The sequence below is a fragment of the Streptomyces sp. NPDC091280 genome, assembly GCF_044768565.1.
Taxonomy (GTDB): domain Bacteria; phylum Actinomycetota; class Actinomycetes; order Streptomycetales; family Streptomycetaceae; genus Streptomyces.
The window spans coordinates 1-456,890 of sequence record NZ_JBIVUZ010000005.1 but is presented as its reverse complement, the minus strand read 5'-3'; the positions used below and the strand labels follow the sequence as shown (position 1 = coordinate 456,890).

The following is a 456,890-nucleotide window of genomic DNA, read 5'->3' as shown; positions in this document are numbered from 1 at the left end:
GTGTTCGTCCGCGGTGCGGCCCGTTTCGCCGGCAGTCTCAGCCTCACGGTGACCGGGCTGCCCACCGGCGATGTCGTCCAGGCCCGCATGTCTGAGTACGACGGCGACACGTTCGTCCAGGACCACCCGATCCACGAGGTCATCGGTACCCCGGGCGGCGCCTACGCCGTCATACCCCTCGTCAAGCGCATCCCGGCCGGACACGGGATGCGGGTGCGCCTCCTCAACCAGTCCAAGGCCGCCGTCACGATCACGAGCGCCGTTCTCACCGCGCTCGTCTACAAGGAGGCATGAGCCCCGTGAAGGACTCCACCAAGCGCACCGCCCGCACTGTGTTGCAGACCACGGTCGGTGTCGCCGTCGTGCTGCCCGGGATCGTCGACGCCTCCGGCATCCCCGCGTCCCTGCCCTGGGTCGCGGGCGCCCTCGCCATCGCCGGTGGACTCGCGCGCGTCATGGCGCTGCCCAGCGTGCAGGCACTGCTCCCGTCGTGGCTGCGGACCGACACCACGGCGAGCAGGCAATGACCGTGCCCGAGGCCTCGGCCACCGTCGCCGTCGAGCTGGAGCGGATACGCGGGACGGTTGCGACAGGGTTTGCCCGGGTTGAGGGATCCCTCGCTCTTCTCGTCGAGAGATCTGACCGCACCGAACGCGGGCTGGCCCAGCTGCGCGAGGAGACCACCAGAGAGCTGGACGATCTCCGCGCTGACGTCGAGGCTCTCAAGAAGACCAGGTGGCCGCTCGCCTCGATCGGCGCGTTGTCCGGCGTCGGCGGTGCTGCGGCCGGACTCCTGGCCCTGCTTACACGCTGACACCACGATGCCCCGGCCCCGCTCTCCTTCGGGAGGGCGGGGCCGCAGTCGTGTTTCCGGTGGTAGGTAACCTCACAGGATGGCTGACTACTTGACCGTCTCCACTGCCACCGAGACCCGAGAGCAGGCCGTTGCGCTCGCCCAGTCTGCGGTTCGCGCGCGGCTCGCCGCAGGGGCCCAGATCGTTGGACCGGTGACGTCCACGTTCTGGCACGCCGGAGAGTTCGGCACCAGTGAGGAATACCAACTGCTCCTCAAAACGTCGGGCCGCCGGTACCCCCAGTTGGAGGCGCACCTGATCGAGCATCACCCGTGGGACAACCCCGAGCTGTGCGCCACCGAGATCGTCCGAGGATCTCGGGTCTATCTGGAGTGGATCGACCGCTCGACAGCCGACTAGGCCGTCCTCTCTACGAGTTCGGCGACTGCCTGAACGGAGCGGTGCTCAAGGGCGAGGGTCGATACGACGTGGTCGATGCGTTGACGGGGCCGAGTGGATGCCACCCCGTCGGCCAGTTCGAGAGCACGGCCAATCACCCTCGCCGCTTCCTCGACCTCCCCAGCCGTCGTGTACGCCTCGGCGAGCCATGTCGAGTACAGGGACGCGTCTCGTGCGTGCGTATCGTCGAACTGGTCGAGGCCGCGCACCAGGAACGGCACGGCGCGCAGGGGCCGTTTGAGTTCCGTCCAGCAGCGTCCCGCCATGATGTCCAGCTCGGCATGGTCCACCCACGCCGACCAGGCGGGCTGCGGGGCAGAGGCATCGTCGGCATCGAGAGCTGTGCGCGCCTCGACGAGCGCTGCCTCTGCGCCGGCCGCATCCGTGGCGACGGCGCGCGCCCATGCGCAGCGTTCCCACAGCAGAGCACGCACGGTTGCAGGGGTCCGCTCCGTGATCGCGTCGCACGAGTGCGCCGCTATCGTCGCGGCCGTGCGCGAATCGGCGCTCGTCGCCTGGTAGGCGAGGTAGGCCAGCGCGTTCCGGGCAAGGTCCTCTGCCCCCGCCTCCTCGGCCGCCGACCGGCTCTCCTGGTAAAGGCCCAAGGCGTCCCGTTCCCGGCCTCCGTCGAATGCCGCCCATCCGGCCTGCTGCGCTTGCTCCGCGGCCAGTGCCAGAAGTTCGCGGCCGACGCTCTCGCCGTAGCTGCTGTCCCGCAGGACGCGTTTCGTCCGCTGGTACTCCGTCGCGTAGAGCCGGTACGTGTCGCCGCCGCCCAGGACGTCATCGAGACGCCGCAGCCGGGCCGTACGCTCCTTCAGTCGCACCACGGTGCCAGCCCCGACCCGCGTGGGAACAGACGGTGGGAGTAAGTCCGGCAGTGTGACAGCGAGGCCGACAGCACCGGCCAACACATCCCGACGACGGACAGTTGCCGGGTAGGCGGTGGCGGTCGTTTCCCATGGGCGAGGTGCCAGTCCGACCAGGTGCCCGGGCACTCGCAGCGCGTCCGCGATCATCGCGATTTTGTCGTAGCTCTCGACACGGCCCCGGCCTCGCGCGAGAGCACCGACCCGCTCCGGCTTGATGCCGCACTCGGCAGCCAGCCGCTGATAGCTGATACCCGCATGCTCCCGGGCGAGCCTGAAAACGACACCGAAGTCATGCGTGCCCAGGGCCTCGACCATCTCGGGAAGGTCAAGTACTGCCGTAGGCAGGGCGGTGGGCGGCTGGATGGCCGACACGGCGTCCCCCATTCGTGGCGAGCTGGCTCCGCTCCGGGCCCTACCCATGATGGGGATACCCGCCGGTGGGATGGCAGCCGTGGTGCAGAAGCGAATCGTGGTCGAAAACCCCGGCGGCCGTGCGCACGGCCCCGGGCCTGGCCGACTGCCTGGAGTCGACATGACCGAGAGTACGCAGACCGACACGCCTCCGCCTACCCCCGCAGACACCGCTGCGACCACCACTGACCGGGCACCGCTGCGTTGCGTCGAGCCCACAGCCGTCCACACCACGTCCGAAGCGAGGCTGGCGGTCGAGCACTGGCTTCTCGCCACAGTCCCGGGCGGCAGTGATCGGGCTCGGACGGAGTGGCAGACGAGCGGACTGACGCTGCTGCCGGTGGGCACCCTGTTCTCCGCGGTTCGGCTGCCAGGTGACCTGGTGCTCGCCGCGGGCTGCACCAGCTGGAACCCCCAAGTGATCGACGCGTTCCTTGACGAGGCGCTCGACGGTGGTCCGGTGATCTGCGATCTAACGCACCGCCGGTACTACACCCTCGTGCCTGCGAGCATGCCGGCCAAGTGGCAGACGGCGGCCGAGGAGTGGAAGCCGTTGGGTGTCGAATGCATCGGCCCCGGATGGGTGATCGGTGTGCCCGGGTTGGACATCACCGAGCCCAACGCCACCTTGTATCCGTCGTACTGGTCAGTGCCGCCGTCGTCGCCCGCGATGCTGTGCGCACCGCTGCACGTGGCCCGGCTGATCGCGGCCGGCTCCCACGCGCTGGGGATGGACGCCGAGTCGTGACCGGGGCTGACGTCCTCCTCATCGGTGGCGAGCCACACGAGCCCGAGGCCCTACCTCTGATCTACGAGGTCCCCCGCGCAAGCGACCTGACCTGGCAGCAGAACCACGGCCAGTCGTGCGTCTGGTGCGGAGAAGGAGCGGGCCTTGCGCCTCTCGGCGGCGCCGGTGGTTGGCGGCCGTACGGGTGCGCACCGTGCAGGCAGATCCGGATCGCGTTCCTGCGCGCCTTCGTGACCTGGCGGCGCCACCTGCCGGAATGTGAGCAGTGCAGCGGCACGAGCGGCACGTGGTGCCGCGACGGCTGGTATCTCGCCCTCGCGCACAACGAAGCCCACGAGGCCGCGGGCAAGCCCGAGCTGGTGCGCTGCGCGTGCGGCTGCGCCCTCCCGCTCACGTCGCTCAGGATCCGGCCGTACATCGAGAACACGGTCGGGCGCCCGCGCTACAGCCATACCGGCTACTGCCTCCGTCCAGGGAGGCCTGTGCCGGCCGAAGAGGTGGAACAACGGTGACCAGACCTGCGCGTAAGTTGATCATCCTCTACGTTGCGGTGCTCGTCCTTCTGGGAATGGCTGTGGCCTGGGGCATCGCCGCGTCCAACACGTGCTGATTTTCTGTGTCTCAAATCATCTATGGGGACGGCTATGCCCGTAGCAGCCCGGGAGCTGGACGGGGTGGGGCTGTACGCGTTCGCGTTCTCCGGGTACTTCACGACCAGTCTGTTCGGGATGGTGCTCGCCGGGCAGTGGTCGGACCGGCGGGGGCCGCTCGGGGCGTTGACCACCGGGATCGGAGCGTTCGCCGCCGGGTTGCTGGTCTCGGGGACCGCCCAGGTCATGGGGGTGTTCATTCTGGGGCGGGCCGTGCAGGGGTTGGGCGGTGGGCTGGTCATCGTCGCGCTGTACGTGGTGATCGGGCGGGCGTATCCGGAGCGGTTGCGGCCCGCCATCGTGGCCGCGTTCGCCGCGAGTTGGGTCGTGCCGTCCGTCGTCGGGCCGCTCGCCGCCGGCGCGGTGACCGAACAGCTCGGCTGGCGTTGGGTGTTCGTCGGGATACCGGTGCTCGTCGTCCTTCCGCTCGCGCTCGCGCTGCCGCAGATACGGCGGCGGGCTGCCGGGCCCGTGGCCGGGCGCGAGCCGGATACGACGCCGACCGGCTCCTTCGACCGGCGCCGTATCCGGCTCGCGCTCGGGATCTCCCTCGGGGCCGGGCTCTTCCAGTACGCCGCCCAGGACCCGCGCTGGTTCTCGCTGCTCCCCGCCGCCGCGGGCGTCGCGCTGCTCGTGCCGGCCGTGCTCGGGCTGCTGCCGCGCGGTACGTACCGGGCGGCGCGCGGGCTGCCCTCGGTCGTGCTGTTGCGCGGGCTGGGGGCCGGGGCGTTCATCTCGGCCGAGTCCTTCGTGCCGTTGATGCTGGTGACCCAGCGGGGGCTGTCGCCGACGCTCGCCGGGTTCTCGCTCGCGGCGGGCGGCGGGACATGGGCCCTGGGGTCCTGGGTGCAGGCCCGGACACGGGTCGAGCCGTACCGGGAACGGCTGATGACGTTCGGGATGGTGCTGGTGGCCGGTGCCGTCGCGGCGGCTCCGAGCGTCCTCGTCCACACGGTCCCCGTCTGGACCGTGGCCGTCGCGTGGGGCTTCGGGTGCTTCGGGATGGGGCTGGTGATGTCCTCCACCAGCGTGCTGCTGCTCCAGCTCTCCGCGCCGGAGGAGGCCGGCACCAACTCGGCCGCGTTGCAGATCTCGGACGGGCTGTCCAACGTCGTGCTGCTGTCGGTCGGGGGCGCGGCCTTCGGGGCGTTGGGTGGCGGCACGGTCGCGCACGCGGTCGGTCCGGCGGGTGCGGGCACCGCCTCGCATCCGGCCGCCTTCGCCGCCGTGTTCCTGCCGATGGCGGGGGTGGCGTTGGTGGGGGCTTGGGTGAGCACGCGGGTGCAGAAGGATTGAACGGATTGAACGGATTGAACGGATTGAATTGACAGGAACGTCATGTGGTACCGCGCGGTACCCGTCCGGGGGGGGCATGGCTGGCACTGGCCTTCAGCGTGGACGAGGCGGAGCGGTTCGTGCTGGGGCGTCTGTCCGGGCGCTCTGGACGTGCCGAAGCCCGCCACCCGGTTGCTGCCGTGCTTCGCGCGCTGAACCCGCTCGCGGTCTGTGACCTCGGTCCCACCCTCGCCGCCCGGCCCAGTCCGCACGGCGACCGCGTCGCCCCGCCGGTAAGGTGGCCCGGTTGTCATACGTGGCCGAGCCGCCCTACCGACCAACGAGCCGCCCTACCAACCAAACGGAGACCGTGACTACCACCGCCGCCTCCTCCGCCAGCACCCACCACCTCTCCCCGGCCTTCCCCGGCCGTGCCCCCTGGGGTACCGCCAGCAAGCTGCGCGCCTGGCAGCAGGGGGCGATGGAGAGGTACGTCCAGGAGCAGCCGCGGGACTTTCTCGCGGTCGCGACGCCGGGCGCCGGCAAGACGACCTTCGCGCTCACCCTCGCCTCCTGGCTGCTGCACCACCATGTCGTGCAGCAGGTGACCGTGGTCGCGCCGACCGAGCACCTGAAGAAGCAGTGGGCCGAGGCCGCCGCGCGGATAGGGATCAAGCTCGACCCGGAGTACAGCGCCGGGCCGCTCGGCAAGGACTACGACGGGGTCGCCGTCACGTACGCGGGCGTCGGCGTGCGGCCGATGCTGCACCGCAACCGCGTGGAGCAGCGCAAGACGCTCGTCATCCTCGACGAGATCCACCACGCCGGTGACTCCAAGTCGTGGGGCGAGGCGTGCCTGGAGGCGTTCGAACCGGCCACGCGGCGGCTCGCGCTGACCGGTACGCCGTTCCGGTCCGACACCAACCCCATTCCCTTCGTGACGTACGAGGAGGGCAACGACGGGATCCGGCGGTCCTCCGCCGACTACACCTACGGCTACGGCAACGCGCTCGCCGACCATGTCGTCCGGCCGGTCATCTTCCTCTCCTACAGCGGCAACATGCGCTGGCGGACCAAGGCCGGGGACGAGATCGCCGCCCGGCTCGGCGAGCCGATGACGAAGGACGCGATCAGCCAGGCCTGGCGTACGGCGCTGGATCCGCGCGGCGAGTGGATGCCGAGTGTGCTGCGCGCCGCCGACCAGCGGCTGACCGAGGTCAGGAAGGGCATCCCGGACGCCGGGGCGCTCGTCATCGCCTCCGACCAGGACTCCGCGCGCGCCTACGCCAAGCTGATCCGCGAGATCACCGGCAGCAAGGCGACCGTCGTGCTGTCGGACGACACCGGTGCCTCCAAGCGCATCGACGACTTCGCCGCGAGCAACGACCGGTGGATGGTGGCCGTACGCATGGTGTCGGAAGGCGTCGACGTGCCCCGGCTCGCGGTCGGGGTGTACGCCACCACCATCTCCACGCCCCTCTTCTTCGCCCAGGCCGTCGGGCGTTTCGTGCGCTCCCGGCGGCGCGGCGAGACCGCCTCCGTCTTCCTGCCGACCGTCCCCGATCTCCTCACCTTCGCCAACGAGATGGAGGTCGAGCGCGACCACGCCCTCGACAAGCCGAAGAAGGAGGGCGAGGAGGACCCCTACGCCGAGTCCGAGAAGGAGATGGACGAGGCGAACAAGGAGCAGGACGAGGACACCGGCGAGCAGGAGCAGTTCGCCTTCGAGGCGCTGGAGTCCGAGGCCGTCTTCGACCGGGTGCTCTACGACGGCGCCGAGTTCGGCATGCAGGCGCACCCGGGCAGCGAGGAGGAGCAGGACTACCTCGGCATCCCCGGGCTGCTGGAACCCGACCAGGTGCAGCTGCTGCTCCAGAAGCGGCAGGCCCGGCAGATCGCGCACAGCCGCAAGAAGCCGGACGACCAGGCCGACCTGCTGGAGCTGCCCGCCGAGCGGCGGCCCGTCGTCTCGCACAAGGAGATGATGGAGCTGCGCAAACAGCTCAACACCATGGTCTCCGCGTACGTCCACCAGACCGGCAAGCCGCACGGCGTCATCCACACCGAGCTGCGCCGCGCCTGCGGCGGCCCGCCGAGCGCCGAGGCCACGGCCGGGCAGCTGCGGCAGCGCATCGCGAAGGTGCAGGAGTGGGCCACGCGCATGCGGTGACGCGGGCGTGCCGCACACATCGCGCATTTCGGGGCGTACGGCGGTGGTACGTACCACCGCGTGCCCGGATTCTGGACGGAGACTTCCGCTCAGCGAACCGCCTTCGCTAGTGTCCCGCTACGCACACGCCCCGTGGCAGCGCCGCCGCGGAGCGCAGCCGTGAAGCGACTGGGCCCGGACACGCCGGGCCGCCTCGCCGATCGGCGGCCTCTGAAGCGCGTCACTGACGGGACTCGGTGACGCATCCGCCGCGAGGGGGCCGCCGACCTCACCACTTAAGGAGTGGGCGTCGTGACCGCGGAGACCTCCCAGACGCTCGACCGGGGACTGCGCGTCCTCAAACTGCTGGCCGACACCGACCACGGGCTGACCGTCACCGAACTCTCCAACAAACTGGGCGTCAACCGGACCGTCGTGTACCGGCTGCTGGCCACCCTGGAACAGCACGCTCTCGTACGGCGTGATCTGGGCGGCCGGGCCCGGGTCGGGCTCGGGGTGCTGCGTCTCGGCCGCCAGGTGCATCCCCTGGTACGGGAGGCGGCGCTGCCGGCGCTGCGGTCGCTGGCCGAGGACATCGGGGCGACCGCTCATCTCACCCTGGTCGACGGGGCGGACGCGCTCGCCGTCGCCGTGGTCGAGCCGACCTGGACCGACTACCACGTGGCCTACCGGGCCGGTTTCCGCCACCCGCTGGACCGGGGCGCGGCCGGCCGGGCGATCCTCGCGGCCCGGCACCAGTCGGCCAACGGGCCCGGATACACCCTGACGCACGGGGAGTTGGAGGCCGGGGCGAGCGGCGCCGCGGCTCCGCTGCTCGGGGTGACGGGGGTCGAGGGCAGCGTCGGTGTGGTGATGCTGACCGATGCCGTGCCCGAGCGGGTGGGGCCGCGGGTCGTCGACGCGGCCCGCGAGGTCGCCGAGGCGCTGCGCTGAGGCGTTCATGACGATCCGGTGACCGGCGCACGGCCGAAAGTGACCGTCGCGTTAGATTGATCCCGTGCTCCTCTCTCGCCTCACGCGCCCCTGGGCCGTAGCCGTCTGTGCCCTGCCCGTCGTGGCGCTGCTCGCCACGGCGGCCCTCGCGCCGCTGCCGTTCTCGCTGACGCAGCCCGGTCTCACCGCGAACGTGCTCGGCGAGAACAAGGGCACCCCGGTCATCACGATCACCGGGGCGCCCGTGCGCACGACGAGCGGACAGTTGCGCATGACGACGATCGAGGCGACCGGACCCGATCAGCGGGTCTCGCTGAGCGATGTGATCGACAGCTGGTTCCGCACCGACCGCGCGGTCATGCCCCGTGACTCGGTCTATCCGAGCGGCAACAGCGTCAAGGAGATCGAGCAGCACAACACGCAGCAGATGCAGGAGTCGCAGGACGACGCGACCACGGCCGCGCTCGACTACCTGGGCCTCAGCGACAAGAAGGTGAAGGTCACGCTCCGGCTCGCCGACGTGGGCGGCCCCAGCGCGGGCCTGCTGTTCACCCTGGGGATCATCGACAAACTGAAGGGCGACGGCGACGGCGGCGACCTCACGGGCGGTCGCGTCATCGCCGGTACGGGGACGATCGGCACCGACGGCACGGTCGGCGCGGTCGGGGGAGTGGCCCTCAAGACCCAGGCCGCGCGCCGCGACGGGGCGACGGTGTTCCTGGTGCCGAAGGCCGAGTGCTCGGACGCCAAGTCCGAACTGCCCAAGGGGCTACGGCTGGTGGCGGTCACCTCGCTCAAGGGCGCGGTGAGCGCCCTGGAGTCCCTGGACTCGGGCAAGGGCTCCGTACCGGGCTGCTAGGCCACGGCCGGCTTCGGTCCGTTCGGCGCGGCGGCCAGTCGCAGGCCCACTGCTACGAGGGTCCAGCCGAGGCGGGTACGGAGTTCCTGCCGGGGCGCCCTGGCCTCGGCGGCGAGACGGTGGGCCTCGGCCTGGGCCTGGAGGTCGGCGGTGCGGGCGTGGTGCAGCGCGAGGTGGGTCTCGGGATGCATGGACGTTGCCTTTCTGCGGTCAGTCCGTGGCGATCGGGAAGGTGTGCGTGTGGACGCGCACGCGCTCGGCGTCCGGGGCGTCCGCCATCTCGGGCAGATCGCGGTAGCTCTCGACGAGTTCGTGCATCTTTTCGATGAGTTCGCGGGCGAGCTGCGGTGTCAGCCGGAGCGTCATGTCGCTCATGTCGTTGCCCTCCACCCAGTCCTCGGACCAGGTGTGGCGGTTGCCGAGCCAGGTGTTCAGCTCCTGGGCGTGCTTCGTGGCCACCTCGTACATGATCATGTCGAGGGCGCCGCGCACGGCGGGAGTGGTGTCCTTGAACAGGGCATCGTCGAACATCGTCCCGTCGTGCGCCGCCCGCCACCAGCGCTCGCGTCCCTTGCCGTGCTCCGGGGCGTCCTCGACGAAGCCGTGGGCCGCGAGCTGGCGCAGGTGGTAGCTGGTGGCTCCGCTCGACTCGCCCAGTCTTTCCGCGAGTTGGGAGGCCGTGGCGGGACCGTGGAAGCGCAGCGCGTCGAGCAGTTCCATGCGCAGGGGGTGGGCCAGCCCGCGCAGTGAGCGGGCGTCGAGATGGTGGATCCGGCGTTCTTGGGGCTCTGGCTCCGGCATGCGTCCAAAGATAGCGTTGCAAAGAGCCCTTTGCAAGGGTTCTTTTGCATCCACTTCTTTGTAACTGGCCCCCCGCGCGCCCTACTTCACCAACCCCTCCCCCTTCATCCACTCCAACGCCACCTGATGCGGATCCTCCCCGTCGACGTCCACCTTCGCGTTCAGCGCCTGCGCCACCGTGTTGTTCAGCTTCTTCGTGAGCGGGGCGAGGACCTCCGCGATGGCCGGCCACTTCTTCAGGGCCTTGGTGTTGATCTCGGGCGCCGCGTTGTAGTTGGGGAAGAACTTCTTGTCGTCGGCCATCACCGCGAGGTTCATCGACTTGATGCGGCCGTCGGTGGTGAAGACCTCGCCGTACGTGCAACTCCCCTTCTTCACCTGGGTGTAGATGATCCCGGTGTCCATCTGCGTGATGTTCTTCGCCGGGAGACTCATGCCGTACGCCTTCTCCATGCCGGGCAGTCCGTCCGCGCGGTTGGCGAACTCGCTCTCCACGCACACCGTCACCGCGCCCGGGTTCTTCGCGGCCAGCGCGGCCACCTCGGACAGCGTCCTGGTGCCGTACTTCTTGAAGTTGGCCTGGTTCATGGCCAGCGCGTACGTGTTGTTGAGGGCGGACGGCGGCAGCCAGGTCAGGCCGTTCCTCAGGTCCGCGTCCCGGACGGCCTGCCACTGCTTCATCGGGTCGGTGATCGGCCTGCTGTTGCCGAGGTAGGTGATCCACGCGGTGCCGGTGTACTCGTACATCCCGTCCGCGTCACCGGACTTGACCGCCTCCCGCGCCCCGATGGAGCCCTGGATGCCGGTCCGGTCGAGGACGTCCGCGCCCGCCGCCTGGAAGGCGATGCCCATCATCGCGCCGAGGATCAGTTGCTCGGTGAACTCCTTGGAGGTGACGGTGAGATGGGCGCCCTTGAGGGGCTGGCCCCGGCCGACCGTGCCGGGGCTGACGTCGTCGACCATGGGGGAGCCGCTGGTCAGTCCGCAGCCGGAGACGACGACGAGCGCCCCGGCCGTCAGCAGGCAGCCGCGTCTCATGCGCCCGCCTCCAATCCCCTTGGCCGCAGCAGCAGTTCGGCCAGCGAGGCGAGCCAGTCGACCAGCAGGGCGAGGCTGACCGTGAGGATCGAGCCGAGGACCAGGACCGGCATGCGCTGTGTGGTGATGCCCGTGGTGATCAGGACGCCGAGGCCGCCGCCTCCGCCGAAGGTCGCCAGGGTCGCCGTACCGACGTTGAGGACGAGGGCCGTTCGGACGCCGGCCAGGATGAGGGGGACCGCGAGGGGCAGTTCCACCTTCGCCAGGACGCCGAGCGGGGACATGCCGATGCCGCGGGCCGCCTCCAGCAGCGTCGGGTCGTTGGCCTTCAGGCCGGCGATGGTGTTGGAGAGGACCGGCAGGACGGCGTAGACGATGATGCCGATCAGGGCCGCCTTCTCGCCGGTGCCCAGCCAGATCACCAGCAGGGCCAACAGGCCGATCGCCGGGGTCGCCTGGCCCATGTTGGCGAAGGTCATCGCCACCGGGGTGGCCTTCCGGAACGCCCGCCGGGTCAGCAGGACGCCCAGCGGGATCGCGATGACCAGCACGAAGAACGTGGAGATCGCGGTGAGTTGGACGTGCTGCCAAAGGGCCTTGCCCACCTGGCCGTTGGAGAGCGCGTTCTCGGAGATCGCGTCCAGGTGCGCCTGGTCGAACCACAGCCAGGTCGCCAGCAGGACCGCCACCAGGAACGCGGGCAGGACCGTCAGCTTCTGCCAGGTGAGGCGGCGCCTCGCGGGAGTCGGGGGCGGCGGGGCCGCCGTCCGCTCCTCGTCCAGTTCGGGAGTGGTGCTCACGTGTCCCGCTCCCCTCCGGCGCCCTCCTGCTCGGCGAGCGTCTGGACGGCCCGGGCCGCCTCCAGGTCGTGCCGCGCCTCCATCGCCTCCAGCCGGTCGGCCTCCAGGAGTTCGTGCACGGAGTTCATCAGCGTCTCCATGTCGACCACGCCCGTGTACTCGCCGCGCCGCCCGGTCACCGCGACCCGCCCCGCGTTGTCCGTGAGCACGGCCTCCAGGGCGTCCCGCAGCGTCGCGTCCCGGGTCACCGTGTCGCTGACCAGCGTGCCCGCCCGCGCCAGTGAGCCCTTGGCGCGCATCAGGTCGCCGCGCCGCAGCCACTTGTAGGGCCGGCCGCGCTTGTCGAGCAGCAGGATCTCGTTGGTGCCGCTGTCGCGGAGCCTGTCGAAGATGGACTGGAGCGGGTCGTCGACCGTCACCGTCGGATAGTCGGTGATCTCCACGTCCCGTACCCGGGTGAGGTTGAGCCGCTTGAGGGCGGCCCCGGCGCCGACGAAACCGGACACGAAGTCGTCCGCCGGGTTGGTGAGGATCGCCTCCGGGGTGTCGAACTGGGCGATGTGCGAGCGTTCGCGCAGCACGGCGATCCGGTCGCCGAGCTTGATCGCCTCGTCGAAGTCGTGGGTGACGAAGACGATCGTCTTGTGCAGTTCGTGCTGGAGCCTGATCAGCTCGTCCTGGAGGTGGTCGCGGGTGATCGGGTCGACCGCCCCGAACGGCTCGTCCATCAGCAGCACCGGCGGATCGGCCGCCAACGCCCGTGCCACGCCCACGCGTTGCTGCTGGCCGCCGGAGAGCTGGCGCGGATAGCGGCCCTGGAACTCACCCGCGTCGAGCCCGACCAGGTCGAGCATCTCCTCCACCCGGTCCCTGATCCGGGACGTCGACCAGCCGATCATCCGCGGCACCAGCGCGATGTTCTGGGCGACCGTCATGTGCGGGAAGAGACCGCTCGACTGGATCGCGTAGCCGACCTTGCGGCGCAGCTTCACCGGGTCGATGTCGGTGACGTCCTCGCCGTTGATGCGGATCCGGCCGCCGGTCGGTTCGATCAGCCGGTTGATCATCTTGAGCGTGGTCGACTTGCCGCAGCCGGAGGGCCCGACGAAGACGACCAGTTCGCCCGCCTTGATCTCCATGTTGACGCTGTCGACGGCCGGTTGGGGAGTGCCCGGGTACTTCTTGGTCAGGTTCTCCAGTTCGATGGACGCGCCGGAGGTCGACGCCGCCGGCTCAGACACGGATCCCCCTGGGAATGGTCAGCCGTCCCAGCAGGACGTACGCGGCGTCGAACAGCAGCGCCAGGACGATGATCCCGAGCGTGCCCGCGAGCACCTGGTTGAGGGCGTTCTTGCTGCCCAGGGAACCGATGCCGCGGAAGATCTCGTTGCCGAGGCCGGGCCCGGAGGCGTAGGCGGCGATGGCCGCGATGCCCATCAGCATCTGGGTGGAGACCCGGATGCCGGTCAGGATCGGCGGCCAGGCCAGCGGCAGTTCGACCCGGGCGAGCCGCATCAGCCGGGACATCCCGATGCCCTTCGCCGCGTCCACCAGGGACGGGTCGACCCCGCGCAGGCCCACGATCGAGTTCCGGACGATCGGCAGCAGCCCGTACAGGGTCAGCGCGATCACCGTGGGCGGCACACCGAGCCCGACGATCGGAATGAGCAGACCGATCATGGCGAGCGACGGAATGGTCAGAATGGTCGAGGTGGCCGTGGTGGCGAGGTTGCCCGCCCACTCGCTCCGATAGGTCACGACCCCGATCACCACGCCGATCAGCGTGGCCACCACCATGCACTGGAAGACCGCGCTGGCGTGCTGGTAGGCGTCGGTGAGCAGTTGCTGGTGCCGGTTGCCCACGTACTCCCAGAAGCTCACATGCCCACACCCCTACGTCGGCCGGGTCGTCCTCTCCTGGTCCTCGGCCGCCGCCTGCTCCACCAGCGGGATGATCCGCAGCGGAACGGGGTTCTCCATCACGATCGCGGTGGCGGCCCGGACAATGCCATCAAAACCGACAACCCGGTCGATGACCCGCTGGAGATCGGCGTTCGAGCGGGCCACCAGCCGGCACAGCATGTCCCCGCTGCCGGTGGTGGTGTGCAGTTCGAGGACCTCGGGGACGGCTCTCAAGTGCGCCCGGACGTCCGGGCCTTGTCCCTGCCGGATCTCCAGCGTGGCGAACGCGGTGACCGGATAGCCGAGCGCCGCCGGATCGACCTGCGGCCCGAAACCGCGGATGACTCCATTCGACTGAAGCCGGTCCAGCCGCGCCTGCACCGTGCCCCGGGCGACCCCGAGCCGGCGGGACATCTCCAGCACCCCGACGCGCGGCTCCTCGGCCAGCAGCACGATGATCCGGCCGTCGAGCCGATCGATCCCCATACGCCCGCCTCCCACGATGGTCACCCTGTACAGAAAGCCCGCCGAAACGGTCGTACCACTGAACACACTGCCCAGTGAATACGCGAACTATTGCGCACCTTGCGGAGCGGAGGGAGCCTGCGGTCATGACACAGACCACTCACCACACTCCCGACACCGCCCGGCAGGCAGACCCCTTCCCGGTCAAGGGAATGGACGCGGTCGTCTTCGCCGTGGGCAACGCCAAGCAGGCGGCGCACTACTACTCCACGGCCTTCGGCATGACGCTGGTCGCCTACTCCGGACCGGAGAACGGCAGCCGCGAGACCGCCTCGTACGTCCTCACCAACGGCTCCGCCCGCTTCGTGTTCACCTCCGTGATCAAGCCCGCCACCCCCTGGGGCGAGTTCCTCACCCGCCATGTGGCCGAGCACGGCGACGGCGTCGTCGACCTCGCCATCGAGGTCCCGGACGCGCGCGCCGCCCACGCCTACGCCGTCGGGCACGGCGCCCGCTCGCTGGCCGAGCCGTACGAGCTGAAGGACGAGCACGGCACGGTCGTCCTCGCCGCCATCGCCACCTACGGCGAGACCCGCCACACCCTGGTCGAGCGCGTCGGCTACGACGGCCCCTACCTCCCCGGCTTCGCCCCCGCCGACCCGCTGGTCCAGGCGCCCGCCCACCGCACCTTCCAGGCCGTCGACCACTGCGTCGGCAACGTCGAACTCGGCCACATGAACGAGTGGGTCGGCTTCTACAACAAGGTCATGGGCTTCACGAACATGAAGGAGTTCGTGGGCGACGACATCGCCACCGAGTACAGCGCGCTGATGTCGAAGGTCGTGGCCGACGGCACCCGCAAGGTCAAGTTCCCGATCAACGAGCCGGCCGTCGCCAAGAAGAAGTCCCAGATCGACGAGTACCTGGAGTTCTACGGCGGCGCGGGCGTCCAGCACATCGCGCTCAACACCAACGACATCGTGCGGACCGTACGGACCATGCGCGAGGCGGGAGTCAGGTTCCTCGACACCCCGGACTCGTACTACGACACCCTCGGCGAATGGGTCGGCGACACCCGCGTCCCCGTCGAGACGCTGCGCGAGCTGAAGATCCTCGCCGACCGGGACGAGGACGGCTACCTTCTCCAGATCTTCACCAAGCCGGTCCAGGACCGTCCTACGGTGTTCTTCGAACTCATCGAGCGGCACGGCTCGATGGGCTTCGGCAAGGGCAACTTCAAGGCCCTGTTCGAGGCGATCGAGCGGGAGCAGGAAAAGCGGGGCAACCTGTAACTCACGGGTCCCGCGAGGGACTTGGGAGGACCGTGGCCGACGCGCCGATCGACCTGACCGCACCGGCGGTACGCTGGCTGTGGCAGCGGGACACCCTGCACGAACCCACGGTCCTCCAGTCGTTCGCCCTCGACGAGGTCCACCAGCACCTGTACGTCCTCCAGTTGAGACAGGGCGGCGCCGACGCGGGCAACCTCTGCCTCAACCAGCTGGACTACAAAGGCGGTTCGCTCGGCCACATGCACCTCCAGGGCTTCGGGCACGGGGTCAGCATGGGCGTGCAGAACACTCCGGACGGCGACGTCTGGATCTGGACCGAGGCCGCCGCGAAGGCCGGTTCCGGGGGCGCCTACGGCCAGGCCGTCACCCGCTTCCACTTCGCGGACGGCGCGGTCCGCACCGCCGCCGACGTCGCGATCCGCAAGCCGATCGCGGACTCCACCAACAACCAGCCCACGGTCTGCGCGGCCTCCAACCGCATCGCCATCCGCTACCGCCTCGCGAACCGACCCCGGTACCGCATCTGGGACCTGGACGCCTTCGTGGCCCGTGACTACGCCTCACCGCTCGCCGACATAGCGCAGACCGGCGCCCACCCGGACCCGGCGATCCCGTTCCAGGGCTACGCCCTCGACGGCGACCACCTCTACCAACTGGCCGGAACCGCCTACGACTCCACCACCAACCCGCCCGCGGAACACGGCAACACCTACCTCTCCTGCCTCGACATCCGCACCGGCGAACTGCTCCAGCAGTCCCGCACGGAGGCCGGCCACACCCTCACCTACCGCGAACCCGAGGGCCTGGCCGTCCGCACCCGCCCCGACACCCGGCTGTGCCTGGGCTTCGCCTCCGGAGAGGCCGGGGCCCGCCGGTTCTCGCTCTGCCACAAGCCGTAGGCCGACCCGACCCGGCGGCGGCTCAACCCGCCTTCTCCTGAGCCTCTTTGGCCTCCTTGCCGTCCTTGCTCCCGTTGTCCGGGGGCAGCGGCTCGGCCGGTGGCTCGCCCAGGTCCGCCAGCGCCTGCTGCGCCAGCGGCACCCGCAGCGGCGAGAAGTACGGATTGATCTGGAGCGCCTCCTGGAGATGCCGGCGCGCGGACGCGGCCTTGTCCAACTCCCGCTCGATCATGCCCCGGTGGAACGCGTACAGCGCGTCCCGCACCCCGCCCCCGTGCACCCGGTCCGTCGCCGTCGACGCGAACCTCAGCGCCTCCGCGTCCTGCCCGGCCCGGTGCAGCGCCCACCCCAGCGCGTCCGCCACCGCGATCCCCGGCTGCCGGGCCCACTCGCCCCGCAGCAGTCGTACGGCCTCCCGCGCGTCCCCGTGGTCCGCCTCGAACACGCCGAGCACCAGGTCGTCGTCGACGCCGCCCGCCGCGTCCCGGGCCGCCAGGGCGCGCAGGGTGTCGTACTGCACCCGGGCCGCCTGGGTGAGGCCCAGCGACTCGTACAACTCGCCCAGTTCCAGGGCGTATTGGGGGCACGGCTGCTTGCTGAGGGCCACCTGGTAGGCGTTCAGCGCCTCCGAGGTCCGGCCCAGCGCGGCCAGCACCCGCCCCTCTCCGGCGAGCGCCTCCCGCTGGTCGGGGTCGATCCGTACGGCCGCCTCGAACTGCCGCAGCGCCGCCTCCCGGTCCCCGCGCTCCCAGGCGAGCTGGCCGGCCCGCTGCCACCAGGCCGCCTGCTCGGCGGGCGCGGTCGCCCGGGCCGCCGCGTCGGCGAGCTGGGCGGCGGCGTCCTCGCGCCAGCCCCGGTCGCGGTAGACCTCGGCGGCCCGCGCCATCACGGCGGGCCCGGAGTGCAGCTCCTGGAGCTTTTCGAGGGTCCGCCGGGTCGCCTTGTAGTCGCCGAGGCCGGTGTAGGCGTCGATCAGCAGCGGATACGTCGTCCACCGCTTCGGCGCCAGCTTCACCGCGGCCTCGCCCCAGGTCCGGGCCGCCCGGAAGTCCCGCCGCTCGTTGGCCAGGGCCGCCAGCCCGTCCATCGCCACGGCGGTCGCGTCGTTCCCCTGCGCGCGGACCTTCAGCGAGGTGCGCAGGGCGTCGTCGGCCTTCGGGTAGTACAGGGCGTCACCGGTCCGCCGCCCCTGCTCCACATAGGCCACCCCGAGCACCGCCCACGAGCGCGCGTCGCGCGGACGGGCCCGCACCCGGGCCTCGCGGTCGCCGATCAGCGCGGCCAGGTCGGGCAGCGCGGCCGGTACCCCGGCGGTGACCGCGGTGAGCGCCTGCGTCTTGGGTCCCGGCGCGGGCGGCGGCACCCGGCGCGGCTCCTCGGGCAGCAGCCACAGCAGTCCGCCGACCACGGCACACCCGGCCACCGAGGCGATCAGCACCCGCCGCAGCACGGGGGAGCGGCGCCTGCCCGGCTCCGCCACCAGGGACGTACCCGGGCTCCGCTGTTCGTTCTCCATGGCGCTCACTCTGCGTCAGTACGACGACCGCGTCCCGGTACCCGAAGCTCCGCGTGGACGGGGTTCACACCGATGGCCGCGAGTGCGACGCTGTGATCATGAGCCGTATCGAAGCGCCTCGCGACCACGACACCGGACCCCTGCTCGACCGCCTGTTGGCCGGGCTGCCCGCCGAGGCCGTCCTCACCGACCCGGACGTCACGGCCTCGTACGCGAACGACATGGCGAGCTTCTGTCCGTCCGGCATCCCCGCCGCCGTCGTGCTGCCGCGTACGGTCGAACATGTCCAGCACGTGATGCGCGTCGCCAGCGAACTGCGCGTCCCGGTCGTCCCGCAGGGCGCCCGCACCGGCCTGTCGGGCGCGGCCAACGCCTCCGAGGGCTGCGTCGTGCTCTCCCTCACCAGGATGGACCGCATCCTGGAGATCAGCCCGGTCGACCGCATCGCGGTCGTCGAGCCGGGCGTCGTCAACGCGACGCTCTCCCGCGCGGTCAACGAGCACGGCCTGTACTACCCGCCGGACCCCTCCAGCTGGGAGACGTGCACCATCGGCGGCAACATCGGCACCGCCTCGGGCGGGCTGTGCTGCGTGAAGTACGGGGTGACGGCCGAGTACGTCCTCGGCCTGGACGTCGTCCTCGCCGACGGCCGCCTGCTGAGCACCGGGCGCCGTACCGCCAAGGGCGTCGCCGGATACGACCTCACCCGCCTGTTCGTCGGCTCGGAGGGCTCGCTCGGCATCGTCGTGAAGGCGGTCCTGGCGCTCAAGCCGCAGCCGCCCCAACAGCTTGTCCTGGCGGCCGAGTTCGGGTCCGCGGCAGCCGCGTGCGACGCCGTGTGCCGGATCATGGCGGGCGGCCATGTGCCGTCCCTCCTCGAACTGATGGACCGTACGACCGTCAAGGCGGTCAACGACCTCGCGCACATGGGACTGCCGGAGAGCACCGAGGCGCTGCTGCTCGCCGCCTTCGACACGGTCGACCCGGCCGTCGACCTGGCCGCCGTAGGAGCGCTGTGCGAGGCGGCCGGAGCCACCCAGGTGGTGCCCGCCGAGGACCCGGCCGAGTCCGAACTCCTGCTCCAGGCGCGGCGGTTGTCGCTCACCGCGCTCGAAGCGGTCAAGGGCACCACGATGATCGACGACGTGTGCGTGCCCCGCTCGCGGCTCGGCGAGATGCTCGAAGGGGTGGAACGGATCGGCGAGAAGTACCGCCTGACCATCGGCGTCTGCGCGCACGCGGGCGACGGCAACACCCATCCCACCGTCTGCTTCGACGCGCGGGACCCCGACGAGTCCCGGCGGGCCCGCGAGTCCTTCGACGAGATCATGGCGCTCGGCCTCGAACTCGGCGGCACCATCACCGGCGAACACGGCGTCGGCGTCCTGAAGAAGGAGTGGCTGGCCCGTGAGATCGGGCCGGTGGGCGTGGAGATGCAGCGGGCGGTCAAGGCGACCTTCGACCCGCTGGGCATCCTCAATCCGGGCAAACTCTTCTGACCCCCCGGCGAGCGGTTCCCGTCCCCCCTGCGGCTCACTCCCCGTCCCGCGACTCGTCCGAGGGCCAGGGGTCGCGCAGCCACAGGTCGTCGGCCGGGGTCGGGGCGAGCAGCTCGGCGAGACCGTCGTCGATGCCGAGCTGCTCCGCCTCAGAGCCCGGGGGCACCACCCGCAGGGTGCGCTCCAGCCACGCCGACACCTGCGCCGCCGGGGCCTCCAGCAGGGCGTCCCCGTCGGGCGAACTCAGCGCCATCAGGACGACACTGCGCCCCTCCACCTTCGTCGGCCACACCCGCACGTCGCCGTGCCCGCACGGCCGGAAGACGCCCTCGACGAGGAGTTCGCGGGCGAACGTCCAGTGGACGGGGTGCTCGGAGTTGATGTGGAAGGAGATGTGGACGGCGTACGGGTCGTCCGTGCGGTAGCTGAGCCGGGCCGGAACGGGAATGCTCCGTTCCGGTGACAGGATCAGCTTCATCTCCAACTCCCGCTCTACGACTGTGTTCATGACGTGTGTCCTCTCGCGCTCGGCGGGGCCCGCGGTGGGCCCGTACGAGTGGAGAGGGCGTGCGGCCCCAAGCATTACGCGACTTCCGGAAACTTTTTTTCCGCGCGGCTTCGCGAAGGCTTCGCGGGGCTTCGGTGCGTGTGGACTCCGTGCACGAGCTTGCCCGGAAAGGGGTGGGTAGGGCGGGACGGGCAGTGGCGGTCGCACGGTTCTGATAGATGTGGACACCCCATTTGACCTCCGAGCAGATACGGGACGACGGACATGAGCGCCCCAACCCCGGCACCCGGTGACGACAGGCCCCGTGAGGGGTACTACCCGGACCCGTCCATTCCTGGATACGTCCGGTACTGGAACGGCGCGGCCTGGGTGCCCGGCACCAGCCGCCCGGCGCCGTCGGACGGGCAGTCGCCCGGTCCGGGCCCGTCCGTCGAGGAGACCGGCCCGCACTTCTTCGACGAGGACCCCGAGCCGGCGCCGGCCTGGGGCGCGGACCGCGCCCACCAGAGCGGTTTCGGCGGCGCCCAGGACCGCCAGATCTCCTGGGGCACCCCCGACCCGAGACTCCCCGCCGACCAGAACGATCCGTCCGACCCCGGCACCCAGGTCTTCCGCCGCCCCACCCCTCAACAGGGTGGAGCGCAGGGGCCGTTGGGCGCCGGCAGCGCGGGCGGCCCGGGTGCCGGGAACGGCTCCGCCGACGCGTGGCGGTCCGGCGGGCCTCCCCCCGCCACCGACCCCTCCGGCCCCGGCTTCGGCGCCGGAAAGGCCGCAGCAGCCCGCGCCGCCGCGGCCCAGGCTCAAGGGGGCTGGGCGGGCGCCGGTGGTTCGAGTGCGCCCGCCGCGCAGGCACCGGCGGCTCCGGCGGGCACCGGCACGGGTGCGCCCGGGGTGCAGGCCCAGGGCGGCTGGGCAGGCAGCGCCTCGGGGGCGTCCGCGGCTCCGGGCCAGAGCGGGCGGCCGGGCGCCGGCGACACGGGCGCTCCCGCCGCGCAGGCGCAGGCACAGGCCGGTCGGTCAGATGCCGGTGCCGAGGCGCCCGCCCTCCCCGGCGTGCCGCAGCAGGCCGGGGCCGGGCAGGCCGCCGTAGGGACGCCCATGGCCGCCGGGCCCGGTGGGGGGCAGCCGTCCTGGGCTCAGCGGGTGCATCGGCTCGCGGGGGACGAGGACGGGGCCGTGGCGCCCTGGAAGCCGCCCGTGGAGGACGTGTTCCAGGCGGCGGCCCGACGGCAGGCGGCGGCCCGGCCCGCGGGGCTGGGCAAGCGGCTGGTGGCGCGGCTCCTCGACACGCTCGTGGTCGGCGCGGTCACCGCCGTCGCCGCCGTGCCGCTCGGCACCCAGGCGGTCGACCACGTCAACCAGAAGATCGACGCGGCGAAGCTCTCCGGCCGCACCGAGACCGTCTGGCTGCTGGACGGCACCACCGCCGCCTACCTCGGCATCGTCCTCGCCGTGCTCCTCCTCTTCGGTGTCCTCTACGAGGCGCTGCCGACCGCCAAGTGGGGGCGCACGCTCGGCAAGAAGCTCTGCGGACTTGAGGTGCGCGGCATCGAGAGCCACGAGCCGCCCGGCTTCGGCGGGGCGCTGCGCCGCTGGCTCGTGTACAGCGTCCCGGGCGTGCTCGGCATCGGGATCGTCGGCGTCGCCTGGTGCCTCTTCGACCGGCCCTGGCACCAGTGCTGGCACGACAAGGCAGCACATACGTTCGTAGCGGGATAGCGCGGTACGGCGTCCGGGGTACCCGATTCCGTACCCCGGACGGCCGCTCGCCGGATGCGGAGCCGCGGGGTTCGCGGTCGACTCGGGCCATGAGTACCGAACCGCCCCCGGGCTCCGGCCAGCAGCCGCCGGAAGACGACCCGTTCAGGAAGCAGCCCCCTCCTGGCCAGGGATCGGGCTCACCCTACGACCCGCCGCCCTACGGCAGTCAGCCGCCGCCCTACGGCAGCGAACCGCCCCCCTACGGCGGCGGCTCCTACCCCACCGACCCGCTCGCCGGCATGCCCGCGCTCGCCGACAGCGGCCGGCGCACCCTCGCCCGGATCATCGACATGATCCTGGTAGGCATCGTCGTCTGGCTGCTCACCTGGGCCTTCGGCGTGCACGAGTACGACATCAACTCCGACCACATGTCCTACGCCAAGTCCCTCGGCCAGTCGCTGACCGCGGCCGTGCTGTACATGGGCTACGACACCGTGATGCTCGCCAAGTCGGGCCAGACGCTGGGCAAGAAGTGGCTGGGCCTGCGGGTGGCCAACCTCGACAACGGCTCGACGCCCTCCGTGCAGACCAACCTGATCCGCGCGGCGGTGCTGTGGATCCCGTTCGCGTTCTGCTGCGCCTGCATCTGGACGGCGATCAGCGGCGGTTGGAGCTTCTTCGACAAGCCGTACAAGCAGGGTCTGCACGACAAAGCGGCCAAGACCGTGGTGGTCAGCACCCGTTGAGGCCGTGGCACACAGGCGATCGGCGGGTCCGTCGTCAACGGACCCGCCGATTCGCGTGGTTGAGCCTGTGCCCTGGATTGCGCTTGTGCTTGTGCCTGTTCCGCTTGTTCTAGGGAGTGCTCCGCTCCCGTACCGGCTCCGCCGACGAGAGCGCGGCGGCGGACACGGTCTCCCGCAGCACCGGCACCCGCCTGTGCTGCGGAACGACCGCCGGAGCGGTCACGGTCGCGGCCTGGGCCGCTGCGCGGGCCGCGGCTGCGGCACGGGACCTGGGCTGAGGCACCGTCAGCGAGACGAGCAGCCCGAGGGCGAGCGCCGCGAAGGCGACGACCGCGATCCCCAGACCCGAACTCGTCTGTGACAGCAGCAGCATGGCGAGCGTCGAGAAGATCACGGTGAACGAACCGTAGGCGAGCTGTGCGGCGGTCGGACGAGGCATGGCAATCGAGTCCTCGTTAGGCGATGGAGGGGAGCTGTGAAAGGGGGGTGCGACAAGGATGTCGGCCTGGCTTTCCGCCGGTTCCGGGCGATCCGCCAATCGACTCTATTCGCCTGCATGCCCGAGTGGAACGTGCAGTAAGCATGACCTAACACACAGCTCCGGAGCATGGGGGGCGCACGGAGTCATACCGTCCACCAAGTGGACGGACTCGCGCGCCCGTCGGCGTTCGTCCGGCGTCCGTCCGGTGTCCGTAAAGCGGACCCCCGCTTCGCATAGTGCACTTGTCCTGCTCAAGTCAAGGTCTGTCTTTTCGCGTAAACCTCTAGTCAAATAACGTCACTTGACTATCACGCGTACACCGCGCGCGGATCTTCCACGACTTCCAGGACCCCCCCTTCCGCGCGGTCGGGCACGCAGGGGAGGACATCAAGTGACCAGCAGACCCTGGACGTTCAGAGCAGCCGCGATAGGCGTCGCCCTCGCGGCGGCCACCGCCACGTTCTCGACGTTCGCCGTGGCGGAGGCCAACACCTCGGCCGAGTCCGCAGCCGTCGACCGGCACGACCCCGCGCCGGTCGCGCAGAAGGAGCACGACCTCGACGGCCCGCTGAGCAAGACGCAGGACGCCCAGCGCCAGGAGGCCCTCAACCAGGTCATCGCCGGCAAGGCGTCCGTCAAGGACCGCAACGGCTCGAAGGTCGTCCAGCTCAAGAGCAAGGGCGGCAAGAGCAAGTACGTCGAGCTGAGCCGGGAGAAGACCGACAAGATCTTCACCATCCTGGTCGAGTTCGGCGACCAGGTCGACAGCCGCTACGGCGGCACGCCCGGCCCGCTGCACAACCAGATAGCCGCGCCGGACCGCACGAAGGACAACTCCACGGCCTGGCAGGCGGATTACAACCAGGCGCACTTCCAGGACCTGTACTTCGGCACCGGCAAGAAGACCGAGTCGCTCAAGAAGTACTACGAGAAGCAGTCCTCGGGCCGCTACTCGGTCGACGGCGAGGTCACCGACTGGGTCAAGGTCCCCTACAACGAGGCCCGTTACGGCTCCAACAAGGCCTCCACCGGCGCCTGGTACGCGGTGCAGGACGGCGTCAACGCCTGGGTCGCCCAGCGCGAGGCCGCCGGGGACACCGCCGCCGAGATCAAGGCGGAACTGGCCCAGTTCGACCAGTGGGACCGCTACGACTACGACGGCGACGGCAACTTCAACGAGCCCGACGGCTACATCGACCACTTCCAGATCGTGCACGCCGGCGAGGACGAGTCCGCGGGCGGCGGCGCGCAGGGCGAGGACGCGATCTGGGCCCACCGCTGGTACGCCTTCGGCACCGACGCCGGCTCCACCGGCCCGGACACCAACAAGCTCGGCGGCACCCAGGTCGGCGACACCGGCGTCTGGGTCGGCGACTACACCATCCAGCCGGAGAACGGCGGACTCGGCGTCTACGCCCACGAGTACGGCCACGACCTCGGCCTGCCCGACGAGTACGACACCGCGGGCGGCGAGAACTCCACCGGCTTCTGGACGCTGATGTCGTCCGGCTCCTGGCTCGGCACGGGCAAGGAGGCCATCGGCGACCTGCCCGGCGACATGAACGCCTGGGACAAGCTCCAACTGGGCTGGCTGGACTACGACGTGGCCAAGGCGGGCGTCAAGTCGAAGCACACGCTGGGCGTCGCGGAGTACAACACCAAGAACCCGCAGGCGCTCGTGGTGCAGTTGCCGGAGAAGGAGGTCACCACCCAGGTGGTCACCCCGGCACAGGGCGCCACGCAGTGGTGGAGCGGCAGCGGCAACGACCTGAGCAACACCCTTTCCCGCAGCGTGGACCTGACCGGCAAGTCCTCGGCCGCGCTCACGCTCGACGGCTGGTACGACACCGAGGCCGACTACGACTACCTCTACACCGAGGTGTCGAAGGACGGCGGCGCCACCTGGACCCCGATCGACGGCACGCTGGCCGACGGCTCGGCCATCCCGCGCGACGGCAGCGGCAACCCGGCGCTCACCGGCACGGCCGCCGCGTACCAGAAGCTGACGTACCCGCTGGACGCCTACGCGGGCCAGAAGATCGACGTCCGCTTCCGCTACCAGACCGACAGCGGCGTGGCCCAGAAGGGCTTCGCGGCCGACGAGATCACGGTGACCGCCGACGGCGCCACCCTCTTCTCCGACGACGCCGAGTCCGCGGACCCGGCCTGGACGGCGAAGGGCTTCTCCCGCATCGGCGCGTCCTTCACGGACGACTACGCGCAGTACTACATCGCCGAGAACCGTCAATACGTGTCGTACGACAAGGTGTTGAAGGTCGGCCCGTACAACTTCGGCTTCTCGACGACCCGTCCGGACTGGGTGGAGCACTACGCCTACCAGAACGGCCTGTTGATCTGGAAGTGGGACACCTCGCAGGCCGACGACAACACCAGCGAGCACCCTGGTGAGGGCCTGATCCTGCCGATCGACTCCCACCCGGCGCAGCTGAAGTGGTCCGACGGCACGCTGATGCGCAACCGCATCCAGGCCTACGACTCGCCGTTCAGCCTGTACCGGACGGACGCGGTCACGCTGCACAAGGCCGACGTCGCCGCCCGGATCAAGTCGCAGCCCGGCGTCCCGGTCTTCGACGACGGCAGGTCGACCTACTACGACACGTCGAACCCGACAGCTGGTGTCAAGATCACTGACACCAACACCCGGATCAAGATCGTCAAGGAGCCGCTGGACGGTTCCACGATCAGTGTCCAGGTCGGCCCCTCGGCGAAGTAGTCGGTAAAACAGCAGGTCAGAGGCGTATCGGCGGTGACCCCCTGGCGGGTCGCCGCCGATACGTGTTTAGGTGCGTCCTGTGCCCGTCTTATTGACACCGGCATCCGGACCGACGGCTGAACAGACAGCCGAACCGGCATCCGACCGCTCGACACCGACTCGCACGGGGGTGTGACCGCATTGTCCGCAGGAGGTTTCTGCAAGCTGCCCACAGGCAGCGTGGTGGTGGCGTTGAACCTGCCAAGACCCACGGCCCAGGGCGACGGCTGCGTCCGCGTGCTCGTGCACGCCCGCAACCGCGCCCGGGCCCTGACCCGGCTCCGCAACCTCGGGATGCGGGCCGTCTACCTGCGCGGCAACGCGGCCCCGCCGACCCCGGACGAGATCACCGCGGTCCTGCACCACCCCGACGGCCTGATATGGCGTACGGCCCCTGACAACGCTGTCCTCGCCCCCGGCCCGGAGCTTCCGCAGGAGCTCTGGCATCCGATCAGGGCCCTGCTGCGGAGGCCTCCGGCGGCCGCGTGAGGGGTTGTGTTCCGTCCGCGGGCCGGTGAGGGCTGGGCGCGCAGTTCCCCGCGTCCCTTCAGGGCGCGGTCGGTGTCGCGGTGGCTGAAGCGCGCCACACGACCCCGTGGCCTCCGACGGGCGGTCCGCGGAGATGCACGGCATCCTGAGGTGGCTCGGGGACCCTGAGACCGCCGGAGGCCTTTGTGGCTACCGTCCTCTACCGGCTGGGCCGTCTGGCCTCCCGCCGGCGCTGGTACGTGACCGTCTTCTGGGTGCTGGTCCTGGCGGCCCTCGGCTTCGCCTCCGCCAAGGCGCCCGCGGCGCCCGACACCACCTTCTCCACCCCGGGTGTCGAGTCGCAGCGCGCCTTCGACCTGATCCAGCAGCGCTTCCCCGGCGCCCAGGCCGACGGCGCCGTGGCCCGCGTGGTGTTCGTCGCCCCCGACGGGCGGCGGATCACCTCCGCCCGGGACCGGGCGACCGTCGGCCGGTTCGTCACCGCGGTCGCGGACGGGCCCCAGGTCGCCGGCGCCGTCAACCCCTTCCAGGCGGACGCGGTCAGCAAGGACGCGTCCACGGCGTTCTCCACGGTCACCTACAAGGTGAAGGCCGACGCCCTCGGCGACACCGCCAAGAAGACGCTCAAGGACGCCGCCCAGCAGGCCCGTGACGCAGGCCTGACCGTGGAGATCGGCGGCACCGCGCTGGCCTCCCAGCCCTCCGCGGGCGGACTCGGCGAGGTCATCGGCGTCGGTGTCGCGGCGATCGTCCTGGTGATCACCTTCGGGGCGCTCGCCGCGGCCGGCCTTCCCCTGCTCACCGCGATCGTCGGCGTAGGCATCGCGATGACCGCCATCACCGCCCTGGCCGGCACCTTCGGCCTCTCCGACACCACCGGCACGCTCGCCACGATGCTCGGCCTGGCCTGCGGCATCGACTACGCGGTGTTCGTCGTCTTCCGCTTCCGCGAGGAACGCGCCAACGGCCACGACACCGAGGAGGCGGCGGGCCTGGCCGTCGGCACCGCCGGCTCCGCGGTGGTCTTCGCCGGACTCACCGTCGTCATCGCGCTGGCGGGCCTCTCCGTCGTAGGCATCCCGCTGCTGACCAAGATGGGCCTGTGCGCCGCCGGAGCGGTCGTCGTCGCCGTCCTGGTCGCCCTCACCCTGGTGCCCGCCCTGCTCGGCTTCTGGCCCCGCGCCGTGCTCTCCCGGCGCTACCGCAGGACCGGGCAGCGCATCCAGGGCGTGCCCGGCAACATGGGCAGCCGCTGGGCCGCCTTCGTGCTCCGCCACCCATGGCCGGTCCTGCTCGCCACGGTCGCCGGCCTCGTGGTCCTCGCGCTCCCCGTGGCGGGCCTGCAACTCGGCCAGACCGGCGACGAGGCCAAGTCCACCGCGACCACGGAACGGCGCGCCTACGACGACCTCGCCGCGGCCTTCGGCGCCGGCTTCAACGGCCCGCTGACCGTCGTCGTGGACGTCACCGACGCCACCGCCCCCAAGGCCGCCGCGGCCACGGTCGAGAAGCGGATCGCCGCGGTACCGGGCGTGGTGTCCGTCTCGCCGGTCCGCTTCAACGCGGCCGGGAACACCGCGCTCTTCACCGCCGTACCGGCCGAGGCACCGACCAGCCAGAAGACCGTGGACCTCGTCCACACCATCCGCGACGACCGCCCCGCGATCGAGGCGGCGGCCCCGGGCGCGAGCTTCGAGGTCACCGGAACCACCGCGCTCAACATCGACGTCGCGCAGAAGGTGCAGAGCGCGCTGGTGCCCTACCTGATCGTGGTCGTGGGCCTGGCCGTCCTGCTGCTCCTGCTGGTGTTCCGCTCGATCGTCATCCCGATCAAGGCGGCCGTCGGCTTCCTGCTCTCGGTGCTCGCCGCGCTCGGCTGCGTCGTCGCGGTGTTCCAGTGGGGCTGGGGCGCGAGCGCGCTGGGCGTCGAGGCCACCGGCCCGATCATGAGCATGATGCCGATCTTCCTGGTGGGCATCGTCTTCGGCCTGGCGATGGACTACGAGGTCTTCCTCGTCTCGCGCATCCGCGAGGCCTACGTCCACGGCAGCGCGGCCCACGCCTCGATCGCGACCGGGTTCCGCTACAGCGCCCGGGTCGTGACCGCCGCCGCCCTCATCATGATCGCGGTCTTCGCGGGCTTCATCACGGCCGGCGAGTCCATGATCAAGATGATCGGCTTCGGCCTGGCCGTCGCCGTCCTCTTCGACGCGTTCGTCGTCCGCATGGCCTTCGTACCGGCCGTCCTCGCCATCCTCGGCGACCGCATCTCCTGGCTGCCCGCCTGGCTGGACCGCCTGCTGCCCAACGTCGACATCGAGGGCGAGTCCCTCAGCCGCCGGCACCCGGCGACGACACCGAGCGAAGACCCGGAGAAGACCCCGGTGTGACGGAGCTTCGGGCGGCCTGTCCGGGCGGCTTGTCCGGGCGGCCTAGACGACCGGCTTTCCGGTCAACTCCACGCCGGCCGCGCGCAGTTCCTCCAGCGCGCGGTCGGTGCTCGCCTCGGCCACCCCGGCGGTGAGGTCGAGCAGCACCTGGGTGCGGAACCCCTCCCGTACGGCGTCCAGCGCGGTGGCCTTCACACAGTGGTCGGTGGCGATCCCGACGACGTCCACCTCGTCGATCTCCCGGGCCCGCAGCCAGTCGCCCAGCGTGACGCCGTTCTCGTCGCGCCCCTCGAACCCGCTGTACGCCGCCGCGTACGCCCCCTTGTCGAAGACCGCGTCGATCGCGCCGGAGGCGACCGCCGGCGCGAAGTTCGGGTGGAAGCCGACACCCTCCGTGCCCGCGACACAGTGCGCGGGCCAGGAGTGGGCGTAGTCGGGGTTGTCGGCGAAGTGGCCGCCGGGCGCGATGTGGTGGTCGCGGGTGGCCACGACATGCCGGTAGCCGGCGGGCGCCTGCCCGATCAGCTCGGTCACGGCGGCGGCCACGTCGGCACCACCGGCCACCGCGAGACTGCCTCCCTCGCAGAAGTCGTTCTGCACGTCAACGACGATCAAGGCGCGGCGCATGGTGGTGTCCTTCGACAGTGAGTGAGATTCGAGCCTAGAGACTTCGGCGGCACCACGGGAGGGCGCACCCCTGATTTTCGTGCTGGTCTTAACTACCCGAGCGCCCGTGCAGGTACTCCGTCGGGATCACGGCCTCCCCGCGCGACAACTGGGTCGCCGACAACGGCAGGTTGGCCCGCGCCGCCGCGTGCCGGTCCCGTACGACGTCCAGGGGTTCGCGGGCGACGACCGCACCGCCCTTGACCAGCTCGACCAGGAGCTGCCGGTCGGCCAGTTCGGCGGGGACTTGCCCGGTGCCGACCACCTCCGCCTCCGCGAACCCGTCACGGTCCAGCCGCCGAGCCGCCCACTTGCGCCCGCCGATCGAGGTCTTGCCGCCGCTGGACCTCTTCGCGACCGGCACCAGCGGCGCCTTCGGGTCGGCGGACTCGGCGCGGGCGACCAGCTTGTAGACCATCGAGCAGGTCGGGTGCCCGGAGCCGGTCACCAGCTGGGTGCCGACGCCGTACGCGTCCACGGGCGCCGCCGCGAGCGAGGCGATGGCGTACTCGTCCAGGTCGGAGGTCACGATGATCTTCGTGTTGACGGCGCCGAGCTCGTCCAGCTGCTGCCGCACCCGGTGCGCGACGAGCAGCAGGTCGCCGGAGTCGATGCGGACGGCGCCCAGTTCGGGCCCGGCGACCTCGACCGCCGTGCGGACGGCCTCGGTGACGTCGTAGGTGTCGACGAGCAGGGTGGTGTTGCGGCCGAGCGAGTCCACCTGGGCCTGGAACGCGTCGCGTTCGCTGTCGTGGAGCAGGGTGAAGGCGTGCGCGGAGGTGCCGACGGTGGGGATGCCGTAGCGGAATCCGGCCGCGAGGTCGGAGGTGGTGGCGAAACCGCCGACGTAGGCGGCGCGGGAGGCGGCGACGGCGGCGAGTTCGTGGGTGCGGCGGGCGCCCATCTCGATCAGCGGGCGCTCGCCGGCGGCGGAGGCCATGCGGGAGGCGGCGGCGGCGATGGCGGAGTCGTGGTTGAGGATGGAGAGGATCACGGTCTCCAGGAGCACGCACTCGGCGAAGGACCCCTCGACCCGCATGATCGGCGAGCCCGGGAAGTACACCTCGCCCTCCGGGTAGCCCCAGACGTCACCGCTGAAGCGATAGGCGGCGAGCCACTCCAGGGTCTCCTCGTTGACGACGTTCCGCTCGCGCAGGAAGCCGAGGACGTCCGCGTCGAAGCGGAAGTTCTCCACCGCGTCGAGCACGCGTCCGGTGCCCGCGACGACGCCGTAGCGCCGCCCCTCGGGCAGCCGCCGGGTGAAGCACTCGAAGACCGAACGCCGGTCGGCCGTACCCGCTTTGAGGGCGGCCTGCAACATCGTCAGCTCGTAGTGGTCGGTGAAGAGCGCCGTCGAGGGAACGTCCACCGGCAGCCCAAGGTCCGCTGTGTTCATGACGATGGATCGTACTCCCATTTCGTCACTCTGACGATTTGTGGGGTCCGTTTGTGCGGGCACCCCCTTCTGGTGGCAGCATGGGCGCTGTGACGTCACCCGCACCCCTGGAGATCGAACGCACCGAGTCGGCGGAGGAGGTCTTCGCCGTACCCGAGCCGGACGTCCCCTGGGTCACGATCGTGCACAACGACCCGGTCAACCTCATGAGCTACGTGACGTACGTCTTCCAGACGTACTTCGGCTACTCGAAGGACAAGGCCACCAAGCTCATGATGGACGTCCACCACAAGGGCCGCGCGGTCGTCTCCAGCGGCAGCCGCGAGGAGATGGAACGCGATGTGCAGGCCATGCACGGCTACGGTCTGTGGGCCACCCTCCAGCAGGACCGGAAGTAGCGACTCAGCCCGATGCCAGGACACTTCGAACCGCTGCGCGGCGGCGGTGCCGCCGTCGCCCTCGACGACGTCGAGATCTCCATCATCCGGTCCCTGGCCGTCCAGCTCCTTGAGCTGATCGGCCCGGGACCGGGCGAGGACGCGCCCGACGACCCGCTCGCCGAACTCTTCGCCGAGGGCCCGAGCGAACCGCCCGCCGACCCGGTGCTGCGCCGGCTGTTCCCGGACGCGTACACCGACCCGGAGCAGGCCCCGGACTCCCCGCAGGACGCCGAGGAACGGATGGCGCACTCCGCCGAGTTCCGCCGCTTCACCGAGAACGACCTGCGGGCCGGCAAGCGCGAGAACGCCCTCGCGGTGATCCGCACCCTCGACTCCCTCACCCCCGGCGGCGACGGCGGAGCGGTCCTGAAACTCACGGCCGACGAGTCCCGCCAGTGGCTCGGCTCCCTCAACGACCTCCGCCTGGCCATCGGTTCACGCCTCGACATCACCGACGAGGACGACACCGACGACCTCTACCGCCTCCCCGACGAGGACCCCCGCAAGCCGATGGTGATGGCCTACCTGTGGCTGGGCGGCCTCCAGGAAACCCTGGTCACGACACTGCTGCGCTGACGGGGCGACGCGGGGACGACAGGCTGACGGGGCGACGCGGACGGGGGCGGCCGGCCTGCTCGTACGGTCACACAGGCTTGCCGACCCGCAGGGGGCACGGCGGCCGGACGGCTCGGGCCGCGGCAGCCGGGATAGCTGGGCCGGGATGGCCGTGGGCGTACGGGCGAACTCCCCACGCCGACCGTTCGACGCGCACCGGCTGTACGGGGCGTGGCGGCTCGGGCCGCGATGCGCGCGTGGGTGGGGTCTCCCACGTGTAGGTCTCCGGCACCAGCTGGGTGATCCGTTCCGGTTGTAGAGGCGTGTCGGCGCGGATCACCTTGGATCACCGCGGGTGTGCGGACCCGCTGTCCACGTCGGCCGACGCGTACCGGTCGCGCGGGCCGGACTGTCCGCGTCGTGTCGGCCGCCCGGGCCGGGGCGTTGGCTCCATCAGGGGCAGCCGAATCGACGGTCCGGCTCGTCCTGCCGTTCCGGCGTCCCGAGGCGCCAACGCCGGATACCCGGGCCGCGCCCGCCAAGCACGCGTCGGCCGGGTGGCCCAGCCGTCCGCACCGTCCGCATGAACCCTGCCTGCGACACGACCCACCGCAACCAACCCACCCCCCGGAGGCGTCCCGTTCGCTCAGCGGAGCCTCAAATCCAAATAACGATCACGTCACCGTGGTGGTCGGGAATGGCGGGCGGCGCTGGTTTTTGTCCGGTTCTTCCTGTGGTGTGTGCCATAAAAGTCCGTGTCGGTGACGATTGTGACCGTGATAGATCTTCACGACCACCCGGCGGACGTCACCCATGTCCCGCCGGGTTTGCCGTACGGCCGGCGGACCTCGGTCGGGCAGCTCCAGTCCATTGGGGGGATTCGGAGAAAGAGAAAGGCGCACCACACATGACCTCCGCTCAGGTCGAGACGGACAACGCCCCCGAGGAGGGGTACGAGCGCGGGCTCGGCAGCCGTCAGGTCCAGATGATCGCGATCGGCGGCGCCGTAGGCGTCGGGCTGTTCCTGGGAGCCGGGGCGAACATCGCCAAGGCCGGACCCAGCCTCATCTTCATGTACGCCCTGGCCGGCGTGATCATCTTCTTCATCATGCGGGCCCTGGGCGAACTGCTCCTGTACCGCCCGGTGTCGGGCTCCTTCGCGGAGTACTCCCGTGAATTCCTCGGCCCGTTCTTCGGCTACTTCACCGCGTGGACGTACTGGCTGATGTGGGTGGTCACCGGCATGGCCGAGCTGACGGCCGCCGCCATCTACGTCAACTACTGGTTCCCCGCCGTCTCCCAGTGGGTGACCGCGCTCGCCTTCCTGGTGATTCTCTTCGTCGCCAACCTGATCTCCGTGAAGCTCTTCGGCGAGATCGAGTTCTGGTTCTCGATGGTCAAGGTCACCGCCCTGATCGGCATGATCGTGATCGGCCTCGGCGTCCTCACCTTCGGCTTCAGCAGCGCCGGCGACACCGCCTCGGTCGCCAACCTCTGGCAGTTCGACGGCCTCTTCCCCAAGGGCGTCGGGTCCTCCCTGATGACCCTCCAGGGCGTGATGTTCGCCTACCTCGCCGTCGAACTGGTCGGCGTCACCGCGGGCGAGTCCGAGAACCCGGAGAAGACCCTCCCCAAGGCGATCAACACCCTCCCCTGGCGCATCGCCCTCTTCTACGTCGGCGCCCTCACCGTCATCCTCTGCGTCGTGAAGTGGACCGAGTTCGCCCCGGGCGTCAGCCCGTTCGTCGAGGCGTTCGCGCGGATCGGCATCCCGGCGGGCGCGGGCATCGTCAACTTCGTGGTGCTCACGGCCGCCCTCTCCTCCTGCAACTCCGGCATGTACTCGACGGGCCGCATGCTCCGCACCCTGGCCGACAACGGCGAGGCCCCCAAGGCCTTCGGCAGGCTCTCCGCCTCCAAGACCCCGGCCCTCGGCATCACGGTCTCCGTCGCCTTCATGGGCATCGGCGTGGTCCTCAACTACGTCGTCCCGGAGAAGGCCTTCGGCTACGTCACCTCGGTCGCCACCGCCGCCGGCATCTGGACCTGGCTGATGATCCTGATCAGCCATGTCCGCTACCGCCGCGCGGTCGACGCCGGCCGTCTCCCCGCCTCGTCCTTCCCGGCCCCGGGCGGCACGAAGTTCTCGTACGTGGCCATCGCCTTCCTCCTCTTCGTCACCGGCCTCATCGCCTACGACCCGGACTCCCGGGTCTGCCTCTACGTCATGGCGGGCTGGACCCTCGCCCTGTGGATCGGCTGGCTGGTCCTCAAGTCCCGCGATCCGCGGCTCGCCCGGCGCGAGGAAGCGGTCTTCGAGAAAGTCGGCTGACCGTCCGGGCCGACCACTCGTCTTGGCATATGGGCCGCCGCGTACCACCCCTCGGTATGCGGCGGCCTCTCTGCTTATCCTGCTGACCATGCTGACCATCACGCAGGCCCTGTACGACCAGATCGTGGCGCACGCGCGCGCGGACCACCCCGACGAGGCGTGCGGTCTCATCGCGGGCCCCGAGGAGTCCGACCGCCCCGAGCGGTACATCCCGATGCTCAACGCCGAGCGCTCGCCGACGTTCTACAGGTTCGACGACGACGAGTGGTACAAGGTGTACGACGAGATGTGGAAGCGTGACGAGGAAGCGGTGGTCATCTACCACTCCCACACGGCGACCGAGGCGTACCCCTCACGCACCGACATCTCCATCGCCAAGGTGCCCGGCGCCCACTACGTCCTGGTCTCCACCGCCGACACGGACGGCTTCGGCGACTTCCAGTTCCGCTCGTTCCGGATCGTGGGCGAAGAGGTGACCGAGGAGGAGGTCAGGATCGTAGAGGCGTACTGATCTCGCACAGTGGACGAATTCTGTCCGAAAGATGGGATCACACTCCGGGGACGGGACCGGGAATCGATACGATGAGCCCATGGTTCTTCTCGACGTGAGCGACAAGGCGCCGGGCACACTGCTCGTGGCGCGGCTGCACGTCGACCTGTGCAGGCTGAACAGCGCCATCTGTTGACAGCGCGCTGTCGCCGTACGGCCCGTGCGCCGCGGCAAGACGTGTGCCCACCGACACCAGACGACCCCTCCCGCTTCCGACAGGAGCCCCTTGCCATGGCCATCGAGGTCCGCATCCCCACCATCCTCCGCACCTACACCGGCGGCGAGAAGGCCGTCGAGGGTGCCGGTGACAACCTCGCCGCGCTCTTCGCCGACCTCGAAACCCGGCACGCGGGCATCCAGGCCCGGATCGTCGACGGCGGCGAACTGCGCCGCTTCGTCAACGTGTACCTGAACGACGAGGACGTCCGCTTCCTCGACGGCATCAACACCAAGCTGACCGACGGCGACAGCGTCACGATCCTGCCGGCCGTGGCCGGCGGTGCGGCCTGATCGTCGATGCGTTACGACTCCCCGCTGGCCGCGGTGGGCAACACCCCTCTGGTGCGCCTGCCGCGGCTCTCGCCGTCCCCCGAGGTCCGCGTCTGGGCCAAGCTGGAGGACCGCAACCCGACCGGTTCCGTCAAGGACCGCCCGGCCCTGCACATGATCGAGCAGGCGGAGAAGGACGGCCGCCTCACGCCCGGCTGCACGATCCTGGAGCCGACCTCCGGCAACACCGGCATCTCCCTCGCCATGGCCGCGAAGCTCAAGGGCTACCGCATGGTCTGCGTGATGCCCGAGAACACCTCGCAGGAACGCCGTGAACTGCTCGGCATGTGGGGCGCCGAGATCATCCCGAGCCCCGCGGCGGGCGGCTCCAACACGGCCGTACGCGTGGCGAAGGAACTCTCGGCCGAGCACCCCGACTGGGTGATGCTCTACCAGTACGGCAACCCGGACAACGCGGGCGCCCACTACGCCACCACCGGCCCGGAGATCCTCGCCGACCTCCCGTCGATCACTCACTTCGTGGCCGGCCTCGGCACCACGGGCACGCTCATGGGGGTCGGCCGCTACCTGCGCGAGCACAAGCCGGACGTCAGGATCGTCGCCGCCGAGCCGCGCTACGACGACCTCGTCTACGGCCTGCGCAACCTCGACGAGGGCTTCGTCCCCGAGCTCTACGACGCCTCCGTCCTCACCACCCGCTTCTCGGTCGGCTCCGCCGACGCGGTCACCCGCACCCGCGAACTCCTCCAGCAGGAGGGCATCTTCGCCGGCGTCTCCACCGGCGCGGCCCTGCACGCGGCGATCGGCGTGGGCCGGAAGGCCGTGGCGGCGGGGGAGAGCGCCGACATCGTGTTCGTCGTGGCGGACGGCGGCTGGAAGTACCTGTCGACGGGCGTGTACACGGCGGCCACGACAGAGGAAGCGATCAAGACCCTCCAGGGCCAGCTCTGGGCCTGAGGGCTGCGGCTTCCTAGCCGGCGAGGTGACGGACCTGGTCCCACAGCACCGGGTCCACCACCCCCACCTTCCGGCGGAACCCTGACACCGGCACCGACCGCAGCTCGTCGGTCTCCAGGAAGCTGGCCCGTCCGCGCGCGTCCCCGACGGCGCCCGGCGGCAGCGGGATGACCCCGCCCCGCTCCTCGTGGTACTTGCTGGTGATCTTCACGACGGTGACCTGCCGGCGCCGTACCGCCAGCACCAGACACGGCCGGTCCTTCGCCACCCCCGGCTGGTCCTCGTAGGGCACGTTCGCCCACCAGATCTCGGCGGGCCGCGGCCCGTCCCCGCGGACTCTCCGGGACGGCCGGCGGCCCCGCCCCCACCCGTCGACGAGCGTGGCGATCAGCGCCAGCAACATCACCGCGGCGAGTGCGAGCCACCAGGACGTGTTCATGGGGACGACCGTACAGGCGCGCAAACAACGCCGCGCGCCCCCTCGCGCACCCCACACGCCCCGGTTCCAGCCGAACCGGTGACACCACAGGTGAGTTCCCCCACAACAGCCCTTGGCGGAGGAGCGACCGGCCCTTTTGCGCCTTACGCTCGACGGACCGCACGACCCCCGTCCCCCAACTCCAGAAGTTACCGCCAGCGGAGGTTTCTGCTTTATGAAGCTCACCGTCGTCGGCTGCTCGGGGTCGTTCCCGTCCGCGGAATCGGCCTGTTCGAGCTACCTCGTAGAGGCCGACGGCTTCCGGCTGCTCCTCGACATGGGCAACGGCGCCCTCGGCGAGCTGCAGCGCCACTGCGGTCTCTACGACCTCGACGCGATCTTCCTCAGCCATCTGCACGCCGACCACTGCATCGACATGTGCGCGTACTTCGTCGCGCGCTACTACCGCCACGACGGCGGCCGTTGCGACCCCATCCCGGTCTACGGCCCCGAGGGCACCGAACACCGTCTGACCACGGCCTACGCCGACACCCCCACCGCCTCCTCGATGAGCGAGGTCTTCGACTTCCACACGGTGAAGCCGTCCACGTTCGACGTCGGCCCCTTCACCGTGCACACCGAGCGGGTCCGCCACCCCGTCGAGGCCTACGCGATCCGCGTCGAGCACGGCGGCCGGTCCCTCACCTACTCCGGTGACACGGGCGTCAGCGAATCCCTGGACGAACTCGCCCGGGACACCGACCTGTTCCTGTGCGAGGCCGCGTTCACCCACGGCAAGGAGAACATCCCCGACCTCCACCTCAACGGCCGCGAGGCGGGCGAGACGGCGACCAGGGCGGGAGCCCGGCGCCTGGTCCTGACCCACATCCCCCCGTGGACCGACCCCCAGGCCAACCTGGCCGACGCCCGCGAGGTCTTCGCCGGGCCGGTGGAACTGGCGGCGCCGAGGGCGTCGTACGACATCTGACCGTGCACAGCTGACCGTGCACGGCGAAGGCCCCGGCACCATCTCGGTGTCGGGGCCTTCGTCGTGCCGCCGGGAGGCTCACGCCTTGGTGAGGTCCTCGATCTCCTCCTCGGGCTCGCGGCCCGGGGTGGGGAGGTTCCACTTGGTGATCGCGAAGCGGAAGACGAAGTAGTAGACCGCGCCGAAGACCAGGCCGATCGGGATGATCAGCCAGGGCTTGGTGGCGAGGTTCCAGTTCAGGGCGTAGTCGATGAAGCCGGCCGAGAAGGTGAAGCCCGCGTGGACGCCGAGCGCCCAGGTGATCGCCATGGACAGGGCGGTCAGCACCGCGTGGATCGCGTACAGCACCGGGGCGATGAACATGAACGAGAACTCGATCGGCTCGGTCACACCGGTCACGAAGGACGTCAGCGCGAGCGAGATCATCATGCCGGTGATGGCCTTGCGGCGCTCGGGGCGAGCGGAGTGCGCGATGGCGAGCGCGGCGGCCGGCAGACCGAACATCATGATCGGGAAGAAGCCCGACATGAACTGTCCGGCGGAGGGGTCACCGGCGAAGAAGCGGGTCAGGTCACCGTGGACGACGGCACCGGTGGCGTCCTTGTAGTCGCCGATCTGGAACCAGGCCACGGAGTTGACGAACTGGTGCATGCCGACCGGGATCAGGCCGCGGTTGATCAGACCGAACAGACCGGCACCGAAGGCGCCGAGACCGGTGATCCACTCGCCGAAGTTCGAGATGCCCTCACCGATCGGCTTCCAGACCAGGCCGAAGAAGACACCCATGAGCGTGCCGACGAACGCCATGATGATCGGCACCAGCCGGCGGCCGTTGAAGAAGCCGAGCCAGTCGACCAGCTTGGTCCGGTGGAACTTCTGCCACAGCACCGCGGAGAGCAGCCCCATGATGATGCCGCCGAGGACACCGGGGTTGTTGTAGGTCGCGGCCACGTCCGCGCCCTTGAGGATCTTGGCCTCGGTGACGGGGAAGGCCTTGAGCACATTGCTGTAGACGAGGAAGCCGACGAGCGCGGCGAGTGCGGTGGAGCCGTCGGACTTCTTGGCGAAGCCGATCGCGACACCTATGCAGAACAGCAGCGGCAGGTTGTCGAAGATCGCGCCACCGGCGGTGGCGAAGACCGCCGTCACCTTGTCCGGCAGGTTCAGCTTGTCGTGGATGTCGGCCTGCCCGAACCGGAGCAGGATGCCGGCCGCCGGAAGCACGGCGATCGGGAGCTGGAGGCTGCGGCCGATCTTCTGAAGGCCCTGGAACAGGCCTGATCCCCACTTCTTCGTGGGGGCCGCCGTTGGCGCGGTGGCGGTGCTCATAGACTTCCTCCATCGGGTGGTGGTCTACACCACTCAGTGGTGTAGACCTGTTGTAGCAGATGAAGTCCGCATAAAGGAACCCATGAAACCTGCGACCGAATCGCTACCCGACGTACACGTCGACCGCCCCGGGACGGGCACGGCGAAGGGCCCCCGGACCGGTGGTCCGGGGGCCCAATTCACCTGCGCCGTCAGGCCTTTGTGACGTCCTCCTGCTCCTCCTCCGGCTCCCGTCCCGGAGTCTTCAGATCGAACTTCGTGATCGCGAAACGGAAGACGGCGTAGTACACCGCGGCGAAGCACAGCCCGATCGGGATGATCGCCCACGGTTTCGTCGCCAGGTTCCAGTTGATCGCGTAGTCGATCAGCCCCGCCGAGAAGCTGAACCCGTCGTGCACCCCCAGCCCCCAGGTCACCGCCATGGACACACCTGTCAGCACCGCGTGGACGGCGTAGAGGAGGGGCGCGATGAACAGGAACGAGTACTCGATCGGCTCGGTGATGCCGGTCACGAAGGACGTCAGCGCGACCGACAGCATCAGCCCGCCCACCTCCTTGCGGCGGCTCGGCTTCGCGCAGTGTGCGATCGCGAGGGCCGCCGCCGGCAGCGCGAACATCATGATCGGGAAGAAGCCCGAGGTGAACTGCCCCGCGTTCGGGTCGCCCGCCAGGAACATGTTGATGTCACCGTGCACCACCGTCCCGTCCGGCTTGGTGTAGCTGCCGAACTGGAACCAGATGGGCACGTTCAGGAACTGGTGCAGCCCCACGACCAGCAACGCCCGGTTGGCCAGCCCGAACACCCCGGCGCCCACCGCGCCCCGCGCGCTCAGCCAGTCGCTGAAGTGTTCCAGCCCGGTGCCGATCGGCGGCCAGATCCACAGCGCCACCGCCGCGACCGCGATGGCCACGAACGACATGATGATCGGCACCAGCCGCCGCCCGTTGAAGAAGCCCAGCCAGTCCACCAGCTTCGTGCGGTGGTACCGCGCCCAGAAGAACGCCGTCAGCAGCCCCAGCACGATCCCGCCGAACACCCCCGGATTCTGGTACGTGAACGCCGACACCGAATGGTCGGCCGCCTGGCAGCCGATCCCGGGCAGCACCGCCGTACCGCCCGTGCAGTCCTTGGGGAACTGGCGCAGCACGTTGTAGTACACGAGGAAGCCGACCAGCCCGGCCAGCGCCGTCGACCCGTCCGACTTCTTCGCCATCCCGATCGCGACACCCACGCAGAACAGCAGCGGCAGCCCGAGCTGCCCGTCCAGCAGCGCGCCGCCCGCGCCCGCCATCACCTTCGAGACATTGGTCCACCCCAGCCCGTCGTCCCCGAACACGTCCGGCTGCCCCAGCCGGTTGAGGATGCCGGCGGCCGGCAGGACGGCGATGGGGAGTTGGAGGCTGCGGCCCATCTTCTGCAACCCCTGGAACACCTTGTTCCAGGAGACGCGACCGGGACCGGCGGCGGCACTGTCGGCACTCATGGACGCCTCTCGGTAATGTGGTGTAGACCAGTTGGCGACGGGATCGTCACCATCATTCGGCACGCACGACATGACCGCTCGCGAAGCTGGGCCAACTGTGGGTTACTGCGACAAAGCGGTTCTGATCAGGGAGAGAACACCATGGCCACCAAGGCTGAGAAGATCGTTGCCGGGCTGGGCGGTATCGACAACATCGAAGAGGTCGAGGGCTGCATCACCCGCCTGCGCACCGAGGTGCGGGACCCGGGCCTGGTCGACGAGGCCGCCCTGAAGGCCGCCGGCGCCCACGGCGTCGTCAAGATGGGCACCGCCATCCAGGTCGTCATCGGCACCGACGCCGACCCGATCGCGGCGGACATCGAAGACATGATGTAGGCCCCGCCGCCCGCGAGTTGTGGATTTCCGAGGGGCTCCTCCCACCGTGGGAGGAGCCCCTGCCCCGTCTACGACTAGGCTCTTCGCCATGTCTCGAATCGACGGCCGAACCCCCGAACAGCTCCGCCCCGTCACCATCGAACGCGGGTGGAGCAAGCACGCCGAGGGCTCCGTCCTCGTCTCCTTCGGCGACACCAAGGTCTTCTGCACCGCCTCCGTCACCGAAGGCGTCCCCCGCTGGCGCAAGGGCAGCGGCGAAGGCTGGGTCACCGCCGAGTACTCCATGCTGCCGCGCGCCACCAACACCCGCGGCGACCGCGAGTCCGTCCGCGGCAAGATCGGCGGACGCACCCACGAGATCAGCCGCCTCATCGGCCGCTCGCTGCGCGCCGTCATCGACTACAAGGCCCTCGGCGAGAACACCATCGTCCTCGACTGCGACGTCCTCCAGGCCGACGGCGGCACCCGTACGGCCGCCATCACCGGCGCGTACGTCGCGCTCGCGGACGCCGTCACCTGGGCCCAGGGCAAGAAGCTGATCAAGGCCGGCCGCCAGCCGCTCACCGGCACGGTCTCCGCCGTCTCGGTCGGCATCGTCGGCGGAGTCCCCCTCCTCGACCTCTGCTACGAGGAGGACGTCCGCGCCGAGACCGACATGAACGTCGTCTGCACCGGCGACGGCCGCTTCGTCGAGGTCCAGGGCACCGCCGAGGCCGAGCCCTTCGCCCGCGACGAACTCAACGCCCTCCTCGACCTCGCGGTGGCCGGCTGCGGCGAGCTGACCGCCGTACAGCTGAAGGCACTTGAGGCCGCGCTGGAGAAGTAGGACGCTGGACGGGCCGGGTAAAGGACGTACCAAGAGAAGCGGGCTGCGGGGTCAACCCGGCAGCCCGCGCTCGCGTCCCTACGCATACGGAACGGAAACGGGGAGTGGCCGCAGCGGCCACCCCCACGGGGAGGAAACCGAACCATGGCCGCCGCAAGCCGACGCAGCCGTCGTAGCCGAATCGCCGTCGCCACCGCGGTGGCGGTGATCGGCCTCACGGCCGGACTCACCACCGGCTGCGACGCCGTCGACAAGGCCATCGACTGCGTCCAGACCGCCGACACCATCGCCGACAGCGTCACCGGCCTCCAGCAGGCGGTGGAGAACGCGGCCGACGACCCCACCCGGACCGACCAGTCCCTCGACTCCATCGAGAAGGACCTCGGCAAGATCGGCGACAAGACCGACAACGCGGACGTCAACAAAGCGGTCGACGACCTCGGCAAGGCCGTGGACAACGTCCGTACGGCGGTCAAGAACGGCGACAACACCCCCGACATCAGCCCGGTGACGGACGCGGCCGGCGAGCTGACGAAGGTCTGCACGTCGTAGCCGCGGGGCGGGGGCTGGGAGGGCACGGGGATACTGGACGCCATGACACGCCTGATCCTCGCCACCCGCAACGCCGGGAAAATCACCGAACTGAGGTCGATCCTCGCGGACGCGGGACTGCCCCACGAACTGATCGGCGCCGAGTCCTACCCCGACATCCCCGACGTCAAGGAAACAGGCGTCACCTTCGCCGAGAACGCCCTGCTCAAGGCCCACGCCCTGGCCCGCGCGACCGGCCTCCCCGCGGTGGCCGACGACTCCGGCCTCTGCGTCGACGTCCTGAACGGCGCCCCCGGCATCTTCTCCGCCCGCTGGGCCGGCCGCCACGGCGACGACAAGGCCAACCTGGACCTCCTCCTGGCCCAGCTCTCGGACATCGCCGACGAACACCGCGCGGCCCACTTCGCCTGCGCGGCGGCCCTCGCCCTCCCCGACGGCACGGAACGCGTGGTGGAGGGCCGGCTGAACGGCGTACTCCGCCACACCCCGACCGGCACGAACGGTTTCGGCTACGACCCGATCCTCCAGCCGGACGGCGACACCCGCACCTGCGCGGAACTCACGGCGCAGGAGAAGAACGCGATCTCGCACCGGGGGCAGGCGTTCCGTGAACTGGTGCCGGTGGTGAGGGAGTTGCTGGGCTGAGCCGGACACGCAAACGGCCTGCGCATCGATTCCTCGATCCGCAGGCCGTCCCAGTGCGGCGGAAGGGATTCGAACCCTCAAGCCCGATCAAGGGCCACAGATCCTAAGTCTGCTGCGTCGCCATTGCGCCACCGCCGCCGGTCGCCGTCATCGTACCGGGAGTCGCATCCGGCCTGGAACGAAGGCCGTGCTCTGCCTCGTCGACCGTCTCACCGCGGAGGGCGGGCCGTTGCCTCGGCGGCTCGGCCCGCGCTCTCGATGTGCGGGTCTCGTTCAGGGGCGGGTGGAGAGGTGCGGGGAGCCTAGATGCCCAGGTCCTTGATGATCTTTGCCACGTGGCCTGTCGCGCGGACGTTGTACAGCGCGTGTTCGACCTTGCCGGACTCGTCCACGACGATCGTGGAGCGGATCACGCCCATGTAGGTCTTGCCGTAGTTCTTCTTCTCGCCGAAGGCCGCGTAGGCGTCGAGGACCTGCTTGTCGGGGTCGGCGAGGAGGGTGATCTTGAGGTTCTCCTTCTCGCGGAACTTGGCGAGCTTCTCCGGCTGGTCGGGGGAGATGCCGATGACGTCGTACCCGGCGCCGGCCAGCAGTTCCAGGTTGTCCGTGAAGTCGCAGGCCTGCTTGGTGCAGCCGGGCGTCAGGGCCGCCGGGTAGAAGTAGACGATGACCTTGCGGCCCTTGTGGTCGGCGAGGGACACCTCGTTGCCGTCGGCGTCGGGGAGCGTGAAGGCGGGGGCAACGTCCCCGGGCTGGAGTCGTTCACTCATCGCGCTAGCGTAACCGGGGGTGCTGACAGTGCACTCCGCGCGAGAGCTGACAGACTGTCCGGCACAAGTACCAGCAGACTTCGGAGGCCGTACGGTGACGGACACGTCGAACACGCCGGACACCAGAACCCCGGCGCAGATCGAGGCGGACATCAAGCGTCGCCGCGACGTCCTGGCCGACACGCTCGACGAGATCGGGGTGCGGGTGCACCCGAAGACCATCGTGGGCGACGCGAAGGCCAGGGTCGCGTCCAGCGTCGACCACACCCTCGGCAAGGCGTACGTCGGCGTCAACCGCGTCGTGAGCGACGTCAAGGGGCAGTTCGTGGACGACGAGGGCGCGCCGCGCGTGGAGCGGATCGTTCCTGTGGCGCTCGTCGTGGTCGGGGTCGTGGGGCTGTTCGTCCTCGGTTCGCGGCGCGGCAAGGGTCGTAGGGGCTGATTTCGTGGGGTACCCGGCGGCGTACCGACGGGTCCGGGGCAGGTAGGTTCGTGGGCGTGAGCGCCAAGAGAGACGAGCAGGGCACCCAGCACGACAAGCTGCCCATCCGGATGCTGCACGACCGTGTGCTGGTGCGGCAGGACAAGAGCGAGGGCGAGCGGCGTTCGGGCGGCGGGATCCTGATTCCGGCGACGGCCGCGGTCGGGCGGCGGCTGGCCTGGGCCGATGTCGTCGCGGTGGGCCAGAACGTACGGACCGTCGAGCCCGGCGACCGGGTGCTGTACGACCCTGAGGACCGCGCCGAGGTCGAGGTGCGCGGGGTCGCCTACGTCCTGATGCGTGAGCGTGATCTGCACGCGGTGGCGGCCGACCGGTTCGAGGGCTCCGAGGACTCGACCGGCCTGTACCTGTAGATCGAAGGACCAGAGGGGCTGGTGACCATGGTCACCAGCCCCTTTTGCCGTTCCTTTGCTACGTTGGAAGGGAGCCCGACGAGACGCGCCGTACCGGGAGAGCACGCAAAGACGACGCACCACCGTCAGCCGTGTGTCTCGGAGGTGCCTGTCATGGCCTGGGTTCTGCTCGTCGTCGCCGGTCTGCTGGAAGTCGGCTGGTCGATCGGCATGAAGTACACGGACGGCTTCACCCGGCTCGTCCCCAGTGTGCTCACCGGCGCCGGGATCGTCGCCAGCATGCTGCTGCTGTCGTACGCCGCGAAGTCGCTGCCCATCGGGACCGCCTACGGCGTGTGGGTGGGGATCGGGGCGGCGGGGGCGGCGGTGCTCGGCATGGTGGTGCTGGGGGAGCCCGCCACCGCCGCCCGGATCTTCTTCGTGTGTCTGCTGCTGGTCGCCGTGGTGGGACTCAAGGCGACCTCCGGGCACTAGGCCTCGGGAGAGTCCGGGCCCCGACTCCCGGGAGAGTCCGGGCCCCGGCCTCCGGGAGCGCGGCTCACTCCTTCTTGCGTGCCGTGCTCTGGGGTCCCGCCGTCGTCCCTCCGGTCGTCGTGCCGCCGGTGGTGGTGCCGTCCGTGGTGGTGCCCGTGGTGCCGCCGGTCGTCGTCGAACCGTCCGTGGTCGTGCCCGTCGTGCCGCCGGTGGTGGTCGTGCCGCCGTCCGTCGTGGTGCCCGTCGTGCCGCCGGTCGTCGTGGTGCCGCCGTCCGTGGTGGTGGTGCCTCCGGTGGTGCCGGTGGTCGTTCCGCCGTCGGTGGTGCCGCCCTGGGTCTGGCCCTGGTCGCCCTGGCCGCCGGTGGCGGTCGTGCCGCCGTTGTCCTGGCCGTCGGTCGTAGACGGCCGGGAGGGCTGGATGCTCGGGGGCGCCACCGTCTCGGCGCCGTCCTGGAGTTGGAGGTCGAAGTCGGTCGCGTCGGTGCCCTTGAGGGCGGTCTTGGTGAACTGGGCCCAGATCTCGGCGGGCGCCCCGCCGCCGTTGACGCGGGCGAGGCCCATCGCGCCGTAGAGCGGCTCGTGCGCGGCGGTGGTCGGGTTCTGGCCCATGACGGAGACGACGGTGGCGAGGTCGGGGGTGTAGCCCGCGAACCAGGCCGCCGTGTCCTTCTCCGCGGTGCCGGTCTTGCCGGCCGCCGGGCGGTCGGCGCCCTGCGCGGCGGTCGCCGTGCCGTTGTCGACGACGCTCTCCAGGACGTTGGTCGTGGTGTCGGCGGACTCGCGGCTCACCGCGCGGGTGGTCTTGCGCGCGGGCAGCTTGACCTCGTCGGTGCCGTCCTTGGTGATCTTGGAGATCATCGTGTACGTGTGCCGCTGGCCGTGGTTGGCGAGGGTGGCGTAGGCCTCCGCCATGTCGAGGACGCTCGCGGTGGACGGGCCGAGCGCGATGGACGGGGTGGCGGTGAGGTCGGGGGTGTCGGCGGGGATGCCGAGGTCGATCGCGGTCTGCTTGATCTTGGCGGGGCCCACGTCCACGGCCATCTGCGCGTACACCGAGTTGACGGACTTGTCGGTGGCGGTGCGGACGGTGATGTCGCCGTAGGAGACGCCGTCCTCGTTCTCGGGGGCGTAGGAACCGCCGCTCCAGCCTTCCACGGGGCGCTTGTCGGTGCCGTCGTAGTAGGTGTTGGGCGTGATGGTCTGGCCGTCCTGGGTCTGCGAGTCGTTCTGGATCGCGGAGGCGAGGACGAACGGCTTGAAGGTGGAGCCCACTTGGAAGTCGCCGCGGGTCGCGCCGTTCGTGTACTGCTTGACGTAGTCGATGCCGCCGTACATCGCGACGATGTTCCCGGTCTTGGGGTCGACCGAAGCGCCGCCCGCGCGCACGTAGTTGTCGACCTTGCGGCTCTTCTTGTCGAGCTTGGACATGAGTTGGTCGTCGACGGCCTTCACGAAGGCGTCCTGCTTGCTCTTCTGGAGCGTGGTGGTGATGCGGTAGCCGCCGGCTTCCAGGGTGTCCGCGTCGATGATCTTGTTGGTGGCGAGGTAGTCCTTGATCGCGGTGACGATGTAGCCGCGCTGCCCGGACATGCTCGTCGACGCCGTGGCCTCCTTCGGCATCGGGAACTTCATGCCGCTGCGCGCGGACTCGGTGAGCCAGCCCTTCTTGACCATGCCGTCGAGGACGTAGTTCCAACGGGCCACCGCCGCGGCCTTGTTCTCGGGGTGCGCCACGACGTCGTACTCGCTGGGCGCGTTCAGCAGCGCGGCGAGGTAGGCGCCGCGGCCGGCGTCGAGGTCGACGGCGTCCTTGCCGTAGTAGGCCTGGGCGGCGGCCTGGATGCCGTAGGCGTTGCGGCCGAAGTAGCTGGTGTTGAGGTAGCCCTCCAGGATCTGGGACTTGGACTCCGTGCGGTCCAGCTTGATCGAGATGAAGAACTCCTTCACCTTGCGGGTGACGGTCTGTTCCTGGCCCAGGTAGTAGTTCTTCACGTACTGCTGGGTGATCGTGGAGCCGGACTGGGTGCCCTTGCCGGTGGCGGTGTTCCAGGCGGCGCGGACCATCGCCTTCGGGTCGACGGCGGACTCGGAGAAGAAGTCCCGGTCCTCGGCGGCCAGTACGGCGTGCTGGGCGTTGGCGGAGACCTGGTCGAGGCCGACGTTCTCGCGGTTGACCTCGCCGTCGCGGGCGAGTTGGGTGCCGTCCGCGTAGAGGTACACGTTGGACTGCTTGGTGGCCAGCGCGTTGGCGGGCGGGATCTTGACCATCGAGTAGCCGAGGTAGAACGCGCCGATCAGCAGCGCCACCAGCACGACGACCCCGCCGAGCGTCATCCGCCAGGTCGGGATGATCCGCCGCCAGCCGGTGCGCCTGGGCCGCTTGGGCTTCTTCGGCTTCCCGTCCCCGGGTGCCCCCGGCGCCCCGGGTGCGGCAGCCGCTTCCGGCTCTCTCGGTGCCCAGCCCTGCTCGGGCTGCTGCGGCTGCGGCTGGTCGCTCATGTCGTGCACGGACTCCTGTTTCGCGTCGTACGGTCGCGTACGGCCCCGCATGTTCCCATACGGTCCCGTATGTTCCGGTACGGCCTTGTGCGCTTCTGCGCCCCCAGACGAAGACTCTCGCACCATGCGTTCCGTTCCCGACCATCGGCACGCAGTTGCCCGGAAAATGCGTGGCGTGCGTCACCACCTGCGCACTAGGCTCCTGCGCTTCGGTGTCAAGAGGTGGCGGAGGGCGGGTTTCCGGTGAGTGCTGGGCGGTTGTACGCGGCCGTCGCGGCGGGGGGTTTCAGACGGTACGCGACGTATCGGGCGGCGACGCTCGCCGGGGTGTTCACCAACACCGTCTTCGGCGTGGTCCTCGTCTACACCTATCTCGCGCTGTGGGACGAGCGCCCGCATCTCGGGGGGTACGACCAGGCGCAGGCGGTGACCTATGTGTGGCTGGGGCAGTGTCTGTACGCGACGCTGGCGATCCAGGGCGGCGGGTTCGAGAAGGACCTGATGGACCGCATCCGTACGGGTGACATCGCCGTCGACCTGTACCGGCCGGCCGATCTCCAACTGTGGTGGCTGGCAAGCGACTTCGGCCGGGCCATGTTCCAGATGCTGGGGCGGGGCGTGATCCCCTTCGTGTTCGGCGCGCTGTTCTTCCCGATGGCGCTGCCCACCGACGCCGGCTCCTGGGCGGCCCTGCTGGTGGCGCTGCTGCTGGCGGTGGTCGTCAGCTTCGGCATCCGCTATCTGGCCGCGCTGAGCACGTTCTGGCTGCTGGACGGCACCGGCGTCAACCAGGCCACGATGATCCTGGGCATCTTCTGCTCGGGCATGGTGCTCCCGCTGAACGCCTTCCCGGGCGCCCTCGGCGATGTCGTACGGGCGCTGCCGTGGGCCGCGCAGATCCAGCTGCCGGCGGACGTGCTGATGGGGAAGACCGATCCGCTGCACGCCTACGCCTTCCAGGCGGCCTGGGCGGCGGCGCTGCTCGCGGCCGGGCGGCTGATGCAGTCGGCGGCCACGCGGAGGGTGGTGGTGCAGGGTGGCTGAGACCGTCCGACTGGAGGAGCGCGCAACGGAGTTGCCGCGCTGGCGGGAGGGGCTGCGCGCCTACACGATGATCGCCGGGATGTGGGTCCGGTCGAGCATGACCTACCGCGCCTCCTTCGTCATCACGGTCGTCGGCAACCTGCTGGTGACCGGCCTGGACTTCGCCACCATCCTGCTGATGTTCTCCCGGGTCGACTCGCTGGGCGGCTGGTCGCTGCCCGAAGTCGCCTTCCTGTACGGCCTGTCGGCGACCGCGTTCGGGATCTCCGACCTGGTCCTCGGCTCGATGGACGTGCTCGGCGCCCGCATCCGCGACGGCTCCTTCGACACCCTGCTGGTGCGTCCCGCGCCGGTGCTCGCGCAGGTCGGCGCGGACCGTTTCGCGCTGCGCCGGCTGGGCCGGATCACCCAGGGAAGCCTGGTGCTCGGCTACGCGCTGCTGAGCGTCGACGTCCACTGGACCGCCGGGAAGCTGCTGCTGGTGCCGGTGATGCTGCTGTGCGGGGCGGTGATCTTCGGGGCGCTGTTCGTGGCGGGCGCGGCCTTCCAGATCGTGGCGCAGGACGCGGCCGAGGTGCAGAACGCGTTCACCTACGGCGGCAACACCCTGCTGTCGTATCCGCCGGTCGTGTTCGGCAAGGACTTCGTGCGGGGCGTGACCTTCATGCTGCCGCTCGCCTTCGTCAACTGGGTGCCCGCCTCCTATGTGTTGGGGCGGCCGTACCCGCTGGATCTGCCGCCGGGCGCGGAGTTCGCCTCGCCGCTGGTGGCGCTCGCCTGTTGCGCGCTGGCCGGTCTGGCCTGGCGGGCCGGGCTCAAGTCGTACCGAAGCACCGGGAGTTGAGGGTGACAGAGCAGGCGTTCATCGAACTGGACCAGGTCGAGAAGGTCTTCGACGTGCGCAAGAAGATCGGGTTCATGAAACGGGAGCGGCGCCGGGTGCGGGCCGTCGACTCCCTCTCCTTCACCGTGGCGCGCGGCGAGATGGTCGGCTACATCGGGCCGAACGGCGCCGGGAAGTCGACCACCATCAAGATGCTGACCGGCATCCTCACCCCGTCCGGCGGCCGGTTGCGGGTGGCCGGCATCGACCCGTCCCGCGAACGCACCCGCCTCGCGCATCGCATCGGAGTGGTGTTCGGACAGCGCACCACATTGTGGTGGGACCTCCCGCTGATCGACTCGTACAAGCTGATGCACCGCATGTACCGCATCCCCGACGCCCGGTACGCCGAGAACCTCGACCGCTGTGTCGAACTCCTCGAACTGGGCGCCCTGTTGGACGTCCCCGTACGGCAGCTCTCGCTCGGCCAGCGGATGCGCGGCGACATCGCGGCGGCCCTGCTGCACGACCCCGAGGTGCTCTACCTCGACGAACCGACCATCGGCCTGGACGTCGTCTCCAAGGCCAAGGTCCGTGAGTTCCTGCGGGAGTTGAACGCCGACCGGGGCACCACGGTCCTGCTCACCACCCATGACCTCCAGGACATCGAGCAGCTGTGCTCCCGCGTGATGGTCATCGACCACGGCCGCCTGATGTACGACGGTCCGCTCGGCGGGCTGCACGAGGCGGGGGAGAGCGAGCGGACGCTGGTGGTGGACCTGGAACGGGAGTTGCCGCCGATCGAGGTGCCGGAGGCGCGGACGGTGAAGGTGGAGGGACCGCGACAGTGGCTGACGTTCCCGGCCTCGGCGTCGGCGGCCCCGCTGGTGGCGCGGATCGCGGCGGAGTACCCGATGGTGGACCTGTCGGTGCGGGAACCGGACATCGAGGCGGTGATCGCCCGCATGTACGCGGACCAAGCGGACCAAGCGGAGCGGGCGGCCTCCTAGCCGCTCATGGCCCTTCGCGGAGGGACCTCGTAGGCTGCTGTGTATGACCGACGACGCAGTCCCGGAGCTCCGCGCATCAGATGCCGACCGAGAGCGGGTCGCCGAAGTCCTGCGCGACGCCGTCGCCGAGGGGCGCCTCGACATGGAGGAGTTCGAGGAGCGTCTGGAGGCGACCTACAAGGCGCGGACGTATGCCGAACTGACCCCGCTCACCGCCGACCTGCCGGCCCCCGGAGTCGCCCCGCCGCCGGTGAACATGGTCAAGGAGCCGGTGGGCGGCGGGAGTTGGGCCGGGCGGATCGTCGGTGGCGAGGGTTCCTCGGCCGGTGGCGTGGCGATCATGTCCGGCTTCCAGCGCAAGGGCCGCTGGACGGTCCCCAAGCGGTTCACCTGCTTCGCCTTCTGGGGCGGCGGCGAGATCGACCTGCGCGAGGCGAACTTCGCGGACCGCGAGGTCGAGATCAACTGCATCGCGATCATGGGCGGGGTGCAGGTGATCGTGCCGCCGGGCGTCGAGGTCGTGGTGCGCGGCATCGGCATCATGGGCGGCTTCGACCACAGCCAGGAGGGCGTGCCGGGCGAGCCGGGCGCCCCGCGCGTGATCGTCACGGGCTTCGCCTTCTGGGGCGGGGTCGGCGTGGAGCGCAAGCTGCCCCGGGCCGAGCGCCAGCGGCTCAAGGAGGAGCGGCGCCGGCAGAAACTGGAGGGCGGCTCCGACTCGCCGAAGGAGCTCTACGGCTCGCACCGCGACGCGCACTCCGCGTGGCACGACGCCCGCCGCGAGGAGCGCTGGGACCGCCAGGAGGAGCGCCGGGAACGGCACGAGGAGCGGCGCGAGCGGCACCGGGACCGCCGGGACCGCAGACACCGCGACTGGGACTGACCCGCGGTTTCACAAACGGGCGGGGACCGCGCCCGTGAGGTCCGCCAGGTCGACGGTGTCGCCCATCTTCCGGTACCCCCGGTCGCTGGGGTGGAGATGATCGCCCGAGTCGTACTCGGCGGCGTACCGGCGCGGGGCGTACGGATCGCGCAGCGCCTTGTCGAAGTCGACGACGGCGTCGTACACCGTGCCGCTCCTGATCACCGCGTTGACCCGCTCCCGTACGGTCTCCCGGGCCCCCGTGTACCGGGGGTAGCCGCCGATCGGGGTCAGGGTCGCGCCGACCACCTTGATGCCGTGGGCGTGGGCCTGGCGGACCAGGGCGCGCAGGCCGGTCAGGATCGCGTCGGCGTCGGCGTCGTGCAGGGTGTCGTTGATGCCGAGGTCGACGATCACGACCTTGACGTTCGGCCGGTCCAGCACATCACGCGCGAAGCGGGTCAGTCCGCTCTGGTTCTCGGCGGGGCGCCCGGCCCGGCTGACCAGTATCTGGTTGCCGCTGATGCCCGCGTTGACGACGCTGTAGCGCGGCACACCCTGCCGCCCGGCGGCGACGGCCGCCCGCAGCCGCTGCGAAAAGGCGTCCGGCCAGCGGCGGTTGGCGCTCTCGGACGAGGTGGAGCCGTCGGTTATGGAGTCGCCGAACGCGACGACCGTGCCGTTCGCGTCGTGGCTCAGCACGTCCAGCGCGGTCAAGTAGCGCCACACCGAGGTCCGTTGGGTGTACGGCGTGCCGCTCGGGTTCTCCACCCGGTCGCCGTCGGCCAGGTACGAGATCTGCCGGGCGTACGGGTGGAAGGTGACCGGGCCGGACTCGGCGGGCGCGTAGGTGGTGACCAACACGTCGGCGCCCTGCGGGACTTGGAGGCGCACGGCGTCGCTGAGAATCTGCTGCCCGGCCGGGACGGTGACGGAGGTGGCGCCCCCGAAGGTCAGCCGGCGCATGGTGCCGGCCGCTGCGGCGGAGCTGCCGTGACCGGCCGCGAGGGCGATCGAGGCGTGGGTGACGGTCAGCGGGGACTGGCCGTAGAGGTTGGAGAGGGTGATCCGGGCGCTGGTCCCGGCCGCGCTCGTGTGGACGACGTTGCGCACCGAGCGGCCCGCCATGCCCGCCGGCTCGGTGCCGGGCTCGCCGCCGACCGGGGCGGCGGACCAGGCGCCCACCCAGGTGCCGGCCGAGACGGGGTCGGCGGCGTTGTGCCGGGCGTGGCTCTCGGCGGGGGAGTCGCCGCCGCTGCCGTCACCGGCCGAGACACCGACGTAGATGCAGGCGGAAACGGCCACGATCAGGGTGATGATCGCGGACAGCAGGGCACGATGCCTGGTGGGGGACGCCCCGTCGTCTCCTGCGGGTCGCTGGGTCACGCGGTGCGGATCTCCTCGGGTGAGTGGCAGGGCCCTGCCATTTTGCCCTTTCGGGTGACGCCGGGAACTCCTGTTCCGTCCCGGGAGTCGGTCAGGAAGGGACAATATGCACGGTACCGGCGAACGGGTGGAGCGGGTGGAGCGGGTGGAACGTACAGAAACGGTCACCGGGGGCGGCGGGACGCCGTCCCGCCGCACCATGACCACGTTCAGCGCGGCCGACGAGGAGAAGCAGCGCGGCGTGCGCCGCATGAAGCTGACGGCGCTGGCCCTGCTGGTCTTCGTGGCCGTCGTGTACGTGCTCGCCAAATGGGCGTCGAACTCGGGCGCGGGCCCCTGGGCGGGCTATGTCGCCGCGGCGGCCGAGGCCGGCATGGTCGGTGCGATGGCCGACTGGTTCGCGGTCACCGCCCTCTTCCGCCACCCGCTCGGCCTGCCCATCCCGCACACCGCGATCATCCCCACCAAGAAGGACCAACTCGGCGTCTCCCTGGGCGAGTTCGTCGGCGAGAACTTCCTCTCCGAGGAGGTCGTGCGGCAGCGGCTGCGCGCCGTCGGCATCGGCAGCCGCCTCGGCGCCTGGCTCGCCGACCCGGATCACGCCGACCGGGTGACGGCGGAGCTGTCGGCGGCCCTCCGGGGCGCCCTCACCGTGCTGCGCGACTCCGACGTCCAGGCGGTCGTCACCGAGGCGGTCACCCGCCGCGCCGACGCCCAGGAGATCGCCCCCGGCATCGGCAAGATGCTGGAGAAGATCGTCGCCGACGGCGGTCACAAGCGGGTAGTCGACCTGATCGTCACCCGGGCGCACGACTGGCTCGTCCTGCACGACGAGCAGGTCATGGACGCCGTCGAGGGCGGCGCGCCCGGCTGGACCCCGAGATTCGTCGACAAGCGGATCGGCGAGCGCGTCTACAAGGAACTCCTCCGCTTCGTCACCGAGATGCGCGACATGCCCTCCCACCCGGCCCGCGGCGCCCTGGACCGCTTCCTCGCCGACTTCGCCGCCGACCTCCAGTCCGACACGGACACCCGCGCCCGGGTGGAACGCCTCAAGGGCGAGGTCCTGGGCCGAGGCGAGGTCCAGGACCTGATCGCCAGCGCCTGGACGTCCGTACGCTCCATGATCGTCTCCGCCGCCGAGGACGAACGCAGTGAGCTACGGCTGCGGGTGCGGGCCGCACTGCTGTCGCTCGGCGCGCGGATGGCCGTCGAGCCGAAACTCCAGGCGAAGGTCGACGGCTGGGTCGAGGGCGCGGCGGTGTACGTCGTCACCACCTACCGCAAGGAGATCACCTCCCTGATCACGGACACGGTGGCGAGCTGGGACGCGGAACACACGACCCGCAAGATCGAGGCGAACATCGGCCGCGACCTCCAGTTCATCCGGATCAACGGCACGGTGGTGGGGTCGTTGGCGGGGCTGCTGATCTATACGGTGTCGCGGCTGGTGGGGGTGTAGGGGGGCGCCGGGGCTGGTGGGGGTTTGGGAGGGCCGGGGAGCTGAGGTCCCCCGGGCCCGGGTTCGCGGGGCCTGGGTTCGCCGGATCTGAGTACGCGTACTCTGTCGCGCCCTCGGACCACCGGTAACCCTCGTACGTATGACCGAGAAGCAGCTGACGGAGAAGGTGCTGACGGAGAGAGCGCTGATGGACAAGGCGCTGACGGAGAAGGCGCTGAGCGCCCTGCGGACGCGCCCCTGGCCGGAACGCTGGCTGACCCGCGCCCTGGGCGCCGCCCTGGCGTCGACGGCGTACTTCGTGTGCGTGGCCTGGACGGGGGCGTCCGTCACGGGCGCGCTGGTCCTGGCGGCGCTCCTGCTGCTCCTCGCGACCTACTTCGGCCACCGCGACGACCCCGTCTGGCCCGTACTGCTGGTCGCGGTCCCCCCGGCCGGCCTGATGTACGCCACCCACCCGCCCGGCTACACCAACTGGCCCGACGAGACGGAATGGCCCCAGCAGTGGGCGTTCGCGACGTTCGTGATCGGCGCCGGGGTACTGGTGGCATCGGCGGTGGGCCGCCACTTCCGCCCGTGCGAGGAGGACTCCATGGAGGGCGTGCTGTCGGCCCACGGCTGCTGAACCGCCGTAGCGACTCCGGCCTCGGGGAACATCTCCCGAGGCCGGAGTCGCGCGCTCAGCTGGGCCGATGCCTCACGAGGAGAGCCACTCCGTGGCGTTGAGGGCGAGGGCGGCGTTGGTGGCGCCGGTGTCGTTCCAGCCGTCGTAGAGCGTGTTGCCGGACTGGCCGGTGCCGTCGTCGATCGGCGAACTGTCGCCCCAGAAGGCCACCTTGCCGCTGCCGAAGGTGCTGGTCAGGAAGAAGGCGCCGGTGTCGCCGGAGTAACCGCTGCGGTAGACGAGCCCCTTGACGTTCGCGTTGTCGTCGGGCGTGAGCGTGGCGGTCGTACCGTTGGCGATCAGGCTCTTGGTGACGGTGCCGAAGGAGCCGTGCAGGACCGGGTCGCTGCTGTCGGTGATGGCCTTCGGGTACCCCGAGCTGATGTTGAGCGAGTCGATCGAGAACCCGAACGGGTCGTCGCTGTCCACGCTGTTGTTGGTCATCAGGTCGTTGAGGATCTGGACGGCGTCGTACCCGTCGTTGTTGCGGTCGGACCCGGTGTGGTCGGAGATCATGAAGAGCCCGCCACCGGCCTTCACGAACTTCATGATGGCCGTCTTCTCGGCGGTGGTGAACTTGGTGTTCGGCTCGGGCAGCACGAGCGTGTCGAAGTTCGAGAGATCGTTCGCCGACGACCCTCCGTAAGTCAGCGCGCTGGTGGCGGTCTTGAGGCTGTAGTCACCGGTCTTCTGCAACGCGATGCCCCACGACGACAGCGCCCCGGTCCAGTCCTTGTCGGAGGAGGGCGAGGAGTCCTGGGCGAGCGGATCGGGCTTGCTGGTGGAGATGATCCAGTCGGCGTTACCGGCTTCCTCGGCGTGGCCGTCGTCGAAGAGGACGCGGTGGGTGGTGGTCGCGGCGGTCGCGGCGGCGGCCGGGGTGACGGTGGCGGCCACCTGAGCGGTGGCGCCGACCGAGAGCAGACCGAGGACGGTGAGAGCGGTGGTGAGCCGCCGACGTGACGTGAACTTGCCAAAGCTGGGCATCCGGTGAACCTCCGTGAAGTGGGGGGATTCCGTGAGTGGGGGGGGGACTGGACGGGGGATGCGGGTGCTGCGGATGACGCTGTCTCTGACGCTGACGATGGTGAATCTTCGCGCGTAGAACGGTGGTTGAGTGATCACCGACCGACACACGGGAGGACGGTACACATGGCGGCGGGACCGGCGGGAGGATCTCTTGGCGGTTCATGTAGATCTCTTACGTATCGGCAGTACCCGTCGACCGTGGCCTTGGTGGCGGCCTTCAGAACCCCGGTGATGTTGGACGACGCCATGGGTACGTCAGCGAGCTCGTCCGTACGGTCACCCGGCAGCAATCGCGGAGTACATCCAGACGTCGGCCGGGAGTGCGTGCTTCAACCTCCACTTGATTGCCATCGGCTTGCTCCCCGTGTGGTCCTCGAACTCGGCAGGGCCGAGCAGCATCCACGGTTGGGCGCCCCCGATATCGGTGCTCTTGTAGCGGCGAACGAAGAGTAGGACGTGGCTGCCCTCGGCTACGTGACTCTGGTATCGCAGGCCTGTGGGAGACGTCTCCGAGGTCTGGTTCTGGGACTCCCAGTGGAAGAGGGTCTCGCTCAGCGCATAGTCGTGGTAGCGGGTTTGTGGAGAGAAGTCCTTCTCGTCCTTCTCTAGCGTGATGAGGAGCGCGTCGGTCTTGATCGACTCACACCACTTCACGCCCTCACGAAAGTCGCCCGGCATAAAGCCGCCGATGTGGGACTGGCCAAGGGCAGGGAGGATCTCTTCGCGGCTGTACGAGGCGTGCACGGTTAGCGGGATTCCACTCCGACCGCCGACGCCCAGCAGCGGGATCGGGACGTGTTCCGTGTGGGCAAGGTTGTACTCCAGAACCTGACGCAACTCGGCGCGAACCGCGTGCTGTTCAAGCAGAGTTGAGAATCCGGCGTCGTAGTCCGCGAAGCCCTTGCGTGTGATGCCACCAAGTGGCCATAGCTGGAAGAAGAGCATGCGCGCGTAGGCCTGGCCCTGCTCGTCGAGCTCGCCGTAGGAGGGAGCGTCGTCCGCCAACATTCGCGTGTACGCAGCTACCCGCAACGGGTCGTCTACATGGAGGAACGCCGACACCCGCTTGAGGAGCGCCGCTTCCCCTTCCGGCGGTTCACCCTGTATAAGGCCAGCGCGGCGGAGGAGTCCTGTCCAGGAGTTGCCGTTGCCTCGGTAGAGCTCCTTCAGTTCGCGACCGCTTTCGTGGAGATACCGGCTGAGCTTTGGCTCGGCGTAGTCGGCGACCTCGCGCGCCAGTGCCGTGACGTTGACGCCGATCTGATCCTTGATGTTGGCGATGATGGTGTTCTTCGCCTTCTCCTCAAGGAGGATCTGACAGCCGGACGGCAGCTGCGGGAAGGCGTGCTCGATGTTGTCCAGGAGCCGCTTGCGGGTCAGGTTGGTGAGCGCCCGGAACTGGTTCTCGAAGCGGAACTCCTTACGGTGCTGCCCAATGAAGTCCAGCACCGTGAGTACGGCCTTGTTCTCGGTGCGACGCAGGCCTCGACCGAGTTGCTGAAGAAAGACCGTGGCGCTGGAGGTAGGACGCAAGAGAAGCAACGTATCCACGTCTGGGATATCGAGCCCCTCGTTGAAGAGGTCGACTGAGAAGATCACTTGCAGGGCACCCGACTTGAGGTCCACCAGGGCCTGTGCGCGCTCGTCGCTGGATGACTCCCCAGATAGGGCAACGGAGTTGATGCCGGCCGTTCGGAAGGACTCGGCCATGAAGCGCGCATGCGCAACCGAGACACAGAAGCCCAGCGCTCGCATCACCGCAGGATCGGTGACCTTGTCTCTGACGGCCTTCACGACCAGCCGTGCTCGTGCCACGTTCCCCGTCAGTACGTTGCTCAAGGCGCCCGCGTCATACGCCCCGCGCTTCCACTCCACCGTGCTCAAGTCGGTGGTGTCACTGATGCCGAAGTAGTGGAAAGGGCTGAGGAGTTCGTTCTCCAATGCTTCCCACAGACGCATCTCGGCGGCGATACGACCGTCGAAGAACTCGTCCTGGATGTTCTTGCCGTCCATGCGCTCGGGCGTCGCGGTGAGCCCCAACAACTCAACCGGCTGGAAGTGGTCAAGGATCTTCCGGTAGGTCGGTGAGGTCCCATGGTGGAACTCGTCGATCACGATCACGTCGAAGTGATCAGGTGCGAGACGGTCAAGCGCTCGCGCGTTCAGCGACTGGACGCTGGCGAACACATGAGTCCAGCGTTCCGGGATCTCCCCGCTGTGCAGCGACTCTCCGAAGTTCGCATCCGTCAGGACGTCTTGGTAGGTCCGCAGGGACTGTTGCAGGATCTCCTTGCGGTGCGCGACGAACAGCAGCCGCAAGTCACGGCCGTGCTTCTTCCGGAGCTGCTTGTAGTCGAGCGCAGCCATTACCGTCTTGCCGGTGCCAGTCGCCGCGACTAGAAGATTCCGGTGGAGGTCGTGCACCTCTCGCTCGACCTCCAGCCGCTCCAGCATGTCGCGTTGATGTGGATACGGGCGCACCTCAAGGCCGGACAGAGTAATTCGGCGGTCTTGAGCAGCCGTTGAGGACGTGCCTCCCGCGATGGCCAAGGCTTCCTGGAGGCGTTCTCCATCAGCGTCGGGGTCGTACATTTCGAAGGACGGATCGTTCCAGTACGCCTCGAAGGTTGCTCTGAACTTGCGCAAGACGTCTGGCGTGGCGATCGAAGACAGTCGAACATTCCACTCCAGGCCATCGAGAAGCGCGGCCTTGGACAGGTTGGAACTGCCGACGTACGCGGTGTCGTAGCCACTGTTACGACGGAACAGCCACGCCTTCGCGTGCAGGCGCGTCGATCGCGTCTCGTAGTTCACCTTGACCTTGGCGTTGAACTCCCGCACCAACCGGTCCAGTGCGCGCCGCTCGGTGGCGCCGATGTAGGTCGTCGTGAGGACTCGTATCGGCACGTCTCGGATGCGGGCCGCTTGCAAGGACTGCTCGATGATGCGCAGGCCGTGCCACTTCACGAAGGCGCAGAGAAGGTCGACATGGTCGGCGGTGGCGAGCTCGGCGCGAAGTTCGAAGCCGAGGCTTGGGTCCTCCGGGGAGTTGGTGATGAGGGCGGTGTCAGACAAGGGGATACCGGGGCGCACGGCGAAGACGCCGGGTGCTTCCTGCCGCGCCAGCGCGAGAAGTTGACGCGGCCCTTCAGCCACTAGGTCCACCCACTCTTGGGCGCCTTCAAGAGTGCTGATGGATTCCAGGATGTGGTTGGCCGCGTGGACCCGCTCCACGCTGGGAAGGCCTTGCAGGACGCGCCGCACGGTCCCCGCGACGTGCCTGGCCAGTACATGTGGCACTGACTCCGAGCCCACGGTATCGGTCACGGGATGCCAGCCGAGGCTGCCTAGTTCCTCCAACTGCTGCTCGAACCGCAGCGTGATGAGCTCCTCGTAGAGGCCTACTGGGGGCTCCGAAGGCACTCCTGGCTTGGTCACGTCGGCATCCCCCGCTCGCTCTGACAGATGTCCCATGTCTAACAGAGGGCACTGACACCGACACATGAGGCATACGAGCGGTCGGTTCGTTGATAGCAAATGATCAATATCGATTACTGGTTTGACATGACCGATCTGGATCGGTCCAGTATGGGCTGTGGAAATCAAACGGGTGTCCGGGAACATCGATGGTGTCGTCGTAGGGGATCTCTTCGCTAGTCGGCTCGACGTACTGGGTGCCAAGCTTCATCAGACCAACCAGCGGGGCATCTCTTGTCTCAAGGATGAGAAGGACGGCCTGTACATCGCCGATGCCATCGTCCTCAACGGTGGGTACGTGGACGATGACGATCAGTGGACGTTCATGAGGTACACGGGAGCGTCGAAGGGCGGCGATCGGGACTCCACGACTGGCCGACTTCTATGCAGTCAGTCGTGGGAGTACGACGACAACGCCGCCCTCAAGCGAAGCTATGAGCGCGAGCGCCCTATCCGCGTCATACGTGGCTTTGGGGGCGATAAGCGCTACTCGCCGCCCAAGGGCTATCGATTCGACGGCTTGTTCCGGGTTACAGCCATTCGCACGGCTACCTCTAAGTGGCCTGCTCCCGATGGTTCTAAGATCGATATTTGCCAGTTTGATCTAGAGCGGCTGCCCGACTCGGAGCAAGCACTCTCGGCCATGGGGAGTCGAGTTGCCGAAGCGCTCGAAGCGGTAGAGCAAGTCCTTGAGGAACCGGGCGAGGAGAGATACCCGGAGGCGCGGGCCGTGGAGATACGACGTCTCATGCGGAGCGTTGCAACGTCACGCCGCGTCAAGAAGCTGTATGACGGGCAGTGTCAACTCTGTGGCCTTCGCTTGCTCGGGCCGGATGGGGAACCGCACAGCCAAGGTGCGCATATCAGGCCCTTGGGCAGGCCCCATAACGGACCCGACGTGGAGCCGAACATTCTCTGCGTCTGCCCCAACTGCCATGTCCGGCTGGACGTTGGTGCTGTTGTTGTGGACGAGGACTGGGCGATCATTGTGCGCGCAGCTATCTTCGGAACGCCTATGCTGCCGAAGCTCAAGACCAAGCGTTCGCATCGAGTGCATCCGGACTACCTGCGCTATCACCGCGAGTGGTGGGAGGGCCGTGGGGCGTCCGGGCAGGGATCGTAGAGCTTTGTGCCGTAACACGGCCGCCAAGAGGGCATAGAGCTTGGCGGCCGTGGAGCGTCCACTGATTCAAAGCTCTTGCCCGTGACACTCCCCATAAGCCCGCCCCGACCCACACCAACAATCAGCCCCCCGCTGAGGCGGCCACACCACAGCCCGCCCCCGCGCAGCCAGCGTCGTCGCGTACTGCGGGAGCAGCTCCACATCCCCCGGCGAAGCCCCCTCCGAAGCCGCGAACGCCTCGTAAGACGGCACCGTCCCCGTCACGATGCCGAGGTTCGGTGTGCCGCTGGCCGCCAGTTCCCGCAGCGAACCCTCTATCGTCGCGAGGTGCTCCTCGTGTGAGGGGTACTCGACGCCCAGGGGGGCGTACGCGGCCACCAGCTCCGCCAACTCGCCCTCCGGCCAGTGGAGTACGGCCACCGGGAAGGGGCGGGACAACGCCTCCCGGAATGCGCCCAGTTCCGCTCGCAGCCGTGAGATCTCCGCCTCCAGCTCCGCCGGGTTGTCCGAGCCCAGTGACCAGACCCGCTTCGGGTCGTGGAGTTCGTCCAGGGATACCGAGGACGAGTGCAACGTGTCCGCCAGCGTGTCCCACTCGTCGTGGGACACGCCCAGCATGCGCCGGACCCGGTGGCGGCCGAACAGCAACGGGTGGGTGGAGTAGGGGGGTTCCGAGACGTCCGTCAGGAGCAGGCGCACCCCCTCCGTGAACGTCTCCTGCGCCGCCTCCAGCTCGTCGTGGGACTCCAGGGACTCCGCGACGATCACCCAGGGGGCGGGGTCGCGCGGGGACGCTGCCCGCACGCCGTCGATGATCGCCCTGGCCTCGGCCTCGTGGCCGTACTCCCAGAGGTTCGAGGCCTTGAGGGCCCGTACCAGGTGCGGGGTCTCCAGGGTGTCCGGCGATGACAGCAGGCGGTCGTAGAGCGTGCTGGCCGCGGGGCGGTCGCCGGCCAGTTCCAGGTGGGCCGCGGCCTGGAGGAGCAGGGCTTCGGCGTCCTCGGGGTAACGGGCGGCGGTCCGCTCCAGGCGGGCCGCTTCGGCGGGGTGGTCGACGTTCTCGGCGGGCGTGTCGGGGCGCATGAACGACACGGTACTGCCGATGCCTCCACAGATGGAGGCCAGATGGAGGCAACGGGAGAGATATGCCCAGGTCCGGCGGTGAGCGTGCGGGGCAGGGGTGGGTGACTTTGCGGCCTTGTCATCCCGGCGTCACCCGTTCTTCAGGCAGCTCCGGCGAGTCCCGTACCGACCCGCCCGGCGAGTCCCGCGCCGATTCGCCCGCCACGTTCCCCGCCGATCCGCCCGCCGCGTCCCGCCCCGATCCCCCTACCGCAGTCCCCGCCACCCCCGCCCTCCCCGCCACCACCGCAGCCCACGTCATCACCCCCAACCCGACCAAAACGATCCCCCCGCCCGCGTACAGCGGAGCCGCGTACCCCCACCCCGCGCTGATCGTCAGGCCTCCCAGCCACGCCCCCACCGCGTTGCCCACGTTCGACGCCGAGACGTTCGCGCTTGCCGCCAGTGCCACTCCGCCGGCCGCGTCCGTGACTCGGGTGATCATTCCGGGGACCGGTGCGAAGCCGAACGCGCCGAGGAGGAAGACGAGGATCACGGAGGCCGGGCGGTTGCTCGCCAGGAGGCCGAAGGTGATGAGTGTGATCGTGAGGCCGGTGAGTGCCGCGATCAGGGTCGCGTCCCGGTTGTGGTCGGCGGCCCGGCCGCCCGCGATGTTGCCCACGACCAGGCCCGTGCCGTAGACGACCAGGAGCCAGGCGATGTCCGGCGGGGAGAAGCCCGTGACCTCGGTGAAGGTGTACGCGAGGTAGCTGAACGCGCCGAACATGCCGCCGTAGCCGAGGGCCGTGGCGGTCAGGGTCAGCCAGACCTGGGGGGAGCGGAAGGCGTGCAACTGCGCGCGTACGCCGGGTTGTTCGCCGGCGGCGCCCGGTACCAGGGCAGCGATCGACGTGAGGGCCAGCACGCCGATCGCCGTGATCGCCCAGAACGTGGCCCGCCAGCCCCAGCGTTCGCCGACCAGCGCGCCGAACGGGACGCCCAGGACGTTCGCCACCGTCAGGCCGGCGAACATCAACGCCACGGCGCGGGAGGCCCGTTCGGGGGGAACCAGGCGGCGGGCCACCAGGGAGCCGAGGCCGAAGAACGAGCCGTGGCAGAGGGCCGCCACCACGCGGCCGACGAGCATGGTCGGGTAGTCCGGGGCGAGCGCGCACAGCAGGTTGCCGGCCACGAAGAGGGCCAACAGGCCTACCAGGACCGGCTTCTGCGGCAGCCGTGCCGTCGCCGCCGTCACCGCTATCGCGCCCACCGCGACCGTCAGCGCGTAGCCGGAGATCAGCCAGCCCGCGGCGGCCGTGGAGACGCCCAGGCCCCGGCCGACCTGGGGCAGCAGCCCGGCGATCACGAACTCGGTCAGACCGATTCCGAAACCGCCGAGCGCCAGGGCGAGCAGGCCCAAGCGGCCCTCGCCACGCCTGAGTTGCGCGGTCAGATCACCACCCCGTCGATCTGCAGGGTCTGCACCGCCCCGGCCGCGAACGTCGCGCTCACCGTCTTGCCGCTGAGGTACGTGTCCGAGTGGGAGGTGTAGAGGTCGCCCCCGCCGCCCGTCACCGTGTTCCAGCGCGGGACCAGGCCGCTCGTGCCGCCCGCCACCGTCGTGAACTTGGAGAGGTCGAAGGTGAGGGTGGTGGAGGAGGAGCCGGTGTTCGCCGCCACGATCACCAGGCGCTTCGCGCTCGCGTCGTAGCCCGCCGCCGCGTAGCTCACGCCCGTGTCCAGGATCGTCATGCCGGGGCGGATGTGGCGGCTGAACTGGGCCATCACGTAGTACTTCGTCTGCACCGCGCCGGCCGTGAGCGTGCTCTGGTCGTACGCGATCATCGCCCAGCCGGAGGACGGGTCCATGACCTGCCAGTACGTCCACGCCGTGGGGTGCAGCCAGCGGAAGTCGTAGAGCAGGTTGCTCGCCATGGTCAGGCCGGTGGCGTCGCTGTCGCCCGTCTCGGAGTTCCAGAGGGCCTTGCCCGCCGTCGTCACCACGTCCGTGTAGAGCAGGTCCCTACGGCCGCCCGAGCCCTGGTAGCCGTGGACGTTGACGCGGTTGACGTAGCCCTTCGTGGTGGAGGAGAAGGAGTTCCAGGTGGTGCGGGCCAGGTCGTAGCTCGTCTCGTCGGAGGCCGAGATCTTGGTGCTCGTCAGGCCGCGGGAGTCCAACTCGCTGCGGACGTAGGGGAGTACGGCTGCCTGGACCGTGGAGTCCATGTGGCAGCCCTCCTGGGTGCCGGTCGCCGTCCACCAGCTGGACGAGGGCTCGTTGAAGGCCTCGACCGTCGCGAAGTTCACTCCCCAGTTGTTCTTCGCGTAGAGGGCGACGGACGCCAGGTGGGAGGCGTGCTGGCGGTAGTTCCAGGACTGGAGGTTGTTGCCGCCGCCGGAGGCGCCCGAGGGGTTGTGGTTCAGACACATCCACCACATCGGCGAGTTGGCGAACAGCTCGGTCGTGGCCCCGCGCGCGGTCGCCTTCACCAGCATCGCGCGCTGGGTCGCGTCCGCCGTCCAGTCCCAGGCCGAGGAGGTGGGGTCCTCGTTGTTCCAGTCCTGCCAGTAGCCCTCGATCTGCTTGAACGCGGGGATGTTGGCGGAGGCGACCATCGACTCGCCGCTCACCGAGTTCCAGCTGCATGCGCCGAGGTTGTAGCGGGCGATGTTCAGGCCCAGGCCGGGCAGCGAAGTGCCGTTGTACGTGGTCGACTTGGTGGTGAAGAAGATGTCGGCGAAGTCGTCCCGGGCGCCGAAGACGTTCGCCCACCAGGCGAGCGAGGTGCCCCAGCCCTCCCAAGTGCCGTACGTCGTCGACGGGTTGACGGCGATCGTCGCGTCGGCGCGTGCGGTACCGGCCGCCAGGGCGGTGCCGAGGAGACCACCGCCCGCCGCGGCCAGCAGGGTTCTGCGTCGGATCATTTCCTTCTCCCGATTCGCTCAACCGCCGGTCGTCCCACCGGCGTCGGCCATCCCCCCGGCTCGTACCACCAGGAAGCATCGGGTGTGGTGGGTGAGGTTGTCGAGGGTTGTGACACCCCTTTCTCGGTCCCTTTCTAAAACCCGTGTACGAAGTATCGAACGGGCGCCTCCGCAGCCGCCGCGAGGTACGGGTCCGGTGAGCACGGCTCTGGTGAGTTCGCGAACCGGCCCTTATCGTGCGGCCCATGCGGGTCCCCGTCGTGCAACAGCACCGCCGTCGACGCCGTGCGCTGCGCCGACGCGTCCTGTGGACCGGCGGCGAGGTCCTCGTCACCGCCGGGGTCGTCCTTCTCCTCCTCGTCGTCCAGCAGTTGTGGTGGACCAACCGGGAGGCCCGCCGGGGCGCGGAGCGTCAAGTGCAGGCGCTGGAACGGCAGTGGGGGGCGTCGACGTCGGCCTCGCCCGCGACGCCCGGGGCCCGGGACGGCGGTTCCCCGGCCGCCGACTCCACCGCCTCCGGCGGCAGTTCACCGCGCCGGACCACCACGACCGGGAACACCCTCACGCCCCGCCCGTCCCAGGCCTACGCCATCCTCGTCATCCCCCGCCTCCACCTCCGCGTCCCGATCGCGGAGGGCGTCAGCAAGCGGAACGTGCTCGACAAGGGCTACGTCGGCCACTACCCCGGCACCCAACAGCCGGGCCAGGAAGGGAACTTCGCGCTCGCCGGGCACCGCAACACACACGGCGAACCCTTCCGGTACCTCCCGCGACTGCGGCTCAAGGACACCGTCCAGGTCGAGACCGGCACGGCGGTCTACACCTACACGGTCGACAAGATCCTGCCGCGGACCTCCGCCGCCGACTCCGGCGTCATCCGCCCGATCCCGCGCTCGCTCGTCAAGCCGTCGTACGGCTACCGCACGCCCGGCCACTACATCACCCTCACCACCTGCACCCCGGAGTTCACGTCCCGCTACCGCATGGCGGTGTGGGGCACACTCACGTCCACCCGACCGCGCGCGTGACACCGGGGGTCCGTGAACCCGATTCCGGTCAGTCGGCAAGTACTGGGTGAACGCCGTCCCTTTCCTCCGACGACACGGACTGTCCATGACCGATTCCGACGCACTGTGCCGTTCCTCCCCGGGGAGCGCCACCGGCCGGCAGGACAGCGCGCTGCCGGACGCCGTCCTCGTCGCGGCCTCGCTCGACGAACCCGAGCGTTTCGCCGTGCTGTTCGACCGGTACGCGCCCACCATCCACCAGTACGTCGCCCGGCGCCTGGGCCGCGACACCGCCGACGACATCACCGCCGAGACCTTCCTGACGGCCTTCCGGATCAGGGCCCGCTACGACAGCGGGCGCGCCGGTGTCCGCCCCTGGCTGCACGGCATCGCGGCCAAGCTGATCAGCCGGCACCGCCGTGAGGAGGTCAGGGCGCTGAAACTGCTGGCCCGTACCGGGCACGACCCGGTGGCCGAGACCTGGACCGACTCCGCCGACGACCGGGTCACCGCGCAGGCCGCCGCCCGGCCGCTGGCCAAGGCGCTGGCCGCGCTCTCGGAGGGGGACCGGCACGCGCTGCTGCTGTTCGCCTGGGCCGACTTCACCTATCAGGAGATCGCCGAGGCCCTCGACATCCCGGTCGGCACCGTCCGCTCCCGGCTCAACCGGGCCCGCCGGAAACTTCGCGCGACGACGGCCCCGTACGACCCGTTCGACGGACCCGGCGAAGCCGCCCGACCGCTCGAAACGACCCAACCGCACGCACCGCACGTCCCGGAAGGTGATCCCGCATGAACGAGTCCGCCGACGCACGTGACCTGGGTGCCGTGCGGGTCGACATTCCCCTGCGCGCGGACGTCCCGCTGCCCGACAGCGGCCGTCTCGCGCCCCAACGGGCCCTGCTCACCGAGGCGTTCCGGCAGGAGGCGGCCGTCGCCGAGCGGCCCGGCGCGGTCGCGCTGCCCCGCCGCAGGGTCGTGCTGATGACCGCCGCGGCGGCCACCGGGCTCGTCGTCACCGGCGGTGTCGTGGCGGCCCTCTCCGCCGACGACCCGGGTGCCGCCGCCCCGACCGCGACCACGCCCTCCGGCAGGCGGCTGCTCTCGGCGCAGGCCTCCGCCGACACCCTCGAACTGGCCGCCGCGACCGTGGCGAGGTCCGGCGCGACCGAGCCCCGCCCGAAGCAGTGGGTCTACGAGAAGAGCACGTCCTTCGACCACGGGACACCGCGCAGCGCGGAGCAGTGGACGCGCTGGGACGGCACCGGCGCCGCCTCGCTGCCCGGCGCCCCGGGCCCGGACCCCACATCGAGCTTCGACCCGAACAAACTCTCGGTCTGGTACTTCCCCAACGAGGAGGAGAAGTGGAAGAAGGAGGGCTACGACGACCGGTCGCAGCGCCAGTTCTACCGCTTCCTGGCTACCCTCCCGAGCGATCCCGACCGGATGATGGCCGCCATCCGCAAGGCGCACGCCATCGGTGACATCAAGGGCGAGACCCGGGCGCAGCGCGACTGGCGGGAGATCGACGTCCTCTACCGCTCCGTGCTGATCCCGCCGAACGCGCAGGCGGGCCTGTTCCGGGCGCTCGCGAAGATCCCCGGAGCGCGGGTGGAGAAGGGGGTCGAGGACCCGATCGGCCGGGCGGCGATCGGGGTGACCGTGACCTACGCCGAGGCGACGCCCTCGGGCTGGCAGGGCAAGCAGGAGCTGTTCTTCGATCCGCGGACGTACGCGTACCTGGGGGAGGTCAGGCACACCGCGCCGTTCAGGATTTCCGGGCGGTCCAAGGGTGCCAAGGGGCCGTACGCGACGCCCTCGGCCGAACTGGACGCGGACGTGATGATCACGGCACGGGCCGCCTGGGGCGTGGTGGACAGGCCGGGGCAGCGGCCCTGACGGGCCACGCGCCCACGGAACCGGCTCCCGCCCCGGCAGCGGCTCCCGCCCCGCCCCCGGCAACGGCTCCAGCTCCGGCCCCGGAACCGGCTCCCGCCCGTTCCCGCAGCGGGCTCACGCCCGCTCCCGCAGCGCCACCACGCTCACCGCCGCCAGCACCGCGAGTCCCGCCGACACGGCCATCGCGATGTCCGCGCCGCGCGCCAGTCCGCCGCCCGCCGAGGTGGCGACGGCGATCGTCAGGGCGACACCCGCGCAGGAGCCGATGTACCGGAACGTCTGCTGCGCGCCGGAGCCCATCGCGGCGCGGGCGGCCGGTACGGACTCCACGGAGAGGAGGGGCAGCGCCGCGTTCAGCAGGCCGCTGCCCACCCCGGCGATCACCAGTCCCGGCAGCAGCCGGGTCCAGGAACCGGAGTCGAGGGCGCCGAGCATCGTCAGGACGCCGGCCGCGTGCAGCACGAATCCCAGGGCGAGTTGGTGCCGGGAGGAGACGCGGCCCGCGAGGCGGCGGGCCTGGAGGGCGACCGCGAAGGACAGGCCCGACCAGAGGAGGAACAGCCACGCCGTGTCCAGCGCCGACAGGCCCAGGGTCCGCTGGAGCAGCGCGGGCAGGAAGCTGAACAGGCCGATCACCGCGAAGCCGGTGAACAGGCCGCCCGCCGAGGAGGCCAGGAAGGGGCGGTGGCGCAGCAGGCCCAGGTCGATCATCGGGGTCGTACCCCGGCGTTCGACGAGGGCGAAGACGCCGACGAGCAGGACGGAGGCGAGCAGCAGCAGGCCCACCGGGGCACGCAGCCAGCCGTCGCGGCCGAGGGTGAGCGCGGCGACCAGGGCGACCAGGGCTAGGCCGAAGGTGACCGCGCCGGCCAGGTCGGGGCGTCCGCCCCTCGGCGCGCGGGATTCGGAGAGCGTACGGACGCCGAGGGCGGCCACGATCAGGGCGGCGGCGCCGAGGACGGTGTAGGCCAGGCGCCAGTCGGGGAGCGCGCCGGTCACCAGGGGGCCGACCGCGATGCCGCCGCTGACGAACGCGCCCCACACGCCGGTCGCGTGCAGTCGGCCGCGCGGGGTCGGGAAGGCGTGCACGATCAGGCCCAGGCTGCTGGCCAGCAGGGCCGCGCTGGAGGCGCCCTGCGCGATGCGGGTCAGGGTGAACAGGAGGGTCGAGGAGGTGAGCGCGGAGAGCGCGGTGGTGATGCCGAGGGCGAAGGTGCCGGCCAGGAAGATCCGGCGGCGGCCGTAGTCGTCGGCGAGGCTGCCGGCGACCAGGAGCAGCGCGGCGAGGCCGAGCGGGGTGCCGTTCAGCAGCCAGGCCTGGGCGGAGAGCGGGGTGTGCAGGGCGGCGGCGATGTCGGGGAGGGTGACCATCGGCGCGGTGTACGCCATGAGTGCCACGGCGGTGGCCGCGCTGGTCAGGGCGAGGGTGGCGCGGGGGCGGGGCGCGGCGGGCGCGGTGGCCTCGGGCCGCTCGGAAACCGGGGTGAGGGTTCGTTCACTGAACCTAGTCATGTGGAGTACCGTAGCACCGTAGGTTCGTTCATTGAACCTTGAGTCGGAAAATGGCTAAGGTGGACGGCATGGCACTGGGCAAGGACTACGCGACACAGGAGTGCTCGATCGCCCGCGCGCTGGAGGTGGTCGGCGAACGCTGGACGCTGCTCGTCGTCCGCGACGCCCTCTACGGCGTGCGGCGCTACAACGACTTCCTCACCCACCTCGGCATCCCGCGCGCGGTCCTCGCCGCCCGCCTCCAGGCCCTCACCGCCGAGGGCATCCTCGAAAAGCGCCGCTACCAGGAATCGCCGCCGCGCGACGAGTACGTCCCCACGGACCGCGCGCTCGCCCTGTGGCCGACACTGCGCTCGCTCGGCCGCTGGGGCCGCGAGCAGTTCGGCGAACCCCAGCTGCGCTACTTCCGGCACGTCGACTGCGGCACCGAACTCGGCCCCTACGGCGAGTGCCCGCGCTGCGCGCTCGTCGTGCCGGTCGGCGACATCCTCATGGACCCGGGCCCCGGCCTCGACCCGGACCCGGCGGACCCGGTCAGCCGCGCCCTCCTCAAGCCGCGCCGCCTGCTCCAGCCCATCGAGACCGGTCAGGTATGACCGATCAGGTATAACGGACCGTACGAGAACGGCAGTTGAGGGGAGGGGGCGTCGATGGTCCGCGAGCGTGCCGCCGTGCTGCTCCTCGTGCTGCTGCTCCCGCTGGTGCTGGCCGACACCGCCGGTCTCCCGGCCGTCGTCGCGCTCGCCGCGACCGGTACCGCCCTCGCCGTCTGCGCGCTCCTCACCGCGCGCAGCGCGCCCGCCGTGGCGCCCACCCGCGTCCGTACGGCCATCCGCGACCGGGCCCGCCGTACGGCGTTCCTGCCCCAGCGCGACCCCGACGCCTCGGGCCGCCCCCGCCCCCGGGCACCCGGAACCGCCCTCCGGACGACCACCGCGTAACGCGTACCCGCGCGGGTCGTCACATCGCCATGCCCCACTCCGGCACGACGAGACCCACGGAGGGCTCACCCATGTCCGTACTCACCCATGTCGTCGGCCAACTCGCCGACCTGCTCCACCCGTTGTTCGGCCCGTCCGCGGTCGCCGCCGCGATCGTCCTGTTCACCGCGCTCGTACGGCTCCTCGTCCATCCGCTCTCCCGGGCGGCGGCGCGCGGACAGCGGGCGCAGGCACAACTCCAGCCGCGGGTCGCCGAGTTGCGGAAGCGGTACGCGCGGCAGCCGGAGAAACTCCGGTCGGCCGTCGCGGAGTTGTACGCCGACGCGAAGGTGTCACCGCTGTCCGGGCTGCTGCCGTCCCTGCTGCAACTCCCGGCCTTCTTCCTGCTGTACCGGCTCTTCTCCGGCGGGGGCGGCGGACTGCTGACCCACCGGCTGTTCGCCGCGCCGCTCGACGGACGCTGGGCCGACGCCCTCGCGGGGGACGGGGTGTTCGGGCCGGCCGGGCTCGTCTACCTCGGCCTGTTCCTCGTCGTCGGCGCGGTCGCCACCTTCACCTGCGTCCGGGCCCGGCGGACGGTCGCCGCCGCCGGCGGTACGGGCGGGGGCACGGCCGGGGGCGCGATCGGCCGGGTGCTGCCGTTCACGTCCTTCCTCACCCTCGTCACCGTGGCCGTGGTACCGCTCGCAGCCGCCCTGTACGTGGTCACCAGCACGGCCTGGAGCGCGGTCGAACGGGCCCTGCTGCACAGCTGAGCCACGCGGTGCCGGTCCAGTCCGTGAACCGGGTATTGCGGACTGGACCTTGAGATCGGAGGATCGACCAGTCATCCGATGGCTGCACCCATCGGCCGACGGCCCGCGCGATCGATGGAGATGGTGAAGATGAAGCTGCTGCGAGTCGGTACGGCGGGGGCGGAGCGGCCCGCGCTGCTCGACGCCGAAGGCGTGCTGCGGGACCTGTCCGGCCTCGTCCCGGACATCGACGGGCCGCTGCTCGCCGACAGCGCCGCGCTCGGCCGGATCCGGTCGGCGGCCGACGCCGGATCGCTGCCCGCGCTGGACGCGGACGGGCTGCGCGTCGGGCCGCCGCTGGCGCGGATCGGCAAGGTCGTGTGCATCGGGCTGAACTACCACGACCACGCCCGCGAGACCGGCGCCGAGCCGCCCGCCGAGCCGGTCATCTTCTTCAAAGCGGCGGACACGGTCGTCGGACCCCACGACACCGTGCTCGTCCCGCGCCGGTCGGTGAAGACCGACTGGGAGGTCGAACTCGCCGTCGTCATCGGCCGTACCGCCCGCTACCTGGACTCCCACGAGGAGGCGCTCGCGCATGTCGCGGGGTACGCGGTCGCGCACGACGTCTCCGAGCGGGAGTTCCAGATCGAGCGGGGCGGGACCTGGGACAAGGGCAAGAACTGCGAGACGTTCAACCCGCTGGGCCCGTGGCTGGTGACGTCCGACGAGGTGCCGGACCCGCAGGCGCTCTCGCTGAAGCTGTGGGTCAACGGCGAGCTGAAGCAGGACGGCACCACCGCCGAACAGATCTTCCCGGTCGCCGAAGTGGTGCGCTACGTCAGCCAGTTCATGACCCTGTACCCGGGCGATGTCATCAACACCGGTACGCCGGCGGGGGTGGCCCTGGGGCAGCCCGAGCCGAAGCCGTTCCTGCGGGCCGGTGACGTGGTGGAGCTGGAGATCGAGGGGCTCGGGCGGCAGCGCCAGGAGTTCAAGGACGCCTGACCCGCGCCCCTCGGGCACCCCCGCTCAGTCCAGCAGGGCGGCCAGCTCGCGCCAGGCCTGGCGAGGAAGGTCCTGGCGCGAGTCGCCGTCCACCACCTGGAGCGCCAGGTGGTCCGCGCCCGCCGCGAAGTACTCGTCGACGCGGGCGCGGATCGTCGCCTCCCCGCCCCACGCGAACACCGCGTCGATCAGGCGGTCGCTGCCGCCGTCCGTGAGGTCGTCCTCGGTGAAGCCGCCGCGGAGGAAGTTGTCGGTGTAGTTGGGGAGGGTGAGGTAGAGGGCGAGGGCCTCCCGGGCCAGCGCGCGGGCGCGGCTCGGGTCCGTCTCCAGGACCACCTTCAACTCCGGTGCCAGCAGCGGGGTTTCGCCCAGGATCTCGCGGGAGTACGCGGTGTGCTCCGGGGTGACCAGATAGGGGATCGTGCCGGCCGCGCGGTCGCGGGCCAGCTCGATCGACCTCGGGCCGAGCGAGGCGAGGAGCCGGCGTCCGGCGGGCACACCGGCCGTGTCGAGGGCGTCCAGATAGGAGACCATCGCCGAGTGCGGGCGGCGGTACTCGGCCGCGAACTTGGCGTGGGCCACCCCGAGGCCGAGCAGGAAGCGGTCCGGGTGGGTCCGCTCCAGTGCGGCGAAGTCCGCCGCGCTCTCGGCGGCCGGGTGCTGCCAGATGCTCTGGATGCTGGTCCCGAAGGCGATGCGCGAGGTCGCCTCGACGAGCGGGACGGCGTTGCGGACGGCGCTGCTGCCGCCCAACCAGACCGTGCCGTAGCCGAGTTGCTCCAGTTCGGCCGCCGTCTCGGCCAACTCGCCTCGCCGGGACGGATCTTCGGAGCGCAGCCCCACGCTCCAGATGCCGTACCGCCCGACCGTCTCCTTCAGGGCACTGCTCATGAATTCCGGTTCCCTCCGGTGTTGGACGTGTCGCACGTGCCAACCGGAGGGAACCGCCGGTTCATTCCGTCATTCGCCCAGGAACTGTTCCAGCGCCGCCACCACGAACCGGTGGTCCTGCAACTGGGGCAGGCCGCTCACCGTGACCGTGCCGACGACGCCCACGCCCTCGACCCTGATCGGGAACGAGCCGCCGTGCGCCGCGTACTCGTCGGGGTCGAGGCGGGAGGCGTCCTCGAAGGTCGTGCCCTTGGCGCGGAAGCGGGTGCCGACCAGGTAGGAGGCGGCGCCGAAGCGTTCGACGACCCGGCGCTTGCGGTCGATCCACGCGTCGTTGTCGGGGGTGGAGCCCGGCAGCGCCGCGTGGAAGAGCTGCTGGCCGGCCCGGCGGATGTCGACGGCGACCGGGGCCTCGCTCTCGCGGGCCAGCTCGACCAGGAGCGAGCCGAGCCGCCAGGCGTCGTCGTGGGTGAACTGCTGGAACACCAAACGGCGTTCCTGCGCTTCGAGTTCCTCCACCGTCGGGGTGATCTCGGGGGCGATCCGCTGGGTGATCGCGGGCTTGTGCTGGGTCACAGGGTCACCGTCACTCCGTCGCGGGCGCTGCGGCGCGCGGCTTCCAGTACGTCGAGGGCGGCAGCCGCCTCCAGGGCGGTCACCGGGTTGGGGGCGCCGTCCCGGAGGGCGGCGGCGACGGCCGCGTAGTACGCGGGGTAGTCGCCGGGGAGGGTGGGTTCGGGGCGGTCACCGCCGGTGAGCGGGGACTCCCCGGAGCCGACCCGGCCGTACAGGGACTCGGGTTCCTCGCCCCAGCTCTCCGCCGAGCCGGGGCGCCCGCCGTCCCGCAGGTCCGCCTCCTGGGGGTCGAGGCCGTACTTGACGTAGCCCGCCCTGGAGCCCAAAACCCGGAAGCGGGGCCCGAGTTGGGCGGTGGTCGCGGAGACGTAGAGGTGCGAGCGGACGCCGTTCGCGTGGGTCAGCGCGATGAAGGTGTCGTCGTCCGTCTCGGCGCCCGGACGGCGGATGTCCGACTCGGCGTACACGGTGGCCGCGGGCCCGAAGAGGGTCAGTGCCTGGTCGACCACATGGCTGCCGAGGTCGTAGAGGAGACCTCCGATCTCTGCCGGGTCGCCGGACTCGCGCCAGCCGCCCTTCGGCCGTGGGCGCCAGCGCTCGAAACGGGACTCGAAGCGCCACACCTCGCCCAACTCGCCCTCGGCCAGCAGCTTGCGCAGGGTCAGGAAGTCGTTGTCCCAGCGGCGGTTCTGGAAGACGGAGAGGAGCAGGCCGTGCTGCTCGGCGAGGGCGGCCAGCTCGCGGGCCTCGGCCGCCGTGCCGGCGATCGGCTTGTCCACGACGACGGGCAGGCCGGCCTTCAGGGCGGCCGTCGCGAGCGGGACGTGCGTCTTGTTCGGGGACGCGATGACGATCAGGTCCAACTCGGCGGCGCGGTCCAGGAGTTCGTCCGGTGACGCGGCGACGCGGACATCCGGGAACTCGGCGCGGGCCTGGTCCTGCCGCTCCGGGTTCGAGGTGACGACCGTGTCGAGGGCGAGGCCCTCGGTGGCGGCGATCAGCGGGGCGTGGAAGACGGAGCCCGCGAGGCCGTAGCCGACGAGGCCGACGCGGAGGGGTGGGCGAGTGGTGCGTCCAGTCATGCCCTCCACTTTCGCAACGCTGTTGCCAAAGTGCAAGTGGTGGGGAGAATGGGGGAGTGAACAGTGCGCGGAGCGGGAGCGGGGCCGGAGCTGCGGCCGGTGCGGGTGCGGGTGGGGGCGGGCTGGGCGCGAATCTGCTGGCCGTACGCAGTCACAACACCGCGCTGGTGCTCGACCTGCTGCGGACCGCCGGACCGGACGGGATCAGCCGCCTCGAACTCGCCGACCGCACCGGGCTCACCCCCCAGGCCGTCAGCAAGATCACGGCACGGCTGCGGGAGCCCGGACTGGTCGAGGAGGCCGGCCGCCGCGCCTCCACCGGCGGCAAACCGCGCACGGTGCTGCGCCTGGTCCCGGAGGCCGGCCACGCGGTCGGCGTGCACCTGGACCGGGACGAACTGCGGGTCGTCCTCGTCGATCTCACCGGGACGGTGGTCGCGGAGCGGGGCGCTCCGCTGGACCTGGGCGCGGGCGCCGGGGTGGTCGTGGAGGCGGTGGCCCGGGAGGTAGAGGGACTGGTGGCCGGGGAGGCGGGGGAGCCGGTGGCCCGGCAGGTAGAGGGGCTGGTGGCCCGGGAGGCGGAGGGGCCCGTGGGGGAGGTGGTCGGCCCTCTCGCGCGCTCCGGGCCCGCCCCCCACCCCTCCGTCGGCCGGCTGCTCGGTGTCGGCGTGGCCCTGCCCGGTCCCCTCGATCACCTCCACGGGGTGCTGCACCGCGTCACCGGGTTCCCCGAGTGGGACGGGTTCCCGCTGCGGGACGCGCTCGCGCGGCGGCTCGGGGTCCCGGTCGTGGTCGACAAGGACACGAACGCCGCCGCGCTCGGGCTGGCGGTCGGCGGGGAGGGCGGGGCCTTCGCCTATCTGCATCTCGGTACCGGACTCGGCGCCGGGCTGGTGATCGGCGGGGGTGTGCACCGGGGGGCGCGGACCGGGGCCGGGGAGTTCGGGCACCAGGTCCTCCAGCTGGACGGGCCGCCCTGCGACTGCGGCGACCGGGGCTGTATCGAGGCCCTGTGCCTGGCCGCCGTGGCACGCGGGGACATGGCCGAGGCGGCCCGGGTGCTGGGCGCGGGCGCCGCGAACCTCGTCGGGCTGCTGGACATCGACCTCGTGCTGCTGGGCGGCCGTACCGTCGCCGCCGACCCGGAACCCTTCGTCCGGGGAGTCGCCGCCGTCCTCGACGAGCGCGCCCGGCGCGAGGGGGCGGCCGAGGCCGCCGTACCGGTCCGGGTCGCTCCCGGCGGGGCGCGGGGGGTCGCGGAGGGGGCGGCGCAGCTGCTGCTCGGGCCGCTGTTCGGACGGGCGGACGGGTAGACAGGCGGCCCTGCGGGTGCGCGGTCCGGCCGGAGGAGGGCGGTTCCCCGGTGGCCGTCGCATTTCCGCCGAACAGGCGTCCCGTCGCGCCCGTTCGAGGCACCCCTCCGGCCGCGTCACCCGCCATCCGCCCCCGGCTCCGGCACGCTCATGTGCTTATGCGACTGCCCCTGAGACCACGTACCTCACCGCGCACCGCACCGCGACTGCGCACACCCCTGTCCCTCTGCCTCGCCGCAGCCGCCCCCCTGCTCGTCACCGTCCCACCGGCCCACGCGGCGGACACCACCCCCGGTTGTGCCGCCCCCGGCGCCCGTGCCTTCCCCCTCACCACCCGCATCCACGACGGCCCCGACACCTACGAGGCCGGCGGCGGCTACGGCACCTGGTATCTCGACCTCACCAACACCACCGCCCGCCCCTGCACCGCGATCCACCCGGTCGTCGTCCTCGTCGACCAACGGCGCGCCCTGAAGCCCGCCCAGCCCAGACTCGACTTCTACGACGGCACGACCGCGCGCCCGCACCCCGTCCGCTTCGCCACGACCGACGAGGCCGAACTCGTCGGCGCCTTCGACGACGGCTTCCCGGGCTTCACCGTCGACCCGGGCCAGACCCTCACCGTCAAGGTGCGCCTGGCGCTCGCCCCGGACGCCGGACCGAACGAGATCACCGCCAACGCGGCCGTCGTACAGCGCCATGCCGACGACGGCGACTGGGTCGGCCAGTCCAACGACTACCGCTTCGACGTCGAGGCGGGCCCGGGAGCCGGCCCGCCCACCCCTGCCGCGACGGCCCCCGCCGCCACGGCCCCGCCCGGCGAGGGCCTCTCGTTCACCGACGAACTCGCCCGCACCGGCATCGGCACCGCGCACCTCGTCCTGGCCGCCACCTCCGTCCTCCTGGTCACCGCCGGCGCCCTGCTGCTGGCCCGGAGGCGCCGATAGCGCGCGACCGGCCGCCGGGCCCGCGCTTCTGCGACGATCTGCGCGTGGACTACCCGAACGACCAGGCCCCCGGTGCCCCCGTCCGCTCCGGCATCCCGGAGCACGGCCGCATCCCCAAGTACTACGCGGTGAAGGCCGAGATCGCCGCGCTCCTCGACGAGTTGGGGGAGGGCGCGGCGATCCCCACCGAGCGCGACCTCACCGAGCGGTACGAGGTCGCGCGCGAGACCGTCCGGCAGGCGCTGCGCGACCTCCTGCTGGAGGGCAGGCTGCGCAGGCAGGGCCGGGGCACGGTCGTCGCGGGACCCAAACTGGAGCAGCCGCTCTCCCTGACCAGCTACACCGAGGGCGTACGACGGCAGGGGCGCACCCCGGGCCGCAGCCTGGTCGCGCTCGACCGCTTCCCGTGCCCCGCCGCGCTCGCCGCCGAGACCGGGCTGACCCGCGGCGAGCCCGTCTGGCACCTGGAGCGCCTGCTGCTCGCCGACGAGGAGCGGGTCGGCCTCGAAAGCACCTATGTCTCCGTCGCCCGACTCCCGCACCTGGACACGGACTTCGACCCCGGCACCTCCTTCTACGGCTATCTCGACGCGCGCGGCATCCGCTTCGGTGACGCCGACGAGCGCATCGAGACCGTGCTCGCCACCCCGCGCGAGGCCTTGCTCGTCGGTACCCCGCCCGCGCTGCCGATGCTGCTGATCCACCGGGTGTCGAGGGATGCCGAGGGGCTGCCGCTGGAACGGGTGCGGGGCCTGTACCGGGGTGACCGCTTCTCGTTCGTCACCAAGCTAACGAATCGATAACGGGTCTAGCCCAGACTTGCGGCCCTGGTTCACGCTCTGTACGTGAGAGTCACAGTCGTCGGAGGCGGTGTGGTCGGCACCATGCACGCCTGGCAAGCGGTGGAACGCGGCCACGAGGTCGTACAGATCGAGCGTGAGGCGGAGGCGCGCGGCGCGTCCCTGCGCAACTTCGGACAGATCTGGGTGAGCGGCCGGGCGGGCGGCGAGGAACTCGAAACCGCCCTGCGCGCAAGGGAGTTGTGGGAGGCGATCGGCCACCGGGTACCCGGGCTCGGCTTCCGGGCCAACGGCTCGCTGACCCCGGTGCGCGGCCCGCGCGAACTCGCCGTCGCCGAGGCCGCCGTGGCCCGCGAGGACGCCGCCGCCCGCGGGTACCGGCTCCTCACCCCCGCCGGGGCCCGCGCCCGCAACCCCGCGCTGCGCGGCGACTTCACGGCCGCCCTGTACTGCGAGCGCGACGCGGCCGTCGAACCCCGCACCGCCCAACTCGCCCTGCGCGCCGAGCTGTCGAGGTCCCCGCGCTACACCTTCCTGCCGGGCCGCGAGGTCCGCGAGGTCGTCGGCGAGCACGCGGTGCGCGACGACCACGGGGACGTGCACCCCGCCGACGCGGTGATCCTGTGCACCGGCGCCTGGCTCGGCGGCCTCGTCCGCGAACTCGCCGGACCCGAACTGCCCGTGCGCCGCGTCCGGTTGCAGATGATGCAGACCGACCCGCTCGGCGAACCCCTCCCCACCTCGGTCGCCGACGCCGACAGCTTCCGCTACTACCCCGCCTACCGGGGCCCCGCCCTGGACCGGCTCAACGACGCGCAGCCGCAGTCGCCGACCGCCGCCGCGCACGCCATGCAACTCCTCATGGTGCAGCGCGCCGACGGCGGCCTGACCATCGGCGACACCCACGCGTACGAGCACCCCTTCGCCTTCGACACCGTCGAGGACCCCTACGACCACCTCACCGAGGTCGTCGAGTCGCTGCTCGGCCGCCCGCTGCCCAGGATCCGCCGCCGCTGGGCCGGCGTGTACGCCCAGTGCACCGACCCCGGCCGGGTCGTCCACCGCCAACAGGTGCGCGACGGCGTGTGGTTGGTGACCGGTCCCGGCGGACGCGGCATGACCTGCTCCCCGGCGATCGCCGAGACCACCGCGAACGAACTGGACTGGTGAACCACCGATGAACCAGCTGGACCAGCACATCCGCCTCGTCGTCCTGGACATGGCCGGCACCACCGTCGCCGACGGCGGCCTCGTCGAGGAGGCGTTCATGGCCGCCGCCCGGCACCTGGGCGCGGACCCCGCCGCCATGCTCGACCACGTCCGCGCCACCATGGGCGAGTCCAAGATCTCCGTCTTCCGGCACCTGTTCGGCGAGGAGACGAAGGCCCAACAGGCCAACAGGGCCTTCGAGTCGGCCTACGCCGACCTCGTCGACGGCGGCCGGGTCGCCGCCCTCCCCGGTGCCCGCGAGACCATCGAGACCCTCAAGTCCCAAGGCCGCGCGGTGGTGTTGACGACCGGCTTCGCCCGCGCCACCCAGGACGCGATCCTGGCCGCCCTCGGCTGGCAGGACCTCGCGGACCTCACGCTGTGCCCCGCCGACGCCGGGGGCCGGGGACGCCCGTACCCGGACATGGTCCTCACCGCGTTCCTGCGGACGGGCGCCGCAGCCGCCGTAGGAGAGCTGGCCGTCGTCGGTGACACGTCCTACGACGTGCTCAGCGGGGTCCGGGCCGGGGCGGGCGTGGTCGCCGGTGTGCTCACGGGGGCGCACCGGCGGGACGCGCTGAGCGCGGCGGGCGCGACGCACGTCCTCGCCTCGGTCGCCGAACTGCCCGCACTGCTCACGCGGTGCGAGCCTCAGACCAGGTCCACGATGTCCGCGATGGAGTCCACGACCTTCGTCGGGCGGTAGGGGTAGCGGTCGAGGTCGGCCCGGGTGGTCAGACCGGTCAGCACCAGGAAGGTCGTCATCCCGGCCTCCAGGCCGGCCAGGACGTCGGTGTCCATCCGGTCGCCGATCATGGCGCTGGTCTCCGAGTGCGCGCCGATGGTGTTCAGCGCGCTGCGCATCATCAGCGGGTTCGGCTTGCCGACGAAGTACGGCTCCTTGCCGGTGGCCTTGGTGATCAGCGCGGCCACCGAACCGGTCGCGGGCAGGGCGCCCTCGGGGGAGGGGCCGGTGTTGTCGGGGTTGGTGGCGATGAACCGGGCCCCGTCGTTGATCAGCCGGATCGCCTTGGTCAGCGCCTCGAAGGAGTAGGTCCGGGTCTCGCCCAGGATCACGAAGTCGGGGTCCACGTCGGTCAGCACGTATCCGGCGTCGTGCAGCGCCGTCGTCAGTCCGGCCTCGCCGATGACGTAGGCGGTGCCGCCGGGGTGCTGGTTGTCCAGGAAGGCGGCGGTGGCCAGCGCCGAGGTCCAGATGTTCGCCACCGGCACTTCCAGCCCGATCCGGTTCAGCCGGGCGTGCAGGTCGCGCGCGGTGTAGATCGAGTTGTTGGTGAGGACCAGGAACGGACGCCCGGTCTCCCGCAGCTTCTTGATGAAGGCGTCCGCGCCCGGCACCGGGACGCCCTCGTGCATCAGCACGCCGTCCATGTCGGTGAGCCACGATTCGATGGGCTTGCGCTCTGTCATGGGCGGGCACTCCTGCTGCGGTACGCGGGCATGTGAGGTGACCATGCTATGCACACCCGCTGCCACCTCCCCCATACGGAGCAATCGGGCCCCGCCAGGGATGCGTGACCAGGTGGCGAGGAGGAGTCTCCAGATATCTGGAGGTTCACGATGGGCTCACTGAAAGTCACTCTCTGTGCGGGCGCGGCGGTCCTCGCGGCACTCACCCCGGCGGCCCACGCGGCGGACGGAGGCACGGTCTCGGTGACCCCCGCCTCCCCCGCCCCCGGCGCCGAGGTCGCGCTCAGGATCACCGGCTGCTCCGGTACGACGGGCTCGGCCGCGTCGGACGCGTTCGTCGCCGACGCGAAACTCGTCGGCACGGCCGGCACCCTCGCCGGCGAGACCCAGGTCCGCTCCGCGCTCGAACCGGGCGGCTACGACGTGCGGATCACCTGCGGCGGCATCACGGTCAAGGGTGCGATCAAGGTCGTGGCGAACGCGTCCGCATCCCCCTCCGCGCAGCCCCCGGCCTCGCCCGTCGCCCCCGTCCACGCGGGCGGCGGCGGCACCGCGCACCTCGCCGCCGCGGACGCCCGCGCGGCCGGTCCCGGTACCGCGCACGCGGTGGTCGGGCTGCTGCTGGCCGGTGTCGCCGCGACGGCCGTGGCGCTGCGCAGCGCCCGCCGGAGTCGCCGGCCGGCCGGGCCCGGGACGGGCTGACCGCTCGTGTTCGACCACGACCGGCCCGACGGGCCCGCGCGCTCCACCGGCACCGGACGGCTGCTGACCGGAGTGGCCTGGGCCGTGCTGCTGCTCGGCCTGTGGCTGTGGGGCCAGGACCTCACCGACATCCGGCAGGGCATATCCGCGCCGACCACCGGTGACGTGGCCGCGGTCGGCCGCCCCGCAGAGGCCGAACTCCCGCCCGCCGCCAAGCCCTTGGGCAACGCCCTGCCGCAGCGCATCGACATCCCCGACCTCGCCGTGCAGGCCCCGGTCGTGACCCGCGGTCTCGACGGGCGGGGCGCCATCGACCCACCGCCGTTCGACCAGGCCGGCGTGGTCGGCTGGTACGGCGGCGGGGTACGGCCGGGGGCCGCGGGAACCGCGCTGATGGTCGGGCACGTCGACACCGAGACCCGGCCCGCCGTCTTCTACAAGCTCAGCACCCTGCGCCCGGGCCGCGTCATCCGCGTCGTCCGCGACGACGGCAGGGTCGCCGACTTCACCGTCGACGACGTACGGGTGCTCTCCCGCGCCCACTTCGACGCCCAACAGGCCTACGGCACACGGCAGTCGGGCCGCGCCGAACTGCGTCTCATCACCTGCGGCGGCAGCTTCGACCGCGCCGACCGCAGCTACACGGCGAACGTGATCGTGTCCGCCTACCTCACCGGAACCGGAACCGGCACCGGACGCTGACCTACCCGGCCCGGCCGACGACCCGCTCCCCCCGAGGCCGCCGACCGGGCTGGTCCTCGACCGCGCGCGCCCGGGCTGCGGGAGTAACCCGGCGAACTGCGCGGGAGGCATGGGAAACACCATGGGGAAGGCGTGAACCGGCCGGGGGCTGGGGCCGTTCGAGTCGACTGTAGAACGAATGGGCGCCCGGGCCTAGAGGGCGAATGACGCCATGTCCCGGTGTGGTAGCTCCCTGTCATATGCACAGGTGGTCCCCGGTGCTACGGCGCCCTCAACTCGGCGTCGTCCACCCGCCGTTCGATCACCGAGCGGGCGACCCGGTCCAGCGGCAGCCGGCGCCGCCGCGCGTACCGGCGCAGCTCCCCGAACGCCTCGTCGGTACCCACCCGCCAGCGCTCCGCGAGCATCCCCTTGGCCTGCTCGATCCGCACCCGGCTCGACAGCGCCTCCTGCAACTGCCCCGCCAGGGAACGGTATTGGGCGTACGCGCGATGGTTGTGAAGACCCAGGCCCGCCGCGTCGGCCAGCGCCTGCGCCACCAGCAACTCCGAACCGCCGCCGTCCGAACGGCCGTCGGGCGGCGTCGCCACGAACACGTTGAGCGCGCCGAGCAGCGTGTCGCGCCGCCGCACCGGCACCGCGAACGTCGCCGCGATCCCGTGCCGCAGCGCCCGCTCGGTGAACTCCGGCCAGCGGGCGGCGGCATGGGCCACCCCGATCGACACCGGCGGCACCGCGCGCCCGGAGCCGTAGCTCTCCAGACAGGGCCCGCCGCCGCGCTGCGCCGCCAGCAACTCCAGCGCCACCGCCTCCCGATGACTGCTCCCGGCCAGCGACACGGCCTGCCCGCCGTCGATCAGCATCACCCCGGCCGCCCACGCGGACACCAACTCCACGCAGTGGTCGGACAGTCGGCGCAGATAGTCCACGGTGTCGAAGGACTCGGTCAATGTGTCGGCCGCCTCCACCAGCGCCGCGGCGAGCCTGCCCTCCCTGCCCGTCTGGTGCATGACGGCCACCTTCCCGCTCCGTTGGGCCGGGCGCCTACCCAGCGGAGCGGAGCTGTAACAACCGGCCGACAACATCCCGGACGTCCGCTGGGCGGCACGCCACGTATGTCACGATTGAGCCTTGGATCGGTACAGCCAAGGGGGAGTTGGATGTACGGCAGCCAGGGGACCCCGGTTCCCTTCGGCACACGGGCGTCGGCACTGGTCCTGGGGGCGGCACTGCTCCTGGCGGGATGCTCCTCGGGAGGCGGGGACGAGAAGCCCGACGCGGGAGCGACGATCACCCAGCAGCCCGGCGGCGCCGACCCGATCTGGGTCAACCCGGACACCAACGCGGCCCGCCAGCTCGCCGCCTACACCAAGGCCGGCCGGACCGCCGAGGCCGAACAGATCCGGAAGATCGCCGAACAGCCGACCGGCGAGTGGATCGGCCCGGAGAACCCGAAGGCGGAGGCCCAGGGCTTCACCGAGGCCGCCGACCGGGCCGGCCGCACCGCGCTCCTCGTCCTCTACAACATCCCGCACCGCGACTGCGGCCAGTACTCCCAGGGCGGCGCGGGCGACGGCGACTCCTACCGCGCCTGGATCGACGCGGTCGCCCAGGGCATCGCCGACCGCCCCGCCACGGTGATCCTCGAACCGGACGCCCTGCTCCACCTGGTGGACGGCTGCACCCCCGCCCAGTTCCAGGACGAGCGCTACGACCTCCTGAACCGCGCCATCACCACGCTCAAGGCCCTCAAGCACACGAAGGTCTATCTCGACGCGGGGAACGCCGGCTGGGGCCACCCCGACGAGATCTACCAGCCCCTGCGCCGCGCGGGCGTCGCCAAGGCCGACGGCTTCGCGGTGAACGTCTCCAACTTCTACTCCACCGAGGACTCCATCGCCTACGGCAAACAGCTCTCCGCCAGGTCCGGCGGCAAGCACTTCGTCATCGACACCAGCCGCAACGGCAACGGACCGTACACGGGCGGGGACGAGGACGAGAACTGGTGCAACCCGCCGGGCAGGTCCCTGGGAGAGACCCCGACCACGAGGACGGCGGACCCCTTGGTGGACGCCTACCTGTGGATCAAACGCCCGGGGGAGTCGGACGGCGAGTGCAAGGGCGGCCCGAAGGCGGGCCAGTGGTGGGCGAGTTACGCACTGGCCCTGGCCCGGTCGAGCAGGTGATCAGGGCACTTTCACCCACACCGCCTTGCTCGGTGTGCCCAGATCGTCGTCCACGAACAGCATGTACCACCCGGACGGCACCAGGTTCCGGTCCTTCGGGACCACCACCGTGACCTTGTTCCCGGCCGTCTTGAAGTCCAGCGCGACGGACCGCTGATCGACGTCCGTGACATGGGTCGACGCACTCGGCCGGATCAGCCGCGCCTTCTTGAGGGCGGAGGCGTGCCGCGAGGTGAACGTCCCCGACGCACCCCGCGCGATCGAGTCCGGCCCGCCGGAGAGCTCCGGCCGTGAGTCCCGGTACAGATACGGCGGCGTATAGATCTCGATCCGCTGCTCGAAGACCCCCGGCTTCGTGTTCGCCTTGTCCGCGTACAGCGAGTTGGACCCGAAGAACATCACCCGCCCGTCCGGCAGCAGAATCGACCCGGAGTGGTAGTTCCGCCCCACCAGCGGATCGGCGACCTTCTCGAAGGTGTTCGTGTCGGGGTGGTAGAGCCGCGCCTGGAGGATGTCGGAGTCACCGCGCCCCCGATAGTCCTCGGACCCGCCCGACACCAGCACGGTGTCGTCCGGCAGGATCGACGTCTGCGGATACCGCGTCCCCTTCTCCAGCGAAGGCCCGTCCACGAAACGGGGGTTGGCGTCCTTGAGATCGACCAGCCGGGTCCTGGCGGTCGACAGCTTCGACTCGCCGACACCCCCGCCCCCGATCACCATGTACTTCTCGTCCTGCGCCGGAGGCAACAGCACGGTCGCCGAGGTCTCCATCATGTTCGGGTCGCTGAGCCCGGGAATCCTCGTGAACCGGTTCGTGCCGACGTCCCAGACCCCGGGATCACGGCCCACGTCGTCCGGCCCGTACCCCGCGTTGGACCCGGAGTAGAACAGCTTCCCGTTCTCCATCAGGAACAGCGCCGGATACGTGGGGAACTGCCGCTTCGTCCTCGTGTACGTCCACTTCTTCGTCGCCGGATCGAAGATCTCGTTCTTCCCCGGCACCAACTGCCCGATGTCGTCGAGCCCGGAGACGCTGAGCACCTTCCCGTCGCTCAGTGTCGTCAGCGTCGGATACCAGCGCGCCTCGTTCATCGGATCGACCTTGATGTACTTCTCGGCGACCGGATCGAACTCGTAGGCGTTCTTGATCCCCTCGAAGTCCCGCTTGTCGAGCCCGAACTTGTTCCCGATGCCGTACGTGTTGCGCTCGTCGGCGCCGGTCAGCCCCTGGACGCGGTAGTTGTCCTGGGTGCCGGTCTCGTACTTCGTGCCCTCCTTGGGCGCCTCCACGACGACCCGGGCGTAACCGGGGTTGTTCCGCAGGAACCTGCCGGTGTTCTTGTCGAAGACCTTGGTCGCGCGCGGGATGAGCGCCGAGTCCGTGGACACGAACGACTTGCCGTTCGCCTTGCCGGTGAACCGTGTGCCCTGGGGCAGGGTCATCGGTTTGTCGGGGTTCTCGTTGTAGAGGATCATCACGCCCCCGGCCTTCTTCACATCCCCCTTCAGCTTCTCGTACTTCTTGGTGCCGCCCGCGATCAGCAGGTTGCCGTCGGCGAGTTGGGTGTGCCCGGTGCAGAACAGGTCGGCCGGGGTGGGCACCTTCTTGATGGTGCCCTTGACCGGGTCCCAGATCCGGGTGTCGAACCTCTTCGCGTCGAAGTTGTCCTGGTTGTTGCCCGACCCGGCGATGAGCAGCACCTTGCCGGTGCGCAGCAGCGCCGCGTGAATGGTGTCCTGCCGGTACTTCTTCGGGAACTCGATGATGTCCCAGTGCCCGTTCTCGGCCTTGTACTCGGGCTTGTCGATGACGTACTGGTGGTATCTCTCGGTGCCGAATCTGTACAGCCAGGGCCCGTTCATCCCGGCCAGGGCGATGACGACCACCGTGCTGATCGCAAGTCGACGGGCACGGCGCCGGCCGGCTTCCTTCATTCCTTGCGTCCCCCTGTCCCACCGAGCGCGATCCGCATGGTCTGCTCGCCGCTGCCCGCCGCCGCCCGACTGGGCCGCTGCTGCGGGACGGTGGGTGCGGGGACGACGGGAGGCCGCTTGCGCTCCTGGCGGACCATGTACCGCCAGGCGAGGATCGGCGACGCGGTGATCAGCAGGGCGAAGGCGGCCCAGGTGATCATCGCGGGGTGGGAGTGGCCGTTCTCGAACCCGGCCACCAGCGAGCCGCCGAAGACCAGGATGAAGAACCAGTGCACCCGGAAGGTCCCGAACGCCGTGTCGGGGCTGGCCGAGTCGCCCTTCGGCGTCACGACGAACCTGCTCTTCCTGCGCAGTACGGCGTCGAACAGCGAGCGCGCGTAGATCGGCGCCGACAGCGCGGACATCACCATGCCGGCGACCCCGCCCGACCCCTCCGGTTCGTGCGGGGAGACGTTGTGCCGCCGGTTCCAGACGTAGAGGCCGATCTGGAGCGCGGACGCGTTGCCGTAGAGCATCAGCCACACCGTCGGGTCGATGTTCACGCCCGAGGCGCCCAGGCCCAGGAACAGGGCGCAACTCAGCGCCGCCAGGATCCAGTTGAGCGCGGACATCGGGTAGAAGATGATCATCATGGTGTAGTTGAAGAGCTTGCCCGGAGGCATCGAGAAGAAGCCCTTCCAGTACTGCTTGAGGATCGTCTCGTACGTCCCCCGCGACCAGCGCAGCTGCTGGGTGAAGAAGTCCGTCCAGGCGCTGGGCCCCTCGCCCACCGCGAGCACGTCCGGCGTGTAGACCGACTTCCACTTCCGGCCGGTGGCCGGGTTCTTGGCCCGGTGCATCTCGAAGCCGGTGGCCATGTCCTCGGTGATCGAGTCGTACAGCCCGCCGATCTGCTGAAGTGCTTTGATCCGTACGGCGTTTGACGTGCCGACGAACATCGGCGAGCCGTAGCGGTTGCCGGCCCGCTGGATCAGGGCGTGGAAGAGGAACTGCTGCGACTCGGCGGCCTTGGTGACCGGGGTGTCGTAATTGCCGTACACCTGGGGGCCGATGACGAAGCCGACGTCCGGGTCGCGGAAGAAACCGAGCATCCGCTCCAGGTAGTTGGGCAGCGGGACGTGGTCGGTGTCGACGGAGGCGAAGTAGTCGTACGCGTCGCCGTGCGCCTCAAGCCAGGCGTTGTAGTTGCCGTGCTTGGTCTTCGCGCGGTGGGGGCCCTTGGGCCGGTTCCACCTCTCGACTCCCTTGCGGGTGAAGTGATGGACACCGAGCCGCCCGCACACCGCCTTGACCTCGGGGTCGTCGCCCTCGTCCAGCAGCCACACATGCAGCAGCCCCCGGTGGCGCAGCCGCACGGCCGCCTCCAAGGTCTTGGTGACCATCTCCAGGGGCTCCTTGCCGGGCACGAACGTCGTGATGAACGCGACTCTCGTGCCGGTCTCGGGCACCACCGGGACCGGGTCGCGGGCGACCAGCGTGGCGTGCGCGTTGGACAGCACGTTCATGCAGCGGAAGAACTCGATCAGACCGATCGCGACCAGCATCACGATGTCCAGCGCGGGCAGGAAGTCGTAGGCGGGATAGTCGCGTTGGGTCCAGTGCTCGGGCTGCATCAGCCAGCCCAGCAGGATCAGCGAGAGCAGCGGCGCGGCCCCCAGCATGAGCGCGGCGCGCACACGGTGCGTCTCCTGCGACAGCAGCGACCGGTACTGGACCGTGTAGGGCCGGTCCGGGGCGGGCTGGGTGAGGGGTCCCGCGAGGCGGCTGTAGTGCTCGTAGTCGTATCTCGGAAGTGTGTTCCGGATCCGGTGCAGGCCGGCGGTCCGGTGCCCCGGGACTCTGAGTTCGGTGGTTTGTGACGGGTCGAAGCCCTGTCGGGCGCCCGTCGGCGTCGACGTCATGAGTCATCCCCCCACACGCGAGAACGCGCGTGTCTGTTTGTCTCGGCCGCCCGCCGGAGAGTCCCCCTCGACCCACGACGGACGTGTCAGTGGTGGCCACAGTCACCACACAGTCCGCTCACAGAGACATGCGGCTGCGACCGTCCGGTTGCGCGATGCCCCCTCCGACATCTGTTCCAGCGCGGGGCCCCTCCTCCCCGCGAAACCGCGCAACCGGTCCCTTACCCCCTCAACTGCCGTGTATCGACAGCATCTTCAACAGGGTTCTACGCTGCTCCTCTTGATCGCAAGACACGAAACACGGTGTTTACCGGTCATACGCGTTCATTGGGGCGGGTGTGAGGATCATGCGGAGCCGTCGCCGACAGGCGGGTACGCACGTTGTCGAAGTGGTCCCTTATGGCCCGCTCGGCGCGTTCCGCGTTCCCGGACCGGACCGCGTCGAGGATCTCCCGGTGCTGGCGGCAGGTGACCTCGGGGTCCTGCGGGCCGGTGGCGAGATCGGTGTGGACGCGGTGGAAGGCGTCCCAGAAGGCCTCCAGGACCTCGCTCAGCAGCGCGTTGTCCAGTCCCCGGTAGAGGGTGGCGTGAAAGGCCCGGTCGGTGGCCGCGAGCCCGACGCCCTCGGTGGCCTCCCGCTCCATCCGCCGTACCAGCGCGTCCAGTTCGACGAGATCACGCTCGGGCAGCCGCCCCGCGAGCCGGGCCACGAGCCCCGACTCCACCGCCTCCCGCAGTTCGAGCAGTTGCAGCAGGCTGTCCTCGCCGCGGTAGTGCCCGACGACGGTACGGAACGCGAGGCCCTCGACCATCGGCGCGAGCGACATCGGGCCGACGTACGTCCCGAACCCGTGCCGGATCTCGACGATCCCCATCGCCTGCAAGGCCTTGAGCGCCTCGCGCACCGAGTTCCGGCTCGCGCCGAGGAACACCATCAGCTCGGGCTCGGTCGGCAACGGCGCCCCCGAGGGCAGCCGACGGTCGAGGATGAGCTTCTTGATCCGCTCCTGGAGGTCACGGGCTGCCATGGCGAGAGGGTATCCGGCCAAACGGGGGGAGAGCTGTGTTCCGCCCGGACGGATGTTCCACTCCACCCACGCGAAAGGCCCCCCGCAGTGCGGAGGGCCTCGCTGTCTGTGCGCCGCCAGGGACTCGAACCCCGGACCCGCTGATTAAGAGTCAGCTGCTCTAACCAACTGAGCTAGCGGCGCCTGCTGACCTGGGCAACTCTACCGGACGGTGACGGGTGCTCCTGACCACGCCCCCCGCCACCCGCTCACCCTTCCGGGAGGCGCTGTACATCATTCGGACCGTCAACATGCGAGTCCGGAAGACAGTTGAGAAACTGGCGCACGTGCACGAGCGCGGAAATATCCACCTGGAGTGTGAGGGGTATCGCATGGAGACTCCGGTATTCGAGGAATTCGATCCCGCGAGCGATTGTGATTGCCCAGGATGCGTTCACCGGCGGCGCGCCCAGGCGCATTCCCCGGCCGGCCGCGCCGGCGGACCCGTCACCGCCCAGCGGATCCTGGTCGTGGCCGCCGCCGCGTCCGCGAGCCTCGCCGCAGGGCACGCCGTACCGGCCCTCGCCGCCCCCCACACCCCGGCCGCGCCCGGCGTTCCCGCAGCTGACACGGGTGACGAGCCCGCCACCCCGCAGGGCGGCAAGGCCCCGCTGCACGGCCCGAGCGGGAGACCGGCGAAGCCGGCCGGTGTCCTCAGGGCGCCCGCGACCACCCGGGCGGAGATCATCAACCGGGCCAAGACCTGGATCGCGGCGCAGGTGCCGTACAGCATGAACGAATACTGGTCCGACGGTTACCGGCAGGACTGCTCGGGGTTCGTCTCGATGGCGTGGGGGCTGCCGGGGAACGAATGGACCGGCAGTCTCGACCAGTACGGGACGCGTATTTCCAAGGAGGAACTACAGCCCGGCGACATTCTGCTGTTCCACAATCCGGAGAATCCCGAGAAGGGTTCCCACGTCGTCATTTTCGGCGGCTGGACCGACTACACGCACACCTACTACATCGCCCTGGAGGAGACGCCCTCGCACGCCCGGCGCCAGTCCACGCCGTACGCGTACTGGAGCCACAGCGCCAACTACGTCCCCTACCGCTACAAGGGCCTGACGGACGGCACGGCGGAGGCGACCCCCAAGCCGACGGTGCCCGCGGTGCCCCCGGTGACACCGGCCGGCGCGGTCACGCCGAGGACGCCGTACCCGGGAGCGGCGTATTTCGGCCCCGGCGCCGACAACAAGTACGTCACCCAGCTCGGCACGATGCTCATCGCCCGGGGCGCCGGCTCCTACTACACCTCGGGCCCCGGCCCGGTCTGGTCGGACGCGGACCGGCTCGCCACCCAGGCCTTCCAGCGGGCCCAGGGCTGGACCGGCGCGGACGCGGACGGCCTGCCGGGACCGATGACCTGGGAGCTGCTGGTCACCGGCAAGGGCAAGAACATCGGCGGCACGGTCGTGGGCGCGGCCGGCCCGCCCGCCGCCACCGCCCCGCACGGTGTCCCCGCCTACCCCGGCCGGGGCATGTTCCGCCCGGGTGCGAACAACAAGTACGTCACCGAACTCGGGAAGCAGCTGGTCAAGAAGGGCTTCGGCAGGTACTACACGACCGGTCCGGGCCCGCGCTGGGGCGAGCCGGACCGGCGCAACGTCGAGGCCTTCCAGCGCGCCCAGGGCTGGCGCGGCAGTGCGGCGGACGGCTACCCGGGGCCGGAGACCTGGCGCCGCCTCTTCTCGTGAGCACGCCCATCACCCCGCAGCACGCTCATCACCCCGCTCATCACACCCCGCTCGTCCCCACCCGTTGTGACGCATCTGGCGCGGAGGCTGGAGGCAACCATGAGTACGACGACCACTTCACAGACGCCCGAGAACGAGGAACCCGCGGGGCCGCCCGAAGCGGCGCAGCCCCGGCCCGCGCGCCTCATCCAGAACGAGGCGACCACCGAGATCCCCGTCCACCTGCTGTTCCGCGACGACCCCGACCCGGTGTCGCTGCCGCTCAGGCCCGCCGTCGTGGGCCGCAGACAGGGCACCGGTGAACAGCCGCGCTTCCGCTGCCCGCTCCCGGCCAAGCCGCGCCCGGCGCCGGAGGTCGACCCCGCTCTGGTGGAACGCCCGGCCCGGGTGCTGCCCGGCTCGGCGGGCGTGCTCGCCGGTTCCTGCGGACTGGCCGGCTGCCTCGCCGCCTCGTGGTGGGCGGGCGTCCTGCCCCCGCTCGCGACCGAGGCGCTACGGCTGCCGATCCACGCCGGTGCCGGCCTCGGTCCCGCGCAGTGGGCCGCGTACGCCGGGGCCGGCGCGCTCGGGCTGTTCGGCTTCGGCGGGCTGGCCCGGGGCCGTACCGGAGGGGCCTGGGTGCTGGGCCTGTTCGGGCGGTACCGGGGGACCGTCCGGCGCACCGGACTGATGTGGGTCAACCCGCTGCTGCTGCGCCGCCGGGTCGACGTACGGCTGCGGCACTGGCGCAGCGAGCCGATGCCGGCCGCCGACGCGAACGGGGTCGCGCTGCGGGTCGCGGTGCTCGTGGTGTGGCGGGTGCGGGACACCGCGCGGGCCACGCTCGGGGTCGAGGACCACGAGACGTATCTGCGCGAGTGCGTGGAGGCGGCGCTGACCCGGGTGCCGGTGGAGCCCCCGGGCGGTGGCACGAAGGGCGCGGCCGAGCCGGCGGTCGACGCGCTGACCCGGCTGGTCGCGGCGGACGCGGCGCCGGTCGGCATCGAGGTGTTCTCGGTGCAGCCGCTGCGGGTCGAGTACGCCCCCGAGGTGGCCGCGGCGATGACCCGGCGCCGTATCGCGGCGCTGGACGCGCAGCAGCGGGCGACGATGCTCAGCTCGGTGGTCGACTCGGTCGAGGACACCGTGACCCGGCTGACCATGCGCGGGCTGGTGGAGCTGGACGACTACGAACGCAAGGCGCTGGTGAAGGACTTGACGGTGGCGTTCTGCTCGGGGCGGGGGGAAGCGGGCCCGTGACTGGTATGGACACAGTCAAGTAGTGGCAATAATCTGGGACTTGGTCTAGACCTGCACGGCTCACGGAACTCCCCACACGTTCTCCAGGAGCGGCAGCATGCGCAAAAAGACCAAGTGGTACGCGGGCGCGCTCGGGCTCACCACGGCCGGGGCCATCGTGCTCTCGTCCGGGGCCGCGAGCGGTCACGGCTACACCGACCTCCCCATCAGCAGGCAGAAGCTCTGCGCCAACGGCACGGTGACGAACTGCGGTGACATCCAGTACGAGCCGCAGAGCGTCGAGGGCCCCAAGGGCTTCCCGGCCGCCGGGCCCGCCGACGGCCAGATCTGCAACGGCGGCCTGAGCCGCTTCGCCCAGCTCAGCGCGCCGAAGACCCCGTCCGGCACCGCCTGGCCGACGACGAAGGTGACGGGTGGTCAGTCGTACACCTTCCGCTGGCAGTTCACGGCCATGCACGCCACCACGGACTTCAAGTACTACGTCACCAAGCCGGGTTGGAACCAGAACCACAACCTGGCCCGCTCGGACCTCAACACCACGCCGTTCCTCACCGTCCCCTACAACGGCCAGCGCCCGCCGGCCACCCTCTCGCACAGCGGCACCCTGCCGTCCGGCCTGACCGGCCACCACGTGATCGTCGCGGTGTGGACGATCGCGGACACCACCAACGCGTTCTACGCCTGCTCGGACGTCACGTTCTGAGCTTCGCTTGAGACAGTCCGGTGTTCCCCGGGGGTAGGTTCCCTCCACCAAGCGGTACTTGACCTCGGGGGCACCATGGAAGCGCTGTTCTACGCCGTACCTCTGCTCATGATCGCCGTCGCGGTGTGCGGCGCGGTCGCCGTGGCCCGCCGCTCGCGGCGGGTCACCAGTGCCTGGAACAGCGGGCTGACGGCCGAGGGCCGCTGTCTGCGGACGTACACCACGACCAGCGGCGGCGGCGACACCATGGTGTCGACGACACTGCACCACGTCTACGAGTTCACCACCCGCGAGGGCCGCACCGTCCGCTTCGAGGAGCCGAACGGGCCGGGCACGACCCTGGAAGGGGACATCGTCACCGTGCACTACACGGCGGACCACCCCGAACAGGCCACGGCCCACGTCCCCGCCCGCGGGAAACTCGCCGCGGCGACCGGCTGCGTCCTGGTGTTCCTCGGGGTCTTCATCGCCCTCTGCATCGGGTTCGTGTTCGCGGCCCACGAGTTGTTCACGCTGACCGGCGACTTCATGGGTCCGTAGGCTCCACATCTGACGGAACGTCAACTACCGTGCGCCTCCATGGAGTCCAGGAGGCGTACCGTCGCGGAACTCGTACAGGCGCGGTGGGAGGACCACCGCCCCGGGCTGTGGTGCGGGCACCAGGTGCTCACCCACCACGAGGTGGCGGCGGGCGCCGCGGCCAGGGCGGCGCTGCTGACCGACCTGCTCGCGCCCGGCGCCCCGCCCCACATCGGCGTACTGCTCGACAACACCCCGGAATATCCCCTGTGGTTGAGCGCGGCGGCCCTCGCGGGCGCGGCCGTCGCCGGCATCAACCCCACCCGCCGGGGCCCCGAACTGGCCCGCGACATCCTGCACACCGAATGCCGCCTCCTGATCACCGAGCGCACCCACCTCCCCCTGATCGAACACCTCCAACTCCCCGGCGTCCGCGTACTCGTGACGGACACTCAGGCCTACGGCGAGCTCCTCGCGCCGTACGCGGACGCGAAACCGGACGCCTTCTCCCGCGCCACCCCCGAGGACCGGGTCCTGCTCTACTTCACCTCCGGTTCCACCGGCGCCCCGAAGGCCGCGATCTGCACCCAGGGCCGACTGGCCGCCGCCGGAGCCTCGCTGGTCGACAGCTTCCGGGTCGGCCCGGACGACGTGCACTACATCTGCATGCCGATGTTCCACGGCAACGCGGTGATCGCCGACTGGGCACCGGCGCTGGCGGCCGGGGCGGGCGTGGCGCTGCGCCGCCGGTTCTCGGCCTCGCGGTTCCTGGACGACGTACGGGCCTACCGGGCCACGTACTTCACCTACGTCGGCCGTGCCGTGCAGTACGTCCTGGCCACCGAGGAACGCCCCGACGACCGGGACAACCCGCTGCGGACGGGCTTCGGGACGGAGGCCGGGGCGGTGGACGCGGCGGCCTTCGAGCGGCGGTTCGGGGTGCGGCTGGTGGAGGGGTACGGGTCCTCGGAGGGCGGGGCGGCGGTGCAGTGGTCGCCGGGGACACCGTCCGGGGCGGTCGGGCGGGCGGCGCCCGGACTCGCCGTACTCGATCCGGAGACCCGCGCGGAGTGCCCGCCCGCCGTCTTCGACTCGGCCGGGCGGCTGCTCAACGGGGAAGAGGCGATAGGGGAGTTGGTGAACCGGGGCGCCAACCCCTTCGAGGGCTACTGGCGCAACCCGCAGGCCGACGCGGAACGGCGCCGGGCGGGCTGGTACTGGACCGGCGACCTCTTCTACCGCGACACCGACGGCTACCTCTACTTCGCCGGCCGCACCGACGACCGCCTCCGCGTCGACAGCGAGAACCTGGCCGCCGCGATGATCGAGAACATCGTCGCCCGCTACGAGGGCGCCGACGCGGTCGCGGTGTACGCGGTGCCGGACCCGGTGACCGGCGACCAGGTCATGGCCACCGTCGCCGGCCGCTTCGACCCGCTAGCCTTCGCCGAATTCCTGCTCGCCCAGCCGGACCTGGGCACGAAGATGGCGCCGCGCTTCGTACGGGTGGTGGAGCGGATGCCGGTCACCGCGACCAACAAGATCCACCGGGCGGGGCTCAGGAAAGAGGGCATCCGATGCGCCGATCCGGTGTGGTGGCGGCCACCGGGGGAGGCGGCGTACCGACTGCTGACCCCGGAGGACGCCGATGGGCCCCTCGTCGGAACGAGGGGCCCATCCGCGTCATCGTGCGCCGCCAGGGACTCGAACCCCGGACCCGCTGATTAAGAGTCAGCTGCTCTAACCAACTGAGCTAGCGGCGCGTGACTCACGCCTTCCGCTGGATCTGAGTCTCGCGGAGGGCGACGAGAAAAATACTACCTGGTCCGGAGGGGTGCTCAGGACCAGTGCCGGGGGCGGTCGCTAGATGGCCAGGGAGAGCAGGACCGGGCCCGCCTCGCGGTTCAGGGTGTCGGCCGCGCGGCGCAGGCGGTGGGCGTGCTCGACCGGGAGGGACAGGGCCAGGCAGCCCACCGAGGAACCGGCCGTGATCGGGACGGCCGCGCAGACCGTGCCCACCGCGTACTCCTGGAGGTCGAGGTGGGGGACGGTCGGCGGCTGGGTCTCCAGGCGGGAGAGCAGCAGCTTGTCGCTGGTGATGGTGCGCGAGGTGAGGCGGGCCAGCTTGTGGCGGGAGAGGTGGTCGCGGCGGCCGTTGTGGTCGAGCTGGCCCAGCAGGCTCTTGCCGAGCGCGGTGGCGTGCGCGGAGAAGCGGAAGTCGACCCACTCGTTGACCGCCGGGGTGGTGGGCCCGGCCGCGTACTGGGTGATGGTGACCTCGCCGTCGACGTACCGGCTGACGTAGACCGCCGCGCCCAGGGAGTCGCGCAGCCGGTCCAGGGTCCGCTGGATCTGCTCGCGCACCGCCTGGTCGCGTCCGGCCGCGGAGCCGAGCCGGCCCAGGGCCTCGCCGGTGACGTAGGCGCCGTCGGTGAGCTGCTCGACGTAGCCCTCGCGGCGCAGGGTCCGCAGCAGTATGGTCAGGCGCTCGGCGTCGAGGCCGGTGCGGCGGGCCAGTTCGGTGTCGGTGACACCGGTGGTGTGTCCCGCGACGGTCTCCAGGATGCGCAGTGCGTCCTGTACCGAGTGGTAGGGAGCGGTCGGCTCGTGCATCAGCGCCACGGTGTTTCTCCCTGCGCTCGCTTTTTGGGCCGTGATACCGGACAGCGAATCCTCTCCACGATAGCTGTCAAACGGCCGATGTGGAGCGGCTGTTGGCGAGATTGTGGCCCTCCTCATGCCCTCCCAACTGGGGCGCGAACCTTTTGGCATATGCCAAAGGCATGCCACGTCGCGTGGACCTTGGGTGTTCGATCGTTCACTCGACGTAGTTGAACGGACGTCAAAGAATCGCGCCGAGGAATTCCCGGGTCCGCTGCTGCTCCGGATCGCCGAAGATCCGCTCCGGCGGGCCCGATTCGATGACCCTGCCCGCGTCGAACATCAGGACCTGGTCCGAGATGTCCCGGGCGAAATTCATCTCGTGGGTCACACAGAGCATGGTGATGTCGGTGGTGCGGGCGATGTCCCGCAGCACGTCGAGCACGCCCGCGACCAGCTCGGGGTCCAGCGCGGAGGTCACCTCGTCCAGCAGCAGCACCCGCGGGCGCATCGCCAGCGCCCGCGCGATGGCCACCCGCTGCTGCTGGCCGCCGGAGAGCCGGGTCGGGCGGGCGCCGGCCTTGTCGGCGAGGCCGACCAGGTCCAGCAGTTCCAGGGCGCGCGCCTCCGCCTCGTCCTTGTGCAGGCCCAGCACGGTGACCGGTGCCTCGGTGATGTTGCGCAGCACGGTCATGTTCGGGAACAGGTTGAACTGCTGGAACACCATCCCGATCTTCCTGCGGATCTCGCGGACCCGCTTCTCCGGCGCCGGGAAGAGCCGCTCCCCGTCGACGGTGATCGTCCCCTCGTCCGGCTTCGTCAGGGTCATCAGCAGCCGCAGGATCGTGGTCTTGCCCGACCCGGAGGGGCCGATCAGGGTGACGTGCTTGCCGGACTCGACGGAGAAGTCGAGGTCGTCGAGGACGGTGGTGGACCCGAAGCGCTTGGTGACGTGGTCGAGCCGGATCAGCTCGCTGCCGTCGACCGGCGGGTTGGCGTGCGCGTCGGGATCCTTCATCAGGGATGTGTCAGTGGACAAGGCGTCGCTCCAGGGCTCGGATCAGCAGGGAGGCGGGACAGGAGATGAGGACGAAGGCGACCCCGATCACCGTGACGGGCTCGGTGAACTGGAAGTGCTGCTGGGAGAAGAGCCGGGCCTGGCCCAGCAGTTCGAGCACGGTGATCACCATCAGGATCGGGGTGTCCTTGAGCATCGCGATCACGTAGTTGCCGAGCGCCGGGACCACCCGGCGGATCGCCTGCGGCAGGATCACGGCCGTCCAGGTCCGGCGCACCGGAAGGTTCAGCGCGGTCGCCGCCTCCCACTGGCCGACGGGCACCGCCTCGATGCCCGCGCGGTAGACCTGCATCGTGTACGTCGAGTAGTGCAGCCCGATCGCGAGGACACCGGTGGTCAGCGCGGAGAAGGCCAGGCCCCACTCCGGCAGCACATAGAACAGGAAGAAGAGCTGCACCAGCAGCGGGGTGTCCCGCACGAACTCGGTGACGGCCCCGACCGGCCAGCGCACCCACCGCGTCGGCGTCCGCATCAGCAGCGCCCACACCAGCCCGAGCCCGAACGAGATCAGCGAGCCGAGGACCAGCGCCCGGAGGCTGACGGCCAGACCGTCCCAGAAGTACGGCATGAAGTCGCGCACGGCGTTCCAGTCCCAGTTCACGCGACCCCACCCCCGACACCCGCGGTCCGCCCGCGCCCGGACCCGGTGCTCGCGGGCCCCTTGCCGATGCCGGCCTTCAGCTTCCGCTCCAGCCCGCGCATCAGCCGGGTGAGCGCGAAGGCGATCACGAAGTAGATCAGCAGGATGTACGTGTAGATCTCCGCGCTCTGTTGCAGGGCGAGCCGCACCAGGTTGGCGCTGAAGGTCAGATCGCCCATGCCCATGACCGACACCAGGGCGGTGCCCTTGAGGAGTTCGATCAGCAGGTTGCAGAAGGGCGGGACGGTCTCCGGCACCGCCTGCGGCAGCAGGATCAGCCGCATCCGCTGCCAGGGCGTGAAGCTCAGCGCGACACCGCCCTCCTGCTGCGCCGGGTCGACCGCGGCCAGCGCGCCGCGCACGATCTCCGAGCCGTAGGCGCCGTAGGTCAGGCCGAGTGCGAGGGTGCCCGCCCACAGCGGGACCAGCTGCCAGCCGAAGGCGACCGGCAGCACGAAGAACACCCAGAAGATCATGACGAGGGCGGAGGTGCCGCGGAACACCTCGGTGTAGAAACCGGCGAGGAAGCGGACGATCCACCGCCGGTGGGTGCGGGCGATGCCGACGACGAAGGACACGGCGGTCGCCAACAGCGCGCTGAGGACGAGGAGTTGGAGGGTGGTCCAGATCCCCTTGAGGACGAGTTCCCACAGACCTGAGGTCATCCGCCGCAGAGCTCCTTCGCGGTGAGGTCCGTCATCTCGGCCCTGGTGAACCCGAAGGGCCGCAGGATGCGGAGGAGTTCGCCGCTCTTCTTGAGCTTGCGCAGCTCGACGTTGAAGGCGTCCCGCAGCGCGGTCTCGGTCGGCCGGAACGCGAACGCGCCCCCGTCGACATGGGGTTTGCCGTCGACCAGCGGCGCGAAGGCTTCGGTCGCCTCCGTCTTCGCCGACTTCCGTACGACGGCGCGGACGGTGACCGCCGTACCGGCGAAGACGTCGACGCGCCCCGCCTCCACAGCGTTCAGCCCGGCGACCTGGTCCGGCACGATCAGGATGTCGCTCTGCTCGTATCCGGCGTCCACGGCGTACTGGATCTCCGCGTAGCCGGTCCCGGTCGCGAACCTGGCCTTCTTCTCCACGACGTCCCGGTAGTCGTGCAGCCCCTTCGGATTCCCCTTGCGGACGACGAAGGAGTCGAGCATCTGGTAGTCCGGGTCGGCGAAGACGACCTGCGCGCAGCGCTCCGGGTTCACGTACATCCCGGCGGCCACGACGTCGAACTGCTGCGAGTTCAGCCCCGGGATGAGCGAGCCGAACTCGGTGGGCACCGGCTGGACCCGGCCGACGCCGAGACGCTTGAAGATTGCTTTCGCCAACTCCGGTGCCTCACCGGTCAGTTGCCCGTTCCGGTCGATGTAGCCGAAGGGGATCTCGCCCGCTATCCCCAGCCGTACGACGCCCTGCGCCCGCAGCCGGTCGAGCAGATCGCCGCCACCGGCGGCCGACGCGGTGGCCACGCGGCTACAGCCGGCCGCGCCCAGCGCGCCGGCCGCCGCCACCCCGGCGAGCAGCGCCCGGCGGGTGTGACCCGGCGTGCGACCGGATGACTGTCTGTCGTTCCCATGTGGTGGAGCCATGGGCGCGCGGCTACCCGATCGCAAACGGGTTATGCGCCCCGGATTCCGAGCAGCGCGTGCGCCGCCCGCAGCACCAGGTCGTCCCGGTGCCGGGCCGCCACGAGCTGCATCCCGATCGGCAGCCCGTCCCCGTCGCTGCCCACGGGGACGGTGGCGGCGGGCTGCTGGGTCATGTTGAAGGGGTACGTGAACGGGGTCCAGCCCGTCCAACGGCGGTACCCGGAGCCCTTCGGGACCTCGACGCCCGCCTCGAACGCGGTGATCGGCAGGGTGGGCGTGACCAGCAGGTCGTAGTGCTCGTGGAACAGGCCCATACGGCGGCCGAGTTCCGCGCGGACGTCCACCGCCGCCAGCTGGTCCAGCGCGGAGAGGCCCGCTCCCGTCGCGCTGATCTCCCGCAGCCCGGGGTCGAGCAACTCCCGCTGCCGGGGCGTGAGTTTCTGGGTCACCCGGGCCGCCCCGGCGAACCACAGGGTGTGGAAGGCGTCCACCGGGTCGGTGAGGTCGGGATCGGTCTCCTCGACGTACGCGCCGAGGGCGGCCAGCCGCTCCACGCCCCGCCGTACCGCCGCCGCGACCGCCGGACGCACCGCGACCTGGCCGCCGAGGGAGGGCGAGTAGGCGATCCGCAGGCCCCGCACGCCGTGCGCGAGCGCCTCGCTGAAGGAGACCGGGGACCGGTCCAGGCCCGACCAGTCGCGCGGATCCGGGACCCCGATCACGCCCAGCAGCAGCGCCGCGTCCGCCGCGTCCCGGGTCATCGGGCCCACGTGCGAGAGCGTGCCGAACGCGCTCGCCGGGTACAGCGGCACCCTGCCGTACGTCGGCTTCAGCCCGAAGATCCCGCAGAAGGACGCGGGGATACGGACGCTGCCGCCGCCGTCCGTGCCCAGCGACAGCGGGCCCGCGCCGAGGGCGACCGCCGCTGCGCTGCCGCCGCTCGAACCGCCGGAGGTGCGGGAGGGGTCGTGCGGGTTGCGGGTGATGCCGGACAGCGGGGAGTCCGTGACGCCCTTCCAGCCGAACTCCGGGGTCGTGGTCCGGCCCAGGAACACCGCGCCGTGCTCGCGCAGCCGGGCCACCGAGGGCGCATCCTCGTCCCAACTGCCGTGCTCCTCAACGGTCCTGGAGCCGCGCAGGGTCGGGACACCGCGCTGCGGCAGGATGTCCTTCACGGTGACCGGCACCCCGTCCAGCAGCCCGGCCGGCTCGCCGCGCCGCCAGCGCTCCGCCGACTCCGCCGCCCGCGCCAGCGCGCCCGCCGCGTCCAGCCGTACGAACGCGTTCACGACGGGCTGGATCTCCGCCGCCCGGTCGAGGGCCGCGCGGGTCGCCTCCACGGGGCTGAACTCCCCTCTGCGGTAGCCGTCCAGGAGTTCCACGGCGGTCAGCTCGGTGAGTTCGGTCGTCATCCGGCCCTCCAGGCTTGGGAGTTCAGTGCCCAGGTACGTACCCACGCTTCTTGTCGACCACGTTCCGCAGCGGCTTTCCGGCCGCCCAGCGCTCGTACAACTCCACGAACTGCGCGCCGAGTTCGTCCCGCCAGCCGACCGTGTCGCCGCTCATGTGCGGGGACACGATCAGTCCCGGGACCTGCCACAACGGGCTGTCGGGGGTGAGGGGTTCGGTCTCGAAGACGTCCAGCGCGGCGCCCGCGATCCAGCGTTTGGTGAGCGCCTCCGCGAGCGCGTCCTGTACGACGAGCTGGCCCCGGCCCACGTTGACGAACCGCGCCGAGGGCTGCATGCAGCCGAACCGGCGGGCGTCGAACATGCCCCGCGTCTCGTCGGTCAGCGGGGCCGCCGAGACCACCCAGTCGGCGCGGGCCATCAGCCGGTCCAGTTCGCCGGGGCCGTGGATACCGGTGCGCGGGGTACGGCCGACCAGCGCCGTCGTCACACCGAGTGCCTTCAGCACCCGGACGATCGCCCGCCCGATCGGCCCGGAGCCGACCACGCAGGCCCGGGTCCCGGCCACCCGCTGCGCCTCGCGGTGCCGCCAGGTCCGCTCCCGCTGGAGGTCCAGCGTCCTTGGCAGGTCCTTGGCCATCGCGAGGACGAGGGCGGCGACGTACTCGGCGATCGGGTCGTCGAAGATGCCGCGCGCGTTGGTCACCACCGTGTCGCAGGCGGTGAGTTCGGGGCACATCAGGTGGTCCACGCCGGCGCTGGCCGTGTGCACCCAGCGCGGCCTGGGACCCTCGCCCGGCCAGGCGGCGCGCACCGCGTCCGAGGCGAAGTCCCACACCAACAGGACGTCGGCGAAGGGCAGTTGGTCCGCGAGCGTGGACGCGTCGGCGTGCCGCACGTGCACCCGGCCGGTGAGTCTGCCCAGGCGGGGGAGCGGATCGGCGTCCAGGACCAGAACGGTGGGCCGGGCAGCGGGAGTTGCGGTCATGCGGAGCCGTTTCTCGCGGAGGCCCACCGGGGCGCGGCCGTCTGACATGCGCGGATTGCCACGCTCGCACTCGAACCCACCTTCGTCAACACAGGCGTCGACACGGGTGCCGGTACGGAACGTGATCGGATCGTTTCCCTTGGTGAGTCCGGCGCCGGGGCTCGTCCGCCGGGCTGTTCGGGAATAAACCGGAGACAGCCTCCTGTTAGCCCGGTCAGACACCGCACAGCTCGCAACAGGAGGCACCCACCGTGGCGGCAGACGACGAGGTCCCGAGCGCGACCGACGAGATCCGGGGTACGACGCGGGGCACCGCCCCCGTCCCCCTGTCCGTACTGGACCTGGTGACCGTGGGCGCCGGCCGCACCGCCACGGACGCGCTGCGCACCAGCGTACGGATCGCCCGGCTCGCGGAGTCCCGCGGCTTCCACCGCTACTGGGTCGCCGAGCACCACTCGATGCCCGGCGTCGCCTCCTCCTCGCCCGCCGTGATCCTGGCCCACCTCGCCGCCCACACGGACCGCATCCGCCTCGGCTCCGGCGGTGTCATGCTGCCGAACCACGCGCCGCTCGTCATCGCGGAACAGTTCGGCACCCTGGAGGCGCTCGCCCCCAACCGCGTCGACCTCGGCCTCGGCCGCGCCCCCGGCACCGACGGCGCCACCGCGGCGGCCCTGCGCCGCACGGAGCGCCTCAACGAGGGCGCCGACGACTTCCCCGAGCAACTCGCCGAGCTGACCCGCTTCCTCGACGACGACTTCCCGAGCGGCCACCGCTACTCCCGTGTGCACGCGGTCCCCGGTCCGATCCAGTCCACCTCGCCCGGCGGTGTGCAGTCCCCGCACCGGCCCCCGATCTGGCTGCTCGGCTCCTCCGGCTTCAGCGCCCGCCTGGCCGGCCTGCTCGGCCTGCCGTTCGCCTTCGCCCACCACTTCTCCGCGCAGAACACCATCCCGGCCCTCGACCTCTACCGCGAGTCGTTCCGGCCGAGCGCGGTCCTCGACACGCCGTACGCCCTCATCGGTGTCTCCGCGCTCGCCACCGACGAGGAGAAGGAGGCCCGCCGCCAGGTGCTGGCCGCCGCCCTCAACATGGTCCGGCTGCGCACCGGCCGCCCGGGGCTGGTACCCACCCCGGAAGAGGCCGAGGCCTACGAATTCAGCCCCATGGAGCGGGAGTTCATCACCTCCTGGAACGCCAACGTCATCCACGGCACCGCCGACGAGGTCCGCGCCGGCCTCGACGACCTTCAGAAGCGCACGGGCGCCGACGAGTTGATGCTCACCTCGCACGCCCACAACGCCGACCTGCGGCTGCGCTCGTACGAACTGATCGCCGACGCCTATGAGTTGACGGCAGGTCAGGAAGCCTGATTGCAGGCCCTGGTGCCCAGCAGTTCGGAGATACGATCCGGCGCCACCGGACGGGAGTACAGCCACCCCTGTCCGGTGTCGCAGCCGATCCGGCGCAGCCGAGAGGCCTGGGCCGAGGTCTCCACGCACTCGGCGGTCACCGAAAGGCCCAGCCGGTGGGCGAGTTGGATCATCGCCTCGACCACGACCTCGTCGGCCGGGTTCGGCGCGACGGCACCCTCCTTGTCGCTCTCGTACTGGAAGCCCCGCACGAAGGACCCGTCCAGCTTCAGGACGGAGACGGGCAGCCGGCTCAGATACGCCAGGTTCGAGTAGCCGGTGCCGAAGTCGTCGATGGCGATGTGCACGCCCATGTCGCTGAGCGCCTGGAGCGTCTGGAGCGGCCGGCCCGCCGAGCCCATCACCGCGGACTCGGTCAGCTCCAACTGGAGGAGATGCGGGGCGAGTCCGGTCTCGGCCAGGACCTCCGCCACGTCCGCGACCAGGTCGGAGTCCCACACCTGGCGTACGGCCACGTTGACGCTCACGAAGATCGGCGGCTCGTCCGGGTGGTCGAGCTGCCAACGGCGGGCCTGGCGGCAGGCGGTGACCAGCACCCAGCGGCCGAGCTGCACGATCGAGCCGTCCTCCTCGGCCAGTCCGATGAACCGATTCGGCGTCAGCAGGCCGAACTGCGGGTGGCTCCAGCGCACCAACGCCTCGACCCCGCGCAGCCGTCCGTTCTCCATGCCCACCAACGGCTGGTACTCCAGGGTGAATTCACCCCGCTCGATGGCCGGGCGCAGGGTGGAGGCCAGCGCCTGACGGGTCATCCGGTGCGCGTTGCGCTCCGGATCGAACAGCGTCCAGCGGGACTTGCCGTCCGCCTTCGCCCAGTACAGCGTGGTGTCGGCGGCCTGCATCAGACCGGTGGCCGTCGTACCGGCCGCCTGCCGCTCGACCACCCCGATCGACGCCGACAGCGACAGCCGCTGCCCGGACAGGTCGAAGGGCGCCTGCAAGGCCTTGAGCACCGACTCGGCGAGATCGGCCAGTTGGTCGGTGCCGGTGGAGTCCTCGACGAGCAGCGCGAACTCGTCGCCGCCCAGCCGCGCCACCAGCGGGGCGGTGGCCCGGGCCTGCCCCGTCTCCTCCGCGCACCGCGTCAGCCGCTCCGCGACAGCGGCCAGCAGCCGGTCGCCGACGCGGTGGCCGAGGGTGTCGTTGACCGCCTTGAAGCCGTCCAGATCCAGATAGCACAGGCCGATCCGCCCGGTGCCGCCCTGCTCGTACGACTCCGCCTCCAGCGCGGCCGAGAGCCGTTCGAAGAACAGGGTGCGGTTGGGCAGCCGGGTCACCGGGTCGTGCATCTCCAAGTGCCGTAGCCGCGCCTGGAGTTCACGGCGGTCGCTGATGTCGGTGAGCGACAGCAGCACCCCGTGCTCCGCGTCCGGCAGCGGTGCCGCGGTCACCTGCACCCACAGGGAGTGCCCGTCGGGGTGCTTGACCCGGCGGGTGCGGCTCAGCTTGGCCTGCCGGCCGCGCAGCACCTCGCGATAGGCGTGCCAGGTGCGGGCGTCCGACCTCAGGTCCACCAGATCGGCCGCGACCAGCCCCGAAAGGGCCGCACCGCCCTTGCCGAGCAGCGCGCCGAAGGTGTCGTTGGCGCTCACCACCAGCCCGTCGCGGTTCACCACGGCCATGGCGAGGGGGGACGCGGAGAAGGCCGACCCGAGCGGGCCGTCCACTCGCGGACCGGCACCGGGCGACGCCTCGGCGCTACTCTCTGTTACGGCCGGCTGGACGAGGTCTGCCGCGGGCGCCGGCCCTTCGGACGTTCCGCTCACCGCTCGCTCCCGCAGTGCACTCGATCTTCGGATGGGTCTCGTCGGGATGGCCGACCGGGTGGGAGGCCGCCGTGCCGTGTCCGTGCAGGAAAGTGTGCCGATCATAGAGGTTGGCCCCCGGCCCTTCCAGCCACTGTCCAGTGTCCCGGAACAACGGCCCGTTCCGGCAGATCGATTCCGCCCGCACCTGGGCGGGTTCGCCAAATGGCCGACCACATGTGACGTTCCGTGAGTGTTTCCGGATGTCCGCCCGGGCGTGTCTCGGCCGTCCCCGGCGTCCCCCTCACTCATCTGGTGCAGATAAACGAGGCATACCCCAACAAACCATCACAGGCTGGGTGTCGGTGTCCCGCGAACCGCTCCCGGAGGTCCAACGTGCCGTGCCAGCTCCCCCTCAAGGGGCTCTCCCGTACGGCGCTCAAAGGGCTCGGCCAGTGGCGGACGCGCCCCCGGCTGCGCAGCACCGCGGCCGTCTTCACCACGATGTCCGCGCTCGCCGCGACCTCCATCATGTCCAGCCAGTCGGTCGCCGAGCCCTTCTCGTCCACCCCCTGCGCCCTCAAGCGCACCGACGCCCACCACTCCGAGGGCCTGGACACCTGGAACGCCGCCTACGTACGCCCCACCCGCCCGCTCGACGCGGTGATGATCTTCCTGTCCTTCCCCGACGCGACCCCGCGCACCACCCCCGCCGAACTGGCCGCCGACCACTTCCCGGCCACCACCCGCTTCTACGAGCGCGCCTCCTACGGCAGATTCACGCTCCGCCCGCACCCGCTGCGGAACTGGATCCGGATGCCGAAGCCGTCGACGTCGTACGCCATACAGCGCGACTGGAACCCGGTGCACCGCGCCGCCTACCTCCGCGACGCGCTCGCCGCCGCCGACCCCGAGGTCGACTTCGCGCGCTACGACGTCGTCTACTTCGTGGCCGACCCGGACGCGCCCGGAGTGGACTCGGACGCGACGAAGGTCGTCAACCTGGACACCCCGCTGCGGGCCGACGGCATGGACATCCGGCGGGTCGTCACCGTCTTCGAGAAGCACCCGCCGGACCGGCTCGTCCTCGCCCACGAGACCGGCCATGTCTTCGACCTGCCCGACCTCTACCACCGGCCGGTGGACGGCAAGGGCGACTGGGACACCTATGTCGGCGACTGGGATCTGATGGGCAGTCAGTTCGGCCTGGCCCCCGACCTGTTCGCCTGGCACAAGTGGAAGCTGGGCTGGCTGGACCCGCGTCAGGTGGTGTGCGTGCGCGGCGCGGGACCGACCAGTCTGACCCTCGAACCGCTGGCCGCCGAACCCCCGACGGCGGGCAACGCCGGATCGCCTGCGTTCGGCCTCGGCCTCGGCGTCAAACTGGCCGTGGTGCGCACCGGCGCGGACAGCGCGCTGGCCTTCGAGGCCCGCAGCCCCGTCGGCAACGACAGCACGGCCTGCAAACAAGGCGTCCTCATCTACCGGGTGCACGGCGGAGCCCCCTCCGGAAACGGCCCGATCGAGGTCGTCGACGCCCACCCCCGCACCGAGGCCTGCTGGGAGACCTCGGTCTACCCACCCCTCGCCGACGCCCCGGTCGCCCTGGGCGAGACGTTCACGGTGCCCGGCGACGGCGTACGGGTGGCGGTGGAGGGACGAACGGACTCGGGGGCGTGGCGGGTCACGATCACACCGGGGGACAGCCCCTGAGCGACGGATGCGTCGCCGAATACGCCGCCGGACACGTCAAAGGGCCCCTCGCTCTCGCGAGGGGCCCTTTGCAGGTGCGCCGCCAGGGACTCGAACCCCGGACCCGCTGATTAAGAGTCAGCTGCTCTAACCAACTGAGCTAGCGGCGCCTGCTGACGTCGTAGACCTTAGCACCCTGATCGGCGGGAGGAAAAATCGATATGCGCACCGTCGCGCGGGCGGCGCGCACGGCCGCCCAGAGCAGGATCTCCGCGCCCGGGAGCCAGGGCCGGCGGGTGTCCGGCGCGACCAGCCAGCGGGAGTCGAGCGGCGCCCGGCCGGCCGCGCCGACCGGCGCGGGGACGGTCACCGCGTCGCCCTTGCCGTGGCACAGCAGCGGCGGGACGGAGTCCGCGCGACCGCGCTCCGCGGAGTCCGGGCCCCACTCCTCCCAGCCCAGCAGTGAGGGCAGCCGCTGCGCCGTGCCGGGGGTGGCGAACAGGAGTATCCGGCCCCGGTAGGCCGCGACCGGTCCGGAGCCGGGGCCCTCGTCCCATAAGTGGTCGACCATGCGGCGGCCGAAGATCGCGGGAGCGTTCACCACGTCGAAGGCGGAGCCGCAGGGCAGGACGACCGGGGCGTCCGGCCGCTCCCGCCACAGGGCGAGCGTACTGCGCGGATACGTTCCTGCGGAGGCGAGCCAGGCGGCACCGTCCGGGGTCACGCCCGAGATGTCGAAGCGGTCGGCGAAGGGTTCGTCCTGTGTGCGGCTCATGGCGAACAGATCTACCGGCCGTGAGCGCCCGCTCTCCGAGAGTTGCCCGAAATGGGGACAGGAGGGGGCGGGAGGGAGTATCTTGCTCGTCGGGCATATGCCACAAGGGTGCCCGAAAAGCGCCGAAGAGGTCTCTACGGCCCTGAGGTCACACCGGGTCGACGGCCCCGCTGTCCCGCCCCTCCGTGCCGCGCAGCAGGTCCCGCCCGAACTCGACCATCTTCTTCGCGTAGTCCTCGGTCCACTCGGCCCGCTCGGCGATGTCCGCCGGCGTCAGCCGGTCGAACCGGCGCGGGTCGGCGAGCTGGGCCGCCGCGATGGCCTGGAACTCCACCGCGCGGTCCGTCGCGGCGCGGAACGCGTGCGTCAGCTCCGTCGCCCGCGCCAGCAGCGCGCGCGGGTCGTCCATCGACTCCAGGTCGAAGAAGTGCTCCGGATCCTCGGCCGCCTGCGCGGGCTCGAAGAGCAGGGGCGCGGGGCGTAGCCGCGATGGGTTGCGACGCGGCGTGTGCTCCGCCATGTCTTCTCCTCCTCGTACGTCACCGATGACCCGCCTCACGAGCCGGACCACCGTCCATTGTCCCCCGACCGCGCAAGAGGCCCGGGGCATACCTCCGGGGCACGGGATCCGCGCCTGTGAGGGGCTTCCCAGCCGTCGGGGTCCCCACACCACCCGGCGCTCCGCAGTGGCCCCGTGGTCGGTTCAAGGCCTCCAGCGCACCCGGTGTTCCACGAGATGCGCCGGCACCGCGTGGTTGGCCTCCCAGCCGTCCGGGGCTGTAATCATCGGCCGCCTCCGGCGGCGTGCCGGACTCCGTCCGGCGGGTGGGGTGCGGCAGCCGAGGGCGGCCGAGTGGGTGCCGGAGGCGTCGGTCACGGTCTCCAGCGCACCCGGTGTTCCGCCAGGTGTGCCAGTACCGCGTGGTTGGCCTCCCAGCCGTCCGGGAACTTCACCGTCACTCCCAGTTGGACCGGCTCCGTGGACGGATGGTCGTCGAGCAGTTCGTCGACCCCGGCCCGGCAGATCACGATGCAGGCGTGGCGGTGCCGGGAGGCAAGGACGCAGAGGCGGCCCGTCTCCAGGTGGAAGGCGGTGGCGTCGGGGCGGCCGGAGAGGGGGTGGAGGACGACCGTGACGTCGAACTCCCGTCCCTGGAGCCGGTTCGCCGTGTCCACCGTCACGTCCGTGACGCCCAGTTCCGCCAGCGCGGCGCGGATCGCCGCCGCCTGGTCCCGGTGCGCGGTGCCGACCGCGATCCGGTCGGCGGTCAGGGGAGTGGGGTCCGGTGAGCGCTCCGACGTGGCCGCGCCGCCCCGGTCCAGCAGCCGTCGTACGACCGTCGCCACCGCCCGTACCGCCTCCGGGTCGGTGCGGGGGGTGTGGCGGGCGGGGAGTTCCAGCAGGCCCCAGCCCGACTCCGCCGCCTCGTCGATCACCCGGTCCGGGCCCGAACCGTCCGACGGGACACCGAAGCCGAGCCGGCGGTCGCCGTGGTCCGTGCCGCTGCGGAAACGGGTGTAGGGGTAGAACGCGTTCGAGACCAGGGGGGCCGCCGAGGCGGGGAGCCGCCAGGACACCGGGAGGCGGTGCTGCGGCAGTTCGGGGTTGTGCGCGAGGAGAGTCGTCACGGCGGAGGCCGAGGGGTCGTACGACAGGCCCGCCCACTGCTCCGCGCCGACGATCGCGAACGGGTCCAACTGCCCCGGGTCGCCCACGAACAGCGCCCGCTCGAACAGCCCGGCCACGGCCAGCAGCGAGTCCGAGCGCATCTGGTACGCCTCGTCGACGATCGCGTGCCGCCACGGCTCGTCCACCTTGACGTGCGCCCACTTGGCCGCCGTCGAGATGACGACCGGCAGCCCGGCCAGCTCACCCGCCTTCGCCGACTTCCGTACGTTGGGCAACTCGTCCAGCGCCTTGTCGTACGGGTCCGCGTCACTGCTGTGCAGGCGGCCCACGGGCAGCTCGCCGTTCTTCTCGGCGAGCCGCACGACGAGGTCGTCGACCTGCGCGTTGGTCTGCGCGACCACCATCAACGGGCGCCCCGCGTCGGCCAGTTCGAGCGCCGCGCGGACCACGAGCGTGGACTTGCCGGCACCGGGCGGGGAGTCCACGACCACTCCCCGCGCGGTCCCGTGCAGGGTGTCGCGCAGGATCGCGTCGGTGGCCCGGCCGGCCTCGGCCCCGGGGTCGAAACCCGTGTCCGGGGTCACAGGACGTCCTCCTCGGTCACCGCGTCCGCCTGCTCCGGTACGGCGCTCTCCTCGCCGGGCGGGCCGCCGTGCGTCCACGGTGTGTCCTCCTGGTCGGGCAGTTTCGCCCCGCCCCGCTGCTCGTGCTCGAAGAGCGTGAAGCAGATCCGGTCGCCCTTCTCCGGCACGGAACCGACGTCCGGCTCCTTGCCCCGCCCCATCTTGTCGAGGACCCGGAGCACGACGAGAGCGCCGTCCTCCTCAAGGCCCACGAACTCCGCCGACTGCGGCTTCCCGGCCAGCGACCGGAACACCTTCACCCGCTCCCCGAGATGCGGCCGGTCGTCCGTGCGCACGGTCACCAGCGGGCGCGGACGGGGACTCCTGCCCTCGCTGTACGCCAGGACGACATCCGTGACCTCGCCCGCGAACGCCTCCCCGGCGAGCCGCCGCCCGGCCATCACCAGCGGGTCGTCCAGCGCCTCCTGGGCGTCCAGGCGGGCCTGTTCGCGCTCCCGCGTGGCGAGCTTGCTGGCCGCGGTCACCGCGTCGTCGCGGCGCGGCTGCGGGGGTTCACCGGCGGTGATCCGGTCGCGGTGCCCGGTGAACGACCAGCGGTCGCGCGTCCACCGGTCGACGGTGTGCGAGCCCTCCGGCAGCGCCCGCAGCAGGTCGAGCCCGTGCCACACCGCGTCCCAGGTGGGCCGGGTGCGGCTCTCGACGAGCGCCCTGATCTCCCGCTCGGCGGCGGTGAGTTCACCGAGCCGGTCGTCGGCCTCCATGCCGTCCTCGGCGGCGGCGAGGGCGGTACGGGCCCGGTCGTAGCGCTCGATGGCGGGGGCGAGCAGCTTGTTGTCGAACGCCGGGTCCGTGGCCGGACCGGCCGGCGGACACACCAACTGGCCCTGGGCGTCCCGCCGTAGCTCCGCCTCGAAGGCGGCCTCGGCGCCGGAGACGCCGGCCGGTGGGTCGATCCAGGCGAGCAGCGCGCCCAGGTGCTGGTCCTCCAGGCTGGACTGACCGGTGGCCCAGTGCCGGCCGAGCACCTCGGTGAGCGCGAGCAGCAGCGCGGAGCCGGGCACCCTGGCCCGCTCCCCGTAGTGCGTCAGCCAGCGTCCGAGCAGCGGCACGCGCGGGGGCGCGGGATGCGGGGTCTGCGGGTCCTGCTCGGCCGTACGGCGAAAGCGCATCGAACGCCCGAGCAGCCGGACCAGCTCGATGCCGGGGCGGCTCGGCACGATCAACTGCGGTGCGTCCGCGCACAGTTCGACCTCGACCTTGACCCGCTTGCCGGTCTCCGGATCGGTGTCGTTGCGCTCGGCCGCCTCCACGTCGTCGGCGAACGACTCGATGTACGGCAGCACCACGTCCGCGAGTTCGGCCAGGAACGCGAACCTGAGGTCGCGGTCGCGCGGTTGCGCCACGACGAGGAGGCGCGGCGCGTCCCGGTCCGTGCCGACGAGCGCGCCGAGGGGCGCGCCGGCCTCACCGGCGGTGGTGAGCGTCACCAGGACCAGGGGGCGCTCGGAGAGGTGCCGGTGGCGGACGGTCGCGGCCGGCTGGGCGCGGCCGGAACCGACGGCCTCCAGGCGGGCGAGGGTGGAGATCAGTGACATGGGGCGTCCTCCCGGGCGGGCGCCGCCACGCCCGCCAGCGCCTCGGCGCGCAACTCGGCCGCCCTGCGCAGCGCGGCCACCGCCGGGTCGTGCGGGTCGCCCGCCTCCCCGTGGGCCGCCGCCAGGACCTCGTCGATCGTGGTCAGGTCGCCCAGCTCGGCGCGCAGGGAGCGGCCCAGCGCGGTGACCGCCCCGGACGCGCGGGAGCGGTCGCGGCAGTGGAAGGCCAGCTCGCAGGCGGCCAGGCACTCGGGGGCGTAGGTCGCCGGGACCGACTCGACGGCGGCCGTCAGCTCGGCGGCCGGGCGGTCGGGGGCGAAGCAGGTTCCCTCGGGGAGGGTGTCGGCGATGTCCTCGATGCGGGTGAGCCGGGCCAGTTGACGGCCGGTGACCGCGCGCTGCCTGCGGACGTCGACGGCGGACGCGGTGGGCAGGTTCGAGAAGTCCTTCGGGCAGACGAGCAGCACGCGCGTGTGCACCCGGGGAACGGGAGCGAGCCGGGCGGCGACCTCCTCCAGGGCCAGCACGTACACCGCCGACTGGCGGGCCGCCGCGCCGACCTTCGCCGGGTCCGCCGAACCGTCCAGCATCGGGAAGGACTTGATCTCCACGACCGTCCAGGCGCCGTCCGGGTGCACGACCACCGCGTCGGGCTCCAGGAAGGCCGGGGAGCCCGCCACGTCCAGGGCGAGCATCGGGTGGTCCAGCAGCGTCCAGGCGGCTGCCTCGGTCGCCTCGCGCAGCGCCAGCGCCGTACGCGCGGCGCGTCCCTCGGGGCCGACGGCCGTCAGCTCGGGCACCCGCGCGCGGGTCGGCGGCTCGGCGCCGGGGTCCAGCTTCTCGTGCACCAGCCGCAGCAGTTCCGCGCCGCCGTCCGCCTTCACCCGGGCCTCGAACGCGTTGCCCCGCATGAAGGCGAACTGGGACTGCCCGAAGGCGGACGGTGAGCCGAGCGCGTCGGCCAGCACCGCCTTGTTCACCCCCGCGCCGTCCAGGATCGCCCGCCGCTCGCAGCCCGGGTTCGCGGCCAGGGCCGCCAGGGCGCGCGCGTCCAGTGCCTTGGCCGGGACGTCCGGGCCGCGCAGCTCAGCGAGCCGGTGCCGGAGCGCCGTCCCCCGCGTCCGTGGGGGAGGCACCCGGCTCGGCTCCGGTACCGGGCTGCGACTCGCGCTGCCGTGGAATTCGCTCACCCGGGGAAGTCTGGCATCCACCACTGACAATTGAGGCTTCTGTGCCCACAGAGGCGCCCACAGGGGTGCCGCCGGAGGCGCCGGCGGAGGCGCCGGCGGAGCGGGCCGCGACGAGGGAGCCGCGTCCCACGAACCGTGCCCTGATCCGGTCCGCGCCCTTCATCACGCGCGGCGCCAGCAGGAACCCGAGGCCCATCACGAACACGCCCGCGACCGCGTCGAGGAGATAGTGGTTCGCGGTGCCCATGACCACGATCGCGGTCAGCAGCGGATAGGCGACACCGACGACCTTGGTCAGCCGCGTGCCGCCGTAGCGCCACAGCATCACACCGCACCACAGTGCCCAGCCGCAGTGCAGGCTCGGCATCGCCGCGTACTGGTTGGTCATCCCGCCCAGACCGCGCGGGGCGCTCGCGTCGCCGCCCCACCAGCCGTACGAGCTGTACTTGGCCATCGTGTCGACGAAGCCGTAGTCCGGGGAGAGGAGCCGGGGCGGGCAGGTCGGGAGCAGGGTGAAGCCGATCAGGCCGATGAACGTGGACGTCATCAGCCAGGTGCGGGCCGCGCGGTAGACCTGTGCACGTGACCGGAACAGCCAGATCAGGATCGCGGGCGTGACCAGATAGTGCAGCGACGCGTACCAGAAGTCGGCCGGTATGCCGAGCCAGGCCTCGCGGGTGAAGAGCCGGTTGAGCGGGTGCTCGGCGTTGATGTGCAGGAACTTCTCGATCCGCAGGATCGCCAGCCCGTGGTCCACCGCGCTCGCGGTGTCGCCCCTGGCCAGCAGGCGGCCCGCCGAGTAGGAGGCGTACACCAGGAGGATCAGCGGCAGCTCGGTCCACCAGCGCAGCCGGCTTCGCCGGTCCGCCTCGATGCCTGGTGTCTCGGTCTGCGGCATCCGATCGCCCTCCCCCTTCTGTCCTGGTGCGGTGCCCGGTGCTCCGGCTCGCCGGTCTTGGTCGGGACACTTTACGGCGTGTGCGCGCGCCCCGTTTCGGGCGCCCTGGACCTCAAAGACGCAGAGATCGCCCCCCGGGTTGCCCTTCCCGGGGGTGAGCGATGATGGAGGTGACCCGGCTCTCGTCCATCCCGGAAAGGTCCCCCATGGCACCGCGCATCCTGCTGGCCCGCCACGGACAGACGGCGTGGTCGCTGTCCGGGAAGCACACCGGCAGGACCGACGTCCCGCTCCTCGAAGAGGGCAGGCGCGGCGCCAAGGTGCTCGGCGAGCGACTGCACCGCCCGCCGCTGGACGGCCTCCCCGGGGCCGAGGTGCGCACCAGCCCGCTGGCACGCGCGCGGGAGACCTGCGAACTCGCCGGCTTCGGCGACCGCGCCACCGAGTGGGACACCCTCATGGAGTGGGACTACGGCGCCTACGAGGGCCTCACCCCGCAGGAGATAGCTGCGCTGCGGCCGGGCTGGCTGATCTGGCGCGACGGCGTCCCCGAAGGGGAGACCCTCGCCGAGGTGACCGCCCGCGCGGACGAGGTCGTCGCCTGGGCACGGGCCGAGGACCGTGACGTCCTGGTGTTCGCGCACGGCCACATCCTGCGCTCGATCGGCGCCCGCTGGCTCGGCCTCCCGCTCGACTTCGCGGCCCGCGTCCGCCTCAACCCGACGTCCCTGTCGGTACTCGGCTGGGCCTACGGCGAACCGGCGATCGAGAGCTGGAACGACCTGGGCCACCTGGTCGCGTAGGCACGGACGCGCCCGGCCCGCGGCGGATCGGCCTACGCGGCCGTACGGGGCAGACCCGAATGCCGCTCCAGGAACGTCGACACCCCCGAGGCCCGCCGATGGGGCAACAGCACCCGCGCGGTGCCCGCCAGCATCGTCTGGATGCGCGACGACTGCACCAGGTCCAGCAGGTCGAGGACCCGCATCCCGGCCGTCGCCGCCTCGTCGGGTCGCCCCCCGCGCGCGAGATCGTCGGCCAGCTCGGCCGTGTACAGCGCGATGTTGCGCGTGAAGTGCGGATCCTGGAGCTGGGCGGCGCGCCGGGCGTGGCGGGCGGCCCGCGGCCAGTCGCCCAGTGTCGACCAGCACTGCGCCTCAAGCCCCTCCAATTCGGCCTCTCCGTAGAAGCTCATCCACTCGGGGTCGGCGTCCGAGCGGCCCCGCTCGTAGAGGGCCTGCGCGCGGGCCAGTGCCTGTTCGCAGCCGGTGCGGTCGGCCAGCCCCGCCCAGCCGCCCGCCTCGCGCAGCGCGAGCAGCGACATCAGCCGGGCGGAGCCCAGCGGGCGCCCGACGCGCTGCGCGGCCTGCGCGGCGCGTACCGCCTCGCGCGGGCGTCCGGCGTCCCGCGCGAGGAACGCCGTATTGCAGAAGGCGTGTGCCTCAAGGCCCGCGTCGCCGGTCATGCGGGCGGTGGCGAGGGCTTCCGCGTAGTGCGAGCGGGCGTCGTCGAAGCGGCCGGAGTCATGGGCCAGCCAGCCGACCGAGATGGCGAGTTCACCGGCCCCGGAGTGCAGCCGTTCGGCGACCGACTGCCGGGTGGTGCCCGCGTCGAGCAGGGCGTAGGCGGCGCGCAGCGGGGCCGCCGCGCGCCGGTAGAGGCCGTCGGCGCCGTGCCGGTCGTCGAGCAGCCGGATTCTGCGGACGGCCTCTTCCAGGGCGCCCGCCTCACTCGTACCGGGGCGGCGGACGGAACGTTCCGCTGCCACGGCGTCCAGGGTGAGCCCCAGCGGGCCCAGGGTGCCGGCGGCCACCGTGACGGTGCCGCCCCTCATGAATGCGCGACGCAGCACGTCGCTCTCCTCGTGGTTCTCGTGGTTCTCGTGCGTGTCGTACGGATCCTGCGTGTCATACGGCTCGTACGCCCCCTGCGTCTCATCCGTCCCACCCGTCTCGCCCGGGGCTCGGCCCGGGCTCGTGAGGTGTGCGGGGGGCGTGTCCTCGGCGGTGCGCGCCCCGCGTCCGCGTACGGACGAGCGGGGCGCGAAGCCGAGATCGGCGAGCGTGCGGCCGGGGAACATGTGCAGGAACACCCGTTCGTACGCGTAGTTGGGGCAACGGATCTCACCGGCCTCGACGCGGCCGACGTAGCGCGCGTCGCAGCTGACCCGCTCGCCGATCTCGCGCGCGGACCGGCGTACGGCCGCGGCGAACTCCGCCGGTGAGCGCTGTCCGCGCAGCCGCCGGAAGGCGAGATTGGGTCTCGGTGGTTGGGGGAACTGGGGCGTGGGCACCGTTGACGACGCCATGGCCGGGTCCTCTCGTGCGAACCGTCGAACCATGCCGGATTCAGGGTGACTTGTGTGAGTGACACCCTGTTTCCAGCGGGCAAGAACGTACCTGCTGTGCACGACCCGCCACGCAGGGTTTGGCTACAAACCGGATATCTCATCCGGGATCTGCCATGAACTGCCATCCTTTGCGGCTGACTTGTGCCGTAGCCGTTGACGCTTCGACGCGTTGAACTCCTTGGACCCGGGAGCCACCCGACTCCCGACCCGCTCGTCCAAGGAGGGGTTCCGTGGTGGAGACCCGGATGGAGACCAGTCAGAGCGTCGATCCTCGAATGCCGAGCGCGGAGTGCAGTGCGCCACCGTTCGCGGACTCCGCCTGCGATCTGGTGACCGTGCCGACGCGGCAGGGGCTGGAGGCCGTCGACATCCTGCGGCGCGGCCCCGGCGACGGGGTCGGCCCCGTCCTGCACGACGACGGCGGCGACACCCTCGGCTTCCTGGTCCCGCCGGGCACGGCGGCGGCCTGGGACGTCCCGGGCAGCACCTGCACGGAGACCAACGGCCGCGGACTGCGGCTGGCCCCCGACCCCGAACCGCCGGTCGAGGGCTCCGACTGGCTGCTGCCCCCCGGCGACGCCGACCTCGCGACCGACCCGGCGGTTCTGCGGGCCGCGCTGGACGAGGCGGCCCGCCTGATCGAGGCGGCGGACGGCTGCCGCTGAGCGGCGCGTGCCGAGGCCGGACGCGCCGGACCGCCCGCGCCCGCCGATAATGGGCCAATGGGAAAGTCCAGGAACACCCGGCGAGGTGCCGCCGGCTCCGCCGAAGCCGTCGTCGAGGCGGTCGACGGCGGGCTCGCCGAGCTGATACCCGACCGGGACCGCGCGCGGGCCTGGACCCTGTTGATCGACGGGGCGCCGCAGTCCTACGTCGACCTCGACGACCCGGCGTACCTCTCCTTCGAGTACCAGCGCCGCCTCGGCCATGTCATCGACCTCGCCGCACCGGCGGGCAGGCCGATCCAGGCGGTCCACCTCGGCGGTGGCGCCCTCACCCTCGCCCGGTACGTCGCCGCCACCCGCCCCCGGTCCACCCAGCAGGTCGTCGAGTTCGACGCGGCCCTGGTCCAACTGGTCCGCCGCGAGCTGCCGTTGGACCCGAACGCGCGGATCAGGGTGCGCTCCGCCGACGCCCGCGCGGGACTCGCGAAACTGCCCGAGGGCTGGGCGGACCTCGTCGTCGCGGACGTCTTCAGCGGTGCCAGGACACCCGCCCACCTCACCTCCGCCGAGTTCCTCGACGAGGTGCGCCGGGTGCTCCGGCCGGGCGGGATCTACGCCGCCAACCTCGCGGACGGACCCCCGCTCGCGCATCTGCGCGGCCAGATCGCCACCGTGGCCGCCCGGTTCACGGAACGCGCGCTGATCGCCGACCCGACCGTGCTGCGCGGCAAACGGTTCGGCAACGCGGTCCTCGTCGCCTGCGACCACCCGCTGCCGATCGCCGAACTCACCCGGCGCGCCGCCTCCGACCCGCACCCCGGCCGGCTCCAACACGGCCGCGAACTCACCGACTTCGCGGGCGGCGCCGTCCCGGTGACGGACGCGGCGGCGGTCGCCTCACCGGCCCCGCCCCCCTCGGTGTTCCGCTAGCCGGCGGTCCAAGTCACCCGAAGAACCTCAGTAGTTCCCCACATCCACCCGCGGCGCCCCGTCGTGCCACGTGCAGATCACCGACACCTTGCCCGTGCCCTTGGTGAACTCGACCCGCAGCCACGAGTCCGTCTTCCACACCTGCATCGACCAGCCCGTGCCCGGGGTGGCGGACACGAGCGACACATAGGCCGGATCGAAGTCGAGTTCGAGCACCACCCGCCCGCCGTCCGTGTCGTAGCTCTTGACCTGTCCGGAGCCGGTGGAGGAGGCGGAGACGGAGGGGGACGGGCTCGTGGCCGGTGTCTTCCCGGGAGCCGGACCCGTGCCGCGGGTGGGTGTCGGGGTGCTCGACGGGGTCGGGGCCGACTCGGCCCGCACCGTCGGCCCGGCGGGCGGCGTCGCCGCCTGCGCGGTCGCGCCGGCCGCCGTGATCGGCAGGGCGCGCGGCGGGTCGTAGGCCGTGCCCGTCATGACCGTGTGGACGCCCCACCAGGACAGCGTGACCGCCGCGCCGGTGGCGAGCGACCAGGCCAGCAGGTGCGTGAATCCGTTGACGAGTCCTCTGGGCATCGCGGCCATACTGCCTCACCCGCCCCACAGGTGTCCCACCGATGGCCATTGCTTTGTCCACAGGGGGGAGTTGTCCACAGGCCCGGAAACGGGTCGCCCGCATGGCGTACGGTGCGGCGCATGGCAAGTGTGCTCGTGGTCGAGGACGACCAGTTCGTACGCTCGGCCCTCATCCGGCATCTGACCGACGCCGCACACACGGTGCGCAGTGTCGGTACGGCCCTTGAGGCGCTGCGCGAGGTCGCCCATTTCCGTTTCGACGTGGTCGTCCTCGACCTCGGACTGCCCGATCTGGACGGGTCCGAGGCGCTGAAGATGCTGCGCGGGATCACCGACGTCCCGGTCATCATCGCCACCGCGCGGGACGACGAGTCGGAGATCGTCCGCCTGTTGAACGCGGGCGCGGACGACTACCTCACCAAGCCCTTCTCCGTCGACCACCTCTCCGCCCGCATGTCCGCCGTCCTACGACGCTCCCGCGCCACCACCGGCGAGGCGCCCCCGTCCTCGGTCCTGCGCGTCGGCGGCCTGACCGTCGACCCGCTGCGCCGCCAGGCCGACCTGGACGGCGTCCGACTCGACCTCACCCGCCGCGAGTTCGACCTGCTCGCCTTCCTCGCCGGCCGCCCCGGCGTGGTGGTCGCGCGCAAGGAACTCCTCGCGGAGGTGTGGCAGCAGTCCTACGGCGACGACCAGACCATCGACGTCCATCTGTCCTGGCTGCGCCGGAAGTTGGGGGAGACGGCGGCCCGGCCGCGCTATCTGCACACCCTGCGGGGGGTCGGCGTGAAGCTGGAGCCACCGGGAGCGGAGCCGCTGCGATGAGGTGGGCACTGGTGCGGGTCTGTCTGGCCATCGCGGCGATGGTCGTCGTCGCCTTCGCGGTGCCGCTCGGCCTGGTCATCAAGGAGATGGCCCGCGACCGCGCCTTCTCGAACGCCGAGCGGGAGGCCGCCGCCGTCGCCCCCGCGCTGTCCATCACCACCGACCGGGACCAGCTGGAGAAGGTCGTCGCCTCGGCGGGCGCGAATTCCGGCACCGACTCCGGGATGGCCGTGCACATACCGGCGGGCGAGGGGAAGACCGCCCTCGACCTCGGGCGGCAGCGTGCCGCCGACAAGGACATCGCGACCGTACGGAAGCTGGGCCGCGCCTCCACCACCGAGGTGCCCGGCGGCTCCGTCCTGCTCCAGCCGGTCGCGCTCAGCTCGGGCGAGATATCCGTCGTCGAGGTGTACGTCCCGGAGTCGGAGGTCAGCAACGGCGTGGGCACGGCCTGGGCGGTGCTCGCCGGGGTCGGCATCGCGCTCATCGTCGGCTCCGTCGCGGTCGCCGACCGGCTGGGCGTACGGATGGTGCAGCCCGCGCAGCGCCTGGTCGAGGGCGCGCACGAACTGGGGGAGGGGAAGCTGGGCGCGCGGGTGCCCGAAGAGGGGCCGACCGAACTGCGGCTGGCAGCGGTCGCGTTCAACTCCATGGCCGACCAGGTCGTACAACTGCTGGCGAACGAGCGGGAGTTGGCGGCGGATCTGTCGCACCGGCTGCGCACCCCGCTGACCGTGCTGCGGCTCAACGCGGCCTCGCTCGGGGACGGTCCGGCCGCCGAGCAGACGCGGACCGCCGTCGCACAGCTGGAGCGGGAGGTCGACACCATCATCCGGACCGCCCGCGAGGCCAAGCCGCAGACCGTGGCGGCCGGGCCCGGCGCCGGGTGCGACGCGGCCGAGGTGGTGCGCGAGCGGATGCGGTTCTGGTCCGCGCTCGCCGAGGACGAGGGCCGCAAGGTGCGGGTGGCCGGGGTGGAGCGGCCGGTGCGGATACCCGTGGCCCGCGCCGACCTGGTGGCCGCCCTGGACGCCCTGCTGGGCAACGTGTTCCGGCACACCCCCGAGGGCACGGCCTTCGCGGTCGACGTGCACAACAGCGAGGACGCGGTGATCGTGCTCGTCTCGGACGCGGGCTCCGGCATCCGCGACCCCGAGGCGGCGATGGCCCGCGGGCGCGGCTCCGGCAGCGACGGGTCGACCGGGCTCGGTCTGGACATCGTGCGCAGGCTCGCCGAGTCGACGGGCGGGGACGTCCGGATCGGCAGCTCGATGCTCGGCGGCACCGAGGTGCGGATCTGGATCCAGCTCGACGGGCGGGAGCCGGAGCGCAGGGGGCATCGGGGGGCCGTACGACGGCGTCGGCGCGGGGGACCGGTCTCGACCTTTAACCGTTCCCGATCCCTTCCTTAAGCGCGCCCTAAGATCGCCGACCCCTGCCCGGATCAGGCGCTTTGCCTGATTCCGGATCGCTAGCGTGCTGCCGCACCCACCCCTCCAGGCGCACAGCGAAAGCAGGCACGCGATGAGCACCCACCGGCGCAGGATCAGCAACAGGAACAAGGTGATCGGCGGAGCGGTCGCCGCGGCGGTGGCGGGCGGCGGCGCGTTCATGCTGACCGGCATCGCCCAGGCGGCGAGCGTCGGCGCCGCCTACACCAGGACCAGCGTGTGGTCGACCGGGTACACCGCGCAGTACGTCGTCACCAACACGACCGGTGCCAGGAAGGCGGACTGGACGCTCAGCTTCGACCTGCCCGCCGGTTCGAAGCTGAGCTCGCTGTGGGACGCCGAGTCGAGCGTGAGCGGACAGCACGTCACCGTGAAGCCGCCGAGATGGGACACGGACGGGCTCGCGGCCGGCGAGTCGGTCACGGTCGGCTTCGTGGTCAACGGCACGGGCCAGCCCACGAGTTGTCTGATCGACAACGCCAAGTGCTCGACGGACGGCACCGCGACCCCCGAGCCGACCGGCCGCCCCACGGGCACGCCCACCCCGACCCCCACGCCCACCGCGACCGCCGAGCCCACCCCCACGGCCACCGTGCGGCCGACGCCCACGCCCACGCCGACCCCGACCGCCTCCTCGTCCGGGGGCACGGGCAGCACGGCCGCCGGCGGCTTCGCCCCGTACGTCGACACCTCCCTCTACCCGGCGTTCGACCTCCTCGGGAACCTCGCCGCGACCGGAGTGAAGAACTACAACCTCGCCTTCGTCACCGACGGCGGCGGCTGCACCCCGAAGTGGGGCGGGGTGACGGACCTGGCGAGCGACGCCGTGGCCGCCCAGATCGGCGCGCTGCGGGCCAAGGGCGGCGACGTACGGGTCTCCTTCGGCGGCGCGGCCGGTTCCGAGCTGGCGACGACCTGCGGTTCGGCGGGCGCGCTGGCGAGCGCCTACGGCAAGGTCGTGGACGCGTACGGCCTCACCAAGGTCGACTTCGACATCGAGGGCGCCGCGCTCCCCGACACGGCGGCGAACACGATCCGCGCCCAGGCGATAGCCAGGCTCCAGCAGCAGCACCCGGGTCTGGACGTCTCCTTCACCCTCCCGGTGATGCCCGAGGGGCTCACCCAGGACGGTGTGAACCTGCTTTCCGACGCCCGGTCCAACGGTGTGCGAATCGGCACGGTGAACATCATGGCGATGGATTACGGACCGGCCTACAGCGGCGATATGGGAACGTACTCAGAGCAAGCGGCTACAGCCACTCAGGCCCAAGTCAAGAGTGTTCTCGGGCTCTCTGAAAGTGCCTCTTGGAAAGCGGTTTCCGTAACGCCGATGATCGGTGTCAATGATGTGTCGTCGGAGGTTTTCAAGGTCGACGACGCGACCCGGCTCGTCGCTTTCGCCGAGGCGAAAGGGCTCGGCGGTATCTCGATGTGGTCCGCGGCCCGCGACAAGCAGTGCCCCGGCGGAACCAAGCCCACCGCGGACGCGACGTGCAGTTCGATCGCGCAGGCCCCGTCCGCGTTCTCCAAGGCCTTCTCCGCCTTGCGTTAGCCGCCCCGTGTGCCCCGGGAGCCCCTCGCGGTTCCCGGGGCCCCAGGTGTCCCACGAGGGGCGTATGGCCACTCGGCTGTACGCCCGCTTCTCTTGCCGGCGCGTGTCGATTACGTTTCGACAAATGAAGGCGGCGGGTGTTGACGCATGACCAGACATGGGACTGTTATTACGCCACCGTGTTTGGTCGCGTTGGTTTCTGGTCGGTTACGACGACCTGGGGCGTGGCGCATTCCGGCCGAACCCTGTCCGTCAGGAGCCGTTCATGCCCGACTTCTCCCTCCCCGCCGCGAGCCGCCGTTCCGTCCTGCGCGGCATAGGTGGCGCAGCAGTGCTCGGCGCCGGTATTCCGCTGCTGAGCGCGTGCGGCAGCAGTGGCAGTTCGTCCGACTCGAAGACCGTCACGCTCGGGTCCAACGCGTCCGACGCCGTGCCGAAGAAGGCGTTCGCGAGCGTCTACGCGGACTTCAAGAAGACCTCCGGCATTACCGTCAAGGTCAACACGAAGGACCACAACACCTTCCAGGAGCAGATCAACTCCTACCTCCAGGGCACCCCGGACGACGTGTTCAACTGGTTCGCCGGGTACCGGATGCAGTTCTTCGCGGCCAAGAAGCTCGCCACCCCGATCGACGACGTGTGGGCGAAGATCGGCGACAACTTCCCCGACGCCATGAAGAAGCTCAGCAAGGGTGAGGACGGCAAGTACTACTTCGTCCCGCTGACGACGTACCCGTGGGCGATCTTCTACCGCAAGAGCGTCTTCGCGGCGAAGGGCTACACCGTCCCCACCACCTGGGACCAACTCGTCGCGCTCTGCAAGCAGATGAAGAAGGACGGCCTGGTCCCGATCGCCTTCGGCGACAAGGACCAGTGGCCGGCGATGGGCACCTTCGACCAGATCAACTTCCGCCTCAACGGCTACGACTTCCACAAGGCGCTGATGGCGGGCACCGAGTCGTGGACCGACCCCAAGGTCAAGGCCGTCTTCGACCACTGGTCCGAGCTGCTGCCGTACCACCAGGAGGGCTTCATGGGCCGCACCTGGCAGGACGCGGCCCAGGGCATCGTGTCGAAGAAGTCCGGCATGTACCTGCTGGGCTCCTTCGTGGCGCAGCAGTTCACCAACAAGGCCGACCTCGACGACCTCGACTTCTTCCCCTTCCCGGAGGTCAACTCCGCGTACGGGCAGGACACCGTGGAGGCGCCCACCGACGGCTTCATGGTCAGCAAGGCCCCCAAGAACCACGACGGCGTCGTGAAGCTCATGGAGTACCTGGGCACCCCCGCGGCCGAGGAGCTGTACCTCAAGACCGACCCGAGCGTCGTCGCCGCCTCCAGCAAGGCGTCCACCGCCGCGTACTCCACGCTCCAGAAGAAGGCGTTCGACATGATCGGCGCCGCCAAGAGCCTCACCCAGTTCATGGACCGTGACTCGCGCCCGGACTTCACCTCGACGGTGATGCAGCCCGGACTCCAGAAGTTCCTCCAGAACCCCAAGGGCGTCGACAGTCTGCTGTCCTCGATCGAGCGCCAGAAGAAGACGATCTTCGCCTCCTCATGATCTCCGACACGACCACGACGAGCCCGGAGGCGGACGCCGTTCCGCCTCCGGGCCCCGCGCCTGCCGACAAGCGGGTCCCGCAGGGCGCCAAGCGCCTGCTGACCCGCCGTGACCGCATCACGCTCGCCTTCATGGCGGGCGTTCCGACGGTCCTGCACGTGGCCCTGGTCTGGGTCACCGCCCTCGCCTCGATCGCCCTGGCCTTCACCAGCTGGGACGGCATCGGCTTCGACTCGATCAAGTGGGTCGGGCTGGACAACTTCCGCCAGTTGTTCACCGACAACCCGCAGTTCTGGCCCGCCCTTGAGCACAACGTCATCTGGTTCGTCGTGCTCATCCTGCTGCCGACGCCCTTCGGCCTGTTCCTGGCCGTCCAGCTGGACAAGAAGATCCGCTTCAGCCGGGTCTACCAGACCGCGTTCTTCCTGCCCGTCGTCATGTCGCTGGCGGTCACCGGCTTCGTCTGGCAGCTGATCTACAACCCCGACACCGGCCTCATCAACAGCCTCATCGGGGCCAACAAGCCCGGCCACTACATCGACTGGATCGGCGACCCCAAACTCAACCTGTGGGCCGTCCTGATCGCCGCCTCCTGGCGGCACGCCGGCTACATGATGATCCTCTACCTGGCCGGCCTCAAGGGCGTCGACCCGTCCCTGCGGGAGGCCTCCGCGCTGGACGGCGCCAACGAGTGGCAGACGTTCAAGAACGTCATCTTCCCCACCCTGCGCCCCACCAACACGGTCGTCCTGGTCGTCACGATCATCGAGTCGCTGCGCGCCTTCGACCTGGTCTTCGTCTTCAACAAGGGCGCCCAGGGCACCGAGTTGCTGTCGATCCTGATCACCAACAACATCATCGGCGAGTCCAGCCGGATCGGGTACGGCTCCGCGATAGCCGTCGTCCTGCTGGTCATCTCCCTCGCGGTCATCATCCCGTACCTGATCGCGACCTTCCGGAAGGAGCGGCGCGCATGACCACCCCCACCGCCGCGCTCGGCGCGAAGCAGCGCACCCCGCTCCGCCCCGCCCGGGTCCTGCTCCACACGTTCCTCGTCGTCACCTCGCTGGCCTGGCTCGCCCCCCTCCTGTGGGCGGTCTACGCGGCGCTGCGCCCGTACGCGGAGACCAGCAACAAGGGTTACGTCTCCTGGCCGGACACGCTGAACCTCGACAACTTCAAGAACGCGTTCGAGCAGTCCGACATGACGCACTACTTCGTCAACACCCTGATCATCGCGGTCCCGGCCGTGCTGCTCACGCTGCTGCTGGCGTCGATGGTCGCGTTCTACGTCAGCCGGTTCGACTTCCGCTTCAACATCGCCCTGCTGCTGGTGTTCACGGCCGGCAACCTGCTGCCGCAGCAGGTCATCATCACCCCGCTGTACCGCCTCTACCTGCTGATCGACCTGCCCGGCATCACGATGAGCGGCAAGCTCTACGACTCCGCGCTCGGCCTGGTCCTCATCCATGTGGCGTTCCAGTCCGGGTTCTGCGCCTTCGTGCTCAGCAACTACATGCGGATGCTGCCCAACGAGCTGACCGAGGCGGCCCTCGTGGACGGCGCGTCCGTGTGGCGCCAGTACTGGCAGATCGTGCTCCCGCTGTGCAAGCCGGCGATGGCGGCCCTGGCCACCCTGCTCTCCATCTGGATCTACAACGACTTCTTCTGGGCGATCGTGCTGATCTCCACCGGCGAGAACATGCCGATCACCTCCGCCCTGAACAACCTCTCCGGCCAGTACTTCACCGACCCCAACCTGGTCGCGGCCGGCGCCCTGCTCACCGCGATCCCGACCCTGATCGTGTACTTCGCGCTCCAGCGCCAGTTCGTCAGCGGTCTTACGCTGGGCGCCAACAAGGGCTGACGCCGGTCCAGTTCAGCCCTTCCCGTTGAAAGAGAACCACCGTGCACGACCACCCCTTCACCGCGCTCGACGCCGTCCCCGTGAATCCGCGCACCGCCCGGGTCCACGAGGAGGGCTGGCAGTCCTGGAGCCCGAGCGGCGCCTACTCCTTGGGCGCGCGGCCGTACCGCCCGGCGAACGCCAACTGGGCGACGGTCTGCTACCGCCCGGGCGTCGGCGTCCCGGCCGGTGTCTTCCAGGGCGAGGGCCTGCTCGCCCTGGACCCCGGCGACGGCTCACCGGCCCGGCTGTGGGCGGCGGTCGACCCCACCGGATCGGTCCCCTCGATCCGGCTGTCGGTCCGGGGCGGGGTCGCGGAGATCGCCGCCGACGGCCCGGTGAAGGAGTGGACGGGCTCCGGCATCCAGTCGGTCCTGGGCGACTGGGCCGACAGCCTGGCCCTGCCCTCCCCGCGCCCGGCGCCCACGGTCTGGTGCTCCTGGTACGAGTACTTCACCACCGCCACCGAGGACGACATCCACGAGAACCTGCGCGCGATGGACACCCTCGACCTGCCCATCGACGTCGTCCAGATCGACGACGGCCACCAGAAGGCCCTGGGGGACTGGCTGACCCTCTCCGGCCGCTTCCGCTCCCGGGCCGGCATCGCCGACACCATCCGCGCGCGGGGCCGCAGGGCGGGCATCTGGACGGCCCCCTTCCTGGTCGACCCGGCGAGCGACCTGGCCGCCGAACATCCCGAGTGGCTGGTCCGCGACCCGGCGGGCGGCTTCGCCCACGCCGGCCGCGACCGGGGCCACGACCTCCGCGTCCTGGACCCCACCCACCCCGGCGCGGCGGCCCGGCTGACCGAGGTCTACCGCACCCTGCGCACCGAGGGCTACGACTACTTCAAGACCGACTTCCTCTACGCCGGCGCCCTGGACGGCGTACGGCACAAGGAAGTCGACGGCATCGAGGCCTACCGGGCCGGGATCGCGCTGATCCGCGAGGCGATCGGCCCGGACGCCTACCTCCTGGGCTGCGGGGCGCCGATCCTCCCCTCCATCGGCCTGTTCGACGCGATGCGGGTCAGCCCCGACACGGCCCCGCACCGCCGCCCCGAGGCCGACGACCACTCCCAACCCGGCCAGGACTCCGCCGAGTTCACCGGCTTCGCCCGCCAGTGGCAGCACGGCCGCCTCTGGACCAACGACCCCGACTGCCTCCTGGCCCGCCCCGCCGTCGAGACCCGCGAACGCTGGGCGGCCCACGTCGAGGCCACCGGCGGCCTGATGGCGTCGAGCGACCGCCTGCTCTCGCTCGACCAGTGGGGCGTGGCCACAACTCGCCGCCTCCTGACGGGAGTCGAGCGCTGACCAGCGCTCACGGTGGCCACCACGACGTCCCTGTCGACCACGCGGGCCGGGGCGCGGAGGCGACGCTGCGGCACGGGACGGACCCGGACCGTCCCGTCCTGGCTCAGAACCCTCCGGGTCCGCCGAACCCCCCGAACCCACCAGGTCCACCGGGCCCGCCGCCGAACATCCCGCCGCCCGGGCCGTGATGGTGGAAGCCGTCGAGGAGCGCGTCCGCGAGGAGCATGCCGCCCACTCCCGCCGCGCCCGCGACGAGGGCCGTCTTCCACCACGGGGTGGGGTACCAACCCCCGGGCATGGAGCGGCCGTTGACGACCCCGCCGGGGTAGTAGTACGGCGTGTCCGCGCCCGGCCGCGCGGCGGCGGTGTACGTCTGCCCGCCGACCGTGACCTGACCGCCGACGCCCTGCGCGGGCAGTTCGGGCCCCGGGTCGAGTCCCAGCGCGGCACGGGCGGTACGGATGTGGTGCAGCCCCTCGACGGCGGTCTGGGTCACCAGCCCGTACTGCATGGGGGAGTAGGCGACCGCGAGTTGCCCCTCGGCGGCGCGGTGCCGCTCGGCGGCGTCGGCCAGCGCCTGCCGGGCGGCGCTGTCACCACCCGCGTCCAGCGTGGACAGACTCCCGCCCAGCCGCTCCACCCAGCGCGTGGCCTCGGCGCCCGCGTCGGCGTCGTAGACCTGCTGCGGGCTGCCGGCCCCATACCCCGAACTCCCGTTGACCGCCTGCCGCTTGCCGTAGGCGACCGCGCCGCCGACGATCAGGGCCAGCAGCACCAACCCGATGAAAAGCATGACGTCCTCCCGTCCGCGCCGGGATCGAATCACCCCGTACGGAACGATCACACGCCCTCGGGCTGAGAGGCGGCTGCGCGGGGTCTGGGCGGCGGCTGTGAAAGACGGTCGGGGCACGCCGCCGGGGCGCGGCACGTCCCCCGGTCGTGCCGCGCCCCGTCCCCCGCGGGCCCCCGTCGGTCAGGCTCCCCCCACCTGCGGCAGCGCGCCCGTGCGGGCCGCCTCGCCGTACCACAGCGCGCTCGACTTCGGCGTCCGGGCCAGCGTCGCGTAGTCCACGTACACCGCGCCGAACCGCTTCTCGTAGCCGTACGCCCACTCGAAGTTGTCCATCAGGGACCAGAGGTAGTAGCCCCGGACGTCCGCGCCGTCCGCGATCGCGCGCCGTACCGCGGACAGGTGGCCGTGCAGGTACGCGATCCGTTCGGGGTCGTGGACGCGGCCCTCCGGGTCCGGCTTGTCGTCGTAGGCCGCGCCGTTCTCGGTCACGTACAGGGGCAGGCCCGGGGCCTCCCTCGTGTAGCGGTTGATCAGGTCGTAGAGGCCGGTCGGGTCGATCGTCCAGCCCATCTCCGTGCGCTCGCCCGGGGTCTGGAGGAACGCCACGTCGTCGGCGCCCGGCCAGGGCGAGTACGCGCTCACGCCGTGGCCGTCGGCCCGCGGGCCGGCCGGCGCCGAGGCCGCCGCCTCCACCAGCGTCGGGGTGTAGTAGTTCAACCCCAGCGCGTCCAGCGGCTGGTGAATGAGCGTCAGGTCCCCGTCGCGCACGTACGACCAGTCCGTGATCGACCTCGTCGCGTCGAGGAGGGACTGCGGATACGAGCCGTGCAGCATCGGACCGTGGAACACCCCGTTGGCCAGGTCGTCGATCTTCCGGGCCGCCGCCAGGTCCGCCGGGGACTGCGAAGCGGGCCTGACCACCGACGAGTTGAGGCTCACCGCGACCGAGTTGCGGGCCGGCATCGCGGTGCGCAGCACCGAAGTGCCCAGCCCGTGGGCCAGGTTGAGGTGATGGGCGGCCTTCAGCGAGGCCGCCGCGTCCGTCCGGCCCGGCGCGTGCACCCCCGAGCCGTAGCCCAGGAACGCGCTGCACCACGGCTCGTTGAGGGTGATCCACTGCTCCACCCGGTCGCCCAGCGCCTCGCCCACGATCTGCGCGTACTCGGCGAAGCGGTACGCCGTGTCGCGCTCCGGCCAGCCGCCCGCGTCCTCCAACTCCTGCGGCAGGTCCCAGTGGTAGAGGGTGAGGGCGGGCTTGATGCCGACCGCCAGCAGCTCGTCGACCAGGCGGCGGTAGAAGTCCAGGCCCACCTGGACCGCCGGGCCCCGGCCGGTCGGCTGCACCCGTGACCAGGAGACCGAGAAGCGGTACGCCGTCAGGCCCAGGTCCGCCATCAGCGCCACGTCGTCGCGGTAGCGGTGGTAGTGGTCGACAGCGATGTCACCGTGCTCGCCACCGGCCGTACGGCCCGGCGTATGGCTGAAGGTGTCCCAGATCGAAGGGGTACGGCCGTCCTCCCGCACCGCCCCCTCGATCTGGTACGCGGAGGTCGCGGCGCCCCAGAGGAAGGCGGGAGGAAAGGTCACGGGGGTCACGGGCTCAGGCATGGAAGCGCTCCCATAAAGGGTCGTGGAGACCAATGAGTAGGCGGAGGGGGAGGAGGCGGAGGAGGGGGTGGAAGGGGCCGAGCGCCGGCTGTGCCCGGCCCCGGATCGGGCGTCAGCCCTTGACCGCGCCCTGCATGATTCCCCCCACGATCTGCTTGCCGAAGAGCAGGAAGGCGATCAGCAGCGGAAGCGTACCCAGCAGCGCGCCCGCCATGATCACTGACTGGTCGGGGATGTAGCCGGTGCCGAGGGAGTTCAGGGCGACCTGGACGGTGGGGTTCTGCTGGTTGAGGGCGATGATCGGCCAGAGGAAGTCGTTCCAGGCCATCACGAAGGTCAGGAGGCCCAGCACCGCCATCGCCGGGCGGGCGGCCGGGAAGACCACGTGCCAGACCACGCGCAGGCTGCTCGCGCCGTCCACCCGCGCCGCCTCGATCAGCTCCGTCGGCAGGGCCTGCACCAGGTACTGGCGCATGAAGAACGTACCGAAGGCGCTGACCAGGGTCGGCAGGATCACCGTCTGGAGATGGTTCGACCAGTGCAGGTCCGCCATCCACAAGTACAGCGGCACGACGGCCAGTTGGGGCGGGATCATCATCGTGCCGATGGTCAGCAGGAGCAGGGTGCTGGAGAAGCGGAACTTCAGCTTGGCGAAGGCGAAGCCCGCCAGGGTGGAGAACAGCACCGTGCCGATGGTGATGGTCCCCGCGACGACCGTGGAGTTGAACATCGCGGTGCCCATGCCGGCCTGGTCCCAGGCCGTCTGGAGGTTCTTGAACAGGTTCCCGCCGAACCACAGCGGCGGCGGGGTCTGGGCGAGCCGTGTGTTGGTGCGCGAGGCCGCGATGGCCGTCCACACCAGCGGGGCCAGCGAGACCAGCGCGAAGACCACCAGGACGACGTAGGTCAGCGGACCCGCGTGCAGCTGCTTGCCCGCGCCCATCACCCGGCGGCGCGGGCGGTGGACGACCGGTACCGGCGCCTGATCCTGAGGGAGTGTCAATTCGCTTGTGGTCATTGGGACTTCCTCAGCCGTCGGGTGAACAGCAGGTTGATCGCGGCGACGATCAGCAGGATCAGGAACATCGACCAGGCGATAGCGGACGCCTTGCCGAGGTTGCCGATGATCCAGCCCTGGTCGTACATGTACAGACCGAGCGTCTGGTACTGGTGCTCGGAGCCGCCCTTCGAACCGCTGACCCCGCCGAACAGCAGGGGCTCGCCGAAGAGCTGGGTCGCGCCGATGGTGGAGACGACCACCGTGAAGAGGATGGTGGGGCGCAGCTGGGGGATCGTCACATGGCGGAACTGCTGCCAGCGGTTCGCGCCGTCGATCGCCGCCGACTCGTAGAGGTCGGCGGGGATCGCCTGCATCGCGGCGAGGTAGATCAGCGCGTTGTACCCCGTCCAGCGCCAGATCACGATCGACGACACCGCGAACTGCGAACCCCACGTGGACTCACGCCAGTTGATCGCGTCCACACCCACGAAGTGCAGCAGCCAGTTGATCATCCCGCCGTCCCACGAGTACAGCAGCGTGAAGACGAGGGTGGCCGCGGCCACCGAGGTGGCGTACGGAGTGAGCATCACGACCCGCCACACGGTCGAACCGCGCAGCCGGTAGTTGAGCAGATGCGCGATCCCGATCGCCATCAACAGCTGCGGCACGGTGGAGATCAGGCCGATGGTGAAGGTGTTCTTCAGCGCGTTCCAGAAGAAGTCCGAGGACAACAGGTTCCGGTAGTTGTCCAGCCCCGCCCAGCTCTTGTGGTCCAGCGACGACAACTGCACGTTGTGCAGCGAGTACCAGGCCGTGTACAGCAGCGGGATGAGGCCGAAGGCCCCGAAGACGAGGAAGAAGGGGGAGATGAACGCGTACGGCGACGCCTTCATGTCCCAGCGGTACAGCCGGCTCCGCCACGAACTCGGGCCGGGCGCCGGCGTACCGCGACCGCCGCGGGCCGCGCCCGGCTGGTGGCCGGGCGCGGCGCCGGAGCCCGGCGCGGGGTGTGCGAGGGCCTGCTTGGAACTGCTCACTGCCCGAGCACGTCCTTGATCTCCTTGGTGGCGGCGCTCCATCCCTGGGCCGGGGTCTTGCCCTTCTGCTCCACCTGGAGGATGCCGACGTCGGTGATCGCGGTGCCGATCGGCTGGTCCTTGATGCCGAAGACCTGCACCGGGATCGTCTTCGCCGAGTCGGAGAAGATCTGGGTGATCGGCGCGTTCGAGAAGTAGGCCGTCGTGGCGGCGGCCGGCTTCAGGTTCGGGTACGCGGCCGGGGTGGACGGGAAGCTGGCCTGCTTGGCGAAGACCTTCTCCTGCTGTTCGGGCGCGGTCAGCCACTTCGCCAGCGCGACGGCGTCGGCCTGGTGCTTGGAGGCCGTCGGGACCCCGAGGAAGGAACCGCCCCAGTTGGCCGCGGTCGGCGCCGCCGCCACGTCCCAGTTGCCGCTGCCGGAGCTGCCGGACTTCTCCTGGATGTAGCCGATCATCCAGGCGGGGCAGGCCACCGTCGCGAAGCTGGCGTTGGCGAAGCCCTGGTCCCAGGTCGGGTCGAACTGCTTGAGCTTCGCCGACATGTTGCTGGTCGCGACCTCCATCGCCGCGTTCCAGGCCGCCTTCACACCGGTCGACTTGTCCCAGATGACGTTGCCGTCCTTGTCGTAGTACCGCTGGCTCTCGCCGCCGATGGCCGCGTTGTAGACGGAGGAGGCGGAGTCCACGAACTTGGTGCCCTTGGGCGCCTTCTTCATGTAGTCCTTGCCGACATTGACGTACTTCGTCCAGTCGCCCTTCCACAGGGCGGCGAGCTGGGTGCGGTCGGTGGGCAGACCGGCCTTCTTGAAGAGGTCCTTGCGGTAGCAGATCGCCATCGGGCCGGTGTCGGTGCCGAGGCCGATCTGCTTGCCGTCCTTGGTGGTGGCCTGGGCGTTCTTCCAGGGCAGCCACTGGGACTTGTCGACGTCCTTGCCGAGGTCGACGAACTTGTCGGCCTGCGTCTGCACGGCCTCGGTGATGTTGCCGACCTCGATGGCCTGGATGTCGTCGGTGCCCGCGCCGGCCTGGAGCCGGGTGAGGACCTTGGGCCAGTACACGTCGGTACGGGTGGTGACGTCCTCCTTGATGGTGATGTTCGGGTGCAGCTTCATGTACTCGTCGTACAGACCGGCCTGCTTGTAGCCGAAGACGCCGAAGGTACCGACGGTCAGCGTGGTCTTGCCCTTGCCGCTGTCACTCGCTTTCGACGAGGTGCCGTCCGAGTCGCTGGAGCAACCGGCCAGCACCCCTGTGGTCAGGGCGGCGACGGCCGCGAGGGCCATCAGCCGATGGGACCGTCGGGTACTCGTGCGCATTGCGTCCTCCTGTTGCCTGACGTGCCGACCCCCCGGCCAACTGCATTGTTGGGCCCGTTAGTTCACGCTGCGGCTCGGGCGGGGAACGTGCGGGATGTGTATGTGTCAGGTACCGTGGGAGCGCTCCCACCGGTGATGTGTTGAAGAGTCGTCGGTTCGCGCGGGGGTGTCAAGGGACCGGACGCGGAGAGATGCGTTCAGTTATTCGTCCGTTAGCAAACCCGGCGGGAGGCGGGGAATCGGCCGGAGGCGGGGCTCCGCACGCCCCGCTTCCCTGATCAGGACTGTTACATTCCAGGCCAATGGGTGGGTCTACAGGAGGCGGAGCCAATGGCAAGCCACGGAGCGCGGGGCCGGAGCGGCGGCCGGCCGACCTTGGAGGAGGTCGCGGCGCGCGCCGGTGTGGGCCGCGGCACGGTCTCCCGGGTCATCAACGGTTCGCCAAGAGTCAGCGACGCGACCCGCGCCGCGGTGGAGGCGGCGGTCGCCGAACTCGGCTACGTCCCCAACACGGCCGCCCGCGCCCTGGCCGCGAACCGCACCGACGCCATCGCCCTCGTCGTCCCCGAGCCGGAGACCCGCTTCTTCGCGGAGCCCTACTTCTCGGACATGCTCAAGGGCGTCGGCGCCGAACTCTCCGAAACCGAGATGCAGTTGCTGCTGATCTTCGCGGGCAGCGACCGCGAACGGCAGCGCCTGGCCCAGTACCTGGCCGCCCACCGCGTCGACGGCGTCCTCCTCGTCTCCGTCCACGCGGACGACCCGCTGCCGGACCTGCTCGCGCAACTGGAGATCCCCGCGGTGATCAGCGGCCCGCGCTCGGCGGCCGAGACGCTCACCTCCGTCGACTCCGACAACTACGGCGGCGCCCGCTCGGCGGTCGAGCACCTGCTCGCCCGGGGCCGCACCCGCATCGCCCACATCACCGGCCGCCTCGACGTGTACGGCGCCCAGCGCCGCGTCGACGGCTACCGCGAGGCGCTGCTCGACGCGGGCCACCCGGTGGACGAACACCTCATCCAGCCGGGCGACTTCACCGAGGAGGGCGGCCGGCGCGCGATGAAGGAACTGCTCGCCCGCCGCCCCGACGTCGACGCGGTCTTCGCCGGCTCCGACGTCATGGCGGCCGGCGCCCGCCAGGTGCTGCGCGAGGAGGGCCGGGTGATCCCCGACGACGTGGCCCTCGTCGGCTACGACGACTCGGCCATCGCCCGCCACATGGACCCGCCCCTGACCAGCGTCCGCCAGCCCATCGAGGAGATGGGCCGCGCGATGATCGACCTCCTCCTCACCGAGATCGCGGACCGCAGACCGGCCACCTCCCGCGAACTGGAGCGCCGGCAGGCGGTACTGGCCACGGAGTTGGTGACGCGGGCGTCCTCCTGAAGGGGGTAACCGCCGCAAAGCGGCGACACGGGCCGGTGGCGACCTCCACACTGCTGCCCATGACTCCCCACCCCCTGCTGGCCGTCGACGAGATCCCCGCCGTCGAGCCCCACCTGCGCACGGTCGGCGAGGTGTTCCGGGTGTTCCGGGAACAGGACTCCGGATGCGTCTCCTACGGCGTCCAACTCCCGGGCGGCGAGCGGTGGTTCGTGAAGGAGGCGACAACTCCCGCCGCCCAGGCCTCACTTGAACGCGGCTGGGCCTTCCACCAGGCGGTGCGGCACCCGGCGATCGTCCCGCAGGCGCACCGGATCGCGGTGCCCGGCGGCCGGACGGCGACGGTCATGCCCTGGCGGCACGGCGAGTCCCTCTACGGCCCCGCCCGCGCCCGCTTCCGCACCCTGCCCCTCGCCTCCGTGCTGCGCGCGGTCGACCGGATCCTGGACGCGCATCTCGCGGTGGAGGCCGCGGGGATGGTGGCGGTCGACCTCTACGACGGCGCGTTCCTGTACGACTTCGGCGCCGACGCGCTCCACCTCGTCGACCTCGACGAGTACCGCCCCGGCCCCTTCGTCCTCGCCGACGACCGCCTCCCGGGCTCGGCCCGCTTCATGGCCCCCGAGGAGTGGCACCGGGGCACCCGCGTCGACATCCGTACGACGGTCTACGCCCTCGGCCGCAGTGCCCATGTCCTCCTCGACGCGGGTGAGCACCGGGCCTGGCGCGGTACGGCGGGTCAACTGTCCGTACTGGAAAGGGCGACCCGCGCCGACCCCGCCGAACGCTTCGCGGGCGTACGGGAGTTCACACACGCGTGGCGCGCCGCCACCTGACCGCGCGGCGGATGCCCGACGGGCCGGGCACGTGGGTGCCGCGGTCGCGGAGGCCGCTCGACCGCCGAGCCGGGACACCAGGCCTTTCGCCGCCCGGGCCGGGGGTCCGCCGCCGGGGCCAGGATGCGCCGCCGGGTCGTCGCGCGGCCGTACGACCGCGTCGCCGCACCACGCGGACGCGGTCGCACGCCGGGAGCCGGGCGCACCCGTCCGGCCGGACGGCCGAGACACGGCGGGAGTCCGTCGCATCCTGTCCTGGTCAACCGTTCGAATCGCGGGCCGCGGCAACGTACCCTGATCTTCCAGACAGACCGAGTCCGGGGACCCGGCTGATGGGGGGAATGTGGAGCTCATCGGTCGGGACGATCAGCTGGAGCTGTTGCGCCGGCTGCTGGCCGAGCCGCGGAGCCAGGGCAGCGCGGTGCTGGTGCGCGGCGCCCCCGGCATCGGCAAGACGGCCCTGCTCGCGGAGACCGCCACCCTCGCCGAGGGGCTCGGCCACCGGGTCCTGCGCACCAGCGGCGTGGAGGCCGAGAGCGACATCCCCTACGCCGGACTCCAGCTCGTCCTGCGCCCCCTGGCCGCGGGAGCCGCCGAACTCGCCACCCCGCACCGGCAGGCCCTGGACACCGCTCTCGGACTCGCCGGAGCCGGAGTCCCCGACGTCTTCCTGGTCGGTCTCGCGGTCCTCAACCTGCTGGCCGACGCCGCCGCCCTCGCACCGGTCCTGGTCCTCGTCGACGACGTCCAGTGGCTCGACGACGCCACCGTCAGCGTGCTGGCCTTCGTGGCCCGCCGCATCGGCACCGAACCGGTCGTCATCGTGGGCGCCGCACGCGACGGCTACCGCTCCCGCCTGAACTCCGACGAACTCACCGCCGTACCCCTGGGCCCGCTCACGGACGGCCAGGCCGCGGAGATCCTGGCGGACCGGGCCCCGCACCTGCGGCCGACCGCGCACCGCCGACTGCTCGCCGAGGCCGCCGGCAACCCCCTGGCCCTGACCGAACTCTCCCGCTCCCTCCGCGCGTCGGCCGATCCGTACATGTCCCAACTCCCGCTCACCGAACGGCTCGAACGGGCCTTCACCGACCGCCTGGAGACCCTGCCCGACATCACCCGGGACCTGCTGCGGATCGCGGCCCTCGACGACAGCCCGTCGCTCCCCGAGATCTACCGCGCCACCCGGCTGTTCACCGGCGCGACCGCCGGAGCCCCGGAACTCGACCCCGCCGTACGCGCCCGCCTCGTCCACGTCGTCGGCGGCGAACTGCGGTTCGGGCACCCGCTGATGCGGTCGGCGATCCACCAGACCATGCCCGCCGGCGCCCGCCACGCCGCGCACGCGGCGCTCGCCGCCGTCCTGTGGGAGCACCCCGACCGGCAGCTGCGGCACCGGGCCGCCGCGGCCGACGAACCGGCGGAGCCGGTCGCCGCCGCGCTGGAGGACGCCGCGCACCGGGCCGCCCGCCGCGGCGGCATCGCGGCGGCCGTCACGGTCCTCGAACAGGCCGCCGCGCTCAGCGAGGACGCCGACCGCCGCGTGGAACGCCTGCTGCGCGCCGCCGACTTCGCCGTCGAACTCGGCCGGCCCGAGACCGTGACCCGGCTGCTGGACCAGGCACTCACCGGCCCGCTCTCGCGCCGCCAGCACGCCACGGTCGTCTGGCTCCGCGGCAGCTTCGACGAGGGACTGCACAGCCACGCCTCGGGCGCCAACTCCCTGACCGCCCTCGCCGAGGAGATGGCCGCCCAGGACCGGGCACTGGCCCTGCGCATTCTGTGGAGCGCCGCACAGCTCTGCTTCTGGTCCGACCCCGGCCCGGAAGGCCGCCGTACCGTCCTGGAGGCCGTGGAGCGGCTGGAACTCGACGAACTCGACCCGTGGCGGCTGGCCATCTGCGCCTACGCCGCACCGGTCGAGCGCGGCACCTTCGTCCTGGAGCGGGCCCGGCACGTCGCCCTGAAGGACGGCGACGACGGCCGCGCCTACCGCATGCTCAGCACCGCCGCGCTCCTCGTCGGCGGCTTCGACCTGGCGCGCGCGTTCTCGGCGGCCGGCGCCGAGCCGCTGCGGGCCCAGGGACGCCTGGGACTGCTGGCCCGCACGGTCGGCGCGGACGCGTGGAGCGCGCTCGTGGTCGGCGACCTCGGCGCGGCCATCGCCGCCACCGAGGAGTCGCGAGGACTCGCGCGCGAGACCAGCCAGACCATGATGTACGCGTTGATGACCGCCACCGCCGCCAAACTGGCCGCCCTGCGCGGCGAGGTGGACTCCGCCCTGGGACTGGCCGAGGAGGCGGAGGAGATCGGGCTGCCCGCCGGGGCGCGTCCGGTGCTGGCCACCGCGTCGATGGCCCGCGGGCTGGCCGCGCTGGGCACCGGGCGGTTCGAGGAGGCCTTCGGGCACTTCCGCCGGCTGCACGATCCGGCGGACCCCGCGTTCCAGGTCGCCCTGCGGCTGACGACCGCCGTCGACCTGGTCGACTCGGCCGCGCACTGCGGGCGGCTGCCACTCGTGCTCCCGGTCGTGGCCGAGCTGGAGCAGATCGCCGCGGTCACCTCCGCGCCGGTGCTGCACGCCGAACTGCGGCTGGTCCGGGCGCTGTTGGCGGCCGGCGAGGACGCCGACCCGCTCTTCGCGGACGCGCTGCGCGCCGACCTCGGCCCCTGGCCGCTGATCAGGGCCCGCACCCATCTGGCCTACGGCGAATGGCTGCGGCGCCGGCGGCGCAGCGTCGAGTCCCGCGACCACCTCCGTGCCGCCCGGGACATGTTCGACGCGCTCGGTGTGATCCCCTGGGGCGAACGGGCCCGCCGCGAACTGCGCGCCGCCGGCGAGACCAGCCGCCGCCGGGCCCCGGACGCCCGCGACCAGCTGACCGCCCACGAGTTGCAGATCGTCCAGCTCGCCGCCGACGGGCTGACCAACCGGGAGATCGGCCAGCGGCTCTACCTCTCGCACCGCACGGTCAGCTCCCACCTGCACCGGATCTTCCCCAAGCTGGGCGTGGCCTCGCGCGCCGAGCTGCGGACGGTGGTCAGCGCCCTGCGCTGACCGGCCCACCACCGCGACCGGCACACCACCGTCATGTGACGCTCGCTTCCACGGGCCCGCCCTTCCTAGCGTTCCAACTGTCCGGACATCGACGAGCGGGGGAGCGGACCCATGGTGGGGAACGGCGGCCGGACCGGGCCGCGGATGGTCGGACGCCACACCGAACGCGAAGCCGTCGAGGAACTGCTCGACCAGGTGCGCGACGGCCTCGGCGGAGTCCTGGTCCTGACCGGCGAACCGGGCATCGGCAAGACCCGGCTCCTTGAGTACGCCGCCGCCCGCGCCGCCGAACTCCGCGTGGTCCGGCTGACCGCCGTCGAACCCGAGACCGGGCTCGGCTACGGCGCGCTGCACCGGCTGCTGCGCCCCTTCCTGAACCGGACGGACCGGCTGCCCGGCCCGCAGCGGGCCGCGTTGGACACCGCCCTCGGCCTGGTGCCGGGACCGCCCGCGGACCGCTACCTGGTCGGGCTCGCGACCCTCACCCTGCTGTCCGGGGCCGCCGCCGACGAGCCGCTGCTGTTCCTGCTGGACGACGCGCAGTGGCTGGACCGCGAGTCGGCCGAGGCGCTCGCGTTCACCGCCCGCCGCGTGCACGCCGACTCCCTGGGCCTGATCATCGCCGTCCGCGACGGGCTCGGGGACAACCGCCTGTTCGACGCGCTGAACACCCACTCCGTGACCGGTCTCACCGAACCGGAGGCCAAGGCCCTGCTCTCCGCGGGCCCCCGGCGACTGGACCAGGACGTGGCCGGCCGGATCGTCACCGGCACCGCGGGCAACCCCCTCGCACTGCTGGAACTGGCCGACGCCCTGAGCACCGAGCAGCTGTCCGGCATCGCCCCGCTGCCCGATCCGCTGCCGGTGGGACAGCTGCTGGAGGGCCATTTCCAGCACCTGGTGCGCACCCTGCCGCCCGCGACGAGAACCCTGTTGCTGCTGCTCGCGGCGGCCCCCTCGGACGACACCGGGATGATGTGGCGGGCCGCCGGGCGGCTGGGGCTGTCCGCCCGCGCCGGCCGGCCCGCGGTCACCGCGGGCATCCTCGGCCGGGACACCCCGACGGCCTTCCGGCACCCCCTGATCCGCTCGGCGGTCTACGCCGGAGCCGGACCAGGCGAGCGCCGCCGCGCGCACGCGGCCCTGGCCGCCGCCTGCGACCCCGTACGGGACGCCGACCGCCGCGCCTGGCACCGGGCCGAGGCCGCCGAGGGCGTGGACGACGCCGTCGCCGACGACCTGGCGGCGGCCTCCGAACGGGCCCGCGCCCGCGGCGGCTACTCCCAGCAGGCCCTGTTCCTCGCGCGCGCCGCCGAACTCACCGGCGACCCGCACACCCGGTCCGAGCGGCTGCTCGACGCGGCGCAGGCCCATCTGATGTCGGGCGACGCGGCGGCGGCCGGGACGGCGCTGGACCTGGCCGGCGCCGGGATCCACGGCCCGGTGATGCGCACCCGGGAACTGCGGATGCGGGCGACCTCCCAGATGTTCCAGATCCTCGTCGCCGACGTCCCGGCGATGCTGATGGGCGCCGTGACCGCGCTCGGCGCGCAGGACCCGCGGTTGACCTGGGAGTTGCTCCGCGAGGCACTGCACGCCGCGGTGGTCGGCCGCGACACCGTACGGGGCACGTCGCTGATCGAGGTCGCGGCGGCCGTCGTCGCCGCCCGGCACGAACCGGACTCCGCGGCACGCGGCCGGGACCTGTTGGTGGAGGGGCTGGGCCGGCGCCTGGCCGAGGGCTACGAGCGGGGCGCGCCCGTGCTGCGCACCGCCCTGGACGAGCTGCGGGTCGGCGGGACGATCGGTGACACCAACAGTCCGTTCGCGGTGATGCTGGCCACGGCCTGCGACGATCTGTGGGACGTCCTGGCCGGGCGGGAGATCGCCGACCGCCTGGCGGCGGCGGACCGCGACGCCGGCGCCCTGTACACGCTGAGCATGACCCTGCTGGTCGAGGCGTACTACCGACTCTGGGACGGACGGTTCACGGAGGCGGAGGTCCGCTACGCCGAGTTCGACGACATCACGTCCACCATCGGATTTCCCGGTGGCGGAGAGATCCACAGGCTTCTCCTGTTCGCCCTGACCGGCCGGGAGGCCGAGCTGCGGACGGCGGTGCGGCTGGCCGCCGAGATGAAGAGACTGGGGCACGGTGTGCTCCAGCTGATGGCGCAGCACGCGCTGGCCCTGTTCGAGGTGGGGCAGGGCCGCTATCGGCAGGCGACGCGGCACGCGCGGGCCGTTTTCGAGAGCGACCCCCCGGGCTGCGGGAATCTCGTCCTCCCGCTGCTCGTCGAGGCCGCCGTACGCGCGGGTGACCCGGACCTCGCCGACGCGGCCCTGGCGCGGCTGGAGGAGCGCGCCCCGCTCGCCGGTACGCCCTGGGCGTTGGGCGCCCTGGCCCTGGGCCGGGCGCTGACGGCGGACGGCGACGAGGCCGAGAAGTTCTACCAGGAGTCCGTCGACCTGCTGGGGCAGGCCCCGCTGGGACTCGAACTCGCCCGCGCCCGGCTGCTGTTCGGCGAGTGGCTGCGCCGCCGCAAACGGCGCTCCGACGCCCGGAGGCAACTGCGCGCCGCCTACGAGAGCTTCGACGCCTTCGGCGCGGTGCCGTACGCCGAACGTGCCCGGATCGAGCTGCTGGCCACCGGGGAGAAGGCCCGCAGGCGGACCGAGGAGGCCGGCCGGTTCGAACTCACCCCGCGGGAGCGGCAGGTGGCCTCCATGGCCGCCTCCGGGCTGACCAACGGGGAGATCGCGACACGGCTGTTCGTCACCGCCTCGACCGTCGAGTTCCATCTCAGCAAGGTGTTTCGCAAGTTGGGCATCACCTCCCGGAAGCAGATCCCCCACGCGATCGGCGAACCGGACCCGGCGGCCGGGGGCTGACCCCGGCCGCCTCCTCCCCGGCCGACTCCTCCCCGACCGCCCCCGCCCGCCCGTCACTGCGGCGCGCTCGCGAAGAAGTCGAGGTAGTGGCGGGCGAGTTCGGCGGGTGCCTCCAACGGGATGTTGTGCCCCGCCCGCTCGATCACCACCGGGGTGACGTCCAGCGCGACCTGGGCCATCTGCTCCCCGGGCTCCTCGGCGAGGTAGGCGCGTCCCCCGACGGCCAGCACCGGGCATTCCAGCGGGACGGCGAACTGCGGCCGGTTCTGGGCTGCGTCGGTCCCGGTCGCCCGGTACAGCTCGAACACCGCGTGGTTTCCGCCCGGTTGCTTCAGCCCCCGGGTGTACTCGTCCTCGTCGGCGTCCGTGTACGCGCTCGGGTCCCACATGATCCGCCGCATGAAGTACGTCCAGAAGGCGCGCTCCCGGCCGGTGATCAGCAGTTCGGGGTAGTGCGGCAGGCCGAACAGCGCGCGGTGCCAGCCGGTACGCGGATCCTCGGCGTCCAGCGGCCCGAGGTCGGGCACGGGCAGGCCGGGCAGTCGCGTCTCCTGGAAGACGAGCTGGACGACGTTCGGGCGGTGGAAGGCCGCCACCGCGTAGGCGACGGCCGCACCCCAGTCCTCGCCCACCACGCGGTACCGCTCGTGTCCCAGCCGGGCCATGAGCCCGGCGATGTCGGCGGCCAGGGTCCGGGTGTCGTACCCCGTCGTGGGACGGCCGGAGCCGCCGAAGCCGCGCAGGTCCACCGCCACGACCGTGTGGTGCGGGGTCAGCAGCGGGATGACGTGGCGCCAGAAGAACATCGTCTTCGGCACCCCGTGGATCAGCACGACCGGATCACCGCTGCCGCCCGTCGCGCAGTGCAGATCGACCCCGCCGACCCGCGGCCGGTGGTGGGTGAGCGGGACACCGGCATGATCCGTCAGCCTCGGTGCGCCGGACGGTGCCGCAGGCCTCGTCACGACCGTCTCTCCTTCTCTCCTGGTGGGCCGGGGTGATGACGGTGGTGGTGACGGTGAAGTGACGCAACGGCTTGTGCGAGCGCCGCCCCGCCGTCATCCGCCGGAACCCGTGTCACGCAGCCTGCTCCCGATCTGCTTGCGCGAGGTGATCCCGAGCTTGCGGAACACCCTGCTCAGATGGAACTCGACGGTCGAGGTGGTGACGAACGACTGGGTCGCGATCTCGGCGTTGGTCAGCCCGGAGGCGGCCAGCACCGCGACCTGGCGTTCCTGCGGGGTGAGGTCGAACCGGGTGTCGACCGTGCGTCTGCGGGCCCGCTCCCCGGTGGCCAGCAGCTCCACCCTCGCCCGCTCCGCGAACGGCGCCGCTCCCCAGGACGCGAAGTCCTCGTAGGCGGACCGCAGTTGGACCCTGGCGTCGGCGCGCCGCCGGCGTCTGCGCAGCCACTCGCCGAACAGCAGGCGCGACCAGGCCAGCTCCACGGCCACCGGGACCTTCCCGAGCCACGCGATCGACTCCCGGTACAGCTCCTCGGCTCCGTCGTCCTCGCTCGTCAGGGCCCGGCAGCGGGCGAGCAGTCCCAGCGCCCACGGGGTCCCGGCCAGCGGAGCGCGCTCCTCCATACGGGCCATAGCCGTCGCGGCGGCCTCCCGGTCGCCGGCCCGCAGCCCGGCCTCGACCATCCCGGCGAGGTTGATGTCGCCGAGGACCAGCGGATCGTCGGCGAACACCGCGAGCTGGGCGTCGAGTGCCTCCCGGTACCGCCCGCGACCGATCTCGAAGATGCTCAGCGCCTGCCCGATCCACCGGTGCATGGAGATCCCCAGCTCCTCGGAGGTGGCCCGCATCGTCGCGACCGCCGCCCGCAGCTCGGCCTCCCGACCGGTCCAGGCGTACAACAGCGCCTTGTGGAAGTCCCCGGGCACGCCGTATCCGGTCGCGGCCAGGTAGTCGTACGACTCGCTGTAGCAGCTCTCGGCGGCGGTGAACCGGCCGTTCCAGATCTCGACGGTGGCGAGGGCGAACAGGTCCATGCTCAGCCCGTAGAGCGCTCCCCGGCCGCGGTCCGCGGTCACCAGCTTTCCGAGGATCTCCCGCTTGGCCTCGATGTCCCACAGCTCGTCGCCCGCGAGACTGACCATGGTGCTGAACGTGTTCTGCTCCTGGAGTTCGCCCGCCGTCCGCAACCGGGCCAGGGCCGCGGCCAGGGCGGGGGCTCCCGCCGCGTAGCCGTAGGCGATCGAGCGCGCCAACGCGGCTGTCAGCGGATCGGCGCTCCCGGCCGGCGACCCCGTGTCGTGCCAGGCGTCGGCGGCGGCCCTGGCGACCTCGTGGGGAGTCGTCCCGGTGATCATCCGGCCGCTGATGATCGCCGCGTGCGTCGCCTCGCGCAGCAGGTCCCAGCTCGCCGCGGGGTCGCCGGGACCCAGGTCGGCCACCGCCGCCAGCAGCATCGCGGGCACCTCGCGGGGACGGGCGCAGACCATCTCGACGGACGCCCGCAGCCCGGTCGCGCGGCCCCGGGCCGCCGGGCCCGCGAGGTCGGGCGTGGCGAGTTCGAGCAGCGGTGTGACCGCGGGCAGATTGCCCGAGGTCAGGTGTGCCGCCGCCGCGTCGAGATACCGCTCGGCCCGCCGGCCCGGACGGGCGGTCAGCTCGGCCGCCCGGGTGAGGACGAGGGCCTGCTCGGAGTAGCCGCCACGCGCGCGGGCCAGGTCGGAGGCGGCTTCGAGCGCCGCGGCCACGTCGTCGTCGGGACCGTCCGTCGCCTCCGCCAGATGCCAGGCGCGGCGCTCGGGGGCGCTGGCGGCGGCCAGCGCCGCCTGGACGTCGCGCAGCTCCTCGGCGGACGCGGCCGAGTGCACCGCCGACCGGATCAGCGGGTGACGGAATCCGGCGGTGGACCCGTGATCCAGTATCCCGGCGGCCACCGCGGGCTCGGCGGACCGGGCGGACAGCCCCAGGGCGCCGGCCGCGCGCCACAGCGTCGCCCGGTCGTCCCCCGGCGCGGTGGCCATGAGCAGCAGCAGGGTCTGGGTGTCGGCGGGCAGCAGCGCCGCCGCCCGCCGGAAGTGCTCCTCCAACTGCTGCTCCACCGGCAGCGGTTCGGGCAGCGGCGCGACCCCGGCCAGCTGTTCCGGGCCCAGGTTCACCGCCAGTTCGAGGAGTGCGAGCGGGTTGCCGCCGGTCCCGGTGACGAGCCGTTCGGCGACCGCCCGGTCCAGGTGCCCGGTCACACCGGTGGTCAGCAGAGCCCTGGCCTCCGGGGCCGCGAGTCCTTCCAGCCGGAGGGCGGGCAGGTCACCGAACACGTTCTGGCCGCCGGTCCCGTCGCGGGCGGCGAACAGCAGCCCGAGGGAGTCGGCGTACAGCCGCCGGCCCAGGAACGCCAGGACCTCCGCCGACTCGCGGTCCAGCCACTGCACGTCGTCGACCAGGCAGAGCGTCGGCGCCGCCGCCGCCGAGTCCGAGAGCAGCGTCAGCGCGGCCGATCCGACCAGCCGGCGGTCCGAGGGCGCCGCCTCGGCGAGCCCGAACGCGCCGCTCAGGGCGTCGCGTTGGCGCTGCGGCAGCACGGAGAGCCGGTGCAGACAGGGCCGTAGGAGCCGGTGCAGCGCCCCGTAGCCGAGCCGGGTCTCGGCCTCGACGCCGACCAGCCTGACGACGGTCAGGTCCTGGGCGGACTCGGCGGCGTACTCCAGCAGCCGGGACTTGCCCACGCCCGCGTCGCCGTGGAGCACCAGGGCCTGGCTGAAGCCGTCACGGACCGACCGGAGCAGTCGGTCGATCGCCGCTCGCTCCGGGAGCCGGCCGACCATGGGCGGCGCGGTCGCGCGGTGGACGCCGGACGACACCATGAAAGTCCCCATTCTTTTCGGCGGCCGGGTCTCAGGCAGCAGCCGTCACGCGGTTGCGGAGCCGGCGCAGTGCGTAGTGCTGGCGGGACTTGACGGTGCCCGGGGGGATGCCCAGGATCCGGGCGGTCTCCTGCACGGTCCTGTCGTGCAGGTAGATGTGGACGAGGACTTCCTGGTGTTCGTCCGAGAGGTGCCCCAGCAGGGCCGCGGTGTCGACCGAGGTGGCCACCGCGTCGGCGTGGTTGTCCAGGAGTGTGCCGGGGTGCTCTACGCCCGGGACCTCGTGGCGGGAGTAGGCGCTGCGTAAGCGGTCGATGGCGAGGTTGCGGGCCACGGTGAGCAGCCAGCCGTGCAGGGAACCGTCGTTGGCGCAGAGCCGCTCGGAGTGGCGCCAGGCGCGGATCAGGGTCTCCTGCACGATGTCCTCCGCGGTGTGGCGCTCGCCCAGGATGCGTTCGACGTAGGCGAGGAGCGGCCTGGAGTGGTTCGCCGCCAGTGTCCCGAGGAGGTGTTCGTGCGGGGGGTGGTGGCGGTGTGCGGGAGCCGGCTCCGGGGTCCGGCCGGGCCCGGTGGCCGCGATGGTTGCGCTGGGCATGACATGGTCCCCTCTGTATCTGTTCCGGGCCGGGAATCACACGGGTGCTTCACGGACACGGGCGCGGGTGCTTCACGGGCACCGGCAATGGGCGCGGGCGCGGGCGACGGGTGCGGGCAACACGCGCGGGCACCGGGCGGCACGGCGACCCGCGCCGCCCGGTTTCCTTCCGCGCGCGACTACTTGGCGAGGAACGCCAGCAGCGCGGCGTTGACCTCTTCGGCGTGCGTCCACAGCAGGCCGTGCGGGGCGCCCTCGATCTCGACGTATTCGGCCGAGGGCAGCAGCGCGTGGAACGGCCGCCCGGTGGAGTCGATCGGCAGGATGCGGTCTCCGGTGCCGTGCAGGATCAGCGTCGGTACGTCGATCTTCGCCACGTCGGCCCGGAAGTCGGTGATCCAGGTGGGCACACAGGCCACCGACGCGTGCGCCGACGCGCCGGCCGCCACGTTCCAGCTCGCCCGCACCGCCTCTTCGCTGATCCGGCTGCCGAGCGTCTCGTCCAGGTTGTAGAACGCCTCGTAGAAACCGGTGAAGTAGGCGTAGCGGTCCTTGGTGACCGCCTCCAGGATGCCGTCGAAGACGGACCGGTCCACACCGCCCGGATTGTCGTCGGTCTTCACCAGGAAGGGTTCGAGGGAGGCGAGGAAGGCCGCCTTGGCGATCCGCTGCGAGCCGTACGTGCCCAGGTAGCGGCCCACCTCCCCGGTGCCCATGGAGAACCCGACGAGCACCGCGTCGGTGAGGTCGAGACCGGTCAGCACCGCGTCGAGATCGGCGGCGAAGGTGTCGTAGTCGTAGCCCGTGGTCGGCTGCGAGGACCGGCCGAAGCCGCGCCGGTCGTAGGTGATGACCCGGTGGCCCGCCGCCAGCAGGGCCGGGAGCTGCTTCTCCCAGGAGTGGCCGTCCAGCGGGTAGCCGTGGATCAGCACGACGGGCTGCCCGCTCCCGTGGTCCTCGTAGTACAGCTCGATGTCGGCGGAGTTCTCCCGCCCGGTGGTGATGTACGGCATGTCGGTTCCCTTCGTGGCTCTGGTGGACCGGCGCGCGGCTACGGCGCCGCTCGGTCAGGAGGTGGCGCGGGCGGCTGCCTCGATGATGTGCGCGGTGGCGTCGGGGTGCGACACGAGGACCGCGTGCGAGGCGCCGCGGACCACCTCGGTGTGCGAGCCCGCGCGGAGTGCCATCGCCCGCTCGGCGGCCGGCGGGATCGCGCGGTCGGCGCCCGCGACCAGGAACCAGGAGGGGATGGTCCGCCAGGCCGGCGTGCCGCTGGGTTCCGCGAACGCGGCCAGCGCGACCGGCCGTTGCCCGGCCGCCATCAGCCGGGTCCTGGCGGCCGGCACGTCGGCGGCGAACACCTGCCGGAAGGCCGCGGGGTCGACGTACGCGTCCTGCCCGCCCGGGAACGGCCGGACCGTCAGCGCCGACGGCAGCTCGCTGCCCGGGTGCTCCCCGAGGATCGCCAGACCGGACTCGCCCTGGTCGGGAGCGAACGCGGCGATGTACACGAGGGCCTTGACGTTGGCGTGGCCCACCGCGGCGTCGGTGATGACGGCACCGCCGTAGGAGTGGCCGACCAGGACGACCGGCCCGGGGATGGTGTCCAGGACGCTCGACACGTACGCCGAGTCGCCGGCCAGGCCGCGCAGCGGATTCGCGACGCCGAGCACGGGATACCCCTGCCGTTGCAGCCGCGCCGTGACCGCGTCCCAGCTGGACGAGTCCGCGAACGCGCCGTGGACCAGGACCACGGTCGGCTTCGGCGCGCGCGGCGCGGCCGACGCCGTCGCGGTGTGCGCGGCCGGCGCCGGGTCGGCGGGCGCGGCGGCGGACAGCGCCGGCACCGCGAGCAGCGCCCCGATCGCCAGCGCGGTGAGCGTGGATCTGCCGCGGCGTCCGCCGCCCGCGAGGGACCGGACGGGTTTCGTGCCTGTCATCTCTGCTCTCCTCGACATTCCTGATTCCTGCTCCTTCGAGGTGGACCGGCTCACAGGGCCGGCGGTGGTCCGGTGACGCGCAGGTGGAAGGCCTCGGCGGAGGCCACGACCGCCGCGAGGTCGAACTCGGGCGGCAGGTCCCCGGCCTCGGCCACCGGGGTGCCGTTGGCCCGGAAGTACTCCTCGATGCAGGCCGGGCTGAACAGCACCGCTATCCGCGCCCCTTCGGGCGAGCGCACCAGATAGCTGTGCGGAACCCCGCGCGGCCCGTACGCCACCTGTCCGGGCACCAGGTCGTGGCGCTGGTCGCCGACGAAGAACGTGACCTCGCCGTCGAGGACGAACCAGACCTCCTCCTCGTCCTCGTGGACGTGGTGCGGGGGCGCGTGGCCGACCGGGTCGGCGAACTCCATCAGACTGAGCCGGTTGTCGGTCGCGGTACCGGGCAGCAGGATGCGGGCCTGGCCGCCGAGGAACCAGAAGGGTTCGCGCTCGGCCGTCGGGCCGAAGGTGGGGAAGAAGCCGGTCATGTCGCTCCAGACGTCATCGGTGGCTGCCCAGGAAACGCAGCAGCATGGTGGTCATCTCTTGGGGGTGCTCCTCGTAGAGCCAGTGGCCCGAGTCGGGTACGACGGCCCCGGTGACGTGGGTGGCGTACTGGCGCACCTGCTCCGCGACCGACGAACCGAGGCTCCCGGAGGCGCCGATCGCGAGCACCGGCATGGTCAGCGGCCGTTTCTGGAACTTGGCGTTGTCGGCGATGTCCTGCGGGAACGTCCTGAACCACGCGAAGCTCGCCTCCAGGTGCGCGTAGTCGCGCAGATAGGAGGAGAAGACCCGCAGCTCGTTCGGGGTCAGGGCCTCCTTGTGTACGGCGATCTCCCGCATGAAGCCCGACGTCCAGGTCAGTTCGCGGCCCCGGATCAGACTCTCGGGGAGGCCGCTCTCCAAGGCGAAGAAGCCGAAGTGCCAGGCTCCGGGGCCCTGCGCGGTCAGCGACGGGAACCGGTAGATCCCCGGGTCGGGGAGGGGGGCCTCGCTCAGCACGAGCTTCCTGACGGTGCGCGGGTACTGCGCCGCGTAGGCGTAGGCGACCATCGTGCCGATGTCGTGGCCGACGACGTTCACGTCCTGGTCCTTGCCGAGCGACACCAGGAGCGCGTGCAGCGTGGCGGCCATCGTCTTCTTGTCGTAGCCGGACGCCGGGGCGTCGCTGCGGCCCGCGCCGGGCAGGTCCGGCGCGACGACGGTGTAGTGCTCGGCGAGCGCGGGCATGACGGCGTGCCACTCGTACCAGGTCTGGGGGTAGCCGTGGATCAGGACCAGGGTCGGGCCGTGGCCGCCGATCACGTAGTCGATGCCGGTCCCGGCGACCCGGGTCCGGTGCTCGCTGAAGCCGGCGGGCACGTACTCGCCGGCCGGGGCGGCGGGCCCGGCGGAGGCCGAGGCCGTGAGGGTGGTCGCGCCGAGACCGAGGGCCAGGGCGAAGACCGCGGCCACCAGGCGGCGCGATCTGGACAGGCGGAATCTCACGGATGTCTCCAGGGACGTGGGGGGAGGGGGAGGCGGGCGGGCACCGGCCGGTTGCGGTTGCGGTTGCGGTTGCGGTTGCGGTTGCGGTTGCGGTTGCGGTTGCCGTTTCCGTGCCGTGCAGTGTTGTGCCGTGCCGTGGGGTGCCGCTCAGAGGGATTCGACGAGGCCGCCGTCGATGACGAAGTCGGCGCCGGTGATGTTCGCCGCGTGCGGACCGGCGAGGTAGACCACGAGGTCGGCCACCTCGGACGGCCGGGTGAAGCGGCCGGTCACGGACTGGTCCGCCGCACCGCGGGCCACCTCCCGGGGATCGACCCCCTGCGACCGGCCGACCTCGGCGGCGACCCCGTCGGCGCCCTGCCACAGCGCCGTCTCCACCGGGCCGGGACCGATGGTGTTGACCCGCACACCGCGCGGCCCCACCTCCTTGGAGAGGGCCTTGCAGAAGTTGGTCAGGGCGGCCTTCGCCGCGCCGTAGTCGATGACCAGCGGGTCGGGCAGCCGGGCGTTGACCGAGGAGACGGTGACGATCCGGCCCGCTCCGGTGGCGAGCAGGTGCGGTAGCGCGGCCCGGGTGGCGCGGACGGCGGCCATGAGGTTGACCGTGAACGTCCACTCCCAGTCCTCGTCCGTCACACCGAGGAAGCCGTCGACACGGGGCCGTACCGCCCCGACGTTGTTCACCAGGACGTCGACCCCGCCGTGCAGGGCCACGGCCTCGGCGACCAGCGCGGCCGGACCCCCGGGCGTCGCGAGGTCGACCTCCACGACGGTCAGCTCGGCGCCCTCCTTCACCTGCCGGTCGAGGGCGTCGGTGCGTTCCCGCGAACCCGCCACGACCCGGGAACCGGCCGCGAGGAAGGCCTCGACGACGGCCAGGCCGATGCCGCGCCCGGCGCCGGTGACCACCACGGTCCGTCCGGCGAGGCCCGCGCCCGCGTCGGACGGACCGGCGGTCGGGGGACCCGAGCTCATCGCCCGGTCCCCAGGTCCTGCCCCCGCAGCCAGGTCAGAACGGTGTCGGCGACCTCGCGCCAGCCGCCGTCGATCGTCAACGAGTGCCCCCGGTCGGGGAAGTTGACGATGTCGGTGACGGCCTCGGAGTGCCGGTACTGCTTGAGGGTGGCCCGGGTGACGACCTCGGGCACGGTGTGGTCCTTGCCGCCGGAGACCAGCAGCAGCGGACCGCGCCCGCTGTTGTCCGTGTCGACCTTCGCCGGCGAGTGCGGGTTGAAGTTGGCGGAGGCCGCCTCGTACAGCGGCTTGCCCGGCGCGGGGATGGTCCAGCGCTCGTAGAGTGCCGCCGACTCCTCCTCCGAGACCGCGTTGCCGAACGCGAACCGGAACTGCTCCGCGGTCAGCGAGACCGCCCGGCGCTTGTTGGCCGGGTTCTTGAAGACCGGGAGCGTCGCCCTGAGCGCGGACAGGGGCAGCGGCAGTACGCCCTTGATCTGCGCGGCGTCGATCGCGACCGCCGCGGCGGCGCGGTCCTGGCCGAGCAGCTTCTGCGCGATCATTCCGCCGAACGAGTGACCGATCAGGACGGGTCGTGCGGGCAGTGCCTCGATCAGGGCCGCGTAGTGCTCCACGACGTCGTCGATGCCGTAGCCGGCGATGCTCTCGGGGTTCTGGCGCGCCTCCTCGACGGTGGCGGGGTCGCCGGGCCAGCCGGGTGCGGACGGGTCGTAGCCCTCCGTGCGGAACAGATCGATCCACGGCTGCCAGGAGGTGCTGTGCAGCCAGAGCCCGTGGACGAAGACCACGGGAAGGGGAGCGGTCATGGCGGGGCCTTTCGTGTGTGGGTGTCCTCACCCGGCGTGTACTCACGAAACCGGAAACCGCGGTGCCCTCGCACTGGGGAAGCACCCCAGTGGTTCAGGGGTGGACGCCGAACGGCCCCAGGACACCCGCGTCGATCCGCAGGGACTCCAGCAGCGTCCACGCGTTGTCCCGCGTGAAGACGTCGGCGGCGGCGAGGACCCCGGTGTACTTCGCGGCCACGGGGGCCGCCGCCGCGTCCGCGACCGCGTCGAGGAAGGTCTTGAAGATCGCCCACGAGTTGCCCTGCGCGCCGTACTTGGCGAAGAACGGGGCCGGGTCGACGGAGGCGATCGCGGAGCGGGTACTGGCCTCCAGGTCGTCCATGTACCGGATCTGGAGGGCGCCGTCCGCGCGGACCCCGAGCCGCCCGAGATGACCGCCGACGAACGTCTGCCACGGGTAGTTCATCGCGATGCTCTGGGCCCTGATCCAGTCGGGGATGTCCTGGGAGACCGCGAGGTTCTTGAACGGCACCCAGCCCGGATACAGGACGTCGACCAGCATCAGGGTCTCGTACTCGGGCGCGTGGACGAAGATGTTGTCGGGGGAGTGGTTGGGGCCGTGGTACGCCAGGTGCAGGGTCTCCCCGCCGACCCTGAGCCGGTACGTGTCGTGGAACGTGACCGTCGGCAGCGGACGGTTGGGGTCCGCCGCGCGGGCCAGCAGGCCGGCCGTCGCGGCGTGCGAGACGCGGACGACGTCGGTGCCGAAGAGGCCGGCGGCGCCGATGTGGTCGGCGTGCGAGTGCGAGTAGACCAGGTGCGTGACCTTGCCCGGCCGGCCGTTGGCCCGGGTGACGTCGTCGATGGCGCGGAGCAGGTTGTGCCCGATGGTCGGCGGCGCGTCGACGAGGACGACGCCTCGCGTGGTCGTCAGGAACATGGCCTGGTAGTAGGAGTCCGTGACCCAGTACAGGTTCCCGGCGATCCGGCCGACGTGATAGCCGTCCGCGTTCGGCGCGGGCCCGACCGAGGCGGCCGGGATCGGCGCGAAGTCGGGCAGGCCGTCCGTGTCCGCGTGGGCGGGCGCGGCCAGGGCGCCGACGAGACCGGCGGCGGCCGGGACGGTGAGCGCGCCGGCGGCGCCCTTGAGGAATCCGCGGCGGCCGGTCGGGGGCCGCAGTTCGGAAGACATGGGGAGCTGGAGGCCTTTCGGGTGGGGGACCGATGACCGTCGGTGACGGCCGTGCCAGCACACCACCGGGGGAAAGGCCTTCGCACCGGGGCCGCACCCCAGTCCGCCCCGTCCGCCGAAGTCGGCCACCGCAGAAAACCCGAAAAGGCCCCCGGCCCGTGTCTCCACGGGCCGGGGGCCTCAACTCAAGGGTGAGTGACGGGACTTGAACCCGCGACTTCCTGGACCACAACCAGGTGCTCTACCAGCTGAGCTACACCCACCATGCCCGGTCGTTCACTCTGCGAGTTTCCGACCGGCCGAGAAAAAGTGTACAGGGTCCGAAGGGGTGCTCGCGCACGCCTTTCAGCGCGTGGGCTGGACGTGCTTCGCGGCGATCGTGCGGGCCGTCTCCGAGTCCGGGCCGGGCTGCGGGACGAAGATCGCCTCGCGGTAGTAGCGCAGCTCCGCGATGGATTCGCGGATGTCGGCGAGGGCGCGGTGATTGCCCTTCTTCTCGGGGCTGTTGAAGTACGCCCGGGGGTACCAGCGGCGCGCCAGCTCCTTCACCGAGGACACGTCCACGATGCGGTAGTGGAGGTACTCCTCCAGGGTCGGCATGTCCCGCAGCAGGAAACCGCGGTCGGTGCCGACCGAGTTGCCGCACAGCGGGGCCTTGCCGGGCTCCTTGACGTGCTCGCGGATGTAGGCGAGGACCAGCTCCTCCGCGTCGGCCAGCGTGGTACCGCCGGCCAGCTCGTCGAGCAGGCCGGACGCGGTGTGCATCTGGCGTACTACGTCCGGCATCGTCTCCAGCGCCCGGTCCGGCGGGCGGACGACGATGTCCACCCCTTCGCCGAGCACGTTCAGCTCGGAGTCGGTGACGAGGGCGGCCACCTCGATGAGCGCGTCGTCCGACAGCGAGAGGCCGGTCATCTCGCAGTCGATCCACACCATGCGATCGTTCATGTGTCTAACCTTAAGGTGCGGGCCGCTCAGCTGAGCCAACCGTGCGGTGACCTTGTGCCCCGGGACGCGCGAAAGCCCCCGGAGATCTCCTGCCGGAGACCCCCGGGGGCGCGCTCTGTCGCCAGGCCGTGCGCGCGAAGTCCCGGCTGCCTCGCGACGCCCGGCACGCACGCTCGCCGCACGCGCCGGACGCCGCGAGGCCCGTCCTCCGGCCGGAGGACGGGCCTCGCGGACACGACCTAGGTGGCGCTGCGCTGTCCGGGCAGGCTTGCCGTCGTGCGGCTCGTGGCGTAGGCCTCGCGGCCGTTGTCCACGGCCGAAGCCGCGGCCGAGGCCGCCGACAGCGCGCCGGCCGCCGTGCGACGGGTCTGCATCGGGACCGGGCCCTCCGGGTGGAGCGAGGGCGGCAGGCCCGCCGGGCCCAGGGACGACGGACCGCCGGGCTGGCCCGGGGCGCCGTCGCCGTCCACCTGCTTGTCGCCCTGCGGCCGGCGGGCGCGGTACGCGGCCCGGTAGGCGGCGGGCGACGAGCCCAGCTGGCGGCGGAAGTGACCGCGCAGTGCCACCGGCGAGCGGAAGCCGCAGCGGCCCGCGACCTCGTCCACCGAGTAGTCCGACGTCTCCAGCAGCCGCTGCGCCTGGAGCACCCGCTGTGTGATCAGCCACTGCAGGGGAGCGCTCCCGGTGAGCGAGCGGAAGCGGCGGTCGAACGTACGCCTGCTCATGTACGCGCGGGCCGCCAGCGTCTCCACGTCGAACTGTTCGTGGAGGTGCTCCAGCGCCCAGGCGACGACCTCCGCGAGCGGGTCGGCGCCGATCTCCTCGGGTAAAGACCGATCGAGGTAGCGCTCCTGACCGCCGCTGCGGCGCGGGGGGACCACCAGGCGCCGGGCGAGCGCGCCGGCCGCCTCGTTGCCGTGGTCCGACCGCACGATGTGGAGGCAGAGATCGATTCCGGCCGCCGTACCGGCGGACGTGAGTACGTCTCCGTCGTCGACGAAGAGTTCCCGCGGATCCACGTGCACCGACGGGTAGCGCTTGGCCAGCGTCGGCGCGTACATCCAGTGGGTGGTCGCGGGACGGCCGTCCAGCAGGCCCGCCGCCGCCAGCACGAACGCGCCGGTGCACAGGCCGACTATGCGGGCCCCTTCTTCGTGCGCCCGGCGCAGTGCGTCGAGTGCTTCCTCCGGCGGCGGCGCGGTGATCGACCGCCAGGCGGGGACGACGACGGTGCCCGCCCGCGAGATCGCCTCCAGACCGTGCGGTGTGGTGAGTTCCAGCCCGCCGGTGGTGCGCAGCGGGCCGTCCTCGCCGCCGCACACCAGCAGCCGGTAACGCGGAACTCCCGCGTCCTGGCGGTCGATTCCGAACACCGACAGCGGTATGGAACTCTCGAAGATGGGGCCGCCGCTGAACAGCAGCACCGCGACGATCTCCTTGCGGCGTCGCCCGGAAAGCTTCCGGGCCGCGGCCTCCGGCGCGGCAGTGGAGTCGTGGCTCATACTGCTAAGCCCCCCTCGGTGGTCGCGGCGCCCCTATCTTGTCGGGCTTGTCGCTCCAGCACGTTTCCCCTCGGTCCTGCACGAGTCCCCCGCCGTAAGACGTCAAGATCGAATCTACTGTGTCCAGTGGTGCCGGGGTGACCAGTTCGGCAACCGGCACATTGTCGACATGGCAACTTGGCGTGAAGCATTCGATCACGAAGCGTTGCACTCGTGGGCCGTGCAGGGAAGTGCGCCTCGTCTTAGTGGCCAATCCCCGTAGGGTGCGCAGGGTCTCCAGGACCCTTTCGGCGCAGGTCGAACGGGGGTTGGGGGGTGGTTCGGGCAACAGATGCACGGTGACCGGAAGTTGGCTGAAAAGCATCGGGCGCGTGCGCGGAAACCGGTCAGTCGACCGGTGTACTTCCTCCGGTGTGCCGACCGCCCCGGTGCGCCCCCGCCACCGCCCGGTGACGGTGGCCGTGCCGCGGGGGCTCCTCCTCGTCCAGGAGCCGGGCCGTCCCCCGCTCGGAGCGGCGCAGCAGCACCCGGCAGGCGGCGGTGACGGCGGCGAGCCCGAGGGCCGTACCGGCGGCGCCGGCCAGCGAGGTGCCGTACCAGAGGAGTACCAGGGGGACGAGGACGCAGCTGAAGACCGCCCAGCGGACCACATCTGTGGCGGTGTCCGGGCCGGGGTGTGCCTCGGAGGTCGTACGGTGTCCGGACATGGCGTGCTCCCTGGGGCGGCGGTTCGCCGGGTTCAACGCTTGTTCGATGCGTCGGTCACTGTAGGGCAGCCCAGGAGTGGGCGCCGGGTAAGTGAATCCTGTGCAAACCGCCTGTACGGGGCAGCAACCATTGCGTTACGGGCGCCCCCTCGTGCATGCTCCGGGGAACTCCGCCGGAGCGTGTGCGGGATATGGGCTAAGGAGGACTGGCGCCGTACCCTTGGGGGTATGGGGTTGGGAAGATGATTCCCGGACACAGCTCCGCCGCACACTGTTGTCCCCTCCCAAGAGGATCAAAAAGCCGAGACACCCATGGCCGGTCACGAATCTTTCGAACCCGCGGACCGCAAGCGGCCCGTCGCCGATCCCACGGCGGCCGACCCCCAGGCGGCGGAACAGCCACGCCATTCCTGCGATCCCGCCTTCAAGCACGGTGTCGTCGTCGGTTTCGACGGCTCCACGTCCAGTGAGCGTGCCCTCGCGTACGCCATCGGCATGGCCCACCGCTCCGGCTCGGGCCTGGTCATCGTGCATGTCGCCAACCGGCTGCCCACCACGGTGTGGGCGGGCTGCGAGCCACCGGTCTTCGTCGACGTGCCGGACCACCGCACCGAGGTGCTGGGCCTTGAGCTGGCGTGCGCCGAGTACCTCGCCGAAGTGCCCTGGATCCTCGTCGAGCGCGGTGGCGACATCTGCCACGAACTCGAAGAGGTGGGGCGGGAGTACGAGGCGGACGCGATCGTGGTGGGCTCGACCCACGGCATCGTCGGGCGCATCTTCGGCTCCGTCGCGGGGCGGCTCGCCAAGCGCGCGCAGCGGCCGGTCGTCGTCATCCCGTAGGCGTCCCGGCCATCCCGTGGGCATCCCGCGGCGCGGGTGGGTTCCCTTCTGAATTCGCCGTTGTGCAGAGGTATTTGTGTCCTTGTGAAGGGCATATATCGGTCACACCGCACAACCGCACATGCATGAAGGGAGCCCGCCGTGGACAATGACGTCGCCGCGGGAAGCACCACCTCGATCGTCGGCCGACTCGCCCTGGGAATCACCCTGTTGGCCTTCGGGCTCGGGTACACGAAAGTCATCAACGGGGTCTCGACCGCTGACGCCGTGTCACTGGCCCACTATGTGGGCGGAGTTGCCCTGTTCGTCGCCGGACTGTTCGCGTTCCGCGACGGCGACACCGCCACGGGTACCGCCTTCTCGGCGTTCGGCGCGCTCTGGTTCACCTGGGCCGTGAGCGCGGGGAACTCCGCCTCGGACAACGCGGCGGGGCTGTTCCTGCTCCTGTTCGCCCTGGTCGCTCTCTCCGTGACCCTCGCGGGTGGGGATCAACTCACCCAGGGGACATACGGGTTGTTCTTCGTCTCCCTCGTGCTTCTGGCCATCGCGCAGTTCGCCGGCAACGACGGGCTGGGCAAGGTCGGCGGGTGGTTCGGTGTCGCCGCGGGAGCTGTCGCCTGGTACTCGGCGACCGCCGCGCTCGCTCACTGGCCGACGGTTCTTCCTCGGCGGGCTGCCGGTCGGGGCGTGACGGCCACCGGTTGACCGGCAGTGGAAAGGCCCCCCACGTGTACGAGGCACACGTGGGGGGCCTTTCCGCCTGTTCGGCTGCTTCACCGTGACGGTGTCCGCCGTCACTCCACCGTGACGGACTTCGCGAGGTTCCTCGGCTTGTCGATGTCCCGGCCCAGGGCCAACGCCGTGTGGTACGCCAGGAGTTGGAGCGGGATGCCCATCAGGATGGGGTCCAGTTCGTCCTCGTTCTTCGGGACCACGATCGTCTGGTCGGCCTTCTCCTGGTGCTGGTGGGCCACCGCGAGGATCCGGCCGCTGCGGGCCTTGATCTCCTCCAGGGCGGCGCGGTTCTTCTCCAGGAGGTCGTCGTCGGGGACGATCGCGACCGTGGGCAGGGCGGGCTCGATCAGGGCGAGCGGGCCGTGCTTCAACTCCGAGGCGGGATAGGCCTCGGCGTGGATGTAGGAGACCTCCTTGAGCTTGAGGGAGGCCTCGCGGGCGACCGGGTAGCCCCGGACCCGGCCGATGAACAGCATCGAGCGGGCGTCGGCGTACTCGGCGGCCAGCTTCTTGATCTCGTCCTCGCGCTCCAGGATCGCGGAGATCTGCGCGGGCAGCTTGCGCAGGCCCTCGATGACGCGCTTGCCGTCGCGCACCGAGAGGTCACGGGTGCGCCCGAGGTGGAGTGCCAACAGGGCGAACGCCACAGTGGTGTTGGTGAAGCACTTGGTCGAGACGACACAGACCTCGGGGCCCGCGTGCACGTACATCCCGCCGTCCGCCTCGCGAGCGATGGCCGAGCCGACGACGTTGACCACACCGAGGACGCGGGCGCCCTTGCGCTTCAACTCCTGGACGGCGGCGAGGACGTCGTAGGTCTCGCCGGACTGGGAGACCGCGATGTAGAGGGTGTCGGGGTCGACCACCGCGTTGCGGTAGCGGAACTCGGAGGCCGGCTCGGCGTCCGCGGGGATGCGGGCCAGCTCCTCGATCATCTGGGCGCCGATCATGCCCGCGTGGTACGAGGTGCCGCAGCCGAGGATCTTCACCCGGCGGATCTGCCGGGCCTCGCGGGCGTCGAGGTTGAGGCCGCCGAGGTGCACGGTGGAGAAGCGGTCGTCGATCCGGCCGCGCAGCACCCGGTCCACCGCGTCGGCCTGCTCGAAGATCTCCTTGTGCATGTAGGTGTCGTGGCCGCCCATGTCGTAGGAGGCGGCCTCCCACTCGACGGTGGTCGGCTCGGACGTGGTGCGGGTGCCCTCGGTGGTGTATGTCCGGAAGTCGTCGGCCTTGAGGGTCGCCATCTCGCCGTCGTCGAGGGTCACTATCTGGCGCGTGTGGGTGACGAGTGCGGCGATGTCCGAGGCGACGAACATCTCCTTCTCGCCGATCCCGAGGACCACCGGGGAGCCGTTTCGAGCCACCACGATGCGGTCGGGGAAGTCGGCGTGCAGGACGGCGATGCCGTACGTCCCCTCGATCACCCGCAGTGCCTGGCGGACCTTCTCCTCCAGGGTCTCCGCCTGGGAGCGGGCGATGAGGTGGGTGAGGACCTCGGTGTCGGTCTCGGAGAGGAACTCGACGCCGTCCGCTTCGAGCTTCTTCCTCAGGTCGGACGCGTTGTCGATGATGCCGTTGTGGACCACGGCGACCTTGCCGTCGCCGGACAGGTGCGGGTGCGCGTTCACGTCGGAGGGGGCGCCGTGCGTGGCCCAGCGGGTGTGGGCGATGCCGGTGGTGCCCTTGAAGCGCGCCGGGACCTTGGCCTCCAGGTCACGGACCCGGCCCTTGGCCTTGACCATCTTCAGACCGGCCGTCTTCGGGGTCGTGACGACGATGCCCGCCGAGTCGTAGCCGCGGTACTCCAGCCGTTGCAGGCCCTCCAGCAGGAGGGGGGCGACGTCACGCTTGCCGATGTATCCGACGATTCCGCACATATACAGGTGTTCCTAGCCGTAGACGATGCGGCGCAGCTGCCTGAGCGTGAGCTCCGGCGGTGCCACCGCGCGGTATTTCAGGTCCGCCTCGATCCGGTCGAAGATCGTCGCGTTGACCAGGCCCTGGGCCTGGAGCTCGCGGTGGCGGCGACGGACGTAGTCCTCGGTCGTCTCGTCGAAGTAGGCGAGCACGTCCTGGATCACCCGCAGTGCCTCGCCCCGGTTGAGGGGGGAGGAGCGCGTCAGATGATCAACGAGTTCGTCGTGCACCCGGTAGATCCTGGGGTACCGAGGGGAGCTTTGCAAGAATCCTGCCCGATATCGGGCAACCCGCTGTTGAAAGTCTTATGGGGCTCTGTTCGTAAGCTGTCCATCCTGTGTCTTGCGCCTCGTCGCTCATATGGACGAGTTTCAGTCGCCATGGACATTCCTCGTATGGGCGTACCCGAAGAGCTCGCCGAGCGCATGAGCATGGCTGAGCAGCACGAGTACCTCCGCTCGAAATTCTCGCGGCGCACGATGATAAGAGGCGGCGCCGTGACCCTCGGCGCCGTCGCCGGCGGTGTCTTCGTCCCGGGCGCGGTCGCCCAGGCGGCCGTCCCCAGCCAGGCCTCCGCCACCTACGCCTCCACCTCCTCCAGCGAGTCGATCGACGGGGCCCTGGTCTCCCCGTTCGGCCGCCACCTCGCGTTCGGCAACGACCCGAGCACCGAGGTCACGGTTTCCTGGCAGGTCCCGACCAACGTCAAGAAGCCGTTCGTCCGGATCGGCGCGCACCCCTGGGACCTCTCCCGCAAGATCGAGGCCGAGGTGCGCACCCTGTACACCCCGGCCGGCGTCGGCGCGAGCGGCGACCACACCCAGTACTACCTGCACGCCAAGCTGACCCACCTGCGTCCGGGCAAGACGTACTACTACGGCGTCGGCCACGCGGGCTTCGACCCGGCCGAGGCCCACCTGCTCGGCACGCTCGGCACCTTCACCACCGCCCCCGACCGCGCCGTGCCGTTCACCTTCACGGCCTTCGGCGACGAGGGCGTCGGCTACCACGGCCTCGCCAACAACAGCCTCCTGCTCGGCCAGAACCCCGCCTTCCACCTGCACGCCGGCGACATCTGCTACGCCGACCCGGCAGGCGCCGGCCAGACCGCCGACACCGGCTTCGACTCGCGCACCTGGGACCTGTTCCTCGCCCAGACCGAGTCGGTCGCCAAGTCCGTGCCGTGGATGCCCGCCTACGGCAACCACGACATGGAGGCCTGGTACTCGCCCAACGGCTACGGCGGCGAGGACGCCCGCTGGAACCTGCCGGACAACGGCCCCGACAAGAAGAACCTGCCGGGCGTCTACTCCTTCGTCTACGGCAACACGGCGGTCATCTCGCTCGACGCCAACGACGTCTCCTTCGAGATCCCGGCCAACCTCGGCATCTCCGGCGGCACCCAGACCAAGTGGCTGGAGGCGCAGCTCAAGAAGTTCCGCGCGTCCAGGGACATCGACTTCGTGGTGATCTTCTTCCACCACTGCGCGTACTGCACCTCGACGGCGCACTCCTCGGAGGGGGGAGTGCGCAACGAGTGGGTCCCGCTGTTCGAGAAGTACACGGTGGACCTGGTCATCAACGGCCACAACCACCAGTACGAGCGCACCGACGTCATCAAGAAGAACGCGGTCGTCAAGAAGCTGCCGATCGGCGGCACGGCGTACCCGGAGACCGAGGGTGTCGTCTACGTGACGGCGGGCGCGGCCGGCCGCAGCCTGTACGCGTTCTCCGCCCCGGACTCCTACGAGGGTCACGTCGCCGACGTCGACTCCGTGGCGGCCTTCGTCAACACGAAGGACGGCAAGGTCAACGAGACCGTCGCGTGGTCGCGCGTGCGCTACCTCAACTACTCGTTCCTGCGCGTGGACGTGCAGCCCGCCCACAAGGGCCGTACCACCACCCTGACGGTCCGCGGCATCGCCGAGACCGGTGCCGAGGTCGACCGCTTCACGATCGCCCGCAAGGCCAAGTAACTCCCGTGGCACGCCCGGAAGGCAGGGCGTAGACACACCGCAGGCGGTCCTCACATGCGTTTGAGGACCGCCTGTTTGGCCATCGCGAACTCCTCGTCGGTGAGCACCCCGTCCCGGTGCAGCGCGCCCAGCTCCCGCAGCCGCCGCAGCAGCGCGTCGTGGTCGTCCTCCGCCGCGCCCGTCAACTCCCTTGCGGGCTCAAGGCGTTCGGACCGTACGTCCGCTCCGGCGGCGGCCGGATGCGGGAGCCGGGCCTGGACGGCCGCGGCGATCAGGGCCATCAGCGGATCCTTCTTGAAGCCCCACAACTCCACCGCGTTGGGGTCGTACTTGGGCGGCGCCTTCGTCGGCGCGTGACGCACCGCGAAGCGGATGTAGCCGTTCTCCAGCCCGGCCGACGGCCGCCACTCCACACCGAGGAGGTCGGTGACGGCGAGGGTGCGGGCACCGGCCGCGGACTTGGCGTCCTCCGTCTTCCAGTTCCACTCCAGCCGTACGTGCTCGCCGTCGAAGCTCGCCGTGCCGTCCCCGGCGGAGACCGAGAGCGGCACGGCGGGCCCCGGCAGCAGGTACGCGTCCACCGGATCGGCCGGGACCCCGTCGAGCAGCAGGGCGCCCCGCACCTCGTCCACGAAGTACTCGGCGACGCCGTACCGGTCCGACTCGACGGTCAGCTGATAGGGGTCGTCACCCTCGGAGAGCCGCCCGCCGGTGGCGTGCAGCAGCGGGTCCGCGCCGTCCCGCAACCGCAGTCTCAGCCGCCCCGACCTGCGGCCCTGTTCGAACGAGACACCCGCCAACGCGCCCAGCGGTACGACGAGTTCACCCAGGGTCCGGCGGAACAGACCGACGTTCCGGTCCCGTCCGGGAGTCAGCCGCAGGGCGTCGCCGTCGAAGATCCAGGTGCCGTCCTTCTGGATGATTTCCGCCATGGGGGGATTGTTTCACCGGATCTGCGGGAGAGTGGTCTCTACCAATCGAGGGGAGTACAGGTGAGACGGCACAGTGTTCTGGGCTCGTTGCTGCTCATGGTGGCAGTCGGCGCCTTCACGACAGGAGCGACCACGGTGACGAAGCCCGACCCGACCCCCCTCGGCCGAGTGGTGCCCGCACCCGCCTCGGTCAGACCGGGCGGCTCCCCCTACCGCATCACCGAAGCCACCGTCATCCGCGTCGACGACACCCCCAAGGCGCACCGCATCGGCGAGTACCTCGCGGACATTCTGCGCCCGTCCACCGGCTACCGGCTGCCACTGGTGAACCGGGGCGGCAGCGGCATCCAACTACGCCTGGCCAAGGGGAGTTTCGGGGCGGAGGGCTACCGCCTCGACAGCGGCCCCCGCGGTGTCGTCATCACCGCCGGCGAGTACGCCGGACTCTTCCACGGCGTCCAGACCCTGCGCCAACTCCTGCCCGCCGCCGTCGAGAAGAAGTCCGTGCAGCACGGCCCCTGGCAGATCGCGGGCGGCACCATCGAGGACTCCCCGCGCTACGCCTACCGCGGCGCCATGCTCGACGTCTCCCGGCACTTCTTCACCGTCGCCCAGGTCAAGCGCTACATCGACCAACTGGCCCTCTACAAGATCAACGAACTGCACCTCCACCTCAGCGACGACCAGGGCTGGCGCATCGCGATCGACTCCTGGCCACGACTGGCGACCTACGGCGGCTCGACCGAGGTCGGCGGCGGCACGGGCGGCCACTACACCAAGGACGACTACCGGGAGATCGTGCGCTACGCGGCCTCCCGCTTCCTCGAAGTGGTCCCCGAGATCGACATGCCCGGCCACACCAACGCGGCCCTCGCCTCCTACGCGGACCTGAACTGCGACGGCGTCGCGCCCCCGCTCTACACGGGCACGGACGTCGGCTTCAGCTCGCTGTGCGTCGGCAAGGACCTCACCTACCGCTTCGTGGACGACGTGATCGGGGAACTGGCCGCGCTCACCCCGGGCCGCTACCTCCACATCGGCGGCGACGAGGCGCAGTCCACCAGCCACGAGGACTACGTCAAGTTCATGGACCGGGTGCAGCCGATCGTCACCAAGCACGGCAAGACGGTGATCGCCTGGCACCAGATCACCGGCGCCCACCCCGTCAAGGGCGCCCTCGCCCAGTACTGGGGCCTCGACGACACCGACGCCGCCGAGAAGGCACAGGTCGCCGAGGCCGCGAAGAACGGCACCGGGCTGATCCTCTCACCCGCCGACCGGGCCTACCTCGACATGAAGTACACCGAGGACACCCCGCTCGGCCAGGACTGGGCGGGCCTGGTCGAGGTCAAGCGGTCCTACGACTGGAACCCGGGCAACTACCTCGCCGGGGTGCCGAGTTCGGCGATCCGGGGCGTCGAGGCACCGCTGTGGACGGAGACCCTCGAAACCGGCGCGAACATCGACTACATGGCCTTCCCGAGGCTGCCGGGCCTGGCCGAGCTGGGCTGGTCGCCGGCCTCGACGCACGACTGGGACACCTACAAGGTCCGGCTCGCCGCGCAGGCCCCGCGCTGGGACGCCCTCGGCATCGACTACTACTGCTCACCCCAAGTGCCCTGGCCCGCACGGTAGTCGAGCCCCACGCGTGAAAGGGACGGGCACCCCGGGGGACCGTACCCCGGGGTGCCCGCCTGCTGGTGGGGTCAGAACCCGGCGATGGGGTTCTTCAGCGTGCCGACGAGCTGGAGCGCGCCGGAGGGGTCCGCCAGGTCCACCATCTGCTCGTTGTTGCGCAGCTGGAGGCGGTTGAGGCAGGACAGTGAGAACTCCGGGGCGAACATGTCGTACTGCCGGAACTTGTCGGCGAGTTCGGGCGCCGCGTCCTGGTACTCGCGGGTGACCTCCGCGACCGTGCGCCAGAAGTCGTCCTCCGCCAGGACGCCTTCGGCCGCCAGGTTCGCGGCGAGGAACCGGAAGAAGCAGTCGAAGACATCGGTGAAGATCGACAGCAGCTTCTTGTCCTCGGGGACCTCGACCCGCAGCCGCTCCACGGCCGGCGGCAGCACCGCGTCCGGGTCCATGACCGCGATCTCCTCGGCGATGTCCTTGTAGATCGCGCGCCGGACCACACCGTCCTCCAGCACGAGGATCACGTTCTCGCCGTGCGGCATGAACACCAGGTCGTAGGCGTAGAAGCTGTGCAGCAACGGGGTGAAGTACGCCCGCAGATAGGACCGCAGCCACTCCACCGGGGCCAGCCCCGAGCGCTCGATCAGCGCGCCCGCGAAGGACGCGCCCTCGTGGTCCAGGTGCACCAGCGAGGCCATCGTCGCCAGGGACTCGCCGTCCCGGAGCGAGGACACCGGGCTCTCCCGCCACAGCGCGGCGAGCATTTTCCGGTACGGCGAGTAGCGGTCGGTGGCCGCCTCGTACTCCAGGTGCCGGTAGCCCACGGCGGCCCGCTCACGGATGACCGACAGGCCGGTGGACTTCAACACCGGGTCGTTGTCGATGAGTTGGGCGAGCCAGTCGTTGATCGCCGGGGTCGCCTCCATGTAGGCGGCCGAAAGCCCGCGCATGAAGCCCATGTTGATGACGGACAGGGCCGTCTTCACATAGTGCTTCTCGGGGGCGGACCAGTTGAAGAAGGTCCGGATGGACTGCTGGGCGAGGTACTCGTCGTCGCCCTCGCCCAGGCACACCAGCAGACCCCGGGCCACCTCGGCGGCGAAGGTCACGCTGAGCTTGTTCCACCACTGCCAGGGGTGCACGGGGATGAGGAGGTAGTCGTCCGGGTCGCGCCCCTGGTCGGCCAGGACGGCACGGAAGCGGTCGAGCGTGGCGCCGCCCAACTCGTCCTTGACGAACGACTCGTACTCGATGCCCACCCCCGCCGTGAACGCGGCCCGCGAGCGGTGCGCGGCCAGCCAGACCAGCCGGATGGGGCTCGCGGTCTCGGGGGCGTACGCCAGGTACTCGTGGACGCCGAAGCCGAGCCGTCCGTTGTTGGCGACGAAGCAGGGGTGGCCCTCGGTCATCCCCGTCTCGATGGCCTGGAAGTCGCTCCGCACCAGCTCGGCGACCGGGAGCTGCGGCTTGGTGAGTTTGTAGCAGGTGCCGGAGAGGGTGGAGGAGATCTCCTCCAGATAGACCGGCAGGATCGCCTCGCTCAGCCCCAGCGACTTCCGCAGCTCGATGAAGAAGTCCAGTGCCGCGAGGGGGAGTTCGGCGCCGTCGCGCTGCCGGGTGATCGAGTCGGCGTCCACCTGCCAGTGGTCCAGAGCCCGGCGGACGGCGGTGAACCGGTAGCGCGTCAGCCCGTCGTCACTGCGGACGACGTACAGGTCCCCGTCCCCCTCGACCGGTTCGGGGGTGATCAGCCGCTCGTGCGCGAACTCGGCGAGGGCCTTGCGGATCAGCCGGCGGTTGGCGTTCTCCCAGCGCTCGGGGGAGAGATGGGCGACGGCGTCGGCGAGACTCATGCGGACACCGCCCTGGCCACCGGGGCCGCCACCGCGGCCGTCATGAACTGCTCCCGTGTGCAGAAGCTCAACAAGGCTTTCTTCTCCGGCTTCTGGATCTCACGCTCGGGCACGAACCCGACCGTCTCGTTCAGGGCGTGCACGGCGGTGTTGGACACGTCCGGCTCCACGACGACACGCGCCACGGCCGGGTCCTCGAAGAGCCGGGCCATCACGGCGGCGATCACCGCACGGGTGAAGCCGTGGACGGGCGTGTCGGTGGCGGGCGTCAGGAAGTGCATCCCGACATCACCGGGCAACGGCTCGTACAGACCGACCAGTTCGCGGTACCGAGGGTCGTAGTACTCCATCAGGAAGACGGGCACACCACCCTCGTCGAGTCCCAGCAGCGCCTGCTGGTGCTCGTCGGCCGCGATCTCCATGTAGGCCCGCTCGACGTCCTCCAGCTTCGCGTCCTGCATCATCCAGTACGCGGCCTTGGGATGGGTGACCCACCGGTGCAGCAACTCGGCGTCGCGCAGGGGGTCCAGGGGGCGGAAGGCGAAGGTCACCGGGTTCATGGGACTCATACGGCGAACTCCTGGAACGCGATGGCCTGTTCCACCGGGTAGTACTCGGTGCCGAGCAGCTCGCGGATGATGTACGAGTTGCGGTACGCGCCCATGCCCAGGTCGGGGGACGTGATGCTGTGCGCGTGGACGCCCGCGTTCTGGAGGAAGACGCCCCGGCCCGTGGTGTCGATCGCGTAGTTGCGGGCGATGTCGAAGTTGCCCCGGGAGTCGTGACGCAGCCGCTCGTGCACGGGCTTGAGGAACTCCGGTTCGGCGTACTTGTAGCCGGTGGCGAGGACCAGGCCCTGCGAGCGCAGGGTGTAGTCCTTCTCCTGTTCCTCCTGGCGCAGCGCGAGTTCGTAGACGCCGTCGCGGTAAGTGGCGTCGTTGAGGGAGGAGTTGGTGAGCAGCCGGGTGGGGACGGGGCCGCCGACCCGCTTCTGGTACAGCAGGTCGAAGATGTCGTTGACGAGGTCTCCGTCGATGCCCTTGAAGAGGCCCTTCTGCTCGGCCGCGAGGCGGTAGCGGGTGTCCTCGGGCAGCGCGTGGAAGTAGTCGATGTACTCCGGGGAGGTCATCTCCAGCGTGAGTTTCGTGTACTCCAGCGGGAAGAAGCGCGGCGAACGCGTCACCCAGTTCAACTCGTAGCCGTGGACGTCGATCTCGCTCAGCAGGTCGTGGTAGATCTCGGCGGCGGACTGCCCGCTGCCGACCAGCGTGATCGACTCCTTGGCCTGCAACTCCGCCTTGTGCGCCATATAGCGGGAGTTGTGGATGAAGTCGCCGCCCAGTCCGGCGACGGCCTCCGGGAGATAGGGCGGGGTGCCGGTGCCCAGGACCAGATGCCGGGCGCGGTAGAGGTCGCCGGTTTCGGTCCGCACGACGTAGACCTCGTCCGCGTCCTCGTACGTCACCTCGGTCACCGTCGTGGAGAAGCGCACGTTGGAGAGCCGGTCGGCGGCCCAGCGGCAGTAGTCGTCGTACTCGACCCGCAGCGGATAGAAGTTCTCGCGGATGTAGAAGGGGTACAGACGCCCCTTCTCCTTCAGGTAGTTGAGGAAGGAGTACGGCGAGGTCGGGTCGGCGAGGGTGACCAGGTCCGACATGAACGGGGTCTGGAGGTGGGCGCCGTCGAGGAACATGCCGGCGTGCCACTCGAAGCCGGGCTTCGAGTCCAGGAAGATCCCGTCGAGTTCGGCGATGGGCTCGGTGAGGCAGGCGAGGCCGAGGTTGAAGGGCCCGAGCCCGATGCCCACGAAGTCGTGGGTCTTGGTGGCGGGTTCAGGAAGCGCGGTCAAGGGACTCTCCCAGGTACTGCTCGGCGTGGCCGGCGATCAGGTCGAGGACGGCGGCGATGTCGTCGGCCGTCGTCTCGGGGTTGAGCAGGGTGAACTTGAGGTAGTGGCGGCCCGCGACCTTGGTGCCCGCGACCACCGCGTCACCGGAGGCGAACAGGGCCTTGCGGGCGTACAGGTTGGCGCGGTCGATCTCGGCCGGGTCGGTGACGGTGGCCGGGATGTAGCGGTAGACGAGGGTGGAGAGCGAGGGCTCGACGACCACGTCGAAGCGTGGGTCGGCGGCCAGCAGCTTCCAGCCCTCCTCGGCCAGGTCGCAGACCTCGTCGAAGAGTTGGCCGAGGCCGTCGGCGCCCATCACCCGCAGCGTCATCCACAGCTTGAGCGCGTCGAAGCGGCGGGTGGTCTGGAGGGACTTGTCGACCTGGTTGGGGATGCGCTCCTGCACCATGCGGCGCGGGTTGAGGTAGTCCGCGTGATAGGTCGCGTGGCGCAGGGTGTCGGCGTCGCGGACCAGCAGGGCGGACGAACTCACCGGCTGGAAGAAGGACTTGTGGTAGTCCACGGTGACCGAGTCGGCGCGCTCGATGCCGTCGATCCGGCCGCGGTGCCTGAGCGAGGCGAGCAGTCCGCAGCCGTAGGCCGCGTCGACGTGCATCCACACCCCGAACTGCTCGCACAGTTCGGCGACTTCGGGCAGCGGGTCGATGGAGCCGAAGTCGGTGGTGCCGGCGGTGGCGACGACGGCCATGGGCACCAGCCCGGCGGCCTTGCAGCGCTCCAACTCCCGGGCGAGGGCGACCGTTTGCATCCGCTTGTCGGCGCCGACGGGTATCGACACGACGGCGTCCTGGCCGAGGCCCAGCAGTTTCGCGGACTTCTTCACGCTGAAGTGGCTGACCTCGGAGGCGAAGACGCGCAGTTTGGCGAGTGTGTCGGTCTTCGCCTCCTCGCGGGCCAGCAGCAGCGCCTGGAGGTTGGACTGGCTGCCGCCGGAGGTGAACACCCCGTCCGCGTGCGGCCCGAGGCCGATGCGTTCGTTGGTCCAGTCGATCAGTTTGCGCTCGATGAGGGTGCCGCCGGCCGACTGGTCCCAGGTGTCCAGGGAGGAGTTGACGGCGGAGAGCACCGCCTCGCCGAGCACCGCCGGGATGACGACGGGGCAGTTGAGGTGGGCGAGGTAGCGGGGGTGGTGGAAGTAGATCGCGTCCCGCAGGTAGACCTCGTCCAGCTCGTCGAGCACCGCGGTGGTGTCGTGCAGCGGGCGGTCGAGGTCGATGCGGTCGATGAGGGGGGAGAGGGCGTCGACCGTGACGCCGGTGAACGGTCGTTCGGTGGTGGCGAGTTTGGCCGCCACCCGCTCCACGCCTTGCGTCACGGAGCGGCGGTAGTGCTCCGCAGTCGTGTCATTGAGCAGGTGCGAGCGCATGTGGGGGTCCTCCGGTGGGGAAGTCCGTGCGGGACAGGTGAGCGGCGGGGTTCCGCAACATCAACTTAGGTAAGCCTAACCTAACTCAACATCGGAAAGGCCCGCCGCTCCCGTGACCGCTGTCACTCAGGTGTCACTCACACATCAGCCGTCCCTCACCCGGCTTCGCGCAACTGCTCCTCGCTGAGCCCTTGCCGCCAGTACCCGACGAACGTCACCCGGCGCCGGTCGATCCCGCGCTCGCCCACGAAGTGCCGCCGCAGCGCCTTCACTTGACCGGACTCACCGGCGATCCACACGTACGGCCGCTCGGCGGAGGGAAGTTGAGCCGCGCGCAGGGCGGCGAGGGCCAGGGGGGAGTCCTGGCCGCAGTCGTCCTCCCGTACCAGCCAGGTGATGTCGGCGTCGGCGGCCGTCTCCAAGTCCTGGATGTCATCGGGGTGTCGGACCTCCAGCCAGACCCGCGCACAGATGCCCGCAGGCAACGCTTCGAGGATGGCGGACACGGCCGGTACGGCGGTCTCATCACCCCAGACGACCACCAGATCGGTGTCCTCCGGCGGCCGGAACCGGATCGCCCGATTGTCCGCGACGGCCGGCCCGAGCAGCACCACCCGGTCACCGGCGCAGGCACGCGAGGCCCAACCGGAGGCGGGCCCGGCCGGCTCGTGCAGCACGAAGTCGATGTCGATCTCATCGGGTCCGCGCCGCAGAGCGCGCAAGGTGTACGAGCGCATCACCGCCCGTACGTCGTCGGGCAGTTCACGCCAGGCCTGCCACCATCCATCGCCCAACTGACAAGGCACGGCGGGTTCCGACTGCCCCGGATGCGGCAGGAACAACGACAGGGACTGATCACACCCGTCGGAGAAGAAGTGCGCCAGGTCGTCCCCGGCGAAGGTGACACGGACGAAGGACGGCCCCAGCCGCTCCGTCCGCACGACCTGGAGAGAAAAGAAGCGGAACGGAGCGGCTACGGCCGTCGTCATGCGGTAACTCCTGAATCGGCGTCAGGGCCAGTTCCCCAGGGGCGCGGGGAAGTGCGCGCCCAGCCACAACGGACCCGCAGCGACCCACAACGCGAAACCCCTGGGTCAGCTGACCTTCTTCGCGTTCTCGATCGCCTTGGCCAAGTCCTCAAGCAGCGGCGCGCACTTGTCGTACGACAGAATCGGCTCGGGATTACGGGCGATCACCTGGTTCGCCTTCACCGCGGGCAGCTTCTTCCACGTGCCCTCGGTGATGTCGGCGGGCTGGATCGCCGAGGTGCGGTTGTCCATCATGATGATGTCCGCCGCGTACTTGTCGACGTTCTCCCAGCTGAGGTTCTCGTACCAGCCGCCGCTGGCCTTCAGCGCGGCGGCGGACGGCTCGACGAAGTTCACGCCGAGCGCCTTGTAGTACTCCAGGTCGACGGAGAGGTTCGACCCGGAGACGTAGAAGATGTCCTGGCTCGCGGAACCGGCGAGGACCTTGATGTCCGGATTGGCCTTGGCGGCGGCGCGCAGCCGGGCCGCCGCGTCCTCGAAGCGCTTCTTGGCCGCGGTGATCGTGGTGGAAGTGGTGTCCGCGCCGAGGGACTTGGCGAGTTCCAGCATGCGTGCCAGCGGCTGCGGCAGCTGGACGTCGTAGACGGAGATGCCGACGGTCGGGGCGCCCACGGCGAGGATCTTCTTCTTCGACTCCTCCGGGACGTACCAGAGCGTGCCGGCCGCGTCGAACATCGTGGTGAGGAGGACGTCGGGGGAGAGGGCCGCGTACTTCTCGATGTTGAACTGGCCCCACTCGTTGCCGATGATCGTGACCTTGCTGATGTCCAGGTCGCCGGCCTGTACGTCGGCCTTGCCGTCCTTCAGCTTCGTCGGGCCGAAGACGCCCTTGGACTCGATGCCGTAGTCGTGCAGCGCGGCGGCGACACCGATGAAGGAGACGATGGTCGCCGGCGTCTTGTCGGCCTTCGCGGTCTGGCCGCGGTCGTCCTTGAAGGTCCAGGGGCCGGACTCGGCGGCCGTCGTCTCCTTGACCGAGCCACCGCTTTTCGCGTCGTCCTCCCCGCAGGCCGCGAGCACGGCGCCGAGGCCGAGGGCGCCGCCCGCGGCGAGGATGCCGCGGCGGGAGAGGTGGGTGGCACGGGCGTTGGACATGTGTGGCTGCTTTCGAACAGGGCGGAGCACCCGCCGGACAATTCGAAGGTAGGTTAGCCTAACCTCACTAGATGTCCAGCGGGTGGGGTGCCCGCGCGGTCACCGGCGCAGCCGCCGGACGCTCAGCCGGTGAGGCCCAACTCCCTGGCGATCAGCATCCGTTGGACCTCGCTGGTGCCCTCGCCGATCTCCAGGATCTTGGAGTCGCGCCACATGCGGGCCACCGGGTACTCGTTCATGAAGCCGTAGCCGCCGTGCACCTGCGTGGCGTCGCGGGCGTTGTCGACGGCGATGGTGGAGGAGTACAGCTTGGCGAGGGCCGCCTCCTTCTTGAAGGGCTCGCCCGCCAGCAGCCGGGAGGCCGCGTCGCGCCAGGCCAGGCGGGCGGTGTGGGCCTTCATCTCCATGTCGGCGATCTTGAACTGGATGGCCTGGTTGGCGCCGATCGGCCGTCCGAACGCGTGCCGTTCCTTGGCGTACTTCACCGACTCGTCGACACAGCCCTGCGCCAGACCGGTCGCGAGGGCCGCGATGGCGATGCGGCCCTCGTCGAGGATGCGCAGGAACTGGGCGTAGCCGCGCCCCTGTTCGCCGAGCAGGTTCGCCGCCGGGACCCGGACGTCCGCGAAGGACAGCTCACGGGTGTCCGAGGCGTTCCAGCCGACCTTCGAGTACGGCGCCGCGACCGTGAAGCCGGGTGTCCCGGACGGCACGATGATCGCCGAGATCAGCGGCTTGCCGTCGGGCTTGCGACCGGTGACGGCGGTGACCGTCACCAGACCGGTGATGTCCGTACCGGAGTTGGTGATGAAGCACTTGGAGCCGTTGATGACCCATTCGTCGGTGTCCGGGTCCAGGCGGGCCGTCGTCCGGGTCGCCCCCGCGTCCGAGCCGCCGTCCGGCTCGGTCAGCCCGAAGGCGCCCAGGATCTCGCCGGAGCACAGCCGGGGCAGCCACTCGGCCTTCTGCGCGTCGGTGCCGAAGAGATGGATCGGCATCGCGCCCAGCGACACCCCGGCCTCCAGGGTGATCGCCACCGACGAGTCGACCCGGGCCAGCTCCTCCAGGACCAGGCCCAGCGCCAGATAGTCGCCGCCCATCCCGCCGTGCTCCTCGGGGAACGGCAGCCCGAACAGGCCCATGCGGCCCATCTCGCGGACGATCTCGTACGGGAACTCGTGCCGCTCGTAGAAGTCGCCGATCTTCGGTGCGACGACGTCGTGCGCGAACTCCTCGACCGTACGTCGGAGTTCTTCCAGCTCGGGGGAGAGACGGTGGTCCATGGCGGTCACTGCTCCTTGTGGGGCTGCGCGGTCGTACCGAGTGCGCGGACGGTGCGGGACGGGCTGGGTCGGCCCAGTTGTCCGGCCATCCACACGCTGGTGGCGGTGAGACGGGCGAGGTCGACTCCGGAGTCGATGCCGAGCCCCTGGAGCATCCAGACCAGGTCCTCGGTGGCGAGGTTGCCGGTGGCGGACTTGGCGAACGGGCAGCCGCCGAGGCCGCCCGCGGAGGCGTCCACGGTGGTGACGCCGTGCTGGAGGGCGGCCAGGGTGTTGGCGAGGGCCTGGCCGTAGGTGTCGTGGAAGTGCACGCCCAACACGTCGGTGGGGACGCGCTGTTCGTTGAGCGCGGCCAGAAGTTCCAGGACGTGTCCTGGGGTCGCCACCCCGATCGTGTCGCCGAGGCTCAGCTCGTCGCAGCCCATGTCGACCAACGCCCGGCAGACACGGACCACTTGGGCGATGGGGACCACACCCTCCCAGGGGTCGCCGAAGCACATGGAGAGATAGCCGCGCACATGGGCGCCCTCGTCCTTGGCGCGGGCCACGACCGGCGCGAACACGGCCAGCGACTCGTCCACCGTGCGGTTGAGGTTGGCCTTGGCGAAGGACTCGGTGGCGCTGGCGAAGACGGCGACGCGGTTCGCGTCCAGCGCCAGGGCCCGGTCCAGGCCGCGGCCGTTCGGCACGAGGACCGGCAGATGCACCCCCGGCAGCTCCCGCACGAGCGGGAACAGCTGCTCGGCGTCGGCCAGTTGGGGCACCCACTTGGGGTGGACGAAGCTGGTGGCCTCGATCGTGGTCAGGCCGGCCCCGGCCAGCCGCCGGATGAACTCGGCCTTGACCTCGGTCGGCACGGTCGACTTCTCGTTCTGGAGTCCGTCACGGGCACCCACCTCGTGGATGCGCACCCGGGCGGGCAGATCGGGGGCCGGTACGACCATCGGGAGTGTCACTGGTCCTCCTCCACGGGGGTGACGACCGCCAGCACCTGGTCCATGGCGACCGTCGCACCGGGGGTCACGTCGAGTTCGGCGACGGTGCCGGCGTGCGGCGCGGAGACGACGTGCTCCATCTTCATCGCCTCGACCACCAACAGGCTCTGCCCGGCGGTCACTTGATCCCCCACGGCGACCTTCACCACGGTCACCGTCCCGGGCATGGGCGCGGTCAGCGAACCGGCGCCGGAGCGGTCGGCCCCGCCGAGCGAGGCGGCCACCGGGTCGTGGTCCCGCACCAGCCAGGCGTCCCCGTCCCGGCCGAGCCAGTCGCCGGCCCGGTGGAAGGTGTGGCGGACCCCGTCGAGGGTCACGGACACCTGGTCCGCGGTGACGGTGTGGCTCCCGCGCGGGACGTACTCCACGGGCTCGGTCACCCGCAGCTGGAAGGCGACGGGTTTCGGTGTGCCGCCCAGCCGCCAGCCGTCCGGCACGGAGAAGGGGTCGGTCCAGCCGGTGTTCTTCGGGCGGAGCGCCTCCAGGCGTACGGCCGCCGCCGCCTCGTACACCTCCTCGGGCACCTCGTCCGACACGAGGGAGTCCACCTCGCGCTCGACCAGCCCGGTGTCCAACTCGCCCGCCACGACCGCCGGATGGGCCAGCAGCCGTCGTAGGAAACCGGCGTTGGTCGGCACGCCCAGGGTGACCGTGTCCGCGAGGGCGGCCCGCAGCTTGCGGAGCGCGGTCGCGCGGTCGGGGCCGTAGGCGATGACCTTGGCGAGCATCGGGTCGTAGAGGCTGCCCACCTCGGTGCCCTCGGAGAGGCCGGAGTCGGTGCGGACGCCGTCACCGGAGGGTTCGCGCAGCATCGACACCGTGCCGCCGGAGGGCAGGAACCCGCGTGAAGGGTCCTCGGCGCAGATGCGTGCCTCCACCGCGTGCCCGGTGAGCGTGATCTCCTCCTGCGCGAACGGCAGCCGCTCACCCGCCGCCACCCGCAGCTGCCACTCCACCAGATCGAGCCCGGTCACCAACTCCGTGACCGGGTGCTCCACTTGGAGCCGGGTGTTCATCTCCATGAAGTAGTACGACGACGGGTCGCCGCCGGGGACGATGAACTCCACCGTGCCCGCGCCCGCGTACCCGCACGAGCGGGCCGCCTGGACCGCGGCCTCGCCCATCGCCGCGCGCGTGGCCTCGTCCAGGAGGACGCTCGGGGCCTCCTCGATCACCTTCTGGTGCCGGCGTTGCAGGGAGCACTCGCGCTCGCCAAGGTGGACCACATTGCCGTGGCCGTCGGCCAGGACCTGGATCTCGATGTGCCGGGGGCGGTCGACCCAGCGCTCGACCAGGAGGGTGTCGTCGCCGAAGGAGGCGCGGGCCTCGCGGCGCGCGGCGGCGATCTCGTCGTCCAGGAGGCCGAGGTCGCGGACCAGGCGCATGCCCTTGCCGCCACCGCCCGCCGAGGGCTTGAGGAGGACGGGGGCGCCCAACTTGTGGGCGGCCTCGGCGAGTTCGGGGTCACGGCCGCCGGGGACGACCGGGACACCGGCCGCCTCCACCGTCTCCTTGGCGCGGATCTTGTCGCCCATGAGGGCGATGGCGTCGGCGGGCGGGCCGATGAAGACCAGCCCGGCGTCGGCGCACGCGCGCGCGAAGGCCGCGTTCTCCGCGAGGAAGCCGTACCCCGGGTGCACGGCCTGGGCGCCGGTGCGGGCCGCCGCCTCCAGGAGCCGGGCCACGGAGAGATAGCTCTCCGCCGCCGGGGCGGGACCGATCCGTACCGCCGTGTCGGCCTCCCGGACGTGCCGGGCGTCCGCGTCGGCGTCGGAGAAGACGGCCACCGAGCGCACACCGAGCGAGCGCAGGGTGCGGATCACACGGACCGCGATCTCGCCCCGGTTGGCCACCAGGACCGTATCGAACATGTCGACCATCTCGGGCACCCTCATCACATCCGGAAGACGCCGAACTGGGGGTCCCCCAGAGGCGCGTTGGCACAGGCGGTCAGGGCGAGACCCAGCACCTGGCGGGTCTCCAGGGGGTCGATGACCCCGTCGTCCCAGAGGCGGGCGGTCGCGTAGTAGGCGTTGCCCTGGCGCTCGTACTGCTGCCGGACCGGGTCCTTGAAGGTCTCCTCGTCCTCGGCGGGCCAGGACTCCCCGCGCGCCTCCAACTGGTCGCGCTTGACGGTCGCGAGGACCGACGCGGCCTGTTCGCCGCCCATGACGGAGATCTTGGCGCCGGGCCACATCCACAGGAAGCGGGGGGAGTAGGCCCGGCCGCACATCGAGTAGTTGCCCGCGCCGTAGGACCCGCCCACCACGACGGTCAGTTTCGGCACGCGCGCGCAGGCGACGGCGGTGACCATCTTGGCGCCGTGCTTGGCGATGCCGCCCGCCTCGTAGTCCCGGCCGACCATGAAGCCGGAGATGTTCTGGAGGAACACCAGCGGGATGCCGCGCTGGTTGCACAGCTCGATGAAGTGGGCGCCCTTCTGGGCGGACTCGGAGAACAGGATGCCGTTGTTGGCGACGATGCCGACCGGATGGCCGTGGACGCGCGCGAAGCCGGTGACCAGGGTCTGCCCGAACTCGGCCTTGAACTCCGAGAAACGCGAGCCGTCGACCACGCGCGCGATGATCTCCCGGACGTCGTAGGGGGTACGGGAGTCGACCGGGACGGCGCCGTAGATCCCGTAGGGGTCGACCTTCGGCTCGTCCGTCCCGGTGACCTCCCAGGGCAGCGGCCCGCGCGCGGGGAGCGTGGCCGCGATGTTCCGGACGATCCGCAGCGCGTGCGCGTCGTCCTCCGCGAGATGGTCGGTGACACCCGACACACGCGCGTGCACCTCGCCGCCGCCCAGCTCCTCGGCGGTGACGACCTCACCGGTGGCGGCCTTCACCAGGGGCGGCCCGCCCAGGAAGATCGTCCCCTGGTTGCGGACGATGACCGCCTCGTCGCTCATGGCGGGCACGTACGCCCCGCCGGCGGTGCACGAGCCCAGCACGGCGGCGATCTGCGGGATGCCCGCCCCCGACATCCGGGCCTGGTTGTAGAAGATCCGCCCGAAGTGCTCGCGGTCCGGGAACACCTCGTCCTGCATGGGCAGGAAGGCGCCCCCGGAGTCGACGAGGTAGATGCACGGGAGGCGGTTCTCCAGGGCGATCTCCTGGGCGCGCAGATGCTTCTTCACGGTCATCGGGTAGTACGTCCCGCCCTTGACCGTGGCGTCATTGGCGACGATCACGCACTCGCGCCCGCTCACCCGCCCGATCCCGGCGATCACACCGGCGGCGGGGGCGGCCCCGTCGTACATCCCGTCGGCGGCCAGCGGCGCGAGCTCCAGGAAGGGCGAGCCGGGGTCGAGCAGGGTGTCGACGCGGTCCCGGGGGAGCAGCTTGCCGCGCGCGGTGTGCCGCTCCCGGGCCCGCTCACCGCCGCCGAGCCGGGCCGCGGCGAGCTTGTGCCGCAGCTCCTCGCCCAGCGCGCGGTGCGCCTCCTCGTTGGCCCGCCACGCCTCCGACGCGGGGTCTGCCGCACTCGTCAGCTCCGGTGCCTCTTGCATTCCGTGGGTCCCCTCGCACAGCGATCGGCCGCTCTCGGCTGTTAGTGAGCGTTAACCATCTCCTTCAGGTTAACGACCGCTAACGTCCCTGTCTAGAATTGCTTTCATGACCACGAGAACCGACGCCCCCACCCGTCGCGAGCAGATCCTCAAGGAAGCCGCGCGGCTCTTCGCCGAGCGGGGATTCCACGGCGTCGGCGTCGACGAGATAGGCGCCGCGGTCGGCATCAGCGGCCCCGGCCTCTACCGCCATTTCCCGGGCAAGGACGCGATGCTCGCCGAACTGCTGGTCGGCATCAGCGGCCGGCTCCTGACGGGCGCGAAGCGCCGTCTGGCGGAGGCGGAGGGGGTGACCTCCGCGGAGGCGCTCCTCGACTCGCTCGTCGAGGGCCACATCGACTTCGCCCTCGACGACCGCCCCCTGATCACGCTCCACGACCGCGAGCTGGACCGCCTGCGCGACACCGACCGCAAGCTGGTGCGACAGTTGCAGCGGCAGTACGTCGAGCTGTGGGTGGAGGTCGTCCGGGAGGTGTATCCGGAGCTGGCCGAACCGAGCGCGCGCTCGGCGGTCCACTCGGTGTTCGGACTGCTGAACTCGACCCCGCATCTGGGGCGCCCGGGGTCGCTCCCGGGGCGCGCGGCGACGGCGGAGCTGCTGCACCGGATGGCCCGGGGGGCGCTGGGGGCGGCGGCCGGCCGGGAGGCGTGACGAGCGTTACGTGCCCGTTCCGCTGGACGGTCTTCCTACTCGCCGGTACCGTGAGGTTCTGAGCAAGCGCTTAGAAATGCGTCAGGTATCCATGCGGAGGTGGCGGCGGTGCGCCGTACTGTGTTCAACGAGGACCACGAGGCGTTCCGGGAGACCCTGCGGGCCTTCATCGAGGCCGAGGTCGTCCCCGTCTACGACGAGTGGTTCGCCGCCGGCCAGGCGCCGCGCGACTTCTACCTCAAGCTCGGCGAGCTCGGCGTCTTCGGCATCCGCGTGGACGAGGAGTACGGCGGCGCGGGCATCGACTCGTACAAGTTCGAGGCCGTCCTCTACGAGGAGACCGCGCGCGCGGGTGTCACCCTCGGCGGCTCCGGTGTGCACGTGCTGCTCGGCCTGCCCTACATCAAGCTGCTCGCCAACGACGAGCAGAAGAAGAAGTACCTCCCCAAGTTCGTCACCGGCGAGGAGATGTGGGCCATCGCGATGACGGAGCCGGGCACCGGTTCCGACCTCGCGGGCATGAAGACCACCGCCAAGCTCTCCGAGGACGGCACGCACTACGTCCTCAACGGCGCCAAGACCTTCATCACCGGGGGCGTGCACGCCGACCGCATGATCGTCTGCGCCCGTACCGCCTCGGCCACCAAGGAGGACCGCCGCCACGGCATCTCCCTCTTCGTGGTGGACACCAAGGCCGAGGGCTACTCGGTCGGCCGCAAGCTCGACAAGCTCGGCCTGAAGACCTCCGACACCGCCGAGCTGGCGTTCGTCGACGTCAAGGTGCCCGTCGAGGACCTGCTCGGCGAGGAGAACAAGGGCTTCTACTACCTCGGCCACAACCTCGCCTCCGAGCGCTGGGGCATCGCCTTCGGCGCCTACGCCCAGGCCAAGGCGGCCGTCCGGTTCGCGAAGCAGTACGTCCAGGACCGCGTGGTCTTCGGCCAGCCCGTCGCCGCGTTCCAGAACACCAAGTTCGAACTGGCCGCCTGCCAGGCCGAGGTGGACGCCGCCGAGGCCGTCGTCGACCGGGCCACGGAGGCCCTCGACGCCGGTGAGCTGACGCCCGCCGAGGCCGCCAGCGCGAAGCTGTTCACCACCGAGGTCGCCCACCGCGTGATCGACCGCTGCCTCCAGCTGCACGGCGGCTACGGCTTCATGAACGAGTACCCGATCGCCCGCCTGTACGCGGACAACCGCGTCAACCGCATCTACGGCGGCACCAGCGAGATCATGAAGACGATCATCGCCAAGGACATGGGTCTGTAAGGTCCCGGCAATTACCGCCGGGTACAACAAACACCATGAACCAGGCACTTCAGGATCTCCTCGATCTGCTCGACCTCGAGCAGATCGAGGAGAACATCTTCCGCGGCCGGTCCCGCTCCGCCGTCGTCCCCCGCGTCTTCGGGGGCCAGGTGGCGGCGCAGGCCCTGGTCGCCGCCGGGCGCACGGTCCCCGCCGACCGCTACGCCCACTCCCTGCACGCGTACTTCCTGCGTACGGGCGACCCGGGCGCGCCCATCGTCTACAACGTCGAGCGGATCCGCGACGGCCGCTCCTTCACCACCCGCCGCGCGGTCGCCGTCCAGCACGGCCGGCCGATCTTCGCGCTCTCGGCGTCCTTCCAGGCGTACGAGGAAGGCCTCGACCACCAGGCCCCCATGCCGCCCGCGCCCGACCCGGAGACGGTCCCCACCGGCCGCGAACGGCTGCTCGGCTACGACCACCTCGACCAGGGGATCGTTGAACGATTCCTGGAGGCACGTCAGGCGATCGACCTCCGCTACGTCGACGACCCGCCGTACGGCCGCTTCGGCGAGCCGCGCGAACCGCACTCCCAGGTCTGGTTCCGCACCAACGGCAAGCTGGCGGACGACCCGCTCCTCCACGTGGTCCTCGCGACCTACGTCTCCGACATGACCCTCCTCGACTCGATCCTCCTCGCGCACGGCCGCGGCGGCTGGGCCGTGGGGGACGTCGTGGGAGCGTCTCTCGACCACGCGATGTGGTTCCACCGGCCGTTCCGCGCGGACGAGTGGCTGCTCTACGACCAGGAGTCGCCCTCGGCGTTCGGCGGGCGCGGACTCGGGCAGGCCCGGATCTACACACAGGACGGCCGTCTGGCCGTCTCCGTGATTCAGGAAGGCGTGGTCCGGGTTCCTCGGGAAGACTGAGGGCATGACAGACACGGAGGAGGGCGCGGGCGGCGGCGAGTCCACCGCCACGGTGATCGTCGCGGCCGTCGCCAATCTGGGGATCGCGGTGGCCAAGGCGGTCGCGGGCGTCATCAGCGGCTCCAGCGCGATGCTGTCGGAGGCCGCGCACTCGGTCGCCGACACCGTCACCGAACTGCTCCTCCTCACCGCCCTCAAACGCAGCGAGAAACCCGCCGACGAGGAACACCCCCTCGGCTACGGCCCCGAGCGCTACATCTGGGCGATGCTCGCCGCCGTCGCCACCTTCGTCGGCGGCGCCGTCTTCTCCCTCTACGACGGCATCCACACCCTCGTCGCCGGCGAGGACCTCGGCGACCCGCTCGTCTCCTACATCGTGCTCGGTGTCGCCTTCCTCCTGGAGGGCTACTCCCTGCGCACCGGTGTACGCCAGGCGCGCGGCGAGGCGGCCCGCTTCGACGCCTCCTTCAAGCGCTACCTCCGCCACACCCCCGACACCGCGGTCAAGGCCGTGGTGCTGGAGGACTCCGCCGCCCTGGTCGGCCTGCTCCTCGCGGCCGGCGGCCTGCTCGGCGGACAGCTCACCGGCTCCGGCGTCTGGGACGGCGCCGCCTCCCTCTGCATCGGCCTCCTGCTGCTCTGCGTCGCCTGGGTGCTCGGCCGCTCGAACGCCGAACTCCTCATCGGCCGCCCGCTGCCCGAGCCCATGCGGGACCGCATCCGCGAGGAGCTGCTCGGGGTCGAACACATCGAGGCCGTACTGGAGTTGACGACCCTGGTGCAGGGTCCGCGCGAGGCGCTGATCGCCGCGAAGATCGACTTCCGGGACCGGTCGAGCGCCGCCCAGATCGAGTGGGCCTGCGAACGGGCCGAGCAGCGGCTGCGGGAGGTGTTCCCGGCGGTGAGCCGGGTCTACCTCGACCCGACGCCGGGGTACGCGCAGCGCCGGGCGGAGGGGCTCAACCCGTGGCCGTGAACTCCCTTCCGGGGCAGCGGAGTTGAGCCTGTCGGGCCGGGCGGTCAGTTCAGTCCCGCCTCCGCCAGCAGATACGCCGTCAGCGGGTCGTAGTACCGCGGGCTGACCACATGGTCGTCGAGCGGCACGGCGACCTGGAGGGTGCCCTCGGACTCGGCGAGGAAGAGCGCCGGGTCGTTGCAGTCCGCGTAGCCGACCGAGTCGACGCCGTGCCGGCCCGCGTACCCCGCCCAGCCGTGGTCCGCGACCACCAGGTCGGGCAGCGGGCGGCCCGCGCGCTCCAGGGCGGTCAGGATCGCCTTCATCGGCTCACCGGAGTGGGTGTGCCAGAGCGTGGCGCCGTGCTCCAGGACGGCCACGTCCGCGAACTGCATGACGTACCCCTCCTCGGTCTGCAAGCCCTCCGGGATCACCACGATCTCGCAGCCGGCCGTGCGCAGCGCGGCGGCCGTGGAGTGGTGCACCTCCAGCAGACCGCCCGGGTGACCGGTGGCGAAGAGGACCCGCTGCTGTCCGTCGGCCGCCTTGCGCAGCCGCGCGGCGAGGCGGTCGAGCGCGGCGACCGTCAGCTCCGGGTCGATGGTGTCCTGGCCGTAGCGGTACTCGGGATCGTCGTTCACCCCGACCCGCTCCGCCATCACCGCGAGCACGTCCTGCTCGTCGGACCAGCGGTTGCCGAGCTCCAGGCCGAGCCAGTAGTGGCGGTCGCCGTTGGCCAGCTTGCGGTAGTGGGAGAGGTTGTTCTCGCGGGGGGTGGCTACGTCGCCCGCGATACGGGTCTTCACAAGGTGATCGACGAGCTCGGCGCGGCTTGGGGTCCCGGGTATCGGCATGGTCCCCATTGTGGAGCAGCGGACCGTACCGCTGCCCGACGTCCCGAACGCTGGGATGTGGATCACTCGCGGCCCACGGCCCGCCGTCCACGGCCCGCCGCCCACAGCCGGCCGCTCACAGGTGGCGCAGCCCGAACCACAGCTCCATCCGTACGTCCGGATCGTCCAGGTCCGCGTCCAGCAGCGCCGCGCACCGGGCGATCCGCTGCCGCACGGTGTTGCGGTGCACGGCCAGCGCGACCGCCGTACGGTCCCAACTCCCGTGCAGGGAGAGCCAGGTGCGCAGGGTCTCGGTGAGCGCGGGGCTCCCGGCGAGCGGGGCCAGGAGGGCACGGGCATGCGCCTCGGCCTCTCCGTGGGGGACCAGCCCGGCGAGGCCGGGGCGGCCGTCGGCGCCTTGCCGGACCAGCGGGGCCCGGGTCGCGCGGGCCCTGGCCAGGGCGCGGGCCGCCTGGGTGTCGGCGGCCGGCCAGTCGCGCGGGGCCACGGACGCGCTGACGCCCAGGGTCCAGCCGGGCTGCGGTTCGGGTTCCCGGTCGGCGGGGACCAGGACCCGTACGACGTCCGGGGCCAGGTCGATCAGCGCCGACCCGAGGGCCGTGCCCAGCGCGGACGCGGCGACCGGGTCGGGGGAGGGGGCGGTGCCGGGTTCGGGCGCCGCGTGCACGACGGTCCACCGCTCCCCGCCAAGCAGCGCCGCGACGTCCTGCGGCGCGGTGCCCAGCAGCAGTCGTACGAGCGCCGACGAACGGTTCGCGCCCGTGCGGCTCTGGTGTTCGCCGGTGAGGAGGGAGAGCAGTACGGCGGCGACGGAGGCGATGGTGTGGTCGCCGGGCGCGTGGTCCGGGGCGGCGACCCCCAGGACGAAACCCTGGCCGGTACCCAGGGCGTAGGCCGCGAGACGGGCGCCGGGGACGGTGTCGGTCGCGGAGGTGGGAGCCCCGGCCGCGGCGGGTGTTCCGGCCGGCCGCACCACCCGGGCCAGGGCCGCCAGCGCGTCCGCGCCCGGCGCGCCGCGCCCCGCCGCCGCGATCTCCGTCCCGTCGGGCCCGTACAGCACGGCCCGGCCGCCGACCCGCCGGGCGAGCTGCCGGAGCACCGAAGGGACCGGGTCGGGTCGGGAGGCCGCTGCCGCCAGGCTCTGCTGGGCCTCGGTGACGCGGCGGAGTTCGGCCAGCCGGGCCTGGGCCATCAGCTGCCAGACCGCGCGGGCCACGGCGGAGAAGGTGGTGCGCGGCGGGACCTCGACGAGCGGCAGGTCGTAGTGGTCGCAGGCCGCGACCAGGGCCCTCGGCACGGTGTCGTGGACGGGCGCGACGCCGAAGCCGAGGGCCACCCCGCCCGCCGCGACGATCCGGGAGACGTAGTCGGCGAAGTAGGTGCCCGAGCCGGCCGCCTCCGGGATGTGCACGCCCGCCGTCAGCAGCAGTTCGCCGCCCAGCAGATACGGATACGGGTCCGGCATCTCCGAGGTGTGCGCCCAGTGGATGACGATGTCCGGGTCGGCGGGCCCCGCGATCTGCCGCAGCCCCAGGTCCTCGCGGGCCAGCAGGGCGGCGAGCGGCACCGGAGGGGTGGGGGGCGTGGGGGGAATCGTCAGGTCCGGCATGGTGGACGTTTTCTCCATCACCTCGTGCTCGAATGGATGAAACGTACACTTCGCAGCCGCTTTCCGGCCACCTACTGTCGACGCAGACCAGGCAGCGACCCCGCGAAGGAGGCCCCCCGGATGGCCGTCGACTACACCGTCATCGTCGTCTATCTGGCCGGCATGCTGGCCATGGGCTGGTGGGGCATGCGCCGCGCCCGGTCCAAGAGCGACTTCCTGGTCGCGGGCCGCCGGCTGGGCCCGGTCATGTACTCCGGCACCATGGCCGCCATCGTCCTCGGCGGCGCGTCCACCATCGGCGGTGTGGGCCTCGGCTACCGGTACGGGCTGTCCGGGGCGTGGATGGTCTTCACCATCGGCCTCGGCCTGCTCGCCCTCTCCGTCTTCTTCTCCGCCCGCATCGCCCGCCTGAAGGTGTACACCGTCTCCGAGATGCTCGACCTCCGGTACGGGGGCCGGGCGGGAGTGATCTCCGGCGTGGTCATGTGGGCCTACACCCTGATGCTCGCGGTCACCTCGACCATCGCCTACGCCACGATCTTCGACGTCCTCTTCGACCTGAACCGCACGGTCGCGATCGTCCTCGGCGGCTCGATCGTCGTCGCGTACTCGACGCTCGGCGGCATGTGGTCCATCACGCTGACCGACATGGTGCAGTTCGTGGTGAAGACGATCGGCGTGCTCCTGCTCCTGCTGCCCATCGCGGTCGTCAAGGCCGGCGGCTTCGGCGAGATGAGGGCGAAACTGCCCACCGGGTACTTCGACCCGCTGGGCATCGGCGGCGAGACGATCTTCACCTACGTCCTGATCTACACCTTCGGGATGCTCATCGGCCAGGACATCTGGCAGCGCGTGTTCACGGCCGGCAGCGACCGGACCGCCAAGTGGGGCGGCACGGTCGCCGGCACCTACTGCCTCCTCTACGCCCTCGCCGGCGCGGTCATCGGCACGGCGGCCAAGGTCCTCTACCCGGACCTCGGCAGTCCCGACGACGCCTTCGCGACCATCGTCAAGGACGAACTCCCCATCGGCGTGCGGGGGTTGGTGCTGGCCGCCGCCCTCGCCGCGGTGATGTCGACGTCCTCCGGCGCGCTGATCGCCTGCGCCACGGTCGCCAACAACGACATCTGGTCCAAGCTGCGGGGAGCCGTCCGCCGTGACGGCGCGCCGGAGCAGCACGACGAGGTGCGGGGCAACCGCGCCTTCATCCTCGTCATGGGCGTGGCGGTGATCGGCACGGCCATCGCGCTCAACAACGTCGTCGAGGCGCTGACGGTCGCCTACAACCTCCTCGTCGGCGGCCTCCTCGTGCCGATCCTCGGCGGTCTGCTGTGGAAGCGCGGCACCGCACAGGGCGCGCTCGCCGCCGTCGCCGTCGGCGGCCTCGCGGTCGTCGGCCTCATGGCGGGCTACGGCATCCTCGCCAACGAGCCCGTCTACTACGGCCTGTTGGCGTCCCTCGCCGCCTATGTCGCCGTGTCGCTCGCGACGCCGGCGACCGACGCGGCGGTGCTGTCCGCCTGGCGGGAGCGGCTCGCCGGACACGGCGCCCCCGAACTCGCGTCCGAACCGGTCGCCGCCCACCAGTAGAGTCGTAGCCAGACTCGCAAAGAGCCCATACGCGACGAAGCGTAGGAAAGAAGGCAGTACCCATGACCAGCAACGAGACGCCCCGCGGCCCCGTCGACTCCTCCCGCGTCCCGCGCTACGCGGGCCCGGCGACCTACGCCCGGCTGCCGCGCCTGGACGAGGTCGGCAGCGCGGACGTCGCCGTGGTCGGGGTGCCGTTCGACGCCGGTGTCTCCTACCGGCCGGGCGCGCGCTTCGGCGGCAACGCGATCCGCGAGGCGTCCCGGCTGCTGCGGCCCTACAACCCCGCGCAGGACGCGTCCCCCTTCGCCCTCGCCCAGGTCGCGGACGCCGGTGACATCGCGGCCAACCCGTTCAACATCAACGAGGCCGTCGAGACCATCGAGGAGGCCGCGGACCAACTCCTGGGCACCGGCGCCCGGTTGATGACCCTGGGCGGCGACCACACCATCGCCCTGCCGCTGTTGAGGTCCGTCGCGAAGAAGCACGGCCCGGTCGCCCTGCTGCACTTCGACGCCCATCTCGACACCTGGGACACGTACTTCGGCGCCGAGTACACCCACGGCACGCCGTTCCGGCGCGCGGTGGAGGAGGGCATCCTCGACACCGAGGCCCTCTCGCACGTCGGCATCCGCGGCCCGCTCTACGGCAAGCAGGACCTCACCGACGACGAGAAGCTGGGCTTCGGCATCGTGACGTCCGCGGACGTCTACCGCCGCGGCGCCGACGAGGTCGCCGACCAACTGCGCCAGCGCATCGGCGACCGCCCGCTGTACGTCTCCATCGACATCGACTGCCTCGACCCGGCCCACGCGCCCGGCACCGGCACCCCGGAGGCCGGCGGCCTGACCTCCCGCGAACTTCTGGAGATCCTGCGCGGCCTGGCATCCTGCAACCTGGTGTCGGCGGACGTCGTCGAGGTGGCCCCGGCGTACGACCACGCCGAGATCACGTCGGTGGCCGCGTCGCACACCGCGTACGACCTGATCACCATCATGTCCCGTCAGATTGCCGAGGCTCGTTCGAAGTGACCCACGACCACGACCTGGAACTCCGCCCCACGGCCGCGCAGATCACCGCCGCGCTGAACCCGCCCCCCGGGCGCAACGGCGGCGACCTGGTCGTGGAGACCCTGGCCGGGCTCGGCGCGACGACCGTCTTCGGTCTGCCCGGCCAGCACGCGCTCGGCATGTTCGACGCGCTGCGCCGCTCCGACCTGCGGTACATCGGCCTGCGGGTGGAGAACAACGCCGGTTTCGCGGCCGACGCGTACGGCCGGGTCACGGGCGAGGCGGCACCGTTGCTGCTGTCGACCGGCCCCGGCGCGCTCACCTCACTGGCGGCGCTCCAGGAGGCGCGGGCGGCCTCGGCCCCCGTCCTGGCCATCAGCAGCCAGATCCCGACGGCCGGTCTGGGCGGCGGCCGGCACGGCTATCTGCACGAACTCCCGGACCAGGCGGCCTCGTTCAGGGGCGTGGTGAAGTCGGTCCACACGGTCCGCACGCAGTCGCAGATCCCGTCGGCGATCGCGGAGGCCTGGAAGTCGGCGCTCACGGCTCCGCATGGCCCGGTATGGATGGAGATCCCGCAGGACGTCCTGTTGTCTCCGACCCTGCTCCCCGTGGTGACGGCGGTGGACGCGACCCCGGAGGACCTGGTCCCCCGCCCCGAACTGACCGCCGTGGCAGCCGACTTGCTCTCCCGCGCGGCCCGTCCCGCGATCATCGCGGGCGGGGGAGTGGTGCGGGCCGACGCGTCGAAGAAACTCCGCCTGCTGGCGGAGAAGCTCGACGCGCCCGTGGTCACGACCCCCGGCGGCAAGGGCGCGTTCCCGTGGACGCACCCCCTCTCGCTCCAGTCCTGGCTGGAGGACCGGCACACGACGGACTTCCTGGAGGACGCGGACGTCCTGCTGGTCGTCGGCTCGGGCCTTGGTGAACTCTCCTCCAACTACCACACGTTCAGGCCGCGCGGCCGGGTGATCCAGATCGAGGCGGACCTCGGCAAACTGGAGTCCAACCACCCCGCGCTGGGCATCCACGCGGACGCGTGGCACGCGGTGCAGGCGCTGTTGGAGACGGTGACGGAACGGCCGGACCCGACGGCCCGGGAGCGGGTACGGGACGTCCTGGAGAAGGTCCGCGACCGCCTCGCCGCTCAGGAACTGACCCTGGAACAGGGCGTGTTGGACTCGGTCCGCAAGGCCCTGCCGGCCGACTCCCCCTCCTTCTGGGACATGACGATCCTCGCCTACTGGGCCTGGTCGGCGTTCGACGCGCAGGGCCCCAACCAGCTGCACTCGGCCCAGGGCGCGGGCGGCCTCGGCTACGGCTTCCCGGCCGCCCTGGGCGCGGCGGCGGCCGACCCGACGCGGCCGGTGCTGGCGGTGTCGGGAGACGGCGGCGCGCTGTACTCCATCGCCGAGTTGGCGACGGCCAGGCAGTACGACCTGAACGTCACCTGGCTCATCGTCGACGACGGCGGCTACGGCATCCTCCGCGAGTACATGACCGACGCCTTCGGCGAGGCCACCGCGACGGAACTGACCCGGCCCGACTACGTGGCGCTGGCGGAGTCGTTCGGGGTGCCGGGTGTTCGTACGACCCCGGAGGCACTGGAGTCGGACTTGGCGAAGGCGTTGGCGACGGCCGGGCCGTCCGTGGTCGTACTCCCGGCCGTGCTGCGGATGTTCGCGGCCACGCATCTGGAGTGAGGGGCCGCTGTCAGCCGCGCGGGTCCGGCTTCAGCAGGGCGAAGGCCGCGCCGAAGGGGTCCGCGAGCCAGGCGATGCGGCCGACCTCGGGCATGTCCGCCGCCGGCATCAGTACGGAACCGCCGTTGGAGCGCGCCGCCTCGACGGTGGCGTCGACGTCCGTCGAGTGGAAGTACGGTACCCAGCGCGGCTGTTCGCCCTCGCCGGCGTTGAGCGGCGCGACCCCGCCGAAGGAGGCGTCCTGCTGGTCGCCGGCGCCGGTGCTCAGCACCCGGTAGGTCATGCCGGGGGCCGGCATGTCCTGGCTGCGCCAGCCGAACAGGCCCTGGTAGAAGGCGATGTCGGCCTCCGGGTCGGTGGCGTGGAGTTCCGCCCAGAGCAGGGTGTTCGGGGCCGAGGTGAGTTCCAGACCCGCCGTCCGGCCGGGCTGCCAGAGCGCGAACTGCGCGCCCTGCGGGTCGGTGGCCTGCGCGAGCACGCCCTCGCCCATGACGTCCATGGGCTCCGTCCGCACGGTCCCGCCGCCGGCCGTGACGGCCTGGACGGTGGCCGCGACGTCCTCGGTCTTGAAGTGGATCATCCAGGCGGAACGCGCCCCTTCCTCGGTGAGCGGTCCGAGGGCGGCGACGGTCTTCCCGTCCACCTGGAAGAAGCCGTAACCACCGGTGTCGGGCCCGGCGGAGACGAACCGCCAGCCGAGGACGGCGCCGTAGAACACGGCGGCGGCGTCGGTGTCGGGGCTGCCGAGGTCGAGCCAGTTGGGCGATCCGGTGACGAAGTCGGTGCCGAGCATGAAGTCCTCCGGGACGGAAAGCGGGTCGGGTCGGGACAGGTCGCGACGGGAGCCACGATGCCGTCCCTGCCGACGCCTTCCGCGGATGAGCGGCGAGAGGAGTCCGGGTTCCACCTAACGGCCGAGCGTCCGCCGGAGCGGGTCCGGACCCGGACCGCCGTCATCGCTCCGGGAGATCGGCCGCCGCCCTGCTCCTTCTGCGGCGCCTGACCAGGCACCGCAGAAGGAGGGCGGCCCAGACGAGGCTGAGCACCACCGAGCCGAGGCGGACCCACCACGAGCCGGCCGAACTGGCCGCCGACCACACGGAAGCGATGAAGCACACGATCATCCAGCCGGGTTCGTCGGCGAAGGATCGTTTCCGGTCCCGAGACATGGACTGCTCCCTTCCGGAGTCGGACGATCATTCCATGGGCGGCGGGTGACGGATCGCGAGGAGCCCTACCCGGTACCGCCGTCTACCAAATCGCCTCCACCCACTCCGGGTGGTCGATGAACGGGTTCCGGTTGTGCTGGTAGGTGTTGTAGATGACGTTGTTGCGGTTCTCCTCGAAGGCGCTCGGCGGGTCCGCCTCGTTCCAGGCCTTGAGGACGGAGAGCTTGCCCATGTAGGGGTTGCTGCCGTTGCCCACCTTCTCGTTGGGCTCCAGGTCGGCGAAGCCGTCGTCGCCCTCGTAGCGGACGGCCATGTAGAGGATCATGCGGGCCACGTCGCCCCGGTCCGCCGCGCGCGGCGAGAAGGAGTCGGAGTCGACGGTGCTGCCGCCGCCGTTGGTGACCGCGCTGCCGCCGTTGTCGAAGTCCAGGTTGCCGCGGATGCTGTTGACCTGGACGTCGGCGGGACGCAGGTGGTGCAGGTCCGTGCCGGGGCCGACCGACTCGCCGAAGTCGCCGTGGGACTTGGCCCAGACGTGCTCGCGGTTCCAGTCGCCGACGTCGCCGCCGTTCAGGGACTTGGCGCGGGAGACACCGCTGTACAGCAGGATCACGTTGCTGCTGTTGTTCGGGTCCTGGTCGGTGGCCATGAGGGCGTTCCAGACCGCGGAGTACGAGATCTTCGTGACGTTGGCGCTGATGATCGTGTGCAGCGAGGACTTCAGCGCGGTGCCCGTCTTGCCGACCGCGTTCTTGTAGTACGTCGAGTCGTAGGCGGTGGTCGTGGCGGCGGCCGGGGTGGCCGTCAGGGTCGGGACGGTGAGGCCGACCAGGACGGCGGCGGTGGTCAGCGCCATCGACTTCCAGTGCCGGATGCGTGTCGCCAGCATAAAGAGTTTCCCATCTACGCGGGTTGATGAGGCGGCACTGGCGAGAGTGGCATGGACATGAGGAAGTTGAGGTTAATGGAATGTTAAAAAAGGCCCCCGACCGTGTGGTCGGGGGCCGTTGGCCGTTCGGTCACGCCGGCGTCACTTCACGTCCGACGGGTCCAGACGGTAGAGGGACGCGGTGTTCGAGGTGGAGCTCGACGTGGAGGTCGAGGTGGAGCTCGACGTCGAACTCTTGCTGTACGCGCTCTCCTTGACCGCCGTGCCGTGCGCCTTCACCCAGGTGGCGACCTCGGTGCTCAGGCTGTTGCCGCCACCCATACCGCCGCCCATGCCGCCGCTGCTGATCTGGATGTAGTGCAACTCGCCCTTCTTCACGAGCTCCTTGAGCTTGGCGACCGTCATCGCGTTGTCGGAGCTGGTGAAGCCCCACATCGAGATGACCGCCTCCTTGGCGCTCAGCTCGATCTGCGCGGCGCTCTGCGAATTGGACACCGCGAGCAGCCACTTGGCGCCGTCCTGGTGCTTCTTCAGGTACGTGATGAGTTCGGTGGACGCGCCGCCCATGCCGCCGCCACCGCCCATGCCGCCACCGCCGAAGCCGCCGCGCTGTCCGCTCGTACCGCCGCCGGGCGCCGTTCCGCCGGTGCCGCCCGCCTCGCCGGTGCCGCCGCTGCCGCCGGGCGCCGTGCCCCCGGAGGCGCCCGGAGCCGTGCCGCCGCCCTGGGGCAGCTCGCCGTTCCCGCCGCCCGGCATCATCTCGCCGCTGCCGCCCGGCAGTTCGCCGTTCTGCTGTCCGCCGCCGGGGAAGCCGCCCGCGGCCTCGCCGCCGGCCTGGGTGTTCCCGCCGCCCTGCTGCGTGCCGCCCGCCATGTCGCCGCCGCCGGGGAAGCCACCGCGGTTACCGCCACCGCCGCCGCCGGGACCGCCGCCCATGCCACTGCCCGTCGAGGGACCGGCCGTCGGGTTGGTGCCGCCCATCATCCCGCCGGAGGAACCGAAGGCGGGCGAGGTCGCGTACGCCGTCGGACCCGCGAGGGCCGCCACGGCCGCCGCGGCGACGGACGCGGTGAGCAGCCGCGCCCGGTTGCCGGAACGGAAGACGAGCAGGCCCACGATCGCGAGGACCATGACCACGGCGATGGCCGGCCACAGCCAGGTGTTCCAGCCGGAGGCCCGGCGCAGCAGCACGACCGACCAGATCCCGGTGACGCCGAAGGCCACCGGCAGCACCCACACCCAGCGCCTGTCGGCACGGTAGGCGTTCAGCAGCATCACGCCACCGCCGCCGCACAGCGCCGCGATGCCCGGGGCGAGCGCGGTCGTGTAGTACGGGTGCATGGTGCCCTGGGCGGTCGCGAAGATCACGTAGTGCAGGAGCAGCCAGCCGCCCCACAGGACCAGGCCCATCCGCCGCTGGTCGGTGCGCGGGGCGCGCCCGCACAGCACCAGGCCGCCGATCAGCGCGATCGCGGAGAAGGGCAGCAGCCAGGAGATCTGGCCGCCGAGGATGTCGTTGAACATCCGGCCGAGACCGGAGGAACCGGAGAAGCCGCCGCCTCCGCCCCCGCCTCCGCCGCCGTTGCCCTCGCCGCCGAAGACGCGGCCGAGACCGTCGTAGCCCATGATCAGGTTCCAGGCCGAGCCGTCCGTCGAACCGCCGATGTAGGGGCGGTCGGAGGCCGGGACCAGGGAGACGGCGACGGCCCACCAGAAGCTGGAGGCGGCCAGGACGAGAGCGGCCAGCAGCAGGTTGACGACCCGCTTCACCCAGGGCGCCTTCGACGCGTACAGGTAGAGCGCGAAGACGGCCGGGAGCGCGATCCAGCCCGCCAGCAGCTTGGTGTTGAAGGCGAGGCCGAAGCAGGCCGCCGAACCGAGCAGCGGCAGCAGCCGCTCGTCACGGGTGGCGCGGAACGCGAGCGCCGCGCCCGCGACCATGAGGAAGACCAGGATCGTGTCGGGGTTGTTGTCGCGGTTGATGGCGACGGTGATCGGGGTCAGGGCGAGGACCAGCGCGGCGACGGCCGCCGCGCCGTGGCCCCAGATCCGCTTCACGTTCGTGTGCAGGATCCAGATCGTGCCGAGGGCGGCCCCGATCTGGGGCAACATCATCTGCCAGGTCCCGAAGCCGAAGATCCGGCACGACAGGCCCATGACCATGAGGGCGAAGGGCGGTTTGTCGACCGTCAGGAAGTTGCCCGGGTCCAGCGAACCGAAGAACCAGGCCTTCCAGCTCTTCGTGCCGGCCCAGATGGCACCGCTGTAGAAGGTGTTCATGCTGGACCCGGAGAGGTTCCAGGAGTACAGCACGGCCGCCAGGACCATGATCGCGGCCAGCGCGGGCAGCGACCAGCGGGGCGCCTTCTCGGGCGGTGCCGCCTCGGGCGGGGCCGGCGGCGGCCAGTCGGCGGACGCGGGTTCGGTGTGGGGGTGCGGATCGGTGGCAGATGTCACCCGGCCATCGTGCGAAGGCAGAGTGGGTGCGTGCTGTGCCCGACCTGGTACTCGGCTGTGAATTCGCAAAGGCCCGGGTAACGGGTCGTACAACCGTTCCCCAACCCGTACAACCTTTCACGCCTGCCTGTGAGTCAAGTCCTGCATGACTCAATGGATATCCCGCCGGGCCAGAGTGCTGGCGGCCGGCGCGGGCGCCGGGGTGCTCATACCCGTGCTGGCCGCCGCGACCCCCGCTGCCGCCGCCACCCCCACGGTCAGCTGTACGTCCGCCAAGGCCGGCCTCGCCGACAAACTGAAGAAGGACATCACCGCCGCCCTCGCGACCCGCAAGGGAACCGTCGCGGTCGGCCTCTACGACCGGAAGACCAGCACCACCTGCACGCTGCGCGCGACCACCGCCTACGACTCGGCCAGCACCGTCAAGGTGACCGTCCTCGCCACGCTGCTGTGGGACGCGAAGAAGCACAACCGGCTGCTGACGTCGCGGGAGTCGACCCTCGCCAAGGCCATGATCACCAAGTCGGACAACACCGCGACCTCCACCCTGTGGAAGCAGCTGGGCCTGACGAAGATCAAGGGCTTCCTCGCCGCCGCCGGCATGACCCAGACCAAGCCGGGCGCCAACAACTACTGGGGTCTGACCCAGGAGACGGTCACCGACGAGCAGAAACTGCTCAAGCTGGTCACCGCCAAGAACTCGGTGCTGAGCGACAACTCCCGTGCGTACATCCTGAAGTTGATGAACCAGGTGATCGCCGGCCAGCGCTGGGGCACACCGTACGGAGCCCCGTCGACCGTCACCGTGCACGTCAAGAACGGCTGGCTGCAACGCTCCACGCACGGCTGGCGCGTGCACAGCCTGGGCACCTTCAACGGCGGCGGGCGCGACTACATGATGTCCGTGCTGACCCAGGACAACAGCACGATGAGCTACGGCATCACCACGATCCAGGGCGTCGCGAAGGCGATCCACAAGGACCTCGCCTAGCCGCTTCACAGGGATCTCGCGTAGCCCGTTCACAGGGATCTCGCTTAACTGAACGGCCTCCCGCCCGTCACCCACCCGCCCTACGGTGACCGGCATGCGCCTGAGAACCGTACTCGCGACCGCGACCGCCGGCCTGGCGGCGGCCACCTGCCTCACCGCCGCCGGGCCCGCGACCGCCGTCAGCAACTCCCGTACCGGCAACTCCCTCACCGGCAAAGCCTGTTCGTCGTCCGTCTCGATCGACCGCTTCTCCGACGCGCTCGACAAGACGACGTACGACGGCACCTTCGTCGGCAACTTCTCCGCGCTCGCGGTGGACAAGGACGGCTCGCTCGCCGCGCTGGAGGACCGCTCCTCGCTGTTCGACCTGGACGCGAGGACCCTCCAGCCGAAGCGGGTCGTGCAGCTCGCCGACGAGAACGGCGCCGCCCTCGACTCCGAGGGCCTGGCCGTCGACCGCGACGGCACCCGTCTCATCACCTCCGAGACCGAACCGTCGATCCGCCGCTACTCCGTCGACGGCAGGATCCTCGACCGCCTCCCGGTCCCGTCCTCGCTGCTCGTCGCCCCGGCCGGCCGGGCCGTCTCCAACCAGACCTTCGAGGGCCTGACCCTGCTGCCCGGCGGCCACACGCTCCTCGCGTCGATGGAGTACCCGATCGCCGGCGACACCTCGGGCGCCGTCCGCTTCCAGACCTGGACCCGGACCAAGGGCGACCACTTCCGGCTCGCCGCGCAGTACGCCTACAAGACCGACGCCGCCTTCCTCGGCGTCCCCGAGGTGCAGGCCCTCCCGGACGGCCGCCTCCTCGTCCTGGAGCGCGGCTTCACCAGCGGTGTCGGCAACACCGTCCGCCTCTACCTGGCCGACCCGCGCCACGCGACCGACACCAGCGGCGTCGAGTACCTCACCGGCCAGCCCGGCGTCCGCCTGATCAAGAAGACCCTGCTCGCCGACATCGCCGACTGCCCGTCCCTCGGCGCCACCGCGAAGCAGCCGCAGCCCAACCCCCTCCTCGACAACATCGAGGGCATGGTGATCACCGGCCACGACAAGGGCCGTCTGAAGGTCCTGCTGGTCAGCGACGACAACGCGGGCGCCACCCAGACGACCCGGTTCTACTACCTGAGGGTCCGCGTCTGACCCGCCGGCCGGGCCGCCCGTTTGTTGCGGAGGGATGAAATCCGCTCCGCCCCGCGTTGGTGCCTTCCGAGGATCGGCGAACGGAAGGCACCCGCGTGGCAGTGAAACAGGGGGAGACGCAGGGCTGGGCCCGAAGGCTCGCCGGATACGCCTGGCGCTACCCCAAGGACGTCGTCCTCGCCCTCGGCGCCTCCCTCGCCGGCATGGCGGTGACGGCCGTCGTCCCGCTGGTCACCAAGGTGATCATCGACGACGTGATCACCGGCCACACCCGCTCCATGGCCCCCTGGGCGGGCGCCCTGGTCGGCGCCGCGCTCCTCGTCTACGTCTCCACCTACGTCCGGCGCTACTACGGCGGCCGGCTCGCCCTCGACGTCCAGCACGACCTGCGGACCGAGATGTACGGGACGATCACCCGCCTCGACGGCCGCCGCCAGGACGAGCTGTCCACCGGCCAGGTCGTCGGCCGCGCCACCAGCGACCTCCAGCTGATCCAGGGCCTGCTGTTCATGCTCCCGATGACCATCGGGAACGTGCTGCTCTTCCTGATCTCCCTCGCGATCATGGCCTGGCTGTCGCTGCCCCTGACCCTGGTCGCGCTGGCCGTCGCGCCCGCCCTCGGCTTCATCGCCCGCCGCAGCCGCAGCAGGCTCCACCCCTCCACCTGGTACGCGCAGGCCCAGGCCGCCGCCGTCGCGGGAGTCGTCGACGGCGCCGTCAGCGGCGTCCGCGTGGTGAAGGGCTTCGGCCAGGAGGACCAGGAGACCGGGAAACTGCGGGAGGTCGGCCGCCGCCTCTACGCGGGCCGGCTGCGCACCATCCGGCAGAACGCCCGCTACACCCCCGCCCTCCAGGCCGTACCCGCCCTCGGCCAGGTCGCGATGCTCGCCCTCGGCGGCTGGCTCGCGGTGCGCGGCCACATCACGCTCGGCACCTTCGTCGCCTTCTCCACCTACCTCGCCCAGCTCGTCGGCCCGGTCCGCATGCTCGCCATGGTCCTCACCGTCGGCCAGCAGGCCCGCGCGGGCACCGAACGCGTCCTGGAGCTCATCGACACCGAGCCCTCGATGACGGACGGCACCAAGGACCTCCCCGCCGACGCCCCGGCCACCGTCGAGTTCGACGACGTCTCCTTCGGCTACGCCCACGACCGCCCGGTCCTCGACGGCCTCAGCTTCGAGATCCGCCCCGGCGAGACCCTCGCCGTCGTCGGCTCCTCCGGCTCCGGGAAATCCACGGTCTCGCTCCTGCTGCCCCGCTTCTACGACGTCACCCACGGCGCCGTCCTCATCGGCGGCCACGACGTCCGCGAACTCACCCTCGACTCCCTGCGGGCCGCGATCGGCCTGGTCCCCGAGGACTCCTTCCTCTTCTCCGACACGGTCCGCAACAACATCGCCTACGGCCGCCCCGACGCCACCGAGGAGGAGATCCGCACCGCCGCCCGGGCCGCCCAGGCCGACCGGTTCATCGCCGAACTCCCCGAGGGCTACGACACGACGGTCGGCGAACACGGCCTCACCCTCTCCGGCGGCCAGCGCCAGCGCGTCGCCCTGGCCCGCGCGATCCTCACCGACCCGCGCCTGCTGGTCCTCGACGACGCGACCTCGGCGGTCGACGCCCGCGTCGAGCACGAGATCCACGAGGCCCTCAAACAGGTCATGGAGGGCCGCACGACCCTCCTCATCGCGCACCGCCGCTCCACCCTCAACCTCGCCGACCGCATCGCCGTCCTCGACGCCGGCCGGCTCGCCGACATCGGCACGCACGAGGAGCTGACGGAGCGCTCACCGCTCTACCGCCGCCTGTTGACCGACCCCGACGAACTCGGCGGCGTCTCGCCCGGCCACGCCCTGCCGGTCGCACCGGCCGAGGACACCTCCGTACGCGAGGAGCTGGACGCGGAGTTCGACGCCGAGCGCGGGGTCACCCCCCACCTGTGGACCGGCGACCGCGAACCCAAGGACACCGCGCTGTCCGGGATGCCCGCGACACCCGAACTCCTCGCGCAGGTCGACGCGTTGCCGCCGGCCACCGACACCCCCGACATCGACGAGGCGCGCGCGGTGCGGGCCGAGGACTCCTACGGGCTGCGCCGGCTGCTGCGCGGTTTCGGCGCCCCGCTGCTGATCAGCCTCGGCCTGGTCGCCGTGGACGCGAGCACGAGCCTGCTGCTGCCGATCATGATCCGGCACGGCATCGACCAGGGCGTGACCAGGACGGCGATCGGCGCGATCTGGTCGGCCTCGCTGCTGGCGCTCGTCGCGGTGGTCGTGCAGTGGGCGGCGCAGCGCGGTGAGACGAGGATGACCGGACGCACCGGGGAGCGGGTCCTCTACACCCTCCGCCTCAAGATCTTCGCCCAGCTGCAACGGCTCGGACTCGACTACTACGAGCGGGAGTTGACCGGCCGGATCATGACGAGGATGACGACCGACGTCGACGCCCTCTCCACGTTCCTCCAGACCGGTCTGGTCACGGCCTTCGTGTCGGTGGTCACCTTCTTCGGCATCATGGTCGCCCTGCTGGTGATCGACGTACAGCTGGCGCTGGTCGTGTTCGCGACCCTCCCGCCGCTGGTCGTCGCCACGTTCTTCTTCCGACGGGCGAGCGTGAAGGCGTACGAACTCGCCCGTGAGCGCGTCTCGTCGGTCAACGCCGACCTCCAGGAATCGGTGTCCGGGCTGCGGATCGTGCAGGCCTTCCGGCGCGAGAAGGACGGCGGCAGGCGGTTCGCCGAGCGCAGCGCCGACTACCGCGCGGCCCGCACCCGGGGCCAGTGGCTGATCTCCGTCTACTTCCCCTTCGTGCAGCTGCTGTCGTCGGTGGCGGCGGCGTCGGTGCTGATCGCGGGCGCGGGACGGGTCGACGACGCGACCCTGACGACCGGCGCGCTGGTCGCCTACCTGCTCTACATCGACCTGTTCTTCGCCCCGGTCCAGCAGCTCTCGCAGGTCTTCGACGGCTACCAGCAGGCCACGGTCTCGCTGGGCCGCATCCAGGAACTCCTCCGGGAACCGACGTCCACCCGGGCGGCCGACGAACCGCTCGACGTCCTCTCGCTGCGCGGCGACATAGCCTTCGAGGACGTGCACTTCGCGTACGGAGACGGCGAAGAGGCCCTGGGCGGCGTCGAGTTGACGATCCCGGCGGGCCAGACGGTCGCCTTCGTCGGCGAGACCGGCGCGGGCAAGTCGACGCTGGTGAAGCTGGTCGCCCGCTTCTACGACCCGACGGGCGGCCGGGTCACGGTCGACGGCGCGGACCTGCGGTCCCTGGACATCACGTCGTACCGCCACCACCTGGGCGTCGTCCCCCAGGAGGCGTACCTCTTCCAGGGGACCGTCCGCGACGCCATCGCCTACGGCCGCCCCGAGGCCACCGACGCCGAGGTGGAGGCGGCGGCCCGCGCGGTCGGCGCGCACGAGATGATCGCCACGCTGGAGGGCGGCTACCTCCACGAGGTCGCGGAGCGGGGCCGCAACCTCTCGGCGGGCCAGCGCCAGCTGATCGCCCTGGCCCGCGCGGAGCTGGTGGACCCCGACATCCTCCTCCTGGACGAGGCGACGGCGGCCCTGGACCTGGCCACGGAAGCCCTGGTCAACCAGGCCACCGACCGCCTCGCCGGCCGCCGCACCACCCTCGTGGTGGCCCACCGCCTCACCACGGCGGCCCGCGCCGACCGGGTCGTGGTGATGGATCACGGACGCGTGGTGGAGGACGGCACGCACGAGGAGCTGCTGGTGCTCGGCGGGTACTACGCCGAGTTGTGGCGGACTTTCGTCGGGGCGCCCGAGAGCGAGGAGCCGGTCGGCTCGGCTCGTTGAGGGGCGGGCGGCGGGGCTCGCCGGGGGCGCGCAACCGTTCGACGTACGTCTTGCGTCCGTACATCAGTACGCTGTTCGGCTGCTGTGCGGGAGGGGCGACTGTGGAGATGGGTGCGCTACGACGGCGGGTGGCGCTCGGCACGGCCGTGTTCGCCACGGCCGGGCTGCTCGCGCTCGCGGCCCCCGGCAGCGCCCAGGCGGCCTCCGTCTGCCCGGGGCGTGAGGTGGCCGTGCTGCCCTTCTCCACCGGGGCCGTCCATGTCTTCCGCCGGGGCGACTACATCTGCGCGTACACCGCCCCGAAGAACCCCGGTGCCAAGCGCGCGATGTCGGTCAGTGTCCAGGCCCGCGGCAACCGGCCGGTCGTCGACAAGGGGCGCTACACGCGCCGCGCCGGACCGGTCACCGTGCACGTCGGCCACCGCTGCGTGCGGATCAAGGGCGCGGTCGGCTCCGGCTCGGTCGGCTCCGGCTGGATCCTGTGCTGAACCGCCGGTCGGCGCCCTGAGTGAACAATCCCCTCTGGTGTGACGGTAGTTGCTCGGCTAGCTTCCGGTTCACAACTGCCTCACAGGGGAGACCGCATGCGCAAGGCGCTCAGATGGCTGCTGGCGCTCACCGTGCTCATAGGCACACTGAGCACGGCCGGAGCGGCCACCGCCGCCCCGGCCGGCCGAACCGGTACCACGGATCAGACCGCGGACATCAAGGACCAGTTGCTGGCGATACCCGGCATGAGCCTGGTCCAGGAGAAGCCGTACACCGGCTACCGCTACTTCGTCCTGAACTACACCCAGCCGGTCGACCACCGGCACCCGTCCAAGGGCACGTTCCAGCAGCGGATCACCGTGCTGCACAAGGACGTCTCCCGCCCGACGGTCTTCTACACCAGCGGCTACAACGTCTCCACCACCCCCAGCCGCAGCGAACCGACCCGGATCGCGGACGCCAACCAAGTCTCCCTGGAATACCGCTACTTCACCCCGTCCCGGCCCGCCCCGGCCGACTGGTCCAAGCTCGACATCTGGCAGGCGGCCAGCGACCAGCACCGCGTCTTCAAGGCCCTCAAGCCGATCTACACCAGGAACTGGATCGCCACCGGCGGCTCCAAGGGCGGTATGACGGCCACCTACTTCAAGCGGTTCTACCCGCACGACATGGACGGCGTCGTCGCCTACGTCGCCCCCAACGACGTGGTGAACAACGAGGATTCGGCCTACGACCGCTTCTTCACCAGGGTCGGCACCAAGGAGTGCCGCGACCGCCTGGACGCCGTACAGCGCGAGGCGCTGGTGCGCAGGGACCCGCTGGAGAAGAAGTACGCGGCGTACGCGGCCGACAACGGCTACACCTTCACCACCGTCGGCAGCCTGGACAAGGCCTACGAAGCCGTCGTCCTCGACTACGTCTGGGGCTTCTGGCAGTACAGCCTGCTCTCCGACTGCGACACCGTTCCCGCGAACGCGGCGACCGCCACCGACGACGAGATCTGGACCTCGGTCGACACGATCTCCGGCTTCTCCTTCTACACCGACCAGGGCCTGGACCCCTACACCCCGTACTACTACCAGGCGGGCACCCAACTCGGCGCCCCCACCATCCAGTTCCCCTACATCGAGAAGAAGTACATCCGCTACGGCTACCAGTCGCCCCGCACCTTCGTCCCCCGCTCCATCCCGATGAGGTTCCAGCCGGGCGCGATGCGCGACGTCGACACCTGGGTCCGCCACCACGCCGACCACATGCTCTTCGTCTACGGCCAGAACGACCCGTGGGGCGCCGAGCGGTTCGCCGTCGGCAAGGGCGCGAAGGACTCCTACGTCTTCACCGCGCCCGGCCTCAACCACGGCGCGAACGTCGCGGGCCTGACGGCCGACCAGAAGGCGCTGGCCACCGCCCGCATCCTGGCCTGGGCCGGTGTCCCCGCCGCGACGACCGCGCGGGCGGAGCCGCTGGCGCCGTACGACACGCGTCTGGACCGGCAGGACCTGCGGCGCGAGCCGACGCTGCGCCCGTAACACCCGTGCCGCGCCCGGCCGTTGGTGGTCCGATCGACTACACCGGCCGGGCGCAGCCCACGGGCCGGCTGCCGCCGAGCTGGACGTAGAGGGCGGTCGAGGCGGGGCAACTCGCGCGCCTGAGCACCGCCTTGACCACCTTGTACTGCGGCTTGCGCCGCCCCGAGCCGTCGCACGCGGTCTCCCGGACCTGGCCACTGCCCGAGCCGTAGACGCAGTCGCCGGGGATCGTGCGCGGACCGCCCCCGCCGCCCGGGTCGCCGGGGTGCGGCGGCTCCAGGTCGCGCATACAGGCGTAGCCCTTGGGCACCGCGCCGTCGCGGCCCGTGCCCGGGGTGCCCTGGGCGCCGATGTGCAGCACGAAGTCGGTGGTCGCCGGGCACTCGGGGCCGGTGCTCACATCACCGTCGTGACGCGCGACGACCCGGGCGGCGGCCCGCTCACTGGTGCAGGGCACCTCGGTGAAACTCGTCGTACCGAAGGAACTGCACTCGCCGACGCCGAGGAAGACCGCGCCGTGACCGGCGGTCCGGGTGGTCGAGGACGCGGTCGCCGTGGCGCCGACGCGGCCGGAACCGCTCGCGGACGAGCAGCCGGCCAGCAGGGCGGCGAGCAGCGCGCACACCGCCCCGGCGCTCCATCTCTCACCCATCGTTCCCCCCGGACTGCCCCCGCCCAGCCTGACCCCCGGCGACCGGCGCACGCCAGCGGTACGGGTGCCTTTGGGCCGGTTGGCGGGGGTGGGGAGGGTGGGTGTCGTACCTCTAGTACGACAGTCCGTGACCGATCGGATACAGCTCCTGCGCGGGGTCGTCCGCCCGTGGCACGGCCACCGGGAGCCTCCCGCGCGGGGCCACCCGGCCCGCGATCACCCGTGCCGCCGCCCGCAGTTCGACGTCGGTCCAGGAGTAGGACGCCAAGTAGGCGGGGACGGCGGGCAGTTGGGCGACATCGTAGGGGTTGCGGACGGCGACGGCCACGACCGGGCGCCCGGTGGCGGCCAGTTGCTCGACCAGGGTCTTCTGCGGGTCGGCCGCCGTGACGTTGTAGGTCGTCACGACGACCGCGTCCGCCGCCCGCGCCGCCGCCACGGCCCGCGCGACGGTCTCGGCGGAGGGCGCGGTGCCGGTGGCCAGCACGGCTGCCGTGAAGCCCAACTCCCCCAGCGCCGAGGCCAGTACACCGGTGGGCGGTCCCGTCGTACCGGACGGGGAGGCCGGATCGGCGCCGACGACCAGGACGTTCCCGTGCGTACGACGGGACAGCGGGAGCAGTCCTCCCCGGTTGACCAGGAGCGTGGTGGTCCGCTCGGCGACGCGGTCGGCGGCGGCGCGGTGCCCGGCGGCGCCGACCACGAGGTCCACGGCCGCCGGGCTGACGTACGGCTCCTCGAAGAGTCCGAGCCGCGACTTCAGCCGCAGCACCCGCAGCACCGACTCGTCGATCCGCGCCTCGGTCAACTCCCCCTCGCGCACGGCCCTGACGACGGCGTTCCAGGCGATGTCGAGGGAGGGCGGGTCGAGCAGCTGGTCGACCCCGGCCTTCAGCGCGAGCACCGGCACGCGGTCGTCGCCGTACTTCTGACGGACGCCCGCCATGCCGAGCGAGTCGGTGACCACCACACCGTCGTAGCCGAGTTCGCCGCGCAGGACTCCGGTGACGATCGGGCGGGAGAGGGTGGCCGGGTCGCCGGAGTCGTCGAGGGCCGGGACCTTGATGTGCGCGGTCATGATCGCGTCGATCCCGGCCCTGACGGCGGCCCGGAAGGGCACGGCGTCCAGCCGCCCCCACAGCTCGCGGCTGTGCGTGATGACCGGGAACCCGGTGTGGCTGTCCACGGCGGTGTCCCCGTGCCCCGGGAAGTGCTTGGCGGTCGCCGCCACCCGGCTGTCCTGGTACCCGGTCACCTCGGCGGCGACCAGCCCCGCCACCGCGTCCGGGTCGGCGCCGAAGGACCGTACGCCGATGATCGGGTTGGCCGGGTTCACGTTCACGTCGGCGTCGGGGGAGTAGTCCTGGTTGACGCCCATCGCGCGCAGCTCGGCGCCGGAGATCCGGCCGACCGTGCGGGCGTCGGCGCGGGAGCCGCCCGCGCCGAGCGCCATCGCGCCGGGGAAGAGGGTGGCGGGCGCGCCGATCCGGCAGACGACGCCGTGCTCCTGGTCGGTGGCGATCAGCACGGGCAGTCCGCGCGGCCGGGCCAGCGACGCCCGCTGGATGCCGTTGGAGAGGCCCGCGATCTGCCGCGGGTCGCGGGTGTTGTGCGCCCAGCTGAAGTAGATGATCCCGCCGACCCGGTACTTCTCGATCAGCTCGGCGGCCGTGCGCACCCCCAGCTCGCTCAGGTTGGCGTCGGCGTCGGCCGGGTCGGGGGCGGTGGCGGAGTGGCCGTAGACCCGCGACACGAACAGCTGGCCGACCTTCTCCTCCAGGGGCATGCGGGAGATCAGCGGGCGCAGTGCCGGGTCGTCGGCGTGGGCGGGGGTGCCGACCGCGAGGGACGCGGTGACGCCGACGGTCGCGGCGAGGACGGTACGTCTGGAGGGCATGGGCGATCCTTCCGGATTCCGGAGAGTTTCCGCCTGTCGGGGGAGTGCACAGTAACCAGCGAAGGGGCCGCCATCGGCGCAGTTGGAGGGGGGCGCGCCGATGACGGCTCGCTGCCGGCCGCGGTACGGAGGAGAGGGTTGGTCAGCGTTCGCAGCCAGCGGCGAGGCCGACGCCGTACCGCGGAGACTCGTCCGGCAGCGTGCGGATTGGACGGCGGGGCCGGGGCCCGGGTTCCCGTCCGGGGCCCGATTCCCGGAAGTCGGTGAACCCGTGCACAACGGGACGGATGTGGTCACGCACAGCCACGCGCGGGCGAACGGCCGTCGTCCATCCCGTGGACGTCCCGGCGAAACGGGCGGCCACCGCCCGATCATGAGGGCATGCCCGTAGTCGACATCCCCGGTTCCAAGTCCGTCACCGCCCGCGCGCTCTTCCTGGCCGCCGCGGCCGACGGCGTCACCACCCTCCGGCGTCCGCTCCGCTCGGACGACACCGAGGGCTTCGCGGAGGGACTGACCCGGCTCGGCTACCGGGTGGGCCGCGCCCCCGACGCCTGGCGGATCGACGGCCGCCCGCAGGGACCGGCGGTCGCCGAGGCCGACGTGTACTGCCGGGACGGCGCGACCACGGCCCGCTTCCTGCCCGTCCTCGCCGCCGCCGGCCGCGGCAGCTTCCGCTTCGACGCGTCCCCGCAGATGCGGCGGCGGCCCCTGCTCCCGCTGACCCGCGCGCTGCGCGACCTCGGCGTGGACCTGCGGCACGAGGAGGCCGAGGGCCACCACCCGCTGCGCGTCGAGGCGTCCGGTGTCGAGGGCGGCGAGGTGGTGCTCGACGCCGGCCAGTCCTCGCAGTACCTCACCGCGCTGCTCCTGCTCGGCCCGCTGACCGGGAAGGGCCTGCGGATCAGGGTCACGGACCTGGTCTCCGCGCCGTACGTCGAGATCACCCTCGCGATGATGCGGTCGTTCGGCGCGGAGGTCCGCAAGGAGGGCACGGTCTACGAGGTCCTGCCGGGCGGCTACACCGCGACCACCTACGACATCGAGCCGGACGCCTCCACCGCGAGCTACTTCTTCGCGGCGGCGGCCGTGACCGGCGGCGAGGTCACCGTCCCCGGGCTCGGCACCGGCGCGCTTCAGGGCGACCTGGGCTTCGTCGACGTACTGCGCCGCATGGGCGCGGAGGTCACGACCGACGCGCACGGCACCCGGGTGCGCGGCACCGGCGAACTCCGCGGCCTCACGGTCGCCATGCGGGACATCTCGGACACCATGCCGACCCTGGCCGCCATCGCCCCCTTCGCCTCCGGCCCGGTCCGCATCGAGGACGTCGGCAACACCCGCGTCAAGGAGTGCGACCGGCTGGAGGCCTGCGCGGACAACCTCCGGCGACTGGGCGTGGAGGTCGCGACCGGGGACGACTGGATCGAGATCCGCCCCGGTTCGCGGCCCCCCGCCGGCGCGGAGATCAAGTCCTATGGCGACCACCGCGTCGTCATGTCCTTCGCGGTCACCGGACTGCGGGTGCCGGGTATCTCGTTCGACGACCCGGGGTGCGTACGCAAGACTTTCCCGGGTTTCCACGAGGCGTTCGGGGAGCTGCGGGCACAGCTGCCGGCCCGAGGGTGAGGGGATCAGTGTGGGGTTCGAGCTGAAGGCGCCTGTCCTGACCGGCGCGTCGGTGCTGCTGGAGCCGCTCGGCCACCGGCACGCGGCCGATCTCGCGGTGGCGGCGGAGGAGGACCGGGGGGCGTACGCGTTCACCTGGGTGCCGCGGGCGGACCAGGTGGGCGCCTACATCGACGCCCAGCTCGCCCGCGCGGCGACGGGCAGGCTCGCGCCGTACGCGCAGATCTCGACGGCGACCGGGCGGGCGGTCGGCGCCACGGCCTACTGGGAGCCCCGCTCCTGGCTGACGGACGATCAACTCGACGCCGTCGAGGTCGGGTTCACCTGGCTGGCCGCTTCCGCGCAGGGCACCGGCATCAACGCCGAGGCCAAACTCCTGCTGTTCCGGCACGCCTTCGAGGAATGGCGGGTCTCCCGGGTCGACCTCAAGACCGACGCCCGCAACGACCGCTCCCGCGCCGCGATCCAGCGCGTCGGCGCCCGCTTCGAGGGCGTCCTGCGCAACTGGTCCCGCTCCTGGGCGCCGGGCGAGGAGGGCAGGCTGCGGGACTCCGCGATCTACTCGATCACGGCCCAGGAGTGGCCGGAGCGCAGAAAGGCACTGGAGGAACGGGTGACCACGTCATGACCGCTTATCTCATCCTGCACGGCTGGCAGAACCACCGCCCGCAGGGCCACTGGCAGCACTGGCTCGCCGGCCGTCTGCGCGGGCTCGGCCACGAGGTGGCGTACCCCCAGCTGCCCGATCCCGACGATCCCGAACTCGACGTGTGGCTCGGGGAGTTGCGTCGGCAGCTCGACGGGCTCGGTGGAGAGCGGGTCGTTCTCGCGCACAGTGCCTCCGCCCTGCTGTGGCTGCACGCCGTCGACCGGGGGGTGGTCGGGGACGGTGACGCGGACCGGGTGCTGCTCGTCTCTCCGCCGTCCGCCTCCGTCGTCGTACGGCATCCGGAGATCGCCGAGTTCGCGCCGCCCGCCGCCCGGCCGGCGCTGCCCGGAGTCACGCGGCTGGTAGCCGGGGACGACGATCCGTACTGCCCGGAAGGCGCCCGCGAGGTCTTCGGCGATCCGCTGGGCATCCCCACCGAGATCGTCCCGGGCGCGGGGCACCTCGATCTGGACGCGGGGTACGGCTCCTGGCCGGCCGTACTGGAGTGGTGTCTGGACGGGACGGTGCCGCTCACCGCTCGTCCGGAGTGACACCGGCGCCGGCGCGCAGCTCGGGCGTGCTCGCGGCGACGCCCGTCACCGCCAGCGCGCACAGCAGGCCGCCGGTGACCAGGGCCGTCGCCCCGGAACTCCAGCCGGCCACCAGACCGCCGCGCAGATTGCCGAGGTTGGGGCCCGCCTGGCCGACGATCTGCTCGGCGGCCGAGACCCGGCCGAGCAGGGCGTCCGGGGTGTGGGTCTGGACGATCGTGCTGCGGGCGACCACCGAGCAGGCGTCGGCGCCGCCCGCCAGCGCGAGACAGGCCAGTCCCGCCCACGGATTCGTCATCAGGCCGAACGCGGCCAGCGCGGCGCCCCACGTGGTCGCGCCGACCAGCATCACCCGGCCGGGCCGGCCGAGCCGGGTGACCGCGCCGGAGAACGCGGACGCGGTGATCCCGCCGACCGAGATCGCGGACAGGAACAGCCCCAGCGTGCGCGGACTGCCCCCGAAACGCTCGGAGTTGACCAGCGGGAAGAGGCTCACCGGCATCGCCAGGACCGTCGCGGCCAGATCGGTCAGCAGCGCGCCGCGCACCACCCGGTGACCGGCCAGGAAGCGCAGACCGTCCAGGACCCCGTGCAGTCCGGCCCGTGACGGCTCGCCCTCGGGCGGCAGCGCGGGCAGGCCGAAGGCGCCGTAGAAGCCGACGAGGAAGGTGAGCGCGTCGGCCAGGTAGCAGGCGCCGATGCCGGTCCAGCCGATCAGCAGGCCGCCGAGCGCGGGGCCGACGAGCATCGTCGTCGTGAAGGCCATCGTGTTGAGGGCCAGGCCCGCCGCCACCTGGTCCTTCGGCAGCAGCCGGGGTACGAACACGCCCGACGCCGGGCCGCCCACCGCGCCGAAGCACGACTGCGCGGCGACCAGCGCGAGCACGCCGAGCACCGGTACATGGCCGGTGAAGCCCTGGACGGCGAGGAGTACTGAACAGGCCGCCTGTCCCGCCGTGTTGAGGAGGTAGATGCGCCGCCGGTCGCCGCGGTCCGCCCACGAACCGGCGAACAGGCCGACGACCACCGTGGGAACGGCGCTCGCCAGCCCGACCGCCCCGGTCCACACCGTGCTGCGGGTCATGTCCCAGACCTGGTACATGACGGTCACCGCGGTCATGAACGAGCCGAGCAGGGACACCGTCCGCCCGATCAGCAGCCGCCGGAACGCGGGCGAGGTCCGCAGCGGCCTGATGTCGAGGAGCGTGCGGGTGAGGCCGGGGTTCATGAGGGCGGGACGGGACGCGAGGAGGTTTGCCGGGGCACCGCAGGACCCTATGCGCCCGCCGTCCGCGCGGCGAGCGAATTACGCCGAGTCGTTGAGCAGCCGCGCCAGATGGTCGTGGCCCGCGGCCAGCAGCCCGGGCAGCGGCGCCGCGCTCTCGTACCAGCGCTTCTCGTACTCCCAGCACAGCCAGCCGTCCCAGTCGTGCCGGGTCAGCAGCTCCACGCACTCGGCCAGCGGCAGCACACCCGCGCCGAGCGGCAGCGGAGTGGTGTCGTCGGCCGACGCGATGTCCTTGACCTGCACATATCCGAGATACGGGCCCAGCGCGGCCAGGGTCTCCGCGGGCTGTTCGCCGCCCAGCCAGGTGTGCATGACGTCCCACAGCGCGCCCACCTGCCGGTGCCCGACCGGGCCGAGCACGCGGAGCGCGTCGGCGCCGGTCCGGTGCGAGTCGTGCGTCTCCAGCAGGATCCGTACGCCGAGGTCGGCGCCCCACTCCGCCGCCGTGCCCAGCCGCCGCGCGGCCGTCGCGTCGGCCTCGTGGACGGACTGCCCGGTACCGCCGCCGGGGAAGACGCGGACGTAGGGCGCGCCCAAGTCCCGTGCCAGCTCCAGGAGTTCGCGGATCTCCGTGAGCACGGCGTCGTCGTCGCCGGGCGCGGCCACGCGGGCGTACCCGGCCAGGCCCAGGACTTCGACCCCGGCAGCCTTGAACTCGGCCACCGCGTCGGCCCGTTGGGCCGCGTCGATGCCGGGGTGCACGGGCTCCTCGGGGTGCGCGCGCAGCTCGACGCCGTGGTAGCCGTGGGTGACGGCGAGCCGCAGCACGTCGGCCAGCGGGAGCCCGGGGACACCGAGGGTCGAGAACGCGAACTTCATGGTCACGACATTACTCGTCACTCTCCGGTCGCGTGCAGGTCCAGGCGCCAGTCCTGGCCGACGAGATCCTGGCCGAAGGAGCGGTGGGGCTTCTCGGCGACGAGGACGAAACCGTGCCGCTGGTAGATGCGGCGGGCGGCGCCGAGGATGTCGTTGGTCCACAGCACGAGGTCGTGGTAGCCGACCCCGCGCGCGAACTCGACGACCGCCGAGACCAGCCGGTCCCCGATCCGCAGCCCCCGGGCGTCCGGCTCGACGAGCAGCAGCCGCAGCCGCGCGGTCCCCGGGGCGTCGTCGCGCACGCACATCACGCACCCCACCGGCCGCCCGGCCAGCTCCGCGATCCACACCCGCTCCAGATGCGGGTCGTGGTCCTCGGCGAAGTCGGCGACGATCCGCGCGACGAGCCCCTCGTAGTCGGCGTTGAAGTCGTACTCGGCGGCGTACAGCGCCGCGTTGCGCTGCACGATCCACCCGAGGTCACCGGGCCCCGGCTCCCGCAGCACGACGTCCTCGGGCCGCGGCCCGCGTCCGCCCGACAGGAGGGTCCGTACGGTGCGCAGCGCCTCGGCGAGCCGCGGCCGGTCGGGGTCCGGCACGGTCGCCAGCAGCGCCCCGACGGATTCGTCCGCCCGCTCGGCCAGCAGGTCCGCGGTCTCCCGCCCGCGCCCGGTGAGCGTCACCCGCCGCCGCCGCGGATCGCGCTCCGAGGGCGCCCGCTCGATCAGCCCGTCCTGCTCGAACCGGTTCAGGATCCGGCTCAAGTACCCGGCGTCCAGCGACAGTTCGGAACGGAGATCGGCCGCGTCGGTGTCCGCGGAGTGCGCGAGTTCGTACAGGACACGGGACTCGGTGAGGGTGAAGGGGGCGTAGAGGTGGCGGCTGTAGTCGAGGGCGCCGATGACGTTCGTGTAGAAGCGGTTGAAGGAGCGGATGTCCTGGACGGTCATGATCGATCCCCGGTGCTCGCGCAGGGTAGTTGACTCAGTCAGAGGTTACGCGGTTCTGACCGTAGTCCCACCGGGGCGGCCAAGGCAACGGCCCAGGACGAGCGGTTCGGCCCGCGCGAGGCCCTGGCGCGGCCGGGCGGCCGGGCGACCGGGCTTCCGGCACGGTCGGAGCGCCCCCGGACCCGGACAGGGCCCGTCCCGCCGGCGGACGAACGAACGCGGACCGGCGGCCCCGGCCGCACTACGCCCGAGGCACCCCGGAAGACCCCCGCACCATCAGCTCCCCGCGCACCGTGGCGATCCCGCCCGGCGGCGGCTCCTCGCGCCCCATCGCGATCCGGCCGGCCCGCGCGCCCGCCTCCGACAGGGGCAGCCGTACCGTCGTCAGGGAGGGCACCGCGTCCACGCTGAAGGGGAGGTCGTCGAAGCCGGCGACCGAGACGTCGTCCGGGATGCGCCGTCCGGACTCGCGCAGGGCGGCGCACGCGCCCACCGCGACGGAGTCGTTCGCCGCGACCACGGCCGTCAACGACGGGTCGCGGCGCAGCAGTTCGAGCGTGGCCTCGTAGCCGGAGCGCCGGTCGTAGCGCCCGTGCACGGTCCACCGGGGGTCCTCGGCGATGCCGTGCGCGGCCAGCGCCTCGCGGTGGCCCTCCAGGCGGTGCCGGGTGGTGGTCCGCTCCTCCGGGCCCGCGATGTAGCCGAGCCGCCGGTGCCCGAGGCCGATGAGGTGCTCGGTCAGCTCCCGCCCGCCCCCGCGGTTGTCGAAGGTCAGCGCGAACGCCCCGGTGTCCGGCGCCGGCGGGCGCCCGCACAGCACCACCCGCGTCCCGGCCTCCCCGAGCTTGCGCAGCTTCGCCGCGACGGCGGCGGCGTGCGGCGCGTTCTCCATGGCGCCGCCGGTCAGCACGACGGCCGCCGCCCGCTGCCGCTGGAGCAGGGTCAGATACGTCAGCTCGCGCTCCGGGGAGCCCCCTGTGTTGCACACCACAGCCAGCCGCTCCCCGCCCGCGCGCCCGCCCGGCCCGCCGATCTCGGCCTGGATCGCGCTCGCCATGATCCCGAAGAAGGGGTCGGCGATGTCGTTGACCAGGATGCCGACCAGGTCGGAGGTGGCCGCCGCGAGCGCGCTCGCGGGACCGTTGAGGACGTAGTCGAGTTCGTCGACGGCGCGCAGCACCCGTTCGCGGGTGGTGGCCGCGACCGGGTAGTTGCCGTTCAGTACGCGCGACACCGTCGCGGGGGAGACCTGGGCGCGGGCCGCCACGTCCGCCAGGGTCACCGTCATGTCGTTCGTCCTCCGGTCGAGCTTGTTCGGTCGCGCGTCTTGTCGTACGCCGTCGTGCACAGGCCGCCCAAAGGAAGCCCCCGTCCGAGCAGACGATAAGGCCATCGGCCCCCGTCGTTCGCCCCCTCGAACAACTCGACCCCATCACGGTCTTGTACAGACCTATGCGCAAAGGCTAGCTTCTGCGTATATAGAAAGCGCTTGCTGCATTCTTGAGACGTACGTGGAAACGTACGAGGCCGAAGGGAAACACGTGACACGCAAGACGGTGCGTATCGCCATGAACGGCGTGACCGGGCGCATGGGCTACCGACAGCACCTCGTCCGCTCGATCCTCGCACTCCGTGAGCAGGGTGGTCTAGACCTCGGTGACGGAACCGTGCTGTGGCCGGAACCGGTCCTCGTCGGCCGCCGCGAGCACGCGCTGAGGGCGCTCGCCGAACAGCACGGGCTCGACCCCGAGAACGTCTCCACCGACGTCGACGCGGTCCTCGCCGACCCGACCGTCGAGATCTACTTCGACGCCCAGGTCACCTCGGCCCGCGAGGAGGCGCTGAAGAAGGCCATCGCCGCGGGCAAGCACATCTACACCGAGAAGCCGACCGCGACCGGCCTCGAAGGCGCCCTGGAACTGGCCCGCCTCGCCGACACCGCCGGCATCAAGCACGGCGTCGTCCAGGACAAGCTGTTCCTCCCGGGCCTGCTCAAGCTCAAGCGGCTCATCGACGGCGGCTTCTTCGGCCGGATCCTCTCGATCCGCGGCGAGTTCGGCTACTGGGTCTTCGAGGGCGACTGGCAGAGCGCCCAGCGCCCCTCGTGGAACTACCGCTCCCAGGACGGCGGCGGCATCGTCGTCGACATGTTCCCGCACTGGGAGTACGTCCTGCACGAGCTGTTCGGCCGCGTCAAGTCCGTCCAGGCCATCGCCACCACCCACATCCCGCAGCGCTGGGACGAGAACGGCAAGCCCTACGACGCCACCGCCGACGACGCCGCCTACGGCATCTTCGAGCTCGACAGCGGCGCCATCGCCCAGATCAACTCCTCCTGGGCCGTCCGCGTCAACCGCGACGAACTCGTCGAGTTCCAGGTCGACGGCACCGAGGGATCGGCGGTCGCCGGCCTGCGCAACTGCCGTGCCCAGCACCGCAGTTCCACCCCCAAGCCGGTCTGGAACCCCGACATCCCGGTCACCGAGGTCTTCCGCGACCAGTGGCAGGAGGTCCCCGACAACGCCGACTTCGACAACGGCTTCAAGGCACAGTGGGAGCTGTTCCTGCGCCATGTCTACGCCGACGCCCCCTACCACTGGGACCTGCTGGCCGGCGCCCGCGGTGTCCAGCTCGCCGAGCTGGGCCTGAAGTCGTCCGCCGAGGGCCGCCGCCTCGACGTCCCGGAGATCACGCTGTGACCATCCAACTCCCCGACGCCTCAGGGGCCTTGACGGCCTACGAGCCCCGCTCCGAACCCTTCGCCGTCACCTCCGGCACCCCCTTCACCTCTCGTACGGTGTTCTCGGCGGCGCATGTCGTCGCGGACCCGTTCGCCGACACCAGCCCCGACTCGCCCGCCGCCGTCGACTGGGACGCCACCCTCGCCTTCCGCCGCCATCTGTGGTCCCACGGCCTCGGTGTCGCCGAGGCGATGGACACCGCGCAGCGCGGAATGGGCCTGGACTGGGCGGGCGCGGCCGAGCTGATCCGCCGAAGCTCCGCCGAGGCCAAGGCCGTCGGCGGCCGGATCGCCTGCGGAGTCGGCACCGACCAGCTCACCGGACCGGCCTCCCTGGCCGACGTACAGGCCGCGTACGAGGAGCAGTTGGCCCTCGTCGAGGAGTCCGGCGCACAGGCCATCCTGATGGCCTCGCGCGCGCTCGCTGCCGCGGCGAAGGGCCCCGAGGACTACCTGGAGGTCTACGGCCACCTGCTGCGCCAGGCGTCCGAGCCGGTCGTCCTGCACTGGCTGGGCCCCATGTTCGACCCGGCGCTGGAGGGCTACTGGGGCTCGTCCGACCTGGACGCGGCCACCGGCACCTTCCTCGACGTCATCGCGGCCCACCCCGACAAGGTGGACGGCATCAAGGTGTCGCTCCTGGAGGCTCAGCGGGAGATCGACATCCGGCGCCGACTGCCGCAGGGCGTCCGCTGCTACACCGGCGACGACTTCAACTACCCCGAGCTGATCGCGGGCGACGACCAGGGCTTCAGCCACGCCCTGCTCGGCATCTTCGACCCGCTCGGCCCGCTGGCGGCGGAGGCGGTCCGCGTCCTGGACACCGGGAACACCGCGGGCTTCCGCGAACTCCTCGACCCCACCGTCGAGTTGTCCCGCCACCTCTTCCAGGCCCCGACCCGCTTCTACAAGACGGGCGTGGTGTTCCTGGCCTGGCTCGCGGGCCACCAGACGCACTTCACGATGGTCGGCGGCCTCCAGTCGGCCCGTTCCCTCCCGCACTTCGCCCGCGCCTACCGGCTCGCCGACGGCCTGGGCCTGTTCCCCGACCCGAAGCTCGCCGAGGAACGGATGAAGAACCTGCTCGCCCTGTACGGAGTGACCCAGTGAGCGATCCGCAGCTGTCCCGCTTCTCCATCAACCAGATGACGGTGAAGCAGCTGAGCATGCCCGAACTGGTCGACACCTGCCTGGAGTTGGGTGTGCCGGGAGTGGGCCTGTGGCGCGAGCCGGTCCAGTCCCACGGCCTGGAGGCCACCGCGAAGCTGGTGCGCGACGCGGGCCTCACGGTGACAACGTTGTGCAGGGGCGGCTTCTTCACGGCGCTGGACCCGGCCGAGCGGGCGTCGGCCCTGGACGACAACCGCCGGGCGGTCGACGAGGCGGCCACGCTCGGCACCGACACGCTCGTCCTGGTGTCGGGCGGCCTGCCGGCCGGTTCGAAGGACCTGCACGGCGCGCGGGAGCGGATCGCCGACGCGCTGGGCGAGTTGGGGCCCTACGCCGAGGAACGGGGCGTACGGCTGGCCATCGAACCGCTGCACCCGATGTACGCGGCCGACCGCTGCGTGGTCTCCACGCTCACCCAGGCCCTCGACCTAGCCGAGCGCTTCCCCGCACGGCAGGTCGGCGTCACGGTCGACACGTACCACATCTGGTGGGACGACCGGGCCCCGGCGCAGATCGCCCGGGCGGGCGCGGGCGGCCGTATCCACACCTTCCAGCTCGCCGACTGGACCACCCCGCTGCCCGAGGGCGTGCTCAACGGCCGCGGACAGATCGGGGACGGCGCGATCGACATGCGGGAGTGGCTCTCGTACGTCGAGGCCGCCGGATACACCGGCGCCATCGAGGTCGAACTGTTCAACGACGGCCTGTGGGCACGCGACGGACGCGAGGTGCTGGCGGAGACGGCGGCGCGGTTCGTCGAGCACGTGATCCGCTAGCCGAAAGGTGCGAGCCCATGTGAATGTAACCTTCACACAGCTCCTCTATATAAATGCAGATCACGGCCCGTACGGCGTGCGCAATTCCTGTGAACGACCTGTTGATTCGGCTTTTCCGGAGACTTCCGGAACCGCATCACCGCAGGTCGTGTCTATAGGATCGTGCTCGCCGCGGAGCCGGGGAAAAGCCCGGAAGCGCGGTCTTCCGGGCTTTTTCTCGTATGAGGGAAGCCTGAGAGGTGCATGAGAGAAGTAATTCGAGAAACAAACAAGGAGTTATCTGTGAACGTGCGTATCGCCGCTGTGTCCGTGGTCTCCGCCGTACTCGTGGCCGCTGGTGCGGGTGCCGCCGTGGCCGCGCCCGCCCCCGCGCCGAGCATCACCGTCAAGGCCGACCGCGCCGCCGTGAAGCTCGGTGACCCGGTCACCTTCACCGGCAGGACCGCCGGCCTGAAGGAGGGCTCCAAGGTGACGCTCCAGGTCAAGTCCGGCGCGACCTGGAAGTCCCTGCCGGCGACGGCCAAGGTCAACCACAGCGCCTACAAGCTGGCCGACAAGCTCCAGAAGAAGGGCGTGCAGATCCTGCGCGTCAAGGACGGCGCCACCGTCTCCAAGCCGGTCTCGGTCACCGTCCGCTGACCCGCCCCTGAGCCCTGCCCCACCCCGTCCGATCCGGGGTGGGGCAGGAGGTCAGGAGTATGCCGTACCCGTCCGCCCTACTTCTTCGCCGCCCGCTTCGTCAGCACCGCCAGCACCGCCGGGATCAGCATCTCGACGACCCGGGTGACGGTCGCCGGTGGCAGGCCCGTCTTCTTGGCGACCGCGTTCGCGACCGGTCTGGCGGCCTTGGCCAGGACCCCGGCCATGAGCCCGCCGGCCGCGAAACCGCCCAGCGTGGCCACGCCCTGGAGGGGAGCCTCCGCGGGCGCCTCCACCGCCGCCGCCTCGCCGGACAGTGCCGAGGCCGTCGTACCGACGACTTCCCGCGCGCCCGCCTCGTCGGTGCCCAGCAGGCCCGCGATCTCCTTGACCTTGTCGCCGCCCAGCTCGTCGAGGACGGCGCCCTGGAAGGTCGTGGCAGAGTCTTCGCTCATGCCTGAAACGCTACGTCCGCCCCGGTTCGTCGGCACGTCGAAAAAATCTCAGGACGGCGTACAACCCTTCCCGCAGTCCGTGGGTCCTACTTGGCATCGGGACTCTTGGAGGGGGATCTGGGGGGATCTTGAGGAGTCCCGATATTGGAGGGGAATAGCCGAGGGGGCTTGGTCGACGGACCGGGCCCCCTCGAATGTGTCCGGGGCCGTGAAGCGGCCCCTGCGGCCTGTCTGGAACCCCTGCGGCCTGTCTAGAAGAACACCCCGCACCGCAGCAGCACGTTCGCGTACGGCCGTGCCTCGCCCGTCCGTACGATCAGCCGCGCGCCCGCCGACAGCTCCTTGAGCCGCTCGTGCGGGACGAGGTCCAGCTCGGGGAAGCGGGCGTCGAGGAGCGCGGTGGCCGCGCGGTTGGCGCCGCGGATCTCGCGGGCCGCCGTCGCGCCCTCCACCACCAGCTCGGCCAGCAGCCCGTCCAGCACCTCCGCGAACGACGGCACCCCGGCCCGGAACGCCAGGTCCACCACCCGGGGACCGGCCGGGATCGGCATCCCGGCGTCGCACACCAGCACCCCGTCCCCGTGCCCCAACTCGGCCAGCGCGCCCGAGAGATGACGGTTGAGGATCCCTGCCCTCTTCACAGTGCCGCGACCTCGTCCGCCGTCGGGAAGGAGTCCTGGGCGCCCTTGCGGGTCACGGCCGCCGCGCCGACCCGCGCCGCGTACGCCGCCGCCTCCGCCGGGCCGGAGCCCGTGCCCAGCTTCCAGGCCAGCGCCGCGGTGAACGCGTCGCCCGCGCCCGTCGTGTCCACGGCGTCCACCTTCACGGCCGGCACCCGCACGACCCCCTCCCGCGAGGCCACCAGCGCGCCTTCCGCGCCCAGCGTCACGACCACCGAACGCGGCCCCTTCGCCAGCAGGATCCGCGCCCAGTCCTCGGGTCGCTCGCTCACGCACGCGTCCCCGAGGATCACCTTCGCCTCGTGCTCGTTGACGATCAACGGGTCGCACGCGGCCAGCACTTCGGAAGGGAGCGGCCGGGGCGGCGACGGGTTCAGCACGAACCGGCTGTCCGGCGCCAGATTCCGTACGACCTCCACGACCGTCTCCAGCGGGATCTCCAGCTGTACGGACACCACCCGGGAGGCGTGGAAGAGACAGGCGGCGGCCTGGATGTCGACCGGGAACAGCTTCCCGTTGGCCCCCGGCGACACCACGATGCTGTTGTCGCCGGACGGGTCCACCGTGATCAGCGCGACCCCGGTCGGCGCCCCGCCCACCAGCACACCCACCGTGTCGACCCCGGCGGCCCGCTGTGAGTCGAGCAGCATCCGGCCGTACGCGTCGTCGCCGACCCGGGCCAGCAGGACCGTACGGGCCCCGAGCCGGGCGGCGGCGACCGCCTGGTTGGCGCCCTTGCCGCCGGGGTGGACGGCCAGGTCGGAACCGAGGACCGTCTCGCCGGCGCCCGGCCGCCGCTCGACGTCGATCACGAGGTCGGCGTTGGCCGATCCGACGACCAGCAGGTCGTAGTCGTACATGAAATGACTCCCCACAGTGGTGACTTGGCGTGGTGGCCGGTCCGCTGTCAGCCGGTGAAACCGGCCACGTTCTCCTTGGTGACCACCTTCACGGGCACCTTCACCGTCGTCTCCACCTTCTTGCCCTGAGCCGCGCGCAGCGCGTTGTCCACGGCGATTCTGCCCAACTGGCTCGGCTGCTGTGCCACGGACGCGTACAGGGTGCCCTGCTTGACGGCGGTCAGCCCGTCGGGCGTGCCGTCGAAGCCTACGACCGACACCGACCTGCCCGCCTTGGAACCGAGCGCCTTGATGGCGCCGAGGGCCATCTCGTCGTTGGCCGCGATGACGCCCTGGACGTCCGGGTGGGCCTGGAGGAGGTTCGACATCACGTCGAGGCCCTTGGTGCGGTCGAAGTCGGCGGGCTGCTGGGCCAGGACCTGGATGCCGGGATAGGCCTTGAGCCCCTTGGCGAAGCCCTCGGCCCGCTCGCGCGCCGCCGAAGTGCCCGCCTGCCCCTGGAGGATGACGATCTTGCCGCTGCCGCCCAGCTTCTCCGCGACGGTCTTGGCGGCGAGTTCACCGCCCGCGATGTTGTCGGAGGCGACGAGGGTGTCCACGGCCGCCTTGTTGACGCCCCGGTCGACCGCGATCACCGGGATCTTCGCCTTGTCGGCGGCCTTCACGGAGTTGCCCGCCGCGTCCGAGTCCACCGGGTTGACGATGATCGCGCCGTAGTTCGAACTGGTGAAGTTCTGGAGCTGGTTGGCCTGCTGGGAGGCGTCGTTCTGCGCGTCGGTGACGGTCAGGTCGAGGCCCAGCCTCTTCGCCTCGGCCTGCGCCCCGGCCCGGATCTGCACGAAGAACGGGTTGTTGAGCGTGGAGAGGGAGAGCCCGACCTTGGGCTTGTCGCCGCTGCCGGAGCCGTTGTGCAGGAAGGAGGTCGCGCCGACGATCGCGACGGTGACGACGGCCGCGAGCGCGTAGGTCGTCGCCTGCCTGCCCCTGCCGCCACCGCTGCCGACACCCCCGCCGGAGACGGGAGTCGCGCCCGCCTTGCGCCGCACGGTGTCCAGCAGGACGGCCAGCGCGATGACGACACCGATCACGACCTGCTGCCAGAAGGCCGACACGGAAAGGAGGTTGAGGCCGTTGCGCAGCACCGCGAGGATCAGCGCGCCGATGAGCGTGCCGGACGCCTTGCCCGTGCCACCGGCCAGCGAGGCACCGCCGATGACGACCGCGGCGATGGCGTCCAGTTCGTAGCCGTCGGCGGCCTGCGGCTGCGCCGAGGAGAGCCGGGAGGCGAGGACGATGCCCGCGGCGGCGGCGAAGACACCGGACAGCGCGTAGATCGCCAGCTTCTGCCTCGACACCCGCAACCCCGAGAGCCGCGCGGCCTCTTCGTTGCCGCCGATCGCGTACATGGACCGCCCGATGTACGTCCGCCCGAGCACGAAGGCGGCGATCAGCCCCATCACGATCATCACCAGGACCGGCACCGGCAGCCAGCCGCCGAGCGTGTCACCGAGGTGCGAGACCGAGTCGGGGAAGGCGATCGGCGAGCCCTGCGAGATCACCAGCGACAGCCCGCGCGCCACCGACAGCATCGCCAACGTCGCGATGAACGGCGGGAGTTTGCCGTAGGCGATGAGGAAACCGTTGACGAGACCGGCCGCGATGCCGGTGCCGATCGCGAGGATCACGGCGAGGAACACCGGGACGCCGTGCTGGGTGGCGCTCCACGCCAGCACGGTGGCGGACAGGGCGGCCACCGAACCGACCGACAGGTCGATGCCCGCCGAGACGATCACGAAGGTGACACCGAAGGCGAGGATCGCGGTGACGGCCGCCTGGACACCGACGTTGAGGAGGTTGTCGGTGGTGAGGAAGTCGCCGGAGAGCGCCGACATGGCGATGACGAGGACGATGAGCGCGGTCAACGCCCCGTTGTCCAGCAGCAGTCGGCGGATGCCCGAGGCGCCGGTCGAGCCAGTCGCGCCCGTCGTGTTCTTGAGCGTGTCAGTGGCCATCGTGGCCCTCCACAGCGGTAGTTGCCTGGATTGATGTGCCGGGTGTGCTGACGGCGAGCGCCATCACGGAGTCCTGCGTGGCCTGTTCGGCGGAGAGTTCGCCCGCGATGCGCCCCTGGGCCATGACGAGCACCCGGTCGCTCATGCCGAGGACCTCGGGCAGATCACTGGAGATCATGAGTACGGCGGCGCCGACGGCCGTGAGTTCGTTGATGAGTTGGTAGATCTCGACCTTGGCGCCGACATCGATGCCACGCGTCGGCTCGTCGAGGATCAGCACCTTGGTGTCGGCCAGCAGCCACTTGCCGATGACGACCTTCTGCTGGTTGCCGCCGGACAACGTCCGTACCTGCTGCCCGAGTCCGGCCATCCGCACGCCCAACTGCTCGGCGATACGCGCGGCGGCGGCACGCTGCCCCTTGAGGTCGACGAGCCCGCCGTGGGTCGCGGCCCGCATGGTGACGAGCCCGAGGTTCTCCGCCACCGACTGGTCGAGGACGAGCCCCTGCCCCTTGCGGTCCTCGGGCACGAGCCCGATCCCGGCCCTCATCGCCGCGTTGACGTCGTGCGGGCGCAGCGCGGAGCCGCCCACCTTCACGGTCCCGCGGTCGTACGGGTCCGCCCCGAAGACGGCCCGTACGACTTCGGTACGGCCCGCCCCCACGAGCCCCGCGATCCCGACGACCTCGCCGGCCCGCACCTCGAAGCCGATGTCGTGGAAGACACCGTCCCGGGTGAGCCCCTCGACGGAGAGCAACGCGGCCCCGGCGTCGGCCCGTTCACGCGGATACTGCTGCTCGATGGAGCGTCCGACCATGAGCCGTACGAGTTCGTCCTCGGGGGTGGAGGCGGGGACCTGTCCGACGGACTTGCCGTCCCGGATGACCGTGACACGGTCGCCGAGGGCGGCGATCTCCTCCAGGTGATGGGTGATGAAGACGACCCCGACCCCGTCGGCACGCAGTTGCCGCACGATGGCGAAGAGCTTCTCGACCTCCTCGGAGGTGAGGACGGCGGTCGGCTCGTCCATGATCAGCACCCGCGCGTCGAGGCTGAGCGCCTTGGCGATCTCGACCATCTGGAGCCGGGCGATGCCGAGTTCACGCACCCGGGCGCGCGGCGACACCTTCACGCCGACGCGCTCCAGCAGCACGGCGGCCTCGGCCTCCATCCGCTTCCGGTCGATCATCCCGAGCCGACGCGGCTGCCGGCCCAGAAAGATGTTCTCGGCGACCGTCAGATCGGGGACGAGGTTGAACTCCTGGTAGATGGTGGCGATCCCGAGCCGCGCGGAGTCCTGCGCGTTGTGGATGCGCACCTCCTCGCCACCGGCCAGGATGCGACCGCCGTCGGGACGGTAGGCACCGGAGAGCATCTTGATGAGGGTGCTCTTGCCGGCGCCGTTCTCGCCGAGCAGCACATGGACCTCGCCCCGGCGCAGATCGAAGTCGACGCCGTCCAGCGCGACGACGCCGGGGAAGGTCTTGCGGATGCCCTCGATGCGCAGCAGTTCGTCCGCGTCGCTCACGCTGTCGCTCACGATCGGCTCCTTTTCGGTACGGGAGGCTCACCGCACGAGCGGCGCACGACGAGCCGGGCGGGAAGGGTGACGGACTCCGGCACCCGCCCCTCGATCCGGTCGACCAGGGCGCGCACGGCGGCCCGCCCCAGTTCGGGGGTCGGCTGGGCGATGGCGGTGATCGGCGGATCGGTGTGCACGAACCACCGGATGTCGTCGAACGCGGCCAGCGCGAGGTCCTCGGGAACCCGCAGTCCGCGTGCGCGTACGGCGTCCAGGGCGCCGAGCGCCATCAGGTTGTCGGCGGCGAAGACGACCTCGGGCGGCTCGGCCAGATCGAGGAAGCCCTCCGTCACCCGCCGTCCGCTCTCGGCCTGGAAGTCGCCCTGCCCGATGTAGGCGTCGGGGAGGGGGATGTCGTACTCGGCGAGCGCGTCCCGGAAGGCGGCGACGCGCTCACTGCCGGTGGTCGTGGCGGCCGGGCCCGCGATGATGGCGAGCCTGCGATGCCCCAGCCCGTGCAGATGCGCGACGAGGTCCCGGATCGCGGCCCGTCCGTCGGCCCGCACGACGGGCACGTCCAGCCCAGGGATCCACCGGTCCACGAACACCATGGGCGTCCCGGCCCGCGCGGCGTCCAGCATTCCGGGGGAGCCGCCGTCGGTGGGGGAGACGAGCAGTCCGTCGATACGACGGTCCAGCAGGGTCCGTACGTGGTGGTCCTGCAACTCGGGCCGCTCGTCGGCGTTCCCGATGATCACGCTGTACCCGAGGGCCCGCGCCTCTTCCTCCACGGAACGGGCGAGTTCGGTGAAGTACGGGTTCAGCACGTCACTGATGACCAGGCCGAGGGTGCGGGTCTGATCGGTGCGCAGCGACCGGGCGACGGCGTTCGGCCGATAGCCCAGCGCCGCCACGGCGGCCAGCACGCGGGTGCGCGCGTCGTCACTGACCGACGGATGGTCGTTCAGCACCCGCGACACCGTGGCCACGGAGACCCCGGCCTCGGCGGCGACGTCCTTGATACTCGCCATCGCCGTTCCACCTCCTCGTGGAATCGATTACATCGACGTGTACGGAGGATTGGAATCGATTACACGGGAGTTAACAAGGGGGCGAGACCGGATTGTGATGTAGGGGGGTGGGGTGAGGGGCGGGAGGAGGCAAGGCGGAAGTGGGGTCAGGAACCGGTTCTCACCAGCGCACCGCGGTGAAGTCCACCGGACGGGGCCGGAGCCGCTCGGTCCTGGCCGCGAGTGCCCGCAGCCGGTGGGACATCTCGTCGTGGGGAAAGCGGTGCCGGTCGCCGTGGCCCGGCAGCACCCACTCGAAGCGGAGCCGGTCGGCGGTCCGGGCCAGGGAGGCGGCCAGCTCCCGGATCGAGTACCAGGTGACGCTGTCGACCACCTCGATGTCCGCCGTCGTACGGGACCAGTAGAAGCTGTCGCCGGTGAAGCAGTACTGCTCGTCGGCGACGTACAGCACGCTGCCCCGGGTGTGCCCGGGGAAGGGGACGGCGAGCACGCCCGCGCCGACCTCGGCCGGCCCGTCGCCGCGCAGCACCCGGTCGGCGTCCGGAGCCGCGTCGAGGTCCCCCTCGTGGATCCAGAGCCGGGCGCCGAACCGGTCGGCGTACCGGCGGCCGTGGGCGGCGTGGTCGCGATGGGTGAGCAGCACGTCGGTGACCGGGCCGAACGCCTCGTGACGGTCCGCCAGGGCGGGGCTCCAGCGCGGGGTGTCCACCATCATCGTGGTGCCGTCCGGGCGGCGCAGGAGATAGGAGTTGGCACCGGCGGTGTGCCGGGAGTTGTGCCCGCACAGGAGGACGGTGCCGGTGTCGTCCAGCGCCATCGGGAAGGGGTCGCGTCGCTCGTCCGGACGCCCGTCCGGTCGCCTGCCCGGTAGCTCGCCCAGCCGTCCGCCCGGCGGCCGGACGGACCGGGTCGGACAGGCGTACGCGGCGGCGTACAACTGCGCTGTCTCGTACGGGTCTTGCGGCTGCCGCAGCAGTACGGAGCGCCCCTGGGCCTCACCGACCAGACCGGGGGCGAGCTGCCGTGCGGCGTCGCAGTTGGTGCAGCGACTGTCGATGTGCCAGTGGTGTACGGGGGGTTCGGCTTCGGTGGGCTCGGTCATGGTTCAGGGGTATCCCGGTGGGGGCGGGAAGTGGAAGGGGGGCCGGGGGTGGTGTCTTTGGGGTGGCGCTGCTCTCTTGGGGTTTTGTCTTCGGTTCGGGGCTTCAGGGCTTTCCAGGGAGGGGGAGTTGGGACCGGCCGTCATGAACGGGACGCGTGTGTGGCGGAGTTGGTCCGGCGTTACTCGACAGGGCCCTCGCACGGATCTGGTGGGGGATTGCGCTCTTGCGCTGATTCAGCCGGAAGCGTGAGGCTGGTGCACGCTGGTGCAATCCACTCGCTGGAGGAGTGCCCAATGGCTCTGCGGTTCCTCGGGATCTGGCCCAACACCCCGGACGACGGCTCGCCCACGATCTGGCTCGAAGACACGACCGGAGACCTGATCATCCAGTCATGGAAGGCGGACGAGGAGACCATCCGCCAGGCGCAGGAGATTGGCTCGGTTCCGGGCCACTCAACGGACGTTCCGGAGCATGAGACCGTGATCCGGCTGCCCGCCAACATGCTCCAGTTCATCCCCCGCCCGGACAGTGAGGTCAACGGTGGCAACAGCGGTACGTGAAGCCCTCGCGAAGGCGCAGCGCTCAGCGATGCACCTTGAGATGCGGGACAGCTACATGCGGGACGACCCCGAGTTCATTCGCTGGCAGCAAGGCCACAGATACGACCCGATCGACCGCGCGTCGTGGTGGCGGTCGTGGCTTGACGTCGTGGTCGAGACGACGGGCCGTGGGGTGGCCATGCGACGGCTCCGCATTGTCTCCGAGCCGCTGAGCGACTACGTGCGGTACGAGTACGACGGCACGTTCACGAATGTCGCGGCGGGGGAGGACGTGCGCTGGCTTCCGCGCTCCAGCGCTCGTGAGCTGCTGTTGCCCGCGCTGGACGGCTGGGTCATGGACGAACAGACCTTGATCCTGCACCACTTCAACGGTGACGGGCAGTGGACCGGGCCGCGTATGGAGGTGTGTCACGATCCGGCACTCGCCAAGCAGTACGCCACGGCCTACGAAGCGGCGTGGGAACGGGCGATCCCCCACGCGGAGTACAGACCGAACTGAACTGACGAACACGCACGATGACTGTTTCTGCATCTTCCAGCGCCCAGCAGGCCCGGCAGGCTCTCGCGGATCGACTCGGGGAGCTGTGCCGGGATGCCGGGCTGACCGGGCGTGACATCGCCGCACGTTGCGAGTGGAGCCCTTCCAAGTCCTCTCGCATCATGAACGGGCGGACACCCCCGTCCACTGATGACATTCGGGCATGGTGTCGGGCTTGTGAGGCCGACGGCCAAGCCGAAGATCTTGTTGCCATGCTTCGGACGGCTGAAGGAATGTGGGTCGGCTGGCGACGCATGGAGCGGACCGGACTCAAGCAGGCGCAGGAGGCACGACTACCGCTCTACCAGCGGACGCGCCGCTTTCGTTCCTACTCCTCATGGCTTGTGCCCGGCATGATCCAGACACAGCCGTACACGACAGCGGCCCTGCAGGCCGTTCAGCGCCGGCGCGGCTTGGTGGACGACGTCGCCGAAGCGGTGGCCGTGCGCATGGAGCGACAGCGGGTCTTGTACGAAGGTGACCGGCGGTTCGCGTTCCTCGTCGAGGAGTCCGTCATCCGGTCCGGCATCGGCGGTGCCGAGGTCATGTCCGGACAGCTTGGCCACCTGATCTCGATCGCCTCACTTCCCAACGTCAGCTTGGGAGTTGTGCCCATGCGACCGGATCGGGAACGTTGGCCGGTCGAAGGGTTCTGGATCTACGACACGGCGCAGGTCAACGTCGAGTTGGTCTCCGGCTACCTCACGATTTCCCAGCCCAGCGAGGTTTCCATGTACGCCGATACGTTTGCCGAGTTGGCCGGTCTGGCCGTCTACGGTGCGGGCGCCCGCGCCCTGATACTGGCGGCCATGCACTCACTCGGGTGACTTCCGTGCAATCCCGTGCAACTCCGTGGCTCCACAACTCCAGCCCTCTCTAGCGTCCTTGACAGCGTGAAGTCACTGGAGAGGACAGGCCATGGTGAGTGACGGCAAGCCACACGACGCCGAATCGGCTGAACACCTGGGCGGCAGCGAGGCTCGACGGTTGCTCTGCCATCTCTCCGAGGCATTCGGTGTCGACGGCGTGCTCATGATGCAGAAGCGCGACCCTGGTCCCGAGGGCGCCGACCTGGCCCCTCGTTCGGCCTTGAACTGGCCTCGCTGTGAGTGTGGATGCCCGAAGTGCCCTGACTACAAGCCCACGTTGAGCAGCCCGCCAGAGGGACTGAGCGACAGAGTCGCCGCAGCCAACGCGCGGAGCCGGAGGGGTGGGCTGTGAGCGCCAGAGCGGTCATGCGCTACGTGCTGCACACAGTCACTGAGCACCCCGACACGGACGTGACATTCGAAGCCGAGTGTCTCAACTGCGGCTGGAAAGCCACTCCTGCCGATGACCCGGCACCCGTCGACGTGGAGTGCATGAGCCACACGGGCCGTTCCGGGCACGCGGGCTTCCGGCGTATCCGGACGTCGTTCGCCATGGTCGTCCGCGCCGAGTAGAGAGCCGGTCAGACCAGCGGAACCCCTGAACTCCCGCCCTCTGCGGGCGGCGGCGGTCAGCCATGGCCGCGATCAGCTCAGCAGGAAGGTAGGTGCAGCGATGCAGAACGGAACTGACCTGTACGCGTACGACATCGATGGTGCTTCGTTCGTGAAGGCGTGCGGTGGCCCCTGCACCGAGGGGTGCGTGACCCTGGCGCGGATCGGTGCGGACGCCTGGGCGTTGGGCGACAGCAAGCGGCCGGACGGGGAGCCGTTGCGGTTCACCACGGAGGAGTTGGACGCGGCCGGCATCAACCCGGCGAGGTTCGGCCTGAACGTCTGATCCGCTCCCTGCCGGCCGGGCCGGGTCCGGCCCGGCCGGCACTTCTCGAAACGGGACCTACTGGTGCACCACCATGGCTATCTGTGGACCGGCCCGAAAGACCGCTTCGACCAGGAAGCGCTACGACGGCCTCCGCATCCTGAGCCACCACCTGCCGGGGCCAGGCCGGAACTGATTCAGCGGTACCGAGAAGTGACGGCGGACTTCCCCAGGTCGGACCTGCCTCCGCTGGAAACGGCGTACTGGCTCGTCAAGCCGCGTTCGTTGGTCCGTGGCACGTGGGGGGAGGGAAAGGAGGCGGCGTCATGGCTGGGGGAGCAACTGGCCGAGTACGCGCCCCGGTTCCTGGCCGAAGCACAACGCGACACTACCCACCTGGCCCGGCTGGTGAACTCCGCTGCCGAGCGCCTGGAGTCGGGCGCTGATGTATCGCTCGGGTTCTACCTCGAACGCCCCTCGTATCTGTCCCTGGCCCTGGTGACGTGCTCCCCGAACCGTTCGAAGCCCGAACTGGCCTGCCCTGTGCGGTAGTCCGGCCCGGACATCACCTCAGGCCGCGCCGAGTTCGCACCAGACGAGCTTCCCTCGCCGGCCGTTCCGGGAGAGTGGCTGCCAACCCCACTGATCGGCGCAGGCCCGGACCAGAACGAGGCCGCGGCCGTCCTCCGAGTCGCCGAGTTCCTCCAACGGCCCTGGTGGCTCCGGCGGTTCGGGATCGGCGTCCCAGGCCCCGAGCCGCAGCACACCCGCCGTCCAGCCCACCCGTAGCGCGGCAGGCCCCTCGGTATGCCGTACGGCGTTGGCGACCAGCTCCGTCGCGAGAAGTTCGGCGGTGTCGGCGAGGCGGATCAGGCCGTGCATGGTGAGGATCAGACGGAGAGTGCGGCGACTGACGGTGACGGCACGCAAGTCGTTCGGGATGTGGAGGCAGTACTCCCAGGGTGCGGGTGGGGTTTCGGGCATGCGTCAACTCCGGTTCGGCAGTGGGGATTTCGGAGGGCTGCGGGATGTCGCGGGCGGTGGCAGTGCCACAACCGTCATGGCAGGACGGAGTGGTGCGCTTCCGGTGTCCCGGCGTTTCCGCAGGGTGTGCGTCGCATCACCGACGGTAGGGGTTACATTTTCGGTTCCGCAAGCCGATCGCGTAATCTGCCCCCTGAACGGGTAGCGCCCACTGGCGCGTTGCACCAAGGAGCGGGGTCGATGACGACAAGACGCGAACCGACGGCACGTCAATTGCGACTGGCTGTCGAATTGCGCAGACTCCGCGATGCGGCAGGTCTCACCGCGAAGGGAGCGGCAGCGCTACTGGGGGTGAGCCACGTCCAGGTCAGCCACATCGAGTCCGGCCTCTCTGGGGTGAGCGAGGATCGATTGCGTCGTTTGGCATCCCATTACGCCTGCGCAGACAGCGAGTTCATCGACGCGCTGGGTGCTATGGCCACCGATCGGACGCGCGGCTGGTGGGAGGAGTACCGGGGCCTTCTGCCTACGTCGTTCCTGGACCTTTCCGAACTGGAGCACCACGCCACATACCGCTGGGACGTGGACTTCCTGCATGTCCCCGGTCTTCTCCAGACGGAGGACTACGCGCGAGCGCTCTTCTCCCGCCGAGTTCCACAACTTCCCGAGAGCGAGCTGGAGTTGCGTGTCCGTCATCGGATGCAGCGGCGAGTCGTCATCGGGTCGGCGCGACGCGTTCCGTATGAAGTGCTCGTCCACGAGGCAGCGCTGCGGATCCGCGTCGGCGGCCGTGCCGTCTCGCGTGCTCAACTCGCCGGCATCCTGGAACTCTCCGAAGCCGATCACGTCACCGTACGCGTAATCCCCTTCGAACTGGACGAGTTCGCCGACGTCACGGCCGCGATGGTGTACGCCGGAGGCGCTGTTCCAAGGCTGGACACCGTGGTACGCGACGGTCCTCACGGCAGCGTCTTCATCGACTCCGAAGCCCAACTCGGTGTGTTCCGAACGCTCTTCCGTAGAGTGGAGGCGGCGTCACTGGAGCCTGAGCGTTCGCGTGACCTCATCCATAGGCTGGCCAAGGAGCTGTGAGGTGCCCGGTGATCACACCTGACAACTGGCGGAAGTCGTCCTACTCGGGCAGTGGCGACGGTAACGCCTGTGTGGAGATCGCCCATCGTCATCCGCGCATAGTCCTCAGGGATTCCAAGATCCCGACCCACGCGACACTCACCTTCCCCGCTGAGGTCTTCACCGCCTTCATCAACAGGTTGGTCAAAGAGCTGTGAAGCACCCCCTGGACGCCCGTTCCGCTTGGCGGAAGTCGTCCTACTCCGGCGGCGGCGACGGCAACAACTGCGTGGAGATAGCCGCCACCCCCAGCCACACAGCCGTCCGCGACTCAAAAGCCCCCACCCGGGCCACCCTCACCTTCCCCGCCCCCGCCTTTGCCTCCTTCCTCCAAGCCCTGAAATCCGCTGCCCTCCGCTGACTGTCAGTCCGCACCAGTACCTTCGGACCATGGCTCAGCAGGCGGTGAACTCTCCGGGCGAACGACACCTCGCCGTCCTCGAAGGTGTCCTGGAGCGGATCACGTACGCCAACGAGGACAACGGCTACACGGTCGCCCGCGTCGACACGGGCAGAGGGGCCGGTGACCTCCTCACCGTCGTAGGCGCGCTCCTCGGTGCTCAAGCCGGGGAATCTCTTCGTATGGAGGGGCGTTGGGGGTCCCACCCGCAGTACGGCAAGCAGTTCACCGTGGAGAACTACACGACCGTCCTCCCCGCCACCGTGCAGGGCATCCGCCGCTACCTCGGCTCCGGCCTCGTCAAGGGCATCGGTCCCGTCTTCGCCGACCGCATCACCCAGCACTTCGGCGTCGACACCCTCCAGATCATCGAGGAGGAGCCCAAGCGGCTCATCGAGGTGCCGGGGCTCGGGCCCAAGCGGACCAAGAAGATCGCCGACGCCTGGGAGGAGCAGAAGGCGATCAAGGAGGTCATGCTCTTCCTCCAGACCGTCGAGGTGTCGACGTCGATCGCCGTGCGGATCTACAAGAAGTACGGCGACTCGTCCATCTCCGTCGTGAAGAACCAGCCCTACCGGCTCGCCGCCGACGTCTGGGGCATCGGCTTCCTCACCGCCGACAAGATCGCCCAGTCCGTGGGGATTCCCCATGACAGTCCGGAGCGGGTCAAGGCGGGGTTGCAGTACGCCCTCTCGCAGGCCACCGACCAGGGCAACTGCTATCTCCCCGAGGAGCGGCTCATCGCCGACGCGGTGAAGCTGCTCCAGGTCGACACCGGGCTCGTCATCGAGTGCCTCGCCGAACTCGCCCTGCCGGACGAGGAGTCGGGCGACCCCGGTGTCGTACGGGAGAAGGTTCCCGGGCCGGACGGGGACTCCGAATCCGTCACCGCCGTCTACCTCGTCCCGTTCCACCGGGCCGAACTCTCCCTCGCCGCCCAGCTCCGCCGGCTGCTCCACGCGGAGGCGGACCGCATGCCCGGCTTCCATGACGTGGCCTGGGAGAAGGCGTTGGGGTGGCTCAAGGGGCGTACGGGTGTGGAACTCGCGCCCGAGCAAGAGGCCGCCGTCCGGCTCGCGTTGACCAAGAAGGTCGCCGTACTGACCGGCGGACCCGGCTGTGGAAAGTCCTTCACCGTGCGCTCGATCGTCGAACTGGCCCGCGCCAAGAAGGCCAAGGTCGTGCTCGCCGCCCCGACCGGCCGCGCCGCCAAGCGACTCGCCGAACTCACCGGTGCCGACGCCTCGACCGTCCACCGGCTGCTGGAGCTCAAGCCCGGCGGCGACGCGGCCTACGACAAGGAGCGGCCCCTGGACGCCGATCTCGTGGTCGTGGACGAGGCCTCCATGCTCGATCTGCTCCTCGCCAACAAGCTGGTCAAGGCCGTGCCTCCGGGGGCCCATCTCCTGTTCGTCGGAGACGTCGACCAGCTTCCGAGCGTCGGCGCCGGTGAGGTGCTGCGGGACCTGCTGGCCGAGGGCGGGCCGATCCCGGCCGTACGCCTCACGCGCGTGTTCCGGCAGGCCCAGCAGTCCGGTGTGGTGACGAACGCGCACCGGATCAACTCCGGGCAGCATCCCGTCACCGACGGCATGAAGGACTTCTTCCTCTTCGTCGAGGACGACACGGAGGAGGTCGGCCGGCTCACCGTGGACGTGGTGGCGCGCCGCATTCCGGCCAGGTTCGGGCTCGACCCGCGCCGGGACGTGCAGGTGCTCGCACCCGTGCACCGGGGACCGGCGGGCGCGGGCAATCTCAACGGGCTGCTTCAGCAGGCCATCACGCCCGGCCGCCCCGACCTCGCCGAGAAGCGGTTCGGCGGGCGGGTCTTCCGGGTCGGCGACAAGGTCACCCAGATCCGCAACAACTACGAGAAGGGCGCCAACGGCGTCTTCAACGGCACGGTCGGCGTCGTCACCTCACTCGACCCGGTGGACCAGCGCCTCACCGTGCTGACGGACGAGGACGAGGAGGTTCCGTACGAATTCGATGAACTGGACGAGTTGGCGCACGCGTATGCGGTGACGATCCACCGGTCGCAGGGCAGCGAGTATCCGGCCGTGGTGATCCCGGTCACCACGAGCGCGTGGACCATGCTCCAGCGGAACCTGCTGTATACGGCCGTGACCCGGGCCAAACAGCTGGTTGTGCTGGTCGGGTCGCGCAAGGCGATCGGTCAGGCGGTGCGGACCGTGTCGGCGGGGCGGCGCTGCACGGCACTGGACTTCAGACTGACCGGAAAAAAATGATCGATCAAATGAGTCGTGAAGGTCACACAGCACTTCCAGATCTCGGGGTGGAGGGGGCAGGATGAGGAGGTTGACGGCACTGAGTGCCGCCAATAGGCCCAATGGTCGACCCCGAGTGCACTCTCCTGCGCCAAATGGGGGATGGTAGAGACAGTCAGGGCAACCTCGAAGAAGAGGCACAACGTCGGTGAGGGATGACGTGAGCGACAACTCTGTAGTACTGCGGTTCGGCGACGGCGAGTACACCTACCCGGTGATCGACAGCACCGTCGGCGACAAGGGCTTCGACATCGGGAAGCTCCGTGCTCAGACCGGTCTGGTGACGCTGGACAGCGGTTATGGGAACACCGCCGCCTATAAATCCGCCATCACCTACCTCGACGGTGAGCAGGGCATCCTCCGGTACCGCGGCTACCCGATCGAGCAGCTGGCCGAGCGTTCCACGTTCGTGGAGGTCGCCTATCTGCTGATCAACGGCGAGCTGCCGACCGTCGACGAGCTCACCGTGTTCAAGAACGACATCACGCAGCACACCCTGCTGCACGAGGACGTCAAGAACTTCTACAAGGGCTTCCCGCGCGACGCCCACCCGATGGCGATGCTGTCGTCGGTCGTCTCCGCGCTGTCCACCTTCTACCAGGACAGCCACAACCCGTTCGACGAGAAGCAGCGCAACCTCTCCACGATCCGGCTGCTCGCGAAGCTTCCGACGATCGCGGCGTACGCGTACAAGAAGTCGATCGGCCACCCGTTCGTCTACCCGCGCAACGACCTCGGCTACGTCGAGAACTTCCTGCGCATGACCTTCTCGGTCCCCGCCCAGGAGTACGACCTCGACCCGGTCGTCGTCTCCGCGCTCGACAAGCTGCTCATCCTGCACGCGGACCACGAGCAGAACTGTTCGACCTCCACGGTCCGTCTGGTCGGCTCCTCGCAGGCCAACATGTTCGCCTCGATCTCGGCCGGCATCAACGCGCTGTGGGGCCCGCTGCACGGCGGCGCCAACCAGTCCGTGCTGGAGATGCTGGAGGGCATCCAGGCCTCCGGCGGCGATGTCGACTCCTTCATCCGCAAGGTGAAGAACAAGGAGGACGGCGTCCGTCTGATGGGCTTCGGCCACCGGGTCTACAAGAACTTCGACCCGCGCGCGAAGATCATCAAGGCCGCCGCGCACGACGTCCTCTCGGCCCTCGGCAAGTCCGACGAGCTGCTGGACATCGCGCTCAAGCTGGAGGAGCACGCGCTCTCCGACGACTACTTCGTCTCGCGCAGCCTCTACCCGAACGTCGACTTCTACACCGGCCTGATCTACCGGGCCATGGGCTTCCCGACCGAGATGTTCACGGTCCTGTTCGCCCTGGGCCGGCTGCCGGGCTGGATCGCCCAGTGGCACGAGATGATCAAGGAGCCCGGATCCCGTATCGGGCGTCCGCGGCAGATCTACACCGGCGTCGTCGAGCGGGACTTCGTCCCGGTCGAGGGCCGCTGAGCACCGACCGATCCGGCTCCGCCGGGTGCGTGGTGGTTCGTTCACCGCGGCCCGGCGGGGGCTGGTCGTGCCCCACGACGACACCAAAACGGCGCCCCTTTGACTCCCTCCCGCCGAGCGGCGAGTGAGCCGAAGGGGCGCGTCTCAAAAAAAGTACGGGAAGAAGGCGCCCTGCCGACGGTCCCCCCACGGGCCGGCGTACAGGGCGCCTTCCCATGTCCCGGTGCGGATTCCCCCCACGGGATCCGGCCGGGCGCCTGTGAGAAACCAGCGCCTGAATCGCTGTCGTGCCGAAGCTCGATGAAACTGAGCCTCGTCGAACTGAGCAGAACGAGCAAAACCGCTCGTACTACTGGGTGGAGCCAGTGATGTGTGCGATCTGCCGGGACATCGCACGACGGGAGGGCCGCTCAAAGCTCCCCGGTGTACGTGTCCCGGCAACGCATCTCTGAGGAAGTCCCCCAAGACATCCTCAGATGTCAGCTCGCGCCCCCCAAGACGCTTACTGACATCGTCAACTTAGACCTTCGAACCCCTTCGATGGTTACGTTCACATCACTGTGATCTGCGTCTCTTGCATATGTCCGTTAGATGCGCAAGAGCCCCGATGTCGCGGTCGGGACCCCAGCGTAAGGATGATGCGCGAGGCTTGTGAAGAGCTTATGTGAGGCCGTCGTCGGTCTCTAGAGGGACTCTTACTTCAGGTCGCCGTAACTCCCGGTAACTTTGCGGAACTTCAGCGAAATGTCCTGAGTCGCAGGCTGTTGGTCACCACGAACACCGACGAGAAGGCCATCGCGGCGCCCGCGATCATGGGATTCAGCATGCCCGCGGCGGCCAGCGGGAGCGCCGCCACGTTGTATCCGAAAGCCCAGACGAGGTTGCCCCTGATGGTGCCGAGCGTCCGGCGCGACAGCCGGATCGCGTCCGCGGCCACCCGCAGGTCCCCGCGCACCAGCGTCAGATCGCTCGCCTCGATCGCCGCGTCCGTCCCGGTGCCCATCGCGAGCCCCAGGTCGGCGGTGGCGAGCGCGGCGGCGTCGTTGACCCCGTCGCCCACCATGGCGACGCTCCGCCCCTCGGCCTGGAGCCGTCGTACGACGGCGACCTTGTCCTCGGGCAGCACCTCGGCGACGACGTCCCCGGGGGAGATGCCCACGGCGGCGGCCACGGCATCGGCCACCGCGCGGTTGTCGCCGGTCAGCAGCACCGGGGTGAGTCCGAGCGCCCGCAGCTCGCGCACGGCCTCGGCGCTGGTCTCCTTGACCGCGTCCGCGACCGCGACGACCCCGCGCGCCACTCCGTCCCAGCCGACCACCACGGCCGTACGTCCCTCGCTCTCGGCCTGGGAGCGGGCGTGGGCCAACTCCTCCGGAAGCTCGTCGTAGAGGCGGCCCACGGCCACCTCACGGCCCTCCACGCGCCCGCGTACGCCACGGCCGGGCACGTTCTCGAAGTGCTCGGCCCGCGGGAGGGTGCCGACCCGCTCCTCCGCGCCCGCCGCCACGGCCCGCGCGACGGGGTGCTCGGAGGCGTGCTCCAGGGCGCCCGCGAGCCGCAGCAGCTCGCTCTCGTGGGTGCCCTCGGCGACGTAGACCTGCTGGAGGGTCATGCGGCCGGTGGTGATCGTGCCGGTCTTGTCGAGGACCACGGTGTCGACGCGGCGGGTGGACTCCAGGACCTCGGGGCCCTTGATGAGGATGCCCAGCTGGGCGCCGCGGCCGGTGCCGACCATGAGGGCGGTCGGGGTGGCGAGGCCGAGCGCGCAGGGGCAGGCGATGATCAGTACGGCGACGGCCGCGGTGAACGCGGCGGCCGTGTCGCCGGTGACGGCGAGCCACGCCCCGAAGGTGGCGACCGCGATCAGCAGGACCACCGGCACGAAGATCCCGGAGATCCGGTCGGCGAGCCGCTGCACCTCGGCCTTGCCGTTCTGCGCGTCCTCCACGAGCCGTGCCATGCGCGCGAGTCGGGTGTCCGAACCGACCCGGCCCGCCGCCACGACGAGCCGCCCGCCGGCGTTCACGGTCGCGCCGGTGACGGTGTCACCCGGTGCCACGTCCACCGGTACCGACTCGCCGGTCAGCATCGACGCGTCGACCGCCGACACGCCCTCGACGACGGTGCCGTCGGTCGCGATCTTCTCCCCGGGCCGTACGACGAAGTGGTCGCCGACCGCCAACTCGGCCACCGGGAGCCGTACTTCACGACCGTCCCGCAGGACGGCGACGTCCTTGGCGCCCAACTCCATGAGCGCGCGCAGGGCCGCGCCCGCGCGCCGCTTGGAGCGGGCCTCCAGAAAGCGGCCCAGCAGGATCAACGCGACGACTCCGGCGGCCACTTCGAGGTAGATGGTCGAGGCGCCGTCGGTGCGCGAGACGGTGAGGCGGAACTCGTCGTGCATGCCGGCCATGCCCGCGTCGCCCCAGAACAGCGCCCACAGCGACCAGCCGAACGCGGCCAGCGTGCCGACCGAGACCAGGGTGTCCATGGTGGCCGCGCCGTGCCGGGCGTTGGTGAACGCGGCTTTGTGGAACGGGAGTCCGCCCCAGACGACGACCGGCGCGGCGAGCGTGAGCGCGAGCCACTGCCAGTTGTCGAACTGGAGGGCCGGGATCATCGAGAGCAGGACGACCGGCGCGGCAAGGAGGGCGGAGACCGTCAACCGCTCGCGCAGGGCGGCGAGTTCGGGGTCGGTGTCCTGCGGGGTCTCCGGCTCGGGCTCCGGCGGGGCGGGTTCCTCCGCGGTGTACCCGGTCTTCACCACGGTCGCGATGAGGTCGGCGACCTGGATGCCCGCCGGGTAGCTGATCTTCGCCTTCTCGGTCGCGTAGTTGACCGTGGCGCTGACGCCGTCCATGCGGTTGAGCTTCTTCTCGACGCGGGCCGCGCAGGACGCGCAGGTCATTCCGCCGATGAGCAGTTCGACATCCGCGGTGTCGGCTATGGGTGTGTCCTGGGTCGTGGTGGTCATGTCCGGACTCCAGACATCGGACCGGACCGCGCGGAGCCAGTATCAGCTGGTCGGCACGGCCCGGTCGGAGAACAGGTTTCAGATCGTGCCGACGAGCTCGAAGCCCGCCTCGTCCACGGCCGCGCGGACCGCCTCCTCGTCGAGCGGGGCGGCGGAGACGACGGTGACCTCGCCGGTCGAGGCGACCGCCTTGACCGAGCTGACGCCGGGCAGCCCGGACAGCTCGCCGGAGACGGAACCCTCACAGTGTCCGCAGCTCATCCCGTTCACCTTGTAGACGGCGGTGACGGAACCCGGGGTGTCGGTCTGGGCGGTCATGTCGTTCTCCTCGTGCAGGCGTGTGGGGGCGGTTGGGGTCGGAGTGGCCCACGGTGGCTCGCCCTGAAACCCAGGGTATACCCCTAGGGGGTATTTCTCCAAGAGGGGTCGCGGCGGGCCAGCGACCGCACCCACCCGATGCCGAGCAGCGCCACGAGCGCCGTTCCGCCCACCGAGAACATCGTGAAGAGGTGCTCCTGCTGGACGGTCGGCCGGGGGATGTACCCCTGCGCGAACAACTGCCGGTCCAGGCCCGCGCCCGACAGCCGGGCCACCAGCCAGATCGCGATGCCGTGCGTCGAGTCCCACAGGGCGTGCAGCACCGAGACGCCGAGATACGTTCCGACGACCGGCCCGGCGCAGCGGAAGCGGCCGTTCAGCTGCCGGTAGGAGAGCAGCACCGCGCCCGCGACCGCCGTCCACAGGCCGTGCCCGAAGGGCGCCAGGACCCCGCGCAGGATCTCGGTCTCCAGCAGCGCCCGCAGATCGATGCCCTTGGTGGAGACGGCCGCGTTGAAGGCGTACCCGGCGCTCTCCAGGGCCGCGAAACCGAAGCCGACCGTCGCGCCGAGCACCAGCCCCGCGCGGATGCCGTGCAGCCGAGGCTGCCGGCGCAGCACGAACATCAGCGCCCCGAGCTTCGCGGCCTCCTCGATCAGCCCGACACCGACGAACATCCCCAGAGAGGGGTGCAGCAGGTAGTACTCCATCACCGAGGCGCCCAGCACCCCGAGCGTGCCGCCGGTCAGGAAGCAGCCCAGGATCACGCTGACGCCCAGGTCGCGCCCGTGCCGCTCGTACGCCCACAGCACGAAGGTCACCGGTACCAGGAAGCTGCCGAGCAGGATCAGCGTCGGCAGCAGGGTGGTGTTCCGCGTCGCGTACGTGACCAGCGCGGTCAGCGCCCACAGCGCCAGCCCGCCGCCGAGACAGTGCTTCCACAGGCCGGTGCGGATCTGGGGGTACGTCGGCGGCGGCTGCTGCGGCCCGGGGATACGGGCCCGGGGCGCGCCGGGCGGCGGAGAGTAGGTCACGGCGAATCCCCTCGTACTCCTACAGGGCAGATTTACCGGCACTTTATGTAGATACAGCGCATATCGCAGTCCGGGACGCCCGTCCGCGTCCCGATGGCCCCGTAGATCGTGACGGCGACGGCGACGACACTGACCATGTCGATGTCGACGTCGACGGCAATGGCGATGGGAGCGCAGATGAGAGCGGTGGTCTTCGATCACTACGGTGAACCCGCCGACGTACGCGAGGTGCCCGACCCGCACCCCGCCCCGCACGGGGTGACCGTACGGGTCGAGGCGACCGGTCTCTGCCGCAGCGACTGGCACGGCTGGCAGGGCCACGACCCGGACATCACCCTCCCGCACGTGCCCGGTCATGAACTCGCCGGTGTCGTGGCGGCGGTCGGCGACGCGGTGACCGGCTGGCACCCCGGCGACCGCGTCACCGTCCCCTTCGTGTGCGCCTGCGGAACCTGCCCCGCGTGCGCGGCCGGCGACCAGCAGGTGTGCGAGCGGCAGACGCAGCCGGGCTTCACGCACTGGGGTTCCTTCGCCCAGTACGTGGCGCTGGACCACGCCGACACCAATCTGGTTGCGGTGCCGGACGAGATGTCCTTCGCCACGGCGGCCTCGCTCGGCTGCCGGTTCGCCACGGCGTTCCGCGCGGTGGTGCAGCGCGGCCGGGTCGCGGCGGGGGAGTGGGTCGCGGTGCACGGCTGCGGGGGAGTCGGCCTGTCCGCGGTGATGATCGCGGCGGCCTCGGGCGCCCGTGTCGTCGCCGTCGACGTCTCGCCCCGGGCGCTGGAGCTGGCGAGGAGCTTCGGGGCGGCCGAGTGCGTGGACGCGGCGAGCACCCCCGACACCGCCCGGGCGGTACGCGAACTGACCGGCGGCGGCGCCCACTTGTCCCTGGACGCCCTGGGCTCGCCGACGACCTGCGCCGCCTCGGTCAACGGCCTGCGCCGCCGGGGCCGCCACCTCCAGGTGGGCCTCCTCCCGTCCCCCTCCGGTACGACACCGGTCCCCATGGCCCGCGCCATCGCCCTGGAACTCGAACTCCTCGGCAGCCACGGCATGGCCGCCCACACCTACCCGCCCATGCTGGAACTCGTCCGGTCCGGCATCCTCCGCCCCGACCTCCTGACCACCTCCACGATCACCCTGGACGCCACCCCGGCGGCCCTCTCCGCGATGGGCACGGCCCCGGGGGCGGGGGTGACGGTCATCGAGCCGTGGAGGTGAACGCGGGCCGGGTCGGTCACCCGTCCGATGCCGGCCCTGCTTCGGACGGCCGTGCCGGTGCCGGTGCCGGTACCAGGTGGTGGGCGATGCTGCGGAGCTTCTCGCAGGTTTCCTCGTGCTCTCGGGCCGGGTGCGACTGCTGGACGATCCCGGCACCGGCCTGGAGCCAACAGCGGTCGCCCTGCCGGAACACGCTGCGCAGGACGAGCGCGGCGTCGAGTGCGCCGGACGCGTCGAGGGTGAGGACGGCCCCCGCGTACAGCCCGCGGGGACCCTCCTCCAGCTCGTGGATCAGGTCGTAGGCGGCCGTCTTCGGGATGCCGGTCGAGGTGACCGCGGGGAACAGGGCGGTGAAGGCCTGCCAGGGGGTGCGGTCCTCGCGGAGGCGGCCGACGACGGTGGAGGCGAGGTGCTGGACGGTGCCCCGTTCCTCGACGGTCATGTACTCGGTGGTGCGGGTGTCGTCGCAGACGAGGGCGAGGTCCTCCAGCGCCAGTTTCACGGAGATGGCGTGCTCGTGGACCTCCTTCGGGTCGCCCAGGAGTTCGGCGCGCAGCCGGGCGTCCTCGTCCGGCCTGCCCGTACGGGCCCGGGTCCCGGCCAGCGGGCGGCTCACCACCCTGCGGTCACCGGTGACCTCGGCGACGGTCTCGGGGCTGAAGCCGGCCGCGCGGACACCGCCGAGGTCGAGCAGGAAGGACCGCGCTGGGGTGTTGGCCCGCCGCCCCGCGACATAGGTGGCGGCCAGGTCCAGCGGTACGGGGACCGGGACCCGGCGCGACAGGATCACCTTCTCCAGCGGGCCGGGTCCGCGCAGTTCCGTCAGGGCGGTGGCGACGGCGTCGCGATAGCCGCCGGTGTCGTCCAGGGGCAGGGAGAGGCGCTCCGCCGGTTCGGGCGGCGGCACGGGCGCGCCGGGTTCGTCCGGGGCACCGACGAGCCGGGCGAGCCGCTCCAGCCGGCCGGGATCGGCGGCGCGCAGCAGCAGCCGGTCGCCCTCGGTCCGCACCTCGACGGCCGGCACCACCAGGTGCAGCAGGGCTTCCGAGCCCGCCGCACCCTCCCTGTCCTCCGCTTTCTCCGTGTCCTCCGTGCCGCCGGGACGCGCGCCCGCCAGCGCCGCACCCAGTTCGAAGGCGGCCCATCCGTAGATCCGCCAGCCGCGCACCGGCAGCGCGGCGAGCCACTTCTCCACGGCGGGCAGTTCTCCCGGGCCGCCGGACTCGCCCGCTCGGCAGTCCTCGCGCCCCAGCCGGAGTGTCGCGAGCGCGCCCCCGGCGTAGGACCACTCGGGCCCGTTCTCGTACACCGCGTACTGGTCGTGGAGGCCGGAGCGGGCCAGCCGGGCCATGAGGAGGAGCGGCTCCTGCGTCAACGGCACATGGATCTCACGGTAGTCGGCGGTCATCGCGCGGTCTCCGCTCCCGGGCGGCGGCCCGACGCGCTGAGCAGGGGATAGGAGTTGACGACGAAGCGCGGGTCGTCCAGGAGGGCGAGGAAGGCGTCCAGTTCGGCGGCGGTGATGCCCAACTCGCCCACCTGATCGGCCACTTGCTCGGTGTTGGCGCGGTGCAGGCCGATCCCCGCGCCGCCGCCCGGCCAGGCCTCGGCGTAGGTGGTCGCCGTGACCTCCGCCAGTCCCGCCCGCAGCATCGCCCGCACCACGTGCCGGCCCCAGAGCGGTTCGGCGCCGGCCTTCTCCAGCAGTCGTAGCAGGGCCGTGTGCACGCGCTCGAAGAGCAGTGCCGCGCTGTCGTCGGGCGCGGCGAGCACGGGGGTCCAGCCGCAGTCGAACTCTTCGAGGACCAGCCAGCCGCCCGGCCGCAACACCCCGGCCAGCCGCTCCAACACCCTTAGCCGCTCGGGCAGATGGAGCAGCACCAGCCGGGCGTGCACCAGGTCGTAGCCCGCGCCGGGCAGCGGGTCGCGGGTGATGTCGTGCCGCAGCACCCGGACGTTCGCCGCGCGCGGCCGGGACTCGGCGCGGGCCGGTTCGATGTCCGTGACCGTCACCTCCCCCTGCGGCCCGACCCGTTCGCCCAGCCAGTCGCCCAACGAGCCGCCGCCCCCGCCGATCTCCAGGCACCGCCAGCCCGGTCCGAGCCCGGTCCGCTCCAACGCCTTTCTCGACGCGGTGTCATAGCGGGATTCGAGCACGGAAAAGCGTCCTGCCGTCTGGACGGCCGCATTGTCGAACAAATAGCGGGACATGTGCGCCTCTCGGGGTCGCGGGAATCTGGAATGCCGCACAAGGAATGCTCACACCGGAAAAGGCCGCGATACAGACATGGTGAGGGGGAGTGGAATCACGTGAAAAATAAGAGGATTGTCGTATGACTACACGTGCGCCGCCCGCACCCGGTCACGCGCTCGTCAGCGCACACGCGCCCTTACGTGACCGGCGTCGATCCGTTCCACTGAATGCGTACGGCAGGCCGGAACGCGATATTCAAGGGGGCGTTTCGCATGGGTGAAGAATGCGTTTCCGATGACTTTACAACCTGTGTACGACGGGAGTTTCCGGCCCTCGCCCACAAGACCTATCTCGACAGTGCGTGCATCGGGGTCGCGCCTTTGCGGGCGGTTCGGGCCGTCACGGATCTGGCACAGGGAATGCAGTACTGCCACGCCGAATCGGGCACCGATATGCACGGCCGGCTCAACGAACTGCGGGCGGCGGCACGCCCGTTGGCCGCACGGCTGATCGGGGCGGAGCCGAGCGACATCGCCCTGCTGGAGAGCACGACCCACGGCCTGAAGGTCGCCATGGAGTCGCTGCCCCTGCACGCCGGGGACCAAGTCCTCATCCCCGACCTGGAGTTCATCCAGATGGGCGTCCTGTGGCGGCAGCTCAAGGACCGGGGCATCACGGTCCGCACGGTGCCGCACGACCCGGGCGGGCGGTTCGGCGTGGACGCCGTGCGCGCCGAACTGACCCGGGACGTCAAGGTGCTGGCGCTCAGCTCGGTCCAGTGGACCAACGGCTTCCGGGCCGATCTCGGAGCCCTGTCGGAGCTGTGCCGCGGGAGAGGCGTGTGGCTGGTCGTGGACGCGGCGCAGCACCTCGGCGCGCTGCCGTTCCACGTGCGGCGCACGCCCGTCGACATCCTCGTGTGCGGCGGGCACAAGTGGCTGTGCTCACCGTTCGGCGCCGGGTTCATGTACCTGGATCCGGCCGTCCGGCCGCGGCTGCGCCGCCCGCTCGCGGGGTTCTTCGCGGCCCGGCCGCCCGCCCGCACCTGGGGCGAAGCGTTCCTGCGCGCCGATCTCGGCCCGCTGCGGGACTACGAGTTCAGCGACGACGCCTACGCCTGGGAGACCGGCGGCACCGGCAACTACCCCGGGGCGGTGGGCCTTTCGGCCGCGCTCTCGCTCTTCCTCGAACTGCGCCCGCAGCGCGTCGAGGCCCAGCTGCGGACCCTCACGGACTACCTCGTCGAGGGCCTCGACCGGCGCGGACTCCCCGTCGTCAGCCCCCGCGAGGCCCGCCACCGCTCCGGCATCCTCACCTTCGGCACCGGGAACACGGACACCGACCTGTCGCTGCTGCGCGCGCTGCTCGCGGCCGGGGTCGCCGTCAGCGTGCGCTACACGTCCGGTGTGGGCGGGATCCGGGTCAGCTGCCACGTCTACAACACGCTCGGCGACCTCGACGCGCTGCTCGAAGCCGCCGCGGACTGGCAGCGGCGGCCCCGGCCGGCCGTCCGCCCGGCTCCCGCACCGGCCCCCGCCGGCGGTCCCCGCTCGGCCGCCGCCCAGATCGTCCGGCAGCGTGCGCTGATCGACGCCCTCGACGACGACCTGATCGGCCTGATCACCGCCCGGGACGGGGTCAGCCGGGGCATCCGCCGCTCCCGCGTCGAGGGCGCCATGTCCCGCACCGACCTGGCCCGCGAACGCGAGATCGTCGAACGCTTCCACCACCGCCTCGGCCAGGACGGCACCCGACTGGCCCTGGAACTCCTGCGCATGTGCAAGGGCGACACCTGAGCCCCGTGGACCCGTGGACCCGTGGACCCGTAGCCCCGGACCGGCACGCCCTTATCCCCTCATCCCCTCCCCCTCACTCCCCATCACCTCCCCGGAGGCCCCGCATGACCGCGCCCTTCAACGCCGCCACCTACCTCCTCGACCGGCAGACGGCCCGCGGCTTCGCCGACCGTCCCGCTCTCATCGGCCCCCGCTCGACCCTGACGTACGGCGCACTCGCCGCCCGGGTCGCGGACGCGGGTGCCGGCTGGCGGGCGCTCGGCGTACGGCCCGAGGAACGCGTCCTGATCCACGCGGCCGACACCCCCGAGACGGTCGTCGCCCTGCTGGCGCTGATGCGGATCGGAGCCGTACCGGTGCCCGTGTCCACCATGAGCACACCGGCCGAACTCACCGCGCTGATCGCCGACTCGCGCTGCCGGCACGTGCTCGTGGGAGCCGAGTTCGGCGACCGGGCGCACGCGGCGCTGCGGGATGCCACCGCCGTTCCCGACCTGGTCGGCGTGGTCGTCCTCGACGACGCCCCGGCGCACCCGCCGCCCTGCGTCCTGCGGATCCGCTGGGAGCACCTGATCGCGGCGGGCGCGGCGGCCGGCCCCGCCGACCGCGCGACCGACCGCACCACCGGGGAGTCGCCCGCCCTGTGGCTCTACACCTCCGGTACCACCGGCACCCCGAAGGCCGCCGTGCACCGCCACGCCTCCGTCCGCTTCGTCGCCGAGCACTACGGACGGCAGGTCCTCGGCCTGCGCCCCCGGGACCGCTGCTACTCGGTGGCCAAGCTCTTCTTCGCGTACGGCATCGGGAACTCCTGCTTCCTCCCGCTGGCCGCCGGAGCCGCCGCCGTACTCGACCCGGCCCCGCCCACCCCCGAGTCCATCGCCCGCCGCCTGGCCGAGGACGCGCCGACCGTCTTCTACGGCGTGCCCACCTCCTACGCGGCGCTGCTGCGCGCGGAGGACGTGCCGGACGACGCGTTCCGGGGCGTACGGGTGGCGGTGTCGGCGGGGGAGCCGCTGCCGCCGGAGGTGCAGCGCCGGTTCCGGGCCCGCTTCGGGATCGACCTGGTGAACGCGATGGGCTCGACCGAGGCGCTGCACGTGTTCCTCTCCAACCGCCCCGGCGACTGCCGCCCCGGCACCCTAGGCACCCCGGTGCCCGGCTACGAACTGCGCGTCGACGCGCCGCCCGGCGAACCCGGCGTCCTGAAGGTGCGCGCCCCCTCGGCGGCCGACGGCTACTGGTGCCGTACCGCCGTGACCCGCCGGGTCTTCCAGGGCGACTGGATCGACACGGGGGACCTGTTCAGCCAGGACGCGGACGGCTACTACGTCTGTCACGGCCGGGCCGGCGACATGATCAAGAGCGGTGGCATCTGGGTCACCCCGGCGGAGGTCGAGAACCGGCTCCTGGAGCATCCCGCCGTGACCGCCGCCTGTGTGGTGGCGGGGCCGGACGGGGACGGGCTCGACCGGCCGGTGGCCTGCGTGGTGCCGGCATCGGACCGGGAGCCGGACGAGAGCGCGCTGATCGCCTTCTGCCGCGAAGGGCTCGCCTCGCACAAGTGCCCGCGCCGGGTCCTCACCGTCCCGGCCCTGCCCACTACCGGCACCGGAAAGGTCGACCGGCGCCGGGTGCGGGAGGAGGTCCGAGCACGGCTGACGGACCTTCCGCGCGTCCCGGAACAGGCCGTGGCCCCGCCCGAACCCCCGCCCGCACCCGTCCCCACCGTCCCCACCGCCCCGAGGAGCCGACTCGTATGACCGTCCTCACCTCAGTCGTCGCACCGCCCGTCCCCAACCCCGTGGACCTGCTCTTCCACACCGCGGGGCGGCTCGCCTCGCACGCGGAGGCCGTGCCCGCCGTGGGTGTCGTCCTGCACCTGACCGGCGACACCCCGGATCTCACCCGGCTGCGGGAGCGCGTCGCCCGCCGGCTGCACCGACTGCCCTGCCTGACCCACGTCCTGACCACCGACGACGGACCGCCCCGCTGGACGCCCCGCGCGCCCGACCTGGCGGAGCACGTCACCGAGCGCCGCGTCCCGCCCGGCCCCGGCCGCCTCGACGACACCGTCCGCGAACTGCTCCACCGCCCGCTGCCCACCGCCACCCCGGCCTGGCGGCTGGTCGTCCTGTCCGGGCACACCACCGGCGGGTACTGCCTCGCGCTGATCGCCCACCACGAGGTCCAGGACGCCGCGAACCTCGTCACCGTCGTCGAGATCCTCCTGGGCCGCGACGACGACACCCCCGCCACCGCGGTCGCCGCCCTCGACGGCGGACCGGTGGCGGAACCGGAACCGTGGCGGCTGCTCGACGCGGCGGCGTTCATCTGGCGCAACACCCGCCCGCACGGCCTGTGGAACGACCCGGCCCGCCCGCTGTCCGGCCGCCGGCACGTCCTGTGGCGCGAGGTGCCCACCGCGCTGCTGCGCGACACCGGCCGTGCCTACGGCGCCACCGCCAACGACGTCCACCTCGCGGCCCTCGCCCACGCGGTCGGCGACTGGGCCGCCGCGCACCGCCCCGACGCCCGCCTCGACCCGCTGCCGGTCATGCTCCCGGTCAACCTGCGCACCCCGGCCGAGACGGGCCTGCCCGGCAACCGCTTCTTCCTGGCCCGCCTGGACCTGCCCGGCGGCCCCATGACCCCCGCCCGCCGGCTGAGCCGTACCGTCCCCGCCACCGCACCCCTGAAGGCCGCCGCGTACCGGCGGGCGCTGCACCGCATGACGGCCCAGGAGCCGCTGGCCTACGGCCAGTTGATCGCGGCGAGCGCCGCCCCCGACCGGCTGACCGCGGTCTGCTCCAGCTTCCGGATCGGCGGCCGGCTCAGCCACGAGGGCGATCCCGTCGACCGCGTGGTCCCGGTCATCTGCTGCCCCGACGGCTTCCCGCTCACCGCCGCCCTCTTCCTCTACGGCGAGACGTCCACCGTCTCCTTCCAGCTCGACCGGTCGCTGCCCGGCGCCGAGGAGATCCCCGGGCTGTGGCGCCGGGCCGTCGACGACATGGCCACCTGCGCGCCCGAGACCGTGCCGGGAGGTACCCCGTGACGACCCTTCCGTTCCAGGACCAGGCGGCCCTCGTGGTCTCGGCCAGTCGCGGCATGGGGTACCAGATCGCCGCCGAACTCGCCCGCCAGGGAGCGTCGTTGGCGATCACCGCGCGCGGCGAGGAACCCCTGCGCGAGGCGGCCCGCGCGATCCACGAGGAGACCGGGCGCCGGGTGCTGCCGGTCACCGCGCACAGCAGGCGGGAGAAGGACCGGCAGGCCGTCGTGGACGCGGTGATGGACACCTACGGGCGGCTCGACCTGCTCGTCTACAACACCGGGATCAACCCCGCGCGCGACACCCCCGCCATCGACCTGGACCTCGACTGTGTGCGCCGGATGTTCGACACGAACGTGCTGGCGGCGCTCGGCTTCACCCAACTCGCCTGGCAGGCCTGGATGAAGGAGCACGGCGGCTCGGTGCTGATGATGAACACCGTCGCCGCCACCAGCGTCTTCCGGATGCCCGCGTACAGCGCGAGCAAGGCCGCCCTGTACCGGCTCACCGAGGACCTCGCCGACCAACTCGCCCCGCGCGTACGGGTCAACGCCCTCGCGCCCGCCTTCGTCCGTACCGGGTTCATGGACTCGATGGCGACCCTGCCCACGGACACCATCGCGGCCAGCTATCCGCTCGGACGCATCGGGGAGGGCGAGGACATCGCGCAGGCGGCGGCCTTCCTGCTCTCGCCGCGCGCCTCCTGGATCACCGGGGTCACCCTGCGGATCGACGGCGGCAAGTCCGTCGCCGCCGCGACCCACGACCGCCCGCACCCCGCCCCCGGCCGTCCCGTCCACTGACCCGCCGCCGGGGCACCCGCACGGCGGCGCGGGCACCCCGGACGCACCCCGGCCGGGTCAGTCGTCCCTACGGCCCCGGTTGCCGGGCCGGGCGGCCACCCAGGCCCGGACCGTGTCGGCGTACCAGTACGGCTTGCCGCTCTCCACATGGTCGGGCGGGGGCAGCAGACCGTGCTTGCGGTAGGAGCGGACGGTGTCGGGCTGGACCCGGATGTGGGCCGCGATTTCCTTGTACGACCAGAGCCGTCGGTCGGTCATAGCGCACCTCCCTGCGCGCGCCGCGGCGGCGGCCGGGGGCGGCCGTCGGGGGAGCCGTGCGCTGCGCTGGCGATCACAAAGCCTGTGCCCGGTCAACGACATGGAGTGACGGACGGGCAGCGCCTGTGTACCGGGTGTGACGCAAGACCCGCGTACACACGACATGTGTGACACGAGGGAGGTTTTTGTGACAGAGGTGACGCGAAGGCGTACGCGGGCGTGGAGGCGCGGCGCGTTGACACCTGGCGTGCGGGGCGGATGACGTCCGCGGCGCGATAAGGCGGGGGCGGGGCGGGGTGCGCGGCGAGACGGGGTGCGCGGCGAGGTGGGCCGGACCCGCTGCGCCGGACCCGGCCCACCGGCTTTCCCGCACCCCCGTGCTCCCGCACCCCCGTGCCCCGCGCCCCCGTACCCCCCCCGTGCCCCCGCATCCCCCATGGCCAGGCCGGTCCCCGGAGGCCTGCGCGTCCCCGGCGTCAACCGGCCAGGTGATCAGCGTGCATCAGCGCGCCCGGCCGGTCTTGGAGAAATCCGCACCGCCACCGGGAGCGACCAGCAGACTCGTCGCCTCGCCCGTCATCCGGTCCCCGGTCGGCATCCCGGGCAGCGCCACCGGCGGACGCGCCCGGCCCACCATGAACTGACCCGGAGTGCACCCCGTCATCGCCCTGAACTCGCCGCTCAGATGCGCCTGGTCGTAGAAACCGCAGACCGCCGCCGTCTCCGCCTGGCCGCGGCCGGCCGCGAGGAGCCGCCGGGCGCGCTGGAGCCGCAGCACGCGTGCCGCCGCCTTGGGGCCGAGGCCGATCTGTTCCCGGAAGCGGTTCTCCAACTGCCGTACGCTCCAGCCCACTTCGTCGGCGAGCCGGGGCACCGGCACCGCGCCCCCGTGCCGCACCAGCTCCGACCAGGCCCGTTCCACCCGCGCCGAACTCGGCGTACCGGCCGCCGTCCAGCGGGTGAACACCTCGTCCAGCAGCCCGAACCGGGCGCTCCAGGTGGGCAACGCGGCGAGCGCGGCGGCCAGTTCACCGATACCGGCCCAGCGGGAGCCGAGCGCGTGCGGGAGTTCGTCGGGGTCCACCACCCGGTCGGCCAGTTCGTGCTGAGCCGTACCGAACAGCGTGAACGCGGCCCACGGCGTCAGCAGCACCTCGACCCCCGCGAGCCGCCCGCTGTGCTCACCGAGCGCGGCAGTGGTCGTAGGACCGCAGAACACCGACCCGAGCGTGGCCGATTCCCGCCCCACCCGCGAGATCCGGACAGCCCCCTCGAACCCGAGGAGCAGGGTCGCGGCCCCGATCGGCGCCTCCAGCCGGGCCCGGGGCCGCGACAGGGCCAGCCGCATGCCCCGATAACTGATCACCCCGGGGCGGAGCCGGGGATGCGGTGCCGCGACCGCGGTCTCCCACGACCCTCCGGGCCCCTGCCCGGCACGGATGACAGCCATCCGCCCATCGTCCTACGGCCCTGCGGCGCCCCGATAGGGGGGCGCGGCAGGGCCCGACGGCCGACCGGCTCGCCCCGTCTCGTCCGAATGTCCGGACAAAACATTGACAGGGCTCGGCCCCCGGGACTACAAACCGGGGAGAGCCGAAATGAATGGGGAAGTCGATGGCGTACGACCTGATCACCATGGGGCGGCTGGGGGTGGACCTCTATCCGTTGCAGACGGGCGTGCCACTGCCCCAGGTGACGACCTTCGGGAAGTTCCTCGGCGGGTCGGCGGCGAACGTCGCCGTCGCCGCCGCGCGGCTGGGCCGCGAGGTCGCCCTGGTCTCGCGCACCGGCGACGACCCCTTCGGCACCTACCTCCACGAAGCGCTGCGCGACTTCGGCGTCGACGACCGCTGGGTCACCCCGGTCCCCGGACTGCCGACCCCGGTCACCTTCTGCGAGATCTTCCCGCCGGACGACTTCCCGCTGTACTTCTACCGGCAGCCCAAGGCCCCGGACCTGGAGATCGACGCCCACGACCTCGACCTGGACGCGATCCACGAGGCCCGGATCTTCTGGATCACCGGCACGGGCCTGAGCGAGGAGCCCAGCCGTACGGCCACGCTCGCGGCCCTCGCGCACCGCGCCAAGTCCGGTACGACGGTCTTCGACCTCGACTGGCGGCCCATGTTCTGGAAGGACGCCGATCCGGGCGCGGCCCGCCCCTTCTACGAGGAGGCACTGCGGCACGCCACCGTCGCGGTCGGCAACCTCGACGAGGTGGAGGTCGCCACCGGAGTGCGCGAGCCGCACGCGGCGGCCCGCGCGCTGCTGGACGCCGGTGTCGAACTCGCCGTCGTCAAGCAGGGCCCCAAGGGTGTCCTGGCGGTCAACCGGGACGGCGAGTCGGCCGAGGTGCCCCCGCTGCCCGTGAACGTCCTCAACGGACTCGGCGCGGGTGACGCCTTCGGCGGCTCGCTCTGCCACGGTCTGCTGGCCGGCTGGGACCTGGAGAAGATCATGCGGCACGCCAACGCGGCCGGGGCGATCGTCGCCTCGCGCCTGGAGTGCTCCTCCGCGATGCCCACGGTCGCCGAGGTCGAGGACGCGATCACGGCCGGAGCGGTCCTGTGAGGGCCGGCCGCGTGGCGGGCGCCGAGCACGAACGCGAGGGCGGGGACGGCAACCGGGACAGGGACGGCGACGGCGTGCCGCACGCGCATCTGGACCACGAGGGCGACGACGGCCTCTCCGGTCACGAGACGGGCCACGAGACGGGCCACGACGCGAGCCACGAGTCGGGTCGTGACGCGGGCCACGAGTCGGGTCGCGGGACGAGCCGGGCGACGGCCGACGACACGGGCCACGGCACGGGCGCGGGCGCAGCCGCCGGCCCCGCCGCCGGACCCGTGCCCCGCGTCGACATCTCCGAACTCGTCCGCGTCCGCGCCCGCCACCCCGAGGCGATAGCCGAGGCCGCCGCCCGCAGGGTCCGGCGCCCGCTGCTCAACGACGCCGGCCGGCTGATGATCGTCGCCGCCGACCACCCGGCCCGCGGCGCGCTCGGCGTCGGCGACCGCAGACTCGCCATGGCCAACCGCGCCGAACTCCTCGAACGGCTCTGCCTGGCGCTGTCCCGGCCCGGCGTCGACGGTGTCCTCGCGACCGCCGACATCCTGGACGACCTGCTCCTCCTCGGCGCCCTCGACGGCAAGGTCGTCATGGGCTCGATGAACCGCGGCGGCCTCCAGGGCGCCCGCTTCGAACTCGACGACCGCTTCACCGGCCACCGCGCCCAGGACATCGAGCGGCTCCGCTTCGACGCGGGCAAGCTGCTGCTGCGCATCGACTACGACGACCCGGGCTCGCTCACCACCCTGGAGTCCACCGCCCGCGCCGTCGACGACATGGCCGCGCGCCGACTCCCGCTGTTCGTCGAGCCGTTCATCAGCCGCCGCACCGACGTGGGCAGGCTGAGGAACGACCTCTCCGCCGAGGCCGTCATCAAGTCCATCGCCATCTCCTCGGGCCTGGGCGGCACTTCGGCCTACACCTGGCTCAAGCTCCCGGTCACCGAGAACCCGGACGACATGGCCCGGGTCATGGAGACCTCCACCCTCCCCGCCGTCCTGCTGGGCGGCGAGGTCGGCGACGACCAGGACGGCGCGTACGAGAAGTGGCGCGGCGCGCTCCAACTCCCCACCGTGCGGGGCCTGGTGGTCGGCCGTTCGCTGCTGTACCCGCCGGACGGGGACGTGGCCGCCGCCGTCGACACCGCCGTGGGTCTGCTGTGAGGGCCGGCCGGTGACGGCCACCGCCGGCGGGCAGCGGACCGTGCTTCCGGCCGGCGGTGGATGTACCGTGCGAATTACGGATCAATGGGTCCAACTCCCGGGCGGGGAAAGCATGTTCGCCCGGACACAGAACGCCTCCGGCGCGGGAGGCCGCTTCGCCCTGGCAGGAGCGAAGTGCGGGCGACGACTCCCCGCTCGCTACGGCCCCGCGCCGGAGGTCTCCAACCCGACTGATCACGTTGCGTGTCGGAGCGTGCGCACCGAGGTTCCCGGCCTCGGGCATCGAGTCGGACGGGGGCGCCGAGCCGTACCGGAGGGGCGGATCAGCTCGCACCCGGACCACACGGAGGAACGCCGATGACCTCAACGACGAGGCTCACGGTCGCACAGGCGCTCGTACGCTTCCTGTCCGCCCAGTACACCGAACGCGACGGCGTACGGCGGCGGTTGATCAGCGCGACCTGGGGCATCCTCGGCCACGGCAACGTGGCCGGCCTCGGCCAGGCGCTCATCGAGTACGCCACCGTGCCCGGCGGACAGTCACCCGCCGCGGCACCGGTCATGCCGTACCACCAGGGCCGTAACGAACAGTCCATGGTGCACGCGGCGGTCGGCTACGCGCGGCAGTCGAACCGGCTGTCCGCGCACGCCGTCACGACCTCCGTCGGTCCCGGCGCCACCAACCTCGTCACCGGCGCCGCGCTCGCCACGGTCAACCACCTGCCGGTGTTGCTCCTCCCCGGCGACACCTTCGCCACCCGGGTCGCCGACCCGGTGCTCCAGCAGCTCGAAGTCCCGTACGCGGGCGATGTGTCGGTCAACGACTGTCTGCGCCCGGTGTCGAAGTACTTCGACCGGATCACCCGCCCGGAGGCGCTGGTCCCGGCCGCCCTGAACGCCATGCGCGTCCTCACCGACCCCGTCGAGACCGGCGCCGTGACGCTCGCGCTCCCGCAGGACGTCCAGGCCGAGGCGTACGACTGGCCGCGGGAGTTCTTCGCCGAACGCGTCTGGCACGTACGGCGGCCGGCCGCCGACCCGGCCGAACTCGCCGCGGCGGTCGGCGCGGTGCGGGCTGCCGAGCGCCCGCTGATCGTCGCGGGCGGCGGAGTCCACCACAGCCGGGCCGAGGCGGCGCTCGCGGAGTTCGCCGCCGCCACCGGCATCCCGGTCGCGTCCACGCAGGCCGGCAAGGGCTCCCTGCACCACGACCACCCGCAGGACGTCGGCGGCATCGGCCACACCGGCACCGCGACCGCCGACGAACTCGCCCGCCTGGCCGACCTGGTGATCGGGATCGGCACCCGCTACACCGACTTCACCACCGCCTCCCGCACCCTCTTCGAACGCCCCGGCGTCCGCTTCCTCAACCTCAACATCGCCCCCTACGACGGCCACAAGCTCGCCGGACAGCCGCTGATCGCCGACGCCCGCGGCGGACTGGTCGCGCTGGCAAGGGAGTTGGGCCGCCACGGCCACCGGGTCGATCCGTCGTACAGCGCCGAGTACCGCGAGGACAAGGAGCGTTGGGAACAGCGCGTCGACGCCTGCTACGAGGCCGACGAGCCCGACGTACGCCCCACCCAGCCCCAAGTCCTGGGCGCGCTCGACGAGATCGTCGACGAGTCGGACATCCTGGTCAACGCGGCCGGTTCGCTCCCCGGCGATCTGCACAAGCTGTGGCGGACGCGGTCGGCGGACCAGTACCACCTGGAGTACGGCTACTCCTGCATGGGCTACGAGATCCCGGCCGCGATCGGCGTCAAGCTGGCCGCGCCCGACCGGCCGGTGTGGGCGCTGGTCGGCGACGGCACCTATCTGATGATGCCGACGGAGCTGGTGACCGCCGTACAGGAGGGCATCGCGATCAAGGTGGTGCTGATACAGAACCACGGGTACGCCTCGATAGGCGGCCTCTCCGAGGCGGTGGGCGGCGAGCGGTTCGGCACCGCGTACCGCCACCGGGCCGACGACGGCACCTACACGGGCGCCCCGCTGCCCGTCGACCTCGCCGCCAACGCGGCCAGCCTGGGCATGCGGGTGCTGCGCGCGAAGACCGTCCGCGACCTGCGGACCGCGCTCGCCGAGGCGCGGGCCGCGGACACTCCCACTTGTGTCTACGTGGAGACCGAAACCGCAGACACTGTGTCGGGCGCGCCTCCGGCGCAGGCCTGGTGGGATGTTCCTGTGGCCGAGACCGCGGCCCGATCGTCCGCGGTCAAGGCACGAGAGCTGTACGAACGGCACGTCACCACCCGACGCCGCCATCTGTGAAGGAGCAACTGGGCATGACGAAGATCGTCAACCACTGGATCGGCGGCAAGACCGTCGAAGGCGCGTCGGGGAACTACGGGCCGGTCACCGACCCGGCGACCGGCGCGGTCACCACGAACGTCGCGTTCGCGTCGGTCGAGGAGGTCGACGCGGCCGTCGCCGCCGCCAAGGACGCCTACGCCACCTGGGGCACCTCCTCGCTCGCCCGGCGGACCACGATCCTCTTCAAGTTCCGGGCGCTGCTTGAGGCCAACCGGGACGCCCTCGCCGAGCTGATCACCGCCGAGCACGGCAAGGTGCACAGCGACGCGCTGGGCGAGGTCGCGCGCGGCCTGGAGATCGTCGACCTGGCCTGCGGGATCACCGTGCAGCTCAAGGGCGAGCTGTCGACCGAGGTCGCCAGCCGTGTCGACGTGGCGTCGATCCGCCAGCCGCTCGGTGTCGTGGCCGGCATCACGCCGTTCAACTTCCCCGCCATGGTGCCGATGTGGATGTTCCCGATCGCCATCGCGACCGGCAACACCTTCGTGCTCAAGCCGTCCGAGAAGGACCCGTCGGCGTCCCTGAAGATCGCCGAACTGCTCGCCGAGGCGGGCCTGCCCGACGGCGTCTTCAACGTCGTGCACGGCGACAAGGTGGCCGTGGACCGGCTCCTGGAGCACCCGGACGTCAAGGCCGTCTCCTTCGTCGGCTCGACCCCCATCGCCCGCTACATCCACACCACCGCCTCCGCGAACGGCAAGCGCGTCCAGGCCCTCGGCGGCGCCAAGAACCACATGCTGGTCCTGCCCGACGCCGACCTGGACGCGGCGGCCGACGCGGCCGTGTCCGCCGCCTACGGCTCGGCGGGCGAGCGCTGCATGGCCATCTCCGCCGTGGTCGCGGTCGGTTCGATCGGCGACGAACTGGTCGCGAAGATCCGCGAGCGTGCCGAGAAGATCAAGATCGGTCCCGGCAACGACCCGACCTCCGAGATGGGCCCGCTCATCACCAAGGTCCACCGCGACAAGGTGGCGTCCTACGTCACCGGCGCGGCGGCCGAGGGTGCGGAGGTCGTCCTGGACGGCACCGGTCACACGGTCGAGGGCTTCGAGGACGGCCACTGGATCGGCATCTCCCTGCTCGACAAGGTGCCGACGTCGGCGAAGGCCTACACGGACGAGATCTTCGGTCCGGTGCTGTGCGTCCTGCGCGTCGACACCTACGACGAGGGCGTGGCCCTCATCAACAGCTCCCCGTTCGGCAACGGCACCGCGATCTTCACCCGCGACGGCGGCGCCGCCCGCCGCTTCCAGCTGGAGATCGAGGCCGGCATGGTCGGCGTCAACGTCCCGATCCCGGTCCCGGTGGGCTACCACTCCTTCGGCGGCTGGAAGGACTCCCTCTTCGGGGACCACCACATCTACGGCAACGACGGCACGCACTTCTACACCCGCGGCAAGGTCGTCACCACCCGCTGGCCCGACCCGGCCGACGCCCCGACCGGCGTCGACCTCGGGTTCCCGCGCAACCACTGAGCAGCACCCGTAGGGGCCGTCCGGATCGCGGACGGCCCCTTTTTTTCGGGTACGGCGGCTGCGGTTACCGTAGGAAGCCGAACCGGGGCCGACACTGCCCTCGGGCGTCGAATACGGCACTCAAGGCGGGTTGGATCAACGGAATCCGTAGATGAACACCCATTGACGTGATGGTTTCCGTCAATGTTCCATCAGCGCGTGACCGACACCCTCCCCACCGCCGAAGCCGCCGTCCCCGAGACGTCGTCGGACAGCTCCGGAAACCCCCGGCAGCTCAAGCGCTCCATCGGCGTGGTCGGTGGCACGCTCCTGACGCTCTCCTGCGTGACACCGGCCTCCACGCTCTTCGTGGTCGTCCCCGACCTGTTCGGCTCGCTCGGCACCGCGACCGCCCTCACGATCGCGATCGGCTCGGTCCTGTGCGTCGCCGTCGCGTTCTGCTACTCGGAGCTGGGCACCCTCGTGCCCAGCGCGGGCGGCGAGTACGCGATGGTGTCGACGCTGGCGGGCCGCCTGGCGGGCTGGCTGGTCTTCGTCCTCTCGCTCCTGGTCGTGATGATCGTCCCGCCGGTGATCGCGATGGGCACGGCGGACTACCTGACCCCGATCGTCCACCTCGACCCGTCGATGACGGGCGCGGGCGTGATGCTCCTGGCCACCCTCGCCGGCCTGCTGGACCTGCGCGCCAACGCCTGGATCACCGGCATCTTCCTGGTCCTGGAGGTCATCGCGGCGGCGGTCGTGGCCCTCCTGGGCTTCACCCACAGCCGCCGGGGCCTCGACAGCCTCACCTCGATGCGGGTCGCGGGCACCGGCGGCCACACGGACACGGTGACCGCGATGCTGGTGGTCTCCGGCCTGGCCATCGCCCTCTTCGTCACCCAGGGCTTCTCGACGGCGGTCTACCTCTCCGAGGAACTGGAGAACCCGCGCCGCAACGTGGCCCGCACGGTCCTCGCCACCCTCGCGATCTCCACGGTCATCATCCTGGTCCCGGTGGTCGCCATCACCATGGGCGCGTCCGACCTCACGGAACTGACCGGCGGCGACATCAGCGGCATGGTCACCGCCTGGTCCGACTCGGCGGTCGGCACCTTCGTCAGCCTCTGCGTGGCCCTGGCGATCATCAACGCGGGCATCGTCATGGTCATCCAGAACTCCCGCGTCCTGTTCGCCTCCGCCCGCGACAAGGCCTGGCCCACCCCGGTCAACGCGCTCTTCGCCCGACTCGGCCGCTTCGGCTCCCCCTGGGTGGCCACCCTCGCCGTCGGCATCCCCGGAGCGGTCCTCTGCTTCGTCAACCTGGACACGCTGTACGGCGTGACAGGCGTCTCGGTGACCGGCATGTACCTGCTGGTCGCGGTGGCCGCGCTGCTCTCCCGCCGGGGCCACCACCGCCACACCCACGCGTGGCGCATGCCCCTGTGGCCCGCGATGCCGATCCTCCTCATCGCGGTCCTGGCGTACATCCTCACCCAGCAGGAGACGAGCTACCTGCTGTGGACGGGCGGCATCACGGCGGCGGCGACGCTGTACTGGGCGCTCTACCTCCGCCCCCGCAGGGAGACCCGCTGGCTGATCTCCCTCCCGGAGGAGGACTGAGCCCCTGAGAGGTACGGTCCTCCGCGCAGCCGTACACCAACCGCGGTACACCCCTCACCCCCGGTTCACCCCAGGGTCTGCCCCAACTGTCAGCGACGCCCCGTACCGTTGACGGCATGGATCTTCGCCTGCCGCTACGACGCCCACGGCACTGGCTCGCCGCCACGGCCGCCGTAGCCGTGCTCGCCGCCGCCGGCACCTGGACGGCCGTGGCCTCCGACGCACCACCGGAGGTGCACCGCACGGACCGGGTGATGGCGGTCGACGGCGTCAGCCTGGACACCTCGTACTTCACCGACGGCGGCACCGCCCGCCGCCCCGCCGTCCTCCTGGCGCACGGCTTCGGCGGCAGCAAGGACGACGTACGGAAAGAGGCCGAGGGCCTCGCCAGAGACGGGTACGCCGTCCTGACGTGGTCCGCGCGGGGCTTCGGCGAGTCGACCGGCAAGATCGGCCTGAACGACCCGGACGGCGAGGTCAAGGACGTCTCCCAGCTGATCGACTGGCTCGCGAAGCAGCCGGACGTCCAGCTCGACCGGCCCGGCGACCCGCGCGTGGGCATCGCGGGCGGTTCCTACGGCGGAGCGATCTCCCTGCTCGCGGCCGGGTACGACGACCGCGTCGACGCCATCGCCCCCGCGATCACGTACTGGAACCTCGCCGACTCCCTGTTCCCCAACGGCGTCTTCAAGAAGCTCTGGACGAGCATCTTCATCAACTCCGGCGGCGGCTGCGCCAATTTCGAGCCCCAACTGTGCGCGATGTACGACCGGGTCGCCGAGTCGGGCCAGCCGGACGCGGCGGCCCGTGCCCTCCTCGAAGCCCGTTCACCGTCCGCCGTGGCCTCGCACATCAACGTCCCCACGCTGCTGCTCCAGGGCCAGACCGACTCCCTCTTCCCGCTCGGCCAGGCCGACGCCGCCGCGAAGGCGATCCGCGCCAACGGCGCCCCCGTGGACGTCGACTGGATCGCGGGCGGCCATGACGGCGGCGACATGGAGACGACCCGCGTCCAGGCCCGCGTGACGTCGTGGTTCGACCGGTACCTGAAGGACGACAAGAACACCGACACCGGACCGGCCTTCCGCGTCACCCGCACCGGAGGCGTCGACTCCACGGACGGCGCGGCCCTGCTGCGCGGCGCGAGCAGCAGCGTCTACCCGGGCCTGGAGAGCGACCCGCGCACGATCGCCCTGACCGGCCGCCGCGAGCAGTCCTTCACCAACCCGGCCGGCGCCAGCCCGCCCGCGATCTCCGCCCTGCCCGGCCTGGGCAACGCGGGCGGCCTCTCGCAGCTGTCCTCCCTGGGCCTCGGCGTGTCCCTCGACTTCCCCGGCCAGTACGCGGCCTTCGACTCCGAGCCCTTCACCCAGGGCCTGCGCATCACCGGCTCGCCCACGGTCACCGTCCACGTGAAGTCGACGAGCGACGACGCCGTCCTCTTCGCCAAGGTCTACGACGTCGGCCCCGGCGGCACCCAACAGGTGCTCCCCTCCCAGCTGGTGACCCCCGTCAGGGTCGAGGGCGCCAAGGCGGGCAAGGACGTCACGATCACCCTCCCGGCCATCGACCACGACGTCCAGAGCGGCCACCACCTGCGCCTGGCCCTCGCCTCGACGGACCTCGCCTACGCCTCCCCGACAGCCCCGGCGACGTACACCGTCACCCTGAAGAGCGACCTCAAGGTGCCCACGGCCCCGGGTGTCACGACCGCCGCGGCGACACTGCCGTCCTGGGTCTGGTGGCTGCCGCTCGCCGGCGCGGCGCTCGCACTGGCGCTGCTGCTGACCGGACGCAGGCGCACCGCGTCGACAGCCCCCGACCCCGAGCTGCTCGAAGTCCCGCTCCAGATCACCGACTTGAGCAAGCGGTACGCCAAGTCGGCGGACCGGTACGCGGTCCGGGACCTGTCCTTCCGCGTGGAGAAGGGCCAGGTGCTCGGCCTGCTGGGACCGAACGGCGCGGGCAAGACGACCACCCTGCGCATGCTGATGGGCCTGATCGCACCGGACGACGGCGAGATCAGGGTCTTCGGGCACGCGATCCGCCCGGGTGCCCCGGTGCTGTCCCGGGTCGGCGCCTTCGTCGAGGGCGCGGGCTTCCTCCCGCACCTCTCCGGCCGCGAGAACCTGGAGCTGTACTGGCAGGCGACGGGCCGGCCCGCGCAGGACGCGCACCTGGACGAGGCCCTGGAGATCGCCGGCCTCGGCGACGCACTCGCCCGCGCGGTGCGCACCTACTCCCAGGGCATGCGCCAGCGCCTCGCCATCGCCCAGGCCATGCTCGGCCTGCCCGACCTCCTCATCCTGGACGAGCCGACCAACGGCCTCGACCCGCCGCAGATCCGCGAGATGCGCGAGGTGATGATCCGCTACGCGGAGGCCGGCCGTACGGTCATCGTCTCCAGCCACCTCCTCGCGGAGGTCGAGCAGTCCTGCACCCACCTCGTGGTCATGGACCGCGGCCGACTGGTCCAGGCGGGCCCGGTCGCCGAGATCGTCGGCTCCGGTGACACCCTCCTCGTCGGCCTGGCGACCGACATCCCCGACCCCCTGGTGGAAAAGATCGCCACCCTGCCGGACGTCGAGTCGGTGACCCGCGCGGAGGGCGGCCTGCTGCTACGCCTGTCCTCCGCCACGACAGCCGTCGCGGCAGGCGGTGTGCGGGACGTCGGCTCGGCCGAGGCGTCGGGCGTCCCGCTCGCCGAACCGGGCGGCGCCACCTCGTCGGCCTCCGGCCCGACGGCGGACGGCGCGAGCACGGCGACCGGCACGGCCTCCGGCACGGCCTCCGGCACGACAGCCGTCGCCGCAGGCGGTGTGCGGGACGTCGGTCAGGGTGGGGCGTCCGGTGTCGCGCTCGCCGAGGTCTCCGGCACCGCACTCGACGCGTCCCCGGGCGCCCCGGCGCCCGCCGCCCACAGCCCGGCCACCGCCGCCCGGCTCCTCGTCGAGCTCGTACGGCTCGAAGTCCCCGTCTCCTCGGTCGGTCCGCACCGTCGGCTGGAGGACGCCTTCCTCACCCTGATCGGAGGTTCCGCGTGAGCACGCTCGCCGAGCCCGCAGAGGTGGCCTCCGGCTACCGCGCGGGCCGCACCCTGCCCCTCCGGGTGGAGCTGGTCCGGCAGTTGAAGCGGCGCCGCACCCTGATCATGGGGGGCATCCTCGCCGCGCTGCCCTTCGTCCTGGTGGCCGCCTTCGCGATCGGCGGCACCCCGGGCGGGCGCAACTCCCAGGTGACCCTGATGGACACGGCCACCGCGTCCGGCGCCAACTTCGCCGCGGTGAACCTGTTCGTGTCGGCCGGCTTCCTGCTGGTCGTCCCGGTCGCCCTGTTCTGCGGGGACACGGTCGCCTCGGAGGCCAGCTGGTCGTCCCTGCGCTATCTGCTGGCGGCACCCGTGCCCCGGGCCCGCCTGCTGTGGTCCAAGCTGGTCGTCGGCCTCAGCCTCAGCCTCGGCGCGATGGTCCTGCTCCCGCTGGTCGCCCTGGCCGTCGGCACCGCCGCCTACGGCTGGGGCCCACTGGAGCTGCCCACCGGCGGCACGATCGGCTCGGGCACGGCAGCCGAGCGCCTGCTCGTGGTCGTGGCGTACATCTTCGTGTCCCAACTGGTCACCGCGGGGCTCGCGTTCTGGCTCTCGACGAAGACCGACGCCCCCCTGGGCGCGGTCGGCGGCGCGGTCGGCCTGACCATCGTCGGCAACGTCCTGGACGCCGTCACCGCCCTCGGCCACTGGCGCGACTTCCTGCCCGCGCACTGGCAGTTCGCCTGGGCGGACGCCGTACAGCCCCACCCCGAGTGGTCCGGCATGATCCAGGGCACGGCGGTCTCCGTCACCTACGCCGTCGTCCTGTTCGCCCTGGCCTTCAGAGGTTTCGCCCGCAAGGACATCGTGTCCTAGGTCACCGGAAGATCTCCCCCCGGTCTCGACGCACCATGATCGCGACCCCTTCGAGACGCTTCCGCAACTCCCCGTGCCGCACGTTCCCGGCCCCTCCGCCGTCACAGTCGCAGAAGGCGACGTCAACGGGCATAGGGGGCACGGGAGATGGAGACCAGCCGTACCGACCGAACACGACCGGGGCAGCGGCGCGCCCGCCGCCGCACCCGGCGGCTACGGGCCACCCTGCTCGCCCTCACCGCCGCGGGAGGCCTGCTGCTCACCGGCTGCGGCGCGGGCGACAGCGGCAGCTCCAGCAGTTCGGACGGCCCGGACCGCACCGGCCGCCCGGCCCCGGCGCCCGCCGTCACCTCCGGCGGCGAACAGAGCGACGGCGGCCAGAGCGTGGACGGCGATCAGGAGGGTGAGCAGACGGACGGTCCGGACCGGATCGCCCCGTCCCCCGACTACCTCTCCACCTTCGCTCTCGACGTCGACACGGCCTCCTACGGCTACGCGCGCCGCGTCCTGGCGGACGGACAGCGGCCCGACCCGTCGACGATCCGCCCCGAGGAATTCGTCAACAGCTTCCGGCAGGACTACGAGCGCCCCGACGGCAACGGCTTCACGGTCACCGTCGACGGCGCCCGCACCGACAGCGCCGGCTGGTCCCTGGTCCGCGTCGGACTCGCCACCCGCACGGCCGGTGACAGCGCCGAACGCCCGCCCGCCGCCCTCACGTTCGTCGTCGACGTCTCCGGCTCCATGGCCGAGCCGGGCCGCCTCGACCTCGCCAAGAAGTCCCTCGACGAGATGACCGACCGGCTGCGCGACGACGACTCGGTCGCACTCGTCACCTTCAGCGACGAGGCCGAGACCGTCCTGCCGATGACTCGACTCGGCGGCCACCGCGGCGAAGTGCACCACGCCGTGGACGAGTTGGAGACCCGCTCCGCCACCAACCTCGGCGCCGGTGTCGAGACCGGCTACGCCACCGCCACCGAGGGCCTGCGCGAGGGCGCCACCAACCGGGTCGTCCTCATCTCGGACGGCCTCGCCAACACCGGTGACACCGACGCCGGTTCGATCCTGGAACGCATCGCGAACGAGCGCCGCGACCACGGCATCACCCTCTTCGGCGTCGGCGTCGGCAGCGACTACGGCGACGCCCTGATGGAGGAACTCGCCGACAAGGGCGACGGCCACACCGCGTACGTCTCGGACGACGCCGACGCCCGCAAGGTCTTCGTCGACCGACTCCCGCAGAACATCGACCTCACCGCCCGCGACGCCAAGGCCCAGGTCGCCTTCGACCCCGAGACGGTCGCCCGGTTCCGCCTCATCGGCTACGAGGACCGCAAGGTCGCCGACGACGACTTCCGCGACGACAAGGTCGACGGCGGCGAGATCGGCCCCGGCCACACCGTGACCGCCCTCTACGCCGTCCGCACCAGGCCCGGCGCCGACGGCCACCTCGCCACCGCCAGTGTCCGCTGGCTCGACCCCGGCACCCGCGCCCCGCACGAGGAGTCGGGCCAACTGGAGACCGGCGCCCTGCGCGACTCCCTGACCGACGCGTCCCCCCGCTTCCAAGTCGACGCCGTGGCCGCCTACTTCGCCGACTCCCTCCGCTCCGGCGACCTGCCGGGCAACCCCGGCCTCGCCGAACTCGCCGACCGGGCACACACGTTGGCGAAGCGGACGGACGACGACGACGTCCGGCAGCTCGCCGAGGCGATCGACGAGGCGGCCCGGACGGAGTGAACCCATCGAACCGACCGAACCCGGACCCGCCTCCCGAACGCAACCTCACCGGCCCCATTGACCTTCCCCTACTTGCGAGTAAGTTGACGCCCCAGTCACCGTCCCACCGCCGACCGGGAGCAGCCGACATGGGCGTACGCAAGGACCTGAAACGGGCGCGGCAACGCACCGACCTGGCGGCCCGCACCCGGGTCGAACTCACCCGGGACGAGCGGGGCGTCGTACGAGAGGCGAGCACCCCGCCGCTCGCCCCGCGCCCGACCACCGGCAGCACCGCCGACCTCCCGTTCACCAACGCGGCGGAGGCACCCGACACCGTGGTCCTCCGCCGCGCGCGGGGCGGCAGCTGGCACCCCGTCACCGCCGCCGCCTTCGCCCGTGAAGTCACCGCCACGGCAAAGGGGTTGATCGCCGCCGGTCTCGAACCGGGCGGCCGGGTCGCGGTGATGTCCCGCACCCGCTACGAGTGGACGCTCCTCGACTTCGCGATCTGGGCGGCCGGCGGCCGGACCGTGCCGATCTACGCGACCTCGTCCGCCGAACAGGTGGAGTGGATCGTCAGGGACTCGGACACCCGCTTCGTCGTCACCGAGACCGCCGAACACACCGACACGGTCATGACGGGCACCGCCGGCCACCCCCAACACCCGCGCATCTGGCAGCTGGACGCGGGAGCCGTCGCCGAACTCGCCACCCTGGGAAGGGACATCACCGACGAGGAGGTCACCAAGCGCCGTAGCGCCCTCACTCCCGACACGGTCGCGACGATCTGCTACACCTCCGGGACCACCGGCCGCCCCAAGGGCTGTGTGCTCACCCACGCCAACCTGCACGCCGAGGCCGCCAACACCGTCGAGCTGCTGCACCCGTTGTTCACCGAGGTCACCGGCCAGGTCGCCTCGACGCTGCTGTTCCTCCCGCTCGCGCACATCATGGGCCGCACCCTCCAGATCGCCTGTCTGATGGCCCGCATCGAGACCGGCCACTGCCCGAGCATCAAGCCCGACGAACTCCGCCCGGCGCTACGGGAGTTCAAGCCCACGTTCCTGGTCGGGGTGCCGTACCTCTTCGAGAAGATCCACGACACGGGCCGCGCGACCGCCGAACGGATGGGCCGCGCCGCCTCCTTCGACCGCGCCGACCGCGTCGCGGTCCGCTTCGGCAGGGCGTACCTCGACAGGTTCCTCGGCACCGGCAAGGGGCCGGGCCCCGCCCTGTACGCGGCCTGGGCCCTCTACGACCTGCTGGTCTACCGCCGTATCCGCAACGAACTCGGCGGCCGGACCCGGTACGCCATCAGCGGCGGCTCCCCGCTCGACCGCGACCTCAACCTCTTCTTCGCCGCGGCCGGGATCATCGTCTACGAGGGCTACGGCCTCACCGAGACCACCGCCGCCGCCACCATCGTCCCGCCGCTGCGGCCCCGCCCCGGCACGGTCGGCCTCCCGGTGCCCGGCACCACGATCCGTATCGCCGACGACGGCGAGGTGCTGATCAAGGGCGGGGTGGTCTTCGGCGCGTACTGGAACAACCCGGCGGCCACCGACGCCGTACTGCGCGACGAGTGGTTCGCGACCGGGGACCTCGGCGCGCTCGACGAGGACGGCTATCTCACCATCACCGGCCGCAAGAAGGACATCCTCGTCACCAACGGCGGCAAGAACGTCTCGCCCGCCGTCCTGGAGGACCGGCTGCGCAGCCGCGCCCCCGTCGGCCAGTGCCTGGTCGTCGGCGACAACCGCCCCTTCGTCGCCGCGCTGATCACCCTCGACCCCGAAGCGCTCGCCCACTGGCTCTCGGTCCGCGGGCTCCCCGCCGACACCCCGCTCGCCGAACTCGTGCGGAACGCGGACCTGCGCGCCGAGGTCCAGAAGGCCGTCGACCACGCCAACCGGGCCGTCTCCCGCGCCGAGTCGATCCGCGCCTTCGCCCTGGTGGAGGGGGAGTTCACCGAGGAGAACGGGCTGCTGACCCCGTCCCTGAAGGTCAAACGGCATGTGGTGACGGCGGCCTACGCGGACGACATCGAGGCGCTCTACGCGAAGCCGAAACAGCCGTAGCGCGGTCGTAGCCGCGTGGGGAACGGAGAAGCGGGCCGCCGAGGTGCTCGGCGGCCCGCTCTCGTGGTGCTGGTGGGGTCAGCTGCCCACGGCGCCGTTGCCCGACAGGACCGGGATGTTGTCCAGGATGTGCGACAGCGGCTCGTCGCCCTTGGCCTGGGTGGAGTTCTCGGTGCACTGCTGGTTCTGCGGGGCCGAGAGGACCGGCACGTCCTGGAGGACGGTGACCGGCACGAGGCCGACCAGCGAGGCCAGGTTCGCCTTGACCGGCAGACCGACACAGGGCTTGTTCAGCGAGCCCTGGACGAGGGAGAGCTGGGGGCTCATGTCGCCCTTGGTCTCCTGGTTGCCGTACTTCTGCACGGCGCCGTTGCCGTTGGTGGTGGTGACACCGTCGTCGTTGCCGATGGCCATCGCCGGGGTGGCGACGGCGGCGGTGACACCGGCGATGGAGGCGGCAACAGCCGCGGTCGCCCACAGCTTCTTCATGTTCAGACCCTTTCGGAGGACGGACTCCCGTTGCGGAGCCGCGCGATGATCAACTGGGTTACGGCTGGTTTAGTTGCGGCCTTTGCCCTGAATGGAGCAATAAGTCTGCTGGGGTGACAAGTCGGCTCACGGGAGGGCGAGAGCGTGACCCCGTGGACGGTCCGCGCTGAGGGCAAGGCAACGGGCCGCCGAGAGCTCGGCGGCCCGTTGTGAGCGTCCGGAGGTCAGCTGCCCGCGGAGCCGTTGCCCGACAGGACCGGGATGTTGTCCAGGATGTGCGACAGCGGCTCGTCGCCCTTGGCCTGGGTGGAGTTCTCGGTGCACTGCTGGTTCTGCGGCGCGGAGAGGATCGGCACGTCCTGCGCGACGGTGACCGGCACGAGGCCGACCAGCGAGGCCAGGTTCGCCTTGGCGGGCAGGCCGATGCAGGGCTTGTTCAGCGAGCCCTGGATGAGCGCCATCTGCGGGCTCATGTTGCCGTACGTGGCCTGGTTGCCGTAGACCTGCTGGGCGCCGTTGCCATTGGTGGTGGTGACGCCGTTGTCGTTACCGATCGCCATCGCCGGGGCGGCGACGGCAGCCGAGGCTCCGACGACGGAAGCGGCGACAGCCGCAGCAGCCATAACCTTCTTGATCACTTCATGATCCCTTCTGGAGTAACCCCGTCCACCGGAGCGACCTGAACAACTGGTGCCGGGCCGCATGGTTGCTCCGATTCACTCCAATGGCCCAGATGAATCCAACCGGGTGAAGCCACGCAACCAATCCGGCCCACTCCTGTTGATGGGGGAGCAGGAATTGTGTCTCTGCCAGGAAAGGACCGCAGAAATGCTCAAGAAGGCAATGGCTGCGACGGCTGTCGCGGCTTCCGTCGTCGGCGTCTCGGCGACGGCCGCCCCGCAGGCGCTGGCCATCGGCAACGACAACGGCGTCACCACGGTCAACGGGAACGGTGCCGAGCAGGTCTATGGCAACGCCAAGACGGCCGGCAACATGAGCCCCCAGCTGACGCTCGCCCAGGGGTCGCTGAACAAGCTCTGCCTCGGCGTCCCGGTCAAGGCCAACGCGGCCTCGCTCGTGGGCGTTCTGGTGCCGGTCACCGTCCTCCAGGACGTGCCGATCCTCTCGGCCCCGCAGAACCAGCAGTGCACCGAGAACTCCACCCAGGCCAAGGGTGACGAGCCGCTGTCGCACATCGCGGACAACATCCCGGTGCTGTCGGGCAACGGCGCCATCGGCAGCTGAGTCCGTACCGCCGAGAGTGGCCCGGGCGGCCCGCCGGAATTTCCGCGCGGGTCGCCCGGTTCGCTTGAAAAAGCTGTTTTCCCTTGAAGAGAAGCGTTTCTTCGCTGATATGTCCGTGCAGTCGTGTCCACCGCGTCAATTCGGTGCGGACGATCGAGTGAATTGTCAGGTGACACGCGTTCTTCAGTTTCTTCCTGCGTCTGTCCCTCGTTTCACAGGGCGCAGGTCATGGTCGGCATGACCGCAGAGAAGGGAACGTCAATGAAGAAGAGCGCTGCTGTTGTCGCTGGTGCGATCATGGCCCTCGGTATGGCCGCCCCGGCCTTCGCCGACGCCGGTGCCGAGGGTGCCGCCGTCGGTTCGCCGGGTGTCCTCTCGGGCAACGTGGTCCAGGTTCCCGTGCACATCCCCGTCAACGTGTGCGGCAACTCGATCGACGTGATCGGCCTGCTGAACCCGGCGTTCGGCAACACCTGCGTCAACGACTGACGACGTAACACACCAGCCGCTCCGGCTGTGTCACGGCCGGCCTTGGACACTCTCCTGTTCCAAGGCCGGCTTTTTTTCCCACTTCTTCAAGCAGGAAGACAACGAGATTGCGACAGACCCTGGGTAAGGGAATGGTCGCGGCTGCCGCCGCGACAAGCATTCTGTCCCTGTGCGGCAGCCCCGCCTCAGCCGAGACGTACACGGCCGGCGCTGCCAAGGATTCGCCGGGCGTCCTGTCCGGCAACAGCCTCCAGGTCCCGGTCGACGCACCGGTCAACGCCTGCGGCAACTCCGTCGACGGGGTGTCCGGACTGAACCCCACCTTCGGCAACTCCTGCGCCGGCGGCAAGGACGCGCACCGGCACGGCGAGCACACCGGCCACCACCGCTGGACCGAACCGTCCTACGCCGACTCCGACGACGACTCGGGCTACGGCTACGGGGACGACTCGGGCTACGGCTACGGGGACGACTCGGGCTACGGCTACGGCGGTGACGCGGGCTACGGCCACGGCGGTCACTCCGGTCACGGGTACGGCGACGACACGGGTTACGGCTCGGGCGAGCACACCGGCTACGGCTCCGGAGACCACGGGGGCTACGGCAAGCCGGACTGCGAGGAGACACCGCCGCCTCCGCACGGCGGGCATCACCACACGCCCCCGCCGACGGGCGGCCACCACCACACGCCCCCGCCCACCGGTGGGCACCACCACACTCCGCCTCCCACGGGCGGACACCACCACACCCCGCCGCCGTCCGGCGGGCATCACACCCCTCCGCCCACGGGCGGGAACCACACCCCGCCCCCGTCCGGCGGGAACCACACCCCGCCCCCGAGCGGTGGGCACCACACGCCTCCGCCCGCCGGTGGCCATCACACCCCGCCTCCCTCGGGCGGGGAGCACCACACCCCGCCTCCCACGGGTGGGCAGCACCACACCCCGCCCCCCACGGGAGGGGAGCACCACACCCCGCCGCCTCCGCAGGGCGGGAACCACACGCCGCCGCCCGTTCTGGCGCACACCGGCAGTGAGGCCATGCTGGCCACCTCCGCCGTCAGTGCCGCGTTGATCGCGGGTGGCACGATCCTCTACCGGCGGGGCCGGGCCGCGTCCCGCAGGTAATGCGCACGGGGTGCCGGACGTCACCGCCCGGCACACCCGAACCGCGCCACGCGCTCAGCGTCGTACGAAGTCCCGTGCGCCCCGTCGAGCTGGCGCCGGGATCGTCCCGCCGCGCGGCTGCGAGCGCAGTCGGCGCCGGACTCCGCGGACCAGCGCGCCCGCCGTGAACGTGGCGCCGTGCACGAACCGCATCGACGGCCCGAAGCCCGAGGCGGTCAGCAGACCCGCCATGAACAGGCCGGGGTGCGAGGACTCGAAGTCCCGGCCGACCTCGGGGGAACCGTCGCCCACCATGGCCAGGGAACCCCGCAACTCGCTTGAGAGCAGCCCGAGTCGGCCGGTCGTCGCCCTGAACCCCGTTGCCGCGATGACGTGTTCGGTCTCCAGGCAGCGTGTCCCGCCCGCGCCGCCCACCGTCTCCAGGCGTACCCCGCCCGGCACCACGTCGGCCGCCGCGACCTCACGGCCGAGCAGGACCTCCACCGCCGGTTCGAACCGGTCGCGCACCCACCAAGCGCCCGCCGGGCCAAGAGCGTTGGCCGCGATCCGCGCCCGGGTGGACTCCGGGAGCCGGCGGAAGAGGTCGGGGCGCTCGGCGTAGAACCAGTTGCGCCAGCCGGGGCCCAGGCCGCTGTGCGGGGAGCGGGCCTGCTGCCACCACGGGCGCTCCCAGGCCGGCGGCACGTCGTTCCAGCACAGCTCGTCGGCCCGCGCCAACACCCGTACCCGTGTGCCCTGTTCGGCGAGGAGCGCGGCCGTCTCCAGTGCCGCCTGGCCGCCGCCGATCACCGTGACGTCCTTGCCGCGGAAGCCGTCCAGTGTGCTGTGGTGGCTGCTGTGCGAGACCAGGGAACGGCTCAACCCCCTTAGCGCGGACGGGATTTCGACGAACGGCATGACTCCGACCGCGAGCGCGACGGTCCGGGCGCGCAGCACCGTGCCGTCGTCCGTCACCGCCTCGAAGCCGCCGGGCACGGGGGCGATCCGCTCCACGGTCCGCTCGTCCACCTCGGGGACCGCGTTGCGGGCGAACCACAGGCCGTAGGAGGCGAACATCTCGACCGGGATCGGTTCGCCGTGCCGGGACTCGACGCCCTGGGTCGCGCAGTACGCGGCGAGCGGCCAACGGCCCTCCGGGTCGGAGAGGTTGGAGGCCCAGGGCTCCGACTTGAGGAACATGCCCCGGGGCATGTGGTCGCGCCAGGACGCCATGGGCCGGCCGAAGACGCGCAGGTTCAGCCCGGCGCTCGCGGCGTGGGACGCGATGGACAGGCCGTACGGGCCCGCGCCCACCACCAGCAGGTCGTACATCAGCAGCTGCTCGCTTTCTCGTCGTCGGACAACTCGGTCGACTTGGCCGGCCCGGCCGGCTCGGCGGGCTCGTTGCGTGTGCTCGCGCCCGCCTGCCGGACGACCCTGACCTCGGTCGGGCGCGCCGGGGCCGGGCTCCCGCCCAGTCGCCCGCGTACTTTGCGCAGTACGTGCAGGCCCCACAGTCCCCACATCGCCCGGCCGGGTCCGGGGTCGTCCGGCGCGTGCCAGGCCAGCTCGCGCCCGTGGAGCGTCGGCCGCAGCGCGGTGAGCGGCGCGTAGTTCTCCACGACGAAGGAGCGGCCCGGTCGCGGTGTCCCCTCCGGCAGCGGACGGTGGGTCAGGTCCAGGTGCAGGGCGCGGACGACGTCCAGGCCCGCGCTGTCGGTGAAGAGCCGGAACTGGGCGCCGGGCCGCGGGTTGAAGTCGAGCAGGTGGTAGTGGCCGGTCGTGCCGCAGCGGCGGAAGTCCAGGTCGAAGATGCCGCGGTAGCCGAGTTCGGCGGTGAGGCGTTCGGCGAGCGCCCGCACCTGCGGGTTGGGCGTCCAGCGGCCCACCGCCGTCAGACCGGCCCCGCGCGGCCAGGCGCGCTGCTTGCGGCCGGGGCCGCCGGCGCGCACGGTGCCGGCGCGGTCGGCGTAGCCGTGGAAGAACCAGTCGCGGTCGGGCCCGCACGGCAGGAACGCCTGCAACAGCAGTCGGCTGCCCGCCTCCTCGGCGCGCAGATACAGCTCGCGCGCCTCCTGTCCGCTGTGCACCACCACCGTGCTGCGCAGCCCGGTCCCGGTCGGCAGCAGCCACGGCCGGCTCCACTTCGCGACCACCGGCAGCCCCAGGTGCCAGGCGGCGCTCGCGGCCTGCGCCGCGCTGTCCGGGACCAGCGTCTGCGGGTGCGGGATGTCCGCGCTCGCGCACACGGCGGCCAGTTCGGCCTTGTCGGCGACCCGTTCGGCGAGCGCGCGGGGCTGCTGCGGCAGCAGATAGGAGGGCGCCAGCTCCTCGCGCAGCCGGCCGACGGCGACGGCGCTCGCGTCGTCCATCGCGATCAGCACGGCGGGACGCGCGATCCGGGCGGCCACCCGGCGCAGCGCGACGGCGATCTCGGCCGGGGAGGCGCCGGGCGCCGGCGGGGGGTGCATCTGGCAGACGAAGCGGGAGCTGCGTACGGGACTTCCGGCGGAGTCGGCGACCACGTGCACCTCCACTCCCGCCCGGCCGAGCGAGCGCACGGCCCCCAGCGTTCCGTGGTGAAAGGGATTCCGGTCGATCCGCAACAGAACTGCGGGGACACGGATGTCGAGCAGCGACACGGACTGTTTCCTTCGGTTCGGTTCACCCGTGCGGGCGATGGAGGAACTCGGAAGCGGTAATGGCGGTGGCGTAATTCATATTCATATGACTGAGTGTCAGTAGAAGGAAAAGGTGTCAGTAGCAGGAAAAGCGGAGTCGGAACGGAGTACGAGAGTGGAGAGAGGAGCAGGCATGGCCCCACAGCAACGACGGTCCCGGACCGCCCGGCTGGCCTTCGTCGCGGCCACGGTCGCCGCGTCGGCGGCTTTCGCGTCGGGTCCCGGGTTCGCGGCGGGAGCGGGGGTGGCGCGGGCCACCGATCCGCCTGCTCCCGTGACCGCCGCGCCCGCCGCAGCGCCTACCACCGCGGCCACCGCCGCACCCATCGCCGCGCCCATCGCCGCGGCCACCACCGCACCCACCACCGCACCCACCACCGCGCCGACCACGCCGGCCTTCGGGGCGTTCCTCGACTCCGGTGCCCGGGGCGTGGCCCGGATGGCCGCGCTGAGCAGCTGGCTGGGCGGCGCCGAACTGCGCGTCGGCCACACCTACCTGCCCGGCAACCAGTGGAGCGACATCGAGGGCGCCCCGGGCCTCCTCGACGTATGGGCGGACTGGCGGGCGGAGAAGTCCGACCGGATGCTCGTCCTCAACGTGCCGATGCAGGAGCACAACGAGGACGGTGTCTCCGACTGGCAGGTCCGCGGGCTGCTCCAGCTGGGCGCGGCCGGCCGCTTCGATCAGCACTTCAAGGCCCTGGCCGAACGGCTGGTCGACCTGAAGGTGCCGGACACGGTCATCGTGCTCGGCTGGGAGATGAACGGCACCACGTACACCTCTCGTTGCGGGCCGGACCCGGAGGCCTGGAAGAAGTACTGGAACAGGATCGTCACCACGATGCGCTCGGTGCCGGGCCAGAAATTCCGGTTCGACTTCACTCCGAGCCGCGGCCGGGACGCCGTTCCCTGGACGCAGTGCTATCCGGGGGACGACACGGTCGACATCGTCGGAATGGATTCGTACGACCAGCCGTCCGGGCTGACGTTCGACGAGCAGGTGAAAGAGCCCTACGGACTCCAGGAACACGTGGACTTCGCCAAATCCCACGGCAAGCCCATCTCCTATCCTGAATGGGGACTCTTCCGTAATGGCGACAACGCGGAGTACATGAAGCGCATGCTCGCCTGGATGGACGAGCACAAGCCGCTGTACAACACCGTGACCGACTACTGCCCGCACGGTGTGTGGCAGTGCTCCGAGAACCCGAAGTCGTCGAAGGTCTACCGCTCGGCCCTGTTCGGCCGCACGGAGGACCCGAGCACCCAGCCGACGACACCCACCACGCCCACTACGCCCACCACCCCCACCGCACCGACGACACCCGCGACGCCCACGACTCCGGTCACGCCGGAGCCGACCGTGCCGACCCCGCCGCCGACCCCGGCGCATCCGGCCAACTGCTCGCCCGTGGAACTGGGCGACTGGGTGGAGTACTGGCTCGGCGGGAAGCTGTGCGTGAAGTTCGACTGGTGGCAGCGCGACCGCTGAACCGGAGGTGGCGGCGGGCCGTTCACGGTCCGTCGCCACCGCGGTCCCTCCACTTCCGCAGCACCGCCTTGCCCCGCCGCCGCGCGGCGACGTCGCAGACGACCGCCGCCAGCAGCGGCGCCGTGCGCCGGCGGGCCAGCAACAGCCGCTGGTTGACGACCGGTTCGGGCCGCCAGTGGTGCTTGTACGGCTCGTTGCCGCGCAGGAGGCTGAGCGTGCCGGGCCCGTCGGTGCCGGTGTGCTCGGCGCACGCGTCGAGCAGCATGACCGCGACGTCCGCCTTCCGCTCCCGCAGCCGCGGATGCGCGCCGTAGAGATAGCCGCCCGCGAGCCGTCGTGACAGCAGCGTGAGGTCCACGGCGACCACGTCCTCGTCGAGCCGGAACTCGGTGACGACCGCGTCGCCGGAGCGGACCATCGGCCCGACCGAGCGGACCAGGTGTTCGCAGAACCGGGTCTGCAGGTGCTCGGACGTCACCTTCCGTCCCTGCCACTGGAGTTGATGCAGCTCCAGCAGCCGCCGCAGCGCTCCGTCCACCTCGTCGGGCCGTACGACCGCGCGCTCGACGCCGAGCGCGGTGAGCTTGCGGAGCTTGGCGCGGACGCGCTGGGCCTTGGCGGAGGGGAGCCTGGCGACCAGTTCGTCCATCGGTACGGCGGGCAGTTCCAGGCACAGCGAGTCGTGCACGCGGCGGCGCGGGCCGCGCCAGCGGTCGTAGACGCGCTCGACCGCGCCGCCGGGCCGTACCTCGCGGAAGTCGATCAGCGCGGTGCGGGCGGCGGACGCGAGGCCGTCGGTGAGCGCGGCGACCGCCGGGTCGCCGTGCTCGTCGTCCAGCAGGATGTCGCCGTAGTCGGAGATCGCCCCGCCGAGCGGGACCAGCGAGGGGACCGGGCTGCGGACGAGCATCAGGGGCGCGGCGGCGACGAGTTCGCGGCCCTCGCGGACAACGAGCACGCGCAGTCGGCCCGTTCGGCCGTACGACAGCCACCAGGAGTGCAGCCAGGCGTGCGACTGGAACGGGGTGGCCGCGCCGCACTTCCGGTACAACCGGCCCCAGCCCGGGGCCAGTTCGGCGAAGGCGCGGGCGTCGGTGACGAGTTCGGTCGAGTACACCGGTGTCACAGGACGTCGGCCGCGGTGGCCGGGCCGGGCACGGAGGCAGGGCGGCCGGTCTCGTCGGTGCCCCGGCGCGGCCGGACCAGGAGCAGCAGCCCGCCGAGCAGACCGCCCGCGCTCGCGCCGACCAGACCGGTCACCGCCGCCGGGGCCGAGGAGGGCCCGGCCGGCTTGATGGCGCGGGCGAAGGTCTGGAGTTCGACGTGGGTGGAGTCCTTGGAGTCGTTCGCGTGCACGGTCAGCGAGCGGGACACCGCGTTGGCCATGTCGGCGGCGAGGTCCGCGCGCGAGGAGACGGCCGTGACCGCGACCATCGGCGCGTCCGGCGAGGTCGCCGTCTGCACGCTCGACTGGAGCGTCTTCACCGGGACACCGGCCCACACCTGCGCGTCGCCGAGCACCGCGAGCTGGGTGGCGACCCGGCCGTAGGCCTGCGCGAAGCCGAGCGCGGTCGAGGAGTCGGCCTTGTCGGTCGGTACGGCGATGACATAGCTGGTGGCCGTGTACGTCGGCGGCTTGGCGAGGCCGTAGCCGGCGCCGAGGAGGCCGCCGGTCACGACGCCGGCCGCGAGGAGGGACCAGGCCGGGAGGGTCTTCGCGCGGGCGAGCGGGCGGTGCTGTCGGATCTCGGTCATGAGGAACTGGCTCCCTGGGGTGCGGGGGACGGCGACGAGGTGGAGACCGCCGCGTACACGTCCATGAGTTGGGCGGCGCTGCGGGTGATGCAGTAGTGGTGGGCGGCGTCCGGCGCGGTGCGCGGGCGCGGGCCCCGGGCGCGGGCCGCCGCCAGCGCGCGGGCGAAGACCTCGGGCCCGCCCCGGACCCGGAGCGCGTCGGCCGCGGACCGCGGCGGGAGGTCCTCGACGGCCGGGCAGGAGGCGTAGAGCACGGGCAGCCCGGCCGCCAGCCCTTCTACGACGGCCAGGCCGAAGGCCTCCTCGGGGGACGGCGAGGCCAGCAGGTCCATCGCCGAGGTGAGGGAGGGCAGCTCGGGGCCCGGGGTGCCGTCCGGGACGTAGGGGCGTTCGCCGGTGAACAGCACCCGGTCGGCCACGTCGCAGTCGTGGGCGGTGCGGCGCAGGAGGTTCTCCTCGGGGCCGCCGCCGACCAGCAACAGCCAGTAGTCGGAGGGGAGTCGGGTCAGGGCGCGGATCAGGACGTCGAAGCGTTTGCCGGCCGCGAGGCGGCCGATGCCGCCGACGACGTACGCGTTCTCGGGCAGGCCCAGGCGCTGGCGGGTGCGCAGCCGCTGGACCGGGTCGAAGCGGAAGCGGGGCAGGTCGATGCCGTTGGGGACGACCTCGATGCGCGGGCCCGGCACGCCCCAGTTCCTGAGGCGTTCGGCGACCGTGGGGGAGACGGCGACGGTGGAGCGGCCCAGGCGTTCGCTGGCCAGATACAGGGCGCGGACACCGGAGGTGAGGCTTCGGCCCTCCATCTGCGAGTCGCCCAGGGAGTGTTCGGTGGCGACGACCGCCCGTACGCCCGCGATCCGGGCGGCGAGCCGGCCGTAGACGCAGGCGCGGTAGAGGTGGGTGTGGACCAGGTCGTAGCCGCCGTCGCGGATGATCCTGGCCAGGCGGGGGAGGGCGGCGAGGTCGCGGTTGCCGGTCATGCCGAGGTGGTGGACGCGCACCCCGTCGGCACTCAGGCCCTCGGCGACCGGGCCCGGGTTGGTGAGTGTCACGACATCGCAGTCGACCGGCAAGTGCCTCAGCAGCAGCCGGAGTTGCTGCTCGGCTCCGCCGACGCCGAGCCCGGTGATGATGTGCAGGGCCTTCATGCGGGACCCTCCACCGGGCGGCGGCGCAGGCCGTGCAGCCGGTACTTGAGGAAGAGGCGGAGGGCGGTGTCGTTCTGGCCGATGTGCACGCGGGGGAAGGCGTGCGGGCCGCTGAGGTCGCCGGGGTCGATGGCGCAGGCGTAGGCGTAGCCGGCTTCCTGCACGGCGGCCACGGCGCGGGGGTCGATCGTGCCGTAGGGGTAGCAGAAGCCGTCGACGGTCGTGCCGCTCAACTCGGCCAGTACGGAACGGCTTTCGGCGACCTCGGCCTTCAGTGTGGCGTCGTCGGCCCGGGTGAGGTCGACGTGGGTCAGGCTGTGCGAGCCGATCTCCACGCCCTCGGCGGCGGCCCGGCGGATGCCGTCCGCGGTCAGGAGCGGTTTGCGCGGGCCCAGCGGGTCCCAGGCGTTGTCGCCGCCGAGCCGGCCCGGCAGTACGAAGAGGGTGGCGCCGCAGTCCCAACGGGCCAGCACGGGAAGGGCGTTGTCGACGAAGTCGGCGTAGCCGTCGTCGAAGGTCAGACCGACCAGACCGGCGTCCTCGCCGCGGGCGCGGGCGGCGAGCAGTTCGGCCATGGACACGCCCCGCAGCCCGCGCCGGCTCAGCCAGCGCAGCTGCCGGTCCAGACGGTCGGGCGTGACCGTGATGCGGTAGGGATCGTCGGAGCAGTCGCCCACGGAGTGGTACATCGCCACCCACGGGACCGGGCCCGTGACGCGACTGCCGGTGGTCGGGGAATCAGCGGGAGCGGCCATACGGGAGCCTTCGTGTGACGGAGCGGACGGATGCCAGTGCGGGGGCGAAGCCCTGGGCGCCCAGGGCCCAGCCGAGCAGGACGAAGACGACGGTGACGACGGTGCAGCCGACGGCGAGACCGAGCAGCGGCGAGGGGACCGCGTGGGCGGCGAACGCCCCGGCGACCGTCGCGACCGCCGCGGCGCGGACCGGCCGGGTCAGCTCGACCAGCACCTGCCGGGTGCGGATCGGGACACTGCGCGGGCCGCTGCCGCACAGCAGGAGCACGGCGGCGGTGGTGATGCCGGTGGCGTTGGCGACCGCGATGCCGATGACGCCCCAGGGGCCGACCGTCCAGGCGCCGATCCAGGAGGTCACGACGATGCCGGCGGCCATCGCGCCGACCGGGTACCAGGTGGGGCGGCCCGCCGAGAAGTAGGAGCGGACCAGGACGCCGACCAGGGTCTGGCCGAGCAGTCCGAGCGCGTACACCCGCATCACACCGGCCGTGGCCGCGGTGTCGTGGGCGGTGAACGCGCCGCGCTGGAAGAGGAGTTGGATGATCTGCGGGGCGCACGCGATCACCGTGGCGGCGCCGAGCAGCACCAGGCAGGCGGCGAGCGCGAGGTCCCGCTCCACCCGGTTGCGGGCCTTCTCCGTGTCGCCCTCGGCGAGCGCCCGCGCGACCACCGGGAAGGTGACCGTGCACAGCATGAGCGACAGCACCATCGGCATCTGGGCGACCTTCTGCGCGTAGTTCAGATGCGAGATGGCGCCGGCCGGGAGGTGGGAGGCGAGGAAGCGCTCGATGAGGACCTGGGACTGGCGGCACAGCGCGAAGAGCAGCACGGTGGCCATCAGGGCGAAGTTCATCGGGCGGGGGGCTTCGGCGGTCCCCGGGTCCGGGGCCGTCGGCTTGTGGCTCCGCAACTGGCGTACCAGTGCGGGCAGTTGGGTCAGCACCATGAGGAAGCCGCCGGCCGCCACCCCGAGCGCGGCCGAGCGTACGCCCCAGTGGCGGCCGAAGGCGTACATCCCGGCGATGATGCCGATGTTGTACGCCACGTAGATCGCGGCCGGGGCCACGAAACGGCGGTGGGCGCGCAGCGCCGCGCTGCAATAGCCCGCCAGGCCGAAGCTCAGGACGCAGGTCGCGGTGATACGGGTGCAGCTGACCGCGAGCGCGGGGTGAGGGAGGCCGGGGGCCAGGGCCTCGACGAGGTAGGGGGCCGCCGCGACGAGCAGCGCCGACACGGCGATGAACGCCAGCGCGAGGCGGGGCAGGGTGGCCTTCACCAGGGCGCGGACCGGGTCGCCGGGGGCGCCCTGCGCGCTGCGGGCCAGCGCCATGCTGAACGCCGGGATCAGCGCGAAGGCGAGACCGTCCTCGATGAGCAGGGTGGCGGCGAACTCGGGGACGGTCCAGGCCACGAGGAAGGCGTCGGTCTCGCTGCCCGCGCCGAACAGGCGGGCCAGGGACTGGTCTCTGGCGAGACCGAGGAGGGAGCCGGTGACGGAGAGCGCGGCCGTGATCAGGGCGGCTTTCGCCAGGAAAGTGCGGGACTCGGGAGCGGGGGCTTCCGGTGAGGGGGTCGGGGACGGGACCAGGGGGGACGCGGCGCCCGTCCGGGGGGCGCGCCGTGCGGTCTGCTCGCGTCCCGTGCCGGAGCCGCCGATCGACAGGGCCCCGCGCCCCTTCGGGGTGCTGCCGGTGACCGTCATCGGATCGCGGCCTCCGCCTCGGGCACGCACGCCGGAGGCGGCGCGGGCAGCCGCTCCCGCGCGTTCGCTCCCACCAGCGACCACCACGCCGCCACCCCGAACACCACCGCCGTCAGCACGGTCGACGGGCCGCCGATGTCTGCGTACATGAAGTCGATCAGCTGCCAGATCAGCAGGCCGGAGGAGACCAACGCGCAGTCCAGGCCCGGGACTTCGGCGCGATGGGCGCGCAGCAGGCCGCGCAGCGCGCAGACCAGGAGGGCCAGCCAGCCGCCCGCCAGGGTGAGCAGACCGATCAGGCCCTGCTCGCTGAGGACCAGGAGGTACATGTTGTGCGGGGAGAGCAGCGGCTGCTTGAGGAAGCCGGCGCCCGCGCCGTCCGTGTCGCTGCCCGAGGACAGGGCCAACGAGGCGTTGCCGTCCCGGTGTTCGGGGAAGCCCTTCAACCCGACGCCGGTCAGCGGGTGTTCGCGCCACATCGCGGTCGCCGCCGCCCACATGGTGTACCGGTCGGTCACCGACTGGTCGGGGGCGTCGGTGACTTGGGTGATGCTGCTGATCCGCTCCTGGAGCATCGCCGTACCGACACCGAAGCCGCCGACCAGGACCACACCCGCCGCCGTCAGGGCCGCGGCCACCTTCAGCGCCCGCCGCAGTCCGGCCAGCGCCAGTTGCAGCGCGCAGGTCGCGGCGGTCGCGATCCACGCGCCCCGGCTGAAGGACAGGGCCAGCGGCAGCAGCAGGACGAACGCGCAGCCCGTGGCGACCGCCCGCTGCCGTACGTCGTTCCGGCCCAGGGCCAGGGCCACCGCGCAGATCAGGCCGAAGGCCACGACCGTCGCCATGCCCATCACGTCGGTCGGTCCGAAGGTGCCCACCGCGCGGATGTCCTCGCCCTGGTAGGAGGCCCCGGTCGCGGTGACGTACTGCTTGACGCCGATCGCCCCCTGCCACAGGGCGAGGGCGACGAACGACCAGGCCAGCAGGCGGAAGTCGCGGCGGTCCCGGACCAGCAGCACGACCGCCGCCGGGACCAGGACGAAGATCTGGAGATAGCGGCCCAGCCCGCTCAGCCCGGCCCCCGGCGAGGCCGCGCCCATCGCCGCGACGGACAGGCCGAGGACCGGAAGTCCCATGACCACCACGGCCGTCGGGGTCAGCGGGCGGCTGCGCTCGCGCAGCAGCCGGATCCCGCAGTACAGGACCACCAGCCCGGAGACCGCGTCGGCCGGGCCCGCGCCGCTCGCGTCCGGGGCGAGCGGCAGGCCGAGCAGGGCGATCACGGCGACGACCGGCAGGACCGGGGCGAAGGTGCGCAGGCGGTGGTTCACGGCTCAGCTCCCCGTCGGACGTACGAGCGCGGTCGCGGTGCGGGCGAGGATGCAGATGTCCTGCCACAGCGACCAGTTGTCGATGTACGCGTTGTCGAACCGGCAGCGGTCCTCGATCGAGGTGTCGCCGCGCAGCCCGTGGATCTGGGCGAGGCCGGTGATCCCGGTCTGCATCCGGTGGCGGGCCGCGTAGCCGGGGTAGGTCTGGCTGAACTGCGCGACGAAGTAAGGGCGTTCGGGGCGCGGGCCGACCAGGCTCATGTCGCCGCGGAAGACGTTCCACAGCTGGAGCAGTTCGTCCAGCGAGGTCTGGCGCAGGAAGCGGCAGAAGCGGCTCATCTGGTGCTCGCCCGCGACGCTCCAGCGGGTCGCCGCCTCGTGCTCGTCGACCGGGCGGTGGGTGCGGAACTTCAGCAGCGTGAAGGGGCGTCCGTCCTTGCCGATGCGCTCCTGGCGGAAGACGACCCCGCGTCCGTCGGTGAGCCGCAGCACGGTCGCGCAGACCAGCAGCAGCGGGCTGACCAGGAGCAGCAGCAGCCCCGACACCAGGACGTCCAGCGTCCGCTTGCCGAGGCTGCCGCGCCTGCGGGACCCCAACTCCAGCCGCCGGCAGGCGAATCCGGCGAGCTGGTCGCGCATCTCGTACGAGGGGGAGTCGGCGTCGACCTCCCAGACCGCGCAGCCGGACTCCGCCAACGCCCGCAGCAGCGGCCCGCGTTCGGAGCGTACGGAGGGGTGCACGGTGAGGACGGCCCGGACGCCGTTCTGGATGAGGGCGCGTTCGACCTCCTCGCCGGTGGTCAGTACGGGCAGGCCCTCGGTGCCGTCGGGGCGGTCGGCGACGATGCCGATCGGCTCGACCCCGCAGCCCGGGTGCCGCAGTACCGCCGCCGCGACGCGTTGCGCGGTCGTCGCCGGGCCGATCACCAGGGCGGTGCGCGGGTGCTTCAGCAGGGCCCGGCGGCGGTGCCGGTGGACCGCGCCGCGGGCCACGCAGCCCGCCGCCGTCTGGAGCGCGAAGCCCAGCAGCAGGGTGCGGGCGGACAGGGCGCGGTCGGGGTCGTAGGCCGCCGTGAGGGTGCCGAGGGCGAGCCAGGCGACGGCGATCCGGCCGCAGACGGCGGGCAGTTCGTCCAGGACGCGCGGTACGGCCCGGAGCACGTGCGGGCGCAGCAGTATCGAACCGGCGATCAGCAGCGCCACCAGCAGCGGCCGGCCGCCGGTCAGCGCGAGCGCGCCGAGCAGGGCGGCGGCGAGGTCCGCGCCGAGCAGCGGCAGCGGTGAGGCCGGGCGCGCGGGCGGGCGGCGGACCGGGAACCGGAAACCGCCGTCGGCGCGCCGGGGGATGACCGAGACGTTCGAGGATCCGTGGTCCCGTGGCTGTCCGCCGGGGGAGGGGACGGTGCTTTCCGCAGTCACGAGTGGATGGACTCCCTGCACTCGGTGGGCACGACGGGTTTGCCGCCGAGCAGGTCGCGATAGACCCCCGCGACCGCTTCGGCGGTGTGCCGCACGTCGTGCGTGGACTGGACGTACCGGCGTCCCTGGTGGCCGAGGGACTCGCGCAGCAGCGGGTCGAGCAGCAGCTCGGCCACCGCACCGGACAGCACCGCCGGGTTGTCGGCCGGGACCAGACAGCGTGGGGCGAGACCGGGCGGCAGGCTCTCGCGGGCGCCCGCGACATCGGTGACGACGACGGGCCGGCCGCAGGCCATCGCCTCCAGCGGGGCCAGCGCCATGCCCTCCCAGCGCGAGGGCAGCACCACCAGGTCGGCGGCCTGGTACCAGGGCACGGCATCGGGCACGGCACCCGCGAACAGCACCGATTCCGGGGCGAGTCGGCGCAGCGCGTCCCGGTCGGGCCCGTCGCCGACGAGCACCAGGCGCGCCCTCGGGACCCGCCGCAGCACCGCGTCCCACGCCGTCAGCAGGACGTCCTGGCCCTTCTGCCGGCACAGCCGCCCCACGCACACCACCAGCGGCGCGGCCGGGTCGACCCCGGCGAGCCGCTCGATCCCGGCCCGTACGGTGTCGACGGGGGCCGGGTGGAAACGCTCGCTGTCGATCCCGTTCGGGATCACGCTCCAGCGGCCCCGGATCCCGGCCCGCAGCCCGGTGGCGCGCTCCGCCTCGCTCACGCACACCGTCCGGGTGGACCACCGGGCCCCCCACCGCTCCCAGCCGAGGGCGAGCGCGGCGGTGACCCCGCCGACCGCCTCGAACGACCAGGCGTGCGGCTGGAACACGGTCGGGATCCGCCCCCGCACGGCGAGCCGCCCGGCGAGCCCGGCCTTCGCGCTGTGCGCGTGCACCAGATCGGGCCGCGCCTGCGCGACCACCCGGGCCAGCCGCCGTACCTCCGCGACGAGCGAGGGCCCCGGCGACCGGGTCGCCTCCCACCGGTGCACGTCGGCGCCGAGCGCCCGGACCGCGTCCGCGAGGCAGCCGCCGTCGGGGCAGGCGACCGTGACATGCAGGCCGGCCGCGAGCTGGGCCCGCGTCAGATCCGTGACGACCCGGGCGACCCCGGCGTCCACGGGCTGGGCGAGGTGCAGGACCCGTGGCCGAGGGTCGGTGGCTGACTCGTGGTGCATTGCGCGGTTTCCTCGCTCACGGGTGGCGCTCGGGACTGCGGGCGGGAACGCGCATCACTGCTGGGCGTCGACGGCGACGAAGAGCGCCCCGAACCACGCCGCGTCCCGCTGGCAAACGAGCCGGAAGGCCAGCTGGTCACCGCCCGGCCGCAGCGCCTTGCCGAGATCGAACACATCGGAGTCGTAGCCGAGCGTGTTCGCATACGCGGGCGCACGCTCCGAAGGAGCCGCCCCCGGCTCGCTGATCGTGGAATTCAGTACGTCGTCCCGGGGATCGGCGCCGTCACCGAGCGGGATGGCGTTCGTACGACCGGTCGAGAGCGTGAGCGAATCCCCGGTCGTGCCACGATCCCCGTCGTACGCCACCACGCCCGCGCGTCCCCCGGCGTGCGCGGGCGTGCGCAGCCCGCGCAGCCGGATCTCCACGCCGGTACGGGAGTTCAGCGCGTCGAAGCCGTCCCACAGCTCCAGCCGGCGCAGTGGCTCCTGCGGCTTCTCGTAGGCGACGACGAGCGTCCAGCCGCCCCACGCGCCGGCCGCCGACCTGCCCATCGCCGTGTTGACCTGGGCCACGGTGTAGAGGCCCGGACCGCTCTCCCGGACCAGCTTCGTGACGTCCGCCGAGGCCTGGAACGCGTCCGCGCCGGCCGCCACCCGGTGTCCTACGACCGTGTCCGCGAGCACTTCCTTGTAGGCGCCGCCGGGCTCCGCGATCAGCACCCGGCCGTTGTCCTTGGCCGGCTTCTGCTCGCCCACCTTGAGGTTGCCGCCCCAGTACAGGCGCGCGTACGTGGCCCGGGCGCCCGCGGGCAGCCGTACCTCCGCGCGGGAGGAGTTGTAGGTGTTCGGGTCGTCGTCGACGTCGACGTAGAACATGTCGAAGTCGCTGTTGACCGCCGGGTGTCCCCCGCGTGCGGCCGGGCAGCCGGGCGCGTCCGTGCGGCAGCTGACGGAGGTGTTGGCCGCGCGGACGAAGCCGCCGTGCTGGAGGGCCTGGTAGCGCTTGGCCGGGGGGATGCGCACCGCCTCGGCGGCGGGCGGGGCGGTACTGCCGGCGGCGGCCGGGGCCCCGACGGCGGCGAGGGCGAGGGCGACCGTCGACGCCCGGCGCAGCAGCGGACCCTGGGAATTGCGCATGACCGGCGATGCCCTTTCGGGAAGTACGGCCCCTATATGCGATTTGCTGGCTATAGGGGTACTTCGGGAGGTGCGCAACTCTAGTAGCTATCCGGATTAATCCGTCGAAACGTGACAAGTGTGTCGGAATGGTGAAGTTCGGCCCTGTGGGACATCACCCCATTGGCGGCACAACCCCCGTGGGCGCCGCGCGTTGACACAGCGCCGGGCATCCCCGCCCGGGTGTTTGTTTCAACCCCAAGGAGCACCTCTCCATGTCGCGTATCGCGAAGGGCCTGGTCCTGACCTCCGTTGCCGCCGCCGCCATGGCGGGCACCGCCGGCATCGCCGCCGCCGACAGCGACGCGCACGGCGCCGCCGCCCACTCCCCGGGCGTGCTGTCGGGCAACGTCGTCCAGGTTCCGGTTCACGTCCCGGTCAACGTCTGCGGCAACACCGTCAACGTCATCGGTCTGCTGAACCCCGCGTTCGGCAACACCTGCGTCAACGGCTGACGTCCGCGCGCATCCCTTCGGCCGGCCGTCTCCCCGTGGTCCTTCCACGGGGAGGCGGCCGGTTGGCGTGTGGGCGGCGCCGAGGGCCGTTGCCCCGAATGGGCGGCAGCGGCACCGGCCCGGCCGTCCGGTCTTGACATGGCCCTCACCAGGCACGACGTCGTCCGTACGGCTGACGGACGGTCACCTGGTGCGATCGACCGGTTGCAGATGGTGGTGAGCGCTTTCACGGTGGGCTCAAGATCTCAAAGCACCACCGAAAGGAACACCCCATGCGTGGTCTGCCCGCACGGCGCATCGCGTCCTCCGTACTCTGCGCCACCGTCCTGATCGGGATCGCCGGCCCCGCCGCCGTCGCCGCCGACAACGACTCGGCGCGGAAGCACGTCCACGCCGCGCCGAGCGTGCCGGTCCCCGGAGCCGACGGACTGCTCGCCCAGGTCAAGGGCCTCGGCAACGTCGGCAGCGTGCTCACCCCGGTCACCGACCTGCTGAACCAGGTGCTCAAGGCCGACAACGGCCAACTCTCCGCCGACCAGGCGCAGAAGCTCGCCGACACCGTCAACGAGGCCGTCGCCAAGATCACCGCGGCGGCTCCGGCGGTCCCGGCCGTACCCGCCGCGGTCCCGGCCGTTCCGGCGGCGCCCGCCGTCCCGGCGACCCCGGCCCTGCCGGCGACCCCGGCCGTCCCGGCGACGCCCGCGCTGCCCGCCACCTCCGCGCTGCCCGCCACGCCCGCCCTGCCCGCGCTGCCGAAGAGCGGCGACGACTCCAAGGGCCACGGCGGCCACTCCAAGCGCGCGAAGGCGCCCGCCGACCTCGCCGGAGACGCCCTCGCCTCGCTGCAGAAAGCGGTCACCACCCTGCTCGCCGCCGTCACCTCCGGCGATGTCGGCGGGGTCGTCCCGGCGGTCACCGGTGTGGTGACGGGCCTCGTCAACGTGGTCGCGGCCACGCTCCTCGGCGGCGGGCTGCCCGCACCCAGCCTGGCCGGTCTGCCGTCCCTGCCCGCGCTGCCGTCCACCCCGTCCCTGCCGTCCCTGCCGTCCACGCCCTCGCTCCCGGCGACCCCGGCCCTGCCGGCGGTGCCCGCCGTTCCGGGAGTGTGACGCGAACAATCGTGGAAAAGCCGTTGGGCCGGTCCCTTTCCGGGGCCGGCCCAACGGCCTTTTCCGCACGTCCCTTTCATATGAGGATGGGAAACGCCGATGAGACACACTCCGCATTCGGGTGGGGGCGCAGAAAGTTTCTGCGCACGGGTTTCCGGCCCGGCCGGAACTCGTTACACACGGCGACAGAATTCCCTCTGGTGACATCAGTTGCCGAAGAAAGGAACACGATGAAGTCCCTGAAGGCTGCCGCTGTCGTTGCCGGGTCCGTCGCCCTCGCCGGTGCCGCCGCGCCCGCGTTCGCCTACAGCCCCGCCGACGTGACGCCCACCAGCCTCACCGGCGCCGTCAACACCCTCACCAGTGGTCGGATCCAGCCCGTCGACGTGATGCCGCTCCAGCACCAGTCGGACGCGCTCGACACCGAGAACAAGCAGTCCCCGCTCAGCACCGTCAAGGGTGCGGCCGGCGCGCTGAACCAGCACAACCCGCTGCTCGGCGGTCTGCCGTTGCAGGGCTGAGTCCCGCCGGTGGCGTTCGAGGGGCGTCGCGAGGCGTCCCTCGTTCGTGTGGCGGGGCCGCCGCGCCATCGGCCGGACGGGTGAGAACGCGTCCGGTGGCCTTCCGGCCCGTCGATAAGGTCGCGCGGTGACCTCAACCTCAAGCGAAACGCGCCCCTTCCGCGTCGCCGACCTCGGCACCCTCGTCGTCCTGGCGTGGAGCGGCGAGGCCCCCGACGGGGACATGCCCTACCTCCTCGCCTACACCCTGGGCGACGCCGCGGACGGCCCCGAGGCGGCCAGCGCCGCGGTGGAACGACTGCTGGCCGACAACGGACTCCCGGTCGGCGGCGACGTCGTCGACGGAGCCTCCCGGCCCAGCCTGCCGATCACCATGCTCGTCGAGTCCGGGCAGGCCGTCCTCAACATGCCCCAGCTCAACGCCCAGTGCGTGCCGCCGCCCGAGTGGCTCGCGGCCGTCGACGAACGCGGCTTCGCGTACCTGGTGTTCACCACCCGCCCCTGGCCCGAGGCCGAGCCGGGCAAGGCCGTCACCCCCGAGGCGCTGGCCGAGTTCGCGGGCGCCGAGGAGACCCTCACCGCCGCCGCGCACATCGTCCTGCCCGCCCGCAGCCTGCGCGGCTGACGCCCCGACAGCGGGCGGGAGCGCCGGTTCCGGCCGGCCTGCCGGACACCGCTTCCGGCCCGCTGATGGGAATTCGGGACAACGGGAAAAGCTGACTACTGCGGCACTCGGGCGAATCTTGAACTGGTCCACTTCCCGGGATCGTTACCCGGTCAGCACACCGAGCCTCCGCATTCCGAAAGGGACCGTACTCACCATGAAGTCGACCACCCGAGGAACCATCGCCGCCGTCATCACGGCCGTGGCGGCAGCGACCGGCGCCGCCGCCGCGACCCCCGCCGCCGCGCTCGGCGCGGTCCCGGTGCCCGTGCCGCTGGGGGGCGCGGAGAGCGCCCTCGGCATGGAACTGCCCAAGCTGGGCGGGGAGATCCCGGTGCCCATGCCGGGCACCCCCGAGGGCCCGCGGTACGTCGAGGGCCGGCTCATCCCGGAGCGGGCGCTGCCCCAACTCCCGGTCCACGGCGGCCTGCCCGGCCTCGACCTGCGCGCCCCGCTGCCGCACGTCCTCGGCGACGGCTTCGACCACATCGGCGTCAGCACCCCCGCCTCCGACCTGCGCACGCTGGCCCCGGGCCTGGCCCTGGACGCCCCGCTGACCCCGCCCAACCCCGACAACTTCGGCCTCCCGGACCTCAAGGCGCCCCAGGCGGGCGTCCTGGCCCCGGTCCTCCAGACCGTCCCGGGCGCGGACCTGGTCACGGGCGCGGGCCTGTAGGTCGCCAGGCAGTGGACAAGGGCCCGGGTGGTGCGACCCGGGCCCTTCCGCATGCCGTGGGCGCGTTCGGACGGTGACCGGGCGGGGGCTCGGACGGTTAGCCCCTCGAACGATCCGTACGGACGAGGGAGTTGAGCCATGAGCGTGAGCGTCGGCCAGGCAACCGTGGGGCGGGAGCCGGTCAGACCGGGAGCGGCGCGCGGGACGCGGCGGGAGGCGCTGCGCGGGGCGTTCGGCGCGGTGCTCGCCGTGGCCCTCGTGCCCGTGGTCGCGGCCTCCCGGCCCACCCGCCCCGGCGCGGACCCCGGGGACACCGCCTTCGACGAGACCTACCGGGGCCGCCGTATCCACGGTGTGCTGAACGGCGGTTGGCAGGTGACGGTCGACGGCCGCCCGCTGCATCTGATGCGCCGGGCCGACGGCACCTGGCTGAGCATGGTCGACCACTACCGCTCGTATCCCACCGCGCTGGAGGCGACCCGCGCGGCCGTCGACGAACTCAGCCCCGGCCGCGAACTCCGGGCCGCGGACGGGCCGATGCACATGGGGGGAGACCATGGCGTACACGCGTAAGGACGTCAGCACACTCACCGCCGCCGAGAAGCGGCGGTTCGTGGCGGCGCTCCTGGAGATCAAACGCCGGGGCGAGTACGACGAGTTCGTGCGCACGCACATCGAGTACTTCGTGCCCGACGGGGAGTACGGGCTGCGCTCCGCGCACATGGCGCCCTCCTTCCTGCCCTGGCACCGGCAGTTCGTGCTGGAGCTGGAGCGGGCGCTGCGCAAGGTCGACTCCTCGGTGACCGTGCCGTACTGGGACTGGACGCGGGACCGCTCCGCGACCGCCCTGCCCTGGACGAAGGACCTGCTCGGCGGCACCGGCCGGCGCTCCGACCACCAGGTGACGACCGGGCCGTTCGCCTACGCGGCGGGCAACTGGCGGATCACCGAGAACATCACCGACGAGCCGTACCTCACCCGGGACCTGGGCCGGGCGGGCGCCCCGATCGCGCTGCCCACGAAGAGCGACCTGGACGGGGCGCTCGCCGACCCCGTCTACGACACCTCGCCCTGGGACTCGACCTCCCGCACCGGGTTCCGCAACCGCCTCGAAGGCTGGGGCACCGGGTCCGGCAGCGCGTCCTGGCGCAACCACAACCGGGTCCACAAGTGGGTCGGGGGCGTGATGCTCGGCGGCGCCTCCGTCAACGACCCGGTCTTCTGGCTGCACCACGCCTTCATCGACCTCCAGTGGACGCGCTGGCAGAACCGGCACCGCGGCGCCCGCTACCTCCCGGCACAGCCGCCGGGACCGGGCGACGACCAGGAAGGGCGGATCGTGGCACGGCGGCAGCGGATGCCACCGTGGGACGTGACACCGGAACAGCTGGAGGACGTCAGCGGCATCTACCGCTACGGCTGACCGGCCCCGGACACGGGGAGAGCCCCGGCGCTGGAGGGCGCCGGGGCTCTTCGCGTACGTCCGTCCGCGGGTGCGGTCGAATCAGTGGCCGTAGCCGCTGTCGCCGTAGCCGCCCGGGCCGGGGTGGCCGCCCTTGCCGTGGTGGCCGCTCACGTTGGCGCAGGTGTTGCCGAAGGCCGGGTTCAGCAGGCCGATCACGCTGACGGTGTTGCCGCAGACGTTGACCGGGATGTGGACCGGCACCTGCACGACGTTGCCCGACAGGACGCCGGGCGAACCGACGGCCGCACCCTGCGCGCCCGCGTCCGCCATGGCCAGGCCGGCGCCACCGAGCGCCACGGCGCCCGTGCCGAGGGCGACCACGGCCGCCTTCGCGATGCGAGACATCACGTTCTCCTTTGGTTCGGTGAGTGCGGCGGCAGGACTCGCCGTCGCACTTCGGGTTCAACGCGGCGGCCCATTCCTGGTAACGGCGACAGCGCCGGGATCACCTTTTTGAACATGACTTCGAGCGCCGGGAGAGGGTGTTCGACACCCGGAAATCCGATGCCCCGGCGGGCCGTGTCCACTAGCCTCCCGGCATGGCAACCGACCCAATGTTCCGTCTGTTCGCCGAGCAGAACCGCGTGCGCGCCTTCGCGGCGGTGGCCCTGGGCGCGGAGACCTCCGAGCAGGTCGCCGAGGCGGCCGGCCTCACCCCGAAGGGCACCGCCCTGGCCCTGCTCAAGCTGCGCGAGCAGGGCGTGGTGAAGACCATGGACGACGGCGGACTCCGCGTCGACTACGACCTGTTCAGGAACCTCGCGCGCGAGGGCGAGGAGCCCGCGGACCCGGGCCCGGCCACCGGCGACGAGCACACCGACATGATCCTGCGGACCTTCGTCCGGGGCGGCCGGCTGATCCGGCTGCCCGCCCAGTGGACCCGCAAGCAGGTGGTGCTCCAGCACATCGCCGAGCAGACCTTCACCCCGGGCGTCGAGTACCCCGAGCGGATCGTCAACGAGAAGCTGCGCGCCTGGTGCGACGAGGGCGAGGTCGACCATGTGACGCTCCGCCGCTACCTGGTGGACCTGTGCCACCTGCGGCGGGGCGACGGCATCTACCGGCGCGTCGCGGCGTGAAGCCCGGGCGCCGAGGAGCCCGGGCTTGAGGACCGCGAGGAACGCTACTTCCTGGCTTGCGAGTTGGCCGTACGGGTCGGCTTGCCCAGGGCCCAGAAGAGGACGCCGAGGAGCACGAACGCGGCGAGCGGCACGGCCTCGGTGAGGAGGTACTTCCAGCGTTCGGCGTGGGTCCAGCCGTCCGGGAGGTAGGCGGCGCCGAACCAGTGGTCACCGGCTCCCGGGGCGATCAGCTGCACGCTCGCGAACACGATGAGCACGGTCAGGACCACGCTGATCGTGCGCGGGAAGGGCGCCCTGTAGGGGCGGGGGACGTCCGGGGCCTTGCGGCGCAGTACCGCGAGGGCCGGGAAGATGCCGACGTAGCTGATGAGCGTGGTGGAGATGGCGAGGCCGAGGACCGCGCCGAAGAGCTTGGCCGCGCTGCCGTTGGTGAGCTGGTGGGCGAGGACCAGGACGAGGGTGGAGACCAGTCCGCTGAGGATGTTGACCCGGACCGGTGTGCCGAACCGGCTGGAGATCACGCCGAGGAAGCGGGGCGCGGCGCCGTCGTAGCCGGAGACGGCGAGGGCGCGGTCGGAGCCCATGACCCAGGTGACGCCCGAGGACAGCACGGTGAGGATGAACAGGACCGCCGCGATGTCCCCGAGCACCGTGCCGGCGCCGCTGCTGGTGACGGTGCCGTCGGCGGCCACGTCACCGCCGTAGACGGTGAAGACCTGCCGGATCGCGTCGAGGAAGCCGCCGAGGCCGGTGATGGCCTTGACCGGGAGGACGAGCAGGATGCCGAGGATGGGCAGCGCGTAGAGGAGGACGGACAGGGCGGCGCTGCGGAAGATCGCGAACGGTACGTCCTTCTGCGCGTCGGTCATCTCGTCGCCGGCCGTGTTGGGCAGTTCGAAGCCGACGTAGTTGAACATCAGGACGGGCACCAGACCGACGAAGCCCGCGTACGTCGGTGAGAAGTCGCCGGGGCCGAAGCCGTGCAGGCCGTGCTTGATGCCGTAGATGACGACCGTGAGCGTGAAGAAGCCGAGCAGGACGAAGCGGCTCCAGGCGCCGATGGTGGGGATCCACTTGCCGATGTCGAAGGAGAGGATCGCGGCGAGGACGCCCACCCAGATGAAGACGAGGGCGAAGGCGTAGAAGGCCGGGGTGCTCAGGTCCTTGCCGTCGTTGAAGAAGGTCGTGAAGGCGGTGACGGCGGACACGGCGAGGGTGCCGCCGAGCCAGACCGGGTTGGTGATCCAGTACAGGAAGTTGTTGACGGCGCCCGCGAGGCGGCCGAAGGCGCGGCTGGTCCAGATGTAGGGGCCGCCCTCGTCGGGGAACGCGGCGCCGAGCTCGGCGATCAGCAGCGCGGACGGGACGAAGAAGACCACGGCCAGCACGATGAGCCAGGTGAACGCCTCGGCGCCGGAGGAGGCGACCGTGCCGATCGTGTCGACGCCGACGATGGTGCAGAGAAGGAAGAAGAGGATGTCGAACCGGCCGAAGTGCTTGCGCAGCTTCTGCCGCTCCGTCTGTGCTGCGGCCGGCGTACCGGCCGGCTCGAAGGCTGTCTGACCTGCGGCCACCGGAGGCTCCTGCGGGGACGAGGGGCGGGATTCGGCCAATAATCGGCGCCTCGGAGGAACCCCACAAGCGTTCGGGGGCAAGTCTTGACCATTACGTATCCATCCGGACGTAACGGAAACAGACGGGAAACACGCGGCCCGGGTCCCGGTCCGGAACGGAGTGCGTCGGAACCCTCGGAAAACCACGGAAAGGCATGAGGCTCAATGGCGCCCCCGGCAGGACTCGAACCTGCGGCCAAGTGCTTAGAAGGCACCTGCTCTATCCACTGAGCTACGGGGGCCGGGTGTGGTGGCCTCGGTCGTGGTGTGCCCGGGTGTGGGCCGGTCCGTGACGTTGCCGGGGACAAGGATAGGGCTCCCGGGTCCTTGTCCCTGTTGCTTCCCCTCCGTGGCTCGATGTGGAGGTTCGGTGAAGCGGTCCTGATAATCGCAGGCAGGTACGAATCGTGCATCGCTTTTGGTGCCCGGCGCCACGGGTGTTGTGCACTCGTTATGCCTGGACTGTGCCCTTGCCCCAGTCATCCCTTCCGTCCGTTGTGTTCTGTCGGCGCGCAGGCATGCTCATATGCTTCAGAATTCCCCCAAAATTGGGCATTCTTCACATGTGGTGACCTTGGACGTACGGCCTCAGCTGCTCGACGCACTCTCCGCCCTGCGCGACCGTGTCGCCGCCGCACGCTTCCCGCTGCCCCTGGCCGGGGCTCCACGCGCGCGTGCCAACCGCGACGAACTGCTCGCCCAGCTCGACGACTATCTGGTGCCCCGCCTGAAAGAGCCCGAAGCGCCCCTGCTGGCCGTGGTCGGCGGCTCCACCGGCGCGGGCAAGTCGACGCTCGTCAACTCCCTTGTCGGGCGCCGGGTCAGCGAGGCCGGCGTACTGCGGCCGACGACCCGCACACCGGTGCTGGTCTGCCACCCGGAGGACCATCACTGGTTCAGCGGGATGCGCGTGCTGCCCGACCTCACCCGCGTGTGGGTGCCCCATCAGGACCCGGGGGACAACATGCTCCTCCCCGGGGAGGACGGTACGCGCGTCCTGCGGGTCGAGACCGCCGACAGCCTCCCGCGCGGAATCGCCCTCCTGGACGCGCCCGACATCGACTCCCTGGTCGCCGACAACCGGGTACTGGCCGCCGAACTGATCTGCGCGGCCGACATCTGGGTGATGGTCACCACGGCCGCCCGCTACGCCGACGCCGTGCCCTGGCATCTGCTGCGCACCGCCAAGGAGCACAACGCGACCCTGGTGACCGTCCTCGACCGGGTGCCCCACCAGGTGGTGTCCGAGGTGTCGCGCCAGTACGGCGCCCTCCTCACCAAGGCCGGACTCGGCGACGTACCCCGCTTCACGGTGCCCGAACTCCCCGAGTCCGCCTGGGGCGGTGGACTGCTCCCGGCCAGCGCCGTGGCGACCCTGCGGAGCTGGCTCGTGCAGCAGGCCCAGGACCCCGCGGCCCGGCACCGCTCCATGGCGCGCACCGCCTACGGCGTCCTCGACTCGCTCAAGTCGCGGATGCCCGAGCTGGCCGGTGCCGCCGCCGCCCAGTACGCCGCCGCCCTGCGGCTCACGGCCGCCGTCGACGGGGCCTACGACAGCGAGCACGCGCGCGTGCGGGGCCGCTTGCAGAGCGGGACCGTGCTCGCCGGGGACGCGTTGAAGCGCTGGCGTGCCTTCCCGCTCGACTGTTCGGCCGGTGAACTGCTCGACGCCCTCGCCGAAAGCCTCGCCGCGCTCCTCCTGTGCGCCGTCACCGCCGCCGACGAACGCGTCGACGACGCCTGGCGCCGCGAACCGGCCGCGGGCGCACCCGGCCTGACCGACCGTGACCCCTCCCTGGAGAGCGCCGAGCACCGCATCGGGATGGCCGTACGGCGCTGGCGGCGCGAGCTGGAGGAGTACGCCGAGGAGGAGGTCGCCGACCTCGACCGGAGTGTCGCGCCCGACCCCGAGGTGGTCGCCGCCCTCGTCGCCACCGCGCTGCTGGGCGGTCGCAGGGCGCGCTCCGCGGGCGAGGGGCTCGCCGAGCGGATCGGTGCCCACGGGGCGCTGCGGCTGCGCGACCGGGCCGGACGGCTGCTCAACGACCACCTGGACCGGGTCGTGCACACCGAGCGCGAACGCAGGCTCGCCCCGCTCGACGCCCTCGACGTGCACCCCGAACCCCAGGCCGAACTCATCGCCGCGTTGTCCGTACTGCAGAAGGAGAGGTGACCGGTGACTGCCGTCACTGACCAGGACCACACGGACGAGCGGGACCACGCCGACCACGCCCGGCCCGCCGATCCCACTCCCGTGGAGGGCACTCCGGAAGGAACCTCCGTACTGGAAGGGACCTCCGCAAACGAACGCCTGGGTAACGAACGCCCCGTGAACGATCACTCGGGAAACGAACACCCCGTAGGGGACGCGCAGGACGTCGTCGGCCCGGACGGCGCCGACGACGGCCACGCGCGCGTGGCGGCTGCCGCTGCCGGTACCCCCGGCCGTACGGAATCCAAGGCGTCCGGGGAGTCGGCGGACCCCGACGAGCCCGCCGGCGCCTGGGACGACGGGCTCATCGCGCGGCGGGTCAGCGAGGCCACCGCCGCGCAGCAGGCCGCCGCCGTGGAGATCAGGGCCTCCAGGACGCAGGCCTCGCACACCGCGCACCACACCGCCCACGTCCCGGCCCCCCTGGCGTACGACGGGCCGCTACGGTCCCGTCTCGACGCGTTGCGCGAACTGGTGGGCCTCTCCAGGACCCGGCTCGACAGCGGGACCCTCGCGGAGGCGGGGCGGGTCCTCGACGAGGCCGCCGCACGGCGCAGGCTCTCCGGGCAGCACACCGTGGTCGCCATCGCGGGTGCCACCGGCAGCGGCAAGTCGCAGCTCTTCAACGCGCTCGCCGGAGTGGCCATCTCGGAGACCGGCGTACGACGGCCCACCACCGCCGCGCCCATCGCGTGCAGCTGGAGCGACGGCGCGGCCACCCTCATCGACCGGCTCGGCATCCCCGGACGGCTGCGCAGACGGCCCCTCCAGAGCGCCGAGATGGAGGCCCAGCTGCGCGGGCTCGTCCTGGTGGACCTGCCCGACCACGACTCGGCGGCCGTCGCGCACCGCGAGCAGGTCGACCGGGTGCTGGCCCTGGTGGACGCGGTCATCTGGGTCGTCGACCCGGAGAAGTACGCCGACGCGATCCTCCACGAGCGCTACCTGCGGCCGATGGCGGGCCACGCGGAGGTCATGTTCGTCGTCCTCAACCAGATCGACCGCCTCCCCGGGGAGGCGGCCGACCAGGTCCTCGACGATCTGCGGCGGCTGCTCGACGAGGACGGGATCGCCCTGGGCGAGTACGGGGAACCCGGCGCGACGGTGCTCTCCCTGTCCGCGCTCACCGGCGACGGCATCCCCGAACTCCGGGAGGTTCTGGGCCAGTTCGTTTCGGACCGGGGAGCCGCCGCACGGCGAATCTCAGCCGATGTCGACGCCGCCGCGTGGCGGCTGCGGCCCGTGTACGCGACCGGGCGACGCACCGGGCTCAGCGAGGAGGCGCGGGACGAGTTCACCGCGCGGCTCGCGGACTCGGTCGGGGCCACCGCGGCGGGCGAGGCGGCCGAGCGCGCCTGGCTGCGCAACGCCAACCGGGCCTGCGGCACGCCCTGGCTGCGGCTGTGGCGCTGGTACAACGACCGGCGCGAACCCACCACCGGGCGGCTGCCGGTGCGCGCCCAGGCGGACGAGGAGGCCACGGCGCGCCAGCGCGTCGAACAGGCGGTCCGCACGGTCGCCGACCGGGCCTCCGGCGGACTGCCGGCGCCCTGGGCGCAGGCGGTGCGGGAGGCGGCCGTACGCGGGGCGCAGGGGCTGCCCGAGGCGCTGGACGAGCTGGCCGCGCGGGCCGCGCTGCCCGTGGGGCGCCCGCCGCGGCCGGGGTGGTGGCCGGCGGCCGTACTGGCGCAGGCCTCCATGACGATCCTCCAAGTCGTGGGCGGGCTCTGGCTGTTGGGCCAGATCATCGGGTTCATGGCGCCGAACCTGGGGGTGCCGGTGCTGCTGATGGTGGCCGGCATCATCGGCGGCCCGCTCGTCGAGTGGAGCTGCCGGATGGCCGCCCGCGGACCCGCCCGGCGCTACGGCCTCGACGCCGAGCGGCGGTTGCGGGAGGCCGCGGCGGGCTGCGGCCGGGCGCGGGTCCTCGATCCGCTGGCCGCCGAACTGCTGCGCTACCGGGAGGTGCGGGAGCAGTACGCGCGGGTCACCGGGGCGGGCGTCGGGGCGGGGTGAACCTCGGTCCGAACGTCGTTCCCTCGTCCGGGTGACGAGGTTTTCCACAGGTGGGCGCCCGTGCACAGCGCCCAGCGGGCCCGGCCCGACGACGGCAGTCTGATCGCAGTCGTACGGGACGGGCCCGTACGCGTTTCCGCCCGGTCCGTGCGACCGGGTGAGGGAGGGACGCGCGATGAACGAGACCATGATCTGCGCGGTGGGCAACGTGGCGACACCGCCGGTGTACCGGGAGCTGGCGACGGGACCGTCGGCGCGGTTCCGGCTGGCGGTGACCTCGCGGTACTGGGACCGCGAGAAGAGCGCGTGGACGGACGGCCACACCAACTTCTTCACGGTGTGGGCCAATCGGCAGCTGGCCACGAACGTGGCGGCGTCGCTGACGGTCGGTGACCCGGTCGTCGTCCAGGGCCGGTTGAAGGTGCGCGAGGAGGCGCGCGAGGGGCAGCCGAACCGGTCCTGGACGGACCTCGACGCGGTGGCGATCGGCCACGACCTGGCGCGCGGCACCTCGGCCTTCCGGCGGGCCGGTCGGCCGGAGACGGCGGCCTCGCCGCCCCGGCCCGAGCCCGACTGGGAGACCCCGGCCGCGGACTCCGCCGACGCCGCCGGGCGACAGGACCGCCAACGCCAGGCCGAGCCCGCCGCGGTGACGTGATGTCAGTGAATGCCCCGAGCTGATCTAACTACGGCTTGTCCACGGCTTATCGGCGAATGCGTTCCGAATGACTCGGTGGATTTGTCGATAAGCCATGGCAGTTGGTGATCTTGGCGATAACGATTCCGATTCGGAACGGTTATCCGATCACTCGACTGGAGAACGGGGTGCGCCCGCGTCCTTAGGATGCCGGACATAGCTCGGGCACAGCTCTCGGCGCTACAGATTCTGCTGGTGGGACCACGCCACGCCCCCCACGCCCATGGGTCCTGCTCGAAGGGGAATTCCGTGTCTTCTGCGTTGTCTGTCTTCTCCGCGCTGTCACTCCGTGGCCGGGGCGCCGTGCGTTTCGTCGCCGCGACGTGGGCGTGCGGACTCCTCGCCGCGGGTGTGCTGGCCGGTGCAGGCCCGGCCGCCGCCGACGACGAGACACCGCAGAACCAGGGCGGGGCGACGGCGACGATAGGCGGGCTCAAGACATACGGCGACGCCGTGATCCACGACGCGGGCGGCAGCGATGTGCAGGTCTCCGCGGGCCTGTTCGAGATGTCCGTGGACGGCGGCGGCACCCTCCAGACGTACTGCGTCGACCTCCGCAACCCCACCCAGCGCGACGCCAAGTACCACGAGACCCCGTGGAGCGGCACCTCGCTGGGCACCAACAAGAACGCAGGCAGGATCCGTTGGATCCTGCAGAACTCCTACCCGCAGGTGAACGACCTCGCCGCGCTCTCCGCGAAGGCCGGCACCAAGGGCCTGACCGAGAGCGACGCGGCGGCCGGCACCCAGGTGGCCATCTGGCGCTACTCGGACGGCGCCGACGTCGACGCGGTCGACCCGCAGGCCGAGAAGCTCGCGGACTACCTGGAGAAGAGCGCGCGTGCCGTCGCCGAGCCGCCCGCCTCGCTGACCCTCGACCCGCCCGCCGTCTCCGGCCACCCCGGCGAACGGCTCGGCCCGGTGACCGTGCACACCAACGCCAGTGGCGTGACCGTGACACCCCCCGCCGACGCCGCCACGACCGGGGTGCGGATCGTCGACAAGGACGGCAAGGCCGTCACGTCCGCGGCGGACGGCAGCCAGGTCTTCTTCGACATCCCCGAGGACGCGGCGGACGGATCGGCCGGGCTGACCGTGCAGGCCTCCACCACCGTGCCCGTCGGCCGCGCCTTCACCTCCGAGAACCGCAGCCAGACCCAGATCCTCGCCGGCTCCAGCGAGTCGACGGTCTCCGCCGCCGCCGACGCGGACTGGGCGAAGACGGGAGCCGTACCGGCACTGTCGGCGCGCAAGAACTGCGTCGCAGGCGGCCTGGACATCACGGTGGCCAACCAGGGCGACGAGACGTTCACCTTCGCCCTCATGGGGGTCGAGCACGGCATCGACGCCGGGGCGCGCCAGACGGTGACGATCCCGCTCCAGGAGGACCAGGCGTACGACTTCACCATCACGGCGCCGCACGGCTACGAGAAGCGGTTCGCCGGAGTCCTCGACTGCCGGACGCAGAGCGACGCGGGCGGCACCGTGACCCAGACCCTCAGCGAGCCCAGCCCCGCCACGGTGGGCGGCGCCACCACCGACACCAACCTCGCCGAGACGGGCGGCTCGCCCATCACCCCGATGCTCACGGTCGTCGCCCTCGGCCTGGTCGGCATCGGCGCCACGGCCCTGGTCCTGCTGCGCGACCGCAAGCCCGGACAGCAGGGCTGAACCGGGCACCGGGCGCCGCCGCCGATGGCCAACCCCCAGTTCACAGCCCCCTCGCCCATACGCGTTTCCCCCGAGGGCCAGGGGTCAGGCAGTATGGACTACATCTGCCCACTCCAGATTTCAAGCTGCCGGACGGTTTCTCTTGGCTGAGTACATCTACACCATGCGCAAGACGCGCAAGGCGCACGGCGACAAGGTCATCCTTGACGATGTGACGCTGAGCTTCCTGCCCGGCGCGAAGATCGGTGTGGTCGGACCTAACGGTGCCGGTAAGTCCACCGTTCTCAAGATCATGGCGGGCCTTGAGCAGCCCTCCAACGGCGACGCCTTCCTGTCACCGGGCTACAGCGTCGGCATGCTCCTCCAGGAGCCCCCGCTCGACGAGTCGAAGACGGTCCTGGAAAACGTGCAGGACGGCGCCGCCGAGATCATGGGCAAGCTCAAGCGCTTCAACGAGGTCGCCGAGCTGATGGCGACCGACTACTCCGACGCCCTGCTCGACGAGATGGGCAAGCTCCAGGAGGACCTCGACCACGCCAACGCGTGGGACCTGGACACCCAGCTGGAGCAGGCCATGGACGCCCTGGGCTGCCCGCCCGGCGACTGGCCCGTCACCAACCTCTCCGGCGGTGAGCGCCGCCGCGTCGCGCTCTGCAAGCTGCTCCTCGAAGCCCCCGACCTGCTGCTCCTCGACGAGCCCACCAACCACCTGGACGCCGAGTCCGTCCAGTGGCTGGAGCAGCACCTCGCGAAGTACCCCGGCACCGTCGTCGCCGTCACCCACGACCGGTACTTCCTGGACAACGTCGCCGAGTGGATCCTCGAACTCGACCGCGGCCGCGCCCACCCCTACGAGGGCAACTACTCCACCTACCTCGACAAGAAGGCCTCCCGCCTCAAGGTCGAGGGCCAGAAGGACGCCAAGCGCGCGAAGCGTCTGAAGGAAGAGCTGGAGTGGGTGCGCTCCAACGCCAAGGGCCGGCAGGCCAAGTCCAAGGCGCGCCTGTCCCGCTACGAGGAGATGGCCGCCGAGGCGGACAAGATGCGGAAGCTGGACTTCGAGGAGATCCAGATCCCGCCGGGCCCGCGCCTGGGCTCCATCGTCGTCGAGGTCAGCAACCTCTCCAAGGCCTTCGGCGACAAGGTCCTCATCGACGACCTCTCCTTCACCCTCCCGCGCAACGGCATCGTCGGCGTCATCGGCCCGAACGGCGCCGGCAAGACGACCCTCTTCAAGATGATCCAGGGCCTGGAGACCCCGGACTCCGGTTCCATCAAGGTCGGCGAGACCGTCAAGATCTCCTACGTCGACCAGAGCCGCGAGAACATCGACCCCAAGAAGTCGCTGTGGGCCGTCGTCTCGGACGAACTGGACTACATCAACGTCGGCCAGGTCGAGATGCCCTCCCGCGCCTACGTCTCCGCGTTCGGCTTCAAGGGCCCCGACCAGCAGAAGCCGGCCGGCGTCCTGTCCGGCGGTGAGCGCAACCGCCTCAACCTCGCGCTCACCCTCAAGCAGGGCGGCAACCTGCTGCTCCTCGACGAGCCCACCAACGACCTCGACGTCGAGACCCTGGGCTCGCTGGAGAACGCGCTCCTTGAGTTCCCGGGCGCGGCCGTGGTCGTCTCCCACGACCGCTGGTTCCTGGACCGGGTCGCCACCCACATCCTCGCCTACGAGGGCGAGTCCAAGTGGTTCTGGTTCGAGGGCAACTTCGAGTCCTACGAGAAGAACAAGGTCGAGCGGCTCGGCCCGGACGCCGCGCGTCCGCACCGCGCCACCTACAAGAAGCTGACCCGGGGCTGATCGGTCTTGCGCCACATCTACCGCTGCCCGCTGCGCTGGGCGGACATGGACGCGTACGGCCACGTCAACAACGTGGTCTTCCTCCGCTACCTGGAGGAAGCCCGTATCGACTTCCTGTTCCGCCCGGACAAGGACTTCCAGCAGGGCTCGGTCGTGGCGCGCCACGAGATCGACTACAAACGCCAGCTCGTCCACCGGCACGCGCCGGTGGACATCGAGCTGTGGGTCACCGAGATCAGGGCGGCGTCCTTCACCCTCACCTACGAGGTGAAGGACGGCGACCAGGTCTACGTCCGGGCCTCCACGGTCATCGTGCCGTTCGACTTCGAGGCACAGCGACCGCGCCGGATCACCGCGGAGGAGCGGGAGTTCCTGGAGGAATACCGGGACGACGCCGAGGAGGAGGCCGTCGCCGCATGACGGTCCTCCACCTCGCCGACGAAGGGGAGGCGGCGGACTTCGCGGCCTTCCTCTCCCGGTTGCTCCACTACGACCGCGCCGCCGCGGTCCGCCTCCAGGCGGCCGGCACGGCCCTCGCCGTCTTCGGGCGTCCGCCGTCCTTCGAGGTGCTCGCCATCCGCGCGGTGCGCCTCGCCAAGCCGTACGAGAACGGCCTCGACGTCACGCTCGACGTGACCGTCTCCGCCGGTGAACTCCTCGAATCCCTCGACGAGTCGGCGGCCACGGCCCGGGTGCCGGCCGCGGTGACCGGCCCGCCGTGGGCCGGGGTGCTGCCGCCGCGCGGCGGCTGGGCCCCCGAGTCCGGGCTGCCGGAACCACAGGCGCTGCGCGGGATGATCGCCGCCGGAGTCGCCGAATTCCGGTCCCGCACACAGGAGTTGGCGCCCGAGGGGCGTACCCGAGGCGAACTCGACCGGATAGGGCGGGAGATCTGGTCCCGGACGGTCGGGGAGACCCCGTTGCCGGTGCGTGCCGTGCACGCCGCCCAGTCGCTCGGATTCCTGCGCCCCGGCGGGGAGTCGGGCCTCTTCTCGTCCGGCGCGTGGCTGCGGCTGCGCACGCCGTACGGCTCGATCGCCGTACGACGGGCGGGAGTCGGCGCACTCGGCGTCAGTGTGCGCTGAGCGCGCCGTCCGACTCCCCGCTCAGCCTTCCGTGTTGACCATCGAGGCGGCGGCGTACGTCAGGTAGTTCCACAGCGTGTGCTCGTGTTCCTCGGAGAGGCCGAGCTCGTCGACGGCGACCCGCATGTGCCGGAGCCAGGCGTCGTGCGCGGCCCGGTCGACCTGGAACGGGGCGTGCCGCATCCGCAGCCGGGGATGCCCGCGGTTGTCGCTGTAGGTCGTGGGACCGCCCCAGTACTGGATCAGGAAGAGCGTCAGGCGCTCCTCGGCCGGGCCCAGGTCCTCCTCCGGATACATGGGCTTCAGCAGCGGGTCCTCGGCGACGCCCTCGTAGAACCGGTGAACGAGCCGACGGAAGGTCTCCTCCCCGCCGACCTGCTCGTAGAAGGTCTGATCCTGAAGTGTGCCCCGCCGAATCTCTTTCACCTCCCCATGGTCTCAGACACGGTGACGGAGGACTTCGGACTTAGGACCGCTCGCCTCTCCACCGCCGTCGCGGGACAGTGGACGTATGGCCGCGCACGCTCTCGGCAGGGAACTGGACGCCGTGGCCGGTCCCGCGCGGGCCGGGCTGGTGCGGCGGATCGGGCTGAGCGGGGTGTGGGACGCGGACCCGGGGTGGCGGGCGGCGTTCGAGGCGGTGCCGCGCCATCTCTTCGTGCCGTACTACTACGTCGGCGTCCAGGGCGGCTACGAGCGGCTGTGGCGCGGCAGCGCCGACCCGCGCGTCCGGGAACGCTGGCTGCGCGGGGTGTACGCCGACGTCCCGCTGGCCACCCGGCTGTGCGACGGGGAACTGGTGTCGTCCAGCAGCCAGCCCTCGCTGATGGCCAGGATGCTCGTGGAGCTGGCGGTGACGGACGGCAGCCGGGTGCTGGAGATCGGCGCGGGCACCGGCTACAACGCGGCGCTGCTCGCCCACCGGCTCGGCGACGGCCTGGTGACCACCGTGGACCTGGAGCCGGAGATCACCGAGTCCGCGCGCGCCCATCTCGCCGCCGCCGGATACCGCCCGAGAGTCGTCCTCGGGGACGGTGCCCGCGGAGTCCCCGAGCACGCCCCCTACGACCGGATCATCGCGACCTGCGCCCTGCCGTCGGTGCCGCCCGCCTGGCTGGCCCGGTGCAGCCCCGGCGCCCGGATCCTGGTCCCGCTGGCCACCGGACTGCTCGCGCTCACCGTGCGGGACGCCCGGCACGCCGAGGGCACCTTCCTCGACACGGCCGCCTACTTCGTGCCCCTGCGCGGCAGCGGGCCCGACCCGGCGGACGGGATCCCGCACCGGTCCGGCGACCACGAACCGCTCCGCTTCCTGCTCACCCTCACCCACGGCACCCTCGACCCGCGGGAGGCCCACGACCTGTGGGAGCGCGAACTGCGCCCCGGACGCGAGCGCTACGGCGTCACGGTCGCGGACGGCCGGGTGCGGGCCTGGCTGGACGATCCGGAGGGGCCGTACAGCTGGCCCCTCCGCTGACCGTTGCCGGGCTCAGCCCCTGCGGACCGTGATCGTCGTCCACGCGCCGACGTGCACCCGGTCGCCGTCCTGGAGCGGCACCGGCACGAAGGGCTGGATCGGCTCCTCGCCGCCGTTGACCGTCGTGCCGTTGGTCGAGTTCTGGTCGACGACCGCCCAGCTGCCGTCCGGCTGCTGGACCAGGACCGCGTGCTGGTGCGAGACGCCCGGGTCCTCCGGCGGCACCGACAGGTCGATGTCGGGGGACTCGCCGGTGGAGTGCCGGCGGCGGCCGATGGTGATCTGGTTGCCGGTGAGCCGGCGCTGCTGCTCGGGCGAGTACGCGGGCAGGTTGAGACCCGCGGCCTCCGGGCCCGAGCGCTGCATCATCGCCATGAAGTACTCGCGGTCCGGGCCGATCGTCGCCAGCCAGGTCGTCGGCTGCTGCTGGTAGGCCTGGCGCGGCGGGGGCGGGGCCTGGGTGGAGCCGGGCTGCGGGTAGCCGTAGCCGCCACCGCCCTGGCCGAGACCGCCGGGGCCGCCGGGACCACCCGGGGAGCCGGGGGTCGGCGGGGAGATCACCCAGTCGTCGTCACCGCCGCCGAAGGACGGGCCGCCCTGCTGCGGACGGCTCGTCTCCTGCGGGAAGCCGGGCGGGGCCGGCGGGGCGGACTGCTGGAAGGCCTGCGGGCCGCCGCTGGTCTGACCCGGGCCCGCCGGGGGCGTGGGTCCGGGCGGCGGCGGGACCGGCCGTGAGGGGTCCTGGCCGAAGTTGGGGGGACCCTGCGGGTTCGGGGACTCGTTGCCGAACGGCCGGGGCGGGCCGGAGGGGTCGCCGCCGAAGCCCTGCGCGCCGCCGGGGCCGCCGGGACCACCGCCCTGCCGTTCGCCGCCGAAGCCGCCGGGGCGGCCACCGCCGAAGTCGCCCTGGCCGGGTCGCTCGCCGCCGAACTGGCCGCCGGGGCCCTGGGGTTGCTCACCGCCGAACGGCCGCCGCGCGGACGCGTCGTTGCCGAAGGGCGGGGGTGGGGGCGGGCCGGAGGGGTTGTTGCCGAACGGCCGCGGCGGGCCGGACGGATCGTTGCCGCCGAAGCCGGACGCGCCACCGGGACCGCCGCCCTGACGTTCCCCGCCGAAGCCGGAGGAGCCGCCCGGACCGCCCTGCCGCTCGCCGCCGAAGGCCGACGCGCCACCGGGGCCGCCCTGCCGCTCGCCGCCGAAGCCCTGCGCACCGCCGGGGCCGCCGGGCCCGCCTTGCCGCTCGCCGCCGAAACCCTGCGCACCCTGGCCGCCGGGACCACCGGGCCGGCCGGGACCGCCGCCCTGGCGTTCCCCGCCGAAGCCCTGCGCACCGCCGGGACCACCGGCCGCGCCGGGTCCACCGGCACCTCCGGGACCTCCCGGACCGCGGCCCCCCGGTCCTCCGGACCGGTTCGTCGGCTCGTTGCCGAACGGGGGTATCGGCTCGGCCGGGCGGTTCATCTGGGACGGGCGGGAGCCCTGGTACTCGTAGGAGTCACCGCCGTACGTCGGACCGGGCGGCGGCTGCTGGAAGCGGGCCGCCGGGCTCGGGCCGGGGTTCGACGGGCGCGGGGCCGCCGGGGTGTACGAGGTGGCCGTGTTGGTGAGGAAGTTCCACCGGCACTCCTCGCAGAACGGCGCACCGCCCTCGCGGGGCGTACGGCACTGCGGGCAGAGTTCGGCCTCGGAGTTCGCGCGCGCGGGCGGCGGGAAGCCGTAGCCGCCGCCGGGGGGCGGCGGAGGGGGCGGGGGTACGGCACCGGCCATGCGGTGACCGCAGACCTCGCACCAGTCGTCGGAACCCGACTGGTGTCCGTTCGGGCAGGTCGGCATGTCGGCGCGTCCCCCTTTCGCACAGGGTCGTTCTCGGTCTCACGGAGTCGTGCTGGCTAGGTCACTTCTTTACACGAACAGTCTTTGTGGACCGTGTTTCGAGAGTCATCTCGTCGGCCTCCGCGACCTTCGCCTTCAGTCGCACAGTACCCGCCGCGGCATCGACCACGTCCACCACCTTCGCAAGCAGTTTCGCAGTATCCGCGTTTCCGGAGACGCTGGCGAGCTGAACGGCCCGTCCCAGTTTGGCCGTTGCTCCATCCATATCGCCCGCTTTGCGAAGATCCAGGCCTTGTTGGATGGCCTGTGCCAGTTCGGCCTGGCCGGTGTAGTGCGCGACCTGCGGGTTGATGGACGTGGAGGCCACCATGTCGTCGGTCCACACGGCCTTCACCAGCCCCTGGGCGCCCAGGTTTTGAGTACTTCCGTCGGCCTGCGGGACGACCAGCGAGACCCGGGCGGCGAGCATCTCCTGGCCGATGCCGGCCTCGGGGACCTGGACGCAGACGTGGTAGTCACGGGACTCGTCGCCCCAGGACCCGGTGGGGTAGTCCCCGGCGCGCGGGCCCGCCTCGGTGCGACGGTCGGTCAACTCCTCGACGCGGGGCGCGACTTGCTTGACGAACTTGATGGCCGTGCCCACCGGCGTCCACAGCCGCAGCGCGACGTCCGCGACCTCCTTGCCCATCGCCGTCTCCATCATCTGCGTGAAGTCGGCGGCGAGGTGCGCCGGATCGGCGACGATGTCCGCCGTGCCGAGCAGCGCGGAGGCGATCCCTGTGACTTCTTTCACTTCCCAGTCGGTGCCGACACCGCGGGCGTCACAGGTGAAGCGTCCGGCGCAGGAGTCGAGGGCGGCCTTCAGGTCCTCGGGCGCCTCGTGCTCGTTGCGGCCGTCGGTGAGCAGGATGCCGTGCCGTATGGAGACGTCCGCCGAGGACAGCAGCCGGTCGGCGAGCCGCAGCCAGGTGCCGATCGCGGTGCCGCCGCCCGCGCTCAGCTTGCGCAGCGCCTGCTTGGCCTGGTCGCGGGTGCGCGAGTCGGCGACCGCGAGCGCCCCGCCGCCCGGATAGACCTCCTTGGCGACATGGGTGCCGCCGATCACCGCGAAGTGCACCCCGTCGCGCAGGGTGTCGATCGCGGCGGCGGTGGCGTCCCGGGCGTTGCGCATCTTGGTCGGCGGGTAGTCCATCGACCCCGAGCAGTCGACCATGATCGCCACGGCCGCGTCCGGGCCCTGCCCCGGCGAGTACAGATGGGGCGCCGCGACCGCGCTGCCCACGGTGCCGCCGCCGGTCGAGGTCACGGTGACGATCGCGTTGACCTCACGGCCGCCCTCGGGCAGGTACTCGTTCTGGTACACGTCCACCGAGAACTGCGGCACGTTCGACTTCGAGAAATTGGCCATGCCTACTCTGATCCCCCTCAAGTACCCCACCTGGATGGGGCGATGACTGTGAGCGGACCGGTCCCCTCCGGTCCGAGACCGTCCCCGTTGCACGCGGCCTCAGCCGATTACTGCCCCTTGCGGCGGGGCCGGGAACGGCACGACGGCCACTGTTACGTTGTCGTGGCCCCCGCCGTCCAGCGCGTGACCGACCAGGACCTGGGCGCTGTGCAGCGGACGGACCATGGCGTCGGGGGGTACGACCTCGGCCATCTCCTCGGCCGACTCCGCGTAGTTCCACAGGCCGTCCGTGCACACCACCACTACACCCGGCCGGTCCGGTTTGAAAGAAGCCGTGTGCGGCTCCAGTTCGTAGGCGTCCGCGCCGAGCCAGCCGGTGATCGCGTGGGCGCGCTCGTCGGCGTAGGCCTCCGCCTCGCTCATCAGGCCCGCGGCGACCATCTGCGCGGCCCACGAGTCGTCCTCGGTGAGCCGGGCCGGCGGTGAACTGCGGTCCGCCGGGACCCAGTAGGCGCGGCTGTCGCCGACCCAGCCGACGACCAGGAGCGCCGGGGTGACGACGGAGGCGACCAGGGTGCAGGCCGGGGCGTTCTGGTGCGGGGCGTGCTCGCGGGCCGTCGCGGGCTCCTGGGCCAGGGCGTTGACCGCGTGCGAGGCCGCGATGATCGCCTCGTGCATCGCCTGCTGCGGGTGCGCGCCCTGGGGCAGCGCGGCCAGCAGGGACTCGCCGGCCGTCCGGGACGCGGCCAGTGAGGCCGCGTCGGGCCGGGTCGCCGAGGACACCCCGTCGCACACGACGGCGACCAGCGCGGGCGCCCCGTCCGGCAGCGCGCACTGTCCTACGGCGAAGGCGTCCTCGTTGCGGTGATGGCGCAGCCCGCGGTCGCTGACCGCCGCGAGCGGGCCCGACTCCTGTTCCATGTGGTCGCGTTCGCGGGGCTGGGCGTGCCCGCAGTTCTCGCAGTAGCCGTCGGGGTCGACCCGGCCCGAGCGGCAGGCCACGCACACCTTGGTGCCCTCGGCCGGGGTCGCCGGTTCGGCGGCGACGCGCGGGTCCGGCGCCTGCAACGGGTACTCGTCGGGCTCCGGCGGCCGGTCGAACCGCACACCGGTGGCCGGGGAGAGCGGCGAACCGGTGGGCGGGGAGAGCGGCGCACCGGCGGGCGGCGGCGGGAAGCCGGACGGCAACGGGGTGCCGCCCGAGTCGGTGCCGGGCAGATCGGTGGCCAGATGGACCGTCGGGCGGCTCTCGGAGCCCTCCGGCTGGGGCACCACGGGCCAGTTCACGTCCGCGGCCTCCTCGGGCGGGAGGGGGCCCGCGCCGTTCATGGTGAGCGTCGGGTGGTCGTCCGGCGGCGCGGGCACGGCCGACAGGTCGTATCCGCACGCGCCGCAGAAGCGGTCACCCGATTCGAGGGGCTCCTCGCAGCTCGGGCACGCGGACAGCTGGGGCATCTGGGACATCAACTACACCCACGTCCGGGGGCGGTAACGGTTGGCACGTTCCACCAGGTCGATCCTCTCCTCGCCGCCCCGCGCCAGCCGGGCCAGCGTGCGGTACGAACGCTCCAGGCCGAAGCGGAGTCCCCGCTCGTCCAGCTCGTTGCCGAGCAGCTCCCGCCGCGTCGGCGGCACGGAACCCTGGCCTCCGGAGAGTATCCAGTCGAGCGCGCAGCCGAGCACCTCGGCCGACAACTGCTCGCGCCGCACCGCGTCCAGACCGTATCCCTCCAGCGCCTCCACCTGCCCGGCGGACGCGGTCAGATCGTCCAGGAACGGCGTGTCGCCCGCCGCCGCGGTCCGCTGCCGCAGCCGCGCCCGTACGGCGGCCACCCGCGCCGCCGTGTAGTGGATCGAGGCCTCCGACACCGACTCCAGCGTCCGTACGGAACCGGGGCGGTCGCCGGTCGCGAGCTGGACGCGGGCCAGGCCGAAGGCCGCGCTCACATAGCTCGGGTCGGTCGACCACACCAGCCGGTAGTACTCGGCCGCGTTGTCCAGCTGCCCCAGCACCTCGGCGCACAGCCCGAGCGCCAGCTTCGGCGCGGGCTCGCCCGGGAAGGCGTCGTAGATCGCGTCGAAGGACAGCGCGGCGGCCTCGTAGTCACGGGTCGCGAGCGCCGCCACGCCCCGGTACCAGACCACCCGCCAGTCGTCGGGCCGCTCGTCCTCCAGCCTGGTCAGGGCCTCCAGCGCGGTGTACGAGTCGCCGTTCTCCAGCCAGGCCCTGATCTGCCGCAGCCGGGTCTCCACGGACGGCGAGGGCGCGGACGCGAGGGCGCCGAGCAGTTCGGTCGCCGCGGTCGTCATCAGCCCGGCCAGGAAGCCCGCGTTGGGGTCGGTCGGGTCGACGTGCGGCACGGGCAGGGCGAGGGCCACGGCGGGCGAGTCGACCGCCTTGACGATGTCCGGGCCCGCGCCGCCCGATCCGTTGACGGCGGCGACGACGGCGGTGGCGGCCGGCCGCTCGGCGACCGCGGTGCCGACCGGGTGCGGTACGGCGACGGGCAGCGCCGCGTCGGCACGGGTGGCCGCCTTCCGGGGCCGGGCCGCCCGCGCGCCCAGCCGCGACACGTCCCCGTCCAGGCGGGGGAACAACTCCGTGTCGGTGACCTTGAGTTCGGGACCGAACAGGGTGGACAGCGAGGGGCGGGCGCGGCCGGTCTGGAGCGAGACGACCTCCCGCAGCACCCCCGTCAGCTGCTCGGCCATCTCCTGCGCGGAGGCGAACCGGCGGGCCGGATCGGGGTCGGTGGCCCGCACCAGGAGCCGGTAGAACGACTCGTAGCGGCGGAAGACCTCGATGTTGTCCGGGTCGGGCAGCGAGTCCACGAAGACGTTCGTGTAGCCCTGGAAGTCGAAGGTGAGGACGGCGAGCGTGCGGCCCACGGTGTAGATGTCGGAGGCCACCGACGGACCGACCTCCGCGACCTCCGGCGCCTGGTACCCCACCGTGCCGTAGATGGCCGACTCCTCGTCGTCCATTCTGCGCACCGCGCCCATGTCGATCAGCTTGAGCTGGTCCTCGGTCTGGATCGCGTTGTCGACCTTGAAGTCGCAGTACAGCAGGTTGCGGCTGTGCAGATGGCCGAGCGCCTCCAGGGCCTCGATGCCGTAGGCGCAGGCCTGCTCCACCGGCAGCGGATCGCGCTTCCCGGTCGCCGTGCGGCGGTCGTTGGCGATCTCCTTCAGGGACTTGCCGCCGACGTACTCCATGACGATGTACCCGTCCAGCGAACCCGTCCGCTGGTCCAGGTGCTCCACGAAGTTGTAGATCCGCACGATGTTCGAGTGCTCGATCTCGGCGAGGAAGCGCCGCTCGGAGATCGCGGCGGCCATCGCGTCCTCGTCGCCGGTGTCCAGGAGGCCCTTGAGCACCACCCAGCGGTCCGAGACCGCGCGGTCCACGGCGAGATACACCCAGCCCAGCCCGCCGTGCGCGAGACAGCCCACGACCTCGTACTGGCCGTGCACCACGTCGTTGGCGTTCAGCTTGGGCGTGAACGAGTACGGGTTGCCGCACTTGGTGCAGAACCCCTCCGTGCGCCCCGGGCTGTCGCCGCGCGCCCGCCCCACCGGCGCACCGCAGTCCGAGCGCGAGCAGAACCGCTTGCGCTCGGGCACCTCCGGGTTCTCCAGCACCATCGCGCGCGGGTCGGGCCGCGGCACGTCCGGCACCTGCACCAGGCCCACCCCGAGCCGCCCGCGCGTCGAGGACGCCGAGGACGAACCGGAGCTGCGCACCGACACCGAGCGCCCCGAGGACCGCCCCGACACCGAGCGCGAGAGCCGGCCCGACACCGAGCGCCGCGACTTCGACGACTGCGACGACGTACGCGAACTCCGGCCGCTGCCACGGGAACCGCTGCCCGAACCGCGCGAGCCCCGGCCGCCGGTCATCCCGGTGGGCGGTGACCCCAGCCCCCCGTCGGCGGACACCACCGGCGCCAGCCCGCAGGTGTCGCAGTACAGCTCGCCGCCGCCCATGTCCTCGTACGACCCCTCGCAGCCGGGCCGCTGACACTTTCGCTGTGCCTCACTCATGACCGACCCCGCTTCTTCCTCGTCACTCACGCGCCCGGCCCCCTCAGGTCCTCGGGACCGCCCTGCGGCTGGGTCCGCGGAGCGTTCAACTGCTCGGCGGCGGCGTGCTGGTAGCGCAGCACCGCCTGTTCGGCGACGCGCAGGTCGCAGGGCGCGCTCCACAGCATGCGGCGCGCCGCGTCGTACCGCTCGATCAGGAACGGGTCCTCCGCGAGGCCGTGCCGGGCCACCTTCGCCTTGTACGCGTCGAGCCGGCCGCGCAGCTCCGCGCGGACCGCCAGCGGCTGGGTGACCGCCGTCAACGACTCGCGGGCGCGCAGCAGTTCGTCCTCCGCCTTCTGCTCCAGGGACTCCAGCAGCGGCGACAGCCGGTGCCACTGGGCGTGTCTGCGGTACTCGGCGGCCGTCGACAGCTGCTCCTGGAGCACGGTCGGCGGTCCGCTGACGACCGGCACCTCCGTGGCCGCGATCTTCGCCAGGACCTCACCGCGCGCGGTGCGCGCCTCGGCCAGCGTGCGGTCCGCGCGCGAGAGCACGTCCCGCAGCTTCACCAGCCGCGCCTCCGCGTCCTGCCGGACGGTCAGCACCGCGTCGATCTCCCGGCGCACCTCCTCCAGGGCGCGCGCCTCCCGGTCGTAGACCGTGGTGTCGGGCCGGCCGCCGCCGGGGGCCGAACTGCCCTGCGCCCGCACCCAGTAGGCGAGCGGGTCGGAGATGACCCGCGCGCGCAGCTCGGTCAGCGTGGTGGTGATGCGCTCCAGGTCGTCGCCCGCCGGGTGCTCGCCCGGGCGGACGCCGACGGAGTGGGCCAGCTGCCGGGTGCGCTGCAACTCCGCGGCCAGTAAATCGATCCGGGCGGGCAGCGCGGACCACACCGCGTCGGACGTGACGACCATGTCGAGGGAGGTCGCGTACAGCTCGTTCATCTCGTCGACCAGCGCGTTCAGCGAGAACTGGTGGCTGAGCTTGCTCGAACCGCCGGTCAGCGTCGGGGCGTTGGCGGTCGCCGCGGTCGATCCGGCGACCGTCACGGACTCGCCGCGCAGCAGCTCGGTCAGCTCGACCAGGTCCTCACGGCTGGACCAGCGGCGCCGGGAGCGGATGCTCTGCGCGGCGTGGAACGCGTCCGTGTACGCGTCGAAGTACGCCCACAGCAGGGTGATCGACGCCTCGGCGGACGCCCAGCGCTCCTTGGTGGTGCCGGTCAGCTCGGCGCCTTCGAGGAGTCTGCGGCCCGCGTGGTCCTGGAGGGCGAGGAGCGAGGTCTCGATGGCCTCGTGCTCCGCGCCGAGCCGCGCCAGCGCACGGTCCACCTCGTCCCGGTCCATTACCGGCCCGGGGGGTCCCGTGACGCCCATCGATCACCTCTCGCTGCGTTGTGTTCCGTCGGTGGTCCGTGTCTGTGCCGTTCGGTGGTTGACGATCCGTCACTTGTACTGCGGTACGGGCGGGTTGGCGGACTTCGAGTCGGCGCGCAGCGTGGGCAGCAGCCACTTCGTGTAGGACGCCCGCCAGCCGGTGGGGCTGGTGCGGTAGGTCTCCAGTATCCGGTTGACCCGGCGCACCAGATCGGTGGCCTTCAGGTTCATCGCCACGCCGTAGTACTCGGTGGTGAAGGGGCTGCCCTTCAGCTCCACCGTCGGGTCCTGCGCGGCCTGGCTGGCGGCGAGCGCGCCGTCGGTCACCACCGCGTCGGCCTCGCCGAGTTGGAGCTTCACCAGGCAGTCCAGCTGGTTGGGGACCGGAGTCATGATCCTGACGTCGGCCGGGATCTTGTGGCCCTTGTCGGCGTTCAGATGGTCGTTGGCCGTGGAGGTCGCCGCCGAGCAGATCCGCTTCCCGGCCAGCGTGTTGTTGTAGCCCGTGATCGTCGACACCTTCGGGGCGAGGACCTGCTGCCCGGTGACGAAGTACGGGGCGGAGAAGGCGACCTGCTCGGCGCGGGAGCAGGTGATCGTCATGGTGCGGACGACCATGTCGACGCGGTTGTTCTGGATCGCCGGGATGCGCTCGTTGGTCGGGATGGCCAGGAACTGGATGCTGTTGTCGTTGTAGGAGCTGCCGAAGATGTTCCTGGCGATGGCGGTCACCAGGTCGATGTCGAAGCCCGCCAGGTCGCCCTTGGAGCTGTTGGGGTCGCGGTAGCCCCAGCGGTAGCTGTTCTGGTCGACGCCCACCCGCAGGACACCGCGCGCCTTGATGGCGTCGATCGTGGCGCCCCCGGCGTCCGAGGGGGACGGGCTCTGGTTCTGGACGGTGCTCTCGTCGCACTTGGGGGCCTTGGCCTGGATGCCCTGGGTCGCGCGCTGCCCGCCGGCGTCCGTGCCGGCCTCGCCGCGCGACTGGGTCAGCGGCAGCAGCAGGACGAACGCGAGCGCGAGCACGCAGACGACCGCCATCGCGCCCACCCCGCCCCAGCCCCGCAGGCTGATCCGCAGGCGCCGTACGGCGCTCAGGCGGCGAAGCACCTCATCGCGCACCCGCATGGTCACGCCCCCTTTCACCGGTACTCCGACAGCCTGCGCCCGATGCCCAGCACGGCACCGGCCGCGCCGAGCACGGCGAGCACCGCGGCACCGACGGTGAGGCCGCTCATGGCGTCCAGGCCGTCGCCCGCGGACCGCTGGAACTCCTTGGTCTCATGGTCCAGCGCCTGTTGCAGCGAGGTGTCCACGGCCTGGAAGCACTCGGCCGTCGCACCGTCCTTGCCGATGACACCGTCGCGGGCCTCCTGGTACTTGCCCGCGTCGTTGTCCGCGCTGACCTTCTTGTGGCGGGCGATCCACACCGTCATGGAGCTGTTGGCGACCGCGACGGGCTTGCGCCCCGCGGAGTCGTCGGCGAGCGAGTCGGCCAGCTTCAGGCCCTTGCCCAGCGCGGCGATCTCCTGGTCGTAGCCCCAGTCGTAGGCGTCCATGACCGTGCCGTCGGCGAGTTGGTGGGTCTCGGCGCCGCGGCTGACCAGCGTCAGGTTCTCGTCGCTGCGGGCCTTCAGGGAGGCGATGCGGGCGTCGTGCAGCACGTTGAGCGACTTGACGCCGTGGTCGTAGGAGGCGTTCAGGCCCGAGCGGGCGACGGTGTGGCCGACGACGACCCACAGCAGGACGATCGCGGTGGTGGCGGAGGCGGCGACCAGGCCGTGGTTCAACACCCGGTTGGTGCGCCGGTAGTTGCGCCGCTGGGCCCAGCCGAGCCCGCCGAGCGCGACGAGCCCGAGGGCGATGGCGAACCACGGGTAGGGCGTCGCGTCGCCGTAGTCGGCGCTCAGCCGCGCGTTCTCGTTCTGGTAGAGCTCCTGGGCCTTGGGGAGCATCTGGTTCTGCATGGTGTCGTTGGCCGCGCGCAGATAGGCGCCGCCCACCGGGAAGCCCTGCCGGTTGTTGGCGCGGGCCGACTCGACCAGGCCCTTGTACTCCGGCAGGCGTTCGTTGAGATCCCTGATGATGGCCGCCGACGACGAGCCCGGGTCGGTGTTGGCGGCGGCCGTGACCAGCTTCGAGGCGGCCGTCCTGATGTCCAGCTCGTACTGGTCGCGGGTCGCCTGCGTCTCCTGGAGGCCCGCCAGATAGCCGCTGGCCGCCATGGTGTTGGCGTCCGCGAGCGAGCGGTAGATGTCGGCCGCGTCCGAGCTGAGCGGCTGGCTGTGGTGCAGCACGTCGTCGGCCGCCGAGGCGCGGCTGTCGGTCTGCCAGGCGGTGACCGCGCCGAACGCCACCACCAGCACGGCCAGCAGCGCGCCGATGGCCCGCAGCCGGCCCGGCTCGGTGGTGGCCGCGGCGCGCAGCCGGTCGACGCCCTCGGCCAGCGCCGTACGGCGCGCGGGAGCCGTCTCCGGCGCACGCCGGGGCGCGGGCGCCCCGGGACGGCCCGGCTGCGGCGGCAGCACCGGCATCGTGGGCACACCGGAGCCCGGCGGTGCCGTACTGCTCTTCGGCGGTTGTGTCACTGCTGACCTCCCCCAGGGTCATCCCGTCGCCGCAAGTATCGCCGCCAGGACTGACATTCCGCACGGGCCTTCACTGGATCTTGATCGGATCGCAGCGTGACGACCGGATTTCCGGCACCACACAACGCCCCGCACCGCCCCCTTGTCCATGAATACGCCGTGGGAATCTGTTCGGTTCCCGGGTGTCAGTGCTCGTAGTACCCCCGCGCCCGCGCATGCGCCTCGGCCGGAACTCCCAGGTGGTCCAGGCCCAGCAGCACCGAACCGAGGACCGGCCGCGCGGTGACCACCGTCGCCACCGCCTTGGGTGCCCGGGCGGCCAGCAACTCCCTTATACGGTCGTCCAGTTGCGGATGCCGGGCGGCGAGGATGCTCCCGCCGAGCAGCACCGGGGCCTCCTCGTCGAGCAGGTCGAGGCGGGTCAGCGCGACCGTGGCCATCGCCACGACCTCCTCCGCCAGCCGGTCCACGATCGAGCGGGCCACCGGGTCGCCGTCCACCGCCGTCGCGAACAGCACCGGGGTCAGCTCGTGCCGGCGGTGGTGGGCGACGTGTTCCAGATGCAGGGCCTCGATCAGGCCGTACATGGAGTCCAGGCCGAAGTACGCCGGGAGCGTGCGCGCCAGCGCCGTGGGACCGCCGCGGCCGTCCTCCGCGCGGGCCGCGTGCCACAGGGCCTCCTCCGCCAGGCCCCAACCGCCGCCCCAGTCACCGGAGATACGGCCGAGCGCCGGGAACCGGGCGGTGCGGCCGTCGGGGCGCATGCCGACGCAGTTGATGCCCGCCCCGCACACGACGGCGACTCCGCGCGGCTCGGGTATCCCGGCCCGCAGCACCGCGAAGGTGTCGTTGCGCACCTCCGTGCTCACGCCCCACCCGCGCGCGTGCAGGGCGGCGGCCAACTGCTCCTCCTCCACGGGGAAGTCGGCGTTGGCGAGACAGGCCGACACATGCTCGACCGCGCTCACCCCCGCCTCCGCGAAGGCGTGGGCGACGGCCTCGGCGACGGTGTCCACGGCCGTGTCGACGCCCACGACCGGGGGCCGGAACCCGCCGCCGCGGGCCGTGGCGAGGATCTCCCCGTCGGCCGCCACGACCGCGACGTCGGTCTTGCTGTTGCCCGCGTCGACGGCGAGGACACTTGCGGTCAGGCCCACGCGAGGTGCTCCCGGTTGTGCGCGATCAGCTGGTCGGTCAGGGCTTCGGCGTACTCGTACTGGCCGATCAGGGGATGCGAGAGCAGCGCCCGGAACACCCGGTCCCGGCCGCCGCGCAGCGCGGCCTCCAGGGCGAGGTCCTCGTACGCGGTCACGTTGGCCGTCAGCCCGGCGTACAGCGGGTCGACCTCGGCCACCGCGAGCGGGGTCGGGCCCTTGGCGCCGACGGCCGCCTGCACCTCGATGACGGCGTCGTCCGGCAGGAACGGCAGCGTGCCCCGGTTGTACGTGTTCACCACCTGGTAGGGACTCCCGCCCCCGCCGAGCAGCGCGGCGGCGAGGTCCACGGCCGCCTCCGAGTAGTAGGCGCCCCCGCGCTTGGCGAGCAGCGCCGGCTTCTCGTCGAGCGCCGGATCGGCGTACATCTTCAACAACTCCCGTTCCATCTCGGCCACTTGGGAGGCCCGCGACGGCTTCGTGCGGAGTTCCCGCACGACCTCGTCGTGCGCGTAGAAGTAGCGCAGGTAGTACGACGGGACGACGCCGAGCCGGTCGAGCAGTACCCGGGGCAGGCTCAGGTCGGCGGCGATGTCGTCGCCGAACTCGCCGAGCAGCTTGGGCAGGACGTTCTCGCCCTCGGGGCCGCCGAGCCGCACCCCGGTCTCCCAGGTGAGGTGGTTGAGGCCCACGTGGTCGAGGTGCACGTCGTTCGGGGTGACCCCGAGGAGCCCGGCGAACTTCCGCTGGAAGCCGATCGCCACATTGCACAGCCCGACCGCCTTGTGGCCGGCCTGGAGCAGGGCGCGGGTCACGATCCCCACCGGGTTGGTGAAGTCGATGATCCACGCGTCCGGGTTGGTGCGGCGGACCCGTTCGGCGATGTCGAGGACCACCGGTACGGTCCGCAGCGCCTTGGCGAGGCCGCCCGCGCCGGTCGTCTCCTGGCCGACGCAGCCGCACTCCAGCGGCCAGGTCTCGTCCTGCTCGCGGGCGGCCTGGCCGCCGACGCGCAGCTGGAGCAGCACCGCGTCGGCGCCCTCGACACCGGCGTCCACGTCGTCGGTCGTCACGATCTTGCCGGGGTGCCCCTGCTTGGCGAAGATCCGGCGGGCCAACCCGCCCACCAGTTCCAGGCGTTCGGGTGCCGGGTCGACGAGGACCAGTTCCTCGACGGGCAGGGTGTCCCTCAACCGGGCGAAACCGTCGATGAGTTCGGGTGTGTAGGTCGAGCCTCCGCCGACCACGGTGAGTTTCATTCGGGGTTAGCCCTTCACTCCGGTGAGCGTGACACCCTCGACGAACGCCTTCTGCGCGAAGAAGAACACGAGGATCACGGGGGCCATGACCAGCACGGTCGCGGCCATGGTGAGATTCCAGTCGGTGTGGTGCGCGCCCTTGAACGACTCCAGGCCGTAACTCAGGGTCCAGGCACCGGGGTTCTCGGACGCGTAGATCTGCGGCCCGAAGTAGTCGTTCCAGGCGTAGAAGAACTGGAAGAGTGCCACCGCGGCGATACCGGGCCTGGCCATCGGCAGCACGACCCGCAGCAGCGTCTTGAACTCGCCGCAGCCGTCGACCTTCGCCGCGTCCAGGTACTCGTTCGGGATCGTCATCAGGAACTGCCGCAGCAGGAAGATGGAGAACGCGTCGCCGAACGCCATCGGGATGATCAGCGGCCACAGCGTGCCCGACAGGTCCAACTGCTTCGCCCAGAACAGGTACATGGGGATGATCACGACCTGCGGCGGCAGCATCATCATCGAGATGACCAGCATCAGCGACAGATTCCGGCCCCGGAAGCGGAACTTGGCGAGCGCGTACGCCACCGGGATCGACGACACGACGGTCAGGACGGTGCCGAGACCGGCGTAGATCAGCGTGTTCTTCCACCAGGTCAGGAAGCCCGGGGTGTCGAAGACCTTGCGGTAGTTGCCCCACTCCCAGGTGTGCGGGATCAGATCCCGGCTCAGGGCCTGGCTGTCGCTCATCAGCGAGGTCAGGAACACGAACACGAAGGGCAGCGTGAAGAAGAGGGCCGCGGCCACACCGAGCGAGTGGACCGCGATCCACTCCATGAGCGCCCTGCGGCGGGCGGTGCGCTCCGCGGGGGTCACCGGTGCCCGCAACTCCACGGGCTTGTCCAGTACTTGGGCCATGGTCAGTCACCTGCCAGGTTGAGGCCGCCCCGGCGCCGCATCAGGAACGCGGTGAACACCATCGACAGGGCGAACAGGACGAGTGCCACCACGCAGGCCGAGCCGTAGTCGAAGCGCTGGAAGCCGAGGTTGTAGACGAGCTGGGGAAGGGTGAGCGTGGACTTCTCCGGGTAGCCGGGCTCGAACTGCGTGCCGGCGCCCTGGATGACGCCGGACGCGACCTTCCCGGCGATCAGGGGCTGTGTGTAGTACTGCATGGTCTGGATCACGCCGGTGACCACGGCGAACATCACGATGGGCGAGATGTTCGGCAGCGTCACGAACCGGAACCGCTGCCAGGCCGAGGCGCCGTCCAACTCGGCCGCCTCGTACTGCTCCTTGGGCACGTCGAGCAGCGCGGCCATGAAGATGACCATGAGGTCGCCGATGCCCCACAGGGCGAGCAGGGTGAGCGCCGGCTTGGACCAGGCGGGGTCGTTGAACCAGCCCGGGGCCGGGATGCCGACCTTCTCCAGGATCGAATTGACCGGCCCGGTACCGGGGTTGAGGAGGAACGCGAACGCCATCGTGGCCGCGACCGGCGGGGCGAGGTACGGCAGATAGAAGAGCGTCCGGAACACACCCGTAGCCGTCTTGATCTTGGTGATCAGCAGGCCGACGCCGAGCCCGAACACGACCCGCAGCGAGACCATCACCACGACCAGCCACAGGGTGTTGCGCATCGCGGGCCAGAAGTACGGATAGTTCTTGAAGACGTACGTCCAGTTCTTCGTCCCCACCCACGTCGGCGGCTTGAAGCCGTCGTAGTGCATGAACGAGAAGTAGACCGTCGAGATCAGTGGATACGCGAAGAAGACCGCGAAGCCGATCAGCCAGGGCGACATGAAGGCGAGAGTGCGAAGCGCCGACCTGCGGCGCTTCGACGCCAGCGTGATGGTGCTCATCGCTACCGCTACTTCGCCTGCGCGATGTCGGTGTCGATCTGCTTGGCCGTGCTCTTGAGGGCCGAGTCGAGGTCGGTGACCTTGCCGCTCTCGTAGTCGTAGCCGAGGTTCTGGATCGTCGTCAGATACACACCGCCGTTGATGGAGGCGGGACTTGTCGTCGAGTTCGGGTTCGCCGCGATGTCCAGGAAGGTCTTGAAGCGTGGGTCGTACTTCAGCTTCGGCGACTTGAGGGCGGCCAGCGTGGAGGGCACGTTGTGGATGGCGTTGGAGAAGCCGACCACCGCGTCCGTGTCCGTGGTGATGTACTTGACGAACTCCCAGGCCGCGTTCTGCTTCTTGCTGGTCGCGGCGATGCCGGTGATCGTGCCGGTGATGTAGCCCTTGCCGTACTGGTCGGCCTGGTCGTCCGGGACGGGCAGCGGGGCGACTCCTATGTCCAGCTTGGGATTCGCGGCCGTGGCCATCCCGAGCCGCCACTCACCGTCGAGCTGCATGGCGACCTGACCGGTGTGGAAGGGGTGCTTGTCGCCCCACTCGTCACCGAGCGTGGAGCGGTAGCTCTCCAGCTTCTTGAAGCCGCCGAGTTCGTCGACCAGCTTCTTCTGGAGCGTGAACCCGGCCTTGAACGCGGGGTCCGTGGCGAGCGCCGACTTGCCGTCCTTGTCGAAGTACGTCGGCGAGAACTGCGCGAAGTAGTGCTCGGTCGTGGTCTCCCAGCCGTGGTAGTCCGGCATGAAGCCGAGCTGCGAGTACGTGTCGCCCTTGGTGATCGTCAACTTCTTGGCGTCGGCCTCGAATTCGGACCACGTCTTGGGCGGGCTGGTGATGCCGGCCTTCTTGAACTCCGTCTTGTTGTAGTACAGCCCGTACGCGTCACCGAGCAGGGGCGCGGTGCAGCGGTTGCCGTCGAACTGGGTGTACTCGTTCATCGCCTTCGGGAACGTCGTCTCCGGGTCGATGCCGTCCTTCTTGAAGAAGGGGTTGAGATTGACGAGGGCGCCCGAGGAACAGAACTTGCCCACGTTGTTCGTGGTGAACGACGAGATCACGTCCGGGGACTTGTCGCCGCCGGTGCGCAGCGCCTGGTTGATCTTGTCGTCCGTCATGTTGCCGACGACGTTCACATGGATGTTGGGGTGCGCCTTCTCGAACCCGGCGACCAGTGCCTTCACACCGCTCAGCTCGGAGGCCGCGCTCCAGGCGTGCCAGAAGTTGATGGTGACGTCCTTCGACGCGTCGTCGGAGGCGCCGGAGGAGGACTGGCCGGTACAGGCGGTGGCGAGGAGGGCGAAGGAGGCGGTGGCGGCGAGCGCGACAGCCGCTTTACGGGATGATCGGGACGTCATGGACATCGTCCGGGGTGTTCCGGGCATGGCGAGGTCTCCCAAGGGCGGGGCGGGGCGAGGTGGTTGGGGAAGCCGGGTGGGTAGGGGCGGGCCGAAACCGGTCTGGGGGAACCGGAGTCGGCCGGGTGGTCTCAGCGCGAGGTGTCGAAGACCTCGTCGCGGGTCGTTGCCAGCGCGCTTTCCAACGCGCCGCGCAGCACGGGCTGTTCAAGGACGTCGCCGACGACAAGCCGGGGCCGGGACGCCGCCAGTTCCTCCAACTCGGCCTGGACCAGGGCACGTAGCGGTTCGCCGCCGGCGGTCAGCGACGCACCGCTGAGGACGACGAGTTCGGGGTCGAGCACGGAGACGAGCGAGGCGAGACCGGTCGCGAGGTGGGTCGCGTAGATCTCCAGGAGCCGCCGCTGGGGCCCGGTGGTGTGGTCGGCGGCGGTGGCGACGAGGGCGGCGGCGACCTCGGCGTAGGGACCCGTCGGAATCTCGGTGATGCCGAGTTCACGGGCGAGTTGGGGCAGGGCCTGCGAGCCGGCCAGTGCCTGGTAGCCACCGCTGTTGGCCTTGGCCACCTGGCGGACCAGGGGTGCGCCCGGCACCGGCAGGAAGCCGACCTCGCCCGCGCCGCCGGTCCAGCCCCGGTGCAGCCGGCCGCCGAGGACCAGGGCGGCGCCGAGACCGCCCTCGTTCCACAGCAGCACGAAGTCGCCGTGCCCGCGGGCCGCGCCGAGCCGCTGCTCGGCTATGGCGACGAGGTTGACGTCGTTCTCGTACTCCACCGGCATCGGCAGCGCGGCGGCGAGTTCGTCGAGCAGGGCGGGGGAGTGCCAGCCGGGCAGGTGCGAGGCGTAGCGCAGCCGGCCGGTGTTCGGGTCGAAGGCGCCGGGGGTCGCGATGACCAGCCGGTGGATGTCGTCCCGCGCCAGTCCCGCCGCCTTGACGGCCCCGTCGAGGGTGTCGGTGACCTGCCGTACGACGGGCTGGGCGGGCCGTCGGCCGGGGGTGGCGAGTTCGAACTCGCCCACCGTGCGGCCGGTGACGTCGGCGACGGCGGCGCGGATGCGCTCCGGCGTGACGTCGAGGCCGGCGGCGTACGCGGCGCCCGGATTGACCGCGTACAGCTGGGCGTTGGGGCCGGGCCGCCCCTCGCTCGTCCCGGTGGCGAGGACGAGTCCGGCCGCCTCCAGCCGGGCCAGCAGCTGGGAGGCGGTCGGCTTGGAGAGGCCGGTGAGCTTGCCGATCCGGGTCCGGGAGAGCGGGCCGTGCGCCAGGAGGAGGTCCAGGGCGGCGCGGTCGTTCATGGCGCGCAGGACGCGGGGGGTGCCGGGGGTGCCCGTGCCCGGGGTACCGGAGGTTCCTGCCATGTCGTACGCCACCTGCCTTTCGAACTCCCGTCGAACGCCCGACACCCTCGAACGTCCGAACCGCACAGCCTGTCACGTGATCACTGTTAGGAAAGTTTCCTATTGGGTGGGAGGAACGTAAGCCCGGGACGAAGGGGGCGTCAATAGACACCGCCCCCGAGGCAACAGACTCGTTACCTGCGGGGGCGGTGGGAGAGGGCTGGTGTTACCTCACGTCCTACTGGACGTCGACGTAGTCACCGGCGGCGGTGGCCGCGCCGGTGGTGGCGGTGCCGGCGAAGACGTAGCGGAAGTAGCCGTCCTTGGCCGCCTTCACGGTCGTCTTCAGGGCGCCGCCCTTGACGGTGGTGACCGTCTTGACCGTGGTGTAGGTGCTCGCGCCCTTCGCCCGGAACTGAAGCTTGGCGGGCTGGGAGACGTAGCCGGTGTAGACCTCGTTCTCCCAGTCGGCACGGGTCAGCTTGCCGGTGACCGTGATGGTCTTCCCCTTCTTCACCGGCTCGGGCGAGGCGTCGGCGGTGAGCTTCGCGGCCCGCTGCACCTTGACCTTGCCCTTGCCGCCCCAGGCGGCGAAGTCGGTGGAGTAGCTGATCTGCTCGTCCGAGTCGTCCAGGTCGGAGTCGACGTGGGCGTAGACGCCGGCGACGTTCCAGGTGGTCGCGTCGGCCGCCTCGTACAGGCTGTCGCCGGGGTCGATCGTGATCGTGTCGGAGCAGGACTCGGTGACCGTGGTGTCCGTCGTCGCGGTCGTCGTGCAGGCCGGAGTCAGGTCCGAGTCGAGCTCGTTGTCGGAGTTCGCGAGCGAGCCGCGGTAGAGCATGATCCCGGCGAACGTCTTCTTGTTGTCGATCGTCAGGTCGGACGGCCGCGTCAGTGTGTAGGTGACGGGCACCTTCACCTTCGCGGTGGTCCCTACGACGATCGCCTTCCCCTTGTTGACCGTCACCCCGCTGAAGACCAGGGCCGGCGTGGCGGCCTGCGCGAGCGGCGCGGCCAGACCGGTCAGGGCCAGGGCACCGCTCAGGGCGACGCCGATGGCGAGTTTTCTCATTTCCGTCCCCACATTCGAAACGGACCCCTGGGCATTGCGCTCCAGAACAAGGGCCCGTCGTGGTGCGACCTTAGGCATGAGGGGCCTGCGAGGGAAATGAGTTCAACCTGTGAAGAAGGCCGGATCACGGCTTCGTCACGATGGGAAAAGCCGCAGGTGGGAGCGGCTGACGAAGATTGGACCGATCTGCCGCAATTACCCGGCCTGTTGAACGCTTTTCGGCCACTACGACATCGCCGCCGACGCCGATTCGTGATGTCCCCGCCGACGACTGCCAGCCGCCTCACAGATTCCTGACTTTTGATCAACGCCGTTCGTGGGAGGCGGAGAACGCGGAGAACGGGGTGCGGGCATGAAGGTGTGGGTGGGCTGCTGGCGGGAAGCGGCGGGCGCGCTCGCCGTACCCGCGCTGATCCAGGTGGGCCTCCGGCTCTGGGACCGGGACCTGGCCTGGGGCGCGGCGATCGAGTCCGCGGCGGCCTGGGCCGCGGTCGGCGCGGTATGGGCGGCCGTGACCTGGCTGGCACTACGACTCCGGGCGCACAGGTCGGGCATCACCCTCGCCCCGGACGCCCTCGCCACCCACCAGACCCGCCGACTCCGCGTGCTACGGCCCTCGGTGGGCTGGCCCGACCGGCTGCGCACCGAACTCGGGTCGTCGGACCGCGCCTTCGTCACGGCGGAGAAGGGCCGCGAGGAGATCTGGTTCCACTGGCGCCCGGGCCGCCGCAACCGCACGGTCTGGGGTTCGATCGCCTTCGAGGAGACGACGGGGACGGTCAGGCTCGACCTTCGGGCGAGCGGGGCGTACACGGGGTCGTCGGGGTTGCGGCAGGGGGCGGCGTTCATGGCGTTGTGCCAGGTGGCCGGGGAGTTGGGGCTGGCGGGTACGGAAGACTGAACGGCCGGTCGCGGCGGGTGCGGCCGGGCCGGCGTGACGCTGAGGAGCGAGCCGATGAGCGAAGTGTCCTGGTACGGAGTCCGGTGCGTCTTCCGGCACCGCGAACTCGGCGTCTACGAGGAGCGGTTGACCCTGTGGCGGGCCTTGTCGCCCGACGAGGCCATCGCGCGCGGGGAGTCGGAGGCGCGCGAGTACTGCGCGGCTCTCGACGGCGTCGAGTACGTCGACTTCGCAGAGGCCTACCGGATGGACGACGAACCGGGAGAGGGCGCCGAGGTGTTCTCGCTCATGCGGGAGAGCGGGTTGCCGGCGGGTGAGTACGTGGGGCGGTTCTTCGCCACCGGGGTGGAGCGGACGGGGAGTTGGGGCTGAGGGAGAGCGACGGGGGAGGCGGGTGTCGTAGAGCCCGATCCGGTCGGCCGCGTGTCGAGGCGGCGATGGCGGGCGACGGAACGGGCGCGCGAGCACACCGCCGATATGCGGTTGCACGGCATTGTCGCCTGGGCCAACGTCACCCGATACCTGACAGTCGATGTCCGGCGCCCGATGCCTGACACCCCGTGAAGGCGGAGCAGATGACCACGCAGACCCACCACGTCGACCACGTCGACCACGAACTCGTCCGGGCCGCCGCGCACGTCGCGCGTACTCGCTGCCGAGGCGACAACCACACCATGGCCGCCGCGGCCCGCGCCCGGGACGGCCGCATCGTCACGGCGGTGAACGCCTACCACTTCACGGGCGGACCCTGCGCCGAGCTGGTCGTCATCGGCACGGCGGCTGCCCAGGGCGTCTACGAACTGGACACGATGGTCGCCGTGGGCGATCGGGACCGGGGGATCGTTCCGCCGTGCGGCCGGTGCCGTCAGGTCCTGCTCGACTACTTTCCCGCCCTCAAGGTCATCGTCGCCGTCGGCGACCGCGCCCGGACCGTCCCGGTCGCCGACCTGCTGCCCGCAAGCTACGTCTGGGCGGACCACCAACTGGAACAGCTCGACGCCGAGTAGGCCGCTGCCCCGATCTTCGGCGCTCCGCCCGCGCCCCCGTACGCCTACCGCGAGGAAGGCCGCTGTGACGAGATCGGCGAAGTAGCCGCCACCTGTGGTGAGTCCGAGTTGGAGAACGCCGAAGGGGCCGCGACCGACTCCATCGGGTCCGCCGGGTCGTCCGCCGGGTCGGCCGTCGCGCCGCCGACGATGCGGATGTTCGCCTCGTCGAAGGCGCGCTTGACGCGCCAGCGGAGTTCGCGTTCCACGCCGACCGACTTGCCCGGCATCGTCTTCGCCGAGACGCGGACGACCATCGAGTCGATGAGGACGCTGTCCAGGCCGAGGACCTCGATGGGGCCCCAGAGCAGTTCGTTCCAGGGCTCTTCCTTGCTCATGCGCTCGGAGACCGCGTCCAGCGTGGCCTTCACCCGGTCCAGGTTCTCGGAGGCCCTGACGGTGACGTCGACGCCCGCCGTGGCCCAGCCCTGGGAGAGGTTGCCGATGCGCTTGACCTCGCCGTTGCGGACGTACCAGATCTCGCCGTTGGCGCCGCGGAGTTTCGTCACGCGCAGGCCGACCTCGATGACCTCGCCGGAGGCGACCCCCGCGTCGATCTGGTCGCCGACGCCGTACTGGTCCTCAAGGATCATGAAGACGCCGGAGAGGAAGTCCGTGACGAGGTTGCGGGCGCCGAAACCGATCGCCACGCCCGCGACACCGGCGGAGGCCAGCAGCGGCGCGAGGTTGATCTCGAACGTGCCGAGGATCATCAGCGCGGCCGTGCCCAGGATCACGAACGACGCCACCGAGCGCAGGACCGAACCGATCGCCTGGGAGCGCTGGCGGCGCCGCTCCGCGTTCACCAGCAGGCCGCCCAGGGCCGTGCCGTCCACCGACTCGACCGTGCGGTTCATCCGGTCTATCAGCTTGGTGATCGCCCGCCGCACCGTCATTCTCAGCACCGCCGCGATCACCAGGATCAGCAGCACCCGGAGCCCGATCGCCAGCCAGGTCGACCAGTTCTGCTCGACCCAACTCGCTGCGTTGGTCGCGCTCTCCTGGGCGTCCTGGAGCGTGGGCACGGTCACCGCGGTGGTCTCCGAGGGGCTCGGGGACGGCGACGGCGAGGCGGCGGCCAGTAGGACGGCGGACAAGGACACGGCAGGTACCTCCAGGTGCTGCGTCTGCCCCCGGCATGGTCCGGCACGGTCAAGGTCACGAATAGGTCACCGAGAGGGCAGGCCCACCACACTAACGGGGCAACGCGTGAGGATCGTTGTCGTCTTCGGGGGAGAGGCCGTGCTCAACCGGGAAAGAACAGGTGGGACGAACCCACGGCCGTCCCGGGGACGGATCACATGTGGTCGAAAACACTCCCAGCCCGTTACCGGGACATGGTGGCGCTTCCACCAGGCATGAGGGGAGACTGACTACAGATCGTCCCGGCGCGAGCCACGCGCCGCCGACGCACAAGGAGGCATCCGTGCCGCATGTCCTGGTCCTCAACGCGTCGTACGAGCCACTCGGCGTCGTACCGCTCCGCCGCGCGCTCGTCCTCGTCCTGGAGAACAAGGCTGTCTCCCTGGAGGAATCCGGCGCCTATCTGCACAGCGCGACCGTCACAGTCCCCGCACCCAGCGTGGTCCGGCTCAAGCGATTCGTACGGGTTCCCTACCGGGGGCCCGTTCCTCTTACCCGGCGGGCGCTGTTCGCGCGCGACGGTGGCCGGTGCATGTACTGCGGTGGCGTCGCAACCAGCGTCGACCATGTCATTCCGCGCAGCCGCGGGGGCAAGCACGTCTGGGACAACGTGGTGGCGTCCTGCCGCCGCTGCAACCACGTGAAGGCCGACCGGCATCTCTTCGAGATCGGCTGGCGACTGCGCCACAAACCCGCCCCACCCACCGGCCTGGCCTGGCGCATCATCGGGACCGGGCACAGGGACCCGCGCTGGCTGCCGTACCTCCAGCCATACGGCGCGGAGGACGCGATGGCCCGGATCGACGGCATCTCCGCCTGACGATCCGGGCCTTTGTGTACCCCCGTGAGGACACCGTGCGGCGGTAACCCTGTACGGCGGTACGGAGTCGTCCGCCCCGGCAGCCTGCCGTGCCGCCGGGGCGGACGGTCATGTGTAGCGCAGCTCGCCCGGCCGCACCGAGCGGCGCAGCAGCGGCAGTGAGGTGGCCGCCGCCAGCAGACAGGCCGCGTACACCGCGACCGGCGGCAGGAGCGCGTCGTAGGGCACCGGCAGCGCCGTGTGCTCCGAGGCGGCGGCGCCGTACCAGACACTCACCGTCAGACCGCCCAGGCCCGCCAGCGTGAGCGCGGGCGCCAGCGGCACCGCGGTCTCCAGCAGGGTCGCCCGCGCGAGCACCGGGTACGGCACCCCGGACGCCACCTGGGCGGCCAGTCCCCGGCGCCGGGTGGCGACGGACTCGGCGGTGCCGACGCCGAGCGCGGTCACGACCAGGACGAGCGCGAAGAGCAGCGCGAGGCCCACCAGGTCGAGGCCGTTCTCGTAGAAGCCGATGCCCGTCGCGTGCCCGTTGCCACGCCGGCGGAGGAGCGCGAGCATCACCTGCCGTATCCCCATGAAGCCCGAGCCGACTACCGTCACCAGCAGGACCGCCGCATGCGTACGGGCCGCCGCCCACGGGTCGTCGCGCAGCCGCTCCGCCGCGATCAGCGTCTCCGGGCGCCGGGCGCGGGCGGCCAGGCCCTCGCCGAGCTGCCGGGCCGAGGCACCGGTCAGCCACACCGCCACGGCACCGACCAGCAGGCAAACGCCGACGATCGTGACCGGGGTGAGGGCGAACTGGAAGGGCACGTCGTGGAAGGGCGTGGTCACGACGTACACCACCGACAGCGCCAGCACCGTCGTCGCCACCCGGAACAGCCGCCCCGGACCCTCGGCGGGCCGCAGCCGCCGCAGCCGTCCCAGGGGAGAGGTCACCACCCGGCGCAGCATCAGCGCGCTCACCGCCGCGCCCAGCACCGGCACCCCGACGGCCACCGCCGCGATGCCCGCCCAGGCCGACGGCGCCGGGCTGTGCCACAGCCGCAACAGGGCCGGTACGGCGAGCGCCGTGGCCGCCGCCGAGCCCACCAGACAGGCCGGCCCCGCCTCCAGCGCCGCGATCCGCCGGGTCTGGGCGGGAGTGGCCCCGGCGAGCCGCAGCGCGGCCAGCCGCCGGTCGCGGTGCACCGCGCCGACCCGGGCGCACTGGCCCAGGAAACCGAGCACCGGGACGAACAGCAGAAGCAGCCCGGCGACCACACCGATCCGGGTGCCGGGGGCGTCGAGCAGCCCGCCGCCCACCGGCACGGTGTGCCGCCCCTCCAGCGGCAGCAGCGCGGCCACGGTCAGCCCGAGGCCGGTCGCCAGCGCCGCCCCGACAGCGGTCAGCAGGACCCGCCACCACTCCCGGCAGTCGGAGCCCCGGGTGAGCAGCCAGGCCAGCCGCAGATCGGCGAGCAGCGCCCTCACGCCGTCACCCCCGCCCGCGCCACGGTCCCGTCGACCAGCCGGATCTCACGGTCGGCGTAGGCCGCGACCTGCGCGTCATGGGTGATCAGCAGCACCGCCGTACCCGCGTCGCGGGCCGCGCCGGTCAGGGCCGTCATCACCTGCTCGCTCGCCAGGGAGTCCAGGGCGCCGGTCGGCTCGTCCGCGAAGACCACCTTCGGGCCGGTCACCAGGGCCCGGGCGAGCGCGACCCGCTGGGCCTGGCCGCCGCTGAGCTCGCCCGGCCGCAGCTCCGCCGACCCGCGCACCCCGAACCGCTCCAGCCACTCACCGGCCCGCTCCCGCGCCTCGGCGCGGGTGGTCCCGGCCAGCAGCAGGGGCAGGCCGACGTTGTCGACGGCCGTCAGCTCGGGTATCAGCTGCCCGAACTGGAACACCACCCCGAACTCGGTCCGCCGCAGCTCGCCGAGCCGCTTCTCCGGCAGCGCGTCCAGCCGCTCCCCGGCATACGTCACCGTCCCCGCGTCCGGGCGGACGATGCCCGCCAGGCAGTGCAGCAGGGTGGACTTGCCGCTGCCGCTGGCCCCCGTGACGGCGAGGATCTCGCCGGCCGCCAGGTCGACCGAGGCGCCGTCCAGCGCCCGCGTCCTGCCGTGCGTCAAGGCGAGGTCACGGGCCGCGAGCAGCACCGCCGCCGTACCCCCGATGTCGCTCATGCTGTGTCGACCTCCGCGGTCAGAGTGGTCAGCCGGGCCGCCGTCGTCGCCATCCAACGGAGGTCCGCGTCAAGGTGGTTGAGGGCGTAGTCCGCCGAGAGCACGGTCGCCAGGTCGGCGCCCTTGGCGGTCTTGAGCGCCGTGAGTTCGCGCATCCGCTCCATGTGGGCGGCGCGTTGGGCCCGCAGATACGCCTCCGGGTCGCCGCCGGACAGGATCGAGACGACGACCTTGGCGAAGATCTCGTTTGTCACGAAGGGCGCGGGCGGCGCGATCTCCCGCGCCCAGTGGGCGAGTTCACGCGTGCCCTCGGCGGTCGAGCGGTACGCCGTCCGTTCCGGGCCGCCGTCCGAGCCGGTGCCGTCGACCTCCGCGAGCCCGTCCCGGACCAGGCGTTGCAGGGTCGTGTAGACCTGCCCGTAGGCCAGCGGGCGGGCCTGCGGGAAGCGTTCGTCGTGGCGTCGCTTCAGGTCGTAGCCGTGGCTCGGTCCTAGGGCGAGCAGGCCCAGCAGGAGATGGCGGGTGCTCATGGGCCTCAGTATGCACCGGATACATGTACTGAGTGAATAGTGATCAGCGGGAAAAGCGCGGGCCGTGCGGTACGGGGGTGGCCGCCGTGCCGCCCGTACCCCAACCTGGAGGTCTGCCGTCGCGCCCACTGGGTAGGGCTGCGGTAACCAGCCCGTCGCCCGCACCGACAAGGAGGCCACCGTGGCCGCATCGGCGTCACTCCCGCTCCCGGCCCGCTCCAAACGCACCCCGGAGCACGCCACCGACCCCTTCACCGATCCCTTCGGCGACTCCTCCATCGCCCCCTTCGCCGACCTCTTCCACGGCGACTCCGAGGGCGCCTGGGCCGAGACCCCGCTCACCAGCGAACCCCCGCTGACCGACGCCGAACCCCTCACCAGCGAGCCCCCGCTCGCCGACACGGCCCCGCTCACCAGCGAGTCCGCCGTGTTCGCCGACCCGGACTCGACGAGGCCCTAGATGACAGCACCCCGGCCGGCCGAAGCCCTCGACGAGGAACTCTCGCTCCTCGCCGAACTGCACGGCGTCGCCACCGCCTACCGCCCGTCCCCGGATCACGCGGTCCCGGCCCCGCCCGGCGCCGTCGTCGCCGTACTGGCCGCCCTCGGCGTCGACGCGAGCACCCCACAGGCCGTCCGCGCCGCGCTCGCCGCGCGCCGGCAGGAGCTGGCCGAACGGCTGTTGCCGCCCACGGTGGTGGGCCGGCACGGCAGCACCCCTGCCGCGCTCGCCGCCCTGCCCGAGGGCACCCGGCTGCGCATCGAGACCGAACAGGGCGAGATCCACGTCGATGCCGGGCAGAGTGAGACGCATGTCGGCGCCGAGCAGGGTGAGTTCGGCGTGGACGTCGGGCAACTCCCGCCCGGAGTCCACCACTTGACCGCCACCGCCCCGGACGGCCGCAGCGCCGAGGCCCATCTCGTCCTCGCCCCGGACCGGTTGCCGACCCCCGCCGGACGGTCGTACGGACTGATGGTGCAGGTCTACTCCCTGCTCTCCCGGCGCTCCTGGGGCATGGGCGACCTCGGCGACCTGAGCGAACTGACCGCCTGGGCCGGACGGGCGCTCGGCGCCGGATTCGTCCAGGTCAACCCCTTGCACGCGGCCGTGCCCGGCGCCCCCACCGACCCCTCGCCCTACCGCCCGTCCTCCCGCCGCTTCCCCGACCCCGTCCACCTGCGGGTCGAGGACGTCCCCGAGTTCGCCTACGTCGAGGAGCGCGACGTCCTGCGCACCCTCCTCGAACGAGCCGCACGGCTGCGTGAATCCGTCCTGGAAAAGGGCGAGTTGATCGACCGGGACGCCGTCTGGGAACTGAAGCGGGAGGCACTGGAACTGGTCCACCGGGTCCCCCTCGGCCCCGGACGCCGGGCCGCCTACGCCGACTTCCTCGCCCGCGAGGGCCAGGCCCTGGAGGACCACGCCACCTGGTCCGCCCTCGCCGAGGCGCACGGCTCGGACTGGCATCGCTGGCCCGCCGGTCTGCGCGACCCCCGCTCACCCGAAACCGCCCGCGCCCGCGCCGAGTTGATGGACCGCGTCGACTTCCACTCCCGCCTCGCCTGGCTCACCGACACCCAACTCACCGCCGCCCAGCGGGCCGCACGCGAAGCGGGCATGCCGCTCGGAGTGGTCCACGACCTCGCCGTGGGCGTGCACCCCGACGGCGCCGACGCCTGGGCGCAGCAGGACCACTTCGCGGCCGGCATGTCGGTCGGGGCGCCCCCCGACGCCTTCAACTCCCGCGGCCAGGACTGGGGTCTGCCCCCCTGGCGCCCCGACCGCCTCGCCGAGTCGGGCTACGCCCCCTACCGCCGGCTGCTCCGCGCGCTCTTCCGCTACGCGGGCGCCCTGCGCATCGACCACGTCATGGGCCTGTTCCGCCTGTGGTGGGTCCCCCAGGGCGGTCCGCCCACCGAGGGCACCTACGTCCGCTACGACGCCGAGGCCATGCTCGCGATCCTGGCGCTGGAGGCCTCGCGCGCCGGATCGGTGGTGATCGGCGAGGACCTGGGGACCGTGGAGCCGGGTGTGCGCGAGGAGTTGCAGGAGCGCGGGGTGCTCGGCACCTCGGTGCTGTGGTTCGAACGGGACTGGGAGGGCGACGGCCGTCCGCTCGCGCCAGAGCGGTGGCGCGCCGACTGCCTGGCCACCGCCACCACCCACGACCTGCCGCCCACCGCGGCCCGGCTCTCCGGCGAGCACGTCGAACTCCGCCACCGGCTGGGCCTGTTGACCCGCCCGGTCGAGGAGGAGCGGGTCGAGGCCGCCACCGACGTGGGGGAGTGGCTGGCCCTGCTGGCCCGGCTCGGCCTCTTCGAGCACGCGACGGGCGGCGGCCGGCCCGCGTCCCAGGAGGAGGCGGAGATCCACGCCGTCCACCGGTTCCTGCTGCGCACCCCCGCCCGCATGATCGGCGTCTGGCTCCCGGACACGGTCGGCGACCGCCGGCCGCAGAACCTTCCCGGCACGTGGGACCAGTACCCGAACTGGCGCCTCCCCGTCGCCGACGCGGAGGGCCGCCCGGTGACACTGGAGGAACTCGCCGCGTCGCCGCGCCTGCACGCGCTGGTGGATGTGCTGCGGGTGGGGTTGGAAGCGGAGTCGGGTGGCGGTGGCGGTGCCGGGGTGGACTCGGGTGCGGGTGCCGGGGCGGGCTCGGGCTCGGGTGAGGCCGCGGAGAACGGCCCGTGACGGCCCGTACGCCCCATACGGCACCCCCGGGCGCGCGGCCCGTTCGGGCGTTCGCTACTTTTGCGGTGTGGACAAGAAGAACGCCCTGCGCGCCGGAGCCCTGGTTGCCGGTACGACGCTGATGATGCTGCTCATGACGTCCCCCGCGCTCGCGCTCACCCGCGACGACGGCGACGACCCGGGCACCGGCCTGAGCGTCGCCGAGACGCTGGGGCTCTTTGTCCTGTGCCCGCTGGCCCTGTTCGCGATCATCGCGGGCCTGGTCCTGGTGCTGGACAAGTCCAAGGACCGTGCGCCGAAGGCCAAGTCCGCCACCGGCACCAAGGCCTGACCCCACCTTTTCCGGAGGGCGCCCGCACCACCCACAGCGGTGAGGCGGGCGCCCTCGGCATGTCCGCTCACGGGCTCGGCGCGGTCAGGTACCGCTGCACGGTCGGCCCGAGCCAGACCGTGATCTCCTCGCGGGTCAGCGCCACGGCCGGCGGGATGCGCAGCACATAACGGGTGAGCGCGAGCCCCAGCAGCTGCGAGGCGACCAGCCCGGCGCGGGTCGGCGCCTGCTCCGGATCGGGGCACGCCTGCCGCGCGACCGGCAGCAACTGCTCCCGGAAGATCGCCTGCATCCGCTCGGCCCCGCCCTGGTTCGTGGCGCCGACCCGGAGCATCGCCGTGAGCTCCTCGTTCTCCTCCCACATGGCGAGGAAGTGCGTCACCAGGACGTGACCCACCTCGTCCCGCGCGGCCGAACTCAGGTCCGGCAGCCGCAGGTCGTAGGAGACTGCCGCCGCGAACAGGCCCTCCTTGTTGCCGTAGTAGCGCATCACCATCGACGGATCGATCCGCGCGTCCTTGGCGATGGCGCGGATGGTGGCGCGTTCGTAGCCGTCGGCGGCGAAGCGCTCGCGGGCGGCTTCGAGGATGGCGGCGCGGGTGGCGTCGGAGCGGCGGGGGGTGAGGGTGCGGCTGGGGCTGGGGCTGGGGCTGTCGTTCATGCCAACAAGCGTAGGCCAACACGTGTTGACAGTCCAGGGAGGCGGTCCTAGTCTCGTCAACGAGCGTTGGCAAACAGTCGTTGGCAAACAGGTGTTGGTCCGCAAGTGTTGGCCAACGGGCGTAGGCAACAGGAGGCAGCCATGAACCCCACCGACCCCACTCCCACCCCCACCTCCATCCCCGTCATCGTCGTCGGCTCCGGCCCGACCGGCCTGCTGCTGGCCGGTGACCTCGCCGTCGCCGGTGTCCCGGTCACCCTGCTGGAGAAGCGTCCCGAGAAGATCAGCAACCTCTCCCGCGCCTTCGTCCTGCACGCCCGCACCCTGGAGCAGCTGGACGCCCGCGACCTCGCCGACGAACTCGAAGCCGTGGGTCAACCCCTGGACCGGCTGCGCCTGTTCGGCCGGCTGACCATCGACCTCACGCCCCTCCCCTCCCGCTTCAACCACCTCCTCGTCCTCCCGCAGTACGAGGTCGAGAAGGCGCTGCTGCGGCGCGCGGTCGAGGCGGGCGTGGACTTCCGGTACGAGACCGAGCTGACCGGGCTGACGCAGGACGCGGACGGCGTGACCGTCGAGGTCCGCGGGCCCGGCGGAGCGCCGGAGTCGCTGCGCGCCGCGTACGTCGTCGGCGCCGACGGGATGCGCAGTGCCGTACGGGACGCGATCGGGCTGCCCTTCCCCGGCCGGTCGGTGATCCGTTCCGTCGTGCTCGCCGACGTGCTGCTCGACGAGGAGCCCGGCACCCTGCTCACCGTGGCCACGGTCGGCGACGCCTTCGCCTTCATCGCGCCCTTCGGCGACGGCTACTACCGCGTCATCGGCTGGAACCGCGCCCGGGACGTGGCCGACGACGAGCCCCTCGACCTCGACGAGGTCAGGGAGATCACCAGGCTCGCCCTCGGCACGGACTTCGGGATGCGCGACGCCCGCTGGATGTCCCGCTTCCACAGCGACGAACGCCAGGCCCCCGCCTACCGGGTGGGCCGCGTCTTCCTGGCCGGCGACGCCGCGCACGTGCACACCCCGGCCGGCGGCCAGGGCATGAACACCGGCCTCCAGGACGCGGCCAACCTCGGCTGGAAGCTGGCCGCGGTGCTCGGCGGCCACGCGCCCGGGACCCTCCTCGACACCTACCAGTCCGAGCGGCACCCTGTGGGCGAGGCGGTCCTGCGCAGCAGCGGCGGCATCGTCCGCCTGGCGATGGCCAAGCGCCCCTGGACCCTCGCCCTGCGCACGGCCGTCACGACGGTCCTCGACCACGTCCCCCCGGCCCGCCGCAAGGCCCTGGGCCAGATCACCGGCATCGGCTACGCCTACCCGTCCCCCCGGGGCGCCCACCGCCTCACCGGCACCCGCGCCCCGGACGTCCCCCTCGCCGACGGCACCCGCCTCTACGAGGCCCTGCGCGGCGGCCGGTTCGTACTGATCACCCCGCGGTCCTACGACCCGGAGGGCACCCGCGACGACCGCCTGGCTCTGGAGCACTGGGCGAGCGGCCGTCGTACCGCGCTGCTGGTGCGGCCCGACGGATACGTGGCCTGGGCGGCCGACGACGCCGAGCCGGGCGCGGTCGAGGGGGCGCTGCGCGAGCACCTCGGCCGGGCGGGTCTTTGAACCAGCCTCCGAACCGGCCCTCGGACGGGTCTTTGAACGGGCCTTCCGGGAGCGGTTATCGCTCGGTCGTGGACAGCAACCTCCGCAACAGGTCGGCCAGTTGGCCGGCCTGTTGCGCGTCGAGGCCGGACAGGGCCGCCGTCTGGGTGGCCAGCCCCGCGCCGACCGCCTCGTCGATCAGCGTCAACCCCTTCTCCGTCAGCGTCACTTGGAGGCCCCGCCGGTCGTGCGGGTCGGGGGAGCGGCGCAGGAGGCCGGCCCGTTCCAGTTTGTCGAGGCGGCCGGTCATGCCGCCGGTGGTGAGCATCAGCGTCGCGGAGAGCTGGCGCGGGGAGAGGGTGTACGGCTCGTCGGCGCGGCGGAGGGTCGCGAGGACGTCGAACTCGCCGCGTGAGATGCCGTAGGACGCGTAGGCCTTCTCCATGGTGTCGCCCATGGCGCGGGAGAGCCGGAAGATCCGCCCGAAGACCTCCATCGCCGCGGTGTCGAGGTCGGGCCGCACCGTCGCCCACTGTTCGACGATCGCGTCGACGGGGTCCTTGTCGCTCATGGGGCGAGTATCCGCCGGTCGGCAGGTCGGTCGCAAGAAAGCGGCTTGACGTTAAGTTGCTTAGCGGTAAGCTAGTCAGCGTCAAGCTACTTCGGTCCATGCTGAAAAGACGTGTCCCCCATGGCCAGCCGCCCGGTCCTGACAGCCGCTCTCACCGCCCTCGCCCCGATCTCCTGGGGCACCACCTACGCCGTCACCACCCAGTTCCTCCCGCCCGACCGCCCCCTGTTCACCGGCCTCATGCGCGCCCTGCCCGCCGGGCTGGTGCTTCTCGCGCTGACCCGGGTGCTGCCGCGCGGTGCCTGGTGGTGGAAGGCGACCGTGCTCGGCGCGCTCAACATCGGCGCCTTCTTCCCGTTGCTGTTCCTGTCCGCGTACCGGCTCCCGGGCGGCATGGCCTCGGTCGTCGGCTCGATCGGACCGCTGTTCGTCGTGGGCCTCTCGGCGGTCCTGCTGGGGCAGCGGCCCACGGCCCGGAGCGTGCTCACCGCCGCCGTCGCGGCCTTCGGCGTCAGTCTCGTCGTACTGAAGGCGGCCGGCGCGCTCGACTCGGTCGGGGTGTTCGCGGCCCTCGCGTCCACGGCCTCCATGTCCACCGGCACCGTACTGACCAAGCGGTGGGGCCGCCCCGACGGCGTCGGCCCGCTCGCCCTCACCGGCTGGCAGCTCACCGCCGGCGGACTGCTCATGGCCCCCGTCGCCTTCCTCGTGGAGGGCGCGCCGCCCGCGCTCGACGGACGGGCGGTCGGCGGCTATCTGTACCTCGCGCTGGCGAACACGGCCGTCGCGTACTGGCTGTGGTTCCGGGGCATCGGCCGGCTCTCCGCCACCCAGGTCACCCTGCTCGGCCCGCTGTCCCCGCTGACCGCGGCCGTCGTCGGCTGGGCGGCGCTCGGGCAGGCGCTCACGCCCTTGCAGGTGGCGGGGATGGCGCTGGCGTTCGGCGCGACGGTGGCCGGGCAGATCGGGGCGCGTCCCCCCGGCCGGGGCGCCCGGCCCGTACGGCACGCTGACGGCTCGCTGACGCCGAAGGGCGCCCGGCTATCCGCCGGGCGCCCCTAGTGGTCGTAGCGGAATCGCCTACGAAGCAGCCGCGTCCGCGGCCTGGGCCTTCAGGGCGCGTTCCACTCCGGAGCGGGACTCCGAGACCAGGCGGCGCAGGGCCGCGTTGGGCTCGGCGGCCGTCAGCCAGGCGTCCGTGCGGTCCAGGGTGTCCTGCGAGACCTGGATCGAGGGGTAGAGGCCGACCGCGATCTGCTGGGCGATCTCGTGCGAGCGGGCGTCCCAGATCTCCTTGACCGCCGCGAAGTACTTCTCCGTGTACGGCGCCAGGAGTTCCCGCTGGTCGGTCTGGACGAAGCCCGAAATCACGGCTTCCTGAAGGGCGTTGGGCAGCTTGTCGGACTCGACGACCTGCGCCCAGGCCTCCGCCTTCGCCTCGTCGGTCGGGCGCGCGGCACGGGCGGTCGCCGCGTGCCGCTCACCGGCGGCCGTCTTGTCCCGCTCGTACTCGCCGGCGATCTCCGTCTCGTCGAACCGGCCCACGGACGCCAGGCGTTCGACGAACGCCCAGCGCAGCTCGGTGTCGACCGCCAGGCCCTCGATGGTCTGCGTGCCTTCCAACAGGGCTTCCAGCAGGTCGAGTTGCTCCGGCGTACGGGCCGTGGACGCGAACGCCCGCGCCCACGCCAGCTGGTGGTCGCCGCCCGCCTCGGCGGCCCGCAGATGGGCCAGCGTGGCGTCCGTCCAGCGGGTGAGCAGCGCCTCGCGGGCGGCCGGGTCGGCGTACAGCTCGATCGCCAGCTTCACCTGCCGTTGCAGCGACTGCACGACACCGATGTCGGACTCCTTGCCGATGCCCGACAGGACGAGGGAGAGGTAGTCGCGGGTGGCCAGTTCGGCGTCCCGCGTCATGTCCCAGGCCGAGGCCCAGCACAGGGCGCGCGGCAGCGAGGACTCGAAGTCGCCCAGGTGCTCGGTGACGAACGCGAGGGACTCCTCGTCCAGGCGGACCTTCGCGTACGACAGGTCGTCGTCGTTGAGCAGCACGACGGCCGGCCTGCGCTTGCCGACCAGCTGCGGTACGGCCGTCAACTCGCCGTCCACGTCCAGCTCGACGCGCTCGTCGCGCACCAACTTGCCGGTGTCCTCGTCGAGTTCGTACAGGCCGACCGCGATGCGGTGCGGGCGGAGCGTCGGCTCTCCCTTGGCGCCCGTGGGCAGCGCCGGGGCCTCCTGGCGGATCGCGAAGGCGGTGATGACGCCGTCCGCGTCCGTCTCGATCTCCGGGCGCAGGATGTTGATGCCGGCCGTCTGGAGCCACGCCTGCGACCAGGCGCTCAGATCGCGCCCGGAGGTCTCCTCCAGCGCGCCGAGCAGGTCGGACAGCCGGGTGTTGCCGAACGCGTGCCGCTTGAAGTACGCCTGCACGCCCGCGAAGAACTCGTCCATGCCGACGTACGCGACGAGCTGCTTCAGGACGCTCGCGCCCTTGGCGTACGTGATGCCGTCGAAGTTGACCAGCACGTCGTCCAGGTCGCGGATCTCGGCCATGATCGGGTGCGTGGACGGCAGTTGGTCCTGCCGGTAGGCCCAGGTCTTCATCGAGTTGGCGAACGTCGTCCACGAGTGCGGCCAGCGCGAGTCCGGCGCGTACGCCTGGCAGGCGATGGACGTGTAGGTGGCGAACGACTCGTTCAGCCACAGGTCGTTCCACCACTCCATGGTCACGAGGTCGCCGAACCACATGTGGGCCAGCTCGTGCAGGATGGTCTCCGCGCGCACCTCGTAGGCGGCGTCGGTCACCTTGGAACGGAAGACGTACTGGTCCCGGATGGTGACGGCACCGGCGTTCTCCATCGCGCCCGCGTTGAACTCCGGGACGAACAGCTGGTCGTACTTCTTGAACGGGTACGCGTAGGCGAACTTCTCCTGGAACCAGTCGAAGCCCTGCCGTGTCACCTCGAAGATCGCGTCCGAGTCGAGGTACTCGGCGAGCGAGGGCCGGCAGTAGATGCCCAGCGGCACGGACTGCCCGTCCTTCTCGTACACGCTGTGCACCGAGTGGTACGGCCCGACGATCAGCGCGGTGATGTACGTCGAGATGCGGGGCGTCGGCTCGAACACCCAGGTGTCGTCCCGGGGTTCGGGCGTCGGGGAGTTGGAGATGACGGTCCAGCCCGTCGGCGCCTTCACGGTGAACTGGAAGGTGGCCTTGAGGTCGGGCTGCTCGAAGCTGGCGAACACGCGGCGCGCGTCCGGGACCTCGAACTGGGTGTACAGATAGGCCTGTTGGTCGACCGGGTCGACGAACCGGTGCAGCCCCTCACCGGTGTTGGTGTACGCGCAGTCCGCGACGACGCGCAGGATGTTCGGCCCCGCCAGCAGCCCGGGCAGCGCGATCCGCGAGTCCTTGAAGACCTCGTCGGGGTCGAGGGGGTCGCCGTTCAGCGTCACCTCGTGGACGGCCGGGGCGACCAGGTCGATGAAGGACTCGGTGCCGCCCTCCGTCACATCGAAGCGCACCGTCGTCGCGGACCTGTAGGTCCCGCCCTCCTGCGCGCCGGAGAGGTCGAGATCGATCTCGTACGAGTCAACGGTGAGCAGCGTCGCCCGCTGCCGCGCCTCTTCGCGAGTCAGGTTTGTGCCAGGCACGCGGTCATCTCCTCGTTATGTGTGGGTTACGCCATCCTTCCACGGGACCTGACCGGAACGCGATGTCCGTATCCCGCCGGTCAGCGGGGCGGACGAGCGCGAGCCTGGAGTCATGACGACGTACACGGCACGACCCATCGACCCCGTGGTTCTGAAGGAACTGCGCTCTGCTGACGATGCGGGGCGCCGAATGGTTCCCGGCACCGACGAGGAGGGCGGCGCTCCGCTCCGCTGCTGTCTGCGCCGCGCCCGGCCGGGCGAGCGGATCGCCCTCGTCGCCTACGCCCCGCTGCGCCGCTGGGCGGCGGAGACGGGGGCCGATCCGGGGGCGTACGAGGAGGTGGGGCCGGTGTTCGTCCACGCGGAGGAGTGCGGGGGGCCGGCGGCGGATTCCGGGTACCCGTTCGCGGGGGCGCACCGGGTACTGCGCCGCTACTCGGCCGAGGGCCGCATCCTCGGCGGCGAACTGGTCGACGCCGTCGACGACGAGGCCTTCCGGAACGCCTTCGACGACCCGTCCGTGGCACTGGTCCACGTCCGGGCCGTCGAGTACGGCTGCTTCCTCTACGAGGCGCGGCGGTGCTGACCCCGATCCGGCTCTTCGGGTCGGCCCTCCGGGTCAGGCCTTCAGTTCCGCCGCCACCAGCTCCGCGATCTGCACCGCGTTCAGCGCGGCGCCCTTGCGGAGGTTGTCGTTGGAGATGAACAGGGCGAGGCCGTTCTCGACCGTCTCGTCCGCGCGGATCCGGCCGACGTAGGACGCGTCCTGGCCGGCCGCCTGGAGCGGGGTCGGGATGTCGGAGAGGACCACGCCCGGGGCGCCGGCGAGGAGTTCCGCGGCGCGCTCGACCGGGACGGGGCGCGCGAAACGGGCGTTGACCTGGAGGGAGTGGCCGGAGAAGACCGGGACCCGGACACAGGTGCCGGAGACCTTCAGCTCCGGGATCTCCAGGATCTTGCGGGACTCGTTGCGGAGCTTCTGCTCCTCGTCGGTCTCGTTCAGGCCGTCGTCGACGATCGAGCCCGCGAGCGGCAGCACGTTGAACGCGATGGGCCGCTTGTAGACCTGCGGCTCGGGGAAGTCGACCGCCGCACCGTCGTGGGTGAGCTTGTCCGCGTCGGCGACGACCTTCAGCGCCTGCCCGTGCAGCTCGGCCACACCGGCCACACCGGAACCGGACACCGCCTGGTAGGTGGCGACGACCAGCGCTTCGAGACCCGCCTCCGCGTGCAGCGGCTTCAGGACCGGCATCGCGGCCATCGTCGTGCAGTTCGGGTTGGCGATGATGCCCTTGGGGCGGTCCACGATCGCGTGCGGGTTGACCTCCGAGACCACCAGCGGGACCTGCGGGTCCTTGCGCCAGGCGGAGGAGTTGTCGATGACGACCGCGCCCTGCGAGGCGACCTTTTCGGCCAGTGCCTTCGAGGTCGCGCCGCCCGCCGAGAACAGCACGATGTCCAGCCCGGAGTAGTCGGCGGTGGCCGCGTCCTCCACCGTCACACCGTCGAGGACCGTCCCCGCCGAACGGGCGGAGGCGAACAGGCGCAGCTCCGTCGTCGGGAAGTTCCGCTCGACGAGGATCCTGCGCATGACCGTGCCGACCTGACCGGTGGCTCCGACGATTCCGACCCTCACAGCGACTCCTTCACCTGTTCCTGTACGTCTGCGGCGTTTCCATCATGCGGCCGACCCCGGTCCACCTGTCCAATTCTTTGCCCCGCATGCCCGAGGAATGGGACACGGCCCTTGCGGATGTGACCCACGCCTCCGAACGTTTCCGTGCGCTGCGGCGTCGTAGAGGAAACGCGGGAAGGGGGTGGCTTGTGCTGCGCAGAACGGCCCGCCGGGTCCGGGAGGGCGACGACCCTCTGGACGCGGCCCAGGAACGGCGGGTGCGGGCGGTGCTCGCGCTCGGCGGGGTGCCGCAGGCCGATCTGCCGGACGGTGTCCAGCAGGTACGGCTGCGGTTGCTGGAGCGGGCGGCGAAGGGCGACGAGGCACCGCGCGACGTCTCGGCGTGGGCGGCGGTCGTCGCCTCGAACTTCGCCATGGACTGGCACCGGGCCAAGCGCCGCCAGGAGCGGGTGGGGGAGCGGCTGGCCTCCCTGCGCCAGCTGGAACACCCTTCCGGGGAGGACACGAGCGTCCTGTCGATGGCGGTGGCCCAGGGCCTGGACGAGCTGCCCGACCAGCAGCGCCAGGTCCTCGTCCTCCGCTTCTTCGCCGACCTGCCGGTGCGTTCCATAGCGGACGAGCTGGGCATCCCGGAGGGCACGGTCAAGAGCAGGCTGCACACGGCGGTCCGCGCGCTGCGCGACCGGCTGCACGAGGACGAGGTGGTGTGACGTGGCCACGCGCGACGAGGAAGCGGAGTACGACGGCGTGGACGCGCTGATGGCCGCGATCACGGGCGAGCCGGTGCCGGAGGCGGCCCGCGCGGACCCCGCCTACCTGGCCGAGCACCGGGCCGCCGCGGCCGATGTGGCGCTGCTGCGCGAGCAGTTGGGGATCATCGGCGAGGCACTGTCCGCACCGCCACCGCGCCCGGAACCCCGGCCCGCCCGCGCCCCGCGGCCCGCCCGCCGCCGCCGTCCCGCCCTGCGCGCCCTCGCCTACGGCACGCTCGCGCTGGCGGTGGTGGCGGGGCTGATCACCGGGCTGTCCTGGCTGGTCGCGCACAACGGAGGCGTGAACTCGGCGTCGAGCAGCAGCGCCGACTCCAAGGCGGCGGACGGCGCGGGCTCGAAGACGCCCGGTCCGCTGTCCGACCCGGCCCGGTACGTGGCCTGCTCCCGCCTCCTCGTCGAGGGGACCGTGACGGCCGTGGCGCCGAGTTCCGATCCGCGGAAACGGATCACGCTCGCCGTCACCCGCTCCTACCGGCCCGCGCACGGCCCGGCCGAAGTCACCGTGGTCCTGCCCGCCGGGGCGGTTCCGGCGCCGCGCCAGGGGCAGCATGTGCTGGTCGGCGTCCCGAAGGGCGCGCACACGGCGACCCTGTGGGTGGTCGGCGACGACGCCGTCGCCGAGGCCCGGGACGCGATCGTCGGGGCACTGGCCGACGCCGGCAGAGCCACCTGCCCGGCCGGCTGACGGCGAGCGGGGCGGGCGCCCGCACGGACGCCCGCCCCACCTGCCGTACACCTTGCTACGACGCACTACGACGCACTGCGCCGTGCTACGACGTGACCTTCTCGATCTTCACGCTGCCCAGGCCCGCGACCGTGCCGCGGGCGTTGACCAGCTGGACCCGGCCGAAGAACTCGCGGCCCGCCGGAGCCGCCGCCAGGGCGGTGACGCTGCCGGAGAAGGTCGCCGAGGCGCCCGTCGCCAGCTTGACCGGCGTCGAGTCGTCGACGGTGACCGTGCCGAGCGCGGCCGAGTAGAAGACGTCCAGGTAGTCGTACGCGGTCGAGCCGGAGGGCACCGAGTAGCCCGCGACCTCGACGGTGTACGTCCCGGCGGCCGGGTTGGCGATCGAGACCGCCTCCTCCGAGTCGCCGTCGGCGGACTGGCCGACGACCGTACCGGCGGCGTTCTTCACCGTCAGGTCCAGGTCCGCCGCCGTGTCCGAGACGTTGCCGATGGACACGTCCAGGGAGGTGGCGCCGGCGGGCACGTCGACCGTGGTGGCCTGGGTGACGCCCTCGGTGATGGTGGGCCGCGCGGTCAGCGAGGAGCCGAGCGGGCCGCCCTTCAACGTGCCGTTCAGGGCCGCGTAGTTGTTCGTCACCTTCCACGAGGCGGTGGCCGGTACGCCGACCTTGGCCTCGGGCACGGTCACGGTCTCCGGGGTGAAGGCCGCGCCGAGCACGGTGGCGTCCAGCTTGTACGGGTTGTCGAGCAGGGGCGAGGTGCGGCGCGCCTCGACCTCGATCTCCCAGACACCGGCCTGCGGGTCGGAGTACGAACGCGCGTCGGGCTTGCAGCCGTTGCCGTCGAGGTAGTTGTTGTAGCAGTACGGGGTGCCGGTGTTGTCGACCGGAACGCCGTAGGGGTGGATGGCGATGAACCGGGTCTGGCTCTTGTCCTTCAGCCCGCTGATCGCGACCTCAAGGGCCTTGGCGCCCGCCGGGACGGTCACGAAGTACGACTGCGTGCTGTTGCGCTGTACCGAACTCGACCTGGAGAACGTGTAGTCGACGGGAGTGGAGACCACGACCGTCGTCAGGATCTGCTGGTCGACACCCTCGGTCCTCGGGTCGTCGACCTCCAGGATCGCGCTCTTGATGCCCGAACTCCTGGGCGCCGCCTGCACCTTGACGGTCACCGGCTGGTTCAGCGGGAGCTTGACCTCGTCGGAGCCGACGATCCGGAAGGTGCCGTCGGCGTTGTTCGCGATGCTCAGATCGTGCCGAACCGCCTTGCTGGAACCGGTGGTTCGGGTGATGACGACGTCGTACGTCTTCTTCGCGCCGGCCTTCAGCCCGCCCTCGCGGTCGTACAGGCCGGTGCCGAAGCCCGGGGTCTTCAGCGCGTAGTCGATCGCGGTGTCGACGGGGGCCTTCACCGTGTACTCGTGGGCGGTGGCGCCTGCCCTGATCGACTGCCACGCGTCCACGATGTCGATGCGGCCCGCGCCCTCCTCGTAGGCCTGAACACCCTTGATGTGATGGGCCGTCGAGGTCAGCGCGGTGCGCAGGGTGGCCGGGGTGAGGGCGATGTGCCGCTGCTTGGCGGCGCTCAGCAGCAGCGCCGAGGCGCCGGCGGCCTGCGGGGAGGCCATCGAGGTGCCCTGGAGCATCGAGTAGCCGGCCGGCAGCTGGTAGCCCGCCTCGGCGACCGGGGAGCCCGGCAGCCAGGTCTGGGTGGTGTTGATCGCGGCGCCGGGCGCGACGAGCGTCGGCGTGAACCCGCCGTCCTCACGCGGGCCGCGCGAGGAGAACGGCAGCAGCTGGTACTTCTTCTCCACCTGGGAGCCGTAGTTGGCGGCCCAGGTCTCCTTGGAGATGGCCGCGCCGACCGAGATCACCTTGTCGGCGAGACCGGGGTCGCCGATGGTGTTGGCGCCCGGACCGGAGTTGCCGGCCGAGATCACCAGCTGCACGCCGTAGGTGTCGATGAGCCGCGTGTACAGCGCGGCGCGCGCGTTGTTGCCGTCGTTGAGGGCCGGGAGGCCGCCGATCGACATGTTCACGATGTCGACGCCGTGGTTGGCGACGAGGTCGATCATGCCTTCCATCAGCGCCACGTTGGTGCAGCCGCCGGTCCAGGTGCAGGCGCGCGAGGAGACGATCTTCGCGCCCGGGGCCGCGCCGTTCATCTTCCCGCCGAACAGCCCGTTGGCCGCGGTGATACCGGCGACGTGCGTGCCGTGCTCGGACTCGATGACACCGATGTTGACGAAGTCGGCGGTCTTGCCGACCCAGGACCCGCCGTAGGGGTCCATGGGGACGTCCTTGCGGATCTGCACGACGAACGGCTGCCGCTCGACGACGTCTGTCGCCGGGTTGTCGGTGCCGAAGTAGCCGATCTGGTAGCCGTCCTTGTACGGCTTCATCGGGGTGTCGTCGCCGAAGTCGTGGTTGTTGTTCAGGTCGACCGTCACCGTGCCGGCCGCCGGGTCGTAGAGCACGCCCCACGAGTCGGTGGTGTCACCGTCCCGGTTCGCGTCGCCCGCCGCGTCACCGCCGGTGGTGTACGACTCCTTGAACGTGCTGATCTCGTACGACCCCGCGGGCGCCGTCCAGGTCGAGCCGCCGTAGGTGAAGGTCGGACCGGACACGGCCGTCACCATCGGGCGCCAGGTCTGGTCGCCGTCGGTGATCGGGTCGGTCGCGGTGACCCAGTCGACGATCTTGCGCTCGCCGGTGGTGGTCTTCTGCAACGCCGGGTGGCCGAGGTCGACGCCGGAGTCGAGGATGCCGATGGTGATGCCCCGGCCGTCCGCCTTCGGGTTCTTCTTCACGAAATCGACGGCGCCCGTCTCGAAGGACGGGTTGTACGGGTTCTCGGCGGGGGTCGACCTGCCCGGCGCGGGATAGGTGACGGTCTTCGTCGCCTTGGCGGCGCCCTTCGCGGTGTCGGCGCTCGGGGTCGGGTCGTCGAGCGCGATCTCCTGGCGCAGGTCGATCGCCTGCACGGAGGACAGCTTCGCGGCGGCGGAGATGGCCGCGTCCGCCCTGCTGGTGGGGACGGTGGCGCGGACGTAGCCGAGCTTGTCGTACGTCAGGCCCACCGAGCCGCCCTTGACCGCGTCCAGCTGGTCGGCGACCTGCTCGGTCCGGCCCGGTGCGGTCGCGATCATCATCGTGACGTTCTTGTCGCCGTCGGCCTTGGCGGCGGCGAGCAGATCGGCGTCGTCCGAACCGAGCTTCGCGGCGGCGGACTTGACGGTGCCGTCGGTGGGCACGGTGGTGGTGGACGGGGCGTCGGCGGAGAAGGCCAGGGGTATCGGCCCGGCCGCGGAGAGCGCGGCGACGAGACCGGCGGCCACGGATATTCGGGCCACGCGTCTCTTGGGGGTGAGGGTCATCGGCATCCCTTGTAGGTGAAGAAAATTCAGTGCCGGACGAGCGCACAGCTTTACCCAAGGGACGGTTGTTTGGGAAGTGTTGACCGAATCCAGATGGATGTATGGGGAAAACCCCCTGTCCGACCCGGGGTTCAGGACTCCTTGGCGCGCGTGTAGTGGCGGGACGCCTTCGCGCGGTTGCCGCAGGCCGCCATCGAGCACCAGCGGCGGGTGCCGTTGCGCGAGGTGTCGTAGAAGTGCAGGACGCACGCCTCGTGGGCGCAGCGGCGGATGCGGTCGGGGGCGGCGGCGAGCAGCTCCAGGTAGTTGCGGGCGGCGAGCCAGCCGGGGCCCCACCGGGGGTCGTCGAACTCGGCGATCTCGCCGGGGCCCTCGGCGGTGAGTGTGGCCCGGATCCGGCCCTGGTCGAGGACGAGGTCGAGGTCCGCCGCGCCCTGTGCGAGCGAACCGTCCACCACGGCGTGCAGCGCGTCGCGGGCGATCTTCGTGTGCGCCAGGGTGATCGGGCTCGCCTCGAACCGCTCGCCGAGCCCGGCCGAGCCGAGCCACACCGCGAGCCCGCGGGAGCCGGAGAGCAGATCCTGCACGACTCCGTCCTTCATCCACCGCGTGTTGAGCAGATCGAGCGCGAGCGGTTCGCCGAGGAGCGGGCGGGGGTCGGGGGTCGTGGTCACGGAGGTGTCCCTTCTGATCTAACCGGTCAAGAGTACGTGACCGGTTGACCCTCTCGATTCTAACCACTAACGTCATCGACAACGGTTAGAAATGAGGAGGGCTTTTCCATGACCCTGCACGCCGGCCACATCGGCCTGAACGTCACCGACCTCGACCGCTCGCTCGCCTTCTACCGGGACGTCCTCGGCTTCGCGGTGCTCGCCGAGGGCAAGGCGGACGACGACGGCCGCCGGTACGCGTTCCTCGGCGACGGCGGCGACCACCCCGTCCTCACCCTCTGGCAGCAGGCGCGCGGGCCGTACGGCGGCGACCGCGCGGGCCTCCACCACCTCGCGTTCGCGGCCGACTCGATCGAGCAGGTCGAGCGCTACGAGACGGCACTCAAGGCCTACGGCGCCGAGTTCGCGTACGAGGGCGTGGTCGCCCACCGCGAGGGCGCGGCCTCCGGCGGCATCTTCTTCCACGACCCGGACGGCACCCGCCTGGAGATCTCCGTACCGAGCGGCGCCGAGCACGCCCCGGCCCCGCACACCGAAGCCCCGACCTGCGGATTCTTCTAGCCATGGCCGCCATGCGGGCGTATCACGCGGGCTCCCTTGCCGTGCAGGAGCGGGTCGGGGTGCGTGACGTCGCCGACCACGTCGGCCAGATCATCGGCCAGGGCATCAAACCCGTGGCCGCCGCCTTCCTCGAACTCCAGCCCCTTCTCGTCCTGGGCGCAGCCGACCCCACCACGAACCGCGTCTGGGCGTCCGCGCTCACCGGCCCGCCCGGTTTCGTCCGGGCGACGGGACCCCACCGGATCTCGGTCACCGGCGGTCCGCCCCCGGCCGACCCCCTCGCCCCGGCCCTCGCGGACGCCCGGGACCTGCCGGTCGGCACCCTCGCCCTCGACCCCCGCACCCGCCGCCGTATGCGCGTCGACGGCCGACTGCGGTCCACCGCACGGGGGTTCGCGATCGAGGCGGAGCGGGTGTTCGCCAACTGCCCCAAGTACATCCAGCGGAGGCGGTCGTACGAGACGGTCGCGGACCGCGTGCCCGCAGCCGCCCGGCACGGCCTTGAACTCACCCCCGCCCAGGCCGAGTTCATCGCCGCGGCCGACACCTTCTTCCTCGCCACCGTGCACGAGCACGGCGCCGACGCCAGCCACCGGGGCGGCGACCCCGGCTTCGTGCGAGCCGTCTCGCCCCGGGAACTGACCTGGCCCGACTACCCGGGCAACGCCATGTTCCTGAGCCTGGGCAACCTCCTCGCCGACCCCCGCGCGGGACTCCTCCTCCTCGACTGGACGACCGGCACGACTCTCCAACTCACCGGCCAGGCACGGACGGAGTTCGGCCGGGACGGAGACCGCCAGGTGCGGTTCACTCTCGACGAGGCCGTCGAGACCCCGGACGCGCTCCCTCTGCGCTGGTCCGCCCCGGAATACTCACCTGCTAATCCGCACCCGGGGCGCTAACGTCTCCGGGTGCGCAAGAAGCTGAGAGTCGCCGCCTACGCCGTCTGCGTCCGCGACGGACACGTTCTGCTGGCCCGCTCGCCCGCGCCGGGCGGCGGCTACGAATGGGTACTGCCCGGCGGCGGCATGGACCACGGTGAGCATCCCAACGACACCGTCGTCAGGGAGCTGGAGGAGGAGACCGGCTACCACATCGAGGTCACCGGATTCCTCGGCATGGACTCGATCCACCACGTCATCCCGTGGAGCCACCGCCGCAAGGTGGACCAGCACGGTCTGCGGCTCGTCTACGAAGGCCGGATCCTCGGCGGCGAACTGCGCGACGAGGTCGACGGCACCACCGACATGGCCGCCTGGCATCCCCTGGACGACGTGCCGGGCCTGCGCCGCGTCGCGTTGATCGACGTCGCGCTGCGGCTGTGGCGCGAGCGGCCGGCCGTAGGACGGGTCGAACGGGTTCCGGAATAGCTTCAGTACCCCGGCAGATGAACGCGGAGTAGCCGCCTCCCGGCGGCTCGACGAGCGTTCACGAACGCACAGGGGGCGCCAAGATCCACGTACGGTGATCGGCGCTGCACGTTGCCGTCTCGTTTACGCGCAGGTCATCCCCGATGCCAAGCATCCAGTACGAGCGGGAAGTTCGCGACCGCGATCGAAAACCGGTCGACGCGAACACCCGCGACCACTGCCGACGCAGTTCGTACTCGGGGAGATCGCGCCATGTCGCGCACACGCTCTGTCGCCAGCTCCGCGCTGGGGGTCAACCGCCGTACCGTCCTCGCCGCCACCGCGGCCGTGTCGCTCTCCGCGGGCGTGGGCTACGCCCTGCGGCCCACCGACAGCGAGGCCGCCACGACCGACGCCACGAACACCGCCGCCGAGGCACCCGTGGCCCAGTCCCGCAAGGCACCGGCCGCACCCCTGGCCCCGTACACCAAGGGCACCACCCTCGCCACCGTCGCCGCCCCCCGCACCCACTCCGGCTACCGCCGCCTCGGCGACGGCGCCGGCTGGAAGCGCGTCGTACGCGCCGACCTCGCCGCCGCCAAGTCCGGCCGCGCGGGCCGCCGTACGGCACTCGCGTCGTTCGTGCAGTTCACCGACCTGCACCTGATGGACAGCCAGCACCCGCTGCGCCTGGAGTACCTGCGCTCCACCGACAAGCACGCCTGGCGCCCGCACGAGGCGCTCACCGTGCAGGGCGGGATCTCGCTCGTCGAACGGGTCAACGCGCTGCGCGGCGCCCCGGTGACCGGCTCCCCGCTGCACTTCGTGATGACCACCGGCGACAACACGGACAACAACGCCAAGTCCGAGCTGGAATGGTTCATGAAGATCATGAGCGGCGGCCGGTTCACCCCCAACACCGGTGACCCGCGCCACTACGAGGGCGTCCAGAACAGCGGCCTCAAGCTGTACTGGCAGCCCGACTCCACGCTCCGCGACGGCGACAAGCAGCTCGGCTTCCCGCACCTGACCGGCTTCCTGGCCGCCGCGATCCGCGAGGTCCGCAGCCCCGGCCTCAACCTGCCCTGGTACTCCACCGTCGGCAACCACGACGCGCTCCCGCTCGGCTGCTTCGGCTCCCACGCCGACCCCTACCTCACCGAACTCGCCATCGGCGGAAAGAAGTTGATGACCGCGACGGCGGCCGAGGCGAAGAAGCTGCAGAACTCCATCCGGGACGCCAAGGACCCCAAGGGCTCCGGCTACCGCGACTTCCTCAAGGCCCACGCCCGCTCCATGCGCTCGGTCACCCCGGACGAGAAGCGCGCCCCCTACACCTCCGCCGAGTACCTCAAGGCCCACCTCGACCCCGCCTACCAGGGCCTCGGCCCGGTCGGCCACGGCTACTCCTCCGCGAACGTCGACGCGGGCACGCAGTACTACGCGTTCCGGATCGCCGACAACGTGATCGGCATCAGCCTCGACACCACCGACGCGGGCGGCCACTACGAAGGGTCCATCGGGGCGACGCAGTTGAGGTGGCTGGACAAGACCCTCAGCGACAACAAGGACTCGTACGCGGTGGTCTTCAGCCACCACACCAGCAAGACGATGGACAACACCCGCCCCGACCCGGCACACCCCACCGAGCGCCGCTACGAGGGCAACGCGGTCGTCGCCCTCCTCGGCAGCCACCCGAACGTGCTGGCCTGGGTCAACGGCCACATCCACCGCAACGTCATCACCCCGCACGCGGCCCCCGACGGCCGCAGCTTCTGGGAGATCTCCACCGCCTCGCACGTCGACTACCCCCAGCTCGCCCGGGTCATCGAGCTGGTCGACAACAAGGACGGCACGATCTCCCTCTTCACCACGCTCATCGAGTCCGCGGCCCCGCACCGCACCGACTTCTCCGACCTCACCCAGACCGGCCTCGCGGCCCTCTACCGCGAGCTGTCCTACAACGCGCCGGGCTCCAGCACGGTCCTGGGCGGCGACGCGAAGGACCGCAACACCGAGCTGATCCTCAAGAAGTGACCAATTGACCCCGGGATAACCAACCGGACTCGGACACGAGACGCCCAGTTCATTCAAGCGAAATGTCCGTGCCGCCTCATAACGCCTAACCCGCTGTTCACGGGGATGGCTCGATTCTTACGCAAGGCGGGTGGTCGTGTGCGAGCTGGACACGAACTGCACGTGCTGTCGGTCTACGAGGGCTTCTTCTCCGGAGGAGCCCGGATCGTCCACAGCGACGTCATCATGGGTCTGGTGGAGGGCGGCCAGCATCATTCGGTGCTGAGCATCCACGGAGAAGTACACCGAGAAACAACCCGGCAGGCCATGCAGGACGACGCCTGCTACCAGCAGCTGACCGCGGCCGGCGTCGGGGTCTCCACCCTCGGCCGCAGCCTCGGCGGCGGCGAGGGCCAGGTCAGCACCGGGTTCACCGGACCCGAGCTGGCCGACGCGGCCCGCGCCCTGGCCGGCGCCGACGTCGTCCTCTCGCTCAAGGAGCAGCCGCTCACGCTGCTCAACCAGGGCGGCCTCCCGCGCCGCCCGGTCGTCGTGTGCCTGCACCGTTCGGACCCCGAACACCAGGGCGCCGCCCTCGACGAACTGAAGGCCGCCATCGCCGACGGCAAGGTCGTCGCCTGCGTCTGCTGCGCGGAGTCCACCCGCGACGCCTACCGGGCCGCCGGCATCCCGCCCGAGGTCCTGCACGTCATCCCCAACGGAGTGGACCTGCTCCGCTTCCGCCCCGACCCGGCCCGGCGCCTCGCGTTCCGCGCCTCCCTCGGGATCCCGGACACCGCCCCCGTCGTGGTGTTCGCCGCCCGCTACGCCACCATGAAGAACATCCCCCTCTTCCTCCGCGCCGCCCACGCCTGGCTGCGACGCGAACCCGCCGGCCATGTCGTCATGTGCGGCACGGGCATGACCGCCGACCACCAGCCCGCCCTCGCCGCCGACCTCGACACCGCGTTCGGCGCGGACCGGGAACAACTCGCCGGGCGGCTCCATCTGCTGGGCGTGCGGCGGGACATGGAGACCGTCTACGCCGGGTCCGACGTCGTCGCGCTCACCTCGTCCTTCGGCGAGGCCGCGCCCCTGTGCCTCATCGAGGGCATGATGTGCGGGGCCGTACCCGTCGCCACCGACATCGGCGACAGCGCGTCCATCGTCGCCGGGCACGGCATCATCACACCCCCCGACCCGGACGCCATCGCGTCGGCCTGGACCGAGGCGGTCCTCGGCCGCGCCGAGTTCGCCAAGGCCCACGCCCGCAGCCGCGAACGCTTCAGCCGCACCCGCATGATCGCCTCCTACGCCGCCCTCATCGACGGCCTGCACACCCATCACACGACCACCACCGCGACCCCTCCGCTCCCCTCCTGACCCCGTCCCCCTGATCGCGCCCCGGTCCGTCACTACCGGGGCAGCACCACGACGTACGCGGCCGGATCGCGGTCCGCCGCCGCCATCAGCGCCGTACGGACGACGGCCGCCTGCTGCTCAAGACCCTCGCGGAGCTTGCGCGGGGTGATGTGGACGACCGTGATGCCGAGCCGCTCCAGGTGCTCGCGCTTGCGGGCGTACTCCGACCACATGGCGTCCTCGTCCTGACGGGGCGCGCGGGTGTCCAGTTCGACCGCGACCGCCTGCTCGGGCCAGTACGCGTCCAGGCCGCCCAGGTGCGGGCCGCCGGGCAGCCGCAGGTCCACGTTCCACACCGGGTCGGGAAGACCGTACTCGCCCACCATCCGGTAGAGGCGGTCCTCCGCGATGGCGCGGCCCTCGGCCAGCAGCGAGTCCACCGCGTCCACCACGTGCGAGCGGCTCAGCAGCTTCGCCTCGGTCAACTCCCGTACCACCGCGGCCGGTTCGCAGTGTCCGCCGCGTACCGCCTCGGTGAGCAGCCCGCGGACCGCGTTCGCGTCCGACAGCCCGGCCACCGCGTCCGCGACGGCCCGCGGCACCGGGGCGACCGGCACCCCCTTCACCTGCCGCGACGCGGGGAGCACCGGCGTGCGCAGGACGCGGGCACAGCCGGTGGAGCGCAGCCGGCGGGTCCGGGGGACCAGGACGTCGACGTGGTCGAGGGCGGTGAGCTGCCCCGCCGCGCTGAAGCCGTACAGCGCCAGCGCGGCCAGCCCGGTGACCATCGTCTCCGCGTACGTCGCCCGGTGCGGCTCCTCCGCGCCGGGCTGGACCGGGACACCGGCGGTCCGCTCCCGCGCCGCGTACGTCAGCACCGCGTGCAGCCGCTCCTCGCCGGTGGGCGGTCCGGAGTGCAGCAGGACGACACCGGGGAGGAGCTGCTGCCAGGGGCCGCCGGGCCGGCACTGCTCGTTCACCTCGGCGGCCGGAACGCCGTGCGCCCGGAGCTGAGCCGTCGTCAGAACCCGGCGGTGCACCTCGGAGAGATGGCTGAGGGGGCGGGGGGAGAGGGGGGTGTTGTGGTTCATGCAACGGGGTTTCCCGCGCCGGAACCGCTCCCTAACCGCTGTTACACGCCCGTCGACAAATCCGGACGATGCGGCACTAAAGGGCAGGCGTTCGGATGCCGAGTAGGCACCGAAAACCCCTGGTCCGGACAGGGCGGACCAGGGGTTACGGCTGTGCCGACCCGCATTCGGTAACGGTCACGCGGAGGCCGATCGCAGGCCAATGATCAGTGTGTCAGCCCTGATCGCCGTGCCCCGCGTCGTCCGTCTCCTGCGCCCGCAGCGCCCGCGCCAGATCGTCCCGTGCCTCCAGCACCAGCCGCCGCAGGGCCGGCGCCGCGTCCTCGTGCGAGGACAGCCACGCGTCCGTCGCGGCCAGCGTCGCCCGCCCGTCCTCGGCGGTCGGGAACGCCGGGAACAGCCCCCGCACCACATCCATGCCGATCTGGATCGACCGCTCCCGCCACACCCGCTCGATCGCCGCGAAGTACTTCTCCGTGTACGGCGCCAGCAACTCCCGCTGCGACGGCTGCGCGAACCCCGCGATCGTCGCCTCCACGAACGCGTTGGACAGCGCGTCCGACTCCACGACCTGCGCCCACGCCTGCGCCTTGACCGCCGCCGAGGGGCGCGCGGCGAGACAGCGCACCTGGTGCCGCTTGCCGGACGCGGTGTCGTCCCGGGCCAGCTCGGCGGCCACCGCCGACTCGTCGGCGACGCCGTGCGCGGCCAGCGGCTCCAGGAACGCCCAGCGCAGCTCCTGGTCCACCGCCAGGCCCTCGATCTTCTCCGTACCGTCCAACAGGCCCCGCAGCAGCGCCAGTTCCTCCGGCGCCGACGCCACCGACGCGTAGAAACGCGCCCACGCCAGCTGCTGCTCGCTGCCCGGCTCGGCGTTCCGCAGATCCCGCTCCGCGATGTGTGTCAGCAGCTTCGCGCCGGTGGCCCGCCACCACGGCGGCGCGTAGTTGACCAGCGCCGAGTTCGCCCACGCGTGCAGCATCTGGAGCACCCCGATGTCGGTCTCCCGGCGCCCGAACCGCATCACCAGGTCGATGAAGTCGGGCGCCGCCAGCAGCGCGTCCCGCGTCATGTTCCACAGCGCCGACCAGCACAGCGCACGCGCCATCGGATCGGTCAGCGAGCCGAGCCGCTCCCGCAGGGTCGCCAACGACACCGCGTCGAAACGGGTCTTGGCGTACGTGAGGTCCTCGTCGTTGACGAGCACCAGCTCCGGCGCGTCCGCGCCCGCCAGCTCGACCACGACCGTACGCGGCCCCTCGACGTCGACCTCGGCGCGCTCGTAGCGGACCAGACGCCCGCCCTCCGTACGGTAGAGGCCGACGACCACCCGGTGCGGGCGCAGCGTCGGGTGCGACTCGGCGGCCTCCTGCACCACCGTCAGCTCGGCGATCCGGCCGCCCTCGACGTCCAGCACCACCTGCGGGGTCAGCGAGTTGACCCCGGCGGTCTGAAGCCACGACCGCGCCCAGGACGCCATGTCCCGGCCGCTCGTCTCCTCCAGCACCGACAACAGGTCACCGAGGCGGGTGTTGCCGTACGCGTTCCGCTTGAAGTAGCGGCGCGCGCCCTCAAGGAACGCGTCCTGGCCGGCGTACGCCACCAACTGCTTCAGTACGGAAGCCCCCTTGGCGTACGTGATGCCGTCGAAGTTGAGCTTCGCGTCCTGGAGGTCGCGGATGTCGGCGGTGATCGGATGCGTGGACGGCAGCTGGTCCGCGCGGTAGGCCCACGCCTTGCGGCGGTTGGCGAAACTGATCCAGGCGTCGGTGAAGCGGGTCGCGCCGACGCTCGCGAACACCCCCATGAAGTCCGCGAAGGACTCCTTCAGCCACAGGTCGTCCCACCACTCCATGGTGACCAGGTCGCCGAACCACATGTGCGCCATCTCGTGCAGGACGACATTGGCCCGGCTCTCGTACGACGCCCGCGTCACCTTCCCCCGGAAGATGAACTCCTCGCGGAACGTGACCAGTCCGGGGTTCTCCATCGCGCCGAGGTTGTACTCCGGCACGAACGCCTGGTCGTACTTCCCGAACGGGTACGGGTAGTCGAAGTGGTCGTGGAAGAAGTCCAGCCCCTGCTTGGTCACCAGGAACACGTCGTCCGAGTCGAAGTACGGCGCCAGCCCCTTGCGGCACATCGCGCCGAGCGGGATCTCCAGCGTCGTACCGTCGTCGAAGGTACGCGTGTAGGAGTCCGTGACGTAGTGGTACGGGCCCGCGAGGAACGCCGTGATGTACGTCGAGATCGGCTTCGTCTCCGCGAACCGCCATACACCGTCGGTCAGTTCACCGGCGCCGTTGCTCCACACCGTCCAGCCCTCGGGCGCCCGCACCTCGAAACGGAACGGCGCCTTGAGGTCCGGCTGCTCGAAGTTGGCGAAGACCCGGCGCGAGTCGGCCGGCTCGTACTGGGTGTAGAGATAGACCTCGCCGTCCTCGGGGTCGACGAAGCGGTGCATGCCCTCGCCGGTACGGGAGTACGCGCAGCGCGCGTCGACGATCAGCTCGTTCTCCGCGGCCAGGTCCTCCAGCTGGATGCGCGAGCCGTCGAAGACCGCGCCCGGGTCGAGGTCCCTGCCGTTGAGCGAGAGGGCGGTGACGGCCGGCGCGATCAGGTCCGCGAAGCTCGCGGCGCCCGGCTCGGCGCAGCGGAACCGGATCGTGGTCACGGACCGGAACGTCCGCGGCCCCTCCCCGGCCTCGTCACCCACCGCCGAGCGCAGGTCGAGGGACACGTCGTACCCGTCGACGGACAGCAGTGCGGCCCGCTCCCGGGCCTCGTCGCGGGACAGATTCTCACCGGGCACGGAGGCACTCCCTCGGATGGTCGTCGCTGTCGTACAGCGCAGTGTGGTCAGGCCCGATCCTGCCATGCGCCCCTGACCGGGGGCACCCGGGAATGAGGCGAGGAGGGGCGGTGTTGCGGTGGGGAAACGGCCGTATTCCGAGGAGCGTCATGTCTGAGACCGCCAAGACCCCCGTGGACTTCTGGTTCGACCCGCTGTGCCCGTGGGCCTGGATGACCTCCCGGTGGGTGCTCGAAGTCGAGAAGGTCCGCGACATCGAGGTCCGCTGGCACATCATGAGCCTCGCGGTCCTGAACGAGCCCAAGCTGGACGAGCTGCCCGAGGAGTACCGCGAGCTGCTCGCCACCAAGGCCTGGAAGCCGATCCGCGTGGTCACCGCCGCCTGGCAGAAGCACGGCGCCGACATCCTCGGCCCGCTCTACACCGCGCTCGGCACCCGTATCCACAACAACGGCGAGGGTCCGACCGTCGAGGCCATCGCCGGCGCGCTCGCCGACGTCGGCCTGCCCGCCGACCTGATCGACTACGCCGACCAGGAGGAGTTCGAGTTCGACGCCGAGCTGCGCGCCTCCCACAAGGAGGGCATCGACAAGGTCGGCCAGGACGTCGGCACCCCCGTCATCGCCGTCCCCGGCCCCGACGGCGAGCAGATCGCCTTCTTCGGCCCGGTCGTCACCCCCGCCCCCAAGGGCGAGGAGGCCGCCCGCCTGTGGGACGGCACCGTCGCGGTGGCCTCCGTCCCCGGCTTCTACGAGATCAAGCGCTCCCGCACCAAGGGCCCGGACTTCAGCAACCTGTAGGCACGGCCGCAGCGACATCCAGGGCTCGGCGACGCTCACTCCGGGGCGGCGGCCTTCTCCTCGCGGAATTTCTCGGGGAGATCGCCGCCGCCCCGCGCGTGGTACGCGGGCTGGTACCGCACACAGCCCTTGACGGCGCACCGCCACAGGTCCTCCACGTAGTGCCGGGGTCCTCTCTCCTCCCGGACGGCCGCCTTCTCGGCATCGGCCATCCGCTGGAAGTCCTGCCACCCGAGACAGTTCGGACACCACCGCCGAAGCACCGTCATGAACTCCTCCTCGCCACACGGGGGCCAGGCCGGTAGTACACCGCGAATCGCCGCCGCCCGCCGCCGAAATCACCGGCTCCGCGGCCGGACTCGGCGGCTTCGCGGCCCAACTCACCGGCTCCGCCGCCGCGCCGCCGCGAGCCGGCCGAGATGGTCCTCGTAGCCCTTCGTGTGGAAGGCCGCCCGCTTGGGGTCCGGTTCGACCACCTCTGTCGGCCGCGTCCAGGCCGCCGTGTCCAGCGGGACCCCATGGCGTTCCGCCGCCGCGAGCACCGCGCCCCGGGCGCCCACCTCGCCCTCGACCACCCGCAGCGGGCGGCCCAGTACGTCCGCGAGCAGCCGCATCCAGGCCGGGCTGCGGGTACCGCCGCCGCACACGGCCAGCGAGCCCGTCAGCCCGGCCGCCTCCAGGCAGTGCCGGGCCGCGTAGCCGATGCCCTCGCAGGTCGCGCGGATCAGGTCGGCGGGTGTCGACTCCAGGGAGACACCGGTGAGTTCGGCGCGGAGGCGGGGTTCGACGAAGGGCGCGCGCTCCCCGGACGGCGCGAAGTACGGCAGCACCCGCACGCCGTTCGCCCCGGGCGGGGTCGCGGTCAGCAGCCCGTCCACCTCCTCGTGCCGCACGCCCGTCGTCGACAGCACCCAGTCCAGGGCCGCCGTCCCCACCATCGCGGGCATCGCGCGCAGCCAATGCCCCGGGCGGTCCAGCGAGATGTACAGGCCGGCCGGTTCGCCGGAGAGGTCGAGGTCGGTGGTCGCGACCAGGCCGGCCAGACAGGTGCCGACGATGAGGAGGCCGTCGCCGGGTTCCGTCACCCCCGCGCCGAGCGCGCACGCGGCCAGGTCGTAGGGGCCGTTCGTGAGGCGGACGCCGGGCGGCAGGCCCTCGCCGCGGGTCTCGGCGGTCGCCACCGGGTCGCTGACCCGGGGCAGCAGGCGCCTGCGGCGGGTCAGGCCCAGGAGTTCCACGACACCGTTGTCGTAGGACCGTGTCCTCGGGTCGAGGAACGGCATCGACGCGTCCGAGACATCGGTGGCCGGCGGTGTGCCGGTGAGCCGCTGGAAGACCATGTCCTTGCAGAACAGGGCGTGCGCCGCCGCGTCCAGTGCCTTCGGCTCGTGCGCCTCGAACCAGGCCAGCACCGGGCCCGGACACCCCGGGAACATCGCGCTGCCGGTGCGCCGGAACACCGTCTCGAAGGTGCCGTCCGCCAGCCACTGGTCGAGCAGTTCGTGTGCCCGGCCGTCCATCCAGGACACGGCCGGGCGCACGGGGCGGCCGGCCGCGTCGACCAGCCACACGCCGTCGCCCTGTCCGGTCAGCCCGGCGAGTTCGATCGGTTCGTCCGCGGCTGCGGTCAGTTCGTCGAGTACGGCGACCACGGCGGCGTAGACCTCGTCCATGTCCTGCTCCACCCGGCCACCGTGCATCGACAGCTCCACCGGGCGGGCGGCCACGGCGAGTTGACGCCCGACGTCGTCGAAGGCGGCGGCCTTCACGGTGGAGGTGCCGACATCGATTCCGACATACATGGAAGACCCCCTGCTCGGTGAATGATGCTCAGGTCGGGCAACTCGGCTCAGTCTCACCGGAGTTGGTGTGCGAGCGGTTGCCGCCGTGCCCAGCGGCCGACCTCCCGCGCCGCTGTCGCCGCCGCCTTCTCGGCCACCGCGCGGGAGGCGCCGCCCAGATGCGGGGTGAGGACCAGCCTGTCGGTGAGGCCGAACAGTCTCGAACCGGCGGGCAGCGGCTCCCGCGGGTAGGTGTCGAGGGCCGCCGCCGACACCTGGCCGCTCTCCAGGGCGTCGCACAGCGCCTCCTCGTCCAGCAACGGCCCCCGTGCCACGTTGACCACCACCGCGCCGGGGCGCAGCAGCGCCAGCTCGCGCGGGCCGATCAGGCCGCGCGTCTCGGCGGTCAGGCGCGCGTGCAGGGTGACGACCTGGGAGCGGCGCAGGAGTTCGTCCAGCCGGGCGACGCGCAGTCCGTGGATCTCACCGTGCACATAAGGGTCGTACACCATCACGCGGGCGCCGAACGCGCACAGGACGCGGGCCACCCGGCTGCCGACCGCGCCGTAGCCGACGAGTCCGACCGGCAGGTCCTCCAGTTCCAGCCCGCTGCGCTCGTAGGTGTAGTAGGCGGCCCCGGCCTCCCAACTCCGGTGCCCGGCCAGGAGTCCGTGGGCCTGCGGGACGCGGCGGAGCGCGGCCAGCATCATCCCGACGGTGAACTCGGCGGTCGCGGCGGCGTTGCGGCCGGGGGTGAAGCACACCCGTACGTCGTGGGTCTTCGCCGCGTCCAGGTTGACGTTGACGGGTCCGCCCCGGCACACGACCACCAGCCGGAGTTCGGGGCAGGCCGCGAGGACGCGTGCGGTGACCGGGCCCATCTGGGTGACCAGCACCTGCGCGCGGCTGCTTCGCAGGGCGTCGAGCAACTCGTCCTCGGCGTCACTCGCCTCCTCGACCTCGGCGACCGGACCGAAGGGCTCCAGCGGCCAGCCGAACGTCAACTCGCTTACGGTGAAAGGGTGTTCGCGCAGTTCCTCGGTGATCGCGGACGTGATCAGCGACGGTAGGACGAAATGGTCACCGGCGGCGACGACACGCAGGGTCTCGGTCATCGTGGGGCTCCCTCCCTCTTTGCCACGATGAACGGGGAATGCCGAATGCGTAACCCCTGTGGGAGGTCCGGATGATGTTCGAGGGCGACGGCGGGGCGTGGCTGGGCATCGACCTGGGGACGCAGAGCGTCCGCGCGCTGCTGGTCACCGGCGACGGCCGGGTCCTCGGCTCCGGCACCGCACGGCTGACCGGCCGCCGGGACGGGGTGCGCCACGAACAGGACCCGGGGGAGTGGTGGGTGGCGGTGTGCGACGCGGCCGGGACCGCCCTGACGGGCCTGCGGCGCCTGCGGCTCGGGGGGCTCGCGGTCTGCGCGACCTCCGGGACCGTCCTGCTGACGGACGGCGCGGGGCGTCCGCTGACACCGGGGGTGATGTACGACGACGGGCGCGCGGCGGCGGAGGCGGCGCGGGTCGGCATGCCGCCGAGCTGGGGGCTGCCGAAGGCGATGTGGCTGCTGGAGGCGTACGGGAGGGGGAGGGTCACCCATCAGTCCGACGTCGTCACCGCGCGGTTGACGGGCGGCGGCGGAGGGACGCCGCCGGCCGACTCCAGTCATGCGCTCAAGACGGGCTACGACGTGGAGCGGGAGACCTGGCCCTCTCAACTGGACGATCTGGCCGACGTGTTGCCGAAGGTGGTGCGCCCCGGCACCCGGCTGGGGGAGGTGTGCCGGGCCGCCGGCGAGGCGACCGGCATCCCGGTGGGCACGCCGGTCGTCGCCGGGATGACGGACGGCTGCGCGGCGCAGCTCGCCTCGGGGGCGCTGTCCGAGGGGTCCTGGAACTCGGTGCTCGGCACCACACTGGTCCTCAAGGGGGTGTCCGCGCGACCCGTCAAGGACAGTGCCGGAGTGGTCTACAACCACCGGGCGCCGGACGGGAGTTGGCTGCCGGGCGGGGCGTCGGGCGTGGGCGCGGGCGCGCTGCCGACGGGAGTGGATCCGGCGGAGATGGACCGGGCGGCGGCACAGTACGAGCCGTCGGGGGCGCTCACCTACCCCCTCACCTCGCCCGGCGAACGGTTCCCCTTCCTCGCCCCGGACGCCACCGCCTTCACCCTCGGCACCCCGTCCTGCGAGGCGGACCGCTGGGCGGCGGTGTTGCAGGGGGTGGCGTTCGCGGAGCGCCTGTGCCTCGACTACCTCCACCACCTCGGCGCCCCGATGGACGGCCCGCTCACCTTCACGGGCGGCGCGGCCCGCAGCGGGTACTGGAACCAGCTCCGCGCCGACCTCCTCGGCCGCCCGGCCCGCATCCCCGCACAGGTCGAACCGGCCCTGGGCATGGCGGTGCTGGCCGCCCACGCCGAAACCGGCGTCGCCCTGGCCGACACGGCCGACCGCATGGTCCGCATCCGTACGGTCCTGGCCCCCCGCCGCTCCCGCGCGGCCCGCTTCGCCGAACCGTACGCCCGCCTCGTGACCGAGCTGGAGTCGCGGGGCTGGCTGCCCGCGCCGGTCGCGGCACACGCCCGTCTGAACCTGGAGAACGCCACCTCATGACCACCACGCTCCTGCTGGCCCGCCACGGCCAGACCGTCTGGCACGCCGAGAACCGCTACGCCGGCATCAGTGACGTCGCCCTGACCGGCACCGGTGTCGCCCAGGCGGAGGCCCTGGGCCGGTGGGCCGGCGCGCATCCGGTCGACGCGATCTGGACCTCTCCGCTGTCCCGGGCCCTCCTCACGGCGGCCCCCGCCGCCCGCGCCCTGGACCTCACCCCGCGCACCGAACCCGCCCTGCGGGAATGCGACTTCGGGGTGGTGGAGGGCCGTACGCTCGCGGAGTTCGCGGCCGAGGACCCCGCTGCGGCGGCGGCCTTCCGGGCCGATCCGGTGGCGCATCCGTTTCCGGGGTCCGAGGACCCGACGGCCGCCGCGACCCGGGGCCTGGCCGCCCTGCGCCGCATCGCCGCCGCGCACTCCGGGGGGCGGGTGCTGGTCGTCGCGCACAACACCCTGCTGCGGCTGGTGCTGTGCCGGGGGCTGTCGATTCCGCCGGGTGAGTACCGGCGGGTGTTCCCGCGGCTGCGGAACGCGGCCGTCAGCGAACTGCGGGTGGGGGAGGGCGAGTTCGCCCTGCTGTCGCTCAATGTGCCCTGTGGGGCGCAGGAGTGAGGAAGGCCCCCGCGAGTCAGGTCCTCGCGGGGGCCGCCTTTCATCCGCCCGCCCGCGTGAAAGGTGAGAAGACGATCACGAGGCAGGACGTCTCAGGGGGGTTCAGGCGGGCAGGATCGTCTGCCGGGCCTTCGCCGTCTCGTAACGCCTGGCCACGTCCTGCCAGTTGACGACCGCCCACATGGCGTCGATGAAGTCGACCTTCTGGTTCCGGTACTGGAGGTAGAAGGCGTGCTCCCACGCGTCGAAGACCAGGAGCGGGGTGGAGCCCTGGCCGACGTTGCCCTGGTGGTCGTAGATCTGCTCGACGACGAGGCGGTCGCTGAGCGGTTCGTGGGCGAGGACGCCCCAGCCGGAGCCCTGGGTGGTGGCCGCGGCCTTGGTCAGCTGGGCCTTGAAGCCGGCGAAGGAGCCGAAGGACTCGGTGATCGCGTCCGCCAGCCCGCCCACGCCGTCCGCCGCCAGGGGCTCCCCGCCGCCGTCGCCGGTCATGTTGTGCCAGTAGATGCTGTGCAGGATGTGGCCGGAGAGGTGGAAGGCCAGGTTCTTCTCCAGGCCGTTGACCGAACCCCACTGCTCCTTCTCGCGCGCCTCCGCCAGCTGCTCCAGCGAGTCGTTGGCTCCCTTGACGTAGGCCGCGTGGTGCTTGTCGTGGTGCAGCTCGATGATCTCGGGGCTGATCACGGGGGCGAGCGCGGAGTAGTCGTAGGGCAGGTCGGGCAGCGTGTAGACGGGCATGGCGGATCGATCCCCTCCGGACCTTATTGCACATCACTTGCAACTACAACCTAGCAGCGAAAGGGTGGTTCGTGGCTACCCCGCGACCGGCGTGTAGTGCGAGGCGTCGCCCTCGATCGAGTAGCTCTCCTTGCCCTCGATGCCGACCGGGACGTCACCGGCGACGGTCACGCGGTTGAGGCGGCGGGGCAGGCCGTCGTAGTTGTCGATGGCGTAGTGCTGGGTGATGCGGTTGTCGAACAGGACGAGCTGGTTCGGGGACCAGCGGTGGCGCAGGACGTTCTCGGGGCGGGTGACGTACGCCTGGAGGATGTCGAGGATCTTGCGGGACTCACCCGTCGACAGGCCTACGATGCGCTGCGCGAAACCGCCTATGAACAGGCCGCGTTCGCCGGTCAGCGGGTGGACGCGGACGACCGGGTGGACCGTGCGGAACTTGATCGACGTGAACTGGGCGCGCTGGGCCGCCTTTTCGTCGTCGATCTCCTCGTCCGGCACGGCGTAGTCGTAGTCGTTGGTGTGCTCCGCCCACAGGGTGTCCGCGAGGGCGCGCAGGGGTTCGGGCAGATCGCGGTAGGCCGCCGCCGAACTCGCGATCAGGGTCTCGCCGCCGTACGGCGGGACCGTGATGCTGCGCAGGGTGCTGGCCTGGGGCGGGTTGAGGACGAAGGTGACGTCCGTGTGCCAGTGGTTGGCCCGGCCGCGCTCGCTGTCGACGGGCAGCACGTTCGGGGCGCCGTCGACGGCCGGGACGGTCGGGTGCGCGGTGGTGAGGTCGCCGAAGTGGCGGGCGAAGGCCTCCTGGCCCGCGTCGTCGAGGTGGACGTCGTCGAAGACCAGCGCCTTGTGGACGTTGAGGGCCTCGCGGATCGCCGCGACCTGCCCGGCGTCGAGCGGCTTGCCGATGTCGACCCCGGTGACCCGGGCGCCGATCCGGGCGGTGACCTTCTGGATCTCGATGGACATGGTGAAGTCCCTTCAGGCGAAGGCGGGTTGGGTGTACTGGTTGGCCGGGCGGGGGAGGCCGTAGCGCTCCCGGAGGGTGGTGCGGGGGCCGTACTCCGTGCGGAGCAGGCCGCGGGCGCGCAGCAGCGGGACCACGTGCTCCACGAAGGCGTCGAGCCCGGAGGGCAGGACGGCCGGCATGATGTTGAAGCCGTCCGCCGCGCCCCGCGTGAACCAGGACTCGATCGCGTCGGCGACCTGCTCGGGCGTGCCCGCGAAGGTGAGGTGCCCGCGTCCGCCGCCGAGCCGGCCGATCAGCTGCCGTACGGTCAGCCGCTCGCGGCGGGCGAGCTCGACGACGAGGGTGTAGCGGCTCTTCGCGCCCTCGACGGCGTCCTCGGGAGGAAGACCGTCGGGCAGTCGGGCGTCCAACTCCAGCGTGCCGGGCGGTAGTTGGAGCAGGTGTTCCAGGCGGTCCACTCCGTGCGTGTACACGATGTGGTCCTCCAGGACACGTTCGTTCGCCCGCGCCTCGGCCTCGGTCGAGCCGAGCACCGGGACGATGCCGGGCAGCACCTTGATGTGCTCCGGGTCCCGGCCGGCCGCCGCCGTACGGGACTTGAGGTCCGCGTAGAACGCCTGCGCGTCGGCGAGGGTCTGCTGCGCGGTGAACACGGCCTCCGCGTAGCGGGCCGCGAAGGACTTGCCGTCCTCGCTGGAACCGGCCTGCACCAGGAGGGGGTAACCCTGGGGCGAGCGGGGGACGTTGAGGGCGCCCTCGACGCTGAAGTACGTGCCCCGGTGGCGCGGCGGGTGGATCTTCGCGTCGTCGCCCCACACCCCGGCCGCCTTGTCGGCGACGACCGCGTCGTCCTCCCAGCTGTCCCAGAGCTTCAGCGCCACATCGAGGAACTCGGCGGCGCGCGCGTACCGTTCGGCGTGCGCGGGCTCGTGGTCGAGCCCGAAGTTGCGGGCCGCCTCGGCACCGGCCGTGGTGACGATGTTCCAGCCGGCCCGGCCACCGCTGATGATGTCGAGCGAGGCGAACTTGCGGGCCAGGTTGTAGGGGGAGTTGTAGGAGGTCGAGGCGGTGGCGATCAGGCCGATGTGCTCGGTGGCCGTCGCCAGCGCGGTGAGCAGGGTGAGGGGTTCCAGGGCGCCCGCCGGGCGTTGGGCCAGGTTGCTCCACAACTGCGGCCCGTCCGCGAGGAACAGCGAGTCGAAGGTGCCGCGCTCGGCGGTCCGGGCGAGCCGTATGTAGTGGTCCAGCTCGACGTGCGCGTGCGGGTCGCTCTCCGGGAGGCGCCAGGAGGCCTCGTGGTGGCCGGTGTTCATCAGGAAGGCGTTCAGGTGCAGTCGGCGCGGTCGGTCGGTCATGCGTGGTCCTCCGTGACACCGAGGGCGGCGAGGAGGCGCTCCCGGTATTCGCCGAGCAGCGGCTCCCGGTAGGAGCGCGGGTGCGGGCGGTCGATGGTCAGGTCGAGGGCGATACGGCCGTGTTCGAGCACGAGCACCCGGTCGGCGAGGACGATCGCCTCGTCCACGTCGTGCGTGACGAGGAGCACCGAGGGGCGGTGGCGCTCCCACAGCTCGCGCAGCAGCACATGCATCCGGATCCGGGTCAGCGCGTCCAGCGCCCCGAACGGCTCGTCGGCCAGCAGGAGTTCGGGCTCGCGGACCAGGGAGCGGGCCAGCGCCGCCCGCTGGGCCTCGCCGCCGGACAGTTCGTTCGGCCAGGCCCGCTCGCGGCCGGCGAGACCCACCTCGGCCAGCGCCGCGCGGCCCTTCGCGGCGGCCTCCTTGCCGTCCGTGCCCAGCAGCACGTTGTCGAGGACCCGCCGCCAGGGCAGCAGCCGGGAGTCCTGGAAGACCACCGAAACCCGTTCGGGCGCGGTGAGTTCACCGCTCCCGGCGACCTCGTGGTCCAGGCCCGCGACGGCCCGCAGCAAGGTGCTCTTGCCGGAACCGCTGTGCCCCAGCAGCGCGGTGAACTGTCCGGCCGGCAGATCGAGGTCGATGCCGTCGAGGACCGTACGGCCGTCGAACGACCGGGTGAGGCCCCGCAGTTGTACGGCGGGCGCGGTGGTGGTCAGCTGCTGAGCGTGCGGCGCCATGACAGCACCCTCCGTTCGACGAGACGGACCGCGCTGTCGGAGACCAGGCCGAACACGCCGTAGATCAGCAGGCCGACCAGGATCACGTCGGACTGGCCGTAGTTCTGGGCCTGGAACATCATGTAGCCGAGGCCGCTGGTGGCGTTGATCTGCTCCAGGACCACCAGGCTCAGCCAGGAGCCGGTCACCCCGAGACGCAGACCGACGAAGAAGCCGGGCAGCGCGCCGGGGATGACGATCTGGCGGATGAACCGGAGCCTCGACAGGCCCTGGACCTCGGCGAGTTCGACATAGCGGTGGTCGATGCCGGACAGCGCGGCATGCAGGTTGAGGTAGATCGGGATGTAGACGACGATCGCGATGATGGCGATCTTGAAGGTCTCGCCGATGCCCAGCCAGAGGATGAACAGCGGGATCAGACCGAGGGTCGGGATGGCGCGGTTGAGCTGCACGGTCCCGTCGATGAGGGCTTCGCCGACCCGGCTCAGCCCGGCCGCCAGCGCGAGCACGACACCGGCCGTGAGGCCGAGCGCGAAGCCGTAGGCGGCGCGCTCCAGCGAGGTCAGCACATCCGTGGGCAGTGTGCCGTCCCGCCACAGCCGGCCGGCGGTCGCCACCACCGTCCAGGGCGCCGGGATCGCGGCCGGGTCCAGCCGGCCGGCCGCGGAGGCGGCGGCCCACAGGGCGAAGAAGAGCGCGGGCCCGATGACCCGGGAGGCGGGCAGCCGTTTGCCGGGGGCGAGACCGCGGCGCCGCCCGCGCGGCCGTACGGGCGCCTTCTCCTCGACGGCCGTCACCGGCACGGCGGTTGTCGTCACGGCCGTCACTTCCGGTACTCCGCCGGCACGGCCTTCGCCGCGATGGCCTCGAAGCGCCGGTCGAAGAGGGAGTCCACCTTGAACTCCTTCACGAAGCCGCCCTCCGCCAGCAGATCCGCCGTCTCCTGCTCCCACTTCACGGCCTCGTCCCAACTCGGCGGGAACAACGGCTTGTTGGCGAGCGCGGTGACCGAACGGGCCTGCGCGAGGGTCAGGTTCTGCGTCTTGACGTAGAACTCCTCGTTCCAGGTGTCCGGGTTCTCGTACTGCCAGACCTGGCCCCGCGCCCACTGCGGGATGTACGCGGCGATGGCGGCGGCCTTCGCGGAGTCGGCCAGCACGGAGGCCGGCGCCCACAGCAGGTTGAGCAGGTCCACGACGTCGGTGGTGATCGCGTGGGCGCCCTTCGCCGCGTACTGCTTGAGGTACGCCGGTGCCTGGCTGTTGGCGAGCGGGGCGATGTCGACCTGGCCCGACTGGAGGGCCGTGAAGAACTGGTTGCTGGTCAGCGGGACCAGCTTCACCTCGTCGTACTTCAGGCCCGCCTGCTTCAACGCCCGCAGCAGGACGACCCCTTGGGCCTGGCCCTGGGAGAACGCCAGCTTCCGGCCCTTGAAGTCGGCGACCGTGCGGATGTCGCTGCCGGGCTTGGTGGCGAAGAGGTAGTTGGGCTTGCGGGTGACGTCGATCGCGACGATCTTCGCGTCGAAGCCCTGGTAGTGCGCCTGGATCGGCGGGATGCCCGCGTTGTTGGCCAGGTCGAGGGACTTGGCGCGGAACGCGTTGATGACATCGGGACCGGCCCCGATGTTCACCCAGCTCGACACGGTGAACGGCAACGCGGGCAACTTCGCCAGCTTGAACTGGAGTTGCTGCGTGTCGAGGTAGGAGGAGATCTTCAGGCTGGTGCCGGAGGGCACCTTCTCGGCGAGCGGCGCGGACAGGCCCGCCCCCGACTTCGAGGCCGCGGCACTGCTCGTGGCGCAGCCGCTGAGGCCGGCGATGCCCGCGGCGGCACCGAGCACGGAGCTGAGGAAGAGCCGCCGGTCGAGGCCGGGCGCACGGGAGGAGGGCATGGAGCTGGGCATGGGAAGGCTCCCTGATTCAACGGATGAAAAGTCTGGGAAAGGCAGCCGGAATTCCGGGCAGCGGAAAGTCCGGGAAGGGAATCCAGGCAGGATGAGGCCGGCGCTCGGGGCGCTTCAGCGGGTCAGCAACAAGAAGTGCGACAACTCATCGGCAGGCTCATGAGCAGGATGTTCCCCGCCCTGCGCGACCCCTGTCAATATTCCGAGTTTCTGAATTAAATACGCCCCGGTGAAACACTCAAGGGATCCCGGTACAGCACGTCGAGCAGCACCGAACCGCCCGCCACGGCCAGTACGGAATCCGGGAAACTCGTCGGTACGACGGCGGACGCACGGGTGTCGCCGACCGCCTCGCGCAGCGCCCGCAGGCAGTCCTCGCGGTGGATGATCCCCAGCTCCGTGACGACCACCGTCTCCGGGTTGAGGATGTCGAGCAGCAGCCCGGCCGCCCGCCCCACCATCCGCGCCCGCTGTGTCAACAGCCGTACGGCGAACGGGTCTCCGCGCTCGGCCGCGGCCACGACATGGGTCGGGTTCGTCCCGTCGACGATGCCCGCCTCGCGGGCCCGGCGGCACAACGTCCGTTCGCTCAGCTCCACCTGGAGGCAGCCGACCCGGCCGCAGTCGCACGGCTCGGTGCCGCCGCGCAGCGGGAGATGCGCGATCGTGCCGGCCTGCGAGCGGGGCCCGTGGTGCACCTCGTCGTTGGTGGCGAAGGCCGCGTCGACCACATTGCCGACGAAGAGATGCAGCACGCTGCGGCTGCCCCGGGCCCGCCCGAAGAGGCGCTCCCCGTTCACCAACGCCCGTGCGTGGCCGTCCACATGGACCGGGAGCCCGGTGCGGGCGCCGAGGATCTCGCGCACCGGGACGTCCCGCCAGCCCAGCAGCGGATGCTCGACGATGGTGCCGGAGTCCCGGTCCACCCAGCCGCCCGCGGCGACCCCGACACCGAGCGGGGTGACTCCGGCCGCCGTCTCGGCGAGCAGCGCGTCCAGCCCTTCGGCCGCCCGCGCCAGCACGTGCGCGGGGTCCGTGGAGGCGTGTCCGATGCGCCGCTCGGCCAGCACCCGGCCGCGCAGATCGAGCAGGGCCACCGTCGTGTAGGGCACGGCCACATGGACTCCGCACACCACCAGACGCGAGGCGTCCAGGTCGACGGGTACATGGGGGCGGCCCACACCGTTCGAGCGGCGCGGGACGGCCGACTCGCGGATCAGCCCGCGTTCGGTGAAGCGGGCGCAGTAGTCCGTCACCGACGCGGGGGACAGTCCGGTGACCTGGGCGATGGTGGAGCGGGCCACCGGCCCGTGCTCCAGCACGGACCGCAGGACGACACTCGCGTTGGTGCGCCGCCGGTCGCGGTCGGCGGCGCGGGGGACGGGGGAGGTGAGCAGGGGTGCCGCGTTACGGGGCATGGGGAACTTCCTCGGGAACGGGTCCGACAGTGCGCCGTCGTGTGCATCTCGTGGATGTCGTCGAGGCGCACCGGATCCGCTCCGCCCGCCTCAGGGGCGGTAACAGGTCGCCGCGGCCTGGCGTCGCAGGTCGACATAGCGACGCGACGCGAAGTTCCGGGCCTGGGCAACCATGCGCTCGAAGCTAGCAAAACGGTGCACCGCTGCCCAGACGGTGACCGGTGTGCGAGACGGCACGGGGTGCGCGTGACCGGCATCACGCCCAGGCGCGTGTAGCGGGCATCCTTTGTGCGGAGCCCACCAAGTCCGCGCCGAACCCTTTGTCGAGCGCTGACGGTGATCGGCGAAGGAGCCCTGGGATAGCGTCACGGAGTCCCCCTGTACCCCCGTCAACCTGCGGAGTTCCCCTTGAGTACCGCCGTCGCCAGCACCCGCCCCGGACAGGTCCTCGCCGACCTGCTGCCCGCCTCCCGCGTCCGGGACATCGCCCTCGTGCTCGGCGGCGCCGCGCTCACCGGCCTCGCCGCCCAGCTCTCCGTGCCCGTGCCGGGCTCCCCGGTGCCGGTCACCGGGCAGACCTTCGCCGCGCTGCTGGTCGGCACCTCGCTCGGCGCCGGCCGCGGCTTCCTCTCGCTCGCGCTGTACGCGCTGCTCGGCCTGGCCGGCGTCCCGTGGTTCGCCGGCGGCACCCACGGCGGCGGCGCCTCCTTCGGCTACATCGTCGGCATGCTCCTCGCCTCCGCCGCCGTGGGCGCCCTGGCCCGGCGCGGTGCCGACCGCTCGGTCCTGCGGATGGCGGGCACGATGATCCTGGGCGAGGCGATCATCTACGCCGTCGGCGTCCCGTACCTCGCGCTGAGCCTCGACCTGTCGACCAGCGCCGCGCTCGCCGCCGGCCTCACCCCCTTCCTCCTCGGCGACGCCCTGAAGGCGGCCCTGGCGATGGGCGCGACCCCGGCCGCGTGGAAGTTCGTCAACAAGCGCCGGTAGGGCCGTAGTTCCTGCGGAAGAGGTTCGCCGGGTCGTAGCGCGACTTCAGTACGGCGAGCCTCTTCCGCGTCTCGGTGTCGTACAGCCCCTCGGTCCGGTCACCGGCCCCGAACGCGAAGTTGAGCGCCCGGCCCAGCGTCACGGGCGCGAGCAGCGCGAAGGCCGGGTCGAGCCGGGCACGCGCGGTGGTCCGGTCGCCGACCGCCAACAGCCGTACCAGGAACCGCCCTTCGCGGTACGGCACCGAGTTCGGCGCGGACTTCGCGAGGGCCCCGCCCAGATGATTGACCTGCACGACACACATCCCGGGCGCGTCCGGCCCCACCAGCGACAGCACCTCGCCCACCCGCGAGACGGCCGGCTCGCTCAGCACCGCGCTGTCGCCGTGGTACGCGTGCGGGTCCGGCGGATCACTGTGGATCGTGTGACTCTCGGCGTACGGCATCTCCCGCAACGAGTCCGCCAGCACCGGCCCCGACTCGCGCAGCGGCGCCACGACCTGCTCACCGTCGGCACCCGTGTACGCGATCCGCACGGACAGGACGTACCGCCCGCGCAGATGCGGCGGCAGCACCGGGAGGTCCGGGTACGGTACGGCGGCGAAGGACGAGGTCAGCCCGTCCGGCACGGTCCGCGTCCACTCCTCGTACGCCCGCAGCAGGTCCGTGGGATCCACCTCCCGCCCGTCGAAGGCGAGCGAACCGCCGTAGAGCGTCCGCACCGGGACGAGGCCGATCTCCAACTCCGTGACCACACCGAAGGCATGGCCACCGCCGAGCAGCGCCCAGTACAGCTCGGGCTCGGACTCCGGTGTCACCCGCCGGAGGCGACCGTCGGCGGTGACGACGTCGAGCGAGCGCACATGGTCGGCCGCGTACCCGAACTCCCGGGCCAGGATGCCGAGTCCACCGCCCAGCGTGTACGACACGGCACCCACGCCCGGCGACGAACCGTTCAACGGGGCCAGCCCGTACGGCTGAGCCGCCGCGACCACCCGCGCCCACGGCACGCCCGCCTGGACGCGGACGGTGCGCCGCTCGGGGTCCACCCGCACCCCGTCCATCCGCCGCGTGGTGATCAGTACCCCGCCCTCCGACCCGCCCGGCAGCCCGTGCCCGGTGGCCTGCACCCCGACCGGCAGCCCCGCGCCGGCCGCGTACCGTACGGCGGCGAGCACGTCGTCGGCCGAGGCCGCGCCGAAGACCACGGCGGGGCGCTGCGTGAACCCGGTCTGGAAACCGGCCAGTTCGTCGCCGTACCCGGGATCGGCGGGGCGGAGGACGAGGGACCGGGGCTGGGGCTGCGTGGTGTCCATACGGCCATGGTCGCCGCATAACCTGACACGTACCGTCAGGCTTTCCGGCGAGCGCGCAGCGGGGCGACAGGGAGGGCCGGGTGCTCCCGCGACCCGGCCCTCCCCTGTTTTGGGCCGCTCCGCTCAGCCCTGCGGGGCCTGCCGCCCCGGCGTCCGCCGGGACCAGTACAGGCCCGCCGCGCCCGCCGCGATCAGTGCCGCGCCGGCCGCGCCCAGCGGGAGGACGTCACTGCCGACGCCGGTCTTGGGCAGGGTGTCGCCGCCCGGTGCCACCGGCTTGTTGTCGGTGCCGAGGAGCAGCGGGGTGGCCGGGGCGTTCGGCGACGGGTTCGTCGTACCGAACGGGACCGGGCCCTGCTGCCAGAACGTCTTCTTGCCGTCGGCGGACATCACCGGCAGACAGATCTTCCCGGCCCTGCTCAGGTCGTACGTCGCGGCGACGGCGTACGACTTCGACTTCCCTGCGGCGAGCGTGCCGACGGAGCACGAGAATCCGCTGTTCGAACCGGCGGGCAGATCCTTTTCGGCAATCGCCGAACAGCCTTGGACATCGGTGACCTTCAGGCCGTCGAAACCGACCACCAGGAGATGCAGATCGCCGCTTTCCTTGGTCCCCTCGTTCTTCACCGTGGCGGTGATGGCGGTCTTTTTCGAACTGTTGTCGACGGAAATCCTCTCCGGCAGGAGCGTGGTCAGTTTCACCCCGGCCGGTGCCGCGTCCATCGCCTTTCCGCCTTTGCTGCTTCCCGGTCCCTGGTCGTCCGCCGAGGCGGTGAAGGACAGGATCATCACGGCCGAGAAAGATGCCGTGAGCAGCGATCCTGTGATGGCCGTCGCGATGGTCGTCGCGCGACGAGAACTCATGTTCGTCCCCCTTGCGTTCCCCTGTGTCCCCCTGGGACTGCGCCTGAATTCGCAGTACTTGAAGAGGTACCACAAGATTTCTCCGCACTATGCTGGTACGGCATGAAGTGTGACCATTGTGGGGGTGCAGCGGATTGCCGGGGGATACGGTGAACACGGGGAATGCGGGGAATACGGGAAACCCGAGGAGCGGCGGAACTCCGGGGCTATGGGTGGCCGGGCGCTATCGACTGGTCGAAAGCATCGGCCAGGGGGGAATGGGGCGGGTGTGGCGGGCCGCCGACGAAATGCTGCACCGGCAGGTCGCGGTCAAGGAGATGCGGATCGACGGCCTCGACGCGGAGGACACCCGCACCCGCCGCGAGCGCACCCTGCGCGAGGCCAGGGCCACGGCCCGCATCGACCACCCCAACGTCGTACGGGTCTACGACGTCGTGGACGAGGGCGAACGGCTGTGGATCGTCATGGAGTTGGTGGCCGGTCGCTCGCTGGAGCGGATCATGGCGGAGGACGGCCCGATCGGCCCGCGCGAGGCCGCCCGGATCGGGCTGGGACTGGTCGCGGCCCTGCGGGAGGTGCACGCGGGAGGCGTCCTGCACCGGGACATCAAACCCGGCAACGTACTGGTCGAGAGCCGCGCCCGACGCGTCGTGCTCACCGACTTCGGTATCGCCGCGATCCAGGACGCCAAGGCGCTCACCATGGTCGGCATGCTCGTCGGCTCGCCCGACTACATGGCACCCGAGCGGATCTCCGGCCGCTCGCAGGGACCGCCCTCGGACATCTGGTCGCTGGGCGCGACCCTCTGCGCCGCGCTCGGTGGCCGCTCCCCGTTCTCCCGCGACACCACCCTCGCGACCCTGCACGCGGTGCTCTACGAGGAGCCCGAACTGCCGCCCGAGGCGGGCCCGTTGCGCGAGGTACTGGCCGCGCTGCTGGAGAAGGAGCCCTCGACCCGGCCGGGTCTTGAGGAGCTGGAGCGGGCGCTGAGCCCGGTCGCGTTCCCGCCGCGGCCCGAGGAACTCGCCCCGGCGGAACCGGAACCGGAGTCGGCGGAGGCACCGGAGCCCTACCAGGAGTCACCCACGCCGGCGTTCCTGGAACCGTGGCTGGTCCGGGCGGCACGCGATCCCCGGGTGTACGACCCCGAACCCGAATCCGCGCTCGAACCCGAACCCGACCCGCCCACAGAAGACGCGATACCGACGCAGCGGCCCGCCGTGCCAGGCGTCTCCCTGGCGCGCCCCGCTCGCGCCCCCCGCCCGCACCTCGCCCCCCGCCCGCACCTCGGCCCCCACCCGGCCCGACTCCCCGGCCCCGCCCAGCCGTTGACGCCGAGCCGCCCGCAGACGCGTCCTCGCTCCCGCCGCCGCAGCGGACTGATCGCGGCGGCTGCCATGGCCGTGGCGGGCGCGGTGGTCGCGGGGATCCTCCTGCACGGGAACGGCTCGTCCGGTGACTCGGCGACGGGTTCGGGCCCGGGGGTGAAAGTGTCGACCGGCCCCTCGGCTTCGACCTCGCCGTCCAGCTCTCTGCCCGGCTCCCCGTCCTCCTCTCCCACCGTCGAGGGCACCTCCCGCCCCCCGAGCCTGCCCCCGGGGACGCACCAGGAGGCGGGCGGGTTCGCGTGGGCCACGCCCGCCGGGTGGCGGCGGGACCTGAAGACGGGGGCCGAGGTCCACTACACGTCCCCGGACGGCGGTCAGGAACTCGTGGCGAAGTCCTCCCTCGCCCGCGGCGATCTGATGCGGACGTGGGAGGACTCGGAGCGCGACGCCCACCAGGGGCAGGACTACCGGAAGATCCGGCTCGTCAGCACGACGTTCCGCGGGTACCCGGCGGTGGTCTGGGAGTACACGTTCACCCTCAAGGGCGTCCCCTGGCACGCCCGGCTGCTCGGCTTCGACGCGGACGGGAAGTCGTACCAGATCAACACCTGGTACCAGCCGGACGGGGAGACGCGGGCCCTGAAGATCTACGACCAGGTCAAGAACAGCTTCGTCGTGCTGTGAACTCCCGCCGCGCACTCCTTCCGCGAACTCCCTCAGCCCACGGACACCTTGTCCGCGTCGGCGACCGCGGCCGGCCGCCCGCCGCGCACCCGCTCCTTGACCACCGAGACCGCCACCACGGCCACCGCGACCAGCAACGACAGCAGCACGGTCGTACGGCCGCTGCTCTCGCCCTCCGTGTCGGTGAGCATGTAGCCGAGGACGAACACGATCAGGGCGATCGTCGCCCAGGTCAGATACGGGTACAGCCACATCCGCACGACCAGCTTCTCCGGCGACTCGCGCTCGATGATCCGCCGCATGCGCAGCTGGGACGCGCAGATCACCAGCCACACGAACAGGGCGACCGCGCCTGAGGAGTTGACCAGGAAGAGGAACACGGTGTCGGGGTAGGCGTAGTTGAAGAAGACCGCCACGAACCCGAAGACGACCGACGCGATGATCGCCGCCATCGGCACACCGCGGGACGTGGTCCGGGCGAACGCGGCCGGGGCGTCACCGCGTCCGCCGAGCGAGAAGGCCATGCGGGAGGCCGTGTAGAGGCCGGAGTTGAGGCAGGACAGCACCGAGGTCAGCACGATGAAGTTCATGATCTGGCCGGCGTGCGCGATACCGAGGGAGTCGAGGGCGGCGACGTAGGAGCCCTGCGCCTTGATGGAGGGGTCGTTCCAGGGGAGCAGGCAGACGACGACCAGGATCGAGCCGAGGTAGAAGACGCCGATGCGCCAGATGATGCTGTTGGTCGACTTGGTGACCGCGCGCTGCGGGTCCTCCGACTCGCCGGCCGCCAGGGTCGCGATCTCGCTGCCCATGAAGGAGAACACGACCAGCAGGACGCCGGTCAGGATCGCGCCGGGGCCGTTGGGCAGGAAGCCGCCGTGGTCGGTGAGGTTGCCCAGGCCCGCCTTGTCGGTGTGGGCGCCGGGCAGCACGCCGAAGACCGCCAGCGCGCCGATGACGATGAACGCGCCGATCGCCACGACCTTGATCCCGGCGAACCAGAACTCGAACTCGCCGTAGGAGCCCACCGACACGAGGTTCGTGGCGGTCAGCACCACCATCACCAGGAGCGCCCAGCCCCACTGCGGTACGGCCGGGATCCAGCCTTCGAGGATCTTGGCGCCGGCGGTCGCCTCGACGGCGAGGACGACGACCCAGAAGAACCAGTACAGCCAGCCGATCGAGAAACCGGCCCAGCGGCCGAGCGCGCGGTCGGCGTGGGCGGAGAAGGAGCCGGACGTGGGGTTCGCGGCGGACATCTCGCCCAGCATGCGCATCACCAGCACCACGAGCGTGCCCACGAGCGCGTAGGAGAGCAGGATGCCGGGTCCCGCGGTCGCGATGCCGGAACTGGAACCGACGAAGAGACCGGCACCGATGACACCGCCGATCGCGATCATCGACAGATGCCGGTTCTTGAGTCCTGCCTGGAGGCCGGAACCATCATTCATGGGGGGAATTCCTTTACGCCGTTGACAAGATGGTCCAGTGAATCGGAGGCAAAGTGATTAGTGAACCTTTGATTCCTGATCGTTACTTGAGGTTTTCTTGAGGTTTCGAGGTTTTTCCCGGTCTTAACCGGGTCGGGCCCCGGAGCTGCTTCCCGGAAACAGGCATGTCACACTCGTGCCATGCGCGTGTATCTCGGCTCCGACCATGCGGGCTTCGAACTCAAGAACCACCTCGTCGAATGGCTGAAGGAGGCGGGCCATGAGCCCGTCGACTGCGGGCCGCACATCTTCGACGCCCAGGACGACTACCCGCCCTTCTGCCTCCGCGCCGCCGAGCGCACGGCCGCCGACCCCGAGGCCCTCGGCATCGTGATCGGCGGCTCCGGCAACGGCGAGCAGATCGCGGCGAACAAGGTCCGGGGCGTGCGGGCGGCCCTCGCCTGGAGCGAGGAGACCGCCTCCCTCGGCCGGCAGCACAACAACGCGAACGTCGTCGCGGTCGGCGCCCGGATGCACTCGCGGGAAGAGGCGACGAAGTTCGTCGAGACGTTCGTGTCCACGCCGTTCTCCGAGGACCCGCGGCACATCCGGCGCATCGACATGCTGACGACGTACGAGACGACGGGGGAGCTGCCGGAGATCCCGGCGCACCACCCGAAGCAGTAGGCGGGTCCGGGGCGGAGCCCCCGGGCTTACGGAGCCCCGGGGCTTTTCGAGGCCCACCCGTCGAGTGACCGAGGCGGGTGGGCGGTGGGAAAGGAATTGCGGCTGTGCCAGAGGGGCACACGATTCATCGGCTCGCGCTGGACTACGCGCGCCGCTTCTCCGGCCGGCCGGCACAAGTCACCAGCCCCCAGGGCAAGTTCAGTGACGCCGCGGCACTGCTGGACGGTTCGGAACTCACCCGCACCGAGGCCCACGGCAAGCATCTGTTCCTCGGGTTCCGGGACGCCGACTGGGTCCACATCCACCTGGGCCTCTTCGGCAAGGTCGGCTTCGGCGACGCCCCGGCGCCCCCACCCACGGACACCGTCCGGCTGCGCCTCGCCAACGACACCTCGTACGTCGATCTCCGCGGCCCCACCACCTGCGCCCTGATCACGCACACCGAGAAGCAGGCGATACACGACCGCCTCGGCCCCGACCCGCTGCGCCCGCCGGGGGACACCGACCCGAGCGCGGCCTACCGGCGCGTCTCCCGCAGCCGTACGACCATCGCGGCCCTGCTCATGGACCAGAAGGTCATCGCCGGCGTCGGCAACGTCTACCGCGCCGAGGTCCTCTTCCGGCACGGCATCGACCCCTACCGCGCGGGCAAGGACATCACCCCGGCCGAGTGGGACGCGATCTGGGCCGACCTCGTCGACCTGATGCGCGAGGGCGTCCGCAACAACCGCATCGACACCGTCCGCCCCGAGCACACCCCCGAGGCGATGGGCCGCCCGCCGCGCGTCGACGACCACGGCGGCGAGGTCTACGTCTACCGCCGCGCCAACCTGCCCTGCCACAGCTGCGGCACCGCGATCCGCACCGCCGACCTGGCCGCCCGCAATCTCTTCTGGTGCCCCGACTGCCAGAAGCCGTAAGGCTGTTGCGGAAGCCGTAGGGCTGCTGTTCTGAAAGCCGGGAGGCTGCGCTAGAACCCGTGCGGCAGCCAGGGTGCGACCGTGGAGCCGAAGGCCAATGACGCCTCCGCCAGCGCGCCCGTCCGCAGCTCCCGTACCCGCCCGGCGTCCGCGAGTGACGCGAGGGAGAACCCGCCGAGATACGCGGCCCCCAACTCCCGTACGGACAGGGCGAGATCGGCCGGGTCCTCGGTCCGCTCGCAGGACGCGCCCTTCGCGTCGCCGGTCAGCCGCCAACGGCCCGCGTTCCAGGGGCAGAAGACGTCCTCGACCTCGAACACGACGTCCACCGGCGTCTGGTAGGTCCGCGCCTCCAGCGCGGCCCCCAGGTCCACCAGCCGTACATGCAGCGAGTCCTGCTGCCGCAGACCGCACCGGCGGATGTCGGAGACGAGATGCTGCCAGGCGTCGTCCACGGGACGGCTGCGCACCGACAGCTTCGACGTCAGGTCGATGTCGAAGAGGAACCGCCACAGCGCCGCGTAGGCCGCCGGGTCCAGCGCCTCCAGATCACGCAGCAGGACCTCCCCGTTCGGGCCGGAGCCGTCCCACTCGGGTTTGACGAAGTACCGCGTGTAGCCGACGACTTCGCCGTCCCGCTCGGCGAGCACGCACTGCAACGGCGACGAGCCCTCCCGCTCGCTCGGCGGGTCCAGCAGCAGCAGGTTCTCCCACCCGGGCCGCCGCGCCAGCATCCCCGGCCGCCCGGCCACCCGCCGCGCGTACACCGCCTCGCACCGCTCGCGCACGGCGGCGGGGTCGGCGTAGCGCAGCCGTACGTCGTCCGTGCCCGGCGGAACCGTCAGCCGGACCCGGGCGGTGTCGATCTCGGCGGAGCCGCGCAGCGTGGCGATGCCGTACCCGAAGCGGCCGTAGATCGCCGGCTCGGAGGCCGTCAGCACGGCCAGCGGCTCGCCCCAGGACCGTACGTCGTCCAACTGCCGTCGCATCATGGACGTCAGCAGGCCGCGGCGCCGGTGCGTGGCGGCCACGCTGACCATCGTGACGCCCGCCGCGGGCACCGAGGCGCCGCCGGGCACGGTGATCCGGAAGCCGAACGCGCCCGCCGTCCCCACGCACGCCTCGCCGTCCCAGATGCCGATCGAGCGGTCGATCTCGGTGAGCCCCGACCACAGTTCGCGCTCCTCGGGCGACTCCAGGAGTCCGCCGAAGGCCGTGATCAGGCTGTCGTACCAGGTGTTCCACTCGTCCCGCCGCAGCACCCGCAGCTCGGTCCGGTCGGCCCGCGTGTCTCTCGCCTCTGTCCCCATGGACCATGCCTATCAGCGCATTGCGGGACGAGCCAGGGAATTTCCGCTCGACGCCCGCACAGGAGCCTCTGGTGAAGTTGACTGTGAAGTTGAACCTCGCAGGGGGGACAAGTGGGACCTCCCGTGCCAAGCGGCTGGTCGGATGGATAGGGTCCCGAACTAATGGCAGCAGGACGAGAGCGGCGCGCGGAGGCCGACACGTTCATGGCCCGGTTGAGGAAGCTGGTTCACCGGGTCCGCACCGGCCTGCGCAGAAGCGCCGTCGACTACTTCCGCGGGGACGGCTCGGACTGGGTCGCGCTCGCCGGACTCCTGATCACCATCCCGGTCATCGCCGCTACGACCCTCGCCAACGCGGTGTGGTTCTCACCGGCCGTGCTGGTCCTGCCGATCGTCGCGGGCGGCCTGCTGCTGCGGCCCGCGAGCCTGCTCGGCCTGTACGCGGCGGCGGCCACCGCCCTGATCGTGGAGTCGGTGAAGCTCGGCCCGTACACCGAGGGCCCGGCCCGGGTCACCCCGGGCGTGGTGCTCGTGGTGGCCGCGTGCGGCTTCTTCGGACTGCTGATCGCCCAGTTCCGCAGCCGGGTCGGCGTGCCCTGGCGGCGCGGCGGCACCATGCTCTTCGACCTGCGCGAACGCATCCGGGTGCAGAGCAAGCTCCCGCAGCTGCCCCAGGGCTGGCACCGGGAGATGGCGCTGCGCCCGGCGGGCGGCCAGTCGTTCTCCGGCGACTTCGTCGTGGCCGCGCGCACGAACGGTGGTCGGACCATGGAGGTCGTCCTCACCGACGTCTCCGGCAAGGGCATGGACGCCGGCTCCCGCGCACTCCTGCTGTCCGGCGCCTTCGGCGGCCTGCTCGGCTCGCTGCCCCCGCACGCCTTCCTGCCCGCCGCCAACGGCTATCTCCTGCGCCAGGACTGGGACGAGGGCTTCGCCACCTCGATCCACCTGGTCCTGGACCTCGACTCAGGCGACTACGAACTCTTCTCCGCCGGCCACCCGCCGGGCCTCCAGCTCAGCGCGGGCAGCGGACGCTGGGAGGAGAAGGCGGCGGAAGGGCCGCTGCTCGGGGTGTACGACGGCGCCCAGTTCGACCCCGTGAAGGGCTCGCTGCGCCCCGGAGACGTGCTGATGCTGTTCACGGACGGCCTGGTGGAGACCTCCGACCGGGACATCGTCGAGGGCATCGACCGCCTCACCGGCGAGGCCGACCGCTATGTCGCCGGCGGCTTCCACGGCGCCGCCTGGCACCTCATCGAGGCGGTCGCCAAGGACGTCAACGACGACCGCGCCCTGCTGCTGGTCTGCCGGGAGGGCCCCACGGCCTCGGCCTCGGCGTCCGCCCAGGGACTGTCCCGGTGACCCCGCCGCTCACCCTGACCGAGGTCGAGGCCCTCGCCCGCGCCGCGCACGAGGGCCAGACCGACAAGGCGGGCCGTCCCTACGCCGAACACCTCAAGGCCGTGGCCGAGGGCGTACGGGCGCGGGGCGGCGACCCGGAACAGATCGCGGCGGCCTGGCTGCACGACTCCGTGGAGGACGACGCGCTCACCGCGAGATGGCTCGACGAGGCCGCGCTGACCCGTCGTACGAAGGACATCGTGCTGGCCCTCACCAAGCGGGCGGGGGAGAGCCCGGAGACGTACGCCGGGCGGGTGCTCGCGACCCCCGGCGCGCTCCTCGTCAAGGAAGCGGACCTGGCCCACAACGCGGACCCGGCCCGGCTCGCCGTCCTCGACGAGCCGACCCGCGTCCGGCTGACCGAGAAGTACGCACGGATGCGCGCACTTCTAGGCCTCCGGGCTACTGACTAGACACCGACCTTCTCGCGGACGGCGGGCCGCGCGACCCGCGTGCGGTCGCGGGCCGGTCCGGCCGGGTCGGGGCGGAACGCCCACTCCATGCGCGGCTCGACCACGAAGCGGAACACCCGCCGTACGGGCGGGGTGCACAGCAGCGTGACGGCGGCGACCGCGAGGGCGCTCACGAGGAGCGCGCCGTAGGGCCGGTGCAGCCAGGCGGGGTGGAACAGGCCCGCGTAACCGGCCCCCTTGACCAGGAAACCGTGCAGCAGATAGCCGTACAGGGTGCCCGCGCCCAGCGCCGTGAACCACGTCGTGCGGCTCGGCACCCAGGAGTAGAAGCCGACCGTCAGCAGCAGCGAGCAGGCGAACATCAGGAGCGTCATCACCGGCCCCGCCCACCAGGGCGCGCCGAACTCCTGCGCGGAGTCGTGGTGGTAGAACCAGCCGGAGTTCATCCGGGGCACGGCCCACCAGCCGAACACCACGGCGCCCGCGAACAACGGCACGGACAGCACGCGCACCGCGCGCCGGCGCACCCACTGGAAGTGCTCGGGCCGCAGGACCAGGCCGAGCACGAAGTACGGCAGGAACTGCGCCAGCCGTTGCAGGTCGAAGTCGTCGGTCATGTCCGGGGTGCAGGAGGCGAGCATGGCGATGCCGAGCGCGAACGGCAGCGGGTGGCGGACCAGTTTCCAGATCGGGGTGGTCAGCCGCCAGATGAACAACGCGCAGAGGAACCAGGTGAGATACAGCGGGTCGAGGAGGGTGATCTTCTGGTGCGGGTTGTCGCCCGCGTACCGGCTGAAGAGCGAGTAGGCGATCTCGAAGACGACGTACGGCACGGCGACACCGGTGAGGAGTCGCTTGAGGCGGTCGGGGCGGAGGTCGAAACTCCGGGAGAAGTAGCCGGAGATGATGATGAACGCCGGCATGTGGAAGCTGTACACGACCATGTACAGCCCTTGCAGCGCCCTGCTGTCGCCCTTGAGGGGCTCCCAGGAGTGCCCGACGGCGACCAGCAGGATCGCCAGGTACTTCGCGTTGTCGAAGAACGGGTCGCGCCGTCTGGTCGGTTCGTGCGGTTCGGTCTGTTCGTTCTTTTCGCTCTGTTCGTTCTGGCCGGATGGCATGGCAGCTTGGAACATCTGAGGCACCTTAGCGTTGCCTGTGGGAATCGGTGAAACCATCGGACGCGCGTCCGAAAAGTTTCTGAGATGTCATGATTCATCCCGAACAAAAACCGCAAAAAGCCATGCCGATGACGCCTGTTCGTGTGCTCCCGCCAACAACCCGAACTGCCGGCGAACATCTCTCTTCCGAACCTTTGCGACCAACGATGCGTCACCCGCCGCATAGGTGGGCCGGGTTGGTGGCACGATGGTTCTGGCGGGGTGCGCGGGGTCGCGTCCCCGGGCCGGGAGCGGACCGACCGAGGGTGTGTGATCAGTTGTGGCCATTTCACTGTCTGTGGTGCTGCTGTTGGCGATCATCCTGGTGGTGTTGATCCGAGGGGGATCGATCAAGGCGGGCCCCGCCATCGTCGCCATCCTCTTCGGCTTCTTCCTCGCCTCGACCGGCATGGCGCCGTCCATCAACCGGTTCCTCAACTCCATAGCGGAGACGATCAATTCGATCAGCTTCTGATGGGGCACCGCTTCACGAGACAGTCGGCGGGCGCCCTGTTCGCGGCGTTCGCCGCCTTCCTGCTCACGCGTGACATCACGTTCGACTACTTCCGTCACGCACTGCCCGACTGGGCGTACACGGCATCGGGCCTCACCGGAATCGCCGCGTCGATCGTCGCCTACCCCCTCGCCGCCCGCTGGCTCCGCCGACTGCCCTGACGAACCGGCGCAACAGCGGCCAGCGCGGCACGGCCACCCCGGCGCCGCCGAGGCCGTTCGGATCGCCGTCGTCCACCATCGGGAAGCCGCCTGGAAACACTGAGGGCCAGGCGGAAGAAAGATCCTCCGACCTGGCCCTGAGTCGTGCGGAGCGGGCGACGGGAATCGAACCCGCGTAGCTAGTTTGGAAGACTAGTGCTCTACCATTGAGCTACGCCCGCGCATGACGCGCCGCAGGTCAGACGACCGCGGCACAGAAGGCATCGTAGCGGGTCGGACGCCCTCGGCGCACACCGCCTTTTCCGCGCTCCGGCCCGTGCCCCGCCCCGCACCCCCGCGCTCGTGAAATGCGACGGCCTCACTGCCTGCGGCCATGTACCCTACGTGTCGCACCTGACGGGGTGTGGCGCAGCTTGGTAGCGCGTCCGCTTTGGGAGCGGAAGGCCGTGGGTTCAAATCCCGCCACCCCGACCACCTGCCGGACCTCCGGGACCGGTACCACACCAGTACCTCGCGCGATCGCCTTTTGGGGCGTCCTGCCGCTGCGGCTACTATGCAAGCTGCGCGCCCGTGTGTCTCACACTCTGAAGTCCTCCGGGCGACCAGAAACCGCCGGACCTGTCTGGGTCCGCAACCCAAGAAGTCAGCCCCCAAGGAGACCGAACCGTGAAGAGCGCCGTGGAGACCCTGAACCCGACCCGGGTTCGGCTCAGCATCGAGGTGCCCTTCGAGGAGCTCAAGGACAGCCTCGACGCGGCGTACAAGAAGATCAACCAGCAGGTCACGGTGAAGGGCTTCCGGAAGGGCAAGATCCCGGCGCGCGTCATCGACCAGCGGTTCGGCCGCGGTGCGGTGCTGGAGGAGGCCGTCAACGACGCCCTCCCGAAGTTCTACACCGAGGCGGTCAACGAGGCGGAGCTCAACCCGCTCGGCCAGCCCGAGGTCGACATCACGGAGCTGAAGGACGGCGAGACGCTGAACTTCACCGCCGAGGTCGACATCCGCCCGACCATCGAGATCCCGGACTACTCGGGCATCGAGGTCGAGGTCGACGCCGTGGAGGTCAGCGAGGAGGACATCGACAAGTCCGTCGAGCAGCTCCGCGAGCGCTTCGCCTCCACCTCCCCGGTCGAGCGCGCCGCCGCCGAGGGCGACGTCGTCACCCTCGACCTGGAGGCCAAGGTCGACGGCGAGGTCCTGGCGGACGGGGTCGCCGAGGGCGTCTCCTACACCATCGGCTCCGGCGAGCTCCTCGACGGCATCGACGAGGCCGTCACCGGCCTGGAGGCCGGCGGCGAGGCCACCTTCGCCTCCGAGCTCAAGGGCGGCTCCGCGGCCGGCCAGGAGGCCCAGGTCACCGTCAAGGTGAGCCAGGTCGCCGCCCGCGAACTCCCGGCCCTGGACGACGAGTTCGCCCAGCTCGCCTCGGAGTTCGACACCCTGGAGGAGCTGCGCGCCGACAGCCGCAAGCGCCTTGAGAACATGAAGCAGTACGACCAGGCCACGCAGGCCCAGGAGCGCGTCCTGGACAAGCTGCTTGAGCTCGTCGAGGTGCCCGTCCCCGAGAAGCTCCTTGAGGACGAGATCAACACCCGCAAGCACAACCTGGAGCACCACCAGCTCGGTCAGATGGGCCTCGACCTGGAGAAGTACCTGGAGATCCAGGGCAAGACGGCCGAGGAGTTCGACGCCGAGACCAAGGAAGCCGCGGTCAAGGGCATCAAGACGCAGTTCGTCCTCGACGAGCTCGTCAACAAGGAGAAGCTGAACGTGAACCAGGAGGAGCTCACCGAGCACCTCATGCGTCGCGCGGCCTCCTCCGGCATGTCTCCCGACCAGTTCGCCCAGGCCGTCGTCGAGGGCGGTCAGGTCCCGCTCCTGGTCGGCGAGGTCGCCCGCGGCAAGGCCCTCGCGGTCGTCGTGGAGGCCGCCACGGTCAAGGACACCAACGGCGAGATCGTCGACCTGGACGACGAGGACGAGGACGAGACGGCCACCGAGACCGTCGAGACGGCCGAGGACGCCGCCGAGCCCGCCGAGGCGTGAGCACGGCACACCGAGCCGTAGGCAAGGCCGTTGAGCCGTAGCGAGGCACACAGGGGCCCCGGGGACATCGCACCCCGGGGCCCCTGCTCTTACCCGGGGTCCCACCAGCGCGGTGCATGCGCTGACAGCGAACAGTTCCCTTTGCGGGATTCCCCGAAGGGACCCGCGCGTTAGGGTCCATGAATACGAGGGCAGGGGAGTCCCCGTTGCCCCCGGCAGTACACGTGAGACGGCCCGGCGCCGTCGTAAAGACGAGCAGGTGGATACGTGACGAATCTGATGCCTACAGCCGCCGGCGAGCCCTCTTTCGGTGGCCTCGGCGACCAGGTCTACAACCGACTGCTCGGTGAGCGGATCATCTTCCTCGGCCAGGCGGTCGACGACGACATCGCCAACAAGATCACCGCACAGCTCCTCCTCCTTGCCTCCGACCCGGACAAGGACATCTTTCTCTACATCAACAGCCCCGGCGGCTCGATCACGGCCGGCATGGCGATCTACGACACCATGCAGTACATCAAGAACGACGTGGTGACCATCGCCATGGGCATGGCGGCCTCGATGGGCCAGTTCCTGCTCAGCGCCGGCACTCCCGGCAAGCGCTTCGCGCTGCCGAACGCCGAGATCCTCATCCACCAGCCCTCGGCCGGCCTCGCCGGTTCCGCCTCGGACATCAAGATCCACGCCGAGCGGCTGCTGCACACCAAGAAGCGGATGGCGGAGCTGACCGCCTTCCACACCGGCCAGACGGTGGAGCAGGTCACGCGCGACTCGGACCGCGACCGCTGGTTCGACCCGATCGAGGCCAAGGAGTACGGCCTCATCGACGACATCATGCCCACGGCCGCAGGTATGCCGGGCGGCGGCGGCACCGGGGCCTGAGGCCCCGCCACAGCCATCAGCCGACCGCCTCAGCCCCCAGGAGAGAGACAGTGAACAACTTCCCCGGCAACGGCCTGTACGACCACGCACGCGCCGAATACACGGCTCCCGCCGCCGAGTCCCGTTACGTGATCCCGCGCTTCGTGGAGCGCACCTCGCAGGGCGTGCGCGAGTACGACCCGTACGCGAAGCTCTTCGAGGAGCGCGTGATCTTCCTCGGCGTCCAGATCGACGACGCGTCCGCGAACGACGTGATGGCGCAGCTGCTGTGCCTGGAGTCGATGGACCCCGACCGTGACATCTCGATCTACATCAACAGCCCCGGCGGCTCCTTCACGGCGCTGACCGCGATCTACGACACGATGCAGTTCGTGAAGCCGGACGTCCAGACGGTCTGCATGGGCCAGGCCGCGTCCGCCGCCGCCGTCCTGCTCGCCGCCGGTACGCCCGGCAAGCGCATGGCGCTGCCGAACGCGCGCGTGCTGATCCACCAGCCCTACAGCGAGACGGGCCGGGGCCAGGTCTCCGACCTGGAGATCGCGGCCAACGAGATCCTCCGCATGCGCGGTCAGCTGGAGGACATGCTGGCCAAGCACTCGACGACCCCGCTGGAGAAGATCCGCGAGGACATCGAGCGCGACAAGATCCTCACGGCCGAGGACGCCCTGTCGTACGGCCTGATCGACCAGATCATCTCCACCCGGAAGATGAACAACGCCGACGTCCGCTGACCCGGACTCGGTATCGTCCTAGACCCCTTGGCGCGGTCCACGTGGAAGTGAACCGTGCCAAGGGGGGCCCGAACGGGGGGCCCGGCAAGGTACCGTCGGACATAAGGCAGCACCAGGAGCCGCTGTACCCAGGCGGCTCCCAGGCGAAGGGGAAGCACACCGTGGCACGCATCGGTGACGGCGGCGATCTGCTCAAGTGCTCGTTCTGCGGCAAGAGCCAGAAGCAGGTCAAGAAGCTCATCGCAGGGCCCGGTGTGTACATCTGCGACGAGTGCATCGACCTCTGCAACGAGATCATCGAGGAAGAACTCGCGGAGACGAGCGAGGTGCGCTGGGAGGAACTCCCCAAGCCCCGCGAGATCTACGAGTTCCTTGAGGGGTACGTCGTCGGCCAGGAGTCGGCGAAGAAGGCACTCTCGGTCGCGGTGTACAACCACTACAAGCGCGTCCAGGCCGGCGAGAACGGCGGCGGCCAGAGCCGCGAGGACGCCATCGAGCTGGCGAAGTCCAACATCCTGCTGCTCGGCCCCACGGGCTCGGGCAAGACCCTCCTCGCCCAGACCCTGGCCCGCATGCTGAACGTGCCGTTCGCGATCGCCGACGCGACCGCGCTCACGGAGGCGGGCTATGTCGGCGAGGACGTCGAGAACATCCTGCTGAAGCTGATCCAGGCCGCGGACTACGACGTCAAGAAGGCCGAGACCGGGATCATCTACATCGACGAGATCGACAAGGTCGCGCGCAAGAGCGAGAACCCCTCGATCACGCGTGATGTGAGCGGCGAGGGCGTCCAGCAGGCCCTGTTGAAGATCCTGGAGGGCACCACGGCCTCGGTCCCGCCGCAGGGCGGCCGTAAACACCCCCACCAGGAGTTCATCCAGATCGACACGACGAACGTCCTGTTCATCGTGGGCGGCGCGTTCGCGGGCCTGGAGAAGCTCATCGAGTCGAGGGCCGGCGCCAAGGGCATCGGCTTCGGGGCGACGATCCGCTCCAAGCGGGAGTTGCAGTCCAAGGACCAGTTCGAGGACGTCATGCCCGAGGACCTGGTCAAGTTCGGCATGATCCCCGAGTTCATCGGCCGCCTCCCCGTCATCACCTCGGTCCACAACCTGGACCGCGAGGCCCTGCTCCAGATCCTCATCGAGCCGCGCAACGCCCTGGTGAAGCAGTACCAGCGCCTCTTCGAACTCGACGGTGTGGAGCTGGACTTCGAGCGCGAGGCCCTCGAAGCCATCGCCGACCAGGCCATCCTCCGCCAGACCGGCGCCCGCGGCCTGCGCGCCATCATGGAGGAAGTCCTCCAGGGCGTCATGTACGAGGTGCCGTCCCGCAAGGACGTGGCCCGCGTCGTCATCACCGCGGACGTCGTCCTCTCGAACGTCAACCCGACCCTCATCCCGCGCGACGCGCGCGGCCGGGGCCCGGGCGAGCAGAAGACGGCGTAGCGGCAAGGCGGTTCAGCGCCGAAGGGGCCCCGGTCAGTCCGACTGACCGGGGCCCCTTCGCAGTTGAGCGGGTGCTACGCCATCAGGCCTTGACCCGCACGTCGTTGCGGAGCTTCGCGGCCAGTGCCGCGGTGCTCTCCACCGTTCCGCCGTTGCCCGCCGCGAGTTCGGCGATCCCGAACGCGCTCACGACGGCGACCGTGCTGTGGTCGCCCCAGATGCACATCGGCAGCTTGATGGTCTTCGCCGCGCCGGCCGTGGTGCTCGACGTGTCGTTGTTGGCGATCTCGGCGACCTGGCACTTCATGATGCCGTTGGAGAAGCCCGCCGGAGTGACCTTCTCCGGGCTGCCGACCAGCTTGCCGCTGGTCTTGTCGCTGCTCTGGTCCTTCTCCGACTCCGTCTTGACCTTGGCGAACATGGCGTCCACGACGGCCTCCGGGTCGTCGATCGTGCCGTAGACGCCGTCGAAGGAGAGGGTCTTCTGCGCCAGGCCGGTGCCGTTCTCGTAGCCGGCGCTGACCTCGACGGGGTTCTTCACCCCCCACTTCTGGAAGTCGGCCTTGTCGTCGTCGGTCATCGAGTTCGCCGAGTCGGAGCTGTTGTCCGACTTCTTGTACGTGCCGTTGATGACCGTCGCCGGCGCCGTCAGCTTGTGCGCGCCGTCGTCGGCCACACCGCCGCCGCCACCGCCCCCGCCGATCACGAAGTACGCGCCGACCGCGACGGCGGCCACGACCGCGACCGCGCCGATGATCAGGCCCGTCTTCTTCTTCCCGCCGCCGGGTACCGGGGGCTGCGGAACGCCGTACGGCGGCTGCCCGTAAGGAGGTTGCTGGCCGTAGGGCGGCTGCTGGCCGTAGGGCTGCTGCCCGTAGGGGTTGGGCTGCGGCGGGACGCCCTGCGGGGGCTGCTGCGGGTAGCCGTAACCGGGCTGGGCGGGCGGTTGCTGAGGGTAGCCGTAGCCGGGCTGGGGGGCGCCCTGCGGCGCCTGCTGGGGAGGCGGACCGTAGGGACCCGGCTGACCGTACGGTCCGGGCTGCTGCGGCTGCCCGTCGTACGGGCCCGGCTGGTTGTAGCTCATTCTGGGTTCCCCTCCAGATACTTATGTGTTCCCGACATCCTGGCCCAGCCACAGGAACCGCACGGCATCGGGGGTCGCACCGTTACAGAACAAACGCGTTTCGGGACACCCCCGCTGCACCCCTAAACTGGCCCCGTGACCGAGAACGCTCATCAGCAGCCATCAGCGCCCGTCTCCGAACTGCCGACCCAGTACGCGCCGGCCGACGTAGAGGGGCCGCTGTACGAGCGCTGGGTGGAGCGGGGTTACTTCGAGGCGGACGCGAAGAGCGAGAAGCCGCCGTACACCATCGTCATCCCGCCCCCGAACGTCACCGGCTCGCTCCACCTCGGGCACGCCTTCCAGCACACGCTGATGGACGCCCTGACCCGCCGCAAGCGCATGCAGGGCTTCGAGTCGCTGTGGCTGCCGGGCATGGACCACGCGGGCATCGCCACCCAGAACGTCGTCGAGCGCGAACTCGGCAAGGAGGGCAAGTCCCGCCACGACCTGGGCCGCGAGGCCTTCGTCGAGCGCGTCTGGCAGTGGAAGGACGAGTACGGCGGCAAGATCCTCGGCCAGATGCGCCGCCTCGGCGACGGCGTCGACTGGACCCGCGAGCGCTTCACCATGGACGAGGGCCTGTCCCAGGCCGTCCAGACCATCTTCAAGCGGCTCTACGACGACGAGTTGATCTACCGCGCCGAGCGCATCATCAACTGGTGCCCGCGCTGTCTCACCGCGATCTCGGACATCGAGGTCGAGTACCAGGACGACGACGGCGAACTCGTCTCCATGAAGTACGGCGAGGGGGACGACACCATCGTCGTCGCCACGACCCGCGCCGAGACGATGCTCGGCGACACCGCCGTCGCCGTCCACCCCGACGACGAGCGGTACAAGCACCTCGTCGGCCGGCACATCAAGCTGCCGCTCACCGACCGCACCATCCCGGTCGTCGCCGACACCCACGTCGACCCGGAGTTCGGCACCGGCGCCGTCAAGGTCACGCCCGCCCACGACCCGAACGACTTCGCCATCGGCCAGCGCCACGACCTGGAGTCGCTGACCGTCATGGATGAGCGCGGTGTCATCACCGTGCACGGCCCCTTCGAGGGCCTGGACCGGTTCGAGGCCCGCTCCGCGATCGTCGCCGCCCTGCGCGCGGACGGCCGGATCGTCGCCGAGAAGCGGCCCTACGTCCACTCCGTCGGCCACTGCTCCCGCTGCAAGACGACCATCGAGCCGCGCCTGTCCATGCAGTGGTGGGTCAAGGTCGCCCCGCTCGCCAAGGCGGCCGGCGACGCGGTCCGCGACGGCCGCGTCAAGATCCACCCGCAGGAGATGGAGAAGCGCTACTTCGACTGGGTCGACAACCTCCACGACTGGTGCATCTCACGGCAGTTGTGGTGGGGCCACCGCATCCCCGTCTGGTACGGCCCGGACGGCGAGGTCGTCTGCGTCGGCCCCGACGAGGAGCCGCCCACGGGTGAGGGCTGGACCCAGGACTCCGACGTCCTGGACACCTGGTTCTCCTCCGGCCTGTGGCCCTTCTCGACCCTCGGCTGGCCCGAACAGACCCCGGATCTCAAGAAGTTCTATCCGACCGACGTCCTGCTCACCGGCCACGACATCATCTTCTTCTGGGTCGCCCGGATGATGATGTTCGGCCTGTACGCGATGGACGGCGAAGTCCCCTTCAGGACCATCGCGTTGACGGGTCTGGTCCGCGACCAGTTCGGCAAGAAGATGTCCAAGTCCTCGGGCACGGCGGTCGATCCGCTGGACTGGATGAACGCGTACGGCTCCGACGCCGTCCGCTTCACCCTGGCCCGCGGCGCCAACCCCGGTACGGACGTGCCGATCGGCGAGGACTGGGTCCAGGCGTCCCGCAACTTCGCCAACAAGATCTGGAACGCGACCCGCTTCGCGCTGATGAACGGCGCGACGATCGAGGGCGAACTCCCGCCCGCCGAGCGGCTGTCGGCCACGGACCGCTGGATCCTGTCCCGCCTCAACAAGACGGTCTCCCAGGTCGACGCGCTCTACGACGACTTCCAGTTCGCCAAGCTCTCCGACGCGCTCTACCACTTCGCGTGGGACGAAGTCTTCGACTGGTACGTCGAGTTGTCGAAGACCACGTTCATGGCGGGCGGCGAGCCCGCGCAGGTCTCCGGCCGCGTCCTGGGCGAAGTCCTCGACGTCACCCTGAAGTTGCTGCACCCGATCGTCCCGTTCGTCACGGAGACGCTCTGGACTACCCTCACGGGCGGCGAGTCGATCGTCGTCGCGGACTGGCCGAAGGACTCGGGCTTCCGTGACGAGGCCGCCGAGCGCGAGATCGAGACGCTCCAGCAGGTCATCACCGAGGTCCGCCGCTTCCGCGCCGACCAGGGCCTCCAGCCCGGCCAGCGCGTCCCGGCCCGCCTCACGCTGACCGGCACGGCCCTCGCCCCGCACGAGGCCGCCATCCGCCAGCTCCTCCGCCTCCAGCCGGAGGGCGACACCTTCGCGGCGACGGCCACCCTCCCGGTCGGCGGCGCCACGGTCGCCCTCGACCTCTCCGGCACGATCGACGTGGCGGCGGAGCGGAAGCGTCTCGCGAAGGACCTCGCCGCGGCCGAGAAGGAGAAGGACCAGGCGACGGCCAAGCTCGGCAACGAGGCGTTCCTGGCCAAGGCCCCGGACAACGTCGTGGACAAGATCCGGGGCCGCCTGTCCAAGGCCGACGAGGACATCGAGCGCATCAAGGCCCAGCTGGACGGCCTGCCCCAGCAGTAGCCCGCCCGGGGTGGCGGAGCCGCGTCGACGTGCGGCTCCGCCACCCGGGCGGGACCAGCCACCCCCTCTCTCCCGCGCACCCCTAAACTGGCCCCGTGACCGACAGCGACCCCTTCGACGAGATCATCGACGCCGAGACAGACCGCGACCCCGACCTCGCGGTCATCGAGGCCGGCAGCCGGACCCTCCGTACCCAGGGCACCGGCGGGCCGCAGGCCGACGTCCCCGCGCGCCCCGAGGACCCCGAGGTGGACGCCGCGCTGCGCGAGGTCGAGGCGGACCTCGCCACCCGCTGGGGCGAGACCAAGCTGGAGCCCTCGGTCACCCGTATCGCCGCGCTGATGGACGTGCTGGGCGACCCCCAGCGCTCGTACCCCTCGATCCACATCACCGGCACGAACGGCAAGACCTCCACGGCCCGGATGATCGAGGCCCTCCTCGGCGCCTTCGAACTCCGCACCGGCCGCTACACCTCCCCGCACGTCCAGTCGATCACCGAACGCATCAGCCTCGACGGCGCCCCGATCTCCGCCGAGCGCTTCATCGAGACGTACCAGGACATCAAGCCGTACGTCGAAATGGTGGACGCGCGGCAGGAGTTCAGGCTGTCGTTCTTCGAGGTGCTGACGGGGATGGCGTACGCGGCCTTCGCGGACGCGCCCGTCGACGTGGCCGTCGTCGAGGTGGGGATGGGCGGCACCTGGGACGCCACCAACGTCATCGACGCGGACGTGGCCGTGGTCACCCCGATCGACCTCGACCACACCGACCGGCTCGGCTCGACGACCGGTGAGATCGCGGGCGAGAAGTCCGGGATCATCAAGCAGGACGCGACCGTGATCCTGGCGCAGCAGCCGGTGGACGCGGCGCAGGTGCTGCTGAAGAAGGCCGTCGAGGTGGACGCCACCGTGGCCCGGGAAGGGCTCGAATTCGGGGTCGTGTCCCGGCAGGTCGCCGTCGGCGGGCAGCTGCTCAACCTGCGGGGTCTGGGCGGCGAGTACGAGGAGATCTATCTGCCCCTCCACGGCCCGTACCAGGCGCACAACGCGGCCGTCGCCCTGGCCGCCGTCGAGGCGTTCTTCGGGGTCGGGGCCCAGCGGCCCGATCCGCTCGCGATCGACACCGTCCGGAAGGCCTTCGCGTCCGTCTCCTCACCCGGGCGGCTGGAGGTGGTGCGGCGGTCGCCGACCGTGGTGCTGGACGCGGCGCACAACCCGGCGGGCGCCCGTGCGACCGCCGAGGCGGTGGCGGAGGCCTTCGACTTCAGCCGGCTGATCGGAGTGGTCGGCGCCAGCGGCGACAAGAACGTCCGCGGGCTGCTGGAAGCCTTCGAGCCGCTGTTCGCCGAGGTCGTCGTCACACAGAACTCCAGCCACCGCGCGATGGACGCGGACGAGCTGGCCGCCATCGCCGTCGAGGTGTTCGGCGACGAGCGGGTGCAGGTCGAGCCGCGGTTGCCGGACGCTCTGGAGGCGGCGATCACGCTGGCCGAGGAGGACGGCGAGTTCGCGGGCGGCGGTGTGCTCGTCACCGGTTCCGTCATCACCGTCGGTGAGGCCCGACTGCTCCTCGGGAGGGGCTGACTCTCGTGCGTACGCTCTGTTCCTCGACGTTGATCGGCGAGTTCTTCGTGATCGGTTTCGCCGGTCTGGTCGCCATGAAGGATCCCGCTCTGGACGTGTCCACGGTGTGGACGGTGTGCGGGATCGCGATGTTCCTGTCGGTCGCGCTGTGCGGCGCGGTCACCCGGCCGGCCGGCATCGCGCTCGGTTGGGCGCTCCAGCTCGCGCTGATCGCGGCGGGTGTCGTGGTGCCGACGATGTTCTTCCTGGGGGCGGTCTTCGCGGCCCTGTGGTGGGCGTCGGTGCACTACGGCCGGAAGATCGACGAGGCGAAGGCGCGGTTCGCGGCGCAGGCCGCGCAGGCCGAGTCCGCCACTCCCGGCGCGGCGTGACTCCACTACACCTGACGTTGCGTAATGGGTGCGCGGACACGCCCTGTAGCCTCGGCTTTGTCGTGACACGACCGTGAGATGACGGTGGCACGACCGTGAGCCGACCCGCACATCATGATCCGAAGGAGTCCCGTCGTGACCCAGCGCACCCTCGTCCTGCTCAAGCCCGACGCCGTACGTCGTGGCCTGACCGGCGAGATCATCGGCCGGATCGAGCGCAAGGCCGACTGGCGGATCACCGCGCTGGAGCTGCGCACCCTGGACCAGGACACCCTGGAGCAGCACTACGGCGAGCACAAGGGCAAGCCGTTCTACGAGCCGCTGGTGCAGTTCATGGCCTCCGGCCCGGTGGTGGCCCTGATCGTCGAGGGCGAGCGGGTCATCGAGGGGGTGCGCGCGCTGGCCGGTCCGACCGACCCGATCGCCGCCGCGCCGGGCTCGATCCGCGGCGACTTCGGTGTGATCGTGCGGGAGAACCTGATCCACGCCTCGGACTCGGAGGAGTCCGCCGAACGCGAGGTGAAGATCTTCTTCCCGGGGCGTTCCTGAATCTCCATCAGTAACCCACATGCCTGACCAGGGACGGCCGCGTTTTTCCGGCCGTCTCTCGGCATATGCGTGCCGATCGGGGGAACGAGTGCCCCCGTTGGGCCGTCTCCACAAGCGAGGCGGCGCCTCACATGCTGACAATGGCGAAGACCCTCGCGCAGTGTTCGTGCAGGCGCGTCTACGATGTAAGCCTTCACGTCACAGCACCCACTTCGCCGTCCTGAAAAGCCCTCAAAAGCTCCCGGGAAGGCCAGACGAATCCTGATGGGGAACTCAATGTCGTTCATCGGCCGTGACATGGCTGTCGACCTCGGGACCGCCAACACGCTGGTGTACGTCAGGGGTCGCGGGATCGTACTCAACGAGCCGTCCGTCGTCGCGATCAACACCAACACCGGTGGCATTCTCGCGGTCGGCTCCGAAGCCAAGAAGATGATCGGGCGGACGCCGGGCAACATCGTCGCCGTGCGTCCGCTGAAGGACGGTGTCATCGCCGACTTCGAGATCACCGAGCGCATGCTCCGCTACTTCATTCTGAAGATCCACAAGCGGCGCTATCTCGCCCGCCCCCGTGTCGTCGTCTGTGTGCCCTCGGGCATCACGGGCGTCGAGCGCCGTGCCGTCATCGAGGCGTCGTCCCAGGCCGGCGCCCGCCAGGTGCACATCATCGAGGAGCCCATGGCCGCGGCCATCGGTTCCGGCCTGCCGGTCCACGAGGCCACGGGCAACATGGTGGTGGACATCGGCGGCGGCACCACGGAGGTCGCGGTCATCTCGCTCGGTGGCATCGTCACCGCCCAGTCCATCCGCGTCGCGGGCGACGAGTTGGACAACGCGATCATCCAGCACATCAAGAAGGAGTACTCGCTCCTTCTGGGTGAGCGGACGGCTGAGCAGATCAAGATCACAATCGGTTCCGCGTACGACCTCGACGACGACCAGCACACCGAAATCCGCGGCCGGGACCTGGTGTCCGGCCTGCCCAAGACCGTCGTGATCTCCGCCGGTGAGGTCCGCAAGGCGATCGAAGAGCCCGTCAACGCGATCGTCGACGCGGTGAAGACGACCCTCGACAAGTGCCCGCCGGAGCTGTCCGGCGACATCATGGACCGAGGAATCGTTCTGACCGGCGGTGGAGCCCTGCTCAAGGGTCTCGACGAGCGGCTGCGCCGGGAGACCGGCATGCCGATCCACATCGCCGAGGACCCGCTGGACAGCGTGGCGCTCGGCTCCGGCAAGTGCGTCGAGGAGTTCGAGGCGCTCCAGCAGGTGCTGGACGCCCAGCCGCGCAGATGACGTAACGCTTCGATTCCGCCGTACGGGATGATCTCCTCTCGTGCGGCGGATCGTTGATACGGAGGCATAGGCTCCGACATAGGCCTCTGCAAGAGCCTTTGCAGGCTTCCGTATCCATCTGCCCGAACCACACCTGCATACCTGAACCTCCATACCTGAACCTCTGCACATCTCTATGAGGAAGGCACGGCCGCCGCACGTGAGGGACACACGAGAGAGCCGGCTGCTCCTGGTGCTGCTGATCGCCGTAGCGTTCGCGTTGATCACGGTGGACATCCGGGGAGGGCAGGACTCGCCGGTCGAGGGTGCCCGCCGGGCCGCGGCCACCGTGTTCGGCCCGATCGAGAACGGCGTGTCGTCCGCCGTGAACCCGGTCGGCGACGCGATCTCCGCGGTCCGCGACTCCGGTGAGCGGCACGACCGGCTCGCGCTCCTGGAGAAGGAGAACGCGGCTCTCAAGGCGAAGCTCGGCAGCGACGACCGCAACCGCAGCCGCCTCGACCAGCTCGACAAGATGCTGAAGGTGGCCGGCGAGGGCCAGTACGGCATCAAGGGCGCCCAGGTCATCGCGATAGGAGCCGCGCAGAGCTTCTCCTGGACGATCACCATCGACGTCGGCGCCAACGACGGCATCAAGCGCGACATGACGGTCCTCAACGGCGACGGCCTGGTCGGCCGGGTCACCACCGTCGGGCCCGACGCCTCGACCGTCCTGCTCGCCAACGACCCCGACTTCACCGTCGGCACCCGGATGGAGGGCAGCGACGAACTCGGCTTCGCCTCCGGCGAGGGCGACGGCCCGCTGCGCGTCGAACTCCTCAACGGCAAGGCGGAGGTGCAGAAGGGCGACCGGCTCGTCACCTTCGGCTCGCAGGCCGACAAGCCGTTCGTGCCCGGTGTCCCGGTCGGTGTCGTCTCCCGCGTCGACCCCTCCGGCGGCGGCCTGACCCGCACGCTGTACGTCACGCCGTACGTCAACTTCACCAAGCTCGACATCGTCGGCGTAGTCGTGGAGGCCCCGAAGAAGGACCCGCGCGACACGGTCCTGCCGGCGAAGCCCAAGCCGACCCCGATCCCGACGGTGACCGTCACGGTCACCCCGTCCGCGAACGCGCCGGTCGACGGCCAGCAACAGCAGTAGGAGCCCTTCCCCATGCGTGTCAACCGGATCCTGCTCTCCGTGCCGCTGGTCGTCGTCGCCATGGTGATCCAGGTGAGCGTCCTCGCCCGCCTCCACCTCCCCGGCGCCGTCCCCGACCTGCTCCTCCTCACGGTCCTGGGCCTCGCCATGGTCTACGGCCATGTCACCGGCGCCCTCATCGGCTTCGGCGCGGGCCTCCTCGCCGACCTCGCCCCGCCCGCCGACCACGCGGCCGGCCGCTACGCGCTGGTGCTGTGCGTGATCGGCTACCTTGCGGGCCTGGCGAAACCGGAGAACGGCCGCCTGAAGTCGGCGACCGGCCCGATGGCCGTCGTGGTCGTCGCCGCACTCGGCTCGACCCTCCTCTACGCGGGTGTCGGCGCCCTCGTCGGCGACACCGCCGCCCGCCATGTCGGCCTGCCCAGCCTGCTGTTCACGGCCGCCCTGTACGACCTGCTGCTCGCGCCGTTCATCGTGCCCGGTGTCATGGCGCTGGCCCGCCGCGCCGACAACGACCCGCTCGCGGAGACCAACGCGGCCAAGTCGGCCGACATCTCCTCGGGTTGGCTCTCCTCCGGCACCGGCCTGAAGATCGGCGGCCAGCGCGGCGGACTCCGGATGAAGACGGCCCGCGCGCGGGTGGCCCGGGCCGGGCGCATCAAGGGGGTCAAGCGGCTTTGAGGGCAGGGGAGTTGACCCGACCGGGGCACGTGAGGCCTCACAGGTCCGTCGTATATGACTCGTACACGCACTGAGAGGGGGAGGCAGCACCAATGACCAACATCCCGGAGACCGGACGGACTCCACGGGTTCAGATCAGGCTCGTCGTCATCCAGATCCTCGTGCTCTCCCTCCTCGGCACCCTCGGCGGTCGCCTGTGGTACCTCCAGATCCGGGAGGGCTCCGCGTACCAGAAGGAGGCGTCGGGCAACCACGTCCAGCAGGTCGTCGAGCCCGCGGTGCGCGGTTCGATACTGGACGCGCGCGGTGTGCCCCTCGCGGACAACGAGACCCGGCTGGTGGTCTCCGCCTCCCGCACCGACCTGCTCAAGCAGGCCGACGACGGCAAGGCCGTCCTCACCAAGCTGGCCGGGGTGCTCGGCATGAAGCCCGAGGACGTCATCCAGAAGGTCCGGCTGTGCGACGCGAAGACCCCGCAGCCGTGCTGGAACGGCTCGCCGTACCAGCCGATCCCGATCACCGACGAGGCCACCGCCAAGCAGGCCCTCCAGATCCGCGAGCGCTCCGAGGACTTCCCCGGCATCACCGCCGAGCCCGAGGCCGTCCGGCGCTACGCGGCGGCCGGTGACGTCAACGCGGCCCAGGTCCTCGGCTATCTCTCGCCGGTCACCGACGACGAGATCACCCAGGCCAAGGACTCCGACTCGCCGTATCTGCGCTCCGACCAGGTCGGCCGCTCGGGCCTGGAGCGCCAGTACGACAAGGAGCTGCGCGGCAAGGCCGGTGTCACCCGCTACGAGGTAGACAACCTCGGCCGGGTCATCGGCAAGGCCAAGTCCGATGCCCCGCAGCCCGGTTCGAACCTCGTCACCAGCATCGACGCCCGGGTGCAGCGGGTCGCCGAGTACCAGCTGGACAAGGCGATGAAGGGGGCCCGCGAGCAGTTCGACAAGATCACCGGCGAGAACTACAAGGCCGACTCGGGTGCCGTCGTCGTGATGGAGGCCAAGACCGGCCGGATCGTCGCCATGGCGTCCGCGCCGACGTACGACCCGAACGTCTGGGTCGGCGGTATCTCCGCCAAGGACTACAAGCAGCTCACCGGCAAGAACTCCGACTACCCGCTGCTCAACCGGGCCATACAGGGTCAGTCGGCGCCCGGTTCGACCTTCAAGGTGGTCTCCACGGCCGCCGCGGTCGAGGCCGGCTACACCTGGGACGGCGGCTACCCCTGCACGAGTTCGTACTCGGTGGGCGGCCAGGTCTTCAAGAACTTCGAGGGCGAGAACTTCGGCCCGATCTCGCTGGGCCGCGCGCTGGAGGTCTCCTGCGACACCGTCTTCTACGGTCTCGCCGACGCCCAGTGGAAGAAGGACGGCGGCATCAACCCGAAGAAGGGCGAGCCGAAGGACTACTTCTACAAGGCGGCCCACCAGTTCGGCCTCGGCAAGACCACCGGCGTCGACCTCCCCAACGAGGTCACCGGCCGTGTCCCGGACCGCAAGTGGAAGCAGGAGACCTACGAGGCCAACAAGGCCTACTGGTGCAAGACCGGCAAGAAGGGCGGCACGTACGTCCAGCAGATCGCGTACGAGAACTGCCTCGAAGGCAACAAGATGCGTGAGGGCGACTCGATCAACTACTCCATCGGCCAGGGCGACACCCTTGTCACCCCGATCCAGGAGGCCATGATCTACGGCGCCCTCGCCAACGGCGGCACCGAGTACGTCCCGACCATCGGCAAGGCCATCATCAGCGCCGACGGCAAGACCGTCACGGAGATCAAGCCCAAGGTGAAGGCCAAGCTGCCGATCAGCAAGGCCACCCTCAAGGGCATGGACAAGGCGCTCGCGGGCGTGGTCACCAGCGGTACCGCGGCCTGGAAGTTCCAGGGCTGGCCGCAGGACAAGATCGAGCTGCACGCCAAGACGGGTACGGCCGAGGTCTACGGCAAGCAGACCACGTCCTGGCTGGCCACGTACTCCAAGGACTACACGGTCATCATGACGATCGCCCAGGCCGGTACCGGTTCGGGCGCCTCCGGTGAGGCCGTGCGCAACATCTACAACGCGATGTACGGCGTCCAGTCCGACGGTTCCATCGACAAGAAGAAGGCGCTGCTGCCCTCGCCGCAGACGAGCCTCCCCAAGGTCCGGGCGGACGGCACGATCGCCGCCCCGAAGATCGCCGCCGACCCGGCCAAGGAGCTGGAGAAGCAGTTGCAGAAGGCGACCGACGCGGGGGTCACGGCCGCCGACGACACCCAGCAGCCCGCCACCTCGCCCACGTCGACCACCAACAGCAACACCCGTAGGCGCCCGCGCAGAAGGGGAAGCCGGAGGATGCTCACATGACCGGCAACACCTTCTCCGTCTCCGGTTACGGTCCCGAGCGGGCCGGCTGGACCCGGGTCTTCGCCCGTGACTCGCTGGCCCGCCGCCTGGACTGGCCGATACTGCTGTCGGCGATCGGCCTGTCCCTGATCGGCTCGGTGCTGGTGTACTCGGCGACCCGCAACCGCACCGAGATCAACCAGGGCGACCAGTACTACTTCCTGATCCGGCACCTGATGAACACCGGCATCGGCATCGCCCTGATGATCGGCGTGATCTGGGTCGGCCACCGCACCCTGCGGGTGGTCGTCCCGTTCCTCTACGGCGCCTCGGTGTTCGGCATCCTGCTGGTGCTCACCCCGCTCGGCTCCACGGTCAACGGCGCGCACTCCTGGATCGTGCTCGGCGGCGGCTTCTCGCTCCAGCCCTCGGAGTTCGTGAAGATCACGATCATCCTGGGCATGGCGATGGTGCTGGCCGCCCGGGTCGACGCGGGCGACAAGCCCTACCCCGACCACCGCACGGTCCTCCAGTCCCTGGGGCTGGCCTCGGTCCCGATGATGATCGTGATGCTGATGCCCGACCTCGGGTCGGTCATGGTCATGGTCATCATCGTGCTCGGTGTGCTGCTGGCCTCCGGCGCCTCCAACCGCTGGATCTTCGGCCTGCTCGGCGCCGGCGCGATCGGCGCGGTCGCGGTGTGGCAGCTGCACATCCTGGACGAGTACCAGATCGCCCGCTTCGCCGCCTTCGCCAACCCGAGCCTCGACCCGGCCGGCGTCGGCTACAACACCAACCAGGCCCGCATCGCGATCGGCTCCGGCGGCCTCACCGGCGCGGGTCTGTTCCACGGCTCCCAGACCACGGGCCAGTTCGTCCCCGAACAACAGACAGACTTCGTCTTCACGGTCGCGGGCGAGGAACTGGGCTTCGTCGGCGCGGGCCTGATCCTCGTCCTGCTGGGCGTGGTCCTGTGGCGCGCCTGCCGCATCGCCCGCGACTCGACCGAGCTCTACGGCACGATCGTCGCCGCCGGGGTCGTCGCCTGGTTCGCCTTCCAGGCCTTCGAGAACGTCGGCATGACCCTCGGCATCATGCCCGTCACCGGCCTGCCCCTGCCCTTCGTCTCCTACGGCGGCACATCGATGTTCGCGGTGTGGATCGCGGTGGGTCTGCTCCAGTCGATCCGGGTCCAGCGTCCGATGTCCGCCTGACTCGGCCTTTACCATTCCGTTAGTTCCCCATTCGCCCGAGTTTCCCCGGGGTTCATTTCGGACGCCCCCTGCCATCCCGGCTCGTCAGCAACTAGATTCGGTTCATGGCGGACACACAACGCGAGATCGAGCGTAAGTACGAGTCCGATGAGAGCGGCCTGCCCGACCTCACCGGCGTCTCCGGTGTCCGGGCCGTCATCGACAAGGGCGTCGCGCACCTGGACGCCGTCTACTACGACACGGCCGACCAGCGCCTGGCCAGGGCCTCGACGACCCTGCGCCGCCGCACCGGCGGTTCGGACGCGGGCTGGCACCTGAAGGTGCCGGTCGCGCCCGGGGTCCGCGACGAGATCAGGGAGCCGCTCTCCGACACCGTGCCGCGCACGCTCGCCGGTCTGGTCCGCGCCCGGGTCCGCGAGGCCGAGCTGCTGCCCGTGGTCCGGCTGCGCTCCGACCGTGACGTCCGCCACCTCGTGGACGCGGACGGTGTCCTGCTCGCCGAGGTCAGCGTGGACGCCGTACAGGCCGAACGCCTCACCGACGGCGGCGGCACCGCCCAGTGGACCGAGATCGAGGTCGAACTCGCCGACGGCGGCGACCCGGCCTTCCTCGACAAGGTGGAGAAACGGTTGCGCAAGGCGGGCGTACGACCGTCGTCGTCCTCCTCGAAGCTCGCGCGGGCACTGGCCGAGACCGCGCCGAAGCAGCCGAAGAAGAAGGGCGCGAAGCGTCGCGAGGCGCTCGTGCCGCCCGAGCCGGGGCCGCCGGAAACCGCGGGCGACCACGTCCTCGGCTACGTCCGCGCCCAGCGCGACGCGCTCCTCGAACTCGACCCCGCCGTCCGGCAGGACACCTACGACTCCGTGCACCGCATGCGCGTCGCCACCCGCCGCCTGCGCAGCACCTTCCGCTCCTACGGCAAGGTGCTGGACCGCACGGTCACCGACCCGGTCGGCGAGGAACTGAAGTGGCTGGCGAGCGAGTTGGGCGTGGACCGGGACCGCGAGGTGATGACCGAACGCCTCACGGCGGTCCTCGCCGAACTGCCCCGCACCCTGGTCTCCGGCCCGATCCGCACCCGCATGCGGACCTGGGCGAACGCCCGGCGCGGCGGCTCGCGCCGGCGGCTCATCGGCGTCCTGGACTCCAAGCGGTATCTCGCGCTGCTCGACACCCTGGACACGCTGGTGGCCGAGCCGCCCCTGCTGCCGGACGCGGCCGGCCGGCCGGAGAAGGTCATCGGCAAGGCCGTGCGCAAGGACTTCGAGAAGGTCTCGGCACTTGTCGAGGAGGCCATCGGGGCCCCGCCCGGCGCGGACCGCGACCTCGCGCTGCACGAGGCCCGCAAGAAGGCCAAGCGCACCCGGTACGCGGCGGAGGCGGCGGGCCCCGCGCTCGGTGCCCCGGCGCGGGCGCTGGCCAAGTCGATGAAGTCCCTGACCAGCCTGCTCGGCGAGCACCAGGACAGCGTGATGGTCCGGGTCACCCTGCGGGAGCTGTCCGCGGTGGCGCACGCGGCGGGGGAGAGCTCCTTCACGTACGGGGTGCTGTACGGGCGCGAGGAGCAGCGGGCGGCGGCCGTGGAGGCGGCGCTGCCGGGGGTGTGGGAGGAGATCGGGGCCGGGGTGTCCGGCTGAGCCGTACGGGGGACCTCCGGGATCGCGTTAGTCTGGATGGTCACCCGTCCGTTCAGTACCGCTCACGAAGGTTCGCGAGATGCCTGCCGAAGTCGCTGCGGCCGCAGAGTCCGTGTTTCCGCAGCTCGAAGCCCTGCTCCCGCAGGTTCAGAAGCCGATCCAGTACGTCGGAGGCGAGCTCAACTCGACGGTCAAGCCGTGGGAGTCGTGCGATGTCCGCTGGGCGCTGATGTACCCGGACGCGTACGAGGTCGGCCTGCCCAACCAGGGCGTCATGATCCTCTACGAGGTGCTGAACGAGCAGGAGGGCGTCCTCGCCGAGCGCACGTACAGCGTGTGGCCGGACCTGGAGGCGCTGATGCGGGAGCACCGCGTCCCGCAGTTCACGGTCGACAGCCACCGCCCGGTGGGCGCGTTCGACGTGTTCGGGCTGAGCTTCTCCACCGAACTCGGCTACACGAACATGCTGACCGCGCTGGACCTGGCGGGCATCCCGCTGGAGGCCGGGAACCGTACGCTCGATGACCCGATCGTCCTGGCGGGCGGCCACGCGGCCTTCAACCCGGAGCCGATCGCGGACTTCATCGACGCGGTGATCATCGGCGACGGCGAGCAGGCCGTCCTCGACATGACGAAGATCATCAGGGAGTGGAAGGCGGCGGGCCGCCCGGGTGGCCGCGAGGAGGTCCTGTTCCGCCTGGCGAAGACGGGTTCGGTGTACATCCCGGCGTTCTACGACGTCGAGTACCTCCCCGACGGCCGTATCGCGCGCGTGGTCCCCAACAAGTCGGGCGTCCCGTGGCGGGTCTCGAAGCACACGGTCATGGACCTGGACGAGTGGCCGTACCCCAAGCAGCCGCTGGTCCCGCTGGCCGAGACGGTCCACGAGCGCATGTCCGTGGAGATCTTCCGCGGCTGCACGCGCGGCTGCCGCTTCTGCCAGGCGGGCATGATCACCCGCCCGGTGCGCGAGCGCTCCATCACGGGCATCGGCGAGATGGTCGAGAAGGGCCTGAAGGCGACGGGCTTCGAGGAGGTGGGCCTGCTGTCCCTCTCCTCGGCCGACCACTCGGAGATCGGCGACATCGCCAAGGGCCTCGCGGACCGGTACACCGAGGACAAGATCGGCCTCTCCCTCCCGTCGACCCGTGTGGACGCCTTCAACGTCGACCTGGCCAACGAACTCACGCGCAACGGCCGCCGCTCGGGCCTGACCTTCGCCCCCGAGGGCGGCTCGGAGCGCATGCGCAAGGTCATCAACAAGATGGTCTCGGAGGACGACCTCATCCGGACCGTCTCGACGGCGTACGGCAACGGCTGGCGCCAGGTGAAGCTGTACTTCATGTGCGGCCTCCCGACCGAGACCGACGAGGACGTCCTCCAGATCGCCGACATGGCGATGAACGTGATCGCCGAGGGCCGCAGGGTCTCCGGCCAGAACGACATCCGCTGCACGGTCTCGATCGGCGGCTTCGTCCCCAAGCCGCACACGCCCTTCCAGTGGGCCCCGCAGCTCTCGGCGGAGGAGACGGACGCGCGCCTGGGGAAGTTGCGGGACAAGATCCGCGGCGACAAGAAGTACGGCCGCTCGATCGGCTTCCGCTACCACGACGGCAAGCCCGGCATCGTCGAGGGCCTCCTCTCCCGCGGCGACCGCCGCGTCGGCGCGGTGATCCGCGCGGTCTACGAGGACGGCGGCCGTTTCGACGGCTGGCGCGAGCACTTCTCCTACGAGCGCTGGATGCGCTGCGCGGAGAAGACGCTGCCGGCGTTCGGCGTGGACGTCGACTGGTACACCACCCGCGAGAAGACCTACGAGGAGGTCCTCCCCTGGGACCACCTGGACTCGGGCCTCGACAAGGACTGGCTCTGGGAGGACTGGCAGGACGCCCTCGACGAGACGGAGGTCGAGGACTGCCGGTGGACGCCGTGCTTCGACTGCGGGGTGTGCCCGCAGATGGATACGGCTATACAAATCGGCCCGACCGGGAAGAAGCTGCTGCCTCTTACGGTCAAGAACGCAGGTCCGGCGCCGGCTTCGAGTGGTCACACGCACTGACGTGAGCGAGGCACTCGATCGGGTGGTTCAGGTGCTGGCACGAATGAGTGAGGACGAGGTGGCCGCTGCGTTGGCCGCGGTTGGCGTTTCGCGCGGTCGTTTGCCGGTGTCGGCGACCTCCTCTCCGATGCCGCTGCCGAGCCCTCGAAGCACGCCGCAGATCGTCTCAGAGGTGGAGTGGGTCTGAGGACTCCCCTTGCTGTGTGACTCGTTGAGCCCCCGTCCTGGGTTGGGAGGGGGGCTCATTGATGCCTTGCGCAGTCAGCTGCCGGATCCAAGTACAACCTGCAACAATTCGCTCACCCATCCTCCGATGCCTCTCGAAGGGGATGCTGTGCATCGCTTGCGACGACGACTCAGACAGGCTCCGATATCCGTCCCCGGAGCGCCCCTCCTGGGACTGTTCGTCGTGCTTCTCTGCCTGGACGGGTGTGCTACCGGCGCGCCAAGGCCGACAGTGACCCGGACGGTAACGGCGACCCCAAACGTGGTCGTGAAGAGCGCCTTTAGCCAACCGCCTGCGAGCGCAACCCCTACCCGTGCGATGTCGGCACCCGCGATCACCAGGTCATCGCCAGCGGCTGCCACCAGTGCCGTCAAGGCGCCTCAGGGAGACGTGACTCTCGCGGAGTGGCACGATGAAGCGGCCAGCAATACGTGCGTCTCTGTCTCAACGCGCTACGAAAATCGGTCTGATACTGCCGTCAATACCATCACCCAGATGTTCCAGACTCTCTACACGCCCAGGCACAAGGATGGCGAGTATCCGGACGAGTTGAACGGGACTGTGAAGACCCTCACCCAGGTGGCTGGCATCGCTCCGTACCAGGAGCGCACCCTCTACTGGAACGTGTGCGCGCCAGAACTCGCCAGCAAGCAGAATCCTCCACCATCAGACGGTATCGACGGATTCATGAGTGAGATTGGGGCGCAGCCGAAGCGGTACTCCTGGGAGTGGAGCACACCGTAGCCGCGTCATCGACGCGCCGCTTTTACAACGCAGTGGCCGTGCAGGAGTCAAACGACAACGCGCACGGTGTGCAGCGCGCCTTGCCCGCAGATGGATACTTGGCCACAACTGAGCGACAGCGGGAAGAAGTTGCTGCCGTTGACGGTCAAGAAAGACGGTCCGACCAGCGGACACACGCACTGACGTGAGCGAGGCGTTGGGGCGGATCGCAGAGGTGCTGGGGGACGGCGGCGAGGAAGAGGTTGCTGCCGTCCTGGGGGGCGCTGGGTGCGAGGAGTGAGCGGCGTCGTGATGGTGATAGGGCTGGGGGGAACCTTCAACGATCCGAAGAACCCCCTTCAGCCGATGTAAAGGTCACCTCTTGCCCGGCCGATCCGGCCACTCGGTTTCCTTCGGCCGGCCTTGAGATCCACAACTGCAGCTCGAAGGCTTCGACGTACAGGGTCAGTGTTGAGTTCACTACCTCGAACTGAACGCGTGTGGCGGAGGGGGCGGCTCTATCCTTGACGGTTGCGTCCGGTCAGAGGGTGAAAACCTTGGTGCTCGGCTGAACCAGGTCACGCAGCAGGCGATGTGCAAGTTGACCAAGGTGAACTGGTTTGCGGGCTAACGGTTGAGCCACTGAGCCCGTATTCGTCGGGCCCAGTGGCGCGAGTTTCTGTGCGAGATCTTACAAGTATGGGATATTTCGTTTCCTGGACTGGCCTTTTCGCTGCCTGTACGTGGAAGGGGTGGTTGAAGAGTGCAGAATCCTGGTTAATGAATGACAAGCACGCGAGTCGCAGGGTGTCCTTGGTCGTTACTTAGGTCCGACTGAAGACCCGCAGGGTTCCGTAGTCGCCTGCTCGGATCATAGATGAGGGCAAAGATTCCGCGGCAGTCAGGATGCTTGGAATAGCGTCCCCAGTCGATTAGTAGCTCTTCACCAACTTTCTTGTCATTCAAGGTCTCGCGAGTCATTTTTGTTTCAACGACGATACCTGCTTCGGGCAGGAGGAAGTCGACGCGGGAGCGACCGCCTCCCTGCTCCGGTACGTAATCTTCATCGCGTACATCTTCGTACATCAGGCGTAGACATGCATGCACAAGGACTTGCAAGTCGGCCTCTTTTTCCACTCTCGGTGCCGTGATATTTTGTCGTTCCGAGCTCTGCAACACTTGAAGAAAGTCGGGAAATCGTCCGAAAATCTCGGCGAGCATGTCCAGGGTGGATGAAACGTCAGCTACGGCATAAATGAGACTCTGGAGGATTTCTCTTTGCGTCTGGAAATTCTCGATAAAGTTCACATCGAATGAGTACCTCCATTTTCCGATCAGAGGGTTGGGCTCTGAGGGGTCGTAGAAGTCATTCTTGGCAAGTGGTGAGGAAAGGAAAGACTTGATTCTCTTAATGAAGTCTCCTCCTTCATGCATGTCCTTAAAATTTGCCAGCTTGGCCTCAGGGATAATCGGAATTGCTTGGCTATACCACGCTAGATATTGCGATCGCCCCTTCCTGATCGTCATCTCCTCAACGGTTTCTGACTGCTGCCAGGCGGCAATGATCCGCTCGATTTCATAGCTCTCCTCCAGTAGTTTTTCGATTTCCAAACGTCGATTTCCTGTCATGGGCATGATTATCCCACCTTTTCTCGTGCCGGTAGATTTCTGTGACGGATTGAGGCTAGCGCAGACCACTGACAGGCGGTCTTGTCCTCTCTGTCTATGCCCCTGGTGGCCTCTGTGAGTCCGACGAATAGATCAAGGATGGGCGGCCCTTTTGGGGGCCGCCATCGAGGTGGGCGGCACGACCATGGCCTCGGCGCTGACCGGCCGGGCAAGTTGGCGACAGGTCCACGTGTGGCAGGTTACCGAACATGCCCGTTGGCGGCGGCAAGGGCGGAGAGACCTACGTGCTCTGAGGTCCCTCTCGGTGGGCGAAGCCTCAAGCCAGTCTGGGTCAGCCGCAACCGGATGCGGTCTTCGCCTATGTGGCGGTGATACCGGGGTCGGTGGAGATCTCGGCGAATGTGTTTGGCGCCTTGAGATAGCCGCTGATATCTGCACAGAACTTCTGGAGGTCTGCGCTAGGTTGCAGGTGCCGGCGTTCCGCAAAGACGCGAGTCAGCCAGGCTGCCTTCTTGTTTCGCGGTACTTCGGGTACCCATGACTCAAGTTCCCCTACAGGGACAAGAAATAGCCCGAGGTTCTCGAAGTAGGTGATGAGGCGATGAGCAGCGTTGTACACGTCGCCCTCAAATCCGCGCACGCCGGACTTCTTAATGGCTTTCCATCCGTTGGCTGTCTTCAGCACATCAGTGATCTGATCAACCTGCTGTTTCGTGAGTACTTCGCTACCTCTAGGGTTCTGAATAATTCCATTAATCTGATTCTTGATCTCTCGGGCGATCGTCGTGATGGTGGTGGAGGATGCTTCTCTCTGTACGAGCGTCACGTCCCTCTCGATATCGGACCAGTCGCCACCCAGGTGGTCTAGCGCCTTCTTGATGAGTTGAGTGTCGTTTAGGAAGTCGAGGTCTGCCACGGCGGCGGTCGGAACACCGCAAGCCCGCAACTTGCGTACGGCATCGCTCAGTCGTGACTTGCCGTTCACGTGTAGGAAGATCAGGTTGTCGTGAGGGGTGTCTCCTCGTCCCACGTCCGTTGTGGCTTCATAAAACTGACAATCCCCTTCGGCCTCGCACAAAATTACGCCATCGTGGAAGACGCCGGAGATAATGTTGGAGTAGCGCAGGAGCGGCGTGTCCAGGACTTCCCGGACTGAAGCGGCGGTGAGTGTCTTGGCTGTCTGAGATTCAGTTGTCCGAGAGATCCGGACCAGTGCCAAGTCCCGAGGTGCTGAGCCACTTGTTGCTGCACTTCCGTCCAGCGCTCCACTGAGGAAGTCCGCGCTGTGCGTAGCAACGAACACCTGGCAGTTCGGGGGTGCGTACTGAGTGAGGTGGCGCGCGAGTAGGCGAACCTGAGGTGGATGAAGAAACGCCTCCGGCTCATCAATCGCGATCACTGGTGTCGGCCGCACGAGAGAAGTGAGGAGGATGTTCGCAAAGGCCCGCATGCCGTCACCTTGTTCGTTCAGGTAGGGGAGTGCCGCGAACGCATCCCTCAATTCACGCGGTGGCGGGGGCGGTGTTTCCGGCATTGAGACTGACCCGAGTTGGAGCTTGATCTCCGGCACATACCGATTAATGGAAATCGACACACCAAATGCTTGCTCAAACAATTTTGAGAAACGATCAAGAGACTCCATGGATTCCCAAAGGAGTTGACTCGGGTGGGCGGGGGGCTTTGCCCAATCCCATTGACGGGAATCGGACTGATTACTGAGCCTGCCCTCTGTCCATTGATCTTGAACAAGGAAATGGCCGATCGGTCCTAGGTGTCCGGTTTCCCAGTTGCTAATCGCAGCGTCAGTAGCAACCCCGTCTTCGTCGGACGTCGCGAAGCGATTTGGCAGAAAATGGCGACTGTTTCGTGGGTTGTGGCGGCTTACAATTCCGCGACCAGCAAGCCAGGAAATGAAATCGGCGCCCGTTCCGTCTCGTTGTAGATCGACACCAGTAATCCAGCGCTGTGGCTCTTGGGTCCTGGGATGGACATAAACGGAAGTGACCAACTCTCGTAGGAGCACAGATTTTCCGGTGTTGTTGGGTCCTGTGAAAACGGTCATACCGCTCTTGGGCGGCTCAATGGCTGTGCCGTCGGTGAGGTGAATTTTCCGGATGCCGAATGTGAACAAGAGTCCCTCCGGGGATCGGCCGCCAACGAAACGTCCTTGCCGGCCATTAAACCTGAACTTTGCCTACTCCGTGCAGTATTCGTGATAGATGCTGGAGGATGCGAACGTTCCATCATCAGGCTGATGCACGGATTCATTGACAGGTCCACCTCGATGATGGACATCGCCAGATCGGCGCGGTGCTCCTACATCGGAATAGGGCAATGATCGTCACTGAGCGGGTTCAGAAGGGGAACTCTGGTGTGGCCGTGCCTCGCGTGATGCTCAAGATCCGTTCATGGAAGTCACGAGAGGCGGTCTCTCGGGGATAGCGTGCTCGGAGTTCCCTGTCCAATTCGTTAGCGACTAAAAGCAGAGAAGGAAGAGACTTCCGGTCGGCGGCAAGTGCCATGGTGCCCAAATCCACTGCCTCTTCTATGTCCCCAGCGCGGGCGGCGCTGACTCCGAGCGTGAGGCGGGCCTCGGCGGCGCGCATGGGTGAAATCTCAGTGCCGTCGGGTCCTGTGCTGATACGGATGACCGAGCGGGCATGAGCGGCGGCGCGTTCGTCGTCTCCGAGGAGGCGGTAGGCGTCCATCTCGTAGAAGTCCCACTTGTCCGGGTCGATGATGAAGTGGTGTTCCGGGTGCTCCGGGCGTGGGAGTCGATCGAGGCGGGCTCGGCCGGCGTCCAGGGAGTCGCGGACCAGGCGGGCGTCTCCCATGCGGGCTGCGGCTCGTGCTTTGTGGGCGTAGAGCTGGACGCCCACAGAATGGGTCTGATCAGCGACGTGTCCGGCTTCGACGGCGTTGAGCATGTCTTGCCATCGGCTCTGGGTGAGGGCAAACCAGGCCTCGATCTCCCATGCCCAGGCCATGATTTCGCCGTGGCCTGCCTCCTGGCCGATGCGGAGGGCTGCGGCCTTGCTGAGGTTGGCGGCCTCGCGTTGTCCTCGGTCGTACTGGACGCAGGCGTTGAGGAGGAAGAGCCATCCGGTGTCGACGAGTAGTTCCCGGTGCTGGCTGAGCGTTATCCGGCCTTCGAGCTGCTTGGTGACGTACTGGAGGCCGTTGCGGGTGCGCTCGTGGAGGTAGTCGGCGTCGGCGTACGGGTAAGCGCGGGCCAGTTGGTCGATGCCGCCTTGGATCGATTCCAGGGCGGCGCTGTTGATGCTGGACATTTCCGTGCGGCGGAGCAGTTCGGCGACATCCCACAGTCCGGCGCCACCCTGTGCGATCAGGGCGCTCGGGTCGTCGAGCCGGGATGGCGTGGCCGGTCTTTCCAGCTCCCATGGGCGTGGGGCAAGTCCTGCCAGGTGGCCGGGGATGCGCAGTCCGTCGACGACTTCCAGGATCTTGTGGAACTGGGTGATCCGTGGGCGGACGCCTGTGCCGTTGGTCTCGGGGCGGGCCATCTTGCCGATGTGCTCACGCTTGTAGCCGACCGCCTCGGAGATCTTGGCGTAGCTGATGTTTCCGTGGATCTTGGCGAGTCTGAAGACTTCGCCGAAGTCGTGGTTGGCGATAGCTGAGCGCACGTCCGCGCGTTCCAGGACGTGCGGCGGTAGCGCTGCCGGTGTCGGTGCAGCTTCGGTCATCTCACTTCCCCATTGTGATCGACCTGACGGTGTTGGCGTTCTGTCTGTTCTGCCGCGTCCGTCTGGCGAGTGTACCCACGAGGGGGGTCCCCAAGAGGGGGGAGCGACAGGCGGTGGGAGAGGTGCACTCTCGGGTCACCCTGCCGGGAGGGACTCGGCGGCCGTGAGCTGAGACGGGGTCGTGTCGTGGATGCTGCGAGGAGAGCGCGTCGCCATGCGTACGTGGCTGAGGAACTGGACGCGATGGCGCATTGGTACACGCGGCCTGATCCTTCCTCCGGCGGGCACTTCCTGACGTTGACGCTCCTCGCCGAGTGCAGCGATACCGGACGCGTCGCGCGTGACCAGACGGCCGTGTTCCTCCGGAGCGTGGGCGCGGGTGCCGCCGTGGACGACGCGCAGTTGGCCGTGTCGGAGCTCGTCGGCAACGTGGTCAACCACGCGGTGCCCGACCGCTGCCTCGCCAGCCCCGGCGCGAGTCGCCGTATCGACGTGATCTTCAAGATGTGGCCGAGGTGGCTTTTCATCGGGGTCACGGATGAGGACTCGACACCCCCGGTGCTGCCCCTGGGCGACACGTTCCTGCCTGGGCTGGCAGAAGAGCTACCGGAAGCGGTCTTACCCGACTGCGGCCGTGGACTGCTGATCCTTCAACGCCTGGCTGCGGCGGTCTGGTGGACGCCCGAAGACAGAGGCGGCAAGACCGTGTGGTGCCGATTCGACCTCACCGGCGCAGGCGGTGACACACCGTCCTGACGATCTTCGGCTGCCGCTCCTTGTGTCACTCCCTCGGGAGTGAGCGACAGCCGGGGGCTGGAGGTTGATTCCTCCGGCGAACGGGGCGCGCCTCCTGGAGTCCGCCGGGTTCCCCACCCGGTGCCAGGGGGCCGCTTCACAACCGAAGACCGAGACCGGGCCACCCCCTTAGCCCTGGAAAAGCGGAGGGTGGCCCGGTTGGGGAACGCGAAGATCCCCGGTGCCTGATGGTACCGGGGCCGTTGTGCTGTGCATCTGCCTTGGACCAAAAGAGAGTTGACGATCCGTTACCTAGATCAGGGCAGAGGTGGGCAAGGTGTCTGGCACGGGTGAGAACTGGCTGAGCGATGGGCTCGGCGACGTGGCGGGGGCGGACTCCGGGCTGTGGGTGTCGGGTGTCGACTACATCGCGGGCTGGCGTGAAGCGCGGGAGTCCGCCGATCAGTTGAACCGGGCGTTCCTCGGTGCGGGTTTCGAGCTGTCCGAGTTACGGGCCGTCGCCTCGACCAATGGGGAGGGGCGCGGGGTCGTGCGCGTGGCGGGGTGGCCGGGTGCCGTGGATCGGCTCGCCGGTCTCCTGGAGGCGCGAGCAGACGGCGACGGTGGTGCGTTGTGAGGTGTCTTTTCGCTGGTGAGTGGCGCGTGTTGGGCACGTCGCCGGCTGTAGAGACTTTGGGCGGGAGCTGCCATGGGGCGAGTGAACAGGGGGCCTTACGCTCGCCAGCGGATCGGGCAGTCTGTTGGGGCTGCCCGTGTTTAGCCCGATCGGCCCCCTGTTCTTCGAGGCTCGCCCCATGGTGGCTGCCTAAAGTCTCGGAGGCCGGCGACCCCCAGCCCCCAACACTCCCGCCCGCGACGGCCGTTCGACGCGTCTACTCCTTGGGCGTGCTGCGATGCGGGGCGTGGGCCGTCCGGACGGGACCGGCGGCCACGCCGCACGCCCGGCCGGGGCGGCCGGGCGCCCCGGCGCGCCGCAGGCGCGCCCTTGAGGAAGTGAAGACTGTTTCGACCGATCGCCGTTGCCGTTCAGGCGCGGGTGCGTCGGGTGGGCTGTTTGTCGGCGGTGATCCGGTAGGTGAGTTCGGCACGGTCCGCGCCCACGCGCAGCTCTTCGAGGATCAGCGGGCGGTCGTTGGTGCCGTGCGCGGTGCGGGTCACGTGCAGGACCGGGGTCGCGTCGGGGAGTTGGAGGGCGGTGCGCTCGTCGGGCAGTGGCATGTGGGCGCGTACCGTCTCGGTCCACGTCAGCTTGTGGCCGGCCTGGGTGAGAATCCAGTAGATCGCGGCTGGGGGCTTGCACGGCTCCTCGCCGAGCAGCGGGACGGCTTCGGCGACCTCGAAGGGGATCAGTGTGCGGTGCATGGCGCGGGTCCCGGTGCTCGGGTCGATCAGAAGGCGGTCACAGCCGAACATGGCCTCCTCCTCGTTGAGTTGGAGGTATCGGCCGGTGTCCTGGGTGGTCCGGCTGCGATAAGTGTGCGGCTGTTCGGTCTCTTGCCAGGTGTCGCCGTTGGGCATGACGAACTTGCCCTCCGTGCTGTGGCTGATACGACGTTCGAGGGTGAGTGCGGGCTGTCCGTCCGAGCGCACGAAGCTCCCCTTGCCGTGCCGGACATCGATCAGTCCTTCCGCACGCAAGGCGGCAACCGCGTTGCGGACAGTGGGGCGGGAGACCCCGTAGCGGGCCATGAGCTGGGCCTCGGATGGCAGCATCGAGTCCGGGGCGAACTCGCCGGACAGGATGGCTTCGCGGATGGCGGCGGCCACCTGCTGGTAGAGGGCTCCGGGGCGCTGGATCTCCGACATGGCGGCATCTCCGCATGAGTTGAGGTCATAGGCACGTCGCACGCGCGACATCACTCGTCAGCATAAGTGCTTGCATTCTCGCCGTACAGAGCCTCATAGTCGTAACTCATAAGGACAAGTGACGTCTGAATATGTCAGGCGTCCCGACCGGCCAGGAGGCCAACGAAATGCAGTCCATTCCCGTGGATATGGCACGGCTCGGCGTACTGCGGTGCGCGGGCGTGCCCGAAGTGAAGTTCAGCAACTCCGAGACACAGGAGGTGAAGAAGGACCGGGACGGCAACCCGGTCTACAGCGTCGCGGTCACCGTACGGCCGGACGGACGGCGGATCTCCGTCATCGAGATCGCCGTGAGCGGTGAGCCCAAGGGCCTCGAAGCGGGCCAGGTCGTCAAGGTCACCGGACTGACCGCGTTCATGTGGTCGATGGGCGAGAGGCACGGCGTCAGCTTCCGCGCCGACGCCATAACGCCCGTGCACGGCACCCCGGCGGCACAGGCCAAGAGCGGTGACGCGTGATGGGACCGATCCTGCTTTCCTTCGCCCTGGCCGTGCTGGCCTGGCTGCTCGTCGTCGGCGACCTGGTGCGCCGGCACCGCCCAGCCTGGCACTGGTACCTCACCGGCTACCTGGTCACCGCATGGCGGGTGGTGTTCACCTGGCGCCGGGTCGCCCTGCTCAACGACCTATCCGTGTCCAAGCTCCCCGCGCGGACACTGGTGGGGCATCTGATTGTCAAGGGCGATCCAGTGCGGCCGGTGGCCCCGCGGTGCTCGTTCCCGCGCGCTACCCGCATGGGCCTGACCGTGACGGTGCGGCTGCACCCGGGGCAGACGCCGATGACGTACATGAAGGCGGCCGAAGCATTCGTGCATGCGTGGAGAGTCCACGCGGTACGGGTCACCTCGTCCGAACGCGGTCTCGTGCTGCTGACCGCCATGGCCAGTGATCCGCTTCAGCGGCCCGGCTTAGCCACCGCTCCGGTTGAGTTGCTGTCCGCGCTCATCGGGGCCCTGGAGTCCGGCGGCGCCTGGGTCATGAACCTGCGCCTCGTGCCGCACTGGCTGATCACGGGTGCCACCCGGTCCGGCAAGTCCACGCTGCTGGCCCGGCTGATCACCCAACTTGCCCCGCAACCGGTCGCCCTGGTCGGGATCGACTGCAAGGGAGGGATGGAACTCGGCCTGTTCACCCGGCGCTTGAGCACGCTGGCGACCTGTCGACGCGAAGCGGTCGCCATCCTGTCCGCGCTCGTCGTCGACATGCACGACCGCATGAGCGCCTGCCGGGCGGCCGGTGTCCGCTCGATCTGGGAGCTGCCCGAGAAGCTCCGCCCGATACCCGTCGTGGTGATCGTCGACGAGATCGCGGAACTGTACCTCTCGGACGGCACCCGTGAGAGCAAGGCGGAGGCAGAACAGTGCTCGACCCTGCTGCTGCGGCTGGGCCAGCTCGGGGCCGCACTCGGTCTGCACCTGGTCGTCGCCGGCCAACGCGTCGGCTCCGACCTCGGCCCCGGCGTCACCGCCCTGCGCGCTCAACTCGGCGGCCGGATCTGCCACCGCGTCAACGACCCTGGCACCGCCGAAATGACCCTCGGCGACCTCAACAAGGACGCCGTGGCCGTTGCTCAGTCGATCACGGCAGAGGAACGGGGCGTGGCCGTGTGCACGGGCCCGGACGGCGGATGGAGCCGCGCCCGTTCGCACCTGACCTCGACGGAAGAGGCCGTATCGACGGCTCGCAGGTACTCCGGCATGACCCCTCAACTGCCCGCCATTGGCTGCGCGCTTGCGGCGCTGGAAGGAGACGACAAGTGACCAGCCCGGATGTGATCAGTGAGGGTACGGCGTTCACGTTCGCGGTGATCTTCGGGATCATCACCGTCCTCCTCGTCCGCTCCCGCGACATACGAGTCTGGGAAGCGGTCTGCGTCGGCCTCTTCGGCGTCTACCTCGGCCAGACACCCGTGGTCTTCACCATTCACGGCCTTGTCGTCTGGTTCATCAGCGGCTTCTCCCACACCTGAGCAGAAGGGACACACCACCATGCCCATGCCTCGCGTGAGGTGCCCGTACTGCAAGGGCGACGGCGCCCGTAGGACCTGGACCGGACGGCTGCGGCGCTGCCGCGTCTGCCGGGGCACCGGAACCATCCGCTGACCGACACCCCATCCACCGCACCCACCGAGAGGACAACCCCATGGACAACGGCGCACCACCACCCACCCACCGAGCCGCTACGGCGGCCCACCCCGGAAGGTCACCACCATCACCCCGGAGTTCACCCCGGCTGACAGGCGCGCCGCCCTCGACCGCGCGGCGCGCCTGCGTCAGCTCCCCGAAGCAGATCGCGACGCACTCCGCATCGCCCAAGACCCTCAATTCCCGCGCTGGCTGGAGCAGATCACCGCAACCGGCGGCTGCGCCCACCCCGTCCACCTCTCCGGCTCGACCACCACGCTCGACGGCACGACGGGCGAGATCCTCCACCACTACGACACCCGCACCGAGCCCGGCGAACGCCTCCTCGTCCGCTGCCGCAACAGACGCGCAACCATCTGCCCGGCCTGCTCACGCCTCCACGCCGGAGACACCTACCACCTCGTCCGCGCAGGCATCCTCGGCGGCAAGAGCATCCCCGCCACGATCCGCAACCGGCCTCGCCTCTTCGTCACTCTGACCGCCCCGTCCTTCGGGCCGGTTCACCGCGCTGGAGAGACCTGCCGACCGCGCCGGAACGGCAGCATTTGTGAGCACGGGCGTTTCCTGGGCTGCGGCACCGTCCACGCCCCGGACGCATCGGTCGTCGGCCAACCGCTGTGCGCCGACTGCTACGACTACCCCGGCCACGTGCTGTGGCACGCGCACGCAAGCAAGCTGTGGGACCGGTTCGTCATCGACGTACGGCGACGCCTGGCCTCCTCGGCCGGCATCGTTCAGTCCCACTTCGCGACGTACGCCCGGCTGTCCTTCGCCCGCGTCGCCGAGTACCAGAAACGGGCGGCCGTCCATGTCCATGCCGTCGTCCGCATCGACGGTCCCAACGGGCCCGACGACGAACCCCCGGCATGGGGCACCGTCGACCTGCTCACCGATGCTGTGCACGCCTCCGCCCGGCGGGTCCACGTCCGCACCCCCTATACCCGGGCCGTGGGAGAACTGGCCTTGCGCTGGGGCGCCCAGGTCGACGTCCGTCCTCTGCGTGCCAACGGCGACGGACCCGATGATGACGCGGTCGCCGCGTACGTCGCCAAGTACGTCACCAAGGGGGCGGGCGAGACAGGCGCTGGCCTCGACCATCCCGTCACCGCTTGGGGGGACATCGAGTCGGCAACCGTGAGCGAGCACATCCGCACCCTCATGCGCGCTTGCTGGAACCTCGGCGGCCTTCCTGAGTACGAACCTCTCCGCCTCCGGGAGTGGACGCACACCCTCGGCTACCGGGGACACATCCTCACCAAATCCCGCGCCTACTCAACGACGTACGCAGCCCTGCGCGCCGAACGCGTCCAGCACATGGGGCACTCCGACACCCTCGACACGCTCACCGAACGGCACTGGCGCTACGTCGGCTCGGGCCACACCCCCGGCGCTGCCCTCATTGCGGCCGGAATCGCCGACGATCTTGCAGAGTCCCGACGGCTGGGGTGGGAAGCGAGGCAAGAGGGGGGTGGAGCGGATACCGGCTCTGCCCGAACATGAATGCCCAAAGCTCGCATCCCTGCCGCCGCTTCGATCCGCTGAAGACGCGCCCCGAAGCCTGATTGAAAGCGAGATCGTGATCGTTGATGACGTTGGCACGGAAGAGCCGTTCGACCCCGTGTCCTGGTTCTCGTGAAGAGCGCAGCTGCCTCCCCGTACGCGTCGGGAGGCGGCTGTGTTGGCGTGGCCACTGTTCCTGTCAGAAGACCTCGGCAAAGTCGTCTGCCTTGACTATCAGACGGTCCCGAACATCCCTCGGGATCATCAGTTTCATGTGGATGTGCGGCGCGCGTACGCCCTTCACCTTTGTCCGCGTGATCCTGCACTTGATACCGACCCGGAGGAGATCGGCGGCCATGGCCTCCATACCGTCCTCCTCCCAACGGCTACGGAACGACTTGCCGTTGTGCACTGCCACCCAGCGGTCGTTGACCGACTCGGGGTCGATGGCCTCCAACTGCTTGATCAGGTCGTCAAGCGTCTTCTCTGCCCGCTCCTTCGTGAACCGCGTCTTTGTGAAGCGGCCTTCGGGCTCCAGGCCGGCCATGTAGTAGCTGATGGACTGTTCGAGGCGCTGTTGTTCCTTACGAGCCTCGGCACCCTGCCGGTACTCCCGTGTCATGACAGGCTCGTCACCGAGCACCCTCAGCACATCCTCAACGAGCCTGGCGTAGATGTCCCCAGGGTTCGGTGCGCCGTAGCCGCCAGCCTTGCATTGGCCACACCTCAGGTACTGGTAGACCTTCCCGTTGGTCCGGTTGTTCTGGACCGTCATGTTGGTGCCGCAGTCTGCGCAGATCATGACGCCGAGGAACTTCGTCGCACCGTCGGGGCTGCGCCTCGGTTGATGCCTGCTCTGAGCGCTCAAGGTCTCCTGGAGGCTGTAGAACTCGTCCTCTGTGAAGACACCCTCCGCCACACGGATGGGTTTCCCGTCGGCTCCCATGAGGAGCTTGGATCGGCGGATGCCTCCGTCCTTGTCCTCTTCCACCCGGTAGCCCATAAGCGCTGGGTTGCGTAGTCGTCGTAGGTGGGTCGATGCGGTCAGGCCTTTCCCGCACAAGCCGGCGCGGACCAGGACCTTGACCATGCGGCGGGCTGAGGCAGGACGCTCCCTCATCGCGACCTTGCGGCTCCAGTGCAGTGCGCTGTACGCAGTCGTGTCGAAGACCAGGATGACCTTGCCGTTTTCGTCCTCGGCAGTCTCGTAGCCGTATGCGGGCTTCCCCACCAACCACTCACTCTGGGTCTTCGTGTACTCCCAGAGGCTCGCCACGCGGGTGCTGGTGTTCGCCGCCTCGATCTCGGCGATGCCGCCAACGATCGTGACCATGATCTTCCCGGCCGTCGTGGTCAGGTCGATGGAGTCGTTCTTGGAGACCAGGTTCTTCCCGTACTTCAGGCACCAGTCGATCATGGTGCTGAGGTCGGAAAGACGTCGTACGAAGCGGTCGAGTTTCCAGAAGAGCAGCTCGTCGAACTCCGGGGCCCGGTTGTTGAGCCAGTCGCCGAGTTCCTTGCGCTTCCATGGTGGGACCTTCGTCGCCGATACGTTGAGGTCGCTGGCGACGCCGATCACTCGGGAGCCGCGTCCCCGGGCGAGTATCCGGAGGTCCAGTTCCTGGCGGACGGGCGAGGTTGTGTCGTCGGTGAGTACCGACAGGCGGACCGACAGCAGGGCGCGCGGTGCGTCGTCCGGCAGGAGCGCTTCCGCCGTCTTCAGGTCCTCTAACAGCGCTAAGTCGGCCTCCGACCACTCAGCCTCAACTGAGTAGCTGCGACGGTCAGTTGCCGTGCGTGTCCTCGTTCGTTTCCCCATGACCAGCACGGTAGCGTTTGTAGGCCCGTTGGTGAATGGCCGCAGATGGACACGTCCATCCAGATCGGTCCCACGGGGAAGAAGTTGCTGCCGTTGACGGTGAAGCAGCCTGCCGGGACGGGGACGGGCGGCGGGCACGCGCACTGAGGGCGGCGCACCGCTGGTGAGCGAGTGTCATGAAGGTGCCCGGAGGTCTGTCGGTCGACCTCCGGGCAGTTGTCGTGCGAGGTCGTCACACCCCGCTGTTGACGGCTCCGGGTGACGGCTGGAGTGTCACCTTGGTCCAGGGGTTGGGGTTGCCCGCGCCGTCGTTGCAGTTCAGCGTGGCGGGGTTGGTGCTGTTGACCTCGACACAGGTGGTCTCCCAGACCTGGCCCGTGGTCGTCATGACATCGAACTTGATGGGCTCGCCCGCGTTGGCGCTGTGCCCGTTGACCGCGACTCCGCAGGGGAGGCCGGCCGCGCCGCCCGCCGGGTAGCCGGGGTGGGTGCTGAGGTCGGTCCAGAGGAAGTTGCGGGGGGCGGTGCCCCTGAGGTCGTGGATGCCCGCGTAGGTGATACCGCCGGTCAGCGCGGCACGCAGCTCGAAGTTGTTCGAGTCCTGCTGGGCGTCGATGTCGGCGCACGGCCCGGGTGCGCCGGTCGCGCCCGTGGCGCCGGTCGGTCCGGTCGGGCCCTGCGTGCCGGTTGCTCCGGTGGCGCCGGTCGCACCGGGGGTGCCCGGTGCTCCGGTGGGTCCTGTCGGGCCGGTGGCACCGGGGGTGCCCGGCGTGCCGGTCGCGCCGGTGGCGCCCGTCGCGCCCTGGTCGCCCGGTGCGCCCGTGGCGCCGGTCGCCCCTGTGGCTCCCGTGGCTCCGGGCTGGCCGGGCTGCCCAGGTGCGCCGGTTGCTCCTGTCGCTCCGGTCGCGCCCGTGGGTCCCTTGGGGCCGGTCGGGCCGGTGGCTCCCGTGGCGCCCTTCGGGCCGGTGGGGCCTGTCGGTCCCTTGCAGTCGCCCTTGCCGCCGCCCTCGGTCACACGTGACTTGTGGTGGTGGTTCGGTTTGCAGTGGTCACCGCCGCCACCTCCTCCGGCCGTCGCCTCGGTGCTGTCGGTCACCGTCCGGACCGCCGCGACGGCCGGATCGGCCGCGCCGGCTGCCAGGACCAGTGCGAGCGAGGCCACCATGCCGGCCCTCTTGAACCTGTCCCGGGCCAGCGGCCCGAGTGGCGCCGTCCGGAATTCAGCACCCGTCCTCATCTTCACGCTCCTTGCTCGGCCTGTTCGGCCTGTTCGGATATTCGGGCGATGTGCCGAATCCGAGTGCGAGTGTGATGTGAGAGAGCTGCGACGATCGGCGTGGCGACGGGGAACGCGCCCGTTTGTCGTCGTATCGGACTAATCGATGCGTGCTGATGGGGCATCTCCTGCCCGCGATCACCCGTCCGGGCTCAACCACGGCTGTTCGGAGGCTCTCCCGCACCGGGCCCCGCGTGGATGTACGACCACGGAGCGGGCGCGTGCCACTGTGGCGCGCGTGTTTCCGACGGGACGTCAGCAGTCCGGGACGGGTGAGGCCGTGAAGCAGCAGACCCTCTGTCTGTGCATGATCGTCAAGAACGAGTCGCTCGTGATCGAGCGCTGTCTGGAGGCCGTCCGCCCGCTCGTCGACTACTGGGTGATCTCCGACACCGGCTCCACGGACGGCACGCAGGACCTGATCCGCAAGGTGATGGACGGCGTTCCGGGCGAACTCCACGAGGACCCCTGGACCGACTTCGGGTACAACCGCACCCGCAACATCCAGCTCGCCCACGGCAGGGCCGATTACCTGCTCACCCTCGACGCCGACCATGTCCTGCGGCAGGACGCCCCGCTGCCGCGGCTGACGGCGGGCTCGTACATGCTGCGCTACGACGGCCCCGGCACCCAGCACCGGTTCAAGCATCTGATGCGGGGCGACTGGCTGTGGCGCTACGAGGGGGTCACGCACGAGTACCCGTGCACCGACGAGCCCGACACCCAGGAGAACCTGGCCGCCCTCGTCATCGAGGACCAGGCCGACGGCGGCTGTCGCAGCGACAAGTTCGAGCGGGACGCGCGCCTGCTGCGGCGCGAGCTGGACCGCGATCCCGACAATCCGCGCACGGTGTTCTACCTGGCCAACACCGAACGCGACCTGGGCCACGCGGAGGAGGCCGTCGCCCTCTACGAGCGTCGCGCCCGGATGGGCGGCTGGGGTGAGGAGGTCTACTGCTCGCTCCTGGAGGCCGGCCTTCTGCGCGCGGACCGGACCGACGACTGGCCCGGGGCGATGGACGCGTTCTCCCGCGCCTGGGACGGCCGCCCCCAACGCCTTGAAGCCTGCTACGAGTTGGCGTCCCGCCTGCGCCTCGCGGGCCGCTACCGCACCGCGTACGCCCTGCTCGCTGACGCCGTCGGCATCCCGGAACCCGACGACCTGCTCTTCACCCGACCCTGGGTGTACCGCTGGGGAGTCCTCTTCGAGTTCTCGATCGCCGCCTATTGGGTGGGGGAGTACGCGGCCTCCGTCGAGGCGTGCGACAGGCTGCTGGCCATGCCCGACCTGCCCGCCGCGATCCGCCAACAGACCATCGCCAACCGGGAGTTCTCCGTCCCGCACCTCGTCACGGTCCCCGGCCCGTCCGGCCCGCGACGCGGACCGAAGGTCTCCCGGGCCGGCAAGGCGGCCCGGGGGAGGAAGAAGTAGAAGCGGAAGGGGAAGACGAAGGGGAACTGGCAGTGGGTGCCTGTCACTTGTCCGTCGAACTGGGTGGGTAGCTGGGGTGCAATGAGGTCGCGAGCGGGGGCAGCGTCGCGCACAGCGCCTTCGGGAACTCGGGCTCCGCGCGGCGCACCGCCGTGCAGCCTCCCGCCGAGCTTGACGTGATCGTCTTCCAGCCGGCGGGCTCGGCGCGGAAGAACACGCGGTCGCCCAGCCGGGACGCGCAGCCGGACGGGGTCGCGGTCGTGTCGCCGCAGACCGGGCCGGTGCGCCAGGAGAAGTCGATGACCAGCCACTTGCCGTCGCAGTGCTCCGCGTCGCGGTAGCTGTGCTCGGGGGCGTCGGCCGCGATCATCGCCTGCTCGTAGGAGGAGACGGTGCAGCTGGTGGCCGGCGGGTGGCAGCCGAGTTCACCGCACAGGCGCAGCGCGGGCAACTTGGCGCCGTCGGTGGTGAATTGGGTGTCGTGGTCCACGATCAGCTTCTGGTCGCCCAGGGGTTCGGGCAGCACGATGCGTGTCGAGGCCGTGGCTTCACCGGTGCAGCCGGAGCGCCTGTCCCCGGAGGGGGAGGAGTAGGTGATCTGGACCCAGAAGGTGTTCTGTTCGGCGGCGGCGAGCGCCGCTTTGAGCGCCCGTACGCACGGGTGCTTGCCGTGGGGCACCCGTGCGGTCAGGGTCAACGTGCGCTGGTCCGCGGCGAGTTGGGCCGCGGTGACCGCGGAGGGTTCCATCGTGGTCCAGGGGACCGGGCCGGTCGGTGTCGCTCCGTTCGTGCCGTTCGTGCCGTTCGTGGCACCGGCCACCCGTGTCCCGCAGCCGCCGAGCAGCAGTACGGCCAGGGCGCAGAGGACGGCGACCACGGCCACCGCAACTGTTCTTCCCGGTGTTCTTTCTGGCGTTCCTTCTGGTCGCACGAGCGCTCGATCCCCCCGGATGGCATCGCCGTCGACTCCGGTGCGTCGGGTACCGGCGTCAAGTACGGCGACAAATATAGGGAGTTCAGTGCGCGGCGACCCACTCCGCCACCGTCGTGACGTCCGCCTGCATCGGGAACACCTTCTCCGTGAGGACGCGGTGGACCTCGGGGTCGTTGTCGAGGCAGCCGTCGGACAGGACGGTCAGGGTGAGGTCCAGATCGGACGCCTGGCGGAGCGTCGACAGGACGACACCGCTGGTGGCGATGCCGGTCAGGACCAGGTGGTCGAAGTCGCCCGCCCGCAGCACCATGTCGAGGTCGCTGCCGGCGAACGCGCTGACGCGGCGCTTGGTGACGAGGATGTCGCCGGGCTCGGGGGCCACGTCCGGGTGGATCTCGTTGGCCTGCGCGGCGGCGGCCGGCAGCTGGACGCCCGCGAGCCTGCCGAACATCTTGTTGCGGGCGTCGACCTCCGGGGCGCCGGGACGGAATCCGACGGTCACGTAGATCACGGGGACGTCGGCCGCGCGGGCCGCGCCGATCGCCTCGCGCAGGCGGGGCAGATAGGCCGGGTCGGGGTAGCGGTCGACGACGGCGCGCTGGACGTCCATGACGAGGAGGGCTTGCTTGGACACCGGTGTCCTTTCGGACGGAAGGGGCGGATGAGGGGCGGATCAGAGCCGGACGAGGGCCGGACGAGGCCGGACGGGAGGGCACGCCCGAGCGGCGCGGGCGGCTAAGTCATCGCGTGATTACTTGCTTAACGTAACCATGCCCTGTAGTCATGTCAACGAGTGATTACTTGACCTGTGCGAGGAGGCCGCCGATGGAGGCGAACGAGGCCGACGGACCCCGGCGGCGAGACGCGGCGGCCACCCGGCAGGCGCTCCTGGAGGCCGCGAGCAGCCGGTTCACCCGGCTCGGGTACGACCGCACGACCCTGCGGGACGTGGCCGCCGATGTCGGGGTCAACCTGGCGCTCATCAAGCGGTACTTCGACTCGAAGGAAGGCCTGTTCAAGGCGGCGCTGGCCTCGACTCCCCGATTCCTGGGGCGGGACGAGGCCTTCCCGCAGGACCGCGAGGGTCTCGCCGAGGCACTCGGCCGCCAACTCTCCGCGGGCGCCTGGCCGGAGTTCGGCGAACACCCCGTGCTGATGCTGCTGCGCGACTCCGGCGACGAACGCGTGGACGCGCTCCGCCGCAAGGCCCTGGACGAGTTCGGCCGCCAGATCCTCGAAGCGTCCGGCGGGGGACCGGCCGGGCAGGACGACGACGAACGCCTGCTGCGGGCCCAGCTCCTGGTCGCGCTGGGCGTCGGCGTCGCCGTCGTACGGTCCGCCGTAGGTCTGCGGCCCCTGCGCGACGCGACCGCCGCCCAACTGGCCGCGCCCCTGCGGGAGATCGTCGACGCACTGCTGGCGCCCCCTGCCGACGACCGCTGAACTCCCGCACAACGCACGGGTGGACGACATCGTGATCCGCCCCGCCGAACCCGCCGAGCTGGAAGCCGTCGCGGAGCTGCGCCGGCAGTGGATCCTGGAGGGCGGGCGGCAATCCCTCATCGCCCGCGAGGAGTTCGTACGGCATTTCGTCGACTGGGCGGCGGAGAACCCCGGTTCGCACCGTGCAGTGCGTGTACGTGATCCCCGCGTACGCCCGGCGCGGCTTCGCCGGCTCGCCCCGGCCGCCGCACACCCATGTCTCCCGCGCGGACACATATCCGTGACCCGTGCGGAGCACGTCGTACCGCATCCGTACGGGGTGTTGAGGCGTCTTGACTGATATGGACGCCCCTGTGAAGTTCGAGAAACCCTCCGCGCCGGTCGCTCCGCAGCCGCCCGAGGGGTGTCTTGTCGTCGCGATCCGGGTGCCCGTGCGGATCGTCGTGCTCGTGCTGGTCGTGCCGGTGCGGGTGGTGTGGGACGCGGTGGTGGTCGGCGGGCGGTTCCTGTGGCGGACCGTGCTGCGGCCGGTGGGGCGGGCGCTGTTCGTGTGGCCGGTGGTCGCGCTGTGGCGGTATGCCGTCGTGCCCGGCGCCAAGGCGCTCGGGTGGCTCGTCAAGGTGCTCGTCCTGGTGCCCGCGGTCTGGCTGTACCGAACGGTGCTCACGCCGGTCGGGCACGCCCTCGGCTGGAGCGCTCGGCGGATCGGGGACGGGTTGGCGTGGGTCTACGCGCGCGTGCTCACTCCCGTGGGGCACGCGTGCGCGTGGGTCGTCGGCGGGGTGGCCGCGGCCGTCGCGTGGCTCGGGCGGTACGCGCTCGTCGTGCCCGCCGGATGGCTGTACGCCTGGGTGCTCGCCCCGGTCGGGCGCGCGTTCGCCCGGTGCGGGCGCGGGCTGTTGTGGCTGGCCAGGGCCGTCGGTACCGGTGTCGGTGTCGTCCTGTACTGGACGGCGCGGATTCTGCTCGTGCTGCCCGCCGTCGCGCTCTGGCGCTGGGTCCTGGCACCGGTCGGGCGGGTTCTCGCCGTCGTGGGACGGGAGGTGTGGGACGCGCTCGGGCACGCCTGGCGGATCGCCGGGCACATCTCGCTCGCCGTGGGGCGGGCGCTGGCGACCCTCTTCCGGTGGATCTTCGTGGCGCCGGTGAGCTGGGTCTACCGCACCGTCCTGACCCCGGTCGGACACGTCGTACGGGACCTGGTGCTGCGGCCCGCCGCCGAGGCCGCGCGCGGGGCGGGCCGGGTGGTCCGGCAGGCGCTGACCGCCGCGCGCGAGTCCGCCCGGCAGGCGCGGGCCGACTTCCGGCGGATGGTTTTCGGGGAGCCCGCGCAGCCGCGGCCGGTGGAGCGACGGGAACCGATGGGCGACGGGACACGTACTCTTGGGAGAAGTACGACCGTTCTCACGAAGGACTAGGACACTGGGCAAGCGACAGCCCGAAGGCCCGCCGCCCGCACCCGCGGTGCAGCGCATCCGACTCCGCTACACCAAGCGTGGTCGCCTTCGGTTCACCAGCCACCGAGACTTCCAGCGCGCCTTCGAGCGCGCGCTGCGCCGCGCCGAGGTGCCGATGGCGTACTCGGCGGGGTTCACACCGCACCCGAAGGTGTCGTACGCCAATGCCGCACCCACCGGCACGGGCAGTGAGGCGGAATACCTGGAGATCGCGCTCACCGCCGAGCGCGACCCCGACAAGCTGCGCGAGCTGCTCGACGAGTCGATGCCCTTGGGGCTCGACATCGTCGACGCGGTCGAGGCCCGGACCTCCGGGCTCGCCGACCGGCTCACGGCCTCCGTGTGGGAGCTGCGGCTCGACGGGGTGGCTCCCGAGGACGCCGAGCGCGCGGTGGCCGCGTTCAACGCCGCCGAGAGCGTCGAGGTCCAGCGCATGGCCAAGAACGGCATGCGCACCTTCGACGCCCGCTCGGCCGTGGCGAGCCTTGAGATCTTTTCCGAGACGCTTCGTCCACAGGCTGATAGGCCTACCGACCAGGCCTGTGCGATACTGCGGCTGGTTGTTCGGCACGTGACGCCTGCCGTTCGACCCGACGACGTCCTGTCCGGTCTTCGCGCCGTGGCCGACCTGGCGCCGCCGGTCGCCGTAGCGGTGACCAGGCTGGCGCAGGGGCTGTTCGATGAAGAGACCGGCACGGTGACCGACCCGCTCGCGCCCGACCGCGAGGCAGCAGTGACCGCGAATCCCGCGGTCACCGAAGCTGCCGCCGCGAAGGCGCCGGCGTAGGGAAGGTTCCGCGTAGGGACGGATGTCGTAGCGCCGCCCTCGGACTCGGGAGCCACCTGGGTCGGGCAGCGCACCGACCACAAGACTTTCGCCAGGCCGTCCGCAACTGGGCGTACGGAACCGGCGAGACAGGACACAGAGAGCTCCCGTGCGGCGCCCGCGCCCCGGACGGCGGCACCGCGCAACGCGCGAGCCGCGGACGTCACCGGCATCCGAGCCGGACCAGGCGCGGCGCCCGGGAGCCTGACGGGAGAAACGCCCGCATGCTCGAACCGACCGAACCCGCAGAGTCCGCAACGGGCTCCGAACCGAACACCCCCAGCGACACGCTGCCGCCGCGCCGCAGGCGCCGCGCCGCGTCTCGCCCGGCGGGACCGCCGACCGCCCCCGAGGGCGCGGTCGAGAACAGCTCTCCGGCCATACCGGCCGAGGTGAGCGACGAGAAGAACGACGAGAAGAGCGACACCGACGAGAGCGTCGTCGAGGTCACCGGGTCCGTCGAGGCCGAGGTGACTCCCGAGGCGCCCGTCGTCGCGGCAGCCGCCGAGGTCGTAGAGGCCGTAGCGGCTGTGGAAGAGGGCGCGCCCGCCGGGCGTACGCGCCGTCGTGCGACCCGGAGGGTGTCGGCGCCCGCCGGCGCGCCGGAGGCGAGCGCGGTGCCCGAGGCCGCCGAGATCGTGGTGCCGGTCGCTGCCGCCGCCCCGCCTGCCGCGGTCGAGGAGACCGTGGCGGAGGAGGACGCGGCTCCGCGCCGGACCCGTCGTCGCGCCACGCGCAAGGTGACCGCGCCCGAGACCGCCGCCGCCGAGGCCGTCGCGCCCGAGGCCGTCGTACCTGAGGCCGTGGTCGAGCGGGTCGAGGAGCCTGCCGCGCCTGCCGTCGTCCAGGACGCCCCGGTGGAAGACGGCGCGCCCGCCCCGCGCACGCGCCGTCGTGCGACCCGGCGCGCCTCCGCGCCCGCCGGTGCGCCGCAGGCGGCCGAGGCCGTCGAGAACACCGACGCGGCTGAAGCGGCCGAAGCGCCCGCTGCCGCCGCCGTCGTAGCCGAAGTGACCGAAGTGACCGAAGGCGCCGCGCCCGCTGTCTCCTCCGACGAGGATGCCGCGCCGCGTCGGAGCCGTCGTCGCGCCACGCGCCGTGTGTCCGCGCCTGCCGGGACGCCCGTGGGCGAGGAGGCCCCTGTGAAGGACGAGACCCCCGCGGACACCGCGGAGCAGAACACCGCCGCCGACGCTGCCGCCGAGGAATCCGGGCCGCGTCGTCGGCGCCGGGTCGTGCGGACCGCGGCCGGCGGGTTCTCCGCGCCCGCGCCCAAGAAGAGCGACAGCGCTGAGGAGGACGAGGGCCCGCGTCGGCCCGCGCGTCCCGCCGTGGCCGTGTTCCGGGCGCCCGTCTTCACCGAGCCGATGTTCCAGACGCCGGAGCGGGCCGCCGCCGCTGCCGCCGAGGCCGTGGAGGACGACGAGGAAGAGGTCGTCGTCGCGCCCGAGCCCGTGGCCGTGGAAGCGGTCGAGGAGGAGACCGGCGGGCGTCGTCGGCGTCGTCGCCGCGGTGCCGCCTTCGAGGCCGAGCCCGTCGCGGCGGCCGTCGTCGAGACCGCCGTCGCCGAGGAGGAGCCGGAGGAGGCCGACGAGGCCGCCGAGGACTCCGCCGACGGCGACGAGACCGAGGAGACCGGGTCGCGCCGCCGCCGTCGCCGTGGTGGCAGGCGTCGTCGCCGCGGCGAGTCCGCCGGCGGTGAGGACGATGCCGAGGACGGCGAGGACTACGCCGCCGAGCAGGCCGCCGAGGACGCCGAGGACACCGCCGAGCAGGTAGAGGAGGACGCCGAGGAGGCGGACGAGGACCAGGGCGGTTCCGGGTCCAGCAGCAGCCGTCGCAGGCGTCGCAGGCGTCGTCGCGCCGGTGACTCGGGCGGCGAGAGCGAGTCGTCCTCGTCGGCCGACGACCCCGAGCGCACCGTCGTCAAGGTCCGCGAGCCGCGCGCCAAGAAGGACGACCACCCCAGTGACGAGGTGCAGTCCATCAAGGGCTCCACGCGCCTCGAAGCCAAGAAGCAGCGCCGCCGCGAGGGCCGCGAGCAGGGGCGCAGGCGCGTCCCGATCATCACCGAGGCGGAGTTCCTGGCCCGCCGCGAGGCCGTCGAGCGCGTGATGGTCGTCCGGCAGAGCGGTGAGCGCACGCAGATCGGCGTCCTGGAGGACGGCGTGCTCGTCGAGCACTACGTCAACAAGGAGCAGTCGACCTCGTACGTCGGCAACGTCTACCTGGGCAAGGTCCAGAACGTGCTGCCCTCCATGGAGGCCGCGTTCATCGACATCGGCAAGGGGCGCAACGCCGTCCTGTACGCCGGTGAGGTCAACTTCGAGGCGCTCGGCATGGCCAACGGGCCGCGCCGCATCGAGTCCGCCCTGAAGTCCGGCCAGTCGGTCCTCGTGCAGGTCACGAAGGACCCGATCGGGCACAAGGGAGCCAGGCTCACCAGCCAGGTCTCGCTGCCCGGCCGCTACCTGGTCTACGTCCCCGAGGGGTCGATGACCGGCATCAGCCGCAAGCTGCCCGACACCGAGCGGGCCCGGCTGAAGACCATCCTCAAGAAGATCGTCCCCGAGGACGCGGGCGTCATCGTGCGCACCGCCGCCGAGGGCGCGAGCGAGGACGAGCTGCGCCGTGACGTCGAACGGCTCCAGGCGCAGTGGGAGGACATCCAGAAGAAGTCGAAGAGCGGCGGCGGTTCGAACGCCCCGTCGCTGCTGTACGGCGAGCCGGACATGACCGTCCGCGTCGTGCGCGACATCTTCAACGAGGACTTCACCAAGGTCATCGTCAGCGGTGACGAGGCGTGGGACACCATCCACGGCTATGTCTCGCACGTCGCCCCGGACCTCGCCGACCGGCTGTCGAAGTGGACCTCCGAGGTCGACGTCTTCGCGACGTACCGCATCGACGAGCAGCTGATGAAGGCGCTGGACCGCAAGGTCTGGCTGCCCAGCGGCGGTTCGCTGGTCATCGACAAGACCGAAGCGATGATCGTGATCGACGTCAACACCGGCAAGTTCACCGGTCAGGGCGGCAACCTCGAAGAGACCGTGACCAGGAACAACCTGGAGGCGGCCGAGGAGATCGTGCGCCAGCTGCGGCTGCGCGACCTGGGCGGCATCGTCGTCATCGACTTCATCGACATGGTCCTTGAGTCCAACCGGGACCTGGTGCTGCGGCGCCTGCTGGAGTGCCTGGGCCGCGACCGTACGAAGCACCAGGTCGCCGAGGTCACCTCGCTGGGTCTGGTGCAGATGACCCGCAAGCGCGTCGGACAGGGCCTCCTGGAGTCCTTCTCCGAGACCTGCGTCCACTGCAACGGCCGCGGTGTCATCGTGCACATGGAGCAGCCGACCTCGGTCGGTGGCGGCGGCAAGCGCAAGCGGCGCGGGCGCGGTGGTGACGGCGGCGGCGCGGACGTGCACGACACGCACGACGGCCACGACACGCACGACCACGAGCACGAGTCCGACGAGGTCGAGACCGAGGCGGAGGTGGCCGCCGAGGTCGCCACGCCGGTTCCGTTCACCGAGTCCCCCGCGGCGAGGCCGCTGGCGGACACCTTCCGGCCCGACGAGGACCTGTACAGCAGCGCCGCCGAGGCGGAGGCCGCGGCCACCCGCGGCGGGCGTTCGCGACGCCGGACGAGCCGGCGGGCTTCGGCCCCGGCCGGCGCGCCGAGGGGCGAGCGGTCGTCGCGCGAGGTGCGTGAGGTACGCGAGGTGCGTGAGGAGGCCGAGCCGGCCGCCGTCGCGCAGGCCGAGCCCGTCGCCGTGGAGGACCCGGTGGTCGAGGTTCCGGTGGTCGAGGCTCCGACGGTCGAGGAGACCCCGGCGCCGGTCGCCGAGGCTCCCGTGGCCGACGATGCCGCGCCCAAGGGCCGTACGCGCCGTCGTGCGACCCGTAAGGCGACCGCGCCCGCCGGGTCCCCGGCCGGGTCCGAGGAGGCCGCCGTGGTGACGGTGACCGAGGCGCCCGCTCCGGTGGCCGTCGAGGCGCCCGCGCCCGTCGAGCAGCCCGAGGCGCCCGCCGAGAGCGCGGCGCCGGCCCGCCCGCGGCGTCGTGCCGTGCGCAAGGCCACCGCGCCGACCGCGTCCGAGGAGGCGGCCGTGACGGTCGTACCGTCGGCCGCGGCGGAGGCGCCGGTCGCCGAGGCCGAGGTCGAGACCGATGCCGCGGCCGGGACCGAGGCGGATGTCGAGGCTGGGGCTGCGGCTCCGGCCAAGAAGACGGCCGCGCGCAAGGCCGCCAAGAAGGCCCCGGCGAAGAAGGCGGTCGCCAAGAAGGCGGCGGCCACCAAGACCGCGGCCAAGAAGACGGCCGCGAAGAAGACGACGGCCAAGAAGGCCGCCAAGACCACGTCGAAGAAGACCGCGGCGGCGGAGCGGACGAGCCCGTCCTCCGTCACCGCCTCCACCGACGAGGACTGAACCAGAGGTGGGTGCGGCCGGTCCGTGTGACCGGCCGCACTCCCACGGGCCCGGTTTGACCCGTTCGGCTGCGGCCCCGTAACCTTGACCGTCGGCGTGTCCACTGGTGACACGCCACATCCCCGTAAACCTCTTCCTCCCGGGTGTGTTCCACCGGGAGAGGCCGTCTGCTCCGCAGGGCGGCTGGACTGCGGGGGTGCCGTTCCCGAGCGAGAGAGTGAGATCCGCGTGTACGCCATCGTGCGCAGCGGTGGTCGCCAGCACAAGGTTGCTGTCGGCGACATCGTTGAGGTTGACAAGATTTCCACTGCCAAGGTTGGCGACACGGTCGAGCTCTCGACCCTGCTCGTTGTCGACGGCGACGCTGTCACCAGCGACCCGTGGGTGCTGGCCGGCATCAAGGTCCAGGCCGAGGTCGTGGACCACCACAAGGGCGTCAAGATCGACATCCTTCGCTACAAGAACAAGACCGGTTACCGCCGTCGTCAGGGCCACCGCCAGCAGTACACGGCGATCAAGGTCACTGAGATCCCCGCGGCTGCGAAGTAAGGGACTGAGGAGAGATGGCACACAAGAAGGGCGCATCGTCCACCCGGAACGGTCGCGACTCCAACGCCCAGCGGCTCGGCGTGAAGCGCTTCGGCGGTCAGGTCGTCAACGCGGGTGAGATCCTGGTCCGCCAGCGCGGCACCCACTTCCACCCCGGTGCGGGCGTCGGCCGTGGCGGCGACGACACGCTGTTCGCGCTGAACGCCGGTGCGGTGGAGTTCGGTACCCACCGCGGCCGCAAGGTCGTGAACATCGTTCCGGTCGCCTGAAGCATCAGGTACGTCAGTACCTCAGGTAACTGATCGGAAGCTTTCGCGAGGCGGACCTCACTTCCCTTCCGGGAAGCGGGTCCGCCTTTCGCGTGTTAGTACAAGGACACCCCGTAAGTAACTGGAGGCACATCCCATGACCACCTTCGTGGACCGCGTCGAGCTGCATGTCGCCGCGGGTAACGGAGGCCACGGCTGTGCCTCCGTCCACCGTGAGAAGTTCAAGCCGCTCGGCGGCCCGGACGGCGGCAACGGCGGGCGGGGCGGTGACGTCGTCCTCGTCGTCGACCAGTCCGTGACCACGCTGCTCGACTACCACCACTCCCCGCACCGCAAGGCCACCAACGGCAAGCCGGGCGAGGGCGGCAACCGCTCCGGCAAGGACGGCCAGGACCTGGTCCTGCCGGTGCCGGACGGCACGGTCGTGCTCGACGGCGCGGGCAATGTGCTCGCCGACCTGGTCGGCCACGGCACCTCCTACATCGCCGCGCAGGGCGGCCGGGGCGGCCTCGGCAACGCGGCCCTCGCGAGCGCCCGCCGCAAGGCCCCCGGCTTCGCGCTGCTCGGTGTCCCGGGCGACCTCCAGGACATCGTGCTGGAGCTGAAGACGGTCGCCGACGTGGCGCTCGTGGGCTACCCGAGCGCCGGCAAGTCCTCGCTGATCTCCGTGCTGAGCGCGGCCAAGCCGAAGATCGCCGACTACCCGTTCACGACCCTGGTCCCGAACCTCGGTGTGGTGACGGCCGGCGAGACGGTCTACACGATCGCCGACGTCCCCGGGCTCATCCCCGGCGCCAGCCAGGGCAAGGGCCTGGGCCTTGAGTTCCTGCGCCACGTCGAGCGGTGCAGCGTCCTCGTGCACGTCCTGGACACCGCGACGCTGGAGTCCGAGCGCGACCCGGTCTCCGACCTCGACATCATCGAGGAGGAGCTGAAGCAGTACGGCGGTCTCGGCGACCGGCCCCGCATGGTCGTCCTGAACAAGATCGACGTGCCGGACGGCAAGGACCTCGCCGAGATGGTGCGCCCCGACCTGGAGGCGCGCGGCTACCGCGTCTTCGAGGTGTCCGCGGTCGCCCACCTGGGACTGCGTGAACTGTCCTTCGCGCTCGCGGAGTTGATCGCCACCGCGCGTGCCGCGAAGCCGAAGGAGGAGGCGACCCGGATCGTCATCCGCCCGAAGGCGGTCGACGACAGCGGCTTCACCGTCGTACTGGAGGAGGACGGTCTCTTCCGGGTGCGCGGCGAGAAGCCCGAACGCTGGGTGCGCCAGACCGACTTCAACAACGACGAGGCCGTCGGCTATCTGGCCGACCGGCTCAACCGCCTCGGTGTGGAGGCGGAGTTGATGAAGGCGGGTGCCCGCTCCGGCGACGGTGTGGCGATCGGTCCCGAGGACAACGCGGTCGTCTTCGACTGGGAGCCGACCGTGATGGCCGGTGCGGAGATGCTGGGCCGACGCGGTGAGGACCACCGGCTGGACGAGCCGCGTCCGGCGACGCAGCGCCGCCGTGACAAGCAGGCCGCGCGGGACGAGGCGGCGCAGGAGTTCGAGGAGTTCAAGCCCTTCTGAGCCGGACGGGCGGGCCGATCGCCCGTTCGGGGTGAAGATCGTCCGCCCGGCGTGACCGAAGCGGGCCGAGACCCGTTGCTCCCGGAGCAACGGGTCTCTTGCTGTGTGCCGATTTGTCATGGACGCGATACTTACTGTTCAACAGGCGGGACTCCGCGCACTGTGAGGCTTCCAAGTGACCCAAGAGGCCAACGTCGCAAGGGAGTTCACGATGACCCAAGCCGTATCACCCGATCGACGACGTTTTCTCGCGGCCGGCGCGGCGGTGCTCGGGGCCGCCGCCTCCGCCCAGTTGTGGCTGCCGACCTCCGCCCGGGCGGCCGAAACCCCGCTGCCGGACGGTGTGTTCAGCCTCGGCATCTCCTCCGGCGACCCGCTGCCCGACGGCATCGTGCTGTGGACGCGGCTGGCCCCGGACCCGCTGAACGGCGGCGGCATGCCCGACCGGGTGGTCCCGGTGGAGTGGGAACTCGCCGAGGACGCCCGGTTCAGAAAGAGCGTGCGGCGCGGAATCGCCCCCGCCCGGCCCGAGTACGGGCACAGCGTTCACGTGGATGTACGGGGACTGCGCCCGGGGCGCGACTACTGGTACCGCTTCCGCGCCGACGGCCAGCTCTCCGCCACCGGCCGCACCCGCACCGCGCCGCACCCGAACAGTTCCGGCGGCCGGCTGCGCGTCGCGCTCGCCTCCTGCCAGAACTGGCAGAACGGCTACTTCACGCCGTACGCCGACATGCTGTCCCAGGACCCCGACTTCGTGCTCTTCGTCGGCGACTACATCTACGAGTCGGCGCCGTCGAGCGCGGGGCCGCGCCGGCACGAGGGGACCGGGGAGCCGTACAGCCTGGTGCAGTACCGCAACCGGTACGCGCAGTACCGCGCCGACCCGGACCTGCTGGCGATGCACGCCAACACCCCCTGGGTGGTGACCTTCGACGACCACGAGGTGGACAACGACTGGGCGGGGGAGGTCCCGCAGGACCCCGACAAGCAGTCGCACGACGCGTTCGTGGCGCGGCTGACGGCCGCCTTCCAGGCGTACTACGAGCACATGCCGGTGCGCGCGAGCGCGGTCCCGAACGGGCCGCACATCCAGATGTACCGGCGCCTCGAATTCGGCCGCCTGATGCGGCTCAACGTGCTCGACACCCGGCAGTTCCGCAGCGACCAGGCCACCACACAGGCCGGCGCCGAGGACCCGGCGATGACGATGATGGGCGCCGAACAGAAGGCCTGGCTGCTCAGGGGGCTGAAGCACTCGCCCGCCCGCTGGAACGTCGTCGCCTCGCAGATCATGATGGCCGAGACGGACATCCTGCTCGGCCCCGGCAAGCAGTGGTTCTACGACGCCTGGGACGGCTACCAGGTCGAACGCAACGCCCTGCTGGAGGACTTCAAGAGCGTCCGCAACCCCGTGGTGCTCAGCGGCGACCGGCACCTGACGATGATCAGCGACCTGAAGGAGGACTTCGCCGACCCGGACTCCGCCGTCGTGGGCGCCGAGTTCGTCGGCACGTCGATCTCCAGCAACGGCGACCAGGACCAGGCCGCCTTCCACGCCCAGTGGGACCCGCTGAAGGCGGACAACCCGCACTGGAAGGTGATCGACGCCCACCGCGGCTACCACCTGTTCGACATCCGGCGGGACGGCATCGACGCGCGGGTGCGGGTCGTGGACACCGTCGTGAAGCCCACGGCCGTACCCAGTACGTACGCCTCGCTCCGGGTGGAGGCGGGCGTCCCCGGGGTCCACGTGGTCTGAGGTTTATGAACCCTGTGTGACCGGAGCCTGGGACTCATCTGTGTCCCAGGCTCCTCTCAGGTCAAACTCAGGAACAACTCTTACCTTCCATTAACCATGGAGACGGACTGTATTAAGGAAGCGTTGCCCTCCGGGACCCGGCTGCTGCACATCGGCCCGCACAAGACCGGGACCACCGCCATCCAGGGCGCGCTGTTCGCCGCGAAGGACACGATGCCCGGGCACGGCGTCGACTTCCCCGCGCACAGCAGGCACCCGATGGAAGCGGCCCTCGCCGCCTGCGCGCGGCCCGCGATGATGGGCGACACCGTGCCCACCGACAAACACTGGACGCGCCTCCTGGACGCGGTGCGCGCCACCGGCGACCGCACCTCGGTGATCAGCAGCGAGTTCTTCGCCGACGCCGAGGACGACGAGACCATCGCCCGGATCGTGGAGCAGCTCGGCGGCGAGCGCGTGCACATCCTGGTCACCCTGCGCCCGCTGGCGAAGATCATGCCCTCGCAGTGGCAGCAGTACGTGCAGAACGGCCTGCGCATGGACTACGGCAACTGGCTGGAGCACATGCTCCGCAAGGCGCCGTACGAGCAGCCCAACCCCAGTTTCTGGCGGCGGCACCGGCACGACCGGCTGGTGGAGCGCTGGACCAGGGCCGTGGGTCCCGGGCGGGTCACCGTCGTCGTGGTCGACGACAGTGACCGGGACGGGCTGCTGCGCACCTTCGAGGCACTGCTCGGACTGCCCGCGGGACTCCTGCGACCCGTTCCGGACGCGGCCAACCGCTCTCTCACCCTCGCCGAGACCGAAATGCTGCGAAAGCTCAATGTGGAATTCCGCGGCAATGGCCTCCCCGACGAGCTGTATTCCAAGCTGGTGCGCAACGGCGCGGTCATGCATATGAAGAATTCGTGCAGCCCGGCCCCGGAGGACGTGAAGATCGCCACGCCCCGCTGGGCCGTCGAGGCGGCGGGCGAGATCGGCGCCGAGATGGCCGGCACCATCGCCGCCGCGGGCGTGCGGATCGTCGGCGACACCGCGCTCCTGTCGGCCGTGCCGCAGGCTTCGGAGCAGGTGTCCGCGGCGCCGCGGATCGCGCCCGAGGTGGCCGCGCAGGCGCTCTACGGGGCGCTCGCCGCGGTGGCCGCCGTACCGGTCCGGCACACCGCTCCGGCGAAGGCGCGGACGGTTCACCAGACCTCGTCGAAGGAACTCGTACGCGTTCTCGGTCACCGTTGCCTGAACAAGCTGCGGCGCCGCTGAGGGTGTCATCGCGCGGTCACCAGCAGTGCAAGATGAATGACAGGTGTCGCTCACCTATGCGGCGGAGGTCACTCGCCTTGCACTGCGGTAACCGTGAGTGGGACCATTTGCCAGTTCCCCATTCTCCCGAGGTAGGTCAAGGTCGCCTGTGTCGCACATAGCCAAGCCCCGCACCACCGCAGTGATCCTGGCCGGCGGTACCGGCCAGCGCGTGGGTCTCTCGATCCCCAAGCAGCTGCTGAAGATCGCCGGCAAGGCAGTCATCGAGCACACCCTGACCACCTTCGAGAAGGCCGAGTCGATCGACGACATCATCGTTCTGATGGCGCCGGGCTATGTCCCCGACGTCGAGAAGATCGTCGCCAAGGCCGGCTTCACCAAGGTCACCCGGATCATCGAGGGCGGCGCCACCCGCAACGAGACCACCGAGCGCGCCATCACCGCCCTCGGCGAGGGCCTGGCCGAGGGTGAGGACGCCAACGTCCTCTTCCACGACGCCGTGCGCCCCCTGCTCTCGCAGCGCGTGATCGACGACTGCGTGGTCGCCCTGGAGCGCTTCCAGGCCGTGGACGTGGCCATCCCGTCCGCCGACACCATCATCGTGACCCGCACCCACGGCGACGACGGCGAGTTCATCACCGAGATCCCCGACCGCTCCCGGCTGCGCCGCGGCCAGACGCCCCAGGCGTTCAAGCTGTCGACCATCCGCCGCGCCTACGAGGTCGCCGCCGGTGACCCCAACTTCCAGGCCACCGACGACTGTTCGGTCGTGCTCAAGTACCTGCCGGACGTGCCGATCCACGTCGTCGCGGGCGACGAGTACAACATGAAGGTCACCCAGCCCGTCGACGTCTTCATCGCCGACAAGCTCTTCCAGCTCGCCTCCACCGCCGCCCCCGAGCAGGTCGACGAGGCCGCCTACCGCGAGCTGCTCACCGGCAAGACCCTGGTCGTCTTCGGCGGCTCGTACGGCATCGGCAAGGACATCGCCGAACTCGCCGAGGGCTACGGCGCGACCGTGTACGCGCTCGGCCGCTCCACCACCGGCACGCACGTCGAGAACCCGGAGGAGGTCGACGACGCGCTGTCCAAGGCGTACGCCGAGACCGGGCGCATCGACCACGTCATCAACACCGCCGGCGTTCTGCGCATCGGCAAGCTCGCCGAGACGGACAACGCGACGATCGAGGAGGCGCTGAAGGTCAACTACCTGGCGCCCGTGCAGATCGCCCGTTCCGCGTACAAGTACCTCGCCGAGACCAAGGGCCAGCTGCTGCTCTACACCTCCAGCAGCTACACGCGCGGCCGTGCCGAGTACAGCCTGTACTCCTCGACCAAGGCCGCGATGGTCAACCTCACCCAGGCCCTGTCCGACGAGTGGGCCGGCGACGGCATCCGCGTCAACTGCATCAACCCGGAGCGCACCGCCACCCCGATGCGCACCAAGGCCTTCGGCCAGGAGCCCACCGGCACGCTGCTCTCCTCCGAGGCCGTGGCCCGCACCTCCCTCGACGTGCTGCTGTCCGAGCTGACCGGCCACGTCATCGACGTCCGCCAGCAGGACCCGACGGCCGGCGCCGCCAAGGCCTCCGGCTTCGAGGCCGCCCTCGCCTCCGTCCTGGACGTCCAGGACGGCGTTTAATTGAGCCTGACTCTGAGATCCCGGTAAATTACTCAAACGCCCAAGAGCAGGTTTATCAGTGATTTCCACCGCCATCCGTGTTGCCCGGGTGGGCAGCGCGGCCGAGCTCGCCGCGGCCGTCCTCATGATGCTGGGCTTCCCCGCCCTCATGCTGGCCGCACTCGTCCCGAGCGTCCCCGCCTTCGCCGCGGCGGCCGTCGTGACGTACGTCGCCGACCACTATCTGCACCGCCAGGGCAGCTACCTGGTCAACCGCCTCAGCAAGGTCCGGGCGGGCCTCTCGATCCGCTTCCTGATCCGCCAGCTGCTGCTGATCCTGCTGCTGGCCCGCATGTCCCTCTCGGACCACCTGATCTTCTACGGCGCCATCGCCTGCTTCATCGCCTTCTACGGCCTCCAGGCCCCGCACGGCGCCGTCGTCACGCTGATCCGCAACCGCCGCCGGATGCCGGTCGCCACCCGCAACGTCGACCTCGGCTCGCGCATCCACATCCCGGACGCCCCGCGGTTCGGCCTGCTGGAGCGCTCCGCCGAGAAGATGCTCCACCTCGACCTGTTCGCCGTCGTGGGCCTGCTGATCTCCGCGCAGCTGGACTCGGCCGTCGCCGGCTTCATCGGCATCGGCATCACCCTGTGCCTCGGCAGCCTCTACGTCCTCGCCCTGCTGCCGTACATACGGGGCACGAAGATCCCGCCGACCGCCGAGGTCATCCTCGAAGCCGTCGACGGCTGGCTGCGCGAGTACCAGCCGCAGACGGTGCTCTGCTTCTCCGGCTCCAAGGACTCCGCGTACCAGGTCAACATGTGGCTGGAGACCATGGAGCAGCTGGACACCCGGCCCCTGGTCCTGCTCCGCGAGCGCGTCATACTCCAGAACCTCGCCCCCACCAAGGTCCCCGTCATCTGTGTCCCCGGCGGCGTGCACCTGATGAACATGGACCTCTCCAGCGTGCGCGTCGCGCTCTACGCCGCCAACGTCGGAAAGAACATCCACCTGCTGCGCGTCCCCACCATGAAGCACGTCTTCATCGGCCACGGCGACAGCGACAAGCTGGCCAGCGTCAACCCGTTCAGCAAGGTCTACGACGAGGTGTGGACCGCCGGACGCGCGGGCCGCGACCGCTACGCCATCGCCGACGTCGGGGTCCGCGACGACGACATCGTGGAGGTCGGCCGCCCCCAGCTCGCCCCCATCCAGACCTGGCAGGGCGTGCCGGACGGCCGTATCCCCACCGTGCTCTACGCGCCGACCTGGGAGGGCTGGGACAACGACCCCGGCAACACCTCCCTGCTGCTGGCCGGCGAGAACATCGTGAAGAAGCTGCTCAAGGCCGACCCGCCGGTCCGGGTCCTGTACAAGCCGCACCCCTTCACCGGCACCGTCAGCTCCGCCGCCGGCTCCGCGCACCGCAAGGTCACCGCCCTGGTGGAGAAGGCCGCCGCCCAGCGCGCGACCGACCCGCGCTTCACGGCCGACGCGGCGACCCAGGCCGGGGCGAAGGCCGACATGGCGCGTATCGAGGCCCGGATCACCGAGCTGACCGGCGGCGCCGCCGACAAGGGCGACGAGGCCGAACTCACCCGCGACGGCGTGGTCGACCTGGCCAAGTACGAGGAGATCGCCCGGCTGCGCGCCGAGTGGAACGACGCGTACTGGCAGTCCTTCGGCACCTTCGAGCACCGGGTCATCTCCGGCGCCGAACCGCGCCTGTACGACTGCTTCAACGTGTCCGACGCGATGGTCTCCGACATCTCCAGCGTGGTCTCCGACTTCATCGCGAGCGGCAAGCCGTACGCGGTCACGGACTCGGCGAAGCTCGGTGTCGAGGAGTTCAAGCGGCAGAACACGGCGGTGCGCGCCGCCGTGATCCTCTCCAACAAGGCCGCCGAACTGGGCGAGCTGCTGGCGGCGGTCCGCGCCCCGGACGCCGACCCGCTGGCCGAGGACCGCACGGAACTCAAGCAGTACCTGCTCGGCCCGGACGAGCCCACGTCCATCGAGCAGTTCAACACCGCGGTACGGGACCTGGCGCTCAAGTCCGAGGCCCGCAACGTCGGCCAGGAGCGGTCGGCCGCGACGGAGGCCGAACTGACGAGCTGACCCGCGCGGGCCGGAATCCGCAGGAGTCGGAATCCGGTCGAGAGCAAGAATCGGGTCGAGAGTCAGAATCTGGTCAAGAAGAGCCCGGTTTTTGGGGAGTGATCCTCGAAAACCGGGCTCTTTTGCGTATCCCCAGCTGACGGAGGACAACCGACGCACTCGGTCGGCCGTCTTCCAGATGGCGATTCAATGGACAAAGGGGAGCGCGTGACCGAGACGCAGCCTGATGTGACCGTGGTCATCGGGGCGTACGAGGCGATGCCGTACCTCGTCGAGTGCCTCCGCTCGGTCGAGGCGCAGACCCTGGACGCGGCCCGGATCGAGGTCATCGCCGTCGACGACGGCTCGACGGACGGCACGGGGGAGTACCTGGAGGAGTTCGCGGCCCGCGCGGCGAACCACGTCACGGTCATCCGCCAGGAGAACTCCGGCGGCCCCAGCTCCCCGCGCAACGTCGGCCTCGGCAAGGCGGCCGGACGCTACGTCTTCTTCCTCGACGCCGACGACCGGCTCGCCCCCGAGGCCCTGGAGCGCATGGTCGCGACGGCCGACCGCAACGGCACGGACGTCGTGCTCGGCAAGGTCGAGGGCATCAACCGGGTCCCGCCCAAGGCCGCGTGGGTCGAGACGCTGGAGCGCACCGACGTCTTCCACTCCAACATCAAGTTCACGCTGAGCGCCCAGAAGCTGTTCCGGCGGGCCCTGCTGGAGCGGCACAGCATGCGGTTCGACGAGTCGCTGTTCACCGGCGAGGACGCGCTGTTCACGATGGAGGCGTATCTCCGCGCGGACGGCGTCTCCGTGATCGCCGACCACACCTGCTACTACCTGGTCGGCCGCGACGACGGCAAACACGTGACGAAGAGCGGGAGTTACACGCTGCGCTTCGACTCGGCGCGCGCCCTGATGAACCTCATCGCCGAGATGGTCCCGCCGGGGGTGGAACGCGACAAGCTGATGGTCCGCCCGTTCCTGGTGACCCTGCTCCCGCAGTTCGGCCCCAAGTACGCGAAGGACACCGAGCAGGTACGCCGCCACAAGTTCGAGCTGGCGAAGCCGCTGATGGCCGCGCACTGGACGCCCGAGGTCGCCGTCCGCCTCAAGGTCGACGAGCGGCTGCGACTGCACCTGGTGGCCCAGGAACGCCCCGAACTCCTGCTGGACGTCGTCGAGTTCGCCAAGTCGAAGCAGCGCCCCGAGGCGGTCGTGGAGAAGCGGGGGCGGCGGGTGTACCTGGCGTACCCGCACTTCCGGTCGGGCGAGGCGGCGCTGCCGGACTCCGTCTATCTGGCGGAACCACGGGAGGCGCGTGAGGTGGAGGGATACCGGGAGGGGGGAGCGGGGGTGTTCCTGCGTCGGGTGGCGCGGAGGGTGCGGAGGGTGCGGGCCGGTGGGGGCGGGCCGCGCAGTTCCCCGCGCCCCTGAAAGACACCGGTTGCCCTGCGTTTTCAAGGGGCGCGGGGCTGTATCGATTTGCGGCTCCGCCGCGTGGGCGCGACCAGCCCCCACCGGCCCGCACCGTGAACTCAACCCATCTGTCCGCGACCTGGACCAACGTGCGCAGGGCAACCCCGTTCGCGTAGATTGCCACCCCGACCTACCCGAGGGGACCGCGCACGTGGCAGGGGCAAGGCAGGCCGTGACCGAGGCCCGCAGGATCGTCGTCAAGGTGGGTTCCTCCTCGCTGACCACCGCGGCCGGCGGCCTGGACGCCGACCGCGTCGACGCGCTCGTCGACGTCCTCGCCAAGAGCCGCGGCGGCGACCGGGAGGTCGTCCTCGTCTCCTCCGGCGCCATCGCCGCCGGCCTCGCGCCGCTGGGGCTGCGCCGCCGCCCCAAGGACCTGGCTCGCCAGCAGGCCGCCGCCAGCGTCGGCCAGGGCCTCCTCGTGGCCCGCTACACCGCCTCCTTCGCCCGCTACGGCATCCGCGTCGGCCAGGTGCTGCTCACCTCCGACGACATGAGCCGCCGCTCCCACCACCGCAACGCCTCCCGCACCCTCGACAAGCTCCTCGCCATGGGCGCGCTCCCGGTCGTCAACGAGAACGACACCGTCGCCACCGACGAGATCCGCTTCGGCGACAACGACCGGCTCGCCGCCCTCGTCGCCCACCTCGTCCACGCCGACCTGCTGGTCCTCCTCTCCGACATCGACGGCGTCTACGACGGCGACCCCAGCAGGCCGGGCACCTCGCGGATAGCGGAAGTGCACGGCCCGCAGGACCTCGCGCACGTCGAGATCGGCAGCGCGGGCAAGGCCGGCGTCGGCACCGGAGGCATGGTCACCAAGGTCGAGGCGGCCCGTATCGCCGCCGCCGCGGGCATCCCCGTCGTGCTCACCAGCGCGGTCCACGCGGCCGACGCGCTCGGCGGCGGCGACACCGGGACGTACTTCCACGCCACCGGAAAACGCTCCGCGGACCGGCTGCTGTGGCTCCAGCACGCGTCCACGCCCCAGGGCTCGCTGACCCTCGACGACGGCGCCGTGCGCGCGGTCGTCCAGCGCCGGATGTCGCTGCTGCCGGCCGGAATCGCCGCCGTGGAAGGGGAGTTCAGCGCGGGCGACCCGGTCGAACTCCGGGACGGCGCGGGGCACCCGGTCGCGCGGGGGCTCGTCAACTTCGACGCCAAGGAGATCCCCCAGCTGATCGGCCGCTCCACCAGGGAACTGGCACGGGAGCTGGGACCGTCGTACGAGAGGGAAGTCGTACACAGGGACGACCTGGTGATCCTGCACCCGTAAAACAACCGAAACGTCCGCCTCCCCCGGTGGACGTTCCGCAAAAGTGCCACACGGACGCCCCGCGCCTGCTCAACTTTGCTCAGGGACACATCCGCGCGAGCACAGCAGCTCGACCGTTGCGTAAGGAGGCCGTCGTGAGACGAGTGCGCCCTGGGGCGGCGGCGTCCCGCGGTGGTGCCACCTCCCGCGTGCCCGGCGAGGAGCGCACGCTGACCAGCGTCGCCGCCGGCGCCCGCTACGAGGGCGAGGAACCCAAGGACCTTCCCCGGCTGTGGCACGTCACCCTCAGCGTCTCCGGCGACGAGGCCCCGCTGAAGGAGGTGCGGCGCGGCCTGGAACAGCTCGCCCACGACCACCCCTTTCTGCTGACCAGCCGCTACGCCAACGACCACGCGGAGATCCGCTACTGGGAGGAGGCCCGCGACCTGCACGACGCCGCCGCCGTCGCGCTGCGCCTGTGGGGCGAGCACCGCCAGACCGCCAAACTGCCGCCGTGGGAGATCGTCGGCCTGGAGGTCATCGACCGCGAGACCTACCACCAGCGCATCTCCGAGGGCTACGGCCCGCTGCCCGCGACCCCCGTCGGCGTCCATCCGTACTGAGTCCGCTTCGGACCCTTCTGGGTGTGTCTCGCGCTTTGGGACAACCGCTGGACGCCTTTGCCCGGCGCACTACCCTTCCCTCATGACCACGCTCTCGCCGTACGACTCCATGTCCCCGGTCACGCAGGCCGCGTACCGCGCCAAGTCCGCCGCCGCCGACCTCGCGCCGCTCCCGCGCGCCGAGAAGGACGACGCGCTGCTCGCCATCGCGGACGCGCTGGAGGTCCGTACGAGCGAGATCGTCGAGGCCAACGCCAAGGACATCGCCAAGGCCCGCGCGGCCGGCACCAGCGAGACGGTCATCGACCGGCTGACGCTCACCCCCGAGCGCGTGCGGGCCATCGCCTCCGACGTACGGGACGTCGTCGCGCTGCCCGACCCGGTCGGCGAGGTGGTCCGCGGCTCGACCCTCCCCAACGGCATCGACCTGCGCCAGGTCCGCGTCCCCCTCGGCGTCGTCGGCATCATCTACGAGGCCCGCCCGAACGTGACGGTCGACGCCGCCGCGCTCTGCCTCAAGTCCGGCAACGCGGTCCTGCTGCGGGGCTCGGCCTCCGCCTACGAGTCCAACACCGCCCTCGTACGCGTCATCCGCGACGCCGTCGGCGGCGCCGGACTCCCCGCCGACGCCGTGCAGCTGGTGCCCGGCGAGAACCGCGAGAGCGTCCGCGAACTGATGCGCGCCCGGGGCCTCGTCGACGTCCTGATCCCCCGCGGCGGCGCCTCCCTGATCCAGACCGTCGTCAGCGAGTCGACCGTCCCCGTGATCGAGACCGGCGTCGGCAACTGCCACGTCTACGTCGACGCCCACGCCGACCTCGACATGGCCATCGACATCCTGATCAACTCCAAGGCGCAGCGGCCCAGCGTCTGCAACGCGGCCGAGACCCTCCTCGTCCACCAGGACATCGCCCCCGAGTTCCTGCCCCGCGCCCTCGACGCCCTCGCCGAGGCCGGCGTCACCGTGCACGCCGACGAACGCGTCCTGGCCTACGCCAAGGAGTCCGCGGCCACCGTCGTCGAGGCCACCCCCGAGGACTGGGACACCGAGTACCTCTCCTACGACATCGCCGCCGCCGTCGTCGACTCGCTCGACAAGGCCGTCCAGCACATCCGGCTGTGGAGCTCCGGCCACACCGAGGCGATCGTCACCTCCTCGCAGCAGGCCGCCCGCCGCTTCACCCAGCTGGTCGACTCCACCACGGTCGCCGTGAACGCCTCCACGCGCTTCACGGACGGCGGCCAGTTCGGCTTCGGCGCGGAGATCGGCATCTCCACCCAGAAGCTGCACGCGCGGGGCCCGATGGGCCTGCCGGAGCTGACGAGCACCAAGTACATCGTCACCGGCGACGGGCACGTCCGCCGCTGAACCGGACCCTTTCGGCATATGCGCCGGGCATAGGGGCACGTGGGCGGAGGGACGTCTCACCCTGCGGATGAATTTCCCTACCGCCTGCCCAAATTGACCCCCCAGGTCTACTCTGGAGAGGTGCCGGAGGACGTGGGGGGCACGCCGTTCCCTGACGGCTGGGAGCCCGACGACGACCACGACCGCGGAATGTCGGACGAAGAATTCGACTCCGTGGTCTTCGACGAGGCCTTCGTACGGGCGGCCGTAGTACACGAGCCGACCGCCGTCGAGCGTCTCCTTGCCGCCGCGCAGGCCAGAGCCGAGGCATCCGAGGCCGAAGCGCGCCGCGCCCAGCGCGGCCGAGGCGCACGCAGCGACGAGGACCTCTTCGAGGAGACCTACGGGCGCGGTTTCGGCCATGATCCGGAACTCGACGACCTGGACGACGCCGACCTCGTCGAGGGCCGCTACGGCGCTCCGGGAACCTACGGCAAACAGGTCCGCTGGCACCGCCCCGTCGCCTGGCTGCTCGCCGTGGTGATGGGCATCGGCATGGTCGCCCTGGCCTTCTCGGCGGTCTACCGCGGCGCCTCCTCGGGCAGCAGGGACCGCATCCCGCCCCCGGCCTCCACGGGCGTGGAACAGGGCACGGCGACGGCACCCTCCGCCTCCGCCGACAACTCCCAGCCACCACTGTCCGCCGTACCGCGCACCCCGTGAGCGGTCGGACGGGCCCTGGGTGAGAACCTGTCAGAACTTGTCGTGTACCAGGGCGTTTACCTGAGGCTCCAGAGACCTACTCTGAAAGTATGGGCGGTCCAGGAGACCCACCCGAGGGGACACCTCAGGGCGCTCCGGGTGGTGGTGAGGACGAGTACCGATCCGTCGTGTTCGACGAGTCGTTCGTCCGCGCTGCCCGGCTCCAGGAGTTCTCCGCGCAGGAGCGCATGGCCGACCACGCCCCCGCCGTCCGCCGCCGCCCGGCCCTGCGCCGCGGTCTCTCCCGCCAGGCCCTGATCCTGGTCATGCTGATCGCCATCGCCTTCGGCACCGCGATCTACATGGGCGTACGGCACCCCTACACGACCCCCACGGTCCAGCAGCCCGCCGAGCCGCTGCGGATGACCGTCATCCCGCTGGCCCCCCAGGGCAAGGTTCCGGGAGCGGCCGACCCCGAGTACCTCTTCGCGCACAGCCCCGCCGCGCGGTTCGACGTGGGCGGCGACGGCATACCGCTGCCGGCCCCGGGGCGCACCGCGCATTTCTCGGACAGCCAGGTCGTGGCCGCCCTGAGCACCGCCAAGGACTACATCGTGGAGTCCTCGCTCTACCCGGCCGTGCTCACCGGCGGACAGATCCGCCCCGCGCGCGTCCTGGTCGACCCCGACCAGCTCGACCAGTTCGACCAGAGCTTCGCGCACCCGATCGCGGACGGCCGGCACGAGCCCACCGGATGGCTGGTTCGCTTCGATCCGGCCCGTACCGAACTGGCCGACCGCAAGATCCGCGTCCAGGGCACCCTCCAGGCCGCCGAGGTCGACTCGTCCACCCTTGAGGTCACCGCCGACAGCACCTTCGTCTACGCGCTCCGGCCGGCCGGCTCCGGCGCGAAGGCCCAGGCGTCCCTGTTCACCGTCCGCCGCGAACTCCAGTTCCGCTTCGACCGCGACGACCTGCGCATGGACCAGGCCCAGATCATCACCTCCTACGTCCAGGCCGGCCCGCTGTCCTGCGCCGAGGACTCCATCAGCTACCTGCGCCCCCTGCTCGCCGGCCAGACCGCCAAGGCGGGCGGCCCGGCCGGCACCGACCCGTTCGCCACGGGCAGCGCGACGGCCCTGTGCGGGTCACTGGCGGCGGGCGCGCAGCCGAAGGTGTGAGCGGGCGAGCGGGCGAGCGGGCGAGCGGGCGGGCGGGCGGCCGAGCGGGCGTGGCGTCGGGCCACCGCGTCGGGCCACCGCGCCGGGCCACCGCGCCGGGTCGTCGTGCCGGGCCCCCGTGCCGGGCTCCCGTGCCGGGTCGTCGTACCGGACTGTCGTGCCGGACCGTCGTGCCCGGCCGCTCCGGGTGTGAGGCCCGTGTGAATCGGCGCGTGACCTGGTCGTCGCGGGTGTGAGCTAGGTGTGGATCGCCCGGGTCAGTCCTCGTCGCGCGGCGGGGTGTCCGTGGGCGGCTGCTCGGTGCCGTTGGCCGAGCCGCTCGGCGGTCCGTCCTGCGGGGTCGTGCTCGCGAAGCCGCCGAAGCCGCGCCGCACCCGGCCGCCCAGGTCGCCCGCGCCGCCGGCGATGTCGCTGACCAGCTTCATCAGCGGGTCCTTGGAGCTCTTGACGTTGCTGGCGTAGCTCGCCGCCGACTCTCGGAACGAGTCCGTGACCGAGGTGTCCTTGTCCTCGCTGCGCCGCGGGTAGTGACCGTCCATGATCCGCTGGTAGTCGCGGGACTCGGCCCACTTCTTCAGCTCGGCCGCCCGCACCGTGGTGAAGGGGTGGGAGCGGGGCAGTACGTTCAGGATCTTCAGGACCGAGTCGCGCAGGTCGCCGCCCGACTCGAACTCCTCGGCCTGCTTGAGGAACGCGTCCACGTTCATCTCGTGCAGGTGGTTGCCGCCCGCGATCTTCATCAGACCGCGCATCGAGGCCCGCAGGTCCTGGCCGACCAGCAGCCCCGCGCGGTCGGCGGACAGCTCCGACTTGCGGAACCACTCGCGCAGCGCCGTCACGATCGCCAGGATCGCGACGTTGCCCAGCGGGATCCAGGCGACCTTCAGCGCCAGGCTGGTCAGGAACAGCAGGATCGTGCGGTACACGGAGTGGCCGGACAGCGCGTGGCCCACCTCGTGGCCGACGACCGCCCGCATCTCCTCCTCGTCGAGCAGCTCGACCAGGCCGGTGGTGACGACGATGATCGGCTCGTCCAGACCGATGCACATCGCGTTGGGCTGCGGGTCCTGGGTGACGTACATCGGCGGGACCTTCTCCAGGTCCAGGATGTAGCAGGCGTCCCGCAGCATGTCGTTGAGGTGCGAGAACTGCTGGTCCGACACCCGCACCGAGTCGGACAGGAACAGCAGGCGCAGACTCCGCTCGGGCAGCAGCCCGCTGAGCGCCTTGAACACCGTGTCGAACCCGCTCAGCTTGCGCAGCGCCACCAGGGCGGAGCGGTCCGCCGGGTGCTCGTAGGTGCGCGAGGAGATCCCCGGGAAGCGCCTGCGCTGCCTGCTCGGCACGTTCTCGTGCGCGTTCTGCTCGTGGCCGTCTTCGGACATGTGGTCCCCCATGTGCGTCTGTGTGCGCTGAGTGCCCCCGAAGCAGAGCCCAGCCTAGGCGGAGATACCTTGGTCGGGCAGTACAGCGAAGGAGTCAACACATGGAGCCCCATTCCGCAGCCGCTTGGCTCGCAGAGGCCGCGAACGCCACCCCCCAGCACGGATCGGGGGATCTGCTCAGGGTCGTCCTGGTCGTGATGTTCCTCGGCTGCATCCTGACCGCGTGGTTCCTGCTGCGCGGGTACAAACAGAAGGACGACTGAGAGTCCCGTCGAGTTCCCCGCCGACGCCCCTGTCGCGCGTCGGCGCGCCACCTGCCGTGCGTCGGCGCACCAATGGTGGAGTCGGCGCGATGGCCGCCGGGGTGCCCGCATACCATGGGCCGACGTCTTTATCCCGCCCACACCGGATAGGTTCTGCTGAAGATGAGCTTCCACGGCACTGCTGCCCAGTTGGTCACTCTTGCCGCCGAGGGGGAGGGCGGAGGCAACCACGAGAGCCTCCAGCCGATCGTCACCGGTGGCAGCGCGTTCATCATCCTGCTGCTCCTGCTGTGGATCACCACCCGCTTCAACCGCGATCGCTAGAGGTCTGTCCCCGTCCGTCCACGTCCGTCCACGTCCGTCCCCGGACAGGTCACGGGGCCTTCACACCGGGCCGGTAGGGTCTGCACGCATGGGAGAGCAGGACATGCCTACCGGTCCGGCGAACGACACGACGCGCGGCACGGAGAACCGAATGGTGAACGGCCCGCGCAACAACGGCCCGTCGAACCCCGGCAAGCGCCGGCTCGGCGTCATGGGCGGAACGTTCGACCCGATCCACCACGGACACCTCGTGGCGGCCAGCGAGGTCGCCGCGCAGTTCCACCTGGACGAGGTGGTGTTCGTCCCGACCGGCCAGCCGTGGCAGAAGACCGACCGCAAGGTGGCCCTCGCCGAGGACCGCTATCTGATGACGGTCATCGCGACCGCCGAGAACCCCCAGTTCTCGGTGAGCCGCATCGACATCGACCGCGGCGGCCCCACCTACACCACGGACACCCTGCGCGACCTGCGCGCGCTCAACCCCGACGCGGACCTGTTCTTCATCACCGGCGCCGACGCCCTCGGCGCGATCCTCACCTGGCGGGACGCGGAGGAACTGTTCTCCCTCGCGCACTTCATCGGAGTCACCCGGCCCGGCCACACGCTGACCGACCCGGGCCTCCCGGAGGGCGGTGTCTCGCTGGTCGAGGTGCCCGCGCTCGCCATCTCCTCCACAGACTGCCGTGCGAGAGTCGCCAAGGGCGATCCGGTCTGGTACCTGGTGCCCGACGGAGTCGTGCGCTATATCGACAAGCGCGAGCTGTACCGCGGCGAGTGAGCCGAGAGGGGCACCGGTGAACGACCGATACGACGCCGGGTACGGCGGCGACCAGTACGAGCTCGTCGGCTATGACGAGTACAACCAGCCTGTCTACCGCCAGGTCCAGGCCCAGCAGGCCCAACAGCCCCCGCAGCAGCAGCCGTACGACTCGTACGGGCAGCAGCAACAGCAGGGCTACGCCTACGACCCGTACGCCACCGGCACCCAGCAGCAGACCCCCGACTACGACACCGGCGCCCAGCAGTCCTACGACACCGGCCGGCAGGCGCCCCAGACCGGCTACGACCCCTACGCCACCGGGACCGCGACCGCCTACGACCCCTACGGGCAGACCGCGGCCGGCGGCCAGCAGCCCCAGGTCGCCGAACAGACCGCCTACATCCCGCAGCAGGGCGGCCCGGCCGAGGACACGGAAGCCCCGAAGCCCCCCAAGACAGGTGAACGGGACTACCGCACCGAGCAGTTCGCCTTCGTGGAGGAGCCGACCGACGACTCCGAGGACGTCATCGACTGGCTGAACTTCACCGAGAACCGCACCGAGCGCCGCGAGGAGGCCAAGCGCCGCGCCCGGGGCCGCATGGTCGCCCTCGTCGTGGTCCTGGCACTGGTCGTGTCCGGCGGTGTCGGCTACCTCTGGTACGCCGGGAAACTTCCCGGTGTCTCCTCGCCCGCCTCGAAGTCCGGCACCACGACGGCCTCGGGCGCCCAGAACCGCGATGTGATCGTCGTCCACCTGCACAACACCGCGAAGGGCGGCACCTCCTCGGTGCTGCTCGTCGACAACACCACCCTCAAGCAGGGCACCACCGTGCTGCTGCCCAACTCGCTCGCCCTCACCGACGACGACGGCAACACGACCACGCTGGCCAAGTCGGTCGACGACGACGGCACCTCCGGCACGGTCGACCAGCTCAACACGGTCCTCGGCACCGACATCGAGGGCACCTGGCGCCTCGACACCCCCTACCTCCAGAACCTGGTCGACCTCGTCGGCAACATCGACATCGACACCAACGCCGACGTGCCCGACCCGTCCGCGACCAAGAAGGGCGCCGAACCCCTCGTCCACAAGGGCAAGGACCAGACCCTCAGCGGCAAGATGGCCGTCGCCTACGCCACCTACCGCGCCTCCGGCGAGTCCCAGAACGCCCAGCTGGAGCGGTTCGGACAGGTCATGAAGGGGGTGCTGCGCCAGCTGACCTCGGACCCGACGGCGGCGACCACCACCGTGCAGACCCTGGCGCAGATCCTCGACCCGCCGCTCACCGACAAGGACCTCGGCACCTTCCTCGCCAAGCTCGCCGACCTCGCCAAGAGCGGCGACTACAAGACCGCTCTGCTGCCCGTCCAGAACGACGGCACCCTGACCGCGCAGGCCTCCGCCAGTGTCGTCAAGGACGTGCTGGGCGGCACCGCGAAGAGCCCCGACGAGGGGTCGGCGGTCCGGGTCGCCGTCCAGAACGCCACCGGCGTCAAGGACGACACCGAGAAGGCCCGCGTGGTCCTCCTCAACGGCGGCTTCACCTTCCTGGAGGCGGGCACGGCCTCCACGGCCTCGGCCAAGTCCAAGATCACGTACTCCGACGCGGCCGACAAGGAGAACGCCATCGAGGTCGCCAAGACGCTGGGCCTGCCCACCAGCACCGTGACCAAGGGCACGGTCTCCGCGAACGCGGACGTCTCGGTCGTACTCGGAGAGGACTACAAGCCGTCCTCGTCCTCATGACGGGGGCGCGGCGGCTGTGACGGAGAGCACGCCCCGGAGGCCGGAGCCGGTGTCCGGGGCGACGTCCGGGCGGACGTCCGGGGCGTGATCCGTTATTCACGTGGGGTGCCGTCCGCGGTCCGTGAGACCCTTGAGGTCTGTTGACCGCCGACCGAAAGCCGCGTAGTGACCGCCACTGACCGCTCCATCGAGCTCATCACCGCCGCCGCCCAGGCCGCCGCTGACAAGCTCGCGCACGACATCATCGCCTACGACGTCAGCGATGTGCTGTCGATCACGGACGCCTTCCTGCTGGCCTCCGCTCCCAACGACCGCCAGGTCAAGTCGATCGTCGACGAGATCGAGGAGCGGCTCAACAAGGAACTCGGCGCCAAGCCGGTGCGCCGCGAGGGCGACCGCGACGCCCGCTGGATCCTGCTCGACTACGTCGACATCGTCGTGCACGTCCAGCACAGCGAGGAGCGGGTCTTCTACGCCCTGGAGCGGCTGTGGAAGGACTGCCCCGAGCTGGACCTGCCCGCCGACGCCCGGCAGACCCGCGGCAAGGCCGCCGAGCACGCCAAGCTCCAGGCCGAGGAGGACGCCTCCGAGTTCGGGGAGGTGCGGTGAGCGTCGGCGCGGACGGCCGCAAGGCGGGCCGGGGCCGCCGCGTCATCCTGTGGCGGCACGGCCAGACCGCCTGGAACGTGGAGCGCCGCTTCCAGGGCACCACGGACGTCGAGCTCACCGAGACCGGCGTCGGCCAGGCCCGCCGGGCCGCCCGGCTGCTGGCTTCTCTCAAGCCCGACGCGATCGTCGCCTCCGACCTGAAGCGGGCCGCGAACACGGCCGCCGAGCTGGCCGTCCTCACCGACCTCGACGTCACCCACGACGAGGGCCTGCGGGAGACCTACGCGGGCGTCTGGCAGGGGCTGACGCACGAGGAGATCATCGCCCGCCACGGCGAGGAGTACGCCGCGTGGAAGCGCGGTGAGGCGGTGCGCCGCGGCGGCGGCGAACTGGAGACCGAGGTCGCCGACCGGGCCGCCCCCGTCGTGCTGCGGCACGCCGAGAAGCTGCCCGAGGACGGCACCCTCGTGGTGGTCAGCCACGGCGGCACGATCCGCACCACCATCGGGCGGCTCCTCGGTCTGGACGCCCCGCACTGGGAGAGTCTCGGCGGCCTCTCCAACTGCTGCTGGTCCGTGCTCGGCGAGGGCGCCCGCGGCTGGCGCCTGCTGGAACACAACGCCGGCACGCTCCCGGAACCGGTGCTCGGCGACGACGACTGAGCGGATTTCACTTTCTGGCAGGTCGCAGGCTAAAGTTCTTCTTGTTCGCCCGCCGAGCGGGAAGAACACCCGGGGCTATAGCTCAGTTGGTAGAGCGCCTGCATGGCATGCAGGAGGTCAGGAGTTCAATTCTCCTTAGCTCCACAAGTCGACTCTTTCGAGTTGTCAAAGATCAGATCCCATCCCTTTCAGGGGTGGGATTTTTTCGTGGCCGCCAGCGACTCCGTGCGCCGACGGGTCTCCTCGTCGGCGGGGGTGTAGACCACGATCCGGCACTCCGGCATGCCGTTGACCGACAACGACACCGACGTCATGCGCAGCTCGCCCACCGCCTCGTGCCGGAACGTCTTCACCCGCCGCCCCGGCTCCGCCACGTCCCCGCTCTTCCACAGCCGCGCGAAGAGCGGACTCGCCGCTGACAGCCCGCGTATGAACTCCTCCCAGGCCGGCTCGCCGGTATGGACGCCGTAGGCCGAGCGCAGTGTCGCCACCATCACCGGCAGCTCCGTCTCCCGGTACAGCAGCGGACACTCCTCCTCCGGCACCGTGAACAGCTTCCACAGCGCGTTGGACCGGGGACCCGGCTCCAGCGGCCCCACCCAGAACACCGTCCGGTAGGGGGAGTTGGTGGCGAGGATGTCGTACCGCGCGTTGTAGACCACCGCCGGGCGCGGCTCCAGGGCGTCGAGGATGCCCTGGATCTCCGGCCCCACCGACTGCGCGATTACTTCCGGCGGATGCGCGTACGGCACCTCGGCCAGGTGGTACAGATGCTCCCGCTCCGGCGCGTCGAGCCGGAGCGTGCGCGCCACGGCGTCCAGGACCTGCGCGGACGCGTTGATCGGACGCCCCTGTTCGAGCCAGGTGTACCAGGTGACGCCCACACCGGAGAGCTGGGCGACCTCCTCGCGGCGCAGCCCCGGTGTGCGCCGGCGGAAACCCGGCGGCATGCCGACGTCGTGCGGTGTCACCCTGGCGCGCCTGGTGCGCAGAAAAGCCGCCAGCTCAGGTCGGCGGCGCTGTGTCGTCCCCATCGTCACATCCCCCATGTTCGACGCCGGACCCGGCCCGTGCCAGGTGCTGTCGGTACCAGCATCAGCGGGCTCTCGGCACCCGTACCGGAGCGCCGCCACGCTCGACGGCATGACGACAACTCCCGTGACGGGACCGGATTCCGCACCCGTTCCAAGTCCTGCCACCAGTAAAGCGCCCGGCACTGACAATCGCCGCGGGCCGCTGCTCGCGCTCCTGCTCGCCGCCCAGTTCATGGCTCTGCTGGACGTGTTCATCGTGAACGTCGCGGCCCCCACCATCGGTTCCGAACTCCACGCGTCCGGCGCCGACCTCCAGCTGGTGATCGCCGGCTACACCATCACGTACTCGGTGCTGCTGATCACCGGCGCACGGCTCGGCGACCGGCTCGGCCACGCCCGAGTCCACCTCGCCGGGCTCGCCGTCTTCACCGCCGCCTCGCTCGCCTGCGGCCTGGCGCGCGGCTCCACCGAGCTGATCGTGTTCCGGCTGGTCCAGGGCTCCGGCTCGGCGCTGATGATCCCGCAGGTGCTCAGCCTGATCCAGCGGAAGTTCACCGGCGAGGCCCGGGTGCGCGCGCTCGGCGTGTACGCGGCGGTCATCGCCGTCGGCGCCGCGGCCGGCCAGATCGTCGGCGGCGTACTCGTCAGCGCCGACCTCTTCGGCACCGGCTGGCGGCCGGTGTTCCTCGTCAACGTGCCGGTGGGCGTCGTACTGCTGGCCGTGGGAAGGCGCGTACTGCCCAAGGACGGCCGGTCGGAACCCGAGCGGGCGCGCGCCCTCGACCTGCCGGGGCTGGTGCTGCTCGCCTCGGCCGTATCGCTGCTCACGGTGCCGCTGGTGCTGGGGCAGGAGGAGGGCTGGCCGCTGTGGTCGTGGCTGTCGCTGGTCGCGGCGGCGGTCCTCTTCGCGCTGTTCTGCGGCTACGAGTCGCGGCTGGCCCGGCGCGGCGGGGCCCCGCTGATCGCGCCCCGCGTGCTGCGCCAGCCGGGCATGGGGCTCGCCGTCTTCCGGATCCTGGCGGTGATGGCTGTCAACGGCGGCTTCCTGTTCGCCGTCACCCTGCACGTCCAAGTGGGCCTCGGTTTCAGCGCGTTGCGCGCCGGGCTCACCTTCGCGCCGACCGCCGTCGTCTTCGGAGTGGTCGGTCTCACCTGGCGCAGGTGGCCGGCCACCTGGCAGCGTGCGCTGACCCCGCTCGGGTTCGTGATCGCGATGCCGTCCGTCCTGGGAGTCGGCCTGGCGTTCGAAGGCGGCGACCGCGGCGGGGCCGTACTCTACGTGGCGTACGTCGGCGTGGGGGCGGGGCTCGCGCTCGCCTTCAGCCCGACGCTGACCCGGGCCCTCGCCACCGTGCGGCCCGAGGACGCGGCGGACGCCAGCGGTCTGCTCTCCTCGGTCGCGCAGCTGGGTCAGCTGCTGGGGGTCGCGGTTTTCGGCACACTGTTCTTGAACCGGCTTGAGTCACTTGGGGCCCCGGGGGCGTATACCTCTGCGAAGGCGCTTTTGGCGTGCGTGTTCGCGCTGGCGGGGACGGCCGCGGTGGGTGCCGTGTCCGGACTGGTACTAAGGCGTCGCTGACCGTATTGGTCCGGCCGTGGCAGAATCAAACGGCCGGAAGGGGGCGCGGCCCGACGGGAGGGAGTAGCGATGCCTGCGAGCATCATCGAGGAGGTCGACCACCTCTTCGATGTGGCGTTGATACGGGATACGATCACCCGCCTGAGCTGCCCTTCCTGCGGTTCCGCCCACGTGGCCCAAGTCCTCGGCGACAATGGCGGAGTTTCCTACGTGTGCACGGCCTGCGGCCACAGCTGGAGCTGATCGATGGGTGCACACAGGCGAAAGTGCGACTGGTGCGGCAGCGGGACACCGATCGTCCGCGACATGGAACCGGTGAATCCCGACTACCAGTACTGGTGCGAGGAGTGCGCTCGGGCGCTGATCATAAAAGGCGATCCGATCGAGACGTACCGCGAACTAGAGGGCGAGCCGATCTACGGCCGACTCCTCGAAGAGCACTGCACATTGAAGCGGTTCTATTCGTTCGTCACCGCTTGACTCGGGCCGGGACCCCGCGAGGAGTCCCGGCGATCACGGTCACGGCAGGGGGGACGCAAACGATTTGGTGGTGCACCGGGTCGACCGGTAATGTTGGCGTCGCCGCCGGGGAGACCCGGTAGCACACCGCAAGGGGCTATAGCTCAGTTGGTAGAGCGCCTGCATGGCATGCAGGAGGTCAGGAGTTCAATTCTCCTTAGCTCCACAGAAGTCGAAGGCGGGTCATCCGATCGGATGACCCGCCTTCGGTGTGTCCAGGGGGAGTTGACGCTGGTCATGGAGCGGCGGGCCGCCCCTTCTTTAAGAAGAGGGCGGCCCGCCGCTCCACGCGCTCAGCGGCCCAGTGCCCGCCGGCCGCGGCCCTGGGAGAGGACCGGCAGGTTGCGGGAGGGGCCCTTGTCCCGGGCCGTCTCCTCCTCCAGGCGCAGGGCCAGCGCCGGGCAGCGGCGCACCGCGCGGAGCGCCTTCGCCTCCGCGTAGCGCGGCACCTGGGCCTGGGCGACGGTGGGGAAGCCGTCGGCGCCGAGTTCGAAGACCTCCGGGAGGATGTCCGCGCACAGGCCGTGGCCCCGGCACAGCGTCCAGTCGACGTAGATCTTCTGACGGCTGGGGCCGGTGTCCTCGGCCTCCGCGCCGCTCGTGATGCCCGCGGGGAGCTGGCCGCCCTCGAAGAGCGGCAGAACGCCCTCCACGGGCCGTCCGCAGCCGTTTCCGAGGACATGGGCGGCGAGGTCGTCCGTGAACGCCTTGATGGTCGATTCCAGGAACATCGCGGAGCCGTCCGGGTGCGAGCACGCGCCGCGCCGCTTCACGGCCTTGGCGACCTGCTTCAGCGCCTCCAGGGCGGCCGGGCCGCCGCCGTTGAGGATGTCCTCCATGCCGCGCGCGGCGGCGGGCAGGCCGAGGTAGCAGGGACCGCACTGTCCCGCGCTCTCGTCGGCCAGCCACTGGGCCACGCGGAGCGACTCGCCCAGCGGGCAGGTCTCCTGGGTGATCGGCATGATGGCGCCCGCGCCGAGCGCACCGCCCACCGCGTCCAGGGAGTTGCGGGAGACGATCGCCTCGTTGACCGTCGCCGCGTCGATCCACTTGCCGTGGTAACCGCCCGTCAGCACACCCTGGGGGACCGGCGGGGCACCGGCCAGCTGGAGCACGTAGCGCAGCGGCACACCCGTGGGGACCTCCAGCACCATGGGGCGCGCGACCGCCCCGGAGACCGTGAGCATGACGGTGCCGGGCTCGTCGTAGAGGCCGGTGTTGCCGTAGCGCTCGGGGCCGATGCGGGCGGCGATGGCGAGTTGGGCGAAGGTCTCGGCGTTCGACAGCAGGGTCGGGGCGCCGCCGACGCCGTTCTGGGAGGCGCTGACCTTGCGGCCGGGCGGGATGGCCGGGCCGCCGTCGATCGAGCGGATCAGCGACGCGGCGGCGCCGGTGACCATGCGGACCGGGTTGCGCTGGACGAACGCCTTCAGGGCCGAGCGCCGGGTGTTGCTCAGGCCGCGTTCCGAGAGCGCCGCCTCCATGGAGCGTTGCGTCGACTCCCTGGTGACCCCCACCACGAGCGTGCGGGCACCAAGGGCCTCGGCGACCAGCAGGGCGCCGTCCAGGATGAGGTGCGGGGCACGGTTGATGAGCACCGTGTCCTTGCGGCAGGCCGGTTCGTCCTCACTGCCGTTGACGACGACGACCGGCCGTACCCCGCGCTTGATGGCCGCCTCGGCGACCGAGCGCAGCTTCTTGTGGAAGGGGAAGCCCGCGCCGCCGCGCCCCTTCAGGTTGATCGCCTCGGAGAGCTTCGCCAGTTGCTCCCCGCCCATGGGTTCGAGCGGCCCGTGCACCTTGAGGTGCATGGGCAGGTCGAGTCTCTCGACAAGGTCGAAGCCCGACGTGAGCTGCGGAAGCCCGACGACGCGGACCTCAGGGACGTCGGGCAGGGCCTCGTTCACCTATAGCCTCCGGAAGGCGTGTTCCAAGGTTCGCCCGAGCCACCCTGCGCGTCGAAGTCGTACGAGGCGTTGGGCGGCTGATCGGTGGCGGCACCGCTGTTGTACGTGTCACCGGAGTTGTACGTACCGGAGGCCCCGTTCGACTCACCCGTGGGGTAGGCGTATCCCTCGCCGTAGCCCCCGGCGCCCGAATTGTTGTTGTACGTCGGGATGTTGTACCCGGTGTCCTGGAGCGGGTCGTAGGCCGACGGGGGCGCCTCGCCGACCGGCGGCGGGGAGGGGACGGGCCAGGTGCCGGAGGTGCTGCCGCCGTTGTCCACACGCGGGGAGGCCTGTGTGTTCTGCATGTCCATCGGCACGTTCATGCGGGAGGTCTGGTCGGTGATGTACGGCATCTGGCCGGTGGACTCCGGGGTGGCGGTGCGGTAGGCCGCCGCGAAGCCGTTCGTGTCGGCGACCGGGGTCATGGACCTCGTCTCGTACTGGGCGGCGGCCGGGTCGACGCGAGGCATCGACCCGGTGTCGCCGAACGAGGACTGCTGCGCGCCGCGGCGGCCCTCGGCCGGGCGCCGGCTCTCGAAGCCGGGCAGCGCGGACTCGGCCACCCGGCCCCGGCTCGCGTCGAGATCGTCCAGGCCAGGCCGTTCCTCGTTGCCCAGGAGCATGGCGATCCGGTCGGCGAACTTCCGCTTGACCGAGCGGGGCGCCGAGCGCAGGGCCAGGGCGGCGGCGACGCCAACCAGGCACAGCTCGTACGAGATCATGAAGAACGGCTTCGCCGCGCGGCCCGCGAACAGGCCGTGGACCAGCGCCGCGCACCAGGCCGGGTACGCCAGCATGTGCATCGCGCGCCAGCGGGCGGCCACCGGCGCCGGGGACGCGAACTGGTTGCGCAGGGCGCCGGTGATGCCCACGAAGATCATGAGCAGGCCGGCCAGGGAGCCGAGGCCGATGAGCCCGGCACTGCCCTTGACGCCGAGGCTGAACGGGATCAGCGCGGCGATCAGGACGGTGTGGTCGAGCGCCAGCTTGACCGTGATGTGGATCACGAGGAACGCGATCGAGCCGACGGCGGTCACCCGGTGGATGCCCTGGGCCACGATCCGCTGGCGGATGTTGAGAACGACCCGGTCCTGGGCGACGAGCCCCCAGATGACCGAGCAGGTGAGCGACACGAGCGAGAGGACGCCCGCACCGAAGTTGAGGAAGTCCTGTACCTGGCTGCCTCCGGCCAGCACGAACACGGGTATGAAGATCAGGACGACGAGGCTCACCACGCCGTAGGCCGAACGGCCCGGCTTGGGGAGCGAACTGGTGGTACGACGAGCGTTCATGGGGGCAACTCCGAGCAGTATCGGGAAAGCGGTCCCGCTGCCGAACTCTAAGTGGCTCCATACCGGTGGGTACGAGGTTTGAGTTATTGCGTTGTTATCAAACGACGATGCGCTTGCTGTGATGTCCCGTAGTGGGTGGTACGCGAAGGTAGTCCTTGAACTTGGGTCAGTGTCGGCCGGTGTGATCAGGGTGCCAAGGGTGATACGGAAGCGCGTCGCGTTGTGCTCAAGCGCTGCGGTACCCTCATGCCATGCGTGCCGTACGCCTTCTGCTTAGCGAGCCGCGCTGACGAGTCCCGACCGCCGGTGAACGGCGAGGTCGGAATCAGCGCGGCGTCCCCTCCTGTGCGAGGGGATTTTTCGTTTGGTGAATGTCACACCCTGAACGACACAGCCGCTGGCAGAGACGACCGATGGAGCTTTGAGGATCATGAGCGAGACGAACCCCGCTGCCGCCGCCGAGGTGGTCGCGCCGCACCGCTACACCGCCGCCATGGCCGCGGACATCGAGGCACGCTGGCAGGACTTCTGGGACGCCGAGGGCACCTACGAGGCCCCGAACCCGAAGGGTGACCTGGCCGGCGACCCCGAACTGGCCGCCCGGCCCAAGAAGTTCATCATGGACATGTTCCCGTACCCCTCCGGTGCGGGCCTGCACGTCGGCCACCCCCTGGGCTACATCGCCACCGATGTGTTCGCCCGGTTCCAGCGGATGACCGGTCACAACGTGCTGCACACCCTGGGCTTCGACGCCTTCGGCCTGCCCGCCGAGCAGTACGCCGTGCAGACCGGCACGCACCCGCGCGTGTCCACCGAGGCCAACATCGAGAACATGAAGGTCCAGCTGCGCGCCCTGGGCCTGGGCCACGACAAGCGCCGGTCGTTCGCCACGATCGACCCGGAGTACTACAAGTGGACCCAGTGGATCTTCCTGCAGATCTTCAACTCCTGGTACGACGACGAGGCCGGCAAGGCCCGCCCGATCGCCGGGCTGATCGCCCAGTTCGAGTCCGGTGAGCGTGCCGTACCGGGCCACACGCGCGCGTGGCCGGACCTGACCGCCACCGAACGCGCCGACGTCCTGAGCGAGTTCCGCCTGGCCTACGCCTCCGACGCGCCCGTCAACTGGTGCCCCGGCCTGGGCACCGTGCTGGCCAACGAGGAGGTCACCGCCGACGGCCGCTCCGAGCGCGGCAACTTCCCCGTCTTCAAGGCCAAGCTGCGCCAGTGGAACATGCGCATCACCGCCTACGCCGACCGGCTGCTGTCCGACCTGGAGGAGCTGGACTGGCCCGAGGCAATCAAGCTGCAACAGCGCAACTGGATCGGCCGCTCCGAGGGCGCCCGCGTCGACTTCCCGGTCGACGGCGAGCACATCACCGTCTTCACCACCCGCCCCGACACCCTGTTCGGCGCGAGCTACATGGTGCTGGCCCCCGAGCACCCGCTGGTCGACAAGTTCACCCCGGAGGCCTGGCCCGAAGGCACGCACGACGTGTGGACGGGCGGTCACGCCACCCCGGTGGAGGCCGTCGCCGCCTACCGCGCGCAGGCCGGCACCAAGTCCGACGTGGAGCGCCAGGCCGAGGCCAAGGACAAGACCGGTGTCTTCACCGGCGCGTACGCCACCAACCCGGTCAACGGCGACCGCATCCCCGTCTTCATCGCCGACTACGTGCTGATGGGCTACGGCACCGGCGCGATCATGGCCGTTCCGGCGGGCGACCAGCGCGACTTCGACTTCGCGCGCGCCTTCGAACTGCCGATCATCTGCATCGTCGAGCCCACCGACGGCCGCGGCACCGACACGTCGACATGGGAGAACGCCTTCGGGTCCTACGACGCGAAGATCATCAACTCCTCGAACGACGACGTCTCCCTGGACGGCCTGCCCGTCGCCGAGGCCAAGGCCCGCATCACCGAGTGGCTGGCCCGCAAGGGTATCGGCGAAGGCACCGTCAACTTCCGCCTGCGCGACTGGCTGTTCAGCCGCCAGCGCTACTGGGGCGAGCCCTTCCCGATCGTCTACGACGAGGACGGCGTCGCCCACTCGCTGCCGGAGTCGATGCTGCCCCTGGAGCTGCCGGAGGTCGAGGACTACTCGCCGCGCACCTTCGACCCGGACGACGCGAACACGTCCCCGGAGACGCCCCTGTCGCGCAACGAGGACTGGGTCAACGTCACCCTGGACCTGGGCGACGGACGCGGCCCCCGGAAGTACCGCCGCGAGACCAACACCATGCCCAACTGGGCCGGTTCCTGCTGGTACGAACTGCGCTACCTGGACCCGCACAACGACCAGGAGCTGGTCGACCCGGCCATCGAGCAGTACTGGATGGGCCCCCGCGCGGGCATGCCGCACGGCGGCGTCGACCTGTACGTCGGCGGCGCCGAACACGCCGTACTGCACCTGCTGTACGCCCGGTTCTGGTCCAAGGTGCTGTTCGACCTGGGACACATCTCGTCCCCGGAGCCGTTCCACAAGCTGTTCAACCAGGGCATGATCCAGGCCTACGTCTACCGGGACGGCCGCGGCTTCCCGGTGCCCGCCGCCGAGGTCGAGGAACTGGGCGGCGAGTACTACCACCAGGGCGAGAAGGTCTCCCGGCTGCTGGGCAAGATGGGCAAGTCCCTGAAGAACGCGGTCACTCCGGACGAGATCTGCGAGGAGTACGGCGCCGACACCCTGCGCCTGTACGAGATGGCCATGGGCCCGCTGGACGTGTCCCGGCCGTGGGACACGCGCGCGGTGGTGGGCCAGTACCGGCTGCTGCAACGGCTGTGGCGCAACGTCGTCGACGAGACGACCGGCGAGGTCACGGTCGTCGACACCGAGCCCGACGAGGAGACGCTGCGCGCCCTGCACAAGGCGATCGACGGCGTCCGCCAGGATCTGCAAGGGCTGCGCTTCAACACGGCCATCGCCAAGATCACCGAGCTGAACAACCACCTGACCAAGGCGGGCGGGGCGGTACCGCGTTCCGTCGCCGAGTCCCTGGTCCTGCTGATCGCGCCGCTGGCCCCGCACGTCGCCGAGGAACTGTGGCGCAAGCTGGGCCGCACCGACACGGTGGTCCACCAGGACTTCCCCGTGGCCGACCCGGCGTACGTCGTGGACGAGAGCGTGACCTGCGTCGTGCAGATCAAGGGCAAGGTCAAGGCACGCCTGGAGGTCCCGCCGACGATCTCCGACGCCGAGCTGGAGAAGGTCGCGCTGGCCGACGAGAAGGTCGTCGCCGCGCTGGACGGCGCCGGTATCCGCAAGGTCGTCGTGCGGGCACCGAAGCTGGTCAACATCGTTCCGGCGTAGCCCTCCGAGGGGCTCGCCGCGCCTCTTCGACGGGGTCGGGAACAACGCCTCGGGGTAGTCCCCTACGGGCAGGTTCGGGGTTCTTCTGGAACTCCGCGCCTGCCCGTTGCGTTTACCGTTGAAGAGCGGCGCGGCGTGCGCCGCCCGGAGCCGGTGGAGGAGCGTTGGAAGCCGTGATCGCAGTCTTCGCCCTTCTCTTCCTGCTGTTCGTGGTCGCGGGCGGCTATGTCACCGTCAAGGCCGTCGGCGCGGCCAAGCGGGGCGTCGACCGCACGGTCGCGCAGGCCCGGCGCACCGTCGAGGACCACACCCTGCGCGCCAAGTCCCTCGCCCAGCCCGGCCCGCAGGGACAGGTGGCCCAACTGCGGCTGACCCTGCGCACATCGATGCGCGCGACCCAGGACGCGCTGCACGCGGGTGTGACCGAGGACGAGTCCCTGAAGGAATCCCTCGGCCTCTTCCAGCGACTCAGCGCACACGGCCGCGAACTCGACGGCGAACTCAAGCGCCTGGAGTCCGAACCCGACCGCAGAACGCTCGCCGAGCGGCTGCCCGCCCTGCGCGAGCGCACCGAGCGCATCACCGCCTCCGCCGACTCACTGCGCTGGGCCGCCCGCGACCGCGCCGGCCGCTTCGCGGAGGACGACCTCGACGCGCTGAGCGCCCAGATAGACGTGGAGGCGGGAGCCCTGCGGCACTGGACGAAGGCGGAGCACGCACCACCCCCGTGGCCCGACGCCCCGGCCGCCGACGCCACGACGGCCCAGCAGACCTGGCCGGAGACCCCGCGCTCCCGCCCCGCCGCCGAGGAATCGGCCCCCTCCGCCATCGCCCCGCCGGGACGGCGTCCCAGCTACCCCTGGCAGAAGAAACCCCGCCCCGAGAGCACGATTTGAGACGGCGGCAGGCCGCCGTCGTACGGCACGGTGTGATCCGGCCCGTTCCGGCCCAGGTGAAAGGGGTCGGGCTGCCGCCCGGCCGCTACGGCAGGTAACCTCCAGCTCATGTCCCGCCATGTCGCGATCGTCACCGATTCAACGGCCTACCTGCCGCCGCTGACGATGGAGCGCCACGGCATCACGGCGGTGCCGCTGACCGTCGTCCTCGGCGACCAGGCACTCGACGAGGGCACTGAGATCTCCACCCGCTCCCTGGCCCTGGCCCTGCAGAAGCGGCGCCCGGTCACCACCTCGCGGCCCAGCCCCCAGCTCTTCGCCGAGACCTACCGCAGGGTCGCCGAGTCCGGCGTCACCGGCATCGTCTCCCTCCACCTCTCCGCCGAACTCTCGGGCACCTACGACGCGGCGGTCCTCGCGGCCCGCGAGGCGCCGGTGCCGGTACGGGTCGTGGACACCGGCATGATCGCGATGGCGCTCGGCTTCTGCGCGCTCGCCGCGGCCGAGACGGCGGAAGCGGGCGGCACGGTCGACGAGGCGGTCACAGCCGCGGAGAAGCGGGCCGCGGGCACCTCCGCCTACTTCTACGTCGACACCCTCGACTATCTGCGCCGGGGCGGCCGTATCGGCGCGGCACAGGCCCTGCTGGGCTCCGCGCTCGCCGTGAAACCCCTGCTCCAGCTGGAGAGCGGGCGCATCGAACCCCTGGAGAAGGTCCGGACGGCGTCCAAGGCGATTGCCCGCCTGGAGGAGATCGTGGCCGACCGGGCGGGCAGCGCACAGGTCGACATCGCCGTCCACCATCTCTCCGCGCCCGAGCGCGCGGAGGCCCTCGCTGAGCGGCTGCGGGTACGGCTGCCCGGACTGGCCGACCTCCATGTGAGCGAGGTCGGGGCGGTGATCGGGGCACACACCGGGCCCGGCTTGTTGGGGGCCGTGGTCTCGCCGCGCTGACGGCTGATCGCCCGCGGTACGGGTGGGTGTTCGCCGGGCCCGGTCACTCGTGTGAGTGACGGAGTTGTCCACAACCGGGCGTCCGTCCCCGGGAATTGACCAAGATCATCGCGAAGTGGCGAGATGCCCGATCCTCGGCGCATGGCACTTCGATCACGCTCACACACAGCGACCGCGACCAGCGGCCCGGGCCGCGCCCCGTCCTCGGACGGCCGCACCCGCCAACGCCGCGCCCCGACCCGGGGCCGGGCACACCGCCAGGCGTCGGCGGACGAACTCCGACGACGCGCGGAACTCCTGTTTGCCGAACGCGTAGGAGAGCGGCGGGAGTTGGGGAACGGGCCGCCGGGTGGGGAACGGGGGGTGGGGGCGGCGACGGATCGGACAGCGGCTCGGACGGGGATCCGGGAGACGAACCGGGCGACGACTCGGGAGACGACCCGGACAGGAGCGCCGACGAGTGTCGGGACGGCGAGTGCTGGGCCGAAGAGTGCGGGGACGGCCAGTGCCGGGACGGCGAGTGCAGTGTCGGCGGGTGTTGGGCCCGAGTCCGCCGTCTCCTACGTCGGGGGCGTCGGGGATGTCGAGGACGCTGACGAAGTTGAGGACGCCGGTGTCGGGGGCGGCCGGGAGGTAGGGGTCTGGCGGGAGCGGGCCGGGTCGGCGCTGCGGGAGCGGATGCCGATGTGGGTGCAGACGCGCTGCGGACTGGAGCGGCGGAGCGTGATCGCGCTCGGTGTGCTGTTCGTGGTCGCCGCGGGCTTCGCGGTACAGCACTTCTGGGTGGGCCGGACCCAGCTCGTGCGAGCCCCGGAGGTGGTGCGGGCGGTGGCTCCTTACGGCACAGGGGGCGACGAAGCGGGCGGAGACACCGGCAAACAGGCCGGGGCGCCTGCCTCGGCCGGAGCGCGGGGCGTATCGAGCGCGGCCGGTGCCGCCGGCGCCGAGATCGTCGTGGACGTCAGCGGCAAGGTCCGTGAACCCGGGGTCCATCGGCTTCCGGCCGGTTCGCGGGTGACGGATGCGCTGCGGGCGGCGGGCGGGGTGCGCTCGGGTACGCACACCGAGGGGCTCAACCTCGCCAGGTTCCTCGTGGACGGGGAGCAGATCGTCGTCGGGGGACCGGCTCCCGGGGCGCAACCCGGTGCGGGATCGGTGGGCGGCGCGGCGGTCGGCGCGGCGGGCTCAATGGGCACTGGCACGGCGGCGGCTCCAGGCGCTCCGGTCTCCCTCAACACGGCCACGGCCGACCAGCTCAACACCCTGCCCGGGGTGGGCCCTGTGCTGGCCCAGCACATCATCGACTACCGCACCCGGCACGGCGGTTTCCGCTCGGTGGACGAACTGCGCCAGGTCAACGGCATCGGCGACCGCCGTTTCGCCGATCTGCGGGATCTGGTCCGGCCATGACCCACGTTCAGGACGGCCCGCGCGACGACGGGTCCCGCCGTGCCGTGCATGCCTCCTCGGAGAATCGGCGGGGTACCGCGCACCCCCACCAGGAGGGCCCGACAGACCTACGGCTTGTGCCGCCCGCACTCGCCGCCTGGGCGACAGCCGCACTGGCGCTGGACGCGTCACCGGCCTGGGTCACGGGTATCGCGGTCGCCGCACTGGTGGCGGGGCTCGTGCTGCTGCTGGCGCGCCGACGGCGACGCAGGGCGGGAGCCAGCCGTGCCGTCTCCTCCTGGCCCCGCGCCTCCGTCGCTGCCCTGCTGCTCTCCGTCGCGGCAGCCGCCGCCTCCGCCGGATTGCACGGAGCGGATCTGCGCCGTGGGCCGGTGCCCGAACTGGCGCGGGAGTACGCGTCCGTCACCGCGGAGGTGGAGGTCGGTTCCGACCCACGGTTGACCCGGCCCCGGATCAACGGGGACCACGCGGCACCGGTCTCCGTGCTGATCGAGGCGGAGGTACGAAGGGTCGAGGGGCCGGACGGATCGGTCGTCGAGACACGGGCACCGGTACTGCTGATCATTGATCCGGGCTCGTCTGGCGGGGGTGCCGGAGGCGATACGACTGGTGGGGGCGCCGGGGTCATGCCCGGCCCGGCGCACACGTCCCGAAACGGCCCGGAGCACTCGCCCTGGCTGGGCCTGCTCCCGTCCACGCGGGTGAGGGTGACCGCGCGGCTGGCGCCCTCCCTGACGAGCGGGGACCGCGTCGCGGCCGTGCTGCGGGTGCGGAACCAGCCGGTGCCGGAGGTCGTGGGGAAACCGTCCGGGGCCCAGCGGTTCGCGGGGCGGTTGCGGGCCGGGCTGCGCGAGGCCACCGACGGGTTGCCGGCGGACGCGCGGGCGCTGCTGCCGGGGCTGGTCGTCGGCGACACCGCACGCGTCACCCCCGAGTTGGACGAGGCCTTCAAGGAGACGGACCTCGCGCACACCCTCGCCGTCTCCGGAAGCAATCTGACCATCCTGCTCGCCCTCCTCATCGGACCGCCCGGTCTCGCCCAGCTAGTCGAACGCCGAGGTCTGGCACCACGCCTGGGGATCTCCCTCCGGGCGACCGCGTCGCTCGGCGGAGTACTCACCCTCGGGTTCGTCGTCGTGTGCCGCCCCGACCCGAGCGTGCTGCGGGCCGCGGCCTGTGGTGCCGTCGCACTGCTCGCCCTGGCGACCGGGCGCCGCAGATCACTGATCCCGGCCCTGGCGACGGCCGTACTGCTCCTGGTGCTGTACGACCCGTGGCTGTCGCGGAGTTACGGCTTCCTGCTCTCCGTCCTGGCCACCGGAGCGCTCCTCACGCTCGCGCCACGCTGGTGCGAGACGCTGCGGCGGCACCGGGTTCCCCCGCGACTGGCCGAGGCGCTGGCCGCCGCTGCCGCCGCGCAGGCACTGTGCGCGCCGGTTGTGGCCGTGCTGTCGGCCCGGGTCAGTCTGGTGGCGGTGCCGTGCAACCTGCTCGCGGAGATCGCCGTCGCCCCGGCCACGGTGCTCGGTTTCGCGGCGCTGGCGACGGCACCGTTGGCGATGCCGGTGGCCAAGGTCCTTGCGTGGGGCGCGAGTTGGCCCACCGGGTGGATCGCGGACGTGGCCCGGACCGGCGCGGCGCTGCCCGGTGGGGGAGTGGACTGGCCCGGCAGCTGGACCGGGGCGCTGCTGCTCGCGGTCGCCGTCGCGGTCCTCGTGCTGGTCGGCCGAAGGCTGCTGGGGCATCCGTGGCTGTGCGGTGTCTGCGGGTTGCTGCTCCTGCTGGTCGTGGTCGAGCCGGCGCCGCTCACCCGGGTGATCACGGGGTGGCCGCCGCCGGGTTGGCGGTTCGCGATGTGCGACGTCGGGCAGGGGGACGCGACGGTGCTCGCGGCGGGCAAGGGCACCGGCGTGGTCGTGGACGCCGGACCCGATCCGAAACTGGTCGACCAGTGTCTGCGCACGCTCGGCATCACCAGGATTCCGTTGGTCGTCCTGACCCACTTCTTCTCCCGGTACTTCTGGACGCTCTCAGTGTTGGGTGGCCCCGAAGGGGCCTCCCAACACCAGGTAGGAACCGCCTCGTTACCTCTGACAGTTGT

Annotated in this window: 401 protein-coding genes, 10 tRNA genes, 4 pseudogenes and 1 riboswitch (1 of these 416 running past the window's edge); of the genes and pseudogenes, 231 read left to right on the top strand and 184 right to left on the bottom strand. The window is 71.0% G+C overall.

Annotation, left to right across the window (positions count from 1 at the left end; all coding sequences use genetic code 11):
* From ACIQPR_RS18130 to cutA, 4 genes are all read left to right on the top strand, one after another.
* Positions 1–294: the final stretch of a glycoside hydrolase family 25 protein gene (locus ACIQPR_RS18130; protein WP_403648954.1), read on the top strand. 783 nt of this gene lie to the left of the window's left edge; 294 of the gene's 1,077 nt are visible here — the last part of the coding sequence; the start codon falls outside the window, past its left edge; its stop codon occupies positions 292–294.
* A 5-nt stretch (positions 295–299) separates the two neighbouring features.
* On the top strand, positions 300–527 hold the full coding sequence (locus ACIQPR_RS18125; RefSeq protein WP_403649364.1) for a hypothetical protein: 228 nt from the start codon (positions 300–302) through the stop codon (positions 525–527).
* Entirely contained in the window at positions 524–814 is a 291-nt protein-coding gene (locus ACIQPR_RS18120) for a hypothetical protein (RefSeq protein ID WP_403648952.1), read from the top strand. The genes ACIQPR_RS18125 and ACIQPR_RS18120 overlap by 4 nt, the downstream gene beginning before the upstream one ends.
* Positions 815–893: 79 nt before the next feature.
* A complete protein-coding gene (cutA, locus tag ACIQPR_RS18115) occupies positions 894–1,214 on the top strand; it encodes a divalent-cation tolerance protein CutA (protein ID WP_403648949.1) in 321 nt (106 codons plus the stop codon).
* On the opposite strand, the gene ACIQPR_RS18110 is transcribed toward cutA, so the two are convergent.
* The gene (locus tag ACIQPR_RS18110) at positions 1,211–2,440 is read right to left on the bottom strand and encodes a helix-turn-helix domain-containing protein (protein ID WP_403648947.1); all 1,230 of its coding nucleotides are present in this window, start codon (positions 2,438–2,440) and stop codon (positions 1,211–1,213) included. The genes cutA and ACIQPR_RS18110 overlap by 4 nt on opposite strands.
* 217 nt (positions 2,441–2,657) lie before the next feature.
* Here ACIQPR_RS18110 and ACIQPR_RS18105 point away from each other — a divergent pair, with 217 nt between their 5' ends.
* The 6 genes and pseudogenes from ACIQPR_RS18105 (at position 2,658) to ACIQPR_RS18080 (ending at position 9,171) form a co-directional block, all read left to right on the top strand.
* Positions 2,658–3,284, top strand: coding sequence for a hypothetical protein (locus ACIQPR_RS18105; RefSeq protein WP_403648944.1), 627 nt, complete (start codon positions 2,658–2,660; stop codon positions 3,282–3,284).
* The gene (locus ACIQPR_RS18100; protein WP_403648941.1) at positions 3,281–3,796 is read left to right on the top strand and encodes a hypothetical protein; all 516 of its coding nucleotides are present in this window, start codon (positions 3,281–3,283) and stop codon (positions 3,794–3,796) included. Before ACIQPR_RS18105 ends, ACIQPR_RS18100 begins: the two co-directional genes overlap by 4 nt.
* Before the next feature lie 114 nt (positions 3,797–3,910).
* Positions 3,911–5,230: pseudogene (locus tag ACIQPR_RS18095) on the top strand (MFS transporter); the annotation flags it as partial.
* A 349-nt stretch (positions 5,231–5,579) separates the two neighbouring features.
* Positions 5,580–7,379: a DEAD/DEAH box helicase gene (locus ACIQPR_RS18090; protein WP_403648938.1), complete on the top strand. Its 1,800-nt coding sequence runs from the start codon at positions 5,580–5,582 to the stop codon at positions 7,377–7,379.
* A gap of 291 nt (positions 7,380–7,670) precedes the next feature.
* The gene (locus ACIQPR_RS18085) at positions 7,671–8,312 is read left to right on the top strand and encodes an IclR family transcriptional regulator (RefSeq protein ID WP_403648936.1); all 642 of its coding nucleotides are present in this window, start codon (positions 7,671–7,673) and stop codon (positions 8,310–8,312) included.
* A 64-nt stretch (positions 8,313–8,376) separates the two neighbouring features.
* The gene (locus tag ACIQPR_RS18080) at positions 8,377–9,171 is read left to right on the top strand and encodes a S16 family serine protease (protein ID WP_403648933.1); all 795 of its coding nucleotides are present in this window, start codon (positions 8,377–8,379) and stop codon (positions 9,169–9,171) included.
* On the opposite strand, the gene ACIQPR_RS18075 is transcribed toward ACIQPR_RS18080, so the two are convergent.
* From ACIQPR_RS18075 to ACIQPR_RS18045, 7 genes are all read right to left on the bottom strand, one after another.
* A complete protein-coding gene (locus tag ACIQPR_RS18075) occupies positions 9,168–9,362 on the bottom strand; it encodes a hypothetical protein (protein ID WP_403648930.1) in 195 nt (64 codons plus the stop codon). The two genes, ACIQPR_RS18080 and ACIQPR_RS18075, sit on opposite strands and share 4 nt — an antisense overlap.
* A 19-nt stretch (positions 9,363–9,381) precedes the next feature.
* Positions 9,382–9,972 (bottom strand): ArsR/SmtB family transcription factor, encoded by a 591-nt coding sequence (locus ACIQPR_RS18070; RefSeq protein WP_403648927.1) that lies wholly within the window; start codon positions 9,970–9,972, stop codon positions 9,382–9,384.
* A gap of 81 nt (positions 9,973–10,053) precedes the next feature.
* The gene (locus tag ACIQPR_RS18065; RefSeq protein ID WP_403648924.1) at positions 10,054–11,010 is read right to left on the bottom strand and encodes a glycine betaine ABC transporter substrate-binding protein; all 957 of its coding nucleotides are present in this window, start codon (positions 11,008–11,010) and stop codon (positions 10,054–10,056) included.
* The gene (locus tag ACIQPR_RS18060) at positions 11,007–11,810 is read right to left on the bottom strand and encodes an ABC transporter permease (RefSeq protein ID WP_403648921.1); all 804 of its coding nucleotides are present in this window, start codon (positions 11,808–11,810) and stop codon (positions 11,007–11,009) included. Before ACIQPR_RS18060 ends, ACIQPR_RS18065 begins: the two co-directional genes overlap by 4 nt.
* A complete protein-coding gene (locus ACIQPR_RS18055; protein WP_403648917.1) occupies positions 11,807–13,051 on the bottom strand; it encodes a betaine/proline/choline family ABC transporter ATP-binding protein in 1,245 nt (414 codons plus the stop codon). The genes ACIQPR_RS18060 and ACIQPR_RS18055 overlap by 4 nt, the downstream gene beginning before the upstream one ends.
* Complete coding sequence (locus ACIQPR_RS18050; protein WP_403648914.1) at positions 13,044–13,691, bottom strand: ABC transporter permease; 648 nt, start codon at positions 13,689–13,691, stop codon at positions 13,044–13,046. Before ACIQPR_RS18050 ends, ACIQPR_RS18055 begins: the two co-directional genes overlap by 8 nt.
* A 12-nt stretch (positions 13,692–13,703) precedes the next feature.
* A complete protein-coding gene (locus ACIQPR_RS18045) occupies positions 13,704–14,198 on the bottom strand; it encodes an Lrp/AsnC family transcriptional regulator (RefSeq protein WP_403648911.1) in 495 nt (164 codons plus the stop codon).
* 125 nt (positions 14,199–14,323) lie between these two features.
* Here ACIQPR_RS18045 and hppD point away from each other — a divergent pair, with 125 nt between their 5' ends.
* Together hppD and ACIQPR_RS18035 are read left to right on the top strand one after the other, a co-directional pair.
* A complete protein-coding gene (hppD, locus tag ACIQPR_RS18040; protein WP_403648908.1) occupies positions 14,324–15,469 on the top strand; it encodes a 4-hydroxyphenylpyruvate dioxygenase in 1,146 nt (381 codons plus the stop codon).
* Positions 15,470–15,501: 32 nt separating this feature from the next.
* Positions 15,502–16,368: a Teichoic acid biosynthesis protein C (Precursor) gene (locus tag ACIQPR_RS18035; RefSeq protein WP_403648905.1), complete on the top strand. Its 867-nt coding sequence runs from the start codon at positions 15,502–15,504 to the stop codon at positions 16,366–16,368.
* Positions 16,369–16,390: 22 nt separating this feature from the next.
* Here the strand turns inward: ACIQPR_RS18035 and ACIQPR_RS18030 are convergent, their stop codons facing one another.
* Complete coding sequence (locus tag ACIQPR_RS18030) at positions 16,391–17,884, bottom strand: tetratricopeptide repeat protein (protein ID WP_403648902.1); 1,494 nt, start codon at positions 17,882–17,884, stop codon at positions 16,391–16,393.
* A 92-nt stretch (positions 17,885–17,976) separates the two neighbouring features.
* Between ACIQPR_RS18030 and ACIQPR_RS18025 the strand changes: the two genes are divergently transcribed.
* Positions 17,977–19,383, top strand: coding sequence for an FAD-binding oxidoreductase (locus ACIQPR_RS18025; RefSeq protein WP_403649361.1), 1,407 nt, complete (start codon positions 17,977–17,979; stop codon positions 19,381–19,383).
* A gap of 34 nt (positions 19,384–19,417) precedes the next feature.
* Here the strand turns inward: ACIQPR_RS18025 and ACIQPR_RS18020 are convergent, their stop codons facing one another.
* Positions 19,418–19,891 carry an SsgA family sporulation/cell division regulator gene (locus ACIQPR_RS18020; RefSeq protein WP_403648899.1) on the bottom strand — a complete coding sequence of 158 codons (474 nt, stop codon included), beginning with the start codon at positions 19,889–19,891 and terminating at the stop codon, positions 19,418–19,420.
* Between the two features lie 264 nt (positions 19,892–20,155).
* Here ACIQPR_RS18020 and ACIQPR_RS18015 point away from each other — a divergent pair, with 264 nt between their 5' ends.
* Together ACIQPR_RS18015 and ACIQPR_RS18010 are read left to right on the top strand one after the other, a co-directional pair.
* Positions 20,156–21,610 (top strand): RDD family protein, encoded by a 1,455-nt coding sequence (locus ACIQPR_RS18015; RefSeq protein ID WP_403648896.1) that lies wholly within the window; start codon positions 20,156–20,158, stop codon positions 21,608–21,610.
* 89 nt (positions 21,611–21,699) lie between these two features.
* On the top strand, positions 21,700–22,338 hold the full coding sequence (locus ACIQPR_RS18010) for an RDD family protein (RefSeq protein ID WP_403648894.1): 639 nt from the start codon (positions 21,700–21,702) through the stop codon (positions 22,336–22,338).
* Between the two features lie 109 nt (positions 22,339–22,447).
* Here the strand turns inward: ACIQPR_RS18010 and ACIQPR_RS18005 are convergent, their stop codons facing one another.
* A complete protein-coding gene (locus tag ACIQPR_RS18005; RefSeq protein WP_403648891.1) occupies positions 22,448–22,777 on the bottom strand; it encodes a hypothetical protein in 330 nt (109 codons plus the stop codon).
* A 433-nt stretch (positions 22,778–23,210) separates the two neighbouring features.
* On the opposite strand from ACIQPR_RS18005, the gene ACIQPR_RS18000 reads away from it, so the two are divergent.
* The 3 genes from ACIQPR_RS18000 (at position 23,211) to ACIQPR_RS17990 (ending at position 28,471) form a co-directional block, all read left to right on the top strand.
* Positions 23,211–25,553, top strand: coding sequence for an immune inhibitor A domain-containing protein (locus ACIQPR_RS18000; protein WP_403648888.1), 2,343 nt, complete (start codon positions 23,211–23,213; stop codon positions 25,551–25,553).
* A 180-nt stretch (positions 25,554–25,733) separates the two neighbouring features.
* Entirely contained in the window at positions 25,734–26,081 is a 348-nt protein-coding gene (locus tag ACIQPR_RS17995; protein ID WP_403648885.1) for a hypothetical protein, read from the top strand.
* Between the two features lie 185 nt (positions 26,082–26,266).
* Positions 26,267–28,471, top strand: a complete 2,205-nt coding sequence (locus tag ACIQPR_RS17990; protein WP_403648882.1) for an MMPL family transporter — start codon at positions 26,267–26,269, stop codon at positions 28,469–28,471.
* Positions 28,472–28,513: 42 nt separating this feature from the next.
* On the opposite strand, the gene ACIQPR_RS17985 is transcribed toward ACIQPR_RS17990, so the two are convergent.
* A complete protein-coding gene (locus ACIQPR_RS17985) occupies positions 28,514–29,098 on the bottom strand; it encodes an isochorismatase family protein (RefSeq protein ID WP_403648879.1) in 585 nt (194 codons plus the stop codon).
* An 88-nt stretch (positions 29,099–29,186) separates the two neighbouring features.
* Positions 29,187–30,533 carry a nicotinate phosphoribosyltransferase gene (locus ACIQPR_RS17980; RefSeq protein ID WP_403648876.1) on the bottom strand — a complete coding sequence of 449 codons (1,347 nt, stop codon included), beginning with the start codon at positions 30,531–30,533 and terminating at the stop codon, positions 29,187–29,189.
* Positions 30,534–30,613: 80 nt separating this feature from the next.
* Here ACIQPR_RS17980 and clpS point away from each other — a divergent pair, with 80 nt between their 5' ends.
* The 7 genes from clpS (at position 30,614) to ACIQPR_RS17945 (ending at position 35,877) form a co-directional block, all read left to right on the top strand.
* Positions 30,614–30,931 (top strand): ATP-dependent Clp protease adapter ClpS, encoded by a 318-nt coding sequence (gene clpS / locus ACIQPR_RS17975; RefSeq protein ID WP_043679478.1) that lies wholly within the window; start codon positions 30,614–30,616, stop codon positions 30,929–30,931.
* Positions 30,932–30,943: 12 nt separating this feature from the next.
* The gene (locus tag ACIQPR_RS17970) at positions 30,944–31,549 is read left to right on the top strand and encodes a DUF2017 domain-containing protein (RefSeq protein WP_403648873.1); all 606 of its coding nucleotides are present in this window, start codon (positions 30,944–30,946) and stop codon (positions 31,547–31,549) included.
* A gap of 886 nt (positions 31,550–32,435) precedes the next feature.
* Positions 32,436–33,860, top strand: coding sequence for an amino acid permease (locus ACIQPR_RS17965; protein ID WP_403648870.1), 1,425 nt, complete (start codon positions 32,436–32,438; stop codon positions 33,858–33,860).
* Between the two features lie 88 nt (positions 33,861–33,948).
* Positions 33,949–34,371 (top strand): Mov34/MPN/PAD-1 family protein, encoded by a 423-nt coding sequence (locus ACIQPR_RS17960; protein WP_403648867.1) that lies wholly within the window; start codon positions 33,949–33,951, stop codon positions 34,369–34,371.
* A gap of 79 nt (positions 34,372–34,450) precedes the next feature.
* Positions 34,451–34,546, top strand: a complete 96-nt coding sequence (locus ACIQPR_RS17955) for a putative leader peptide (RefSeq protein WP_019065921.1) — start codon at positions 34,451–34,453, stop codon at positions 34,544–34,546.
* A 95-nt stretch (positions 34,547–34,641) separates the two neighbouring features.
* The gene (locus ACIQPR_RS17950) at positions 34,642–34,920 is read left to right on the top strand and encodes a MoaD/ThiS family protein (RefSeq protein WP_403648864.1); all 279 of its coding nucleotides are present in this window, start codon (positions 34,642–34,644) and stop codon (positions 34,918–34,920) included.
* A gap of 6 nt (positions 34,921–34,926) precedes the next feature.
* Complete coding sequence (locus ACIQPR_RS17945) at positions 34,927–35,877, top strand: PLP-dependent cysteine synthase family protein (RefSeq protein ID WP_403648861.1); 951 nt, start codon at positions 34,927–34,929, stop codon at positions 35,875–35,877.
* Between the two features lie 13 nt (positions 35,878–35,890).
* Here the strand turns inward: ACIQPR_RS17945 and ACIQPR_RS17940 are convergent, their stop codons facing one another.
* Positions 35,891–36,316, bottom strand: coding sequence for a type II toxin-antitoxin system PemK/MazF family toxin (locus ACIQPR_RS17940; protein WP_403648858.1), 426 nt, complete (start codon positions 36,314–36,316; stop codon positions 35,891–35,893).
* Positions 36,317–36,530: 214 nt separating this feature from the next.
* Between ACIQPR_RS17940 and ACIQPR_RS17935 the strand changes: the two genes are divergently transcribed.
* Entirely contained in the window at positions 36,531–37,283 is a 753-nt protein-coding gene (locus ACIQPR_RS17935; RefSeq protein WP_200715496.1) for an MBL fold metallo-hydrolase, read from the top strand.
* A 78-nt stretch (positions 37,284–37,361) separates the two neighbouring features.
* Here ACIQPR_RS17935 and ACIQPR_RS17930 read toward each other — a convergent pair whose 3' ends face one another.
* Together ACIQPR_RS17930 and ACIQPR_RS17925 are read right to left on the bottom strand one after the other, a co-directional pair.
* Positions 37,362–38,612 (bottom strand): PTS transporter subunit EIIC, encoded by a 1,251-nt coding sequence (locus ACIQPR_RS17930; protein ID WP_403648856.1) that lies wholly within the window; start codon positions 38,610–38,612, stop codon positions 37,362–37,364.
* 191 nt (positions 38,613–38,803) lie between these two features.
* Positions 38,804–40,096, bottom strand: a complete 1,293-nt coding sequence (locus tag ACIQPR_RS17925; RefSeq protein WP_403648853.1) for a PTS transporter subunit EIIC — start codon at positions 40,094–40,096, stop codon at positions 38,804–38,806.
* Positions 40,097–40,111: 15 nt separating this feature from the next.
* Here ACIQPR_RS17925 and ACIQPR_RS17920 point away from each other — a divergent pair, with 15 nt between their 5' ends.
* The 4 genes from ACIQPR_RS17920 (at position 40,112) to rdgB (ending at position 42,494) form a co-directional block, all read left to right on the top strand.
* Complete coding sequence (locus tag ACIQPR_RS17920; RefSeq protein WP_403648850.1) at positions 40,112–40,471, top strand: glucose PTS transporter subunit EIIB; 360 nt, start codon at positions 40,112–40,114, stop codon at positions 40,469–40,471.
* An 88-nt stretch (positions 40,472–40,559) separates the two neighbouring features.
* Positions 40,560–41,297 (top strand): ribonuclease PH, encoded by a 738-nt coding sequence (gene rph, locus ACIQPR_RS17915; RefSeq protein ID WP_403648847.1) that lies wholly within the window; start codon positions 40,560–40,562, stop codon positions 41,295–41,297.
* A 144-nt stretch (positions 41,298–41,441) separates the two neighbouring features.
* Entirely contained in the window at positions 41,442–41,849 is a 408-nt protein-coding gene (locus ACIQPR_RS17910; RefSeq protein ID WP_403648844.1) for a hypothetical protein, read from the top strand.
* 42 nt (positions 41,850–41,891) lie between these two features.
* On the top strand, positions 41,892–42,494 hold the full coding sequence (gene rdgB / locus ACIQPR_RS17905; protein ID WP_403648842.1) for an RdgB/HAM1 family non-canonical purine NTP pyrophosphatase: 603 nt from the start codon (positions 41,892–41,894) through the stop codon (positions 42,492–42,494).
* Positions 42,495–42,548: 54 nt separating this feature from the next.
* Here rdgB and ACIQPR_RS17900 read toward each other — a convergent pair.
* A tRNA-Leu gene (locus ACIQPR_RS17900) sits at positions 42,549–42,632 on the bottom strand.
* Positions 42,633–42,796: 164 nt separating this feature from the next.
* The gene (bcp, locus tag ACIQPR_RS17895) at positions 42,797–43,264 is read right to left on the bottom strand and encodes a thioredoxin-dependent thiol peroxidase (RefSeq protein ID WP_403648839.1); all 468 of its coding nucleotides are present in this window, start codon (positions 43,262–43,264) and stop codon (positions 42,797–42,799) included.
* Positions 43,265–43,358: 94 nt separating this feature from the next.
* On the opposite strand from bcp, the gene ACIQPR_RS17890 reads away from it, so the two are divergent.
* From ACIQPR_RS17890 to sugE, 3 genes are all read left to right on the top strand, one after another.
* The gene (locus ACIQPR_RS17890) at positions 43,359–43,706 is read left to right on the top strand and encodes a DUF3618 domain-containing protein (protein ID WP_403648837.1); all 348 of its coding nucleotides are present in this window, start codon (positions 43,359–43,361) and stop codon (positions 43,704–43,706) included.
* 110 nt (positions 43,707–43,816) lie between these two features.
* Positions 43,817–44,119, top strand: coding sequence for a co-chaperone GroES (locus ACIQPR_RS17885; RefSeq protein ID WP_234477993.1), 303 nt, complete (start codon positions 43,817–43,819; stop codon positions 44,117–44,119).
* A gap of 46 nt (positions 44,120–44,165) precedes the next feature.
* A riboswitch (guanidine-III (ykkC-III) riboswitch) is annotated at positions 44,166–44,240 on the top strand.
* 32 nt (positions 44,241–44,272) lie between these two features.
* Complete coding sequence (sugE, locus tag ACIQPR_RS17880; protein WP_200715510.1) at positions 44,273–44,593, top strand: quaternary ammonium compound efflux SMR transporter SugE; 321 nt, start codon at positions 44,273–44,275, stop codon at positions 44,591–44,593.
* Between the two features lie 64 nt (positions 44,594–44,657).
* Here the strand turns inward: sugE and ACIQPR_RS17875 are convergent, their stop codons facing one another.
* A complete protein-coding gene (locus ACIQPR_RS17875) occupies positions 44,658–47,093 on the bottom strand; it encodes a transglycosylase domain-containing protein (protein WP_403648834.1) in 2,436 nt (811 codons plus the stop codon).
* Positions 47,094–47,336: 243 nt separating this feature from the next.
* Here ACIQPR_RS17875 and ACIQPR_RS17870 point away from each other — a divergent pair, with 243 nt between their 5' ends.
* The 4 genes from ACIQPR_RS17870 (at position 47,337) to ACIQPR_RS17855 (ending at position 50,853) form a co-directional block, all read left to right on the top strand.
* On the top strand, positions 47,337–48,137 hold the full coding sequence (locus ACIQPR_RS17870) for an ABC transporter permease (RefSeq protein WP_403648831.1): 801 nt from the start codon (positions 47,337–47,339) through the stop codon (positions 48,135–48,137).
* Positions 48,138–48,204: 67 nt separating this feature from the next.
* Complete coding sequence (locus ACIQPR_RS17865) at positions 48,205–48,981, top strand: ABC transporter permease (protein WP_403649358.1); 777 nt, start codon at positions 48,205–48,207, stop codon at positions 48,979–48,981.
* 2 nt (positions 48,982–48,983) lie between these two features.
* The gene (locus ACIQPR_RS17860) at positions 48,984–49,970 is read left to right on the top strand and encodes an ATP-binding cassette domain-containing protein (protein ID WP_403648828.1); all 987 of its coding nucleotides are present in this window, start codon (positions 48,984–48,986) and stop codon (positions 49,968–49,970) included.
* 43 nt (positions 49,971–50,013) lie between these two features.
* Entirely contained in the window at positions 50,014–50,853 is an 840-nt protein-coding gene (locus ACIQPR_RS17855) for a DUF1707 domain-containing protein (protein ID WP_403648825.1), read from the top strand.
* A 9-nt stretch (positions 50,854–50,862) separates the two neighbouring features.
* Here ACIQPR_RS17855 and ACIQPR_RS17850 read toward each other — a convergent pair whose 3' ends face one another.
* A complete protein-coding gene (locus ACIQPR_RS17850) occupies positions 50,863–52,218 on the bottom strand; it encodes an SGNH/GDSL hydrolase family protein (RefSeq protein ID WP_403648823.1) in 1,356 nt (451 codons plus the stop codon).
* A gap of 106 nt (positions 52,219–52,324) precedes the next feature.
* Between ACIQPR_RS17850 and ACIQPR_RS17845 the strand changes: the two genes are divergently transcribed.
* Together ACIQPR_RS17845 and ACIQPR_RS17840 are read left to right on the top strand one after the other, a co-directional pair.
* On the top strand, positions 52,325–53,680 hold the full coding sequence (locus ACIQPR_RS17845) for a DUF445 domain-containing protein (RefSeq protein ID WP_403648820.1): 1,356 nt from the start codon (positions 52,325–52,327) through the stop codon (positions 53,678–53,680).
* A 139-nt stretch (positions 53,681–53,819) separates the two neighbouring features.
* The gene (locus tag ACIQPR_RS17840; protein ID WP_403648817.1) at positions 53,820–54,302 is read left to right on the top strand and encodes a hypothetical protein; all 483 of its coding nucleotides are present in this window, start codon (positions 53,820–53,822) and stop codon (positions 54,300–54,302) included.
* A gap of 78 nt (positions 54,303–54,380) precedes the next feature.
* Here ACIQPR_RS17840 and ACIQPR_RS17835 read toward each other — a convergent pair.
* Together ACIQPR_RS17835 and ACIQPR_RS17830 are read right to left on the bottom strand one after the other, a co-directional pair.
* Positions 54,381–55,328 (bottom strand): annotated as a pseudogene (locus ACIQPR_RS17835) (hydrolase); the annotation flags it as partial.
* 318 nt (positions 55,329–55,646) lie between these two features.
* Positions 55,647–58,808, bottom strand: coding sequence for a DUF3427 domain-containing protein (locus ACIQPR_RS17830; protein WP_403648814.1), 3,162 nt, complete (start codon positions 58,806–58,808; stop codon positions 55,647–55,649).
* Between the two features lie 157 nt (positions 58,809–58,965).
* On the opposite strand from ACIQPR_RS17830, the gene ACIQPR_RS17825 reads away from it, so the two are divergent.
* Complete coding sequence (locus ACIQPR_RS17825; protein ID WP_403648811.1) at positions 58,966–59,970, top strand: YDG/SRA domain-containing protein; 1,005 nt, start codon at positions 58,966–58,968, stop codon at positions 59,968–59,970.
* A 66-nt stretch (positions 59,971–60,036) separates the two neighbouring features.
* On the opposite strand, the gene ACIQPR_RS17820 is transcribed toward ACIQPR_RS17825, so the two are convergent.
* The 3 genes from ACIQPR_RS17820 to ACIQPR_RS17810 form a co-directional block, all read right to left on the bottom strand.
* Entirely contained in the window at positions 60,037–61,053 is a 1,017-nt protein-coding gene (locus tag ACIQPR_RS17820; RefSeq protein WP_403648808.1) for an SEC-C domain-containing protein, read from the bottom strand.
* 118 nt (positions 61,054–61,171) lie between these two features.
* On the bottom strand, positions 61,172–62,452 hold the full coding sequence (locus tag ACIQPR_RS17815) for an MFS transporter (RefSeq protein ID WP_403648805.1): 1,281 nt from the start codon (positions 62,450–62,452) through the stop codon (positions 61,172–61,174).
* 29 nt (positions 62,453–62,481) lie between these two features.
* Positions 62,482–63,957: a beta-1,6-galactanase gene (locus tag ACIQPR_RS17810; RefSeq protein ID WP_403648802.1), complete on the bottom strand. Its 1,476-nt coding sequence runs from the start codon at positions 63,955–63,957 to the stop codon at positions 62,482–62,484.
* Between the two features lie 245 nt (positions 63,958–64,202).
* Between ACIQPR_RS17810 and ACIQPR_RS17805 the strand changes: the two genes are divergently transcribed.
* The 3 genes from ACIQPR_RS17805 to ACIQPR_RS17795 all read left to right on the top strand — a co-directional run bounded on the left by ACIQPR_RS17805 (position 64,203) and on the right by ACIQPR_RS17795 (position 66,863).
* A complete protein-coding gene (locus tag ACIQPR_RS17805) occupies positions 64,203–64,985 on the top strand; it encodes a class E sortase (protein ID WP_403648800.1) in 783 nt (260 codons plus the stop codon).
* 85 nt (positions 64,986–65,070) lie between these two features.
* Positions 65,071–65,760 (top strand): RNA polymerase sigma factor, encoded by a 690-nt coding sequence (locus tag ACIQPR_RS17800; RefSeq protein ID WP_403648798.1) that lies wholly within the window; start codon positions 65,071–65,073, stop codon positions 65,758–65,760.
* Positions 65,757–66,863 carry a CU044_5270 family protein gene (locus ACIQPR_RS17795; protein ID WP_403648795.1) on the top strand — a complete coding sequence of 369 codons (1,107 nt, stop codon included), beginning with the start codon at positions 65,757–65,759 and terminating at the stop codon, positions 66,861–66,863. Before ACIQPR_RS17800 ends, ACIQPR_RS17795 begins: the two co-directional genes overlap by 4 nt.
* A 114-nt stretch (positions 66,864–66,977) precedes the next feature.
* On the opposite strand, the gene ACIQPR_RS17790 is transcribed toward ACIQPR_RS17795, so the two are convergent.
* Complete coding sequence (locus tag ACIQPR_RS17790) at positions 66,978–68,375, bottom strand: MFS transporter (RefSeq protein ID WP_403648792.1); 1,398 nt, start codon at positions 68,373–68,375, stop codon at positions 66,978–66,980.
* A 68-nt stretch (positions 68,376–68,443) separates the two neighbouring features.
* On the opposite strand from ACIQPR_RS17790, the gene ACIQPR_RS17785 reads away from it, so the two are divergent.
* The 4 genes from ACIQPR_RS17785 (at position 68,444) to ACIQPR_RS17770 (ending at position 71,058) form a co-directional block, all read left to right on the top strand.
* Positions 68,444–68,971: a winged helix-turn-helix transcriptional regulator gene (locus ACIQPR_RS17785; RefSeq protein ID WP_403649355.1), complete on the top strand. Its 528-nt coding sequence runs from the start codon at positions 68,444–68,446 to the stop codon at positions 68,969–68,971.
* 54 nt (positions 68,972–69,025) lie between these two features.
* Positions 69,026–69,316 carry a DUF6412 domain-containing protein gene (locus ACIQPR_RS17780; RefSeq protein ID WP_403648789.1) on the top strand — a complete coding sequence of 97 codons (291 nt, stop codon included), beginning with the start codon at positions 69,026–69,028 and terminating at the stop codon, positions 69,314–69,316.
* 71 nt (positions 69,317–69,387) lie between these two features.
* Positions 69,388–70,071, top strand: coding sequence for a membrane protein insertase YidC (gene yidC, locus ACIQPR_RS17775; RefSeq protein ID WP_403648786.1), 684 nt, complete (start codon positions 69,388–69,390; stop codon positions 70,069–70,071).
* A 129-nt stretch (positions 70,072–70,200) separates the two neighbouring features.
* Positions 70,201–71,058, top strand: coding sequence for a fumarylacetoacetate hydrolase family protein (locus tag ACIQPR_RS17770; RefSeq protein ID WP_403648783.1), 858 nt, complete (start codon positions 70,201–70,203; stop codon positions 71,056–71,058).
* A gap of 24 nt (positions 71,059–71,082) precedes the next feature.
* On the opposite strand, the gene ACIQPR_RS17765 is transcribed toward ACIQPR_RS17770, so the two are convergent.
* The 3 genes from ACIQPR_RS17765 to ACIQPR_RS17755 form a co-directional block, all read right to left on the bottom strand.
* On the bottom strand, positions 71,083–71,949 hold the full coding sequence (locus tag ACIQPR_RS17765; protein ID WP_403648780.1) for an LLM class F420-dependent oxidoreductase: 867 nt from the start codon (positions 71,947–71,949) through the stop codon (positions 71,083–71,085).
* Positions 71,950–72,018: 69 nt separating this feature from the next.
* Entirely contained in the window at positions 72,019–72,525 is a 507-nt protein-coding gene (locus tag ACIQPR_RS17760) for a heme-degrading domain-containing protein (RefSeq protein WP_403648777.1), read from the bottom strand.
* Positions 72,522–73,607, bottom strand: coding sequence for a Gfo/Idh/MocA family oxidoreductase (locus ACIQPR_RS17755; RefSeq protein ID WP_403648774.1), 1,086 nt, complete (start codon positions 73,605–73,607; stop codon positions 72,522–72,524). The genes ACIQPR_RS17760 and ACIQPR_RS17755 overlap by 4 nt, the downstream gene beginning before the upstream one ends.
* Positions 73,608–73,663: 56 nt before the next feature.
* On the opposite strand from ACIQPR_RS17755, the gene ACIQPR_RS17750 reads away from it, so the two are divergent.
* The 5 genes from ACIQPR_RS17750 (at position 73,664) to ACIQPR_RS17730 (ending at position 78,582) form a co-directional block, all read left to right on the top strand.
* Positions 73,664–74,920 (top strand): ROK family protein, encoded by a 1,257-nt coding sequence (locus ACIQPR_RS17750; protein WP_403648772.1) that lies wholly within the window; start codon positions 73,664–73,666, stop codon positions 74,918–74,920.
* A 158-nt stretch (positions 74,921–75,078) separates the two neighbouring features.
* Positions 75,079–75,867: a hypothetical protein gene (locus ACIQPR_RS17745; protein WP_403648770.1), complete on the top strand. Its 789-nt coding sequence runs from the start codon at positions 75,079–75,081 to the stop codon at positions 75,865–75,867.
* A 44-nt stretch (positions 75,868–75,911) separates the two neighbouring features.
* A complete protein-coding gene (locus ACIQPR_RS17740; protein ID WP_403648767.1) occupies positions 75,912–76,670 on the top strand; it encodes a GntR family transcriptional regulator in 759 nt (252 codons plus the stop codon).
* Positions 76,671–76,751: 81 nt separating this feature from the next.
* Entirely contained in the window at positions 76,752–77,837 is a 1,086-nt protein-coding gene (locus ACIQPR_RS17735; RefSeq protein WP_403649352.1) for a TIGR03364 family FAD-dependent oxidoreductase, read from the top strand.
* Positions 77,838–77,844: 7 nt separating this feature from the next.
* Positions 77,845–78,582: a phosphonatase-like hydrolase gene (locus ACIQPR_RS17730; protein WP_403648764.1), complete on the top strand. Its 738-nt coding sequence runs from the start codon at positions 77,845–77,847 to the stop codon at positions 78,580–78,582.
* Here the strand turns inward: ACIQPR_RS17730 and ACIQPR_RS17725 are convergent.
* On the bottom strand, positions 78,528–79,307 hold the full coding sequence (locus ACIQPR_RS17725; protein WP_403648761.1) for an HAD-IIA family hydrolase: 780 nt from the start codon (positions 79,305–79,307) through the stop codon (positions 78,528–78,530). The genes ACIQPR_RS17730 and ACIQPR_RS17725 overlap by 55 nt on opposite strands.
* A gap of 150 nt (positions 79,308–79,457) precedes the next feature.
* On the opposite strand from ACIQPR_RS17725, the gene ACIQPR_RS17720 reads away from it, so the two are divergent.
* The gene (locus tag ACIQPR_RS17720; protein WP_403648759.1) at positions 79,458–80,009 is read left to right on the top strand and encodes a hypothetical protein; all 552 of its coding nucleotides are present in this window, start codon (positions 79,458–79,460) and stop codon (positions 80,007–80,009) included.
* Between the two features lie 6 nt (positions 80,010–80,015).
* Positions 80,016–80,711: a class F sortase gene (locus ACIQPR_RS17715; protein WP_403648756.1), complete on the top strand. Its 696-nt coding sequence runs from the start codon at positions 80,016–80,018 to the stop codon at positions 80,709–80,711.
* 260 nt (positions 80,712–80,971) lie between these two features.
* Here the strand turns inward: ACIQPR_RS17715 and ACIQPR_RS17710 are convergent, their stop codons facing one another.
* Positions 80,972–81,721, bottom strand: coding sequence for an ANTAR domain-containing protein (locus ACIQPR_RS17710; protein ID WP_403648754.1), 750 nt, complete (start codon positions 81,719–81,721; stop codon positions 80,972–80,974).
* Positions 81,722–81,871: 150 nt separating this feature from the next.
* Here ACIQPR_RS17710 and ACIQPR_RS17705 point away from each other — a divergent pair, with 150 nt between their 5' ends.
* On the top strand, positions 81,872–82,897 hold the full coding sequence (locus tag ACIQPR_RS17705) for a glycoside hydrolase family 6 protein (RefSeq protein ID WP_403648752.1): 1,026 nt from the start codon (positions 81,872–81,874) through the stop codon (positions 82,895–82,897).
* Here ACIQPR_RS17705 and ACIQPR_RS17700 read toward each other — a convergent pair whose 3' ends face one another.
* The 4 genes from ACIQPR_RS17700 to ACIQPR_RS17685 form a co-directional block, all read right to left on the bottom strand.
* Entirely contained in the window at positions 82,898–84,832 is a 1,935-nt protein-coding gene (locus tag ACIQPR_RS17700; protein ID WP_403648749.1) for a galactose oxidase-like domain-containing protein, read from the bottom strand.
* Complete coding sequence (locus ACIQPR_RS17695; RefSeq protein ID WP_403648746.1) at positions 84,829–86,733, bottom strand: glycosyltransferase family 2 protein; 1,905 nt, start codon at positions 86,731–86,733, stop codon at positions 84,829–84,831. Before ACIQPR_RS17695 ends, ACIQPR_RS17700 begins: the two co-directional genes overlap by 4 nt.
* A 314-nt stretch (positions 86,734–87,047) precedes the next feature.
* On the bottom strand, positions 87,048–87,761 hold the full coding sequence (locus ACIQPR_RS17690) for a FadR/GntR family transcriptional regulator (RefSeq protein WP_403648743.1): 714 nt from the start codon (positions 87,759–87,761) through the stop codon (positions 87,048–87,050).
* Between the two features lie 109 nt (positions 87,762–87,870).
* Positions 87,871–87,944 (bottom strand) — tRNA-Lys (locus ACIQPR_RS17685).
* Between the two features lie 188 nt (positions 87,945–88,132).
* Here ACIQPR_RS17685 and ACIQPR_RS17680 point away from each other — a divergent pair.
* The 5 genes and pseudogenes from ACIQPR_RS17680 (at position 88,133) to ACIQPR_RS17660 (ending at position 93,682) form a co-directional block, all read left to right on the top strand.
* The gene (locus tag ACIQPR_RS17680; protein ID WP_403648740.1) at positions 88,133–89,497 is read left to right on the top strand and encodes a peptidoglycan-binding protein; all 1,365 of its coding nucleotides are present in this window, start codon (positions 88,133–88,135) and stop codon (positions 89,495–89,497) included.
* A gap of 99 nt (positions 89,498–89,596) precedes the next feature.
* Positions 89,597–90,736, top strand: a complete 1,140-nt coding sequence (locus ACIQPR_RS17675) for an SPFH domain-containing protein (protein ID WP_403648738.1) — start codon at positions 89,597–89,599, stop codon at positions 90,734–90,736.
* Between the two features lie 97 nt (positions 90,737–90,833).
* Complete coding sequence (locus tag ACIQPR_RS17670) at positions 90,834–91,439, top strand: lytic polysaccharide monooxygenase (RefSeq protein WP_403648735.1); 606 nt, start codon at positions 90,834–90,836, stop codon at positions 91,437–91,439.
* A gap of 75 nt (positions 91,440–91,514) precedes the next feature.
* A complete protein-coding gene (locus ACIQPR_RS17665) occupies positions 91,515–91,979 on the top strand; it encodes a DUF3592 domain-containing protein (protein WP_403648732.1) in 465 nt (154 codons plus the stop codon).
* A gap of 39 nt (positions 91,980–92,018) precedes the next feature.
* Positions 92,019–93,682, top strand: a pseudogene (locus ACIQPR_RS17660) (long-chain-fatty-acid--CoA ligase).
* Here the strand turns inward: ACIQPR_RS17660 and ACIQPR_RS17655 are convergent.
* From ACIQPR_RS17655 to ACIQPR_RS17620, 8 genes are all read right to left on the bottom strand, one after another.
* Positions 93,648–93,721 (bottom strand) — tRNA-Lys (locus tag ACIQPR_RS17655). The pseudogene ACIQPR_RS17660 and the gene ACIQPR_RS17655 sit on opposite strands and share 35 nt — an antisense overlap.
* Positions 93,722–93,821: 100 nt before the next feature.
* Complete coding sequence (locus ACIQPR_RS17650; RefSeq protein ID WP_403648730.1) at positions 93,822–94,580, bottom strand: IclR family transcriptional regulator; 759 nt, start codon at positions 94,578–94,580, stop codon at positions 93,822–93,824.
* Positions 94,581–94,800: 220 nt separating this feature from the next.
* Positions 94,801–95,577 carry an ectoine/hydroxyectoine ABC transporter ATP-binding protein EhuA gene (gene ehuA, locus ACIQPR_RS17645; RefSeq protein WP_403649349.1) on the bottom strand — a complete coding sequence of 259 codons (777 nt, stop codon included), beginning with the start codon at positions 95,575–95,577 and terminating at the stop codon, positions 94,801–94,803.
* Between the two features lie 10 nt (positions 95,578–95,587).
* Positions 95,588–96,238, bottom strand: coding sequence for an ectoine/hydroxyectoine ABC transporter permease subunit EhuD (gene ehuD, locus ACIQPR_RS17640; protein WP_403648727.1), 651 nt, complete (start codon positions 96,236–96,238; stop codon positions 95,588–95,590).
* A complete protein-coding gene (gene ehuC / locus ACIQPR_RS17635) occupies positions 96,235–96,942 on the bottom strand; it encodes an ectoine/hydroxyectoine ABC transporter permease subunit EhuC (RefSeq protein WP_403648724.1) in 708 nt (235 codons plus the stop codon). Before ehuC ends, ehuD begins: the two co-directional genes overlap by 4 nt.
* Positions 96,939–97,856 (bottom strand): ectoine/hydroxyectoine ABC transporter substrate-binding protein EhuB, encoded by a 918-nt coding sequence (gene ehuB, locus ACIQPR_RS17630; protein WP_403648721.1) that lies wholly within the window; start codon positions 97,854–97,856, stop codon positions 96,939–96,941. Before ehuB ends, ehuC begins: the two co-directional genes overlap by 4 nt.
* A 29-nt stretch (positions 97,857–97,885) precedes the next feature.
* Positions 97,886–99,268: an amidase gene (locus ACIQPR_RS17625; RefSeq protein WP_403648718.1), complete on the bottom strand. Its 1,383-nt coding sequence runs from the start codon at positions 99,266–99,268 to the stop codon at positions 97,886–97,888.
* 22 nt (positions 99,269–99,290) lie between these two features.
* The gene (locus ACIQPR_RS17620) at positions 99,291–100,253 is read right to left on the bottom strand and encodes a D-2-hydroxyacid dehydrogenase (RefSeq protein WP_403648716.1); all 963 of its coding nucleotides are present in this window, start codon (positions 100,251–100,253) and stop codon (positions 99,291–99,293) included.
* A gap of 251 nt (positions 100,254–100,504) precedes the next feature.
* Here ACIQPR_RS17620 and ACIQPR_RS17615 point away from each other — a divergent pair, with 251 nt between their 5' ends.
* Positions 100,505–101,626: an LLM class flavin-dependent oxidoreductase gene (locus ACIQPR_RS17615; protein WP_403648713.1), complete on the top strand. Its 1,122-nt coding sequence runs from the start codon at positions 100,505–100,507 to the stop codon at positions 101,624–101,626.
* On the opposite strand, the gene ACIQPR_RS17610 is transcribed toward ACIQPR_RS17615, so the two are convergent.
* Positions 101,614–103,452 carry a putative bifunctional diguanylate cyclase/phosphodiesterase gene (locus ACIQPR_RS17610; protein WP_403648710.1) on the bottom strand — a complete coding sequence of 613 codons (1,839 nt, stop codon included), beginning with the start codon at positions 103,450–103,452 and terminating at the stop codon, positions 101,614–101,616. The two genes, ACIQPR_RS17615 and ACIQPR_RS17610, sit on opposite strands and share 13 nt — an antisense overlap.
* A 375-nt stretch (positions 103,453–103,827) precedes the next feature.
* Between ACIQPR_RS17610 and ACIQPR_RS17605 the strand changes: the two genes are divergently transcribed.
* Complete coding sequence (locus tag ACIQPR_RS17605) at positions 103,828–105,144, top strand: M6 family metalloprotease domain-containing protein (protein ID WP_403648708.1); 1,317 nt, start codon at positions 103,828–103,830, stop codon at positions 105,142–105,144.
* A 75-nt stretch (positions 105,145–105,219) separates the two neighbouring features.
* On the opposite strand, the gene ACIQPR_RS17600 is transcribed toward ACIQPR_RS17605, so the two are convergent.
* The 7 genes from ACIQPR_RS17600 to ACIQPR_RS17570 all read right to left on the bottom strand — a co-directional run bounded on the left by ACIQPR_RS17600 (position 105,220) and on the right by ACIQPR_RS17570 (position 111,795).
* Positions 105,220–105,293: transfer RNA gene (locus tag ACIQPR_RS17600), tRNA-Lys, on the bottom strand.
* Positions 105,284–105,898: a bifunctional DNA primase/polymerase gene (locus ACIQPR_RS17595; protein WP_403648705.1), complete on the bottom strand. Its 615-nt coding sequence runs from the start codon at positions 105,896–105,898 to the stop codon at positions 105,284–105,286. Before ACIQPR_RS17595 ends, ACIQPR_RS17600 begins: the two co-directional genes overlap by 10 nt.
* A 148-nt stretch (positions 105,899–106,046) precedes the next feature.
* On the bottom strand, positions 106,047–106,418 hold the full coding sequence (locus ACIQPR_RS17590; protein ID WP_403648702.1) for a hypothetical protein: 372 nt from the start codon (positions 106,416–106,418) through the stop codon (positions 106,047–106,049).
* 353 nt (positions 106,419–106,771) lie between these two features.
* Positions 106,772–108,112, bottom strand: coding sequence for an AAA domain-containing protein (locus tag ACIQPR_RS17585; RefSeq protein WP_403648699.1), 1,341 nt, complete (start codon positions 108,110–108,112; stop codon positions 106,772–106,774).
* A complete protein-coding gene (locus tag ACIQPR_RS17580) occupies positions 108,109–109,707 on the bottom strand; it encodes a hypothetical protein (protein WP_403648696.1) in 1,599 nt (532 codons plus the stop codon). The genes ACIQPR_RS17585 and ACIQPR_RS17580 overlap by 4 nt, the downstream gene beginning before the upstream one ends.
* Positions 109,698–110,843, bottom strand: a complete 1,146-nt coding sequence (locus tag ACIQPR_RS17575) for a hypothetical protein (RefSeq protein ID WP_403648694.1) — start codon at positions 110,841–110,843, stop codon at positions 109,698–109,700. The genes ACIQPR_RS17580 and ACIQPR_RS17575 overlap by 10 nt, the downstream gene beginning before the upstream one ends.
* Positions 110,794–111,795, bottom strand: coding sequence for a phosphatase PAP2 family protein (locus ACIQPR_RS17570; RefSeq protein ID WP_403648691.1), 1,002 nt, complete (start codon positions 111,793–111,795; stop codon positions 110,794–110,796). The genes ACIQPR_RS17575 and ACIQPR_RS17570 overlap by 50 nt, the downstream gene beginning before the upstream one ends.
* 206 nt (positions 111,796–112,001) lie before the next feature.
* On the opposite strand from ACIQPR_RS17570, the gene ACIQPR_RS17565 reads away from it, so the two are divergent.
* A complete protein-coding gene (locus ACIQPR_RS17565) occupies positions 112,002–112,598 on the top strand; it encodes a histidine phosphatase family protein (RefSeq protein ID WP_403648689.1) in 597 nt (198 codons plus the stop codon).
* Between the two features lie 32 nt (positions 112,599–112,630).
* Here the strand turns inward: ACIQPR_RS17565 and ACIQPR_RS17560 are convergent, their stop codons facing one another.
* Entirely contained in the window at positions 112,631–114,103 is a 1,473-nt protein-coding gene (locus tag ACIQPR_RS17560; RefSeq protein WP_403648687.1) for a hypothetical protein, read from the bottom strand.
* Positions 114,104–114,375: 272 nt separating this feature from the next.
* Between ACIQPR_RS17560 and ACIQPR_RS17555 the strand changes: the two genes are divergently transcribed.
* Positions 114,376–114,810, top strand: coding sequence for a hypothetical protein (locus ACIQPR_RS17555; protein WP_403648684.1), 435 nt, complete (start codon positions 114,376–114,378; stop codon positions 114,808–114,810).
* Between the two features lie 57 nt (positions 114,811–114,867).
* Positions 114,868–115,740: a spermidine synthase gene (locus ACIQPR_RS17550; protein WP_403648682.1), complete on the top strand. Its 873-nt coding sequence runs from the start codon at positions 114,868–114,870 to the stop codon at positions 115,738–115,740.
* A 27-nt stretch (positions 115,741–115,767) separates the two neighbouring features.
* Here the strand turns inward: ACIQPR_RS17550 and ACIQPR_RS17545 are convergent, their stop codons facing one another.
* Positions 115,768–116,322, bottom strand: a complete 555-nt coding sequence (locus ACIQPR_RS17545) for a hypothetical protein (RefSeq protein ID WP_403648679.1) — start codon at positions 116,320–116,322, stop codon at positions 115,768–115,770.
* A gap of 111 nt (positions 116,323–116,433) precedes the next feature.
* On the opposite strand from ACIQPR_RS17545, the gene ACIQPR_RS17540 reads away from it, so the two are divergent.
* The 7 genes from ACIQPR_RS17540 to ACIQPR_RS17510 all read left to right on the top strand — a co-directional run bounded on the left by ACIQPR_RS17540 (position 116,434) and on the right by ACIQPR_RS17510 (position 124,930).
* Positions 116,434–117,138, top strand: coding sequence for a response regulator transcription factor (locus ACIQPR_RS17540; protein ID WP_403648677.1), 705 nt, complete (start codon positions 116,434–116,436; stop codon positions 117,136–117,138).
* Positions 117,135–118,550, top strand: a complete 1,416-nt coding sequence (locus tag ACIQPR_RS17535) for an ATP-binding protein (protein ID WP_403648675.1) — start codon at positions 117,135–117,137, stop codon at positions 118,548–118,550. Before ACIQPR_RS17540 ends, ACIQPR_RS17535 begins: the two co-directional genes overlap by 4 nt.
* A 112-nt stretch (positions 118,551–118,662) precedes the next feature.
* On the top strand, positions 118,663–120,141 hold the full coding sequence (locus ACIQPR_RS17530; protein WP_403648672.1) for a cellulose binding domain-containing protein: 1,479 nt from the start codon (positions 118,663–118,665) through the stop codon (positions 120,139–120,141).
* Positions 120,142–120,406: 265 nt separating this feature from the next.
* A complete protein-coding gene (locus tag ACIQPR_RS17525) occupies positions 120,407–121,705 on the top strand; it encodes an ABC transporter substrate-binding protein (RefSeq protein WP_403648669.1) in 1,299 nt (432 codons plus the stop codon).
* Entirely contained in the window at positions 121,702–122,682 is a 981-nt protein-coding gene (locus ACIQPR_RS17520; protein WP_403648666.1) for a carbohydrate ABC transporter permease, read from the top strand. The genes ACIQPR_RS17525 and ACIQPR_RS17520 overlap by 4 nt, the downstream gene beginning before the upstream one ends.
* Positions 122,679–123,572 carry a carbohydrate ABC transporter permease gene (locus ACIQPR_RS17515; protein ID WP_403648663.1) on the top strand — a complete coding sequence of 298 codons (894 nt, stop codon included), beginning with the start codon at positions 122,679–122,681 and terminating at the stop codon, positions 123,570–123,572. Before ACIQPR_RS17520 ends, ACIQPR_RS17515 begins: the two co-directional genes overlap by 4 nt.
* Before the next feature lie 41 nt (positions 123,573–123,613).
* Positions 123,614–124,930 (top strand): glycoside hydrolase family 36 protein, encoded by a 1,317-nt coding sequence (locus ACIQPR_RS17510; protein ID WP_403648660.1) that lies wholly within the window; start codon positions 123,614–123,616, stop codon positions 124,928–124,930.
* Positions 124,931–125,033: 103 nt separating this feature from the next.
* On the opposite strand, the gene ACIQPR_RS17505 is transcribed toward ACIQPR_RS17510, so the two are convergent.
* The 5 genes from ACIQPR_RS17505 to ACIQPR_RS17485 form a co-directional block, all read right to left on the bottom strand.
* Positions 125,034–125,723, bottom strand: a complete 690-nt coding sequence (locus ACIQPR_RS17505; protein ID WP_403648657.1) for a hypothetical protein — start codon at positions 125,721–125,723, stop codon at positions 125,034–125,036.
* Positions 125,724–125,903: 180 nt separating this feature from the next.
* Positions 125,904–127,331 (bottom strand): GH1 family beta-glucosidase, encoded by a 1,428-nt coding sequence (locus ACIQPR_RS17500; RefSeq protein ID WP_403648654.1) that lies wholly within the window; start codon positions 127,329–127,331, stop codon positions 125,904–125,906.
* A 112-nt stretch (positions 127,332–127,443) separates the two neighbouring features.
* The gene (locus tag ACIQPR_RS17495) at positions 127,444–128,349 is read right to left on the bottom strand and encodes a carbohydrate ABC transporter permease (RefSeq protein WP_403648652.1); all 906 of its coding nucleotides are present in this window, start codon (positions 128,347–128,349) and stop codon (positions 127,444–127,446) included.
* Positions 128,346–129,368: a carbohydrate ABC transporter permease gene (locus ACIQPR_RS17490; RefSeq protein ID WP_403648649.1), complete on the bottom strand. Its 1,023-nt coding sequence runs from the start codon at positions 129,366–129,368 to the stop codon at positions 128,346–128,348. The genes ACIQPR_RS17495 and ACIQPR_RS17490 overlap by 4 nt, the downstream gene beginning before the upstream one ends.
* A complete protein-coding gene (locus ACIQPR_RS17485; protein WP_403648646.1) occupies positions 129,365–130,684 on the bottom strand; it encodes an ABC transporter substrate-binding protein in 1,320 nt (439 codons plus the stop codon). Before ACIQPR_RS17485 ends, ACIQPR_RS17490 begins: the two co-directional genes overlap by 4 nt.
* Positions 130,685–131,014: 330 nt before the next feature.
* Here ACIQPR_RS17485 and ACIQPR_RS17480 point away from each other — a divergent pair, with 330 nt between their 5' ends.
* The 4 genes from ACIQPR_RS17480 (at position 131,015) to ACIQPR_RS17465 (ending at position 138,853) form a co-directional block, all read left to right on the top strand.
* The gene (locus ACIQPR_RS17480) at positions 131,015–132,070 is read left to right on the top strand and encodes a LacI family DNA-binding transcriptional regulator (RefSeq protein ID WP_403648643.1); all 1,056 of its coding nucleotides are present in this window, start codon (positions 131,015–131,017) and stop codon (positions 132,068–132,070) included.
* 59 nt (positions 132,071–132,129) lie between these two features.
* Complete coding sequence (locus ACIQPR_RS17475) at positions 132,130–132,903, top strand: serine/threonine protein kinase (protein WP_403648640.1); 774 nt, start codon at positions 132,130–132,132, stop codon at positions 132,901–132,903.
* 343 nt (positions 132,904–133,246) lie between these two features.
* Entirely contained in the window at positions 133,247–135,961 is a 2,715-nt protein-coding gene (locus tag ACIQPR_RS17470) for an ATP-binding protein (protein ID WP_403648637.1), read from the top strand.
* Positions 135,962–136,072: 111 nt separating this feature from the next.
* Entirely contained in the window at positions 136,073–138,853 is a 2,781-nt protein-coding gene (locus ACIQPR_RS17465) for an AAA family ATPase (protein WP_403648634.1), read from the top strand.
* Between the two features lie 53 nt (positions 138,854–138,906).
* Here the strand turns inward: ACIQPR_RS17465 and ACIQPR_RS17460 are convergent, their stop codons facing one another.
* From ACIQPR_RS17460 to ACIQPR_RS17395, 14 genes are all read right to left on the bottom strand, one after another.
* Complete coding sequence (locus tag ACIQPR_RS17460; RefSeq protein ID WP_403648631.1) at positions 138,907–139,818, bottom strand: alpha/beta fold hydrolase; 912 nt, start codon at positions 139,816–139,818, stop codon at positions 138,907–138,909.
* Positions 139,819–139,911: 93 nt separating this feature from the next.
* The gene (locus ACIQPR_RS17455; RefSeq protein WP_403648628.1) at positions 139,912–142,677 is read right to left on the bottom strand and encodes an AAA family ATPase; all 2,766 of its coding nucleotides are present in this window, start codon (positions 142,675–142,677) and stop codon (positions 139,912–139,914) included.
* 31 nt (positions 142,678–142,708) lie between these two features.
* Complete coding sequence (locus ACIQPR_RS17450) at positions 142,709–143,272, bottom strand: sigma-70 family RNA polymerase sigma factor (RefSeq protein ID WP_403648625.1); 564 nt, start codon at positions 143,270–143,272, stop codon at positions 142,709–142,711.
* Positions 143,273–143,451: 179 nt separating this feature from the next.
* Positions 143,452–144,285 carry an alpha/beta fold hydrolase gene (locus tag ACIQPR_RS17445; protein ID WP_403648622.1) on the bottom strand — a complete coding sequence of 278 codons (834 nt, stop codon included), beginning with the start codon at positions 144,283–144,285 and terminating at the stop codon, positions 143,452–143,454.
* A gap of 54 nt (positions 144,286–144,339) precedes the next feature.
* Positions 144,340–145,212: an alpha/beta fold hydrolase gene (locus ACIQPR_RS17440; protein ID WP_403648619.1), complete on the bottom strand. Its 873-nt coding sequence runs from the start codon at positions 145,210–145,212 to the stop codon at positions 144,340–144,342.
* A gap of 50 nt (positions 145,213–145,262) precedes the next feature.
* The gene (locus tag ACIQPR_RS17435; protein WP_403648616.1) at positions 145,263–145,742 is read right to left on the bottom strand and encodes a cupin domain-containing protein; all 480 of its coding nucleotides are present in this window, start codon (positions 145,740–145,742) and stop codon (positions 145,263–145,265) included.
* A gap of 13 nt (positions 145,743–145,755) precedes the next feature.
* A complete protein-coding gene (locus tag ACIQPR_RS17430; protein WP_403648613.1) occupies positions 145,756–146,745 on the bottom strand; it encodes an alpha/beta fold hydrolase in 990 nt (329 codons plus the stop codon).
* A 147-nt stretch (positions 146,746–146,892) separates the two neighbouring features.
* Positions 146,893–147,720 carry an SDR family NAD(P)-dependent oxidoreductase gene (locus ACIQPR_RS17425; RefSeq protein WP_403648610.1) on the bottom strand — a complete coding sequence of 276 codons (828 nt, stop codon included), beginning with the start codon at positions 147,718–147,720 and terminating at the stop codon, positions 146,893–146,895.
* Positions 147,717–148,526 (bottom strand): alpha/beta hydrolase, encoded by an 810-nt coding sequence (locus tag ACIQPR_RS17420; protein WP_403648607.1) that lies wholly within the window; start codon positions 148,524–148,526, stop codon positions 147,717–147,719. Before ACIQPR_RS17420 ends, ACIQPR_RS17425 begins: the two co-directional genes overlap by 4 nt.
* Positions 148,527–148,620: 94 nt before the next feature.
* Positions 148,621–149,700 (bottom strand): MBL fold metallo-hydrolase, encoded by a 1,080-nt coding sequence (locus tag ACIQPR_RS17415; protein ID WP_403648604.1) that lies wholly within the window; start codon positions 149,698–149,700, stop codon positions 148,621–148,623.
* Positions 149,701–149,890: 190 nt separating this feature from the next.
* Positions 149,891–149,963 (bottom strand) — tRNA-His (locus ACIQPR_RS17410).
* Positions 149,964–150,045: 82 nt separating this feature from the next.
* Positions 150,046–150,648: an oligoribonuclease gene (orn, locus tag ACIQPR_RS17405; protein WP_403648602.1), complete on the bottom strand. Its 603-nt coding sequence runs from the start codon at positions 150,646–150,648 to the stop codon at positions 150,046–150,048.
* A gap of 239 nt (positions 150,649–150,887) precedes the next feature.
* On the bottom strand, positions 150,888–152,150 hold the full coding sequence (locus ACIQPR_RS17400) for a helix-turn-helix domain-containing protein (protein WP_403648599.1): 1,263 nt from the start codon (positions 152,148–152,150) through the stop codon (positions 150,888–150,890).
* A 386-nt stretch (positions 152,151–152,536) separates the two neighbouring features.
* Positions 152,537–152,857, bottom strand: a complete 321-nt coding sequence (locus tag ACIQPR_RS17395; RefSeq protein ID WP_403648596.1) for a hypothetical protein — start codon at positions 152,855–152,857, stop codon at positions 152,537–152,539.
* Positions 152,858–153,169: 312 nt separating this feature from the next.
* Here ACIQPR_RS17395 and ACIQPR_RS17390 point away from each other — a divergent pair, with 312 nt between their 5' ends.
* Both ACIQPR_RS17390 and ACIQPR_RS17385 read left to right on the top strand, forming a co-directional pair.
* A complete protein-coding gene (locus tag ACIQPR_RS17390; protein ID WP_403648593.1) occupies positions 153,170–153,697 on the top strand; it encodes a universal stress protein in 528 nt (175 codons plus the stop codon).
* Positions 153,698–153,838: 141 nt separating this feature from the next.
* The gene (locus ACIQPR_RS17385; protein WP_403648592.1) at positions 153,839–154,402 is read left to right on the top strand and encodes a GPR1/FUN34/YaaH family transporter; all 564 of its coding nucleotides are present in this window, start codon (positions 153,839–153,841) and stop codon (positions 154,400–154,402) included.
* Positions 154,403–154,491: 89 nt separating this feature from the next.
* Here the strand turns inward: ACIQPR_RS17385 and glmS are convergent, their stop codons facing one another.
* Complete coding sequence (gene glmS / locus ACIQPR_RS17380; protein ID WP_403648590.1) at positions 154,492–156,309, bottom strand: glutamine--fructose-6-phosphate transaminase (isomerizing); 1,818 nt, start codon at positions 156,307–156,309, stop codon at positions 154,492–154,494.
* A 12-nt stretch (positions 156,310–156,321) separates the two neighbouring features.
* Positions 156,322–156,579 (bottom strand): hypothetical protein, encoded by a 258-nt coding sequence (locus ACIQPR_RS17375; protein WP_365300745.1) that lies wholly within the window; start codon positions 156,577–156,579, stop codon positions 156,322–156,324.
* 165 nt (positions 156,580–156,744) lie between these two features.
* Here ACIQPR_RS17375 and ACIQPR_RS17370 point away from each other — a divergent pair, with 165 nt between their 5' ends.
* Entirely contained in the window at positions 156,745–158,325 is a 1,581-nt protein-coding gene (locus ACIQPR_RS17370) for a purple acid phosphatase family protein (protein WP_403648587.1), read from the top strand.
* 50 nt (positions 158,326–158,375) lie between these two features.
* Here ACIQPR_RS17370 and ACIQPR_RS17365 read toward each other — a convergent pair whose 3' ends face one another.
* Complete coding sequence (locus ACIQPR_RS17365; RefSeq protein ID WP_403648584.1) at positions 158,376–159,257, bottom strand: DUF4429 domain-containing protein; 882 nt, start codon at positions 159,255–159,257, stop codon at positions 158,376–158,378.
* A gap of 96 nt (positions 159,258–159,353) precedes the next feature.
* On the opposite strand from ACIQPR_RS17365, the gene ACIQPR_RS17360 reads away from it, so the two are divergent.
* Positions 159,354–160,892, top strand: coding sequence for a beta-N-acetylhexosaminidase (locus ACIQPR_RS17360; protein WP_403649346.1), 1,539 nt, complete (start codon positions 159,354–159,356; stop codon positions 160,890–160,892).
* A gap of 71 nt (positions 160,893–160,963) precedes the next feature.
* Here ACIQPR_RS17360 and ACIQPR_RS17355 read toward each other — a convergent pair whose 3' ends face one another.
* The 10 genes from ACIQPR_RS17355 to ACIQPR_RS17310 form a co-directional block, all read right to left on the bottom strand.
* Positions 160,964–162,742, bottom strand: coding sequence for an IucA/IucC family protein (locus ACIQPR_RS17355; protein WP_403648582.1), 1,779 nt, complete (start codon positions 162,740–162,742; stop codon positions 160,964–160,966).
* Entirely contained in the window at positions 162,739–163,311 is a 573-nt protein-coding gene (locus ACIQPR_RS17350) for a GNAT family N-acetyltransferase (protein ID WP_403648579.1), read from the bottom strand. Before ACIQPR_RS17350 ends, ACIQPR_RS17355 begins: the two co-directional genes overlap by 4 nt.
* Entirely contained in the window at positions 163,308–164,591 is a 1,284-nt protein-coding gene (locus tag ACIQPR_RS17345) for a lysine N(6)-hydroxylase/L-ornithine N(5)-oxygenase family protein (RefSeq protein WP_403648577.1), read from the bottom strand. The genes ACIQPR_RS17350 and ACIQPR_RS17345 overlap by 4 nt, the downstream gene beginning before the upstream one ends.
* Complete coding sequence (gene desA / locus ACIQPR_RS17340; protein ID WP_403648574.1) at positions 164,575–166,017, bottom strand: lysine decarboxylase DesA; 1,443 nt, start codon at positions 166,015–166,017, stop codon at positions 164,575–164,577. Before desA ends, ACIQPR_RS17345 begins: the two co-directional genes overlap by 17 nt.
* A 155-nt stretch (positions 166,018–166,172) precedes the next feature.
* Positions 166,173–167,006 (bottom strand): siderophore-interacting protein, encoded by an 834-nt coding sequence (locus ACIQPR_RS17335; RefSeq protein ID WP_403648571.1) that lies wholly within the window; start codon positions 167,004–167,006, stop codon positions 166,173–166,175.
* A 105-nt stretch (positions 167,007–167,111) separates the two neighbouring features.
* Positions 167,112–168,161: an ABC transporter substrate-binding protein gene (locus ACIQPR_RS17330; RefSeq protein WP_403648569.1), complete on the bottom strand. Its 1,050-nt coding sequence runs from the start codon at positions 168,159–168,161 to the stop codon at positions 167,112–167,114.
* Between the two features lie 122 nt (positions 168,162–168,283).
* Complete coding sequence (locus ACIQPR_RS17325) at positions 168,284–169,444, bottom strand: acyl-CoA dehydrogenase family protein (protein ID WP_403648566.1); 1,161 nt, start codon at positions 169,442–169,444, stop codon at positions 168,284–168,286.
* Positions 169,445–169,449: 5 nt separating this feature from the next.
* Positions 169,450–170,388, bottom strand: coding sequence for a hydroxymethylglutaryl-CoA lyase (locus ACIQPR_RS17320; RefSeq protein WP_403649343.1), 939 nt, complete (start codon positions 170,386–170,388; stop codon positions 169,450–169,452).
* Between the two features lie 8 nt (positions 170,389–170,396).
* Entirely contained in the window at positions 170,397–172,310 is a 1,914-nt protein-coding gene (locus tag ACIQPR_RS17315) for an acetyl/propionyl/methylcrotonyl-CoA carboxylase subunit alpha (protein ID WP_403648563.1), read from the bottom strand.
* A gap of 23 nt (positions 172,311–172,333) precedes the next feature.
* Positions 172,334–173,950: a carboxyl transferase domain-containing protein gene (locus ACIQPR_RS17310; protein ID WP_403648560.1), complete on the bottom strand. Its 1,617-nt coding sequence runs from the start codon at positions 173,948–173,950 to the stop codon at positions 172,334–172,336.
* A 106-nt stretch (positions 173,951–174,056) separates the two neighbouring features.
* Between ACIQPR_RS17310 and ACIQPR_RS17305 the strand changes: the two genes are divergently transcribed.
* The 4 genes from ACIQPR_RS17305 (at position 174,057) to ACIQPR_RS17290 (ending at position 177,812) form a co-directional block, all read left to right on the top strand.
* On the top strand, positions 174,057–174,662 hold the full coding sequence (locus ACIQPR_RS17305; RefSeq protein WP_403648557.1) for a TetR/AcrR family transcriptional regulator: 606 nt from the start codon (positions 174,057–174,059) through the stop codon (positions 174,660–174,662).
* Between the two features lie 108 nt (positions 174,663–174,770).
* Positions 174,771–175,928, top strand: coding sequence for an acyl-CoA dehydrogenase family protein (locus ACIQPR_RS17300; RefSeq protein ID WP_403648554.1), 1,158 nt, complete (start codon positions 174,771–174,773; stop codon positions 175,926–175,928).
* 35 nt (positions 175,929–175,963) lie between these two features.
* Positions 175,964–176,836 carry an acyl-CoA thioesterase gene (locus ACIQPR_RS17295; RefSeq protein ID WP_403648552.1) on the top strand — a complete coding sequence of 291 codons (873 nt, stop codon included), beginning with the start codon at positions 175,964–175,966 and terminating at the stop codon, positions 176,834–176,836.
* Positions 176,837–176,840: 4 nt separating this feature from the next.
* Positions 176,841–177,812 (top strand): cation diffusion facilitator family transporter, encoded by a 972-nt coding sequence (locus tag ACIQPR_RS17290; RefSeq protein WP_403648550.1) that lies wholly within the window; start codon positions 176,841–176,843, stop codon positions 177,810–177,812.
* A 44-nt stretch (positions 177,813–177,856) separates the two neighbouring features.
* Here the strand turns inward: ACIQPR_RS17290 and ACIQPR_RS17285 are convergent, their stop codons facing one another.
* Together ACIQPR_RS17285 and ACIQPR_RS17280 are read right to left on the bottom strand one after the other, a co-directional pair.
* The gene (locus tag ACIQPR_RS17285) at positions 177,857–178,645 is read right to left on the bottom strand and encodes a phosphatase (RefSeq protein ID WP_403648548.1); all 789 of its coding nucleotides are present in this window, start codon (positions 178,643–178,645) and stop codon (positions 177,857–177,859) included.
* A 115-nt stretch (positions 178,646–178,760) separates the two neighbouring features.
* Entirely contained in the window at positions 178,761–180,254 is a 1,494-nt protein-coding gene (locus ACIQPR_RS17280; protein WP_403648545.1) for a PucR family transcriptional regulator ligand-binding domain-containing protein, read from the bottom strand.
* A 120-nt stretch (positions 180,255–180,374) separates the two neighbouring features.
* Here ACIQPR_RS17280 and ACIQPR_RS17275 point away from each other — a divergent pair, with 120 nt between their 5' ends.
* From ACIQPR_RS17275 to ACIQPR_RS17265, 3 genes are all read left to right on the top strand, one after another.
* Positions 180,375–181,844 carry a sodium:solute symporter gene (locus tag ACIQPR_RS17275; protein ID WP_403648542.1) on the top strand — a complete coding sequence of 490 codons (1,470 nt, stop codon included), beginning with the start codon at positions 180,375–180,377 and terminating at the stop codon, positions 181,842–181,844.
* A 62-nt stretch (positions 181,845–181,906) separates the two neighbouring features.
* On the top strand, positions 181,907–182,875 hold the full coding sequence (gene speB, locus ACIQPR_RS17270; RefSeq protein WP_403648540.1) for an agmatinase: 969 nt from the start codon (positions 181,907–181,909) through the stop codon (positions 182,873–182,875).
* On the top strand, positions 182,872–184,557 hold the full coding sequence (locus ACIQPR_RS17265; RefSeq protein ID WP_403648538.1) for a thiamine pyrophosphate-binding protein: 1,686 nt from the start codon (positions 182,872–182,874) through the stop codon (positions 184,555–184,557). Before speB ends, ACIQPR_RS17265 begins: the two co-directional genes overlap by 4 nt.
* A 10-nt stretch (positions 184,558–184,567) precedes the next feature.
* On the opposite strand, the gene ACIQPR_RS17260 is transcribed toward ACIQPR_RS17265, so the two are convergent.
* The 4 genes from ACIQPR_RS17260 to ACIQPR_RS17245 form a co-directional block, all read right to left on the bottom strand.
* Positions 184,568–185,350, bottom strand: a complete 783-nt coding sequence (locus ACIQPR_RS17260) for a VOC family protein (protein ID WP_403648536.1) — start codon at positions 185,348–185,350, stop codon at positions 184,568–184,570.
* 160 nt (positions 185,351–185,510) lie between these two features.
* Positions 185,511–185,726, bottom strand: a complete 216-nt coding sequence (locus tag ACIQPR_RS17255) for a hypothetical protein (RefSeq protein ID WP_403648533.1) — start codon at positions 185,724–185,726, stop codon at positions 185,511–185,513.
* A gap of 82 nt (positions 185,727–185,808) precedes the next feature.
* On the bottom strand, positions 185,809–186,615 hold the full coding sequence (locus ACIQPR_RS17250) for an endonuclease I family protein (RefSeq protein WP_403648530.1): 807 nt from the start codon (positions 186,613–186,615) through the stop codon (positions 185,809–185,811).
* 141 nt (positions 186,616–186,756) lie between these two features.
* Entirely contained in the window at positions 186,757–189,072 is a 2,316-nt protein-coding gene (locus tag ACIQPR_RS17245; RefSeq protein ID WP_403648527.1) for an ArnT family glycosyltransferase, read from the bottom strand.
* 145 nt (positions 189,073–189,217) lie between these two features.
* Here ACIQPR_RS17245 and ACIQPR_RS17240 point away from each other — a divergent pair, with 145 nt between their 5' ends.
* The 5 genes from ACIQPR_RS17240 to ACIQPR_RS17220 all read left to right on the top strand — a co-directional run bounded on the left by ACIQPR_RS17240 (position 189,218) and on the right by ACIQPR_RS17220 (position 197,052).
* Positions 189,218–190,063, top strand: coding sequence for a serine hydrolase (locus ACIQPR_RS17240; protein WP_403648524.1), 846 nt, complete (start codon positions 189,218–189,220; stop codon positions 190,061–190,063).
* Between the two features lie 94 nt (positions 190,064–190,157).
* On the top strand, positions 190,158–191,207 hold the full coding sequence (locus ACIQPR_RS17235; protein WP_403648521.1) for an esterase-like activity of phytase family protein: 1,050 nt from the start codon (positions 190,158–190,160) through the stop codon (positions 191,205–191,207).
* Positions 191,208–191,302: 95 nt separating this feature from the next.
* Positions 191,303–195,034: an ABC transporter ATP-binding protein gene (locus ACIQPR_RS17230; protein WP_403648519.1), complete on the top strand. Its 3,732-nt coding sequence runs from the start codon at positions 191,303–191,305 to the stop codon at positions 195,032–195,034.
* A gap of 107 nt (positions 195,035–195,141) precedes the next feature.
* The gene (locus ACIQPR_RS17225; RefSeq protein WP_403649340.1) at positions 195,142–195,522 is read left to right on the top strand and encodes a hypothetical protein; all 381 of its coding nucleotides are present in this window, start codon (positions 195,142–195,144) and stop codon (positions 195,520–195,522) included.
* A gap of 96 nt (positions 195,523–195,618) precedes the next feature.
* Positions 195,619–197,052, top strand: a complete 1,434-nt coding sequence (locus ACIQPR_RS17220) for a S28 family serine protease (RefSeq protein WP_403648516.1) — start codon at positions 195,619–195,621, stop codon at positions 197,050–197,052.
* Positions 197,053–197,089: 37 nt separating this feature from the next.
* On the opposite strand, the gene ACIQPR_RS17215 is transcribed toward ACIQPR_RS17220, so the two are convergent.
* Positions 197,090–197,704 (bottom strand): hypothetical protein, encoded by a 615-nt coding sequence (locus tag ACIQPR_RS17215; RefSeq protein ID WP_403648513.1) that lies wholly within the window; start codon positions 197,702–197,704, stop codon positions 197,090–197,092.
* Between the two features lie 112 nt (positions 197,705–197,816).
* Complete coding sequence (locus ACIQPR_RS17210) at positions 197,817–199,601, bottom strand: glycoside hydrolase family 3 protein (RefSeq protein ID WP_403648510.1); 1,785 nt, start codon at positions 199,599–199,601, stop codon at positions 197,817–197,819.
* 381 nt (positions 199,602–199,982) lie between these two features.
* Here ACIQPR_RS17210 and aroA point away from each other — a divergent pair, with 381 nt between their 5' ends.
* Genes aroA through ACIQPR_RS17195 form a run of 3 tightly spaced genes read left to right on the top strand, consistent with a single transcriptional unit; the run spans position 199,983 to position 202,430 of the window.
* On the top strand, positions 199,983–201,230 hold the full coding sequence (gene aroA / locus ACIQPR_RS17205) for a 3-phosphoshikimate 1-carboxyvinyltransferase (RefSeq protein ID WP_403648508.1): 1,248 nt from the start codon (positions 199,983–199,985) through the stop codon (positions 201,228–201,230).
* Positions 201,231–201,240: 10 nt separating this feature from the next.
* The gene (locus tag ACIQPR_RS17200) at positions 201,241–201,858 is read left to right on the top strand and encodes a GNAT family N-acetyltransferase (RefSeq protein ID WP_403648506.1); all 618 of its coding nucleotides are present in this window, start codon (positions 201,241–201,243) and stop codon (positions 201,856–201,858) included.
* Positions 201,855–202,430: an RBBP9/YdeN family alpha/beta hydrolase gene (locus ACIQPR_RS17195; RefSeq protein ID WP_403648503.1), complete on the top strand. Its 576-nt coding sequence runs from the start codon at positions 201,855–201,857 to the stop codon at positions 202,428–202,430. The genes ACIQPR_RS17200 and ACIQPR_RS17195 overlap by 4 nt, the downstream gene beginning before the upstream one ends.
* Here ACIQPR_RS17195 and ACIQPR_RS17190 read toward each other — a convergent pair.
* From ACIQPR_RS17190 to ACIQPR_RS17175, 4 genes are all read right to left on the bottom strand, one after another.
* Positions 202,411–203,658 (bottom strand): MFS transporter, encoded by a 1,248-nt coding sequence (locus ACIQPR_RS17190; protein ID WP_403648500.1) that lies wholly within the window; start codon positions 203,656–203,658, stop codon positions 202,411–202,413. The two genes, ACIQPR_RS17195 and ACIQPR_RS17190, sit on opposite strands and share 20 nt — an antisense overlap.
* Before the next feature lie 78 nt (positions 203,659–203,736).
* The gene (locus ACIQPR_RS17185; protein ID WP_403648498.1) at positions 203,737–204,537 is read right to left on the bottom strand and encodes a sugar phosphate isomerase/epimerase family protein; all 801 of its coding nucleotides are present in this window, start codon (positions 204,535–204,537) and stop codon (positions 203,737–203,739) included.
* Positions 204,538–204,554: 17 nt separating this feature from the next.
* A complete protein-coding gene (locus tag ACIQPR_RS17180; protein ID WP_403648495.1) occupies positions 204,555–205,487 on the bottom strand; it encodes a GNAT family N-acetyltransferase in 933 nt (310 codons plus the stop codon).
* A 241-nt stretch (positions 205,488–205,728) separates the two neighbouring features.
* Entirely contained in the window at positions 205,729–206,775 is a 1,047-nt protein-coding gene (locus tag ACIQPR_RS17175; RefSeq protein ID WP_403648492.1) for a LacI family DNA-binding transcriptional regulator, read from the bottom strand.
* A 253-nt stretch (positions 206,776–207,028) separates the two neighbouring features.
* Here ACIQPR_RS17175 and ACIQPR_RS17170 point away from each other — a divergent pair, with 253 nt between their 5' ends.
* The 4 genes from ACIQPR_RS17170 (at position 207,029) to ACIQPR_RS17155 (ending at position 210,812) form a co-directional block, all read left to right on the top strand.
* On the top strand, positions 207,029–208,186 hold the full coding sequence (locus tag ACIQPR_RS17170; protein WP_403648490.1) for a Gfo/Idh/MocA family protein: 1,158 nt from the start codon (positions 207,029–207,031) through the stop codon (positions 208,184–208,186).
* On the top strand, positions 208,183–209,337 hold the full coding sequence (locus tag ACIQPR_RS17165) for a dihydrodipicolinate synthase family protein (RefSeq protein ID WP_403648487.1): 1,155 nt from the start codon (positions 208,183–208,185) through the stop codon (positions 209,335–209,337). Before ACIQPR_RS17170 ends, ACIQPR_RS17165 begins: the two co-directional genes overlap by 4 nt.
* Before the next feature lie 35 nt (positions 209,338–209,372).
* Positions 209,373–210,173: a sugar phosphate isomerase/epimerase family protein gene (locus tag ACIQPR_RS17160; protein WP_403649337.1), complete on the top strand. Its 801-nt coding sequence runs from the start codon at positions 209,373–209,375 to the stop codon at positions 210,171–210,173.
* Between the two features lie 282 nt (positions 210,174–210,455).
* Complete coding sequence (locus ACIQPR_RS17155; RefSeq protein WP_403648485.1) at positions 210,456–210,812, top strand: hypothetical protein; 357 nt, start codon at positions 210,456–210,458, stop codon at positions 210,810–210,812.
* Positions 210,813–210,889: 77 nt separating this feature from the next.
* Here ACIQPR_RS17155 and ACIQPR_RS17150 read toward each other — a convergent pair whose 3' ends face one another.
* The 7 genes from ACIQPR_RS17150 to ACIQPR_RS17120 all read right to left on the bottom strand — a co-directional run bounded on the left by ACIQPR_RS17150 (position 210,890) and on the right by ACIQPR_RS17120 (position 218,474).
* Positions 210,890–211,267 carry a DUF937 domain-containing protein gene (locus ACIQPR_RS17150; RefSeq protein WP_403648482.1) on the bottom strand — a complete coding sequence of 126 codons (378 nt, stop codon included), beginning with the start codon at positions 211,265–211,267 and terminating at the stop codon, positions 210,890–210,892.
* A 251-nt stretch (positions 211,268–211,518) separates the two neighbouring features.
* Positions 211,519–211,908: a D-ribose pyranase gene (gene rbsD, locus ACIQPR_RS17145; protein WP_403648479.1), complete on the bottom strand. Its 390-nt coding sequence runs from the start codon at positions 211,906–211,908 to the stop codon at positions 211,519–211,521.
* Positions 211,905–212,807: a ribokinase gene (locus ACIQPR_RS17140; protein ID WP_403648476.1), complete on the bottom strand. Its 903-nt coding sequence runs from the start codon at positions 212,805–212,807 to the stop codon at positions 211,905–211,907. The genes rbsD and ACIQPR_RS17140 overlap by 4 nt, the downstream gene beginning before the upstream one ends.
* A 47-nt stretch (positions 212,808–212,854) precedes the next feature.
* Positions 212,855–214,819 (bottom strand): substrate-binding domain-containing protein, encoded by a 1,965-nt coding sequence (locus tag ACIQPR_RS17135; RefSeq protein WP_403648473.1) that lies wholly within the window; start codon positions 214,817–214,819, stop codon positions 212,855–212,857.
* A complete protein-coding gene (locus ACIQPR_RS17130) occupies positions 214,809–216,347 on the bottom strand; it encodes a sugar ABC transporter ATP-binding protein (protein WP_403649334.1) in 1,539 nt (512 codons plus the stop codon). The genes ACIQPR_RS17135 and ACIQPR_RS17130 overlap by 11 nt, the downstream gene beginning before the upstream one ends.
* 8 nt (positions 216,348–216,355) lie before the next feature.
* Positions 216,356–217,372: a LacI family DNA-binding transcriptional regulator gene (locus tag ACIQPR_RS17125; RefSeq protein WP_403648470.1), complete on the bottom strand. Its 1,017-nt coding sequence runs from the start codon at positions 217,370–217,372 to the stop codon at positions 216,356–216,358.
* A gap of 160 nt (positions 217,373–217,532) precedes the next feature.
* On the bottom strand, positions 217,533–218,474 hold the full coding sequence (locus tag ACIQPR_RS17120; protein WP_403648467.1) for a 4Fe-4S domain-containing protein: 942 nt from the start codon (positions 218,472–218,474) through the stop codon (positions 217,533–217,535).
* 294 nt (positions 218,475–218,768) lie between these two features.
* On the opposite strand from ACIQPR_RS17120, the gene ACIQPR_RS17115 reads away from it, so the two are divergent.
* From ACIQPR_RS17115 to ACIQPR_RS17090, 6 genes are all read left to right on the top strand, one after another.
* A complete protein-coding gene (locus tag ACIQPR_RS17115; protein ID WP_403648464.1) occupies positions 218,769–219,035 on the top strand; it encodes a hypothetical protein in 267 nt (88 codons plus the stop codon).
* The gene (locus tag ACIQPR_RS17110; RefSeq protein ID WP_403648462.1) at positions 219,016–219,534 is read left to right on the top strand and encodes a DUF6879 family protein; all 519 of its coding nucleotides are present in this window, start codon (positions 219,016–219,018) and stop codon (positions 219,532–219,534) included. Before ACIQPR_RS17115 ends, ACIQPR_RS17110 begins: the two co-directional genes overlap by 20 nt.
* A gap of 17 nt (positions 219,535–219,551) precedes the next feature.
* The gene (locus tag ACIQPR_RS17105; protein ID WP_403648459.1) at positions 219,552–220,400 is read left to right on the top strand and encodes a helix-turn-helix domain-containing protein; all 849 of its coding nucleotides are present in this window, start codon (positions 219,552–219,554) and stop codon (positions 220,398–220,400) included.
* A gap of 390 nt (positions 220,401–220,790) precedes the next feature.
* Positions 220,791–221,015 (top strand): hypothetical protein, encoded by a 225-nt coding sequence (locus ACIQPR_RS17100; RefSeq protein ID WP_403648456.1) that lies wholly within the window; start codon positions 220,791–220,793, stop codon positions 221,013–221,015.
* A 100-nt stretch (positions 221,016–221,115) separates the two neighbouring features.
* Positions 221,116–221,340: a DUF397 domain-containing protein gene (locus ACIQPR_RS17095; protein WP_403648454.1), complete on the top strand. Its 225-nt coding sequence runs from the start codon at positions 221,116–221,118 to the stop codon at positions 221,338–221,340.
* A gap of 63 nt (positions 221,341–221,403) precedes the next feature.
* Positions 221,404–221,871, top strand: coding sequence for a hypothetical protein (locus tag ACIQPR_RS17090; RefSeq protein ID WP_403648451.1), 468 nt, complete (start codon positions 221,404–221,406; stop codon positions 221,869–221,871).
* 18 nt (positions 221,872–221,889) lie between these two features.
* On the opposite strand, the gene ACIQPR_RS17085 is transcribed toward ACIQPR_RS17090, so the two are convergent.
* The gene (locus ACIQPR_RS17085) at positions 221,890–222,303 is read right to left on the bottom strand and encodes an ATP-binding protein (RefSeq protein WP_403648449.1); all 414 of its coding nucleotides are present in this window, start codon (positions 222,301–222,303) and stop codon (positions 221,890–221,892) included.
* Between the two features lie 240 nt (positions 222,304–222,543).
* Between ACIQPR_RS17085 and ACIQPR_RS17080 the strand changes: the two genes are divergently transcribed.
* The 5 genes from ACIQPR_RS17080 to ACIQPR_RS17060 all read left to right on the top strand — a co-directional run bounded on the left by ACIQPR_RS17080 (position 222,544) and on the right by ACIQPR_RS17060 (position 227,572).
* The gene (locus ACIQPR_RS17080; protein WP_403648446.1) at positions 222,544–223,395 is read left to right on the top strand and encodes a helix-turn-helix domain-containing protein; all 852 of its coding nucleotides are present in this window, start codon (positions 222,544–222,546) and stop codon (positions 223,393–223,395) included.
* Positions 223,396–223,403: 8 nt separating this feature from the next.
* Positions 223,404–223,592, top strand: coding sequence for a DUF397 domain-containing protein (locus ACIQPR_RS17075; protein WP_403648442.1), 189 nt, complete (start codon positions 223,404–223,406; stop codon positions 223,590–223,592).
* On the top strand, positions 223,589–223,795 hold the full coding sequence (locus ACIQPR_RS17070; RefSeq protein WP_403648440.1) for a DUF397 domain-containing protein: 207 nt from the start codon (positions 223,589–223,591) through the stop codon (positions 223,793–223,795). The genes ACIQPR_RS17075 and ACIQPR_RS17070 overlap by 4 nt, the downstream gene beginning before the upstream one ends.
* Before the next feature lie 29 nt (positions 223,796–223,824).
* The gene (locus ACIQPR_RS17065) at positions 223,825–226,083 is read left to right on the top strand and encodes an ATP-dependent RecD-like DNA helicase (RefSeq protein WP_403648438.1); all 2,259 of its coding nucleotides are present in this window, start codon (positions 223,825–223,827) and stop codon (positions 226,081–226,083) included.
* A gap of 199 nt (positions 226,084–226,282) precedes the next feature.
* Positions 226,283–227,572 (top strand): citrate synthase, encoded by a 1,290-nt coding sequence (locus ACIQPR_RS17060; protein WP_403648435.1) that lies wholly within the window; start codon positions 226,283–226,285, stop codon positions 227,570–227,572.
* A 736-nt stretch (positions 227,573–228,308) separates the two neighbouring features.
* On the opposite strand, the gene ACIQPR_RS17055 is transcribed toward ACIQPR_RS17060, so the two are convergent.
* The 3 genes from ACIQPR_RS17055 to ACIQPR_RS17045 all read right to left on the bottom strand — a co-directional run bounded on the left by ACIQPR_RS17055 (position 228,309) and on the right by ACIQPR_RS17045 (position 231,898).
* Positions 228,309–230,546 (bottom strand): heavy metal translocating P-type ATPase, encoded by a 2,238-nt coding sequence (locus tag ACIQPR_RS17055; protein ID WP_403648433.1) that lies wholly within the window; start codon positions 230,544–230,546, stop codon positions 228,309–228,311.
* A 78-nt stretch (positions 230,547–230,624) separates the two neighbouring features.
* Positions 230,625–230,864, bottom strand: coding sequence for a heavy-metal-associated domain-containing protein (locus ACIQPR_RS17050; RefSeq protein ID WP_403648431.1), 240 nt, complete (start codon positions 230,862–230,864; stop codon positions 230,625–230,627).
* An 83-nt stretch (positions 230,865–230,947) separates the two neighbouring features.
* Positions 230,948–231,898 (bottom strand): PrsW family intramembrane metalloprotease, encoded by a 951-nt coding sequence (locus ACIQPR_RS17045; RefSeq protein WP_403648428.1) that lies wholly within the window; start codon positions 231,896–231,898, stop codon positions 230,948–230,950.
* A gap of 177 nt (positions 231,899–232,075) precedes the next feature.
* On the opposite strand from ACIQPR_RS17045, the gene ACIQPR_RS17040 reads away from it, so the two are divergent.
* Entirely contained in the window at positions 232,076–233,119 is a 1,044-nt protein-coding gene (locus ACIQPR_RS17040) for a zinc-dependent alcohol dehydrogenase family protein (protein WP_403648426.1), read from the top strand.
* Between the two features lie 16 nt (positions 233,120–233,135).
* Here ACIQPR_RS17040 and ACIQPR_RS17035 read toward each other — a convergent pair whose 3' ends face one another.
* Positions 233,136–234,527 carry a salicylate synthase gene (locus ACIQPR_RS17035; protein ID WP_403648424.1) on the bottom strand — a complete coding sequence of 464 codons (1,392 nt, stop codon included), beginning with the start codon at positions 234,525–234,527 and terminating at the stop codon, positions 233,136–233,138.
* A complete protein-coding gene (locus ACIQPR_RS17030; RefSeq protein ID WP_403648421.1) occupies positions 234,524–235,276 on the bottom strand; it encodes a class I SAM-dependent methyltransferase in 753 nt (250 codons plus the stop codon). Before ACIQPR_RS17030 ends, ACIQPR_RS17035 begins: the two co-directional genes overlap by 4 nt.
* A 264-nt stretch (positions 235,277–235,540) precedes the next feature.
* On the opposite strand from ACIQPR_RS17030, the gene ACIQPR_RS17025 reads away from it, so the two are divergent.
* The 4 genes from ACIQPR_RS17025 to ACIQPR_RS17010 all read left to right on the top strand — a co-directional run bounded on the left by ACIQPR_RS17025 (position 235,541) and on the right by ACIQPR_RS17010 (position 240,967).
* Positions 235,541–237,109: an aminotransferase class V-fold PLP-dependent enzyme gene (locus ACIQPR_RS17025; RefSeq protein WP_403648419.1), complete on the top strand. Its 1,569-nt coding sequence runs from the start codon at positions 235,541–235,543 to the stop codon at positions 237,107–237,109.
* A gap of 104 nt (positions 237,110–237,213) precedes the next feature.
* Positions 237,214–238,872, top strand: coding sequence for a benzoate-CoA ligase family protein (locus ACIQPR_RS17020; RefSeq protein WP_403648417.1), 1,659 nt, complete (start codon positions 237,214–237,216; stop codon positions 238,870–238,872).
* Entirely contained in the window at positions 238,869–240,167 is a 1,299-nt protein-coding gene (locus ACIQPR_RS17015; RefSeq protein WP_403648414.1) for a wax ester/triacylglycerol synthase domain-containing protein, read from the top strand. The genes ACIQPR_RS17020 and ACIQPR_RS17015 overlap by 4 nt, the downstream gene beginning before the upstream one ends.
* On the top strand, positions 240,164–240,967 hold the full coding sequence (locus tag ACIQPR_RS17010) for an SDR family oxidoreductase (RefSeq protein WP_403648411.1): 804 nt from the start codon (positions 240,164–240,166) through the stop codon (positions 240,965–240,967). Before ACIQPR_RS17015 ends, ACIQPR_RS17010 begins: the two co-directional genes overlap by 4 nt.
* Positions 240,968–241,024: 57 nt before the next feature.
* Here ACIQPR_RS17010 and ACIQPR_RS17005 read toward each other — a convergent pair whose 3' ends face one another.
* Both ACIQPR_RS17005 and ACIQPR_RS17000 read right to left on the bottom strand, forming a co-directional pair.
* Positions 241,025–241,225, bottom strand: a complete 201-nt coding sequence (locus tag ACIQPR_RS17005) for a helix-turn-helix transcriptional regulator (RefSeq protein ID WP_403648409.1) — start codon at positions 241,223–241,225, stop codon at positions 241,025–241,027.
* Between the two features lie 502 nt (positions 241,226–241,727).
* Complete coding sequence (locus tag ACIQPR_RS17000; RefSeq protein ID WP_403648406.1) at positions 241,728–242,675, bottom strand: helix-turn-helix domain-containing protein; 948 nt, start codon at positions 242,673–242,675, stop codon at positions 241,728–241,730.
* Positions 242,676–242,839: 164 nt separating this feature from the next.
* On the opposite strand from ACIQPR_RS17000, the gene iolC reads away from it, so the two are divergent.
* The 10 genes and pseudogenes from iolC (at position 242,840) to ACIQPR_RS16950 (ending at position 258,056) form a co-directional block, all read left to right on the top strand.
* Positions 242,840–243,796 (top strand): 5-dehydro-2-deoxygluconokinase, encoded by a 957-nt coding sequence (gene iolC, locus ACIQPR_RS16995; RefSeq protein ID WP_403649331.1) that lies wholly within the window; start codon positions 242,840–242,842, stop codon positions 243,794–243,796.
* A 275-nt stretch (positions 243,797–244,071) separates the two neighbouring features.
* Positions 244,072–244,956 carry a deoxyribose-phosphate aldolase gene (locus tag ACIQPR_RS16990; protein ID WP_403649328.1) on the top strand — a complete coding sequence of 295 codons (885 nt, stop codon included), beginning with the start codon at positions 244,072–244,074 and terminating at the stop codon, positions 244,954–244,956.
* Positions 244,928–245,176, top strand: a pseudogene (locus ACIQPR_RS16985) (5-deoxy-glucuronate isomerase); the annotation flags it as partial. The gene ACIQPR_RS16990 and the pseudogene ACIQPR_RS16985, both read left to right, overlap by 29 nt.
* Positions 245,177–245,313: 137 nt before the next feature.
* Entirely contained in the window at positions 245,314–247,230 is a 1,917-nt protein-coding gene (iolD, locus tag ACIQPR_RS16980) for a 3D-(3,5/4)-trihydroxycyclohexane-1,2-dione acylhydrolase (decyclizing) (RefSeq protein ID WP_403648404.1), read from the top strand.
* Between the two features lie 14 nt (positions 247,231–247,244).
* Positions 247,245–248,747, top strand: coding sequence for a CoA-acylating methylmalonate-semialdehyde dehydrogenase (gene mmsA, locus ACIQPR_RS16975; RefSeq protein ID WP_403648402.1), 1,503 nt, complete (start codon positions 247,245–247,247; stop codon positions 248,745–248,747).
* Between the two features lie 198 nt (positions 248,748–248,945).
* Positions 248,946–250,349: an APC family permease gene (locus tag ACIQPR_RS16970; protein WP_403648399.1), complete on the top strand. Its 1,404-nt coding sequence runs from the start codon at positions 248,946–248,948 to the stop codon at positions 250,347–250,349.
* A gap of 116 nt (positions 250,350–250,465) precedes the next feature.
* Entirely contained in the window at positions 250,466–253,393 is a 2,928-nt protein-coding gene (locus ACIQPR_RS16965; protein WP_403648396.1) for an alpha/beta fold hydrolase, read from the top strand.
* Positions 253,390–254,253, top strand: coding sequence for an ABC transporter permease (locus tag ACIQPR_RS16960; protein WP_403648394.1), 864 nt, complete (start codon positions 253,390–253,392; stop codon positions 254,251–254,253). Before ACIQPR_RS16965 ends, ACIQPR_RS16960 begins: the two co-directional genes overlap by 4 nt.
* Before the next feature lie 147 nt (positions 254,254–254,400).
* Entirely contained in the window at positions 254,401–255,996 is a 1,596-nt protein-coding gene (locus ACIQPR_RS16955) for a von Willebrand factor type A domain-containing protein (RefSeq protein ID WP_403648391.1), read from the top strand.
* 128 nt (positions 255,997–256,124) lie between these two features.
* Positions 256,125–258,056 carry an AMP-dependent synthetase/ligase gene (locus ACIQPR_RS16950; protein WP_403648389.1) on the top strand — a complete coding sequence of 644 codons (1,932 nt, stop codon included), beginning with the start codon at positions 256,125–256,127 and terminating at the stop codon, positions 258,054–258,056.
* Between the two features lie 78 nt (positions 258,057–258,134).
* On the opposite strand, the gene ACIQPR_RS16945 is transcribed toward ACIQPR_RS16950, so the two are convergent.
* On the bottom strand, positions 258,135–258,545 hold the full coding sequence (locus ACIQPR_RS16945) for a rodlin (RefSeq protein ID WP_403648386.1): 411 nt from the start codon (positions 258,543–258,545) through the stop codon (positions 258,135–258,137).
* 224 nt (positions 258,546–258,769) lie between these two features.
* The gene (locus ACIQPR_RS16940; protein ID WP_403648383.1) at positions 258,770–259,183 is read right to left on the bottom strand and encodes a rodlin; all 414 of its coding nucleotides are present in this window, start codon (positions 259,181–259,183) and stop codon (positions 258,770–258,772) included.
* Between the two features lie 190 nt (positions 259,184–259,373).
* Between ACIQPR_RS16940 and ACIQPR_RS16935 the strand changes: the two genes are divergently transcribed.
* The 3 genes from ACIQPR_RS16935 (at position 259,374) to ACIQPR_RS16925 (ending at position 261,406) form a co-directional block, all read left to right on the top strand.
* Positions 259,374–259,790, top strand: a complete 417-nt coding sequence (locus tag ACIQPR_RS16935; protein ID WP_403648380.1) for a rodlin — start codon at positions 259,374–259,376, stop codon at positions 259,788–259,790.
* A 261-nt stretch (positions 259,791–260,051) separates the two neighbouring features.
* The gene (gene chpD, locus ACIQPR_RS16930) at positions 260,052–260,279 is read left to right on the top strand and encodes a chaplin ChpD (RefSeq protein WP_033284615.1); all 228 of its coding nucleotides are present in this window, start codon (positions 260,052–260,054) and stop codon (positions 260,277–260,279) included.
* Positions 260,280–260,410: 131 nt separating this feature from the next.
* Complete coding sequence (locus ACIQPR_RS16925; RefSeq protein ID WP_403649325.1) at positions 260,411–261,406, top strand: chaplin family protein; 996 nt, start codon at positions 260,411–260,413, stop codon at positions 261,404–261,406.
* Positions 261,407–261,460: 54 nt separating this feature from the next.
* On the opposite strand, the gene ACIQPR_RS16920 is transcribed toward ACIQPR_RS16925, so the two are convergent.
* Both ACIQPR_RS16920 and ACIQPR_RS16915 read right to left on the bottom strand, forming a co-directional pair.
* Positions 261,461–262,717: an NAD(P)-binding domain-containing protein gene (locus ACIQPR_RS16920; protein WP_403648376.1), complete on the bottom strand. Its 1,257-nt coding sequence runs from the start codon at positions 262,715–262,717 to the stop codon at positions 261,461–261,463.
* Positions 262,717–264,027, bottom strand: a complete 1,311-nt coding sequence (locus ACIQPR_RS16915) for an ATP-grasp domain-containing protein (protein WP_403648373.1) — start codon at positions 264,025–264,027, stop codon at positions 262,717–262,719. Before ACIQPR_RS16915 ends, ACIQPR_RS16920 begins: the two co-directional genes overlap by 1 nt.
* Positions 264,028–264,199: 172 nt before the next feature.
* Here ACIQPR_RS16915 and ACIQPR_RS16910 point away from each other — a divergent pair, with 172 nt between their 5' ends.
* Entirely contained in the window at positions 264,200–265,558 is a 1,359-nt protein-coding gene (locus ACIQPR_RS16910; protein WP_403648371.1) for a glycoside hydrolase family 26 protein, read from the top strand.
* A 22-nt stretch (positions 265,559–265,580) separates the two neighbouring features.
* Here ACIQPR_RS16910 and ACIQPR_RS16905 read toward each other — a convergent pair whose 3' ends face one another.
* From ACIQPR_RS16905 to ACIQPR_RS16865, 9 genes are read right to left on the bottom strand one after another with little or no spacing between them, the layout of a single operon-like run.
* Entirely contained in the window at positions 265,581–266,675 is a 1,095-nt protein-coding gene (locus tag ACIQPR_RS16905; RefSeq protein WP_403648368.1) for a GNAT family N-acetyltransferase, read from the bottom strand.
* A 5-nt stretch (positions 266,676–266,680) separates the two neighbouring features.
* Positions 266,681–267,313, bottom strand: coding sequence for a lipopolysaccharide biosynthesis protein (locus ACIQPR_RS16900; RefSeq protein ID WP_403648365.1), 633 nt, complete (start codon positions 267,311–267,313; stop codon positions 266,681–266,683).
* Positions 267,310–268,461 (bottom strand): glycosyltransferase, encoded by a 1,152-nt coding sequence (locus ACIQPR_RS16895; RefSeq protein ID WP_403648362.1) that lies wholly within the window; start codon positions 268,459–268,461, stop codon positions 267,310–267,312. Before ACIQPR_RS16895 ends, ACIQPR_RS16900 begins: the two co-directional genes overlap by 4 nt.
* A complete protein-coding gene (locus ACIQPR_RS16890; RefSeq protein ID WP_403648359.1) occupies positions 268,458–269,216 on the bottom strand; it encodes a polysaccharide deacetylase family protein in 759 nt (252 codons plus the stop codon). Before ACIQPR_RS16890 ends, ACIQPR_RS16895 begins: the two co-directional genes overlap by 4 nt.
* Positions 269,200–270,918: a murein biosynthesis integral membrane protein MurJ gene (gene murJ, locus ACIQPR_RS16885; protein ID WP_403648356.1), complete on the bottom strand. Its 1,719-nt coding sequence runs from the start codon at positions 270,916–270,918 to the stop codon at positions 269,200–269,202. The genes ACIQPR_RS16890 and murJ overlap by 17 nt, the downstream gene beginning before the upstream one ends.
* Positions 270,915–272,249 (bottom strand): O-antigen ligase family protein, encoded by a 1,335-nt coding sequence (locus ACIQPR_RS16880; RefSeq protein WP_403648353.1) that lies wholly within the window; start codon positions 272,247–272,249, stop codon positions 270,915–270,917. The genes murJ and ACIQPR_RS16880 overlap by 4 nt, the downstream gene beginning before the upstream one ends.
* 3 nt (positions 272,250–272,252) lie before the next feature.
* The gene (locus ACIQPR_RS16875; RefSeq protein WP_403648350.1) at positions 272,253–273,668 is read right to left on the bottom strand and encodes an exopolysaccharide biosynthesis polyprenyl glycosylphosphotransferase; all 1,416 of its coding nucleotides are present in this window, start codon (positions 273,666–273,668) and stop codon (positions 272,253–272,255) included.
* Positions 273,665–274,843: a glycosyltransferase gene (locus tag ACIQPR_RS16870; protein ID WP_403648347.1), complete on the bottom strand. Its 1,179-nt coding sequence runs from the start codon at positions 274,841–274,843 to the stop codon at positions 273,665–273,667. The genes ACIQPR_RS16875 and ACIQPR_RS16870 overlap by 4 nt, the downstream gene beginning before the upstream one ends.
* Before the next feature lie 54 nt (positions 274,844–274,897).
* The gene (locus ACIQPR_RS16865) at positions 274,898–275,980 is read right to left on the bottom strand and encodes a DUF3344 domain-containing protein (RefSeq protein WP_403648345.1); all 1,083 of its coding nucleotides are present in this window, start codon (positions 275,978–275,980) and stop codon (positions 274,898–274,900) included.
* Between the two features lie 254 nt (positions 275,981–276,234).
* Between ACIQPR_RS16865 and chpG the strand changes: the two genes are divergently transcribed.
* The 7 genes from chpG (at position 276,235) to ACIQPR_RS16830 (ending at position 280,867) form a co-directional block, all read left to right on the top strand.
* The gene (gene chpG / locus ACIQPR_RS16860; protein WP_403648342.1) at positions 276,235–276,474 is read left to right on the top strand and encodes a chaplin ChpG; all 240 of its coding nucleotides are present in this window, start codon (positions 276,235–276,237) and stop codon (positions 276,472–276,474) included.
* Positions 276,475–276,746: 272 nt separating this feature from the next.
* Positions 276,747–277,583: a hypothetical protein gene (locus ACIQPR_RS16855; RefSeq protein ID WP_403648340.1), complete on the top strand. Its 837-nt coding sequence runs from the start codon at positions 276,747–276,749 to the stop codon at positions 277,581–277,583.
* A gap of 230 nt (positions 277,584–277,813) precedes the next feature.
* Positions 277,814–278,104, top strand: coding sequence for a hypothetical protein (locus ACIQPR_RS16850; protein ID WP_019065677.1), 291 nt, complete (start codon positions 277,814–277,816; stop codon positions 278,102–278,104).
* Positions 278,105–278,231: 127 nt separating this feature from the next.
* A complete protein-coding gene (locus tag ACIQPR_RS16845; RefSeq protein WP_403648337.1) occupies positions 278,232–278,729 on the top strand; it encodes a DUF5949 family protein in 498 nt (165 codons plus the stop codon).
* A gap of 196 nt (positions 278,730–278,925) precedes the next feature.
* Entirely contained in the window at positions 278,926–279,444 is a 519-nt protein-coding gene (locus ACIQPR_RS16840) for a hypothetical protein (RefSeq protein WP_403648334.1), read from the top strand.
* Positions 279,445–279,582: 138 nt separating this feature from the next.
* A complete protein-coding gene (locus ACIQPR_RS16835) occupies positions 279,583–280,017 on the top strand; it encodes a tyrosinase family oxidase copper chaperone (RefSeq protein ID WP_403648331.1) in 435 nt (144 codons plus the stop codon).
* Complete coding sequence (locus ACIQPR_RS16830) at positions 280,001–280,867, top strand: tyrosinase family protein (protein ID WP_403648328.1); 867 nt, start codon at positions 280,001–280,003, stop codon at positions 280,865–280,867. The genes ACIQPR_RS16835 and ACIQPR_RS16830 overlap by 17 nt, the downstream gene beginning before the upstream one ends.
* 81 nt (positions 280,868–280,948) lie before the next feature.
* Here the strand turns inward: ACIQPR_RS16830 and ACIQPR_RS16825 are convergent, their stop codons facing one another.
* On the bottom strand, positions 280,949–281,254 hold the full coding sequence (locus tag ACIQPR_RS16825; RefSeq protein WP_403648325.1) for a chaplin: 306 nt from the start codon (positions 281,252–281,254) through the stop codon (positions 280,949–280,951).
* 194 nt (positions 281,255–281,448) lie between these two features.
* Between ACIQPR_RS16825 and ACIQPR_RS16820 the strand changes: the two genes are divergently transcribed.
* Positions 281,449–281,988, top strand: coding sequence for a DUF2087 domain-containing protein (locus ACIQPR_RS16820; protein ID WP_403648323.1), 540 nt, complete (start codon positions 281,449–281,451; stop codon positions 281,986–281,988).
* A gap of 44 nt (positions 281,989–282,032) precedes the next feature.
* On the opposite strand, the gene ACIQPR_RS16815 is transcribed toward ACIQPR_RS16820, so the two are convergent.
* The gene (locus tag ACIQPR_RS16815) at positions 282,033–283,565 is read right to left on the bottom strand and encodes an APC family permease (protein ID WP_403648320.1); all 1,533 of its coding nucleotides are present in this window, start codon (positions 283,563–283,565) and stop codon (positions 282,033–282,035) included.
* Between the two features lie 205 nt (positions 283,566–283,770).
* Positions 283,771–283,846 (bottom strand) — tRNA-Arg (locus ACIQPR_RS16810).
* Between the two features lie 323 nt (positions 283,847–284,169).
* Between ACIQPR_RS16810 and ACIQPR_RS16805 the strand changes: the two genes are divergently transcribed.
* The 7 genes from ACIQPR_RS16805 (at position 284,170) to ACIQPR_RS16775 (ending at position 293,092) form a co-directional block, all read left to right on the top strand.
* On the top strand, positions 284,170–285,777 hold the full coding sequence (locus tag ACIQPR_RS16805; protein WP_403648317.1) for a dynamin family protein: 1,608 nt from the start codon (positions 284,170–284,172) through the stop codon (positions 285,775–285,777).
* Between the two features lie 3 nt (positions 285,778–285,780).
* The gene (locus tag ACIQPR_RS16800; protein WP_403648314.1) at positions 285,781–287,832 is read left to right on the top strand and encodes a GTPase; all 2,052 of its coding nucleotides are present in this window, start codon (positions 285,781–285,783) and stop codon (positions 287,830–287,832) included.
* Between the two features lie 175 nt (positions 287,833–288,007).
* A complete protein-coding gene (locus ACIQPR_RS16795; protein WP_403648312.1) occupies positions 288,008–288,490 on the top strand; it encodes a single-stranded DNA-binding protein in 483 nt (160 codons plus the stop codon).
* A gap of 288 nt (positions 288,491–288,778) precedes the next feature.
* Positions 288,779–290,200 (top strand): Cys-Gln thioester bond-forming surface protein, encoded by a 1,422-nt coding sequence (locus tag ACIQPR_RS16790; protein ID WP_403648310.1) that lies wholly within the window; start codon positions 288,779–288,781, stop codon positions 290,198–290,200.
* Between the two features lie 142 nt (positions 290,201–290,342).
* Complete coding sequence (ettA, locus tag ACIQPR_RS16785; protein ID WP_403648307.1) at positions 290,343–292,007, top strand: energy-dependent translational throttle protein EttA; 1,665 nt, start codon at positions 290,343–290,345, stop codon at positions 292,005–292,007.
* Positions 292,008–292,013: 6 nt separating this feature from the next.
* Positions 292,014–292,427, top strand: coding sequence for an acyl-CoA thioesterase (locus ACIQPR_RS16780; protein ID WP_403648304.1), 414 nt, complete (start codon positions 292,014–292,016; stop codon positions 292,425–292,427).
* A complete protein-coding gene (locus ACIQPR_RS16775; protein WP_403648302.1) occupies positions 292,424–293,092 on the top strand; it encodes a hypothetical protein in 669 nt (222 codons plus the stop codon). The genes ACIQPR_RS16780 and ACIQPR_RS16775 overlap by 4 nt, the downstream gene beginning before the upstream one ends.
* Before the next feature lie 21 nt (positions 293,093–293,113).
* On the opposite strand, the gene ACIQPR_RS16770 is transcribed toward ACIQPR_RS16775, so the two are convergent.
* Positions 293,114–293,518: a globin gene (locus ACIQPR_RS16770; RefSeq protein ID WP_403648300.1), complete on the bottom strand. Its 405-nt coding sequence runs from the start codon at positions 293,516–293,518 to the stop codon at positions 293,114–293,116.
* 85 nt (positions 293,519–293,603) lie between these two features.
* Here ACIQPR_RS16770 and ACIQPR_RS16765 point away from each other — a divergent pair, with 85 nt between their 5' ends.
* Positions 293,604–294,569: a methyltransferase domain-containing protein gene (locus ACIQPR_RS16765; RefSeq protein ID WP_403648297.1), complete on the top strand. Its 966-nt coding sequence runs from the start codon at positions 293,604–293,606 to the stop codon at positions 294,567–294,569.
* A gap of 12 nt (positions 294,570–294,581) precedes the next feature.
* On the opposite strand, the gene ACIQPR_RS16760 is transcribed toward ACIQPR_RS16765, so the two are convergent.
* The 14 genes from ACIQPR_RS16760 to ACIQPR_RS16695 form a co-directional block, all read right to left on the bottom strand.
* The gene (locus tag ACIQPR_RS16760; RefSeq protein WP_403648294.1) at positions 294,582–296,402 is read right to left on the bottom strand and encodes an FHA domain-containing protein; all 1,821 of its coding nucleotides are present in this window, start codon (positions 296,400–296,402) and stop codon (positions 294,582–294,584) included.
* Positions 296,403–296,463: 61 nt separating this feature from the next.
* The gene (locus tag ACIQPR_RS16755) at positions 296,464–297,810 is read right to left on the bottom strand and encodes a VWA domain-containing protein (RefSeq protein WP_403648290.1); all 1,347 of its coding nucleotides are present in this window, start codon (positions 297,808–297,810) and stop codon (positions 296,464–296,466) included.
* Between the two features lie 99 nt (positions 297,811–297,909).
* Positions 297,910–299,277 carry a PP2C family serine/threonine-protein phosphatase gene (locus ACIQPR_RS16750; protein WP_403648287.1) on the bottom strand — a complete coding sequence of 456 codons (1,368 nt, stop codon included), beginning with the start codon at positions 299,275–299,277 and terminating at the stop codon, positions 297,910–297,912.
* Positions 299,278–301,854 carry a tetratricopeptide repeat protein gene (locus tag ACIQPR_RS16745; RefSeq protein WP_403648285.1) on the bottom strand — a complete coding sequence of 859 codons (2,577 nt, stop codon included), beginning with the start codon at positions 301,852–301,854 and terminating at the stop codon, positions 299,278–299,280.
* Positions 301,855–301,880: 26 nt separating this feature from the next.
* Positions 301,881–303,212 carry a hypothetical protein gene (locus tag ACIQPR_RS16740; protein WP_403648282.1) on the bottom strand — a complete coding sequence of 444 codons (1,332 nt, stop codon included), beginning with the start codon at positions 303,210–303,212 and terminating at the stop codon, positions 301,881–301,883.
* A 69-nt stretch (positions 303,213–303,281) separates the two neighbouring features.
* Positions 303,282–304,340: a glutamate ABC transporter substrate-binding protein gene (locus tag ACIQPR_RS16735; RefSeq protein ID WP_403648280.1), complete on the bottom strand. Its 1,059-nt coding sequence runs from the start codon at positions 304,338–304,340 to the stop codon at positions 303,282–303,284.
* Between the two features lie 14 nt (positions 304,341–304,354).
* Positions 304,355–305,800 (bottom strand): hypothetical protein, encoded by a 1,446-nt coding sequence (locus tag ACIQPR_RS16730; protein WP_403648277.1) that lies wholly within the window; start codon positions 305,798–305,800, stop codon positions 304,355–304,357.
* Positions 305,801–305,985: 185 nt separating this feature from the next.
* Positions 305,986–306,957, bottom strand: coding sequence for an N-acetylglucosamine kinase (locus ACIQPR_RS16725; protein ID WP_403648274.1), 972 nt, complete (start codon positions 306,955–306,957; stop codon positions 305,986–305,988).
* The gene (locus ACIQPR_RS16720; protein WP_403648271.1) at positions 306,948–308,213 is read right to left on the bottom strand and encodes a 6-phospho-beta-glucosidase; all 1,266 of its coding nucleotides are present in this window, start codon (positions 308,211–308,213) and stop codon (positions 306,948–306,950) included. The genes ACIQPR_RS16725 and ACIQPR_RS16720 overlap by 10 nt, the downstream gene beginning before the upstream one ends.
* Before the next feature lie 6 nt (positions 308,214–308,219).
* Positions 308,220–309,113 carry a carbohydrate ABC transporter permease gene (locus ACIQPR_RS16715; protein ID WP_403648268.1) on the bottom strand — a complete coding sequence of 298 codons (894 nt, stop codon included), beginning with the start codon at positions 309,111–309,113 and terminating at the stop codon, positions 308,220–308,222.
* A gap of 2 nt (positions 309,114–309,115) precedes the next feature.
* Entirely contained in the window at positions 309,116–310,057 is a 942-nt protein-coding gene (locus tag ACIQPR_RS16710; RefSeq protein ID WP_403648265.1) for a carbohydrate ABC transporter permease, read from the bottom strand.
* A gap of 8 nt (positions 310,058–310,065) precedes the next feature.
* Positions 310,066–311,406, bottom strand: a complete 1,341-nt coding sequence (locus ACIQPR_RS16705) for an ABC transporter substrate-binding protein (protein WP_403648261.1) — start codon at positions 311,404–311,406, stop codon at positions 310,066–310,068.
* Positions 311,407–311,537: 131 nt separating this feature from the next.
* A complete protein-coding gene (locus ACIQPR_RS16700; protein ID WP_403648258.1) occupies positions 311,538–312,764 on the bottom strand; it encodes an ROK family transcriptional regulator in 1,227 nt (408 codons plus the stop codon).
* A gap of 217 nt (positions 312,765–312,981) precedes the next feature.
* A complete protein-coding gene (locus tag ACIQPR_RS16695; protein ID WP_403648255.1) occupies positions 312,982–313,815 on the bottom strand; it encodes a hypothetical protein in 834 nt (277 codons plus the stop codon).
* 352 nt (positions 313,816–314,167) lie between these two features.
* Here ACIQPR_RS16695 and ACIQPR_RS16690 point away from each other — a divergent pair, with 352 nt between their 5' ends.
* The 3 genes from ACIQPR_RS16690 to ACIQPR_RS16680 all read left to right on the top strand — a co-directional run bounded on the left by ACIQPR_RS16690 (position 314,168) and on the right by ACIQPR_RS16680 (position 315,723).
* Positions 314,168–314,716: a hypothetical protein gene (locus ACIQPR_RS16690; RefSeq protein WP_403648253.1), complete on the top strand. Its 549-nt coding sequence runs from the start codon at positions 314,168–314,170 to the stop codon at positions 314,714–314,716.
* A 54-nt stretch (positions 314,717–314,770) separates the two neighbouring features.
* Entirely contained in the window at positions 314,771–315,088 is a 318-nt protein-coding gene (locus tag ACIQPR_RS16685) for a hypothetical protein (RefSeq protein ID WP_403648250.1), read from the top strand.
* A 203-nt stretch (positions 315,089–315,291) separates the two neighbouring features.
* Complete coding sequence (locus ACIQPR_RS16680; protein ID WP_403648248.1) at positions 315,292–315,723, top strand: cytidine deaminase family protein; 432 nt, start codon at positions 315,292–315,294, stop codon at positions 315,721–315,723.
* A 44-nt stretch (positions 315,724–315,767) separates the two neighbouring features.
* Here ACIQPR_RS16680 and ACIQPR_RS16675 read toward each other — a convergent pair whose 3' ends face one another.
* Positions 315,768–316,865, bottom strand: coding sequence for a mechanosensitive ion channel family protein (locus tag ACIQPR_RS16675; RefSeq protein WP_403648245.1), 1,098 nt, complete (start codon positions 316,863–316,865; stop codon positions 315,768–315,770).
* A 323-nt stretch (positions 316,866–317,188) separates the two neighbouring features.
* Between ACIQPR_RS16675 and ACIQPR_RS16670 the strand changes: the two genes are divergently transcribed.
* A complete protein-coding gene (locus ACIQPR_RS16670; RefSeq protein ID WP_403648243.1) occupies positions 317,189–317,725 on the top strand; it encodes an HNH endonuclease in 537 nt (178 codons plus the stop codon).
* Between the two features lie 108 nt (positions 317,726–317,833).
* On the opposite strand, the gene ACIQPR_RS16665 is transcribed toward ACIQPR_RS16670, so the two are convergent.
* The 3 genes from ACIQPR_RS16665 to ACIQPR_RS16655 are packed head-to-tail and all read right to left on the bottom strand — an operon-like array spanning position 317,834 to position 320,420.
* Positions 317,834–319,195 carry an FtsX-like permease family protein gene (locus tag ACIQPR_RS16665; protein WP_403648240.1) on the bottom strand — a complete coding sequence of 454 codons (1,362 nt, stop codon included), beginning with the start codon at positions 319,193–319,195 and terminating at the stop codon, positions 317,834–317,836.
* On the bottom strand, positions 319,192–319,890 hold the full coding sequence (locus ACIQPR_RS16660) for an ABC transporter ATP-binding protein (protein ID WP_403648237.1): 699 nt from the start codon (positions 319,888–319,890) through the stop codon (positions 319,192–319,194). Before ACIQPR_RS16660 ends, ACIQPR_RS16665 begins: the two co-directional genes overlap by 4 nt.
* The gene (locus ACIQPR_RS16655; protein WP_403648234.1) at positions 319,887–320,420 is read right to left on the bottom strand and encodes a PadR family transcriptional regulator; all 534 of its coding nucleotides are present in this window, start codon (positions 320,418–320,420) and stop codon (positions 319,887–319,889) included. The genes ACIQPR_RS16660 and ACIQPR_RS16655 overlap by 4 nt, the downstream gene beginning before the upstream one ends.
* A gap of 181 nt (positions 320,421–320,601) precedes the next feature.
* Between ACIQPR_RS16655 and ACIQPR_RS16650 the strand changes: the two genes are divergently transcribed.
* The 3 genes from ACIQPR_RS16650 to ACIQPR_RS16640 all read left to right on the top strand — a co-directional run bounded on the left by ACIQPR_RS16650 (position 320,602) and on the right by ACIQPR_RS16640 (position 323,446).
* Positions 320,602–320,880: a hypothetical protein gene (locus ACIQPR_RS16650; protein ID WP_403648231.1), complete on the top strand. Its 279-nt coding sequence runs from the start codon at positions 320,602–320,604 to the stop codon at positions 320,878–320,880.
* On the top strand, positions 320,881–323,115 hold the full coding sequence (malQ, locus tag ACIQPR_RS16645) for a 4-alpha-glucanotransferase (protein WP_403648228.1): 2,235 nt from the start codon (positions 320,881–320,883) through the stop codon (positions 323,113–323,115). It abuts the gene before it with no gap.
* Positions 323,116–323,182: 67 nt separating this feature from the next.
* Positions 323,183–323,446, top strand: a complete 264-nt coding sequence (locus ACIQPR_RS16640; protein WP_403648225.1) for a hypothetical protein — start codon at positions 323,183–323,185, stop codon at positions 323,444–323,446.
* 67 nt (positions 323,447–323,513) lie between these two features.
* Here ACIQPR_RS16640 and ACIQPR_RS16635 read toward each other — a convergent pair whose 3' ends face one another.
* Positions 323,514–324,107: a TetR family transcriptional regulator gene (locus ACIQPR_RS16635; RefSeq protein WP_403648222.1), complete on the bottom strand. Its 594-nt coding sequence runs from the start codon at positions 324,105–324,107 to the stop codon at positions 323,514–323,516.
* Positions 324,108–324,248: 141 nt separating this feature from the next.
* Between ACIQPR_RS16635 and ACIQPR_RS16630 the strand changes: the two genes are divergently transcribed.
* Positions 324,249–325,724 carry an FAD-dependent monooxygenase gene (locus ACIQPR_RS16630; protein WP_403648220.1) on the top strand — a complete coding sequence of 492 codons (1,476 nt, stop codon included), beginning with the start codon at positions 324,249–324,251 and terminating at the stop codon, positions 325,722–325,724.
* A gap of 55 nt (positions 325,725–325,779) precedes the next feature.
* Here ACIQPR_RS16630 and ACIQPR_RS16625 read toward each other — a convergent pair whose 3' ends face one another.
* Complete coding sequence (locus tag ACIQPR_RS16625) at positions 325,780–326,274, bottom strand: MarR family winged helix-turn-helix transcriptional regulator (protein WP_403648218.1); 495 nt, start codon at positions 326,272–326,274, stop codon at positions 325,780–325,782.
* 120 nt (positions 326,275–326,394) lie between these two features.
* On the opposite strand from ACIQPR_RS16625, the gene ACIQPR_RS16620 reads away from it, so the two are divergent.
* Positions 326,395–327,336, top strand: a complete 942-nt coding sequence (locus ACIQPR_RS16620; RefSeq protein ID WP_403648216.1) for an EamA family transporter — start codon at positions 326,395–326,397, stop codon at positions 327,334–327,336.
* 18 nt (positions 327,337–327,354) lie between these two features.
* On the opposite strand, the gene pepN (ACIQPR_RS16615) is transcribed toward ACIQPR_RS16620, so the two are convergent.
* A complete protein-coding gene (gene pepN, locus ACIQPR_RS16615) occupies positions 327,355–329,928 on the bottom strand; it encodes an aminopeptidase N (protein ID WP_403648214.1) in 2,574 nt (857 codons plus the stop codon).
* Positions 329,929–330,040: 112 nt separating this feature from the next.
* Here pepN (ACIQPR_RS16615) and ACIQPR_RS16610 point away from each other — a divergent pair, with 112 nt between their 5' ends.
* Entirely contained in the window at positions 330,041–330,514 is a 474-nt protein-coding gene (locus tag ACIQPR_RS16610) for a DUF1203 domain-containing protein (RefSeq protein ID WP_403648211.1), read from the top strand.
* A gap of 33 nt (positions 330,515–330,547) precedes the next feature.
* On the opposite strand, the gene ACIQPR_RS16605 is transcribed toward ACIQPR_RS16610, so the two are convergent.
* Positions 330,548–331,564, bottom strand: a complete 1,017-nt coding sequence (locus ACIQPR_RS16605) for an aspartate-semialdehyde dehydrogenase (RefSeq protein WP_403648208.1) — start codon at positions 331,562–331,564, stop codon at positions 330,548–330,550.
* A gap of 188 nt (positions 331,565–331,752) precedes the next feature.
* Between ACIQPR_RS16605 and ACIQPR_RS16600 the strand changes: the two genes are divergently transcribed.
* Both ACIQPR_RS16600 and ACIQPR_RS16595 read left to right on the top strand, forming a co-directional pair.
* On the top strand, positions 331,753–332,274 hold the full coding sequence (locus ACIQPR_RS16600; RefSeq protein ID WP_403648205.1) for a sigma-70 family RNA polymerase sigma factor: 522 nt from the start codon (positions 331,753–331,755) through the stop codon (positions 332,272–332,274).
* Position 332,275: 1 nt separating this feature from the next.
* Positions 332,276–333,022 carry a hypothetical protein gene (locus tag ACIQPR_RS16595; protein WP_403648202.1) on the top strand — a complete coding sequence of 249 codons (747 nt, stop codon included), beginning with the start codon at positions 332,276–332,278 and terminating at the stop codon, positions 333,020–333,022.
* A gap of 85 nt (positions 333,023–333,107) precedes the next feature.
* On the opposite strand, the gene ACIQPR_RS16590 is transcribed toward ACIQPR_RS16595, so the two are convergent.
* Both ACIQPR_RS16590 and ACIQPR_RS16585 read right to left on the bottom strand, forming a co-directional pair.
* Positions 333,108–336,404, bottom strand: a complete 3,297-nt coding sequence (locus tag ACIQPR_RS16590; protein ID WP_403648199.1) for a S8 family serine peptidase — start codon at positions 336,402–336,404, stop codon at positions 333,108–333,110.
* 131 nt (positions 336,405–336,535) lie between these two features.
* On the bottom strand, positions 336,536–337,078 hold the full coding sequence (locus ACIQPR_RS16585) for a CGNR zinc finger domain-containing protein (protein ID WP_403648196.1): 543 nt from the start codon (positions 337,076–337,078) through the stop codon (positions 336,536–336,538).
* A 108-nt stretch (positions 337,079–337,186) separates the two neighbouring features.
* Here ACIQPR_RS16585 and ACIQPR_RS16580 point away from each other — a divergent pair, with 108 nt between their 5' ends.
* From ACIQPR_RS16580 to ACIQPR_RS16560, 5 genes are all read left to right on the top strand, one after another.
* Positions 337,187–337,639, top strand: coding sequence for a VOC family protein (locus ACIQPR_RS16580; protein WP_403648193.1), 453 nt, complete (start codon positions 337,187–337,189; stop codon positions 337,637–337,639).
* Positions 337,640–337,650: 11 nt separating this feature from the next.
* Positions 337,651–338,541: a pyridoxamine 5'-phosphate oxidase family protein gene (locus ACIQPR_RS16575; protein ID WP_403649322.1), complete on the top strand. Its 891-nt coding sequence runs from the start codon at positions 337,651–337,653 to the stop codon at positions 338,539–338,541.
* Between the two features lie 9 nt (positions 338,542–338,550).
* Positions 338,551–339,009: an NUDIX hydrolase gene (locus ACIQPR_RS16570; RefSeq protein ID WP_403648191.1), complete on the top strand. Its 459-nt coding sequence runs from the start codon at positions 338,551–338,553 to the stop codon at positions 339,007–339,009.
* A gap of 252 nt (positions 339,010–339,261) precedes the next feature.
* Positions 339,262–341,025, top strand: coding sequence for a TIGR03767 family metallophosphoesterase (locus tag ACIQPR_RS16565; RefSeq protein WP_403648188.1), 1,764 nt, complete (start codon positions 339,262–339,264; stop codon positions 341,023–341,025).
* Positions 341,026–341,187: 162 nt separating this feature from the next.
* Positions 341,188–342,387: a glycosyltransferase gene (locus ACIQPR_RS16560; RefSeq protein ID WP_403649319.1), complete on the top strand. Its 1,200-nt coding sequence runs from the start codon at positions 341,188–341,190 to the stop codon at positions 342,385–342,387.
* Positions 342,388–342,419: 32 nt separating this feature from the next.
* On the opposite strand, the gene ACIQPR_RS16555 is transcribed toward ACIQPR_RS16560, so the two are convergent.
* Together ACIQPR_RS16555 and pepN (ACIQPR_RS16550) are read right to left on the bottom strand one after the other, a co-directional pair.
* The gene (locus tag ACIQPR_RS16555; RefSeq protein ID WP_403648185.1) at positions 342,420–343,457 is read right to left on the bottom strand and encodes a hypothetical protein; all 1,038 of its coding nucleotides are present in this window, start codon (positions 343,455–343,457) and stop codon (positions 342,420–342,422) included.
* A 214-nt stretch (positions 343,458–343,671) separates the two neighbouring features.
* Positions 343,672–346,269: an aminopeptidase N gene (gene pepN / locus ACIQPR_RS16550; protein WP_403648182.1), complete on the bottom strand. Its 2,598-nt coding sequence runs from the start codon at positions 346,267–346,269 to the stop codon at positions 343,672–343,674.
* A 149-nt stretch (positions 346,270–346,418) separates the two neighbouring features.
* On the opposite strand from pepN (ACIQPR_RS16550), the gene ACIQPR_RS16545 reads away from it, so the two are divergent.
* Complete coding sequence (locus ACIQPR_RS16545) at positions 346,419–347,069, top strand: DsbA family protein (protein WP_403648179.1); 651 nt, start codon at positions 346,419–346,421, stop codon at positions 347,067–347,069.
* 35 nt (positions 347,070–347,104) lie between these two features.
* Here the strand turns inward: ACIQPR_RS16545 and ACIQPR_RS16540 are convergent, their stop codons facing one another.
* The 3 genes from ACIQPR_RS16540 to ACIQPR_RS16530 form a co-directional block, all read right to left on the bottom strand.
* Positions 347,105–347,338, bottom strand: a complete 234-nt coding sequence (locus ACIQPR_RS16540; RefSeq protein WP_403648176.1) for a hypothetical protein — start codon at positions 347,336–347,338, stop codon at positions 347,105–347,107.
* A gap of 111 nt (positions 347,339–347,449) precedes the next feature.
* Positions 347,450–348,871 carry an FGGY family carbohydrate kinase gene (locus ACIQPR_RS16535; protein WP_403648173.1) on the bottom strand — a complete coding sequence of 474 codons (1,422 nt, stop codon included), beginning with the start codon at positions 348,869–348,871 and terminating at the stop codon, positions 347,450–347,452.
* Between the two features lie 53 nt (positions 348,872–348,924).
* The gene (locus ACIQPR_RS16530) at positions 348,925–349,965 is read right to left on the bottom strand and encodes a 2-hydroxyacid dehydrogenase (RefSeq protein ID WP_403648171.1); all 1,041 of its coding nucleotides are present in this window, start codon (positions 349,963–349,965) and stop codon (positions 348,925–348,927) included.
* A gap of 71 nt (positions 349,966–350,036) precedes the next feature.
* On the opposite strand from ACIQPR_RS16530, the gene ACIQPR_RS16525 reads away from it, so the two are divergent.
* Both ACIQPR_RS16525 and ACIQPR_RS16520 read left to right on the top strand, forming a co-directional pair.
* Positions 350,037–351,470: an FGGY-family carbohydrate kinase gene (locus ACIQPR_RS16525; protein WP_403648167.1), complete on the top strand. Its 1,434-nt coding sequence runs from the start codon at positions 350,037–350,039 to the stop codon at positions 351,468–351,470.
* Complete coding sequence (locus ACIQPR_RS16520) at positions 351,467–352,084, top strand: histidine phosphatase family protein (RefSeq protein WP_403648164.1); 618 nt, start codon at positions 351,467–351,469, stop codon at positions 352,082–352,084. Before ACIQPR_RS16525 ends, ACIQPR_RS16520 begins: the two co-directional genes overlap by 4 nt.
* 102 nt (positions 352,085–352,186) lie before the next feature.
* Here ACIQPR_RS16520 and ACIQPR_RS16515 read toward each other — a convergent pair whose 3' ends face one another.
* From ACIQPR_RS16515 to ACIQPR_RS16485, 7 genes are all read right to left on the bottom strand, one after another.
* Entirely contained in the window at positions 352,187–352,822 is a 636-nt protein-coding gene (locus ACIQPR_RS16515; RefSeq protein ID WP_403648161.1) for a superoxide dismutase, read from the bottom strand.
* Between the two features lie 75 nt (positions 352,823–352,897).
* Positions 352,898–353,788, bottom strand: coding sequence for a TauD/TfdA dioxygenase family protein (locus ACIQPR_RS16510; RefSeq protein ID WP_403648158.1), 891 nt, complete (start codon positions 353,786–353,788; stop codon positions 352,898–352,900).
* A 12-nt stretch (positions 353,789–353,800) separates the two neighbouring features.
* Positions 353,801–355,144, bottom strand: coding sequence for an LLM class flavin-dependent oxidoreductase (locus tag ACIQPR_RS16505; RefSeq protein ID WP_403648155.1), 1,344 nt, complete (start codon positions 355,142–355,144; stop codon positions 353,801–353,803).
* A complete protein-coding gene (locus tag ACIQPR_RS16500; protein ID WP_403648153.1) occupies positions 355,141–355,881 on the bottom strand; it encodes an ABC transporter ATP-binding protein in 741 nt (246 codons plus the stop codon). The genes ACIQPR_RS16505 and ACIQPR_RS16500 overlap by 4 nt, the downstream gene beginning before the upstream one ends.
* Positions 355,857–356,708, bottom strand: coding sequence for an ABC transporter permease (locus ACIQPR_RS16495; protein WP_403648151.1), 852 nt, complete (start codon positions 356,706–356,708; stop codon positions 355,857–355,859). Before ACIQPR_RS16495 ends, ACIQPR_RS16500 begins: the two co-directional genes overlap by 25 nt.
* Complete coding sequence (locus tag ACIQPR_RS16490; protein ID WP_403649316.1) at positions 356,705–357,775, bottom strand: ABC transporter substrate-binding protein; 1,071 nt, start codon at positions 357,773–357,775, stop codon at positions 356,705–356,707. The genes ACIQPR_RS16495 and ACIQPR_RS16490 overlap by 4 nt, the downstream gene beginning before the upstream one ends.
* Positions 357,776–358,002: 227 nt before the next feature.
* A complete protein-coding gene (locus ACIQPR_RS16485; RefSeq protein WP_403648148.1) occupies positions 358,003–359,205 on the bottom strand; it encodes an ROK family protein in 1,203 nt (400 codons plus the stop codon).
* Positions 359,206–359,613: 408 nt separating this feature from the next.
* Between ACIQPR_RS16485 and ACIQPR_RS16480 the strand changes: the two genes are divergently transcribed.
* The gene (locus ACIQPR_RS16480) at positions 359,614–360,195 is read left to right on the top strand and encodes a biotin transporter BioY (protein WP_403648145.1); all 582 of its coding nucleotides are present in this window, start codon (positions 359,614–359,616) and stop codon (positions 360,193–360,195) included.
* Here ACIQPR_RS16480 and ACIQPR_RS16475 read toward each other — a convergent pair.
* Both ACIQPR_RS16475 and ACIQPR_RS16470 read right to left on the bottom strand, forming a co-directional pair.
* Positions 360,179–361,510 carry an FAD-binding oxidoreductase gene (locus tag ACIQPR_RS16475; RefSeq protein ID WP_403648142.1) on the bottom strand — a complete coding sequence of 444 codons (1,332 nt, stop codon included), beginning with the start codon at positions 361,508–361,510 and terminating at the stop codon, positions 360,179–360,181. The two genes, ACIQPR_RS16480 and ACIQPR_RS16475, sit on opposite strands and share 17 nt — an antisense overlap.
* A gap of 123 nt (positions 361,511–361,633) precedes the next feature.
* A complete protein-coding gene (locus ACIQPR_RS16470; protein WP_403648140.1) occupies positions 361,634–362,374 on the bottom strand; it encodes an LPXTG cell wall anchor domain-containing protein in 741 nt (246 codons plus the stop codon).
* Between the two features lie 212 nt (positions 362,375–362,586).
* Between ACIQPR_RS16470 and ACIQPR_RS16465 the strand changes: the two genes are divergently transcribed.
* Entirely contained in the window at positions 362,587–364,386 is a 1,800-nt protein-coding gene (locus ACIQPR_RS16465) for a protein kinase (protein WP_403648137.1), read from the top strand.
* A 32-nt stretch (positions 364,387–364,418) separates the two neighbouring features.
* On the opposite strand, the gene ACIQPR_RS16460 is transcribed toward ACIQPR_RS16465, so the two are convergent.
* Positions 364,419–365,837 (bottom strand): amino acid permease, encoded by a 1,419-nt coding sequence (locus tag ACIQPR_RS16460; RefSeq protein WP_403648134.1) that lies wholly within the window; start codon positions 365,835–365,837, stop codon positions 364,419–364,421.
* A gap of 180 nt (positions 365,838–366,017) precedes the next feature.
* On the opposite strand from ACIQPR_RS16460, the gene ACIQPR_RS16455 reads away from it, so the two are divergent.
* Positions 366,018–366,503, top strand: coding sequence for a ribose-5-phosphate isomerase (locus tag ACIQPR_RS16455; protein ID WP_403648131.1), 486 nt, complete (start codon positions 366,018–366,020; stop codon positions 366,501–366,503).
* A gap of 104 nt (positions 366,504–366,607) precedes the next feature.
* Positions 366,608–367,423, top strand: a complete 816-nt coding sequence (locus ACIQPR_RS16450; protein ID WP_403648129.1) for an Fpg/Nei family DNA glycosylase — start codon at positions 366,608–366,610, stop codon at positions 367,421–367,423.
* Between the two features lie 50 nt (positions 367,424–367,473).
* Here ACIQPR_RS16450 and ACIQPR_RS16445 read toward each other — a convergent pair whose 3' ends face one another.
* Entirely contained in the window at positions 367,474–368,733 is a 1,260-nt protein-coding gene (locus tag ACIQPR_RS16445) for a GNAT family N-acetyltransferase (protein WP_403648126.1), read from the bottom strand.
* Between the two features lie 162 nt (positions 368,734–368,895).
* Between ACIQPR_RS16445 and ACIQPR_RS16440 the strand changes: the two genes are divergently transcribed.
* Entirely contained in the window at positions 368,896–370,095 is a 1,200-nt protein-coding gene (locus tag ACIQPR_RS16440; protein WP_403648123.1) for a PP2C family protein-serine/threonine phosphatase, read from the top strand.
* On the top strand, positions 370,092–370,547 hold the full coding sequence (locus tag ACIQPR_RS16435; RefSeq protein ID WP_403648120.1) for an HD domain-containing protein: 456 nt from the start codon (positions 370,092–370,094) through the stop codon (positions 370,545–370,547). The genes ACIQPR_RS16440 and ACIQPR_RS16435 overlap by 4 nt, the downstream gene beginning before the upstream one ends.
* Here ACIQPR_RS16435 and ACIQPR_RS16430 read toward each other — a convergent pair.
* Positions 370,544–371,683 (bottom strand): acyltransferase family protein, encoded by a 1,140-nt coding sequence (locus ACIQPR_RS16430; RefSeq protein ID WP_403648117.1) that lies wholly within the window; start codon positions 371,681–371,683, stop codon positions 370,544–370,546. The genes ACIQPR_RS16435 and ACIQPR_RS16430 overlap by 4 nt on opposite strands.
* A gap of 304 nt (positions 371,684–371,987) precedes the next feature.
* On the opposite strand from ACIQPR_RS16430, the gene ACIQPR_RS16425 reads away from it, so the two are divergent.
* Together ACIQPR_RS16425 and ACIQPR_RS16420 are read left to right on the top strand one after the other, a co-directional pair.
* The gene (locus tag ACIQPR_RS16425) at positions 371,988–372,182 is read left to right on the top strand and encodes a hypothetical protein (protein ID WP_026178055.1); all 195 of its coding nucleotides are present in this window, start codon (positions 371,988–371,990) and stop codon (positions 372,180–372,182) included.
* On the top strand, positions 372,182–372,382 hold the full coding sequence (locus ACIQPR_RS16420) for a hypothetical protein (protein ID WP_403648114.1): 201 nt from the start codon (positions 372,182–372,184) through the stop codon (positions 372,380–372,382). Before ACIQPR_RS16425 ends, ACIQPR_RS16420 begins: the two co-directional genes overlap by 1 nt.
* Before the next feature lie 150 nt (positions 372,383–372,532).
* On the opposite strand, the gene ACIQPR_RS16415 is transcribed toward ACIQPR_RS16420, so the two are convergent.
* Positions 372,533–372,603, bottom strand: a tRNA-Gly gene (locus tag ACIQPR_RS16415).
* A gap of 176 nt (positions 372,604–372,779) precedes the next feature.
* On the opposite strand from ACIQPR_RS16415, the gene ACIQPR_RS16410 reads away from it, so the two are divergent.
* The 5 genes from ACIQPR_RS16410 (at position 372,780) to clpX (ending at position 377,489) form a co-directional block, all read left to right on the top strand.
* Positions 372,780–372,856, top strand: a tRNA-Pro gene (locus tag ACIQPR_RS16410).
* Positions 372,857–373,048: 192 nt separating this feature from the next.
* The gene (gene tig, locus ACIQPR_RS16405) at positions 373,049–374,428 is read left to right on the top strand and encodes a trigger factor (RefSeq protein ID WP_403648111.1); all 1,380 of its coding nucleotides are present in this window, start codon (positions 373,049–373,051) and stop codon (positions 374,426–374,428) included.
* Between the two features lie 279 nt (positions 374,429–374,707).
* Positions 374,708–375,310 (top strand): ATP-dependent Clp protease proteolytic subunit, encoded by a 603-nt coding sequence (locus ACIQPR_RS16400; protein ID WP_362971111.1) that lies wholly within the window; start codon positions 374,708–374,710, stop codon positions 375,308–375,310.
* Positions 375,311–375,360: 50 nt separating this feature from the next.
* Complete coding sequence (locus ACIQPR_RS16395; protein WP_403648108.1) at positions 375,361–376,041, top strand: ATP-dependent Clp protease proteolytic subunit; 681 nt, start codon at positions 375,361–375,363, stop codon at positions 376,039–376,041.
* Between the two features lie 161 nt (positions 376,042–376,202).
* On the top strand, positions 376,203–377,489 hold the full coding sequence (clpX, locus tag ACIQPR_RS16390; protein ID WP_019065572.1) for an ATP-dependent Clp protease ATP-binding subunit ClpX: 1,287 nt from the start codon (positions 376,203–376,205) through the stop codon (positions 377,487–377,489).
* An 82-nt stretch (positions 377,490–377,571) separates the two neighbouring features.
* Here the strand turns inward: clpX and ACIQPR_RS16385 are convergent, their stop codons facing one another.
* A complete protein-coding gene (locus ACIQPR_RS16385; RefSeq protein ID WP_403648105.1) occupies positions 377,572–378,573 on the bottom strand; it encodes a hypothetical protein in 1,002 nt (333 codons plus the stop codon).
* A 135-nt stretch (positions 378,574–378,708) separates the two neighbouring features.
* Here ACIQPR_RS16385 and ACIQPR_RS16380 point away from each other — a divergent pair, with 135 nt between their 5' ends.
* The 12 genes from ACIQPR_RS16380 (at position 378,709) to ACIQPR_RS16325 (ending at position 395,167) form a co-directional block, all read left to right on the top strand.
* Positions 378,709–381,333: a valine--tRNA ligase gene (locus ACIQPR_RS16380; RefSeq protein ID WP_403648102.1), complete on the top strand. Its 2,625-nt coding sequence runs from the start codon at positions 378,709–378,711 to the stop codon at positions 381,331–381,333.
* Positions 381,334–381,428: 95 nt separating this feature from the next.
* Positions 381,429–382,916: a bifunctional folylpolyglutamate synthase/dihydrofolate synthase gene (locus ACIQPR_RS16375; RefSeq protein ID WP_403648099.1), complete on the top strand. Its 1,488-nt coding sequence runs from the start codon at positions 381,429–381,431 to the stop codon at positions 382,914–382,916.
* A 5-nt stretch (positions 382,917–382,921) separates the two neighbouring features.
* Positions 382,922–383,287 carry a DUF4233 domain-containing protein gene (locus ACIQPR_RS16370; protein WP_403648097.1) on the top strand — a complete coding sequence of 122 codons (366 nt, stop codon included), beginning with the start codon at positions 382,922–382,924 and terminating at the stop codon, positions 383,285–383,287.
* Between the two features lie 135 nt (positions 383,288–383,422).
* Positions 383,423–383,836 carry a nucleoside-diphosphate kinase gene (ndk, locus tag ACIQPR_RS16365; RefSeq protein ID WP_403648094.1) on the top strand — a complete coding sequence of 138 codons (414 nt, stop codon included), beginning with the start codon at positions 383,423–383,425 and terminating at the stop codon, positions 383,834–383,836.
* A 276-nt stretch (positions 383,837–384,112) separates the two neighbouring features.
* Complete coding sequence (locus tag ACIQPR_RS16360) at positions 384,113–385,132, top strand: rod shape-determining protein (RefSeq protein ID WP_019065566.1); 1,020 nt, start codon at positions 384,113–384,115, stop codon at positions 385,130–385,132.
* A gap of 199 nt (positions 385,133–385,331) precedes the next feature.
* Positions 385,332–386,273 (top strand): rod shape-determining protein MreC, encoded by a 942-nt coding sequence (mreC, locus tag ACIQPR_RS16355; protein ID WP_403648091.1) that lies wholly within the window; start codon positions 385,332–385,334, stop codon positions 386,271–386,273.
* Positions 386,274–386,285: 12 nt separating this feature from the next.
* Complete coding sequence (gene mreD, locus ACIQPR_RS16350) at positions 386,286–386,954, top strand: rod shape-determining protein MreD (RefSeq protein WP_403648089.1); 669 nt, start codon at positions 386,286–386,288, stop codon at positions 386,952–386,954.
* Between the two features lie 92 nt (positions 386,955–387,046).
* Positions 387,047–389,308, top strand: coding sequence for a penicillin-binding protein 2 (gene mrdA, locus ACIQPR_RS16345; RefSeq protein ID WP_403648086.1), 2,262 nt, complete (start codon positions 387,047–387,049; stop codon positions 389,306–389,308).
* Positions 389,305–390,501, top strand: coding sequence for a rod shape-determining protein RodA (gene rodA, locus ACIQPR_RS16340; protein WP_403648083.1), 1,197 nt, complete (start codon positions 389,305–389,307; stop codon positions 390,499–390,501). The genes mrdA and rodA overlap by 4 nt, the downstream gene beginning before the upstream one ends.
* 104 nt (positions 390,502–390,605) lie before the next feature.
* Positions 390,606–392,138 (top strand): CHAD domain-containing protein, encoded by a 1,533-nt coding sequence (locus tag ACIQPR_RS16335; RefSeq protein WP_403648080.1) that lies wholly within the window; start codon positions 390,606–390,608, stop codon positions 392,136–392,138.
* Between the two features lie 79 nt (positions 392,139–392,217).
* Entirely contained in the window at positions 392,218–394,197 is a 1,980-nt protein-coding gene (locus ACIQPR_RS16330; RefSeq protein WP_403648077.1) for a TIGR03960 family B12-binding radical SAM protein, read from the top strand.
* A gap of 721 nt (positions 394,198–394,918) precedes the next feature.
* Positions 394,919–395,167 carry a hypothetical protein gene (locus tag ACIQPR_RS16325; RefSeq protein WP_403648074.1) on the top strand — a complete coding sequence of 83 codons (249 nt, stop codon included), beginning with the start codon at positions 394,919–394,921 and terminating at the stop codon, positions 395,165–395,167.
* Between the two features lie 756 nt (positions 395,168–395,923).
* On the opposite strand, the gene ACIQPR_RS16320 is transcribed toward ACIQPR_RS16325, so the two are convergent.
* From ACIQPR_RS16320 to ACIQPR_RS16310, 3 genes are all read right to left on the bottom strand, one after another.
* Positions 395,924–396,781, bottom strand: a complete 858-nt coding sequence (locus ACIQPR_RS16320; protein WP_403648072.1) for a hypothetical protein — start codon at positions 396,779–396,781, stop codon at positions 395,924–395,926.
* 352 nt (positions 396,782–397,133) lie between these two features.
* Positions 397,134–398,906 carry an AAA family ATPase gene (locus ACIQPR_RS16315; protein WP_403648069.1) on the bottom strand — a complete coding sequence of 591 codons (1,773 nt, stop codon included), beginning with the start codon at positions 398,904–398,906 and terminating at the stop codon, positions 397,134–397,136.
* A 223-nt stretch (positions 398,907–399,129) separates the two neighbouring features.
* The gene (locus tag ACIQPR_RS16310; RefSeq protein WP_403648066.1) at positions 399,130–400,482 is read right to left on the bottom strand and encodes a tetratricopeptide repeat protein; all 1,353 of its coding nucleotides are present in this window, start codon (positions 400,480–400,482) and stop codon (positions 399,130–399,132) included.
* Positions 400,483–400,725: 243 nt separating this feature from the next.
* Here ACIQPR_RS16310 and ACIQPR_RS16305 point away from each other — a divergent pair, with 243 nt between their 5' ends.
* Entirely contained in the window at positions 400,726–401,238 is a 513-nt protein-coding gene (locus ACIQPR_RS16305; protein ID WP_403649313.1) for an ATP-binding protein, read from the top strand.
* Positions 401,239–401,554: 316 nt separating this feature from the next.
* On the top strand, positions 401,555–401,854 hold the full coding sequence (locus ACIQPR_RS16300) for a hypothetical protein (protein ID WP_403648063.1): 300 nt from the start codon (positions 401,555–401,557) through the stop codon (positions 401,852–401,854).
* Positions 401,855–402,264: 410 nt separating this feature from the next.
* Here ACIQPR_RS16300 and ACIQPR_RS16295 read toward each other — a convergent pair whose 3' ends face one another.
* A complete protein-coding gene (locus ACIQPR_RS16295; RefSeq protein ID WP_403648060.1) occupies positions 402,265–403,044 on the bottom strand; it encodes a GntR family transcriptional regulator in 780 nt (259 codons plus the stop codon).
* Positions 403,045–403,211: 167 nt separating this feature from the next.
* Here ACIQPR_RS16295 and ACIQPR_RS16290 point away from each other — a divergent pair, with 167 nt between their 5' ends.
* The 4 genes from ACIQPR_RS16290 (at position 403,212) to ACIQPR_RS16275 (ending at position 406,747) form a co-directional block, all read left to right on the top strand.
* A complete protein-coding gene (locus ACIQPR_RS16290; RefSeq protein WP_403648057.1) occupies positions 403,212–403,562 on the top strand; it encodes a hypothetical protein in 351 nt (116 codons plus the stop codon).
* Positions 403,562–404,863, top strand: coding sequence for an FtsK/SpoIIIE domain-containing protein (locus ACIQPR_RS16285; protein ID WP_403648054.1), 1,302 nt, complete (start codon positions 403,562–403,564; stop codon positions 404,861–404,863). Before ACIQPR_RS16290 ends, ACIQPR_RS16285 begins: the two co-directional genes overlap by 1 nt.
* An 11-nt stretch (positions 404,864–404,874) precedes the next feature.
* Positions 404,875–405,072: a hypothetical protein gene (locus tag ACIQPR_RS16280; RefSeq protein WP_403649310.1), complete on the top strand. Its 198-nt coding sequence runs from the start codon at positions 404,875–404,877 to the stop codon at positions 405,070–405,072.
* A gap of 298 nt (positions 405,073–405,370) precedes the next feature.
* The gene (locus tag ACIQPR_RS16275) at positions 405,371–406,747 is read left to right on the top strand and encodes a replication initiator (RefSeq protein WP_403649307.1); all 1,377 of its coding nucleotides are present in this window, start codon (positions 405,371–405,373) and stop codon (positions 406,745–406,747) included.
* A 199-nt stretch (positions 406,748–406,946) separates the two neighbouring features.
* Here ACIQPR_RS16275 and ACIQPR_RS16270 read toward each other — a convergent pair whose 3' ends face one another.
* Positions 406,947–408,566 (bottom strand): recombinase family protein, encoded by a 1,620-nt coding sequence (locus tag ACIQPR_RS16270; RefSeq protein ID WP_403648051.1) that lies wholly within the window; start codon positions 408,564–408,566, stop codon positions 406,947–406,949.
* Between the two features lie 232 nt (positions 408,567–408,798).
* Positions 408,799–409,803 (bottom strand): hypothetical protein, encoded by a 1,005-nt coding sequence (locus ACIQPR_RS16265; RefSeq protein WP_403648048.1) that lies wholly within the window; start codon positions 409,801–409,803, stop codon positions 408,799–408,801.
* Positions 409,804–410,122: 319 nt separating this feature from the next.
* On the opposite strand from ACIQPR_RS16265, the gene ACIQPR_RS16260 reads away from it, so the two are divergent.
* A complete protein-coding gene (locus tag ACIQPR_RS16260; protein WP_403648045.1) occupies positions 410,123–411,274 on the top strand; it encodes a glycosyltransferase in 1,152 nt (383 codons plus the stop codon).
* 43 nt (positions 411,275–411,317) lie between these two features.
* Here the strand turns inward: ACIQPR_RS16260 and ACIQPR_RS16255 are convergent, their stop codons facing one another.
* Complete coding sequence (locus ACIQPR_RS16255; RefSeq protein ID WP_403648042.1) at positions 411,318–412,157, bottom strand: hypothetical protein; 840 nt, start codon at positions 412,155–412,157, stop codon at positions 411,318–411,320.
* Between the two features lie 133 nt (positions 412,158–412,290).
* A complete protein-coding gene (locus ACIQPR_RS16250; RefSeq protein WP_403648039.1) occupies positions 412,291–412,842 on the bottom strand; it encodes a cysteine hydrolase family protein in 552 nt (183 codons plus the stop codon).
* A gap of 191 nt (positions 412,843–413,033) precedes the next feature.
* On the opposite strand from ACIQPR_RS16250, the gene ACIQPR_RS16245 reads away from it, so the two are divergent.
* The 18 genes from ACIQPR_RS16245 (at position 413,034) to ACIQPR_RS16160 (ending at position 436,096) form a co-directional block, all read left to right on the top strand.
* Positions 413,034–413,651 carry a TetR/AcrR family transcriptional regulator gene (locus tag ACIQPR_RS16245; protein ID WP_403648036.1) on the top strand — a complete coding sequence of 206 codons (618 nt, stop codon included), beginning with the start codon at positions 413,034–413,036 and terminating at the stop codon, positions 413,649–413,651.
* A gap of 19 nt (positions 413,652–413,670) precedes the next feature.
* Positions 413,671–413,991: a hypothetical protein gene (locus ACIQPR_RS16240; RefSeq protein ID WP_403648033.1), complete on the top strand. Its 321-nt coding sequence runs from the start codon at positions 413,671–413,673 to the stop codon at positions 413,989–413,991.
* A 13-nt stretch (positions 413,992–414,004) separates the two neighbouring features.
* Positions 414,005–415,069, top strand: a complete 1,065-nt coding sequence (locus ACIQPR_RS16235; RefSeq protein ID WP_403648030.1) for a hypothetical protein — start codon at positions 414,005–414,007, stop codon at positions 415,067–415,069.
* Positions 415,070–415,115: 46 nt separating this feature from the next.
* Complete coding sequence (locus tag ACIQPR_RS16230; RefSeq protein WP_403648028.1) at positions 415,116–415,895, top strand: TIGR03936 family radical SAM-associated protein; 780 nt, start codon at positions 415,116–415,118, stop codon at positions 415,893–415,895.
* Between the two features lie 263 nt (positions 415,896–416,158).
* The gene (locus ACIQPR_RS16225) at positions 416,159–420,364 is read left to right on the top strand and encodes a ribonuclease E/G (RefSeq protein WP_403648025.1); all 4,206 of its coding nucleotides are present in this window, start codon (positions 416,159–416,161) and stop codon (positions 420,362–420,364) included.
* Between the two features lie 228 nt (positions 420,365–420,592).
* Positions 420,593–420,913, top strand: coding sequence for a 50S ribosomal protein L21 (gene rplU / locus ACIQPR_RS16220; RefSeq protein WP_007381993.1), 321 nt, complete (start codon positions 420,593–420,595; stop codon positions 420,911–420,913).
* A 14-nt stretch (positions 420,914–420,927) separates the two neighbouring features.
* Entirely contained in the window at positions 420,928–421,182 is a 255-nt protein-coding gene (gene rpmA, locus ACIQPR_RS16215; RefSeq protein ID WP_007381992.1) for a 50S ribosomal protein L27, read from the top strand.
* A 136-nt stretch (positions 421,183–421,318) separates the two neighbouring features.
* A complete protein-coding gene (gene obgE / locus ACIQPR_RS16210; protein ID WP_403648022.1) occupies positions 421,319–422,755 on the top strand; it encodes a GTPase ObgE in 1,437 nt (478 codons plus the stop codon).
* A gap of 211 nt (positions 422,756–422,966) precedes the next feature.
* Positions 422,967–424,517, top strand: a complete 1,551-nt coding sequence (locus tag ACIQPR_RS16205) for an alkaline phosphatase D family protein (protein ID WP_403648018.1) — start codon at positions 422,967–422,969, stop codon at positions 424,515–424,517.
* Positions 424,518–424,613: 96 nt separating this feature from the next.
* Positions 424,614–425,777 (top strand): hypothetical protein, encoded by a 1,164-nt coding sequence (locus ACIQPR_RS16200; RefSeq protein ID WP_403648015.1) that lies wholly within the window; start codon positions 424,614–424,616, stop codon positions 425,775–425,777.
* Positions 425,778–425,925: 148 nt separating this feature from the next.
* On the top strand, positions 425,926–427,419 hold the full coding sequence (locus tag ACIQPR_RS16195; protein ID WP_403648013.1) for a D-ribitol-5-phosphate cytidylyltransferase: 1,494 nt from the start codon (positions 425,926–425,928) through the stop codon (positions 427,417–427,419).
* Between the two features lie 58 nt (positions 427,420–427,477).
* Entirely contained in the window at positions 427,478–429,520 is a 2,043-nt protein-coding gene (locus ACIQPR_RS16190; RefSeq protein WP_403648011.1) for a hypothetical protein, read from the top strand.
* A gap of 207 nt (positions 429,521–429,727) precedes the next feature.
* Positions 429,728–430,945: a glycosyltransferase family 2 protein gene (locus ACIQPR_RS16185; protein WP_403648008.1), complete on the top strand. Its 1,218-nt coding sequence runs from the start codon at positions 429,728–429,730 to the stop codon at positions 430,943–430,945.
* 214 nt (positions 430,946–431,159) lie between these two features.
* Positions 431,160–432,263: a glutamate 5-kinase gene (gene proB / locus ACIQPR_RS16180; protein ID WP_403649304.1), complete on the top strand. Its 1,104-nt coding sequence runs from the start codon at positions 431,160–431,162 to the stop codon at positions 432,261–432,263.
* Between the two features lie 143 nt (positions 432,264–432,406).
* A complete protein-coding gene (locus ACIQPR_RS16175; RefSeq protein ID WP_403649301.1) occupies positions 432,407–432,865 on the top strand; it encodes a hypothetical protein in 459 nt (152 codons plus the stop codon).
* An 82-nt stretch (positions 432,866–432,947) separates the two neighbouring features.
* Positions 432,948–434,234: a glutamate-5-semialdehyde dehydrogenase gene (locus ACIQPR_RS16170; RefSeq protein WP_403648005.1), complete on the top strand. Its 1,287-nt coding sequence runs from the start codon at positions 432,948–432,950 to the stop codon at positions 434,232–434,234.
* Positions 434,235–434,327: 93 nt separating this feature from the next.
* Positions 434,328–434,936 (top strand): hypothetical protein, encoded by a 609-nt coding sequence (locus ACIQPR_RS16165; RefSeq protein ID WP_403648002.1) that lies wholly within the window; start codon positions 434,328–434,330, stop codon positions 434,934–434,936.
* An 89-nt stretch (positions 434,937–435,025) separates the two neighbouring features.
* A complete protein-coding gene (locus ACIQPR_RS16160) occupies positions 435,026–436,096 on the top strand; it encodes a hypothetical protein (RefSeq protein WP_403647999.1) in 1,071 nt (356 codons plus the stop codon).
* Positions 436,097–436,353: 257 nt separating this feature from the next.
* On the opposite strand, the gene ACIQPR_RS16155 is transcribed toward ACIQPR_RS16160, so the two are convergent.
* The gene (locus ACIQPR_RS16155) at positions 436,354–437,481 is read right to left on the bottom strand and encodes a M48 family metallopeptidase (RefSeq protein ID WP_403647996.1); all 1,128 of its coding nucleotides are present in this window, start codon (positions 437,479–437,481) and stop codon (positions 436,354–436,356) included.
* 101 nt (positions 437,482–437,582) lie between these two features.
* On the opposite strand from ACIQPR_RS16155, the gene ACIQPR_RS16150 reads away from it, so the two are divergent.
* The 7 genes from ACIQPR_RS16150 (at position 437,583) to ACIQPR_RS16120 (ending at position 441,990) form a co-directional block, all read left to right on the top strand.
* Entirely contained in the window at positions 437,583–437,744 is a 162-nt protein-coding gene (locus ACIQPR_RS16150; RefSeq protein ID WP_403647993.1) for a hypothetical protein, read from the top strand.
* 162 nt (positions 437,745–437,906) lie between these two features.
* Complete coding sequence (locus ACIQPR_RS16145) at positions 437,907–438,068, top strand: hypothetical protein (RefSeq protein WP_019065530.1); 162 nt, start codon at positions 437,907–437,909, stop codon at positions 438,066–438,068.
* 88 nt (positions 438,069–438,156) lie between these two features.
* Complete coding sequence (gene nadD / locus ACIQPR_RS16140) at positions 438,157–438,846, top strand: nicotinate-nucleotide adenylyltransferase (protein ID WP_359612044.1); 690 nt, start codon at positions 438,157–438,159, stop codon at positions 438,844–438,846.
* Positions 438,847–438,862: 16 nt separating this feature from the next.
* The gene (locus tag ACIQPR_RS16135; protein ID WP_403647990.1) at positions 438,863–440,575 is read left to right on the top strand and encodes an LCP family protein; all 1,713 of its coding nucleotides are present in this window, start codon (positions 438,863–438,865) and stop codon (positions 440,573–440,575) included.
* A 165-nt stretch (positions 440,576–440,740) separates the two neighbouring features.
* Positions 440,741–441,184 carry a ribosome silencing factor gene (gene rsfS / locus ACIQPR_RS16130; RefSeq protein WP_403647987.1) on the top strand — a complete coding sequence of 148 codons (444 nt, stop codon included), beginning with the start codon at positions 440,741–440,743 and terminating at the stop codon, positions 441,182–441,184.
* A complete protein-coding gene (locus ACIQPR_RS16125; protein ID WP_403647984.1) occupies positions 441,181–441,846 on the top strand; it encodes a histidine phosphatase family protein in 666 nt (221 codons plus the stop codon). Before rsfS ends, ACIQPR_RS16125 begins: the two co-directional genes overlap by 4 nt.
* Positions 441,847–441,917: 71 nt before the next feature.
* A tRNA-Ala gene (locus ACIQPR_RS16120) sits at positions 441,918–441,990 on the top strand.
* 44 nt (positions 441,991–442,034) lie between these two features.
* On the opposite strand, the gene ACIQPR_RS16115 is transcribed toward ACIQPR_RS16120, so the two are convergent.
* Entirely contained in the window at positions 442,035–442,880 is an 846-nt protein-coding gene (locus ACIQPR_RS16115; RefSeq protein ID WP_403647981.1) for a helix-turn-helix transcriptional regulator, read from the bottom strand.
* Between the two features lie 109 nt (positions 442,881–442,989).
* Between ACIQPR_RS16115 and ACIQPR_RS16110 the strand changes: the two genes are divergently transcribed.
* The 4 genes from ACIQPR_RS16110 (at position 442,990) to ACIQPR_RS16095 (ending at position 445,144) form a co-directional block, all read left to right on the top strand.
* The gene (locus tag ACIQPR_RS16110; RefSeq protein WP_403647979.1) at positions 442,990–444,459 is read left to right on the top strand and encodes an MFS transporter; all 1,470 of its coding nucleotides are present in this window, start codon (positions 442,990–442,992) and stop codon (positions 444,457–444,459) included.
* Positions 444,460–444,528: 69 nt separating this feature from the next.
* The gene (locus tag ACIQPR_RS16105; protein ID WP_403647976.1) at positions 444,529–444,702 is read left to right on the top strand and encodes a hypothetical protein; all 174 of its coding nucleotides are present in this window, start codon (positions 444,529–444,531) and stop codon (positions 444,700–444,702) included.
* A gap of 3 nt (positions 444,703–444,705) precedes the next feature.
* A complete protein-coding gene (locus ACIQPR_RS16100) occupies positions 444,706–444,939 on the top strand; it encodes a hypothetical protein (RefSeq protein ID WP_003976229.1) in 234 nt (77 codons plus the stop codon).
* Between the two features lie 132 nt (positions 444,940–445,071).
* A tRNA-Ala gene (locus ACIQPR_RS16095) sits at positions 445,072–445,144 on the top strand.
* Positions 445,145–445,271: 127 nt separating this feature from the next.
* Here ACIQPR_RS16095 and ACIQPR_RS16090 read toward each other — a convergent pair.
* Together ACIQPR_RS16090 and ACIQPR_RS16085 are read right to left on the bottom strand one after the other, a co-directional pair.
* Complete coding sequence (locus ACIQPR_RS16090) at positions 445,272–446,885, bottom strand: NADH-ubiquinone oxidoreductase-F iron-sulfur binding region domain-containing protein (RefSeq protein ID WP_403647973.1); 1,614 nt, start codon at positions 446,883–446,885, stop codon at positions 445,272–445,274.
* Positions 446,882–448,219, bottom strand: coding sequence for a cytochrome b/b6 domain-containing protein (locus tag ACIQPR_RS16085; RefSeq protein ID WP_403647971.1), 1,338 nt, complete (start codon positions 448,217–448,219; stop codon positions 446,882–446,884). Before ACIQPR_RS16085 ends, ACIQPR_RS16090 begins: the two co-directional genes overlap by 4 nt.
* A gap of 430 nt (positions 448,220–448,649) precedes the next feature.
* Between ACIQPR_RS16085 and leuS the strand changes: the two genes are divergently transcribed.
* The 5 genes from leuS to ACIQPR_RS16060 form a co-directional block, all read left to right on the top strand.
* Entirely contained in the window at positions 448,650–451,529 is a 2,880-nt protein-coding gene (leuS, locus tag ACIQPR_RS16080) for a leucine--tRNA ligase (protein WP_403647968.1), read from the top strand.
* Between the two features lie 164 nt (positions 451,530–451,693).
* Complete coding sequence (locus ACIQPR_RS16075; RefSeq protein WP_403647965.1) at positions 451,694–452,425, top strand: hypothetical protein; 732 nt, start codon at positions 451,694–451,696, stop codon at positions 452,423–452,425.
* A 108-nt stretch (positions 452,426–452,533) separates the two neighbouring features.
* A complete protein-coding gene (locus ACIQPR_RS16070; RefSeq protein ID WP_403647962.1) occupies positions 452,534–453,379 on the top strand; it encodes a DegV family protein in 846 nt (281 codons plus the stop codon).
* Positions 453,380–453,904: 525 nt separating this feature from the next.
* On the top strand, positions 453,905–454,789 hold the full coding sequence (locus tag ACIQPR_RS16065; protein ID WP_403647959.1) for a helix-hairpin-helix domain-containing protein: 885 nt from the start codon (positions 453,905–453,907) through the stop codon (positions 454,787–454,789).
* Positions 454,786–456,890 (top strand): ComEC/Rec2 family competence protein (locus ACIQPR_RS16060; RefSeq protein ID WP_403647956.1); only part of this gene is annotated, 2,105 nt, incomplete at its 3' end. The genes ACIQPR_RS16065 and ACIQPR_RS16060, both read left to right, overlap by 4 nt.

Bases quoted from the DNA above. Each gene is read 5' to 3' on its own strand.
- ACIQPR_RS18120 (WP_403648952.1), top strand. From the start codon at position 524: ATGACCGTGCCCGAGGCCTCGGCCACCGTCGCCGTCGAGCTGGAGCGG.
- cutA (WP_403648949.1), top strand. From the start codon at position 894: ATGGCTGACTACTTGACCGTCTCCACTGCCACCGAGACCCGAGAGCAG.
- ACIQPR_RS18110 (WP_403648947.1), bottom strand. From the start codon at position 2,440: ATGGTCGAGGCCCTGGGCACGCATGACTTCGGTGTCGTTTTCAGGCTC.
- ACIQPR_RS18105 (WP_403648944.1), top strand. From the start codon at position 2,658: ATGACCGAGAGTACGCAGACCGACACGCCTCCGCCTACCCCCGCAGAC.
- ACIQPR_RS18075 (WP_403648930.1), bottom strand. From the start codon at position 9,362: ATGCATCCCGAGACCCACCTCGCGCTGCACCACGCCCGCACCGCCGAC.
- ACIQPR_RS18070 (WP_403648927.1), bottom strand. From the start codon at position 9,972: ATGCCGGAGCCAGAGCCCCAAGAACGCCGGATCCACCATCTCGACGCC.
- ACIQPR_RS18065 (WP_403648924.1), bottom strand. From the start codon at position 11,010: ATGAGACGCGGCTGCCTGCTGACGGCCGGGGCGCTCGTCGTCGTCTCC.
- ACIQPR_RS18045 (WP_403648911.1), bottom strand. From the start codon at position 14,198: ATGGGGATCGATCGGCTCGACGGCCGGATCATCGTGCTGCTGGCCGAG.
- hppD (WP_403648908.1), top strand. From the start codon at position 14,324: ATGACACAGACCACTCACCACACTCCCGACACCGCCCGGCAGGCAGAC.
- ACIQPR_RS18030 (WP_403648902.1), bottom strand. From the start codon at position 17,884: ATGGAGAACGAACAGCGGAGCCCGGGTACGTCCCTGGTGGCGGAGCCG.
- ACIQPR_RS18020 (WP_403648899.1), bottom strand. From the start codon at position 19,891: ATGAACACAGTCGTAGAGCGGGAGTTGGAGATGAAGCTGATCCTGTCA.
- ACIQPR_RS18015 (WP_403648896.1), top strand. From the start codon at position 20,156: ATGAGCGCCCCAACCCCGGCACCCGGTGACGACAGGCCCCGTGAGGGG.
- ACIQPR_RS18010 (WP_403648894.1), top strand. From the start codon at position 21,700: ATGAGTACCGAACCGCCCCCGGGCTCCGGCCAGCAGCCGCCGGAAGAC.
- ACIQPR_RS18005 (WP_403648891.1), bottom strand. From the start codon at position 22,777: ATGCCTCGTCCGACCGCCGCACAGCTCGCCTACGGTTCGTTCACCGTG.
- ACIQPR_RS17985 (WP_403648879.1), bottom strand. From the start codon at position 29,098: ATGCGCCGCGCCTTGATCGTCGTTGACGTGCAGAACGACTTCTGCGAG.
- ACIQPR_RS17980 (WP_403648876.1), bottom strand. From the start codon at position 30,533: ATGAACACAGCGGACCTTGGGCTGCCGGTGGACGTTCCCTCGACGGCG.
- clpS (WP_043679478.1), top strand. From the start codon at position 30,614: ATGGGCGCTGTGACGTCACCCGCACCCCTGGAGATCGAACGCACCGAG.
- ACIQPR_RS17970 (WP_403648873.1), top strand. From the start codon at position 30,944: ATGCCAGGACACTTCGAACCGCTGCGCGGCGGCGGTGCCGCCGTCGCC.
- ACIQPR_RS17965 (WP_403648870.1), top strand. From the start codon at position 32,436: ATGACCTCCGCTCAGGTCGAGACGGACAACGCCCCCGAGGAGGGGTAC.
- ACIQPR_RS17960 (WP_403648867.1), top strand. From the start codon at position 33,949: ATGCTGACCATCACGCAGGCCCTGTACGACCAGATCGTGGCGCACGCG.
- ACIQPR_RS17955 (WP_019065921.1), top strand. From the start codon at position 34,451: ATGGTTCTTCTCGACGTGAGCGACAAGGCGCCGGGCACACTGCTCGTG.
- ACIQPR_RS17950 (WP_403648864.1), top strand. From the start codon at position 34,642: ATGGCCATCGAGGTCCGCATCCCCACCATCCTCCGCACCTACACCGGC.
- ACIQPR_RS17945 (WP_403648861.1), top strand. From the start codon at position 34,927: ATGCGTTACGACTCCCCGCTGGCCGCGGTGGGCAACACCCCTCTGGTG.
- ACIQPR_RS17940 (WP_403648858.1), bottom strand. From the start codon at position 36,316: ATGAACACGTCCTGGTGGCTCGCACTCGCCGCGGTGATGTTGCTGGCG.
- ACIQPR_RS17935 (WP_200715496.1), top strand. From the start codon at position 36,531: ATGAAGCTCACCGTCGTCGGCTGCTCGGGGTCGTTCCCGTCCGCGGAA.
- ACIQPR_RS17930 (WP_403648856.1), bottom strand. From the start codon at position 38,612: ATGAGCACCGCCACCGCGCCAACGGCGGCCCCCACGAAGAAGTGGGGA.
- ACIQPR_RS17925 (WP_403648853.1), bottom strand. From the start codon at position 40,096: ATGAGTGCCGACAGTGCCGCCGCCGGTCCCGGTCGCGTCTCCTGGAAC.
- ACIQPR_RS17920 (WP_403648850.1), top strand. From the start codon at position 40,112: ATGTGGTGTAGACCAGTTGGCGACGGGATCGTCACCATCATTCGGCAC.
- rph (WP_403648847.1), top strand. From the start codon at position 40,560: ATGTCTCGAATCGACGGCCGAACCCCCGAACAGCTCCGCCCCGTCACC.
- ACIQPR_RS17910 (WP_403648844.1), top strand. From the start codon at position 41,442: ATGGCCGCCGCAAGCCGACGCAGCCGTCGTAGCCGAATCGCCGTCGCC.
- rdgB (WP_403648842.1), top strand. From the start codon at position 41,892: ATGACACGCCTGATCCTCGCCACCCGCAACGCCGGGAAAATCACCGAA.
- bcp (WP_403648839.1), bottom strand. From the start codon at position 43,264: ATGAGTGAACGACTCCAGCCCGGGGACGTTGCCCCCGCCTTCACGCTC.
- ACIQPR_RS17885 (WP_234477993.1), top strand. From the start codon at position 43,817: ATGCTGCACGACCGTGTGCTGGTGCGGCAGGACAAGAGCGAGGGCGAG.
- sugE (WP_200715510.1), top strand. From the start codon at position 44,273: ATGGCCTGGGTTCTGCTCGTCGTCGCCGGTCTGCTGGAAGTCGGCTGG.
- ACIQPR_RS17875 (WP_403648834.1), bottom strand. From the start codon at position 47,093: ATGAGCGACCAGCCGCAGCCGCAGCAGCCCGAGCAGGGCTGGGCACCG.
- ACIQPR_RS17865 (WP_403649358.1), top strand. From the start codon at position 48,205: ATGATCGCCGGGATGTGGGTCCGGTCGAGCATGACCTACCGCGCCTCC.
- ACIQPR_RS17855 (WP_403648825.1), top strand. From the start codon at position 50,014: ATGACCGACGACGCAGTCCCGGAGCTCCGCGCATCAGATGCCGACCGA.
- ACIQPR_RS17845 (WP_403648820.1), top strand. From the start codon at position 52,325: ATGCACGGTACCGGCGAACGGGTGGAGCGGGTGGAGCGGGTGGAACGT.
- ACIQPR_RS17840 (WP_403648817.1), top strand. From the start codon at position 53,820: ATGACCGAGAAGCAGCTGACGGAGAAGGTGCTGACGGAGAGAGCGCTG.
- ACIQPR_RS17820 (WP_403648808.1), bottom strand. From the start codon at position 61,053: ATGCGCCCCGACACGCCCGCCGAGAACGTCGACCACCCCGCCGAAGCG.
- ACIQPR_RS17810 (WP_403648802.1), bottom strand. From the start codon at position 63,957: ATGATCCGACGCAGAACCCTGCTGGCCGCGGCGGGCGGTGGTCTCCTC.
- ACIQPR_RS17805 (WP_403648800.1), top strand. From the start codon at position 64,203: ATGCGGGTCCCCGTCGTGCAACAGCACCGCCGTCGACGCCGTGCGCTG.
- ACIQPR_RS17800 (WP_403648798.1), top strand. From the start codon at position 65,071: ATGACCGATTCCGACGCACTGTGCCGTTCCTCCCCGGGGAGCGCCACC.
- ACIQPR_RS17795 (WP_403648795.1), top strand. From the start codon at position 65,757: ATGAACGAGTCCGCCGACGCACGTGACCTGGGTGCCGTGCGGGTCGAC.
- ACIQPR_RS17790 (WP_403648792.1), bottom strand. From the start codon at position 68,375: ATGACTAGGTTCAGTGAACGAACCCTCACCCCGGTTTCCGAGCGGCCC.
- ACIQPR_RS17785 (WP_403649355.1), top strand. From the start codon at position 68,444: ATGGCACTGGGCAAGGACTACGCGACACAGGAGTGCTCGATCGCCCGC.
- ACIQPR_RS17780 (WP_403648789.1), top strand. From the start codon at position 69,026: ATGGTCCGCGAGCGTGCCGCCGTGCTGCTCCTCGTGCTGCTGCTCCCG.
- yidC (WP_403648786.1), top strand. From the start codon at position 69,388: ATGTCCGTACTCACCCATGTCGTCGGCCAACTCGCCGACCTGCTCCAC.
- ACIQPR_RS17770 (WP_403648783.1), top strand. From the start codon at position 70,201: ATGAAGCTGCTGCGAGTCGGTACGGCGGGGGCGGAGCGGCCCGCGCTG.
- ACIQPR_RS17765 (WP_403648780.1), bottom strand. From the start codon at position 71,949: ATGAGCAGTGCCCTGAAGGAGACGGTCGGGCGGTACGGCATCTGGAGC.
- ACIQPR_RS17755 (WP_403648774.1), bottom strand. From the start codon at position 73,607: ATGACTGGACGCACCACTCGCCCACCCCTCCGCGTCGGCCTCGTCGGC.
- ACIQPR_RS17745 (WP_403648770.1), top strand. From the start codon at position 75,079: ATGCGACTGCCCCTGAGACCACGTACCTCACCGCGCACCGCACCGCGA.
- ACIQPR_RS17735 (WP_403649352.1), top strand. From the start codon at position 76,752: ATGCACGCCTGGCAAGCGGTGGAACGCGGCCACGAGGTCGTACAGATC.
- ACIQPR_RS17730 (WP_403648764.1), top strand. From the start codon at position 77,845: ATGAACCAGCTGGACCAGCACATCCGCCTCGTCGTCCTGGACATGGCC.
- ACIQPR_RS17725 (WP_403648761.1), bottom strand. From the start codon at position 79,307: ATGACAGAGCGCAAGCCCATCGAATCGTGGCTCACCGACATGGACGGC.
- ACIQPR_RS17720 (WP_403648759.1), top strand. From the start codon at position 79,458: ATGGGCTCACTGAAAGTCACTCTCTGTGCGGGCGCGGCGGTCCTCGCG.
- ACIQPR_RS17710 (WP_403648754.1), bottom strand. From the start codon at position 81,721: ATGCACCAGACGGGCAGGGAGGGCAGGCTCGCCGCGGCGCTGGTGGAG.
- ACIQPR_RS17705 (WP_403648752.1), top strand. From the start codon at position 81,872: ATGTACGGCAGCCAGGGGACCCCGGTTCCCTTCGGCACACGGGCGTCG.
- ACIQPR_RS17700 (WP_403648749.1), bottom strand. From the start codon at position 84,832: ATGAAGGAAGCCGGCCGGCGCCGTGCCCGTCGACTTGCGATCAGCACG.
- ACIQPR_RS17695 (WP_403648746.1), bottom strand. From the start codon at position 86,733: ATGACGTCGACGCCGACGGGCGCCCGACAGGGCTTCGACCCGTCACAA.
- ACIQPR_RS17690 (WP_403648743.1), bottom strand. From the start codon at position 87,761: ATGGCAGCCCGTGACCTCCAGGAGCGGATCAAGAAGCTCATCCTCGAC.
- ACIQPR_RS17680 (WP_403648740.1), top strand. From the start codon at position 88,133: ATGGAGACTCCGGTATTCGAGGAATTCGATCCCGCGAGCGATTGTGAT.
- ACIQPR_RS17675 (WP_403648738.1), top strand. From the start codon at position 89,597: ATGAGTACGACGACCACTTCACAGACGCCCGAGAACGAGGAACCCGCG.
- ACIQPR_RS17670 (WP_403648735.1), top strand. From the start codon at position 90,834: ATGCGCAAAAAGACCAAGTGGTACGCGGGCGCGCTCGGGCTCACCACG.
- ACIQPR_RS17665 (WP_403648732.1), top strand. From the start codon at position 91,515: ATGGAAGCGCTGTTCTACGCCGTACCTCTGCTCATGATCGCCGTCGCG.
- ehuA (WP_403649349.1), bottom strand. From the start codon at position 95,577: ATGAAGGATCCCGACGCGCACGCCAACCCGCCGGTCGACGGCAGCGAG.
- ehuC (WP_403648724.1), bottom strand. From the start codon at position 96,942: ATGACCTCAGGTCTGTGGGAACTCGTCCTCAAGGGGATCTGGACCACC.
- ehuB (WP_403648721.1), bottom strand. From the start codon at position 97,856: ATGGCTCCACCACATGGGAACGACAGACAGTCATCCGGTCGCACGCCG.
- ACIQPR_RS17625 (WP_403648718.1), bottom strand. From the start codon at position 99,268: ATGACGACCGAACTCACCGAGCTGACCGCCGTGGAACTCCTGGACGGC.
- ACIQPR_RS17620 (WP_403648716.1), bottom strand. From the start codon at position 100,253: ATGACCGCAACTCCCGCTGCCCGGCCCACCGTTCTGGTCCTGGACGCC.
- ACIQPR_RS17595 (WP_403648705.1), bottom strand. From the start codon at position 105,898: ATGAGCCGCACACAGGACGAACCCTTCGCCGACCGCTTCGACATCTCG.
- ACIQPR_RS17590 (WP_403648702.1), bottom strand. From the start codon at position 106,418: ATGGCGGAGCACACGCCGCGTCGCAACCCATCGCGGCTACGCCCCGCG.
- ACIQPR_RS17580 (WP_403648696.1), bottom strand. From the start codon at position 109,707: ATGTCACTGATCTCCACCCTCGCCCGCCTGGAGGCCGTCGGTTCCGGC.
- ACIQPR_RS17570 (WP_403648691.1), bottom strand. From the start codon at position 111,795: ATGCCGCAGACCGAGACACCAGGCATCGAGGCGGACCGGCGAAGCCGG.
- ACIQPR_RS17565 (WP_403648689.1), top strand. From the start codon at position 112,002: ATGGCACCGCGCATCCTGCTGGCCCGCCACGGACAGACGGCGTGGTCG.
- ACIQPR_RS17560 (WP_403648687.1), bottom strand. From the start codon at position 114,103: ATGGCGTCGTCAACGGTGCCCACGCCCCAGTTCCCCCAACCACCGAGA.
- ACIQPR_RS17550 (WP_403648682.1), top strand. From the start codon at position 114,868: ATGGGAAAGTCCAGGAACACCCGGCGAGGTGCCGCCGGCTCCGCCGAA.
- ACIQPR_RS17545 (WP_403648679.1), bottom strand. From the start codon at position 116,322: ATGGCCGCGATGCCCAGAGGACTCGTCAACGGATTCACGCACCTGCTG.
- ACIQPR_RS17540 (WP_403648677.1), top strand. From the start codon at position 116,434: ATGGCAAGTGTGCTCGTGGTCGAGGACGACCAGTTCGTACGCTCGGCC.
- ACIQPR_RS17535 (WP_403648675.1), top strand. From the start codon at position 117,135: ATGAGGTGGGCACTGGTGCGGGTCTGTCTGGCCATCGCGGCGATGGTC.
- ACIQPR_RS17530 (WP_403648672.1), top strand. From the start codon at position 118,663: ATGAGCACCCACCGGCGCAGGATCAGCAACAGGAACAAGGTGATCGGC.
- ACIQPR_RS17525 (WP_403648669.1), top strand. From the start codon at position 120,407: ATGCCCGACTTCTCCCTCCCCGCCGCGAGCCGCCGTTCCGTCCTGCGC.
- ACIQPR_RS17520 (WP_403648666.1), top strand. From the start codon at position 121,702: ATGATCTCCGACACGACCACGACGAGCCCGGAGGCGGACGCCGTTCCG.
- ACIQPR_RS17515 (WP_403648663.1), top strand. From the start codon at position 122,679: ATGACCACCCCCACCGCCGCGCTCGGCGCGAAGCAGCGCACCCCGCTC.
- ACIQPR_RS17505 (WP_403648657.1), bottom strand. From the start codon at position 125,723: ATGCTTTTCATCGGGTTGGTGCTGCTGGCCCTGATCGTCGGCGGCGCG.
- ACIQPR_RS17500 (WP_403648654.1), bottom strand. From the start codon at position 127,331: ATGCCTGAGCCCGTGACCCCCGTGACCTTTCCTCCCGCCTTCCTCTGG.
- ACIQPR_RS17495 (WP_403648652.1), bottom strand. From the start codon at position 128,349: ATGACCACAAGCGAATTGACACTCCCTCAGGATCAGGCGCCGGTACCG.
- ACIQPR_RS17485 (WP_403648646.1), bottom strand. From the start codon at position 130,684: ATGCGCACGAGTACCCGACGGTCCCATCGGCTGATGGCCCTCGCGGCC.
- ACIQPR_RS17480 (WP_403648643.1), top strand. From the start codon at position 131,015: ATGGCAAGCCACGGAGCGCGGGGCCGGAGCGGCGGCCGGCCGACCTTG.
- ACIQPR_RS17475 (WP_403648640.1), top strand. From the start codon at position 132,130: ATGACTCCCCACCCCCTGCTGGCCGTCGACGAGATCCCCGCCGTCGAG.
- ACIQPR_RS17465 (WP_403648634.1), top strand. From the start codon at position 136,073: ATGGTGGGGAACGGCGGCCGGACCGGGCCGCGGATGGTCGGACGCCAC.
- ACIQPR_RS17455 (WP_403648628.1), bottom strand. From the start codon at position 142,677: ATGGTGTCGTCCGGCGTCCACCGCGCGACCGCGCCGCCCATGGTCGGC.
- ACIQPR_RS17450 (WP_403648625.1), bottom strand. From the start codon at position 143,272: ATGCCCAGCGCAACCATCGCGGCCACCGGGCCCGGCCGGACCCCGGAG.
- ACIQPR_RS17445 (WP_403648622.1), bottom strand. From the start codon at position 144,285: ATGCCGTACATCACCACCGGGCGGGAGAACTCCGCCGACATCGAGCTG.
- ACIQPR_RS17440 (WP_403648619.1), bottom strand. From the start codon at position 145,212: ATGACAGGCACGAAACCCGTCCGGTCCCTCGCGGGCGGCGGACGCCGC.
- ACIQPR_RS17435 (WP_403648616.1), bottom strand. From the start codon at position 145,742: ATGACCGGCTTCTTCCCCACCTTCGGCCCGACGGCCGAGCGCGAACCC.
- ACIQPR_RS17425 (WP_403648610.1), bottom strand. From the start codon at position 147,720: ATGAGCTCGGGTCCCCCGACCGCCGGTCCGTCCGACGCGGGCGCGGGC.
- ACIQPR_RS17420 (WP_403648607.1), bottom strand. From the start codon at position 148,526: ATGACCGCTCCCCTTCCCGTGGTCTTCGTCCACGGGCTCTGGCTGCAC.
- ACIQPR_RS17415 (WP_403648604.1), bottom strand. From the start codon at position 149,700: ATGTCTTCCGAACTGCGGCCCCCGACCGGCCGCCGCGGATTCCTCAAG.
- orn (WP_403648602.1), bottom strand. From the start codon at position 150,648: ATGAACGATCGCATGGTGTGGATCGACTGCGAGATGACCGGCCTCTCG.
- ACIQPR_RS17400 (WP_403648599.1), bottom strand. From the start codon at position 152,150: ATGAGCCACGACTCCACTGCCGCGCCGGAGGCCGCGGCCCGGAAGCTT.
- ACIQPR_RS17395 (WP_403648596.1), bottom strand. From the start codon at position 152,857: ATGTCCGGACACCGTACGACCTCCGAGGCACACCCCGGCCCGGACACC.
- ACIQPR_RS17390 (WP_403648593.1), top strand. From the start codon at position 153,170: ATGGCCGGTCACGAATCTTTCGAACCCGCGGACCGCAAGCGGCCCGTC.
- glmS (WP_403648590.1), bottom strand. From the start codon at position 156,309: ATGTGCGGAATCGTCGGATACATCGGCAAGCGTGACGTCGCCCCCCTC.
- ACIQPR_RS17370 (WP_403648587.1), top strand. From the start codon at position 156,745: ATGGGCGTACCCGAAGAGCTCGCCGAGCGCATGAGCATGGCTGAGCAG.
- ACIQPR_RS17365 (WP_403648584.1), bottom strand. From the start codon at position 159,257: ATGGCGGAAATCATCCAGAAGGACGGCACCTGGATCTTCGACGGCGAC.
- ACIQPR_RS17360 (WP_403649346.1), top strand. From the start codon at position 159,354: ATGGTGGCAGTCGGCGCCTTCACGACAGGAGCGACCACGGTGACGAAG.
- ACIQPR_RS17355 (WP_403648582.1), bottom strand. From the start codon at position 162,742: ATGAGTCTCGCCGACGCCGTCGCCCATCTCTCCCCCGAGCGCTGGGAG.
- ACIQPR_RS17350 (WP_403648579.1), bottom strand. From the start codon at position 163,311: ATGAGTCCCATGAACCCGGTGACCTTCGCCTTCCGCCCCCTGGACCCC.
- desA (WP_403648574.1), bottom strand. From the start codon at position 166,017: ATGCGCTCGCACCTGCTCAATGACACGACTGCGGAGCACTACCGCCGC.
- ACIQPR_RS17335 (WP_403648571.1), bottom strand. From the start codon at position 167,006: ATGACGACGGCCGTAGCCGCTCCGTTCCGCTTCTTTTCTCTCCAGGTC.
- ACIQPR_RS17330 (WP_403648569.1), bottom strand. From the start codon at position 168,161: ATGTCCAACGCCCGTGCCACCCACCTCTCCCGCCGCGGCATCCTCGCC.
- ACIQPR_RS17325 (WP_403648566.1), bottom strand. From the start codon at position 169,444: ATGGACCACCGTCTCTCCCCCGAGCTGGAAGAACTCCGACGTACGGTC.
- ACIQPR_RS17320 (WP_403649343.1), bottom strand. From the start codon at position 170,388: ATGGTCGTACCGGCCCCCGATCTGCCCGCCCGGGTGCGCATCCACGAG.
- ACIQPR_RS17315 (WP_403648563.1), bottom strand. From the start codon at position 172,310: ATGTTCGATACGGTCCTGGTGGCCAACCGGGGCGAGATCGCGGTCCGT.
- ACIQPR_RS17310 (WP_403648560.1), bottom strand. From the start codon at position 173,950: ATGCAAGAGGCACCGGAGCTGACGAGTGCGGCAGACCCCGCGTCGGAG.
- ACIQPR_RS17305 (WP_403648557.1), top strand. From the start codon at position 174,057: ATGACCACGAGAACCGACGCCCCCACCCGTCGCGAGCAGATCCTCAAG.
- ACIQPR_RS17295 (WP_403648552.1), top strand. From the start codon at position 175,964: ATGAACCAGGCACTTCAGGATCTCCTCGATCTGCTCGACCTCGAGCAG.
- ACIQPR_RS17290 (WP_403648550.1), top strand. From the start codon at position 176,841: ATGACAGACACGGAGGAGGGCGCGGGCGGCGGCGAGTCCACCGCCACG.
- ACIQPR_RS17285 (WP_403648548.1), bottom strand. From the start codon at position 178,645: ATGCCGATACCCGGGACCCCAAGCCGCGCCGAGCTCGTCGATCACCTT.
- ACIQPR_RS17280 (WP_403648545.1), bottom strand. From the start codon at position 180,254: ATGCCGGACCTGACGATTCCCCCCACGCCCCCCACCCCTCCGGTGCCG.
- ACIQPR_RS17275 (WP_403648542.1), top strand. From the start codon at position 180,375: ATGGCCGTCGACTACACCGTCATCGTCGTCTATCTGGCCGGCATGCTG.
- speB (WP_403648540.1), top strand. From the start codon at position 181,907: ATGACCAGCAACGAGACGCCCCGCGGCCCCGTCGACTCCTCCCGCGTC.
- ACIQPR_RS17260 (WP_403648536.1), bottom strand. From the start codon at position 185,350: ATGCTCGGCACCGACTTCGTCACCGGATCGCCCAACTGGCTCGACCTC.
- ACIQPR_RS17255 (WP_403648533.1), bottom strand. From the start codon at position 185,726: ATGTCTCGGGACCGGAAACGATCCTTCGCCGACGAACCCGGCTGGATG.
- ACIQPR_RS17250 (WP_403648530.1), bottom strand. From the start codon at position 186,615: ATGCTGGCGACACGCATCCGGCACTGGAAGTCGATGGCGCTGACCACC.
- ACIQPR_RS17240 (WP_403648524.1), top strand. From the start codon at position 189,218: ATGACTCAATGGATATCCCGCCGGGCCAGAGTGCTGGCGGCCGGCGCG.
- ACIQPR_RS17235 (WP_403648521.1), top strand. From the start codon at position 190,158: ATGCGCCTGAGAACCGTACTCGCGACCGCGACCGCCGGCCTGGCGGCG.
- ACIQPR_RS17225 (WP_403649340.1), top strand. From the start codon at position 195,142: ATGGGTGCGCTACGACGGCGGGTGGCGCTCGGCACGGCCGTGTTCGCC.
- ACIQPR_RS17220 (WP_403648516.1), top strand. From the start codon at position 195,619: ATGCGCAAGGCGCTCAGATGGCTGCTGGCGCTCACCGTGCTCATAGGC.
- ACIQPR_RS17215 (WP_403648513.1), bottom strand. From the start codon at position 197,704: ATGGGTGAGAGATGGAGCGCCGGGGCGGTGTGCGCGCTGCTCGCCGCC.
- ACIQPR_RS17210 (WP_403648510.1), bottom strand. From the start codon at position 199,601: ATGCCCTCCAGACGTACCGTCCTCGCCGCGACCGTCGGCGTCACCGCG.
- aroA (WP_403648508.1), top strand. From the start codon at position 199,983: ATGCCCGTAGTCGACATCCCCGGTTCCAAGTCCGTCACCGCCCGCGCG.
- ACIQPR_RS17195 (WP_403648503.1), top strand. From the start codon at position 201,855: ATGACCGCTTATCTCATCCTGCACGGCTGGCAGAACCACCGCCCGCAG.
- ACIQPR_RS17190 (WP_403648500.1), bottom strand. From the start codon at position 203,658: ATGAACCCCGGCCTCACCCGCACGCTCCTCGACATCAGGCCGCTGCGG.
- ACIQPR_RS17185 (WP_403648498.1), bottom strand. From the start codon at position 204,537: ATGAAGTTCGCGTTCTCGACCCTCGGTGTCCCCGGGCTCCCGCTGGCC.
- ACIQPR_RS17180 (WP_403648495.1), bottom strand. From the start codon at position 205,487: ATGACCGTCCAGGACATCCGCTCCTTCAACCGCTTCTACACGAACGTC.
- ACIQPR_RS17175 (WP_403648492.1), bottom strand. From the start codon at position 206,775: ATGACGGTGACCCTGGCGGACGTGGCGGCCCGCGCCCAGGTCTCCCCC.
- ACIQPR_RS17160 (WP_403649337.1), top strand. From the start codon at position 209,373: ATGACGGTGAAGCAGCTGAGCATGCCCGAACTGGTCGACACCTGCCTG.
- ACIQPR_RS17150 (WP_403648482.1), bottom strand. From the start codon at position 211,267: ATGAGCGAAGACTCTGCCACGACCTTCCAGGGCGCCGTCCTCGACGAG.
- ACIQPR_RS17140 (WP_403648476.1), bottom strand. From the start codon at position 212,807: ATGTACGACTACGACCTGCTGGTCGTCGGATCGGCCAACGCCGACCTC.
- ACIQPR_RS17135 (WP_403648473.1), bottom strand. From the start codon at position 214,819: ATGGCCACTGACACGCTCAAGAACACGACGGGCGCGACTGGCTCGACC.
- ACIQPR_RS17125 (WP_403648470.1), bottom strand. From the start codon at position 217,372: ATGGCGAGTATCAAGGACGTCGCCGCCGAGGCCGGGGTCTCCGTGGCC.
- ACIQPR_RS17120 (WP_403648467.1), bottom strand. From the start codon at position 218,474: ATGACCGAGCCCACCGAAGCCGAACCCCCCGTACACCACTGGCACATC.
- ACIQPR_RS17115 (WP_403648464.1), top strand. From the start codon at position 218,769: ATGGCTCTGCGGTTCCTCGGGATCTGGCCCAACACCCCGGACGACGGC.
- ACIQPR_RS17105 (WP_403648459.1), top strand. From the start codon at position 219,552: ATGACTGTTTCTGCATCTTCCAGCGCCCAGCAGGCCCGGCAGGCTCTC.
- ACIQPR_RS17095 (WP_403648454.1), top strand. From the start codon at position 221,116: ATGCAGAACGGAACTGACCTGTACGCGTACGACATCGATGGTGCTTCG.
- ACIQPR_RS17085 (WP_403648449.1), bottom strand. From the start codon at position 222,303: ATGCCCGAAACCCCACCCGCACCCTGGGAGTACTGCCTCCACATCCCG.
- ACIQPR_RS17080 (WP_403648446.1), top strand. From the start codon at position 222,544: ATGACGACAAGACGCGAACCGACGGCACGTCAATTGCGACTGGCTGTC.
- ACIQPR_RS17065 (WP_403648438.1), top strand. From the start codon at position 223,825: ATGGCTCAGCAGGCGGTGAACTCTCCGGGCGAACGACACCTCGCCGTC.
- ACIQPR_RS17055 (WP_403648433.1), bottom strand. From the start codon at position 230,546: ATGACCACCACGACCCAGGACACACCCATAGCCGACACCGCGGATGTC.
- ACIQPR_RS17050 (WP_403648431.1), bottom strand. From the start codon at position 230,864: ATGACCGCCCAGACCGACACCCCGGGTTCCGTCACCGCCGTCTACAAG.
- ACIQPR_RS17040 (WP_403648426.1), top strand. From the start codon at position 232,076: ATGAGAGCGGTGGTCTTCGATCACTACGGTGAACCCGCCGACGTACGC.
- ACIQPR_RS17035 (WP_403648424.1), bottom strand. From the start codon at position 234,527: ATGACCGCCGACTACCGTGAGATCCATGTGCCGTTGACGCAGGAGCCG.
- ACIQPR_RS17025 (WP_403648419.1), top strand. From the start codon at position 235,541: ATGCGTACGGCAGGCCGGAACGCGATATTCAAGGGGGCGTTTCGCATG.
- ACIQPR_RS17020 (WP_403648417.1), top strand. From the start codon at position 237,214: ATGACCGCGCCCTTCAACGCCGCCACCTACCTCCTCGACCGGCAGACG.
- ACIQPR_RS17015 (WP_403648414.1), top strand. From the start codon at position 238,869: ATGACCGTCCTCACCTCAGTCGTCGCACCGCCCGTCCCCAACCCCGTG.
- ACIQPR_RS17005 (WP_403648409.1), bottom strand. From the start codon at position 241,225: ATGACCGACCGACGGCTCTGGTCGTACAAGGAAATCGCGGCCCACATC.
- ACIQPR_RS17000 (WP_403648406.1), bottom strand. From the start codon at position 242,675: ATGGCTGTCATCCGTGCCGGGCAGGGGCCCGGAGGGTCGTGGGAGACC.
- iolC (WP_403649331.1), top strand. From the start codon at position 242,840: ATGGCGTACGACCTGATCACCATGGGGCGGCTGGGGGTGGACCTCTAT.
- iolD (WP_403648404.1), top strand. From the start codon at position 245,314: ATGACCTCAACGACGAGGCTCACGGTCGCACAGGCGCTCGTACGCTTC.
- mmsA (WP_403648402.1), top strand. From the start codon at position 247,245: ATGACGAAGATCGTCAACCACTGGATCGGCGGCAAGACCGTCGAAGGC.
- ACIQPR_RS16965 (WP_403648396.1), top strand. From the start codon at position 250,466: ATGGATCTTCGCCTGCCGCTACGACGCCCACGGCACTGGCTCGCCGCC.
- ACIQPR_RS16955 (WP_403648391.1), top strand. From the start codon at position 254,401: ATGGAGACCAGCCGTACCGACCGAACACGACCGGGGCAGCGGCGCGCC.
- ACIQPR_RS16950 (WP_403648389.1), top strand. From the start codon at position 256,125: ATGGGCGTACGCAAGGACCTGAAACGGGCGCGGCAACGCACCGACCTG.
- ACIQPR_RS16945 (WP_403648386.1), bottom strand. From the start codon at position 258,545: ATGAAGAAGCTGTGGGCGACCGCGGCTGTTGCCGCCTCCATCGCCGGT.
- ACIQPR_RS16935 (WP_403648380.1), top strand. From the start codon at position 259,374: ATGCTCAAGAAGGCAATGGCTGCGACGGCTGTCGCGGCTTCCGTCGTC.
- chpD (WP_033284615.1), top strand. From the start codon at position 260,052: ATGAAGAAGAGCGCTGCTGTTGTCGCTGGTGCGATCATGGCCCTCGGT.
- ACIQPR_RS16925 (WP_403649325.1), top strand. From the start codon at position 260,411: ATGGTCGCGGCTGCCGCCGCGACAAGCATTCTGTCCCTGTGCGGCAGC.
- ACIQPR_RS16920 (WP_403648376.1), bottom strand. From the start codon at position 262,717: ATGTACGACCTGCTGGTGGTGGGCGCGGGCCCGTACGGCCTGTCCATC.
- ACIQPR_RS16910 (WP_403648371.1), top strand. From the start codon at position 264,200: ATGGCCCCACAGCAACGACGGTCCCGGACCGCCCGGCTGGCCTTCGTC.
- ACIQPR_RS16900 (WP_403648365.1), bottom strand. From the start codon at position 267,313: ATGACCGAGATCCGACAGCACCGCCCGCTCGCCCGCGCGAAGACCCTC.
- ACIQPR_RS16895 (WP_403648362.1), bottom strand. From the start codon at position 268,461: ATGAAGGCCCTGCACATCATCACCGGGCTCGGCGTCGGCGGAGCCGAG.
- ACIQPR_RS16890 (WP_403648359.1), bottom strand. From the start codon at position 269,216: ATGGCCGCTCCCGCTGATTCCCCGACCACCGGCAGTCGCGTCACGGGC.
- murJ (WP_403648356.1), bottom strand. From the start codon at position 270,918: ATGACGGTCACCGGCAGCACCCCGAAGGGGCGCGGGGCCCTGTCGATC.
- ACIQPR_RS16870 (WP_403648347.1), bottom strand. From the start codon at position 274,843: ATGCACCACGAGTCAGCCACCGACCCTCGGCCACGGGTCCTGCACCTC.
- ACIQPR_RS16865 (WP_403648345.1), bottom strand. From the start codon at position 275,980: ATGCGCAATTCCCAGGGTCCGCTGCTGCGCCGGGCGTCGACGGTCGCC.
- chpG (WP_403648342.1), top strand. From the start codon at position 276,235: ATGTCGCGTATCGCGAAGGGCCTGGTCCTGACCTCCGTTGCCGCCGCC.
- ACIQPR_RS16855 (WP_403648340.1), top strand. From the start codon at position 276,747: ATGCGTGGTCTGCCCGCACGGCGCATCGCGTCCTCCGTACTCTGCGCC.
- ACIQPR_RS16850 (WP_019065677.1), top strand. From the start codon at position 277,814: ATGAAGTCCCTGAAGGCTGCCGCTGTCGTTGCCGGGTCCGTCGCCCTC.
- ACIQPR_RS16840 (WP_403648334.1), top strand. From the start codon at position 278,926: ATGAAGTCGACCACCCGAGGAACCATCGCCGCCGTCATCACGGCCGTG.
- ACIQPR_RS16835 (WP_403648331.1), top strand. From the start codon at position 279,583: ATGAGCGTGAGCGTCGGCCAGGCAACCGTGGGGCGGGAGCCGGTCAGA.
- ACIQPR_RS16830 (WP_403648328.1), top strand. From the start codon at position 280,001: ATGGCGTACACGCGTAAGGACGTCAGCACACTCACCGCCGCCGAGAAG.
- ACIQPR_RS16825 (WP_403648325.1), bottom strand. From the start codon at position 281,254: ATGTCTCGCATCGCGAAGGCGGCCGTGGTCGCCCTCGGCACGGGCGCC.
- ACIQPR_RS16820 (WP_403648323.1), top strand. From the start codon at position 281,449: ATGGCAACCGACCCAATGTTCCGTCTGTTCGCCGAGCAGAACCGCGTG.
- ACIQPR_RS16795 (WP_403648312.1), top strand. From the start codon at position 288,008: ATGAACGAGACCATGATCTGCGCGGTGGGCAACGTGGCGACACCGCCG.
- ACIQPR_RS16775 (WP_403648302.1), top strand. From the start codon at position 292,424: ATGACGGTCCTCCACCTCGCCGACGAAGGGGAGGCGGCGGACTTCGCG.
- ACIQPR_RS16765 (WP_403648297.1), top strand. From the start codon at position 293,604: ATGGCCGCGCACGCTCTCGGCAGGGAACTGGACGCCGTGGCCGGTCCC.
- ACIQPR_RS16760 (WP_403648294.1), bottom strand. From the start codon at position 296,402: ATGCCGACCTGCCCGAACGGACACCAGTCGGGTTCCGACGACTGGTGC.
- ACIQPR_RS16755 (WP_403648290.1), bottom strand. From the start codon at position 297,810: ATGGCCAATTTCTCGAAGTCGAACGTGCCGCAGTTCTCGGTGGACGTG.
- ACIQPR_RS16745 (WP_403648285.1), bottom strand. From the start codon at position 301,854: ATGAGTGAGGCACAGCGAAAGTGTCAGCGGCCCGGCTGCGAGGGGTCG.
- ACIQPR_RS16740 (WP_403648282.1), bottom strand. From the start codon at position 303,212: ATGGGCGTCACGGGACCCCCCGGGCCGGTAATGGACCGGGACGAGGTG.
- ACIQPR_RS16735 (WP_403648280.1), bottom strand. From the start codon at position 304,340: ATGCGGGTGCGCGATGAGGTGCTTCGCCGCCTGAGCGCCGTACGGCGC.
- ACIQPR_RS16720 (WP_403648271.1), bottom strand. From the start codon at position 308,213: ATGAAACTCACCGTGGTCGGCGGAGGCTCGACCTACACACCCGAACTC.
- ACIQPR_RS16715 (WP_403648268.1), bottom strand. From the start codon at position 309,113: ATGGCCCAAGTACTGGACAAGCCCGTGGAGTTGCGGGCACCGGTGACC.
- ACIQPR_RS16710 (WP_403648265.1), bottom strand. From the start codon at position 310,057: ATGAGCACCATCACGCTGGCGTCGAAGCGCCGCAGGTCGGCGCTTCGC.
- ACIQPR_RS16705 (WP_403648261.1), bottom strand. From the start codon at position 311,406: ATGACGTCCCGATCATCCCGTAAAGCGGCTGTCGCGCTCGCCGCCACC.
- ACIQPR_RS16700 (WP_403648258.1), bottom strand. From the start codon at position 312,764: ATGGCAGGAACCTCCGGTACCCCGGGCACGGGCACCCCCGGCACCCCC.
- ACIQPR_RS16695 (WP_403648255.1), bottom strand. From the start codon at position 313,815: ATGAGAAAACTCGCCATCGGCGTCGCCCTGAGCGGTGCCCTGGCCCTG.
- ACIQPR_RS16690 (WP_403648253.1), top strand. From the start codon at position 314,168: ATGAAGGTGTGGGTGGGCTGCTGGCGGGAAGCGGCGGGCGCGCTCGCC.
- ACIQPR_RS16685 (WP_403648250.1), top strand. From the start codon at position 314,771: ATGAGCGAAGTGTCCTGGTACGGAGTCCGGTGCGTCTTCCGGCACCGC.
- ACIQPR_RS16680 (WP_403648248.1), top strand. From the start codon at position 315,292: ATGACCACGCAGACCCACCACGTCGACCACGTCGACCACGAACTCGTC.
- ACIQPR_RS16660 (WP_403648237.1), bottom strand. From the start codon at position 319,890: ATGAGCGACATCGGGGGTACGGCGGCGGTGCTGCTCGCGGCCCGTGAC.
- ACIQPR_RS16655 (WP_403648234.1), bottom strand. From the start codon at position 320,420: ATGAGCACCCGCCATCTCCTGCTGGGCCTGCTCGCCCTAGGACCGAGC.
- malQ (WP_403648228.1), top strand. From the start codon at position 320,881: ATGACAGCACCCCGGCCGGCCGAAGCCCTCGACGAGGAACTCTCGCTC.
- ACIQPR_RS16635 (WP_403648222.1), bottom strand. From the start codon at position 324,107: ATGAACGACAGCCCCAGCCCCAGCCCCAGCCGCACCCTCACCCCCCGC.
- ACIQPR_RS16630 (WP_403648220.1), top strand. From the start codon at position 324,249: ATGAACCCCACCGACCCCACTCCCACCCCCACCTCCATCCCCGTCATC.
- ACIQPR_RS16625 (WP_403648218.1), bottom strand. From the start codon at position 326,274: ATGAGCGACAAGGACCCCGTCGACGCGATCGTCGAACAGTGGGCGACG.
- ACIQPR_RS16620 (WP_403648216.1), top strand. From the start codon at position 326,395: ATGGCCAGCCGCCCGGTCCTGACAGCCGCTCTCACCGCCCTCGCCCCG.
- ACIQPR_RS16610 (WP_403648211.1), top strand. From the start codon at position 330,041: ATGACGACGTACACGGCACGACCCATCGACCCCGTGGTTCTGAAGGAA.
- ACIQPR_RS16590 (WP_403648199.1), bottom strand. From the start codon at position 336,404: ATGACCCTCACCCCCAAGAGACGCGTGGCCCGAATATCCGTGGCCGCC.
- ACIQPR_RS16580 (WP_403648193.1), top strand. From the start codon at position 337,187: ATGACCCTGCACGCCGGCCACATCGGCCTGAACGTCACCGACCTCGAC.
- ACIQPR_RS16575 (WP_403649322.1), top strand. From the start codon at position 337,651: ATGCGGGCGTATCACGCGGGCTCCCTTGCCGTGCAGGAGCGGGTCGGG.
- ACIQPR_RS16565 (WP_403648188.1), top strand. From the start codon at position 339,262: ATGTCGCGCACACGCTCTGTCGCCAGCTCCGCGCTGGGGGTCAACCGC.
- ACIQPR_RS16555 (WP_403648185.1), bottom strand. From the start codon at position 343,457: ATGAACCACAACACCCCCCTCTCCCCCCGCCCCCTCAGCCATCTCTCC.
- ACIQPR_RS16545 (WP_403648179.1), top strand. From the start codon at position 346,419: ATGTCTGAGACCGCCAAGACCCCCGTGGACTTCTGGTTCGACCCGCTG.
- ACIQPR_RS16540 (WP_403648176.1), bottom strand. From the start codon at position 347,338: ATGACGGTGCTTCGGCGGTGGTGTCCGAACTGTCTCGGGTGGCAGGAC.
- ACIQPR_RS16535 (WP_403648173.1), bottom strand. From the start codon at position 348,871: ATGTATGTCGGAATCGATGTCGGCACCTCCACCGTGAAGGCCGCCGCC.
- ACIQPR_RS16530 (WP_403648171.1), bottom strand. From the start codon at position 349,965: ATGACCGAGACCCTGCGTGTCGTCGCCGCCGGTGACCATTTCGTCCTA.
- ACIQPR_RS16525 (WP_403648167.1), top strand. From the start codon at position 350,037: ATGATGTTCGAGGGCGACGGCGGGGCGTGGCTGGGCATCGACCTGGGG.
- ACIQPR_RS16520 (WP_403648164.1), top strand. From the start codon at position 351,467: ATGACCACCACGCTCCTGCTGGCCCGCCACGGCCAGACCGTCTGGCAC.
- ACIQPR_RS16515 (WP_403648161.1), bottom strand. From the start codon at position 352,822: ATGCCCGTCTACACGCTGCCCGACCTGCCCTACGACTACTCCGCGCTC.
- ACIQPR_RS16510 (WP_403648158.1), bottom strand. From the start codon at position 353,788: ATGTCCATCGAGATCCAGAAGGTCACCGCCCGGATCGGCGCCCGGGTC.
- ACIQPR_RS16505 (WP_403648155.1), bottom strand. From the start codon at position 355,144: ATGACCGACCGACCGCGCCGACTGCACCTGAACGCCTTCCTGATGAAC.
- ACIQPR_RS16500 (WP_403648153.1), bottom strand. From the start codon at position 355,881: ATGGCGCCGCACGCTCAGCAGCTGACCACCACCGCGCCCGCCGTACAA.
- ACIQPR_RS16490 (WP_403649316.1), bottom strand. From the start codon at position 357,775: ATGCCCTCCTCCCGTGCGCCCGGCCTCGACCGGCGGCTCTTCCTCAGC.
- ACIQPR_RS16485 (WP_403648148.1), bottom strand. From the start codon at position 359,205: ATGCCCCGTAACGCGGCACCCCTGCTCACCTCCCCCGTCCCCCGCGCC.
- ACIQPR_RS16475 (WP_403648142.1), bottom strand. From the start codon at position 361,510: ATGGACACCACGCAGCCCCAGCCCCGGTCCCTCGTCCTCCGCCCCGCC.
- ACIQPR_RS16470 (WP_403648140.1), bottom strand. From the start codon at position 362,374: ATGAGTTCTCGTCGCGCGACGACCATCGCGACGGCCATCACAGGATCG.
- ACIQPR_RS16460 (WP_403648134.1), bottom strand. From the start codon at position 365,837: ATGAATGATGGTTCCGGCCTCCAGGCAGGACTCAAGAACCGGCATCTG.
- ACIQPR_RS16455 (WP_403648131.1), top strand. From the start codon at position 366,018: ATGCGCGTGTATCTCGGCTCCGACCATGCGGGCTTCGAACTCAAGAAC.
- ACIQPR_RS16445 (WP_403648126.1), bottom strand. From the start codon at position 368,733: ATGGGGACAGAGGCGAGAGACACGCGGGCCGACCGGACCGAGCTGCGG.
- ACIQPR_RS16440 (WP_403648123.1), top strand. From the start codon at position 368,896: ATGGCAGCAGGACGAGAGCGGCGCGCGGAGGCCGACACGTTCATGGCC.
- ACIQPR_RS16430 (WP_403648117.1), bottom strand. From the start codon at position 371,683: ATGTTCCAAGCTGCCATGCCATCCGGCCAGAACGAACAGAGCGAAAAG.
- ACIQPR_RS16420 (WP_403648114.1), top strand. From the start codon at position 372,182: ATGGGGCACCGCTTCACGAGACAGTCGGCGGGCGCCCTGTTCGCGGCG.
- ACIQPR_RS16400 (WP_362971111.1), top strand. From the start codon at position 374,708: ATGCCTACAGCCGCCGGCGAGCCCTCTTTCGGTGGCCTCGGCGACCAG.
- ACIQPR_RS16385 (WP_403648105.1), bottom strand. From the start codon at position 378,573: ATGAGCTACAACCAGCCGGGCCCGTACGACGGGCAGCCGCAGCAGCCC.
- ACIQPR_RS16360 (WP_019065566.1), top strand. From the start codon at position 384,113: ATGTCGTTCATCGGCCGTGACATGGCTGTCGACCTCGGGACCGCCAAC.
- mreD (WP_403648089.1), top strand. From the start codon at position 386,286: ATGCGTGTCAACCGGATCCTGCTCTCCGTGCCGCTGGTCGTCGTCGCC.
- mrdA (WP_403648086.1), top strand. From the start codon at position 387,047: ATGACCAACATCCCGGAGACCGGACGGACTCCACGGGTTCAGATCAGG.
- rodA (WP_403648083.1), top strand. From the start codon at position 389,305: ATGACCGGCAACACCTTCTCCGTCTCCGGTTACGGTCCCGAGCGGGCC.
- ACIQPR_RS16335 (WP_403648080.1), top strand. From the start codon at position 390,606: ATGGCGGACACACAACGCGAGATCGAGCGTAAGTACGAGTCCGATGAG.
- ACIQPR_RS16330 (WP_403648077.1), top strand. From the start codon at position 392,218: ATGCCTGCCGAAGTCGCTGCGGCCGCAGAGTCCGTGTTTCCGCAGCTC.
- ACIQPR_RS16325 (WP_403648074.1), top strand. From the start codon at position 394,919: ATGTTCCAGACTCTCTACACGCCCAGGCACAAGGATGGCGAGTATCCG.
- ACIQPR_RS16320 (WP_403648072.1), bottom strand. From the start codon at position 396,781: ATGCCCATGACAGGAAATCGACGTTTGGAAATCGAAAAACTACTGGAG.
- ACIQPR_RS16310 (WP_403648066.1), bottom strand. From the start codon at position 400,482: ATGACCGAAGCTGCACCGACACCGGCAGCGCTACCGCCGCACGTCCTG.
- ACIQPR_RS16305 (WP_403649313.1), top strand. From the start codon at position 400,726: ATGGCGCATTGGTACACGCGGCCTGATCCTTCCTCCGGCGGGCACTTC.
- ACIQPR_RS16295 (WP_403648060.1), bottom strand. From the start codon at position 403,044: ATGTCGGAGATCCAGCGCCCCGGAGCCCTCTACCAGCAGGTGGCCGCC.
- ACIQPR_RS16290 (WP_403648057.1), top strand. From the start codon at position 403,212: ATGCAGTCCATTCCCGTGGATATGGCACGGCTCGGCGTACTGCGGTGC.
- ACIQPR_RS16285 (WP_403648054.1), top strand. From the start codon at position 403,562: ATGGGACCGATCCTGCTTTCCTTCGCCCTGGCCGTGCTGGCCTGGCTG.
- ACIQPR_RS16270 (WP_403648051.1), bottom strand. From the start codon at position 408,566: ATGGGGAAACGAACGAGGACACGCACGGCAACTGACCGTCGCAGCTAC.
- ACIQPR_RS16265 (WP_403648048.1), bottom strand. From the start codon at position 409,803: ATGAGGACGGGTGCTGAATTCCGGACGGCGCCACTCGGGCCGCTGGCC.
- ACIQPR_RS16245 (WP_403648036.1), top strand. From the start codon at position 413,034: ATGGAGGCGAACGAGGCCGACGGACCCCGGCGGCGAGACGCGGCGGCC.
- ACIQPR_RS16225 (WP_403648025.1), top strand. From the start codon at position 416,159: ATGCTCGAACCGACCGAACCCGCAGAGTCCGCAACGGGCTCCGAACCG.
- rpmA (WP_007381992.1), top strand. From the start codon at position 420,928: ATGGCACACAAGAAGGGCGCATCGTCCACCCGGAACGGTCGCGACTCC.
- obgE (WP_403648022.1), top strand. From the start codon at position 421,319: ATGACCACCTTCGTGGACCGCGTCGAGCTGCATGTCGCCGCGGGTAAC.
- ACIQPR_RS16205 (WP_403648018.1), top strand. From the start codon at position 422,967: ATGACCCAAGCCGTATCACCCGATCGACGACGTTTTCTCGCGGCCGGC.
- ACIQPR_RS16200 (WP_403648015.1), top strand. From the start codon at position 424,614: ATGGAGACGGACTGTATTAAGGAAGCGTTGCCCTCCGGGACCCGGCTG.
- ACIQPR_RS16170 (WP_403648005.1), top strand. From the start codon at position 432,948: ATGACCACGCTCTCGCCGTACGACTCCATGTCCCCGGTCACGCAGGCC.
- ACIQPR_RS16160 (WP_403647999.1), top strand. From the start codon at position 435,026: ATGGGCGGTCCAGGAGACCCACCCGAGGGGACACCTCAGGGCGCTCCG.
- ACIQPR_RS16155 (WP_403647996.1), bottom strand. From the start codon at position 437,481: ATGTCCGAAGACGGCCACGAGCAGAACGCGCACGAGAACGTGCCGAGC.
- ACIQPR_RS16150 (WP_403647993.1), top strand. From the start codon at position 437,583: ATGGAGCCCCATTCCGCAGCCGCTTGGCTCGCAGAGGCCGCGAACGCC.
- ACIQPR_RS16145 (WP_019065530.1), top strand. From the start codon at position 437,907: ATGAGCTTCCACGGCACTGCTGCCCAGTTGGTCACTCTTGCCGCCGAG.
- nadD (WP_359612044.1), top strand. From the start codon at position 438,157: ATGGGAGAGCAGGACATGCCTACCGGTCCGGCGAACGACACGACGCGC.
- ACIQPR_RS16115 (WP_403647981.1), bottom strand. From the start codon at position 442,880: ATGGGGACGACACAGCGCCGCCGACCTGAGCTGGCGGCTTTTCTGCGC.
- ACIQPR_RS16110 (WP_403647979.1), top strand. From the start codon at position 442,990: ATGACGACAACTCCCGTGACGGGACCGGATTCCGCACCCGTTCCAAGT.
- ACIQPR_RS16105 (WP_403647976.1), top strand. From the start codon at position 444,529: ATGCCTGCGAGCATCATCGAGGAGGTCGACCACCTCTTCGATGTGGCG.
- ACIQPR_RS16100 (WP_003976229.1), top strand. From the start codon at position 444,706: ATGGGTGCACACAGGCGAAAGTGCGACTGGTGCGGCAGCGGGACACCG.
- ACIQPR_RS16085 (WP_403647971.1), bottom strand. From the start codon at position 448,219: ATGAACGCTCGTCGTACCACCAGTTCGCTCCCCAAGCCGGGCCGTTCG.
- leuS (WP_403647968.1), top strand. From the start codon at position 448,650: ATGAGCGAGACGAACCCCGCTGCCGCCGCCGAGGTGGTCGCGCCGCAC.
- ACIQPR_RS16070 (WP_403647962.1), top strand. From the start codon at position 452,534: ATGTCCCGCCATGTCGCGATCGTCACCGATTCAACGGCCTACCTGCCG.